Raw genomic sequence first — 428,428 nt, 5'->3', positions numbered from 1 at the left:
GGCTTTCCTTGGGACCCGCATATAGGCCATCCACGCCTATATGCGCCTTCGCAGCCAAATCAAGCGCCTCGGCGAGCGTATAGGTGGGCTTGCTGGATACCACGTTATCGGTGGCCAGCACGATGGAAGAGGCGCGGGTGCGTGCGGACCCGCCCGTTGGTGCGTTGCCATACGTGAAACCGGGAAGCATCGCGGCGCAGCTCACGACGCCGTCGCCGATCAGCGAGGTCTCGTCGGTGCGGTTCTGCGTGCCCTCAAGCCAATCTGCGATTTTCTGATAGTCGGCATCGCTCATGTGATCGATATCGCTTTGCGTCTCGACTCCTTTGAGAATCGTGCTCGCCGTCTGAAGCTGCTTGGTGACCAAAGCGTAGTCATCGGTCAGCGGGAAGACTGTGCGGGAGGTCGAATTGAAGATGCTCAGGCCGATGCGTTCGCCGCGGAAGCTGGAAACCAGCGACAGGTAGGTTTCGATTACCTCGCGGGCGTAGGGCAGCGTCGAACCCGAGACATCGAGGCACAGCACGATGTCCCGGTTGCCGGCGCGTTCCTCGCCCTGATCGACCTGCGAAGGGCGCGCCACCAGCGCGACCGATACGGCCAGCGCCGCAACCAGCGCCGCGCAGGCCAATCGCCCCAGCGTGCGCCATAGACGCAGCTGCTGCGAGGCATGCTCCCCGCTCAGCGCGTCGTCAAGATCGAAGACCTGGGGCCCGTCGGCATCATGAGGCCGGTGCGACGCGCCGAAGACGATGGCGATGATGATAACGGCCAGCGCCAGAAGCGCCGCGACCAGTGCGGCCAGCGGCCATTGCCAAGACAGCATCAGCGCCACCTTTCCACAAGCCGGGACACCCATTCGCAGGCCTGCTCCACCGACGTGTCGCGCGCCTGCGCATTGATCGCGTCGTCGGCGAACTGGGGCGGGTAGAGCGCGGCTATGGTCTGCCGCAGCAGCTCCAAACCGCGGCGCTGCGTACCGGGCAAGGTGCGCCGATTGAGCTCAAGCAGGGTCTGCGTGCTCAGATCCGAGCCGCTGGCCGTGGAAGCATAGTCCCGTGCGATTCTGGCCAGTTCATCGAAGGATTCGTCGCGGGTGAGCTCGCCACGCTGATGACGTGCAAGCACCTCGTTGATTTTGGCTCGCCACGCGTTCTTGCCGTTGGCTCCGTTATGTGCGCCAGCGGCTTTGAGCTGCTTGTCGGCGCGGCGAGGACGCGAAAGCATCACTACCAGTGCGATGGCGACAATCGCAAGCGCAAGGCTGGCGACCAATACGATCAGCAGAGGCTCGTAGGCCGACAGCTGCTGCGCGGGATGCAGATCCTGAGGATTCAAGGCAGCAAGCGTCATTGTTTTCGCACCCCCTGAGCCTGCACCGGCCTGCGTGCGCCGGTCGCAAGATAGCTGCCCGCCGAGCGCGTCAGCGCAAACGAGATCATGGAGACGAAGCGCGCGAACATCGCCTCGCTGGAACCGGCGCGTATAAGCGTCGAGCCGCAGACCGCCAGCTCGTGCTCCAATGCGGCGGCCAGAAAATCGCGATGCGTTGTCACCTCCTGCGCACCCTGCACATCGCGCAGGAACGCCGGTACGCGACGGCGCGAAACCCCGTCGATGACGCGGTCACATGCTTCTGCGTCGAGTGGATTGAGCGTCGCCACGTCGATGAGCACCACCGGATGCGTGCGCGCGATGGAACGAATCGTGCGCAGATGGCGTTCGCGCAGCGCATGCTCGTCGGTGGCCAGCACGATCAGCGCCTCACGGTCCCGGATACGCCGGGCGTAGCTCAGCAGCGCGTCGATATTGCGCGGCTGTCGCCAGTCGCGCTCGAGCGCGGCGTCAAGCGTGCGTTCGAACTGCGCGAAGCCTCCATGGAAGGGCACCCGGGTGATCGACGCCGCGTCGGCGAACACCAGAGAGACGTCGTCCGAGCGTTTCAGGCTCAGCCCGGCGAACATGCACAGGGCGTTGGCGGCGACCTGATAGGCCGTTTCCCCCGAAGGGCAAGCGCCGCACATCTCTCGCCCGACATCGAGCAGCAGCCACGCCCGCGAGGTGACCAGCCGCTCGCGCTGCACGACCATGGGCTGGCCTGCGCGAGCGCTCGTCTTCCAGTCGATGAGCCGCGCCTCGTCCTCAATCGTGTAGGAGCGAATATCCATCACATCGTCGCTGCCGAAGCGTCGGTGCGACGTGTGCTCTCCCTCCACGACGCCGAGCGCTCTGCGCACCGTAGGCAGCGTGAGCGAGCCCGCGAGCGCCTCGATGCGTCGGCGGGTCGAAGCGCTCGCAAGCTGTGGCCCGCCAAGCTGCGCTGAACCCTTGCTCATCTCGCCCCTGCCAGTGCGTGCTGTGCCGAATCGTGTCCCAAAACTCATGGAACCGGCACCGCTTCCAGCACCGAATCGACGACCTGATCGGCCGACACGCCGTCGGCCATCGCCTCGAAGGTCAGCACGATGCGGTGGCGCAGCACCTCATGCACGAAGGACTTGACGTCCTCGGGGATAACATAGTCGCGCCCTGCCAACAGCGCGTTCGCCTGACCGATACGCACCAGGGCGATCGAGGCGCGAGGGCTGGCACCCAGCCGCACCAATGCAGCCAGGTCGCGCAGCGGGTTCGTGCCAGCGCCGCGCGAAGTCGCCGCGAGATCGACTGCATAGCGCATGATCGAGTCCGAAACATGCACCCGGCGAGCGCAGGAGCGCAGGAACTCCACATCTTGGATGGAAAGCGCATCGCGATTCAGGGTCGAAGGGTCGATGGTGTCCGAGCCGCGGCGCGTGAGCATATCCAGCATGCGCTCCTCCTCGTCGGCCGTGGGGTAGGTCATGACCGCCTTCATCATGAAGCGGTCCATCTGCGCCTCAGGCAGGGTGAAGGTGCCCTCCTCCTCGATCGGGTTCTGCGTGGCGATCACCATGAACGGCTTCGGCAGCGCGATGCGTTCGCCGCCGATGGTCGTAGCGCCCTCGGCCATGGCTTCGAGCATGGCCGACTGCGTTTTCGCATTCGAGCGGTTGATCTCGTCCAGCAGCACGAAGTTGGCGTGGATCGGGCCGATCTGTGTGCTGAAACGCTGCTTGGAGAAGTCGAAGACCTGCGTGCCGACCAGATCGGAAGGCATGAGATCCGGCGTGCACTGGACGCGCTTGAACGTGCCCGACACCGAAGTGGCCAGGGTCTGGGCGGCCGTCGTCTTGGCCAGACCGGGCACGGACTCGATCAGGATATGGCCGCCGGCGGCCAGCGTGACGATCAGGGATTCGCGCAGGGTCTCCTGGCCGACGAGGGTCTGGGCGAAGCGTGTGCGAAGCCGGTCCGCCAGCACTCGTGCACGATTCAGATCCTCGGCGGCGAGCGGGCGGGGCAGCCCTGGTTGCGCTGGCGCAAGGCCGGGCTGCGCAAGGCCGGGCTGTTCGGGCATATGTGGTGGGGAGGGGATTAACGGCATGATTTCACTCTATCCGACGGTTGGTTGCAATGGTATTGGTTGCATCAGTTTTGGTTGCAATCAGTTTTGGTTGCACTGAAGTTGCAATGAATTATTGAGGAATACAGGTTATGGAAATGCAGTGTGCAGGCATGGCAGTCCTCATGGGTACGGTTTCTCGCAGTACGGCATTCCACGCATTGTAGCGGTTACGGGCGAGAGGGAGCCGAAGGCAGCGCCCAGTCGACGGCCGTGGCTCCCATCGAGACCAACGCCTGATTGGCCTTGGAGAAGGGACGCGAGCCGAAGAATCCGCGCGAGGCGGACAGCGGGCTGGGATGTGGAGATTTGATGACGACTGCGTTGGTGAGCAGCGGTTCCAGACTTTGCGCATTGCGTCCCCACAGAATCGCCACAAGCGGCTGCGGACGTCCCTGATCGTCCGTTCTGGCGTTCAGCGCCCGGATGGCCTGATCGGTGACGCTCTCCCAGCCTTTGCCCTGATGGCTGTTGGGGCGTCCCGCCTGCACGGTCAGGCATCGGTTGAGCAGCATCACCCCCTGGCGGGTCCACGGCGTCAGATCCCCGTTATCGGGCATCGGCAGGCCCAGATCGTCGCCAAGCTCCTTGTATATATTGATAAGGCTCTTGGGCAGCGGCCGCACGTCCGGTGCCACGCTAAAGCTCAGGCCTACCGGATTTCCGGGGGTGGGGTAGGGGTCCTGCCCCACGATCAGCACTTTGATGCTGTCGAATGGGATGGTGAAGGCGCGCAGGATGTTTTTGCTCGCCGGGAGATAGCGCCGTCCCTGGGCGAGTTCGCCGCGCAGAAAATCCCCCATGCGGTGGACTTCGGGCTCGACGTCGGCGAGGGCCGTCGCCCATCCCGGGTCGATGAGCGCGGACAGCGGCTTGACATTCGTATGGGTCATGACCACCACTGTAGTAGCTGCCTGCCGAGCTGCGTGCCCGGCACCGCGGTGGCCGTGAGTCGCCTTGGCGGGTTACGCCGGGTTTATTCGGCCTTCGGGTCGCGTTACACTCGGTGAGTACTAGCAGACCCGGCATGGTGCATGGCCGGCGCAATGGTTCAGGAAGCAATGGCTTAGGAAAGGGACGTGGCATGGCGCGCAGGAAAGAGAATGCAGTGGACTCCTACGAGAAGGATGCGTTCGACACGCCTCCCGCCGGCCCAGTCGGCGTGCATCGCGGCAAGCGGTCGTTCTCGCGCAGGGCGATGCCATTCGTAGCAGTCGTTATTCTGGCCGCGCTGGCCGGGCTGCTCGTGTGGGGAATCTACTCCGGCGAGATCGCCAAGATTCATATGCCTCGGCAGTCTTCGGCCACATCGTCGCAGTCGGCAAGCACGCCGGCCAAGTCGTCGTCATCGGCGGCCCCATCCACGTCCGCGCCGGCCACGGCATCGCAAAGCCCCAGCGTCTCGCCTTCGCAGCCAGCGCAGACCTCGCAGCCGGCTCCGCAGCAAACTGTCAACAAGTCCGCTGCCGTGCAGGTGCTTAATGGCACCGGCATCACAGGCTATGCCGGTCGGCAGGCCGCCACGCTCAGGCAGAGCGGCTACGCCAGCGTGACCGCCAGCACGTACTCCATGGGGCAGCCTCCCGCCGCCTCGGTGGTGTGGTATCAGAACGAAACCGATAAGGCCACTGCGCAGGACGTGGCCAGCACGCTGGGCATCGCCAACGTCGAGCAGTCCGCGCAGATCGGCACGCCGGTTGTCGTCGTGCTGATGAGCTAGACGGGCGCAGGGCCGCGCGGCATCGAACGGGAGCCGGCGTTAGTCCCTCGGCGAGCCGTTCGGCGTTTCTCTCGGGGCCTACCGTTACAATGTCTTTCAGCGGCGAGGTGGAAAGTCCGGAATCAATCGGGTTTTCTGTATGTATTCGCGGCTACTCGAACGAGAGATGATAATTATGGCACAAGGCACTGTTAAGTTCTTCAATGCAGGCAAGGGATACGGCTTCATCAGCCCTGACGATGGGAGCGAGGACGTGTTCGTGCACTATTCCGCTATCCAGAGCAACGGCTTCAAGAAGCTCGATGACGGAGACAAGGTTGAATTCGAATCCGAGCAGGGCCCCAAGGGTCTGCAGGCCACGAGCGTGGTGAAGCTCTGATTTGACGATTGCGTCTGTGCCGTCTGGCAATACTGTCGTTCAGTAGCGCTGAGGTGTAACGGAATCGATACCAAATATCTGTGAGGACCCCGACCGATGTGGTCGGGGTCCTTTGCGTTGTGCTGCGGGCTGTGGGGTTATGAGGGTTAGAGGAACTTTTGAGCCGGGTTATCGGGCAGCAGGGCACTGATGCCCGGGCGGCGCCGTGCGCGGGAGGCGTGCGATTTTCTTGCCAACAGCGCAATCGGCAGACTCGTGTTGGCACTCGACGGGGCTGAGTGCTAATCTCCCAATTAGCACTCGGAGCCTGAGAGTGATAATCGGCAGCTGACGGCTGGTCATTGCTTCTGGGTTCGGTGTGGAAATGTCCCATGTAGCCATATGTGGAGGAACAATGGCAAAAATTATTGCATATGACGAGGAAGCTCGTCAGGGTATGCTCGCGGGCCTCGATAAGCTCGCCGATACCGTCAAGGTGACTCTTGGACCTAAGGGCCGCAATGTGGTGCTCGACAAGAGCTACGGCGCGCCGACCATCACGAATGATGGCGTGTCGATCGCCAAGGAGATCGAGCTTGAGGATCCGTACGAGCGCATCGGTGCCGAACTGGTCAAGGAAGTCGCCAAGAAGACCGACGACGTGGCTGGCGACGGCACGACGACCGCAACTGTGCTCGCGCAGTCTCTCGTGCATGAGGGCCTGAAGAACGTGGTTGCCGGCTCGAACCCGATCGCACTGCGCCGGGGCATCGAAAAGGCGTCCGACACCATCGTCAAGGAGCTGATTGCTTCCGCGAAGGAAGTCGAGACCAAGGAGCAGATTGCCGCCACCGCAACGATCTCCGCCTCTGATCCGGAAGTCGGCGAGCAGATCGCCGAAGCGCTCGACAAGGTCGGCGAGGATGGCGTGGTCACCGTCGAAGACAACAACCGCTTCGGCCTGGACCTCGAGTTCACCGAGGGCATGCGTTTCGACAAGGGCTACATCGCCCCCTACTTCGTCACGAACGCCGACGAGCAGACCGCCGTGCTTGAGGAGCCTTATATTCTGCTCACCTCTGGCAAGCTTTCGAGCCAGCAGGATGTCGTGCACATCGCCGAGCTGGTCATGAAGACCGGCAAGCCGCTGCTGATCATCGCCGAGGATGTCGACGGCGAAGCGCTGCCGACCCTGATTCTCAACAAGATCCGTGGCACCTTCAACTCCTGCGCCGTCAAGGCCCCGGGCTTCGGCGACCGCCGCAAGGCGATGCTGCAGGATATGGCCATCCTGACCGGCGCGCAGGTCGTGTCCGATGAGCTGGGCCTGAAGCTCGAGTCCATCGACGTCTCCGTGCTCGGCACCGCCAAGAAGGTCATCGTCTCCAAGGACGAGACCACCATCGTCTCCGGCGGCGGCTCCAAGGACGAGGTCGATGCTCGCGTCTCCCAGATTCGCGGCGAGATCGAGAACACCGATTCCGACTACGACCGTGAGAAGCTGCAGGAGCGTCTGGCCAAGCTGGCCGGCGGCGTGGCAGTCATCAAGGTCGGCGCGGCCACCGAGGTCGAGGCCAAGGAGCGCAAGCACCGCATCGAGGATGCTGTGCGTAACGCCAAGGCCGCCATCGAAGAGGGCCTGCTGCCAGGAGGCGGCGTGGCGCTGGTTCAGGCTGCCAAGAAGGCTGAGGAATCCGCTGATATCACCTCGCTGACCGACGAGGAGGCCACGGGCGCTGCCATCGTGTTCCGCGCCGTCGAGGCCCCGATCAAGCAGATCGCCGAGAACTCCGGCGTCTCCGGCGACGTGGTACTTAACAAGGTGCGCGAGCTGCCCGAAGGCGAAGGCTTCAATGCCGCAACGAACGACTACGAGAACCTGCTTGCCGCAGGCGTCGCCGACCCGGTGAAGGTGACTCGCTCCGCGCTGCAGAACGCGGCGTCCATCGCCGGCCTGTTCCTGACGACTGAAGCCGTGGTTGCCAACAAGCCGGAGCCGCCGGCTGCGGCACCGGCTCCGGGTGCTGACATGGGCTACTAAAGCCCAGGCTAGCGAGCCGAGCCGACTCAGGCGCAATCCATAGGCCTGAGCCGATGAATGGCAAGCCGTTGCAACAAACGGCGCATGCGAGGTCCCGATCCGAAAGGGTCGGGACCTCGTCATATGCGGTCATATGCTGTTATGCGCGGTCACATGCGCAGGATCATATTCATCAGTAGGCGAACAGATGCGATGCCTGGGCTTCGGCGTCCGCGTACACTCCCGAAGCCTGCGTCAGCGCGTTCTGGATGGATTCGAGCGAGGCCTCCATCTGCTGCTGGGATGCGCGCCACTGCTCGGCCACGGCGGAGAACTGCGTTGACGCCGCGCCTTTCCACACGCCCTGCAGCGCGGCGAGATTGGCATACATGCCCGCCACTGCCTCCCTGATCGATGCGACGGATGCGGACACCGCCGCGCTTGAGGATTGGATCTCTTCCGAGTCGACTTGATACTGTGCCATGATGGCTCCTTTGCTTGGGTTGATATATTGTCTGGCGGTCGGGCTGGTGGAACCCGGCCGCTACTCTAGAAGCTATGCGAATGACGAAGAACAGGTACGGAAAAACGGGTGATGTGGTCGAACGCTTGCCGATTTTGGCATGCTTCGGCGTGTCGCGGCCATTCGACGCCAAAAGCCGTGCGGTTCGGCAACGAATCGCTGGGTTGCGAATCATTGGGTTGCGGATTGCTGGGCGGCAGATGGCCGGACGTCTTAAGAAACCGTCCACATTCAGTGCTGCGGCGTTGCTCCTGCTTGCCGTGCTGCTGCTATGCGTCATGCCGGTCGGAACTGCCTTCGCCGATAGCGGCCAGGGCACGCCGCCTCAGATAACCGCCACCGACAACATCACCGATACGCAGAATCTGCTCGGAGACAATGTCGCCGCAGTCACCGACGCCATCAACAAGACGAAGAGCGTGTCGGGCGTCACTGTCAAATTGCTGTACATCGAGTCTTTCGGCAACAACGCGAAGCCGGATAAATGGGCTTCGGACGTACTGGAATCGACCAAGCCTGCGCCCAATACGGTTATGCTTGCCGTTGCATCGGGAGACGGCAATCTCGTGGTTGTGGTCTCGCCGAAATCCGACGAATGGCTCAGCAGCAAGAAGACGGCAGATGCGCTTTCGCAGGCGGCTCTTGAACCGCTGACTGCCAAGGACACGCCGGATTGGTCCGGCTCTGCCATCGCGATGATGAACGAGCTCGATACGCTCAGCAAAACCTCGACGTCCAGCGGGGCGTCCCGCATCGGCGTGGGCTTGATGGTCGCCATTCCCGTAGTGCTGCTGGCAGTGGTCGTCGCAGCGATTGTGCTGCGTCGTCGGCGTGCTGCGGCGGCCGGCGAATCGGCGTCAGCGGACGCGGCGGGCGACACTGCGGTGCCTGACACCGCTGTGCCTGATGAGGCCGAGCCAGACGTTACGATACCTAGCGATGCAGGGGACACCGCTGCGGAGCCCGCTACGCAATCAGATGCACCGAAGCGGCGGAGCGGACGGCATCGGCGGTGATGACCAGCTGCACGGTGTCTCTATAACTGCGCGGCATCTCTTAACTGCACAACATCCCCTAACTCACGGTGTCTTCTAACCACGCAGCATCTCCTAGCTGTCCAGCATCTCCCAACGGTGTTGTGCCGCAAGATTCAGCGGGCATTCAGGAAACCCCCAGCACTACGAGCAAAGCTGAACGGTATGAGCAATTCCATAGAAGCATCGATCGTTGTCGTGGACGATGAGCCCTCCATCAGGGAGCTGCTTGTCGCCTCTTTGCATTTCTCAGGTTTCGAGGTCGAGACGGCCGCATCCGGTTCGGCTGCCATCGAGGTCATCGAGAAAACCATGCCTGACCTGATCGTTCTGGATGTCATGCTGCCTGATATCGACGGCTTTACCGTGACCCGTCGCATCCGGCAGGAGGGCATCACCGCCCCGGTGCTGTTCCTCACGGCCCGTGACGATACGCAGGACAAGGTCATGGGGCTGACAGTGGGCGGCGACGACTACGTTACCAAGCCTTTCAGTCTTGAGGAGGTCGTGGCGCGCATCCGCGCCATACTGCGCCGCACCCGTGACGAAATCGAAGACGACCTCATCATCCGGGTCGCCGATCTTGAGATCAACGAGGACTCACACGATGTGTCGCGCGCCGGACAGAGTATCGACTTGAGCCCGACCGAATACAAGCTGCTGCGCTATCTCATGGACAATGAGGGGCGCGTGCTGTCCAAGGCGCAGATCCTCGATCACGTCTGGCAATACGACTGGGGCGGCGACGCGGCCATTGTGGAGTCCTACATCTCCTATCTGCGCAAGAAGGTCGACGGGCTCGAGGTCGATGACGGCCAGGGCGGCAAACGCAAGGTGGTGCCGCTTATCGAAACCAAGCGCGGCATCGGCTACATGATTCGTGAGCCGAAGACGAGTCAGGCCGCCTGATGACGGCCGAGGGCGGCGCGCCGGTCGATTCTCATATGTTCGACTGGTTTCGTTCGACGGCTCGTCGGCGTCTCGACGCTGTGCCGCTGAGCACCAAGCTGCTGGCCTGCATGCTGGTGCTGCTGCTCGTCGGCACAGTGGGCATCTCCCTGTCGATTCGGCAGCTGGTGAGCAAATACCTGCTGGACAAAACCGATACGCAGCTGAGCCAGCAGGCCGAACTGGTCTACAACAACGTCGATCTGCTGCGTCACAAGGACACGAATCAGGTAGCAGCCGGGCCGACCGATTACTTCCTGCAGATACGCGACACCCATAACGCGGTGGTCGGCGACGCGCTGGTGCCCACGCTCAAGGAAGGCGTCGTCTCGGTGCCCACGCTGCCGCCTGACGGCTCGATGGGCAGCGTGGAGCTCAACAAGCCCTTCACCGCGCCGGCGGTGGTGAGAATGGGCGGTCCGCAGACCTCGCGCAGCACCATGGTGGCGGCGCAGGCCCCGTGGCGCGTGCTGGCGCTGCGTTGGGTCGCCAAAGTGGACGACAACACCACCAATGTGGGCGGCGTCGTCTACATCGGGCTGTCCTTAAGCGATCAGATCGATACGGTCAACCGACTGACGCGCTACTGCATGCTGGTGAGCATCATCATCGTGCTGCTTGGCGGTGTGATTGCCTCCCTGCTGATTCAGCAGACGCTCAATCCTTTGAAGCGCATCGAGAAGACCGCTGCGAAAATCGCCGCCGGGGACTTGAGCCAGCGCGTCCCCTCGGCACCGGAGAACACCGAGGTCGGTTCGCTCGCCGCGTCGCTGAACATCATGCTGGCGCGCATCGAGCGCAGCTTCCGTGAGCAGGAGGAGACCACGGAGAAGATGAAGCGCTTCGTCTCCGATGCCAGTCATGAGCTGCGCACGCCGCTGGCGACGATACACGGCTACTCCGAGCTGTACTCGATGCAGCGCGACACGCCGGGGGCGTTGGAGCGCGCCGACGAATCCATAGCCCATATCGAAGCCTCAAGCTCGCGGATGACCCTGCTCGTCGAGGATCTGCTCTCGCTGGCGAGGCTTGACGAGGGGCGCGGCATCGACATCACCCAGCGGGTGCAGCTGACCAGCCTGCTGGCCGACGCAGCTGACGACCTGCATGCGCTGGATCCCGATCGCGGCATCACCCGCGGCATCGTGCGGCTGGACAGCGGGCCGGGTGGGGCCTACCTGCGCTTCGAGCAGGACGACATGCCGCAGGTGACGCTGAAAGGCGACGGTTCGCGGCTGCGTCAGGTGATCACCAATATCGTCGGCAATATTCATCGCTACACCCCTGCCGATTCGCCGGTCGAAGTGGCCTTGGGCGTGCTCCCGGCCTCCATCGAGCTTGGCCGGCTCTCCTCCATGACATCCGATGCGACGTCCCTGCGGCGCTTCATCGAGGCCGCAGAAGTGGGGCAGTCGCTGCGCAATGGCATGGATTATGCCGTGGTGCGTTTCATCGATCACGGGCCGGGCGTCCCTGAATCCTCGCAATCCCAGATATTCGAGCGCTTCTACACCGCCGACCCGTCGCGTGCCCGGCAGAAGGGCGGCACGGGACTGGGCATGTCGATTGCGCAGTCCGTCGTCAAGGCGCATCACGGCTTCATCTGCGCCTCCACGTCTCAAGGCGGCGGCCTGACGCTCACCGTCGTGCTCCCCACTGGCGCCAATCATGTCAACCCTGAGCAGGCTGCTGGGCGGGAAGACGCAGGGGCCAAGACGAAGGGAAAGCCGAAGCCGGAGAAACGCTCAAGAAGAAGCAAGGAGCCGAAAGCCACCAAGTAGCGGCAGTGCGCCTGCAGCGCAGGAGCCGCGAGGCATGGCCGGGGTTGCGCTAAACTGGTATGTTGATTCGCGGGATGCGCAGAAGATCCCGCAAGAGCGATGAGACGAGTGAGGTGTTGATATGCCCAGCGGACGGGTGCGTTGGTTTGACGCGAACAAAGGGTACGGGTTCATCACGGGTGACGACGGCAAGGACGTGTTCCTGCCGTCAGCGGCGCTGCCTGCCGATGCGGCGGCACCGCGCAAGGGCACCAAGGTCGAATTCTCGGTCGCCGATGGGCGCAAGGGGCCGCAGGCCATGAATGTCACCTTTGCCGCGCCGGCGCCTTCACTGGTCAGGGCGACCCGGCCCAAGGCCGATGATATGGCCGCCATCGTCGAGGACCTGATCAAGCTGCTTGATTCCGCAGGCAACGGCCTGCGCCGCCACCGCTATCCGTCGGCGACTGATAGCAGGAAACTGGCTACGCTGCTGCGCGCTGTGGCCGACGACTTCGATGTGCAGGACTGAGAACGCATGACTGAAACAACACAAGACCCCCGCAGCATCGCCCGCGAAGCCGCAATTGACGCCGCCCAGGACGCGCAGCTGGTCGGCGACTTCGTCGAGGCCGTCGAGGTGGATGGCGACGTCACCGATTTCCGCTTCGTGGCGCTCAACCGCGGCTACGAGGGATGGCAGTGGTCGGTCGCGCTCTACCACGACGCTGAACTCGACCGGTGGACGGTCAACGAGGCCACAATGATTCCCACGGACGCGGCGCTGCGCCCGCCGGCATGGGTGCCGTGGAAAGACCGGCTGACGGCCGCCGATCTTTCGGTCACCGACTCGATTGGCACCGATCCGGATGATGAGCGCTTGGAAGACGGATTCCGCAAGACCAAGGCTGCCGAAGATTTCGAGACCGCGTCAGATTCAGATACTGTTTCCAGCGGCGAGCCGGGCGAATCAGGTGAGTCGGATAAATCAGACGAGCCGGGCGAATCGGTCACCGCGCAGTCGGATGCGGATGAGATAGTCGAGGAATTCGACCTGTCCCGCCGCCATGTGCTGAGCCTGCTGGGGCGTTCGCAGACCGCGAAGCGCTGGTATGAAGGCCCGCGTGGTCCGAAGTCGCTGTCGACCAAAACCGCCGATGGCAAGGTCTGCTCGACCTGCGGCTTCTTCATCCCGCTCAAGGGTGATCTCAACGTGCTGTTCGGCGTGTGTGCGAACAAGTGGAGTCCTGACGATGGCCGTGTCGTCTCAATCGACCACGGCTGCGGGGAGCATTCGGAGATCGAGCCGCCGCAGACCGCTCACCTCTGGGTGCAGTCCGATCCGGCGTTCGACGATCTGCATATCGATGTGGTCGCGCAAGCGCCGCGCGAGGAGCGCAGCGAGGTCGAGCTGATGGAACAGCTCGCCGATACCGATGACATGGAGCCTGCGGCAGATGACGCCCAGAATGCAGCGAATGGCACGGAGAGTCACGCTGCTGCGGATACCACGGCTGCGGATAATGCAGATAAAGCTGTCACTGATACTGATGCGCGAGCCGGGGAAACGTCTGCCGTTGAGTCCCAGGAACCGGCGCAAACTACGGTGGTAGAGAGCACTGCGGTAGAGAATACAGCGGTTGCAGATGCCGCAGATGCGCAGCAGGAACCGCAGCCGGAATCAGCCTCGTCTGACAACGCAGATACGGCTGAGACCACTGCTGAGGCTACTACTGAGACCGATGCCTCCCAAGAAACGACTTCGCCTGTCCAGACCCCCGAAGAGGCCTGAACAGGCGAAGTCTCGCGCCGGTGAGTTCGGCGCAGCGTGCCCGACTCAGTGCACCACGGTGACGGGGCATTGGGCCAGATTCACGACCTGACGGGACACCGACCCGAGGAAGCGCGCGTCCAGGCCGTTGAGACCTCTGGATCCCATGATGAGATGCCCGGCATAGCGCGAGATGTCGATCAGTCCCTTGGCCGCAGGAATATGGAAGGCGTGCGTCTGGATTTCGATTGCATCGGGGACGCTTGTCGCCTCGACCATGCGCCTGATGAGGTCTTCGGCATACGCCTGGCCGGCCGAGATTGGCGCGACTGCATTCTCGTAGCCTGGGATTGGACTCAGCTCCTTGAGCTGCCAGCAGAATACGGCATGCAAAGGCGCGTGATGTAGTTTCGCGGTGTGCGCAGCAAAACGCAATGCCCGCTCAGAGACGGGGGAGCCGTCCACTGCGACCACGAAAGGACCATCCGCCGATGTCTCCGCCTCCTGCGCGAGAGGCGATTTCGCTGAACCCAAAGCGCTTGCGATGCTGCTCTGCACATCGTCCGCGTCAGCGTCCACATTCGGCACGATGGTGACGGGCGCATGCGATTCCTCGGCTAGAGCCGCGGACGTGGAGGGGGAGAGCCAGCGCATCACGCGACCCAGGGAACGCCGACCGACGACGATCTGCTGTGCCTTGGAACCGATATGCAGCAGCGCCGCCATGCCAGAGGCCCTGACGGGCGTCAGCGTGATATCGCTAGGCTCGACATCGATGCCGTGGCAGGCCTTATCGACCCATTCGCGCAGCGTGTCGGTGATCCGATCGCGCATGGCGTTCCAGTCCGCATCGGTTTGCGGCTCGCCGCCCATACCCCACGAGGTCGTCCATCCGAAGACCGCATTGATATGCTGTCCGCTGAGTTCGGCCTCGTGCAGCGCCCAGCGCAGCGCGGCGAACGATTCGGGCGAGCCGTCCACGCCGACGACGATATCCGTTTCTGCGGTGCTTCCGAGAGCGATGTCGCCTTGGCTTGTAACTTGTGATTGTTGCCTATCATCCATAGTGTCCTCCTTGATACCGGTTGATGCCTCAATCTTAACGCGCCGTTGCGTTCTCAGCGCAATTCGCAAACGCCCGGAAATAAACGTCACCGCGAATCGGTAGAGTGAAGTGGATTATCAAGAAGTGGAAGGACAAGCATGTTCGAACGGTTTACCGACCGTGCCAGGCGTGTGATCGTTTTGGCGCAGGAAGAGGCCAGAGCGCTTCAGCACAACTACATCGGCACCGAGCACCTGTTGCTCGGCCTGATACGCGAAGGCGAAGGCGTCGCCGCCAAAGCGCTCGCCGCTAAGGGCGTGAACCTCGAAGACACCCGCAAGCAGGTCGAGGAGATGATTGGCAAGGGCAATGCCGCGCCGAACGGGCATATCCCGTTTACGCCGCATGCCAAGCAGGTGCTGGAATTAAGCCTGCGCGAGGCGTTGCAGCTTGGGCACAGCTATATCGGCACCGAGCATATCCTGCTTGGCCTGATACGCGAAGGCGAAGGCGTGGGCACCCAGGTGCTCATCAAGATGGATGTGGATCTAGGCGAACTGCGCAGCTCCACCATCGATATGATTCGCGGCAACTCCTCTTCCTCGGACGCCAACGGCAAGGCTGATCTCGCCAATGCCGGCGGCGTGCAGGACAAGGGCCGGCAGACCGGCTCCGCGATTCTCGACCAGTTCGGCCGCAATCTCACGGCCGAGGCCGCCGCAGGCAAGCTGGACCCGGTCATCGGGCGGTCCAGCGAGATCGAGCGCGTCATGGTCGTGCTCTCGCGCCGCACGAAGAACAACCCCGTGCTGATAGGCGAACCGGGCGTCGGCAAAACCGCCGTCGTCGAAGGCCTCGCGCAGAAGATAAGCGCAGGAGACGTGCCTGAGACCCTGAAGGACAAGCAGGTGTACTCGCTTGATTTGGGTTCGATGGTGGCCGGTTCGCGCTATCGCGGCGATTTCGAGGAGCGCCTGAAAAAGGTGCTCAAGGAGATCAAGACGCGCGGCGATATCGTGCTCTTCATCGATGAGATCCACACCATCGTGGGCGCAGGCAGCGCGGACGGCGCACTGGGTGCCTCCGACATGCTCAAGCCCTTGCTGGCGCGTGGCGAGCTGCAGACCATCGGCGCTACGACAACCGACGAGTACCGCAAGTACATCGAGAAGGATGCCGCTTTGGAACGCCGTTTCCAGCCCATTCAGGTGCATGAGCCGACGATTGCCGAGACCATCGAGATTCTTAAAGGCCTGCGCGAACGCTACGAGAATCATCACCATGTGACGATAACCGACGGTGCGCTGCAGTCTGCAGCCGAGCTTTCCTCGCGCTACATCCAGGATCGTAACTTGCCTGACAAGGCCATCGATCTGATCGATGAGGCCGGTGCGCGGCTGCGCATCAAGCGTCTCACCGCTCCGCCCGAGCTCAAGGAGCTCGATGCGAAGATTGCGACGATCTCCGGGCAGAAGGATCAGGCAATCAAGGATCAGGACTTCGAGAAGGCCGCCGAATTGCGCGACAGCCAGGAGAAGCTGGAAGCCCAGCGCAAGGAGAAGGAATCCTCCTGGCGCGAAGGCGGCTCCGACGTCAAGATGGTCGTGGACGAGGACGTGATCGCCGAGGTGATTTCGAGCAGCACGGGCATCCCGGTGTTCAAGCTTACGCAGGCTGAGTCCAAGAAGCTGCTGGGCATGGAGTCCGAGCTGCACAAGCGCATCATCGGGCAGGACGAAGCCGTTTCGGCGCTGTCCCGTTCGATTCGGCGCACGCGCGTGGGGCTCAAGGACCCCAAGCGGCCCGCAGGCTCGTTCATCTTCGCCGGCCCTACCGGCGTGGGCAAGACCGAGCTGGCCAAGACGCTCGCGCAGTTCCTGTTCGACGATGAGGACGCGCTGATTCGCGTCGACATGTCCGAGTTCTCCGAGAAGTACGCGGCCTCGCGGCTCTTCGGCGCGCCTCCGGGGTATGTCGGCTACGAGGAGGGCGGCGAGCTCACTGAGAAGGTGCGCCGCAAGCCGTTCTCCGTCGTGCTGTTCGATGAGATCGAGAAGGCTCACCCTGACATCTTCAACACGCTGCTGCAGGTGTTGGACGACGGCCATTTGACCGACGGTCAGGGGCGCAAGGTCGATTTCAAGAACACGATCATCATCCTGACCACCAACCTCGGCACGCGCGACATTGCCAAGGCGGCCAACACTGGCTTCAATTTGGGATCGGACGCCGAAACGAGCTATCAGCGCATGAAGGACCAGGTCACGAGCGAGCTCAAGCAGCAGTTCCGCCCCGAGTTCCTCAACCGCCTGGACGACATCATCGTCTTCCAGCAGCTCACCGAGCCGCAGGTGCGTCAGATTGTCGACCTCGACATCAGCCAGCTCAACGACCGTCTCTTCGAACGTCATATGTCGCTCGAACTGACCGACAGCGCCAAGGACCTGCTCGCGCAGAAGGGCTTCGACCCGCTGCTGGGCGCGCGTCCGCTGCGCCGCGTCATCCAGCGCGACATCGAGGATGCCATCTCCGAGCAGATCCTCATGGGCGAGCTCGAAGACGGTCAGCGTGTGCTGGTCGATTCGGAGGGCGAGGGCATTCTGGGCGAGTTCACCTTCAAGGGTGAGGCCTTCGAAGAGCCCCAGCCACAAGGCGAGCTGGTCGGTGCATCCGTGGGCGTGTCCGATGCGGATGAATCAGGCGAGAACCCCAGCGACGGCACTGCCGAGGGCGGCACTGAGTAAGTTAGCCGCTGAGTAGTACCAGCCCGGAAGACATACAGTAATGGCCCGGTTGCAACCTGTTGATGCAGGTTGTAACCGGGCCATTCTCGTTGCGTACTGGCGGCAAACGGCCGCTTGGCACAAGTCAGTGGCTCTTTCCCGTCAGTACCAAAAACAACTGGCGGCAAACGGCCACTGACATGTACTCAGTGGCCGTTTGCCGCCAGTTGCCGAAGAATCTGCAGGGGCTACCTTACTTCACGGCGTTGAGCCACTGCTCCTTGGTGGCCTTTTCGGCTTCGAGCTTGGCTTTCTTCTTGGGATCGCTTGCGGCGGCAATCTGGGCATCCAGCTCGGCGAGCTGAGCGGTCAGCTGCTCCTCGAAGCTCGATTTGCGGGCGTCGGCCTCGGGGTCGCGGCTCTTCCACTCGGCGTCCTCGACGGACTTGATCTGCTTGTCGACGGCGTCAAGACGACCCTCGATGCGGCGCATGTCCTCGCGCGGCACATAGCCGATCTCATCCCACTGCTCCTGGATGGCGGCAAGCGCCTGGCGAGCCTGCTTGGCTGCCTTGGCGTCCTTGACCGGGACCAGCGCCTCGGCCTTCTTCAGCAGCTCCTCCTTCTTGACCAGGTTATCCCGTTCGGAGGAGTCCGTCTGCTCACGGTCGGCCTGACGCGCGTTGAAGAAGGTGTCAGCGGCCTCGCGGAAGCGCGTCCACAGCGCATCGTCCTCATTGCGCCCGGCGCGGCCAGCCTGCTTCCAACGGTCCATGAGCTCGTTGAACTTGCGCGAGGTGTCGCCCCAGGCCGTCGAATCCTTGAGTTCGTTGGCCTCGGCGATGATTTCCTCTTTGAGACGCTTGGTTTCGTTGCGCTCGTTGTCGCGATTCTGCGCCCACTTGCGGCGCGCCTGGTTGAAGGTGGTGCGTGCCGAGGAGAAGCGCTTCCATAGCGCGTCGGCATCGGTTTTGTCGATGCGCACCGACGTGCGCTGATGCTGCTGCCACTGGTCGAACAGGGAGCGGAACTTGTCAGCGGTGGAACGCCAGTTCGTCGTGTCGCCAAGGGATGCGGTCAGCGCCTCGGCCTTCTCGACGATTGCAGTGCGTTCGGCCACGGCCTTTGCCACGGCTTCCTGATGGGCCTTGGCCAGCGTTTCCTTCTTGGCCTCGCCGGCGCTCTTCAGTTCCTCGTAGCGTGCCTGCAGCGACGCGATATCGCCGACGACGGCCGGCTGCGCGACTTCTTCGCCAAGGGATTTGAGCGAATCGTTAATCTCCTTGGGCTTGATGTTCGCGGCCTCCAGACGGGCGGCGAATACTTCGAGCTTCGCCTTCAAATCAAGGAAGCGGTGCGCATACAGGCTCAGCGCCTCCTCGTTGGTAGCGCCCGGGAACTGCCCGACTTCGCGTTCCGATTCGCCTTCGCGCACGAAAACATTGCCTTGCTCATCCACGCGCCCGAAGGATTCGGATGCCTTGATATCGGCCTGGGAGTAAATGCTCGCAGCGGCCGGGACCTTGTGCTGGGCCGGTTTCTTCGCCAGCGCGGCGGGGGAGGGAACATGAGGCTTGGGTACCGGAGCCTTGGCAGGAGCTTTGGGCGTAGGGGCTGCGGCCGGCTGCGCGGCGCCAGACTGCTCTGGAGCCGCTGGTGTCGGAGCCTGTTCGGGGGTCTGTGGGGTGTGTTCGGATTCGGTGACGGTTTCGTCGGCCATGGCCAGCTCCTTACGGCTTGTGGTGCACAGGGTACGCAGGCGCGGGAGTTGTTCCCGTGTTTTTTCCGCGACTTCACCTATTATAGGGAATCGTGTCAAAAGGTGCATCAATATCAGGATTTCCGGAGTGGCTTCCCTCCGAGCGGGTTGTGGAGCAGCGCGTCATCGATACGCTACGTAGGGTTTTCGAGCTGAATGGTTTCATCGGCATCGAGACACGCGCGGTGGAGCAGGGCTCGAGTTTGCTCAAAAAAGGCGAGACCAGCAAGGAGATTTACTTGCTCTCCCGGCTGCAGGAGGTCGGCCATGAATCCGACACGCCGATCGAGGACCGGCTCGGCCTGCATTTCGACCTGACTGTGCCGCTGAGCCGGTACGTCGTCGAGCATTCGGGCGCGCTTGCCTTCCCCTTCAAGCGCTGGCAGATTCAAAAAGTGTGGCGCGGCGAGCGCCCGCAGGAGGGCCGCTTCCGCGAATTCGTGCAGGCCGATATCGATGTGGTGGGCAATGGCGATCTGCCGTTGCACTATGAGGTCGAATTGCCGCTCGTGATGGTCAGCGCCTTGGAGGAGCTGCGTGCGTTCGGTCTGCCCAAGGCCACGGTGCATGCCAATAACCGCAAGCTTTCCGAAGGGTTCTATCGCGGGTTGGGCTTAAGCGACATCGAAGGCGTGCTGCGCGAGATCGACAAGCTCGACAAGGTCGGTGCGGACGAAGTGGCGCGTTTGCTGGTCGAGTCCTGTGGAGCGAACGAGACTCAGGCGAAAGCCTGCCTTGCACTTGCCGAGCTGACTGCCGCCAATGGCACCGAGCTGGCCGAGCGCTTCGACGCGTTATGCGAAAGCCAAGCCATCAGCCATGACAGCGATGCCTATGCCTTGGCTCGCGAAGGGCTCGACACCTTGGCGATGATTGTGGATGAGGCGGCGAAGATACGCCCCGGCTCGGTAATTGCGGATTTGAAGATCGCCCGCGGGCTGGACTACTACACCGGTTCGGTCTACGAGACCTTCCTCGACGGCGCGGATTCCCTGGGGTCGATTTGCTCGGGCGGGCGCTACGACAATCTGGCTACGCAAGGCTCCAAGCGCTATCCGGGAGTGGGCCTGTCCATCGGATTGTCGCGGTTGGTGTCGTATATGCTGCATACCGCAGGCGCGCAGGCTTCGCGTGTCTCTCCCGCCGTGGTGCTGGTGGCGGTGTGGAACGAGGTGGACCGGGCGCAGTCGAACGCCATCGCCAATGTGCTGCGCGCCCGCGGCATCGCTGCTGATGTCGCGCCGAAGGCCGTAAAGCTCGGCAAGCAGATCAAGTATGCGGACAAGCTTGGCATACCGTACGTCTGGTTCCCGGCGCAGGTGGCGCAGGCGGCACAAGGCAGCGAGCAGAACGGCGAAACGACCACGGCAGCAAACGGCGAAACGCCCGGCGACGAGGTGCGCGACATCATGTCCGGCGAGCAGCAGCCGGCCGATATCAAGTCGTGGGAGCCGGATACTGTGTACGCTCGGCAAACCGTCAGTCTCAAGGCCTGATTTCCAAGGCTTTGCAAGGCGGTCGCGCTTCAGGCGCGGCATGGAAAATGTTACGGATTGACAAGGATTCAAGGAATAGAGGCAGTATGGGCCGCACGGCTTACAGAACACATCATGCCATCGAGGTGACCGAGGCACTTATCGGCAGCACGGTGACGCTCGCCGGATGGGTCGATCGGCGTCGCGATCACGGCGGCGTGGCCTTCATCGATCTGCGCGACAGCACCGGCTTGGTGCAGGTCGTCATCAATGATGAGGAGATCGCGCGCCCGCTGCGCAGCGAATTCGTCGTGCAGGTGGTCGGCGATGTGCGCGAACGCCCCGAAGGCAATGAGAACGTGCATCTGGCGACTGGCAAGATCGAGGTCGTGGTGCGCGAGCTCACCGTGCTCGCCAAGTCCGACGCGCTGCCCTTCCAGGTCTCGACCGCGCTTGAGAACGAGTCGGAGAACAAGCTTCCCGGCGAGGACGTGCGCCTCAAGTACCGTTACCTTGATTTGCGCCGCCCGCAGATGCAAAGCAACTTGAAGCTGCGCTCGGATATGACCCGCGCTGCCCGCCATGCCTTGGAGGATATGGACTTCACCGAGGTGGAGACCCCGACCTTCATCAAGTCCACGCCGGAGGGCGCACGCGATTTCGTGGTGCCGGCCCGCTTGGTGCCAGGTTCGTGGTACGCGCTGCCGCAGTCGCCGCAGCTCTTGAAGCAGCTGCTTATGGTCGGTGGCGTCGAGCGCTACTACCAGCTGGCGCGCTGCTACAGGGACGAGGACTTCCGCGCCGACCGCCAGCCCGAGTTCACCCAGCTCGACATCGAGATGAGCTATGTGAGCCAGGAGGATGTCATCGGCATGGCCGAGCAGGTCATTGCATCAATCTGGAAGTCGCGCGGCTATGAGGTCACGCTGCCGCTGCCGCGCATCTCCTGGCAGGACGCCATGGACAAGTACGGCTCCGACAAGCCCGATCTGCGCTTCGGCAACCCGCTTGTCGAACTCACCGAATACTTCAAGGACACCCCGTTCCGCGTGTTCAAGGCCCCGTACGTCGGCGCGATCGTGTTCAAGGGCGGTGCATCCACTCCGCGTCGCCAGTTCGACGCCTGGCAGGAATGGGCCAAGCAGCGCGGCGCCAAAGGTCTGGCGTACGTGCAGTTCACGGCAGACGGCGAGCTCAAGGGCCCCGTCGCCAAGAACCTCTCCGATGACGAGCGCAACGGCTTGAAGGCCGCAGTCGGCGCCGAGGACGGCGACGCGGTGTTCTTCGCCGCAGGTTCGCGCGAATCCTCGCAGCTGCTGCTCGGTGCCGCTCGTGTCGAGCTGGCCCGCCGCGCCGGGCTGCTGCATCCGGACGAATTCGCGTTCACCTGGGTTGTCGACTTCCCGCTGTTCAAGCGCACCGACGACCCCGATGACGACGATGTGGCTGTCGGCCACTCCAAGTGGACCTCGATGCATCACCCGTTCACCATGCCTTCGGCAGACTGGATTGATACCTTCGACAAGGACCCCGAGCATGCGATGAGCGACTCCTACGACATCGTGTGCAACGGCGAGGAGATGGGCGGCGGCTCTGTGCGTATCCACCGCGACGACATCCAAGACCGCGTGCTGAACGTGCTCGGCATCGAGCCCGAAGAAGCCCAGGAGAAGTTCGGCTTCCTGCTTGAGGCGTTCAAGTACGGCGCCCCGCCTCACGCGGGCATCGCGCTGGGCTGGGACCGCACCGTGTCGCTGTTCGCCGGGGCCGATTCCATCCGTGACGTCATCGCCTTCCCGAAGGCCGGCGGCGGCCGCGACCCGCTCACCGGCTCTCCGGCCCCGATCTCGGATGCGCAGCGCGCCGAAACCGGCGTTGACTACGACCCGGACGAGGACAAGGACTGACTTCCTTTACCTCCTGGTGTTGATGCTGTTCTGACACTGACGAATGCAATCGCCGGTCATGATGCTTTTCGCTCCTACGGGAGCGGTGAGGCATCATGGCCGGCGATTGATAATATTGGACGCAATGACGCGGATTGCGATGGCGGCGTTGGCACAGCGCCCAGCAGCGCTCGGCATCGACACAGCGCCCGGCGAAAAGCGATTCCTGCGATGGCAGCTATTCGCATGGCGGACACTGTATCGCATAGTGAGATGGCCAAATAGCTTGACACAGCATGCAGTATTTCCTGACGCGCTATGCCACAAGACCAACTGACAGTACGATTGCGCTGCCGCTAACCGGCTTCGGGCGCTACGCGAAGGGGCGTCGAATGTGCAGAAGACGTGTAGACAGTCGTAACACAACGCCATTATACTGGCGAACCATGTCAGAAACCACAGCAACAATATCGGCTCCGACTGCGCAGAAGAGTTCGCAGACGGGGCAGGCCCGCAGTCCACTTGTAGAGCTTTCCCATGTCGAGAAGCATTTTGGCAAGCTCCATGTGCTCAAGGACATCAACATCAGCGTGGACAAGGGCGAGGTGCTCGTCGTGGTGGGGCCGTCCGGCTCCGGAAAATCGACGATGTGCCGCACCATCAACCGGCTTGAGGGCATTGATTCGGGAGTCATCCGCATCGACGGGCATGAGCTCCCCCAAGAGGGCAGGGACCTTGCCACATTGCGCGCCGAGGTCGGAATGGTGTTCCAGTCCTTCAACCTGTTCGCCAACAAGACCATCCTCGACAATGTGACGCTTGCGCCTGTCAAGGTTCGCCATATGAATCGCAAAGAGGCTGAGGACCTCGCGATGGATATGCTCGCCCGGGTGGGTGTGGAATCGCAGGCCGAGAAGATGCCATCCCAGCTTTCCGGCGGTCAGCAGCAGCGTGTCGCCATCGCCCGCGCGCTGGCGATGAAACCCAAGGTGATGCTTTTCGATGAGCCGACCTCGGCGCTTGACCCTGAGATGGTCAACGAAGTCCTTGATGTTATGATCGAGCTGGCGCATGAAGGCATGACGATGATCTGCGTCACGCATGAGATGGGATTCGCGCGCAAGGCCGCCGATCGCATCGTATTTATGGCCGATGGGCGAATTCTTGAAGAAGGCACTCCCGAGGAGTTCTTCGACCATCCCAAGACGGATCGCGCCAAGGACTTCCTCTCGAAGATTCTCACGCACTGAATCGGACCTAGGGCCACTCAAGGCTATTCGGCTGTCCTGACTGAGCTAAGTAGTTGCAGCATGCGATGCGACGATACGGGAACGCCGCACAGCATGCCGCAGTCGGCCGTTTGGACACAGAGCGTATCCGGCTGAAACTGGTGGCCTGTGCGGCGTCCAATGTACGCCGTCACGAAGACCCTACGAAGCCCTTATGAAGCCGTTATGAAGAAGAAGGCAAGCATATGCAAGTATTATCCTCAAGTGCGAGGCGAATGTGGCGCAGAATCATCGCCGGTCTGTGCGCCATCGCATGCGTGTTCGCAGTGGCCGCATGCGGGTCGGCCGGTGATGCCGGCAAGATTCGCATCGGCATCAAATTCGACCAGCCCGGACTCGGCTTCAAGAAGTCGGGCACGTACGTGGGCTTCGACGTCGATGTGGCGAAGTACATCGCCAAGAAGCTCGGGTATTCCGAAGACCAGATCGTATGGAAGGAAGCGCCTTCCAAGCAGCGTGAAGCTATGCTGCAGAATGGCGACGTCGACATGATCCTCGCCACCTATTCGATAACCGACGAGCGCAAGAACGCGGTTTCCTTCGCCGGGCCCTATTTCGTGGCCGGCCAGGATCTCATGGTGCGCAAGGACGACACGTCGATCAAGGGGCCGAATGATCTCAACGGCAAGCGGCTATGCTCGGTCACTGGCTCGACCTCCGCAGCGACTGTCAAGGAGAAGTTCGCCTCCGAGGTCCAGCTCATGGAGCAGCCCGGTTACGCGGAATGCGCCACTGCGCTGTTCTCGGGAATCGTGGATGCAGTGACCACCGATGACATCATTCTGGCCGGCCTCGCTGCGGCATCGCGCGGCAGGCTGCGGGTCGTCGGCAAGCCGTTCACCCAGGAACGATACGGGGTCGGCATCAAAAAGGGCGACACGAAGCTCGCCACGAAAATCAACAAGGCCATCGCTGACATGATTCGCGACGGCTCATGGGAGCGCGCCGTGCAAGACAACACCCAGGGTGCGCACTACACGCCCAATCCCAAATTCAACCCGCCGGATCCTACAGAAGGGGAGAAGTGATATGCATTCGTTCATCCAGCTTTTCAGCCAGTACGATGTTCCGCATGCGTTCCTCGTCAATATCGAACTGACCCTGTGGTCGACGCTTTTCTCGCTGATTCTCGGCGTGCTGCTCGTCATGATGCGCATCTGCCCGATTTCCTCGTTGCGCAAGGTCGCCTCCGGCTATGTGGAGCTTTTCAAGAACATGCCGTTGACCATCATCATGGTATTCATGGTGCTGGGCGCCTATGCGCAGCTCAAGATCAGCTTCTCCGACAACTTCGATGTCAACTTCTTCTGGCTGGCCGTCACCGGTCTGTCGCTGTATACCGCGGCCTTCGTATGCGAATCGCTGCGCTCGGGCATCAACACCGTGCCTCTCGGCCAAGCCGAGGCCTCACGTGCGCTGGGACTGAACTTCATGCAATCCGCCACGCAGATCATCCTTCCGCAGGCTTTCCGAGGGTCGGTGGCGCCGCTGGGCAACACCTTCATCGCACTGCTGAAGAACTCGACGGTCGCTGCAGCCGCCTCGGTGGCGAGCGAGACCTCGTCGCTGATGAGCCAGATGATTGAGTTCCATGCCGATGTCATCGTGTCGATCTTCCTCATCTTCGCCATGGGCTACGTGATTCTCATCATTCCAATTGGCATGCTGACCACGTATCTGTCCAACAGACTTGCAGTTCGGAGGTAAGGGCATGAACGCAAACAACGAAAGCTCGATTCTGTTCGACCAGCCCGGCCCCAAGGGCCGGCGCACCATACGGATTCTCAATGGCGTGGCCGCCATCGTCATGATTGCAGTGCTGGTGCTCATCCTCCTGCGTCTGCACAATCCGCCGGATGGCGAGAACCAGTTGAGCTGGGAGCTGTGGAAGCCAGCCGTGGAAGGCGAGGCATGGACTGATTTCTACCTGCCTGGCCTATGGATGACCCTCAAGGCCGCCGTGTTCGCCGTTGTGGGAGCCGTGCTGTTCGGACTGGTGTTCGGCATCGGACGGCTGCTGCCCAACGTCGCCATCCGCAGCATCTCGGCCGTCATCGTCGAGTTCTGCCGTGCAGTGCCGGTGCTGCTGCTGATGATTTTCTTCTGGCGCTGGTTCGCCTTCGCGGGGATGCAAGACGCCTCGTACTGGGCGGTCGTGCTTGCGCTGATCATGTACAACGGTTCGGTGGTCGCCGAACTGGTGCGTTCGGGCGTGGGCAATCTGCCGAACGGTCAGCGGGAGGCTTCGCTGGCATTGGGGCTTACGCGCACCCAATCGCTGATGCAGGTTGAGGTGCCGCAGGCAGTGTATGCGATGCTGCCCGCAGCCGTCACCCAGCTGGTCGTCGTGCTCAAGGACACCGCGCTCGGGTCGATTATCATGTACACCGATCTGCTGCAGGAATCCCGACGCCTCGGTTCGATGTACTTCAACATCCTGCAGACGCTCGTCGTCGCTGCAGTGATCTACTTCATCGTCTGCTGGCTGCTGTCCCGGCTCGCCGAATGGCTGCCCAAGCGCATGCAGCGGCGCACCACGGGAGCTGCGGAGACCGAGCCGCTCGCCCCGATTGCGATTCTGGATGCGTCGAACCGCAGCCAGGTCGCAGTCGCCAAGGAAAGCGAGGAGCTGCCATACGGCGGAGCCCCGTTGCAGCACCATGTGCGTCTGCATGGTTCGAATGCCGCCATTCAGGATTGGCGACGCATCGACTACATTCAGGGATACGATTTCACCCACCCCGAGTCGCAGCCGAATTCGCGCTCCCTGCAGATTCCCGACTTCCTCAAGCCCATCATCCCCGGACTTGATGGGGATGACCACAAGGGAGACCAAGCCAGCACTCGGTAAATGACACTCGGTAAATGACACTGAGTAGATGGCGCTGTGTAGACAAGCTCTGAGTAGACGGCGCTGAACTCCGCGAGGGGGGCGCAACATGAGTGATTATGTTGTGCCTCTCTTTTTGTGTTTTGCGCGGAGCGCGTCTACGGTGAGCGGCGTCAATGGGGTATGCTGGGCGTATGAATGAATCAATGAAGAATCATGGCATACAGGCCTGGCTCACTGATATGGATGGGGTGCTCGTTCATGAGGACGAGGCGCTTCCTGGCGCTGTCGAGTTCATTGAAACGCTGAAAGAGGCCGGCACGCCGTTCCTGGTGCTGACCAACAATTCGATCTTCTCGCGGCGCGATCTGAACTGGCGGCTTCATGCCAGCGGCATCGACATTCCCGAGGAGAACATCTGGACGAGCGCATTGGCTACGGCGGAATTCGTCAGCCAGCAGATGCCGGGAGGCAAGGCGTATGTTGTCGGCGAGGCGGGGCTGACCACGGCGCTGCACGATGTCGGCTACGTGCTCACCGACAAGAACCCGGACTATGTCATCATCGGCGAGACGCGCAACTACTCCTTCGAGCAGCTGACTCGTGCGCTCCAGCTTATTCAGGGCGGCGCGCGCTTCATCTGCACGAATCCTGATTACACCGGCCCGTCGTCCAGCGGTGATCTGCTCGCTGCCGGAGCGGTGGCCGAGATGATTCACAAGGCGTCGGGCTTTGAGCCGTACTTCATCGGCAAGCCCAACCCGATTTTCTTCAGGACGGCGCTCAACAAGCTCGCCGCCCACAGCAAGACCACGGCGATGATCGGCGACCGGCTGGACACCGATATCCGTGCAGGCCTTGAGGCTGGCGTCGAGACCTTCCTTGTACTCACCGGCATCTCCTCGGCCGAATCGATTGATAAATTCCCCTTCAAGCCCTCGCATGTCGTCAACAGCATCAAGGACTTGATCCCATTGGCCGAAGGCGCGCATCCCGATACGCTCGAACAGACCAAGGAACCCAAGGGGCCGGCGAAGTTGGTTCAGCCGACGTCGGCTGTTGTGGCAAAGCGCAAGTAGCAGCAGGCGTCGGATTCCCTATCACGTGGCAGGGGCATGTACTCTGTCTCGTTTGTGACACTTATTCAGCATAACTGTCACAAACGAGACAGAGTTTTTTTTACTTCGCTTTGAATCCGTGCAATTTTGATAGATGATTCGCTTTGAATCCGTGATATATTCATTGTACTTTCATCTTGAAACCGTATGCGACGGCTTCGCTTGATAAGTTCAAGGCCTGCTTTGCTGGCCGTATTGGCACCCAGATAGTCCTGCACACCGCTAATATCAAACGGGGGAACGGTCGCGACTACCTGCCCATCTATCTCGCTACATTCCTGTGAGGGATATATGGGCGCGGATGCCTGCTCGGTAACGACTGAACGATAGACTTGGCGTATTATGGCGGATTCACAGGAAAACAACGATAAACAGACACCGAGTAAACGAACACTGGGCGAGCTTGCGCCGCGCTGGGGCGACGAAGGCGGCGCAATCGACGTTGACGAGATATACGAGCGCTTCTTCGATTGGGTGGACGAGGTCAAGGGCATCGAGCCGTGGCCGCATCAGGAGGAGGCCATCACTGATCTGCTGGCCGGCGACCATGTGGTGCTCAACACGCCCACCGGCTCGGGCAAGTCGCTGGTGGCGCTGGGCATGCATTACGCCGCGCTGTGCACGGGCAGGCGGTCGTATTACACCGCGCCGATCAAGGCGCTGGTCTCCGAGAAGTTCTTTGACTTGGTCGAGGCTTTCGGACGCGAGAACGTTGGCATGATTACGGGGGACACGCGCATCAACGCCGATGCGCCGATCATCTGCTGCACGGCGGAGATTCTGGCCAACCAGGCGCTGCGCGAAGGCAGCCACGCCGATGTGGGCTGCGTGGCGATGGACGAATTCCATTACTATGGCGACCGCGAGCGCGGATGGGCGTGGCAGGTGCCGCTGCTGACGCTGCCGCATACGCAGTTCTTGCTGATGAGCGCCACGCTGGGCAATGTCGACGCGATAGCCGACAAGCTTGAAACGATGACCGGCACGGATGTCGATGTCATCGCGGACGCGCCCAGGCCGGTGCCGCTGAACTACGAGTACACCGACAGGCAGCTCGCGGGGACCGTGGAGCTGCTGTTCAACCGGCAGGACACACCGATTTATGTCGTGCATTTCTCGCAGGATGCCGCGCTGGAAACCGCGCAGGCGTTGGCCGGAACCGGCGTATCGAGCAAGGAGCAGCGCAAGGCGATTGCGGAGGCGATGAAGGGCACGAAGTTCACGACGGCCTTCGGCAAGATTCTGCAACGACTGCTGCGCACCGGCGTGGGCATCCATCATGCCGGCATGCTGCCGCGCTACCGGCGCCTTGTCGAGCAGCTGGCGCAGCAGGGCCTGCTGCCGGTCATCTGCGGCACCGACACCCTCGGCGTCGGCATCAACGTGCCGATTCACTCCGTGGTGCTGACCGCGCTGACCAAATTCGATGGTACGAAGATGCGTCGCCTGCGCGCCCGCGAATTCCATCAGATCGCCGGCCGCGCGGGCCGCATGGGATTCGACACCGAAGGTTTGGTGGTGGCCGAAGCGCCCGAATTCGAGATCGAGAACGCGCGGGCGATCGCCAAGGCGGGCGACGACCCGAAGAAGCTCAAGAAGATCAAGCGCAAGAAGGCTCCCGAGGGCTTCGTGACCTGGAACAAGGGCACCTTCGAGAAGCTGGTCGATGCCGAGCCGGAGACCCTGGTGCCGCATATGGTCATCACGCACGCCATGATCTTGAACGAAGTCGCCCAGGGCGGCGATGCGCGGGCACGGCTCGACCAGCTCGTTGACGACTCGGCGCAGACGCCGGATCAGAAGGAGCATCTGCATAATCGTGTTGGCGAGATATTCCAGACGATGTTCGATTCCGAATTCATCGAGGTGGAAGACAACGGCCGTGGTGGCAAGGACTACTATCTCGCCATCGACCTGCCGGACAACTTCGCGCTCGATCAGCCGCTGTCGCCATTCCTGCTGGCCGCGCTGGAACTGCTCGACTCCGAGTCGGACAGCTATGCGCTCGACGTGATCTCGATGGTCGAAGCCACGCTGGACGACCCGCGCCAGGTGCTCAAGGCACAGCAACGCCAAGCCAGAGACGAGGCGATGGCGACGATGAAGGCGGACGGCCTCGACTACGAGGAGCGCATGGAGCGCCTGCAGGAAGTCACCTATCCCAAGCCTTTGGAGGAGCTGCTTGACGCGGCCTTCGAGCAGTATCGCAAGGATGTGCCGTGGGCGAATGACTACTGGCTGAGCCCCAAATCCGTGGTGCGCGACATGGTCGAGACGGCGAGCGATTTCACGGGATATATCTCCCGTTACGGCATCGCGCGCTCTGAGGGCACGTTGCTGCGCTACCTGTCGGATGCCTACCGGTCGCTAGCTCGCACCGTGCCGGTCGAGAAGCGCAACGAGCAGCTTGAGGATGTGATCTCCTGGCTGCGCGTCGTCGTGCGCTCGGTCGATTCGAGCCTCATCGACGAATGGGAGCATGCCGGCGATGCCTCGCAGAGCGAACTCGACGCGCTGTCCGCAGCCGCCCCGGGCGCTGCCCATCAGGTGGTTGAGGACCGGCGCGGGCTCATCGTGCTCATCCGCAACGCCGTGTTCCGCCGCGTCCAGCTCATGGACCTCGACAAGCCCGCCGAGCTTGGCGCGCTCGACAAGGACTGGGGCTACAACGTGCACGAGTGGGAGGACACGCTCGACGACTACTACGACCAGCATGAGTACGTCGGCATCGACGCGAAGGCCCGCAGCGGCGAGCTGTTCATCCTGGACGACGCCCATGAGCGCGATGAGCACACGTGGAAGGTCCGCCAGATCATCGACGACTCCGACGGCGACCACGACTGGGCCATCACCGGAACCGTCGACCTCGACGCTACACAGGAAGGCGGCGAAGTCGTCTTCGTCGACTACCACGTCGGCCCAGTCGCGACGGTGTGAGATAGGTTTGCCGCCGCATCGACTGCATGTGTAGTTCTGCACTGTGTAGTCTTACACTGTGCAGTCTTACACTGTGCAGTCTTACACTGTGCAGTCTTACACTGTGCAGTCTTACACTGTGCAGTCTTACACTGTGCAGACTTACACAAGCAGTCTCGCGCAGCGCGAAGGCTGCGGGGCGCTGTTGATGCGGCCTGACTACACTGGCAGTATGACTGAGGATTTGTTTGGCGCGGCCGATGCGCCCGAGGATATGACGCGGCCGCTTGCGGTGCGGATGCGGCCCTCGACGCTTGCTGAGGTGGTGGGGCAGGACCGCGTGCTGGGGGAGGGTTCGCCGTTGCGTCGGCTGGCGAATCCCGCGTCGAAGGGCTCGCTGACTGCGCCGAGTTCGATTATTTTGTTTGGCCCTCCTGGGGTCGGCAAGACGACGCTGGCCTATATCGTCGCCAAGCAGTCCGGGCGTGTGTTCGAGGAGCTTTCGGCGGTCACCTCCGGAGTCAAGGATGTGCGTGCGGTGCTGCAGCGGGCGCATGAGCGGCTGGTGGCGCAGGGGCGTGAAACCGTGCTGTTCATCGATGAGGTACACCGCTTCTCGAAGTCGCAGCAGGACGCGTTGCTGCCCAGCGTGGAGAACCGTGATGTGACCTTCATTGGAGCCACGACCGAAAACCCAAGTTTCTCCGTGATTTCGCCGCTGCTGAGTCGTTCCGTGGTGGTCAAGCTCGAAGCTTTGGAGCCTGAGGACTTGCAGGTGCTGCTTACGCGCGCGCTTGACGACCAGCGCGGGCTCAAAGGCGAGGTGAAGGCCAGCGACGAGGCCATCGATGAGATTATCCGCATGGCTTCGGGCGATGCGCGCAAGTCGCTGACGATTCTCGAGGCTGCAGCAGGCGCGGTCACCGGTGACAAGGAGCGCAGAAAGGGCGCTCGCAAGCCGATCATCACGCCGGAAGTGGTCGGCAAAATCATGGACGCGGCCACCGTGCGCTATGACAAGAAGGGCGATGACCACTACGATGTCATCTCCGCCTTCATCAAATCGATGCGCGGCTCCGACCCTGACGCCGCGCTGCACTATCTGGCGCGCATGCTCAGGGCGGGGGAGGACCCGCGGTTCATCGCCCGGCGCATCATGATCGCCTCGGCCGAGGAAGTCGGCATGGCCGCGCCGCAAATATTGCAGGTGACGGTGGCTGCAGCGCAGGCCGTCGCGATGATCGGCATGCCCGAAGCCCGCATTATTCTGTCCGAGGCGACTATCGCCGTGGCCACCGCGCCCAAGTCGAATGCCAGCTACAACGCGATCAACGCGGCGCTCGCCGACGTGGACGCCGGGCTGATCGGCCAGGTGCCGTTGCATCTGCGCAATGCGCCGACCAAGCTCATGAAATCATGGGGCAACCACGAAGGCTATCAATACGCCCACGACGCGCCCGGCGCGGTCGCCGCGCAGCAGTACATGCCTGATGAGCTGGTCGGCCACGAGTACTACCACCCCAACGAGCGCGGCTACGAGTACGAGCTCGGCCCGCGTTTGGAACGCATTCGCTCGATTCTGCACGGCAAACCCGATTCGCGTGAAGCGTAGGAGCCGGAAGACCGTCACAATGGCCTAGATTAGAGCTATGAGCATAATGCAGCATGATTCCAGCACTCCGCGCCTTATTGTCAACACCTTGCCGCTGAACGCCGAACAGCGCGAGCGATTCGCCCAGGCCGCAAACGGCATCCGACAGGAATTCGTCAACGACTCCGCCGACCTTTCGAGCATGATATGGCATGCCGAGCTTCCTGCCGCCTTGCGTCCCGGAACGACGGCGATCATCGGCAATGTGCCGACCGCCGACGCCGCGCAATGCCCGCGCTTGGAATGGCTGCAGACCACGAGCGCAGGCGTCGACCGCTACGTGGCACCCGGCGTGCTGGCCGAGCGCGTAGCTGTCACCAATGCCACCGGAGCCTACGGGCGCACCGTGTCAGAACATATGTTCGCGTTGATGTGGGCGCTGATGAAGCAGCTTCCGGAGTATGCGCGCAACCAGGCGGTACATCGCTGGACAGACGAAGGCGAGGTGCTGAGCCCGCAGGGCGGAGCAGCCGTGGTGATTGGCACCGGCGATATCGGCTCATGCTTTGCCAAACTGGCGAAATCAGTGGGCATGCGCACCTATGGCGTGCGCAGGAATGCCAATCAGAGTGCCGACGGCATCGATGAGATGCATGGCTTCGAAGATCTTGATGAGCTGCTCCGGCTCGCTGACGTTGTGGCGATGGCGGTTCCTTCCACGCCCCAGACCCATCATCTGCTGGATGCGCGTCGGCTTGGCCTGCTGAAGCCTAGCGCCGTGGTGATTAATGCCGGACGCGGCGACGCCATTGACCCCAAAGTATTGCTGCATGTGCTGCGCGATGGCGGCATTCGCGGCGCGGGACTCGATGTGACCGAGCCAGAGCCGTTGCCTGCGGATGATCCGCTGTGGGACGAGCCGCACTGCCTGATCACGCCGCATGTCGCCGGCGGTAATCATCTCGCGCAGACGAGCGAGGCTATTATCGCAATCGCACTCGAAAATGTGCGGCGGTATGCGTCCGGGGAACCGTTCATTAACCGTCGCCGCTGAGCTGGCAACGGTTAATGAACGGCAGCAGAGCAACCGTCTCTAGAGACGCTCGTCAAGCATCGTGTCGATGTCGTCGAAGCGCTTGACCTTCGGCCGCCACACCGGGCGTCCTGCGGCGACCACGAGCTTTGGCGCGGTGAGCGTGCGCAGATCATGCGTCGGGTCGGCATCGAGCACCAGCAGATCGGCGGCCTTGCCGACTTCGATGGATCCGGTCTCGTCGCCGATGTCCAGAATCTGGGCGTTGACCTGCGTCGCGGCGTGCAGCGCCTCGGCCGCAGTGAAGCCGGCGTAATGGGCGAGCAGATACAGTTCGCGCCATGTGGCGTACTGGGTGACGAAGGTCATGCCAGTGTCGGTGCCGACGCCGACGCGAATGCCGTTCATATGTGCCTGCCGTGCAGCGGCGAGCATGCCTTCGGACACAGGCTTGGAATTCTCGTACTGGATTTCGGTGATGCCTGAGACATCGCGCGGAAAAGCGTTGATTGACATGCCGGCGGACAGTGTGGGAATGAGCGAGGAGTAGCCGTGAAGCGAGTTGGGGTTCTCGTGGAACAGGGCGATCAGCTCGTCGTCGAGGGCGCTGCCGTGTTCAATGGTGTCCACACCGGCCGTCAGCGCGTTCTTGACGCCTTCGGGGCTTTGGGCGTGCGCGGCGACCAGAAGTCCGCAGGCGTGCGCGGCGTCGCAGATCGTGCGCATGCTTTCGACATCCATCTGCGGGCTTCCCGCCTCGCCAAGCACCTGCGAATCGGTGATGCCGCCGGTGGCCGCGATTTTGATGGCGTTGACGCCGTGATCGATGTTCTTTTCCACATTCGTGCGGGCGGACTCTTCGTCCTCGCATTCCAAGGCCACCAGCGGGGCCCCGTGACCACCAGGCGAGGCGAGCATCGGTCCGGAGGCGAAGATACGAGGGCCGAGCATCTTTCCGGCCGCAATCTTGTCGCGCAGCCCGACCGCCACATATCCCACGTCGCCGACGGTGCGAATCGTGGTGACGCCGGAATTAAGCAGCGTGTCAAGGCCTGATACGGCTTTCCTGCGGATATAGGAACGGCCTACGGGAGTGCGAGTCAGTGCAGAGAGCAGGGCCTGACCTTTCGGCGTGGCCTGCTTGGGATTGATGGGCTTGCCATCGGCGAAGAGATGCACATGCATGTTGATAAGCCCTGAGGCTACGAATTTCTCGGAGGCGTCGATACGATGGTAGCCCTGCGGCACGCCGATCTGCGCGCTGGGCATGACCTGCGAAATGCGCCCGCCCTCGTCAATGACAATCGTCATATCCGTGAGCGTGCGGCCATCCTCATCGCCGGTGACGATGTTCGTATGCTCAAGGGCGAACGGTTCGACAGTGGTTGTTCGCTTGCGTATCGCCATAGTCAATCTCCTTCGAAAGTCGCGAGGTTTTCGTTCACTGTATCACCTGCATATGGCGTTGCTGCGCCTGCGGCGACACGCAGGCGCAGCGTGCAAGCGGCGTGCGGAAAGCTTCGAAAAATGGTGGAAACTAACGGAAAACTGCGCAGAACGATACCGATCGCAGCAGTTACATCAGCCCCAGTACGACGAGGGCCACGATGTAGACCGCCGCAAGGATGCCGAACGCGATATCGCGAGCTTTGACGCGCATCAGCCGCCAATGGGTCCGGCGCGCGCCCTCCTCGTAGCAGCGGGCATCGAGGGCGAGGCTCAGATTGTCGGCGTGACGCAGCGTGCCTGCGAATACGGGGACGATGATTGCGCTCATCGCCTTGATTCTCCGGGCGGGGGAGCCGGTTTCGATGCTGCCGCCGCGCGCCGACTGCGCGTCCATGATGGCGCGCGTCTCACGCCCTAGAATCGGCAGGAAGCGCAGCGCCAGACTCATCACCAGCGCCAGCTCCTGCGTGTGCATGACGCGATGCAGCGGGGAGAGCAGCGAGCCGAAGCCGTCGGCCAGCGCGGTGGGAGTCGTGGTTTCGAGCAGTACCGCGCCGAGGATGACCACTAGCGCGAAACGGCATATGTACAGCATCGCGACGCTCAAGCCATCCGTGGTGATAGGCACGGACGCGATGGTGAACAGCGTGGCTCCCGTGCGTACGAAGAACACGTTGAGCAGTCCCATCATCACGAACAGAGCCAGGAACATATGAATCGAGGCGAGCAGACGCAGCGGGCTGATGCGTGCCGCTGCGACGATGCCGGCCACCAATATCGCGCTCAGCGCCAACTGCACGGGAGTGTGGATCATGAACGCCGTGAACATGAGGGCCAGAAAAGCCACCATCTTCACCCTCGGGTCGAGACTGGCCACGAACGATGCCGGTCGGGCCTCGCCTTGCTCGCCTTCTTCGACGATCGAAAGCGGTGTGGCCGCATGCTCCGGAAGCGTGATGATGCGGCTCGCCAGGGTCTGCGCCTCCTCAAGTGAATGGGTAATCATGACGATCGTTACGCCGCGATCATGCAGCGCGTGCACCAGCTCGTGAATGCGCGCGCTGGCTGCGGTGTCAAGGCTGGCTGTCGGCTCGTCCATGATGAGGATGCCGGGCTGGCATGCGATGACCCCGGCGATGGCGGCCAGGCGCTGCTGACCTCCGGAGAGGCTGGCAGGGGAGCGCTGCGCGAGATGGCTGATGTGCAGCAGCATCATGGCATCCTGCACGCGGCTGGCGACCTCGGCTGGCGCAAGATGCTGGTTCGAGGGTCCGTAGGCGATGTCCTCGGCCACGGTTTCGGCGAACAGCTGTCGTTCGGGCCGCTGCATCACCAGCCCCACCTGACGGCGCAGCTCCTTGCGGGCGCGTCTTGACCGTGTGGCCGGGTCGATACCGGCGATGCGGATTGTGCCGGCGCTCGGCTTCTCCAGAGCGGCTAGCAGCCGGGCGAGCATCGTCTTGCCTGAGCCGTTACGGCCCATGATGGCTACCGTTTCGCCGGGTTCGATGGTCAGCGACAAGTCGTCGAGAGCTGCATTGCTGGCATTCGCATAGCGCATCGAGACATGGCTCACCTCGATGGCAGGGCGGTCGACGTGGGCCTGCCAATCGGCCGTCATGCCGTGCCATGCGGTGCTGTGCGAGTCGTTGGATTCAGGGTCGCGGTCGGCGGCTGTGGTGGCTGTGACATGGGTGACATCGGGTTTGGTGTCGGCGTCGAGCGGCGCAGCGGCGGGCTGCGTAATGGTCGTATCAGTAGCCTTCGCATCAGCAACCGTTGTATCAGCAACGATGCGGCCATGCTCCATGCGAATGACGCGGTCGGCGTGCGCGGTTTCGCCGTTGCGATGCGTAACATGCACGATGGTGGTGCCGCGCGCCTGCAAAGCATCGAGTATGCTCATGACCTCGGCTTGCGCCAGGGAATCGAGCATCGCGGTGGGTTCGTCAAGCACGATCATGGACGGAGCCATTGCCAGCGTTCCAGCGATGGCAATGCGCTGCTGCTGGCCGCCGCTCATATGCGCGGGATCGCCGTGGCGGTATGCGGCCATATCCACGGCCTCCAGCGCCGCGTCGAGACGCTGGGCGATGACAGGGCGCGGCAGGCCGAGGTTCTCCGGACCGAACGCGATATCGTCTTCGACCACGGTGGTGACGATCTGATCCTCGGGATTCTGGAACACCGCGCCGATGCCGTGGCGGGCTTGTCGGTACGCTTGCGGGTCGGGCTGCGCTCCGTCGAACACCTGATGCCCCAGCAGCTGCACGGTGCCGCAGTCAGGTGCGACCAGCCCGGCGATGATGCGAGACAGGGTCGATTTGCCCGAGCCATTCGGCCCGGTCAGGCAGATGCGCTCGCCGGGCCGAATCGTCAGATCGATGCCGTCCAGCGCCCAGGCCTTGCCACGGTCGTAGCTGAAGCGCACACCGTTCAGCTGCACGGCGTGCAATGTCGGGTTCGGCAGCGAGTCAGTGGATATCAGCGGTTTTGTAGATATCAACGACTCCCCGAGTATCAATGACTCGGCGGGTGCCAACGGCTTAGTGGATATCGCAGACTCGGCGCGTCCGGACAATCCAGCATCGCATGCTGCTACTGCCGCTGATGATAGCGCAGCATCCGATAACGCCGTGGCAGCCCGCATGGGCCGCGGCTGTGCAATCACATTCGTCATGCGGCGCTCAGCGATGCAGTAGGTTCGAGACGGGCTTGTAGATCAGATATGTGACAACGCCATCGATTGCGAACTTGATGAGATTGAACGGCAGCAGCACCGGCACGATCAGCGCGGCGACTTGCGCGATGCTCATATGCGCGTAGATCGGCGTGACGACCAGATTGCCCAGAATCGCAACGGCCAACGCGCACAGCGCTCCGAGCAGAATGCCTGCGATAGCACCGCCTTGGCTGCGGCGGTACTTGTAGACCAGCGCGGCCGGTACACTCAGCGCCAGGGAGACCAGCACCGCCATAAGCGTGCCCCACGGGTCCATCAGCAGATGCGGGGTGAAGCCCAGCACACTGACGATGGCTGCGGCCGAGGGGCCGAAGGCAAAGCCGGCGATGAGGCAGACGATGCCCGAAGGGTCGTATTTGAGCCACGGAACCCCGGGAATGATCGGGAATTCGACGAAACTCGTGGCCATGGCCAGCGCGACGAACAGCGCATAGATCGCGATGCGCCTGGTCGACCAGCGGCCGGAGTCGGCGACTCCGGTGTCATGCGCATTGCGCGCGGCCGTCGACTGCGCTGCAGGGTCAGCACCTGAAGGGTCCGTCGAAGTTGAAATCGGTGATGACGCCGGGGTATTTCCGGCATGCGAAAGGTCGCTCATATGAGCCTCGTTTCTTCCATCCGGACTGTAACCGTTGGCCCCGGATTCTCACCGGATCAGCCGCTTGACGCGGGTCGCGGGCTTCTTCTTCACCGTTATGGCCGCCATGATGACGCCGGAATGGAAGTTACCGCCAGTAAGGATTTTCACCTTCCCTGAAACTTGCGAGTCCCTTTATACCCCTCGCCGGGGCGTCATGCAAGAGGTATCTCTTCAGGCGGATGAGAGCGGGTGAGATGAGTGGGGATGGAGACAAATGAAATAAATGAGACAGGTGAGGCGGCGGGTGGACGCAGTGCGGCAGGTTTCAGGCCTACTGCCGTGTGAACAGGCCGCCGTCGCCCCAGGTCCAGCTGCCGGAGCCGGCTCCGATCTGGAAATGGAGCTTGGCTATCCCTAGGTCGTTGAAGGCGTGGTTGTCCTGCGCCTGATAATCGATATGCGCGGCGGCCGTGTCGTCTTCGGCGTTGTAGGAGAACCATGCCGGCTGCAGATTCCTGGCGCTCGGGGCCTTCATCGCGGCTTCGACGCCTGCGGTGAACCACGCGGGCGCAAGGCGGCGATCCTCGTCGTTCATCGAGCGGGTGAATTCCTCGAAGGATTTGCTTGTGCGATGCGTGCTCTGCACCTGCACAAGGTCCTCGTAGCTGCGCTGCGCATAGTCCTCGTGATGCTCGGGATATCCGATGGCCGCCACGAGGTAGAGCTCTTCGCCGCCATTGATGCTGCAATGGCGCTCCACCTGCTCGCGGTCTATGCTGGCGGCCACCCAGCAGGCGCCCAACGAGCGTTGTACGGCGGTGAGTATGATGCGCTCGCCGTAGAATCCGGCCTTCTCTCTGGATTCGTTGTCGCCGCGCGGCCCCACGATGGCCAGATAGTTCGCGACATTCGCGAAGCGCCCGGAATCGACGGCTGGGCCGAAGGCCTGTCGCTCGTTGCGGATGAGCTGTAGATGCAGGCCTGACAACGTGTTCACGGCATCAAGGGCCATGTCGAGCTGGCGGGCCATGTCTTCGTCGATGGGGGCGGGGTCATAGCGACGGACGGCTGAACGGATGTTGATGGCGTCAATGAGCTGGGTGTACGACATACTTTGATTATGGCGCAGATCGGCATGCATGGCATCTAGGAAACGCCGCCGAAGAGCGAACGAAGCCTCCTGCGTGTCAGTTTTCGCGCTGTTCTGCGGTCCTGTGCGAGCATGGATGCAAACGTTAGCTTGTTTTCAGATATCGGCAGCGTGTCGGGTGCAGCGTGTCGGGTGCAGTGCGCGCTAGAATCACGGATATCAGCAATGAATTTGCCATCCTACAGAGAGGTAAGAGATGATAGAAACAGCACAGGCGTTTGGCGTCGATATCGGAGGCTCGGGCATCAAGGCCGCGCCGGTCGATCTGGAACAGGGCCAGTTCGCCGAACCGCGTCTGAAGATTCTTACGCCCGAGGTCTCCACGCCGGATTCGGTGGCGCAGATCGTGCGCCAGCAGCTTGATCATTTCGAGGTACCCGAAGATGTCCCGGTGGGCATCGCCTTCCCCGCGCCGATCAAGCCCGGTCACAAGCTCGATTTCATGGCCAACCTCGACCAGTCGTGGATTGGCGTGGATGTGACCGAAGTGTTCTCTCAGGCGTGCGGTCGCCCGGTCACCGTGGTCAACGACGCTGATGCCGCAGGCCTGGCCGAGCAGCATTTCGGCGCGGCGAAGGGCCAGAACGGCTTTGTGATCGGCACCACGCTGGGTACGGGCATCGGCACCGCGCTGATCTACAACGGCGTGCTCATCCCCAATAGCGAGCTGGGCCATATCGAGCTGCCCAAGGGCAAGGGCGACGCCGAGAAGTGGGCGTCCTCCGCTGTGCGCGAGCGGGAGGACCTGGGCTATAAGAAGTGGGCGAAGCGGCTGACCAAATACTACGGTCTGCTGGAAACATATCTGAGCCCGGATCTCTTCGTCGTCGGCGGCGGCGTGAGCCGCGTGAGCGAGAAGTTCCTGCCCTATGTCGATATCAAGACCCCTATCGTTCCGGCCAAGCTGCGCAACGCGGCTGGCATCGTCGGCGCTGCATACTATGCGACGACGAAATGGAACGGGCAGTAGTCGGTAGTACTTCTGCATGCTTGTGAACGCAAGGCCGCTGACTGTTGTCGGCGGCCTTGCTGCATTGCGGACATCCGTAACGCCCACGAATTCGCGGCGCACAGCTAGGCTGGGCGTGTGCGTTTTTCTTCACGAGTGGATATCAGCGATCCCAACCCCATAGCCCGGGCCGAGGCACAGGCTGCTGCCCAAGGTGTGGCGCTGGACAAGCTCAACGATTCGAATCCCACACGTCACGGGCTTGGCCCCGCCGCGATTCCCGGCGTCTACGCAGCGCAGCCGCGCGGACCTCGCCAGGCACGCGAGGCGCTGGCGGACTTCCTTGGCTTACGCGATACCAGTGCTGGTGCCAGTGCGGGCGCTGCTGCTGGCGCTATCGATCCCGACCGGCTCTATCTGCTCAGCTCGACCTCGCAAGCCTACTCCTGGCTGTTTAAACTCTTGTGCAATCCCGGCGATATCGTGCTTGCGCCCAAGCCGGGGTACCCGCTTATCGAATCGATTGCGCGCCTGGAATGCGTGCGGACGCGCGAATACCAGCTATGCTTCGATGGCTCATGGTTCATCGATGCGGCGGAGCTGAAAACACTGCTCGACGGTCCGGAAGGCCCGCGCATTCGCGCCCTAGTGCTTATCAACCCGAACAATCCCACCGGGTCGTATATCAAGCCGGAGGAACGCGGCGCGGTGCTGGAACTGTGCCGCGAGCACGATATCGCGCTCATCGCCGACGAAGTGTTCTTCGATTATGCGCTTGAGCCCTTCGCGGGCAATGCACGCTTGGCTGGCGAGCGCGGCGTGCTGACCTTCGCCTTGGATGGCTTCTCCAAGATGTTGGCCGCGCCGCACGCCAAAGTGGGGTGGATTCAGGTCTCCGGGCCGCAGCCTGATGTGGATGAGGCCCTGCGCCGGCTCGATGTGATCGCCGACGACTACCTGCCGATGAGCGATATCATCGTCAACCGTATCCCGGAGCTGCTGGCCGCCGTGCCTGCGCAGACCAAGCGCGTCCTGCACAGGACATCGGCCAATCTAGCGGCCCTGCACACGCTGCTGGATGATGACGCCAATGGCTTGGTGTCCGTGCTGCGCGCGGAAGGCGGGTGGAACGTGCTGCTGCGGCTGCCGGCCGTGCTGGACGAGAACGATGTGGTGCTGGCGCTGATTCGAGATCAGCGGCTTTCCGGCCAGCCCGGCTATTTCTTCGATATGGCGTCGAACGGCTACCTGGCGCTGTCGCTGCTGCCTGAGCCGGGGGAATTTGCGCGGAATGTGCGGGCAGTGCTCGCCACCGTTGCGAAGCTGCTGGGCTGAGCCGCACGGGATGATGCAATCGGCGTGTAATCCTAGTACTGTCGTCACGCTAGCAGGGTGGTTTGCGTGACGACAGTACTAGGAATCGGATGTTCTAGTATTAACGTCACGCTAACGGGGTGATTTGCGTGACGAGAATACTAGAATTCGATCGATCAGAGTCAGCGAGACGTGGGAGCCATCGTCACAACGCCATGAACCAGGAGCGCACGCTGTAGTAGAGCGTCGGATACGTGTGAATCAGCGCGTCGTCGCGGCCGGGGACGAAGAAGGACAGCAGCGTTATCGTGATGCTCGCGAGCATCAGCGCCAGCAGTGCGAGGCGTACGAACCAGAGCGCGGAGCATGGTCGGCAGCGGCGTGGCTGGTAGCTGGCTGCGTTGCGATTCGCAAGCGTCACTGTCTCGTGCGCGTTCGGAACATCAGGAATGCTAGAAACACTAGGAATACCCGACGCGCCAGAAATGCCCGGAAAAACGAGAACCGCAGCATCTGTCTCCCGCAGCACCACCAGCATGACGGCGATGGCCGCAAGGGCGAACAGCCAGCCGAAATCGGTCATATAGCGCCAGCCGAGTCCGCCTCGCGCGGCATCCACCAGCATCAGCACCACAGCCAGCGACAGGCAGCCCATCAAGGTGCCCCACAGCCCTGACGCGTGCAGTCGGCGCCGTAGGAACGGCAGCGCCCAAGCCAGCAGCAAGACCGGGCACAGCATGAACAGCCCGCCGACCAGCGGCTCCGTGTACGCCCATCGGGCCAGTGGAGTCGGGGAGAGCGCCAGGAAGGGGAAACTGCCCGTCGCGCGTAACGGCAGCAGCAGATAGTAGCCGGCGATGGACAGGATATTCGCCGCTGACGGGGCATAGTGCGTCATGTCGGCGACCGTGAGCTGATAGGCGTCGCCGAATATGAACGGGGAGCCGAAACGCACGGCGTTATACGCGCCGATTGGCACCACCATGAGCAGCGCTGGCACCAGCACCGCACAAGTCGCGCGCAGTGTGCCGGTTTTCGCGCCCGGGCGAGCATAGCGCCACACGGCCGCGAGCTGCTGGCGAAACAGCGGGAAGCCCAGCAGCGCAATCAGCGCGAAGGTCGGCCGGCACCCGATGTTGGCGGCTATGCACAGGCTACCTGCGGCCAGATGCGGCAGCGATATCGCCGGCGCATCACCGATGCGCCACACGAATCGCCCGTGGTGCTTCGCATCGCTCGCCCCGATCCAGAACCACAGGCCGAGCGCGCTGAGCAGCAGCGAAGCGGCGAAAGGCACTGAATAGAAATTCATCCGCAGCCCCAGATACGCGACATTCGACCCGATCAGCACGAGCAGCAGCGCCATCGATGTGGCCGCAATCGAGGCGTGCGGGGCGAGCCGGCGCACCAAACGGACAATGAGCAGGCTGCCGGCGATGATAAAGCCTGCTACCAGCACCAGCACCGCAGCCGAGGTCGGCAGCATCGCCCCTCCCGGCACCCACAGCGAGGAAATCGCGCGGTAAGGCATGAATAGCAGCACGGCAGGCAGCACGCCGAAATAGGAGAACCAATGACCCTGATAGAACACGTAATCCCAGTAGATCGGGCTCACGCCCTGCGCCAGCAACTGCTCGCGCGTCGTCGTGTCATAGGGGTTGGCGGCGGCCGCCAACTGCTTGGGCACCGGCAGATCGAGCCAAGTACGGCCATGCAGCAGCGCATCGGCCATATGCCCATACTGGTCGAAATCATAGGTATACTCGCCCGGCAGATGAAAGCTCAGCGGGGCGGCGGCCCGCAGCCGAGCGACCACGCCCACTGCGGCAACAGCCGTCACCGCCAGCAGCGGCAGCGCGAAGGCGAGCCGCTGACGCACGCTATGCGGATTCAGCGTGATACGCCACAGCGCCGATCCCGGCCTCCACGCAGCGATAAGCAGCATGATTGTCGCCATAATGGCGACTCTGAGCCAGTCGAACTGGAATGGCACGTGCGCGTTGGCGCGGACTGCGCGAATCGCGATCAGCGAGCCGGCAGGCTCCTGCAGCCACAGCCGTATGCTCGCTTTGGCATCGGTGCGCAGATACAGGGATTGCGGCACGCTCAGATCCACCGACTGCGAACGACCGGCGCGCCCATCCGAATCCAAGCGGACACGCGCTGCAAACAGCACGGCGTTTCGCCCGTTCGCGTTGTGCGATTCGCTCGGCACGGACGCCGGATCGATGCGCGCGTAGGATGACGAACCGTCCGCGGCGAGCTCAAGATAAGCCCCCGTAGGGTCGGTCACCTTGAGCAGCCCGTCAGCGGTGCGAGACACCCCTGGGCCCATCGCGTTGTACACGCCATCGGAATCGGTACTGGCGGCGATGGTGGTCCAGAACGGAAGGTTGAAGGCCACGCATTCCATCATCACAATCAACGCCGCCGCCAACAGGGCGCGCAGCCATGTCCGGCGGTGCCTTCGTAAGAGTCTTATGCGTGCGATCACCCCATTATTCTATAAGCATCATGTCTGAGTGGATTGGAACAATGAGGCACATGCCTGAATTCATCCACGATACGAACGAGCGTGCCCGCTCATGGCGCGGATCCGCCATATTCGCGAAGCTGCGAGGCGCGGTCCATGCTCTCGGCGTGGCGGATGACGGCGGGCGGCGTACGGGCGACAATCAGGGCGCTGGCCCCTCGACCTCCTCGCATGACGGAGTCGGTGGTCTGCTGGACGATTTGCGACAAGGCGCGTTGCTGCTTCCCGCACTGACCAAGCATCGTATGTTCACGCAATTCGAAGGCATCCCCAGTGCCTTGGCATTGGGCTGGGCGCAGCTGCCGCAGAGCAACGGCCAGGCTTTCTCGCTCGGCGTGTTCATGGGCGAACGGCATTTCGCGCAGATCGCGCTCGCCGATGCCAAGGGACGGGTGTTCGTCGGCATCGATCCGGCTATGGACACGCACGGCATGGAGCCCTGCCTGCTGTTCGGCAAGGAAGGGCTTTCCCACCTGCCCGAGGGTGCCCGGCTGGGCAACGACGGCATGGCGCATGGCTTGTCGCTCGCATCGACCTTGCGGCGATTGAAGGCGTCGACGACGCGTAACGAGAACCAGCGTGCCGTCGACGTCGTGCGCGGCGGCATCGTAGGACGCGACGCGAGCGGGCAGATGACGTGGCTCGCCTCATGGCTCAAGCATGACAACCGTTACACGCTTGAGCAGTTGCGCATGAAGCTGCCTGAATCGATGCGCTTTGATCTGGAATATCGCGATGCCATCGCTATCGCTTTCTTCGCTGCCTATCTGCTGGTGCAGCTTGGTGGTCAGCTGATCGGCTTCGGCTCGGGTAACATCTTCCGCCGGCTCAATCGGGAAGCTCCTATGGGTGCCATCAGGCGCTGCGTGCGCGATATGAACGATGCGCGCTCGCGCGGTCTGCGCGTCTCGGGATTGGAAGAATATTTCTCCGATCTGATGGAGCAGGCTGGCGCATTGGAGCCTACCCCAGGGCTTGAAGCGGTGCATGGGGCTGAGCCGCTGCATCTGTATACGTCGAGCTATTCGGGAAGCTACTTCTTCGCGTGGGATTCCTCGATGGAATTCGCCCCTGCGCTCAAATCGCTGCGCATCGAAGGTAATCTCAACCGCTTCTCCTCGGTCAGCGGATGGCTGGAACGCAACGCGCGCATCGGTGCCACGCCGATTGAAGATACGGTGACCCGTATTCAGGCCGCGCAGATCGATCTGGCGCTGCTCGAAGACCCTGCCTTGGGCGCGTTGGGTTTTGACGACCAGCAGGCGGCTGATTTGGCTGGCGACGATGGCATACGAGCCATCGAGCATATGGTCGATGCGGCGCGTGAGAGCGCGCAGACGATTGCCCGGGAGTCGCCCGACCCTGCTGGCGGCACGGACGCTAGCGGTACGGATTCTGCTGGTACGGATGCCGGTCTGGGCTCGGAATGGGTGGTACGCCAGACCTTGGCGACGCTGCTGCGCCAGTTGAAGCTGCCATATCGCTTTGATGTGGAATTCCGTTCGAATCTGAGCGCGGGCAACGCCGCCTTCGCTTTTACGACCGCAGGCGCATCGATGATGCCTTCGCAGCGATATGACAGTAAGACGCGCACATGGGCGCAGACCAGCCCGGAGGAACGTGCGGCGATGAGCGCCGACTACAATCTGCGCGTCGGCCTGATCATGGCGGCCCTCGGCTTTGGGGCCAATCCCCATATCCGCCAGATTTCGCTGCATATCGATTCCATCGGCTTGGAGGAAGCCGTCGCCGAGCAGGATAGCGCGATTACGCAGATGATGAATCAGGCGCTGAATGCCTTCGAGCGCATGCGTGCGCCCGATCTGCGCTTCGACTCGTCCAAGGCCGACCCCAAAGACGGCGACGTGCACGGGGATCCCACGCGGGCGAATACAACGCCCGCCGATGAGGAACTGCGGCATCGCGGAGAGAACCCGACGAACCAGGGTGACACGGAATCGGGCATTCCTCCGGTGGCTGGCGACGGTGCGAATGCCGCTGCTGCGGGTGGTTTGGCGGACGACAACGCGGGCAATGCCGCGGGCATCGATGGGATTGCTGCCGGGCATGACTACGAAACTGGCCACGCGGCTGATCACACAACTGGCCACGCGGCTGGCAGCGAAACACCGTCTGAGAGCGGACAGCAGCGCAGCGGTCAGTCACAGGAGCCACAGGCGGGTGATGACAAGGCACAGCAGGAGCAGGGCACGCAGCCTTCGATCGATCGGCAATTCGAGGATCTGATGCAGGGTGTGGCCTTCCCCGATATCGACGAGATGACCTTCGACACGATGGGCGGCGATACGGCCCATGACATTGCAGCCGCAGGCGATGGCGGCCAGACCGGTGGCGGCGATCCACTTGAGGCGTTGCGTCGCAACCCCAGCGTGCGCACCCTGGCTACAGTCACTTTCACGCGCGAGGAGCTGCTTGCCCGGCTGCATCAGGATGGGCTGCGCCACCCCGTGGAGACGTATCGCCGCTTCGGCGCGGTCATGGACGCGGACGAGCGCGGCGGGCTGCGGGCCGTCAATGCGGAGTTCAATCTGCGCGACGCGCGATTCTCGCCGCTCGGCTCCCAAGAGGAGCCCGAGCTTTCGGACGTGGATTTCAAGCCAGGCGTGGCGCGGGTGCTGGGCGCCAGCAATACGATATGGCTTTCGATTCAGCGCGAGGATTTGCTGCAGCGTGCGGTCGATGATTTCCATCGCATTGCCGCCGACGACGCGCAGCCATCCGTCGCCAAAGCCCAGCAGGCCATGCGCATCGTTGAAGAGCTTGGTGACCCGGAGCTCGCCGAGCTGGCCCCGCAGGTTGGCAGCGCGCTGATTGATGATCACGACACGCCTGACTTCGAGTTCTCCCTGTCGTCGCGGCTTGATCAGGAGCGAGTCAAAATTCGCGACATGCTGTTCTCCGGGCAGGCGGAGCAGGCTTTGCAGCACTTGGGCGAGCAGGTCGATCAGCTCGACGAGATGTTCGCCGCAGGTGATGGCGTGCCGCGCTATTTCAATTCCTATGCGGAGCGCGTGGTCTACAACCGTCTCTTCGCCACGCCCGGCGAGCGCACGGTGCTCATCCCCGACAACCTGTTCTACGCGCATATGGAGCTGGCCGACGTGCTCGCGCAGCTCAAAGGGGCGAAGGAATCGCTGCCGCAGCTCAATGCGATGGTGTCCTATGCGCCGACCTATCCGCTTTCGCATATGAAGCTGGCCGTGCAGCTGGCGCGCAATGAGGACTGGGATTCCGCCCGGGCCGCGTGTCTGAACGCGCTGCGTGTCGCGCTGGATCGCAACGACGCCGCATTCGCGTATTATCGCTTTGCTTACGCCGAGTGGATGCGCGACGAGTTGGATGTCGCAACGGCCGCTTACATCATGAGCGATCATATCGCCTCGGGAAGCATTGGCTCACTGGATGCGGAGTTACACGAGCTGCTTGCCCGTGCGCAGTCGCAATGCGTCATAGTGCCGCATGACGTGGAGCAGGCGCAGCAACTGCTCGCCGCGCACGGCCTGCCGGTCTGGCCGCATACCGAGGCTGCCGAAATCGTACGCGATGCGGCGCGGGTATGCGTCGACAACGCCATGTTCGTTCCGGCGCGCACGCTGTCGGTCGCTGCGGCGCGGATGAATGATTCGGACGACGACGGGATCGACATGGCGCAGGCGCAGTTCCTGCGTTCGCTCAACACCTGACTGTGCGCACTACTCTCGTCGCCCGTTGCGTAGTGCGCACGAAACAAACATACTCGGCGTTAATGGCTATGGCATGAACCTTGCTATTTTGCCATTGTGATGGAAAATTACCTTGGTTCTGATGTTCACTTCGCACGCACTACGCGAATCGCGGCATGCGTAGTGCGCATATACAATCGTGAGAGACAATCCATATCCACGTAAGACACACAGGTGAGACGACTATGAGCGACACGACACGACAGCGGGCGCAGGCTACGTTGGATTTCGACGGAGCCGCTGCCTCGGACCGGCCCGAACCCGGCTCGGCGGCATGGATCGCCGCGCTGCAGCCGAGTGATGCCGATGCGCTGCAGCTTGATGATCTTGACGTAAGTGCGATGAGCGCCGAGGATGCCGCCCGATTGTGGGCGCGACTGGCTTCATGGGTGGAATCCGACCAGATCGCCTATTACGTGAATGACGCTCCGGCCTCCTCGGATGCTGCCTATGACGCGCGCATGCGCTGCCTGCAGGCCCTCGAAGCCGCGTTCCCAACGCTGGATTCGCTGCAATCGCCGACGCATCGCGTGGGCGGCTCGTTCTCGAATGATTTCGCCTCGGTGCGCCATCCTTCGCAGATGATGAGCCTGGACGACGTGTTCTCCATTGAGGAGCTGCGCGACTGGTACGATTCGGTCCGCCGCGATCTCGACTGGCCGGAGGGCAAGCCGCTGCCGATGACCTGCGAGGTCAAGATCGACGGGCTGGCATTAAATCTCATATACCGTAACGGTGTGCTCGAACAGGGCCTGACGCGCGGCGACGGCGTGACCGGCGAGGACATCACGATGAATGTGCGCACCATCGCCACGATTCCCGCCAACCTGGCTGGCGAGGCCAAGGATATTCCCGAATTCGTGGAGATACGCGGTGAGGTGTTCATGCGCTGGGATGATTTCCGCACGCTCAACGAGCGCAACGAGGATGAGGGCAAGGCGCCATTCGCCAATCCGCGCAACGCCGCAGCCGGCTCCTTGCGCCAGAAGGACCCGCGCGTCACCGCCACACGGCGGCTGAGCTTCTATGCTCATGGTTTGGGGCAGCTGCGCTGGCCGGGCGGCCGGGTGCCGCAGGGCGCAGACCACGTCGAGGACCAGTCGCAGGCGTATGAGTTGTATCAGACCTGGGGGATTCCGGTCTCCCCGCATAATCGCGAGGTCACCGATTTCGACCAGACTCTGACGATGATCGACTATTACGAGGAGCATCGCGGCGACATCGAGCACGCGCTTGACGGCATCGTGGTCAAGGTCGACGATCTGGCGCTGCAGCGCACGCTGGGTGCCACGTCGCGCGCCCCGCGCTGGGCGATTGCGTACAAGTACCCGCCCGAGGAGGTCAACACCGAGCTGCTCGACATCCAGGTGCAGGTTGGGCGCACGGGCCGCGTCACGCCGGTCGCGATCTTGAAGCCGGTGCTGGTCGCTGGTTCGACCGTGTCGCGCACGACGCTGCACAACGCCTTCGAAGTCAAGCGCAAGGCTGTGCTCATCGGCGACACGGTGGTGGTGCGCAAGGCCGGCGATGTGATTCCCGAACTGGTAGGGCCGGTATTGAGCCGACGCGAAGGGCGCGAAGATCAGCTGCGCGAATTCGTGATGCCCAAGTATTGCCCATCCTGCGGCGCAGTGCTGGCACCCACCAAGGAGGGTGACAAGGACATCCGCTGCCCGAATGTGGAGGCCTGCCCGGCCCAGCTCACCGAACGCATCATCAGCCTGGCCTCGCGCAAGGCCTTCGACATCGAGCACTTGGGCGAGCAGAGCGCTGTGGCGCTGACTAATCCGGAGGAGAACCGGCCGAGTTCGGCGGACACGTATGCGCCGAATCTGCGCGAGATAACCGTTGCTCCGGGCGAATCGCCGAAATCGTATGAGCCGGTCGAAGGGCTGGAATTGCCGCCTGCGCAGACGCCGGTGCTCACCAGCGAAGCGGGTCTGTTCGCGATCACAGCCGAGGACTTGCGCAATGTGTACGTCTGGCGCGAGGCACCCATCATCGAAGTGAACGAACGAACCGACGAGGCTGGGCGCAAGCACAAGCAGCGCCGACGGGTCGGCAGCTCGGGCCTGTGGCATCGGGTGCCGGCGTTCTACAACCAGAGCAAATCGGGCGAAATCGCCGCCAAGCCCTCACGCACCACGCTCGCCATGCTTGACGAGATTCAAAAGGCCAAAGACGCCGACCTGTGGCGCGTGCTGGTAGCACTGTCGATCAGACGGCTCGGCCCTCCCACCGCGCGGCTGGTGGCTACGAGGCTCGGCTCGCTTGAAGCCATCGAGCAGGCCAGCGCCGAGGAACTGTGCGACATCGACGGCATCGGGCCGGAGATCGCCCAATCCATCGTGGACTGGTTCGCTGCCGCGCATACGCCCGGCGACTGGCGTGGCGCGATTCTCGCCGCATGGAAGGCCGCAGGGGTCGGACGTGGCGTCGAGACGAACAATGCGCCGCAGACGCTGGCCGGCAAAACGGTCGTCGTCACCGGTTCGCTTGAGGATTTCAGCCGTGATTCGGCGAAAGAGGCCATCATTGAGCACGGTGGCAAGGCGGCCGGTTCGGTGAGCAAGAAAACGGATTATGTCGTCATCGGCGCGAACGCTGGCTCCAAGGCGGGCAAAGCCGAGGAACTGGGCCTGCCGATGCTTGACGAGGCGCAGTTCAAACGGCTGCTAGAGACCGGCGAGCCGGGGGAGGCAGATAGGGCGGCTGGTGAGTCGGCGGGTGATTCGGCAAGCGATTCGGCGGAGAAATCTGGTGAGTCGGCGGGTGAGCAGTAAGGCTTGCGAACGGCTGGGAATCCGGCTTGGCGAATCGCTCTGGCATGCCGCGCGTCGAGGCGCTAGGGTGGTTGGGGCGAATGACACGAGGAGGCTTGGATGACGCACACGCAGCCTGAATCACTGGCAACGCGCAATATCGAGGCGGAGCTGTACGAGCGCCTGAGCAAGGTGATCGACCCGGAGCTGGGTCGTTCCATCACCGATATCGGCATGATTGCCTCCATCAAGGCGACACTCGCGGCTGCGCCCGGCGCAACCGGCCTGACAGCGGTTGCTGATGTCACTGACGTTAGTGGTAATGCTGCCTCCGGCCTTGCTGACGCTGGCGACACCTATGACGTGACGGTGAAAGTCGAGCTGACCGTCGAGGACTGCCCACTCTCGCAGACCATCACCAACCAGATCAACGGCGCAGTGGCCTCGTACCCTTACGCGACGCTCATCCCGCATATCGAAGTGTCGTCGATGAGCCGCGACAAGCTCGCCGATCTCGTGGCCGGGCTCAAGGCCGAGCGGCGGCAGAATCCGTTCAACAAGCCGGGCATCAAGACGCGCATCTTTGCCATCGCCTCGGGCAAGGGCGGCGTCGGCAAGTCCTCGGTCGCGGCGAATCTGTCCGCCACCTTCGCGGCCCTCGGCTACGACACGGCCGCCATCGACGCCGATATCTACGGCTTCTCACTGCCGAAGCTGTTCGGTGTGCACACCCAGCCCACGAACCTCAACGGCATGCTTATGCCCGTCACTGCGTGGGGCGTCAAGATGATTTCCATCGGCATGTTCGCCGGCTCCGAGCGCGCGATTCTGTGGCGGGGCCCACGGCTGCAGCGCTCCTTGGAGCAGTTCCTCGCCGACGTGTGGTGGGGCAGCCCCGACGTGCTGTTGCTCGATCTGGCCCCCGGCACCGGGGACATGGCGATTTCCGTGGCGCAGGCGCTGCCCAACGCCGAGCTGGTCGTAGTCACCACGCCCCAGCCCAGCGCCTCCGACGTGGCCGTGCGCTCCGGGCTCGTGGCGTTGCAGGTACCGATGAAGGTGCGTGGAGTCGTGGAAAACATGAGCTACTTCGACCATAACGGCGAGCGGCTGCGGCTTTTCGGAGAGGGCGGGGGAGCGCGCGTCAGCCAGCAACTGACCGAGGCGCTCGGCACCGACGTGCCGCTGCTCACCCAGCTGCCGCTGCAGCCCGAGATACGGGAAATTGGCGAAACCGGACGCCCAGCGGTTCTGACGCCCGAAGGCGCGCTGGACTCAAGCCCGCTGGCCCAATCCTTCGAGGCCCTAGCGAAGCGACTTATGAGTTGAGCTTTCCAATGATGAAATTTGACAAGACTCGATCATGCCATACACTAAGTGAGTACTCACTCACCTAGTGATTGGAAGTGACATGGCGAACATGACCGCGACTACGACCACGATGATTACGACCACAACTGGCCACGAACGGCGGCAACGCTGATGACGCAATCAGATACCAACAGGCCGGGCGGCGACAACGCCGATGATGCCGCCGTAGTGACCGTCTCGCATGTCTGCCAGAACTACAGCAAAACCGAAGTGCTGCACGACGTGAGCCTAGAGATCAGGCGTGGGGAGATAGTCGCGCTTATCGGGCCGAGCGGTTCGGGCAAGACCACGCTGGTGAGCGCCATCATGGGGATGCTCGCCCCGCAGTCAGGAACGGTGCATGTGTTCGGCGTGCACATGCCCAACCGCATGCTGCTCGGCAGCATCGGCTACATGGCGCAGAATGATGCCCTATACACTGACTTGACAGCCTTGGAGAATCTGCGATTCTTCGGCACTGTGCTCTCGATGAGCAAACAGCAGCTGCGTGCGGCGATTCCGCAGGTAGCAGGCGTCGTCGGGCTAGCGAAAGACCTGCATACCCGAGTCGGCAACTTCTCCGGAGGAATGAAGCGAAGGCTGTCCCTCGCCATCTCGATGATAAGCAATCCGCCCATCCTGATACTCGATGAGCCTACCGTCGGCATCGATCCCGAACTGCGCAGGCAAATTTGGACCGAGCTGCGCCGATTGGCAGGCGGGGGAAAGACGATTCTGCTGACGACGCACGTCATGGAGGACGCGCAGCAATCGGACCGTCTCATCATGATTCGTGACGGCATGAACATCGCCGAAGGCACGCCTGACGAAGTCGTCGAACAGTTCAGCGCGCCAACGCTTGAGGATGCGTTCATCGCGGCGGGAAAGGGACAAGATGCGCACCATAGCAATCATTAAACGAGTCATGCTGGAAATGGTGCGCGACAAGCGCACACTGGCGCTCATGCTCGTCGCGCCGCTGCTCATTCTCACGTTGCTGTATTACCTGTTCCAAGGTGTGGGAACCACCAGTGCCGACCTTGGCGTGCGGGCGGTGGATTCCCGGCTCGTCGTCGCGCTCAAATCCGACGATCTCGCCGTGTATACGGTGCCTGCCAGCGGCAACGATGCGAGCATAAGTGCCGAGCGCATCATCAGGGACAACGATTACGCAGGATTGCTCGAGCAGCATGGCAGCACGTTGACACTCACGTTGGCGGGCGATGACATCAGCAAGAACACGCTTATCGAGCAGCGCTTGCATGCCTCGCAGGTAACGCTGCAGGCCAAAGCCGCTGAGACGGCCATCGCCGCGCAGGCCCAGGCATTGACAGCGCTGCAGCAGCAACTTGAGAGCCTTACGTCGATGCTTAAGACGGCGAATATCCCGCTGGCGACTCCTATGCCAGTAGCGTCTGCACGGTCTTCGGCTCCCGCTATTTCTTCGACTTCCTCAGCTCCTGCAAAGACAGCGCCCGCCACGGTTTCGGTTCACTACCTGTACGGCACCAAAGACTCGACCTTCTTTACGAATCTGCTGCCGGTGCTGATGGCATTCGTCGTGTTCTTCTTCGTGTTCATCATCTCCGGTATGGCGCTGCTGCACGAACGTACCACCGGTACGCTGTACCGGCTGCTCGCCACGCCAATCACATTCCGCGAGATCCTTGGAGGCTATCTTGCGGGCTACGGATTGTTCGCCGTCATCCAGACCTGCCTGATTATGCTGTTCGCCATCCAGGTGTTCAAGATCCAGATTCTAGGCGGCCTATGGCTGGTCATGCTTATCAGCATCCTCATCGCGCTGACGGCGCTCGCTCTCGGGCTGCTGATTTCGGCCTTTGCGAAAACCGAATTCCAGATGATGCAGTTCATCCCTATCATTATCATCCCGCAGATATTCTTCTCCGGTCTCATATCCGTTGATTCCATGCCGCGCTGGCTGCAGGTGATTGCCCATATCATGCCTCTGTATTGGGGTGCCACGAGCATGAGCGACGTCATAGAACGAGGGAGCGGCTTCAGCGACGTCGCGTCGCATCTTATGGTGCTTGTGGGATTCCTGATCGTGTTCTTCGCGCTCAATATGCTGACCATGCGCACGCTTCGGCGCTCTGGAACGCGGGGAAAGCTGCTGCGGCGGCTCCGTGGGCCGCATGCGTCACATAGCTCTCGCACGCGGGCGGGAAGGTAGGTGGCGCTGTGGCGCAGTCACGTCAACTGGTCGAGGATGCATTTGCTGCCAGCCTGCAAACGGACGACTTGACCGACAAGCAGCGGGCCGTGCTCACGGCCTGCCTCACGCTGTTCTCACAAAAAGGATTTGACGCCACCAGCACCAAGGACATCGCACAGCTTGCGCACGTTTCCGAGGGAACCGTGTACAAGAAATACCGCAGCAAGCAAGGCCTGCTGGACGCGCTGCTCGCACCGCTGGCCACTGTGGTGGTGCCTCGCCTCGCCAAGGAGTTCATGGGGGAGGTCGTACGGAACGATTCTGCGGACTTTCGGGCATTCCTGGATTTTATTGTGCGCGATCGCATGGCTTTCGCCATATCCAACCGTCAGCTCATTCGCATCATGATCGGCAGAGTGCTCAACGACTCCCAGACGCTCACAGTGGTTCTGGGGCAGTTCTCCGACGCCATCACCGAGACGATCGAGCCGATCCTGAAGCGCTACCAGCAGGCGGGCCAGCTCGTTGATTGGCCCGCCACAACAATCATGCGCACCATCGCCTCCACCGTCATCGGCACCACGATGCCATACATCTTGTTGGGTACGGCGGACCTCGACATCGATTCCGCCACCGTCAAAGTCGTCGATTTCCTCGCGAAGGGGTTGTCGCCGGAGGAAGAACGTCGTCGGAGATGACTCTTAAGCCGTTCGTTCCATGCTGTTTCGCCAATATTCAAGTACACACATCTTGTCTCATATTCATTAGGTGGATTTTCGACGGAATAACTCGAATTGGAGGTTTCGGATCGATACATGACCTTGAGGAATGGCGGAATACCAGTGATCAAGTAAAGCCTCTGAAGGCTTGTACTTCGGCAAGAGCCTAATGAACGAAAAAAGGACCTAATGAACGTTCTGCAGCTATGTTATCGTTCGACGTTCGTCATATGCCTATGCGCGCCGCAGACAAAAGCCGTTCATTAGGTCCTTTTTTCGTTCATTAGGCCTTCGACAAAGTAGTCGCTCTTCTCAGTAGATGGTGCTTTGGCGGAATGAAGCCGTTTTTGGGAATTGATTTGAGGTCACTTCAATGTGGATTGCGATACGATTCGCATAAAAGAGCCTAATGAATATGATGTAGCCATTTGCATTACATGCAGTAGCCGACGATATCCAATATGCACTTAAAAAATAAGTCAGGCACACTTTTTCGACTAGGCCAAAAAGTGTGAGTCGAGCCGTGGTATCGTAAGGTTTGGGATAGAGATTCCTGATATGCCAAGGGGTCTGAATTTTTGGCGAAAGGGTTGCTGACCTTGCTTCTGTGATGAATGACGGATGCGCGAGACGGTTGTGCTGCATACACGACGTTGTCTCGTAGTGCGTGCGCGTTGAGGCGCATTGCCGCGCTCGTCCCATCACATCGCTTCGCAGGCCAAGCCGCATCACGCTGGAATATAAGGGCTGCGAGCCTCAGTTGGGTTCCACCGCATACCGTCAGTATCGTTGAAGTTTCTTGCAATGCGCTATATTCCATGATTGGAGTGACCAACTATGGTGCACCCGCAAGTATTGACATTGAATGACATCAGCTACGAATATCCCAGCTCTTCGACGCCGCTGTTCGAGCATATCAACGTGACCTTTCCCTCCGGATGGACTGCGGTGCTGGGCGATAACGGCATCGGCAAGACCACGCTGATGCAGATTGTAATCGGGCATGTGAAACCTGACAGTGGCAGCATCGCACCGAAACCGGGCAGCCTCATCAGCGCCTACTGCCCGCAGCGCACCGACGAAGCTCCAGAAAACCTTGAGGATTTCGCTATCGACTGGTCGCCGGAAACCTTGCGGATACGCGAGTCATTAGGCATCGGCGATGATTGGGCGTATCGCTACGACAGTCTGTCAGGCGGTGAGGCGAAGCGGCTTCAGCTCGCCTGCGCGCTTTCGCTACGCCCTGACCTGCTGATTCTTGATGAGCCGACTAATCACGTCGATGAACCCACACGTTTGGCCATTGCCGAGGCGCTGCGCTCTTTTAGCGACATAGGCATCGTGGTGTCGCATGATGTGGACCTGATCGAAGCTGTATGCTCGCGTTGCGTGGTGTTCGAGCGGCGGCATATCAAGGGCCGCAATGTCACTGCGATTCTGGAATTCGCCGGCGGGTATTCCGATATGACAGCTCAGGTCGAGCGCCGCGACCGCGCAGCAAGCGATGCAGCAATGAGTGCGAACAAGGAAGCGAATCGCCTGCGGCGCATACGTGCCGAGCGTTTTCAGCAGGTGCAGAAGGCCGACGCGATCAAGCGGCATGGAGAGCGAATCGACCCCAGGGATCATGACGCGCGAAACCGCCGAATCGGAGCGAAAGCGCTGAGTCTGGACGCCAACCCTGCGCGGCAGTATGCACAGTTGGGCGGGCGATTGGCGGCTGCTGACGAGCGTGCGGCGAGCATTGCGACTGCGGCGAAGCGCTATGACGGCCAGATCTGGTTCGATATCGAGCCAAGCCACCGCCGAGAGCTGGTGCATCTGCCTGCAGGGGTTATTTACTATGGTTCTGACATGGTGATAACCGAGCCGAACTCCGAGCAGCATGCGGAGCTGGCTCGATTGCATGTCGTTTCGCAGGGGACTGGCTCGATGTCGGCTGGCGGGGCGACTGATTCGGCTGCAATTAATTCGGCAGCGACAGCAACGCAATCAACGCTGTCGCAAGAGGTAGTAGATATGTCAGGCGCAACGGATTTCCCCCGAGTCGGCGTGGCGATTCCCGTGCTGAGCGTCGGTCCGCGAGATCACATCGGCATCGCTGGCCCGAACGGTGGAGGGAAAACCACGATTGTGAATGCTGTGCTGAAAGGCCTGGGTGATTGGAACGACAAGAGCGTTGAGCAGATTGACCAGAATGATCAGGCCAACTCAGGCGGCGAGGTGCCCTACCTCATGATTGCGCAGAACACCACCGACGATGATGCGAAGCGCGCGTTGGCGCAGTTGCGCGAGTTGCCGAGTGAAGTCAAATCACGGGTCCTGAGCTCCTATGCCCAGCTCAACGCCGATCCGGACCGGCTGACTGCCGGTACCTCGCCTTCACCGGGGGAGTTGCGCAAACTGCTGCTGTGCCTAGGAATCGCACAGCATCCGCAGCTCATCATCATGGATGAGCCGACCAATCACCTCGATCTGCATTCCAAGCAGGCGCTGGCCGCTGCGCTGCAAGCCTACCCGGGCGCACTGATCGTGGTCTCCCACGAACGCTGGTTCCTGCGCCAAGTCGCTTCGACGCTATGGGAAGTCGGCTGACCGAGAGCTGAACAGCAGACATGTGACCGTGCCAGCTGCACGGCACGGTTGGGAGGCAGCACAGACGAAAGGCAGCCCAGTCGGAACACAGCACAACGAAAGACAGCACAAACGATGCCCGGATATAGTGAAGCCCCGGTAGCAAGTAACTACCGAGGCTTCACCATATATCTGCTACGACTGCCTTTGGCTACCTAGGAAACAGAAAACGCACAATTTTCGAAGATAGCCAAAGGCACCAACTCAGATGTGGAAGTACAACTCGTATTCCAGCGGGGTCGGGGCAAGGCGAGCCTGATCAATTTCGCCGCGCTTGAGGTCGAGCCAGGTCTCGATGAGATCGTCGGTGAACACGTCACCAGCGGTCAGGAAGTCGTGATCCTCTTCGAGGGCATTCAGCGCCTCGTCGAGCGAACCCGGAACCTGCTTGATGCCGGCATGCTCCTCGGGCGGAAGCTCGTAGAGATCCTTGTCGACCGGAGCCGGAGGCTCGATGTGGTTGAGGATGCCGTCCAGGCCGGACATCAGCTGCGCCGAGAAGGCGAGGAAGGGGTTCGACGAGGGGTCAGGCGCGCGGAACTCGATGCGCTTGGCAGCGGGGGAAGTGCCGGCCAGCGGGATACGAATGGCGGCCGAACGGTTCCTTGCGGAGTACACCAGGTTGACCGGCGCCTCGAAGCCGGGAACCAGGCGGTGGTAGGAGTTGAGCGAGGGGTTGGTGAAGGCCAGCACCGACGAAGCGTGCTTGATCAGACCGCCAACGTACCAACGCGCGATGTCGGAAAGACCGCCGTAGCCCTGCTCGTCGTAGAACAGCGGCTTGCCGTCCTTCCACAGGGACTGATGGCAGTGCATGCCGGTGCCGTTGTCGCCGTTGATGGGCTTAGGCATGAAGGTCGCAGCCTTGCCCGCCAGCGCAGCGGTCTCGTGCACGACGTACTTGTACTTCATCAGATCGTCGCCCGCATGCTGCAGCGTGTTGAAGCGGTAGTTGATCTCCTGCTGGCCTGCACCGGCGACCTCATGGTGAGAACGCTCGAGAATCAAGCCGACCTTCTGCAGGTTGGCGACCATGTCGTCGCGCAGATCCTGGTTGTGGTCCTGCGGCGGAACGGGGAAGTAGCCGCCCTTGATGCGGTTCTTGAAGCCGATGTTCGGCGTGCCGTCCTCTTCGTACTCGGAGCCGGAGTTCCACGGGGCTTCGATGGAGTCGACCTCATAGAAGGAACGCTGCATCGTGTTCTCGAAACGCACCTTGTCGAAGATGAAGAACTCAGCTTCGGGGGCGAAGGAGGCGGTGTCGGCGATGCCGGTGGACTTCAGGTAGGCTTCGGCCTTCGCAGCGACCTGACGCGGATCGCGCGAATAGGGCTCGCCGGTGATCGGGTCGACGATGGAGAAGGCCACGTCGAGTGTCTTGTGCTTGCGGAACGGATCGATGAACGCGGTGCTCACATCGGGGATCATGTTCATGTCGGATTCGTTAATCGCCTGGAATCCCTTGATCGATGAACCATCGAAGGGCATGCCGTCGGTGAATGCATCCTTCAGGAATTCGCTGGCCGGCACCGTGAAGTGCTGCTGTACGCCGATCAGATCGGTAAAGCGGATGGAGACATACTCCACGCCTTCCTGATTGATGAGGGCCTCGGCATCGGCCTTAGTTTCAAGTGCAGTCAATGGACCGCTCCTTTCATATGGACTTACAGGTTCCAAGTGTAAAACAGCGGGTTTCCCCGGCTCGCGCGTCAGGTTACGAACATGTTTCGTAATTCGGCAATACGGCTGTTCCGCAAGGAAGAATTTGCTGCGTCAGGTATCAGCGTCCGCGCATGGCGCGCCTGCTGACGTGCTGCGGCCGCGTGGGATCGACGCCCTTGGGGATGCCGAAGCCGGACTTCGTCTGCAGCGTGCGCAGGCGGTCGTTGAGCATCGCGAGCTCTTCCTTGGTCAGGATGAAGCGGCGGCGGGGATGGATTTTCGCGATGAGCGCGTTCGAGTGATTCGTCGGTTCGTAGCTTTTGCATTTGAGCACGGCCTTGCGCAGGTCCTTGAGCTGCACCTGCTTGTCGCCGGTGCCGACGGTGATGCGATAGACCGGGATGGAGGAACCCGCCGTCACGCCCTTGATGTTGTGCTCCTGGCGATCCATCGCGTGCATCACGCGGCCGTAGTCGCCTTCGCCCAGCAGATAGACGCCGCTGTATCCCGTGCCGCGCCAGATGGCGTCCTTGGTCTTGGGATCCATCCACACCGGCTCCTCAGGGAAGCTGTAGCCGGCCTTGTTGATGTTGCTCAGCACGCTGACGGCTGCGCCCGGACGGCCTTCGATTCGTTTGTAGCCGACTTTGTCGGCGCGGTTGGTCAGCAGAATCGTGAACAGCAGCACGCCAAGCATCGCGGCGGTGATCATGAGCAGGATCCAGAGGAACACGGACCAGTGCATGAACACGCCTACCACAGCGAACACCACCAGCGGCAGCAGGAAGGCTCCTGCCAACAGCCAGGGCAGCGGCTTGTCTTCCGGAGCCGTGTACCGATAGATCTGGATGATCTGCTTGACGATGTTCGGCTTCTTGCCCGCCTTCGAGTCCTTCTGAGCCATCTGCTTCCTCACTTGCTGTTGCATGCTGTTGAATTTTGCCGTTATACGTTGAATCTGCCCTTGCAATGGGCATACCGACCCCACAGTTTAGCAGCAGGCTCGCCGAACCTTGCCTAACGCGTGTGCAGCGGTCGGCCGTCCGCCTTGAGCAGTGCCTCGCCGAAGGTCTCGCTGAACGTGGGATGAGGATGGATAAGACGCGCCGCATCGCTCAGCGGCACGCGATTGCCGACCAGCTGCTCGGCTTCGGCGATGAGATCACTGGCGTTGGGTGCGACGATATGCGCGCCGAGCACGACGCGATGGCCCTGCTCTGTTGCGTGTTCACCGCTGATCAGGCTCATGGAGCCCGAGGAGCCGCTCATGAGCATGCGGGCGTTGGACATCATCGGGAATACCGTCTCCTCGACGTTTGCCAGATCGTCGCGGCTGCTGGCCTGATCGAGCGTGCAGCCGACCGATGCGGCCTCGGGGGAGGAGAAGACGACCCTGGCGACCGTATCGTCGTTCACTGGTTTGGGATTCAGCCCGGCGATGCTTTCCGCGATAACGATGCCTTGTTCGAAGGCGCGGTTGGCAAGCGCGTCGCCTTCGGTGATATCGCCGGCGGCCCAGATGCCTGGAACACCGGTGCGCCCGAGCTCATCGGTATGCACGAAGCCGGCGTCCGTCAGCTCGATATGGCTGCCCTCGAGCCAAGCGGCCTGCGTGTTGGGCTCACGGCCGATTGCGGCCAAGGCGACCTCGCCGAATGCGGTGGACTCGCCATCGTGCCCTTCCTGCGTGTAATGCACGGTCGCGCCGAGGTTCACGCCGACATCGACGGATGTGACTGCGCTATGCGTGACGATGTTGATGCCGCGGCGTTTGAGCTCGCGGGTCAGCGTCAGACCGGTGCGGCGGTTCCATGCGGAAAGTACCCGGTCCTTGCGGATCAGCAGCGTGACGGCGCATCCGCCCGCATTCCACAGCGAGGCGAACTCGACCGCAATTGCTCCGGAGCCGATGATCACGGCGCTGGCGGGCACGCGAATAAGCGACAGCGCGTGCGTGGAGTCGATCAGGGCTCCTGAGAAGTCATGCTGCGGCAGCGTCTTGGGCCGTGATCCGGTCGCAAGGACGATGTCTGCTGCCTGCACGTTCACCGACTGTCCTATGTCCTCACCGATGCCGGCTCGTACAAAGCGCCTGACCTGCGTCTCCGGTTCGCTCGGCGTGACTTGGATGATGCGCCCGGGCGCATCGGTTATCGCCGCGTCGCCGCGCAGGACGGTCACGCCGCGATGCGCGAGCAGCCCTGCCAGTCCGGAGGTCATGGTGTCGACCATGCGATTCTTATAGGCGAGCAGGGTGCCGAAGTCGACGCTGTTGATCGTCGCGTCGATGCCGACTTCATGGGCCTGGTGAATGGTGTCCATGGTGCGGGACGCGGTAATCAAGGCCTTTGAGGGTATGCATCCGCGGTTCAGGCAGGTGCCGCCCAGCGTTTCGTCACGCTCGATCAGGATGACGGACTTGCCCAGCTGCGCGGCGCGCAATGCGGTGGCGTAGCCTCCTGGGCCTGCGCCGATGATGGCGATGTCGACCTGCACGGTGGTGTCGATACCGGTGTCGGTGTCGGTGCTGACATCGGTGCTGCTGTCAGTATTGGTGGTGATAGTGTTTTCGGTCATGGAATTCGATCCTGTCCAGGATGCGGATGTCACTGTAATGTCACTGTAATGTCACTGTGGTGTCGCTGCGGTGTCACAGTGATTGTTACTTCGGCCAGTGCCCGCGCTTAGGGTAGCGCGGCTTCGGCAGTCGCCAGCGGCGTAACTGGATGGCGCGGCTCCACGCATACGATGCGGAGCGCGACCCCTTGCCGACGGCGGCTTCGCCGTACTTCTCGACCAGCAGCTTGCGCAGCTTGCGCCACATGAAGGCCACATCGATGACGGCTATGAGCAGATACACGTACATGAGCATCAGGAAGGGATTGGCTAGAGCGGGCCATTTGATGGACATGACCATGGTGACCAGCAGAATGACGAAGGTCGCGGGGATGAAGAACTCGCCGATATTGAAGCGGGCGTCCACATAGTCGCGGATGTACACGCGCCACGGCAGTCGCTCGGCCTTGGGCATATGCGCGACATCGCCGGAGCGCATCGCGTCGTATTCGGCATTTTCCTTGGCGCGCGTGCGCGTCTTGGCTTCCTTGGTCGCGGCCTTGCGATCCTTGGGAACCAATGGGCGTAGATTCTGCTGTTCGGCTTGCTTGCGTTTGGGGGTCGGCCGGCCTTTTCCTGTGCTTTGGAAAGGCTCCTGAACGGTCGTTTGCGCCGTTTCTTCGTCGACGTGTTTGCTGAAGGGGTTCCATGTCATGCTTGCAGATTACGGTGACGCCTAGACGCTTGCGGGGCGTGGAAAACAATGGGAAATCATGCGCCTGACTGTGCCTTGAACTATGCCTTGACTATGCCTTGACTGTGCGTTCTGGGCCTTTCGCAGCGGCGGTCGGCTTGGAGTGCAGACAAGCCATCGTCGCGCGACGACATGGTACCGCGACCTGACTATGACTTGGCTACGACCGTGGAATAATGGCAGTCGTATGCATATATAACGGTAATCAGCGAGCCAGGAATGGTATCGAATACAGTGCGGTGCCGAATAGATTGGTATTGAATAATTGGTACTGAGGCAACGGAGATAAGGAGCATCATGGCGGTTTTGGGTCTTGACGAGGTGCGTGCGCGGGCGGATGAGGACTTCGCGCGCGTCGTGGATGTGCTATCGAAGAAGATTGCGCTCAAGTCGGTGTCTGCGCAGGGCATCACCAGCGAGCATATGCACTGTTCCGCCGAGTTCGTGGCGCAGGAGCTGCGCAAGGTCGGCGTGGAGACCCGAGTGGTGCAATCGAGCAATCCCGATGGCACGCCTGGCGCCTATGAGGTCGTCGGCTCGAAAATCGTGAACGCCGATGCTCCGACTGTATTGCTCTATGCGCACCATGACGTGCAGCCGGTGCCCGACCCATCCGCATGGGATACGGAGCCGTTTGTGGCGACCGAGGCGGACGGGCGGCTCTACGGTCGTGGCTCGTGCGACGATGGCGGCGGCATCGCGATTCATTCCGGCGCGCTAGCCATCCTCGGCAGTGATCTCAACGTCAATATCAAGGTGTTCATCGAGGGCGAGGAGGAGATGGGTTCGCCCAGCTTCATCCCGTTCATCGAGGCGCATCGTGACGAATTCGATTCCGATGTGATTATCGTGGCCGATTCGGGCAACTGGTCGCCCGACATCCCCAGCCTGACGACCAGCCTGCGCGGCAACACGAGCGTGGACGTGACTCTGAGGGTCCTGCGGCATCCGGTGCATTCCGGGCAGTACGGCGGGCCTGTGCTTGATGCGAACACGCTTGGGGCGATGCTCGTGGCTTCGATGTATGACGAGCATGGCGAGCTGGCTATACCGGGTCTGCAATCCGGGGAGCCGATTGGCGGATTGCAGCGCGATCTCGATGAGGCCAGCTTGCGCGAGGACGCATCGGTTGTCTATTCCTATGAGTTTGCAGGCACCGGGTCGCTGGCATCGCGCATCTGGAGCAAGCCGAGCGTGACGGTTATCGGCTGGGACGCACAGCCGGTGGATACATCCTTCAATGTGATTGCCGATGCGACCCGCATCCGGCTTTCCCTGCGCACGGCGCCCGGTCAGCGGCCCGACGAGGCGCAGCACGCTCTGAGCGATTTTCTGCTCGCCCATGCGCCGCTTGGTGCCGAAGTGCGAGTCACGCCGCTGGATAGCGGCATGGGCTGGGCCATGGATCCGAACGCCGAAGCCACCAAGGACGCAATTGAGGCGATGAGGCAGGCCTTCGGCACCGACCCGATCAACAAGGGCGAAGGCGGCTCGATACCCTTCATCCCCGAACTGCAGAGGCTCTTCCCCAAGGCGCAGGTGTTGGTCACTGGCCCGGAGGACCCGAAATCGAATGCGCACAGCCCCAACGAATCGATCAGCCTCTCCATCCTGCGCAACGGCATCGTCGCTGAGGCGCTGCTGCTCGACAAGCTTGGGCAATGACGGGCGCCAGGGTTATAGGACTCAAGCAGCCTAAGAAAGTTGTGGATTGTAATCGACAATTTCATGATTACGACAATGAATGTGGATTGTAATCGACAATATTGATTGGCTTGTAGCCGGCACATGCTGGGTACAAGCAATATGTGACACCCCTAGCGGATGACGCTGGGAGGTTCTATACTGCTGAACTGACACGGGGGCTGTGGCCTGAACGAGTATGTGAAGGCCGTGGCTGAGATGAGGGCGACCTCGACCGATTGAACGTGAGTCCGGACAATGCCGGCGCACGGACGTCTCTCTTTACCCGTGCCTTGCAACCGCACGCCGAAAGCCGGCCGTGCGCGAGAGAAAGGCACATCATGAGTTCAACGCAATCAGCAGCCAAGTCACAGCCGAATCTGCAATGGCGCGTCGTCGATATCGCTGTCGCTTCGGCGATTGGCGTCGCCAGCGCCTTCATCTATTGGGTCGCGGCGCTGCTCTATACGCCGATCGGCGGTCCGCTTGAGGTGCTGCTGCCTGGGCTTTCCGGCCTGATGAACGGGCTGTGGCTGTTCGCAGGCCCACTGGCGGCCGTCATCGTGCGCAAGCCCGGTGCCGCCATCTACGCCGAAGTCGTCGCCGCGGTCCTGGAAGCCCTCGTGGGCAATCAATGGGGCGGCGCGGAGACATTCCTTATCGGCTTGGTGCAGGGCATCGGCGCCGAACTCGTGTTCCTGTTCGTCGCGTATCGCGTGTGGAACGTGCTTACGCTGACATTGTCAGGAATCGTTTCGGCGGTCGGATGCTGGGGATACACCTTCCTGACGCATCTGCAGGGCTTCGATATGACCGGCGCGTACGGGCTGTGGTACCTCGTCGCCACCGTCATCTCCGGCGCGTTCGTCGCCGGAGTGCTGATGTGGTACCTGTATGTCGGCATCGCGAAAACCGGTGCGCTCGACCGCTTCGCCTCAGGGCGCGAGGTGCGTGGCGCACGGGCCTGAAACATGTCTGAAACGCGGGTGTTCTGCTGAAAACCGCTGAATACCCAGCTATCATATTCAATTCGATATTCATACCCGTCAGTTTTGCCGCTTCTGGATTGTGTAAGGAACATACCGTGCCTGAAGAACGACCCGCTCAGCCAGCCCTAGCGCCGGGCGTCGCCTCCCCGTCTCTGTCGGACAGCGCCACGCTGCGCTTCGAGCATTGGGGGTACCAGCACTCCTCGCGCCGGCATTTCGCCGTGCGCGGCCTCGATATGACCATCGAGGCAGGGCAGCGGGTGCTGCTGCTGGGCGCGTCCGGCATCGGCAAATCCACGATTCTCGAAGGCGCGGCCGGGTTGCTCGGCGGTGACGAGGCGGATATGGAGGCCGGCGGCTCCGGGACCGGTGCTGACCCCGAGCCCAGTGCCGACGCTGACGCTGATATACAGGGCGGCGTGCCGACTTGGGTTGACGCCGAAGGCGGCACGAGCGAAGGGCGCGTGCTGGTGGATGGCGTGCCCATCCAGCGCTCGCGCGGGCGCGTCGGACTGGTGTTGCAAGATCCCGACGCTCAGGTGATTTTCGAGCGGCTCGGCGATAACGTCGCCTTCGGGCCCGAGAACATGGATGTCGAACGCGACGAGATCTGGCGGCGCGTAGAGCATAGCCTGGCGGCTGTGGGCTTGGAAGGTCTGCAATTGCATCGTCCTACGCTGCATTTGAGCGGCGGGCAGATGCAGCGGCTGGCGCTGGCCGGGGCCTTGGCGATGCAGCCGGGGGTGCTGCTGTTGGACGAGCCCACGGCCAATCTCGATCCGGATGGGGTGCAGCAGATCGTGGGGGCGGTAGGTGATGTGCTGCACGCGCAAGGGTGCACGATGATGCTTGTGGAGCATCGCGCCGAGCCGTGGATCGATTTGATCGACCGCGTGATTGTGCTCGGGCTGGAAGATGGCACGTCCGGTGGGGAAAATCGCGGGAATGCCACAAGGGAGGCGTCGAACGAACAGACGCACGCCTCGAACGAGGCGCAAGGGAGCGCCCATCCGGTCTTTCGCAGAACCGTGATCGTGGCCGACGGCTCGCCGGATGACGTGTTCGGCGATCCCTCCATTGATTTCGCAAGCCTCGGCATCTGGGTGCCTCAGCGTTACCGCCGCTCGCAGGATGCGATCACGCGGATGCACAGCGACGATGAACCCTCGTATGCTCCCGAAACCGGCAGCGGCGAAGCGCTACTGTCCACGCAAGACCTTGCGATTGGGCGCGGGGGCAGAGCTATTGCAAGCGATATCAAGCTGGATTTCCACCCCGGGCAGATCACCGCGCTCGTTGGCGCGAACGGGGCTGGCAAGTCCACGTTGTCATTGACTTTGGCAGGTCTGCTCGACCCTGTCGACGGCCGCGTGGTCGCCTCGCGTGCTTTGCAGGGCGCTGCAGCCCATGATTCGCCGCAGGACTGGCGTTCGACCGAGCTTGCCTCCCGCATCTCCTATGTGTTCCAGAATCCCGAGCACCAGTTCGCGCGGGGGAGCGTATTCGACGAGGTCATGCTCGGCCCGCTGCGCACCGGCGCGGATGAGGAGACCGCGAAGAAAATTGCTTTGGAGCTGTTGGAACGCTTTGCACTGCGCCAGTATGCCGCAGTGAACCCCTACACGCTTTCGGGCGGCGAGAAGCGCCGTCTCACCGTCGCCGCCTCGCTCGCGGCCGCGCCCCGCGTGCTGATACTCGACGAGCCGACTTTCGGGCAGGACCGGCGCACCTGGATGCAGATCGTCAGACTGATTCATGGGCTGCGCGGCGACGGGGTCAGCATCATCGTCGTGACGCACGACCGCGAGCTGGTCACCGCCCTCGGAGCGCGCATCGTGGAGCTGACGCCGCAGGGCGCGTCCGGCGAATGGCACCATGGGCCGAGCGCAGAGATAGCTGAACGTCGTACGTTGTCTGCTTCGCAGAATGACGGGCAACACAGCATTACGCAACACGGTGCCGTACAGCAAGACACAGTGCGACACAGCGTTACGAAACAACACAGTGCCGCGCAAGTTGACGCGAAACAGGCCAATGCCGCTCACATCACCGTCAGCCCCGTGAATACGCGCGACGAAGAGCCGCGGGCTGCAAGCCATTCGCCGTTGCTGGCCTCGCTGAACCCCTCCTTCCGTCTCTTTGGCGGCTTCCTGGCCTCGCTGCCGATGATGATTTCGCTTGACTGGGTGTCGGCCACGACCGCGCTGTGCCTCGAGTTGGTGGCGCTGATGGTCATCGGCTTCACGCCGTGGAGGGTCGTGCGCTCGACATGGCCGATTTTCATCGGCGCGCCGGGTTCGGCTATGGCGGTGCTGCTGTACGGCAAAAGCGGCGGCGAGGTGTGGTGGCAGTGGGGCATGATCAACATCACCGACCGTTCCGCTGAGCTGGCAATCGCCACCGGCATCCGTATTCTCGCCGTCGGCATCCCCGCAATCATTGCGGTGCTGGGCATCGATGCGACCGATCTGGCCGACTCCTTCAGCCAGAATCTGCATCTGCCCGACCGCTTCGTCTACGGCGGCTTGGCCGGCATGCGCCTCTTCTCGGTGCTGCGCGACGACTGGGCCGCACTCAGCGCCTCGCGCCGCTCACGAGGTCTCGGGGACGAAAACAGACTCAAGGCCTTCTTTCCGCAGGCCTTCGCATTGCTGGTGCTCTCAATCCGCCGTTCCACGATGCTCGCCACTGCGATGCAGGCCCGTGGCTTCGGCGGGACTGAGCCGCGCAGCCACGCCCGCACTGCACCGGTGCATGGCCGCGACTACGTGTTTCTCATCGCCTGCTTCGCTGTGCCGGTTATCGCGCTGAGCGTCGCGGGCGTCGCCGGCACCTTCGCGTTCTTCGGCGGCTGAGCCGTTAAGCGGAGAGCCCAGTGGGCTCTCCGTAGGCGAAGTGAGGCCCCGCCAAGGGGTCGAACGACAATGCCTCAAGTCGCTGTCGCGGGACTCTGTCTCGTTTATGACTCTGGCCGGAGCGAATTGTCGTAAACAAGACAGAGTGACCGCTGTTGATGTCCGACCTGCCAGTCCACTGCCCCTTTTGTGACTGTTTTCGCTGATAAGCGTCACGAATGGGGCATAACGCGATGGGTATTGCCCCTTTTGTGACGCTACAGGGTGGGTTTGCGTCACGAATGGGGCATTATGCCTCTGGTTATGCCCCATTCATGACGCTTTCCGCTGACCGGTACGGGGAACGGCTGATACGGCGTCGTGGCGGCGCTGTGTTGGCTGGCGCTGCACTGATTTGCGCTGTGCTGTTCCGCGCTGGGACGCGCGCCGCAACGGTGCCAGCGCGAACACTTCATCGCAGTCCGAAGCCACATCAGGGCTGTGCGTGACGATGATGACGCAGCGGCCCTGATCGTGTGCCAGCGAGCGGAAGATGTCCATGATGTCCGCCTGCGTGGCCAGATCGAGGTTGCCGGTGGGCTCGTCGGCGACGAGAATCTGGGGGTCATAACTGAACGCCCGTGCGATGGCCACGCGCTGCTGCTCGCCGCCGGACAGATGCAGCACCCGCTCATTGGCATACTCCTCGGGCAGATGCACCTGGGCCAGAAGTTCCAGCGCGCGCTGACGTTTCGGTGCGTCGAAGCGCTTGCCCGAGGCGTCCATCGACAGCATGATGTTCTCAGCGGCACTCAGCGCAGGCAGCAGATTGAAGCTCTGGAAGATGACGCCGATATCGTGGCTGCGGAACCGGTAGCGGTCGAGCTTCGCCAAGTCCTGCCCTTGGTAGAGCACCTGGCCCTGCGTGGGGTTGGCGAGTCCTGAGATAAGCGACAGCATCGTGGTCTTGCCAGCGCCCGACGGCCCGGTGATCGCGTAAGCCTTGCCTGCGGCAAAACGGTGACTGATATGGTCGAGCACATGCTTGCCGCCCTTGGTGTAGGCATAGCTCACGTCCTTCAATTCGAGAACAGGTTCGCTGTGCGCCTTGGAATTGCCGGGGGTTTCGATGTCTCCCTGCTTGGATGTGTTGTCAGTATTGTCGTTGGTATGCGTGCTGTTGATGTCGTTCGTGGTCATGATGCTCCTTCACATAAAACATAAAAACGGGTATGAAATGCGGTGATTGCCGGTCGGGGCGCGTTGCGGCTACGACCGGTCGGCCAGTATCTGCAGTGGCTCGTAGCGCATGATGACCACGACTGCGGCCAGCGAGGACACTACGGTCAGCGCCAGTCCGATCAGCACGAGTTCACCGACGACGGATATGCTGACTGTGGAATTGATCGAGGAGATATAGCTGGTGGTTTTGCCAAGCGCCGAGGCGCGCCCTGCCGCAAAGCCTCCGCCCATCGCCGGTGCCGGCGCGCTCTGGCTTTGGCTGCCGGACTGCATGCCGCCGCCTTGCATGCCGCGCCCGAACTGCGCCGCCTGACTGGCCTGCTGACTCTGCTGCGCGGCCACCTGACCGGCCAGCAGATGATTGGAAACCGGCACCGATGCGATCGAACCTGCCGCAGCGCCAATCGCGAGACCGATCATGGTGACGATGAGCAGCTCGAAGACGAATTGTGCCGCCACTTTGGCCTTGCGTATGCCGATGGCGGTGAGCACGCCCACCTCGTATTTGCGCTCGCGGATGTTGAACACATTGAGCGCGATCAGCACTGCGCCGCCGACGCCGAGCACGATAAGCAGCAGGGTCAGGGCGAATTTCGCGAGGTTGTCGAGCGGCACCAGACTGGCTTCGTATTGCGTGATGTCAGGGGACGACACCGTGTAGTCGCTGGACAGCCCCGCCGCCTTGACATCCTTGGCGAAGGTCTCGTACGCTGCCTTGCTATCCACGACATAGGTGAAGTCCAGTTGTGAGCCGCCGTTGGTGCTGCTGCCGCTCAGCCCTAGGGAGTCGAGCGTCGAGAACGACGTGTAGATGGCGTTGTCGGGGTCGGAGGCGTTGCCCATGCCTCCCGGAGCGCTGCTTGTGGAGCCGGTGTTCGCGTAGATGCCCACGATGGTCAGTTTGTAGGTTTTGGTGGAATCCGTCGTATTCGCAGCCGTTACAGTATCGCCGACCTTGAGGTTGTTGAATTGCGCAAGCGCCTTCGAAATGATGATCTGGCCGTTGGAGGTCTTGTCGTAGCCGAAGACCTTGCCCGAACTCATCGTGAACTTGCCGTTTGCCGCATTGGCTACAGCGGCGTCGGAGGAGAATCCGGTGAGCTTGAAGTCACCGGAATCCATGCCTCTGCCGCCCATCGGCCCGCTTGCGCCATACCCTTGCGAACTCTGGGACGAGCCCGAGGAGCCTTGCGAGCCGGACTGGCCTGAGGTAGTGGAATCCGACGTAGAGCCAGAAGTGGAACTCGAGCTGGTGGAGACCGGCTGGAATCCGGTGGTGGCGGACAATCCTGCCGACTGCGAGTAATACGTGGACTTCACCGCTGTTGAGGTTTTCGCATATTTCTGATAGTCCGTCAGACTCAGCTCCTTGCCTGCCAGACTTTGACGAAGTGCCTGGAAATCAGGCTGCGTGCCATTGGCGCTTTGCTTCTGGGCGGCGGCCATAAGCGTGCTGCGGTCCAGCGAGATCTGCGCCGTCACCGTCGTATTCGCCAGTCCCGTCGCCCGTGCGCTCTGCGCAGCCTGCCGGATCGAGAGTCCGATGGCGGCAGCGGCGGCGATAATTGCGACAATGACCATGACGAGCAGGTTGCGCCCTTTGTTGCGGATCACGTTTTTCCATGCGTTGGCAATCATGAACATATGTACCCTTTGGTTGTGGTGGGATGCGGCTGCAGCAGCTGCGGCAACCGTCATGATTCATACAAGACCGGTTTGTTGGCAAAACGCTTCGCTTTGTCTGGAACGTCGCGGCGGCAGCTCTGTGAAGAGGCTGTGAAGCTCTGTGAGAACGCTGTGAGTATGCAGGACGGCTTGATACCCGGAACCCGTGGCGGCTCTGTGCCGATAGGCTGTAGCGCTCGTCGCGTAAACTGGGCAGCATGCCGATGAATCCCGAACTGCTCGCCAACCCCAAGGCCGAGCGCGTCCGTCATGTCGCCGAGCTGGCGAACGCCAAGGCGCGCAGACGCACCGGACGCTTCCTTGTGGAGGGGCCGCAGTCCGTGCGCGAAGCCGTCGCCTGCTGCCCTGATGCCGTGCGTGACCTATATGTTCAGACCGGTGATGCTGCCAATGCCGCTGAATCGCCCAACGGTGCGCATACGGCCGTGCTGATACGCTCGCGCATCGTGGAAACGGCCTTGGATGCGGGGGTCTACGTTCATCAGGCGACGCCGGAAGTGCTCTCACGCATCAGCTCGAACGCGCAAGGCATAGCGGCTGTGGTTGATGTCGAGGAGTTGTCTGCGAATGGCGATGCTGTCTCTTGGCCGGACGACGTCGATGATACCGATGATGTCGCTGATACCGATGGCACCGATAGCGCTGACAATACGAATGCCACTATGATCGCCGCCTTCTGGCAGGTGCGCGATCCGGGCAACGCCGGAACGGTGATTCGTTCCGCCGACGCCGCCGGATGTGCTGCGGTGGTGTTCGTGGACGATTGCGTAGATGTCTTCAATCCCAAAGTCGTGCGCTCCACCGCTGGGTCCCTGTTCCATGTGCCAGTGCTGAGTATGGGCACCGAGGAGTTCTTCGCGTGGACGCTGCGCCACGACTGCCCGGTGATCGCCGCGGACGTCTATGGCACGGCTGAGAGCAGGCCGCAAAGCCTTCTCGATTTTCTGTGCGGCGGCTCGCGCGATGCCGCAGCCAAAGCGGTGCTCTTCGGCAATGAGGCGCGCGGGCTTCCTGAGGAGATACTGGCTCAGGCGCAGCATATCGTTTCGATACCAATCTATGGAAAGGCGGAGTCGTTGAACTTGGCGACCAGCGCTGCGGTGATGCTCTTCAGCATGGCTATGTCGAGTCATATTGGGACAATGTGAAGTCGGAAAAACGCTTCTTACATGCGCTTTGCTGCGTTTTTTGGCGCGTGTCGCGTGACTGCGTTTGGAGAGAACAGCGTGTGCAGGAAACTGCGTTCGTTGGAAACAGAAAGGGTACTCGTGGCAGAGAGTATGGCATTCGACGCCCAGGCGGTGAGCGATGCGGTCGCCGAAGGCATCGAGAAAATCGATAAAGCCTCTTCGTTGGACGAATTGAAGACGATCAAGACGCAGTTCGTCGGATCGGGGTCGGTGATGACCCAGGCGAGCAAGGCCATCGGCTCGCTGCCTGCGGACCAGAAGAAGGACGCCGGCAAGCTCATGGGCAAGCTGCGCGCCGATTTCGGACGCGCCTTCGGAACGAAGCAGGAGCAGGTGCGCGCCGAAGAAGAGGCTCGCGAGCTGGCTGCGCAGACCGTGGATATGACGCTGCCGCTCAGCCGCAAGCCATTGGGAGCCCGCCACCCCATCGCCAAGGTCATGGAGGACATCGAGGACCTGTTCGTCTCGATGGGCTGGCAGGTTTCGCAAGGCCCCGAAGTGGAAAGCGAATGGTACAACTTCGACGCGCTGAACTTCGGCCCTGACCATCCGGCGCGCCAGATGCAGGACACCTTCTACGTCAAAGGCAACCAGAGCAAGGACGCCGCCGGCTTCGTAGGCTCCAACATGGTAATGCGCACGCAGACCTCGTCCGACCAGGTGCGGGCGCTGATCTCGCGCGGCGTGCCGCTCTACATCGTCTCCCCGGGAAGGGTGTTCCGCACTGACGAGCTTGATGCGACGCACACCCCCGTATTCCACCAGTGCGAGGCGCTGGCGGTCGACAAGCATCTGACGATGGCTGATCTCAAGGGCGTACTCGACAAGTTCGCCGTCGCGATGTTCGGCCCGGAGGCCAAAAGCCGGCTGCGCCCGAGCTATTTCCCCTTTACCGAGCCGAGCGCCGAACTCGATCTGTGGTTCCCCGACAAGAAGGGCGGACCGGGCTGGATTGAATGGGGCGGCTGCGGCATGGTGAACCCGAATGTGCTGCGCTCCGCAGGCATCGATCCGGACATATACACCGGCTTCGCCTTCGGCATGGGCGTCGAGCGCACGCTGCTGCTGCGCCACGACATCAACGATATGCACGACCTGGTCGAAGGCGACGTGCGATTCAGCGAACAGTTTGTGATGGGGGAGTGAACGACTCATGCCAATGGTAGATATTGACTGGCTCAAGGACCATGTCGAGGTTCCGGACGATCTGACCTACGAACAGCTCGCCAAGGATCTGGTGCATGTCGGGCTTGAGGAGGAGGAGATTCACGCCTCGCAGGTGACCGGACCCATCGTCGTCGGCTATGTCGTCGACGCGACCCCCGAACCGCAGCATAACGGCAAAATCATCAACTGGTGCCATGTGGATGTCGGCGAAGCATACAACGCGACCGACGAGCAGGGCAACAAGGTGCCGCGCGGCATCGTGTGCGGCGCGCCAAATATGGCTGCCGGCGAGAAGGTCGTCGTCACGCTGCCCGGAGCAGTGCTGCCGGGCGACTTCCGCATCGAGCCGCGCAAGACCTACGGCCATGTCTCCGACGGCATGTGCGCCTCGGAGCGTGAGCTGGGCCTGGGAGACGACCACAACGGCATCATCCTGCTGCGCCACTACGGCTTCAGCCCCAAGGAATACGAGGCCCTGAAGCCCGGCGACGACGCGATGCACCTGCTGCATCTCGACCAGCCGCTGCTGGAAATCAACATCACGCCGGACCGTGGCTATGCGTTCTCGTATCGCGGCGTGGCACGCGAATACCATCACTCCACAGGAGCTGCCTACACCGATCCGGTCAAGGAGCTCGCCGCCAAGGCGCCGGTCACCGCAGGGCTTGATCCCCGCTCCGTCACCGACATCGAAGTGAGCATCGAGGATGACAACCCCATCCACGGCGTCGCCGGCTGCGACCGCTACCATGCGCGCGTCATCAAGGGCTTCGACCCCGAGGCGCATACGCCCAATTGGATGCGGCGACGCCTGATTCGCGCCGGCATGCGCTCGATCTCACTGGCCGTGGACGTCACGAACTATGTGATGCTCGATCTCGGCCAGCCGATGCACGCCTACGATCTCGACAAGATCGAGGCGCCGATCGTGGTGCGCCGTGCGCGCCAGGGCGAGCATCTGGTCACGCTGGACGGCAACGACCATGCGCTCAATCCGGAGGATCTGCTCATCACCGATTCGCCCGACGGCAAGCGCGGGTCACGCGTCCTCGGCTTGGCAGGCGTGATGGGCGGGCTGTATGGCGAAGTGACCGCTGAAACGAAGAACGTGCTGCTGGAAGCCGCGCACTTCGATCAGGTGTCCATCGCCAGAAGCGCACGCCGACACAAGATTCCTTCCGAGGCTTCTCGTCGCTTCGAACGCGGCGTGGACTGCAAGCTGCAGCCGGCGGCTTCGCAGCTGGCTTCCGAGCTGCTCGAACGCTACGGCAACGGCGAAGCCTCGCAGCACCCCACCGATGTGAATCGCACCGGACGCCCCAAGGCAATCGCCTTCAAGGCCAGTGAAGTGGCCCGCGTGGCCGGGTTGGACACCGAGACGAACACCATCAGCGACATTCTCACCGACATCGGCTGCAGCATGGCCGGCGGCGGCAACGGCGTGTTCTCGGTCACCCCTCCCACGTGGCGGCCGGATATCACCGAACCCTGCGATCTGGTCGAAGAGGTGGCTCGCCTCGTCGGCTATGACGAGATTCCGTCCATCGTCCCGCCAGCGCCGGTTGAAGGCGCAGTCGGCTTGGACGCCGACCAGCGGCATTCGAGGCAGGTCGCCGATGAGTTGGCCGAATACGGCTTAGTGGAGACGCTGAGCTACCCCTTCGTGGGCGATGAGGATTTCAGGAACTTCTCGTACGACCCCAGCGAAATCGCTAAGGTCAGCGTCGAGATCGCCAACCCGCTCGCTGCGGATCGGCCGTATCTGCGCCGTTCGCTGCTGCTGACGCTAGCGCAGACCGTGCAGCGCAACCTGCGCCGCGGTATCGAGAACATTGCGCTCTACGAGATCGGGCATGTCTACCTTTGGGACCCCAACGCCCCGGCCATACCGGCTTTCGAAGGCGGCAAGCTCCCCACCGACGACCAGCTCGCCGCGCTGGATGCCGGATTGCCCGATCAGCCGAAGCATGTCGCCGGGCTGCTGACCGGCATGGCCGAGCAGTCGGATTGGATGAACGCCGGCCGCGCCGTGGATTGGAGCGACGCAGTCGAAGCCGTGCAGCGCATCGCGAGCCGTCTCGGGGCGACTATCGTCCTTGAGCAGCTGGCGGCGCAGGACGCTCCGGACCAGTGGCATCCCGGCCGCGTGGCCACGGTTGCGTCCGCAGGCAAGGCCGTTGGCCTGGTGGGCGAGCTGCATCCGCATGTCGATGAGCAGCTGGGACTACCTGAGCACAGCGCCGCCTTCGAGCTGGATCTGGATGCGCTGTTCGCAACGCTGGATGCCAAGCCGGTGCAGGCCAGGCCGATTTCCGCCTTCCCGCCCGTGCGCCAGGATCTGGCCTTCACCGTGCCGGCGGCTTTGCCTGCCGCGCGTCTGCAGAACGCCATCGAGCAAGCTGTGGGCGACAAGCTGGAAGGCATCACGCTATTCGATGTGTTCACCGGCGATCAGCTCGGCGAAGGCATGAAGTCGTTGGCATTCGCGGTCATCTTCCGCGCGGCGGACAGGACTTTGGACTCCTCCGACAGCGAAGCGCTGCGCAAGGCTATCATCGAGAGCACCACCCCGTTGGGAGCGCAGCTGCGCGCCTGACGTGCAGGAGCCTAGCGCTGGGACTGCTGGGACTTCTATTGGTAGAAGTTTTATCGGTAAAAATCCCAGCGCACACGGAAAAGGAGCCACGCGCATATGAGCGAATCGGATCAGGAGCACTCGCAGAACGGCCGCGCTGCTGGGCAGAGCGAACACCAGCAGCCTGAGTACGGGCAGATCGCGCAACCGGAATACGGGGCGCTCCTGAGCCAGTTCCCGCCCAACTACGATCCGTATGCGTATGGTCGCCCTGAGGAGCCGAAGCCCGAGCAGACGGCTCAGGGCGCTCAGGCTCAACCCCCGCAGGCCGCAGGCTGGGCGGGAATGCCTGCGCCATATGGGAACGGCCAACAGCCCGGCAATGCTGCGGGTGGCCCTGCGACGCAGGGCGGCGCGGCTGGAAACGGGCATGGCGCGTACCCGTACAACACCAATGGCGGCAACGGCGGCAATCCTCAGGGCTTTGGAGGCAATGGCTTCGGTCCGAACGGCAGCAATCCCCATGGCATCGATCCGAACGACCCACAGCACAATCCTTTGTATGGTCGCTGGGATCCCTATGCCATCGTGGCGTTTGTGCTGGCGTTCTTCCTGCCCTTGCTGCCGGCGCTGCTGGGCGCGGCGGCGATGTGGCGCACCAGGACCTTCCATATGAAAGGCTTCGGGCTGGGGCTGGCTGCCGTGATCATCAACGTGCTCAGCGTACTGTTCTCGCTGTGGATGATGAGCCAGGGCATCACCGCCGATGAAATCCTGCAATGGTCGCAGGGGCAGATGGACAATGTTCCCGGCCAGCAGGCGATGGCGCTGCTGCCCATCTGAGGCGATGCCGGATGCACTGCATCATGATCGTCTTATATGGCCGCCAGGTGCCACCAATGAAGGCCACGACTCCCGATTGGAGCGTCCGCAACACGACACGAACTGCATAATTATGCAATATACCGCATAACATGTATACTGACCGTTGTCGTTGCAAAGACGTTCGGAAGGTGGCAGACATGTCCAGGTATTCGGTGGCTGTAGCAGGCGCTACGGGCTATGCCGGCGGGGAGGCGGTGCGCATACTCGCGCAGCACCCTGATTTCGAGGTGGCCTGCGTAACGGGCCATGCTTCGGCCGGTGAGCGCTTCGGCCGTCTTATGCCGCATATTCCGCAGCTTGCCGATCTCGTGATCGAAGAGACCACGCCCGAAGTGCTCAACCGTTATGATGTGGTCGTGCTTGCGCTGCCGCATGGTGCCTCCGGCCCTTTGGCGGATGGCCTCGACCCCTCGATTCATGTCGTCGACCTTGGCGCTGACCATCGCCTTGAGGAGCGAACGGCGTGGGACAGTTTCTATGGCGGTGACTTCCACGAGCATTGGACGTATGGCATGCCCGAGCTGGTCACGGGAACGCATGATGACAGTTCGTATCGTCGCCAGCGCGAGATACTTGCCGGGGCCACCCATATCGCGGGTCCTGGCTGCAACGTGACGGCAGTTACCTTGGCATTGCAGCCGGCCGTTGCGCAAGGCCTGATTGATCCGAAAGGCGTTGTGGCAGACCTGGCCGTGGGCTATTCGGGCGCAGGCAAAAGCTTGAAGCGCACGGACCTGCTCGCATCCGAGGCTTTCGGTTCCGCGCATGCCTATGGCGTCGGCGGAAGCCATCGGCATATTCCTGAGATCCTGCAGAACTTCGCTCATGCGGCGGGTCTTGAGGCGAGGGATGCCGAACGCTTCGCCATCGGGTTCACCCCGATACTCGTGCCGATGGCCCGGGGCATCCTCGCCTGCGTTTCCGCGCCCTTGAGCCCAAAGGCGCAAGGCATGGATGATGGCGCGATCCACAACGTATGGAGTGAGCTGTATCGCGACCAGCAGTTCATCACCGTGCTGCCGGATGGAGAGCTGCCTGCCACACAGAACGTCCTGGGCTCGAATGCCGCGCAGATTCAGGTTGCCGTGGACCATAACGCCAATCGGCTTCTGGCCATCGCGGCGATTGACAATCTCAATCGCGGCACCGCCGGGCAGGCGGTGCAATCCCTCAACATCGCCCTTGGACTGCCTGAGGACAAAGGACTCAACAAGATAGGAGTGGCGCCATGAGCGTGACGTATGCACAAGGATTCAAGGCGGCGGGCGTGGACGCGGGCATATCCGCGAAGCCGGGCAAGAAGGATTTGGCTTTTGTGGTCAACGAGGGGCCGCTCGATGCCGTAGCAGGCGTGTTCACTTCGAACCGTTTCTGTGCAGCACCGGTGCGCTGGTCCAGAGCTGCGGTAGCCGATGGCCATGCCAAGGCCGTAGTGCTCAATTCGGGCGGCGCGAACGCCTGCACCGGCAAGGCCGGCTATGAGCAGTCGCATGCCACCGCGCAGACGGCTGCTGAGTTGCTCGGCGTCGAAGCGGAGAGCGTCGCGGTGTGCTCCACCGGGCTGATCGGCGAGCTGCTGCCGTTGGAGCATGTCATCGCTGGCGTTCATGCCGCCTATGACGCGCTGGCAGCGGGTGAGCAGGCTGGCAGCGATGCCTCGCACGCGATCATGACGACTGACACGAAGCCGAAGACCTTCACTGCGCAAGGCACGGGCTATCGGCTCGGCGGCATGGTCAAAGGCTCAGGTATGATCGCGCCGCAGTTGGCGACGATGCTGTGCGTCATCACCACGGATGCCTTCGTCTCCGCAGGCCAGCTGCAGGCGGCGCTGGGCGTCGCTGCCGAGTATTCCTTCAATCGCATCAATGCCGACGGATGCATGTCGACCAACGACACCGTGCTGCTCATGGCTTCGGGGGCTTCGGGCGTGGAACCGGACCCGGACGAGTTCAATGATCTGGTGGCGCAGGCCTGTGCAAGCTTGGCCCGGCAGATTGTAGGCGACGCCGAAGGCGCGAGCCATGACGTGAAGATCACGGTGGTCGGCTCGCACAGCGAGGATGAGGCGCTGGTGTGCGCCCGTGCGGTCGCCGCGTCGAATCTGCTCAAATGCGCGATCTACGGCAATGATCCCAACTGGGGCCGAGTAGTCAGCTCCTTGGGCGCGATACCCGAGCAGGATGCGGTTTTCAACGCCGACGAGGTTGACGTATCGATCAACGGCGTGCAGGTATGCGACGGCGGCAAGCCGGGACGCGACCGCTCTGAAGTCGACATGACGCCGCGCGAGATTCTCATCGACATCGACCTGCATGCCGGCGAGCATCAGGCCACGGTGTGGAGCGACGATCTGACTCATGAGTACGTGAACATCAACGCCGCGTATGAGTAAGCCAACTGGGAACACGCGGGGAGCGCAGGGAACGGGATGGCTGTGGATACGGCACTGAACACGGCGGTGCTCGGTACTGCTGTGTGCAATTCGGTTATTCGCAATACGGTTATGTTCAATACATGGAAAGGACGCTGATGGCGGCGCAGGAATTACGGGGGCCTGGGTTTCATTTCGATGTGCACACCGATCTGAGGCCCGACCAGAAGGCCGAAGTGCTGATTGAGGCGCTGCCCTGGCTTGAGGAATTCTCCGGGCAGCTCGTCGTGGTCAAATACGGCGGCAATGCCATGGTCGACACGCATCTCAAGGAGTGCTTCGCGCAGGATATGGCCTTCCTGCGGCAGGTGGGCATGCATCCGGTGATCGTGCACGGGGGAGGACCCCAGATCTCACAGATGCTCAAGGCATTGGGCATCCGCTCGGAGTTCCGGGGCGGGCTGCGCGTCACCTCGCCCGAGGCGATGGAAGTGGTGCGCATGGTGCTCACCGGCAAGGTCTCACGCGAGCTGGTCGGGCTGATCAACATCCACGGGCCGCTTGCCGTGGGGCTTTCCGGCGAGGACGGCGGCCTGTTCTCAGCCATGAAGCGCAAGCCGATAATCGACGGCAAGCCGACTGATATCGGGCTGGTCGGAGATGTCGTGAGCGTCGACGCCTCAGCCGTTGAGGATCTGATTGCCGCCGGGCGCATACCGGTGGTCTCCTCGGTGGCTCCCGACGAGGACAATGCGACGCAGGTGCTTAACGTGAATGCTGACACGGCCGCTGCCGCGCTGGCCTCGGCGCTGGGGGCCCGCAAGCTGATTATCCTCACCGACATCGAAGGCATGTACGCGAACTGGCCCGACCGCGAGTCGCTGGTCGGACAGATCGGCGTCGAGAATCTGCGCGACATACTCGGCGATCTCGAGTCCGGCATGCGACCCAAGATGGAGGCGTGCGTGCGGGCGCTGGATGGTGGCGTAAAGCAGGCGCATATCATCGACGGGCGCAAGCCCCATTCCATACTGAACGAAATCTTCACCTCCGCGGGCATCGGCACGATGGTCGTTCCGGAGGACGGCATATTAATGAGGAACGCATATGAGCACTGAATCGCAGCAATCAACCACATCCAACTCCTATGTCGGCGGCACTGCCGGCGACGAAGCTCTCTGCAAGCCCGGAGCGCAAAGCCATGCGCTGCTCGACGAGTACGCGCAGGTGCATATGGGCGTGTTCGGCCCGCCGTTGCGCGTGATGGACCACGGCCAGGGCACGCGTATCTGGGACGTCGACGGCAATGAATACCTCGATTTCCTGGCGGGCATCGCCGTCAACGCACTTGGCTACGCGCATCCGCAGTGGGTGCAGGCCGTCAGCGAGCAGGCCGCCAAGGTAGCGCACACGAGCAACTACTTTGCCACCCGTCCGCAGATCGAGTTGGCCGCCAAGCTCATCGAACTGGCTGGCGCGCCCGCTGGATCGCATGTCTACTTCGGCAATTCCGGCACCGAAGGCAACGAGGCGGCGCTCAAGCTCGCCAAGCTGTACGGCAGGACGCTGCCGGGCACTGACCCGGAGCAGGGCGGCAGCCCTGCGCGCATTCTGGCGATGACGCAGGGATTCCATGGGCGCACACTTGGCGCGCTGAGCGCCACATGGAAGCCGTCCATCCGCGAACCCTACAATCCGCTGCTGCCCGATGTGCAATTCGTGCAGGCCGGCGACGAGGCGGCGTTGGAGCAGGCCTTCGCGCAAGGTGGTCAGAATGGCAGCGGTCAGGACGGCAAAGGACCGGTCGCCGCGGTTATCCTCGAACTCATTCAGGGCGAGGCTGGGGTGCGCCCGCTTGGCGCCGAGTACGTCAGCGCAGTCAGGCGGTTGTGCGACGCCAATCATGCGCTGATGATCGTCGACGAGGTGCAGACCGGCATCGGGCGCACAGGGGAGTGGTTCGCCTTCCAGCGGGCCGACCTCTCCGGCGGCGCGATTCCCGACGCCATCACCTTCGCCAAGGGCGTGGCCTCGGGCTTCCCGATGGGCGGCATGATCGCCTTCGGACAGCAGCTCAGCGACCTGCTTGGCCCAGGTCTGCACGGCTCCACCTTCGCTGGCAACCCGCTCGCCGCAAGCGCTGCACTCGCCACGCTGAAGGTAATCGAGGATGACGATCTGGTAGCCAACGCTGAGGCGCGCGGCCAGCAGCTCAGCGTTGGCATCATGGCGACGGGCAACCCGCTCTTCGAGCAGGTGCGCGGGCGCGGACTGCTGCGTGCCGTGCAGCTATCCCATCCCTGCGCGCATGCGGCGATGAACTGGGCGCTTGAGCATGGCCTGATCGTCAACGCCGTGGCACCGGACGCGCTGCGCATCGCTCCGCCGCTCATCGTCAGCGAGAGCGACGTGCGCGAGGCTGTCGCGATACTCGCGGCCATACCCAGCGATCTGCCCGATGACTGAGATGGCCGAACGCATGAATTGCAACTATTGAACATATGAACTACTGAACATATCAACAACTGAAGGTATTCACTGCATAGTGCTCGTTGCATGCAGCCGCGCGAAGCGGTCTCATGCGATAAACGGCTCATGATAGCCGATGCGACAATGCACATTGAAACGACAATGCGCATCGAAACGATGGGTATGATGAACAGCAATGCAGGGAAGCTACAAGGAGGACGCTTATGACCGGCCAACTACGCCACATGCTGCGCGATGACGACATATCGCACGACGAGCAGCGCGAGGTGCTTGAACTTGGAATGCGGTTCCGCGAGGACCGCTTCTACCACCGACCTTTTGACGGCCCGCAGGCGGTGGCTGTCCTCTTCGACAAGCCGAGCACGCGCACGCGCTCAAGCTTCTCGGTCGGCGTTGCCGAGCTCGGCGGGTATCCGCTCGTCATCGACAAGGCGGGCTCGCAACTCGGGCGCGGCGAGCCGGTCGCCGACACCGCTCGCGTGCTGACACGCATGACCTCGGCCATCGTGTGGCGCACCTTCGGGCAGGAGCGTGTCGAGGAGATGGCTAAATACGCCACCGTGCCGGTCGTCAATGCGCTGACCGACCAGTTCCATCCCTGCCAGGTCCTGGCCGACTTCCTCACGCTGGCGCAGTTGCGCGGCGGTGTCGATGCGCTTGAGGGCATGAGCATCGCGTACTTGGGAGACGCCGCCAACAACATGGCCAACTCCTACCTGCTCGGCGGTGCCACGGCAGGCATGCATGTGCGCATCAGCGGTCCGAACGGCTACCTGCCCGATGCCCAGATCGTTGCCGATGCCGAGCGTATCGCTGCGACCACCGGCGGCTCGGTACTCGTGACGACCGATCCGGCTGAAGCCGTGTCGGGCGTCGACTGCGTGTTCACCGACACCTGGGTGTCGATGGGCGAGGAAAGCGAATACGCGATTCGTTCGAAGCCCTTCCGGGCGTATCAGGTCAATGACGAGCTTATGGCGATGGCCAAGCCGAATGCGCTGTTCCAGCATTGCCTGCCGGCATATCGCGGCAAGGAAGTCACCACCTCGGTCATCGACGGGCCGCAGACCGCGGTATGGGACGAGGCGGAGAATCGTCTGCATGCGCAGAAGGCGCTGCTCACCTGGCTTATCGGCAAGCAGCGCGGCGATGAAAGCCTGCTGTCGTGAGCACTGCTGACGTAGGTGGCCGTGCTGCGAATGCCATGAATGCCATGAATAGCGTTGATGCAGACAACAGCGACATGGGCGCTGACGATGTGGATTGTGACGGCGTGAACCGTGATGATGTGAATCGGGCTGTCTCGAATCATGGCGACGTGGACGGTGCCGATTCAAACGGTGCTGACGTGGCTGGATTCATTGATAGTCTGCGCCCTGCGCTCCACCGCCCGGCGACTCGCGCGGCGCGCCTGAGCGCCATCGAGCAGGCGCTGCTGACGCATATCATCACCTCGCAGTCGCAGCTTTCCTCGGTGCTGGCGGACGAGGGCATCGAAGTGACGCAGGCCACGCTGAGTCGTGATCTCGACGAGATGAACGCAACCAAGGCCCGGCTGCGCGACGGCACGGTTGCGTACACGCTCGGCGATGAGCCTGCGGACGATGGCTCTGGAAGCGGCACCGAACGCATCGAGCAGCAGATATCACGGGTGCTTTCCGGACTGGTGGTTTCGGTTGCCGATGCTGGCAGACTTGTCGTGATTCACACGCCTTCCGGCGCTGCGCAGTATGTGGCGAGCGTGATCGATAGACAGCCGCTGGACGGCGTGCTCGGCACGATTGCCGGCGATGACACCGTGCTGATGATCTGCGCCGAGGAATCGATGGCCCACGAACGGGCCGCCTGGCTGCTGTCCGTGGCCTCACGCACGGCGTGAGATAATTACGGCGGCGTATTGCATGGTGAAATATGCACAGTGACATGCATGCGACTCACCGAATTGCATAAATATACAGCGTTTTGTATATACTCAACGTATATACTCATGGAGACGTTATAGAAAGGGTTGTTATGAGCGACAAGAACCGAATCGTCCTGGCATACTCCGGCGGGTTGGATACCTCCGTCGCGATCGCCTTCCTCAAGGAGCGCACCGGCAAGGATGTAGTGGCCGTGTCCCTTGATGTCGGTCAGGGTGGTGAAAGCCTGGACACCATCAAGCAGCGCGCAATCGACTGCGGGGCCGTCGAGGCGTATGTGGTCGACGCCCGCGAGGAGTTCGCCGAGGAATACTGCATGAAGGCCCTCAAGGCCAATGCCATGTACGAAGGCGTATACCCGCTGGTCTCCGCGATTTCGCGTCCGCTGATCACCAAGCATCTGGTCCGCGCCGCGCACCAGTTCGGTGCGGATACCATTTCGCACGGCTGCACCGGCAAGGGCAACGATCAGGTGCGTTTCGAGGTCTCGATCCAGTCCATCGACCCGACACTCAAGGCTATCAGCCCGATTCGCGATCTTTCGCTCACCCGTGACGTCGAGATTCGCTTCGCCAAGGAGCACGACCTGCCGATCGTGCAGACCGAGAAAAGCCCATACTCCATCGATCAGAACGTCTGGGGCAGGGCCATCGAAACCGGATTCCTCGAAGATCCGTGGAACGGACCGACCAAGGACTGCTACAGCTACACCGACGATCCCGCGTTCCCGCCAGTCGAGGATGAGGTCGTCGTCGAGTTCAAGCAGGGCATCCCCGTGGCGATTGACGGCCGCAAGGTCACACCGCTGCAGGCCATCGAGGAGATGAACCGTCGTGCGGGCGCACAGGGCATCGGCCGCATCGACATCATCGAAGACCGGCTCGTGGGCATCAAGTCGCGCGAGCTCTACGAAGCACCAGGCGCTGTGGCGCTTATCGCCGCGCATGAGGAGCTGGAGAACTGCTGTCTCGAACGCGAGCAGCACCGCATCAAGCGCGACATCGACAAGCGTTGGGGCGAGCTGGTCTACGACGCACAGTGGTTCTCGCCTGCGGTCCACTCGCTCAACGCCTTCATCGAAGATACACAGCAGTACGTCAGCGGTGAAATCCGCATGGTGCTGCACGGCGGGCGGGCCGTGGTGACGGGGCGTCGCTCCGAGACCTCGCTCTACGACTACAATCTGGCCACCTACGACTCCGGCGACAGCTTCGATCAGAATGCCTCGAACGGCTTCATTGAGATCTACGGCCTGCCGAGCAAGGTCGCCGCCGCGCGCGACGTCAAATTCGGCAACGGCATCGTCGTGCCGCAGGATGCGGTCGCCTGACGCGCAGACTGAATTAAGGGCTTTCGACGAGGCGCATGATGGGTATTTCGCACTCCGACTGAGTCCGGAACCGTTGGCGAGGGTACCGGCGCGGTAGGTCCGCACTGGTACCCTCGCTAGCTGTATGGCTGTATGCATGCCTGTTGAATAATGGCCTGTTGGATAACTGTTGATAAGGAGCATGGCGATGGCGGATACGACGCAAGCGCAGAGCAACAACGAGCACCTAGCGTTATGGGGAGGCCGCTTCGCCTCTGGGCCTTCGCCTCAGCTGGCGCGGCTCTCGAAGTCAACCCAGTTCGACTGGCGGCTTGCCGATGACGACATCGCCGGCTCCCGCGCCCATGCCCGCGCTTTGGGCCGGGCCGGGCTGCTGAGCGATGACGAGCTGGGGCGCATGGAGGCGGCGCTTGACGAATTACAGCGCCGCGTGGACTCGGGGTCGTTCGCGCCGATCGAAGACGACGAGGATGAGGCGACGGCGCTGGAACGCGGGCTGATCGACATCGCAGGCGACGAGCTCGGCGGCAAGCTGCGCGCCGGGCGCTCGCGCAACGACCAGATCGCCGCGCTGATTCGCATGTGGCTGCGCCGTCATGCCCGGATCGTAGCCAGCGATGTGCTCGAAGTCGTCTCTGCGATCATTGCCCAGGCGGTTGAGGCAGGTCATGCCGTGATGCCGGGGCGCACCCATATGCAGCACGCGCAGCCGGTCTTGCTGGCTCACCAGCTGCTGGCGCACGCTTGGCCGTTGCTGCGCGATGTGCAGCGACTGGCCGACTGGGACGCCCGCATTGATGCCAGCCCCTACGGTTCTGGCGCGCTGGCAGGCAATACGCTGGGGCTTGATCCCGTGTTGGTCGCCCGTGAGCTGGGCTTCTCCAAGGTCACCAGCAATTCAATCGATGGCACCGCAAGCCGTGACACGGTCGCTGAATTTTCCTTCATCGCCGCCATGATTGGCGTGGACATCAGCCGGCTGAGCGAAGAGATCATCATCTGGAACACGCAGGAATTCTCCTTCGTCAAGCTCGACGACGCCTATTCGACCGGCTCCTCGATCATGCCGCAGAAGAAGAATCCCGATATCGCGGAATTGGCGCGCGGCAAGGCCGGCCGCCTCATCGGCGATTTGACCGGCCTGCTGGCCACGCTCAAAGGTCTGCCCACCGCATACGCCCGGGACTTGCAGGAAGACAAAGAGGCGGTGTTCGATCAGGTCGACACCCTCGAAGTGCTGCTCCCGGCATTCGGCGGTATGATCGCGACGATGACCTTCGATCGCGACCGGCTGCGTGAGCAGGCGCCTACCGGTTTTGCTTTGGCCACCGATATCGCGGAATGGCTGGTGAAGAATGGCGTGCCCTTCCGCCATGCGCATGAACTCTCCGGTGCCTGCGTCAAGCGGGCCGAGGAGCGCGGTGGGGAGCTCTGGGATCTGAGCGATGGCGATTTCGTTGAGATATTCTCGCACTTCCTGCCTGCCGACAAGGCTCCCGCGGTGCGCGAGGTCCTTTCGGTCGAAGGCTCGGTCGCTGCCCGCAATGGCAAGGGCGGCACCTCGCCCGCCCGTGTGCGCGAGCAGCTCGCAGGGGCACGGGCGACGCTTGATACGCTCAGGTCGTTCGCTCATTCGATTAGTGACGGCTCGGCCTACAAGGCTCCCGAAACCCTGCGCTAATACGACGCGCAATCGCTTGGTTTCGTCCGCAGCGCTGCTGTCGCCATGTCCTGCAAAACTGAAAAGGTTTGCATGGCCTATGGCCGTGCGCGTCGGTATCCACAATTTGACAGGGGAGAGGCACCAGACATGGCTCACGTCGCCAATTTCAAGGAAGCGGGATTCGACTCCCTCTTCGAGGAGTTGAACTGGCGTGGACTGATCGCTCAGTCCACGGATCGCGATCAGCTCGCGCAGGCACTGGATGGAGAGCCGATCACCTATTACTGCGGTTTCGACCCTACTGCGGCATCATTGCACGTCGGCAACCTCGTGCCATTGATTATCATGCGCCACCTTCAGGCGGCGGGCCACCATCCGATTGCCCTGGTCGGCGGCGCGACCGGACTGATCGGCGATCCGCGGCAGAGCGGCGAACGCACGCTCAACCCCAAGGAGGTCGTGGCCGCCTGGTCCGAGCGCCTCAAATCGCAGATCAGCGGCATTCTCGAAGTCGACGGCGGCAATCCGGTGCGCTTCGTGAGCAACTACGACTGGACCGCGAGCATGTCCGTCATCGACTTCCTGCGCGATGTGGGCAAGAACTTCCGTCTCGGCACGATGCTGTCCAAGGACATCGTCGCGCGGCGGCTTGAATCGCAGGAGGGCATCTCTTTCACCGAGTTCAGCTACCAGGTGCTACAGGGCAATGATTTCCTGCACCTGTTCGACGAATACGGCTGCACCTTGGAGCTTGGCGGCTCCGACCAGTGGGGCAATCTTACCTCGGGCCTTGACCTGATTCACAAGGTGCGCGAGACGAATGTCAACGTGTTCACCAGCCCGATCATCTCCGACAGCCAGGGCAAGAAATTTGGCAAGTCCGAGGGCAACGCAGTCTGGCTCGACCCCGAGATGCTCAGTCCGTACAAGTTCTACCAGTTCTGGCTCAATCAGCCCGACGTCGAGGTGGCTAAGCTGCTCAAGGTCTTCACCTTCCTGCCCAAGGAGGAGATCGCGCGGCTCGAAGCATGCATCGCGACGAATCCTGGCGCGCGCGAGGCGCAGCGCACGTTGGCGTGGGAAGTGACGAGTCTCGTGCACGGTGACGAGGCGACGCAGCAGGCCATCGATGCCTCATCGGCGCTCTTCGGGCGTGGTGGCGATCTGCACGCCATCGATGCGCAGACGCTCGAATCCGCTTTGGACGGGCTGAAAGTCGAAGACAGCAGCCATTCGGCGGTTTTCGCGAAAGCGCAGCCGGGCGAGCGGGTGTCCGAGGCAGGAGCCGCGGCAGGGCTGTTCAAGTCGATTTCCGAAGCGCGCAAAACCATCGCTTCGGGTGGCGTCTACGTCAACAATGAGCGCGTCGCCGACACCGAGCAGACCTTGGCCGAGGACGACTTCCTGCACGGCAAATTCGCGCTGATTCGACGTGGCAAGAAGGCCCTCGGCGTGGTCGAGCGGCAGTGAGCCACGGCAGCACTGTGCATCACAACATCACCGTGCATCACTACAGCACTGTGTATTACGACAACACTGTGCGTTATGACAACATCGTGCATTACGACAATAATGTGCACCAAGACGGCAGCGTGCACCAAGACAAGCTTTCGGGCGGAATACATCAACGTTAAGGAATGACTATGGCAGAAGAACAGCGCGGATCGCGCGACGGCAAATCATACGAGTCGCATCGCTCGGACTCCCATTCAGGCCAGGGAGGCAGCCACGGCTCGGGCAATGGGCATTCGGGACGCTCCTACGGCGGCTCCAGGGGAGGGCATTCAGGCCATTCCTATGGTGGGGGACGCAGCGGCGGATTCCACCGTTCGAACAGCGGGCGTCCAGATCATGGATACCGCAATCATGATCACGATGGGGAGCATCGCGATGGCGAAGGCCAGGAACGGCGCTTCTCCGACCGCAGCCACGGCGAGCACCGCCGGTACGACAAGCCGCGCCGTGACGGCGAGCATGGCGGCTATCGCGGGCGGCGCGATGGCGAGAACCCGCGTTACGGGCACGGTGGACAGCGTGACTTCCACCGCGATGGCGAGCATCGTGACGGCGAGCAGCGCAGCAATGATGGGCAGCGCCGTGACTTCCATGATCGCGATTCCCGTAACCGTGATTTCCACAACCGCGATTCCCAGAACAGGGGATATCGCAAGGACTTCCACCGCGATGGGGATTCGGGGGAGCACCGTGGCGGCTATCGTCAGGATGGCGAACGCCGGGACTTCCATCGAAACGACCGCAATAACAACGACCATCGTGATTTCCATCGCTCTGATGGCGAGCGGCATGAGAACTCGCGTGGCGGCTACCGTCACGACAATGATCGGCGTGACGGCGGGCATCGTGATGGCGACAGGCGTGATTTCCACCGTAATGACCATCGTGACGATCGCAGGGGCGGCTATCGGAGCGACGGCGAGCATGGACGTCGTGATTTCCACCGTGACGATCATCGCGATGACCGCAGGGGCGGCGATCGCCGTGACTTCCACCGTGACGGGGAGCATGGCGGCGAACGCGGCAATTACCGTTCACATGATTCGCAGCGTCGTGACGGCGATCGCCGCGACAATCGCTATGACAACCGTGGCGGACGCTCATATGAGTCGCATCGCGACGGACAGGGCGGCGGCTACCGCAGGGACAACCAGGGCGGCCGTGGCGATGATCGCCGGGGCGGCTATCGTCATGATGATCGTCGTGACTTCCACCGCGAAGGCGCAGGCCGCCAATTCGACCGCAACGAGCGCGATGGGTACCGTGCGCAGCGCAGGGACGGCAGGGACGACTACCTCAACGCTCCGCGCCGCAATTCGGATGGCACGATATCCTTCCCCTCGCAGAACCCGTACACGCATCGCCGGCCCGACGAGCCGCGCATGCCGCGCGGCATGGAGTGGTCAATGCTCTCCAAGGACGAGAAGGAGCGCTTGCGCGGGCTAGCCAAGGAGCACGCCGAGAACACCGGGCTGCATATCCTGGCCGCGTACACGCTTGAGGAGAGCGACCCGCAGGCGGCTCTCGAGCATGCCAAATGGGTGGCGCGGCAGGCTTCGCGCATCGATTTCAGCCGCGAGACGCTAGCGTTCATCGCCTACCGCCAGGGCGACTACAAGCTGGCGCTGCGCGAATTCCAGACCGCGCACCGCATGAACGGCTTCCCGGACTATCTGCCGTTCATGGCCGACTGCGAACGCGGCTTGGGCAATCCGAAGAAGGCCGTCGAGCTGGCACTGTCCGACGAAGGCAAGGAATTGCAAGGCGAGTCGAAGGTCGAGATGTTCCTCGTCTACGCCGGCGCATTGGGCGACTTGCAGATGTGGGATCAGGCGATCGCCGTCGTGCACAAGCTCGGCCGTTCCAACGGGCTTCCGGGTGCCTACCGCATGCGTGCGTTGCAGGCGGAGCAGTACTTCCTTGAGGAATCCGGCCACGGCGATCAGGCGGCGGATCTTGACCCGCTGATCGAGCGTCTCGAATTGCAGTATGCCGACGAGGACGAAGACGAGGAATCGGACGATATCGTCATCGACTACGATCTTGAGGATCTTCCCGGCGAACTCATGGACAAGCTCGGCATCACGTGGGACGACGCGAAGTATGCGCCGGACGAGCGTTACGACGATCGTCGCGAGTCTGATGATTACGCAGCGTCCGATGACGCAGCGTCTGACAACGCAGTGCAAGCTGATGGCGACGACTCGAACGAAGCTGCGGATACGGACGATGATGCTGCGGGCTCCGTTGAACAAGGCGACGCCGCCTCACCAGCTGACGCTGTTTCCCCAACTGACGCTGCATCGGATGTCGATGCGACGGTGGATGTCGACAGCGTGCCATCCAGCGCTACTGCGGATGCGACGGAGGACAGCGTGCGCACCGAGGCTGAAACCGAAGCGGATGACGTCTACGATGCACAATCCGATGACGAGCAGGAGCTGCCCGCGCAAGAGGCTCTGGCCGGCGTGCAAGCCGATGCAGAGCCGGTGACGCTTGAAGCTTCCGAGGAATCTGTCGAATCTGAGAAATCTGTGGAATCCGAGGCCGCTGACGCCATCGCCGAGCCGGTGCAGGACGATGCTGCTGACCCGGAAGACAACCCGCAGGAGCCCGAAGGCGAAGCCGAACCCGCAGCCGAATCCGACAACAACGAATCCGACAACTAACAACCAGCGAGCATGGTTCGACGGTGAGAATGGTGAGAATCCAGCACGCGAGCCAGCGGCACCACATAGGCAGAACCGCGAAAACGAGCGGAACGACAGGGAAGAGAGCGAATATGACACGTTTTCTGCAGGGAACGAAACAAGCGCTGAGCCAGGCCTATCATTTGGCGCTGCTCGATTTGGACGGCGTGGTGTACTTGGGCAAGAATCCCATCGATCACGCGGCCGATTCGATTCGCGCGGCCGAGCATGCCGGGATGACGGTGGAATACACCACCAACAACTCCTCGCGCTTCCAGCGTGTCGTGGCCGAGCAGCTGCGTGGCTTCGGGCTTGACGTCGAGCCGTGGCAGATCATTACCTCCGCCGTCGTGGCAGCCCGCATGGTTGCCCGCCATGTGGATGCTGGCTCGTCAGTGCTTGTGCTGGGGGCCGAACATTTGCGCGAAGAGGTCAGCGGCCAGGGCTTGCGCGTCGTTGAGGGCGCACAGGACAATCCGCAGGCGGTGATTCAGGGCTGGTACCCGGATTTGGCGTGGCATGAGCTGGCCGAGGCGTCATTCGCCGTCGAGCGCGGCGCAGCCTATTTCGTCACGAATCGCGATCTGACGATACCCCGCGAGCTGGGCATCGCCCCGGGCTGCGGCTCGCTCATCCAAGCCGTCATCACCGCCACCGGCGTCGAACCGGTCGCCTCGGCAGGCAAGCCCGAATCGGCCATGTACGACGAGGCGCGGCTGCTGGCCGCACGTGACGGCGAAGAACCGGTGGAGAAGCAGGCATGCCTGGCTATCGGCGATCGGCTGGATACGGATATCGAAGCCGGCAACCGCGGCGGCTACGATTCACTGGCCGTGCTCACGGGCGTCACCAACCCGCATGAGCTGATGACTGCGCCGGCGCATCTGCGACCGACCTATATCGTCCCCGATCTGCGCGGGCTGAACGAAGCGCAGCCGGCGCCGGTGCGGGATGAAAGCGGCGCATGGTGCTGCGGCACTGCGCAAGGCGCTGCTGATGGCACTGAGACTGCTGCGAAGGCTTGGATTGAAGACGGCGAGCTGCACGTCAGCGACGGCAATGGCGACAGCGACAATGCCGTTTCCAGCGTCAATGCGCTGCGCGCCGCCTGCTGCCTGGCATGGGAGTACGCCGATAGCGGCAACGATATTGCGGCCATCGCGCTTCCTGATTTCGATCTGTGACGGACGGAGCATGATGGACAGCATCATGAAGCACGCGTCGGGCGGTGACGCTTTTGGCTCCAGTAGCAGCGCAGCCAATGCCACCCAGGCATCCCAAGCCGGACTCGCCTCCGAGTCGGTCGCTGAGTCGGTCGCTGAGCCCGCGAGCGACGTGCTGCAGCGTTATCCTCAGCTCACAGCGCTGGACGGGCCGGACGGGCTGAACGGCGAGGAGCGCATCGCCATCTATGCCGACGTGCTCGCCCAGTTGCAGCGTGAGCTGGACAGCAGCCGTGGCTAGCTTCAAACTGCTGCCAGCAGACAATGCTCGCGGACATAACGGGGCACGTTCCCAGATGCATCATCATGCCCAATCCGGCCAATTCGGCTTGGACTTCGGCGCGTATTCCAGCCCGAACGACGATAGCGGTGACAACGGTAGCAGCAACGGCGGTAACGGCGGCAACACAGCCAGCAGCGCGCAGACTTGTCGGCTGGATGTGGCGCTTGTCGAATGCGGCCTGGTCACGACCCGCTCCAAGGCCCAGACCCTGATTCGCTCCGGTCACGTGCTTGTCAACGGCGCGGCTGCGCGCAAGGCGTCAGAGCCGGTGCACAGCGGCGACAATCTGCGTGTCGACAAAGGCGAGGACTATGCCTCGCGCGGCGCGTACAAGCTGGTTGGTGCCTTCGAGGCCTTCGCTTCAGTCGGTCTGCCATCGCCGCAAGGCCTGCGCTGCCTCGATATCGGCGCGTCGACGGGTGGCTTCTGCGATGTGCTGCTGCGCCGGGGCGCTGACAAGGTCATTGCCCTCGATGTGGGCCACGGTCAGCTCGACCCGCGCATCGCCGCTGATCCGCGCATCATTGAGATGAGCGGCGTCAACATCCGCGAGGTCATGCCTGGTGATCTGCCATTCGCACCGCACATGGTCGTCACTGATGTCTCTTTCGTCTCCCTGACTTATGTCATCCCAGTTATCGCCCGGCTGGCAGCTCCCGGCGCCCATGCGGTGCTGCTGGTCAAGCCGCAGTTCGAAGTCGGCAAAGGGCGGCTGGGCAAGAACGGCGTGGTCGAAGACCCCGCGTTGCGCGAGCAGGCCTTGCGCACCGTGATAGGCTGCGCCCAGGAACACGGCTTCGAGGTATGCGGGCATTGCGTCAGCCCGATTGCGGGCGGGGCAGGCAACATCGAATATCTGCTTTACGCCTGCCTGCGCTCTGCTGCGGCTCCGGGCATACGCTGACTGCGGTCGTTGAGCATCGACACCGAAGACGAACGGTCGAGAACGAGATCGTCGCGAAATTCGGCGTATTCGATGCGGCAGCCGTCCAACAGCACTGCGGAGTCGACGCGGATATGCGAACAGACGAGCCAGCGAGCCTTCAATGTGTTGGCATGGATTGCCTGTACGTGACTCGGCGCATGATAGTTGCGCATGCGCAGACGCTTGAATATTTCGCTTTCCAACGGTTCGATCGCGGTGATCTTCGCATGCATTGCCGTTGCTTCGGCGATGCCGAATATCTCGATATGATTTGCTGTAACAGCATCCGCGGCATACAGCAGGCCGCGCAGATTCATGCTCTGGATGCAATGCAGCGCATGTGCGGTTTTGATTTCACCGGTGAAGTCAAGCAGTTCACAGCGCAAATGCCCCTTGACCAGCATCCGGCCATGACCCGATATCCGGCGCACGCGCACATCACCGTCGCTGATGAGCTCTCCGGAAGCGAAGACGATATGGTCGCCTGCATAGTGCGGGCCGCGCACCTGACCGTTGACAGTCAGTCGCTTGAATCGCACTCCGCTTTCGATGGTGTGCGTCCCATGCAGAATAAGATGTCCATAGACTCCCGGTCGGATATTGCCGCCGAACGACGTGAGATTGAGATTCATCCGTGTGCCCCTTCCACGCGGCGTTGTCGCCTCATTGCGACAAGCTACCATCTCTCTTTATACCGAGTTTATTCCCATGATGCAAAGTCATATGCACAACATCACCCTGGATTTGTCCCCGCAAGCCTCCTCAGCCGCGTATGAAACGGTCGATTTCATCCTGCGTACCCATGATGATGAGCTCGTCGTTGCGATGCATAATCAGCGCATCCGAGCCGTACTCAAATTCCCGGCCGGGGGCCTTGAGACCAACCAAAGTGATGCCGAAGCGCTCCTTGATACGCGCATCGGCGACCGATACCCCGACGACGTGGGCCGGAGTATGAACTTTGACGACCGAATACGGGCCTTCGATCTCGATGTAGTCAAGGTATTTGCCGGAGACGAGGTGCGCGACGCGCTTGCCGGCGTCGGTTTCCGCGTTGATGATGTGGCGCACGCCGATGCGTTCGAGTATGCGGGCGTGCTCTTCGGAGACGGATTTCGCCCACAGATCCGTGATGCCGACATCCAGCAGGTTGCCAGCAGTGATCACCGAGGACTCGACGCTGTCGCCGATAGCAACGACTGCGGTGTCGAAGTCCTTGGCGCCGAGCTGCTCAAGCGATACCGCGTCGGTCATATCCGCCTGCACGGTGGGCAGCTGCGAGGACCAGCGGTTGACGAGTTCGGGATCGCGGTCCACCGTCAGCACATCCTGGCCGAGCGCGTCAAGCGTGCGGGCCACAGACACCCCGAAGCGCCCCAGCCCTACGACTAGAACGCTTGTGTTTGTTTTCGCCATTGATTCCTCCTGCATGAAGTCAGCATGAATGTCTACAGAGCAGCCCGGCGACAGCTCAGCCAGCCGTCGCCGCCATTGCCATCACCAGCGTCGGCAGTCCAGCCAGCAGTCGTCACAAGGGCTATCCGACGACAATCGTCTCACAAGGATAGCGCACCACTTCGTCCGCGAGCGGCCGGTTGATCGCGTAGGCAATCGTCATCGGCCCCAGCCGCCCGATGATCATCGTCGCCGCCAGAAGCATCAATGCCGCCGGGTTGTCGGCGCGCGCCACGCCGACCGAGTAGCCGCCCAGCCCGAAGGCCGAGCAGGTGTCGAACAGGGCGTCGGTCAGCGACGCGCCGGTGACCATCATCAGCGCCATCGAAGTGACGACCACGACCATGAAGCAGGCGGTGACCACGCTCACTGCCGTCAGCCGGGTGCGCGTAGGCAGGCGGCGGTGGAAGGCATTGACGTCCTTGTGGCCGGTGAAGGCGGCGCGGCAGATCAGCAGCACCACTGCGAAGGTGGTGACGCGGATGCCGCCGGCGGTCGAGGTGCTGCCGCCGCCGATGAACATCATCGCGCTCATGAACACCTTGGTCGGCTCGCTCACCTGCGGCACCCATGAGGGGTCGAAACCGGAGGTGCGCGGCATCACTGCGGCGGACAGCGCCCCGCGCAGGCGCGATTCGAAATCGGCGTTGCGGAACAGATACGGATTGCGCCATTCGACCAGCAGAAACCAGACCAGTGACGTGGCGAGCAGGGAGAAGGTCATCACCAGAGTGATTTTGGTGTGCAGCGTCCATTTGCGCGGCGGGATGTGCCCGCGTATCGCCCGCATGAGATTCATCAGCACCGGGAAGCCCAGCGTGCCGCAGAACGCGCTGAGCATGATGGGCAGCCCCACCGCCCACGAATTGATGTGCAGCCCCGCGCCATCGGGCGTGAACCCGGCATTGTTGTACGACGAAACGGCGTAGAACAGCGCCTCCCACACCGTTTGGACAAGGTCGCCGTGGTTGATGTGCAACAAGCCGGGGAACAGGGCTATGAAAGTGATGAATTCGATGGTCAGTGCCGTGGCGACCACTACGCGCAGCACGCCGCGCACTTCGCCGAGCTTCGTCGTGCCCAGCTCGCTGGCGGTCAGCAGGCGCTGCGAGGCGCGCATATGGCGGTTGGCGGCCAGCGCGATGAGCGAGGCGAAGGTCATGACGCCAACGCCGCCGATCTGGACCGATAGGAGAATGATGGCCTGACCGAAGGTGGTCCAGTGCGTGGTCGTGTTGACCACCGGAATGCCGCAGGTCGACAACGCCGAAACCGCAGTGAAGAACGCAATCGAAATCGATGTCGGCTCTTTCTCATGCGAGGCGATGGGCGTCATCAACAGCGGTGTGACGACGACGATAAGCGCCGCGAAATACAGCATCGTCATTCGCCCGGGATGCGAGAACATGCGCGAAACGAGACGAGCCATGCGATGGCGCGCGATGGCGGTGAAGCCAGCGGAATCGGTGCCTTGGCGCTCGAAGATGGGATGCGACATCGCATGCTCCTTATCGCCCACTGCTTATTGCAGTCCTACTGTATGCTGTGCGTTCGATGTTTCCTATAGTATGGGATGTCGCCAGAGGTTTTCGAGCGAGAAAGAAGCGCAATCATGGCCGATACTCGGCATGCGGTGGTCGTCACCCACCCCAGTCTGCGGGAGCAGGGCGTGATATCCGACGCGATCGAGCAGCTCAACTACGCGGGATTCACTGTCACCATCGTGGACAACACCGAGGCGCCGGCGTTCGGCACGAGTACCAAATCCGTTGCTGCCGACACGGAGATCGTCGTGGTCTTGGGGGGCGACGGCACGATTCTGCGTGCAGCCGAACTGATCTACTGCACCGACGTGCCGATTCTGGGTGTGAATCTGGGTCATATCGGCTTTCTGGCCGAATTTGAAAGCTTCCAGATGAGCGAGGCTATTCAGCGTGTCGCCGATCACGACTACTCGATTGACGAGCGCATGGTCGCCCATGCCGATGTGTGGCTGCCGGGCGCGAGCGAGCCGATAAGCGACTGGGCGCTCAACGACATCACGCTTGGCACGGCGGATCGCGGCAAGATGATCTCCTTGGCCGTCCGCGTGGACGGTGTGGCGATGAACTCCTACAGCTGCGACGGCACGATCATTTCGACGCCGACCGGCTCGACCGCCTACGCCTTCTCCGCCGGAGGCCCGGTGATATGGCCGAATGTCAAGGCGCTGCAGCTGGTGCCCATAGCGGCGCACGCCTTGTTTGCGCGGCCGCTGATCATCGGCTCGGGATCCACATTCACATTGGACATATTAGAGAACTCGCCATCCACAGGCTGGATCTGCTGCGACGGACGCCGTCAGCGCGAGCTGCCGCGCGGCACCCGCATCGAGGTGCGCGAATCGCGCGATACGCTCCATCTGGCGCGGCTGTCGGGGGTTCCCTTCACCAACCGGCTGGTTTCCAAATTCAATCTGCCGGTGGTCGGCTGGCGCGATCAGGACCATCATGCGAATCGTGCGGCGGGCAAGGCTCACACTGACGGCAGCGCTCATAACGGCAGCATTCATAACGGCGGCGCTGGTGATGCGGCTTCCGGTTGTGCGGAAGCGGGCAAACGCTGATGCTGAACGAGCTTGAAATCAGTGCGCTCGGCCCCATCCGACACGCGAGGCTCGCCTTTTCGCCGGGCATGACCGCGATAACCGGCGAGACCGGCGCCGGCAAGTCGATGCTGCTCAACGCCGTCCGCTTGATTTCTGGGGCTTCAGCCGACAGCGGCCAGGTTTCCGCGCAGGCTGGCGAAGCCTGGGCGCAAGGTGTATTCGCCGCATCTCCCGATTCTGCGGCTGCAGCCGTGGCGCAGGATGCCGGAAGTTCGCTGTCGGAAGACGGCGAACTGTTCCTTTCGCGCACGGTGCCGAGTTCTGGGCGCTCGCGAGCCGTGCTGTGCGGGCACAGCGTGCCGCGCTCGGTGCTGGCCGATCTCGCGGCCCAGCTGGTCACGATTCACGGTCAGGCCGATCAGCTGCGCATCGCTTCGAGCGTGCGCCAGCGCGAGTTCCTTGACATGGTCGCCGGAGATGAGCAGGAACGTGGCGCATATCGCGCGGCGTGGGACGAGCTGCGCGCCTTGGACGAACGGCTGAGCGCTCTCAAGTCCCAGGAGGCCTCGGTGCGTCAGCGTGCCGACTATCTGCGCGAATCCATCGAGCGGATCAACGCGGTAGACCCGCATCCGAGCGAGGATGAGGAACTGAAGGCCAAGCGTTCGCACATCGAGAACGCGGCTGACATCACGCGCGGGGTGGGTCAGGCCTTGGCAGCCCTTGATTCCTCGCAGATCGATGTGGATGCAGAGGGTCCAGGCGCGGCAGGCCTGATTGAGCAGGCCCAGCAGTCGCTGCGGGCGATTCATGCCTCCGGGCCGTTCGAAGAGGCTGCTGACCGGCTGGCGTCGATTACCGCGGATATCGCAGACGTGGTTTTCACACTGTCCAGTCAGCTCGACGCCGACGAGGACGTGGACGATCTTGATTCGCTCAACGCGCGCATTCATGAATTGGGCGAGCTTACCCGCCGCTGGGGGCCGAGTGTGGAGGATGTTATCGCATGGCGCGATCAGGCCGTGCTCGATATGGAGGATATGGACGCTTCGCCAGAGAAGCTTGAAGAGCTTGAAGCGCGGCGTGGTACGGCCTATCGCAAGGCGTTGCAGGCCGCCGAGGCCTTGAGCCGGGCGCGGAGCGCCGCCGCCAAGCAGTTGTCGAAGACGGTGAGCGAGGAGCTGGGGTCGCTGGCGATGGCCGGTGCCCGGCTCGATATTCAGGTCACGCAGCGTGCGGCTGCAGCGCATGCCGGCGCGCCAGCAGCGAAGACGACAAAGGATTCAGCGGCGCAGCGCTCGGCAGCACATCGTTCGTTGGCGACTCGGCAGACGCAGCATGGGCAAGACTCTGATACCGGTCCGCTGGATGCCCACGGGCGCGACGACATCGAATTCCTATTCACGCCATTTCCCGGTTCGGCGCAGCTGCCGATGGGCAAAAGCGCTTCGGGCGGCGAGCTCAGCCGCTTGATGCTCGCCTTGGAGCTGGCTGCGGCAGACAAGCGCGGTGACCGCTCCGAGATGACCTTCATCTTCGACGAGGTGGATGCCGGTGTCGGCGGCAAAGCTGCGGTAGAACTTGGCCGCCGTTTGGCAAGGCTCGCCAGGCATGCTCAGGTCATCGTCGTGACCCATCTGGCGCAGGTCGCCTCGTGGGCCGACGCGCAATTTGTCGTAGCCAAGGAAATCGGCACTGCTGATACCGTCGAAGGCAGCGGGGACACAGGCGACGGGGGAGCGGTTCCCGTTGTCGCCACAGGCGTGAGTGCGGTGCATGGCGAGGCTCGGGTGCGCGAGATAGCGCGCATGCTCTCCGGCAGCGAATCGGCGGCATCGTTGAACCACGCCCGCGAACTCCTTGCCTCAAGCGGCCAATGACGTGGGGAGCATATAATTCGGGCAGCAAGTGCTGCGGAAATATGTACTTGCCGTGGCGATAATCGATGTGACAGCGCATCGAAGACAAACGCATCGAAGGCAGTTACATCAAAGAACGGGGAAATTATGGCTCAGCAACGCAGCAAAGCAGGTGCGAACAGCGTCAACGCAGGCAAAGGTGCCATCTTCGATTTGGACGGCACGCTGCTCGATTCGATGGGCGTCTGGGATCAGATTGATATCGATTTTCTGCATCGGCGCGGGTTCGAGGTGCCAGGTGACTATATGTCCAAGGTCAGCGCGATGCAGTTTCAGCAGATCGCCGAATACACCATCGCGCGATTCGGCCTGCGCGACAGCCCGCAGGAGCTGATGAACGAATGGAACGCGATGGCGCAGACCGCCTATTCCAGCGTCGTGGAGGCCAAGCCGCATGCGGCGGAATACCTGCAAGCGCTCAAAGACTCCGGTGCCAGGCTTGCGGTGGCGACTTCGCTGCCGCCTGAGCTTCGTGAGCCGGCGATGGAGCATGTCGGCATCGCCCAGTATTTCGACGTGCTGTGCAGCGTCGACGACGCAGGAGACGTGGGCAAGGACCGCCCTGATGTGTATTTGCTCGCGGCTCGCAGACTTGGCGTTCCACCCGCCGACTGCACGGTGTTCGAGGATTTGCTTGAAGGCATACGCTCGGCCAAATCGGCCGATATGAAGGTCTGGGCGATGCATGACGACTCGTCCAACATGGATTGGGACTCGATCTGCGGCATCGCGGATGGCGTGCTCTTCGATTTCTCCGATGCGCCGGCGGTGCTGTAAGGGCCTGATTTCGCCGTATCAGTTTAGCGAGATGGCCCGTGTTTCTAGGGACAGCTGATCGGCGTCGAGGATGTCCAGCGCCTCACCGATGCCCTCGGGTGAGAACAGCCCGGCGTCGTTGGCGTTGAGCAGGGCCGTCCTTTGCGCGACGATGATATCCAACGCATAATCGTAGGAGATCTCGGCGAGACGGCGGCGGTCCTGCATAGAACCGAGCGGAAGTTGGCCGGGTTCCGAATCCGCGTCATTATCGCCGTCGTCTGAATAATTCCGCATCGCTTCGAACTGCTGGCGTGCCAGCGCCATTGCTGCCCTGCGGATCTGGTCCCTATCGGCGTCCTTGTTCGTCACGTCGATGTTGAACTTGACCAGCAGATTACAGATGGACTCGGGCGGATGCACCGCGCGGGCGGCGTGGCGTATGAGCTGGCGAATCGCATCATGCTCGTCGCGGCTGACTCCGACGGTTCGCGCGGGTTTGACGAGCCGGACGACCTGGTTCAAGGTGGTTCCTTGGATGAGCAGCGATGCGGCGGCGACCAGGAAGGCGACGAAGATGAGGAATGACCTGTGCGCGGTGCCCAAGGGCAATGTCTGGGCTGCGGCTAACGTGATGCTTCCGCGCATTCCGGCCCAGACCATGACGCTTCCTTCGCGTGACCCCAAAGGGTGATCGGTGTGATAGTCCAAATCTGAGACCAGCCGCGTGAGTCGTCGCTGAAACCGTTCACGCCGCCCTTGGTGGGTCGCATTGGTCTGCTGCGATTCCTGCTGTGACAGCGCGCTTTCCAGATCGAGCGCTGCACCGACTTTTTCCGAGGCATGTTGCAGGCGAGACTTGAAACGCGCCCTGCGCTCAGACCAGCGCGCTAACACGCTGAGCAATGGCATAGTCACGGCGGCACGCAAGATGAGAGTAAGCACCAGTGTGATGGCAGCGACGCTGAGCGCCAAGCGCCAGCCGAAGGAATCCCCTTCGAGATCGCTGACGACCGAGGTGAGTTCCAGGCCCATAAGCAGAAAGACCGACGACTCCAGAATCATCATCAGGGAATCCCATGTCGTTTTGCTCGACATGCGCTGCGTCGGCGTGAGCAATCGCGGACCGCGATGACTGGCAACCAGTCCGGCTATGACTGCCGCCACCAAGCCTGAACTGTGCAGATACTCGGCTGGCAGAAAGGCGACGAAAGGCGTGGCCAGCGAAAGCACGGTGTCAGGCGTGGCGCTGTTGATCTTTGAGCGCAGCCAGATCATCACGCGGCCCACAAGCCAGCCAATCACGACGGCCCCCACCACGGCGATAACGAAGTCGAGCACGACATGCCCGGCACTGATTCGGCTGGTCATCGCGCCGACTGCGGAACTGAGAATCACCAGTGCCGTGGCGTCGTTGACCAGCCCTTCGCCTTCCAGAATCGTCACGACTCGTTGCGAGACGCCAGCCTTCTTCACGATGGCCGTAGCCACGGCGTCAGTAGGGCTGACGATGGCCCCGAGGGCGATGCAGGCGGCGATGCCGACGCCGGGGGCCAGCAGGTTGACAGCGAATCCTATAGCGGCGGAGGAGAGCGCCACAAGAACGATGGCGAGCACGCCGATGGGCAGGAGATTGCGGCGGAATTCGGAGACCGACATGTTGACGGCGGAGGAGTACAGCAGCGGCGGCAGAATCACCGTAAGCACAAACTCGGGCATGGCTTCGATGTGGGGCATGTTCGGAATCAGCGCGACACCGGCACCGAGCACGAGCAGCAAAATGGGCGCGGCAATCCTGATTTTGTCGGAGAGCAGATCGGCCGCTGCGGTGACGACAAGCACTGCGATGATGGCGAGCAGCAGTGTGGTCATGGTCTTGTTCGATTCTCGCTCTGTGGACTCGAGTCCATGCGTATATCTGCCTGATGCGTGCCAGCTTCAGGAGAGGACATTGTGTTGCCACCGTAATGTAGTCCGTGCTGGTATGCACGGATGAGCGGAAGAAAAATATCGTCGACGATGGACGTTATGGCGTCGTCATCGACGTGTCGTCCGGCAATGAGAATTTCGTCCCTCAGCAAGCGCAGGGGAAGATCGGCGACGCATTTGGGAATATCGACCGACAGCTCCCCGCGCTCGCGCTCTCTGCTGAGCAGGATGGTCATAACAGGAGTTCCGTGGGCGAGAACTTGGTCGCGTAACGTCGCGAAACGTGTAGGGTGCCGTTCAGGAAAAACTCCCATCGCTGCAACCAGCGAAGCCACACTGATTTTACTGTCGAGCGCCTCATGAAGAAGCGCGATGACATCGCCTCGCAACGAACCGGTATCGGGGAGAGATAGATTGTGCGCGGAGAGCTGACGGCGTAACGCTGCGGCCGCGAGTTCCTCGCGTGTCGGCCAACGTCGGTAGAGCACCGGGCGAGATGTGCGAGCGCGAGCAGCCACTGACTCGAATGTCAGACTGTCAAGCCCTTGTTCGAGAATTTGTCGCCACGCCGCATCGAGAATGTCTCCCTCCAAATCCGAACCATGGCGTCGCCGTGTCGTGGGTGCTCGGGTTTCCATGTCTGCCTCCTTCAAGACTCACTTGCGTATCTTACAGGAAGGGGTTACCATCTCGATTTGGAGATACATTCATGCATCTAAACAATTCGGGTGTCTCCATCGGAATGACGATGCAAGTCGCCATGCGAACCTTGAACAGGATGGCAAATCGTGTCGTATAAGGCACCACAGCAAAATGAGAACTGGCGACAAAGCGGCTCGCAATGGAAACGACGAGTCAACTCTGTGAAGCCGTTGATAACCGAAGCGTGGTACGGTGCCTCTTTTCGGCAAGCCGTGACTCGTTTCGTGCAGAAGGCGCTTCGCTTCCGGGGCTATGCTTCTCGATCAGAATTCTGGTGGGTCCAGTTGATGCTGCTCGTCGTCAACCTAGTGCTTACCGAGTTGTGGCAAGTGGTGGTGGGAAGCGGTGAAGAACCGTTCTTTTCGATGCCTGGGGCGGTGGTCTCAACCGTTGTATGGCTGATCCAACTCGTGTTGCTTGTTGCCCAACTGTCGTTGGTATGGCACCGTTTCCATGATATTGGAAGATCAGGATTCTTTTTCTTCATAGCATTCGTACCTTTTGTTGGCATGATCGCTGCCGCTTTCATGCTTGCGTTGCCGACGAACTCGTTTGGGCGCCGCGAAAAGTGGACGGATACCAATAGACGGACAATTATCCCATTCGGAAAATAATCTGGACATACGCATTGACGCACCATTCGAATGAATCATGATAAACGGTCTATGAGAAGCCTCTCGAAAAGGCCGAAGACGCTATCGTCGGTAAACAGTAGGGATGAATAAACCATCTCGCGCTGCTAACATTCGTCGATATCGATCTGATTGCGGAGTTTATGCCGGGGCTCGTGGGTTGTATGTGTGTCTATGACGTCATGTGTGTCAGGGAAGGCATGTGCGCTATCGCCGCTCATGCGGTGCGTCGGGGAAGAATCTGTAGCCTTGTTGCCATGGGCGGATTCGCCTTTGCGATAATGTCGCATCATTTCCTTCTGCAGGTTCTCCACGCTCGGAGGAGTCCATGAAAGCGCGTTGGCTCCTGCGTTCATGGTGGACCGGATTGATTCCGGTGAGCCTCCGGAGCTGGCAATCAACGGAATGCTGGGGTATAGCTCTTTGATGCGGGCGACCACTTCCGGGGTATCTTTGCCTGCAGCAACGTTGATGATGCGGGCTCCGGCGTCGATCTTCCGCCCCACCATACTATTCCACCCGGTTACCGTGGCCACGACGGGAACGTGCACGATGGCTGCGACCCTGCTGACAGTTTCCGCGTCAATTGGCGAGTTCAGAACCACGCCGGCCGCTCCTTGCATTTCGGCGAACATAGCCAGTTCAAGCACACGCGGCCCTGCGGTAGTTCCTCCGCCAACTCCAATGAATACTGGAGCCTGGGCCACCGACAAGATAGCCTGGTTGATGACCGGCTGGCCAGTGAACGGATATACCGCCAGAATCGCATCCGCGTTGGTATTGTGAATAACCGCAACATCGGTCGTGAAGGCGAATGATTTAAGCCATCTGCCTTGCAGCATGATGCCGGAAGCCTGCGCGATTTCTGCGGGCGCACGCACTTCGTCGGACCCGAGCGGATTCTCAATTGGCGTTGCCATGAATGGGTTCGTGAGTTCCTTGCCCATCATGCAACTCGTTTCAGGAATTGCTGTAAGGCAATATGTCTATTGATGTTCAGCTTATCATATTTCATATACAGTTCTTTCTGCAAGATACAATTATGTATCCTGCTGGTGGATAGCATATACCATCCCTATAAGATGCACAAATGTATCTATTAATAAATCAGTACGTGTCGATACGGCGTCTAGCTGTGCCAAAAAGATGGGGCAGGGCACGTATTCATGACCTTTTCAAAACTGTTATGTTCTCGACTTGCACAGTTGATGTAACTGTTATATTGTTATGCAAAGCAGCATAACAGTGCTGCCGAATGGTTGAATTCAGCAGACTACAAGAAAGGACATGATGAAACTGATCATCTCATCCGTGTCCGGCAAACCGATTTACGAGCAAATCAAGCAGCAGATACGCGCCGCCATCCTTTCGGGCGAACTGGCGCCGGGGGAGGCCCTGCCTTCCCTACGCAAGCTCGCCAAGGAGCTGCGCATCTCCGTGCTCACCGTCACCCGGGCATATAACGAGCTGGCGGACGAGGGCGTGGTGCGCAATATCCAAGGCAAAGGCACGTTTGTGCTGCAGCGCGGCAACGAGGTGATGCGCGAGCAATTATCGCGGCGCATCGCCGACAGCCTGCTGCAGGTCAGCATGGCCGCCAAGGCTGCCGACGTACCGCTGCTTGATCTGCTCGACATGCTTGAAGCGGCCTACCGCGATGCTCCCATGCCTACAGGCGATGGTGGGGCGGCATCGGTCGGCGCGGAGGCAGGCGAAGAAGAAAGGAACGCGCATGACGGTCGATAAGCTGCAAGGCGTAGTGCAAGGTTCAGTGCCGCTCGCGCTGAGCATCGATGGCGCTACGAAACGTTATGATTCGGGCTTTACGTTGAGGGATATAACCTTCGATCTGCCCGCTGGCTACATCATGGGGCTGATCGGGCCGAATGGCGCGGGCAAATCCACGCTCATCAAGCTCATCCTCAACATGATCCGACGTGACGCAGGCTCGATATCCGTGCTCGGCATGGACAATATCCGTGATGAGGAGGCAATCAAGAATGAGCTTGGCATCGTTTTCGACGCGCACTACTTCATCGAAGCGTGGACGGTGCGCCAAGTCGGGCGGGCAATGGCGCCAATGTATGCTGCATAGGAACAGTCGACGTTTGACAGCTATCTGCGTCGATTCGGCCTTAACGAACGCAAAAAGGTCAAAGAACTCTCACGCGGCATGCAGATGAAGCTCATGCTCGCCGTGGCGCTGAGCCACGACGCGAAACTGCTAATCCTCGACGAGCCGACGAGCGGCTTGGATGTGCTCGGCCGGGACGAGCTGATGGACATCCTGCACGAGTACACCGAAGACGGGGCGCACAGCGTGCTCTTCAGCACGCATATCACAGACGACCTCGAGCACGCTGCCGACTTCATTACCTACATTACCGGCGGGCGGTTGTATCACAGCGGCCCCAAGGACGAGTTCGAAGATTCCTTCCGACTGGTCAAAGGCGGTCCGGAGCAGTTCGAGTTGCTGCAAGGCCGGGCACTGGGGGCTCACCATTATGCTACGGGCTTCGATGCACTGGTGTCGGTGTCTGCTGCAGAGAAGCTGCGAGCCGGCAACGCGCATCTGGCAATTGAGCCAGTGTCGATTGACGACATCATCAGGCTTACCAACATAAAGGAGAATTCGCGATGAACGGTATCACTAAAACCATGCGTTTAGACGCTCTGCGGCTGATATCAGACGGTCTTCCGACCATAATTGCCTTGGCTGTGCTTCCTCTCTTCTTCGGTCTGCTGTTTAGACAATTGCTCGGACAGGGGGCTTTGGATTTGCTGATGGGCGTGATCATGGCTGAGATAGCAATGGTTACCGCATCTCTCACGATGACCATGTTCGTGCGGGAGGACCAGAATGACCATCGGCGAATTAACGCAATATTGCCAGTTTCGCGTGATACTCAAGTTGCGGGGCGCTATCTGCTGATATTCATTGTGGACATAATCGCGGTAACTGAATTTGCGCTCTGCGTGCTTTTACTCGCTATGTTTGGCACAGGAGCGATAACACAGGCTGCACTGATAGCTAAGGTAGGCCTCTTTGGTGCATGCATGGTCACGCAGGCCGTCCTGATGCCGTTGATGTATCAATTCTCCTCCGCGAAAATTGCGCAGATTATCGTCCTGATATTCATGCTACTGATATGCGTCGCGCTTGTCGGAGGCTTCATGCTCGAAAATCAGATAGCCGCCGTCATAGCGTGGCTGACGACGCGCATCTTCGTCTCAACGCTGCTAACCGTGTTTATCGCTGTGGCATTTGTCGCCGCTGTGGTCGCTGTCTCGTTGTCAATTTCGACTCGCATCAATCGCAACAAGGAACTATAAGAGCTCTATACCCCTGTGTTACATCGATGGCGCTGCTCGACGATTGGTCCGAACGGTCCTACTTGGATTTTACGTATTCTGCATGCGGCTGAAAGTGTGTTTTCATTGGATATATCCCCGATACAATGTAAGTAAGGAATTCCTTACTTATAAGGAGATTATTATGACTGCTGTAATTGATATGGCTAAGGTCACAGCCAAGGGCCAAATCACCATTCCTGCTGATGTGCGCGAGGCAGTGGGCATACATGCTGGTGACAAGGTGCTGTTCGTACGCATGGATGATGGCTCTGTAGCGCTGCGAAGCTCCAACCTCGATGCGCTGAGCCAGGCACAGAATGCCTTTGCCGGTGCCGCTGACGAGGCGGGCCTTAGCAACGAAGATGACCTCAACGCTCTCATCGGCTCCGTGAGAGCCGAGCGGGCACGACGGCAAGGCGCATAAGACTCACCCAGCTATTCATAGCTTGGCAGCAGCATCCTTGACGGCGTCGCGCATGGCGTCGATGTCGATGGCACCGTCGAAGCGGGGCTGGGCGTGCTCTAGGTCGCGCAGGGATTTCGGCGCGACTGTTCCGGTGGCGGCGGCAAGCGTGTCCATGCAGTCGAAGTCGCTGCCGGAGGCGTCGAGACCAAGCGATTCATCGACGACGCGGGGGAACTTATACGGGCTGGCGGTGCTCAGCAGCACGCGCGGCACTGCCGGGTCGCGCGGCATGCGCTGCATGACGAAGTAGCCGCAGGCGGTGTGCGGATCAATAACGTAGTTGTTGCTCTCCCAGCAGTCGTGAATTGCCTCGCGCACCTGGCTTTCGTCGGCCCAGCCGGTGCCGAAAAGCGTGCGGATCTTGGCCAGCAGCGGTTCGGGTACTTCGAACGCGCCCCACTCCTTGAGGTCGCTCATGAGCATTTGAATCAGTCGCGGATCCTTGTCGGCCATGTAATAGAGCATGCGTTCGAGATTCGAAGAGACGAGAATGTCCATCGAGGGCGAAATCGTCTGATAGAACGGCCGCTGACGGTTGTATGTTCCAGTTGTCAGGAAGTCGAAGAGGACGTTGTTCTTGTCGCTAGCGACGATGAGATGCTTGACCGGCAGGCCCAGCAGCTTGGCATAATATCCGGCGAGCACGTCGCCGAAGTTGCCGGTCGGCACGCAGAATTCCACGCCATCGCCCAGCGTTATCGCGCCGCGCTCGACCAGCTGCACGTAGGCCGAGAAGTAGTACACGACCTGCGGCACGAGCCTGCCGACGTTGATGGAATTCGCGGAGGAGAGCACCACATGATGCTCCTGCCCGAGTTCTTGAGACAGCTCCGTGTCGGAGAACAGCTCCTTGACGGCGCTCTGCGCATCATCGAAATTGCCGCGCACCGCGCAGACGTTCACATTGGAGCCGGCCTGCGTGGTCATCTGCAGCTGCTGGATCTCGCTGACCTTGCCTTCGGGGTAGAAGACCGTGATGCCGGTTCCCGGCGCGTCAGCGAACCCGGCGAGTGCCGCCTTGCCCGTGTCGCCCGAGGTGGCGGTCAGAATCATGATCTTCTCTTGGGCGTCGCCGCCGGCAGGAGTGGTCCGCGCCATGAAACGCGGCAGAATTTGCAGCGCCACATCCTTGAAGGCGCAGGTGGGGCCGTTGAACAGTTCCAGCACGTAATCGTCGCCCAAGGGCTTGAGCGGCGTGATTGCTGCATCGGACCACTGCGAGCCGTACGCCTCGGCGATGCACTGCGCGAGTTCGTCCTCGTCGAAGTCGTCAAGCAGCGCGCCGAGCACGGCGGCGGCGATCTCCTGATAGGACTTGCCGACCAGCGCTGCCACATCAACCGTTCGCTCGCCCAGCGCATCGGTGACGAACAGGCCGCCGTCCTCGGCCAAGCCGCGCCGGATGGCCTGCTTTGCGCTCAGCGCCGTTGAACGCAGTGCCTCTCCGTTGATGGCATCATTGACCCCGCGTGTGCTGTGGAAGGTGTTCACGTCTCGTCCTTGGTAACTGGGAAATCGGATTAACGTCTTCCCAGTTTAGCGGCATCACTGGTCCGGCGTTGGTCCAGTCGTTGGTTCGCCCTTGGTCCAGCCTGGCTCGGCTGATTGATGCGCAGTTCATCGAGACGTCGCTGCCGGAATGCTGCTGCAGAAACACCGCCGACAGAAGCATCGCATGATGTGCGCACTTCGTGATTGCAGTGTGATTGCAATGTGATTTCAGCGCCTCAAGGAAACGGCTCGAAACGCAGACCATCCTGAGGTACGCTGTGGGGTATGACTACAGGCGAGAGCACACAATCAGGCGGGCGTATAGCGACACAAGCCACAACGGCACAGGCTGCGGCACAGTCTGCACAGTTGGCACAGTCTACGGGCGCGAAGCGGGAACCGGATGAGCTGGATGCGCATGTCTTCGGGCAGGTCTGCGCGCTGGCGGATGCTGCCGCGCAAGCCCAAGCGACGCTCGGCCGGGCGAATGGCGAAGCGAGAAACGAACTGCTCGCAGCCCTTGCCGACGCTTTGGACGCGCATGCGGACGAGATAGCTGCCGCCAATGAGCTGGACATGCAGGCCGCATTCGATTCGGGCATGGATGCCGGCAAGCTCGACCGGCTGCGCTTCGACGTCGAACGTGTCGGCGCGGCAGCGCTGGGCGTGCGCCATGTGGCGACGTTGCCGGACCCTTTGGGCCAGACGGTGCGCGGCTACACGCTGCCCAACGGCCTGCGGCTCAACCAGATACGCGTGCCGATGGGCGTGATGGGCATGATCTACGAGGCCCGTCCGAACGTCACGGTTGATGTAGCCTCGCTGTGCCTCAAATCGGGCAATGCGGTGCTGTTGCGGGGCGGGCATGCCGCGCAGCGCACCAATGCCGCCACATTGCAGGTTGTCAGCGAGGTGCTGCAGGCGCATGGCTTCGAGGCGGCGCTGGTCGCCTCGGTCGATGAGTTCGGCAGAATGGGCGCCACGGCGATGATGCAGGCGCGCGGGCATATCGATGTGCTGGTGCCGCGCGGGGGAGCAGGGCTTATCCGCGCGGTGGTCGAGCAGTCCAAGGTTCCGGTCATCGAAACCGGAGCCGGCAACGTGCATATCTATGTCGATCGCGCGGCCGATTTGGACAAGGCCGTGCCCATTATCATCAACGCGAAAACCCAGCGTGTCGGCGTGTGCAATGCGGCGGAGAAGCTGCTCGTGCACCGCGATGTCGCCGAGGCTTTCCTGCCGGTTGCCGCGCAGGCGCTCGCCCAGGCCGGGGTGACGCTACGGGTCGATGAGCGCTCGTACGAGATTGTGTCGAAGAGCGACATTCAGGGGCTCAAGCTGGAACGCGCAACCGCCGAGGACTGGGACACGGAGTATCTCGCGCTCATCATGGGCGTCAAAGTCGTGGATTCGTTGGACGAGGCGATCGCGCATATCAATGCGCATTCGACTGGGCATACCGAATCCATACTCACCGAGGATTACGGCGCGGCGGGGGAGTTCACCGAGCGCATCGATTCGGCGGTGGTCATGGTCAACGCCTCCACAAGATTCACCGACGGCGGCGTGTTCGGCTTCGGTGCCGAACTGGGCATCTCCACGCAGAAGATGCATGCGCGCGGCCCCATGGGCTTGCAGGAGATGACGACCACCAAGTGGATCGGCTACGGCAACGGGCAGGTGCGTCAATGAGCGGGGAAGGCGAGGAAACCGGGGAAATCGCAAACGCGCAGGCAGATAAGGCCGATATGACAGGTATGTCAGATACGGGTACGGCGGAGCTGAGCGCTTCCGAGCAGCTGGCCGTCAAACGCGGCGTCGATTTGAACGATCAGCGGCTGTGGTTGAAAATCGCCTCCGAACGGCTCAGCATCGTGCGCTATGTGTTCCTGGTGCAAGTCGAGGACGGCATCGCCTCGGCCTCGCAGCGTGCCGCGCTCGAATATGCGGATGCAGTGCTCATCGGCTGGCCTGACAATGATTCGCCCGAAGTGCGCGATTTGGAAAGCCATGAATTCGACACGGTCAGAAAACTCATGGCGATTATGGAGCAGCATATCGCCGATTTCACCGCGCAGGAGGGCAAGGGCGAAGTTGATGCCATGAGCGACACGTTGGTGCAGATCACCGATTGCGTGGCTCAGGTGCGCCGCCTGTTCCAGCCGGACTTCCCGCTGCCGACCTTTGACGAGATCAGCAAGGTCGTGCAGGAGGAATGGAACGAGGACATGGGCAAGATCGACTCCCCGGACGTGGATGCCAGCGCCGAAGGCATCGAGCGGCAGACCGAGCATGCCGACGAGCAGCGTGAAACCAGGCAATCCAGCGATATGGACGGGCGCGCAGCATGACTCGTAGCGCAGGCGGCGGAGTATCCAGACCCAGACGGTATATGGTGGATTCCCCAGGCGGTGCCTCGGGCGGTGCTTCAGGCAGCGGCTCTGCCGGCCCGTCGGCTGGCGAAGAACGCCGCATGTCCGAGCTTTCGCTGCCGCAGTACAACGCCCGCCGCGCTCGGAGATCAACGCGCGGCAACCGGCATGACCGCCCGCGCATCGGCATCATGGGCGGCACCTTCGACCCGATTCACAACGGCCATTTGGTCGCCGCCTCCGAAGTCGCGTGGGTCTACGACCTGGACGAAGTCATTTTCGTGCCTACTGGCAGGCCTGTATTCAAGCTGGACAAGCAGGTCACGAACGCCGAGGACCGCTACCTGATGACGGTGATCGCGACTGCATCCAACCCCCAGTTCACCGTGTCGCGGGTCGACATCGACCGGCCCGGCATCACTTACACCATCGACACGCTGCGTGACCTGCACGCCGAATACCCCGATGCGGAGCTGTACTTCATCACCGGGGCCGACGCCGTTGCGGAGATCCTGCATTGGAAGGACGCCGGCGGCATGTGGGATCTGGCGCATTTCGTGGCCGTCACCCGGCCCGGATATTCCCAGCCGCAGACGGCTTCCATCCCGATCTCGAAGAAGGTCGACGCCTTGGAGATCCCCGCGCTGGCCATCTCTTCGACCGACGTGCGCGGCCGTGCCTCGCGTGGAGAACCGGTGTGGTATCTCGTGCCGGACGGCGTGGTGCAATACATCGGCAAACATGGCCTGTACCAAGGCTGAGCAGCCTTATGAAGGCCCCGCTGCGCGCCTGTCGACCGTGTCGAGCGGTCTGCGGACGCGGTTAGTATGGGTTGAGTCCACTTCAGCGAACAACGTTTGGAGATACGGTGAGCGCCATCCTCGCAGGCAAGCCCGATAAGAACCTCATACTCGTTACCGGCAGGGCGCACCCCAAGCTGGCTGCCGACGTCGCCAGTCAGCTTGGCATCGACGTCCTGGAGACCACGGCATACGACTTCGCCAACGGCGAGATGTATGTGCGCTACACCGAATCGGTGCGCGGTGCCGATGTGTTCGTGCTGCAGAGCCACGCCAATCCGGTCAACAAGTCGATCATGGAGCAGCTCATCATGATCGACGCGCTCAAGCGCGCCTCCGCTCGCTCCATAACCGCCGTATGCCCGCTGCTAGGCTATTCGCGCCAGGACAAAAAGCATCTGGGCCGCGAGCCCATCTCCTGCCGCCTGGTCTTCGATCTGCTCAAAACGGCCGGTGCCGACCGCATCATGAGCGTGGATTTGCATGCCGCGCAGTCGCAGGGCTTCTTCGACGGCCCGGTGGATCATCTCATTGCCATGCCCGTGCTGGTCGATTACATTCGCGACCGCTTCGCCGACAAGCTCGACAATGTCACCGTGGTCTCGCCCGATGCCGGGCGCATCCGCGTCGCCGAGCAGTGGGCGCAGCGCTTGGGTGGCGGCCCGCTCGCCTTCGTGCACAAGACGCGCGACATCACCCGACCCAACCAGGCTGTCGCCCATCGCATCGTCGGCGACGTTGAGGGCAAGGACTGCGTGCTCGTCGACGATCTGATCGACACCGCCGGCACGATAGCTGGCGCATGCAGCGTGCTCAAGGAGTCCGGCGCGCACTCGGTCACGGTCGTCGCCACGCACGGCGTCTTCTCCGGGCCGGCCATCGAACGGCTCAAGGAGTCCGGCGCGCGCGAAGTCGTGGTCACCGACACGGTGCCGATCGACGATTCCAAGCGCTGGGATGGGCTGACGGTGCTCTCCATCGCCCCGCTGCTGGCCAGCGCCATCCGCGCCGTGTTCGAGGACGGCTCGGTGGCCGAGCTCTTCGACACCTATCCCGAGCATCACGGGCAGGGCTTCCTGTTCGCATGACCCTGTGCGTTGCACTGCCGGTGTTGCGGCATGCGGCGCGTCATAGGTCGCGGGGTATGGCATAATAATCACTTGGCAAGTTAACCTTGCTGATCCCCCATGGTGTAATGGCAGCACACGGGTCTTTGGAACCCTTAGTCTTGGTTCGAATCCAGGTGGGGGAACGTTACGGTTCTCGAACTTGCAACGCGCGCGACAGCGCGGCGGTTCGGGGCCGGTGCTCTTACGGGTGCAAACCGAAGAATTGGAGATATGACCATATGGTGTTGTCCGCCGCAATCATTCTCGCCGCCGGAGAAGGCACGCGCATGCATTCAGCCAAGCCCAAGGTGCTGCACGAATTCGCTGGGCGCACATTCCTAGAACGCGTCATGTCCGCTGTCGCCGCGCAAAGCCCCGACACGCTCGCCGTCGTCGTGCATTACCAGGCGCAGCGCGTGTCGCAGGCGGCGCAGGACTACAACGCGGATGTCGAAATCGTCATGCAGGACGACGTGCCCGGCACCGGACGCGCCGTGCAATGCGCGATGGACCAGCTCAATGCCAACGGGCCGCTTTCGGGACCGGTGCTCATCGCCGCCTCGGATATGCCGCTGCTTGACGCCGAAACCCTGCGCAGCCTGCTTGACTTCCATGCGCAGAGCGGCAACGATGCCACGGTGCTCACCACGACGCTTGCGGACCCGACCGGCTACGGCCGCATCATCCGCGGCAACGACGGTGGCGTGCTGCGCGTAGTCGAGCAGAAGGACGCCAACCGCAGCGAGCTGGCGGTGCACGAGGTGAACACCTCGGTCTACGTCTTCGATGCCGCCGTGCTGACGCAAGCTGTCGCAGGCCTTGACGACAGCAACGCGCAGGGCGAGTTCTACCTGACCGACGCGCTGGAAGTCGCGCGCGGGCATGGCCGGGTTGGCGCCTACGAGGCCACGGATCCATTGAGCGTGGAAGGCGTCAACGACCGCGTGCAACTGGCTTCGCTCGCCCGGCAGCACAACGTCCGTATCTGCGAGGACTGGATGCGCCGGGGCGTGACGATACTCGATCCACAGACGACCTGGATTGAAGACGAGGTGACGCTGGACGCTGACGTGACCGTGCTGCCCGGCTGCTTCCTGCAGGGCCATACCGTCGTGCACGAAAACGCCGTCATTGGCCCGTATACGACGCTTATCGACGCGACCATTGACGAGGGCGCTACCGTGGAGCGTTCGCGAGTGCAGGAATCGCATATCGGCGCATCCGCGAACATCGGCCCGTGGACCTACCTGCGCCCGGGCAACGACCTCGGCGCAGACTCGAAGGCCGGCGCGTACGTCGAGATGAAGAAGGCGCATATCGGCGCAGGCACCAAGGTGCCGCACCTGAGCTATGTGGGCGACGCCGACCTGGGCGAGCATACGAATATCGGCGGCGGCACCATCACTGCCAATTACGACGGCGTGCACAAGCACCACACCCGCATCGGCTCGAACGTCCATGTGGGCGCGGGCAATCTCTTCGTCGCGCCGGTCGAAGTGGGCGACGATGTCACTACGGGCGCCGGCTCGGTCGTGCGCCATGAGACGCCGGACGGCGCGATGGTCTACTCGGAGAACACGCAGCATATCGTCGAAGGCTGGAAGCCAAGCTGGGAACGAGAATAATAGTGAAAACAGCACAAATCACAGGAACGACGCGACTTGCGGTAACGACGCAACTTGCGAAGATTAAGGAAATCAGTGGGAACGACACAATCAGTACAGTCAGTACAGGCAGCACAGACAACAGAAACGGTGGCGGCATGAGCGCACAATCCAATACCATCGCGGCCGTGCGCATCGCCGCAGCAGCTGCAGACCGCTTGAAGGCCACGGATATCGTCGCCTTCGACGTGAGCAATCTGCTCGGCATCACCGAGATCATGCTCATCGTCACCGCCTCGAACGAGCGGCAGGTGCTGGGCGTGGGACAGGAGATCGAAAAGGATCTCTATCTGCATGCCGAGAAGCTGCAGCCGCGTGAGCGCGAAGGACTCGCCGAGGCGCAATGGGTGCTGCTCGACTACGGAGATTTCGTCGTGCATATCATGCATGAGGAGGCCCGCGCCTACTATGGCCTTGAACGGCTATGGAAGGACTGCCCGCAGATTGATCTTGAGCTGCCTGCCACGCCGCAGGAAGCGAACGATACGAACGATGCGCCCGAAATGCGCGAGGCTCAAGACTAGGACTACCAGTCACTAGGGCTTTCGCCACACATGTCGCCGCGCCCGCTACGAGAAAGGGATGAAATGCCTGAGACACAGCATGTCCGCTCGATTACGCTGGTGCGCCATGGCCGCACTGCGTACAATGCCGCCAATCGCATCCAAGGCCAGATCGACATTCCGCTCGACGAGGTAGGCCAGTGGCAGGTGCGCCAAACGGCGCAGGCGCTGCAGCAGCTTTACGTCCAGCCTGAGACGGGTGCCGACAGCCGCTTCGTCGTCAGCTCCGACCTGGGCCGTGCCCGCCAGACGGCGCACGCCTTCGCCGATTCGCTCGGCCTTGAAGTGCACACCGATCAGCGCGTGCGGGAGCGCAACTTCGGCGAATGGGAAGGCATGTCCGCCAAGGAGCTGGCGCAGCAATTCCCCGAGGACTACCGCTCATGGGTGCAGATGACCGGCGGCGAGCTGAGGCACGGCGCGGAAAGCAAGCAGCATGTCGGCGCACGCGGCGCCGCTGCTCTGCTGGACTGGTCTGCCGAGGCCGGCGAGAACGCCGACCTATTCGTTTTCTCGCATGGGGCGTGGATCGCGCAGACTCTGCAGGTCATGCTTCGCTTGGACAAAGTCGATGCGGATTTCATCGGAGTCATCTCGATGCGCAATGCCCACTGGGCCAGACTGGTCCCTTGTGCGGCATCAGATGGCGAGCTGCGCTGGCGTCTGGTCGATTACAACCACGGGCCCGCGCTTGCCGACACCGGGCAATGGCAGCATCCTGACCTGGCGCAGCGCTAGTGAGAGGCCGGTAGGGGGCTGGTGAGGAGCTAGCGGAAGCTCAGTATCCTCAGTATCCACCTCGTTTATTCCCATCCGCACAAGGTCTTCACCACTGTACGCTGGCAGCACATAAGCATGGCTGAAGGCTGCGCGAACGTCGTTTGTTGGCTATCGTAATGCATATCGTGAAGGTCGGGAAATTCGACTGGTACGCCAGTTCCAGGCCACTGATGCACAAGGATGCGTAAGCGTTGCATGGTGGCAGGGAACGATTACTAGGAAACTGCTATCAACGAGGTTGTGACCAAAGGAGGAATCATGGGAATACTGGATGACGCAAAGGATTTCGCAAAGGACGCCGGCGACAAGATTGCCGATTCAACCAAGGATCTCAAGGACAAGGCCGCTGACGCATTCGACGAGGTGAAGGCGAATGTCAATGTCGCTGGGGCTGAAGCCGAGAAGAAGGCGACTGAAGCGAAGAACGACGTCAAAGAGGCCGTGCGCGAGGCAGGCGAGTAGTTCGTAAACGGCAGCGATATAAGCGTTGCATATGAGGCGCCCCGGGAAGTCACCCGGGGCGCCTCATGCGTGTGCACCGCATTCATACAGCCAGGATTCAGTGATCTCCGATGTCATTCCTATGTCGTGCAGGTCGGGGACAATCGTGCGGTATGTGCAATTTTCAGCGCCACCGCAACGAAGGTATCGGGCATACCGGTGATGATGACTATGACGACGATGACACGAATGGCAGCAATGGCGTGAGCACGGCTCGCGTCCAGCATGCATATGCGGGCGCACACGCTTGGAATACCACGCATTGGAATACCATGCATTGGAGTACACAGATGCACAGGAAGGAAACGGCAGCCGAATGAGTGATGTCGAGGGTCTGCAATCCGTTCAGAAGCACGGCAACGAGGAGCAGCATGCGCACGATGATGCCTTCGCGCAGGAGCCGCGCAACGATGCTGATACGCAGCACGACGCGGACAAGAATCCCCGTGTGAATGATGCTGTGGACGCTGCCGTGGACGGTAGCGAGGACGGCTTCGAGAACAGCGGCGAGCAGGACGGGCACGGCAGCGACAACACGAAAAAAGGCAGCGGCGCATCCGTGCCTGCTGGAGCGACGCGCTTCTCGTCGTGGACATACGCTGTGCTCTTCCTGCTCTTCAGCATCGTCGGTGTCGGCATGATGCAATGGGGAGTGTCCGTATCCACCACTGGTTCCGCGCTGCCTGAGCCGCTGGCCGGCCTATGGGATTTCATCGTGAAGATGTGGACGCAGCAGCGCTACGTCTTCGTCCTGAATCTGGCGCTGCTGGCTTTGGTATATCTGGCTGTCCTGTTTCTGATCAACCGTTTCTGGGTTGCTACGCCGGTCGTGATGACGGCATGGATGATTTTCTCGCTTGTCGAGCGCTTCAAAGTGCAGTCGCGCTACGAAGCTCTGCTGCCCACCGACTTTGACTTCCTGAATTCCAATGCCGGTGATATCGCCACCTTCCTGCCCTCCGGCTCAACAGGAATAATCATCAACGTCACGATTGGCATGCTCGTCTTCATTGCGCTGTGCGTGCTGGCCAATCATTTCGACTTGCGCAAGGGCAAGATCATCGAGCATCGCGGCAGCGGGAAGGCCGGTGCTGCAGCGCGGATCGTGGGCGTTCTGGTGCCCGGACTCGTCGTGGCGATGTTCGTTTCCGCAGTCGGCACGGTCGGCAGCTGGGCGAACTCCTTGGCTGAGCGCATGGGCGATATTCCTTCGATGTGGGATTCGGTCTATGACTCCCAGCGCAACGGCACGCTGCTTGCCTTCTCCCGGCAGCTCAATCCTAAGATTATGGACGAGCCTGCGGGGTACAGCGAGGCCACGATGCAGGGCGTGCTCAAACGCTATGAGGCGCAGGCGAAGACGATCAACGCCACGCGCACTGCGAATCTCACTGACAGCAGCGTGGTCTTCGTCCTATCCGAATCCTTCTCCGATCCGCTGCGCGTGCCGGGCCTGAATCTCAATGAGGATCCCATGCCCTTCATTCGCTCCCTCAAAGACACGACCACGAGCGGCCTCATGCTGTCCTCCGGCTACGGCGGCGGCACGGCGAATCTCGAGTTCCAGGCGCTTACGGGCTTAAGCATGGCTAACTTCGATTCTTCGCTCACCAGCCCGTATCAGCAGCTGATTCCCAAGCTGCAATGGACTCCGTCCGTCAACCAGCTATGGGACGGCGGCAAGGACTCCGTCGCCTTCCATCCGTATGAGGCATCGATGTACTCACGGTCCACGAACTATCAGAAATTCGGATTCCCACATTTCTACACGCGCAGCGGACCGGAATTCATCAAGAACTCCAAGCCGATCGACACAAGCCCGTACGCAGGCGACAACGCGGCCTACTCGGATGTCACCGACTGGATGCAGAACGCGCCGGGCAACCGTTTCGTGCAACTGGTCACCATGCAGAACCATATGCCGTACAGCAACTGGTACAACAACAATCAGTTCGTCGCGACACCTGGGCAGGGCGCGCCCGCTTTGGGCAGCGATGAGACCATGGCGATACAGACCTACGCCAAGGGCATGAGCCTCACGGATGCCTCCACAAGCGACTTCCTTTCGTCGCTGGACAGTGAGAACCGGCCCATCACGGTCATGTTCTACGGCGACCATCTGCCGGGCATCTACACGACGGCGGGGGCCAACTCCGCCAATTCCATAGCGTTGCATGAGACGGACTACTTCATCTGGTCGAATCAGGCCTCGGCCTCGTCCGGCACCAAGCTCAACGACAGCGCCTACTCCTCGCCGAACTTCTTCATGGCCCAGACCGCGGAGCATATGAATGCCAAGGTTTCGCCGTACATCGCCTTCCTGACGCTCCTGCATGGCAAGATCAGCGCTATGGAGCCTCCTGTGGTCAACAAGATCCAAGGCTGGTCGCGCATTCCCGCCGGGCAGACCATTTATCTGGATGCGCAGGGCAATCCCATGGACGCGCGCAGCTTCGACGCACCCACCAAGCAGATGCTCAACGACTACAAGCTCATCCAATACGACATCACCGCAGGCAAGCACTATCTGGAAAACACCGATTTCATGACTCTGCCCGGAGTGAAGAACGCAGCTGCCATTGCTGGCAGCAATGGCAAACAGGGCGATGCCAAGAGCTCGGCGTCGAACACCGCTGCCTCGGCTTCCGTGCCGTCAGCGGCGTCCGCACTCACCTCGCTGGATATCGTCAACGGTTCGGCGACAGCAGCGGCCCACCAGCGCGAAGGTCAGGTGGCTCGCTCTGGGCGCTAGCGAAGGGGTAATGGCACGAAACGGACGCTGAGCACTCGTCAGTGGTCTTTTCACGCCAATAGTCCCTCCGTTAGCTGCAAAACGGACGCTAATGGAGGCTGACGGTCATACGGCGACTGGTGCTAGCGGTAGAAGTAGCCGTTGGAGGTCTCATGTGCGGCATGAATGGACTGAGTCTTGAGAATAAGTCCGTTGTAGCCATGCGAAGCGGTTCCGATGCGGCCTCGGGCGAGTGTGCCGGTCACCTTCACCCAGGCATTGTCTTTTGGCATTGCCGCGGACGGCGACGCGGTGTCTGACGTTGAGGTGCTAATCGCCGAAGTGTCCACGACGAAGCCGAAGGGCGTCATATCAAGCACGCAGCAGGTCATGAGCATGCGCGAAAGCGAGAACTGCGACGAATTCACCGACGAATCGCGCGTGACGGAGCCTTCGACGATGATGGTGTAGCCGAGGTACTGGTCGGAGTTGCGATCGATGCGATCGAACCATGAACCGAAATCGTCATTGCGTATCGTGATGGTTTTCGTTGCGGCGTTCAGCCCCGGCAGCTTGGCCGATTGCGAGGAATTGATGGCGATGGCGCGATTCGTGCCCGTCATTGCGGAGCTGGCGGAGTCGATTGGCAGCGATAGCAGCAAGGTCGGCAGCACCACCACGATCAGAATGCGAATCAGCGAAGCCTTGGTGCAGTTGAAAACGCCGAACCAGGCTGCCAGTGCAAGTATCAGCAGCACGATTGCGGCGAATACGAGGTATGGCACGGTGCGCGGCGTCACGAAGGAGATATAGCGTCCAGACGCCACAAACGCTGCGATAGCCACAGCGAATGCAAACAAGGCCAATCCTTCGATGCGGTCGATGGCGTTGGGCTGGACGCGTTGATGCTGCGTGGCGTTATTCACGGGTGACGCTGCCACTTTCGTCGCCGTCATCAGCGAACCACCCCTGCGAACAGCATGGTCACCACGAAAACGACTACGGCCGCCGTCACGGCGAGGCGCACGACGAAGCGTCGGGAGAACATCGACGAGAGCATGAGCACGTTCTTGACGTCCATGATTGGGCCGAATACGAGGAAACCGAGCAGCGCAGGAACCGGGAATACGGTGGAGAAGCCACGCGCGATCACCGCGTCCGAAGTCGAGCACAGCGAGCTGAGGAACGCCAGGCCCATCATGAGCAGGATGGAGAGCGTCATGCCGTGGCTGGTGAGCCATGCGGGCGGATTCGCGCCCCACAGCACGCGGATGGATGAGGCGAGGGCGATGCCGACGAGCATGTAGGGCACGACGCGGAAGAGATCGTCATGCGCGTGCTGCAGCATGGCGACGATACGTGCCATAACGCTGATGCCTGTGCCGGTGTTGTTAATCGTTGTGCCGGTGTTGGTCGCTGTGTGATCGGTTGCGCAAGCGGCTGCACAGTCATCTGTGCAATCGGGGGAGCGGTGGCTATTGCCGTGCATGCAGGCGCTATCGATTCCTGAACGCAGCATGTCGGCGCGAGGAGGAAACAGCGCGTAGCTCATGCCAATCACCAACGACACCAGTATGCCCAGGCCGACGCGCTCGAAGGTCAGCGCAGGCCGGTCGGGGAAGGCGAACCAGGTGGACCAGATCACGACAGGGTTGATGATTGGTGCCGCGCACAGAAACACTACAGCGCTGGGCAGTGGAATGCCTTTGCGCACCATGCGGGCGAACACCGGCACCGTCGCACAATCGCACACCGGCATGGCGAATCCGGCGGCCAGCGATACGGCCATGCCTGCACCGAGGGATTTTGGGAAGCGGCGTTCGATGAAATCGCGCGTCAGGAAGGCGGCTATCGCGCCGGAGACGAGCACGCCGATGAGCAGGAACGGGAAGGCCTGGGCCAGCAGCCCCACGACGCCCCTGAGAATCGCGGTGAGCGGGAAGCCCGTGGCATCGATAAGCGGCGAAGCCGTGATGACGGCGGCCGTCAGCAGGGCCGCGACCAGGAAGCCCTGGAAGGTGAGCTGATGTCTTGCGCGAATCACAGGGACATTGTAGGCCATGACGCAGAAAGGTCACCGGTTTATGCTGCATGCGCAGTTCTCGCTGAGCCGAACTTCGCATGGCAACGTCATCAGCGACACAATGGAGGGAAGCGATGGCGTCGAACGCGCCCGATGGCACGCCTGCCCTACACGATAAGGCACTGGCGCACAACGAAAGGACTGTGACATGAGCACGCAACGAGTGAAGGTAGGCGACAGCGATCTTGAGGTCTTCCCGCTGGTTCTGGGCGGCAACACCTTTGGGTGGACGAGCGACGAAACCGCCAGCAGGGAGGTTCTGGATGACTACGTGGCGGCCGGAGGCAATTTCATCGACACCGCCGATGTGTATTCGGCATGGGTCGAGGGCAATGCCGGCGGCGAGTCCGAGACGATTCTGGGGCGCTGGTTGGCGGTGCGCGGCAATCGTGACAAGGTGGTCGTAGCCACCAAGGTTAGTCAGCATCCGCAGTATTCCGGGCTTTCGGCGGCGAATATCGCGGCTGCCGCCGATGCGTCGCTGCTGCGTTTAGGCACGGACTACATCGATTTGTATTACGCGCATTTCGACGATGAAGGCACGCCGCTTGAAGAGACCGTCGAAGCCTTCGACAAGCTGGTGCGGTCGGGCAAGGTTCGCGCGATCGGCCTGTCGAACTACACGGCCGCCCGCATCGAGGAATGGTTCCGCATCGCCCGCGAGGGCGGCTACACGCTGCCGGTCGCGCTTGAGCCCCATTACAATCTGGTGGTCCGCATCAACTACGAGACCAATCTGCTGCCGGTCGCCCGCCGCGAGAATCTTGCGGTATTCCCGTATTATTCGCTGGCTTCGGGCTTCCTGACCGGCAAATACCGCTCGTCCGCCGACGCCGAGGGCAGGGCCCGCCAAGGCGATGTCGCGCCGTATCTCAACGACAAGGGCTACGCGCTGATCGACGTGCTGGACGCCATAGCCAAGGCGCATCGCGTCTCCATCGCCACCGTGTCGCTCGCGTGGCTGCTCCGGCGCCCGCAGGTGGTCGCCCCGATCTCCTCGGCCCGCACCACTGAGCAGCTTCCGGCATTGATCGCCGCGACCAGGCTGAGCCTAAGCGACGAGGACATGAACGCTCTGGACACCGCCTCGGCCCCGCTGATGCGGTAACGATGGTGGTTCGCTCGATGCATCTGCGTTATGTGAGGCGTTAACTTGGCCTTGCGGAGGTCTATCTGCGTTACGTGAGGTGTTAAATCTGCAGCACCCCAAGTATCGCTGGCTGAAAATGGCGGCTTTGGAATGCCTGGTACTCGACGCTCCGCGAAATAGCACCTCACGTAACGCAGATAGACCTCCGCAGCCCTCTCATAACGCTACACATAACGCCGATGCACGGATTTAGGCACGGTTGCGAACCGATGCACGCTGCACGAGGAGCGGCAGACCAGCAAGATTCGGCAGTGCATAGGCCGGCTGAATACCCGGCAACGGCTGCAGACCATCGCGGTTAATCCAGATTCCCTGCCACCCCAAGGCATGGCAGGGAACGATATCCCACCAAAAGCCTTTGGCGACATGCAGATGGCGTTTGCCCTGCAAGACAATGAAATCTATTAAGCACATTTTGGGAAATATGCGTTCGAATGCGGTAGTACGGCTGTGCAATGGGCCGTAGAAACGGCGGTATTCTGCAAAAATGCTTTAGTCGGATTTACTGTCTACTTCGGCAAGTGCCTAATAGACGAAAAAAGTGCTGAATAGATGATGTCGAGCTCGCAGTTTTGCTCCTTGTATGCCTTGGCCAGCGACATTGTGCGACACAGATGCTGTTATGAACTATCTGGCGCAAGCGCTCCGCTGGGTGGGTGCGGATAGGACAGGCTCGCGACTACAGGCTGAAGGTATGGGCAGTAGCGCTGGTAGCCCGAACTATGCCAAAGACAACCAATAGTGCGGCAAGGATGGTCAGCAGCATTCCGCCAACGGTGACGGCGCATCGGAACTCCGTGGTTTGAGCCACCGACCATGAGCCGTCGGCAAGCTGACCGGTAAAGAGGATTGCGAGCACAGTGCCGCTCACGGCGGTGCCGACCGCTGCTGCGATCTCCCCGGCAGTATCGACCAGAGCGGCTCCGATTGTGGTGCGGTCGGCAGGCATGCCGCGCATGACGTTGGTTCCCGCAACGACTCCGACAACGCGCATCCCAGCGGCTACCAGCACGAGAGCAGCGGCAATCCAGCCGTATCCATACCGTCCGAGCAGCGAGTACATGCCCAGCCCGGCAACCACGGCGGATGCGCTGAACCATGCCGCTTTGCTCAATCCAAGCTTGCCTACGAGCACATCAATGATTGCGCCTCCGGCGATCAGGACGATTACCTGCGGCAGCATGCCGAGCGCTGCCTGCGCGGGAGACCAGCCCCAATCGAGCTGCAGTTGCAAGGTGACGAAATATCCCATTCCTGCCACTGCGAGATTGGATGCGGCTTTGAACGCAAGCCCGCTTGACACCAGCGGCTTCGCGACGAGGCGCAGATCCAGCAGCGGAGAGTACGTGCGCTCTCGCAGCAGGAATGCAGCCGCGAAGAACAGCGCCGATACCAGCGCAATCCAAGCCATTGCTGACCTTGCACCGGCCTGAACAAAGAGCGTCGGGGTGGTCAGCGCGGTTGCAATGGCTGCCGTGCCCAGCACTGCGCCCCAGGCATCTATCGGTTCGTGATGGAGTTCGCCAGGCGAGTCGGCGGGAATGCCGGTGCGAATGGCGATGAACGCAATGGCGGCTATGGGAACGTTGACGAGCAGCAGCGCCTGCCACGGCGCGAAGGCAAGCACGAAGCCTCCTGCGATCGGCCCGACCGCAAGGCCGACCAGACCTACGGTGGATACCACGGTCATGGCCCGGACCCGCAGCCTGTCATCAGCGAAAAGCCGAAAGACGAGCGCATTGGAGCCCGGCGTCGTCATGGCCGCCGCCACGCCCATCGCGGCGCGAACCGCAATGAGCTGCGCAGTCGTCGTGACGAATGCAGTTGCGAAGGAAGTTGTTCCCAGCAGAACGAGTCCGACCAGCATGACTTTGCGCCGGCCTACGCGGTCGGCCAGTGCGCCGAACACGAGCATCAGTGTGCCGAAAACGATGGAATATGTGCCGGTGACCCATTGCAAAGCCGCAGTCGAAGATTTCAGTTCCTGGCTGATGGTCGGCAATGCGACGTTGAGAACCGAGTTGTCCAGCATCTCGAACAGGAACACGGCTGACAAGCCGAGCAAAGCGACCCATGCGTCGCGTAAGTTCTGAGGCGGTCTTGCCCCAATTGGTGTCGGACGATGGCGAATGAAACGGGAATTCATCTCTTGCACTCCTTCTGGGCGAAGAAGTGGCGAACCGTCCGGCCCGCGTATACTCGCGCGTTCAAGAAGAAAGATGAATCTGTCTTCAAGACGTTACGCGTTTTTACCTCGATGAGGGCAATCTAATACCCATCGGCTGACAAGAAATCTGGCCCGTTATTCGTGGAGCGGTGATTCGAAACGCGATGCTTTGCGATGCGAACAACCGAGTCGAACATCCGTTCGAATGGTTGTTCCACTCAGTCGAACGGACTTCGTGGCATACAGGGCTGCGTACTTCTCGCCTATGTGAAACGTGGTCTGCGGAGGGGTATGATTATCGGTTAGCGTGAGTGGATTACAACGGATTACAGCACTTCGTCATGCTTACCGGTTCTCAGGAAAACCGCTATGGTGTTATTGCGTTCCCATAGCAGGAGCCAGTCGGCGGCATTGTCGATATGGCATTCGTACACGCCGCTCAAATCGCCCTGCAACGCATGCGCATTGTGGCGGTGGTGCAGTTGCGTCTTGGATTCAGCTGAATCCAAGAGTATAAGCTGCATGACGTGGATGAGCGGAGCGATGTCAGTGTGATTCTTGACGAGTTTCTTCATGTCTCGTGTGAATCTGGCAGTTCGTTCAGGCTTGAGCATGCTCGTTAACTTTCCATATCATGCAGCATGTCGTCAAGGTTGCTATAGCGTGAAACGCCGGATGCCAGAATCTCGTCCGCCTCTTTTTTTGCGGCCAGTGTTTCCTGAGGTGTTGGCATTTGCAGCGACAAGCTTACGGGGACGCGATGCTCACGGACGATTTGCCTGTAGAAGACTCGTGTGACTGACGAAAGATCGAGCCCTAGACTCTCGACGATTTGCTTCGCCTCGTTTTTCGTTCTGTCGTCCACTCGAATGGTGATGTTTGCCATAATGCTCTCCTTGTTGTGATGAGTCATATTCGCACTGTTGTAATGTGTAATTGTACATCTATCGCACGTAATATGCACTGGTATTGTATTACGATTTCTTTATGATCGATAATATGTCTGGTTCATCGCTATAGCTATTCCGCTCAGTCGAACAGGTTTTGTCCTTGATGCCAGTTGGGTACTGGTTCGATGAGTTGTGGGCCGTCGCCGCGCAGCGGGGCGACCTCGTGGAAGGCGAGGCGTTGGGAGAGTTTGCCTCCGGCGTCGTTTGCTGCGGCGAGCAGTGATGCGGTGGCGTCGTTCGCAGTGGCGGATAGTGAGGCTGCGTCGGCATGAGTGCCTGCATCGTCACCGGCGGTGCGCGGTGCGAACCAAGTGTCAAGCATATCGTCGGGAAGCAGGACGGGCATGCGGTTGTGGACGCTGGCCAGCGCCCCGACTGCATCGCGGGTGAGGATCGTGGCGGTCAAGCGCCACGGGGAGTGCGCGTTCGCACGCCACCAGGAGTACAGGCCTGCCATGAAAAGTGGAGCGTCGTCGGGGAAATGAAAGTAGAACGGATGTTCGCCTTTGAATTCGTAGTAGCCGCTAGACGGTATAGCCGCGCGCATCGAGACGGACGAAGGCGCGTAGGTCGGCTTGCTCGCTGCGGTTTCGATGCGCGCGTTGTAGGTCGGGTAGCGCAAATCGATGGTCTGCGCCGATCGTGGAATCAGCGACCAGTAGGCCGCACGCAGGTGGCGGCGACCGTGCGGGTCGCCTGCCACAATGGCGATATCGGTTTTGGGCGTGGCATGGAAGGTGGGCGAGGGGAGTGCTGCTGCGGAATGATGAATGGTGTTATCGGCGGCGACATTCTCATTGTCAATGGCAGAGACGCCGAAATGCGTGGCAACGTCGTCCCAGTCGAGATCGGCGGCGAACGCTCGGCACATGGCGATTCACCTCCCTTTCGCGGCGCGGCGCAGTGTGATGCAGTGCGGTGCATCACAGGACACTGCAGCTATCCATATTCCTGCGCGATGTGGGCCTGCATTTCGCGCATGCAGGCGAGTTGCGTAGTCTTTTGTACGCTAACTCGTGACTGCTGTACGTAATGATACGTTTCTAGGCCAATTTGCGTCGTCTTTTGAACGGTAGAGATTCGCTAGCGTACAAAAGGCTACGCATGGCACCGCTCATGGCATGAATAGGCTTTACAGATAAGCCTTACATAGCGGAAGGCCCCGTGAGCTTCGTATGCTTCACGGGGTCTTCCGCCATCTGTTACCGCTACCTGCTATCAATCATTCGCCAGCGCAGAGTCTCAAGGCGAATCGCCATTAACCGGCCGCAGAACAGCAGATTAATCAGTCCTTCGAGATCGTGGTGCCGGCCTTGGCTCCAGCGGAGAGATCCTGGATCTCGGTGATCTCAAGCACGGGGACGCACGCGGGCTTCTTGGTGCCTTCCTCTTCGGCGACCTTGACGCGGGCCTCGTAGATGTCGTCGTCGGTGTGCAGGGTCACGATGCCGCGGAAGCGGTAGCCCTTCTTCTCGGCGAAATTCACCGAGGCGATGACCAGCTTGCTGCCGTCCGTGAGGTTCTGGAAATGCTGGCCGGCGGTGCGCTCATGGTAGGCGAGGTGGTTGTCGTCGAGCACGAACATCGACATCTTCGGGCCGAGATCGGGCTCGCCGTCCTTGCTGACGGTGGCGATCCAGCACAGGTTGTTGGCGAGGAAATCCTTGATCTCAGGGGTCAGAGTAGCCATAATAAGCTTCCTTTCGGCTTAGGTTTTATCGTCACCCAGCATACCGCCGCAGACTTGAAACCGGCAAGGACGTTCGCCGCAAAAGGACGCAAAAGTAAGGAGAATAACACTTGCTCTCGGTCGGCGCTCTCGGTCGATGCTCTTGGTCGGTACGCGCTCGGTCAGTTCGGTCAGCATGCGCCCAACCGGCACGCGCTCGACCGGCACGTTCGTAGTCTCAGTACTCCGCGTTCTAGCCAGCATGCCAGGGCTTAAGCACGCCTGCCGGGATCTTCGAGGCGTCGAAGCGATAGTGCCCCGTGACCTGCATGTGCTTGCGGAACGCGAGATAGTCGTTCTCGCGATCATGCTGGCCCATGTTGTGCAACACCAGCGGAACGCCCTGCCCATCGCGCAGGTCCGAGATGATGCCGATGTGCTTGACGTTCTCGAAGATGACGATGTCGCCCTGCTGCCACGCGTCATGGTCGGCGATGTCGGTGGTCAGATGCTGTCCGTACTTCGAGAAGAAAACGTCCAGCACTCCGGTGCGCCGAAAGTCGATGTTCGGATCTGGGCGCGTGATGGCGTTCCCGTATGACGTTGGGTCTGCGGCGATATCCGCGTCGACCATGTCCTTGAGATCGTAGCCGGCGTTCTTGAACGCCCGCCACACCACATCGGTGCAGGCGCCGCGGTTGTCGGGTGGGTAGCCGCCTTGGTAGTAGCCAGCATCGTAAGCGGGGCGCGCCTTGGCGTCCATCCGGGCACCTTGGAGGATATCGCTGTAATCGTCGATGCCATCATGGTCATAGTCGACGCTGCTATGCAGCACCGAGGCCGGTGCAACGGCGTGAACGCCGCCGGTGACAGACTCTTCCGGCGAGGAATCGTGCCGCAGCCGTGGAATCAGCACGGCGATTGCGCCGAAGGCAACGGCTATGCACAGCAGCAAGGCCAGCGCAATGGTCAGCATCGTGCGGCGCCGGGTCCGTCGCTGCGAATGGCGTTGCTGCGGCCGGCGTTGATGGGAACCGTCTGTTCCGCGCTCGTCACTGGATGTCGGTGCCTCGCCCTGTGCCATATGCGTCCTCCCTGACGGTTGTGCAGCGTGTGGTTCCCAAGAGTATCTGTGGGGCGTGCCAAAGAGGGTGTGCCAAAAAGTGGCGTGCGCAAGTTGTGCCCACGATGTAAGGATTCGGCAGTTTTCACTCAACGCGGAGGATATGCACAGCGGCGGATATTACCCTCGTAAAGCGTGAGAAATTTTTTCAAGGGCATATCATTCACCCAAATCGGAGCGGGTGCGCTGGCAGCGGTGACGTCATTCCTGCTGTCGGCCAAAATCGGCGTCGCCGGATCGGTCATCGGCGTCGCCGTCGGCTCAGTGGTGGCGGCGGTGGCTTCGCAGATCTACCAGAACGTATTCAAGGCTTCATCCGAGAAGATTCAGAACGTCATACCGTTTAACGGGTCTGACGGGGATCAGGAGCATAGCCAGGGTAGCGGGCAATCAGCTGAGCCTGACTCCACTATGGTGATTGGCTCTGAGCGGCCGGACGGCGCGCATAGCGATGGCGAAGTCAGCCAAACTGCCACTCTGCCTGTTCAGGAAAGTGGGCAGCCAAGGGTTGTCTCCTCTCAAGGTTCGCACGCAGACGCCTCGCACGCAGGGATTGTGCATGCCGGTGAAGTGGGCACAGCCAAAGAACCAGGGCATGGCGCAGCGCTTTCCGAGGCTGATCAGCATCGTCGGCGCAAGGTCGCCATCATCGTGGCGGTGGTCAGCGCGCTGCTTGCCGTCGGCCTGACCTCGGCCATCATCATGCTGGCAACCAAAGGAAAGGGAACCGATGACTATGTGCGCAATGTAGTCAGCAATTCCAAGGTCGTGCGGACTCCGGCACCATCCACGAGCGGGGGAGCTGGGCAGACGCCGAGTCCTTCGCCCAGCAGCAGCGACGGCGCGGCAACCAGCGGCGGGGAATCGAGCCAGCACGGTTCGCAAGGCACCAGCACGCCGTCCGCAGGAGCCACGCCGAGCGGCAGCTCCACGGGCGGAAGCGGCTCCTCAAGCGGCTCGGCGTCGCCCGGGTCCGGAAGCTCCTCCGGCACGGGGACGCCCAGCTCCGGTTCCGGCTCTTCCACAGGGTCGCCCAGCTCCGGCACTGCTGGCGGTTCGAACAACGAATCGAACGGAGGAACGACTAGCGGCTCGACCACCGTAAACGGTACGAGTGGCGGTTCCTCCAACAGCACCGGCAAGGCGAACACATCGAGTTCCAAGGAATCTGGTTCCGCAACAGGCACCAGTGCAAAGGGACTCGGTTCGACCGCATCCGGAGCCGATTCGTCGGTTCAGCCGCAGGAGATCCTTTCGAACTCGGCAAAATAAATATATAGGTTAATAGGTAGGCGCATAGAATTTGCGCTGATTGATTGGGTTTGGGCCTGGCATTCGGCAGCACCACGCTGAATGCCAGGCCCAAACCGTATGCCTCGTGAGGCGGGATATCCAGCCCGTCTGCGCTGAAATGCTATGGCTGCTGATTGGGTCAAATGCGTCTGCCCGACACGCCGGTTTGCAGGAGAGGGCTACCTGTTGTAACCTATCAAAGGTTCAAAACGAATCACATAAGTGAAATTCGGGGCTATGGCGCAGCTGGTAGCGCATCTCCATGGCATGGAGAGGGTCGGGAGTTCGAATCTCCCTAGCTCCACAAACCGCTAGAAACCGCAGAATCTCAACGATTCTGCGGTTTTTTCGTATCTGATAGCTTCCTGCGAATCACAGCGGTGATCGGTCGGTCGGCGACGCGCGCACCGGTGACGACCAGATGTTGCTGTTCTCCGCCCGACAGCGAGAGTGGATGCCTACTTACGAGACGAGCAAGGTCGAGCTCGCGCAGGACCTGATCGGGGTCGGCGTTCGTGTGATGGCCGAGCTGCGCGAGCTTCATCTCTGCCTCCACCGTCTCGGTGAATAGTTGCCGTTACGCGTCTTGCATGACCAGCGTCGTGGCCCGCTGCCGAGCACGGCGTCCGAATGCTTTGCCTTGATAGCGGAATGTACCCTCAGCGGAGCGCAAGCCGGCGAATGTGGCTGGCAGCTGGATTATTGGCCGCAGCTCATCAGTCTGAAGAGTTGGTGTGGTCAATGGATAAGTGGCTCGACCAGCAAGGGACGACCACGCTTCCTTGGTTGGACCGGCACATCCGACGCGCACCATTGGCTGCCAAGTCCTTGAAACCTCGCGCAATAACAGTCATTGTCCAAGGAATCGGATTGCTGACGGTCGCCACTTTGGCATCCAGGTCAGAGAGATGGTCGAGGGTACTCACTTCAGCACTGACGCTTGGTTTCGCAGGCGCTTTCACGGGCCACCTCATCGTCGCCTGGAGAACAAAATCGCTGGCGCCGGGCACCATCACATCGATATTCCCTGGACTGCCAGGAGCGGCCTTGGCCTTCTGCTACATCAACCAGGACAGCATTTGTAGCAAATAACCCGGCGTGCGGGCGGAAGGACGTCTGGAGCTTTTGGGCTACTGCTGATTGTGGGTGGCGTTGAGTCCGGCGAGGAGTAGTTCGAGTCCGGCGGTGTACTGCTGGCGGTCGTCGTGGTGCAGGAAGTCGTCGGCGCTGCGGGCGATTTGCTGGTATCGGTGGTCGTGCTGGGACTCCGGTGAACATTGTCATGGAATCGTCTTGCGCGAAATAGCAGACAGGGCAACGGAGCCCAGACCCCCAATCTCATCTCCCTGTGGGGTGGATTCTGGGGAACGTCAGTGAGTCTGATAACTTATAGTTAAGGATCTTTCAATAAATTGGCGCTGTAACCGTTTTGGTATTGCCGTTTTGGTAGACGAAAACAGCACCTAAATTATTAGTGTCTTTCTCCCACCCTGGAATTGGTTGTCCAGCAAAAAATAATCGCTTCGCTTCTAATTCGCCCTGAAGGGAATCACGGGTGAATACTGTAACACCAGCCAATTGGGTTTGTAAAGGGTAGCCAGTTTGGGGATCTAATAGGTGATGATATTTTTTACCGTTTCTTATTAAAAATCGTTCGTAGATGCCACTTGTAACAGCTGCACATGCCGGTTTGATGACTGTTCCGATATTGATATTTCGTGCTTTATCGGGGTTCTGAATACCAACTGTCCATTGACCATCAGCTCGTCGTGGAGATTCTCCAACAAATAACAAATTACCGCCAAGGTCAATTATTCCAGCCATGACCCCATAGGCAGACCAAAGAGACTTAATTTGATCAGCAATGAATCCCTTTGCAATTCCTCCAAGATCTAGCTCCATACCAGCGTTGACCAATTTCACAGCATGTAAGGCATCATCCATAATGATGTTATCAGGATTGCATAAAGACAAACGGGACTTAATATCATAATCGGTTGGAACATTAGCGCCATTGAACCCTATTTTCCAAAGTTTGACGAGCGGTCCAATCAAGGCATTGAATCCAAAGTGCTGTTGGCTTGCCAGGACAGCCTTTTTAATAAGAGCGTACGTACCGCTCGAGACCTCGATTTTGTCATGACCAGCCAGTTGATTGATAGTCATTATTTCTGAATGAGGTTGATTTACAGTCAATCTAGCTTCTTGTTGCCTAATTAAAAATTCAGCAGCAATTAAAGCAGCATTATCCTGCTCGCCAAAAACCGACAGAACTATATTCGTTCCTAAAGCTCGTAATCTCTTAATTTGCCAAGTCAGCACTGAATAATCATCTCTACAAATACTATGTTTTGAATTACTTTTATCAAAATTTTGTCTCCCCTCCAATTGGCAACCCAAATACAAAACTTAGTAACTTATTCTCATCAGTGGTCTAGCTCATTCTGACGGTTCGTGGTAGGAGTCGGCGGGGCAAAGATGGCCGAGTGATTTGCGATGACGATGGTTGAGCACGTATCGGGTATGTTTGACCTCAACGGCAGTGACGTTGGCTATGGATTCGCCCTCGGGAGGAATGTGCGAGGCAGGCCATTGGCATGTTCGTTGGTACCACGATTCCAAGGTGAAGATGGGTGAGCACAGTAGATCTCAGTCCCAGCTACTTGGGCAAGTTGAGCGAGCTCGCCGCCATTATCAAAGGTGGTCGTCCCAAAAGCTCGCTCCCATAGTCCGTCAGGATACTCTGTAAGGCTTTACGGCAAATAAAGGCATGATGATTGGTGATTCTGACGACGATCTCGGCACGACTGCAACGCTCAGTCAGGGTCATCGATCATCATGCCGGTTCGTTTATCTCACGCTTGCCTTTAACTATTCCTTTGCGGAAGCACCCGTAACTGCGTCTGGCGTTACAGCACCTGTATCATTATTGTTATCCGTCACAGCAACGGATGAAGAGCTAACTGTTTGAGAAACGCTTTCAGAAGCTCCGGTGACGGCATCGGTCTTACTATCAGGAGCTTCTACGAGCTTTTGCCCAGTACGTTTTAGGTAATCAGAGACAATCGGCCAAATATCCAGGACCCACTCATTGACACCACGATAACGTCCGTCAGCATCACGCATAGCCTTGTAGAAATGCATAATGTACTTTTGATTAACCTTATTTCCAGGTATGGGCATTGCAATAAGCTCTTTCTGCCCTTTTCGCAAAGCCCAAATAACTTGTTGAACATGCTCAACAGCTCGTTTGGGGTGAATTAAATCAGCTGTATCGCCAACCTGTTTTGGATCTCGTGGTGCGAGCATAGCGTCATGATCAAGAAAATGGTTGTAGTAAATGAATTGATCATTATCGTCCATGAAGGTTAACTCCATGGGCATGGTGTTAAGAAACCAATTTAATTGATCAACTGTTAATATGCCTCGGTTAAGTTCGACATATTGCTTCCCACTGGCTGCCTCGACTAGTTTGGCAGCCTTCTCCACCCAATCATCGGAAATATCAATATCAATAGAAGTGTCGACAGGATGTTTCCCTGAAAGATCCTCCTGACGCCATGGCTCTTGTTTTTTCTTTTCCTGTAGTGCGCCTAGCACATCAATCCAACGTACAAACTTTTTAATTACGGTGTCGAGAAAGCCAACTGTCCCGGAATCCTTCAAGTTTCCTAATTCATCGAAAGCCTGCTTAGCATCAGCTAATAAAAACTCGTCACCGGGCATAACCAAAGCTCCAACACCGGGTGATTCCAGAATTTGACGTAAAGAAAGTTGTGCTCTTGAGGAACCCTGTGTATGCCAAGAAGCACCAACTATTAGGACTGGTTTTTGATTTAACGGATGTACTTTGTAAGATAGCCATTCAATGACATTCTTCATAGCAGGGCTGGTTGTATGATTATGCTCAGGAGTTGCCAGGATAACACCATCGGCTAATTCGATCTTATGCACCAGATACTGGATAGCTGCACTTTGAGTTTGATCTTTGTCTTCATTGAACATTGGGATATCCTTAATCTCCAATATTTCAATGTCAATTTGTGAAACATAGTGGCTAGCAATAAAAGTTAATAGTTGCCGGTTGTATGATGTTTCTGCAATGCTGCCTGCAATTGCAACGATTTTCATAATTATCCTCCTAGTTATTCAGCCAATTTACGTTTTTGGTTTGTTCTTTAGCTTGTCTTTGTGAATGAATCATTTGTTTGGTTAACTTAACAAAAACGTCAAAGTCTGAAAATAAGCCTTTAAGTTGGTCATCTAATCGTGAATTCTTTAGATTACCGTTTTCATCAAAGGCTTCTAGTGAATGTCCTACTAGGAACTCGGAGCTCGGCATAATACTAGCCTTCAACTCTGGAGAATCCAGAATCTGCCGTAGTTGAGCCTGAGCTCGCGAAGTGCCTAGTGAACCATAAGATGCACCAACAATCATCACTGGTTTGCCAGCAAATGGGTGTGTATGATAAGAAAGCCAGGCAAGTGCAGAACTCAGCACTGCAGGTACGGCATGGTCGTACTCAGGCGTGGCAATAACGACACCATCAGCCGCCTCAATTTTTGCCGCTAGGGTGTTGACTGTATCTGGTATATGATCCTCGTTGGCTTTATAGAAAACCGGCAAATTACTGATGTCAATGATCTCAATAACTGCCTCCTTGGAATAACGTCTCCTCATATATTGAAGTAGTTGGAGATTAGTTGAACGCTTTATATTTGTTCCAGCAATACCAACATAATGCAACATTAAAGCGCCTTCCTTTCTAGGATAAATAGCTAAAAGGGTACTATTACCTGCACAGTCATCATGCGAAGCCAAAAGCAGCACCGCCCGATACGCCCAAAGCTATCCCCCCCCCCCGACGCAAATGCCGCCCGGCAAACGCACACGCAAGGCCCAGCAAACCAACCATGAGCAGAGGAAGACCAGCTACGTTAAGCCGAGCGCAGGGCCCGCAGACTCTTCGCCTGGCCTTGCGGCTTATGCGTCACCGCGGATGCGCTGAATGCGCTCCGTCAATCCATCGACAGGCAGGTCTGGTCTGATTATCGGCGCGAATTCGGGCCCGTTCGTTTCGTTCGAACTGACCGATTGCAGCCAAAGCTACCAAGGTTCGCGGCTTTTTCGTATACCATGTCATAGCCGTTCGCGTGACTGATTGCGCGCTCGGGCCATGCAGTCAGATTGGCGGTCAGATTAGCGGCCAAGTTACATGGCGGAAACCAAACCGGACTGCTTGCCGTAACGCGTGAAACGTACCTTTACGTTATATTTTCGGACACCGGCATTGGACAAACCAAGCCCATGAAACACCCATGAACCCCGGATTTCCGAACGAATGAGGCACCGCCTGCAACTTCACAAAAGTCACCGGCGGCGCTCGTACCCCCATGACGCCCATGCGGTTTCGCCATCATCCATCATCCCAGCAGCGCCGAGGTTTCGGCGCATTCACGAAGGGCCAAGCAGATGAGCAGTTCCCAGACACACACGAACGGCGGCGCGGCGCTGAGCGGCGCACTTGGTTTCCTCGTCTTCAACGAGCTGGCCAGCGGCTTCACCCAGGGGTTCTATACGCCGCTGATTCCCGACATCGCCCATGCGCTGAATGTGAATGACGCGGCGATCACCTGGTTCCTCACCGCGCAATCGCTTGCCGCTGCGGTTTGCGTGCCATTGCTCTCAAGGCTCGGCGACATGTTCGGCCACCGCCGCATGCTGCGGATCGCGATACTTGTCGTGGTGGTCGGTTCGGTGATCGTCGCGCTCCTGCCGAGCTTTCCCGTGGTGCTCATCGCGCGCATCCTGCAAGGCCCGATCGCCGTATGGCTTCCGCTTGAAGTGGCGATCATCCACGGGCGGGCGTCCGGCCAGACCGCGCGTACGGGCATCGGGCTGCTGGTGGCCTGCCTGACCGGGGGAGCAATCGTCGGAACCGTCGCCGCTGGGCTGGTCAACGCGCATTCGCCTTCCCTGATAATCACCTTGGTCGTGCCGGTGCTGGTCCAGGCCATCGCCGTCTATGCGGTGTTCGTCAAGATTCCCGAGTCTCCCATCCGCACCCCCGGGAATATCGACGTGCCTGGTTTCGTCGGGCTTGCCGTCATCATGTTGGCGCTGCTGGGCGGGCTAACGCTCGTCGGCAAGGGCGGCGTACCGCCGGCAGAATCGATAGGCATACTGCTAGCCGCTCTTGCTGCGGGCGCGGTGTGGGTGCTGTGGGAGCTGCGGGCCTCCTCGCCTGCCATCGATGTTCGGCTGCTGGCATCGCGTCGGGCCGCGCCCATTCATATCACCGGATTCATGCTGGGGCTGGTGATGTTCGGATCCCAGTCGCCGCTGACCACGTTTCTGAGCGCCGACCCGCAGCGCACGGGGTATGGCTTCGCTGCCAGCTCGTCGAGGATTTCGCTGGTCGTCGCGGCGATCACTCTGCTCGCGACCCTGGGGTCCGCTCTGGTGGCTCGCATCGCCAAGCTGACGAGCATGCGCTGGACGCTGGTGCTGGGGACGCTGCTGGCGATGGCATCGTGCATCTTCGTCGTTGTTGCGCATACGAGCATGTGGCAGGTATGGGTCTATGCGGTGATTGCGGGGTTCGGCATGGGCCTGCTCATGGGCGGTCTGCCGGCGCTGCTCGCCGAGCGCACCCCCGAAGGCCAGACTGGAGCTTCGGTCGGCGTATACAACTCCCTGCGCTCGCTGGGCGGTTCGACGGGTGGCGCGCTGTTCGGCGCAGTGCTTGGCGCGCTGACCCCGGTTGGCAGCAAGACGGCCGGGCTCGATGGGTACCTGATCATGTGGGGGCTGTGCGCCATCGCATTCCTGATCGGTGCCGTCGGTCTGCTGACGCTGCGGCGGAGCGCGGCGACGACTGCCGCACGCTGAGGGCTGTGTGACTTCGAGGGCTGTGCGACTTCATCGGCCCGTTACAAAGCGGTTACATGGTGTTGCCGAACTGGTAATACCGAATTGCTTTCATGTTTTTGACTGAAATATTACATTCAGGACACCCAATCGAATATTTCAGACAAAGCAGAGGAGAAGCATAGTGGGCAAGAAAACCAAAGCATCAGAAGGGCTCTTTGTCGAAGGCAAAGACAAACCGCTTGAAATAAAAAAACCAATCTACAAGTCGTTGTTCTTCCAGATCATCCTGGCCATCGTCATCGGCATCACGATAGGCGCCGTCTGGCCTGATGCCGGATCCGCGCTCAAGCCGCTGGGCGACGGCTTCATCAAGCTCATCAAGATGGTCATCGCGCCGCTCATCTTCCTCGTCATCGTGACAGGCATATCCCATGTCGGCGATGCGAAGGCGGTCGGTCGCGTAGGCACCAAGGCGCTCGTCTACTTCCTGTCCGCTTCGGTGTTCGCGCTGCTCTTCGGTCTGCTCGTGGGCAATATCGTGAAGCCCGGCGCGGGATTGAACATCGACCCCTCGACGCTCGACCCGAATGCCATCGCCAAGAAAACGGCCGGTGGCGAGGCTCCGAGCGGAGCCGCAGGCTTCATCCTCGATATCATCCCCGACAGCGTGGTAGGAGCCTTCGCCAACAACACGCGGCTGCAGGTGCTGTTCTTCGCCATCTTCGTAGGCGTCGCCGTCGTTGCCATCGGGCAGGAGCGCTGCAAGCCCGTTCTGGACGTGTTCGATTCCTTCCTCGATATCGTCTTCAAGATCATGGGCTGGATCATGCGCGTCGCGCCGCTTGGGGCCTTGGGCGCCATGGCGTACATCATCGGGCAGTACGGTCTCAAGACGCTCGGTACCTATGCAGTGCTTATTGCTTCCTGCTACGGGGCGGCAGCCATATTCATCGTGCTGCTGTTCTTCATCGCGTGGCTCTTCGCCCGAGTCCCGCTGGGGCAGTTCATCAAGTACGCGCGTCCTGAATTCGCCCTTGCTCTCGGCACCGCGTCGACCGAGGCCGTTATGCCTCAGGTGATGGCCAAGCTCGAGAAATCCGGCAATCCGCGTTCGGTGACCGGCCTCGTCGTGCCGCTAGGCTATTCGTTCAACCTCGATGGCGCCGCGCTGTATCTCTCGATCTCGCTGCTGTTCCTGGCACAGGCCTTCGGCGTCAACCTCACGTTCAGCCAGCAGCTCGCCGCGATGGGCGTCCTGATGCTCACCTCGAAGGGCATGGCCGGCGTCCCCGGCTCGTCCTTCCTCGCGCTGTCGGCCACGGCTACGGCGCTTGGCATCTTCCCGGTGGCCGGCGTCGCGCTGCTGCTCGGCGCTGACCGCATCATGGATTCCATGCGCGTGTCCGTCAATCTGCTCGGCAACTGCGTCGCAACCTTCGTCGTGTCCAACTGGGAGAAGGTGCTCGACCATGATCAGATGCGGGCGACCTTCGCCTCGAAGAATGTCGATCTGGTTGAGATCGACGCCGAGGAAGACAAAGTGCCTGTGGCAGCTCAGCCGGCTGTGGCATGAGTTTGAGGTTCAGCTAGTAAACTAGACAGTTGGGGTGGCGAGTCGCGTGACTCGCCACCCCAAATGCATTGTGTGCGGGGGCTGCTACTGACTCAGCCGCATATAGCGGTGCACATGCCGCAGCCCCATCGCATCGGGTCGGTCGGCTGGCGTGCGCAGCAGCGCATCGAGCCGGCGTCGCGCCTCTTCGACATCCATGTGCATGCCAAGGGCGACGAGTTCGCCAGGGTCGGCGGGGCTTGCCATGGGCGCGATGTGAATCGAGCGCCCGACGAGATTGACCACATATCCGGCCTCGCCATTCGCCTTGCGCGGCTCGCGCACGGTCACGCGCCCTTTCATGCGGTACGCCCCGGCCGGAGGGTTTTCCAGCAGCTCGACAAGCGCCGAAGGGCTTATCGGTCCGGTCAGCTCCTGCGATATGGCATGCGCGTGATGGTGCTCGTGCGTTTCGGATTCAGGGGAGCTGTCGCGGATGAGCTGCGCGATGGGCAGCTCGTCGGCCGGATCTTCGCTCGAAGCTACCTCGAACACGAGATCGGGGTCGATGCGCCCGCGGTCTGCGATGACGAACTGGGCGTCGGGATTGCGCATGCGGACGCGCTGTTCGATGCGCGCGATGGTCGCTGTGCGCTGCGATTCGGCCAGCAGGTCGGTTTTGGTGATGACGATGAGATTCGTGGCGGCGTATCTGGCGGGCGGCTCGTCGGATGTATCGACCGAACGGAAATGCTCGACGGCGTCAATCAGCTCGACGATGCCGCCGGGGCGGATATGCGGGGCGCTGCTGAAATGGATGAGGCGGGCCAAGGCGATCGGATCGGCGATGCCGCTGGCCTCGATGATGATCGCGTCGAGCCGCAGCTTCGGCCGTGCAAGGCTTTTCAGCGCGTCATCCAGTCCGCCGCCATCAGGCATGCAGCACAGGCATCCGCCGGAGATCGAAGCGGCCTCATCCACCTGTCCGGTGACTAGGGCCGCGTCGACGTTGATTGCGCCGAAGTCATTGATGACGACGCCGACGCGCGCGCCCGGCCTGCGCAGCAGATGGTTGAGCAGCGTCGTCTTGCCGGCGCCCAAGTAGCCAGTCAGGGTGATAACGGGAACTTTCCATGTATTGATATGGGTCAATGAGTTTCCTCCTCACATATATGATAATCGTTCTCGATAGATATGTGCGGAATTCCGCTCTTCGCTGGGCGGCAACGACCGCGCCGCTACGCGCGTGTGATGCTTGACGACGCTTGGCAGTGCCTGCCGCTGCTGGCCGGTGCTTTCGCTACTATGAGGGCTGGCAATACTGATATAGGGCAATACTGATACGCAAAGCGAAGAGACAAGGACAGGCCTGTGATTGATGAAGTGGTGCTGGTGCGGCATGGACGCACATCGTTCAACCTGGCGCGTCGCATGCAGGGGCAGATCGATGTGCCGCTGGACATCATCGGCCAATGGCAGGTCGATCAGAGTGCTTTGGAGCTGGCCAGAAGCTATTACTGGGCCAAGATCTCCGGGGTCGCGCGCAATCCCGAAACGCTGCCGCAGCCGGGGCCGGACGCCATCGCGCACAGCGATATCGAGGAGTACCGCGAGGCTCCCGCAGCCCGGCGCACCATGCGCGTGGTGGCCTCCGACCTGTTCCGCGCTCGGCAGACGGCGCACGCCTTCGCCGATATTCTCGGGCTTCCGGTGACATACGACCAGCGGATGCGCGAGCGCAGCTTCGGGCGCTGGGAGGGGCTGACCCGCGAGGAGATCAGGCAGATGGATGCCGACGCCTACGATGAGTGGAAGGCGAACCAATCAGGGGGAGGGCGCTACGGCGTCGAATCGCTGGAAGCGCTTGGTCGTCGCGGCGCCGATGCCGTCAGCGACCTGATCGGTCAGGAAAGCGGGCAGCAGACTCCGAGCACCCTGATGATCGTGGGCCACGGATCCTGGATTCTCGCGACCATCCACACCCTGCTCGGCGAGGATCCGGAGTCCTCCACGAGCCTCGACTCCGTACGCAACGCCTTCTGGTCGCGTATGACGCCGCAATACGGCGATTATGGCGATTTCAGCGGGCATACCGGCCAGCCTGCGTGGAAGCTTGAGGAGTTCAACCACGGGCCTGCCATCGCCTCGCATATGGACTGGGAGAATGGCCCGGCTGAGCTGCACGGGCCGCATATGCCGATGTGGCAGGTGCTCTGAACAAACGTTGCGGGTATAAGCCAAGCGACTCGCCATGCTCCGGGAATGGGTCTATTCTTGATACGGTTTGTGCGGGGCGCTTCATGCGGCAGCCGGCGCGGCTCGCAGCCAGCAACATGTGACAAGAGCGGCATAGCAATGCCATAGCATGGTAGTGCCAGACCGAGTGCCATACCACGAATGGAAGGCGGGTGAAAGACATGTTGAGAATGTTCAACACCATCAACGGCAGAGTGGAGCAGGTCGGGGAAATCGAAGGCGGGGCCTGGCTGTGTCTTTCCGAGCCCACCGATGTGGAGCTGGCGACGGTCGCGCAGCAGACTGGCATCGATCTGGCCGATCTGCGGGCCCCGCTCGATGACGAGGAGCGCTCGCGCGTCGACGTCGAGGACGACTACACGATGATCATCGTGGACATCCCCACGGTCGAGGAGCGTGGCGGGCGCGACTGGTACGAGACCATCCCGTTGTCGATCATCATCACGCAGAACCTGATTCTCACCGTGTGCATGCAGGATACGCCGGTGCTGCACCCCTTCATGGAGGGGCGCATCCGCGGGTTCAACACGTATATGAAGTCCCGGTTCATCCTGCAGATCCTGTACCGCAACGCGACGATGTACCTGCGCTACCTGCGCATCATCGACCGCGAAAGCGACCGGCTTGAGCTGCGGCTGCGCCATTCCATGCAGAACCGCGAGATTCTCATGCTGCTCGAGCTGAGCAAGACCTTGGTCTATTTCACCACGAGCCTCAAATCGAACGAGATCGTGATGGAGAAGCTCAACTCGCTCGCGCGCTTCAAGCAGTACCCGGAGGACGAGGATCTGCTTGACGACGTCATCACCGAGAACAAGCAGGCCATCGAGATGGCCAACATCTACAGCGGGGTTCTGGCCAACATGACGGACGCCTTCGCCTCGATCGTCTCGAACAACCTGAACAACGTCATGCGCATCTTCACCATCATCTCGATCACGCTGTCCATCCCGACGCTGATCTTCTCGATGTACGGCATGAACTTTCAGGACGGCGGCATGCTTGGCATGCCACTGACGTCCAACCGGTGGGGCTTCGTGATCGTCATCGGGGTTTCGATAGCGCTCTCCATCGTGGTGACGTGGTTCCTGACACGGTCCAAATTGTTTAAATAGGCCCAAGTTGTTTACATGGGCACAGGTGTTTACATAAGCTACATAAGCACAGGCTGGTTGCACGAACAACAGGTTGAACGGCGGACAACGAATCGGGCACGAAAACCACGGAATTCAGTAAGGCGGTGAGCGGTATGGCATGCAGGCGTCGGCGGCTGCAATGGCATTTCAGGCGGATGCTCTGCGCGGCGCTCGCCGTGATGCTGACGGCGGCTGCGGCCGGCTGCGGGGCTGCCGCTGGGGCCGCAGGCGAGCCGGACGGTCCGACCATCTCGATTGGCGTGGCCCTCGACGAGCCCGGTGTCGGCTGGCTGCATGACGGCGAATACTCCGGATTCGACGTCACGGTGGCGCGTTATGTGGCCCAGGCGCTGGGCTATGCGCGCAAGCAGGTGAACTTCACGCAGATCAGGCCCGCCGACGCTTCCGCGGCGCTGCACAGCGGCGAGGCGCAGATGCTGGTCACCAGCATGCCAATGGACGGGACGCAGCCGAAGGATGTGCAGGGCAGCCACCCCTATCTGCTCACTCAGCAGGACTTGCTGGTGCGTACGGGGGATAGGCCTGCAATAGCCGCTCCTGCGGATCTCAACGGCAAGATCGTGTGCTCGGCGCAGGGCAGCGGCGCGGGGGCGCGGCTGAGGGAGAAAGCCCCCGGCGTCATCATCCGCGAACGGGAGAGCTACCAGCAGTGCGTGACCGCGCTGCTGGTCGGCGAGGCGGACGCCGTCAGCGCGGATGATGCGGTGCTTTCCGGACTGGCCTTCTCCACCGGCAAAGGCTATCTCACGCTTGTCGGGCAGCCCTTGGGAACCGTGCTGCGCAGCGTTCAGGTCAAGGCCGGAGAAGACGAATTGATGAGCAAAATCAACGCGGTGCTCGACACGATGCGCAAGGACGGCAGCCTTGCCCGCGCGCTTGACGCAATGCGGGATGCCACGGGGTATCGCGGGGGCAGCGTGCCCGAAATACAGCGATAGGGCACGCTTGCGCAGGTCGTGTCCAGTTGCGCCACAATAATCCTTGTTTATGAGTCTCAATACGAAGAATGAAGCGACCTTGGGCGAACCCGACGAGCCGGCGTATCGCTACAACGCGCAGCTGGCGCAAAACATCGAAGAGAAATGGCAGCAGATCTGGGATGAGCGCGGGACCTTCTGGGCCGCGAACGCCTCCGGAGACCTCAAGGACGCGCAAGGCCGGAATGCTGAGGGACGGCCTTCCTACTTCGCGATGGATATGTTCCCCTATCCTTCGGGCAAGGGCCTGCACGTCGGTCACCCGCTGGGTTATCTTGCCACCGATGTGGTCAGCCGCTATCACCGCATGAAGGGCGAGAACGTCCTGCACGCCATGGGCTATGACGCTTTCGGCCTGCCGGCCGAGCAGTATGCCGTGCAGACCGGGCAGCACCCGCGCGTCACCACCGAGGCGAATATCGCCAACATGCGCCGGCAGCTGCATCGCATGGGCCTGAGCTTCGACAATCGCCGCAGCTTCGCCACCATCGACCCGGGGTACATGCGCTGGACGCAGTGGATTTTCTCGCGCATCTACGACGCCTGGTATGACCCTGAATTCGTGCGTCCGGACGGCGGCACCGGCTCGGCGCGGCCGATTGCGACGCTGGTCGAGCAGTTCGAGTCTGGCACCCGCCCGGTTCCCGGGCATGAAGGTTCTTCGTGGGCTTCGCTGAGCGCGGTCGAGCAGGCCGAGGTGCTCAACGATTTCCGGCTCGCCTACATTTCCAAGTCGCCGGTCAACTGGTGCCCGGGACTCGGCACCGTGCTGGCCAACGAGGAGGTCACCGCCGAAGGTCGCTCCGAGCGCGGCAATTTCCCCGTGTTCCAGCGCGAGCTGCGCCAGTGGTCGATGCGCATCACCGCGTACGGCCACCGGCTCATTGCGGATCTTGACGTCATCGACTGGCCTGAGAAAGTCAGGCTCATGCAGCGCAACTGGATTGGCGAATCGCACGGCGCATCCGTGCACTTCGCGGTCGAGGCGCCAGACGGAACGCAGGACATGGAGGTCTACACGACCCGCCCTGACACCCTGTTTGGCACCACTTTCGCCGTGGTTTCGCCCGAGCATGAGCTGCTCCACCATGTGCCGAATGCCTGGCCCGAAGGCATTCCCGAGTCTTGGAAAGGCGGCTACGCCACGCCGGGCGAGGCCGTGGACGCCTACCGCACCGCAGCGCAGGGCAAAACCGCCAAGGACCGTGTGGATGAGGCCGGCGAGAAGACCGGTCTGTTCACCGGCCTGTATGCCATCAACCCGATCACCGGGGCCAAGCTGCCGCTGTTCACTGCGGATTACGTGCTTATGGACTACGGCACCGGCGCGATCATGGCCGTACCAGGCGGCGACCAGCGCGATTACGATTTCGCCACGGCATACGGCCTGCCGGTCATCTACACCGTGCGGCCGCTGGACGATTCCGGCGACAAGCTGGCGAATTACGAAGGCAAGGCACCATTCGTTTCGCACGATGGCATCGTCATCAATTCCTCCGTTGAAGCCACGCAGGCGCGCGGCGATGCGCTGAGCCTCGATGGCTTGCGCGTTGACGAGGCAATCGCCAAGGTCAACGAATGGCTGGAAGCGGCCGGGGCGGGCAAGGTCGAGACGAGCTATCGCCTGCGCGACTGGCTCTTCTCGCGCCAGCGCTACTGGGGCGAGCCCTTCCCAATCGTCTATGACGAGGACGGCACGGCGCACTTGGTGCCGGACGACCAGCTGCCGATCAACCTGCCCGAAGTGCCGGACTACAGCCCCAAGACCTTTGATCCCGAAGACGCGCAGTCCAACCCCGAGGCGCCGCTGAGCCGCAACGAGGAGTGGATCAAGGTCACGCTCGATCTGGGCGACGGGCCGAAGACCTACTACCGCGACACGAACACCATGCCGAACTGGGCCGGCTCCTGCTGGTACTACATGCGCTATCTCGACCCGAACGACACCGAGCATATGGTCGACAAGGGCGAATACGACTACTGGATCGGGCCGGACCACAATGGGTACTCCGGGCATTCCGGCGGCGTGGACCTCTACGTCGGCGGCGTCGAGCACGCGGTGCTGCATCTGCTCTACTCGCGTTTCTGGCACAAGGTGCTCTACGATCTGGGCTTCGTGGACTCGCCCGAACCCTTCCACAAGCTCTTCAACCAGGGCATGATTCAGGCCTACGCCTACACCGACGAGCGCGGGCAGTACGTGCCGGCCAACGAAGTCGAAGAGGGGCCGCTTGACGCGCAGGGCGAGGCCACCTACACCTGGCATGGGCAGCGGGTCAACCGCGAGTTCGGCAAGATGGGCAAGAGCCTGAAGAACATCACGACGCCCGACTTCATGTACGAGAACTACGGCGCCGACACCTTCCGACTCTACGAGATGAGCATGGGCCCGCTTGACGAGTCGCGCCCGTGGAACACGCGCAACGTCGTCGGCGGCATGCGCTTCCTGCAGCGCCTGTGGCGCAACGTCGTGGACGAGAGCACCGGCGAGCTGACGGTTTCGGACGATGCGCCCGACCTGCCCACGCTCAAGCTGCTCAACAACACCATCGCCGCAGTGAGCAAGGAGATGGAGGCGATGCGCCCGAACACCTCCATCGCCAAGCTCATCGTGCTCAACAACCACCTCACGTCGCTGGCTTCGGTGCCGCGCGCCGCCGTGGAGCCGCTGATCCTCATGCTCGCGCCCATCGCGCCGCATATCTGCGAGGAGCTGTGGAACCGTCTGGGGCACGCCGAGTCGCTGGCGCATGAGCCGTGGCCCAAGGCCGACGAACGCTATGTGGGCCAGGACACCGTCACTGCGGTTGTACAGATCAAGGGCAAAGTGCGCGCCAAGCTCGAAGTCAGCCCCGATATCGACCCGGCCGAACTCGAAGCGAAGGCGCTGGCTGCGATCGAATCTCGCCTGGGTGGCAAGAAGCCGCGCAAGGTGATCGTCAAGGCCCCGAAGATCGTTTCGGTGGTGCCTGCGGAGTAGCGGTCTGTTTGACGCTGGGATGACGTCAGGATGACGCTAGGATGACGCTAGGGAGGCCCGGGGGCAGCAATGCTTCCGGGCCTCCCTTTTTTGGTGGCTTAATGGTTTAGTAGCCTAGCGGCTTGGCGACTTAGTGGTTTAGACATCTTAGTGTCTTAGCGTCGTCCCAGCATGGGTGCGTCAGGCGAGAGTCGTAAGTATATCTAGCCGGGCTGTGCCTGTCTGATTTGTGTCTAGCCGAGCCGTGTCTAGCCGAGTATGGTGAGCGCCTTCGGCTGTATGACATAGCGCAGCGGTGACTTGAGTTTTGAAACTTCGCCATCATGCGAGACCGAGAGTGCAGCCCGGCCAGTTTTGATGGTGACTGCTGTGGGGAAGAACTCCTCGAACTCATCGAGTTGCTTGTATCGACCGATGAGCGCAAAAAGGGCGATTTTGAGAAGCGTGAGGCGGGACTGGGTTTTAGTGGCATAGACGGTCAGGACGCCTTCGTCGAGACGGGTGCGATTGGTGCCGACTGCGGTGTCCAGCTCGTAGCGATTATTGCCGACGAAGATGAACGGGGTCGCAAATGTCTCGTTGTCGATGGTGACGCGGTACGTCTTGAAGCTGACGAATGCCCGCCAGGATGCGACGATGGCCGCCGACCATTTGCCGAGAGCCGATTCGAGCTGCTCCCGGCTGCGCAATGAGGTGGGGTAGAGCCCGATGCTGGAATTATTGATGAAGGGCGTGTCATTGACCTTGGCGATGTCGATGGCGCGCGGGGAGAGCGTGGCGAGACGCGCGAGCGCCTCATCGATATCCTGGGGAATGTCGAGGTCCTTGGTGAAGTGATTGAGCGTGCCTCCCGGCAGGGGGATCAGGGTCGCCTTGGTGCCGGCGACGAGCCCGGCAACAGCGCTCACAGTGCCATCTCCTCCGATGGCGGCGATGGTTTTGCCTGCTGTGATGAAAGGGACGAGCTGGCTCTCAAAGCCGTCGCCGATCGCTACGAATTCATCGATGGTGATGTTGGCGTTCTCGCATTTCTCACGTAGTTCCTTTCGAGGGATTGCCGAGCCGGATTCGGGATTGTCTACAAGCACTATATGCATGTTCATGTCAGTGGCCTTAGAACGAAGATGACAATACAGAGTGCGACCGCACCGAGCAGCCAGCCCGCGATGACGTCGCTCGGGAAGTGTGCTCCGAGGTAGATGCGGGAGATGCCGATGAGGACGATGAGGAGCGCTAGCAGCACAACCGCTATGGTGCTGTAGGGTTGCGGGAGCAGATGCCAGGCGAGATAGGCGAGAAGGCCATAGGCGATGGTGGAACCGCTCGTATGCCCGCTCGGGAAGCTGTTGGTGTCAAAGAGCAGATGCGCCGCATAGGCAGTGTTGGGCCGCGCACGGGCGACAATGAGCTTGATGATGGACCCCACGCCAAGCGTCAGCCAGACGAAAGCGCCTGAGTACGCGAGGCGAAGGTTCGCGTGGAAATACCCCCAGCCGGCGATGACAGCGCCGACAGTCATCGTGGCGACAGGGGAGCCCAGCGCAGTTACAGCGAGGAAAAAGGGGTGGAGCGACGCAGGCAGCTCGACAACATGCCGCGTAACCGCGGTATCGAACTGCGTGACGAGGTGCCTCATAGCCTTTCATTATAATTGGCTTGCGCAATAAGCCGTAGCTTTGCTGCGTGATAACGCCGACAGCGTCATGGGGATATTACGATGCAAGGCTCGACGGGTTACGATTTAACACCATCCGTAGGCCTGATGTGATAGCCAACCAGCCGTAGCTCGGCCTTCGGCCTGACGGAGCCTTTGGCACCGTCCTTCGGCTCCTTGAGGGAGCCTCACTTCACCTACAAACCGACGGTGCCGTTGGCACCGTCCTTCGCAGCCTTGGCGGCTGCTCACTTCGCCTACGCATAGTCCACTGGACTATGCGCTTAACGGCTTAGCACTGGACTATTTGCTTAACGGTTCAGCCTCGCGGCCTTAGTGGCCGCTCAGTCTCGCCTACAGGCAGCCCACAGGGCTGCCTGTTTTACGGCTCGACACGCCGAAATGTGGATAACTCGAAGCGTTCGACCACAGTGGTCGTTTTCGCTGGAATGTGTGGGAGAAACGCTTTAGACATGGAGTATGAGCGTCTTGGCACCATCGACCGCAGCCGACTCAACTGTGGCTGCACTGCGTGGACCCGAAAGCGGCAAGCATCGGGGCCGCGCACTCACGCGCGACAATGTCAGTGGGCAGAGCGGGGCTTCGCAGGCCGTGAATCGTCTTGCTGGTTTGCAAACCAGTGGTTGTGCTGGCCCGCGGGAGGCATGGCTTACGCAAGCCAGCCAAACAGATCAGCAGCGTCATCAGCAGGAACATACACAGGAACATACAGATCTGTCACCGATTCGGGTGGCGAATCGCGCTGCGCACAAGCAGTATCCGCCGTCGCCGCCTAGTGATGATAGTTGGGGCAATGACGATCCGAGCGACGCTGATTGGAACGATGACGATTCGATCGATGCTGGTTGGGTCGGTGATGGTTCAGGCGGCGAGAAGCCAGAGCTGCCCGTAACGCATCGGGAATCCGAATCGGTGCAATCTGGGCGGGAGTCCTTTGGCGAAAGCCGCATCCTCGCTCGCCGGGAGCGACGGGATATGCCACGTTTGGTGGCCAAGCCGTGGTACGCGGTCGCGGTCATGCTTATTCTCGTCACGGCGCTTTGCGCCAGCATGACCATGCTGATTCGGCAATCGATGAACTATCATGCCGCCACAACACAGCAGGCAAATGCTACCGCATCTTCGCGCTATGGGAACGCCGCCGATAGAGACGCGATGCAGCCCAAGCATTCCGATGCCTCGCAAGGCGCTTCATCAGTGCAGCCGTCAGCGCCGCAATCTACTGGCGAACCGTCAGCCAGCGCAGCAGCGCCCTCCGCGCTGCCTTCCACAGTGCCCTCTGCCTCGCCAAGCACCAGTTCGAACGCAGGAGACGCTGGCCTCATCAATCTCAATACGGCCACTGTGCAGGAGCTTGATACGCTTGCCGGGGTCGGCCCGGTCACCGCGCAGCGCATCCTCGACCATCGCCAGCGCATCGGCCGCTTCACCAGCGTCGACCAGCTGCTCGATATCAGCGGCATTGGCCCCAAGACCTTGGAGAAGCTGCGCTCGCAGGTGACCGTATCATGACAGACGCAAGAATATATCGCAACGAGAGACGTTTGTTCAAGGAACAGGGCAGCCGCGACTGGCGCATGCTTCCGGCGGCGCTCGCGGTATGGATGTCATGCCTGCTCACGTGGTGGGTATTCGATGCGACGCTGGCGACAGACGGCTCAGTTGGTTCAGGCGGGCAAGCCGAGCAGGACACGGCATACGGACTGGGAGCGTTCGCCTATGGCATGGCCGATGACATGTCGCTGCCGCTGCGCATGGCGGGAGTCGGGGGAGTCATCGTTGCCATCGTGGCGATAGCGGCCGTGACCGTTATGCGACGGCCAATGATGCGCGGTGCATGGCGTATGACGGGTATGCTGCTGGCGTGTCTTGCGCTGCTGGGCGCGACATCGACGTGGTGCAGCGCGTATATCGCTTGGCGCGACCCCGCGATGGCGCAGGCCGGAGCGAGCCCAGGGCAGCGTATCGCGCGTATGCGCATCAATACCCCGGCTCGCACCGCTGATATTCGCCAAGCCGACTGCCAGGCCGATGCGACGCTGTCGATGATTGGCGATGGCCGTGTCATGCAGTCAAGCTCGCATGCCATTCGCGTGTTCGCGTCGGGTGCAGATTGCAGACATATCGTGCATGGCGCGACCGTGCAGGTTTCCGGCCGTCTGGAACCGTCCCGGTTCGGCAAGGTGAGTCTGTGGATGATGTGCCGCAGCGAAGCATCCGTGACGATGATTCGTGCGCCGAATCCCGCGCAGTCAGTCATCAACACGCTGCAGGAGCGATTCCTTGCCGTCACCGAAGGACTGTCCGATCAAGGGCGCGTTCTGGTCCCCGGGCTGACCATCGGATTGCTCGGGCAGGAGCATGTCGTTGCATCAGGGCACGAGGCGGTGGACGCGACCTATGCCGGATTGCTGGAAGATCGTTTTGCCCGTTCGGGCATCATGCATCTGATGGCCGTGTCGGGCGGGCATTTCGTGCTGGTCGGGGCGCTGGTTCGTCGCCTTGCGGCATACGTGCACGCTCCGCGCTGGGCCACCGCTGCACTGATGTCCGGAGCGTTCCTGCTGCTTGCCGCGCTGGTCTATCCATCCGATTCGGTGGTGCGGGCGCTTATCATGGGCTTGCTAGGCGCGGCGGCATTGCTCGTCGGCAGGCGGTCGCAGGCGTTGAACGCCTTGTGTTGGACGGCGGTGGCAGTGCTGATCGCCAGCCCCGCCATGGCGCGCAGTTACGGGTTCGCTCTGTCGTGCGCCTCCGTGCTGGGCATTGTGCTGTTCGCCAAAGGCTTGGCAGAGCGCTTGCGAGCGCTGCTGCCTGGAAGCATGGCCGAAGCTATGGCGGTGACGATTGCTGCCCAGTTGCTGACGCTGCCGATTCAAGTCATGATGGAGCCGCAGCTGCCGTTGCTCAGCGTGCCGGCGAATCTCATCGTCAGCCCGGTGGTCGGCATCGCCACCATGCTGGGGCTCGCCTCGCTTATCGTCGCAGCGTGCAGCGCTGAGCTGTCATTCGCGCTTGCCTGGGTGGCAGGCATCGCGACTGCGATCATGGAGCGTTGCGCGCAATGGCTGGGAGGCAGCTCATGGGCGGTGCTGCCGTGGGCCGAAGGCTGGCAGGGCGCGCTGCTCATCGCCGCAAGCGAGGCGATGATTGCTGCGGCTATCGTCGTGCTGCAGCGACGTCGGCGGCGGCGCAGCGTGAGCGCTGGCGAGCCGGGGACGCCGTATCAGCGGCGCTGGCTTGACCCTATTGCGTTGTGGGTGCAGCAGCTTCCCGAGGCTTTCGACGGCGGTGGGCATGGTACGTTTCGCGGCTCGTGACAGCGGTTCGCCTATTTCTTGTCCAGCGATGCAGCGAGATTGAAAGCATGGCAAGAACACCGGCGGCACCCGCGCCCTTCACCATCGTGATGGGCGGCGACTCCTATCTCAATGAGCAGACCGTGCGCGACTTGCGCGACCGCGCGCAGCGCCATGATCCCGCCGCGGAACTCATCGAGCTGGAAGCAGGGGAGAGCGACCAGTATGCGTTCGATGAGGCAGTGAGTCCCTCGCTGCTCAGCGATAGCGCGATTGTACTGATACGCGATCTGCAGAATGCTGACGACAGGCTTGGCGAGGCCATAGTCGCCTACTGCCGTGGCGCGAATGCGGATGAACCGTCTGCGGGCATCATCATCGCACAGCATGAAGGCGGCGTGAAAGCCAAACGCTTGGTCGATCAGCTGGTCAAGGCGGGCGCGAAGCAGGAGAAGGTCCCTGATCTCAAGCGTCCGGAGGCCAAGATCAACTTCGTCATGCAGCGTTTCGAGCGCGAGCATCGCAGAGTCGACCCTATGGCGGCCCAGCAGCTTGTGTCGGTTCTCGGCGACAAGACCGGGGAGCTGGCGGCGATGTGCTCGCAGCTGTGCTTCGATTTCGATGACGACCCGATAGGGCTGGACCGAGTCAACCAGTACCTGACCGCCAATCCGCAGGTCACGGGATTCGCCGTCGCCGATGCGGCCGTGGAAGGGCGTACTGCCGAGGCAATCATGTCGATGCGCGCCGCACTGCAGCAGGGCACCGATCCCATTGCGCTGATCGGCGCGCTCGCCATGAAGCTGCGCACCATCGCCAAGGCTTCGGCAGTGCGCTCGGGAGCAATATCGCGGGCAGAGACGAAAACGAATCCGTGGGTGCTGAACAACGCGATGCGCCAGCTTTCAGGCTGGACCTCGCCTGGGCTTGGCGCGTGCATACGGATGCTGGCCTGGGCCGATGAGCAGGGCAAAAGCAGCGGCGGGGACCCGGTGTATGCTCTCGAACGGTCGATTGAAGTCATCAGCAGCAAAGGACGTGACCTGTGAGCATCGACGAAACGAACGGCAACTCGAACAACAATACGAACGACAACGATACGAACAGCACGGATAGCACGAACAGCATGGGCTGCGGTGAATCCCAGCCGATTATGCTGCGCGCTCTCACGCCCGAAGGCATGCGGGCGCTGGGCCGATGCATCGCCGGCATGACGCGCGGCGGCGATGTCATATTGCTGTCAGGGCCATTGGGCGCTGGTAAAACCACTTTCGCACAAGGCTTTGGCGCCGGTTTGGGCATAGCCGGGCCCATCGTGTCGCCGACTTTCACCATCGCCCGCGAAATGGATGGCCATTTCGCCGATGGCAGCCCTGCTCACTGCGTGCATGTCGACGCCTATCGTCTCGGCGGCGAACGCTTCGCCCCTGGGCAGAACAGCATTAACGCTCTGCTGGATGAGTTGGAATCGCTAGGGCTTGACGAGGAGCTTGAAGACCCGGGCGAGCGCACGGTGGTGCTTATGGAATGGGGCGAGCAGATGGTTGCCGCGCTGGCCCCGGAACGCTTGGAAATCCGCATCGGACGTGGCAACGGTGCGGATTCGAACGCGGATTCAGGTCTTGACGATGCTGCGGATAGCCGGAATTTCACGAGTTCGCAGGAGCTGAGCGAGAATGGCGAGCGCATCGTCACGCTGACGCCGGTTGGCGAGCGGTGGAATAATGTACGGCTCGATGCTGAATGTTCCAACACAGTGCTTTCCAGTGCCGGTTGTACGCTCATCGATGGCAATGCACTGCTCATGAGAGCTCAGGGTGCTATGGAGGGACGGCTATGACGAATATTGTGGTGATCGACACCTCATACGGTTCGACGGTGGGCGTCGTCGGCCATGAGCCTGTTGCCGAACATGATTCACGCACGCATGTGGAGCGTCTTCAGGTCGATATCGCCACAGCAATCAAGGAAGCAGGTCTGCTTTCATCTGATATCGAACGCATCGTCGTGGGCATTGGCCCGGCTCCGTTCACCGGATTGCGCGCAGGCATCGTGACTGCCAAGGCGCTCGCCTTCGCCACGGGTGCTGAGCTGCTCGGGCAGGATGCGCTGAGCGTGCAGGCGGATATGATGGCAGCATACTATCGCGGCGAGTTCTCGTTCCCTGATTCCATTGAGGTTGCTGCGGCTCCTGTGGCCGAGCAAGACACGGCAACTGAGACGCTGGCAGTGCCGGCACCAGTTTCGCATGCGACGCTGGCCGTCAATGACGCCCGTCGCAAGCAGCTGTATTTCACGCTGATAGCCGATGATGACGATGTGCCATCCGACCAATCGCATGGCGACGGACATGGCAACCACAAAGTGCTGATTAACATGGATATCGACTATCCGCAGCGCATCGCCGAGCGGGTCAATGCGGCCATCGCGCAGCACGACGGACGTTCGGGCGTGCATACGGTGGTCGATGTCGTCGGCCACGGCGCTGCAAAATATGCCGAAAGTTGGTCGGCGTTGCCGCAGCTCGGCATGGTGCTTGACGCCTCCGTGCTGGACATGGGCGCGTCCGGCTTGGCTTGGTATGCCGAGCATGCTCATGCGAACAGGGGAGTGACGCGAGCCGGCAGCGATGGCAATGCCGATGGCGGCACAGTCGCAGATTCCTATACGAATCACCGTGCGATTTCCCCGACTGATGCAATCGAGCCGCTCTACCTGCGCCGCCCGGACGTATCGGTGCCCAGCCCGCTCAAGCATGTGCTTCACCATGCCGGTGCCGAGCGGGCCGAGTGATGATAACTGGTATCGATGCATTTGATCGCGATGTGCTAGTCGGGCGCATCGCGCAGCTGGAGCGCGAGCTGTTCGGGCGCGGCGCATGGAGCGAGGAGGCCGTCCGCGAGGAGCTGAGTGCCCCCGCTCGCACCTATGTCATCGATATTCCCGGTGATGCTGTGTCCTCGGCGGTGGCAGATGCTTCCAACGCAGCGTCGCGGAACGTCGCGGATACGGCTGAGGCTGCTGATATGACGGCTGCTGCTGCGGACGATGTGCAGGCCACGCCGACAGAACAGGCTATGGCGTCGACTTTGCAGCCGGCACCGGCACCGCCCATCCGCGGCTATGCAGGCTACTGGTACGACGGCGACGATGCCGAACTTATGACTATCGGAGTGGGCGAGGCATACCGTCGCCAAGGCATTGCGAATCGCATGCTTCGCTGGCTGATCGATGATGCCCGCGCACGCGGGGCGCAGCGCATGCTGCTCGAAGTCCGCGTCGACAATGAACCGGCGCTGTCGCTGTATCATCAGCTGGGATTCACGAGGCTGGGCTTGCGGCGGCGGTACTATCAGCCTGAAAATATCGATGCATATACGATGAGTTTGGAGCTGCGGCCGCATATCGTGGGATTCCAAACGATGCATGCAGCACGTTCGCATACGGACAGCATAGGGAACGCCATGTCCGAGAGCCGCGACAATCTTGACAGTCGCGGAACCACAGAGCAGGCGATGACAACAACCGCAATCAGCGCGCACATGATGAACCGCGAAACGAACCGTCTTGCAACAGGCCAGATGCAGAAAGAGGAAGAACGATGAGCGAACCCGTGGTGCTGGGCATCGAGTCCACATGCGACGAAACGGCTGCAGCCGTCGTGAGAGGCCGCACGCTGGTCTCGAACGTCGTGGCCTCCTCGATGGACGAGCACGCACGCTACGGCGGCGTGATTCCCGAAATCGCCTCGCGCGCGCACGCCGAGGCCTTCGTGCCGGTTGTCTCCAAGGCGCTGGCCGATGCCGATATGACGTTGTCGGATATTGATGCGATCGCCGTATCCGCAGGTCCTGGCCTCGCCGGGTGCCTCGCGGTGGGCGTGTCCGGTGCCAAGGCGCTGGCGTGGGCCGCAAACAAACCGATTTACGGCATCAACCATGTCATCGGCCATATCGCCGTGACGCAGCTGCAATTCGGTGGTTTCCCGCCTGACGTGCTCGCGCTGATTGTTTCAGGCGGGCATACTTCGCTGCTGCACGTCGCCGACGTGGCGCGGCATGTGGATGTGGTCGGCACCACGCTGGACGACGCGGCGGGGGAGTGCTTCGACAAGGTCGCCCGGCTGCTCGGCTTCCCCTACCCGGGCGGCCCGCATATCGACAAGCATGCGCAAAGCGGCGACCCTAAGGCCATTAAGGTGCCGCAAGGCCTGACGCAAGGCAGGGCCGGGCGCGAACATCCGTACGATTTCAGCTTCTCCGGCGTCAAAACCGCCGTGGCCCGCTGGATTGAGCAGCAGCAGGATGCAGGGCATGAGATTCCAGTAGACGACGTGTGCGCGTCCCTGGCCGATTCCGTCGCCACCGTGCTGGCGAACAAGGCCATTCGCGGCTGCGAGCAATACGATTCCGGCACGCTGATCGTAGGCGGCGGATTCTCCGCGAATTCACAGCTACGCGCCAAGCTGCTCGAAGTCGGGGCCGAACATGGCATCGAAGTGCGCATACCGCAGCTGAAGCTGTGCACCGACAACGGTGCGATGGTCGCCATGCTCGGCGTCAACCTCGTTGAGGCGGGAGCAGCCCCTTCCTCACCTGATTTCCCCATCGATTCGGCCATGCCCATGGATGTCATCAGCGTGTGAGGCACGTGCGCGGCGCAAGGCGTGGGCATGGCTTGTTTGGCCTATATGTCTGTATGTCTGTACGGTCTGTGGCTCGCTCCGGACGACAAGGGCGGCAGGGGCGACACGCCGTGCAGCCAACAAGTTGCATCATTGTGATTTATGTATAAAATGAATGTCTTGTGCGCGGCGCAAAAACCAAGCACGAGCGAGTATTCCCGCATAGCTCAGTTGGCAGAGCGTTCGACTGTTAATCGAAATGTCGCTGGTTCAAGCCCAGCTGCGGGAGCTTCACGGCCGCCGGTCTCCCGGCGGCCTTTTTCATATCTATGCCCATCTGATGTATACAGGGTAAAATAAGCATGGAAACCGGAAGGAGCTGATTATGCCAGCACAATTGACCAAAGAGCAGCTTGCAGAAAATGTGTATCAGTCCGTGCATTCCGTAGAGATGGAGGGCGGCAGTGTCAGCCCGGAGTTCATGGCTGAGGCCAGGGAATATGTGAACGGCCGAATTAATGTCAACCAGTGGAAAGACCAGATCAAGAACAGGCTGAAGGCGAAGTACGCACGATGAGCCCGTTCGATGCGCCGCTCGACCCGTATCTCATTCCTGGCACCCGGGTGCTGAAGAATCTTCTGGGCGCCAAGACCCATGAGGAGCTAGCTGATTACGAGAATGAGCTGTCCGCCGCAGGCGCTGTCCTCATTCGCGAAAACCCTCCACGCGCCGAGGGCACGGTGAGGCAGTTGCGTTGGATCCACCGCACGCTGTTCAAGGACATCTACCCGTGGGCTGGCGAGATTCGCACTATCAATATGTCGAAGGGCGGCGGTCAGCCGTTCCATTATGTCGAGCGCATGGATATGGGCATTACCTACTGCGAGGGCACGCTGCACGGCGACAAACTGTTCAAGGGCATGTCCCGTGATCAGCTGATTGAGCGGCTGAGCGTGAATTACGACAACTTCAACACCTTGCATCCTTTCCGTGAGGGCAACGGGCGCACGCAACGCCTGTTTTGGGAGCTTGTCCTGCGCGATGCGGGATGGCATGTCGACTGGGGGTTGGTGAACAAGCAGATCAATGATACGGCTTCCATAGCTGCAACGGAGAATCTGGACTTTTCCAAGCTGGAAAGCATGTTCGACCTTATTATCAGACCTTTGGATGAGCCGTTGCTCGCTGGCCCCGATTTGCGCATGCTGTCGGACGGCGAGTATCGGACGCAGCCGAATGTCAGTCGCAATCTCACTGCAGAAGAATACCAGCGACTCGACAAAAAATACTTACGAGAGTCGAGCAATCCAAAAAAGAAGAAGAGTGACAAGGAGCTCTTCAGTTCCGAGGCGACCGAGTAAGCCACGGCGCACATGATGGGGGTGCGGTGGAAAGCTACTCTGGAAACGGTTTCGTCGATGCAGACGAAAGTTGTCAGATACAGCCGAAAGTCCGTCACGCGCTCATCGCTAAAGGCTGCCAGCGCCTCGACAGTAAGCGTTTACAAAGAACGCGAAGAGCCATGCGTCACGGGCGAATTCAGTATTCGCAACTCAATTCACAACTCAGTATTCGCCCTTGATGACGAAATACGAGCCTCGGATGGTGCCTGCCAGTTTGGACTTCTGCCGGGCGAATTTGAAGGCACCGAGTTCTTCGGGCACGTCCATCCCTTCGGAGAGTTTGAAGCCGACCGCTCGTTTGCCGCCATCCTCAACCGCGTACATCACATTGACCGCCAGTCCATCCTGGTAGAACACGTACGCCATCTTGAGCCCGGCAACCTCGAAACGCGATGTTTCCAACGGTTTGGCTGACAGCTCGATGCCGCGCTCCTCCTTGAGGATATGGCTGACATAGGCAACGGTCTCTTGGCTTTCCACGGCTGATTCAACGGCGAAATGATGCTGATACTTATTCCAGTAGTAGCGCGCCTCGTTCGCCCGCAAGCCCGCGAGCGCCTGGGCGACGGGCGAGGAATCCAAGCCGTCGGTGGTCACATGTGCAAAATCGACTATGGTCGTCATAAGCGGTCTGATTCCTTTTGGTCGCGGCGATGCCTGGTATTTCACGTATCGTGTAGTTTTCACGTCACGTATTATGCTGCGGTCTGGTTGCCAAGCCAGCCGCAATGGCTCATGTACTCATATGATTACAGAAATAGTAAGCACAACAGACAGTATGAATTAATGAAGGTGATTGCGTCGACAGCGAATATTCTTGATGTTGACGCCGAGGCAGCCGCCAGCATCAAGCGCGTCCGCTGACATGATTAGGCTTGGGACCATCCGCCCGCCGTACCTTTAAGGAGCCCAGCATATGCCCGTCAACGAATATGGTCAGCAGATCGGGCAGGCGCTGCCCGGCTGGACGCCCCGTCCTCGGCCGGCGCGCGAGACGTTGGAGGGGTGCTACTGCCGGTTGGAGCCACTCGCGGCTGATCGGCATGCGGCGGGACTGTTCGCCGCCTATCAGCCTGCTGGCGGTGCCCTGTGGACTTACCTTGGGATCGGTCCGTTCGCCGACGAGGCCGAGTATGCGCGTTATGTGCGGTCGGTCGAGGATTCCACTGATCCGCTGTTCTTTGCCGTCATCGACCAAGCAGACGGCGCTCCGGTCGGCACGCTCTCCTTGCAGCGACAGGATCCGGAGAGCGGAGTCATCGAAATCGGATGGGTCGCTTTCTCGCCGCGAATGCAGCACACTCGGTTGTCCACCGAAGCGCACGCCTTGCTCCTCGCACTCGTCTTCGACCGGCTCGGATACCGGCGGTGCGAGTGGAAGTGCGACAGTCTGAACGGTCCCTCGCGGCATGCGGCCGAACGGCTCGGCTTCGTGTACGAAGGAACCTTCCGCAGCGCGCATGTGTACAAGCAGCGCAGCCGAGACACCGATTGGCTGGCGATAACTGACACCGATTGGCCTAGGTGCCGGGCCGCTCTGGATGCCTGGCTGTCGCCGGGCAATTTCGATGCTGAGGGACGGCAGCGCTTGGCGTTGGGCGAATGTCGAGCCTAGGGCAGAAGGTATTTAGCGAGACGAGGGTTGCCGAGCCGATTCAGCTCGGCAAGGCCCTGTACCCACGACTCCATATGAGAAACCCCGACGATGCTCAGCGGCGGCTGCTACCCTAGAAGGTAAGTTGCAGAACAAACCCAAAGACGTGCGATTGCTCAACATATCCAAGGAGTTGATGTGGGAGATTCCAAGCATCAAGAAAACCATGCGATGAAGCAGAAGCATAGGAGGGCGCTCCTGGTCTGCCATATTCTCGCATTGCTGATGATTCTGGCGGGACTCATGTGTGTGGGAAGGAGTTTTGTCTTGGAATATCTTCATCCGGAACAAATAACGAGTTTCCCGCAATATGTGTACTTCTTTCAGATTGTCCCATTCGCGCTCGGGGCAGCCGCTATCGAAATCATAGCCCTCGTGCTGCGGCGATGGTGCAAGACGTGAGTATGCGCTGAGTATGCGCATAGGAATGCGCCCACAGGGTAACAACTATCCTACGGGCACAGGACCAACACAAGAGGCGGCAGAGTACAAGTTGAATTTTGCATAAGGCATAACATCAGCGTTCATTCCCGCTTGTTACGATGGGGGACAGCATCAAACCGAACTGTCAGGTTCGGCTTCACGACTCGTAGAACGCTGACGCATATGACTGATCTTTCCGCTCAAACCATCGTGATCACCGGTGCCAGCGACGGCATCGGGGCGGCGGCGAGCCGTCAGCTCTCCACGAGCGGCGCACGGCTGATTCTGGTCGGGCGCTCGCCGCAGAAGACCAAAGCGGTCGCCTACAGCATCGGGGCCGAATACCACATCGCCGATTACACCCGGCTGGATGATGTGCGCAGACTCGCCTCCGAGCTGCAGTCGAGCTGCGAGCGCATCGACGTGCTGGCGAACAACGCGGGCGGCATGTTCTCCGGCCCCGTCACTACTGCGGACGGCTTCGAGAAGACCTTCCAAGTCAATCATCTCGCTTCATTCCTGCTCACGTTCCTGCTTAAGAATCTGCTGGTGAGCAGCCACGCCTCCGTCATCAACACGTCGAGCATCGCGGCCCGCATGTATGGCAACCTCGACATCGACGACCTGAACACCTGGCATGGTTTCACCGCCAACAGGGCGTACGGCAACGCCAAGCTCGCCAATATCCTGTTTACGAAGGGCCTGCACGAGCGCTTCCACGAATCAGGTCTGTCGGCGGTCGCCTTCCATCCGGGCGTGGTCGCCACGAATTTCGCAGCCAGCTCCGACAACTACATGCAACAGATTTACCATAGCGTGTTGCGCAGATTCCTGAGTACGCCCGACCAAGGCGGCGCACGTCTGCGGCATTTCATCGCAGGGCAGCCCGGTGAAACGTGGCAATCGGGCGAATACTACATCTCGCCCCGCAGAATCGGCCGCACGAATCCGATGGCCTCCGACTCGAACATTATCCGCGAGCATTGGCAGCGCAGCTGCGCCATGCTCGGCATCGAATGGTAAAGAATACGAGTGGCAAGAAACACCGAGCGATAAAAAACACGAGCGGTAGGTAGCCGCTCACTCGCCGAGATATGTCAGCAAGGAATCGCGCACGAATTTCGCTCCTTCGACGCCACCGTAGTTGGCGGCGAAGCGTTCGTCGCAGACATACATCTGCGCGAGTCCACGGACATAGTCGCGCATGGCACTGTCTTGCGCCGAGTCATGCGCCGGAGTACCGGGAATCGAACTCAGCCATGCGATATGCCGACGAGCCAGATTCTGCGCCTGCGCGGAGTCCGGAGCGATATTCGGGTCCTGCGCTGCGGCGATCCATCCCTGATTGAGTGATGCGAGCTGGCGCTTCCAGTCGTCTTTTTCGGCGTCCTTCATCGCATTCCACCATGCATCAGACCGTTGGTACGCATCCTTGCCCCAGCGCCGCTCTACCTCGTCCTTGTAATCGGCGTGCCGGTCAAAGCCGTCGAACATCGTATCCGTCATCAGTGTTCCTCCTTGTTGCACACTCGCCAGAGTCCGTTCGACTGCGGCGATCTGTTCGGTCAAGCGCTGCTGCTCGCGGCGCAGAAGCTGCACATGTGTTTTCATCGCGGACGCCACGTCGCTCTGATGATCAAGGATTGTCGCGATTTGACGCAGGCGGAATCCTAGTTCCCTGAGCAGCAGAATTCGCTGCAATCGAACCAGCGCCGCGTCATCGTAGAAGCGATAACCATTGGTTCCAACGCTGCTGGGCGGCAGTAGCCCGATAGCGTCATAGTGCCGCAGCGTGCGGGTGCTAATGCCCGCTAACTTCGCCACATCATGTGCTGAATGCTCCATGCTGCCCACCGTATGCGTTGACGCTGCGTCACAGTCAAATCGGCGTGTTGGCGATGAAACATCAGTCAGTCGAAAAACACATGATGTGGGTAAGCGCACGGAGATGCGGGTGCATGTTCGATGCTTCTATCCTTGCAAAATCAGTGATGGAAGCCGGAATGCTGCGATTCGGAGGGCATGGGGGCTTTCAACCCGTCCAGATAGTTGACGGCCGTGCGCAGATCTTCGAGGAACGCATCGGCCAGGTCATGGCTGAAACCGTCGCGCACCACGATGCGCTGAACGGTCACATTGGTCAGATCGGCAGGCAGGGGGTAGGCGGGGACCAGCCAGCCCTTCATACGCAGCCGGTCCTGCAGGTCGTACAGATCCCATTTGCGCTCGGGACGTTCGCTCAGCGTCCACGCAAAGACGGGAATATCCGACCCATCGTTCCACAGCGTGAAGTCGTCCATCTTGCCAATTTCCGCTGACACATAAGTGGCCACATCGTGCGAGGTCTGTTGGACGCGCCGGTAGCCGTCGAAGCCCAATCGCAGAAACATGTAGTACTGCAGCAGCACCTGCGTGCCGGGGCGGGAGAAGTTCAGCGCGAAGGTCGGCATGTCGCCGCCGAGATAACTTACGGTGAACACGAGGTCGCTGGGCAGCCATTCCTTGCTGCGCCACAGCGCCCACCCCAGCCCGGGATACACCAGACCATACTTATGGCCCGAAGTGTTGATCGAGACGACGCGCTCGATGCGGAAGTCCCATTCGAGTTCAGGCTGGATGAACGGGGCGATCATGCCGCCCGAAGCGGCGTCCACGTGGATTTTGATATCAAGCCCGGACGTGCGCTGGATCTCGTCAAGCGCCGCCGCGATGCGCTTGACCGGCTCGTACATGCCCGTGTAGGTCACGCCCATGATAGCCACCACGCCGATGGTGTTCTCATCGACATAGCGTTCCAGATCGCTGCCGTCGAAGACCTTGTGCTCCCTGCTGATCGGCACGTAGCGCGGCTCGACGTCGAAGTAGTTGCAGAACTTCTCCCAGCACACCTGCACGGCGCTGCTCATCACCAGATTCGGACGATCGGCAGGCTTTCCCGCCGCCTTGCGCTCATGCTGCCAACGGCGCTTCAGGGCCAGCCCGCCCAGCATGCAGGCCTCCGAGGAGCCGACCGTGGATGTGCCGATTGCCTTGCCCGGGTCCGGCGCATGCCATAGGTCGGCGAGCATGGTCCAGCAATGCGTCTCGATCTCGGCGGTTTTGGGGTACTCGTCCTTGTCGATCATGTTCTTGTCGGCGGACTCAAGATACAGCCGGTTGGCGCGCTCGTCCATCCACGTTCCCACGAAGGTGGCGAGATTCAGGCGCGCATTGCCGTCGAGCATCGCCTCGTCATGCACCACCTGGTATGCGGTTTCGGGAAGGCTTTCGCCTTGGGGCATATGCGATTTGGAGAATGCCGTGGCCTCTTCAGGGCGTGCGAAGATCGGATTGATCTCGGTGCTGCCGATGTCGTCACCAGCATCTTTGAAGCTCTTGAAATCTTTGAAACTCTTGGGATTTTTGAAATTGCCTGCGGGATGCCTTCTAGCCATCGTCCATCTCCTTAGCGGCACGATGTGCGCCCGGCCGGAAGCACGGCGAATCGTGATCGTATGATGCATTGTAGCCGATTCGCATGGGCGCTACGGGGACATGACGACGCCGAAAGCTGACCGCTCAGTGCCTGCTTGGCACTTGGTCAGCGCTCGCTCAGTCCCGCTGCAACGGCGGCGATTTTCGATAGGCGATGAACTGGATGAAGGTCACGGCGATGACCATGGCGATGCCGACGATGCCGTACCAGTTGAACGATGTGCCCAGGAACAGAAATCCGAGAATCGCAGCGGACAGCGGCTCGATGGCGCCAAGGATGCTGGCCGTGGTCGCCTCAATGTATTTCAGACTTTGCAGATACAGCAGGAATGCCGCCATCGTGCCGAAAACAATGATGAACGACACCTCCAACGCCCCGATTGCATCCAGCTGCACATGCTGAGTCCACGGTCGGAATATCGCTTGCGTAATCAGGCCGCCGAACAGCATCGACCAGCCCACGACCGGCAACGCGCCGTAGCGCAGCAGCAATCCGCGAGGCAGCAGCGTGTAGGCCGCCGCGCCAACTGCTGCGAGCAGTCCCCAAACGATTGCCGCAGACGGCACTGCCAGCGTGTTGACATTGCCTTGGGTGACGATAAGCGCGGTTCCTGCGACCGCGACAACCACGGACAGCGTGTCAAGCTTGCCCGGCAGCCGCAGGTTGCGCAGCGAAAGCAGCAGAATGATCATGACAGGGGAGAGGTATTGCAGAATCGTGGCGGTGGCGGCATTGCCGGTGCTGATCGCCATGAAATAGGTCAGCTGCACGCTGGTCATGCCGAACACCGTGAAGAGCAGCAGCCGCACAACGCTATGCCAATCGGTGAAGATCGACCATATGTTCTTGCGCAGGCAGATGGCGAATATCAGCAGGAACACCCCGGTGAGCGTCATGCGTACAGCGGTCAGCCAGCCAACGGAAACCTGGGACTGCTCGAACAGATGCTGCGCCACCGTTCCCGAGCTTCCCCACAGAAACGGACCTGCGGACGCCATGAGCAGACCCGCCCTCTTCAAGTTACGCACGCGAACATTGTCGCACGACTCATGGAAGTGCAACGCGACGATTAGGGTGGGCACGGATTTCTGGTCTGGCTGCGTACTGGTCGTAGCTCAGCCTGAGGCCTCGCTCTTCGCGCCCTTCGTGGGCGCTCAGTCTCGCCTACGGGCAATCCACCGGATTGCCCGTTTTACGGCTCGACATGCCCGAGAATGTGGATAACTTCGAGCGTTCGACCACATGACCCTGTTTCAGGTGCTTTGGCGCGAATGCTCGTGAACAATGGTGAGTGCATAGAATGCCGCGAGCAAAGGAGCTAAACAATGGACAAGCGCACCACCATGCTGAGACGCCAGCGAGCTCAGCGAATCCGACAGGCGATGAAACGGCGCTACCGCGAGCGGATCAGCGCAGAATGGCGGGATCGGGTGCGACGTTCGCATATGTTCGCGGCGCTTATGGCAGTTGCATTCGCGGCATCGATGCTGCTGGTCGCTCTGGTCCTGCCCTCTGACCGCGCATTGGCAATGAATACGGGTACCGTATTGCCGCCGGTTCTGACGACATGCCCTCACGCGGTGTCGAACGCTCAAGTAGCTCTGGGCAGCCTGCGCACCATGCCGACCGCCGTACCTGCGGCGTATTCGGCGACTCCGCGTCGCTGCCCGATTCGCTTTCTCTGGCCGGTGAAGAACCCCGAGGTCGTCAGAGGTTTCGACAAGCTTGAACACAACTGGGATGCCGGGCACCGGGGAGTCGACTTGCGCACTGAAACGCATGACGAGCTGATAGCGCCGGCTGACGGCGTCATTGCCTTTGCGGGCATCGTGGCAGGTAAATCGGTGGTCACCATACGCCACGGCCCACTGACTTCCACCTTCGAGCCGGCGGTGAGCAACCGTGCCGTAGGCGCAAGCGTTTCGCGCGGCGATGTTTTCGCGCAGGTGCAGGGAGCATCGGATCACTGCTCGTCGGAATGCGTCCATTGGGGTCTGAAACGAGGCAAAGGGCAGTATGTGGATCCGGCGGCCATGGTGCGCGGGCGCAGAATCGGTCTGCTGCCGTAATTCCATGATGCGTAGCAGTAGGAAAGCAGGAAAGGAGGTGAGGCCATGAGCGGGAAATAGCCGAAACGGCGAATTCCGATACCTGCGGGTAGCATACGAAAAGACCTATCCATACCTATCGTCAGGGAGAATGATGCAGCAGGAGTTTACGCGTGCCCTTGAGGAGCCGATCGACAGCGACCGGAATCTGTTCTCGATTCTGCAGGAGCGCGCGCAGCGCACACCCAACGATTCGCTGGTCGAATACGCAGGAAAGGACGGCGTCTGGCATTCCTTCACCGCCGCCGAATTCACGCAGAAGGTCATTGAGCTTGCGAAAGGGCTGATTGCGCGCGGCATCATGCCGGGGGATGCAGTGGCCATCATCGCCCATACCTCGTGGCAGTGGACGGCGCTCGATATGGCGATCATGTCCATCGGCGCGCTCACGGTGCCGGTATACGAAACCAACTCGCCTAAGCAGGTGAAGACGATCTTCAATGATGCGAATGTGTGCATGGCCTTCGCCGAGGATGACATGCAGCGCGACAAGATTGAACTGGTTCGCCAGGATTGCCACGCATTGAAGGACATCTACGTCTTCGACTTCGGGGCGCTGGACACCATCGCCGCCTTCGGGCATGGGATAAGCGACGAGGAGTTCAACGAACGCGAGCAGGCGGTCAGAGGTTCGGATCTCGCCACCATCGTCTACACCTCCGGCTCTACGGGCACGCCCAAGGGCATTGAGCTGTCGCATGCGAACTTCATCTTCATCACGCTTTCCGGCGTGCACACCATGCCGGATGTCGTATGCAAACCGGATCAGCCGAATCGTCGGCTGCTGCTGTTCCTGCCGCTGGCGCACGTCTTCGCGCGCTATCTGCAGTATGTCTGCTTCGCCGGCAATGTGACGCTCGGCCTGTCCAGCAACCTCAAAACCATTCTCGCCGATTTCGGCGCGTTCAAGCCGACATTCATTCTGGCCGTGCCGCGCATCTTCGAGAAGATCTACAACGCAGCTTCCCAGAAGGCGGGTGCCGGACTGACCGGGCGCGTGTTCTCCCGGGCCACTCAGGTCGCGCGGGAATGGTCCCGCTTGCAGCAGGCGGGCGAGGCAATGCCGTTGGGGTTCAGGCTGAAGCACGCCGTCTACAACAAGCTGGTCTACCGCTCGATCATGGAAGTCTTTGGCGGCAAGGTGGAATACGCGGTGTCTGGCGGCGCTCCTATGGACACCTCAATTTCTCATTTCTTCAATGGCGTCGGGCTGCCGCTGCTTGAGGGATACGGCATGACGGAGACCTGCGCGCCATGCACAGTCAATCCCACGCGCGGATACCGCATCGGCACGGTCGGACTGCCCTTCCAGGGCGTCACCGTCGGCGTGGACGACGAAGGCGAGCTGTGCATCAAAGGCCGTTCGGTATGCGTCGGCTACCATAATCAGCCTGAGGTCACACGCGAGCAGATTGTCGATGGATGGCTGCATACCGGCGATCTGGGTACGATCGACGCTGATGGCTTCGTCAGGCTGACCGGCCGCAAAAAGGATCTGATCATCACTGCGGGCGGCAAGAACGTCTCGCCGGTCGAGATGGAATCCAGCGTGATGACCTCCCCGGTGGTCAGCCAATGCGTGGTGGTGGGGGACCGTAAGCCCTTCATCGCGGCGATTATCGCGCTCGACTTGGATGAGACCAACCTCTGGCTGAAGGCCGAGGGCGCGAAAGAGATGCAGAGCCTCGACGAGGCCAGCAGGAACCCGATTGTGTATGCCGAAGTGGAACGCGCGGTCAACAAGGCCAACGAGTTGGTCTCGCGGGCCGAGTCCATCCGAAAATTCGAGATTGTGCCCGACGAATTCACCGAGGGCAACGGCATGATCACTCCCAGTCTCAAGGCGAAGCGCCAGGTCATCACCGACCATTACCGCGAGCTGATCGATACCGTAATCTACAAGCCTCGCAAGGCCTAGGAATTCTGACCAAACCAGGCGACTCGACTCATGTGTGCCTTCCGCTGCAACGCCATGCAGCGGAAGGCACACACATCACAGCCCTGCTTCCGCCAAGGTGATATAGCCCGGGTCGATAAGCGTCTTCTTGAGATTGCTTGCGCTGACGGCCAGCGGTTGCCCCTGAATCGTAGGGACTTGTGCACCGTTGACATTGGCGGGCGCTATGAACGGCAGCTTGCCGATATCCTGACCACGGTCGAGCTGTTCGCATGCCTGTGCGATGTTGGCAGCCATGAGCTGACGGTCCTCAAGCCCGGTCATCCACAGCCTGCCGTTCACCACTTGCGGAATCGTATCGATATAGGCGCCGTACCCGGTGACGATGGGCCAGCGGGAGTTGTTCTTCTCGGTGTTCTCAGGCGTTGTTGTCGTGTCGTTCGCCGCTGGCTGTTTCGCCGGATCCGGCACGGAGCCACGCAGCAGATCCTTCTTGCCTGCGATATTGTCCAGCACGCCCGAAATCGTAATCGACGGATTGACATCGGCGGCCGAACCGGTGTATTGCAGGGAATCCAGCTCATCGATAGCGCTTGAGGCGACGAAATCGTTCATCGCGATAATACCGTCGATGCGCGTATGCGGCGTCTTCTTCTGCTCCATCCCCAGGCGCCTGGCAAGCTCATCTTTGACCTGCTGCGGCTTGCTCGCATCGAAGGCGCTTGCCTGCCAATCCTTCTGCGTCGTCTTCGCGTTGAAGGAGCCGGAAGGGCTGACGACCTTGCCAGCCGCGACGTAAGGGCCGAGAACCTTCCAGATGCCAACGAACGCCTCGGCGGCGAAATCATCCTGACTGCCGTCTTTCGTGGCACTGTCGGCACTGTCAGTGTCGTCAGCAGCGTCTTGCGCAGCAGTGCGGGGCAGCAGCACCTCGATTGATTTCGGGTTGTCGCGCGAGACTTTGTCCAACTGCAGCTTGCTGGCCAGCAGCTTGGCCTGGAGCGAGCCGATCTGCTCGGCAGTGGACATCTGCACGAAGACGTCGGGCGTGAAGCCCTGTATCGGATTCGACACCACTATGACGTGCACGCCGGATTCGCGTGCAAGCTTGAGCGCCGAAACCAAACGGTCTCCGGCCTGGCGCAGCGTGGTCGCCGGATCGTCAGCGCTGGATTTGCCCGAGGTGCCGGTACTATCGTCCCCGCTTGATTTACCCCCTGCAGCGCCCCATGTGACCGAATGGCTGGCGTAGTCGCCGTACTGCGTGTCCGCGTCTCCCAATTGCACGACCGGGGCCACGATAAGCGTCGCATTGGAAGCAGCGTGCTGGGTCGCTCCGGACAGCGAAGATCCGCTCGATGCGGAAGTCTTCTTGGCCTTGTTGTCGGTGATGGCGAGCGTGTTCACCACGTAATCCTGAATGCTGCGACTCTGCTTGTCGAAGCTGTCTGATGTCGTGACGTTGATGCTGCCACGGGAGAAACCCCGGTTTTCAAGGGATTTAGTGAGAGCCGGCGTGAATTTCGTCCATTTGTTCAGCGGGGTGTGCTGCGAAATGGTGAGTCCGTCGGATGGAAGGAAGACCGCCACGGAGCCGAGCGGCGAGGATGCAGACGGAGTTTTCGTTACCGTGCTGCCGGACGACGAACAGGCCCCGAGGGCGATCAGCATCCCGGCAGCGACGAGGAATGCGGTGAGTCGGCTGGCGCAGCGCCTTGCCATAGTCGCCAGCGTTCGTGAGCTCTTTCCTCGTACAGTTTTCCTTCGCACGGTCTTCCTTTACACCTTCGATTGCTACTCAGTCGTCGTATGCGCAGCCTTTGGCAATACAGCCAATGCGCACAGTCATGTGTTGCTCAGGCCGACCTTCCGGCGTGATATGACCATTCGATTCTAGCCGCAGCGCTTCCGGAAGTCACTTCTGCGCAGTTATCCGTGAAAAACTATCCATAAAAAATGCCGGGCCGGCCAACGGTGCCCAAGCACCTGGCCGACCCGGCATTCCGGTGTCATCTTCAGTGAAGCAAAGCCTCTGGCGAAGCAGCACCGTCAGAACGAGGCAGTGTCATCACAGCGAAGCAATGTCATTAGAAAGAAGTAGCGCCGTCAGAAAGAAACAGCGCCATCACAGTGTCAAGGCCTTCGCCAGCTCGTCATCCAGCGTGTCCATGAACCCCTCGGTGTCCAGCCATGGCTGGTTGGGACCGACGAGCAGCGCCAGATCCTTGGTCATCCTGCCCGATTCGACGGTGGAGATGATGACCTGCTCAAGCGTCGAGGCGAAATGCTCGACGTCCGGCGTGCCGTCGAGCTTGGCGCGGTGCTTCAGGCCGCCGGTCCAAGCGTAGATCGAGGCGATCGGGTTGGTCGAGGTCTTTTCGCCCTTCTGCCAGCGGCGATAATGCCTGGTCACAGTGCCGTGCGCCGCCTCGGCTTCGACGGTCTGCCCGTCGGGCGTCATCAGCACCGAAGTCATCAGGCCCAGCGAACCGAAGCCCTGCGCCACGGTGTCGGACTGCACGTCGCCGTCGTAGTTCTTGCAGGCCCACACGTAGCCGCCGTGCCACTTGAGCGAGCTGGCCACCATGTCATCGATGAGCCGATGCTCGTAGCTCAGCCCTTCGGCCTCGTAACGGGCCTTGTACTCGGTTTCGAAGACTTCGGCGAAGATATCCTTGAATTCGCCGTCGTAGGCCTTCAGAATCGTGTTCTTCGTCGACAGGTACACCGGGTAGTGGCGCAGCAGACCGTAGTTGAAGCAGGCGCGGGCGAAGCCGCGGATGGATTCGTCGAGGTTGTACTGCACCTGCGCGACGCCGCCGCCGGGGTAGTCAAAGACCACATGCTCGATGGGGTCGCTGCCGTCCTCGGGAGTGAAGGAGACGGTGAGACGACCCGGCCGGTCGATCTTGAAATCAGTGGCCTTGTACTGGTCGCCGAAGGCGTGGCGGGCCACGATGATCGGCTTGGTCCAGCCAGGTACCAGCCGGGGGACGTTCGAGATGACGATGGGCTCGCGGAAGATCGTGCCGCCGAGGATATTGCGGATCGTGCCGTTGGGGGACTTCCACATCTTCTTGAGTCCGAATTCCTCGACACGCGCCTCGTCCGGCGTGATCGTGGCGCATTTGACGCCCACATGCGTGCGCTTGATCGCCTCGGCTGCGTCGATGGTCACCTGATCGTCGGTGGCATCGCGGTTTTCGAGACCCAAGTCGTAGTATTCCAGATCGACGTCGAGATACGGCTTGATGAGCCGCTCGCGAATATCGCTCCAGATGATGCGGGTCATTTCGTCGCCGTCGAGTTCGACGACGGTGCCTTCGACCTTGATTTTGGACATGGCTATGTGCCCTTCCTAGGAGTTGTACATATTCGTTACAGTCATAGCGCATCGGCGTAACGAATACGTGCACGATATCATGACCGCTGTTTCCTGCGTTGTTTCCTGCGCAGCTTTCCTGAGGCTGTTTTCCATGTATGCGGACACGCGCCACGCCGCAGCTTCGTCACAACCCGGCATTAGCCTTGGCTCATATGTCTCAGGAAATTGAAATCGGTTTGGGCAAAAAGGGCCGGCTGGCCTACTCTCTCGACGATGTGGCCATCGTGCCGTCCCGGCGCACGCGCGACCCGGAGGATGTCTCTACTGCCTGGCAGGTGGACGCCTACGAATTCGACGTTCCCGTGCTCGGCGCGCCGATGGATTCGGTGAGCAGCCCGGCAAGCGTTATCGCGATGGGCCGGCTCGGCGCGTTAGGCGTGCTTGATCTCGAAGGGCTGTGGACGCGCTACGAGGATCCCCAGCCGTTGCTGGACGAGGTCGCGCAGCTTCCCGCCGACGCGGCAATCGCCCGTATGCAGGAGATCTACACCGAACCGATGAAGGCCGAGCTGATTACGCAGCGGCTGCATGAGATACGCGATGCCGGCGTGACCGTCGCCGCCTCGCTCTCACCGCAGTGCACGCAGGAGTTCACCTCCACGGTGGTTGAGGCCGGCGTCGACCTCTTCGTCATCCGTGGCACCGTGGTTTCAGCCGAGCACGTCTCGCAAAACCATGAACCGCTCAACCTCAAGAAGTTCATCTATGATCTCGATGTGCCGGTCATCGTCGGAGGAGCCGCCAACTACACGGCGGCCCTGCACCTGATGCGCACCGGCGCGGCGGGGGTCCTCGTGGGCTTCGGCGGCGGCGCGGTCTCCGCTACGCGCGACACGCTGGGCGTCGAGGCGCCGATGGCCACGGCGATCGCCGACGTGGCCGAAGCCCGCCGCGACTACATGGACGAGTCGGGTGGCCGCTACGTACAGGTCATCGCCGACGGCGGCATGGGCACCTCCGGCAATTTCGTCAAGGCGCTGGCGATGGGCGCCGACGCTGTGATGCTCGGTTCGGCGCTGGCCCGGGCCGCCGAGGCCCCCGGCAAAGGCAAGCACTGGGGTTCGGAGGCACACCATCAGATTCTGCCGCGCGGCTTCCGCAGCGACGTGGGCACCGTTGGGTCGCTTAAGGAGATTCTCTACGGCCCCAGCCACCAGGCCGATGGCACGACGAACTTCATCGGCGCGCTGCGGCGTGCGATGGCGACGACCGGCTACGTCGATGTGAAGAGCTTCCAGCGCTGCCAGGTCGTGGTCACTCCGGATCGCTACCTGTAGGCAGCGCCGCCGCGCCGTTTCCTGCTGGCAGCGACAGCGGCAGCAGTGCAGCGTGATGCGATAAGTTATCCACATATCCACAATTCCCGGGCTCCTGTTTGACGTGATTGCCCCGTTGTGTTGAGCTTGGTGTAAGACGCGGCTTCCCAACGAGGGGAAGCCGCCGCCATCGACCAAGGGGGGCTCAATGATCTACCAGGGCATCACCGCTGCATCGATTGATAACGCGCCGAGCAGCACCACACCGGTTCACGTAGCGACAGCCGTTGCAGCGCCAACTATTGCAGTGTCAAATATTGCGCCGACTACTACGTTGGCCAAGGATATGAAACAAGCTGCGGCCAGGAGCCGTCCTGCGGTCAAAGATGGGTTTATCCGGCTTGAGCTTTCCGGAGACCCGGTCAGCTACCACCTCACCTGGTGCTTCGGCGACACGATGGAGGACATCGACTGCAACGATCTGGCTACGCGCTCGTGCAGAATGGCCTGCCTGATCGCTGACATGATTCGTGGCCGTCCGGTCTCGGCCAGCCTGCAGCGCTCGGTCATCGACAGCTGTCTCAAACGGCTGGAAACGGTTTCGTATCTGTTGGACAATCACATGCGCACCCATGAGGATCTCAAAGCCCAGCTGCGCTATCTTCCCGCAGTGCCCCTGTCGATGCACGGCGTGTTCGTCTCGGAGACGAAGCTCGACATGGCCGTGCACTTACGCATCGGGCAGAGCAACTACTGGGTCAACCTGATTCTGCGGCTTGCCGGAAGCCGCTGGCTGTGCGTCTACGCCGATATGGGTTAGGCGGCGTGCATCTCGCACCCCGCGCCGCGAATAGCATGCGCGCATGGCAAGATTGGCCTATGCAGCCGCAGCCGGCCAAGTTGCCACGTGCTGCTGTGTGCTGCCATGTGATATGGCTCACGCGCGTCCCGAACCGCGCCCACACGCGCGTGAGCCATATCGCCAGGGTTTATAGTGGATGCTATGTTGCGAGAATTTGCGGTGGACATCATCCATCCCACCACCGAGAAGGACACCATCTATTCGTTGCTGGCGAATCGTGCCGCCCGCGACCGCGATGAACTCATCGCGCAGTGGCAGGACGAGCGCACCCGTCAATGGCATGACGTGAAGGCCGGCGAGATGCTCGACCGCGTGCGCGAGGTCGCCAAAGGGCTGCTTGGCATAGGAGTCAAGGCCGGAAGCATGGTCGTCATCTACTCCGCCACCTGCTATGAGTGGGGCGTCACGGACTTTGCCTGCGCCGCCATCGGCGCGGTATCCGTGCCCATCTACGAGACCGATTCGGCGATTCAGGCGTCGTCGATCGTCGCTGAGGTCGAGCCGACGATCGCCTTCGCCGGCGATGCGGCGCACGCGCAGACCTTGGAGCAGATTCGCCAGAACAGCCCGAGCCTGAACTATGTGTTCAACTTCAAGGCCGAAGGCCTGGACGCAGTGGCCGACTTCGGCGAGTCTGTCGATGACGAAGAGCTTGACAGGGTCATCAGCCGCGTGCACGCCGACGATATGGCCACCATCGTCTACACGTCCGGCTCCACCGGCAAGCCCAAGGGCGCGATGCTGTCGCACCGCAATTTCGTCACCGTGGTCTTCGCCGGCTACGACGTGCTCGACGAGATGCTCTTCCAGCCCAGCCGGCTGATGCTGTTCCTGCCGCTGGCCCACTGCTTCGCGCGCTACATCCAGTATGTGGCGATCGGCTCGCGTGGCGTGGTCGGCTACGTTCCCAGCGCCGCGCATCTGCTGGCGGATCTGCGCAGTTTCAAGCCGACCTATCTGCTCGGCGTGCCGCGCGTGTTCGAAAAGGTCTACAACGCAGCCTCCCAGAAGGCCGGCGCGGGCATGAAGGGCAGGATATTCGCGGGCGGATTCAAGCATTTCGTGCAATGGTCCAAGGATGAGCGCGACGGCAAATCGCATTCGCTGATGGCCCGCACAGCACATTCCTTCTACATGAGCACCCTCGGTTCGCAGATCCGTTCCGCACTGGGGCCGAATCTGCGTTATCTGGCCTGCGGCGGCGCGCCGATGAATGCCGATCTGGCGCATTTCTTCAACGGCCTGGACGATATCACCTTCATTCAGGGCTATGGCATGACCGAAACGGCAGCGCCCTGCGTGGTGAACTTCCAGAACGCGAACCGCGTCGGCTCCGTCGGACTGCCAGGGCCCGGCATCGGCTACAAGCTGGCCGACGATGACGAGGTCATGATCAACGGCGAGAACGTCTTCCTGGGCTACTACAAGCAGCCCGAGCTCACCAAGGAGGTGCTCGGCGAGGATGGCTGGCTGCGCAGCGGCGACATCGGCCAGATCGACGACGACGGCTTCCTGTACATCACCGGCCGCAAGAAGGACATCATCATCACCGCAGGCGGCAAGAACATCAGCCCGGCGCCGATGGAAGACACGATCAGCACCTGTCCGATTGTCGCGCACGCCGTGGTGCTCGGCGACGGCAAGCCCTTCGTCTCCGCATTGGTCACCCTGGATCAGGATATGGTCTACTCCTGGCTGATTCAGCGCGGCATGGACGGTGATATGCCCCTGGACCAGATCGCGAAAAGCGAGGCCGTGCGCGCCTTCATCCAGCAGTATGTCGATCAGGCGAACAGCAGCGTCTCTCGCGCCGAATCGGTACGCAAGTTCGCCATCGTGGCCGAGGACTTCAATCAGGAGGAGGGCACGCTGACCGCCAGCCTCAAGGTTGTGCGCCCCAAGGTGCTGCAGCATTACGCCGAGTTGATCGAGAACGTGCTGTACGCGCCGCGAACCCAGTCGCCGCAGCCCACGCCGGCGGTCAAGATATTCGACAAGACCACGGAAACGGTCAAGCAGGCCTCCGAAACCGCACGACAGGCCTCCGAAACGGTTCGGCAGGCCTCGGAGACGGTCAGCCCCCGCGTGCGTCAGGCCCTCGATCAGGCGAAGACCTACCTGACGCATCCGCAATCCCAGGATGACGATGCGACACCGGTTCCTTCCAACGAGATGTCGCCGGATAGCGACCCTCAGAGCGAATCCGCGCAGGCAGGGCAGCCCGAGCGGTCCCAGGATGCCGATACGGGCGTCAAGGCGCAATAACGCGTCGGAAGCGGTGCATGCCAAGCATAATTGACCGCCGTTGAGCTACACTAAGCTGAGTTCAACGGCGGTCAGCCATGCCTGGCGCTCACGCTTGGGGCATGAGCGCGAGCCGACATGCCTGCGCGCGCCGATACGCATCCGAAGAATATTGCGAGGAGAGAAGAAGTGACGATACGCGAGATTCGTGTGATACCTGATCCGGTGCTGCGCACGCCATGCGAGCCAATCAAAGAGATCACCCCGGCGGTGCGCCGGCTGGTTGAGGATCTGCTCGAAACAGTCGACGACCCGGGCAGGGCTGGGCTTTCCGCGAATCAGATCGGCGTGAGTCTGCGGGCTTTCTCCTATAACATCGATGGCGTTGTCGGCTATATTCTCAATCCCGTGATGGAGGAGACCAGCGGCGAACAGTATGGCGACGAGGGCTGTCTGTCGGTTCCGGGCCTGTGGTACGCCACCCGTCGCGCCGACTACGCCCGCGTGCGTGGCATCGATCTGGACGGCAAGACGGTGGTGCTGGAAGGGCACGGCATGATGGGGCGCATGCTGCAGCATGAATACGATCATCTCGATGGACATATCTACCTCGATCGGCTCGAAAAGCAGGTGCGGCGCGAGGCCATGCGTCGGCTGCGCGCTCAGCGCTGACCAGGTAGCCGGCTAAGGAGGCTGGCTATGGACGCCGGGATGTGCGCTGGATGAGTCCATACGACATTTAGTACCATCCCTGTAGTATCCTAGAAAACCGTGTGCCAACCGGATTCATGCACGGTCGTGCGGTGTTTGAATCCAACCAGTAACCCCAACCGGCACACCACAAATCGCGTCATGCCCGCGACGGTCCGTGTCGGTCGGTGCTCTTTGCCGAGTGCTGCACGCGGATGCGCATGGCCAGGCAATAACCGACATGAAAGGCAGAGCATTATTATGGCTCAGATCACTATGAGTGACATGCTGAAGGCAGGACTGCACTTCGGCCATCAGACCCGTCGTTGGAACCCGAAGATGAAGCAGTACATCCTCACCCAGCGCAACGGCATCCATATCATCAATCTCTTCAAGTCGCTCGATATGATCGATACGGCCTACGACTTCATCAAGACGACCGTCGCACACAACGGCACCGTCCTGTTCGTCGGCACGAAGAAGCAGGCGCAGGAAGCGATCGAGAAGCAGTCCACGCGCGTGAACATGCCCTATGTGAGCGAACGCTGGCTCGGCGGCATGCTGACCAACTTCCAGACCGTCTCCAAGCGCGTCACCCGCCTCAAGGAGCTTGAGGAGATGGACTTCTCCGACGTGCGCGGCTCGGGCCTGACGAAGAAGGAGCTGCTGCTCCTCGAGCGCGAGAAGGACAAGCTCAACAAGCAGCTTGGCGGCATCCGCAATATGGGCCGCACTCCTTCGGCGATGTTCGTCGTGGATATCAGCAAGGAGTCCCTCGCCGTCGAAGAGGCGCACAAGCTGGGTATCCCGGTCGTCGCCGTCGTCGACACGAACACCGACCCGGAGACCGTGGACTACCCGATTCCGGCCAACGATGACGCCATCCGCGGCATCGAGCTGCTCACCAGCCTGATGGCTGACGCCGTGGCCGATGGTCTGCTGGACCGCTCCGGCAAGGCCGCCAAGGCCGAGGGCGAAACCGCCGATCAGCCGATGGCCGCTTGGGAGAAGGAGCTCCTGACCAAGGATGCTCCCGCCACTGCCGACGCCGCAGCAGAAGCTGAAGCTCCGGCAGCCGCCGAAGCGCAGCCTGCAGCAGCGCAGAGCGCCGAAGAAGCCGTCGCCGAGACCCCGGCTCCGGCACAGGCCTGATTCATGCGTATCGGCTTGCGTTCACGCGGACAAAAGTCCAGCGCGGGCGCAAGCCGCATGCAATCCAACAGAGGAGACATACAATGGCAGCAATAACCGCAGCATTGATCAAGCAGGTGCGCGAGGATACCGGCGCCGGCATGATGGACGTCAAGAAGGCCCTGACTGAGGCCGAAGGCGATATCGCACGCGCCAAGGAGATCATCCGCGCCAAGGGCATCCAGGCCGCAGGCAAGCGCGAAGGCCGCAACGCCAAGGAAGGCACTATCGCCTCCAAGGTCATCGAGTCCGGCGAAGGCCAGATCGGCTACGCGGTCGAGGTCAATTCCGAGACCGACTTCGTGGCCAAGACCCCGAAGTTCGTCGAATTCGCCGATAGCATCGTCGACAAGGCCATCGAGGCCAAGGCGGCTTCCGTGGATGAGCTGCTGGCTACGGCCGATGGCGAGGCCACCGTCAAGGAGACCGTCGAAGAGGCGGCCGCCCTGTTCGGCGAGCACGTCAAGCTCGGCCAGTTCGCGACGATCGCGGGTCCGCACGTCGAGGTCTACGCGCACAAGCGCTCCGTCGAGATGCCCCCGAGCATCGTAGCCATGATCGCGACCGACGAGGCCGGCGCACAGGTGGCGCACGAAGCCGCGCTGCAGATTTCCGCGCTCGGCGCCCAGTGGCTCACCCGCGAGGATGTTCCGGCCGATGTGGTCGAGTCCGAGCGTCGCGTGGCCACCGAGAAGTCCCTAGCCGAAGGCAAGCCCGAGAAGATCGTTCCCCGTATCGTGGAAGGCCGTCTCAACTCCTTCTACAAGGAGAACGTGCTGCTTGAGCAGAAGTTCGTCAAGGACCCCTCCAAGACCGTCGGCGACCTGTTCAAGAAGGTGGGCGGCAAGGCTCTGGCCTTCGCCCGTCTTGAGGTAGGCAAGGGCGACGAGAAGTGATTTCGCGATAATCGCTTTGTCGCAGAGGTGACGAAATCATGTCAGTGGGCCTCTGATGCAGCAATGCATCAGAGGCCCACTCGCGTATCCAGGATCTTGTGTTGGCAAGCCTGTCTGCGTTGACCGATACCCTGTAGAGCGGAAATTATGCATGATGCATGGCAAGAAAGGCTGTCTATGACCGGCGAAGAAGCAACAACCAAGCCCAGACGTGTTCTGCTCAAGCTTTCGGGGGAGGCCTTCGGCGGTGGCGCTGTCGGCATCGACACGCAGGTGGTCCGGCGCATCGCGGAGGAGATCGTCCCGGCCGTGCAGCGTGGCGTGCAGGTTGCCATCGTGGTCGGCGGCGGCAACTTCTTCCGTGGCGCGGAGCTGCAGCAGGCGGGCATCGACCGCAGCCGCGGCGACTACATGGGCATGCTCGGCACGGTGATGAACAGCCTGGCGCTGCAGGACTTCCTGGAGCAGGAGGGGCAGGCGACGCGCGTGCAGACTGCCATCGTAATGGGCCAGGTCGCCGAGCCGTACATTCCGCTCAAGGCCATCCGCCATCTCGAAAAGGGCCGCGTGGTCATCTTCGGCGCCGGTGCGGGCATGCCATACTTCTCGACCGACACGGTTTCCATTCAGCGCGCTTTGGAAATCCACTGCGACGAAGTGCTGATGGGCAAGAACGGCGTGGACGGTGTCTACACCGCGGACCCGCGCAAGGATGCTTCGGCGAAGCGATTCGATACGCTGGACTACAGCCGCGCCCTGGTTGATAACCTCGCCGTGATGGACGCCTCGGCGCTTTCGATGGCCCGCGACAACAAGACCCCGATTCGTGTCTTCGGCCTGGAAGGCGAAGGCAACGTCACCCGTGCGCTGGTGGGTGAGCACATCGGCACGCTGGTGTCGGGAGCCGATTCGAGCATCGCGGAAGCGTAGCGGGACGGCAGCGGTATTGCAAATCGTTGTTGCAATCGCCAGCATAAACGGAAATAACGGAAATAAGCGAAAATAACGCCGTTCAGACATACGGTTGCCGCCCGCGTCCACGAGTCCGCCCGCAACAACGACTAGTGTTGATGAGTGTCGACTGATTGTGAAAACGGCAGCACGCAATACGGCAACGAGGGCGCATCCCAATGGGATTCGAACTTCACGAACCGTCAGAGAAATACACAAGGAGTGAACATGGCATCCGTCATCGATCAAGCAAGCGCCCAGATGGGCAAATCCGTCGAAGCCACCAAGGAGAACTTCTCGGGCATCCGCACTGGGCGCGCCAATCCGGCGCTGCTCAACGGCCTGATGGTCGACTACTATGGCGCGCCCACGCCCATCAAGGGAGTCGCCACGATTGGCGTGCCTGAACCGCGCACGCTGTCGATCACCCCCTTCGACCCTTCGCAGGCGAATGCCGTTGAGAAGGCCATCCGCGATTCGGATCTTGGCGTCAGCCCGCGCCGCGATGGCAATGTCATCCGCGTGACGATGCCGGAGCTGACCGAGGACCGCCGCAAGGATTACGTCAAGCTCGCCAAGACCAAGGCCGAGGACGGCAAGGTGGCGGTTCGCAACATCCGCCGCAAGGCCAAGGAATCCATCGACAAGGCCGTCAAGGACGGCGATATGGGCGAGGATGAGGGTGATCGTCTGCTCAAGGAGCTCGACAAGGTCACCAAGAAGACCACCGAGGAGCTTGACGCCCTGCTTGAGGGCAAACAGAAGGAGATCATGGAGGTCTGAGCCGTTCGGCTCACCATCACCTTCAGGCGATAAGGATGCGGATGCATACAGGACATCGTGGCAGCGAAGCCGAAGAGGCGCTGCAGGACATCAACAAGAAGACCGGGCGCAACATGCCGCAGGCGGTGGCCACTGCCGTCGTGCTGATCGTGCTGATTCTGGCGTGCCTGCTCATTCGCATCGATGCCTTCGTCGTGCTTATCGTCGTATTCATGATTCTCGCGCTGTGGGAGCTGCGCGTCGATTTCGCCGCGGCCCAGCTGCGTTTTCCTCTAGTGCTCATGGTGCTGAGTTCCAGCGTCACGCTGCTGGCCGCCTACTACGCCGACCGTCATATCCTGGCCGCCGCCGTCTGCATCGCCGCATCCCTGCCGCTGATCGCCATTGGGGCGAGCTTCGACTTCCCGGCGGGCGCACGACTGGCGGCCGCCGCCGCGAACAAGACGGCTTCGACCGCCGCAGCTCCGCTTGAGTTTGCACCGAGGCACGTGAATCGGCTCGACGATGTCGCCGTGTCGATCTTCACCGTGCTGTATATTCCGCTGCTCGCCTCATGCATCGTGCTGCCGCTGACCTTCAACGACCATCCTGTGGCGCATGCGATTATCGTGGTGTTCCTTCCGGCCATCAGCGACACCGGCGGATTGTTCGCCGGGGCCTGGCTGGGCAAGCACAAGCTTTCGCCGCGCATCTCCCCGAAGAAATCGGTCGAGGGGCTGCTGGGGTCGATTCTGTTCTCGATCATCGGCGCCTACGTCATCTTCGCCTTCACCTACCCGGCACTGTGGTCCACGCGATGGTGGGTGCCGATCGTCATGGGTGCGGTCGTCGGCATCGTCGGCACCTTCGGCGACTTGTGCGCTTCGATGCTCAAGCGCGACATCGGCATCAAGGACATGGGCCATCTGCTCAAAGGCCATGGCGGCGTGATGGACCGGGTCGATTCGATTCTGCTGTGCGCGCCCTTCCTCGCGGCGCTGCTATGGGCTACGGGACTCTAACGACACGGGACTCTAACGACACGGGACTTTAACGACAAAGGCATAGGCATATGACAATGAGCAATGTGGTGACAATGAGTGAAAAGACCACGAGCAATGACGAGATAGCGCAAGACGCCGCGCTGCATGACGCGGCATCCAGCGGCATCACGCCGGGAGGCACCACGGGCGCGTTCCGCGATGTGCTGGCCAAGGACCACGCGCGCCGCGGCAAGCCGCCGCTGCACCTGGTGGATATGAGCGCCGAACAGCGTAGCGAGGCCGCGCAGCAACTCGGCATGCAGCCCTTCCGCGTCAAGCAGCTGGCGAATCATTACTTCGCGCACTTCGATACCGACACGGAGCAGTTCTCCGACTTTCCGGCGGATATGCGCGCAGGCGCGCGCAGCGCATTCTTCCCGACGCTGATCAGCGAGGTCACGCGGCAGACCGCCGATGAGGGAACCACCGTGAAGACATTGTGGGAGCTGTTCGACGGCGCCCGCATCGAATCGGTGCTCATGCGCTATCCCAAGCGCACCACGCTATGCATATCCAGCCAGGTGGGCTGCGGCATGGGCTGTCCCTTCTGCGCGACCGGGCAGCTGGGCCTGACGCGCAACATGTCCACCGGTGAGATCCTCGAACAGGTGCGCATCGCCGCCAAGGCTATGCGTGACGGTGACATCGCCGGCGGGCCGGGGCGCCTGAGCAATGTGGTCTTCATGGGCATGGGCGAGCCGATGGGCAACTACCGTTCCGTGATCGCCGCCGTGCGCCAGATGAGCGCCCTGCCGCCGGAAGGCTTCGGCATCTCTGCGCGCAATATCACCGTCTCCACAGTGGGCGTGGTGCCGGGCATCAACAAGCTGGCCAAGGAAGGCCTTCCCGTCCGTCTCGCTGTCTCGCTGCACGCTCCGACCGACACGCTGCGCGACGAGCTGGTGCCGATGAACAAGCGCTTCAACACCACGAAGGTGCTTGATGCCGCGCACGCATATTATCTGACCAGCAAACGGCGCGTCAGCATCGAATACGCGCTTATGCGCGGCATCAATGATCAGGCCGAGCACGCCCGCGAACTGGCGAAGCGGCTGAACCATTACGGCGATGACTGGGCGCATGTCAATCCCATTCCGCTCAACCCCATCGAGGGCTCGCGCTGGACGGCTTCGAAGCCCGAAGACGAACGGCAGTTCCTCGATATTCTGCACCGTGCGGGCATCGCGGCGACGCTGCGCGACACGCGCGGCTCCGATATCGACGGCGCCTGCGGGCAGCTGGCGGCGAAGAATCTGCGGACCGAATCGGCTGCCTTGCATCGCTGAGTATTCCAACGACAGGGTCTTTGAGCGACAATCCGGGTGGCGGATACATGCTTGACCTCGGGGGCCGCTACCCTAGATAGACGAACAAGCTGGCTGTGAACAGGAGTTGCAATGTCTTTGGCTGTGCGGGTCATCCCATGTCTGGACGTCGATGAAGGGCGCGTGGTCAAAGGCGTGCATTTCGAGCATCTGCGCGATGCCGGCGATCCGGTCGAACTTGCTGCCGAGTACTACCGGCAGGGTGCCGACGAGCTCACCTTCCTCGATGTCACGGCTTCCAGCGGGCATCGCCAGACGATGGTCGACGTCGTGGGGCGCACCGCCGAGCAGCTGTTCATACCGCTGACGGTCGGCGGCGGCGTGCGCGCGGTCGAGGATGTCGATTCGCTGCTGCGCTGCGGCGCGGACAAGATCAGCGTGAACACGGCTGCGATCAACGATCCCACGCTTATCAGCAAGGTGGCGCAGCGCTTCGGCAACCAGGTGCTTGTGCTGTCGGTCGATGCGCGGCGCGAACGTGGCGAAAGCCATACCGAGTCAGGCTATGAGGTCACCACGATGGGCGGACGGCAGTCCACCGGCATCGATGCGGTGTGGTGGGCCAAGCGGGCGCAGGAGCTGGGCGCCGGCGAGGTGCTGCTCAATTCGATGGACGCGGACGGCACCGAGCAGGGCTTCGATCTGGAGATGATTCGGGCTATGCGCCGCGAGGTGTCGATTCCGATCATCGCCAGCGGGGGAGCGGGCGGCGTCAAGGACTTCCCGCCGGCCATCGACGCAGGCGCGGATGCGGTACTCGCCGCCTCGATCTTCCATTACGGCAAGACCAGCATCCGTGAGGTCAAGGACGAACTGCGCCGGGCGGGGTATCTCGTCAGATAATCGGCCCATTGCGTGCAGCGCGAGACCGCATCGCGATAGGGTGAGTGCCGGATGCCACGCAGCCCGAGAACGGGCGCTGTGACGAACGAGGGCAATAGGGAAGAGGATGTGAGGCGACTATGAAAATAGACACGGTGGAAGCAAACACGGTGGAAACAGGCACAGTGGAGGCAGATACGGCGTACAGCAACGAAGGCCGCTTGGACCCGCGCATCGCCGCGCGGCTCAAGCGCGACAACAAGGGACTGGTGGCAGCCGTCATCCAGCAGTACGACACGCATGAGGTGCTGATGGTCGGCTATATGAACGACGAGGCGCTGCGCAGGACGCTGACGACGGGCAGAGTGACCTTCTGGTCGCGCTCACGGCAGGAATATTGGCGCAAAGGTGATACCTCCGGCCACGTGCAGTATGTCAAAGGTGCTGCCATTGACTGCGACGGCGACGCGTTGCTGATTCAGGTCGAGCAGATCGGAGCCGCCTGCCACACCGGCGCACGCAGTTGCTTCGACGCCGGTGGGCCGCTGCCCGTCGTGATCGGACCGGTCGAAGCTGCTGAAATCGAAGCGTCGGAAACGCCAAATCTTGCGCGCACAACCGCAGGGAGTACACGCACTGTGGAGATAAACACTGTGGAAATGGAGATGAAACGATGAAGCCATGCAGCGTCGAGCATCTGCAATGGGGCGGCACGTGGCCCAGCCGTGAGAAATTCCATGAGCTGGCCGACGAAGGGTACCGCATTATTCCTATCGTGCGCCGGCTGCTGGCCGACTCGCTCACCCCGGTCGGCCTTTACGGGCGGCTCGCAGGGGGGCGTAGCGGCACCTTCATCCTCGAATCCGCGGAATACGGCGGTTCGTGGAGCAGATACAGTTTCATCGGCGTGAATTCGATGGCGCAGCTGCGCTCGAACGACGGCCAGGCCGATTGGCTGGGCAAGGTCCCAGCGGGCATACCGCTGCACGGTGATGTGCTCGAAGTGGCGCACGCCGTGCTGCGCACGCTCAAGGCGCCGAACATCGCCGGGCTGCCCAATCTAACTGGCGGTCTGGTCGGCTCCGTCGGCTGGGACGCGCTGCGTCACTGGGAGCCGACGCTGCGCGCGCAGGCCCCTGTGGAGACCCCGCAGTCGGAGCTGGTGCTCGCGCTGGCCACCGATCTGGCGGTGGTGGACCATCTGACCGGGTCCGTATGGCTGATTGCCAATGCGGTTAATATGGACGACCGCCCGACCCGCGCCGATGCCGCCTATGACGGCGCTTTGGCGCGGCTGGACGCGATGCAGCGCGCCACCGCGACGCCCGCTGCCGGAGAGTCGAAGGTCAGCGTGCTTGACGATAGCGGGAAGCAGCCCGAGCTGCGCTTCCGCAGCGAACGCGGCACGTATGAGCAGGCTGTGGAGGCCGCCAAGCGGCATATCGTGGACGGTGACGTGTTCCAGGTCGTGATTTCGCAGCGGCTTGAAATCGATTCGCCAGCCGATCCCTTCGACGTCTATCGGGTGCTGCGCACGCTCAACCCCAGCCCCTACATGTATTTCCTGGCGTTGACCGACGCACAGGGCCGGGATTTCAACGTGATCGGATCCAGCCCGGAGACGCTTATCAAAGTCGATGACGGCAGGGCCGTCACCTTCCCGATAGCCGGTTCCAGACCGCGTGGCAAGACGATCGAAGAGGACGAGCAGCTGGCCAAGGAGCTGCTGGCAGACCCCAAAGAGCGCAGCGAGCACATCATGCTGGTCGATCTCTCGCGCAATGACCTGAGCCGTGTCTGCGAGCCACAGAGCGTCGAAGTGGTGTCGCTGATGAATATCAAGCGCTTCAGCCATATCATGCATATCTGCTCCACGGTCACCGGCCGCGTCGCACAGGGCATGAGCGCCTTCGACGTGTTCATGTCGGCCTTCCCCGCAGGCACGCTTTCAGGGGCGCCCAAGCCGCGCGCCATCGAGATCATTGATGAATTGGAGCCCGCCGACCGAGGCATCTACGGCGGCACCGTCGGCTACTTCGACTTCTCGGGCAACATGGATATGGCTATCGCCATCCGCACGGCGTACCTGTGCGATCATGAGGCTTCGGTGCAGGCCGGTGCGGGCATTGTGCTCGATTCGGTGCCCGCGCAGGAATGGCAGGAGACGCGCAACAAGGCGGAGGCCAGCGTGGAGGCCATCCAGCTTGCGGCGCAGCTGCGCAACGTGCAGGCGTAGGCGCTGGGCACAGACATTGCTACAGTGACGTATGACAACCATCGGAAAGGGTTACTATGTCCGTACTTGACGAGTTGGTGGCGGGAGCACTCGAGGATCAGCAGGCGCGTGAGCGCGTCGTGCCCCTTGAGGCAATCAAGAGAATGGCCGCCGACGCTCCGGCGCCCATCGACGCGCGCCGATGGCTCAAGCGTGAGGACGGCGTGCCCGTCATCGCCGAAATCAAACGTGCCTCGCCGTCCAAAGGCTATCTGGGTGACATCCCCGATCCGGCTGCCTTGGCACGGCAATACGAGTCCGGCGGTGCCAGCGCGATATCCGTGCTGACCGAAAAGCGGCGCTTCCTCGGCTCGCTTGACGACTTCGATCAGGTGCGCGCCGCGGTGCATATCCCACTGCTGCGCAAGGATTTCATGGTCAACGAGTACATGGTCTGGGAGTCGCGCGCGCATGGCGCCGACATCGTGCTGCTCATTGTCGCCGCACTCGATGACGACACGCTTTCCCAGCTGCTCAAGCTCTCCGAGTCACTGGGCATGACCGTGCTGGTGGAGGCGCATAACCGCGAAGAGATTGCCCGCGCGGTAGTCATTGGGGCCACCGTCATCGGCATCAACGCCAGAAACCTCAAGAACCTGCACGTCGATGTGTCCACCTACGGCGAGCTGGCCGCCGATCTGCCCAGCAACGTCATCCGCGTGGCGGAGTCCGGCGTCTTCGGCAGCGTCGAAGTCGATGGCTACTCCCGCGCCGGGGCCGACGCCGTGCTGGTGGGCGAAGGCGTCGCCACAGCCGACGACCACGAGGAGGCCGTGCGCACGCTAGTCGCCGCCGGAGCCCGGGTCAAGGCCTCCGAGCAGCGCCCGCTGTCCACGCATGAAGGCCCGTACTTCGGCCAGTTCGGCGGCCGCTACGTCCCTGAAGCGCTGGTGGGCGCGCTGGACGAGCTCGAATCCGTCTACACCGCCGCCAAGGCCGACCCCGAGTTCCACAAGGAATTCGCCCGGCTCAACCGCCAGTATGTCGGCAGGCCCTCCTCGCTGACCGAAGCTCCGCGCTTCGCCGAGCGCATCAAGGACAAAACCGGTCTGGACGCGCGGGTGTTCCTCAAGCGCGAGGACCTCAACCATACAGGCGCGCACAAGATCAACAACGCGCTCGGCCAGGCCCTGCTCGTCAAGCGCATGGGCAAGACCCGCGTCATCGCCGAGACCGGAGCCGGCCAGCACGGTGTGGCCACGGCGACCGTATGCGCCCTGTTCGGCCTCAAATGCCGCATCTACATGGGCCAGATCGATGCCCGCAGGCAAGCGCTGAACGTCGCCAGAATGCGGCTGCTCGGCGCCGAGGTCGTCGAAGTGACTCAAGGCACGCGAATCCTGAAGGACGCCATCAACGAGGCGTTGCGCGACTGGGTCACCAACGTCGAGAACACGCATTACCTGCTGGGCACGGTCGCCGGTCCCCATCCCTTCCCCTCGATGGTGCGCGACTTCCAGAAGATCATCGGCGAGGAAGCCAAGCGTCAGCTGCACGAGGAGTATGGCATCGACCATCCTGACGCGGTGTGCGCCTGCGTAGGCGGCGGCTCGAATGCCATCGGCGTCATGAACGCCTTCCTTGACGATGACCGCGTGAACCTCTACGGCTACGAGGCTGGCGGCAACGGGCCGGAATCCGGTGAGCACGCGATCAGGTTCGCGCCGGGCACCGGAGAAGTCGGCATGTTCCAAGGCACGCGCTCCTATCTGCTTGAGGACAAGGAAGGCCAGACCCTTGACACCTATTCGATTTCCGCAGGCTTGGACTACGCTTCGGTCGGCCCCGAGCACTCCTGGCTCAAGGACATCGGCCGGGTCAACTACTCCTGGGCCACCGATGACGAGGCGATGAGCGCCTTCAAGGATCTGTGCGAGACCGAGGGCATCATCCCCGCCATCGAAAGCTCCCATGCCCTCGCCGGCGCGTACAAGGCCGCCGCCGACCTGAAGGCGAAGGGCTACAGCAATCCGGTGATGCTCATCAACATCTCCGGGCGCGGAGACAAGGATGTGGCCACGGCCGGCAAATGGTTCGGCTACCTGACCGACGAGCAGAGCAAGGCTTTGGAAGCCAACGGCGCGCATGGCGCATCGTCCGACGACACGTCTACGGACAGCGCTGCCGAGCAGAACAGCACGGATGGGGAATGATTATGACCGCAATACGCACTAACAACGTCCAGTCCAACGCCTCGACAGGCAGTCAAGTAGGTTCCCAGGCCGATTTCCAACCATTGGGCATCAGCCACCGGCCGAGCCCGACTGAAACGCTGCTGGCGAATCTCAAGGCCAAGGACACGCCGGCCTTCATCGGCTACCTGCCGTACGGCTTCCCCGACGCTCAGGGCTCGCTGGACGCCTTGCGCTGCATCGTCGAGAACGGCGTCGACATCGTCGAAATCGGCCTGCCGTACTCCGACCCCGTCATGGACGGCCCGGTGATTCAGGCCGCCTCGCAGATTGCCATCGGCCAAGGCGAACGCCTCGAAGGCGTGTTCGAGGCGGTACGCACGGTGGCTCAGGCTGGTGCCATTCCGCTCATCATGAGCTACTGGAACCTAATCTTCCATTACGGCGTCGAGCGCTTCGCCACCGAGTTCGAAGCGGCAGGCGGCGCAGGGCTTATCACGCCGGATCTGATTCCCGATGAGGCAGGGGAGTGGATCGAGGCCTCGCAGCGCCACGGTCTGGATCGCATCTTCCTCGTCTCACCGGATTCCAGCGACGAACGTCTCGCCGCAGTGGCCAAGCATGCGCGCGGCTTCGTCTACGCCGCCTCACGCATGGGCGTCACCGGCGAACGAGCGACGCTCAGCGCGTCGCCGGAAGAACTCGTGCGCCGCACTCGGCAGGCGGGCGCCAGCAATGTCTGCGTCGGCATCGGCGTGTCCACGCCCGAACAGGGCGCGCAGGTCGGCTCCTATGCCGACGGCGTCATCGTCGGCTCGGCGCTCGTGCATACCCTGCTTGATGATACGGGCACCAAGGTGCGCGATCTGCATGAGGGCTTGGATGCTTTGGCGGCCACGACTGCGGCACTGGCCAAGGGCATCCACGAGGCCCGGCGCTGATATGACGCTGAGCTACATCCCTTCGCCTACAGTCTCCGAGTTCACCATCGGCTCATGGCCGATTCACTTCTACGCGCTGTGCATCCTCGCCGGCGTCGTGCTGGCCGTATGGATCACCACCGTGCGCTGGAAGAAACTGGGCGGCAACTTCGATCAGATTCTCGACATCACGCTGTGCAGCGTGCCCGCTGGCATCATCGGCGCGAGGATCTACCACATCATCACCACGCCAGAGCGATTCTTCGGCCCCACCGGCAACTGGGTCGACATGTTCCGCACCTGGAATGGCGGCCTGGGCATCTGGGGCGCCGTCGCCCTCGGCGGGCTAGCCGCATGGGCCTGGTGCCGGCACAAGCACTACCCGATGGCATTGCTGGGCGACAGCATCGCGCCGGCACTGCTGGTCGCGCAAGCGGTCGGGCGGCTGGGCAACTGGTTCAATCAGGAGCTCTACGGCGCGCCGACGACACTGCCTTGGGGCCTGAAGCTCAACAATGTCGGCACCGCCATCGGGCAGAGCGAACGCTGCTATGACGGCGCGTCCTGCCCGGTCGGAACCCTGTTCCATCCGACCTTCCTGTACGAGATGATCTGGAATCTCATCGGCGCGGTGCTCATCATCTGGCTCGGTCGCAAGACGGCGCATGCGCTTAAGGCCGGCTCGCAGTTCACCATGTACGTGATGTGGTACACCGCAGGCCGCACTTGGATAGAGGCCCTGCGCATCGACTTCGCGCATGAGTTCCTAGGCGTGCGCATCAACGTATGGGTCTCCATCGCCGTCTTCGTTGCCGGAGTCGTCGCCTTCATCCTCGTGCAGCGCTATGGCAGCGAGACCGCGCCGCTGGCCGAACGTCTGCGCACGGTAAGCGAGGCGGAAGCCGAGGAAGCTAGGCAAGCCGCGCAATCCAGCGAATCCAGCGAATCCAGCGACAAGGAAACGCGGTCCGCGAAGCGCTGACGTGCCCCACGCTCAACCCGGGGTATGATAGGTGCGCGCGCTGAGGCTCTGCAATCATCCTCAGGGAGCATGACCCAAGTCGTTCACCCTTAATAGAATGGAAACCATGACCATTCAAATCGCCCCCAGCATCCTGTCAGCCGATTTCTGCAATCTCGAGCGTGATCTGGACGCCATATCCAACGCCGATCTGGTTCACGTCGATGTGATGGATCACCATTTCGTACCTAATCTGACACTCGGCGAGCCCATTGTGAAGCGCATCTGCGAAGTCACCAAGCTGCCGGTGGACGTGCATCTCATGATCGAGGATCCGGACCGCTGGGCCCCGGAGTACGCCAAGCTCGGCGCAGCCTCGGTCAGTTTCCATATGGGTGCCACCCACGCCCCGGTGCGGCTGGCCCGACAGCTGCGCGATATGGGCTGCAAGGCCTGCTACGCCGTGCGTCCGGCCGAGCCGGTCGAGCCGATCTTCGACATCCTCGACGAGTTCGACATGGTGCTGATCATGACGGTCGAGCCGGGCTTCGGCGGGCAGAAGTTCCTCGCCAACCAGATGAGCAAGGTGCGCCGCCTGCGCGACGAGATCACGCGACGCGGCCTGTCCACGCATATTCAGGTCGATGGCGGCGTCAGCCCCTCGACCGCGCCGACCGTCGCCGAAGCCGGGGCCGATGTGATGGTGGCCGGCTCCGCCGTCTACGGTGCGGTCGATCCGGCAGCAGCGATCAACGACATCCGCGACCGCGCCCAGGCGGCATATCGGGACTGACCCCCGCCTCGCCGCAAGACATTACAACTGAAGACAATAACACCAATGTGCGCAGCCGCGATTCGCGCTGCCGCATGCCATGGAGCATTACTATGAAGACATTCGAATCCCTGTTTGCAGAACTCAGCGAAAAGGCGGCCAGCCGGCCTGAAGGCTCGCTCACCGTCGGAGAGCTGGACAAGGGCACGCATTTCATCGGCAAGAAGATCATCGAAGAGGCGGGGGAGGTCTGGATCGCCGCCGAATACGAAGGCGCAGACCGCACGGCCGAGGAAATGAGTCAGCTGCTCTACCATCTGCAGACCATGATGATCGATCGCGGCATCACTTTGGAAGACGTCTACCGCTATCTGTGAGCGTTATTTATAAGCGCTACTGAGCGCTATGGGCAAAGGCGTTGGCTATGGGAAGAATAGCGCCTTGCCGTTGTATTCGAGGAGGAAATATGTTGCGAATCGCTGTGCCGAACAAGGGCATGCTTTCGGAGCCGGCGTGGAATATGCTTGCCGAGGCGGGGTATCGCCTGCGTAGCAATCCACGTCAGCTCGTCGTGGAGGATCAGGACAACGAGGTTGAGCTCTTCTACCTGCGTCCTATCGATATCGCGGTATACGTCGGCCATGGCACGATTGACGTCGGCATCACCGGGCGCGATCTGCTGCTCAATTCCGATACCGAGGCCGAGGAGCATCTTCCCCTGGGCTTCGGCGCTTCGACCTTCCGCTTCGCCGCGCCCGAAGCGTCGCCGATCACGCGCTTGGAAGACATCGATGGCAAGCGCGTCGCCAGCTCCTTTGACAAGCTCGTGGCGGACTATCTGGCTGAACACTCCATTCACGCCGATATCATCCATTTGGACGGGGCTGTGGAGTCCTCGGTCCAGTTGGGCGTGGCCGATCTGATCGCTGATGTCGTCTCGACCGGCACCACGCTGCGCAATGCCGGACTGCGCGTGTTCGGCGACCCGATTCTGCACTCCGAGGCGGTGCTTACCCGCTCGCCCCGCGTGAGCGATGACGATGAGCGGCTTGTCGTCTTCGAGCGTCGCCTGCAGGGCGTGCTCACGGCGCATCGCTATGCGCTGATGGACTACGATATTCCGGTTTCGAAGGTCGCCGCGGCCATCGCCGTCACCCCGGGCTTTGAAAGCCCCACCATCTCGCCGCTGCACGACAAGCAGTGGTGCGCGGTGCGCGTGATGGTGCCGCGCGACAAAGTGAACCAGCTTATGGACCGCCTCTATGAGGTAGGTGCCAGAGGCATCATCGTCACTGCGCTGCAAGCTTCGAGAATGTAGTGTCGCGCACGATGAATGATCATATCGACACAACGCAATACAGTCCGGATCCCCGGGATGTGTACTTTACGGTGCCGAACTTCATCAGCCTGCTGCGCATCCTCTCCATCCCGATCATCGCCGTGCTGGTGGCGCATCACCGGATGATTCCGGCGCTGGCGGTGCTTGCCCTGTCCGCGCTGTCCGATGGGATGGATGGCCTGATCGCGCGAACTTTCAACCAGGTCAGCAAGATCGGCCAGCTGCTTGACCCGATTGCCGACCGTCTGCTTATCCTGTCCAGCATATTCGCGCTGGGGCTTGCGGGCATCATTCCGATGTGGATGCTTGTCGTTGTGGCGATGCGCGATCTGCTGATGGGCGTTTTGGTCCTGCTGCTCGCGCAGCACGACTATGGTCCGCTCCCTGTCAATTTCGTGGGCAAGACCGGCACGGCGCTGCTGATGACCGCATTCGTGACGCTTATCGTGGCCGATGTATGGGACAACCTGTTTGCCCACACGCTCCACTTGATCGCCTTGGCCGTAGGCATCTGGGGCGTCGGCGTATACTGGCTTGCAGGATGCATATACTTCCGCCAAGGATTCTCGCTTATTCACGATGCCGGGTGAGCCTATGACTGTGCCACGTTCCCCTGCCGAACCGCCCGTGCATGTGCAGCCTCGCTCGTATCCCGTTTCTTCGCGAGCGGCCGTGCACAAACGTCGTGCTGTCTTCTCGCGGGCTGTGGCCGGGCTTGAGACCATTCCTGCGGCCGCGCAACGCCCGGAATCCGATCGGCGAGCCAGACGGCGCAAAATCGACGACGATTCCCTGCGTCTGATCGACGATCTGACGAACCGTCCGCTCGACCCGATGTTCTCGGATGCACAGCTTGCGCGACGCCCGCAGTCCCGCCTCGCGGTCTGGGTTTCTCATGCGATTGTGTTCCTCATCTGCGTAGGAGTGGGCTTCGGCGGGTCGCTGTTCGTGCGCCAGCTGCACACCGACCCGCGCAAGGAGATTCGCGATACGCTGATTGGCCAGCTCAATCAGCTCAATCGGCGTGTCGATACGCTTTCGGCTGACAACAAGACCCTGCGCGTTCAGGTCGATGCCCAATCCAAGAAGCTTGGTTCGGCTAACGACAACCCAACTCAGCGCGAGGATGATCTGGTCAACGGCCTGAGCGCCGTGCAGGGGGAGGGCATCACACTGACGTTGGCCGATCCGATTGCGGCCCAGTCCGATTCGACTTCCGGTGCCGGCCCGCGTGAAGGCCAGATTGGCCGTATCCGCGTGATCACCGACGCCGATCTGCAGCAGTTCGTCTCGCTGCTGTGGAACTCCGGCGCGGAAGCTGTCGCAATCAACGGGCATCGCATTGGCCCGCAGACCTCCATCAGGACGGCGGGCCAGTCGATTCTCATCGGCATCGACCAGATTGCCAGCCCGTACAAGATCGAGGCGATCGGCAACCGTGACGCTCTGGCGTATGCGCTGGGCGCCAAGGCGCAGCCCGCGCTGTATGATTCATTCAAGAAGGCGGGCATATACCCGCAGATCGGCAAATCGGACGCGATTATGGTACAAGCGGCCGATTCCGTTGATTTGACCTATGCAAAGAGGAGCGACTAGATGGCAGCAGTGCTCGGCTTGATTCTCGGTGTCGTCGTGGGCATTTTCGTGCGCCCTGACATTCCCATCGTGCTGCAGCCATATCTGCCGATTATGGTGGTTGCTGCGCTCGATGCCCTGCTGGGGGCGGCGCGCTCGTACTTCGAGCGCAGCTTCTCCGACAGGGTTTTCGTCATATCCTTCGTCTCCAACGTGCTCACCGCCACGCTGCTGGTGTTGCTGGGCAATCAGCTTGGCGTTGGCTCGCAGCTGCAGACTGCCGTCATTGTCGTGCTGGGCATCCGCATCTTCTCGAATGTGTCGGCTATCCGACGCTTCATCTTCCGGAGCTGACCGGCATGGCACATGGCACACACGAGGTTCATGACGAGAGCCATGACGGTAGGTCGCGCGATGAACAGCCGCGCGGTGAACTGTCGCATGGTGACAATCTCAACGCCGAACCGGATGATCTGCGCATTCAGCTTGCGCATGGCAAGCAGACCAACGACAACGACCAGACGCAGACCGGGTCCTTCCCTGTCGTCAGGCGCAAGCAGAAGAAGCCGCGCATCGAAAGCGGCGTGCGCGCCAGGCTGGCGACCAGTTTTCTGATTGCACTGCTGTGCGCGCTGCTCGGCTTCGGCTATGCCATTCAGCTCAACAATCCCGCCTCGTCCTATGAAACGCTGAGCGAGGAGGAACTCACCCGGCTGATCACCGAAACAAGCACGCAGGTGCAGAACCTCGAACAGCGCAAAAGCGATCTGACCAATCAGCTCAATTCGCTCAAGGCCGCCGCGAATAAGCAGCAGGAGGCCGAGCGCATCGCCAAGGAGAACGAGCAGACCAGTGGCATCCTCTCCGGGCGGCTTCCGGCTCAAGGCAAGGGCGTGATCATCTCCATCACGGAGGATCCGAAGAATCGCATCGACGCCTCGACGATGTTCCAGCTGCTTGAGGAGCTGCGCAACGCCGGCGTCGAGGTGATGGCGCTCAACGGCGTGCGTGTCGTGACCTCGACATACATCAGCGACACGAAAGACGGCTTGGAAAGCGACGGTCAGGAATTGCATGCCCCATACACGCTCAAGGCCATCGGGAACCCGCAGAACCTGCAGAATGCGGTGGATATCGCCGGAGGCGTGGGCTCTCGGCTCAAGGTAAAATTCGGCGCGGCTGTGCGCGTGACACCCTCCGATCAAGTGCGAATCACGGAGATTCACGAGTCTCGCCAGTACAAGTATGCGAAGACGGTAGAATAACGTTTATGACTGATCCGATTCCAAGCGCGGGCGAAACCACCATCATTGGCATGCCCGCCATCAACATACCTATCACCACTACGGGAGACCGCCCTCTTACGCAGGAGGACCTGGAAACGATAACCCGGCTCTCTCCTGGCACGGCGCTGCTCATCTCGACGCGCGGCGCCGTCTCCGGCTCCCGATACCTGCTTGACGAAGACGAGGTCAGCGTCGGCAGAGATCCAAAGACCGACATCCTGCTTGACGATTCGACCGTATCGCGCGCACACGCGGTGTTCCGTCGTTCGGGAGATACCTACGCCGTAATCGATTCTGGAAGCTTGAACGGCACCTACGTCAACCGCAGGCGCGTCGAGCGGCAGGAGCTCAAAAACGGCGACGAGATCATGATTGGCAAGTTCCGGCTCGTGTTCTTCACAAAATCCGTCGTTCTTTCGTGAATTCGGCCCGGCGCGGCGCGATACACTGGGAACAGAAATTGCAGGTGTGTGATTACACCGATGTGAATGCCGACGTGAACCAGGGGAGTGCTATGGCTGGACAGATGGACGCGAATGCGTTGAAACTGCATGTCAGGTTGGAGAATCGCATGGATCTTTCAGCGCAGGACGCCGTGCAGGGCGAGCTGTTCTCCCTTGGCGACAGCGAAGAGGTCAGCCGCGGATATCGTGGCACCGTGGCATCAAAGGTTGCAGGCATCACGTACCGCCAGCTCGATTACTGGGCACGCAAGCAGATTGTGGAGCCGTCGATCACGCCATCGCATGGCTCTGGCTCACGTCGGCTGTATTCCTTCAAGGACGTGGTCATTCTCGCGGTCTCCAAGCGTCTGCTTGACGCCGGCGTGAACCTGCAGAACGTGACGGCTGCCATCGGTTTCCTGTCCGGTCTGCACACCGAGGAACTGGCCCGCGTCACGATCATGTGCGACGGCGAGCAGGTCTATCAGTGCACCAGCGCCGATCAGATCATCGACTTGGTACGTAGCGGCAAGGCCCTGTTCAGCGTGTCGGTAGATTCGCTGTGGCACCAGACCGAAACCGCGCTTGACGACGAAGACTATGTTGATCTCACTGCCGCGCCCACAACGAGAGCCGCAGGCCGTCCGATTGACGAGCTCACGGCAATGCGCATGCGCAAGAAGCTTGAGGAACGCAAGGCGGCTCGGCAGGCGGCCTGAGCGAAGGCAGGGGAGTGTCGGCAATGTGGTTTGAAGCGATACCGGCGGCGCTTTGGGTGCTTTCCGCGTCGATTTGCATCAGCATCGGTGCGCTCAGCATTGCACGAAGTCACTACGGCCGCTCGGCCAAGCCAGTTCGTCCGGTAGGCTGGAATGTGACTAAATGCCATATTTTTTCACTGATTACAGGATTGCTGGCATATCTCGTATATTTGGTGATTGGCGCAGGCTATGCCGAGCACGTACAGAAACTGTACACGCAAATCGGCTTTATCTCCGCAGTCGTGCTCGCCGCTTTGATTATTGCCGACGTGCTGCTGTTGATTCTTCAGTCCCGCCGCGCCGAACGCAGCCACATCGACGAAGTGCTCTCAGGCGCGGCTCACACTTTCTGAGAGGCAACAAAAAAGTGTGAGCCAAACGAACACGGCGTATGGTAACTTTAGAAGTCATAAAGTGCAGAATTGCAACGATTCATACTTGAAAAAGCTAACATCGAATGTTTATTTGACTCACACTTTTTCTGTGCGGTCCAAAAAGTGTGAGCCCACTGGCGGAGCAAAGCGACCGCCGTCAGAAACTGACCAGCCTTCCCAACGATAATGTCACGTATGGCTGTGTCAGCAAGGGCTGTTCCTTGCGATATAACCAATCGACGTTATGTCAGCCTTAACGGAGAAACGGGGGCGTATGGTTATGTCAGCAAGGGGCAGTTCCTTGCGATATAACCATACGACGTTATACGGCAGCCTCAAACAATGGTAAAAGTGCGATTGGCTGTGTCAGCAAGGGCTGTTCTTTGCGATATAACCAATCGACGTTATGTCAGCCTTAATAGAGGAACGGCGTCGTATGGTTATGTCAGCAAAGGGCGTTTCCTTGCGATATAACCATACGACGTTATGTCAGATTAAAAATCTGACATAACGTACATTATCGGATGTATATAGTAGTTATATCCTATTGAGGAATAATGACATATGTGTCAAAAGAAATCAGTAGCAAGCAATTACTTTTGCAAATTCAGCCAAAGTATTCGCTCACGGCGTCGTGCAGCTGATCGACGTGGTCGATGACGCGGTAGGCACCGTGCTCTTCGAGCTCATTCGGCTCGGCGTAGCCCCAGCGGCAGCCGAGGCAGTCAAGACCACAGGCGATGGCGCCGTCCACATCGGTCCAGCGGTCGCCGACCATAAGCGCCCTGTCGCCGTTGGCGGGATCGAAGCCGATGTTGTCGAAGGCGTAGCGAATTACCTGGTCCTTCTTCAAGCGCGAGAAATCACGGCTTGCGCCGTAGATCTCATCGATCATGCGGTCGATGTGGAAATGCGTGCACACTGGCCTTGCCTGGTACTCGGGCTTCGCCGTGGCAAGCGCCAGCATGAAGCCGTCGCCGCGCAGCGACGCCAGCTGCTCGGGTATACCGTCGAACACGGTGCAGCACAGGTGTCCGGGGACTTTGTGCCCAGGGTCGTTCGGATCGTCGAAGGCCGGTATCTCGGAGTAATAGCTGCGGTATGCGTTGACGCCCTGCTGCAGCATATCGTCAGGCACATGGTTGCGTTGCAGGGATTCGATGATCGCCGGACCGATGAAGCGCTGCAGCTCGGCGTCGTCGGGCATCGGCAGATTCATGTCGGCATAGGCTTTTCTCACGCTGGCGATGATGCCGGGCGCTGAGGCGGTCAGCGTGCCGTCAAGATCGAGCAGAACAATATTCCTCGGCGCTGCAGTCATGCGCTACTCCCCTGTCTGTATCCTTATCGTTGCATAGTCGTTTTATAGCATAATGCCCGGCCGGCCATGGGACCGCAACCGGGCATCAGACCACGCTCAACTTTACTCGTAGTCGGGAATCCATCCTTCGTGGTGCATCTTGAGCCGCTTGGTGAGCAGCTCTTTGAGCTCGGTTTCGCTGCGTCGTTCGCACAGCATATCCCAATGCGTACGGGTCGGCTTCGTGATCTCATTGGCCTCGGCATCGTCGTCGCCTTCGCGACGCGCCGTGGCTCCGCAGCGGCACTCCCATTCGTTCGGTGCCTCTGCGCCCTGCGCGAACGGCAGAATCGTGCGGTGCCCGTTCGGGCAGATGTACGCCACATCGCTGCGTTCGGCGAAATCCACGTTATCGTCGGATTCCAGTGATTTCGCGCCGATGCTCATGCCGCGCAGACTACGTTCAGCCATTCCTTGACTCCTCCACATTCAGTACAATCATCCAAGCTACAGAACAGTTCGGACGAGTGTTTTATTCCATGCCATATTCATGGCGTATTCCGCATCGTTGTGCTGCATGATTGCTGCAAAGCACGATGAGACGATTCCAACGCCGATCTCAGTCAGATCAGCCGACGCCGGAATACGCTACGACGCCGCGGTTGATGCTGTGGTTCGCCTTCGTCGCGATGCGGGCGACCTGCTCGCCGCTGTCGCCGAGGTATGGCGCGGCGATGGCGACTTGCTGCAGCATATCGGCCAGGCGTTTCGCGGTGCGCACGAAGTCGCCGCCGGTCAGCTCGTTGTCGTGCAGGACCTCGACGAGATCTGCGCCCGAAGACCAGGCATCCATGATGTCCACAACGCCGAAATCGGGCTGCTGCATCGGCTCAAGCCCATAGTCACGGCACAGTGCGTCGATATGGCTGCTCTGCTTGCGCAAGGCATCGCAGGCCTGCGCCACAGCGCCATGCGCGCCGCCGGGGTAGTAACGTGGCTCCCCCATGCCGCCTCGTCGCGACTCGTACACCAGCGAGGAGAGTGCGGCGGCCATCCCCTGCGGCGTCAATGCGTCGAAGGCTCCATCGACGATGGTCTGCGCCAGCATGAGATCCTGCTCGCCGTACAGATGCCGCAGCAGCTGGCCCCGATCGGTGAGTAGCAGATCGTTGTCCGATCCGCTTCGACGTTCCAGATAGCCCAATGCCAGCAGGATGTCGCAGATGCGGTCGAACTGGCGTGCCACGGACCCGGTTCTGGCGTCATAGCGCTCCGTGACCCGGCGCAGCTCGCGCTCCTCACGCATCCAGCGATGACCCCAGGTCATATGCTGCGCCAAATCCGGGCAGCTGCGGCAGGGATGCTCCCTATCGAGCCGCCGCAGCTCGGCGATCTGCCCGTCAAGTTTGTGGAAGGCCTGCCTGCGTTCCACATCATCGGTGAACTCGTGGTGCTTGAGCTCTCGCCGACCTTCCTTTTCGAGGTCGGCGAGACGCATGCGAATATCCATAAGCGCACGGAAATCGCCGTGCTCGCAGGCGAAGGCCTGCTCGTATCCGGCTATCGCCTGCTGCAGCGTCGTCATGCGCGATTCAAGCTTCCACGCCGATTCGTTCGCCTCCCATTGCGCGAAGGAATGGTCGAGCGTGCCGCGTGTGGTGTCGTAGTCGCTGGTATTGAGCAGGTTGACCGCCATATTGAAGGTCGCCTTGAAGCTCGAATGCAGCGGGTAGACGCGCTTGCTCGACAGTGATGCCGCAGTGGCCGGCACGAAGCCGCGATGATCGACCACGATGGCGTGCCCGAGCGTATCGATGCCCCGCCTGCCGGCCCTGCCGGTCAGCTGGGTGAACTCCCCCGGTGTCAGGCTCACATGCTCCACGCCGTTGAACTTCTCAAGCTTCTCGACGACCACGCTGCGCGCCGGCATGTTGATGCCCAGCGCCAGGGTCTCGGTGGCGAAGACCATCTTGACCAGTCCCATTTCGAACAGGGTCTCCACGATCTGCCGAAACAGCGCGATCATGCCGGCATGATGCGGCGCGAATCCTTGCTCCAGCGCGAAGCGGAAACGCGGGAAGGACAGCGCCTTGAGATCGTCATACGACATCTCCCCCTCGGCCATCTCATCAACGATCTGCCGGATGCGCCGTGCCTCATCATCGTCGGTCAGCCGCAGCCCGGCTTCAAGGCACTGCTGCACGGCCTGATCGCAGCCGTTGCGTGAGAAGATGAAATAGATGCCGGGCAACAGGCCCATGTAGTGCAGTTCGTCGACGACCGCCCAACGTCGTGGCGTATGGCGTTGCGGCTTGTCGGCAGCTCCACGGGTATGGTGACGCGAGGCGTGCTTGAAGTCCTCACGCCCTTTGCCACGGCGCTGTGTGGCGTGATCGGGGCCGGCATGCCGCGCGGCGCGTCGGTCAAGCTGATCGAGCCGGTCGATGAGCCCTGCATTGATCTTGACGGTCTGCTCTCCTGCGGCATCGCGCCGATACAGGTCGATCACTTCCGGCTCCGTCTTCGGATCAGCCTGAATCATGACGTGCTGCTCCAGGGGCACCGGACGCCGCTCGGATACGATCAGCTGTGTGTCGCCGCGCACCGAGGCAATCCACGAGGAGAAGTCCTCGACGTTGGACACCGTGGCGCTCAGCGCGACGATGCGCACCGCCTCGGGAAGATGAATGATGACTTCCTCCCAGACCGGCCCACGCAGCCGGTCGGCGAGATAGTGCACCTCGTCCAGGACGACATAGCGCAGCGCATCAATCGTTGTGGAATGCTCGTAGAGCATATTGCGCAGCACTTCGGTGGTCATCACCACGATGTCGGCCTGCGCGTTGATCGACGTGTCGCCGGTGAGCAGACCGACCTTCTCAGAGCCGTACACTGCCACCAGATCATGGTACTTCTGGTTGCTCAGCGCCTTGATGGGCGTCGTATAGAAGGCTTTGACGTTGCGCTCCTGGGCCAGGAACATCGCGAAATCGGCCGCCACCGTCTTGCCTGCACCGGTGGGCGCGGCGACCAGCACGTTGCGGCCGTCCTCAAGGGCCTGATTCGCCTCGATCTGGAAATCGTCGAGCTCGAAAGGCACGGTGTGCGCGAATCGGGCAACGGCCGAGGCCTCCTGCACCTGGCGGCGACGGAATTTGGCGTAGCGTTGCGCGGGCGAGTCCTGCATGCCTGTGCTGCCCTGCGTGCGTCCTGTGCTCGCGCCCGTACGTCGTGCCGATGCCGACGATGTCACGGATGTTGCGGATGTCGCGGACGCCACAGATGCTTTGCTTGGCGCACGCCGTTTATGATGACGATGATGTGTCATAATCCTCGAAAGTACTGGTGTTGCAAACGTTTGCCGTCGTTGCGCACGACTGCGCAGCCGAGCACAACGACGCATTAGCGGGAAAGTGGTTAAGCCATATGACAATCAGCCGAGCCGAAACAATGCCCTGCATCGCAGCCGATGGGATTGCCATAGTTAGATTGCCATAGTTGTCATAGTTCAATGGACCTTACTCGTTGAATTGCCGCCACTGCGCCCACTGATCGGCGTGGCGGTCATGCGCACGCATACGGCGTCTGACGACATCCGCATGCGCCTCGGCGTAGCGCTCCTGCGCATGGCGCAAGGGCTGCGTGAACAGCGGCGGCTCATCCGGTTCGGGCCCTTCCCCCTCCCCTGCTGCCGAAAGCTTGTCTGAAACCGTCGACCCCATATCGGCAACGACATGAAACGCCCTCAGACCGTGCACGACCACGTAGGCTGCGCCGATAAGCAGCATGGCCAGCATGAACAGCGCCAGCAGCAACCAGATCCACCACGGCATGAGCGCCCCCTTTGTATTGAATGTTTACTTAGTGGACGCCTGAGCATCCGCCAGCATCGTGTCAGACGCCTGCGCATCTTCGGATTCGTCATCGCCATGTGCGACGGCAAGCTCCCGCTCGGCGCGCGCGATAATCATCGAACGCAGCGTCTCGGGCGCGACTGCCGTGATATGCCGGGCATGGGCGATACAGAAGGCTACGAACCAGGAATCGGAGGATACGGTCAGGTGCACCTTCTCGCCTTTGCCGCACGGCTCCACCGTGGCATCGGACAGCGTCGTGATGAATGGCAGCTGCTGCTGATCGGTGATGAACACCGCCGCAGTGCCGTTGTCGAAGCTCCACTTGCGCAGCTCGCTGATAGGCACATCGGGCACATCCACCGGCGCGGTCGGCGTGACGATCTCCGCGTGATCGATGCGCGAAAGCCTGAGCACCTGCCAGATGCGCGGTTCGCCGGTCACCTTGTTGATTGTCGTGTCCTTGGCGACTAGACGCAGCTTGTCCTGCGGGGTTGCTGCCTCGACATCGGTCCAGACGGCCACGTAGTACACGCCCTCGTCCACGTATATCTTCGCCGGGGCGACCAGTTTGCGGCGCGTGCGGCCGGCTCCGTCCGTGTATTCCATATCCAGCAGGGAATCGGTGGAAATCGCACGGTTGACGACGGTGAAGCTGCGCGGCTCCATTTCGTAGCCGGTCAGGCTCAGCCATGGGGTCTGACCCGGTTCGACATGCTGGCGAAGACGTAGATACAGGGACTGGGCTTGATCGTGCTGCGTATCGGGCAGCAGCGGCGAATGCGCGAGATAGCTCACGGACGCCGTCAGCATGCTCAGATACTGCTGCGAGATACCCGCCAAGCGTTCCAGTCCCAGCGAATTCGTCGCCGACACGATGCCTTCGGAGTCCAGCAGCGACCAGTCGATATCGAAGAACTGGCTGCCGGCCATCTCGCCATCGTCGGAAACCGTCGTCAAGGTGTTGATGTCCTTGCGGATGACCGCGATGAACTTCTTGAGCTCCTCGGGAGATTTGGGGGTGCCGATGAAACGCTCGGCGAGTTCGGCGAGCGAGAACTCCTCGCCCAGATGGGCCGAGAGGAACAGCATCAGCCGCAGCCGTCGATCGACCTCACTGCCGGTCTGGAAGGAGGAAGGGCTCTTCTTCTGTGCGTCCTTGCGAGTCTCGGGATCGTCGGCCTCATCGTCTCTGCGGCTGATCGTGCCGGGAACGACCGTTGCGCTTGCGCCGTTCTTCGTTTCGTCGGCGAGCTGGAATTGGGTTGCGGCGTGCAGGCGCCGGTTCAGCGCCTCCACTGCCTCTTTGGGGCTGACGACATAGGCACCCGGATGCTCGAGCACGAAGGTCGCCAGATCGTCGGAATCCGCATAGGCGACGTTGAGGTGTTCGCCGTCGACGTCGACCGTGGCGGCGAAGCGGCGCGAATCAATCACCTTGACCAGATTGTCGGGTATCGTCTGCGTACCGAGCCCAGGTGCTATCGAATCAAGTCCGAGGCCGGGTATCGGGGTCTGCGGCACGCGCGGCGCGGTGCGCGAGGCATGCTGCTCCTCCTGGTGCGAAGCGGACGAGGAGATCGACATCGAACGGGCCAGATAGTTCGCCGCGGCCAGCACCGGCAGATCCTCCTGCTCGAAGCGCAGGCGGGCGCGCGGTTCGTCGCCAAGCTGCAGCCGGTACGAGGCGAAGTCCTGCCCCTCGGATTTCGAGGAGTATTCGGGCTGGCGCGATTCGATGGCGATGCCCATGGCGGCCAGCTTGGCGCGGTCGCGCTGGAATTGCTTCGCGAACGCCGCCTTGGCGGCCTGATCGGCCAGCTCGCCGTATGAATCGGCATAGGCCTTGACGCGCTGCGCAATCTGGCGCGAAGTGAGCCATTGCGGGAACGCGGATGACAACACGGCTAACACATCCAATTCGTGCTTGCCCCATTTGTCGGAAAAACGTCGCCTTCCGTTGCTGCCCTCTGCCATTGGTCCTCGCGTATCGTTATCGTTGTCGTAATCGTGCGCGAATATATGCGCACTTACCTCTATGCTAGATGCTTTTGCGCGGGTTACTGCACCAATTTGGCAAAATCATTCGATTTCCTTGGTAGGCTGAATCGATTCCTACATCCAGTCGTCGGGCTCAATGCCCTGTGGCCCAACGTATTCGCCGTTCGGCACGTAGCTGGGCCGGTCGTTATCCGCAAGCGTCGCGTCCGAATACATGACCACGTTTTGACCGAAGGTCCAGTCGCCTGCGATCGTCACCGAGTTCGCAGCGGCCAGCGAAGGCACGGAATACGGGAAACGCTCGTTGAAGTCGTTGATGTTCTTGTAGTACCGATCATCGAGATCGACGTTGGGGAAGATGTAGTTGCCGTCTTCCATCTCATAGGAGTCGGTCAGATGGAAGCGGTCGGAGCGCATGATGAACAAGTCGTTGGTCGTTTTGACCGGCAGGAATCGCATGCGGTCGACCTGCACGCAGATGGCCCCATCGAACAGGCCGATGGCCGCGCCCATAGCGGTTTCCAGCTGCATGACCTTCGTGGAATCCGGATCGGTGGGATCCACGGTCTTCTCGTTGCGGATCACCGGCAGGGGCAGCACGCCGTTATATTCGGCCAGCTTCTCCCTGAGCGCGTCGACGCGCACCCAGATGCTGTTCGTATTGAAATACGGGTGCTTGGCGATATCCTGCGCATCCGCCTTGTCGTCAGGGTGCACTTGGCTCATCTCGCGCAGCATGAGCTGCCCGGTTTTCCTGTCGCGCACGATATGGCCGCCCTTGCGATCCGCAAACGTACGGGTTGCGACTTCGACCATGAACGGCGCGCCGGTGTTCTCGAAATGCTGCGCCAGCGTGCGGGACGGGCGCGCACCGAGATTGTCCGAATTTGAGATGAACAGATATTTGAAGCCGTGTTCCTGCAGCGTGTCGAGCAGTCCGGATTCCCAGATTGTCGAGAACAGGTCGCCATGCCCGGGCGGGCACCATTCCAGCGCGGGGTTCGCCGGGAAGCTTGCGGGCTGGCCAGTCGCGAGATCGATTTTCGGCTCCTGATGCTGGACGATTTCCATCGGGATATCGTCCTGAACGAATTTGGGGTTGCGTTCCAGAACCTTCATCGTGTCGGACGAAGTGCGGAAGGAGTTCATGAAAGTCAGCGGCAGCGGCACATTCAGGCGCGTGCGCGCGGTGAGCACCTGCCCGATGATGATGTCGATGAAGCGCATCTGCCGCGCCTTGTGGCGGCGTACCGGCAGCAGCGATTTGGCGCTGTCCAGCCCCATCGAGGTCCCCAGCCCGCCATTGAGCTTGAGGAACGCCGTTTTCTCGAAGGCCCCGACCGCCTTGTCGTGGTCGATCGTCTCGTAGACGTCGTGGAAGATGGGCACATTGTCAAGCGGCTCGACGTCGGACTCGCGAATCCAGCTGCTCCCCTCTTCTCCGCGCCACACGTCGTACAGCCTTTTGAACTGGGCGATAGCGGTTTCGCTCATGCCTTGGCTGCGCATCTTTGCGGCCGATTCGTCGAAGACATCCGTCATGGTTGTCGCCTTTCCATCCGTGGTTCATCTGTGGTTGCACGAATCAATCCAACCTAGTGTAGCGGTTTTGCGCGGTAGATGCATATTTCACGACATGCTTTGTTGTACATACTACGATGCACATAGTATAATGGACGTACTATGTGAATGGGCGCTATTTCCCATTCTTCGTACTTCGGCGAGAAAGGATACGGCATGATAAACGCAGATGCTCTTCGCGGCTACGTCGATGTCATGATTCTGTCGATACTGCGTCGTGAGCCCTCATACGCCTATGACATGGCGAAGGAGATCTCGCGCGAGGCCGAGGGGAGCTACTCGATCAAGCAGACCACGCTGTACTCGGCGCTCAAACGCCTCGAAGGCACGGGGCATGTCGAATCCTTCCCCGGGCAATCGCAATCCGGAAAGCCTAGAACCTACTACCGCCTCACCGATGCCGGCCGCGATCTGCTGACCGTCAAATGCGAGGAATGGGAGCAAACAAAAAACCTCGTCGACCGCTTCGTGAAAGGAATTGTCTGATGAACATCCTCGACAACTATTTGGACACCATGTTCTCGCGTTATCCGCTGACGCCCGAAACCCAGGAGGCGAAGTGCGAGCTGCGCGCCATGATGGAAGACTCCTACAACGGAGCGATTGCCGCCGGGCGCTCGCAGAATGAAGCCATAGGGCAGGCCATCGCCGAATTCGGCAACATCGAGGAAGTTGCGCCTACGCTGGGTCTGGCGAAGACCGAGCCTGCATTTGGCGGGCCTGCGCCTGCAGAGCATGCAATTCCACAGTCCCGTGGCGTGAACGGCGGCGAAGGTGCGAATGCGAATGCGGGTACGGGGCGCTCGGAGACGGGCGCTACGACTGCTGCCATGACGGGAGCCGCCTTTTCCCAGCCCATGCCGGAGAAGCGAGCCTTCAGCATAGCGCAGGCGCAGAACTATATGGATACGATGAGGCAGACCCGCTGGCTGCTGGGCATTGGCGTGGCGCTGATCGTGTTCGCCGCAGCTCCGTTCGTAGGACTGGCGGTCGCCTACGGCAGCGTAGGGGGCATGCGTGAAAACCTCAGCCTGCTGCTCGGCTTCGCGCTGCTGCTCCCGCTTGTCGGCGTGGGCGTCGGTCTGCTTGTCTATCGAAATCAGCGTCTCTCCCCCTTCAGACGCATCACCTCGGGCATGGACCGCTGCACGCCTGAAATCGAAACCTATGCGAACGCCATGCAGCAGCAAGAGTCGTCGAAGCGGACTATGGCCTTGGTCATAGCGGTGATTCTGTGGATTCTCTCCGCGCTGCCGATTCTGAGCGCTGGAATCTTCACGCAGGACTGGCCGCAAGATCAGGCCGATCCGCTGCTTGGCCTGGGAACCGCCGCTACACTGGTTCTGGTCAGTCTTGGTTTGCTAATCTTTTTGCCAGCCAACTGGGTGAACTTTGCGCAGACCCATCTCGTGCAGACTTCACCTGATGCGATCGCCATGAATGACTCCGAGCAGGATGCAACGCGCTACCCGGTATGGGTGAGAGCGATCTTCTCCGGGTTCTGGCTGGTCATCACTGCCGTCTATCTGGCGTGGAGCTTCATCACTGGGAATTGGGGCATCACCTGGATTGTCTGGCCGATTGCAGCGATCGCGTTTTCCGCGTTCGCTGCAATCGTAGGCACTATCTATCCCTCGCACCGGCCTTAGGCAAATCTGTCTACTGCTCTGCCTTGTGACTCAGCAGCTGCGTGATGCCCTCGCGGTAGGTGGTGATGGGGAAATCCGGGAACCGGGTCTGGAACTTGGAGGAGTCGAAGATGTTGTCCTGCCGGTAGCGCGGCAGCAGCTCTTCGATCTCCTTGACCGTCGGATTCATCCGTCCGCCGATGCCGAACGCCCACCTCGGCACAGTCGTGTAGCCGATGCTGCGGCCGGTGACTTCCGATGCTATCTCGATCATCTGCCGATAATTCAGCCGCGCGTGGTCGACCGGCAAGTGCCAGGTCTGCCCATAGGCATCGGGCGTGTTGCCGATAAGCGCCATCGCATGGCTGGCATCAGGCGTCCAGACCAGCGTCCGCTTGGCGTGGGCGCTGATTGGTACGAAGGGGCGCTTATGCTGCGCAATGCGCCCCAGTACCATGGAATTCGTCACGCTCTGGGTCTTGCCCGGGCCATAGAACTCCGGGGCGCGGCAGATCACGGCGTCGATTCGGTCTGCGTTCATCTCATCGAGCAGCATTGTCGCAAGCTGCGCTCGCACGCTCGCTTTGCGGCCGACCGGCTCGAAACGCATGTCTTCGGTTTGAATTTCTGCGGTGCGCGGATACATGTAGGTGTTGTCGAAGAAGACGAGCTTGGTGCCATGCTTTTCGCATGCTGCAATCGCATTCGCCATCATGGTTGGGAACTTCTCCTCCCACATGGCTGAATTCGCGGGCAAACCGACCGTGAGATATGCGATCTCACTGCCTTCTACAGCTTTGTCAGTGGCCTCGGCGTCCATGAGATCAGCGGATACGAGCTGATCGGTGTCGTGCACTTTGTGCGGGTGCCGACTAACCAAGCGGATGTCGTGCGTGTAATTGCGGTAGAGCTCGCGGGTGAGTTCGTCGGCGATCTGGCCGCCTGCGCCGAGAATGGTTTGCATAGGTGTATGTCCTTTTTGTGTGTTTTGGTTGGGTTTGAGGTTGGTTTGTGTACTGGTTGAAGGTTCGTGCGGCCGACTCAGCCCAGTAGCTCGGTGACTTTGGTCGCGGTCTCCTTGGCTGAACCGGGGTTCTGGCCGGTGACGAGCCTGCCATCGACGACAGCGTTCGAGACGAACGGCAGCAACGCCTTTGAATAGTTCGCGCCGAGCTGCTTCATGCGCTCCTCGACGTTATAGGGCACGAGCTTGTCCACGCGAGCGAGGATTTCCTCGCGCCATGAGAACCCGGTGATATTGCGGCCTGCGACAAGATGGCTGCCGTCGGTGAGCTTCGTTTCCAGCAAGCCGCAGTAGCCGTGGCAGACTGCGGAGACGACTCCCCCGTTCTCGTAGATATCGCGAGTAATGCGCTGCAAACCTTCGCTGCCGGGGAAATCGAACATCACCGCATGGCCGCCGGTGAAGAAGATTGCGTCGTAGTCGGCTGCGTTGATGTCGTCCGGGCTGGCCGTGTGCTCCAACAGCGCCATTTTCTTGGGGTCGTCGTGCCATGCCTTCGCGGATTTGTCGTAATTGGGGAACGTCAGCGAACGAGGTTCCAGCGGCGACTTGCCACCGGCCGGGCTCACGATGGTCTGCTCGTAGCCGCGGCTCTCGAAGATGTCATAGGCGTGGGTCAATTCGGAAAGCCACAGCCCAGTCGGGTGCGATGGGTCGATGTCATAGTGGCTGACGTTGGTGACGACGAGTAGTACTTTCTTGGCGTTCTTGCTCATTGGATGCTCGATTCTGTGTGGTTAGAAGTACTGCGGTTTGAAGCACTGCGGTTGGGTTTGTCGTGGTCGGGTTTGGCTCGATTGGTTCTGCGGCGAGTGGTCTCAGCGCGAGCGACTGGCGGGAAAACCGCGGCGAACGCCGAACGCACTCGCTTGTCGATTTCGTCAGGGTCAGTGTTCGGCAGCTTGCCATCAAGGTGGAGGAATGCGAGACCGTGCGCGAGCGACCACCCCGCCGTGGCGAGGGCATCGGGTTCGGATTGCGGAAAGACCCGTGCCATCACTTCCCTGAGATAGTCGCGCAGCGCAGCGGCCGCGCGCACCCGCTCGTCGTTCTGATCGTCGCATGGCTGCCCGAACATCAAGTGGAACAGCGCCGGACGGCGCATCGCAAACCGCACATAGCGCACCGCGACTTCGCCTATGTCTTCTGCTGTGGCCGGTGGCTCGCGGTCGGCGGTCAGATCGCGCATGAGTTCCTGCAAGCCGTGGACAGCCAACGCCGATTCAAGCTCCTCGCGATCGGCAAAGTGCCGATACGGCGCAGCCGTTGACACCCCGGCATCTCGTGCCAGCGCCCGCAGCGAAAACGGCTCGCCGCTTTCAAGCATCTGCAACGCCGAGCGAATCAGCGTCTCGCGCAAATCGCCGTGCTGCCTAGTCGTCGATGTATCCGTAGCGCACCTCCTCTGTGTTGTTAGCAGTGCCATATTGTTGGCAGTACATGTTGTTAGCACTGCTAACTATGTAAGCACTGCTAACAATAACACACGAAACAGCGACGTCAACCCATATTTTCAGCTCGCAGCGAGAGCGCAGAAATTGCGCACGTGATTCGTTCTCCCACTATGCATTCGCTCAGCTCAGTGCGAGAGGATATTGACGGTACGCAGAATGCTGCCGGTTATGGCCAATCAAATCTATGGAAAATTTATTAAGCAGATTTGAATGAATCAAGCGGTCTCACGCGCAACGGCAGTTATGCTTCGGTTCATAGAAATGCTGGTATTCCGCCAAAACACCCAACGCTGAGTTTGACGACTACTTTGCGAAGTGCTTAATAAACGAAAAAAACTGCTTAATAGATGCCTGCACGAGCAGAAGTGTTCATTACGAATCCAGAAAACGAATGTCATCCATTTATTAGGCAGTTTTTTCGTCTATTCAGCACTTGCGAAAGTATAAGCTCATTACCTCTCCGATTGATTCCTTGCAATTCTGCCAATTCCAGACATATGTCAAAAATATAGCAATACTTTCCGGGTGTTCTTGCACGAAATCTGCTTAGTACATGGAGACTAGACAGCGGGCATAAGGTTTCAAATATGACTCAATCAGCATAAGACAAGGCAAGCTAAAATCATCAGCTTTGCGAACTCAATGATTTGCGATAAATTCAATCACAGGACGATTCTTGCCGAAAGGCGGAGGGCGAGTCGGGAACTCAAACTTCATCCGTCGTTCGTTTGAACAACGAGTTTCAAGGATATGGAGACAACTTGCGGTTGTCCCTTTGCTTAGCGACGCACGCTCATACATCGCGTGCTGCTACACATCATCCACAGGATGATGTGTCGGGCCGGCGAGATTTGAACTCGCGACCCCCTGACCCCCAGTCAGGTGCGCTACCAAACTGCGCTACGGCCCGAACGGTGTTTGAACACCAAGGAGATAATCTACCACATCCTCTGACTTTGGTCGACACGTAGCGTGTTGCCCAAAGGTCAGCGTCGAAAATTCATTACTCGTGCTTAATATTCCCAAGCTGGTGGCGCAGCAACCTATCTCAGCACGTCGGGGGAAATGCTCAAGGAGGAGTTCCTTGAGCTGTTGGACATCAGCAATTATCGATTGGCAAAACTCAACAGTGTTGTGGCTGCCATCGCAGTTTATCGCGATGGCAGCCACAACATAATAATGCGCACGGTGCAACCAGTTAGGTCAAGCTGTGGCAAATCAACGACGGCACAGCTCTCAAACTGGTCGCACCAAGCAAATCAGAGAAGACTTACTTGGAGACCTACTTACGCTTGCGCTTCTCTCGGATGTGCACGGAGATCTGAATCGGCGTGCCTTGGAAACCGAACTCTTCGCGCAGCGAACGCTCGATGAAGCGGCGGTAGCCGTGCTCGAGGAATCCGGTGGCGAAGATCACGAAGCGCGGCGGGCGGGTCGAAGCTTGCGTGGCGAAGAGGACGCGGGCCTGTTTGCCACCGCGCAGCGGGTGCGGGTGTGCGGACTGGATACGACCGAGGAAGGCGTTGAGCTTGCCGGTGGGGATGCGCTTGTCCCATGATTCGAGCGCGGTGCGCATGGCCTTGGCCAGCCGGTTGGAATGCCAGCCAGTTTTCGCGGAGAGATTGACCCGCTCGGCCCAGGTGACTCGTTCGAATTCCGTGTTCCAGAGCCGTTCGAGGCGCTGTCGGTCGAATTCGTCGAGCACATCCCATTTGTTGAACACCAGCACGATTGCGCGCCCGGCGTCCACAGCCTGGCTCATGACCTTGAGATCCTGGTCTGCGATGGGCTGCGAAGCATCGAACAGCACCAAGGCCAGCTCGCTGCGTTCGATGGCCGCCTGCGTGCGCAGCGAGGAATAGTATTCCGCGCCCGAAAGTTTGTGTGCGCGCCGTTTGATGCCGGCGGTGTCGATGAACAGCCAGTCCTCACCGTCGATGTCGACAACCTCGTCAATCGGGTCGCGGGTCGTGCCGGCCAGCTCGTTGACGACAGCACGCTCCTGCTGCGCAAGCTGATTGAGCAGCGAGGATTTGCCCACGTTCGGGCGGCCTACCAAAGCCACGCGACGCAGATTGCTGGGAGTGAGGAATCCGGAGGTCTTGTCGGCCTTTTTGAGCGCAGCGATAGCCACATCAAGCAGATCGCCGACGCCACGGCCGTGCATGGCCGAAATCGCGTACGGTTCCCCCATGCCGAGCTTCCAGAACTCGGCGGCCATGTATTCGCCGTCGGCATCGTCGATTTTGTTGACGGCCAGCACCACGGGCTTGCCCGAGTCGCGCAGCAGCTTCACGATGCGCTGATCGGTGTCGGTCAGGCCAACCTGCGCATCGACCACGAAGACGACAGCATCGCTGAGCTGCACCGCGACCTGCGCCTGCGAGGCGATAGCCGATTCGATGCCTTCGACGTCGGCTTCCCAGCCGCCGGTGTCGACCAGCTTGAAATCGTTGCCGGCCCATTCGGCGTCATAGCTCACGCGGTCGCGGGTCACGCCAGGCGTATCCTCTACGACGGCGACGCGGCGGCCGAGAATACGGTTGACCAGCGTGGATTTGCCGACGTTGGGTCGCCCGACCACGGCCAGTACGCCCACGGGCTTGGGGCCGGCTTGGTTGCCAGCTCTTGCATCGCGGTCGGCAGCCAGCAGCGATTGGTCTTCGTCGTCAAGCTCATAGCCTTCGAGATTCGCGGCATACTGGTGATATTCCTGCTCTTCGATGGCCTGCTCGACCAGCGCAATCAGCGCATCCAGCGTCTGTTCGAAGGTCAGATCGGAATTGTCGAGCGTGCTCACGCCTTCGGCGGCGGTCAGGAAGCTTGTAACCTGCGCGTCCGCCTTGTCTCGGGCAGCGACGTTCTCCGCGCCGACGCCCTGCACGCTCTGGCCGGTGCGACGCGCCTGACGCACCTCTCCGCGCGCGGTGAGCAGCACGCGCACCTCCGCGTCAGGAGACACCACCGTTGTGATGTCACGGCCTTCAGCAACGACGCCAGCGCCCTTCGAATACGAGTCGGCCAAGGCCTCACGCTCGATGAACGCGCGCTGCGCGGCGATAAGTACATGGCGCACCGGGATGATGCTTGACACCACCGAAACATGCGAGGAGACCTCGGAAGAGCGAATCTCCTCACTGATGTCGACGCCATCGGCGAAAACCTTGGGATCCTCCGGATCCACGCTCAGATCGAAGTGGTCTTCGGTGAAGAAGTCCCCCACCGTCTGCGTAATCGTCTGCTCGTCGACCTGCTCGGCGTCAAGATCGATGCCTTGCTGCAGACACCACCAGGCGCAGGCGCGGTACATCGCGCCGGTGTCGAGATAGGCGAACGAGAAATAGCTCGCCAAGGCCCGTGAGGTCGAGGATTTGCCCACGCCTGCGGGGCCGTCAATGGCTACGCGAATCACAGACCCACCTCCTTGGACAGGGAGCGCACCTCGGGCTGCGAAAGCACGCGGTAGGTTCCGGGCTTCAAGTCGCCTAGCTTGATCGGGCCGATCTGCGTGCGCACCAGGCGCTTGACCGGGAAACCGATCGCGCTGAAGATGCGGCGCACGATGCGGTTCTTGCCCGAATGCAGCACCACCTTGACGATGGTCGATTCGCGGCTGCCGTCGATGATGGCGCAATGGTCGAGCTTGATCAGCCCGTCATCGAGCTGCACGCCCTGCGAGACGAGGCGTCGGCACACGTTGCCGCCGATCTTGCCTTCCAGCGTGGCGATATAGGTCTTCTCCACCTCGTATTTGGGGTGCATGACATGCTGGCTCAGCTCGCCGTCGTTGGTCATGAGAATCAGGCCCTCGGAATCGTAATCCAGCCGTCCCATGTGGAAGATGCGCTCGTACTTGTCGCCCACGATGTCGCTCAGAGTGAAGCGCCCCTTCGGGTCGTCCATAGTGCTGAGCACCTTCTTGGGCTTGTTGAGCACCAGCGTGATATGCCGCCCGTCGATGCGCACGCGCGAGCCGTCGACGCGAATCTGCTGGTGCGCCGGGTCTACACGGGTGCCGAGTTCGGTGACCAGTTCACCATCGACCTCGACGCGGCCTTCGGTGATGATCTCCTCGCATTTGCGGCGGGAACCGAATCCAGCCTGCGCGAGCAGCTTCTGCAGCCGGATTCCTTCATTATCAGTGGTATGCGCCTTTTCGGCGCGTGAATATGCGTTTGGCATCGTTCTCCCAACGTGGCCAGTCGGCAGCGCACTCGCACCGCCGTATTCGTATGATTTCGACGCCGCCAGCGATTGCAGTTCAGCATTCGGGCGGTCGCAACCTTTCCAGTATAACCCATAATAAGGAAACACACCGGAGATGCTGGTACTATGACAGTCGTCCGGCGGGCATCGGCCCGCAACGTTGAAAGTACATCGTTGAAGTACAGAGTGTACATAGTTGAGGTACGAAGGAATATCATGACTCAATTCGAATCGGAAAACGGCAGTGCGCCGAGCAGCGAGGAAGGAGTCGCATCACAGGATGCAGCGCAGGCTACGGCTTATGACAACGCAGCCTCGAACCTGAATACGGCGAATGCTACGCCGGCCATCAGCGCAACAGCCAATCTGTGGCTGCGCGTGGCGGCGGAGCTGCTGGGCAGCTTCCTGATCTTCATTGTGATCTATCTGGCGTATGCGCTTTCCGCTGCGCTGTATGGCGCCAATCTGGCGTTCATCGCCGTCGCGACTGGCCTGGTCTATGCCATCGTGACGTTCGTTCTTGGACGCATCTCCGGTGGCCATTTCAATCCCGCCGTCACCATCGCGGCCATGCTGACCTCGAAGACCCAGCTGCTCGACGGCCTGCTCTACATCATCGCCCAGGTGCTGGGCGGCATCGCGGCGGGCGCGGTGTTCAAAAGCGTGCTCCCGGTCTCGCAAAGCCTGCCGATCAAGCTGTGGTTCACCTATGCTGCCAACGGCTTCGAATCCGGTTCGGTTTCCTCCACTGCGCTCAAGGGTGCCGGAGTGAGCTTCAGCATCACTCTGGCGATTCTTGTCGAGGTCATCGCCGGCGTGCTGATCGTCGCTGCGGCCATGTCGACGCTTGGCAAGGACGGCAAGGGCACGTCCCGTCAGCCTTGGGCCATGGGCCTTGCCTACGGCGCGGGCGCTGCGTTCACCTATCCGGTCACCGGGGCGGCGCTCAACCCGGCTCGCGCTACCGGCGTTGCGGTCTTCGCGCAGAATCAGGGACTGACGCAGGAGCCGATGCAGCAGCTTTGGGTGTTCTGGATTGTGCCGGTGCTTGCAGCCGCGCTGGTCGCGCTCGTCATGGTCGCGCAGGAGCTGTTCGCCAAAAGTGCTGCGCCTGCTGCCGTTGCCGAGCCCGAAGCGGTTCAGGCTGATGCAGATGCAGCCGCCGACGAGGGTTCAGTAGAGCAGTCTGATGCTGATGTACGTGACGATCAGGCCGATTCCCAGGGCAATGCCGATGAAGGAATCGAAGCCAACTGAGCGCACCTTCCACGGGCTGCGTTCGCGCAGCACCAGCCGGAGTGATCCGGTGATGATGGCCGTCATAGCGAGAACCGCTGTGGCGGCCATCATGTATCCAAGCAGTGCGCATACGGCGCTGAGCGCCACGGCGGCGGCAACCGCCCATTCGAAGGCGGGCTTGCCTTCGTGGTCCTCCGAGACCTGGGGGTGCTTGCCGCTCATGGTGAATGCTCCTTGCGTCTATAGCGTCTTTAGTAACCTGTGCCGCTCAGTGGAAGAAGTGGCGGGTGCCGGTGACGTACATCGTCACATTTGCCGCGCGGGCGGCGGCGAACACTTCCTCGTCGCGGATGGAATTGCCCGGCTGCACGATGGCCCTGACTCCGGCATCGATGAGCTTCTGGGCACCATCGGCGAACGGGAAGAAGGCGTCGGACGCAGCGACCGAGCCAGTGGCACGGTCCGCGTTGTCGGCCAGCGTGTTGGCTCGGCGCACCGCCAGGTCGCACGAGTCGACCCGGTTGACCTGTCCCATGCCGATGCCGACCGTGGACTCGTCGTGCGCGAGCAGAATCGCGTTCGATTTCACGCAGCGCACCGAACGCCATGCGAATGCCAGGTCGCGCATTGTCTGCTCGTCCGCAGCCTCGCCGGCGACCAAGCGCCAGTTGGCGGGGTCGTCGCCTTCCGCGTCGATCAGATCGGTGGTCTGCAGCAGCACGCCGCCATCGATGGCACGCATCTGGGTGCGCGCATGCGGCGGCTCGGCGACCTTCAAGATGCGTAGATTCTTCTTCTTGGTCTGCAGGAGTTCCAGCGCTTCCGGCTCGTAATCCGGCGCGACGATGACTTCGGTGAAAATCGGCCGCACGCTGTTCGCCATGTCCAGCGTGACGGTCGCGTTGGCGGCGATGACCCCGCCATAGGCGCTCATCGGGTCGCAGGCGTGCGCCTTGCGATGCGCCTCAGCTACCGTCTTCCCCAGCGCCAAGCCGCAGGGATTGTTGTGCTTGGTGACGGCCACGGCGATGCGCGGCGCGAAGTCCCACACCGTGCGCCAGGCGGCGTCGGCGTCGACATAGTTGTTGTAGCTCATCGGCTTGCCGCCGAGCTGGATTGCATGCGCGAAGCCGTTCTGATCAAGCGGGTCGAGATACAGCGAGGCCTGCTGATGCGGGTTCTCGCCGTAGCGCAGCACATGCGCCCGGTCCCAGGTGCGTGTAAGTGTTGCTGGCATGAGCTTCTCATCGATTGCGTCCGCGCCGTCAGTCGTAGCCGCAGTCTCAGCCGTCTCGGAGGCATTGGCTTCCGACACCGGCGATACGCTGGCCGGCTTGATCCAGCGCTGGGACGTCCATTCCGTGATTGTCGCATCGTAGGCTGCGGTGTGGGCGAAGGCCTTGGCTGCAAGCCAGCGACGCTCCTCCAAGCTGAAGCCTTGGCCGTCCGCGACCCGCTGCGCGACCAGTGCATAATCCGCAGGATCGGTGATGACGGCGACAGAAGCGCTGTTCTTGGCCGCTCCGCGCACCATAGAAGGCCCGCCGATGTCAATCTTCTCGATGGTGTCGGTCTCGTTCGCACCCGAACGCACAGTATCGGCGAAGGGATACAGATTCACGACGACCAGATCGAAGGCCGCAATGCCGAGCTGCTCAAGCTGCTCGACGTGATCGGGGTTGGTCATGTCGGCGAGGATGCCGGCGTGGATATGCGGATCGAGCGTCTTGACCCGGCCATCGAGGCTTTCGGGGAAGCCGGTGACCTCGCTTACCTCGGTGACGTTGACGCCCAGTGCCGCAAGCGTTTTGGCCGTGGAGCCGGTGGAGACCACTTCGGTTCCGGCCTTGACGAAGGCCTGAGCCAGCGTTTCCAGGCCTTCCTTATGGAAGACGGATACCAGAGCCCGTCGTATCGGTCGATGTGTTGTCGTCATCATGGTCCTCCTTGGGTTTGGTCATCGAGCTGATGACACGAGTTGATGGTGCGTCGGCGGTGGTGCCGTTGTCGCTGGCATCGTCGTCGACGCTGTCGCTGTCGCTAGAAGTCGGGGCAGCGCCTGCGTCGTCCGCTGCCTCGCCCACTGCTGCAAGCCGCGTTCGACGGCGAGCAAGGGCTGTGCGCGCGGCGAATACGCCGGATACGACGATGAGCATGATCAGCCAGGCCGCGAACAGTCCCAACGCGCCCGGCCGACTGGCGGACTGCGTGGATGCCGCCACATCGACGCCGACACGAGCAAGGCGCTGATGGCCCAGCGCCCCGTTCGAGAGCAGGAACAGCAGCGTCACGCCCAGCGCTACGATCACGCTGGCCAAGCAGAAGCTTCCGGCGGCGCAGGCGAAACGGACGATGGTGCTGCGCAGATCGTGTCCGTTGTCGTCCTGCTTCTGCTCGTTCTGCTCGCCTTCGATGCGCTCAGCATCGCCATGCGCATCGTCCATATCAATGAATCTGATGGCGAAACCGCGCCTCAGCACCAGCGCAAGAGCTCCGATGATAAAGCCAAGCGCCAGCGGAATGGACATCAGCACGATGCGCCAGGTCGCATTGGCGACCGGCTCAGGCAGCAGCGCGAACACGGGCAGCGGCGGCAATCCTACCGCGCGCCCAGTCCACAGATTGAACGTAGCCAGGTCACCGATGAAGAAGCTTGAGCCGAACAGCCAGGCTATCGCCCAAATGCAGAGATTCGGCAGCCACGCCAGCGAGCATATGGTCGTGAGTATCTTCGAGCCGGACTGCATGCCGGTGAGGTCGAACAGGTGAAGCATCGCCCCATGCCCGCGCACCACCCACACTATGGCTACGATCACGCCAGCCAGCATATAGCAGGCGATAAGCGCTCCCCCGATGAATGCTCCTGTGCTCAGTGCGGTGCGCAGCGGCGCGGAGGTATGCGCGCGAAAAGCGGTGACGAATCTGCCCCATGCTCCGGAAGCGGGTAGCGCCGCGCCGACGAAGCCCACGGTGAATACCAGCAGCGTCTTCAAGCAGACAAGCCACAGAGAATCGAGCAGGCCCACGGTGACGCCTTGCGCAAGTATCGCGTTCAGCATCATCCACGAGATCGCCCCGGCAATATACGCCTCCCATGAGGAACAGCCGAGTCTGAACGTCAGCGAACGAATGAGGGCGATGAGCAGTATGGTCAGCAGCAGCGGGATAATCGTCAGTTTGATGGCACCAGCCTGGAATCCCACGCCTTGGCTGAGCAGCACAATCGCCTCGCCCAACGGAATCGAGAGCTGCGAGAGATTGTCGCCGCCCTCTTCCATCGAGATGACAAGCAGCGTCAGCGCCATGAAGAACCCCAGGGAAATGGAGTATATGGCGATGGAGGCCAGCGCCGCGCCGGCCCCGTTCAGCCACTGCCTGGGACGTATCCTCATGCCAGGGAGCGCGCAGCCAATGTCTCGCGCATGATCTGCGCGGTCTGCCCCGGCGTTCTGCCGACTGGGATGCCGACGGCCTCAAGCGCATCCTTCTTGTCCTGAGCAGTTCCCTTGCCGCCGGAGACGATGGCGCCAGCGTGGCCCATCTGCCTGCCTTCGGGGGCGGTGAAGCCCGCGATATATGCCACAACGGGTTTGCTCATATGCTTTGCGGCCCAGGCAGCGGCGTCCTGTTCGGCGTTGCCGCCGATCTCGCCGATCATCACCACGGCCTTCGTGTCCTCATCCTGCTCAAAGGTCTCCAACGCCTCCTGCAGCGTCGTGCCTACGATGGGGTCTCCCCCGGCACCGAGGCATGCGGTGAAGCCGATGTCAGCGAGCTCGCCCATAAGCTGGTAGGTAAGCGTGCCCGACTTGGAGACCAGCCCCAGCGGGCCGCGCTTCACGATGCCATCGGGAATGATGCCGATGTTCACGCCGCGCTGCGCAGGGTCCTTGGCAAAGGTAGCCAGCCCAGGGCAGTTGGGCCCGACGACGCGCACGCCCTTGCGCAGCGCCAATTCGACGAAGTAGGCGGTATCCGCCACGGGGATGCCTTCGGTGATGACCACAATAAGCCCGATGCCGGCTTCGATCGCCTCAACGACCGCGTCCTTGGCGAATCTCGGTGGCACGAAAACCACGCTCGCCTTGGCGCCGGTGGCCTCGATCGCATCAGCGCAGGATGCGTACACAGGTATCTCGATCTGCTCGGCATCAGTGTGTGTCGTGAAAGCGACTGTGGTGCCGGCCTTGCGCGGGTTGACTCCACCTACGATATTCGTGCCGGCGATAAGCATGCGCGCGGTGTGCGTCATGCCTTGATGCCCGGTCATGCCTTGCACGATGACCGGAGCGCCATTCTCGATGAATGCGTTCATCGACGTGCCTCCTTGGCGGTTGAAGCGAGTTCGGCGGCGACCTGCGCGGCCTGTTCCATCGTATCGCACACGCGCACGTTCGCGTTGCCGGCCTCGCGCAGAATACGCAGCCCCTCGCTCGCGGCATTGCCGTCGAAGCGCACGACGATGGGCTTCGAGGACCCCAGCGATTCCACGGCGCTGAGAATGCCATCGGCCACCTGTGCGCAGGAGGTGAGACCGCCGTAGACATTGATGAGGACCGATTCGACCTGCGGATCGGAAAGCACGATATTCAGGCTTTCGCTCATGACATCGGCTGAGGCCCCTCCTCCGATGTCGAGGAAGTTGGCGGGTTTGATTCCCGTGTGCTGGTCCTCGCCAGCTCCGGAAACGGCATCGAGCGAACTCATGACCAGTCCGGCGCCGTTGCCGATGACCCCGACTTCGCCGGTCAAGTGGACGTAGTGCAGGCCATGCTCGCGGGCGCGCTGCTCGAAGGGATCGGACTGATGCAAATCGGTGAAGCGCTTCCAGCCATCGTGGCGGAAGGCGGCGTTGTCGTCCAGCGATATCTTGGCATCCAAGGCGCACAGCGATTTGGAGGATTCGTCGTCCGGGTCGCCGATTTTGGCGAGCGGGTTGATTTCGACCAGTGTGGCGTCATTCTCCTTGAAACAGCGCCACATCTTGAGCAGCACCTGCGCGGCCTGATCCACGTCGGCATGGTAGAAGCCGATGCTCTGTGCCATCGATGTGGCAGCATCAAGATCGAAATCGTCAAGCGCGTTGATATGCAGCCGCTTGACCGACTCGGGCTGCTCGCGGGCGATCTGCTCGACCTCGGTGCCGCCGTTGGCTGTGGCCAGCACGTCGAAGTCGCGCGAAGCGCGGTCCAGCGATATGGAGACGTAGTATTCATGCAGGATGTTCTTGGCCTGCGCGACAAGCACGCCGCTGGTCTTGTGTCCCTGAATGCTCATCGGGAAAATCTGCTCGGCCGTGAGAATCGCCTCGTCGCGATTCCGGGCCACCTTGATGCCGCCAGCTTGCCCGCGATGGCCGATCTTGACCTGCGCCTTGATGACGCAAGGATAGCCTATCTTGTCCGCAGCCAACGCCACTTCGTGCGAATTCTGCGCGAAAATAGCCTTCGGCGTGTCGATGGACTGCTCTTCGAGCAGCTCCCTGGCCTGGTACTCATAGAGATCCATAGAACCGAACCTTTTCCTCTCTGTCGATATCTTCGAAATGTGTCATCTGGCCTAGCCCTTGCAACGTGGCGGGCAATCAGTGCAATAACGTCGTAATGCGCCATGGCATGCGCATCATTGCACTGTCTGCGTCATCGTGCGTATCAGGCGGGCATCGTGATCAATGCGCTGGCGGGATACGTACCGAGCGAGGCGCGCCCGTCAAGACCTTCAAGCTCCATCACGAAGCTGAAGCCGGCGACTGTCCCCCCGCATTTCTCGACGAGATGCGCTGCAGCGCTGGCACTGCCGCCGGTGGCGATCAGATCGTCGACGATGAGCACCCGTTCGCCGGAGGAAATCGCATTGGTCTCGACCTCGACGCTCTCCTGACCATATTCGAGCGTGTACTCTTCGCTGATGGTTTCGGGCGGCAACTTGCCGGTTTTGCGCATGGCGATGAAACCTTTGCCCAGGGAAGCGGCCAAGGCCGGGCCGAACAGGAAACCACGGGCTTCGAGCCCGGCGACACTGTCAAAGTCCTGCTGCTGCACTGGCAGTGCAAGCTGCAATGCTTTGAGCAGGATTCCCAAGCCTCTGGGGTCGGCCAGCGCGGGCATGAAATCGCGGAAGAGAACGTTCTCGTTGGGGAATCCGGGAATCGTGCGAATCAGGGAAAGGAGGTATTCGGCGTCCTCGCTTCCAACAAGCCCAAGCTGATCGATGCTGATGTCAGATGAAGTCATGACGATGTCCTGCCGCCTTAGTCGAATGCCGTTCAACGATGATTGTCTTCAATGCCTATGCGTGCATGATGACTGCTGCATCATGCACGCTGATCGACGCATACACGCTACTTCGCGGGGGTTTCCTCTGCTGCGCTGTCCGTCGCTGCGCTATCTGACGCAGTGTTGTCCGTCGCTGTGGCGGCAGCTTCGTCGCCTGTCTCGTCGACAGCCGCCTCCTGCGCATAGTCGGCTTGCGCCGCATCGTCTGCCGCCGGTGTTGCGTCGTCAGACTGAGCAGCGTCGGAGATCTCCCCGTATGCGACCTGTGCTTCGCCGCCATCCTCCTGCGGCAGCGGATTGCCGTTCTCATCCACTTCGGAGTCATCGACGTACGCCGGGCGCACATAGGTCTTGTTGACGGCGGAGGCCTTGAAACGCAGCAAACTACCTTCGGAATCGATTACGATCTCCTCGTATTTCGTGTCCACGGACACGACTTTGCCGATGACGCCGCCGATGGAGACGACTTCGGTGCCGGGCACCAAGTTCTCGCGGAAGGTTTTCACTTCGGCCTGCTGCTGCTTGGCCTTCTTGGATTGCCACCACATCATGCCGCCCATGAGGACGATGAGGACGACGGGTAAAATCAAGGACATGACGGGGGTCTCCTAACATGGCGGATGCACTATGCATCCGAATAACAATGGATAACGGTCCAAACAACAGATTTTAGAATAGCTTGCTGACATCATCGCGAGGCGTCAGCCCCAGATGCTCCCAGGCCTTGCCCGTGGCAACGCGGCCCTTAGGCGTGCGAATGAGGAAGCCTTCACGCACCAGATACGGCTCGCATACGGTTTCCACCGTCTCCGCCTCCTCCCCGACCATCGCTGCGAGGTTGTTCAGGCCTACAGGCCCGCCGTTGAAGCTCTTGACGACGGCATGCAGCACGGCGAGATCGAGCCGATCCAAGCCTTCCGAATCGATCTGGTACAGCGCAAGCGCCTCACGCACCGCATCGGGACGCACGACGCCGAGATCGTGCACCGTGGCCCAGTCGCGTACACGGCGCAGCAGCCGGTTGGCGATACGCGGCGTGCCTCTTGAGCGCAGGGAGAGTTCCTGAGCCGAGCCATCGCCCAGTGTGACGCCAAGAACGGCAGCCGAGCGTTCGATGAGCTTTTCCAGTTCTTCGCGCGGGTAGAAATCGAGATGCGCGGTGAAGCCGAAGCGCGCGCGCAGCGGCGAGGGCAGCATGCCTTCGCGCGTGGTGGCGCCAATCACGGTGAAACGCGGCAAGGTCAGTGGGATCGAAGAGGCGCCGGGGCCTTTGCCCACCATCACGTCGACGCGAAAATCCTCCATCGCGATGTACAGCAGCTCCTCCGCCGCGCGTGGCAAGCGATGGATCTCGTCAATGAACAGGACCTCGCCGGCATCCAGAGAGCTGAGGATGGACGCCAAATCGCCGGCATGCTGAATGGCCGGGCCAGAGGTCACGCGAATCGGCACGCCGAGTTCGTTCGCCGTAATCATCGCCAGCGTGGTCTTGCCCAAGCCGGGAGGGCCGGCCATCAGGATATGGTCGGGCGGCACCTCACGTTTGCGGGCGGCATCAAGGACCAACTGCAGCTGTTCCTTCAAACGTGGCTGGCCGATGAAGCCATCCAAGACATGCGGACGCAGCTCCTCGTCGCTGATCGGCTCATTGCCAATCGGTTGCGAGGAGACCATGCGCAGCGACTCCTCGTTGGCTCCGGCATTGGCTTGAGAGTCGATGCCGGCATTGGCTTGATTGCCGCCACGGCCTGCATCATGCACAGTGGTCATATCGGCTGCTGTATTGCCTGTCATAGTGTGGGTCACCTTCCCCTGTCGAGTGCGGCCAAGGCCAGCTTGAGCACGCGCGGCACGTCATCCCCAGCGAGCGGCGTCGCAATGTCATTGTCCGCGCACACTGAGCGCACCGCTTCTTCGGCGTCCTGGGCGCGCCAGCCAAGCGAAATCAGCCCTTCGACCACCTGCAGCGTTCCGGTGTCGGCGCGAGGCGCTGCGGCTGCCGGCTTTCCCTCGATCTGCGTGAGATCAATCGAACCCTTGAGCTCCAATATGATCTTCTGCGCGCCCTTCTTGCCCAGCCCGGGAGCCTTGGCCAGCGCCGTTGCGTCGCCATCGGCCACCGCGCGTGCAAGCTTGTCGGGAGGCAGCGTGGACAGCAGCGAAAGCGCTACCTTCGGCCCGATGCCGCTGACTTTTTGCAGTTGCATGAACATGCGCTTGGAGGCTTGGGCAAGGAAGCCAAACAAGGTAATCGCATCCTGCGAGACATTGAGCGACGTGTAGACCTTCACTTCCTGACCGGCATGCAGCGCGGAGAGATCGGCCGCAGGCATGCGCGTCTCGAAACCGATGCCACCAGCCATGATGAGCGCGGCGCTGGCATCCACAGCTTCGACCCGGCCTGCGAGCATTCCTATCATGACGATCCCCTATCGGTCCGTAGCGGTCAGTGATCAAGTGATCAAGTAATCAGTGGTCAGTGGTCAGCAGTCCGAAAACAGCTAGCGCAGCACAGCCGTCCTCAGACCGTTCATATCCGAGCACCGAATATGCAAACACTCAGTAATCGAACATCTGTTCGAAGTCTACATGCCCCTGTCGACGCTATGGCGACGCTGCGCCTGCTGCGAGGCCTCGGCCCACTGCCGCTGCGCCACCGTCAGGTGCTGCTCGCGTTCGCCGCCCTCCAAGGCCCCGGCGGGCCGCATGGCGTGGCAGATCGCCTGCGCCAATGCGTCGGCGGCATCAGCCGGCTTCGGCATGGTGTTGAGATTCAGGATATGGGCCACCATGCGTTCGACCTGAATCTTCTCGGCGCGCCCATTGCCGGTGATCGCCAGCTTGACTTCGGTCGGCGTGTGCAACGCGACCGGGATGCCCCGTTGCGCGGCCGCGAGCATAGCCAAACCGGCCGCCTGCGCGGTGCCGAGCACGGTGTTGCGGTTCTCCTGGGCGAACACGCGTTCGATGGACACCGTATCGGGCGCGAAGCGTTCGATTTTCTCGCACAGGCCGTCGTAGATGGTCAGCAGGCGCAAGTCCTGCGAGGTATGCGGGTCGGAGCGCACAACATCGACGTGAATAAAGGAAAGCCGGCGTGATGCGCCGGCTTCGATCACACCGACCCCGCAGCGGGTGAGCCCGGGATCGACACCTAGAATGATCACGAGGATATTACTCCTCGTCGAGCTGGGCCATCACCTCGTCCGAGGCGGTCCAGTTGCTGTAGATGTTCTGCACATCGTCGAGATCATCGAGATTGTCGATAAGACGCGACACCTTGCGCGCATCGTCCACATCCAGTTCGATCTCGGTCTTCGGATTCATAATCAGATCGGCGGAATCATAGTCGATTCCCGCATCCTGCAGCGCCTTGCGCACGGTGATCATATCGCCCGGGTCGGTGATGACCGTGAAGACCTCGCCTTCGTCGCTCACGTCCTCGGCGCCTGCTTCGGCCGCCACTTCGAACAGCTTGTCGAAGTCGATGCCCTCGGACGGGACCACGATCTGGCCCTTGCGCTCGAAGTTGAAGCTCACGGAGCCGGATGTAGCAAGCGAGCCATTGGCCTTGGTCAGCGTCGAACGCACTTCGGCGGCGGCGCGGTTGCGGTTGTCGGTCAGGCATTCGATGATGACGCCGACGCCGGCGGGCGCGTAGCCTTCGTAGACGATGTTCTCGTAGTTGGCCGCTCCCGCTTCCTCGCCGGAACCGCGCTTGACGGCGCGCTTGATGTTGTCGGCCGGCATGGAGTTCTTCTTGGCCTTGACGATGGCGTCATAGAGCGTCGGGTTGCCGTCGGGATCGCCACCGCCCATGCGGGCCGCGATTTCGATGTTCTTGATCAGCTTGGCGAACAGCTTGCCACGCTTGGCGTCGATGGCCGCCTTCTTGTGCTTGGTCGTCGCCCATTTGGAATGCCCTGACATAATACTCCTCAGCAGCTATGCGAATACGTTAAACGTTGTGATTCTAATGCAATTTCACGACAAAGCCCGCGCGTAAACCCTCAGCACGCAATCTGCGACGCTCGACCAGTCATACTGCCGGGAGCGTTGCGAGCCATTCAGGCGCAGCCTTTCGCGCAGCGATGAATCGCCGAGCACCGCGCATACCGATCGTGCGCAATCCGCGCCGTCGCCGTTCTCGAACAGGGCCGCGGCATTGCCATCATCGGCCACCGCGCGGAAAGCATCGAGGTCGGATGCCACAACCGGGCAGGCCGCCGCCATCGCCTCGGCCAGCACGATGCCGAAGCTTTCCCCGCCGGTCTGCGGGGCGACGTAGACGCTGAGCGAACGGTAGAATCGCGCCTTGTCTTCGTCGCTGATACGCCCGAGGAATTCGCAGTGCTTCGTGAGGTTTCCGCTGGAATCGATTCTGTTCAGGATCTTGCGCCCGTCGGACTCGCCGTCGCCTACGCATAGGAAACGGGCATGCGGATATTCGCGCAGAATCTGCTGAGCGGCCTGGGCAAATATCTTGAAACCCTTGCGCTCGTCGCCCATGCGCCCCAGGAAGCCGATGGTGGGCTGTTCCTCGCTGCCGGTCCAGCGGGAGTCGGCGGCGGCTTTGGCGAAGAAATTCCGGTTGATGCCGTTGGGGATGATATGCGTTTCGAGCTGCTCGGGAAGATAGTGCGCGGCGGTATCCAACGCGGCGTCGCTGACGCATATCGCCGCAGCGAGCGGGTCGAGGTAGCGGCGCAGATACGACTCGCCGAAGCGCAGCAGCCGCGGGTAGGTGTTGAAGGCCGCATGGAAAGTGGCGACCATCGGCGGATGGTGCCGCATCGTCAGCGGCTTGTGGCTCAGCGACAGCGTCTCCGGCTCGTGCACATGGAGAATATCGAACTGGCCTTGCTTGACCCAGCGTCGCGTTTGCAGGCCCACGACGCCGAAGTAGCTCATCTGGGCCACCGAGCCGTTGTAATGGATTGAGAACGAGCTGCCGTTGGTGTGCACCCACAGCGGCATGTCCTTGGTGCGCCTGCCGGGAGCCAGCACTTCGACATGATGGCCTCGGGCCATGAGTTCCTTGGCGAAATCGCGGATGTGGAACTGTACGCCGCCGGGGGTTTCAAAGGAGTAGGGCGAGATGATGCCGATGCTGAGCTTGCGTCCATGCAAGGGGTCCTCGTGCCTTGCAGCAGCGGCGTCTACATGTGATTCAGGCTTTTGAGGCATAACTGGCATTGTCGCACGGCTGCGGATGTTTGTCATATCGGTGCTACCTGTACGTCGTTGTTCGCTGCATGATATTCGGCTGCTGTTCGGCCATCATTCGGCCAAATCAGGCGGCCGAAACAGACCACCGAAACGTGTGGCTGTCGGCGGTCTCATGACGGCGTTGTGGCAGCAGCGTGTTGTGTCAGGCAGCGTTACCTGCGATTTTGGCGAGTATGTCATCGGGCACATCGCTCAGGCGCGAAAGGTCGAGATCCTCAAGGAAAATCGGCTGCAGCATATGCCAGTCCTCGGGGTGCCGCGCGATCTGCGCCGCCCACACGTCGACCCAGGCCTGGCTGATGGCTCGAATCGCCTCTTCGCGCGGCAGAGAGCGATAACGGTCAACGTCTATCGGCTTTTCGAACCAGCACACATAGCCATAGCGTGACTTGGCCTTGCGTCGCTGAGCGCCGTGCAGCCGTTCGCGGAATACATTGACTGCATACAAGGGCAGCCCAGTATCCAAAGCCAAGGTGGCAGGGCCGCGTGCAACGCGAATCGTGGAGCCGAAAGCCGTGACGAATTCACCATGTCGGCTCAAGTCTCGGTCGGCAAGCAGCGCGACGACCACGTTGGGTTCAGCGAGCTGCTCCCTGAGCTGCGCGGTAATCCCCTTCTGACCGGTCAGTACGATTCGCATGCCGAGCGATTCGCGGATATGTACGAAGGTGTCGAGCAGCTTTTGGTTGCCCAGCCGCTCGGCCACGGCTGTGACAGGGGCGAGCGCATGATGCGCCCAGAAGCCGGCGTAGTCCCAGTTGCCCTGATGCCCGAGAGCCAAAGGCGCCGAGCCGGTGGAATCATGCACATATGCGATCAGGCTTTGCAGCCCCGGCCCATCGCCGCGCACGCGGGCGCGCAATTGCTGCTCGCTGCGCGCGCCTACAGTCATGGCCTCGGAGAAGTAGGCGAAATAGGCGCACATACCACGTCGCGAAACCTGCCGCAACCGGCGACGCGAAACCGTGGTGCCGTCTGCCTGATGTACGTCATCTGATTGCGACGTACCGGTTTCCTCGTTGCTTATTCCCGCAGCGCCCGTTCCTGCAGCGCCCAACACATGACGCAGATTGCGTTCCAGCTGGCGCACTCCCCCGACGCCGAACAGCCAGCAGACGTCGGCCGCGCACGCGAACAGGGCGCGCAGCAGCGACTCCGGTATGAATCGGGCGTTGCGGGCGATGGCTATGAGCACGCGGTCAAGCATATGGGGCTCCTTCTGGCCTACTGCGCTCCGGCGCGGGCCTCCGGCACGATGGGCTGGATTGGCTCTTCGCCGTTCATCTGCTTGTGCACCTCGTGGATGCGCTGGAAGACGGTTATCGTGCCAAGCACCGCAAGCAGCACCATGAAGGCCATAAGCCACATGCCATTGCGGAACAGCCCGGTCAGGAACATGCCCACCAGGATGATGACCAATCGATCCGAGCGCGTGGCGATGCCGTTCTTGGCCTCGTAGCCTACCGATTCGGCGCGGGCGCGGGCGTAGGAGGTCACAAAGGAGGTCATGATGGCGTAGAGCGCGCACCCGATGCCGATGTAGCTCACATAGTCAGGCGCGGACGCTGATGCCGAATGAGTCCACCAGTCGCTGTGCAGGTAGAAGAACAGCATGACGGCCACGAGCACCGCCCAGTCGGCGATGCGGTCAAGCGTGGAGTCCAGGAAGGCACCGAATTTCGTACCTCCGGTTGTGATGGCCGCCACTGACCCGTCAAGCGAGTCGAAGATGACCAGCAGGGCCAGCACCAGCGTGCCCGGCACCATCCAGCCGGTGACGCCGGTGACGACGGCCACAATGATCGTGCCGACGGCACCGGCCACCGTGACCATGTCGGCCGTGACGCCGAGGCTCACCAGTCCGCGCGCTATCGGGGCTATGACCTTCTTGAAAGGTCCGCGTAGTTTTTCGAACATGTCGTGCTGAATCCGGCCTCAGTCGATCGCTGCAGAAGCTGCTGCGGGAATCTCCGCGGAAGTAGTCGCAGCGAAGTCCTCGGCGGAGTTGACCTGGACGCGCGAGCTGATGGCCTCAAGAATCCATGCCTTGGCCTGTTCCAGCGGCACGCCGTTGAGCTGGCTGCCGTCGCGGAAGCGGAAGCTCACGGCGTTCTTCGACACGTCCTCGCTGCCGGCGATCAGGGTGAACGGCACCTTCGACTTGGAGGCATTGCGGATCTTCTTGCCGAAGCGATCGTCGGAGCGGTCGAGTTCGCAGCGCACGAGATTGTCTTCCAGATCTTGGATGAACGCTTCGAGATGCGGCGTGAACTCGTCGGCCACCGGTATGCCGGTCACCTGCACCGGAGCGAGCCAGACGGGGAATGCGCCCGCGTAATGCTCAAGCAGGATGGCGAAGAAACGCTCGATGGAGCCGAACAGGGCGCGATGAATCATCACCGGACGCTGATGCGAGCCGTCGGCGGCGATATACTCGAGTCCGAAGCGCTCGGGCAGGTTGAAGTCGAGCTGAATAGTGGACACCTGCCAAGTACGGCCGATGGCGTCGCGCGCCTGCACGGAGATCTTCGGCCCGTAGAAGGCCGCTCCGCCCGGATCGTCGACGAGTTCAAGGCCGGAATCCTTGGCGACCTCGGCCAGTGTGCTCGTGGCCTCCTCCCATACCTCATCCGAGCCAACGAACTTGTGCGGGTCCTTGGTGCTCAGCTCAAGGTAGAAGTCGTTGAGGCCGAAGTCCTTGAGCAGTCCCAGCACGAAGGTCAGCAGGCTGGTCAGCTCGCCCTTCATCTGCTCGCGCGTGCAGTAGATATGCGAATCGTCCTGAGTCAGGCCGCGCACACGGGTCAGGCCATGCACCACGCCGGACTTCTCGTAGCGGTACACCGTGCCGAACTCGAAGAGGCGCAGCGGAAGCTCGCGGTAGGAGCGCTGGCGGGACTTGAAGATCAGGTTGTGCATCGGGCAGTTCATGGGCTTCAGGTAGTAATCCAAGCCCTGCTTGGTGACGTTGCCCTGCTCGTCGCGCTCCTCGTCCAGTCGCATCGGCGGGAACATGCCGTCCTTGTACCACTGCAGATGCCCGGAGATCTCGTAGAGATGGCCCTTGGTGATGTGCGGGGTCTGCACGAAGCTGTAATGATGCTTGCGATGCTGCTCGCGCGAGTAGTCTTCCATCGCGTTGATGATCGCCGCGCCCTTGGGATGGAAGACAGCCAGCCCCGGCCCGATCTCCTCGGGGAAGGAGAACAGGTCCATCTCCTGGCCGAGCTTGCGGTGGTCGCGCTTGGCGGCCTCCTCCATGCGGCTGGCGTAGGCCTTGAGCTCATCCTTGGTTGGCCATGCGGTGCCGTAGATGCGTTGCAGCATCTTGTTATGCTCGTCGCCGAGCCAGTAGGCGGCGGCGGTGCGTTCGAGCTTGAAGGCCTTGATGTAGCGCGTGTTCGGCAGGTGCGGTCCGCGGCACAGGTCCTTCCAGACCGTGGTGCCGTTGCGGTCGACATTATCGTACATGCTCAGCTCGCCGGTGGACACCTCGGTGGAGGCCTCTTCGTCGATTTCGGCTTCCTTCTTGCCGATAAGCTGCAGTTTGTACGGCTGATCCTGCTCTTCCGCGCGCGCCTCGTCCTCGCTCACCACGCGGCGGCGGAAGGACTGCGACTGCTTGATGATGCGCTGCATGCGCTTCTCGATATCCTTGAGATCCTCGGGCGTGAACGGCTCGTCCACGTCGAAGTCGTAGTAGAAGCCGTTCTCGATCACCGGGCCGATGCCGAGCTTGGCGTCCGGGCGAATCTCCTGCACGGCCTGCGCCATGACATGCGTCGCCGAATGGCGCATGATGGCAAGCCCGTCGGGGCTGTCCAGCGAGATCGGTTCCACGCTGTCGCCGTCCTTGAGTGGCGTGTACAGGTCTCGGGGCTGGCCGTTGAGACGCACGGCGATGATGTTCTTGTCGTCTTCAAAGAGCTGGACGCCGGTGTCGCTTGACTTCACCTCCTTCGCTTCGCCATTGAGTGTGATGGAGATGATCTGGTCCGACATGGGAGGTCCTTTGCTATCGGGGCCCGCGTTACTAAGGTGCAGGCCTGGACTATGAGTCAACAGAGTCACACATTATGAGTGCAACGGGACAACTGGGGCGGCATGCGTGAAATGTGCGAAGTCTGGACCGGCTAGGAGCTAATCCGTTATCGATTATTTTCGATGTGTGAGGCATACGAATGGTCGCTCAGGTAGCCCTGTCGCTATGAGTCTTCGCCGTATAACTCTGTCTTCTTTGTGACAATTATTGTCGCTGATAGTCATAAACGAGACAGAGTTCCGTCTACTCCATCTCGTTTATGACATTTAGCGGCGCTCAATGGCATTTTCAAGACAGAGTTCAAAAAATGGAAAGAATGAATCGGATGGAGCGGACAACGGGACTCGAACCCGCGCTCTCGACCTTGGCAAGGTCGCGCTTTACCAACTAAGCTATGTCCGCACACGACGCACTGGAATAACCCAGCGAATCACGGCAAGCACTCTATTCGGCATGAACCTTGCGGTTCCTGCCATCGCTTGTGCAGCCGGGTATATTAAACCGTCGTGCTGGAACCGAGTCAAGTCATCGGCGCGTCGAGCCGTAAAGCAGGCAATCCAGTGGATTGCCTGTAGGCGAGACCGAGCGCCCGCGAAGGGCGTGAGGAGCGAAGCCGAAGGCTGAGCTAAGGCTGGAAGCTACCACATTGGTCCTACGGATTTAGGAGACGACGGCACGTCGTTCGCGGAGCTGCACATCGCACAATGGACGACTCCGCCGCCGCACCTGACTGTGCTGCCATCGAAATGGCGCTGCAATCAAGGGCGACGACGGAATCACAACCTGTGGGTATCGGGCGAATCAGTGCCGATGCTTGCGAGCCACGACCGTGACCGCAGAACCAATCAGGGCAAGCGCGGCAACCGCTACAATGGCCGCCGAAATGTCGGCACCTGTGGCAGCCAGCACACCATTGGCCTGCGGTTTGCTGTTGTTCGCGCCGGTTCCGTTCTTGCCAGGCTTGGTCGGCTGCTGGTTGGTGTTGCCAGTATTGACGTTGCCGATGTTATTGCCATTGCCGCCGTTATCACCGGGCTGCGCCGGGGTCTTCTCGCGAACCACCGAAGCGACTGTCTGACCAGGCTCGACCTTGGTAATGTTCTTGCCGTCGGCGCTCAGCGTCACTTTGGCGCTGTATGCGGCTGCAAGATTCACACGTGCCCAGCCTTCGCTCGTGGCGTCCAGCGGGTAGCCGGAGTCGCCTTCGGTCGCGGCGAGCACTTGCTTCTTCTGGTCGGCGCTGAGCACGCTGAAGGCGCTAACGTTGCTCAGCAGATTGACAGCAGCATCGGGCACAACCGGAGCCTGCCCAGCGGTGCCGGTCTTGGTGAATCCGTAGGACATGCGGGCCTGGTAGGCGGCCAATGCGGACTGCAGGTCGGTGACCGGCTTGGTCGAGACCTCGTCAGTGAAGGCGTTGGCGTAGCCTTTCGCATCGTTGGCGCCGTTGGCGTCGATGCAGCTTTGCAGGGTGTCGCCGTGGCCGTCGGCCTTGCACTGCGCGGTCAGGTAGCTGACCAGCTCGGCGCGGGCATCGGCGCTTTCCTTACGCGTAGCATCGTCGTTCAGTGCGTTTGCCACGCCGTACTGCCCGGCAATGTGACCGCCAAGGATATCGAGCGGGTAGTGCACGCCGAGCACGATGCGGTTGTTGCCCGCTTCGGAGACACGGGTCATGATCTGCGGCCCCAGCTCAGGCAAAATGCTCGCCAGACCAGTGCCCTGCGTGAAAGCGAAGGTCGTGTGCCCGGAGGGGAAGGAACCCGAGTTATACAGGTTGTCATACTCGTTGTCGATCGGCGAGCCGTTGCCCCAGTCGAAGCTCTCGTATCCGGGAACCTTCTGGATGTTCAGCGTCTGCGCGGTGCCGTTCATGTTCAGCGTGGTGCCGACATAGTTCACGCGATCCACATACGGACGCGGATGCTGATACCAAGCCTTGGCGCTGCCGGTAGAGGCGGATTTGTTCATATCCTTGAGGTACTGCTCGGTCTTGGGCAGCTTGCCGGAGTCCGCCGCCTGCTTGAAGTACGCCCCCAGCACCGGGCCAAGCGCGTCATACAGCGTGTTGGTGGAGTTCATCTGCGCATCGGACAGCGCGCGCTGATCCTGAACAGTCTTGCCGTCCGCCCCGAAAGCAGCGTGGTTGATGGACTCGGTGAGCTGGTCGTCATGGCTCAGCACGGCCTTGCCCTCATCGGTGACGCCCACGCCTGCCACGAAGTAGCGGTTAAAGTCCTTGAGCAGATTGGTGACGGCATCGGAGTCGCTGACCTTGGTGACCTTGGACTGCGCGTTGCCGAAGCTGATGGCCACAATCGTGCTGCCGTCCGCGCTCAGCGTCACATTCGCGCTGTAGGCCTTGGCAAGATTGAGCCGCTGGTAGCCCTGCGACGAGGCGTCCAGCGGATAGCCGGAGTCGATTTCGGAGGCTTCGAGAATCTGACGACGTTGTGCGGCGCTCAGATCCGGGAACGCAGTGAGCAGCAGGTCCTCAGCTCCTGCAGGAACCTTCGGTGCCTGCCCTGCGGCGGAGGTCTGCGCGAATCCATAGGTCATGCGAGACGTATATGCGTCGATTGCCGATGCACGGTCAGTGACCGGCTTGGTCGAAACCACGTCGGTGAAGGTGTTGATATAACCCTTATCGGCGTTCGCGCCGAGCTTGGTGACGCATTCCCCGACCGTGGAGCCGTTGCCATCCGCCTTGCATCGGGCGGCGATGTAGTTCTCAAGCTCATCATGCGCCGGCAACAGTTCATTGGTGCGGAATCCCGAATCCGACCACAGCGCGCTCGAGCTGGCCGTGGCGGCGATACGCCCGCCCATCACGTCCATCGGATAGTGCACGCCAAGCACGACGCGGTTATTGCCTGCCTCGGATGCGCGAGCCATGATCTCCGGCCCGAGCTCGGGCAGCAGCGTGGACAGCGCGATACCGCGATTGTAGGCCTTCGTGGTGTGCCCGGAGGGGAAAGCTTGCGAAGGCTCCTCATAATCCGTGTAGTCCTCACCGAATTCCTGGCCGCCCTGCGTGAACATCGGAATGTGGATGATGCCCAGCTCAGGCTTAAGCCCATTGAGATTGGTGTCGCCGCCGATGGTGCGGTCCACGCCCTGATCCGCTTTGGTGAAGTATGGACGCGGGTAGTTGAAGTCCTTCTTGGCGCTGCCAGTGCCAACGAAACCGGAGGTCGCAACCGGGCTTGAGGCATCGAACACCAGCGCGTTCGTCTTGGGCAGCGAGCCGTTGCTCAGCCCTTCGCGCAGGTACTTGCCGATGGTGCCACCCAAGGCAGTTGAATACGAGGTAATCGCATTAGCCGGACTGTCGCTTGCGTCGAACGCGGCGCGGTGCGCCTGCGTGTCAGTGCCGTCTACCTTCGTGGTGTCCTTGGCCGCATGGTTGTTGATGGCGACGACCGTATCGTCGCTGTATGCGAGCACCGAGCGCCCGGCATCCGTCACGCTGCCACGGAACGCATCACCTTGGGCCGTATTATCGACGACCTTCTTCGGGGTCCACCAGTTGTTGAACTCGCCAAGCAGCTCCGTGATGTTTGGCTTATTGGCCGGGTATGCCGTCGAAGCCTGTGCCGCCTGAGCCGCTGCCCCGCCGCTCAGGAGCATAGCCAGCGCCGCAGCGCCCGCCATGACTTTGTGCATTCGATGTTGCTGCGTTCGATGTCGTTGCGTTTCCGTTTTCATTCGCGCATCTCATTTCTTTCATGTCGAAGATGTCGATGCGCCCGCTAAGGAGCTTCATCGACAGGTTGGCAGTTCCAGTGTGTCGTGGCCGAGCGGCGAACTCGCGGAAGATCAGCGAGATGTCATTTCCGGTTAAGCCAAAGTTCACTTTGGGGCGACTGTGCTTTGGGAGAGACTGTCGGTTTCGGCGCGTATCGATTGCGTATGCTGATGATGTTGAGGCTATGGCGCTGCCGAGCGTGACGACTAAAGGCCAATGAAAACCAGCGAAAAACCGACGAAAGAGACATATACAATGCATGCGGTGAGAATGAGCGTGAGGCGCGGCGAGTAGCTAAACCGCCCGCAACACGTCCGCCGGCTCCGTTCAACTCTGCGGTTCTACGCTGGCATCCTTCGTAGCCCACCAGCCAATGAGCGAGCCTACGACCACAAGCACGACGCCCTGCCAGAATGACACGGTCAGGCTGGCTCCGAGCGCGAGCGCTCCTATCGCGGAGGAGAGCACGGGCGCGGCGTATGAGGCAGACCCCAGCACCGTCAGATTGCCGTGCATGATACCGGCATCCCAGCAGGCGTATCCGGCTCCGATGACGAGAGCAGCGGCGACGAGCACGATATAGGCTCCGATTCCCGCCGGATGTGCATGCTGGGGAACCGAACCCGTCAGGAAATGAACGATCCACAGGGCCACGGCGACCCCCGTCAAAAACAGGGTGATGCCGTCGTACCCTTCGCTGATGCGCGGCGTGATAACGGAGTACACGGCCCAGGTGACCGCGCCGCCGAAGGCCAGCGCATACGGCACTGGGTTCGAGGCGATGTGGGCGGCTATGCCCGCCGGATTCAGGCCGGCATCGCCGCCGACCACGAACGCGGTGCCGAGCGAGGCGAGCAAGGCGCCAGGTATGACCAGCCATGTCTTGGCAGTGAAACGACGCCCAATCAGCGAGAGCAGAACCATCAGCGTCGGCCACAGATAGTTGACGACACTCACCTCAAGCGCCTGCGTCGCATCGTGCGCCAGACCCACGGCCAAGCCAACGGAAACCTCGTATACCACGAACAGTGTTCCGCACACCAGCAGATATCGAAGCGGAAAACTGCGCAGTTGCCTCGGGCGGCGGATAACCCACATCACTACAGCGGTGAGCGTATAGATCAGCGCCGCGCCCAAGGTGGCGCCGAAATTCTGCGCCGTGATGCGCACCAAGCTCACAATCGCGCTGAACAGCACTATGGCGAGCAGGCCAACTAGCGTCGCGTTGTGGTTGGGGGCGCTGTAGTTGGGGACATTGCGGTTGGAAGCATTGCGTTTCGTCTTGCCCACTGGCCTTCCGCTCCCCTGCTCCCCTTGTTCACACGATCTCATGCCGCCATTATCTCTCGCCACGAAGAGAAGCTAGACGCAGACGCCCATACGTGTGATGCGATGCAGAGGAGATGTCAAAGGCGACACGCCGGGGATGCTATGCACAAGTCGGGTGATAGGAATTTTGACCCGCAGAATTCCGCCAGTGAAAAACGCTACTGCCTGACTTGTGCGCACCAATCCGGGCGTGTTACAAGCTGATACAGAGGACGGTTGCGCCCCGATTGACGCGCAACCTGATCGCCTACTCGTTGCAAATCTGCATGGCGACGCCGTCGGGCATGATTCCGAAACCATGCTTCTGATAGAACGATGCGTTGCGGCTTTCCTCGGGCATGACCTCGATGTAGAAGTAGTTCGCGTAGCGCTCCTTGACCATTTCGACCAAGTGCCCGGCGATGCCGTGCCCTTGGTATTCGGGGTCGACCAGCACGTAATGCATGTAGGCCATCATCTCGCCGTCGTCCAGCACACGCACCAGGCCCGCGAGGCGCTCGCCATCCCAGGCCGTGAGCACGGTCGACGACCCCATCAGCGCCTTGTGCAGTCGTTCGGGATATTTGCCCGAAACCCAGCCGACTGACAGGAACAGCCGTTCGACCTGATCCTGAGTGAACTTCTTGACGTCGGTGTATTCGATGGTGGTGTCGCTCATGTATTCATCCTTGCGTTGTTGTGCGGTATTGCGCGTTGTTGCGATTGCTTATATATAGTATGACCGCCCGAGCGGCCGTCGGCAGGATGAAGACCACTCCTGTCGACGGCCGCCCAAAACGGCGTATTGTCAGGCGACCTGATAGATGCGAATCTCCGGGTCGGCCTTGAACAGCGGTGAAAGCCCGGCGACAACGTCGTTTGTGAACAGGTCACTGGACAGATAGGCCTTCGCCTCATCTGCGGTCGTGAAGCCGTGGAGAATCTGCACGTCCTCGTCGCGAATCAGGAGCTGCTTGCTCGTGGCTCCGGGAATCGTGTTGAGGAACGGCTCCCTGTACTTGGTGTAGACGGCTGCCGCCGCCGGGCGGTCAGCTTCGTCCACCGTGATCGTGATTTCCAGAAATGCGGCCATGATGCCTGCCTTTCATGCTTTCATATCGGTTCCAAGCCCGACACATCGTCGGGCTACCTTCCACGGTAGAGTGGATGGGCCGCGCCCGGTAGAGGGTCAACGCTGATGGAGCCATACACAACTGTTATGGCGTTATGGCGTTATAGCCGAGCAGACAAAGCCAATGATTCATGCTGAGGTTCGGCAACGACTATCTGGCTGGCAAGCAGCTCAATGTCCCGTGCAAGCGGCGACTGCGGATTCCAGACCGCCTCGTACGAGATCATGACATCTTGTCCATTATCCTGCAGCATGCGATGCTGAGCCTTGGGGTCGCTGAGCTTGGACACTGGCAGAATCGCTACGCCCAGTCCCATCGAGGCCCATTGCTCAAGCACCTGGTAGCTTGCGGCCTCACCCGGATAGGCGTTCATCGGGTGCTTGTGGCTGGCGAACAGCTGTTTGGTGAATGTGGTCAGTCCGCAGGTGTCGGGAACCAGGATGAACGAGGCATTGGCTTCCGCCTCGAACTCTGTCGCGTTCTCTTCTGACTTGACTTCGTCTATTTTGCTCCCGCCTGCCGCGCTATCGTTCGCCTTGCCCTGCATGGCACGGGACGTGACGATGGCGACCGGCTCCCGGCTGATGATCCGATGAGCGAATCGGGGCATTGAAGCCACGGCCGGTATGAGGATGACATCGAGTTTGCCGGCGCTCAACGCTTCGCGCAACTCCTGCATATCGGCCTCGCGCAGCACCAGCTCGTGCGATTCCGGGAGATTGCAGACCATGGAATACATCTGCGCAACGAGTTTCGGATCGATGAGCGGAGAGACGCCCATACGAATGGAACGATCAATCGGTTGCGTGAGACGCTGTGCTTCGGCGGCTATCGCATCCAGCTCATCAAGCGCACGCTCAATCATGGGCAGCATCTGCCGGCCAAACGCCGTAGGCGCCGCTCCTTGGGTGGTGCGTTCGAACAGTTTCCCGCCAAGCTGCTGCTCAAGCTTGGCAATGCCATTCGACAGCGCCGGCTGGGTCACCCCGTAGGCGCGGGCCGCTGCGGTGAATGAATGCGTCTGCGCGGCGGCCCACGCATAGCGCAGCCCTTCGATGCTCACATGATCGGTCATAATCACAGATTATTACAGCATGCTGTCATCGCTGCGAGTCGACGTTGCTTTCCCCTGCTGACAGCATTGCGAAACCTCACTCACACACGCCGAAACACATTACGTCGGCCGCAACTGATGAAAATGTGTCTTCTATAGCGTCGTCCGCAGCACACCCATAGCGCCTCACATAAGCGAGATAGGTGCTTCTCCGATGTTATTTTGCCATAAATTCTCAATTTCCCTTGGTCAAGGACTTGCGCAAGGAATAGTAGAGCATCGCTGATTCTTCGACGAACCCTGTCGACGTGTACAGATTCAGTGCGCGAGCATTGTCTGTGTCGACTTGCAGGATTATCGTTTTGGCTCCCATCGAGATCAGCTTGGCTATTGACCAGTTGAGCAGCGCGCGGCCATAGCCATGCCCGCGATATTCCGGCACGATTTCTAAGGCGTAGATGCCGCCCTCGTCCGACAGCAGCTCCAAACGGACGCTGCCGATGATTTTGCCGGCTATAGTGCCGGTGAACATGTGCTCCTCGGCATCTGTTTCCTGGACATCCAATGTGCTTTTGGAACGCAGCAGGCTTGACGAATCTCCACCATGCTCTACGAACTCTCCATGCTGCTCGAAATCCGACGCATTCAGCACCATGTCGTATTCGGCATGATGATAGTTCGCGTGCAGTCTCTCGATGAAGCGCAAACCGGATGCCGATTTCTTGTCGCTGAGCAATAGCAGCTCCTGTGGGCTTCTCGCATTGAATTCGTCCAGCAGCCGCCGAAAGAGCTCGGTGAAAATCCCTTGCTTCCTGTAGTCCGGCCGAACCATGCCGTTGATTTCCCATACTGCGCTGTCGAAGGAGCATACGCCCAAATACCCGACCAGCGCATCGTGGTCATAGCAGAAGAACTCGTTCCTGCCGGAGCGATCGGTCTGATTCTTTCCCGCTTCGCTCGTCTTGAAATCCAGCTCAAGCTTGAAATCAACATCTTCATAGTTTCGGCACGCCTTTTCCAGCTCCATGATTTGCCGATAGTGGCCGCTGTCAATAGTGACGCTCGCCGTAAACGTATAGTTACTCGTCATACCGTTCGTTGCTTTCCTTTGCTCAGGCCATCCAACGTATATGGAACACCGATTGCACCGTCCCGAAATCACCGCCGTTCGTCATGAAACAGGGTCACGACGAACGGCTCTATCGCAGCCGTCACCCTTTCGCTGTCCCAAGCATCTGCGGAATCGTCAGAAGTACCAGAGGCAGCATGCAGCGCATGATGGCAGACCCCGTTGATGCCGTGAAACAGGAACACCGCCGCAACCTCCGGATCCTCTACAGTGCAGGCACGCTGCGCCTTCGCCGCCTGCAGAAAATCAGCGATGACTGCGGTGATGCTGCGCTCCCATGAGGTGTCGTCCGCCTCGCTCGATGCGCAGTCAAGCACGGCGCTATACGAGGGCGCGATCTGCAGATACTCGTCAACGGCCAGGCGCAAAAGATTGCGCGCTTCGGCCTGCCAATCACGGTGCGCATTTCCCTCCATATGCTCGCGCAGCACGTTGCCGATCTGCTCAGCGAAATCGGCGCGCAAGGCTTTGATGAGGTCCGCTTTCGAGTTGAAATACAGGTAGAACGTCCCTTTCGCCACACCGGCGGCCTGCGTGATGTCGTCGATGGTGGCTTTCCCCGCGCCTTTGCTGGCAAGCACCTGCTGGCCCGCGTGCAGCAGTGCGACGCGGCGCTGTGGATCCAGGCTTCTGCTCATCGGTTGTCCTCCCTGCTTCTATAATGACTGACAGTCAGTCAAGTTATTCAACATACTGAAACCAAGTATAGAAAGGCCTTGCAATGAACACTCGCCACGTCCCCATAGGCAAGAACGATGAAGCCCAGAACGGGAATATATCTCAGGGTTCGCAGATGCCTAATTCCGCCACATCGCAAGCTCAATCAAGCGGCAGCAGGCCCCGCAGACCCAAATCATCAACCGCTCGCACAATCGCTTTCGCCATCATCATGGTGACGGTGTTGGTCGTCTCAATGGACAATTCGATTCTCTATATCGTGATGAAGACGCTCGCGCAGAATCCACCGACCGGTTTGGGCGCTTCGCAGAGCCAACTGCAATGGTCCTCGGACGCCTACATCCTCGCGTACGCCGGGCTGCTGCTCACCGGCGGCGTGGCGGGCAACCGCTTCGGCCACCGCAGGACGCTGCTTATCGGCCTGACCGGGTTCGGCGCGTTCTCGCTGGCCTCGGCCTTCGCGCCCAGTGCCGGCTGGCTGATCGGCCTGCGCGCGATGATGGGCCTGTTCGCCGCGTTCCTGATTCCCGCCACGCTCGCCATCATCACGTATCTGTTCGACGGAGCGGCGAGGGCCAAGGCGATCGGCATCTGGTCCGCAGTCGTCGGCGCGGCGCTAGCCATCGGCCCGCTGGCCGCCGGAGCCCTGCTGACCCATTTCTGGTGGGGTTCGGTGTTCCTGATCAACCCGCCGGTGGTGCTGGTCGCGCTCATCGCGGTGCCGCTGCTCGTGCCCGAATACCGCGACGAGTCGCGCCCCAGCTTCGACCTGCCCGGCATGCTGCTCGCCTCGGCAGGTCTGCTCGGCATCATCTACGGCATCATCCAGGCCGGCGACAGCGCCAGCTGGACCGGAGGCAAGACCATAGCCCCCATCGCGGCTGGTTTGGTCGCAATCATCGTGTTCGCTCTATGGGAGCTGCGTGCGAAGACGCCGATGCTCGACGTGCGCTACTTCACCGATCGGGGCTTCACCATCGCCGCGCTCGCCTTGGCGCTGCTGTTCTTCTCGCTGTTCGGCGGCGTGTTCATCATGACCTTCTATCTGCAATCCATCCGCGGCTACAGCGCCTTGAAAACCGGCGTATGCATCCTGCCGTTCGCGCTGGCCATGATCGCGTTCGCGCCGCAGGCCCGCAAGATGGCCGTGCGCTTCTCCGCCCGCGTCACGTCCGGCTCCGGCATGCTCGTGATCGCCGCCGCCACGTTCGCGCTCTCCCGCATCAGTCAGCACACCTCGATCTGGGTATTCGAAGTCCTGCTGTTCGCCTTCGGCGCAGGCATGTCGCTGGTCATGCCGCCAATGACCACGCGCATCGTCTCCACGTTGCCGCAAAGCCAGGCGGGCACCAGCAGCGCCGTCAACAACACCTTCCGCCAGGTCGGCGGCAGCCTGGGCATCGCCGTGCTCGGCTCCATCCTCGCCGGCCACTACCGCACCGCCATCGAACCCAAGCTCGCGTTCCTGCCCGCCGGCATCCGCAGCCAGGCGGCATCCTCCATCACCGCCACCCAGCAGGTCGCCGCACATCTGTCCTCCACCCATGTGCCCGCAGAGCTGGGCCACAATCTGCTTGTTCAAGCGACCGACGCCTTCATCGGTGCCCAGCAGACCGCATGGACCATCGGCTCCATCGTCGCCCTCGCCGCCGCAATCTTGATCCTCGTGCTGTATCGCGACAGGAAGGCGGACGATATGCAAAGCAAATGCGAATAAGGAGCCGAATACATATAAAAGACCGTATGACGCGAGAATACATTCCTATTGCGCCATACGGTCTTTCAATATCACATTTCAAATCGCTATCATGCGCTCTGCAACTGTTGTCCGTGGGAACGCATGTCACGCTCAACGAGCATGCGCAGGTATTCAGACTTGTTGTGCAGACCGGCAAGTTTGCGCTGCGAGTCTACATAATCGGCCATCGAGCGCGGCGCCTTGAACTGCAATTGCACAGTCTCCTCCCGATTTGCTTCCGACAGGCGGGGTCGGCCCGTGAACATGTGCACCGCCTCGCGCGCGTCTGCAGCGCCCGTAGCCAGCATCAGGTCATTCTCGACGTCGCTGTACAACGTCTGCTCCGTGCTTTCCACGGCTTGGGAATCGTCCCATTGCCATTGCTCATCCCGCAGTGCCATCATCTGCTCCTTTTCCTTCGTCATTGCTGGTCCTTGCTCCAGAAGTTACCTTGTTCCGCATTCACATGGAAGACCACGATTCCCCTACCCGGCAGAATCTTCATCATCACCTCGATGGACGGAACCAGCGGATCGCCGTGGTGCTCGCCGGTCAGCTTGACGTAGCGTGCACCGTCCCGGTCGAATGAAGCGCGTCTGATCGGATGGGTGACTGCGTAGGTCACGTCGTCGATCGTGTAGCCATGCCGGTCGGCCGATTTAGCGAACAGCACTCCTTCAAAACTCATTACAATATCGTAACACAGTTTCGTATTATACATAAAGCGCGTGGTGAATGAAACTGTCGTGTATGCCGAAGCCCAGCACCCGCTGGTTTCGCCCCTAGGCTAGCGTTGTCAGGCAGTTTTCAGCGAGATGGAAAACTATAGAAGGCATGTTGCTGCCCATTGACATCGTCCTCGCCATCCTCCTGATCAGCGTCTTTGCCGCTGGCGTCCGCGCGGGATTCTTCTCCACGCTCGGCACCTTCGTCGGCCTTATCGCGGGCGCGGCGGTCATGCCATACGTGCTGCCGCGTGTCGCGCGATCCATTCCCAGCGACACATGGCGAGGCATAGCGGTTTTCGCCGTCGCTATAGGTCTCCTTGCGCTGATGTCCGGAATCGGGTCGAGCATCGGCCACGTCGTTCGCCGGGGTGCCGACCGGCTGCGTCTTGGCGGCGTGGAACGGCTGCTGGGCGGCGGGCTGGCGCTGGCATGCACGGCAATCGCCTTGTCGCTGACCGCCGCAGGCGTCATCACCTCCGGAATCCCCGTCCTGTCGCAATCTCTCGCCTCCTCACAGGTGATTCAAGGCATCAACCGATACACTCCGCAGCCGGTGAGCGATGCCGTCGCCCGACTGCGCTCCCAGGCCTTCGACAATACTGGAATACCCACGCTGAAAGGACTGTTCGAAGGCGATGGCAATACCGGTGTAAACGAAGGCAGCAGCATTATCGGCGGCAGCCCCGCTCCCGCCATAGATGCCAATGATCCGAAGGTTCAAGCGGCATCGCAGTCGGTCGCCCGCATCTCTGGCATCGCCCCTGCCTGCAGCACTATGTCCTCAGGATCCGGGTTCCTGGTGGCCGATGATCTTCTGATCACCAACGCGCATGTCGTCGCCGGTGTCGCCGCTCCCCTAGTAGAGCTGCCGGGCGAGCCCGCCCGCACCGGCTCCGTCATCTATTTCGATCCCGTCAATGATCTCGCAGTGGTCTCAGCGGATGTGAATGCCAAACCGCTGTCACTGGATGATTCAACGATTGCGAACGGCAGCGCGGGCGTCGTGCAGGGCTATCCGTACGGCGGGCCGTTCCAAAGCGTACCCGCACGAGTGCTGTCCACCGAGCGCGATGCTGTGCCCGACATTTACGGGGATTCCACTGCCAATCGCTCCCTCCACGTGCTCCAAGCTCGCGTGGAACCCGGCAATTCAGGAGGCCCGCTGCTCGACCAGAACGGCGAGGTCACCGGAATCGTCTTCGCCAAGGCGCAAGAACGCGCAGACATCGGCTATGCCATGACCAACGAGGAGATCCAGCCGGTTCTCAGCCGCGTGTCCGTCGGCAACCCGCCGGTGAGCACCGGGCGGTGCCTCGCGCAGTGAGCGTATGTGACAGCAGACAACGCCTCATCGACTTCTGAATACTTCCTAGCGTCTGCCGTGTTTAGCGCCCGCCACGCCGAGAGCAACACGGATATCAGCGTCATCATAAATCCGCAGGCATGGGTAATCTCATTCTTGGCAGCGGATATTTGGCACATGGGGCTCGTTGCCACGTTCCGCACTCGCGATGGAGGGACATCATGGCACAGCGACTTGTTTTCGTCGACGTCGACGGCACATTGGTCAATCACAATCAGGAAGTGCCGGACTCGGCGCAAGAGGCGCTCGCCGCCGCTGCTGCCGCAGGCCATCAGCTCGTCCTGTGCACCGGACGCAGCAAGCCGGAAGTGTATCCCGCGCTTTTGGATCTCGGGTTCCGAGGCTTGGTAGGCAGCAATGGCGCGTACGGCGAAATGGACGGAGCTGCGATCTTTGACGATCGCATGCCGGAAAATGACGTGGCAGAGCTCGCCTCTTGGTTCGACTCGAACAGGACCGCATGCTTTTGGACGACTCCCGATGCGGTCTACTCGGTGCATGACTTCATTGACCTGTTCCGGCCTTCAGATGGCGTCAGCAAGCCATCGGCAGCAGGCGATTGGACCGCTTATCTGCGGCAGATTGAACCCTATATCCGGACTGGCGTGCCGAGAACCGCCAACAAAGTGACCTTCTTTCTCTCCGCGGGCTCGGGTGTGCGGTTGGCGGACGCGCGGGAACGTTTCGGGAGGCAATTCAGCATCGTTTCCGGATCGATGCCGCAGGAGCTCGGGGAGACCGGCGAGCTGACTGCTCTGGGCATGGATAAGTCCGTCGGCTTGAAGAAGATGGCCGCCCGACTCGGATTTGCGCCAGATGACACCGTAGCTCTAGGCGATTCCGCCAATGACATCGCGATGCTGCGCTCGGCAGGCACCGGAATCGCGATGGGCAACGGCATCCCGGAGGCCAAGGAAGCCTCCGACTGGGTCACCGCGCCAATCGACGACGATGGCCTCGCGCTGGCCTTCGAACGACTTGGGCTAATCCGACACGTGGATTGGCAGGCATAGAAACCGAAGGAGCGAAACATGCGACATATGAGACTGGGGGCGTCGGGCATCGAGGTACCCGCATTGTTCATTGGAGGCATGTCCTTCGGCGAACCGGACCCCGAACAGCATGTGTGGACGACGAGTCAAGAGACCACGCAGGCGATCATCGCCAAAGCCTTCGACCTGGGTCTCAACGCCATCGACACGGCGAATTGCTATGCCCGTGGCACCAGCGAGGAATTCATCGGGCAGGCCATCAGGAACCTTGGCATCCCGCGCGAGCAGATGATTATCGCCAGCAAAGTCTACTTCAACGAAGGCCATCTCTCCCCCGCGGCGATCCGCCGGGAGATCGAAGGCAGCCTGCGCCGTTTGCAGACCGATTACCTCGATCTGTACATCATGCACCGCTTCGACTACGCAACGCCCATCGAGGAGACCATGCAGACTTTGGACCAACTGGTTCGGGAGGGCAAAGTCCGTGCGCTGGGCGCCAGCGAGATGTACGGCTACCAGTACCACAACATGCAAGCCGCCGCCGAGCGCAACGGCTGGACTCTGCTTTCGAGCTTGCAATGCCACTACAACCTGCTCTACCGCGAGGACGAGCGTGAGCTCATCCCCGTGGCCCAGCAATATGGGGCACTGCCCACTCCCTACAGTCCGTTAGCCTCCGGGCACTTGGCCCGGGCGGCATGGGACTTCGATTCGCTGCGCGCCAGAACCGACGCGGTCATACGCAGCAAATACGATGCGGCCCGCCAGCAGGACCAGCCGATCATCGATCGCGTGTGCGAAGTGGCCGGCAGATACGGCGCGAGCATGGCCAGCATTGCGCTGGCATGGCACTGGGCGCACGGCGATTCCGCGCCCATCGTGGGCTGCTCGTCGCCCGAGCGCGTGGAGCAGGCCGCCGCAGCGTTCGACATCCACCTCGACCAGGCCGACATCGACTACCTCGAAGAACCCTATACCGCGCACGAACTCGTCGGCCCCCTCGCCAGGCCCGGAGATAGGCCCCTGGCCGGCACCACCACACCGCCGGTCACACCGCCCGCCACGAAGTGAACGTCTGTTACGACATCTGCATTCAAAATTGATTAGCGTCAGCATTATGACATCTGACATCGCAAAAATGTCACAGGCCCGGCAACATGGTTGAATTGCTGTCGGGCCTGTGATACTGAAACGGATACGAAACGTTCGGGTTTCTTAATCCGAATCGCTTACTACCGCTACCCCTCAGGCCAGTTCAAACACCGCCGACTCCCACGGCTTGAGCGTTGCAACGCCGTCAAGCGTCCGCTCCCCGATTAGCAGCTTGGCCCCGGCCAGCCCGGGCAGCCCGTCGACGGGTAGCGCGGTCTCGTGCGAGGCGCAGTTGGCGACTGTCAGAATCGTCGTGCCGTCCAAGGTGCGGGTGAAGGCCCAGATGTTCGGGTCGTCGGCCAGCAGCAGCTCGAAGCGGCCCTCGCGCACGACCGCATTCTCATGCCGCAGGGCGATGAGCCTGCGGTAGTGGGCGTAGATGGAGTCCGGGTCGGCCACGGCCGCCTTGGCATTGATGCCCGTGTGATTCGGGTTGAGCGTGTACCACGACGTGCCGGTGGTGAATCCGGCGTTGGCCGTGTCGTCCCACTGCACCGGCGTGCGCGCGTTGTCACGGCTCTTGACCTGCAACGAGTGCAGGATCGTGGCCTCGTCCAGTCCGGCCTTTTTCGCCTGGTGGTAGTAGTTGATCGACTCGACGTCCTCGTAGTCCTCGATCGAGTGCAGCGGCAGATTGGTCATGCCGAATTCCTCGCCCTGGTACACGTACGGGGTGCCCTTGTGCAAATGCAGCACCGTCGCCAGCGCCTTGGCCGACGCAACCCGGTACTCGGGGCTGTCGTCGCCGAAGCGCGAAACCACGCGCGGCTGGTCGTGATTATTCCAGTACAGCGAATTCCAGCCCGCCTCGGCCAGTCCATCCTGCCAGTGGGCCAGGTTCTTCTTGAGCACCGGCAGCGGCAGGTCGGCCAGATCCCACTTCGTTCCCGTAGCCGTGTGGTCCAGCTCCATGTGCTCGAAGGTGAACACCATCTTGAGCTCATGGCGGGTCGCGGCCGTCGCGCGAATCGCGGTCTCGACCGTCGATCCGGGCATCTCGCCCACGGTAAAGAGATTATGCTCGTCCAAACCGACCTCGCGATTCATCTCGGCAAGGAACTCGTCGAGGCGCGGGCCGTTGGAGAAGTTGTCGGACAGATCAACCGGTATCGGGCCGCCGCTGGTGAGCGATTCGGGTTTGGAGATCAGGTTGATCACGTCCATACGGAAGCCGTCCACCCCGCGCGCGACCCACCAGCGCATCATGTCATACACCGCATGACGCACATCCGCATTCTCCCAGTTCAGATCCGGCTGCGCCGGACTGAAGATACCCAGATAGTACTCGCCGCTGCGCTCGTCATACGTCCACGCCGACGGTGCGAAGCACGCCTCGGTGTCGCTGGGCTCCGCGCCCGGCTCCCCCGGCGCCTTCCCCGCCCGCGCCTTGCGCCAGTAGTACCAGTCACGCTTGGGAGACGCCGGGTCGCGCGACTCCTCGAACCACGCATGCTTGTCGGACGTGTGATTGACCACCAAGTCCATGACCAACTTGATGTCGCGCTCATGCGCGTCGTGGATGAGCTTGTCGATGTCGTCAAGCGTACCGAACAGCGGATCGATGTCACGATAGTCGCTGATGTCATAGCCGTTATCCACCTGCGGCGAGCTATACACCGGCGACAGCCAGATCACATCCACGCCCAAGCCTGCCAAATAGTCAAGCCGCGAGTCGATGCCCGGGATGTCGCCCACGCCGTCCCCATTCGAATCCTGGAACGAACGCGGATAGACTTGATACACCACCGCCGACTTCCACCAACCCTCAGGACGGTCCTTATCAAACTGGTTCGATGCCATGTACTACTCCTCGCAAAAAATGTGGTTACCGGCGCTCATCGCCACGTTGCTCACCAGCGTACAGCCTCGTATGGAACCTCTCGCATAGGGTGTTTCACGCTGTATTTCACATGGTATACAGACAGATTGGAGACATTAAGAAATACGTCTGTGATGAATTGCATAGTCAATCACAGACGCATAACCTGCTATACCGATAACGCCTAAAGCTCACCCCACGACAGTATTCTCGGCACTATCGTCATACAGCACTCGCTGCATCCACAGCACTGGCTGATTTCCTGCGCCGACTGTGTAGCAGGCAGTATCCGCCGAACACGATCAGCCAGCCCAGACCGGCCAGCGCCGGGCCACGCGTGTCTGCGGCCAGGAACAGCGTGAGATAAATGAAGGCGAAGAATGTCATGGCGACAATGTCAAGAACCTTGTATCCCGGCAGCACGAAGCCGTCGGTGATGAAGTCGGCGGACTGGCGGTATTTGCGGTGCGCGGCCACGGTGAGTATGTAGATAAAGATGATCACTGCGCTGGACGCCGAGGAGAAGAGCACAAAAGCGCTGGAAATGCCGGGAATCGCGCTGACCAGCGGGGAGACGAGAATCAGCAGGGCCGAAAGTATGATTGCACGCGCAGGCACCTTGCTCTTCGAGACGGTCGCAAAATGGCGCAGACGCGGGGAATCGGACTCGTCAGCCACTTGATAGAGATGCCGCCCGGCGGAGTACAGCAGGGAATTCAGCGACGACGAGGCCGCAGTGATGACCACGAAGAACACCAGTGCCGAAGCCCAGTTGAGTCCGGCGTATTGGAACACCATGACGAATGGCGAGGCGAAGGAGCCGTCGCGATTGGGCTTGAAGGTGCTCCACGGCACGATGAGCATGATTGCGACCAGCGCGCCGACGTAGAAGATCAGGATTCTGGCGATGAGCTGGTTGATCGCCTTGGGCAGCACCTTGCGCGGGTTACGCGTCTCGGAGACCGTCACGCCGACGAATTCGATGGTTTCGTAGGCGAAGAAGACCATCTGGAAGCTCATCAGGAACGCCATCCAGCCGTGGGGCAAGAAGGAGAATCCGCGCGTGATATTGTCGAAGCCCGCGTGGCCGGCTGGCGAAATGCCATCCATGCCGTGAATCTGCACGGCCGGGTAATGGTAGTCGATGATGACCATGACCGCAGCGGTGACGATCATCGCCAGAATCAGCGTGATCTTGATCATCGAGAACCAGAATTCGGTTTCGCCGAAGACCTTGACCGCAATGAGATTGACCATAGCGAGCATAGCCAGGAAGCCGATCTGGATCAGCCAGTTCCAATGCCGCAAGTCGATGCCGAAGATGCGGAAGAAGGTCACGAAATACGTGCCGACCGCGCTGATTTCGGTCATGCCGACCAGCACCAGAACGACCCAGTACGACCAGCCGGCGAAATGGCCCCAGGCGTCGCCGAGGTAGCGCCCGATGAAATTGATGAAGGTATGCTGGCTCGGGTCGCGGTACATCATCTCGCCGATCGTCCGCATCAGCAGGAACATGACCGCGCCCACGGCGATGTACACCGCGATGATGCTCGGCCCGGTCAGGCTGATGGACTTGCCCGACCCCAGGAACAACCCCGTGCCGATGGTGCCGCCGATGGCGATGAACTGCACATGCCGGTTCTTCAGACCACGTTCCATATCGTTGCTGCGGTCCAGCGTCTCCACGGATTGCAGCCCGGAAGCCGCTTCGCCTCCGTCGACTTCCGATGCAGTTGCCGCAGTTCCTTCTGCCGCATGCATGGTTGGTTTGTCGCCGTTGCTTTCATTCACATTCTCATTACGCACGCAGGCAACCATACTCCCTGCCCGCCCATTTTGGCCAGAACCATGTCATCTATAGGACAGCGTGTACAGGGTATACAAGGGAATCCTGCCCCTTTTGTGCCTCTTACCACGAATAAGCGTCACAAAAGGGGCAGTATGCCTGATACGCAAATTCCCTGAACTCCATTTCGGGGCTCAGGGAATCAGCAATCAGCCAGTCACTGCCGACTTCATCCAGTAACAGTCAGCTACACAATCAATCCGTCATTCAGTCCGTGCTGACTTTGGCGAAGCGCTCGGCGGCGTCGGCCCAGTTGGCGATATGCCAGAAAGCCTTCACATAATCAGCCTTGACATTGAGATAGTCGAGATAGTAGGCGTGCTCCCACATGTCCAGCTGCAGCAGCGGGACGATGGAAATCGGCACATTGGCCTGCTGGTCAAAGAGCTGGAAGATCAGTGGACGCTTGGCGGTGGTGTCCCAGCCGAGGATGGCCCAGCCGGAGCCTTGCAGCGTCGTCGCGGTCGCGTTGAACTGCGCCTGGAACTTCTCGAAGGAGCCGAAGTACTCGTCGATGGCGGCCGCCAACTCGCCTTCGGGCTTGCCGCCGCCGTCGGGAGAAAGGTTCTTCCAGAAGACGCTGTGGTTGATGTGGCCGCCGAGATTGAAGGCGAGATCCTTCTCCAAGCGGCTGATATTGGCGAAGTCGTTCTTGTCACGAGCTTCTTCAAGCTGCTCGAGGGCGGCGTTCGCGCCATTGACATAGGTCTGATGATGCCTGTCATGGTGTAATTCCATGATCGTGCCGGAAATATACGGTTCCAGCGCGGCGTAATCGTAGGGAAGGTCGGGAAGCGTGTAGACGGTCATAAGAGGTCCTTTCGTCGTTGTCCTGTCCTACCCCAGATTAGCAATTTCGGCGATGCGGCGAGGCTAAGCGCTGTGCGCGAACAAGGCGGCAAAGGTCTTGACGGCCATTGCCCCGTGCCCTCTTACCTCGTGCCCTCTTATTGTTGCGATATTCCTAAGAGCACCCAACCAGAATCCCTGATTCTGAGATTGCCGACTTGCCTAGTCCCGCTGTGAAGGCTGCTCGCGACTCTGCTCCGGTTTTGCCTCTCGACCCCACGCACGCGGAGCCACAAACGCAACGCAGATCAGCGAGCCGATAAGCAATGCCGCCGCCGGCATCACCAGCGAATCCTTCATCGCGCTGGTGAAGCGAATCGCCACATTCAGCGGCATATGCGCGCCGCCTGCGGATGCTCCGGAGAAATGCTGCGAGGCAGCGGGAAGGTAATGTTCAAGCCGCGCGGATACAAGCGCCGCAATAGCAGCCGAGCCGATGACGGTGCCGAGCTGGCGCGCGGTGTTGTACACGCCGGAAGCCGCGCCCGCCATGTACGGCGGCAGATTGCGTGTGGACACCGCGCCCAGCGGCCCCCACATGAATGCGCTGCCGATGCCGAGAACCGCCGAGGGAACCAGCAGCCACGCCCATGAGACGTCAACCTGCATGATCCATACATAGAGCCACAGCCCCAGCGAGGAGCACAGCAGCCCGGGAACGGCCAGCGTACGCGGGTGCATGCGGTCGATCATCTTGCCGGAAATCGGCGCGAGCACGATGCCGATAATCGGCGAAGGCAGCGTCATCAGGGCCGACTGGGTTGGGTCAAGGCCGCGCACGACCTGGAAGTAGTAGTACAGCGGGACCGACATGGAGGCGATTGCGAAGCCGACGAAGACGATGGCAGCCGACGACACCGAGAAATTGCGGTCCTTGAACAGGCTCAGCGGCACCAGCGGCTCCCCCTCGGCGCGTGCCTGCCACAGGAAGAAGACCACGAACATGACGGCACCGAAGACGATGGACACGATGATCCAGCCATCCCAATGGTGCGCGTTGCCCTCCTGCATGCCGAAGACGAGGAAGAAGACGGCAACAGCGGAGAGCGCCACGCCAATCCAATCGAAGGAATGCGTATGCGTTTCGAGCTTCGGAATGTTCACCCAGCCAAGAATCAGCGCGACGATGCCGACCGGCACGTTGATGAAGAAAATCCACTCCCAGCCGAAGGAGCTGACCAGGAACCCGCCCAGCACAGGCCCCACCATCGTGGCCACGCCGGCGACGGTCCCCCACACGGCCATAGCTCCTCCCCTGCGCGTAGGCGGGAAGATGCGCTGGATGACGGCCATGGTCTGCGGGCTGATGAGCGCCGCGCCAAAGCCCTGCACCGAGCGTGCGGCGATCAGATTGCCGATCTGGCTGCCCGGCAGGCTGGACGACAGTCCGCACCACAGCGACGACAAGGTGAAAATCACCAGACCGATAAGATAGATATTCCGTTGCCCGAAGCGGTCCCCCAGTCTTCCTGCGATAAGCATCGGCACAGTGAGCGTCAGCAGGTACGCCGAGGTGACCCAGAGCACCGTCCCGACGTCCACGCCAAGACCCTGCTGGATGCTCGGATTTGCCACGGCCACGATTGTCGTGTCCAGCAGAATCATGAAGAATCCGATGATCATCGACCACAGCGAAACCCACGGATTGATTTGCCTGCGGCCGGTGCTATTCCCAGATTTCTGCTGGGGTGACTGCGCATTTGGTTGCGCAATCGGCAATGACTTTGAATCCTTCTCCATATACGTCCTCTCCTCAAACATGCTTCATCGTGCATGCTTCATCATGTTACGTCGCAACCTGCAAGCCGGAACCCGCAATCCATTGGACAATCCATCCGACCATCCGACCATCTATCCGGCTTGGGAACCTTTTCCATCCATCAATATGACAACGTCATAGCAATCTGTGCAAAGACCACTACACAGACTAGCGCATCGCGTGAGGCATTCGAGTCAATTTCGCTGAACAGTTGTCATTTACGCGATTGCCATGCATGCGGTTCCTGAGTGGCGCGTTTCCATTCGCGCGCTCTTAATTTACCGAGTGCTTCCTAATATGGACGTGATTATCAGAGCAGCCATCGAGATGGCACATGGAGGAATCGTGAAAAAGCAGTACACGACTGGGATGCAGCACCCGATCGATATCGACATCAATCTGTTCGACTTCGTGGAGTCCAGGGCCGAGCGCGACCCGGACGGCACGGTGATCGAATACAAAAAGGGCAGCTCATGGGCGCATTTCAGCTCGCGGGAATTCCTTGAAATCGTCATAGCCCTTGCCAAGGGACTCATTGCAAAAGGCGTGCGGAAGGGCGATGCCGTGGCCATCGTCTCGCATACCCGCTGGGAGTGGACGGCCCTCGATATGGCCATCATGGCCATCGGAGCAGTCACCGTGCCGGTGTACGAAACCAGCTCGGCCGCGCAGATCCGCACGATTCTCAACGATTCCGCAGTGACATTGGCTTTCGCCGAAGACGAGGGGCAGCGGGCGAAAATCGAATCCGTGCGCGGTCAGATCAGCACACTGGGCGATGTCTATGTCATCGAGCGCAGCGCAACCGATATCATCGAGGAATTCGGCGGGAGCGTGAGCGACGAGGACTTTCAAAAGCGCAGGAAGGCCACGCACGGCAACGATCTGGCGACCATCGTCTATACGTCCGGGTCGACGGGAACGCCCAAGGGCGTCGAGCTGACGCACGCCAACTTCGCGTTCCTGTGCCTCTCCGGTCTGCAGTTCATGCCGCGAGCCTGCAACATACCCGACCGCGGGCTGCTGCTGTTCCTGCCGCTTTCGCATGTCTTCGCACGATACATGGAGATCCTGAGCTTTGCGGGGACTCTGCGGCTCGGGCTTTCCAGCGATTTCTCGACGATCATCGACGACTTCCAGACCTTCAATCCCACGCTGCTGCTTGCAGTGCCGCGCGTGTTCGAAAAGGTCTACAACGCCGCCTCGCAGCGGGCCGGCACTGGTTTCGCTGGCAGGCTGTTCAAGCGCGCGGTGGAGAATGCCAGAGAATGGTCAGTGGCCCAGCAGCAGGGCAAGCACCTGCCGTTGCCCGGCCGTATTCGCCATGCGTTCTATGCGAAGACGGTCTACAGCCAGATTCTGCGCATTTTCGGCTCAAATGCCGACTTCTGCATCACCGGCGGCGCTCCAATGGATCCGATGATCTCGCACTTCTTCAACGGCATCGGCATGCCGCTGCTCGAAGGCTACGGCATGACCGAAACTGCAGGCCCCGTATGCGTGAGTCTGCCCGGCAGCAACCGCATCGGCACCATTGGACAGCCTCTGTCCGGCGTGAGCTTCGGTATCGGCGACGATGACGAGATCTGCATCAAGGGCCCGATGATCTGCCGCGGCTACCACAACCAGCCTGAGGTCAGCGCGGAGCAGATCACGGACGGCTGGCTGCATACCGGCGATCTGGGCGATATCGACGCCGCCGGATTCCTTCACTTGACCGGGCGTAAAAAAGACCTCATCATCACAGCAGGCGGCAAGAACGTCTCCCCCGGCGGTCTCGAAGCCTCCGTCATGACCTCGCCTGTCGTGGACCAATGTCTCGTCATAGGTGACCGCAGACCATTCGTCGCTGCGCTGGTCACCATCGACTTGGCCGATGCCAACGAATGGCTTAAAGCGCAGGGCGCGAAGCCGGTTGAGAGCTTGGAGCAGGCAAGCCGCAACGCCATCATCCATGACGAAGTCGAGCGCGCGGTCGCCGAAGCGAACACTTCGGTCTCCCGCGCCGAATCGGTCCGCAAGTTCGAGATCCTACCCGACTCCTTCACCTCGGAGAACGGTCTGCTCACGCCGAGCTTGAAAACCAAGCGCACCGCCATCGAGCAGGCCTATGCCAAGCTCATCGACACCGTAATATACGTGCCGCGTGGCAAGACAAACCAAACCAAAGCTGGCCAATAGACGCGCCCCGCGAAAACTTCGCCGCTATTGCCCGGCGTAGCATGGGTTTCGTTCAGATATACAGCCGCCATGCTTGCAGGCATCCCGCTTGGAGAAAGAAAGATCGTGTCATTCACCCAGCTTGCGACGCAAATCGCCCTGGTCTTCTGCCTCATGCTGTTCGGGGTGATCATCCGCAGAAGCGGCCATCTGCACCAGACAACCGCCAATGATCTCACCGATATGCTGCTGTATTACATCTCGCCGCTGGTGATCATTCACGCATTCCAACAGCCCTTCTCACCATCCAGCCTCCATATCCTCGGCAAAACCGCAGCAGCGGTCTGTGCCTCCTGCCTAATCAGCATCGGCTTGTCCAAGCTGCTGTTCATGCGCGTGAAGGACCCTTCCAAACAGCGGGCAGCGAAATTCGGGAGCGTGTATTCGAACGCGGGATTCATGGGCATTCCACTCGCTCAGGCGCTGTTCGGCAGCGCTGGCGTGTTCTACGCCGTCATCTCGCTGGCCGCTTTCAACATCTTCGCATGGACGCATGGAACCTCGCTGTATCAGGGACCGCACTCCAAAAATGGTTGGCAGGCGAAGACGAAAGCCATCATCGTGAATCCGAATATAGGGGCGATACTCATTGGCCTGGCTATGTTCGTGCTTTCGATTCATCTGCCGGGTCAGGTGAATCAGTTCCTTACGTATGTCAGCGATCTGTTCACGCCGCTCTCCATGATCGTCATCGGCAGCAGCCTTGTCGATATGCCGTTGCGATCCGTCACCTTCGACCTGCCGATCATGGTCTCCCTGCTGCTGCGGAACCTGTTCTACCCGGTGATTGCCATACTGATGCTGAAGCTCTGCGCGGTCACCGGCACGGCTTTCACCACTTCGGTCATCCTGGCATCGTGCCCTGCTGCCGGGATGGTGGTGCTCTTCGCCATGCGCAACGGCGACGACACCAAGCCCGGGGTCATGCTGATGAGCCTGTCGACACTGCTGAGTCTGCTCACCATCCCGCTGGTGTATCTGCTCAGCACAGTCATATAACTCATATAGCGGTGGCCGACGCTGAAGCCTCCGCATCGGTGCCTTGCGGCACAATCGGATTGATGTGCCTGTTCGCATCCTTCAGCCTCTCCATCAGCTTGTCGTGCACGTCGGCCGGCAAATCGCGATATGCCTCGTCGGCATGCGCGAGCACCGCGCCCGCCGTCTCGCGAGCGACGGCTACCACATGCTCCTCATCCAGTCCGTTCGCACGGGCGAGTTTAGCCCAGTGGCTCGCAGTGACCTGCTGCGCATAGCGAGCCCCACCTATCTTCATCGGGAGCGAGGGATCCACCCAATCCCAGTAGGTGGTGGTCAGCACGTCGTACATGGGCGACATGGACAGCCCCGAGGCCGCGAGTATCACCGAGTAGTTCTTGGCATGCGCATCCGCGTTGCCGATGCTCGTGTTGAGTGCCAGACGCTTGAGCCAGGAGTACGACAGGGCGTCGCTCTCGTCGGCGGTATGCAGCAGCCGCAGCACCTGTCCCGCGGATACCTTGTACTTGTCCTCCGGCCCGATGCCGAGCGACTGGGCCAGATCCTCCATATGGATGCGCGAAACCCGCCCGTCAGCCAGTCGTTTTCTATCGAAGCGCTCTGTGATGTACGTGCGCTCGCCTGAGAATTCCGCGACTCCCGCCTGCGGCACAGAGAGTCCTGCAAGGCCAGCCAGCCGCATGTCCGCGGCTTCGATGAGTTCGGCGTCCGCAGTGGCCGTGACCGAGGGTTTGAGAATATGCGTGGACGGGTTGCCTGCGTTCGGCCATGTCCACACGCCGCCGACCCGTGCAAGAGAGAGCTTAGGCTGGTTGCCGGCCAGCGAGTAGCGGATGCGGCTGTCATGATCCCACCAGGAATCCGGCGATTCACGCATGTTCGCAATGCGGGTGCCTATCTCGTCAGCGCTCGCAGGGAGTATGGGACCGAAGGACGCCGGATAATCCTCGCCCAGAGAGAATACGAGTCCCCCAGAGGAGTCTGCGCCGTCAAGCAGACTGAAGGCATCCATGCCTTCCGCCCCAGACGCCCGCATCATCGCCCTGCGCGCGTTCTCGCCGTCGGGAAGAAGATTGTCGAGAAGAAGCGACGGAGAGCGCCGAGGCCATCCTCCGCCTCTGGGAAGCGAAAGGCTGATCGGGACAGCCGGCGCGGCCTTGTCATACTCGAATGATATTGCGCCATCAGAGGCCTCTAGGAACGTCCCGACAGGCCTCTCCTCCATCCATGCATGCAACGCCCTCATCGCACGCCTTTGGCGAAATAGTCGGCGGGGTATTTGGTGACAGTCAGACCCAGCGTCTCGGCGATGGACAGCATGTCTTTCAGCGACACATGCCCGTCTTCGAGCATGCGCTCCGCAGTCCCGGCATCCACACCTGACCTGCCTGCGATGTCAGCGGATACAAGTCCTTGCGTTTTCGCCGCATCGCGGAAACGCGATGCCAGCTTGTCTGCGCTATCCACGAAGACCACGTTGCGCAGGGGCTTCAGAAAATGCACGCGCCGGGACCACTCTGACTCGTCAGATGGCGGCACATAGGACAGCGAGCCGTACTTTCCATTGGTCATGAGAGTCTCCCCTGTCGTTCGTACGTCGATTATATCCGCATCATGCGTCCCAAGGGGAGCGAAAAGCGCCTTACAACTTGCCAAGTTTGAGCAGATATGGAAAGCCCTGCGAGCAGACGCGCCGCGCCACGCGCCCATGTCAGTTTTTGGGGCATCTCCCAGGGCACCTCTTCTTTTCTCCATCTGTCGTATACATGGGGCGAATATTGCGTCGGCGGTCGACTGCGGCGATGCCATATCCCAGCCTCTCCCCTAGCGCCGCAGGGAATCTGTCGTCATGTCATGGATGCGGGAAGTCCTGCGTCTTTGCGATATTCGTCGCATGGGTCTATCGTTCTACGCGCTCGCTCTGGCGAATCTGCTCGCTCTGATCGGTCTGGTGGCCTTCCTGCGCTGGTCCTTCGTCCATCGTAGGAAGCACTCGACATCCGTGGCGCTGCGCAACCTGCGCGACGCCGACCCCTTCATGGCATCGGATGAAGTGGATATGACGACAGAGCGCAAACAGGAGGTCATCGCGCTCATAGGCGCGATGAAGGGCAATGACCGCATCATCGAGGCCACGATCAGGCGCGGACTTTATCTGGGGATCGTCTCCATGACGGCGATCGGGGCCTGTTTTTCGGCGAATGTCCCCTCCATCGGGCGCCTGGCGATGATAGCCGTCGCAGCGGCATTCGTCCTCCTGCTTATCCTTCTTTCCGTTCGCCCCTTTATCCGCGCGGCCCGGACGAACATGCGGCTTGGCGCACAATTCGAGCTATGGGCGCAGAGCCACCCCGGATACAGCGAGAAACGCAGGCATCCGCAGTCGCAGTCCGAATGGCAGAAGCGTTGACCGCTAACCGAGCAGTCAGGATAGCCACAAAGGGCTCCTTGGGGGCTATCCTGTGGACATCCCCCGCCTCTATGCGCTCGCTCGAACCGGAGGATTCCTATACGGTCATGGACGGCGACCCGAAGAGGGCACTCAGAGAGGAGCGCGAGTGGCTTGTGAAGATCAACAGGGCACTGGCGGATGACTGAGACCTCATGTCATGCCAGACGGCGCTGAAGGCGATAAAGGCGTTCACCATATTCGGGATGGTGACGGATACCATGGCAACGCCGCCTATGATGACGATGCCGAGCATCAGATAGCCTGACAGCTTCGGTCTGCCGTCCTTTCTCCCTCTTCTCGCCGAAATTGCAGCCGCAGCCACCCGCAGAAGGGCGAGCGCGACGACGGCGATCAGCAACCATGCGAGCGCCGGATATGCGCGCCAGAACGAGGTGTACGTGTAATAGCGCGGCTCCGGCGCGAAGCCTGTCATATGATTCATTCCGCTGCCTCTCCGTCACCCTCGGGGTACAGTCTATCCCGTTCCGGCCAGGTCCCGTCATATGCGAGCGTCATCTGGTCGGCCCCTGAGGAAATCGGAATGCATAGCCGCCGTCCATGACAGTGAATCAGTTGATAGCCAGCCTCAAGCAGATGCGCGAGAGCGCGGGCGGCGATTCCTAAGTGCTCGGCAAGTCCGCGGACCGCTCGCACGACGGCGAGTACGACTTCAGATTCACCGACCGCCAGATGCGGGCCTACCGGCCCGTGCTCCTGCCGTGGAACGAGAGGACATGGGAGCTCGCCTGATTGCGCTGCGCCTGTACTCTGAATTTCGATAGGCTTTTCACGTGATAACGGAGGTGGGATGATGGCTCGCGCCCATATCGGACTCGTTCTTGAGGTGGATAGCAGTACGCGGCTCCCTGGCACCCAGGTCGCCATCCTGCGCGCCCGGCGTGCCGTGGCGGTGGGATATCTCTTCGAGCACGTCGATTTCAGCACGCCGGAAGAGGCGCGCATCGTGCTGTTCCACGCCCGGTTTCTCCAGCTCTCGAAGCATCCTCCGATAGTGGTGGCGACCGACGATGAGTTGCGGTACGGTCGCGCGAGTGGCGAGGATCACCCAGCGCTTGATGCCATCCGAGCAAGCCGCAGGCTCTCCCGTGAACTGGATAGGCTGCTGGCGCGCTGGTCCCGCGACGCATCCTCCGTTCCAGACATCAGAAAAGGCATCGGGCTGTAGGAGATCATCATGAGCGCACTTGAATCCGGGCATCTCGGCAACTGCGTGTACCGTGCGCAAGCCTATGGGCCGGATGCGCCGGAGTGGAGCGCAGCAGCAGATAGGCCACGCGCAGGGGCGTTCGCCCGCCATGAAACCGTCTCGCCGCTTTTACTCTTCCTGGCGTACACGCTGCCGAATCCATCGTCATTCATGACGATACCCATGCGGCAGCAGGCAATCAGAGAGTGCGAAAAACGTTGCGATCGGACGCGACGCGCCGCGCGTCCACTTGTCTTTTCGGAGTACCTCTGGGAGTACCTCTGTGGGCCAGAATTTGCACGAACGTGGCAAACGCGCCCGAAAGCAGGCCCTAAAGGACACGCCGAGAGAATGGCGGAATGGCGCGGAAACGGCGGCATGAAGCCGATGCGAAGCAATGAAAGGGAAGGAAGGGAGTGGGTGATGCAGGAATCGAACCTGCGACCCCTTCCGTGTGAAGGAAGTGCGCTAGCCGCTGCGCCAATCACCCAATCTTCAATTATGAAGAACCGATTTCTCGGTTCTGCGTGGGCGATACAAGATTCGAACTTGTGACCCCTTCCGTGTCAGGGAAGTGCGCTACCACTGCGCCAACCGCCCGGGTCTTCCTTAGCTCGCCAGACTTGCATCTGACTCACCAAGAGGTGGGTACGAGAGTCGAACTCGTCTATACGGCTTTGCAGGCCGCTGCCTAACCGCTTGGCTAACCCACCGAACAGGTCGTCAACTCTTCGGACCTCGAGCGGACAACGGGACTCGAACCCGCGCTCTCGACCTTGGCAAGGTCGCGCTTTACCAACTAAGCTATGTCCGCATGTGTTTTCAGCAGTTAACCGCTGCCGAAGCACGAGTCACTACTATAACCACATCCATGGCATTTGCAAGCCCAGCGTGTCGTAAGTCAGAAAGCGCTTCATTGCAACAGTTTCGCATGGTTCCATGCAGCTTGGATGCGCAGTCGCTCTGTGTCAGCGCTCAGTAATATTGCTTGGGCAGATTCGTGCATTTTCCCCGGCTCGGAGCGCCTGAATTCGTCCGGTAGCACCTGCCAGCACCCGACGCTAGGCATGATGCCGGGCTTCACCTATGGCATAAGACTGCGAGAGCAAACACGTACCGGTTACATTAGAACACATGACAGCAGCAGCGAAGACACCGAAAACCGCGATGATATGCGCCTTCGAAGGGTGGAATGACGCCTGTCAGGCGGCCACCAACGTCATTCGCCACCTCATTGCACGCTATGACGCGACCGAGGTGCGCCACATCCGATGCGACGGCTACTACGACTATCAGGTGACGCGGCCGATGTCGTGCACGGTGGCCGGCAGACGGCGCATCCTGTGGCCGCAGACCACCTTCTATGACATCGCCATCAACCCTGGCACCCACGTCTTCGCCCAGATCGCCCCCGAACCCAACTATCGCTGGGTCGAGTACTGCCATCAGAGCATGCATATCGCCGAGGAATTCGACGTCGACCATATCGTGACCCTGGGCTCGATGTTCGCCGACTGCCCACATACCCGCCCGCTGCCCATCGATGAGTCGGACACGGACTGCCGCTGCGATATGGATAGGGAATACAACGGCCCGGTCGGCATCACCACCGTGCTTGACGCACTGGCTTGCAACGAGGGATTCGATGCCAGCACCATCTGGGCCTCGATTCCGCAGTATCTCGGCAGCGACGAATGCGCCCAGGCCACGCTGCAGATGCTTCATCATCTTTCCGGCAGACTCGGCGTTGAGCTCGATCAGGGCGATCTGCCGCAGAAGGCGCAGGCGTGGAAGGCGCAGGCCTCCGTGCTGACGCATTGCAACGATGATCTGGCCGAGTACGTCGAGCGCCTTGAGCATGAGTATGACAGCGAGCAGAATGCCCGTGCACTTGCCGACATAGGAACGCCGCAGGCTGAGATGCTGGTCAAGGAAGCGGAGGATTTCCTCTCGCACATGGGCGAGTAGCGGTAGGCAAAGGGCATGAAAAACGGCGGGGTACGAGGATTATTCCTCGCACCCCGCCGTAGTCAGTGCCAGCGATGAGCCGCTAGATTAGCAGCCCGTCACGCGCACACCCGTCACGCTCCTGCTACGGCAGGCAGTGCGCCGGTGATCAGCAGAATCGCCACCACCACGGCCAGCACGATGCGGTAGATGGCGAATGCGCGGTACGAGAAGGTGGAGACGAACTTCAGGAATCCGATGATCACGACGTATCCCACGAGGAAGCTGACAATCGTCGCGGCTATCGTAGCAGTCCAGCCGGGGAAGGTCGCTGCCACGGCCGGATCGCTCAGATCGGAAACCGCGGAAATCGCTTCGAGGATGCCTGCGCCGAACACGGCTGGAATCGCCATGAGGAAGCTGACGCGCACAGCCGCCTCACGGGTGTAGCCCATGGCGCGTCCGAAGGTGATGGTGCCGCCGGATCGCGAGACGCCGGGGATGAGGGCCAGCATCTGGCCGATGCCGAATGCAATCGCCTCTTTCGTGTTCATGTCGTCGATGGTTTTGACCTGGCGCGAGCGGGCGTCGGCAATCCACAGCAGGACGCCGAAGACGATGAGCACGGTCACCGTGATCCACAGATTGCGCAGCGTCGTCTCGATGGTGCTTTTGAACAGCACACCCGCAAGCACGATCGGGATGGTGCCGATGATGATGTACCAGCCCAGCGAAGCGTCCTTGTCGCCCGACCCCATGCGGGACTTCAAGTCCTTGCCGTTGCGCCCGAACAGGCAGCCGAACCAGTGGCTCAGAATGCGCGCGATGTCATGACGGAAGTACAGCAGCACGGCGAATTCAGTGCCGAACTGGATGATGGCGGTGAACGCGGCCCCGGGGTCATGCCCGAGCATCAGGTCGCCGATGATGCGGATGTGGGCGCTTGAGGAGACCGGCAGATACTCGGTCAGCGCCTGCACTAGTCCTAGGATGATCGCCTGGAAGAAATTCATAATCCCTCTTTATTCATTGCTATTCAGTAACTATTCATTACTCAGTTTTTTCTCACCGCTGCGACCATACTACCGGTGATGCCCTAAGATTTCGATAAGAATCAGCTCGGTCTTATGCATCGCATGCGGCATCGCAGCGACAAGGCAGCAGCATCGCATGCACGAGGCCGATTCGCGCTCTGCTATACGCAGATGCCTTAGGGCGATTGTCGTCTCTCATGCACACAATGAAGGCAGGACAAGGCAGGGAGGCGTTCCGATGAACAAGTATCGTAAAAGCAGAGGCTATGCGCCCGAAGGATTCTTCGAATGCGAAGGCCGCGGATTGCAGTGGCTCGGCCAGGCGCAGGCGCAAGGCGGCCCGCGCGTGGTCGAAGTGCTTGGTTGGGGGCGTGACTGGCTCGACATCGAGCGGGTGAACTCCTCCTCCCCCACGCCCAAGGCCGCGCACGATTTCGGCGTGGCGTTGGCGCATATGCACGATGCGGGCGCGCCGTATTTCGGCTCCGCGCCCGAAGGCTATACCGGCACATGCTATTTCGGGCCGTTGCAGGACCCGGTGCCGATGGATACCGGCGAATGGAGCGATCCGGCCACCTATTACGGGCAAGGCCGGCTGCTGCCCATGGTGCAGCTGGGCGTCAGGCGCGGCACGCTCAATCAGGGCGATCTCGAGCTCACCCAGCGCATCGTCGATAAGCTCCCGAACTTGCTGGGGCGCGCCGCTGACGACAAGCCGGCGCGCATCCATGGCGATCTATGGAGCGGCAATGTGATGTGGACTTCCGATCGAGGCCAGAGCGAGGCTGTGCTCATCGATCCGGCGGCGCACGGCGGGCATCGCGAAGAGGATTTGGCGATGCTGCACTTGTTCGGCATGTCATATCTGCACGAGATTCTCGACGGCTATCAGTCGGCGCATCCGCTGAAAGCCGGGTATCAGGACCGTGTCACGCTCTGGCAGCTCTACCCCATCGCAGGCCACTGCGTCTTCTTCGGCGGCGGCTATGTGAGCGAGTATCGGGCGATGTGCCGCTCGTTGCTGTAACGGATATGCAGCGGCTCACACTTTTCCGCGCCCAGTCAACAAGTGTGAGCCAAGTGAACAGGACGAATGGTAGCTTTATGCCACATAATTGGCGAAATTCCACTGTTCAGCAGTTGTAAAACCGAACGCAGCATGTTCGATTCGGCTCACACTTTTTCTAACGCGATCAAAAAGTGTGAGCCAAACCCAGCTAGCTCAGCGCATCCTTCAATTTCCCGAAGAAGCCCTTCTTGGCACTGCCTGCGGCGGGCTTCGAACTTTGCGCGATATGCTGCGAATCCGTGTCATGCGAGTTCGCGAAGCGTTCGATGAGATCGCGCTCGTCATCGCCGAGCTTGGTGGGGATGTGCACGCCGATGTGCGCGACCAGGTCGCCGCGTTCGTCGCCGCGCCGCATGCGGGTCACGCCAAGCCCTTTGAGCATCACCGTCTGCTCGGGCTGGCAGCCGGCGGGAATGGAAAGCGTCTCCTCACCGTCGAAGGTGTCGATGTCGAGATCGTGGCCCAGCACCGCCCAACTCATCGGAATCTGAATCCAGCAGTGCAAATCGTCGCCGTCGCGGGTGAAACGCTTGTCGGCCTTGACGCGAATATCGATGTACAGGTCTCCGGCTGCGCCGCCGCCTTCGCCCACTTCGCCCTGATTGGCAAGGCGCAGCCGGGCATCATCGGCGATGCCTGCGGGGATGGTGACGCCGACCTCGCGCGTGGTGCGCACGCGGCCGTGCCCCATGCAGGCCGGGCATGGATTGGCGATGATGGTGCCGTGGCCTTCGCAACGCTCGCAGGGAGCCGTCGTCATCATCTGGCCCAGCATGGTGCGCACGACCTTCTGACGCACGCCGCGCCCGCCGCAATCGGGGCAGGTCATCGGCTGCTCGCCGTTGGCCGAGCCGGAGCCGCCACACTGCTGGCACAGGCCGAAAGTGTTGATCTTGACATGCGCCGTGCCACCGAACACCGCCGTCTTCAGATCGATGGAGACACGTGCCAGCGAGTCGCGGCCCGGCTGGGTGCGCGGAACGGGGCCCTGTGAGGCTCCGCCGAACGCGCCGCCGAAGAACTGGCCGAAGATGTCGCCCATGTCATTCATGTCGAAGCCGCCTGCGCCGTAACCGCCCGCATTGGGGTCGTTAGGGTCGACGCCCGAATCGTACATGCGCTTCTTGTCAGGGTCGGACAGCACCTGATAGGCGTTGTTGACCTCCTTGAACTTGTCCTCGAATTCCGGGCCGGCGATATCGGGATGATACTTCCGGCTCATCTTGCGGTATGCGCGCTTAATCTCGTCCTCGTTCGCCGAGCGCTCGACGCCCAGTACCTCGTAATAATCTGCCACTGTTCAATCCTTGGGTTGGTGTTTGCAAGTCTACGTATGTGCATGCCATAGCTGCATAAATCGTATTCACAGGTTCATATTCGCGCAGTCATTAGTTCGCGCAGTCATTGTGCCATAAGGCTGGGTCAGCACGTATCAGCCAGCCAAATCCAGCAGGTATCAGCTCCCGCCACCCTGCTCGTCGGCATCATATGCGCCGTAGGAATCATGGGAGACCAACACGGTCAGGTAGCGGGCGACGGCCCGAACCGCCGCCATGGTCGTGGAATAGTCCATATGCGTCGGCCCTATCGAACCGACGAAGGCCACCGGCTGATCACTGCCAGCCAGAGCGCCCTGCGTGCCCATGCCCTGCCCTTGCGCCTGCACGTCGCCACGCAGATCATTCGAGCTGTGCCCGTACCCGCTGGTCACCACAGCCGAGTGCATAAGCCCCGGGGTGTGGGTCTCCGAGCCGATTGCCACCCCCACGCCGGAGCTTTCCTCGCTCAGCGAGCTCATGAGCTTCATCAGCACGACCTGCTCTTCAAGCGCATCGAACAGCGGCGCGAGATCCACGATGCTGCGCCGGTGCGCAAGCCGCGACGTGCCCGCCATGTACAGATCGCCTGCGGTCTCGTCCTCGGCCATGCTTTCGAAGGCCTGCGCCAGCACGGTCGCCAAACGCTGTACATCGGTCATGTCCGGGCGCTTAACCAACTGACGCACCTGCTCGGCGGCCTTGGCGAGGGAAAACCCCACGCATTGGTCGTTGACGCGGTTCGAGAACGCGGAGACGGTCTCGCGTTCGGGCATCGCCGGCACGTCAAGCGTGTGCTGGGCCACGCTGCCAGTGTCGGTGATGATCACGGCAAGCACCGTGCTCATCGCGATGGGCACGAGTTCGACGTGCCGCAGCGTCGTCTTGGACAGCGCCGGCGAGGAGACCACCGCCACTTGCCCGGTGATATTCGCCAGCAGTCTCGCCGCACGCTGCAAGGTGTCCTGCAGACTGATGGAGCCCTGCAGGAATCGGCTGATTCCCCGGCGCTGGGCCTGCGTCAGCGGCACGACCGTGGACAGACGGTCCACGAAATAGCGGTACCCCTGCTCCGTGGGAATGCGCCCGGCGGAGGTATGCGGCTGGATGAGGTAGCCCTCATCCTCCAGCGCGGCCATGTCGTTGCGCACGGTGGCCGAGCTCACGCCCAGGTCGTGGTGCTTCGTCAGCGAGGACGAACCCACCGGCTCCTGGGAGCGGATGTAGTCCTCTATCACGGCGCGCAGAACGATCATGCGACGTGACTGCGCCATGCTTCCCTCCCTTGTATCTGTTTATATCCATATACCCGTTGCGTATTCGTTATATGTCCCGCTCGATCCGCACGGTTGGACGGATTCGATGGCCGGATTGCCTTGTCTATTGTATTAGCACTCGGTTAACCGGAGTGCTAATACTTTCGTTCTGGGATGATTTCGGCGGAAATATGCGCATTTCGTGAACGTTCACAAACCACAGCCCGATCAAACACGCCATAGCGGCGATGCCAAGTCGTCTGCGAAAGCTACCATGAAGGTGCAATGTGAGGGCATAGATGCCGCGGCATAAGCCGTATGCGTGATGCTCGCAATATTGGAAGGAAAGTAGATCACCTATGACCGATTTCACTTGGTCTGACTTGGACGAGCGCGCTGTGAAGATGGCGAAGGTCCTCTCCGCCGACGCAGTCGAGAAGGCCGGACACGGACATCCCGGTTCCCCCATCTCGCTCGCCCCAGTGGCCTATACGCTCTATCAGCACTACATCAAGCACGATCCTGCCGACCCCCAGTGGGCCGGACGCGACCGTTTCATCCTCTCCGGAGGCCACGCCTCGCTCACGCAGTATGTGCAGCTTTTCTTCTCGGGCTATGGCGTGACCCTCGACGACCTCAAGTACTTCCGCGGCGGCGCCGACACGCGTACTCCAGGCCATCCTGAGGTCGGGCTGACCCCCGGCATCGAAATGACCACCGGCCCGCTGGGCCAGGGTCTCGCCTCCGCTGTCGGCTTCGCCTACGGCCAGCGCTTCGAGCGCGGCCTGCTCGATCCCGATGCTCCGGCGGGCACTTCGCCCTTCGACCACAAGGTGTGGGTCATCTGCGGCGAAGGCGATGTCGAAGAGGGCGTCTCCTCCGAGGCCAGCTCGCTCGCGGGCAACCAGGGCTTGGGCAACCTCACCGTGATCTTCGATGCCAACCACATCCAGATCGAGGGCGACACCAAGCTCACCTTCTCCGAGGACATCCTCAAGCGCTACGAGGCGTACGGATGGTACACCGACGAAGTAAGCTTCATCCAGCCTGACGGCTCCTACAAGGAGGACACTGCGGCGCTGGCTGCGGCCCTCGACAAGGCCGAGCAGGTCACCGATCGCCCGAAGTTCATCAAGGTCGACAGCCTGATCGCATGGCCCACCCCGGGCAAGACCAACGACGAATCCTCCCACGGATCCAAGCTCGGCGCAGAGCCGATTGCCGGACTCAAGAAGATTCTCGGCTTCGATCCCGAGGTCGACTTCCCCATCGATGATGAGGCTCTGGCCCACGCACGCAAGGTTGGCGAACGTGGCGCTGAGGCTCACAAGGAGTGGGACGAGAAGCTCGAAGCCTGGAAGCAGGCCAATCCCGACAAGGCTGCGCTGTACGAGCGCATCAAGGCCGGCGAGCTGCCCGAAGGCTTCGACAAGGCCATCGACGATCTGGAAGCCTCCTTCGAGGCCGGCTCCAAGGTCGCCACCCGCAAGGCCTCCGGCGCTGTGCTCAACGCCATCGCGACGGTCATGCCCGAGCTGTGGGGCGGCTCTGCCGATCTCGGCGGTTCGAACAACACCAACATCAAGGGCGCCAAGTCCTTCGGCCCCGACGCCGATGCGACCAAGACGTGGCCTGAGGTCTCCGAGTACGGCCGCCAGCTGCACTTCGGCGTGCGCGAGTTCGCGATGGGAGCCATCACCAATGGCATCCTGCTCGGCTCGGACACCCGTCCGTTCAACGGCACCTTCTTCCAGTTCTCCGACTACGAGCGTCCTTCGGTGCGCCTCGCCGCGCTGATGGAGATTCCGAACCTCTACGTGTGGACCCACGATTCCGTGGCCCTCGGCGAGGACGGCCCGACCCACCAGCCGATCGAGCACCTGGCCGCCTTCCGCGCCATACCGCAGGTCGAGGTCGTTCGCCCGGCCGATGAGTACGAGACGGCCGAAGCCTATCGCGCCTTCTTCGAGAAGGACAACACCCTGCCCACCGCCATGATCCTGACCCGTCAGGGCGTCCCGACGCTTGCCGAGACCGCCGAGAAGGCCAAGGAAGGCGTGAAGAAGGGCGCTTACGTGCTCGTCGACACCGAAGGCACTCCGGATGTCATCATCCTGGCGACCGGCTCCGAGGTCCAGTGGGCCGTCGCCGCCGCCAAGACCCTGGCAGACGAAGGCACCAAGGCCCGCGTCGTCTCCGTCCCCTCCACCGAATGGTTCGAGGAGCAGGATGAGGACTACAAGGAGTCCGTGCTGCCTAAGGCCGTCAAGGCCCGCGTCTCGGTCGAGGCCGGCATCGCCATGCCGTGGTACAAGTACCTCGGCGCTTACGGCAAAGCCGTTTCCATCGAGACCTTCGGCCTGCAGGGCGATGGCGCTCAGAACATGATTGATCTGGGCATCGACGCCGAGCATGTCGTGGCAGCCGCCAAGGCTTCCATCGCCGAGGCCAAGGCCTGATTGAGCAACCAGTCGGGGGCCGCCGCCCGAAATGCTTGGCGGCGGCCCCCGACCTTGAAATATTTACCCATGCCAGCATCTGGTTTGGAATAAGGAGATAAACAATATGACTGAAGCAACGCAGCGCACCAGCGATTCCGGCGTCTCGATCTGGCTGGACGATCTGTCCCGCACCCGCATCGAGTCCGGCTCGCTGCAGGATCTCATCGCCAACAAGAACGTTGTCGGTGTGACCACCAACCCCTCCATCTTCCAGAAGGCCCTGAGCCAGGTCGGCCCGTACGACGCACAGCTCAAGGAGCTGGGCAAGGTCGACGTGGAGACCGCCGTGCGCGAGCTCACCACCACTGATGTGCGCAACGCCACCGACATCTTCCGCGAAGTCGCCGAGAAGACCGATTTCGTCGACGGCCGCGTGTCCATCGAGGTCGATCCTCGTCTGGCGCACGACACCGAGAACACCAAGACCCAGGCTGTCGAGCTGTGGGAGAAGGTCAACCGCCCGAACGCGATGATCAAGATCCCGGCAACGCTCGAAGGCCTCCCGGCCATCACCGCCACGCTCTCCAAGGGCATTTCGGTGAACGTCACCCTGATCTTCTCGCTCGAGCGCTATGAGCAGGTCATCGACGCCTTCATCGAAGGCATCGCACAGGCTGCGGCCAATGGCCACGACCTGAAGCACATCGGCTCCGTCGCCTCCTTCTTCGTCTCCCGCGTCGATACCGCGGTCGACAAGCTGCTTGAGGAGAACGGCTCCGACGAGGCCAAGGCTCTGGAAGGCAAGGCCGCTGTGGCCAACGCCCGCCTCGCCTATGAGCTCTTCGAGAAGAAATTCGCCGCGGATTCGCGCTGGGCCGATCTCGAAGCCAAGGGTGCCAAGAAGCAGCGTCCGCTCTGGGCCTCCACCGGCACCAAGAACGCCGCCTACTCCGATTGCAAGTATGTCGATGAGCTGGTCGCCCCGCTTATCGTCAACACTATGCCGGAGAAGACCCTGAACGCCCTCGCCGACCACGGCAATGGCGCGCCTTCGATTGAGGGCACCTACGAGGAGAGCAAGGCCGTCATGGACAAGCTCGCCGAGCTGGGCATCGACATCAAGCAGGTCACCGACAAGCTCGAAGCCGACGGCGTCGCCTCCTTCATCGCCTCTTGGGATTCGGTGCTTTCCGACACCCAGGCCGGCATCGACCGCGTCAACGCCTGATACGCCTGATGCATGTGGTGCACTTGATGCACTGATGAAGTAGCGGCCTGAATCTCACGATTCGGCTCAATATCAGAGAAGCCCTCCCGATCACACTGATCGGGAGGGCTTCTTCGATACTCCACGCTTCACGCACCCCACATCACGCCGGCAACAGACCTGCCCAGTCGCGCAGCGCTTCGCGCACGATGTCAGGCTGGTCGATATGCACGTTATGGCCGGCGTCATCCACCACGGTGTAAACGGCGTTGAGATAATGCGGCAGCAGGTCGCGCTGATCCTCATAGCCGACGATCTGATCCTGCCTGCCGCAAATAATGGCGACAGGCCCTGCGAACACGCCGATTCGCTCCTCAGGGTTCGCATCGAGTCGATAACTGGCATTAAGCCGCATCGTCGCCTCGCGGTCGCACAACCGGGTGCCGGGCAGAATAAAGCGCTGGTAACGCCGCCAGGCTTCGAAGGACTGATTGACGCCCATCTGCAGAAAATCAAAGGACTGCGACTCCGGCAAGGTTTCCGTCAACGCTTCATTAGGATTGTTGACCGTATGCTCAGCAACCTTGCGATGAGCCCGCACCGGATCGACCACAGGGGCGATCAGTGCCATGCCGGCAAGATGCTCCGGGCGAACGCCGAGCAGATCGCGCACCAGCGCCCCGCCCATTGAATTGCCGACCAGCGCATAGTCCTGCTCGCCAACAAGCGCAGCCACCGTGCCGCGCAGCCAGTCGGAGAGATCCTGCAAGCCACCCGGCTCAGGCAGCGCCTGCGTCTTTCCGAAGCCCGGCAGATCGATGTAGATGCGTTTCGTGCCCTCGGGGAACGCATCATCGAGCATCATCATCGAACGATGATCGATGCCCATGCCGTGCGCGAAAACAATCGGGAATCCTTCGCCACGGACGACCGAAAATGGCTCAGGCTGAATTTCGCTGCTCATATGGCTTCACCATCCTTGTGCTGTCAGTGTGCCAACAACGCTGTCAGTGTGCCAACAACACAGTGCATGTTCACGCAATCAGCTGCTCCACCCACTGCGCCACGCCGTCCTCGTTGTTCGCCGGGCATACCTCGTCGGCGATGCCCAGCACGCGAGGATTCGCATTGGCCACGGCCACGCCGGTGCCGGAGCTTTTCAGCATGTCGATATCGATGAGATCATCGCCGAAGGAGGCCGTCTCCCCCAGCCCGATTCCAAGTCGCTCACACACAGTGCGCAGCGAGGATTCCTTGTTGGCCAGCGGATTCATCAGCATCCACATGGTTCCTTCGGATATGCTCACCTTGAAATCAGGCGGTATCAGACTCGCAAGCTGTGCGCGTTGCTCAGGCTGCGGCATGACGAAAATCTTGTCGGCTTGTCCCGTGGGCACATCGGTGAAATCAGTGATCCGATATTCCTGCGTCTTCCACAGCACGCTGACATCGAAATTGGTGTACCGCACATCGTTCATCACGATGCCGAGCTGCAGACCAGGCATCGCATCGAGCAGCATGAGGCATGTCTCGCATGCACGCTGCGAGGAGAACCCGATGCGCTGCAAATGCCCGTCAGTCGGCATCTCGCCAGAAGTAAGCGTGCTGAAATCCGAGTGTGCGGGATCCGTATCAATCAATGCGCCATTGAGATAGACGCATGCGTCAACCGGCAGCCGTTGTGCGAAATGCAGCCCCGTGCTGACCGGTCGGGCGGTCGATATGGCGAATTTCAACCCCTGCTCGTGCGCCTTCACCAGCGCGTCGACGGAGCGCTGCGAGAGGAAACGCTCTTCGAAGGTCGGCGCGTCATGCAGCAGCGTGCCGTCAAGATCGGCGACAATCAGCCTGGTGGACAGTGGAACGGAGGTTACGCTCATATCGGATTCCTTAGCGGTTGAGGCGGGATAGGGAATAGGTCAATCTAGCACTTTGTAAGGCCAACAGTACGAATTTCAATGCTGTGAATTTCGTATCAGTAAATTTCACCGACGCGAAGGGCCTCATAACCGTAGCGATCATGAGGCCCTTTATCGTCCGTATCAGACGACAATCATCAAACGAGGTTGAACTTCGACATCAGCCCGAGTGCGATTGCAATCGCCACCCACAGCAGAGCGATGATGACGGTCCACCGGTTCAGGTTCTTCTCCGCCACGCCCGAGGTGCCGGCGTTCTGCGTCAGCCCGCCGCCGAACATATCGGACAGGCCGCCGCCTTTGCCCCTGTGCATCAGAATCAGCAGCGTGAGCAGAACGCTGAAAACGACAAGAATGATTTCCAAGACAAGCTTGACGATGGCCATAGCGGACACAGGTGAACCTCCATATATACGAATGCTTGTTTAAGGATAGCGCAAGGTGGTGAACAAATGGCGTATTCTCGCCGCGAACGCAAGTTCGCATGCTCAGCGAGTCGATTTCACCGTTGCTTCACGGCTGATTTCCCAACTGACTTCCCGACAGATTTCACAATGAGCCTGGCGATGCGCGACAGCTCCTCGACATCCAGCGATGCGCCGCCGATAAGGAAGCCATCCACATCGGCCTCTCCGATAAGCTCTGCGGCGTTGCCGGAGGTGACCGACCCGCCGTACAGGATGCGCACGCCCTCGGCCACTTGCGCGCCGAAGGTCTCACGCAGATCGTCCCGGATGGCCTTGGCGGCGTCCTGGGCGGTCTGTGGCGTGGCGACCATGCCGGTGCCGATGGCCCACACCGGCTCGTAGGCGACGATGAGTCTGGCAGCCTCGGCGTCGGACAGATCGCGAGTGACGTCATGCACCTGGCCGACGGCGAATTCGAGCTGGATGCCCTGGCGGCGCTCCTCGAAGCTCTCCCCCACGCACAGGATCGGCTGCATGCCTGCGGTCAGCACGGCGCGCACCTGGTCGACGATGTTGGCATCATCCTCGGGATGGTATTTGCGCCGTTCCGAATGCCCTACGATCACATAGCGACAGCCGAGCCGTGCAAGCATGTCGGCGGAGACGTCGCCGGTGAAGGCTCCCTGCGTGGTGACGGAGACGGATTGCGCCCCGTAATGCATGGAAAGCTTGTCGGCTTCGACAAGCACCTGGACGCTGCGCAGCGAGGTGAAGGGCGGCATCAGGGCGATTTCGCAGCGTCGGTAGTCGAATCGCGCATCGCGCAGGAGCCATGCCAGCTTCTGCACAAAGTAGGTGGCCTCCAGATGATCGAAGTTCATCTTCCAGTTACCCGCCACCAGAGGAATGCGTGTCGCCGCCATCCGCCATCCTTTCTCATGCCTGTGCGCGTTCGCGTTCATGCGGGATGTCGCCGCGTGAATTCGCCCGGCTCCACATCGCGCCGCACAGACAAACGCGAGGCCGATTATAGCATTGCGGGCATATCCTTACCAAGGATATGCCCGCAACGAATACGTTTTCCCGCAGGAGAACTACTCAAGCACCTTCAGGCCCGGCAGTTCCTTGCCCTCAAGGAACTCGAGGGAGGCGCCGCCGCCAGTGGAGATATGCGAGAAGCCGCTCTCCGGGAAGTTCAGATTGCGCACTGCGGAAGCCGAGTCGCCGCCGCCCACGATGGTGAAGGCACCGGCCGCAGTCGCATCCACCAGCGCCTGCGCGATGGCGCGGGTGCCCTCGGCGAACTGCGGAACCTCGAACACGCCCATCGGGCCGTTCCACACGACCGTCTTGGAGTCGACGACCTTGTCGTGGAAGAGCTTGGCCGAATCCGGGCCGATGTCCAGGCCCATCTTGTCGGCCGGAATGGCGTCAGCCGGAACGACCTCGGGGTTGATCGGGGTATCGCCCGCCGGGAAGCCGGCGTTGACGACGATATCAGTCGGCAGCACGAGTTCGACGCCGTTCTTCTCGGCGGTCTCTATGTAGCTCTTGACCTTGTCGATCTGGTCCTCTTCGAGCAGCGATTCGCCGACCTCATAGCCCTTGGCCTTCAGGAAGGTGTAGACCATGCCGCCGCCGATGATGAGGCGATTGGCCTTGGACAGCAGGTTCTCGATCACGCCGAGCTTGTCGGAGACCTTGGATCCGCCGAGAATCACGGTCAGCGGGCGCTCGGGGTTGTCGGTGGCCTTGGACAGCGCGGTGACTTCCTTCTCGACCAGCAGGCCGGCTGCAGCCGGCAGATCGGTGGCCACATCGTAGTTGGAGCCCTGCGCGCGGTGCACGACGCCGAAGCCATCGGAAACGAAGACGTCGCCCAGCGCGGCGATCTTCTTGGCATAGGCCGAGCGCTCGGCTGCGTCCTTGCTGGTCTCCTCCGGGTTGAAGCGCACGTTTTCGAGCAGCACGACGTCGCCGTCCTTCAAGGCTGCGACCTTGGCCTGCGCGTCTTCGCCGTAGGTGTCGGAAGCCAGGGTGACATCGGTGCCCAGCAGTTCGCCCAGCCGCTTGGCCACAGGAGCCAGCGACAGCTCGGGAACGACCTTGCCCTTCGGGCGGCCCAGATGCGCCATGAGAATCACCTTGGCACCTTCGCCACGCAGTGCGTTGATCGTCGGCAGCGCGGCGCGGATACGGCCGTCGTCGGTGATGGTAGTGCCCTTGAGCGGGACATTGAAATCAGCGCGGACAAGGACGCGCTTGCCACTGAGATCTCCAAGATCCTTGAGAGTCTTCATGAATATCCTTTCCTAACCGCCTTGCCGCCCCCGCATTGGACGCGACTGAAGCGGGAAGAGTCTGACGTGATGTACGCCACACTTATGATACCGTCAGCAATAAACAAAGCGTCGTGCTCGCCCAATGCGAACACGACGCTTTCATTGTATGCCTTGTATGCCCTTTAGGCCTGGCTATTCTTCGGCCAAGCCTTGCCGGCCTAGCCAAGTCAGCTCTGCCGGCGTGCCTTCTCGGTCTTGTCGGCAAGCTGCAGCAGACGGCGGATACGGCCTGCTATCGCGTCCTTGGTGATTGGCGGCTCGGCCAGCCGGCCCAGCTCCTCAAGGCTGGCGTCAGCGTGATCCAGGCGCAGACGGCCAGCGACCTTGAGATTCTCCGGCATGTCGTCGCCGAGAATCTCGAAGGCGCGGCGCACCTTCTCGCTGGCCTCGGCTGCGGCCTTCGCGCTGCGGCGCATGTTGGCGTCATCGAAGTTGGCCAGGCGGTTCGCCTTGCCCCGTGCCTCGCCGTCTGAGCGCTTCCCAGTCCATTCGCGGGCGGAATGCGGTGCACCCATGAGGATGAGCATGCGTTCGATCGCATCGGGGTCGCGCAGCGTGACACGCTCCGAGCTGCGCAGCTGCCGGGCCTTCGCACTAATGCCAAGCCGCCGTGCAGCGCCTTGCAGCGCCAACGCGGTCTCATGCGAGGGGCAGATGATTTCCAGGTAGCTGGCCTTGCCCGGGTCGGAGATGGCTCCCCGCGCCAGGAACGCCCCGCGCCATGCCGCCTTGATCTGGGCGATATTGCCGCCCACGATATCGGCCGACAGGCCCTTGACCAGACGCATGCGACGATCGAGCAGGCCAGCCTGCAGCGCCAGCGCCGTCGCGCCGCGTTCCACAAGCAGGTCGTAGCGCTGCACCGTGCCGTTCGGCGTCTGCCGCGTGATGCGGCTTACCGTCGCCTCCTTCTGGAAGTACGCGGCGATAGTGCCCTGCAGCCAGGTTGCGGCCTGCAGCGAATCGAACTGGGCGCAAATCACGGCCTGATTGTTCATCGGACGCAAGCCGCCGCCAAAGCGCATCATCGTAGAGGCCTGCGCCATTTTCGCAGCAGGCGAATCGTTTTCTATTGCGGCGAGTTCGCCTTTGACATCGTCAAGAAGAGCCAAGAATCGACCTCCTACTTCCCGTTCCTTGATGCTGATAAGGCATGTCAACGGGTGATATTCCCGCAACGCCACGGCTATCTGTGTTACCTAACGACTTGGACAAAAGTGCCCTTGCGTCATTAAATTTGAGATGGAAAATCTCACGATATGGATATTTGCATAACGGCGCGCGCATTTATGCCTCACCGAGTTTCCGCTGACGCCGATGCAGTTCACGCGCCGAAACCGTCACGGACAGGCCATGTACACGTAGGCGCTGGGCCAAGGCGGCGCTCATCGCCACCGAACGGTGTTGCCCGCCCGTACAGCCCACGGCGATGGTCACGTAATGCTTGTCTTCCTTCGCATAGCCTTCGATAGCGGTCATCACGGCCTTCTCGTAGGCGTCGAGGAATTCGCCTGCGCCGTCGCTGGACAGCACGTAGTCGCTCACCGGCCGGTCCTGGCCGGTCAGTTCGCGCAGGCTCGGCACCCAGTAGGGGTTCGGCAGGAAGCGCACATCGGCGACGAAGTCCGCGTCGAGCGGAATGCCGTATTTGAAGCCGAAGCTGAAGATGTGCACGGAAACCGTGGACGCCCCGGAGCCCAGCAACGCCTCGTAGAGCTTCGTGGAAAGCTGGTGGATGCTCAAGCTGGACGTATCGATGACGGTGTCGGCGCGTTCCTTGAGGTTGGACAGCAGCTCGCGCTCCTCGTGGATGCCGTCGATCAGCCGGTTGCCGTGCTGCAGCGGGTGCGGCCGCCGCACGGATTCATAGCGCTTGATAAGCACTTCGTCGCTCGCGTCGAGGAACAGGATCCTGGTCTTGACGCCCAGATCGTCAAGGTGGCCGAGCACCACCGACAGATCGTCGAAATAGCTGCGCGAACGCACGTCGATGACGGCGGCGAGCTTGTGGACCTTCGAGGCAGAGGCGGTCATCATATCGACCAGCGGCACCAACAGCTTCGGCGGCATATTGTCGACCACATACCAGCCCATATCCTCGACGCAATCAGCGGCATGCGACCGGCCTGCGCCGCTCATGCCGGTGATGAGCAGCACCTCGAACTCGTTCGCAGGCTTCGGCTCGCCTGCTGCAGCCGCTGATGCGGAATCTGCCGACCCCTGCTCCTGCTGCGACTTCGCCGACGAGTTAGCGTCGCCGGATGCAGCACCGTCAGTCCCGTCAGCTACGCCAGCCGCCCTGTCTTCGAATGCTCTGTCCTCGAATGAGTTCTCCTCGGATGCGTTTGCCTCGCTCACCATGCCTCCTGTAATGCGTCTCTCATCGCCTGCTCCAACCGTACATCGTCCATGTCACCGGCTGCTACGCTCTGCTCAGCTGGTGAATCCCCCAAGGCGTCCCTACCCCCCGCAGCCCTCGTTGCCCGCTCAGCGACGCGGTACCTGCTCGCGTCGCGACCGGTCATCAGGCACACCTGCACAATCGCCTGATACAGCAGCATCTCCTCGCCGCCGATTACGGTGCCTCCGGCCTGCGACCACGCGCGTTGCAGCGCGCTGGGACGTGGGTCGTAGGCGACATCGAGCAAGGTGCCATGGACAGTGCCATGAACGGAGCCATGGACAGCGTCTAATGCAAGCTTTGCGTGCACCAACTGCGCGATGCCGTCGGCAGCATGCGCCGGCAAGGTGCTGATCACGATGTCGGCATCGCTCATGCGCTCGACGGCTGTATCCAAATCGTCGCCCTCCATAGCGAGCCGCTGCACGCTGACGGCATCTGCATAACGCTCGGCGAACCGCGTAATGCCGGGGTTCGCATCGGGGTGCCGGGCCACAACGGCGATTCTCGCGCCTGCTGTCATCACCACGCATGCGGCAAGCGCGGACAGCGCGGTGTTACCATTGCCCAGAATCACGACATTCGCCGGCTTGCCGTTGCCTGGCAGCGAACCAGCGGCCGTCGTCTCCCACGCATGGCGGAAGGCAAGCACAATGCCATCGACATCGGTGTTGTACAGCGCAATATCGCGCACGGCAGCATTGTACGGAACCGTGCTGTGCGCAACCGTGCTGTCCGCAGCAACGTGCGATGCGTCGTGCACGCCCGATTCACTGCGGAACACCGCCGTGTTGGCGAGACCGAGTTCCCGGCTCCACTGGTCCTGAGGCGTGCCATAGGCCATCACGGTTTTTTTCAACGGCATGGTCAGGCTCAGGCCGGCCCACGTACCGTCCAGCGATGTGAGAAAACCCTCGAACTCCTCTTCGCCGACTTCCTCGCGGCTGTACTCCCAGCCATCAAGATTCAGCGCTCGGTATGCCGCGTTGTGTAGCACCGGCGACAACGAGTGCGCGATGGGCTTGCCCAGCACCGCGCAGCGACGCTTCGGCGCAGACTGCTCTGCGCGGTCTGCATGGTCTGCACGGTTCATGCGATTCCCCTCTCGTGATGACGCGACGCTGACATGAATGCCTCCCTCGCTGAAATCTTATGCTAGCCGAAGCCCGGCGACGAGAGTCATGAGCCATCCTTGTGCAAGGCGTTGTAGATGGTCTCGGCCTTCGCCTTGCCGACGCCTTTGACTGCCATCAGATCCTCGAGTGAGGCCTGCCGCATCGCCCTGACTGATCCGAAGGCGTTGAGAAGCCGCTTCTGGTAGGCTTCGCCGACGCCCGGAATATCGTCCAGCGCCGAGCGCAAAGCGCCCTTGCGCCGCGTCTGGCGGTGGTAGGTGATGGCGAAACGGTGCGATTCGTCGCGCACGCGCTGCAGCAGATACATGCCTTCGGACTGGCGCTTGAGAATGATCGGATAGTCGTCGTCCGGCACCCAGACCTCTTCCAGCCGCTTCGCCAGACCGCATACGGCCACATCGTCCACGCCGGAGTCTCGCAGTGCCTTGGCCGCCGCCATGACCTGCGGTTTGCCGCCGTCGACGACGATCAGGTTCGGTTTATAGGCGAAGTGATGGCGTTCGGCGTTCTGCTGCACGATTGGCTCGTCGGCTGTGGCAGCATCTGCGGCTGCGGCTGTATTCGCAGGTGCGTCAGCAGCGGATGTAACGGATGCAGCGGATGCAGCCGCAATGTCGGTAACATTGGAGTCACTGGCGTTTTCTTCTTTCGTATCCGCGCCCTCAGCCAAGCCATGCTCCGTAGCTTTGCGAATGCGCTGCTCGCTTTCGAGATCTTCGCCTGAGTCACCGGCGATGTTGCCATGCTTGAAGCGCCTGGTAAGCGTCTCGTAGACGGCGCTCAAGTCGTCAAGAGCGCCTTTGCCGTCGTCGCCGCGTATCGCGAATCGTCGGTATTCCGACTTCTTCGCAATGGCATCCTCGAATACCACCATCGAAGCGACCTGGAAGATGCCGCCGATGGTGTTGGAGATGTCATATCCCTCGATGCGCAGTGGGGCTTGCTTGAGGCCCAGCGCCTTGGCGACGTCATTCATCGCCTGGGTGCGGGCGCCCATGTCGCTGATGCGGCTGAGCTTGCTGCGCTGCAGCGCCTGCTTGGCGTTGTCGTTGGCGCGCTCCATAAGCGCTTTCTTCTCGCCGCGCGCAGGAACGTGAATCGTCACTGCGGAGCCGCGCAACTGGCTGAGCCAGGTTTCCAACTCGGCACGGCGCGCGGGCTCGATCGGCACGATGATTTCGCGTGGTATCGGGGCGATTGGCGCCAGCAGATCGGCCCGTCCGGTCTGCTCCTGACGCTCTCGTCGTTCGCGTGTTGCCTGGGCGCGAGACAGCGCATCGGTGGCGGTGACGGTTTGCGTGGAGCCAAGGGCATTGCGCTGCGCGCGAATATGCACCGACGCATGGCTAGGCTGCGCCGCATCGGGCGTATCTTGCGACTCGACGCCACCTTCCGTCGTGCTGCTGACTCTCGTCTCGCCGCTGGTATCGAAGTTCGAGATTTCTCGTGCTTCGTGCTCCGATCCATGCTGTGTTTCATGCTGTGTTTCAGCGCTGTCAGCTGTCGCGATATCCGAATACACCTGCACGATGAGGTCCGAAATCAGCTCGGTATCGCTGACGTCTTCAACGCGCTCCACGCTCCAATTGCGTTCGCCTCGTATCGAGCCGGAGCGCACGAAGAATGCGTGCACCGAGGCTTCAAGTTCGTCGGATTCCAAGCCGAACACATCCGCGTCGACATCCTGGCTGAACACGACGGCGTTCTGCTCGCCGACGGTCTGCAGCATCTGAATCTGGTCGCGCAGCCGTGCGGCCCGTTCGAATTCCATGTCGGCGCTGGCCTGTTTCATCTCGCGGGTCAGCGAGCTGATATAGCTCTTGCCGAAACGTCCGGTGAGCACGCCGACAAGCCGCTCGCAGTCGCGCCGATGCTCATCCAGACCAATCCGGCCCACGCAGGGCGCGGAGCATTTACCAATGGAGGCAAGCAGGCACGGCCGCCCGGTCATCTGCGCCCGATGAAACACGGCGGGTGAGCAGGTGCGCACCGGGAAGGTCTTGAGCAGCTTGTCGAGCGAGTGCCGCAGATCCCATACCTTCGCGTACGGGCCGAAATACCGTGTGTCCTTGCGTTTGCGGTTGCGCGTCACCCAGACGCGGGGCACGTCCTCGCCCACCGAAACCGCCAGATACGGGTAGGTCTTGTCGTCGCGGAACACCACGTTGAAGCGCGGATCGAATTCCTTGATCCACGTGTATTCCAGCGTCAGCGCCTCAAGCTCGGTGCCGACCACGGTCCATTCCAGGCTTCTGGCGGTGAGCACCATCGTCTGCGTGCGCGGGTGCAGCTGGCTGAGCGGCTGGAAGTAGTTGGTCAATCGGTTGCGCAGATTCTTGGCCTTGCCGACGTAGATCACGCGGCCTTCGCCGTCGCGCCATTTGTAGACGCCCGGCTCGGCCGGGATATCGCCGGTCTTGGGGCGAAACAGGTCACGCGAGTCGCCCAGCCGCTTGGCGGTCGTGCTGGCCGTTCTGCGCCATTCGTCCGGGCTGTGCCTCTCGATGATTCCTGTCATAGCCTTCCCTCTGATGCAGCGTCGGGCTTCGTCATGCCAGCATCGGCTTGAGGAAGCGCCCCGTCCAGCTTTCCTCGCATTGGGCGACCTGCTCCGGCGTGCCTTCGGCCACGATGGTGCCGCCGCCATCGCCGCCTTCCGGGCCGAGATCGATAAGCCAGTCAGCGGATTTGACGACATCGAGGTTGTGCTCGATGACAATCACCGTGTTGCCCTTATCGACCAGACCATCCAACACGAGCAGCAGCTTGCGCACGTCCTCGAAGTGCAGACCGGTGGTCGGCTCGTCCAGAATATAGACGGTGCTGCCGGTCGAGCGGCGCTGCAGCTCGGTGGCGAGCTTGACGCGCTGCGATTCGCCGCCGGACAGGGTCGGCGCTGGCTGCCCGAGACGGATATAGCCCAGCCCCACCTGCACCAAGGTGTCAAGATACCGGGCGATGGAGGGATAAGCCTTGAAGAACTGCGCGGCCTCCTCGATCGGCATGTTGAGCACATCGGCGACGGTTTTGCCGTTGTAAGTGACTTCGAGCGTCTCGCGGTTGTAGCGCTTGCCGTGGCATTCCTCGCATTCCACGTAGACGTCCGGCAGGAAGTTCATCTCGATTTTGAGCGTGCCATCGCCATGGCAGGCTTCGCAGCGCCCGCCCTTGACGTTGAAGGAGAATCGTCCGGGGCCGTAGCCGCGCACCTGCGCCTCCGGCGTCTTGGCGAAGAGCGTGCGAATCTTGTCCCACACGCCGGTGTAGGTCGCCGGATTGGAGCGGGGCGTTCTGCCGATGGGGTTCTGGTCGACGTGAATCACCTTGTCGCACTGGTCCACGCCTTCGATGCGGGTGTGCTTGCCCGGCACGATGCGCGCGCCGTTAAGCTTGTCGGCCAGCACCGGGTAGAGAATCGAGTTGACCAGCGTGGACTTGCCCGAGCCGGAGACGCCGGTGACGCAGGTCATGACGCCTACGGGGAAGTTCACGGTCAGGTTGCGCAGATTGTTCTCGCGCGCGCCCACGACCTTGAGCTGCTTGGTCTTGCGCACCTTGCGGCGCCTCGCGGGCACGGCGATGCTGCGCCGGCCGGCCAGATAGTCCCCTGTCACCGAACGCGAGGCTTCAACGAGGTGCTTCGAAGGTCCGGAGTAGATGACTTCTCCCCCATGCTCGCCGGCCCCCGGGCCGATATCGACCAGCCAATCGGCCTTCTCAATGGTTTCCTGATCATGCTCGACCACGATCAGCGTATTGCCCAGGTCGCGCAGATGATGCAGCGTGGAAATCAGTCGTTCGTTGTCACGCTGGTGCAGGCCAATCGACGGCTCATCAAGCACATACATGACGCCCACCAGCCCCGAGCCGATCTGCGTAGCTAGGCGAATGCGCTGCGCCTCGCCGCCGGACAGGGTTTTGGCAGCGCGCGACAGGGTCAGGTAATTCAGCCCGACATCGTTGAGGAAGCCCAGTCGGGCGCGAATCTCCTTGAGCACCTCACCGGCGATCTTCGCGGCAGAACCAGTCAGCTTCAGCTCGTTGACCCAGGCGAGAGCATGCTCCACGGGCATATCGCAGACATCCGCGATGGACTGGTCGTTGACCGTGACCGCCAGCACCTCGGGGCGCAGCCGCTTGCCGTGACAGGCCTGGCACGGCACTTCGCGCATATACGATTCGTAGTACTGCTTCATCTGATCCGAATCGGTCTCGTCATGCCGGCGCATCAATGTGCGCACCACGCCTTCGAAGCCGGTCGAATACTCGCGCATGCGGCCCCACCGGTTGCGATAGGACACGTTGACTTTGAAATCATGACCGTACATGATGGAATGGCGCACGTCCTCGGGCAGCTTCTTCCACGGGGTATCGAGGCTGAAGCCCATCTCTTCGCCCAAGCCTTCGAGCACATGGCGGTAGTATTCGCCGGTGCCCTTGGTCATGCCCCACGGCTCGATGGCGCCTTCACTCAGGGTTTTGTCTGGATCTGGAATCACCAGCTCCGGGTCGATTTCGAGGTTGAAGCCGATGCCGGTGCATTCCGGGCATGCGCCGTACGGTGCGTTGAATGAGAAAGTGCGCGGCTCAATCTCGTCGAGGTCGAGCTGGTGGCCGTTCGGGCAGGCGCGCTTCTCGGAGAAGGGCCGGCGACGGTTTGGGTCCTTGGCGTCAAGATCCACGAAGTCGATGATGACGATGCCTTTGGCCAGTTTGAGCGCGGTCTCTATGGAATCCGTGAGTCGCTGCCGTATGCCGTCCTTGATGACCAAGCGGTCCACGACGACCTCGATCGTGTGCTTTTTCTGCTTGGTGAGCTTGATGTCGTCGGAGAGTTGGCGCATCTCGCCGTCGATGAGCGCGCGCGAGTAGCCGTCGCCGCGCAGCAGCTCAAGCAGATCCTCGAATTCGCCCTTGCGCCCGCGCACGACCGGCGCAAGTATCTGGAAGCGCGTGCGCTCAGCATAGGTAAGCAAGGTATCGACCATCTGCTGCGGCGTCTGGGCGCTGACGAGTTCGCCGCACACCGGGCAGTGCGGGATGCCTGTGCGGGCGAACAGCAGACGCAGATAATCGTAGATCTCGGTGATGGTGCCGACGGTGGAGCGCGGGTTGCGGTTCGTGGTCTTCTGATCGATGGAGACGGCGGGGCTCAGCCCTTCGATGAAGTCCACATCGGGCTTGTCCATCTGGCCGAGGAACTGACGGGCGTAGGCGCTGAGCGACTCGACATAGCGCCGCTGGCCTTCGGCGAACAGGGTGTCAAAGGCCAGCGAGGACTTGCCCGAGCCTGACAGCCCGGTGAACACGACCATACGGTTGCGCGGTATCGCCAGATCGACATTGCGCAGGTTATGCTCGCGAGCGCCTTGGATGGTGATCTTCAAATCACTGGGAATATGCGAAATATCCGCTACCAGCGAACCATCCGAGCCTTTCAGACGCGCCTTCGCCAGCTCCCTCGAAAGGAACGATTCGCTGTCCAGAACGCGTTCCGCGGCCGCGTCGTGCTGCGCCAGGGCGCTGTGCGCTGCCGAATGAGAAGCCACTGTTTGAGAAGACACCGAATACCTCCAATAAGCCGTTCGTGATTCCACCCAAGAATACCGCATGTTCAGACTATTTTCGAACATGTGTTCGACTTTCGACACGCGGCTCTTCATCCTAGGCACATTGCGCTGGAATCGGCACCGCATCCGATGCATGCGGCCGATATATACTTGCATACAGGTTGTCCAACCGTTTCGCGCGCCGGAACTCGGCATTGCGACCAGGTATGGTAATCCGGCAGGCATGAGGTTTTCGGATATGCCGAATCCGGGCACACAGCACAACCACAGCACAGCATGGTCCGCATATAACGGTCCAGACACGTCAGGGAGAGGTACATGACAACGCCCGACAATTCCAATACCACGACACCCGCCAACGCAGGAGTTTCTGCGAAGCCATCCGGCAGCGGCTCCAATGACGGGGCCGCGCAGCCGTGGATGCATACCGAGGCAATTATTCTTTGGGCGTCATGGGCGGCAATGCTGGTCTTTAACGCCTTCGCCGAACTTGGCAAGCTGGGCGGCGTCACCACGGAGGAAGTCTCCAATGAGGCCACAACCTGGTTCATGCCGGCGGGGTACGCATTCACGATCTGGGTGGTGATCTACATCGCGCTCGCACTCTGGGTGGTGATTCTGAGCCGCGACAAGGGCCGCGAACGCCTCGGCCCGCTGCCGATAACCACGCGCGGGGCGCTGTTCGTCGTCACCTGCGCGCTGAATATCGCATGGCTTGCCGTCTGGCATAGCCGCCAGCTCCTCGCCAGCATCATCCTGATCGCGCTGCTGCTGATCGCCGTCTGGACGCTGTGCGCGATGAGCCGAGGTCAGGAGCATAACCTGTTGGATTGGGTGCCGCTGTCGCTGTACGGCTCATGGCTCGCCGTGGCGACCATCGCGAATATCATGCACGTCGTCTCGCGCTATTTCGACCCCAAGGGCAGCAATATAATCGTGCAGTCCATCTCGACGCTCGCGCTGCTGGTGCTGCTGGTCGCCATATCCGTGTTCATGAACGCCCGCATGCATGATTGGGTGTGCGGAGTAGTCGTCATCTGGTCGACGGTGGCCATCGGCGTGCACCTCATGGACACGTCGAGGTTCTTCGCCGTGGTGCTGATTGTATTCGCCACGCTGAGCGCAATCGTCATCTATCTTCCGTGGCGGCGTCTGCTGCCGCAGCAACAGCAAGATCAAGCAGCTTAAGCAGCTTAGGCAGACGAAAAATCGCCGGATTGCTGGGCGAATCAGCGCATTTCGGAGTTCGGAGCACGCCGAACCGCCCAGCTTTTGCATGCGCCCGGCCATCCGCAACGCCGTACATCGATACCCCCTCGCTATGATGATGCTCCGTTGGATAACGACTATACGGATGACAATCACGTGATAGGCAGTCGGTTGAATCAGTTGATAGGCAATCAGCTGATGGAGCAGGTTGCGGCTGACGGCCGCAGCGACAGTCGCGGAACAGTTCATCGAAAGCTGCACGAAGAAAGACGGTAGGTAGGCCATGGCGATTGAGGCACAGGGACTTGAGATTCAGATCGGCGCGCGCACGCTGCTCCATCCCACCGACTTCCATGTGGCCAAAGGCGACAAGATTGGTCTGGTCGGCCGCAACGGCGCCGGCAAGACGACGCTGACCAGAGTCATAACCGGCGACATGCTCCCCGCAGCGGGCAAGGTGCGCATCAGCGGCAAGCTGGGCTATCTGCCGCAGGACACCCACGCCGCAGACCCGCAGCAGACCGCGCTCGACCGGCTGATGAGCGCCCGCGATATCGCCGCGATCATCACCCGGCTGCGCAAATCGGAGAAGGATATGACCAATCCCGACCCCGATATCATGACGAAGGCCATGGATCGCTACGACAAGGCCATGCAGGACTTCGAAAAGGCCGGCGGCTATGCGGCGCAGTCCGAGGCCATCGCCATGGCCGACAGCCTGGGGCTGCCGCAGGAGACGATGGAGCAGCCGCTGGGCACGCTTTCCGGCGGTCAGCGCCGCCGCATCGAACTGGCGCGCATCCTGTTCTCGGACGCCGACACCATGATTCTGGACGAACCGACCAACCATTTGGACGCCGATTCGATCGAGTGGCTGCGCAGCTATCTCAAGCGCTTCGAGGGCGGCTTCCTTGTCATTTCCCACTCCACCGAGCTGCTGGACGAAGTCGTGAACAAGGTCTGGCATCTCGACGCGCAGACGGGGCAGATCGACATGTATGCGCTGGGCTGGAAGGCCTACCTGCATCAGCGCGTGGTCGACGAGGAGCGCCGCCGCCGCGAGCGCGAAGTCGCCGAGAAGAAGGCCGACCGCCTCATGAAGCAGGGCATCAGGCTGCACGCCAAGGCCACCAGGGCCGTCGCCGCGCAGAACATGATGCGCCGAGCCGAGCGTCTGCTCTCGCAGACCAGCGAGGCTGAGACGCAGGAGAAGGTGGCGGATATCCGCTTCCCAGAGCCAGCGCCTTGCGGCCGTACGCCGATCACCGCCAAGGAGATCTCCAAGGCCTACGGCTCGAATATCGTCTTCGCTGGCATCGACCTGGCCATCGACAAGGGCTCGCGCGTGGTCATCCTGGGCTACAACGGCGCAGGCAAGACCACGACGCTGCGCCTGCTGGCCGGCGAGGAGCAGCCTGATACGGGCGAAGTCATCTACGGCCATGGCTGCAAGATCGGCTACTTCGCGCAGGAGCACGATACGCTCGATCTCGACTCGTCGGTGCTTGAGAACCTGCAGCATGTGGCTCCTGAGCTTGACGATACGCATGCCCGCTCGATTCTGGGCAGCTTCCTGTTCTCCGGCGATGACGCAATGAAGCCGGCAAGCGTGCTTTCCGGCGGCGAGAAGACGCGTCTGGCGCTGGCGACGCTGGTGACTTCGAAGGCCAACGTGCTGCTGCTTGATGAGCCGACCAACAATCTCGACCCCGTCTCGCGCGATGAGATTCTCAAGGCCATCGCCAAGTACGAGGGAGCGATCATCCTGGTCACCCACGACGAGGGCGCAGTGCAGGCGCTCAACCCCGAGCGCGTGCTGCTCATGCCCGATGGCGATGAAGACCTGTGGAACGACACGTATTTGGACCTGGTCGCCGAGGAGTAGACCGAGTCTGACCACACATCGGCCAGCCTCGCTGTTCCTTGCCCTCGTCCTAGCTCTTGTTCCCACCTCGCCTTCACCACGGCTCTGCCCCACCCTGCCCGGCCCCATCGTCAGCGTACGTTTCCTGTCATGATGACGGGACTCGTACCGGAAAACGTACACTGAGCTGCGGTTATCGTACGTTTTCCAACATGAACTATTGATTGGCGACCTAGGCCAGGGACTACAGTTGGTGGCGTAAGCAACCGCTGCAATCGGGAGGTCGTATGGAACGCCATGCTGAGGATTCGGAACGTCTGACCACTCTGCTGCACACCGCCTATGCCGTGCCGACCATCCGGGCGATGGAGCGGCCGCTGCTTGAGCGAGATGTGCCCTTGATGCGCATGGCGGCAAGCGCCGCAGCCACTATGGCTTTGCAGCTGCTCGCCGATGCCGACTTGGACATCGCGCAATCGCAGGTGATTCTGCTCGCCGGTGCCGGCGACAATGGCGGGGACGGCTTGTATGCGGCCGCCGAGCTGGTCCGCGATGGCGCTGCCGTCACGGCCATAGCCGTGGGCCGTTCGCTGCACGAGGAAGCCTTCGCCGCCTTTGTACAGGCAGGCGGCAAGGTGCTGGTGCTCGACCCGCAGTCCGACATTCCCGGATGCGCTTCGGGATTCAGCGCGGGCGAGGCGGGCGAACGGCTTCACACAGCCATTATGCTGGCCTCGCAGGCCGACCTGCTGCTTGATGCAATGACCGGCATCGGCATCAAGGGCGCGTTGCGCGGCATTCCCTCGACTCTCGCGAAGTCGCTGGGCCTTGATGGGAAGCCGCCCGCCGGCCCAGCGATTCACGATCCGCAGGCCGCATACGACCGCGATACGCCCTTGGTGCTTGCCATCGATACGCCATCCGGCATCGGCGTGGACGATGGCTCGCTGCCCGGCCCGTACATTCCGGCGGATGCGACGGCGATGTTCGGCGCGATGAAGCCCTGCGCGATGCTGCCGCCCGCCGCATACGCGTGCGGCGCGGTCACGCTGGTCGATTTCGACTTCGACTTCGACGAACAGCAGCCTGCAATCGAGGCGATCGATGACGAGCTGGCGCGTCAGTCCATTCGGCTCCCCCATCTGGATGATGCCAAGTACTCGCGCGGCGTTGTCGGGCTGATCACCGGCTCCACGCGCTTCCCGGGCGCGGCAGTACTGGGCACGGCGGCGGCAGCCCGTACAAACGCCGGCATGATTCGCTACTTGGGACCGCAGCGCGCCCAGGATATGGTGCTGAACGCCGTGCCCGAGGCCGTGATTGGCAAGGGGCGCGTGCAGTCATGGGTCGTCGGGTCGGGCGTGCCCAGCGCGGATGCGGACGAGACCGGCATCGACGCGCAGCGCAGCACGATAGCCGCCCTGCTCGCCCACTATTCGACAGGTGACGCGCTGAACGACGACGATGCCGAGCCGGGTTCGCCAGCCTCTGGGGACGCTGGGGACATTGGGAACGTCATAGATGCTGCGGATGATATCAACGCCGCAGCAGCCGCACCGCAGGATGGGCCAAGCGCCATCGAGGCCTACGATATGCCGGCGATATGCATCGATGCCGGCGCGCTCGATCTGCTGCCCGCCCATGTGCCGCCGCAGGTAGTCATCACCCCGCATGCGGGCGAGTTGGCCGATCTGCTTGCCGATTTCGGTGAGGACATCGACCGCGCCCAGGTGCAGGCCGAGCCGTGGCATTGGGCGCAGCGGGCGCATGAGGTCACCGGTGCGACCGTGCTGCTCAAAGGCGCTGTCACCATTGTGGTCGGCGACGATGGCGATGGCGGCACACGCACGCTGGTTTCCGGCTCAGCGCCCGCTTGGCTCGCCACCGCTGGGGCTGGCGACGTGCTGGCGGGCATTATGGGCGCGCTGCTCGCCCAGCAGGATGGACTGTTGCAGCAGGATGCTGCACTGAGCATTGAAGTGGCCGCTTCGGCCGCCTATCTGCACGGCATGGCAGCCGGAATCGCCGCGGACAGCGATCAGCAGGGCTGGCAGCCACCGCAGGTGTTCGGCATGCCGCCCGTCGTCGCCGAGGATAATGCCGGACACCCGATTGTCGCTTCGGACGTCGTTCGTACGATCGGTGAAGCCATCGAAGACCTGTTGTCCTGAGCCATATCCGCGAATGCCCTCGCCGTACCCATGCGTTACGCTGGTGCACGCGAGCATTGCGCCCAGCAACGCCATCAGAAATGGAGCAGAACGATGACCGACACGCCTCAGACGGCCGATGAGATGACCACCGATAGCGCGGACAGCACAATCACCGATGTGATATTCGACTTCTGCGGTGTGCTCATCGACTGGCAGTGCCGGGCGTGCCTCGAAGGTCATTTCCCCGATGATCTGGTAGACGAGATCTGCGCCGACGACGACCCATATGGCTTCTACCGCTACGAGGATCATATGGATTCGGGCGAGGAGTTCGCCGATCTCATCGTGCAGTATCGCGAGGAATTCGGCGACGACATGGCGAAAGTCTTTACGTATTACATTGCGCATTACGCCGACTCGCTGCCCCGCATGGTTCCTGGCATGGAAGAGCTGCTCACCGACCTGCGCGACGCAGGCATCGGCGCATGGGGGCTGACCAACTGGTCGCATGAGACTTTCCACACGGCCTTTGACCGTTTCCCGCAGCTCGAAGCCGCACTTGGCGGCACTGTGGTCTCCGGCTTCGAACGCAAACGCAAGCCGAATGCCGACATCTACGAACTGACGATGCAGCGATTCGGCTTGCAGGCCGCGCATTGCGTCTTCTTCGACGACACCGCCCGCAACGTCAACGGGGCCAACGCCGTCGGCATTCACGGACTGCCCTTCACCGACGCGGATACGGCCCGGCGCGACCTGCAACGTCTTGGCGTACGAATCTAATAAACTAGACCGTCGCCAAAGACAGTCGAAACCGGCCAAGGTCTGTCCAAGCAGCGTATAACCTTCGATTACAAGCCACATTGCGCGGCCATATTGACGCAGTTTGGCACCGTCCCGAAGCCACATGTCGTTATAAGTAGCCTTTACGTATACCCTCGATGCTATACAAGATATTTATGACTCTGCTCCAACTCAAGTACATCGTCAAGATAGTCGAATGCGGCTCCATGAACGAGGCCTCGCACGAGCTCTATGTGTCGCAGCCGGCCCTGAGCTCCTCGGTGAAGGAACTGGAGAACGAGCTTCATATCGAGATCTTCACCCGCTCCTCGCAGGGCATCGCGCTGACTGTCGACGGCGCGGAATTCCTCACCTATGCCCGGCAAGTGCTTGACCAGGCCGCGCTGCTCGAAGAGCGCTACAAGAACGCAAAGCCGCGCAAGCAGCTGTGCGCCGTCTCCACGCAGCACTACATGTTCGCCGTGGAAGCCTTCGTGGAGATGATCAATTCGACCAAATCCGACGAATACGAGTTCACGATTCGCGAGACCCGAACGAAAGACATCATCACGCAGGTTGCGAACATGCTTTCCGAAATCGGCATACTGTACCTCTCGGACTTCAACAAGGACGTGATTGGCAAGCTGCTGCGTGAGAAGCATCTCGAATTCCACCCGCTCTTCCGCGCGCCGCTGCACGTATTCATCGCCCGCAGCAATCCGCTTGCCGCGAAGCGCAAACTGACGATGGACGATCTCAAGCCCTATCCCTTCATCCAGTACGAGCAGGGCGAGGATGGCAGCTTCTACTTTGCCGAGGAGGCTGTCTGGCCGGAGTACTCCCCCAAGCAGATCAACGTGACCGACCGGGCGACGATCCTCAACTTCATCATCGGGCTCAACGGCTACACAGTGTGCACCGGCATTGACAACGGCGATCTCAACAATGAGAAGATCGTCACCGTGCCGCTCGAATCTGATGAGACCATGCTGCTCGGCTGGATCAGCAACGAACGCGCCAAACTCTCCCATGCCGCCGAGACCTACCTCGCCAAACTTCGCGAAGTCGTCGCCACGCACGGCTACACGCTTATCGACGCATAGCAACAGCTCGACACGTAGAACCGCACATCCCTCTACATCCTCACCCAAGCCGCATCAATGCGGCTCCGGCAATCAGCACAACCACACCACATACTTGGATCGCCTTGACTGGTCGGCAGGCGGCTCCAAGCACACCGAACTGGTCCACGACCAGACTGCCGCCAAGCTGCCCCAGCAGAACCACGACGACGGTAAGCCCCGTGCCCAGCAGCGGGGCGAGCATCGCGTTGCCGTAGACGAAGGTCGCACCCAGCGCACCGCCTATCTAATGCCACCATTTCACCGGTTGTTTCACCAGCGGCTTTGGTGCTGTATTCTCGCCGCTAGCCGCGTCAGCCATGCCATTTGCGCCAGTTGCACCAACCGCGCCAACCGCCGCAGGACGCCGGGCCGAACGCTGCAGCGTCTCAACCAACACCGCCACTGCGAGTATCACCAAGCCGACGAGGAAGGACACCAGCGACGCAGCAATCGCGGAATGCATATGAACGCCGAGGGTCCCGTTAACCGAAGTCTGCATCGCGCTGAGCGTTCCCATGCCCAGCCCGGCAAGACGCCATATCCAGCGCCCTGCACCGGCCCGCCCATGCAGTTCGCGCCCCTGAGAGACATCGGTCGCCGGCTGATCGCTGTGAATACGCCGGTACAGCACGTCAGGCCCGGCCACGACAAGCAGCATGCCTGCGATGGCCAGGCACGTGCCTGTCGCCCGGGACCAGGACCACGGCCGGACCTGCGCATCGAACCAGCCGCAGGAATCAATGACATCGGCGGCGAGAATCTGCCCCAGAATCGGCATCACCACCGTTTGCACGCTGCCGAGCCTGGGGAACAGCACGATGTTCCCTGTGAGAAACACGACTCCGCACGCTCCGCCCAACCAGATCCACCACGGCTGCTGCGCAATGAAGCTCCGCGATATAGGCCAGCCCGCATCGCTCGCCATCACTGCGACAATCAGGCATGCCGTGCCGACGCCGAAGGACGCCAGCGAGGCGCGCAACGGCGAATGCAGCAGCCAGCGCAGGCGCGTGTTGATGACGGTCTGCAGTGGAAGAAGCGCTCCGATCAGCACAGCAAAGAGCAAGGGCATGCGCGACTCCGATCATTGGGGAAATGTTCTGTGGAAAGTGTTCCGTGGAAAGTGTTCCGTAATTTGTTCCGGCAATCATTCTATGACTCCGGCTCCCCTTACAGCCCAAATGCATACGAAAAATGCCTCTGATCGGATTGCGAGACATATCGATTGTCTCGTAGGCTCTACAAAATCTGCAAGGTCCGCAAAGCCTACAAGCCTACAAAATCCACAACGTCCGCCACGGAACCCGCAGCAGCAGCCGCAGCACTCGCGCAGCACGCTATCGTCTGCGAGGAACCCGCCCGGGCAGTATCATTGCGCCAAGTATGCCGCCAACCGCAAGAGCCACAAGAACCCCCATCCCGACGTGAATCATGTCAGCGCCCGTCAAAAACGCGCATGCAATCATACCGACGATGACACCAATAACCGCGAGAATGTGAAATGCCGTCCACGCCACCGATTGTGCTTCTGTCCCCTCGTCCATGCTCTCTTGCTCCCCTCGTCAGCCATACGTCCTGTCTGACAGTCAGTTCCTGCTCTCGATTCCACGTTATCTGAATCGCACTGAGCAATCCCTCAGTATTGAGCAGTTTTCATCTGTGGTTCGCCGAAGATTCATCTTGCGCTAAGAGTTATGGACGCTCTGCATTAGGGAGTTACGCGTCATAGGTCAGCATGCGCTGCGCATCCATGAGGTGCGCGAGCAGAGACACACAAACAGAGGCACTGAATACGGCAAAGGCCCCGCCGTGAACACGGCGAGGCCTTTGCATAATTATTATCTATATTATCTACCGATTACTGCCTACTGTCTGCCGCCGATTGCGCTGCCTGCGCACGCCGCCAACCGCATGCATGGGGTCGTATCGGCAAAGCCTTGGTGCGGCGTCGTTGCGGCAACCACAACACGCAAAACGGCGAAATGCAGCAATCAGGCGATGATCAGATGAACTGGATGCCGCCGTCGATCTGCACCGCCTGGCCGGTCATGTAATCGGAGCCGGTCGAAGCAAGATAGGACACGTAGTTGGCTACATCCTCCGGCGTCTCCACGCGGCCCAGGGTGATCGACTGCGCGTACTGCTTGAGGTACTGGCCCTTCTCGCCGCCGTTGAGCTCGACCATCTTGTCGTCGATCAAATCCCACATGGCGGTGCCGACGATGCCCGGGCAGTAGGCATTGACCGTGATATGGTCGCGCCCCAGCTCCTTCGCCGCCGCCTGAGTCAGGCCGCGCACTGCGAACTTGGTCGCCGAGTATGCGCCAAGCAGATCGAAGGCGATATGGCCGGCGATGCTGGAAGCGTTGATGATCTTGCGGATGTGCTCGCCGTCATCCTGCTTGCGGAACTGCTCTGCCGCTGCCTGAATGCCGTAGAGGTCGCCGTAGACGTTGATGCTGAAGATCTTCTCGATGTCCTCGGGAGTCTCGTCCTGCAGCAGCTTGATCTGCGCGATGCCCGCATTGTTGATGTAGGTGTCCAGCCGGCCGAACTCGTCGACTGCCTTTTGCACGAACTTCTCGTGGTCTGCCTTCTTGGAGACGTCGCCTGCGACGCTGACCGCCTTGAAGCCCTTGCTGACGAGTTCCTGCGCTGTCGCCTCAGAGGTGCCCGGGTCCAGATCCGCGATGACCACGGCGTATCCGTCCTTCGCCAGACGCTCCGCGATGCCCTTGCCGATGCCGCGACCGCTGCCCGTGATAACTGCAACTCTTTGATCAGCCATATGAACCACTCCATTCATGTGCTTGTGTGCTATGTGCTACTTTGCCGAGTCACATTCGCTGTGACTCAAGGCAACTGTAACACTCCAAGGAATTATCATGATTCATTATCAACAGCAATATGTGTAAGCATTATCACAGTATTGGCAGTGTCGCGGCGTTGGCAACATCGCGCCCGCACCAATATTCCATCATCGCAGCACCGATGCTCGCACCGAGCCACGCGCTCGATCCAGTTCAGCTCGACACGTGAGCACCATGTGGATAGGATACGAGAGGCTACTTCGTCCACGTATATGTTCCGATGCGTTTGACAGCGCCCACGAAGCGGCAGACCTCACTCACGATAAGGGGAAAAGCAGGAATGGAAGAGAATTCGCAGCTGAATTCCGATCTCGGCTCGTCGATGACCGCCGAGAATAACGGCAAGGATTCCAGCGCAACGCCGACGCTGCGCCCGTCATTGAAGAATCGGCATATCCAGCTCATCGCGCTGGGAGGAGCCATCGGCACCGGCCTGTTCTATGGTTCCAGCGAGTCCATCATGCTCGCCGGCCCGAGCGTCCTGCTCGCCTATTTCGCTGGCGGGCTCGCCATCTTCATGATCGTCAGGGCCTTAAGCGAGATGTCGGTCGAGGATCCGAAAGCCGGGGCGTTCAGCTACTACGCGACGAGATACTGGTCGAAGCGCGCCGGATTCGTGTCGGGCTGGAACTACTGGTTCAATTACGTGCTGGTGTCGATGGTCGAGCTGTCGGTCGTCGGCTCGTTCGTCAACTACTGGTTCCCGGCCATCCCCCAGTGGGTGTCCGCTGCGGTCTTTCTCGTGGCGATCACCGTGCTGAATCTGCTCGGCGTGGCGAAGTTCGGCGAATTCGAGTTCTGGTTCGCGCTGATCAAAATCGTGGCGGTCGTCGCGATGATTCTGGGCGGGCTGGCGGTTCTGCTGATGCATCTGCCGACTGCCTCCGGCATCCCCGCATCGTTCTCGAACTGGTTCTCGCTGAAAGGCGGATTCCTGCCGCACGGGCTGATGACGCATGCATCTGGCAGTCACTCTGGTGGACAGTGGACCGGCCTGCTCATGGCGCTGTGCGTAGTGATGTTCAGCTTCGGCGGCACCGAACTGATCGGCATCACCGCAGGCGAGACCGCCGACCCGCGGCACACCATACCGAAGGCCACGAACGGCGTCATCTGGCGGATTCTCGTGTTCTACATCGCAGCCTTGGGCATCATCATGGCGGTGGTGCCATGGAACACCATCGACGGCACTTCCAGCCCCTTCGTGCAGATCTTCGACTCCGTCGGCGTGCACGCGGCGGCCGGAATCCTCAATTTCGTATGCCTCACCGCCGTGATGAGCGTCTACAATTCCGGGCTGTACGCGAATTCGCGCATGCTCTACTCGTTGTCCAGGCAGGGCAACGCGCCCAAATACCTCGGCAAGCTCAATAGGAACGGCGTGCCGATTGCCGGCGTGCTCACTTCGGCCACCGTCACCGCGCTGGCCGTGGTCGTGGTGTTCCTATGGCCGCAATTCGCCTTCAACTACCTGATGAGCATCGCCACCATCGCCGGCATGATCAACTGGGCAATCATCATGATCACCGAGCATCATTTCCGCCGCTGTGTCGCTGCGGGCAAAGGGCCGGGGGCATTGGCGGGCAAGACAGGCCGAAAGGCGCTCGATCAACTGCAATTCACGCTGCCATTCGCCAGCGTCACGCCCTGGGCAGTGCTCGCTTTCCTCGCCGCCGTAGTCGTGCTCATGTGCTTCTCGCCCGGCTACGTAGTCGCCGTCATCGTCGGCCCCATCTGGATCGCCGCGCTGCTGGCCGCCTATCAGGTGCTTGTGCGGCGGCGTAGGGATAGTGAAGACGTTTCAGTCTAGCCGAAACAGACAAAATCAGCTCACGAATTGTAGTGGCGGACTGGGTGCGATGCGCGTGAGCTATGCTCGGCACGTAACCCGACAGGCCCCATTGCAAATTGAACTCTCACAACCAAACAAAAGTAGAGCATCCCTCGTTCGAGACGCCCTATTCGCAGTAGAACTTGCAATAGCGCCTACTTGTGCCAAGAAGAACGACATCGCGCTGCCATTGCAAGTCTTGGCACCGACTATTTATTTGATTCCAACGACGATAGCCGAGGCCTTGCCTTCATTGCTTAGCTGTTGCGTTTTTTGCGGCCATTCGCCGCTTTGCCGCATCCAGACCGTATCGCCTAAGCGAATTGAGTCAATGCCGTAGGGGCGCGCGTGCACGACGAGCCATGTGGCGGCCTGCCAGCGCAATCGGTCAATGTCGGTCGTTGCGTTGGCGTGGGAGAGACTTAGTTCGAAAGTCTGCTTGGCATCGCCGTTTGCGCTGCTCGTCTCGCTGCCCGTCGTGCCGTTTGCGTTGCTATTTGCCGCAGTTGAACCATTCGTGCCGCCCTCACGCGCAATCTCGAATTCAGGAAATGCCGTCAAGAACGCGGCCGAAAATCCGCTGACATCCGTGGCGCCCGTAGAACCCGCCGGCTCCAACAGACACGTGGCTCCTGCGGGAGCGATTCCCATCAACGCCGCCGACCATGACCGGGCCGTGTCATTCCAGCGGGCATAGAGGTCCGGGTAACCGGAGTGCTGCACCTGCTGCGCGGCGTCTTCGATGGGCCTCGCCTGCCAATCAGGCACGGCGAGCAGCGCGTCATAGAAGGCGTTCGTCGCATACGTCTCGTCCATGAGCTGCTCGCGCGAACCCCAGCCTTGGCTGGGCCGCTGCTGAAACAGTCCGACCGAGTCACGGTCGCCGTACGGCAGATTCGTCAGTTTCGATTCCTGCATAACGGTGGTGATAGCAACCTCCGCCGCTTGCTCGGGAAGCCCACGTCTGACAGCGATGAGCACGATCGCGGCCGCAGTCTGCGCCTGCTCGGGCGACAGAATGCTGCCCACTGCGCTCTTCGGCAGCGTCGCCGTGCAATAGGCATCTTGGTATCTGCGCGGAAGCGGCCCGGGCTGCACGACGTTCAGATTCAATCGCAGCAACTGGGGAATCGAGACCGCCAAGGCAGCAACGACGACGCACACGATCGATACGACAATGACCACTCTCCGCCTCAACGTTCTATGCCGTGTTCGATGCGATGATTGTTGCATTCGATGCGACGATTTCTGTGATGCGCTATGCGACGCCTTGTGCGATGCCCGACCTGCCATACTCAAATCGTATTCCTTTTTACCGGTACCAGTGCACGCCCATCCCGTTGTTTGCCATGATCCGGTGGGGATCGCGAGAAAAAACGATTACGCCATACTGTCATCAAGCAGCCATTGCCAGGCGGGAACCATGGTAACCTCGCCTTCATCGACGGGAACCGTCTCCTGAGTGTCAAGCGTGACGATGGTGGCCTGGTGAAGTCCGAAACGACTCATCGCCACTTGCAGAGCGCTGATTTCCCTGTGGCGAGTCTTGGGGTCGTCCAGATTCCAGCACACTTGAATCAATCGATACGCCTGCTGCGACAGGACATCGCCGACGACGAAATCAACCTCGTGCGATGTGCCGCCATCTCGTATCAGCAAACGGGAGATACTTCCCTCACGAATACTATCGGTTTCCCTGCGCAGTTTCAGGAATACTGCGGTTTCGAGTCGTTGCCCTCGGTCCTCAGCTGCGGCTTTGGAGAAGGCCGAGAACATGCCCGGATCAATCGCGTATATCTTCGGCACTGATCTGGGATTTGCCGCCAGTGCGCGCGTGAACTCGTAGACAGGAAACAGTAGATACGCTTCTTCGTAGTATTGCAGCAGTGAAGCAAGGGTCTCCCGAGACACCGGCAGCCCACGCCCAACCAGACTATTGCGCATTTTGTTCAGCGACAGTTCGCGCCCAGACAACGCCAAGCATTGCGAAAGGAACAACGAGGCCACCAGCGGGTTGCGGACATTGTAGCGCTCAATCACATCATCAGTCAATGCACGAGTCGCATATTCCTGCAATAACTGAATCGAGTCGGGCCGTTCCAGATGCTGCGTCGCGATGAAACCACCATCCGACAAATACCGCTCACAGCCATGCTTGAGTTGCGCCGTCTCATGCGACGTGAAAATGCGCTGCCCGTGTTCACTCGTCGAATTTGCAGCGATTGAGACACCTTGATATCGCATATACTCGGAGAAACTCAAAGGGAATATCTCTTTGCTCAGCGTGCGTCCGCGGAATTCAGTGGCCACTTCCCTCGACAGCATCATCGAAGAAGAACCAGTAACGTATATGGTGGCCTTCAGCGTGTCGACCATCCTGCGCATGAACATGCCCCAGTCAGGAACGTCCTGCATCTCGTCGAAAAACAGAAACACGCCTTCGGTTCGCGTCTGCGGGAAAAGCTCGAAGAAACTGTCGATTACATCAGACAGCAGCTGCGGAGTAAACGGTTTTAGTCGCTCATCCTCGAAATTGAAGTACAGGATCGAATCGGGGCTATAACCCAGGTTAACGATGCGCTGCATCTCCTGAAAAAGCCGATAGGTCTTGCCCGAACGACGGATGCCGATAATGGTCTTCACCAGATTGCCGCGGGCCGGTTTAAGGACATCACCCAGAGCGAGGTCTCGTTTGAACAGCTCAGGCACGCCGGCTTCTCGCTGGTCGAGAATAATGCGCTTCACCAGTTCGCTCATCATCAGCTCCTTGCGTGTTTGCAGCATTGCTTATCGCGACGAATCGATAGCCTTGTCGTTTAGGACGTCAAGATTATGATATAACTTGACGTTCATGACGTCAAGATTAATATATTTCTTGTCGTCATAGACGTCAAGAGTGAGGAAGAGCAGGCATCTGTTATAGGACTCTGCCGCAAGACACTTGCCATAGCAGCATGCAAACGACAACATAGACTGCAACTCACAAAAAAGCAGACGACTCAGTACCTTCATGTCCAAGTTTCAGCCAGTCAGACAAGGCATCCAGACTGTGGAAGTCTCAGTTGCTCACCTCTGATCACGCGCCGTACTGGGCGAGGTAGTCCTTGGCTCGCTGGGCGAGATCGGCGCTGAGCAGGGGCTGGCCCTTGGCATCAGTCAGCTGCTCGGCGGCGGAGAAGATCTCGCGCACGTTGGCGATGGGGATTACTGGGAAGCCGAATTCCTGCTCCACGGCAGAGACTGCGGAACGGTCGGAATCCTTGGTTTTCTCCATGCGGTCCACTGCGAGAATGAGGCCGACGATTTCGACGTTCGCCGCCGCCTTGATCTTGGGCACGACCTCGCGCACGGCGGTTCCAGCCGTCATGACGTCGTCGACAAGCAGCACCTTCATGCCGTCGCGCAATTGGGTGCCGACGAGCATGCCGCCGTCGCCGTGGTCTTTGACTTCCTTGCGGTCGAAGGTGTAGCCGATCTGCGTATCATGCATCGAAGTCAGCGCGATGGCGGTGGAAACGGCCAGCGGGATGCCCTTGTATGCCGGCCCGAACACGGTATCGATATCACCGGGCAGCGTCCCGGAAGCTACCGACGCGGCGATTCGCTCGGCATAGAAGGCACCGAGCGTGGCGATTTTGCGGCCGTCGTTGAACGCACCCGCATTGATGAAGTATGGTGACCGCCTTCCGGATTTCAAGGTGAAGTCCCCGAATTTCAGCGCCTGCGATTGCAACAGGAACGCGGTGAAGCGGTTGGCTAGGGAATCAGCCGCCTCGCCGTGCTCTGGTTCGGCGGAGGCTCCCATGTTGTCCGTGGATGTTGTGGTGCTCTTCATATCGTCGTCGCTCATCGTGCTTTTCTTTCCTATGCCTCTCTATGGCCTCTTGGGTATATTGCTCTTAGATGTTATTGCAGTTGTATCGGCGCCTTATCGCCGTCGCTCATCGCCGCCAGCTCGCAAGCCTCACCGGTAGACGGCCACACGCAGCTCGTCGCGCATGTTGATCGCCGCCCGTCGCGCTGCGGAGGCCACGAGGTCAAGCGCCTCGTCGGCAGACATGCCGCTGCGGTATTCGCCGGATTTCTTCCACGCCGCGATGATGCCTCGCGAGGAGTTGACGATGGCACCCGACCCGTCCGCGTCGAACATGCCAGCCACATCCTGCGCCGTGCCGCCTTGCGCGCCAAAGCCCGGAACCAAGAAGAACGTGTGCGGCATGCGTTCACGCAACGCCTGGCCTTCCTGCGGATGGGTCGCGCCCACAACCGCGCCCACGCGCGAATACCCTTCTGCTCCCAGCGAATCGCTCCCCCAGTTGCTCACCAGGTCAGCAACATGCTCGTAGAAGCGTTCTCCTGACGCCAGTTCAAGCTCCTGAATGTCCTTGCTCGACGGATTCGAAGTGCGTACCAGCACGAAGATCCCCTTGTCGGTCTGCTTCGCTGCGTCCACGAAGGGCGTGATGCCGTCAGCGCCAAGATACGGGTTGACCGTTACCGCGTCCTCGTGCCACAGGTCGTCATATGAACCGTCCTTGTGAGCCGAGTCGGCGGAAGGGATCGCGGTCTGCGGCAAACCGCTCAGATGCTGCGCGTAGGCAGCGGCGGTGGAGCCGATGTCGCCGCGCTTGATATCGCCGATAACGTATAGCCCCTGCTGCTGCGCGTATTCGCAGGTCATCGTGTAGGCGTCGATGCCGGCCGGCCCCAGCGCCTCATACATCGCGACCTGCACCTTGACAGCAGGCACGATGTCGGCGACGGCATCAATCACCGCGCGGTTGAATTCGAAGTACCCCAAGGCAAGGCGTGAAGCCGCCCGCTGCGCGCCACTTTCGGAGGCGTCATACCCGGCACTCGCCTTATCGCCCGCAGCGTCCAAGTCGTCGCCCACGGCATCGAACACCTGGGGCGGCACCAGCGCCACGGTCGGGTCCAGCCCGACGACGCTCGGGTTCTGCATAGCCTTGATTGCCGCGATCAGACGGTCCATGGCTTCGTTCCTTTCCTATAGAACTCCTGAAGTTCTCTCGCTCTGGCCGTATCACACCGGTGCCGAGCAACCGTATCTAAAGTAGTATCCAGCCGTATCTAGCGCTCGGATTGCGCGATTCTGCTGAAGACCAGCCGTCCGTCAAGAATCGTGGCCACAGGCTTGCCGGTGACTTTCCAGCCACCGAATGGCGTGTTGCGCGCCTTGGAATGGAAGCGCTCAGGATCGATGGTCCACTTCGCGTTGGTGTCGATAAGGACAAGGTCGACGCCTGACTGGCCCGGCTGTCCAGGTGCCGACGCAGCCGTAACTCCGGTGAGGTCAAGCATCCGTCGAGCCTTGGAATCACCATGTTCTGTGTCAGGAGCAGAAACGCTGCCGTTCGACGCACCGTCCACCGACTCATTCAGCAAACCATCAATATCCACAGCCTGTCGCCTCAGTACTCCCATCGGACGAGTCGACATCAGCTCGATAAGACGCTGATCATCGATGTATCCGCCGTCGACCAGCACAGTATGGCAGACTGCATAAGCGCTCTCCAAGCCGATGATGCCGTTCGGTGCCGATTCCAGCCCGGATTGCTTCTCCTCGATGGTATGCGGCGCATGGTCGGTGGCGATCATATCGACCGTGCCATCGACGACGGCTTCGATTGTCGCCTGCTTGTCAGCCGCCGAGCGCAGCGGCGGATTCATCTTGGCCAAAGTACCGTACTTGAGCAGGTCCTCATCGCACAGGGCCAGATAGTGTGGCGCGGTCTCGCAGGTTATCGGCAGGCCTTCGGTCTTAGCCTTGCGAACAGCATCGAAGGCGCTGGCCGTGCTCACATGCTGGAAGTGAATATGGACACCGGTCTCGCGCGCCTTGTCGATGTCTCTGGCGACGATCGCCAGCTCCGTCTCCGAGGGAATCCCCGGCACGCCGAGCTTGCGGGAGATCGCTCCCTCGTTGATGATGCCGGAATCGTGGTGCTCGCAATGCTCCAAAACCCACAGTCCGGTCTGCTTGGCATTAGCCAAAGCCGCGTCCAGCACCGCGTCGGTCACCGCCGACCCGTCGTCGCTGATGGCGGCAATGGGATGGCCCAGCTGCTCCGCGCCCTTCGCGTCATCGTCGTGTCCGGCGATACACCGCTCCCAATCGGACGGATTGCTTGCTTCAATACCTGCCCGGCCCTTCGAGGCGCAGACCGAAAGGTCGTAATGCGAGGGCAGCGGGATGTCATGCGCCTGCTCGTAATGCTGCAAGTAGTCGATGACCGTGCCATAGCCGGCATCGAGCACTTCCGCAGCGCCCGGCTGCCCGGCATCGACCGGCAGCCCATCGATGGCCGGCTCGGTGTTGGGCATGATGAGCAAATCGGTGTATCCGCCCGCAGCCGCAGCCCGGCAGCCGGAAATCATGCTCTCCTTGGCCGTCTGCCCGGGGTCGCGGAAGTGGACATGTGGGTCGGCAAGACCAGGCGCGAGCGTGAAGTTCGAGCCGTCGATCTCGCCGGACGTTACGCAGCCGGAATCGGCGAATGCGCGCGCCGAATCGCTTTCGACGCGCAGATCGATGCGCTCGCCGGTGTCCCAGACGCGGATGTTGTGCAGTGTGAGCATTGTGCTCTCCCCGTTCCTATGCCGTTCTTCTGTCAATTGCTATCAATTACCATCAATGCGGTGCCGGATGCGATGCCGCCGATGCAGCAGCGTTGTCACCGCAGCGCCAGCGTCGTCGTTCACCGCTGTGTCGTTAACTGCCGTGTCCTCTACCACTGTGTCTTCTACCACTGTATTTTCTACCGCTTGGCCTTCTCATCGCAATAGTCGCAGCGGTATTCGCCGCGCTCGCGCTGCGCGAGATGGAACATCTGGTCGAGACCCACCTCGCTGCTGGTCACGCAGCGCGGGTTCGTGCAGGTCAGCACGTTGACGATATGCTCAGGCAGCGTAGGCCTGACCTTGTCGACAATGGTTCCGCCGCGCACGATGTCCACCGTTGCCTGGCGGGCCACGAAGCCGAGTACTTCGAGATTGATATCCCGCTCGGTTTCGATCTTGATGATGTCCTTCGACCCGAAGCGGTTGCTTGTGGTGTTCATGATCAGCGCCAGCCGCGTCTTGGCCGGGTTGATTTTGAGATATTCGAGCACTTTGAGCGCCTGCCCGGCCGGAACATGGTCAATGATGATGCCGTTTTGTATGCTGGTGACTTCCATCAGACACTCATCTCCTTCTGCTGCAGCGGCTCATAGCCGGGCAGCTCGTCTCCTATCACCGCGCTTTCGAGCGCCATGCGCATGAGCATGCCGTTCTTCACCTGCTCGAAGTAGGCGGCGCGCGGGTCGTCATCCACTTCGACGGCGATTTCGTTGACGCGCGGCAGCGGGTGCAGCACCGCCATATCCGGCTTCGCCAGGCGCATCTTGTCGGCGTCGAGAATATAGGTGTCGCGCAGCCGCAGATAGTCATCCTCGTTGAAGAAGCGCTCCTTCTGCACGCGCGTCATGTAGAGCACGTCGAGGTCTCCGATGCCCTCGGCCAGATCGCTCATTTCGACGTATGAGCAGGTCGGGGTCGCGTTGATGCGGTCGAGCACGTACTGCGGCGTTTTGAGCTCATCGGGGCTGATCAGCACGAAGCTGACATTGCCGAAGCGGCACAGCGTCTCGATCAGGCTGTGCACGGTGCGGCCGAAGGTGAGGTCACCGCACAGCCCGACAGTCAGACTCTGGACGCGCCCGAAGCGCGATTGCAGCGTGGCGAGGTCGGCCAGCGTCTGCGTGGGGTGCATGTGCCCGCCATCGCCGGCATTGATGACCGGCACCGAAGCCGCGCGTGAGGCCACGAGCGCCGCACCTTCCTTGGGGTGGCGGATGGCAACGACGTCGACGTAGTTGGACACGGTTTTGAGCGTGTCAGAGATCGATTCACCTTTGCTTACCGAGGAGAGCTGCGCGCCCGCGAAGCCGATGACCTGTCCGCCGAGGCGCAGCATCGCGGTTTCGAAGCTCAGCCGCGTGCGTGTGCTCGGTTCGTAGAACAACGTAGCCAGCACCCTGCCATCGCAGGTGTGGGCCACGATCTTGCGGTGGGCGTCGATGTATTGCGCCCGGTGCAGCAGCTCGCTTATCTGGGAGGTCGATATGTCGTCAAGGGTCACCACGCTGGTGCCGACAAGCGACGAGGGATAACCGGAAGCTTTGACTGGCGCAGGCTGAACGGTTGCAGAGCCAACGGCATCACTTCCACCAGCACCATCTCCAACAGTGGAATCTTCAGCAATGGAATCGACTTGCGACGCATATTCGACGGACAAGGGCACACCTTTCTTTCACGCAAGGTGGCCACCGGCGGTGACCTCGCCAATCATACGCCGTTTTTCGGACATGGTGCGAACAAACAAATTCTATATTGTAAGTGCAACCATCCGATTAGGATATTGAATGGTAGCGAACGCCTGTGCAAGGATGCCGCGTGCCATCGCAGCGAGTTCAATCTCATCGAGATCGAACTCGCCCGAGACCATTCATTCCCGACTGCACAGCCGCCCGGAATCCAGCGCTCTGATACCGCGCTGATACAAGGAGGAATCCATGACCGCCAACGACTTTTCAGGCAACCGCATCGGGCGTGGCGGCACCGGTCTGAAGGCGGTTGTCGTGTATGCGTTGATCACACTGGCAGGCATAGCCGCGATTTTCGGGGCGGCACCGGTCTGGAACCATATCAAGCCCTCGGTCATCCTGGGTCTGGGCGATTCATGGATTCGGAACCTCACGTATGCCGCCACGATGAATCGCGACGGATCGCTGAACGTGGTCGAGCAATGGGATATGCAGTTCAACGACCGGGGCACGCCTTGGAATGGCGTGTACAAGACGTTCAATCTCGTGGGCAATGAGAAGCTTGAAGACTTTCGTGCCTGGGACGGCGCCGAGGAGATGGACACGTCCGTATCATCTTCCAGTGGATCGTGGCGTTCGTCCGCGCATCTCGCTGCCACCGAAACCATGAATTTCAATGATCCTATTGTTTCCGGCGGCAAATCCGTGAGGCTGTCGTACCGGATCACGGATATCGCCTCGGCCATCCACGGCGGCGCACTGCTCGACTGGATGCCGATCGACGAGTCCAACACCTTGCCCGTAGTCCATCTGCAAGGCAGCGTCGCCTGGCGGGATGCCGCGAGCGACGATGGCGGAAGCTGGTCGGCTGTAGCGGCGACCACCGGGCGCACGGCATCGCACGCTACGCGCACGGGAATGCATTTCACGGTTGATGGCTTACGCAGCCAATCGGCGCTCAGCGTCATCGCCGTGGCTCCCCCATCAGCGCTTTCCACACAGACTGCGGCGAATCTGACCGTATGGCATATTCGCGTGCGGGCTGCACTGCGCGAGATCTCCCCTGCCTTGCGAAATGGAGGCATCGCGCAATACCTGCTCTACGGCGCATTCGCACTATGGCTGCTGCCGCTGATATGGTGCGCAATCACGCGCGCGCGGATCTTACGGCTGGTTGGCTCGAAACAGCTAGCCCCTTGGCGCGACAAACCAGAAATCGAACCAATCGTCGCAGCCTGCATCGCACGGCAGATGCGTTGGGAGCAGCTGCGTCAGGGCAACGCGTATTCGACCGCGCTGATGGCATGCATCGACAAAGGCGTGGTGAGTATCGATGACTCCGGCACGGTGACGATCAAGCCGAATGAACAATGGAGCAGGCTGACCGACTTGGAGCATCAATTCGCAACGATGTTCGCGCACATGGCGCAGTCGGCAGCAGATCCAGGCAATCAACAGCCGACATTGGAGCAGATCAGTTCTGCAGTACCAGAGAAGGAAGAACTGCTGAATTTCAACGAGTCGATCGACGCTGCTGGCGCAACATTGGGATCACAGATCCGGGCGAGCTGGGTAATCTCGCTGCTCAGCGTGCTCATGGTGCTGCCCGTCGCCTTGGCGATGCAGATCCTCACAGGCGCCGATGCCGTCATCGCGGCGTTTGCCGATTTTGCGATTCTGGCGGTCCTGATCATGGTGTCGGGGCAGAAAAGGACGGCGAGAACAGTGGCCATCGTCACCTGCGTCGTGTGCGCAGCCGTTTTCGTCACGGTCGGCCCGCTGTTCGCGTTGCTGGCCGTTCTGGCGATCAGCCTGCAAGCCCTGTCTACGCTCGTCCCGGCTTTTGCTCCGAAGCGCGCGCATCTCGCCGAATTCGACCATTTGCATGGACTAGGATTGTATCTGCTTGATGACGGACTGTTCAATGAGCGCGGTGTCAAGGATATGGTGCTGTGGAACTGGTACATGGTGTATGCCGCAGCATTCGGTATCTCGGCGCAGGTGAGGGATCGCATGGCTGCGCTCATGCAGTCCGCCGGCAGCGATCTAGACAGCAGCCAGGTCGACCATCTGCATGGATTGGGCGTCGCGGATGCGACCGACTTCACGGATTGGTCAGGCGCCGCTTCTTCGATCGACGGATTCGGAAATACCATTGATACCATCGTCGCCTCGTATAATGCCGATTCTTCTGGCAGCGATGACGACGGAGGATCATCCGACGGATCATCCGGAGGCGGCGGCATGGGCGCGTTTTAGCGGTTAAGCATCGACCGGCACATTGCACAGTTACTGGAACGGATCGGCCGCTGACGGCTGGGGATGCGACCGATCCGTTCCATTAGTCTCATATAACTGGCAGGAATACGCCACTGACCGCAACTCAGCGTCGTTTTTGTTCCATTAGTCTCTTGCGTATGCGAAACAGATTAGGCGGACAAGGGCACACCTTTCTTTCGCACAAGGTGGCCACCGGCGGTGACTTCGCCAATCATGCGCCGTTTTTCGGACATGGGTAATTGCTGGTTTCTATGTGGCATTCGAATAATATGGTATTGCCATACACATTGGTCATGCATTTCACTGTATGTCGCTGTGCGAAAGGTTCCGCCGCTCGATGGAAGGAGAACAATCATGAGCAAACTGAACCAGCACGAGCTGGACGATCTGACCGCCTGGGCCGAGTCCGACGCCCCGACCGAATCCGGCGTTATCATCACCGGCGACAAGGCCGCCGAAATGGGCCAGGATATCCTGCGAGGTGCGGGCAGACCGTCACTGAGCAACGAAAAAGCATTCGACGAGGGACGCAGCCCGCGCCGGTAGATACGCTTGCCTCAGAAACCGAAACACGAACTCAAGAAATAGCTCCGGCAAGAAAAGACAAGTGCCTGCGAAGTGTAAAGGATACGACGGAATCTGCCGATTGATATGATGCAACACATGCTGTAGTATTTGAAATGAGCAAAGATTCATATCCCCTATATGGTGGATTGAATTAGTCGGTCGTGTAGCCACGGCAGCGCTGGCTGCTCATCAGCGTCGAATCCTGCGGTGTAGCCACGGCAGCCGCAGGATTTATATTATTCGGCTAATTCGCCGGTGTCATCCTGCTGCTGGACGTGCTGAAGCACACTAATGACACATTGCTCGCTTCCCGCATCATCCGCTAGATATGTGAGAAGCGTGTGAGCGTGGACACATCCCTCTTCAGTACGAAGTGCTTCACTAGTATGCCAGTAGCTGGAAGCGGCCCTTCTAACCAAACCGCTTCTTAACACGTCTCGCTGGGCGCTTTCTACCAAGACAGCGCTGAGGATGTAGAAGTTGCGCGTATGAGCCGGATCCGTATCATAGCTTTCGTCGATATAAGCCACCGGACGCTCTGCATTGGTGGCATAAAACATGTTCATCAATGTATCGGTCATGCTCTCTGATAATAACCTAAGCGGTCGTCGCTTCCCATTGATGCAAGGTCACCATTGCTCAGTGTCCAATGCCAACAGCTGTTGGCATACCGCCAGTTGGAATAAACGTACAGCCCTGGCATGTCGAATGTCACCTTAGGGTTACAATGTCACCTATAGGTTACATTTGATGAAAGAGGTCAATCATAGGGAAGCGACAGACAATTGAGGAATATACTGCCCGTCGCGGCCGGGTGGTGCTAGTGCTGGCCCTTGCTTTCGCGGCTTTCTCAGTTGTTGCATGCCGGGCAACGCTCGACAAATCTGGGCTGAATGAAACGAACATATTCTCCGAAGGGTTGACTTGGTGCGTATATGCATTTCTTCTTTCAATGTGGATATATGGCACTCCCGGCTGGCTGAGCTGGACGCGCGCTGAGCGTCGCGTTCTTAACGACGAATTCACCAAGGCGAATCGCGCAAATGCCACCCGCTGGGCATTCGGAGCCTTCTGCGCCAGCGGGTTTGTGCAATGTCTTTCGGCGTTCCGCATCTGGACCACCCCGGTTTGGTGGCCGATAGCCTCGATCAGCGCGGCGCTTGTCGCCGCTGGCATTAGCTTCGCCGTCGCCGACATGCGAGCCAATGCCTGAGCTGATCGTCCACCTGAAAGAGCACCGCACCCGCTGCGGCCTGACCCAAGCCGAACTTGCCCGCCAAGTCGGCGTCTCGCGCAAAACGGTCAACACCGTCGAAAACGGCGTTTTCATCCCCTCCACCCCGCTCGCCCTGCGCCTAGCCCAAGTGCTGGGCGTCAGCGTCGAAGACCTTTTCTCACTCCCCGAGTCTGAGGCGTAAAACCGCAGCTCGCCGCAGTAAATCGCCACAATCTATGCCACACATTCGCCAAGTTGCAGCCTGCCAGAAACTACAGTGCACGGTAAATCTCCCGGCGATGCCCGACTCGAACGACGCATACAGTAAGCGTCGCATCAACAACGTCATAAATGACCCGGTAATCGCCGATGCGTATACGCCAAGCAGTTTGTTCTCCCGCCAGCTTCTTGCAGCCGTGCGGCCGCGGGTCCTCACCAAGAGCTGCAATCGAATCAAGAATCCGAGTTGACACCGAATGAGGGAGCTTGCGAATTTGCCGCGCTGCAGCCGTGGTGAATTCAATGTGATAGCTCATAGGAATGCCCACATGCCCGTTTTCCGACCCAGCTCAACGAGCCAAGCTGGCCCGAAGCTCATCTAGGCTGACCCGAACGCCATCGTCCGCAGCCTTGGCGTCGCGGTACTCCGCGACATCCTGAGCCATCTCAAACCCCTCCAACTCGTTGAGATCCTCAACGCTGATGACCACGGCGGCGAGCTTGCCATTGCGCGTGATGCCGATGCGCTCGCCGCCGTACATCGCACGTCCAAGCACATCGGAAAGGTGGCTGCGAAGCTCGCGCGTGGTGATTTGAGAAGTCATAGTGTTCATATGGTAAACAATAGCACAACTGATAATAGTGTACACAATGCACACTAAATACGCGCTTCACCGACACCTTTGCGACCTAATGTACCCACCGACTCGGCCAGCCGTCGCGAAAATGTTATTTACTCACAGAAGAATGCCCCTTTTGTGACGCTTGCTTCGACTTAGCGTCACGAAAGGGGCATGAATCTGCCTAGCCCGCCTACTGCCCGCGTGCGCCGATGAACACGACCGAAAGCGGGGATTCGTTCAGGCCATCGAGATGCAGGGCATGGCAGAGCTCGTCATCGTAGTAGCCGCCAAACGGCATGGAAGCCCAATGCTGGCGCTGCGCCGCAAGCAGGAGATTCTGCGTCACCATGCCGGACTCGATCAGCGCAAAGCGCGTCCCGCGCAGATTGTATTTGAAGCGATTGCGCCAGAATACTCCGGCGACGACGAAGCACACGGAGGCATTCGCCACGGCGCGTTGCTGCCATGAATCGCTGAATACCTCATCAAGCGTCGCGTCATCAACGTGTTCGAGCCGCTGCTCGTAGGGGTTGTAATGCCAGGAGCCTGCGTGCGCGGCATCGGCCTTCGGGAAGATAAGGTACACGTCTCGCGGGTACAGCGCGCCGCCGCTGGGTGCGGTCCTGCCCCAATGGCCCTTTTCTTCAACCAGACTTCCGCTCACGCCGTCCGCGCTCCAGCATAGCTGCGATATGTCATCATCACGAAGCGCCTTGAACGTCGGGAAACGCTGAACGGTTCGCCGGTTTTTGAGCGCCTGAGACAAGTCATCGCCCGCGTCGGGATCGTCAAGCGCTATCACGCGCCCATCCGTCTGCTTCGTCGCTCTCCATGTGGCTTTTATCAGCTCGGGCTTGTCATGCAGACTGTGGGTGTCCGGCATGTCGATGCCAAAGGTGAGACGATGCATTTTCGTCGCCTCGATGTACTGCTCCGCCGGGTCGTCCATGGAAAAATCGGAATGCGCCCTGATAATTGATTCAATATTGGGGATTGCCATAATGCTGCCGCCTTACCTGTCAATGCTGTTGTTACTTGTCAACGTCGTCTCGTCTACTGGCATCGATTCGCTCGCCGCGCCCGCCGTACCTGCCACGCTCACCGCGTTCGCCACGCCTTTCGCGTTCGCCACACTCCCCGATTTACGGGAACGGATGCGGCAGTGGGTTCAGATCTGCTTCCCGCGCAACGGCACGGCAGCCCGGCAACCGAGAGGGGACCGAGAACAGCCGGTCGAAACCGTTGTATCGGGTCTTCCAACCGACGCTCAAGGGCACGAGCTTGTCGGAAACGACTTTCACCACTCGCAACGGCGTCTCAGCAATGTCCGGAGCCGTCACGTCGACGCCTGCGCAGCGGATGCCGCTGCTCCCTAGGATTTCCAGCGCATGCATGGCAATCTGCCCGGGAGTGCTTCCCGCAACCGCCTGAGCGGTGCCGATGTCCGTGCGTTCGGCGGATTGCGTCAGCCAGCGGCTCTCATTGACGCGCTTCGTGGAAGCGAATAAGCGCACATGATCTTCAAGATCGAGCACCGTCGTCGCAAAGTCGGCGTCATCGGGAATCACGCCGCGCTTCTCGCACACGCTGCGCGAATAGCCCATCGTGAGCAGCGCCTCAGTCAACGCGCCTACCGCAGCTTTCCCTAGTGTCCATGAGGCTTTCCCGCCAACGCCCAGCACTCGCCGGCGCTGACCGTCATAGAACGTGACAGCGCCCAGACACGCGGGGATTCCATTCACCTGCGTCAGATCGAGAGCCGCGAATTCGAGATTCGTGCGCGAGGCGTAGTCCCGCACGAAGTCGCGTGTCTCCGGACTTGACTCCAAGTCGACAAGCGGTGCGCTCCACTGCGCATTCCATGTGATCATGATGGCATCGCGCTCGGCCGCTTCAAGCAGCGCGGACAGGAACGATTCCTCCATGTCAGGTCCGCAGGCCAGCCCATTGCTGGTGGCGTAGCATATCTGTTTAGGCGATTGTCGGAGGGGCTGCTCCGTCGCTTGCCTAGGCACCTGAGTGGCGGTATCCGCAAATCTCGGATTCAGAAAGACCCATTGCGCCGGCACGGCGACTTCGGTGCCGGCAAGCACATCCGAAGCGGCTATCAGCGGTATGCCCTGCGCATCGCTGAAAGGCGCGTAGGGAAAACCTTCGGAACGATACTGCGCCGCGGAAAACGGCGTGCCATCCCCGGGAAGAACGAGGTCGTGCGTGCCTGCGGAACCATACGATATGCGCTCTTCGGGAATGTAGACGGCTGAATATCGTTCGATTGTCTCCGCGATGCCGGCCCACCGCGACGCCTGCTTGTCCGTCCCTCCCCCGCCGTTCGAGGGGTTGGCAGGGTACCCGATAAGCTCGTCCGACTTGCAGCATTCGATGCTGACATAGGTCGAGGGCAGCTCCTGCGGCTGATACGTGATAGCGAACTCAGCCGGAGCAACGCCCAGATACGGCGACGCGAACTGTTCGAGGTACACGGCGCTTTTCGCTCTGTCGACCCACGGTTTCGTTACGTCTATGTTCATCATGTCCTCCCGTTCAATACTTGGCGTTCAATGCTTAGCCTTCAATCGATGCTTCCGCATTCAATGCTTCTCATCCGACTCAAACGAAGGGTCGCTTGCAGTCCACGGCTGAGGCATCGGAAGGCTGGGCTTGCGGCATGCCGGACACCGCGGCACGGTGAAGACGCGATGATGCTCCACGGCGACTCCGCACTCGTCGAAGCAGACAGTATGCGCCTGGCCTCGCAACGGCGTCATGGGGAGAGAATGCAGGTCGAGCATCTCTATGGACAGCAGCTGGAAGAACATCGACCAGACGATGCCCGACTCGGCAGGACTGTTCCAGCTGCTCGCACCGGAGTTGGCGAAGGTAATCGCATCGCCATCGTCCATGACTCGTTGCTCCTTGCCATGCGCCGACGCGGCCCTTCTCCTCAGCCGGAAGCATTCGTAGCAGGCGGTCTGGCGCGGAATGAACAGCGGCCCGATGACGGCTTCCCCGCCGTTATAGGGAAGTATCTGCATCCATGCCCGCTCGCGCGAAAGCGCCCATCGATTGATGGCTGCACCAAGGCGATCATTGTGCGCAGTCGGGCTGTACACAATCAGGCCATCCTCGTCTTCACCGTCCAAAATGTCGAATATCTGCTCCTCTGCAACGTTTTCGACCCATCGGGTATTGCGCAATCCGTTCTCTTGTGCGAGCAGCCGTGCCACATCCGGCACTGTGCCATTGCTGATGACAATAAGCTTCACCTGATTTTCCTTCGTTTCTATGTCTTCGCATGACATTTCTCCGCCCACGATCTCCTTGGCTGCGAGCGCCCAAGATGCAGCGCCTCGTTGCGAAAGATCCTGCAGTATGCCATAGCTGCGCAGCTTGTGCATGATTGCCTTGGCCACCGGCCGGGATTCTTCGGAGAAATTGCCCAGTGCCGCTTCGCAACCTTCGGATTGCTGGATGACATCGAGCACGGTCTCGATGGTGTCAGCCGCTTCCTTGCCCAGGTACACCACGAAACGGTGCCCATGCTGGAAAACGATCATATGGTCGTTGCGCGATGCTTCGAACCACGGTGCCAGTTTGTCCATGATGCTCCCTTGAAAGAGGGCAAGCTGCCCGACCGATGCCGGGCAGCTTGCTCACCCATGTTGTGTATACACGTGTTACTGAGGACTGTTGCATTGAGAGATAGCCGAAGCCGACTCCTCAGATGCAGCAGATGATGGACGAGCAGCACCAGGGGTCTCTCACGGCGGAGAGCTTGACGCCGCTGCCTGTCTCATAGGACTTGATTTCGACCATGCGAGCTGGGATTTGGATGTTCATGACATTGCCTTTCGTTTCCGTGGGTTATGTATTCAACTCCAACTGATTGAAGTTGAGTGCCTATTTTTTTTGTTTTTGTAGGCACAATTGAAGAATCCCATACCGCGCTCAGGCAGTCGAATACCCATCATCCAAAAGGGTGATGGCGGTCAGTATGTTTTTGGCGTTGGATTGTAGAGTTTCCATTACCGTGCAGTCGAGAACCTGTCAATGAGGAAAGGTGACCCATGGCAATATCAATAGCGATTGTCGACAACGATGCTTTGTCGCTGGCGGCGCTGTCGCAAGGCATCACCGTATTTCACCCCGCAGTGCATATCCTGTGGACCGCGACGACCGGCATGGATGCCGTGAAACGCTGCCTGAGCAAATCCACCCAGCCAGAAGTGCTGCTGACCGATCTGAGCATGGAGGACATCTCGGGCGTAGCCGTATGCCGGGCGATTATGACGAAAACATCGCATACTGCCGTCCTCGGCATCACCTCCTACGCGCTTTCGCATTATGTTTCGCAGCTTGCTGAAGCCGGAGCGCAGGGCATCGTCCCCAAAACGAACATCAAACGCATATGCTTCGCCATCGATACTGTGGCGTCCGGGAAGGTGTACTCCCCCGACCCTGCGGTCATCTTTCAGTCGTCCACCGCAGCCCATCGCCGGCTTGAATGGAACGGCGACAGCGCCTACCATCTGACCGAGCGCGAGGCGACGATTCTCGCCCTGTGCGCCGACGGACTGACGACGGAACGGATCATGGATGCGCTGTGCATCTCCGAGGCCACGGTGAAAACCCATGTCAAGCACATACTGCGCAAGCTGGGTGCCAAAAACCGCGCGCAGGCAGTCGCCATATGGATGCGCAGCACTTCCTTATGAGCAACTAGGCGATGCAGTCCCACAAGCTGTGCAATTTCACGAGCAGCGCGATTTCACAGTTAACTAGTTAACCAGCAAACAACCAGGAACCCGACACATTCCGCCGCCATAGACAGAGGTGATGATCATCCGCAATCGACTTGAGCAAATGAAATCCGTCCGTGCAGACATATTCGGCTGGGTGTCGACGCATTGGGGGCAGATCGCCTCGGTCGCCGCCGTATTCGTCGCCAATATCATCGAGCTGGCGACGATTCCTTCGCTCGACACGCCCCATCTCATTGTCACGATCCTGCATTTCCTTGGCATCGCTCTTATCGTCGTGTTTCCGAGGGATGCAAGCACTTTCGTGGTGCTCGTTTTCATCGCCAATCAGCTGCTTCCCACGCATGAGGGCCTTTCGCAGCTGTGCGGCCTATGGCTCGCCATCTGGAATCTGGGCTTCGCCGGCCCTAGCTGGCTGGCCTATGGCTCCGTGCTGCTCGTCGGATTCGTCAGCACCTGGAAAGTAGCCCCCGTTTCCGATGGGCTGTTCGGCAGACCATATGTGCTCATAGGGTCCACCGTACTGTTCCTGTTCATCGGCCAGACCCTGCGCTGGAATCTCGTCAAGTCGCATACCAAGGCTACCGAGGCCAGGCTTCACGCACTTGAACATGACGCTCACCTTGCCATGACACTCCATGACGCCACCACCGGAGGCCTTTCCTTCATCGCTTTGACGGCCCAGCGCGAGGCGGAGATGGCGCGCGACAACCATTGGCGGGAAACCGAAATCTGGGAGGCCGTCAACCAGCAGGCCATCGCGACGATCGACGGCATCCATGAGATCATCGCCTTGCTCGACAAGGACTCCCCGCCGGCTGCTGACGATGCCGCGCCATCGGGGAGCCAAGCCTGCTGCGCCAGGTTGCGCAGCTTCGATGCGTACAGGGCCGCTGCGAATATGTCCGCTGCTTGGAAACCCACAGAGCGGGCATCCGCAGTTCAGCTGTCCGCTGCAATAGCCAGGAAAACCAAAGCATTGGGCAAGAACCTATCGAGGCTGGGCATCAACGGCACCACAAGCATGCGCGGAAGCTGCGTGCTCGACGACGCGCAGACGCGCAGCATCATCCTCGACCTGCTGCAGGAGATATACACCAATCTCGCCCGGCACTGCTCCGCCCAGGGCACCTACAACGTGTTCATCACGCTGGACGATTCCCTGGTGAAAATCAGAGAGACCAACGACGTGAGCGCTGACCCTTCCGCAGCGCCGTGGAAGGAATCCGGCATGGGCCTGCAGTTCCACCGCCAGCGTCTGGCCGCCATCGGCGGCATCCTCAACACCGCGCTTGACGACGACAGCTGGATACTCTTCGCCGTCATACCCATTCATAGGCAGCAGGCTGACTGATACGGGGCATCAGGAGTTCAGGATTCGGCGTTGGGCGATTTATTACGACGATGCCGAGTGCGTACGAGTCCTAGGCCCTGAGCTGGTTTCTGCGCCTGAGCGCCAGCCAGACCCCGATCGACACGATGACCAGCGCCGACCCGCCGAAGATGAACGAGTCCGTGCTCATGCCGCCGGTCAGCGGCAGCGTCACAGGCTTCTGCTGCTTGTTCGTGATGGCCTTGCCGTCATTGATCGTCGCAGTGAGATGGGTTGCGCTGATCGTGAAAGAGTACTGGTTCTCAGGCTTGCTTGCGTCGGGAAGCTCATACCCCGCAGGAGCCTTGGTCTCAACGAGCGTGTAATCACCCCAAGCAAGGCTCCCGACCGTGAAGTGGCCGGCTCGCTGATCGGTGTCCACAGCGCAGGCCGCAGCGGAGGGCTTATCGGCCCCGACGCAATCAACCACAGGCTTCACAGTGGTTGCGGGGCTCGGGCCTGTAATCTTCCACTCCGAACCCGCAAGATCGTGAGCCGGATTCGATTCATCGGTCTTCTCCCACGACACGCTGCCAGGCTTCCTGGTATTGGCGATAGAACCGAAGTCGTATGGGTTGCTCTGTAGAGGATTGTATGTCCCTGTGAGCAATTCGTACCCGTCGGGCGCTTTCGTCTCCGTCAGTCTGTACTGCCCTACAGGGAGATTGTTCACCTGGAACTTGCCTGCCGCCTGATTTTGGTCAAGCTTGCCTGAGCACGCTGTAGCAGCGTTTCCTATGCAGTCGACGACATCGTACGTCTGGTCGGGTGCCCCGGTAGTCGGACTTCCGGTTCGCCACCAGCTCAGCTTCCATTCAGAACCGCTCAGCAAAGCGCCACCGGTTGCATCGGTTTTCGACCACGTGACGTTCACGAGCTTTATCGTATTTGTGAAGGTGCAGGCTATTGTCGCAGGGTTGCTCGTGTCAGGAGAGTTGGGAATCGTCACCTGATACTGAGTGTCAGATTTCTTGGTTGCAGTGATGCTGCTTGCGCCGACCATGCAGCTCAAGGTCGGCGTCCCGTAATTTGCGAGATTCGCGGCTGGTGTGCCGGCACCTGTTTCGGTGAGTACATACGTACGCCCAGGCAGCACGGTATCGGTCGCCGGGCTGCTGGTAACGGCAGAGCCGCTGCCCGCAGTCGTTGCCAAAACCGCTGCGCTGGCGTCTTCGCTGTCTGCAATCGACAGCTTGAACTGATCGTTTGCGCTGTACCTTCCACCGGCGCCGAAGGCCTTCTGCAGAGTCAGCTGAGGCAGCTTAACCATGTAATCCTCGACCTCGCCGGACGTGGTCACGCCTGTGGCAGGGATGTCTGTTTGATTCGCCGCGCGAATGCGCATGAAGGTCTGCGGCGGAGCTCCGGCCCGCAGAGCCGCATCCGGGACGACCCACGAGAGGCTTTGCGTCGCGGTACTTGAATTGCCCGTGCATTGAGGCTCAGTGCTGCTTTTCTCGCCCGGGTCAAATACCCCGTTGAGGTTCCAGTCTACCCACGCCGCGACATGAGTGTTCTTATATGCCTGACAATTGACATCGACGGTATAGGTTTCCTTTCCTTGCGCAATCTGTCCCCAATGCGAGGCCTTCAGACCGTCCTCATCATTGATCACATGCCCTAACAAGTCGGTGACGCCTGCCGTATCGTCTCCTGTCGCATCATCCGAGAATTGCTGCGTGTCCTCAGCATCAGCATACGAACCCAGAATGCCAACAGGCTTGTATGTAGACACTTTCGCGGGTTTTGCTGCTCTGGCCTGTGTCAGGTTATAGACCTGACGCGGACTGGTCAATGACTGCAGATACGTAAAATTAGGGACAAACGAGGAATTGCCAATGACATCCTCGCTGTTGCTGCACGGCGCGCCGTTTGTGCAAGAGGTATCAGTGGCGGAGGTTTTGACGGTGGGGTCAGCGCTCTGCACGATGTCGCGTCCCAGCTCGCCGCCGCTCCAAGCGTTTTGCAGCAGTGCGCCCGCCGTGCCATAGGACTGCGGGGCATCGCCATAATCGACAGGCAGCACAACGCCAAGAGCTATGGCAGTCTGCCCAGTGAGATTCGCCCCCTGCCCGAATCCAGCCGAGCTCAGTGTCACCTGAGCGCTATTCGCCCCCTGCATAAACATAACCGACCCCGGCCCATAGCCACCAGCTTCTGCACATTGCTGGTCAGAGGAACGCATCCTGATGCCATTCGTGGTATTCGGGATAGAAATGGCAAGCGAAGAAGGCCGCGTGCAACTTGCAGCAGTATCAACCAAATGCCACTTCGCATCGGCCGCCGAATCCCCCTGCGGAATGGCGTCAATATACTCATACTGGGTCTGGCTAGCCCAGTTATTCTGCTCGGCATCGGCGAACACAAGACCAGCGATATTCACTTTGCTCGTCTCGGCTGTCGAATCGGCTGCAGGCACTTCATAGGCATTGCAGGTGAACGCGAACTTCGTGGGACCTGCCGTCGTCGCCAATCCAACAATCATCTTCCTGCTGGTAACGCCGTCGATATTGTACAGGTGGGGAAGAGCATCGCCAGACCAGTGGCCAGGGTCATATGGGTATACTGCGCTGCTCTTACGAGCCTGACCATTGATCGGATCGGTTTGGGCAGAAGGCGTATAGTCACATTTCATGCGTAGATATTGACCGGGACCGACCTGCCTGGCCTTGCTCCAGCCATAAAGTTCCTCACCCGCGGGCAAAGGAGATATAGGTATTGGCTTGCTGTTGACCCAATTTACCCCTGGCCCATTATAGGAAACCGCTGTGTTATCGCTTGCCTTGTACAGATTGTCCCAGCTGAACCAATCGATGGCTGTACGCAAATTGCCGTTGCCGCCATTAGCCACCACTGCATGCGCGTTCGGCGCGGACACTGCGGCGACGATGCCGCCGGTGGCAAGCATCGCGATGGCGGCCAGCATGGCGAACACATACTTTGCGAATGCGGAACGACGATGTCCCTCTTGCGCTGGATTCCTCATCGCTTACCGCCCTCTATTGCGCTGCCCTCAATCAGATTTGCTGCCGGCGATGGCCGCAGGCCGCGGTGCTTCGTACGGTTATGCATATCCCTCTTCCTGTCCTTGCTCATACCCTGCGCTGTCGCGCCGTTGCGAAGGCGAGCTGCGTATCGAGCCATAACCCAGCAGCAACCAACTCAGTGAGCAGCCAGCGAACGCCTGCAAACGCCCCTGACGGCCGCCTTTACCACCAAACTGTTAACTGACGCCTTCTTCTTTTTCGAGAGTAAACTTTTTTTCATCGTCCGGAGAGGTGACGCAAAACGAGCTTTTAATAGGGGGGGGGGAGGCAGACCGTGAGATAACAGGGAACTCACGCCATTCCGGCAACTATCCGGCCTACCGATTTATAACCCTGAAAATAACCCTAGCTAGGCGATTCACTTGAGTAATCTGTCTGACAATCGCAACAGATGCAGTTGCTGGGCACGAAACTGCATGCTTTCCCTACGAGCCGCCCCCGGCCCTCCCCCAAACACGGCCACTGGAACGAAAGCGCCGCACCCCCGCAACTCAGCGTCACTTTCGTTCCATTAGTCCCTTGTGTACGCGAAACATGACCTTCATCAGTCCACTGTGAGAGTTTTTGCTAATTTTGGCGGCATGCCGTCAATCCGGTCATTCCGATATGCTCAATATATCAGCGCCCATCCAAGGCTACGTTTAGCGTCCTGAAATGCGGTGGGCCTCTTTATATCACATCAAGCGTCTGAACGCTGCTGCCTGCGTGCCTCCATGCGGACAGCAGCACGCCAAGCACCGCCGCCGCAAGCGGGACAAGCAGGAGCGCTGAGTTGAGAGACGCTGGCGAGGAACCGGACGCCATCCCCGCCACGAGGCCAAGGGCCCCTCCCGAAAAGACGCTGCCGTCCTGCCGCAGCAGGTTGAGCAGCGAGGAAGCGCTGCTGACCTTGCTCGCATCTCGAACCGACTCCATAGCAACCGTAGTCAGCGGCGACACGAGCAGTCCGTTGCCGATGCCGAATACGCCTAGCCCCGCGATCAGACACCATGCCGATGCGGGTGCCTTAGTCGCCGCAAGCATGAGCAGCAGCGAGCAGATGGTCAGCGCGTATCCGATTCCTATTGCCTGGCGTCCCCTTCCCTCGTCCGTGAGCCTGCCCGACAGCGGGGACAGCACGACCGAGAATGCAGAAGGCAGCAGAAGGAGCAGCCCTGACTGAACGGCGCTCATGCCCAGACCGGTCTGAGCGTAGGTGGATGCGATGTACGTTACGGCGAACACGACCAAGCCCACGAAGAACCCAGAGAACGAGGCACCGATGAATTGCCGGTCACGTCGGATGAACAAGGGAATGGTGCAGCTGTCGCTGCGATGCCTGCGTGCATGCGCGAACACAACGGCGAGCGCGCACAGGGCGATAGCCGCCGAGAGGGTAACAGCAGAAACGCCCCGGCCGGGAGCATCCAAAAGAACGAACATCGCCAATGACACGAACGCGAAGCCCGCAATCAGCGGCACCACATCTATGGGCATCGCATGCCGCTTGTCAATCTCGCTGATGAACATGTCCGAAAGCACGACGACTAGGATGGCGATGGGGATGTTGATGGTGAACACCCAATGCCAGCCGCCCGCTTGTATGAGCAATCCGCCGATCAACGGCCCCACGATGGAGGCCAGCCCGCTCACCGCTCCCCACAGCCTCATGGCGCGGCCGCGCTGCTCCTGCGTGACGTTGCCCATCATGAGCGTGATGCTTTGGGGAACCATCAGCCCGGCGAATCCGCCCTGAATCAATCTTCCAACATCATTTGCCAGCGTTCTTGATTCTGCTGAGGTTGATTCTTTTTCACTTGAGCGTTGGGTCGGTCTCGGCTACTGGCAGGAATACGCCGCAGACCGCGTGTTAGTACCCTTTTGCGTCATTAGTCTCCTACCCACGTATGAGAAAGAGGTACTGCTTATTAGTTATGAGCACTGCCTAGGATATGGGCTGTGGGATATCGGAAGGTAGAAGGCAGTGGACATACAGATAGGCTCCTCGAAATCTGGTCAAGCTCGTTACAGGCTTACCGCACGTAGCAGATTTTGGCATCAGGCGCTGTGGTGGGGAGGACTCACCGCGCTGCTTGCCGCAGCCATGATAGGCTATGGCATCGGATGGAGAAGCATTCCGCCTCTTCTGATTGGCACCGCGATCGTTCCTCCTTCCCTATGGGAGTACGCGCTGCTCGCCGTAAGTCTAGGCTGCTGGCTCGCCGCCGGCGTGCTGTGCCTTGCCGATGCCGGAAGAATACGACCGGCGGCGATTATCACCACTATCGCTGGGCTTATCTGCATGTTTCCTCTGCTTGGCTTCACCTGGCTGACGGCGGACTACGGATACCGCATACTTCCGCCGGAAAGCACGGGCGGGTGCCGGGTGGTCGCAGCGTCGGCGCCGATGCTGTCCGGGACGGCCGGGGATGTATTCATTGCGGACCCTGACTCGATCGTTCTGCAGCGAGTTCGTACCTCGTGGTGGTCGTACTGGTGGTCGAACGATAATTCTGAAAACGGATACAATCCCATCAATGCGGGCGACTGGTCACTCCGCTGGAACGGAGACCAGGGGCGTTTGCAGATCAGGTTCGGGCCGACCACTATGCTGACCTGCCCACACCAATAGGCTTCTGAGCAGCCTTCCCCTATCAGGGGCGAGGATTAGCAAGGAACGCGGCATACGCGCGGGCGTCGGCATCGAACGCGCCGGCAACGCCGACATGGTCATCGACACGCTGCGCGACATGGCCGATCACGGCGTCGTCATCATCGCCACCCACTCCGACCAGGTCGCCAACGCATGCGACGCCACCATCGAACTGGGATAACGCGAGCCGACGCCCCTGAATACGGTTACTGGAACGAATCGGCCGTTGACTGCACGTCAGCGGCCGATTCGTGTTGGTAGCCCAGATAACTGGCAGAGATACGCCACTGACAGCGCATCAGCAGCCCTTTTCCGCCAGTAGCCTCCTGCCCATGTATGCGCAAGAGGTTAGGCGGAATAAGGGTCGCCCCCTCACGCCACCCCGCTCACTCCTCCCCGTAGAACAGCCGCTCCACGACTTCGCGGCACTGGCGCAGCGTGCCCAGCAGGTCGTTTTCGAAGTGCTGGCCGTGGTGCGATTCGTAACCCAGATACACCGCGATGGCGCCGAGGGAGTCGAGGTCCTCGGGCAGGATGTCGGCGCGTGAGGCGCGGCCGGTCCACAGGTAGTTGCCGTTGCGGGCGTCGGTGCACATGCACCAGGCGCGGCACAGCACGTGAGCATCCTTCGATTCGATGTAGCCCAGGCGTTCCAGCTCATCGAGGGCGGCCAGGGTCGAGTTCACGCGCAGGCCTTCGTGCTGCCCGGCGTGGCGCAGCTGCATGAGCTGCACGGTCCATTCCACGTCGGACAGCCCTCCCTTGCCGAGCTTCAGATGCCGGTGCCTCGGCACGCCGCGCGGCAGCCGCTCGGCTTCCATGCGGGCCTTGAGCTTCCTGATCTCACCCACGGCCGCATCGGACACCTGACCGCTCGGATAGCGCAGCGGGTCGGCGATGTTGTGCAGAAAATCCTCAGCAAGCTGCCGGTCGCCTGCGGCATACCGGGCCCTGAGAAGCGCCTGATGCTCCCAGGTGGCGGCCCACTGCGCATAGTATTCCTCGCAGGAGGCGTAGGAGCGCACCAGCGGGCCGTTCTTGCCTTCGGGGCGCAGATCGAGGTCGAGATCGATTTTCGGCTCGACCGTCACCGGGCCCAGCACCACGTTGCGCAGCGTTTCGACGACTGCCTGCGCGAAGATGCCGGCATCCTCCTCCGAAAACCCATCACAAGGGCGATAGATGAGAATCGCGTCAGCGTCGGAGCTGAAATTGATCTCGCGCCCGCCGTAGCGCCCCATGCCGATGACGGCTAAGGCCGCAGGAGGGTCGCAGTACCGCTTCACCCGGCATTGCGAGCGGATTGACCACTGCAGCGCGGCATCGAGTATCGCGTCATATACATCGGTCATGCCGGCCAGGCAGGCATCCGAATCCATGACGCCGGCCATCCAGGACAGCCCCACGCGCTCGATTTCGTGGCGGTGCATGGCGCGCATCGAGTGTGCGAAATCCGCAGTGGAATCCGCGTAGCGTTCCATAGCCGCATGGCATTGGACGTCCAGACTCGCCCGGTCGCGTGCGCGCAGCGCATCGTCATTGCCCAGCCATGTGACCGATTCCACGGATTTGTTGAGCGCATCGCCGAGGAAGCGCGAGTTGGCGAGCACATGGCACAGGCGGCGTGCGGCCATCGGCGAATCGCGCAGGAAACCAAGGTAGGGGCTGCCCGTGCCGAAATTCTCCTCAAGCCGGCGCCAGTTGAGCAGTCCCATGTCGGGGTTCTGGCCTTCGCCCAGCCATTGCAGCACGGCGGGCAGCATGAAGCGGTTGATCTTGGCGGCGCGCGATATGCCTTCGGTCAGCGCGGAGACGTGGCGAATCGCGGCATCGGCGTCACCGAAGCCGATGGAGGCGAAACGGTCGCGCGATGCCTGCCTGCTGAGCACGATCTGATCGTCTTCGAGCTGGGCGTTGACCGGCAGCATCGGGCGATAGTAAATGTCCATATGCATCCGCCGCACCTCCTGGCGGGTGCTCTCATAGCGTTCGACCAGCTCTTCGGGGAGCATGCGCAGCGCGCGTGCAAGCCGGCGCAGCTCGACGTTCTGTCCTAGGGTTTCGATGCTGGCGCTGCGCCCGAGCGTCGCATCGCCCAGCAACGGGCCTACATCTGGGAACAGGTGGGTGCGTTTGAGCGACCACATCTGCTGGCGATGCTCAAGAACGCGCTCGAAGCGATAATCCTGCGAAAGCTTCGCAGCCTGCCGCCGCGATACGTAGCCTCCTTGGGACAATGCCTGCAGAGCGTCGAGCGTGGCGGTGACGCGCAGGGACTCGTCCGAGCGGCCGTGCACGAGCTGGAGCATCTGGACGGTGAATTCCACATCGCGCAGGCCGCCGCGCCCGAGCTTGATCTCGCGCTCCTTGAGGGCGCTGGGGATAAGGTCTTCGACCCGCTTGCGCATCTGCTGGCAGTCGTGCACAAAGTTGTCGCGCTTCGACGCCGACCAGACGAAGGGTCGTGTCATAGCCATGTAGTCACGCCCGAGCCGCTCATCCCCCGCCGCAGGCCGCGCCTTGAGCAGCGCCTGGAATTCCCAGTTGCTCGCCCACTGCTCGTAGTAGCCGCGATGCGAAGCGAGGCGGCGCACCAGCGGGCCGTCCTTGCCCTCGGGTCGCAGCCCGCCGTCAATCTGCCAGAGCGCGGGCACACCGACGCCCGGGACGACCGACTGGCACACGCGCTGCAGCGTAGTGGCGATTCTGCTGCCAATTCTGGTCAGCTGGCTGGCATCGGTGTCCTCGTCGGCCGGTTCCACGACGTAGATCAGGTCCACATCCGAAACGTAATTCAGCTCGCGCGCGCCGAGCTTGCCCATGCCGATGATTGCAAACCGGCAGCTTTCGCTCCCCTCGACTTCATGGCGGGCGATGGCTAGCGCGCCTTCGAGCGCCGCATCGGCCAAATCGGAGAGCTCCTGACTGATGCGCGGCTGGATTTCCAGCGGATCGGCCGCAATCAGGTCCTGCGCCATGATTGCCGCAAGCTGGTCGAAATAGGACAGCCGCAGGGCCTCGGTGGCCTCGGCCAGCGGCTTGGCAGCGGTTGGTGCTGCCTCGGCAGCCGTACCCGAATCGCCCGATTCCACGCCAACTGCACGTAAGATGCGCGCCCGCCGCTGGGCACGATTGAACAGGTGGCTTTCGCAGGAGTCCACAGCTGCAGCCTGCACGAGCGCAGGCCGGGAGCGCATCAAAGTTCCTATGGCCTCGCAGGCCCCCAGCACCCTGACCAACCGCGTCAGCCCGTTCTCGCGCAATGCGCCAATATGCTGCGTACTGACGATGTCGGCCAAATGCCGCAACGCGATATCAGGGTCGCAGGCGTGTTCCAGCGCATCGAGCACGACCCGCAGCTGCGCAGGTTCCCATCCGTCAGCCGCAAGACCGCCGAACAGCGTCGTCGCCGTGTCGAGATCCTGCAGCCCTGCACGGATGAGATCGCGGGTGGATGGAAGAAGCGATATGGAATCCATAGCCCCTAATCTACATGGATGCGCGAGATTGCGGAACGACCTGCCGCAATTCGGTCTTGTTCGTGCCATGCCGCGCTGTGGTGGTGGCCGTGGTGCCCAATCAGGTGATTGCCCTGAGCGCTAGGCATGCCCCTGCCGTGTGAGAGGGATGCTGATTCCCATGGTCCACGGCGTTCCTTCGTGCAGCGCCACTGTCCCGCCTATTGCGCGCACGCTGCGTTCGCATTGGGCGATGCCGCTGCCTGCGGATAGCGGAGCGCCCGCATGTTCAGCGGCTGGTGTGTCGGCCACGGTGATGTGCAATTGCATATTGGCGCTGGATATGGTCACGCAGTACCCTTTTTCATGGTCGGCGTGCTTCATGATATTGCTGTATATCTCATCCAGAGCGGCCAGAACAACGCTCCCACTTTCGCGGGGCAGACGGCACGGCAGCACAGCACCAATGATGGTGGTGCCGATGATTCCGGTCTTCGCTAGCCGCTCGTCATGGATTCTGCCCAGTTCCCCGAAATTGATGTCCATGCTTTTGCCCGCAGGCGGCGTGGCATGACTGTTAACGTCGGAGTGAGTCGTATGCATGGCGGAGATGATCGTTCTGGCATCGGTGAGTGCTTCGGTAGCGGCCCGGCTAATCTGCTCTAATTCGTCATGGCATACAGGGGCTGCCGCAGGTTCGGTCTCGATCTTTTTCGATGCCTGCTGTTCGAGGAAGATGATGTATACCAAATCATTGACGATCGAGTTATGTAGATGGTCTGCGGTCTCAGAACGTTCACGTTCCCATTCGGCTTCCATCTTCTTCTGTTCGTAGGCCGCATGCCTGTTTGCGGCTCCCCAGAACGCTCCGACGACCGCAGCGATCAGGAACGTGCTTCCAATCGCCAGCAGGGACCCCATTGAAAGCCCGTGCAAGCTTTTTTCGATGAACACATTGCTCTCTGCGAAAGTGCATATAACGGCAGCTACGACTCCCTGCAGAAGGGACATCCTCGCGATCAGTGCCACTGCCACAAGAACCGGCAGCGTCACCGAAACGGAGACCTCCTCAGGCAGCACGTTGGCTACGGTCCAGACAAGGACGAAAAGCCATGCGGCATTCGTTTTCGCTATCGCGCACGCAGCAGCCAAGCAAAGACTGGCAGTCACGCCGGCCGCTATCGCGGAAGCTCGACCGTTCGCAGCCGCGGTTGTTGTCTCGATGATGGAAGGCAGAATCGCCGCGATGAATAGCACCCCATCCACAGATGTGAGCCGGCGGGCGAGGTATCGCATTCTCATCCGAACAGGTGCATTCTCACACATAGCGCCACCGCCTCCGTGCGATTGCGAGCGCCGAGCTTCTTCACAGCCCGGCTCTCATATGATCCCAACGTGCCTTTGGAGATACCCAGCTTCGCCATGACCTCTTTGGCCGCTGCCCCTTCGGAGAAGCATCGCATAATCTCGAGCTCGCGCGGAGACAGTCCAATGCCTCTGTCCTCATTGTGATTGACATGAATCTTGCGTATGGGAAGGTCCCCGCGCACGGCACCGATGACGGCCGGGAAATCCTCCTTGGGGAGCACACATTCCATGCCGGCATCCCTTGCATCAGCCTCGTAGACATCCGGAGAGTAGGCGGTCATGCCGATAAAGCGGATGTCGGGCAGAAAGCGGCGTATCTGCACGCACACATCGATACCGGACATACCTTCGAGTCCCATGTCCACCAGCAACGTCTCAGGACGGGTCGCAGGGTTCATGCATAGCTGCACAGCGGGAGCGGCGTTTCGCGCCGTCCACATGATTTTGACGTCCCTTCGCCCCTTGAACATCCCCGCAATCATGGCCAGTGCGAACGGATCGTTGTCCAGCACGCCGAGCCGGACGCAGTCTGTCTCATGCTCCATGCATTCACGACCCTTCATCGCATCGTACGACCGACAACCATCCTGCAAGTCCGGCACGCGGTATCAGAGTGACATGCCATGCCCACCACCTCCGATAGGCACCTTTCTGAAACTATGCTATTGCAAAGGCTGGAGCTTGGCATTTAACGGAGTGATGTCGTTCAGGACGTTCTGCGAATATATGACGTTGTTCCCAATCGTCTGGTACAAGTCCATCCTGTCATGACGAACTTCCAGACTGTCGTAGATCAGCGTCCAAACGAACGGAGTTCTGCCGGAGGGCAGCTTGTGCCTTGCATATTGACGCGGATCCTGCCTGTCATGGACTTTCGCCAGCTGGGAGGCAGGCAGGCTCCTCAAATATGTATCCGTGCTTCCCAACAGGAATATCGAGCTATCACTAAGATCTTCAACCCGCTTGTAATCATCGACTTCGACGCGAAACCAGATGAAAGCCGCCAGATACAAGACCAGATATCCGATGGCGAATCCTAGAAGCACACGCCAAAACTTGGAATTGAAAGTCACTGATTAACCTCCTGCCACCGAATGACGTGGCATCTCCCCTTACATTGCAGCTCGGCAGCCGCCACGATATATCGCATAAGGCCTTCCTCCTCCCCCAAAAAAAACTTTCTTTCGAATAGGACGAGCTAGCACCTGCACAATTTCGCGCGCTATGCCTGTCTGGAATGATATTGTCTTTGCACCGACACCAGCAAAGGTGTGCCGGTCCACGCCCGGCATATTCGCTTACTTAAAGAGTAGATAATGAAATAATTCATACGATGTGAAGAAGGGTTTCTTCACATCACACGTATAAGCCTGTGCCGGACATGGACCGGCACAGGCTAGCCCAGTCGCATTGATCTCTAATAACGTCATAATCACGAGTTCAAGAACTATCATCTGGCTTGTGCTGGATGGAAGCTCTTAATGCCCGCGTGAAATAGAAAACTGAAACGCTTCTGCAGAATGGCCTGCAGGATAATCGAATCGAGAAGACCATGAAAAAGCTGAATAAAGCCGTGGCACTGGCTTCCGTCGACTCGTGTCGCAATATCGCCAGCACCAACACCCCCGCATGGGAAGTGGCGGCATGCTGGCAGCGGTTCGGCCCCGGCCGACGGGGGTGACCGCTATGTTCTGGGTAGTTGGCGGACTGGTGGTCTTAGCACTGATCGGTGGCTCTTCTGCCGCAGTAAGCCACCATCTGGACCGCAAGGCGGCCAAGCTTCAGCAGGGCAGCGAGGAGGACCGCGTGATGGCCGGAGAGCTTCGCGACCTGTCAAGGCAAATGGATCAGGGAAGATACCTGTATCCCCACTGATCTCAACCTCCATTGACTGCGTCAACTGGGCCGCCAGCAGCAGGGCGATGGCGCTCTGGCCGAGTAGCTTATCAACTACCAACTATTGATTATTGATCATCAAGGGAGGGACACCTCAGATGAGATACCTCATACTGATATTGTCATGGGCCGTCATGGTCGCGGTCGGCATCTATGACCATAGTCTCATCATCATCGCCGCAGCCACTGTCCAAATGCTGGTCTTAGTAATCGACCTATACAAGAGACAGCACCCACGATAGTGAAGCAGCATCACAGCTAATCCGTCCCCATTGCTGATGAAAGTAATGAAGGCCTCCGAACCGCAGTAGCTCGGAGGCTTTCCGTAGTGGCCCTCGAATCGTGACAATTCGGGGACCGCTCGGCAATTTTCATAAGGCTGGATTAGGAGTCGCGCCAGAATTCGGCGACGCCCGCTGAATGCCGCTATGCCGCCGACGACACCGACGAAACCGGTGCAATCGAGGGAACCTTGGTGAACAGCGGCTGTATGTTGCGCCAGATGGCTCGCGTGCGCCCGGGGTGGTTCATCGTGTACAGATGGATGCCGTCGACGCCGTGCGCCACCAGATCGGTGATCTGCTCGGAAGCGTAGTTGACGCCGGCCTCGCGCAGCGTGGCAGCATCGTCGCCCCAGCGGTTCAGCATCGTCTCGACGCGCTCAGGAACGCGCGAACCGTTCCGCGCAGCCGACGAGCGCACCGATTTGGGGCCGCCAATCGGCATGATGCCCGCCTCGATCGGCACATCGATGCCCGCCGAACGAGCCTTGTCTACGAAACGGTAGAAATCGTCGTTGTCGTAGAACAGCTGCGTGATGAGATGCGTGGCACCGGCCTCGACCTTGACCTTCAGATGCTCGATATCCTCGTCAAGCGAGGCGGCCTGGATATGCCCTTCCGGGTAGCAGGCTGCGAACACCGTCAGATCGGGCTTGTGCTCGCGGATGTAGGCAACCAAATCGCTCGCATGCTCGAACTGACCGACAGGCTGTTCGCCGTCGATGTAGTCGCCGCGCAGGGCGAGCACCGCACTCACACCGGCCTGCTCGAACATGTCAAGCGCATTATCGATCATCGCGGCATCGGAATACAGCGCCGTCAGATGCGCCACGACGGGGATGTGGTACTCCTGATGAATCGTACGGGCGATGCGGGCGGTAGCCGTGTGGTCCTTGTGCGAGCCGTGGCCGTAGGTCACCGAGATGAAATCCGGGTCGACACCCTGCAGCCCGTCGAGCGTATCGTAGATCGCTCCAACGGGCGCATTGTGCCGAGGCGGAAACACCTCAAGCGAGAACATGGGGGCGTGCATCAGCGCGCCAGCCTCGCGCGCTCGGCCTTCGCCGCCTCGACCAGATTGGTCAGGCTCGGCCAGGTTTCAGCATTGCCGCGCGTCTTCAAGCCGCAGTCGGGGTTGATCCACACCTTGGCGGCGTCGATCTTCTCAAGAATCGCGTCGATGCGCTCTTCCAGCTCATGCTCGCCGGGGATGCGCGGCGAATGGATGTCGTAGACGCCGGGGCCGGCTTCGGTCTCGAAGTTGGCGTCGTGAATCGCGTCGAGCACCACGAGATCGCCACGTGACGCCTCGAAGGAGATCACGTCGGCATCCATCGCATCGATGTCGCGGATGATGTCGTTGAACTCCGAATAGCACATATGCGTGTGGATCTGCGTGGTCGGCTGCACGGCCGAATGCACGAGGCGGAAAGCGGGAACCGCCCAGTCCAGGTACTTGACATGCCAATCGCTTTTGCGCAGCGGCAGCTTCTCGCGCAGCGCGGCCTCATCGATCTGGATGATGCGGATGCCGGCCTTTTCGAGGTCCAGCACTTCGTCGCGGATAGCCAAGGCCAACTGCTTGGTCTGCAGCTCATGGGACACGTCCTCGCGCGGCCACGACCAGTTGAGAATCGTCACCGGACCGGTGAGCATGCCCTTCATCCAATGCTTCGTGCGGCTCTGCGCGTAGGCGCTCCACTCGACCGTGATCGGGTTGGCGCGCGACACGTCGCCCCACACGATAGGAGGCTTGACGCAGCGCGTGCCGTAGGACTGCACCCAGGCGTTCTTGGTAAAGAGGAAGCCGTTGAGGTTCTGGCCGAAGTACTCGACCATGTCGTTGCGCTCGAATTCGCCGTGCACAAGCACATCGAGGCCGATCTGCTCCTGATGGGCGATGACCTCGTCGATCTTGCCGCGAATGAACTCGTCATACGAGGCCTGGTCGATCTCGCCCTTGCGCAGCTTCGCACGCTCGGCGCGCACATCCTTGGTCTGCGGGAAGGATCCGATCGTGGTCGTGGGCAGCAACGGCAGGTTCAGCGCCTCGCGCTGCAGTTGCTGGCGCTCGGTACGAGCCGGCTGACGCACGAAATCGGCATCGCTCAGCGCCGCGAGACGCTGCGATACAGCCGAATCCTCAGCCACGCGCGTGCCGTCGAAAAGCGCCTGATTGCCCTGCAAGGTCTGGGAGGAGCGCTTGGCATCGTCATCGAACTGCGCAAGTTCGGCCACATCTTCAAGTTCGCCGAGCTTTTCGACTGCGAACGCGAAATGCTTGCGCACCTCGTCGCTCAGCCCGCTCTCGCCAGCCGTGCTGAACGGCACATGCAGCAGCGAGCTGGCTGTGGACACGGCGACCTTGTCCGTCTTCTGCTTCAGCGCGTCGATCAGGCCGAGCGACACCGCGTAGTCGTTGCGCCAGATGTTGCGGCCGTTGATGACGCCGGCGAACAGCGTCGTATCCTGCGCGACGCCGAACTTCTCCACCGCGGCAAGATTCTCGTCCTTGCCTTCGATCAGATCGAGGCCGACGCCATCGAAGCCGAACAGGTTCACCGTCTCGTAGATATCAGCGATATGGCCGAAATAGGTGTTGAGCAGCAGCTTGACCGCGCCATCGCTGCTCTCGCGCGCAGGCAGAATCTTCGCATACAGCGCCTTGAACAGCTCGACGTCGCCCGGCTCCTTGTCCAGCACCAGATACGGCTCGTCAAACTGCACCCATTGCGCACCGAGCGCGGCGAACTTGGTGAGAATCTCGGCATACGCCGCAGCGGTCGCGTTGATGAGGCCACGGTCGAAGTTCAGCTCTTCGGCCTGCGGATTGCGGGCGAGCTTGAGGAAGGTATACGGCCCGATGAACACCGGCTTGGTGAGGATGCCGAGCGCCTTCGCCTCAGCGAACTCTTCGAAGGGCTTGCTGCCCACGAGCTTGATATCGGTCGACGGCTCGATCTCCGGCACGATGTAGTGGTAGTTCGTGGTGAACCACTTCTTCATCGGCAGCGCGGTGACGTCCCCACGCTCCCCCTGGTATCCGCGGCCAATGGCGAACAGCGTGTCCTCGGCGTTCTCGAAGGCGAGGCGCTGGTAGCGCTGCGGCACCGCATTGAGCAGAATCGCCGTGTCGAGCAGCTGATCGTAGTAGCTGAAGTCGTTGCTGGGAATCAGCTCGATGCCCGCCTCGGCCTGAAGCTTCCAGTGCTTGGTGCGAAGCTCCTTGGCCGTGGCGCGCACGTCGTCAAGCGAATTCGCGCCCTTCCAGTAGCCTTCGATGATTTTCTTCAGTTCACGATTCGCCCCGATGCGCGGGAATCCCGAGACGGAAGTAAGAGCAGGCATGCGTCCTCCAATGCAACAGTATTAACTGGCCTAGCCTATCAACAATCGCGACATTCGAGGCATAGACAGCGATAAGGTGTCGCCATAAATCAGATTTATAACAGAGGTGGCAGGGGCAGCATAGGGAGAATCAGAGGGAAGTCTATTATTCGAAGTTCTTTGGGTTGAGTACGGCGAGAAGTTCGGCGTCGTGCGTCTGCCATGCGTTGAAGGGCTTGTTTGCGCCGAAGACGACCACTGCGCTAGGAGACAGTCCGAGATTGAGCAGATCGAGGGAGTCGGAATCGGAATCCTCGCTCGTCAGCCATTGGCTCGCCATCGAAACCGTGGGCTCATGGCCCAGAATCATGAGCACGCGGGTTTTCTCTTTGGCGTGCGCAAGCTCGTCGAACATGCCCTGCAGCCCGCCATCGTACAGGCTTTGCCGATAGTCCACCTTGGGTTTGTCGCCGAAAATCTTGAGCATGCGATCGAGCGTCTGCTCGGCGCGCGTGGCGCTTGAGCAGGCGATACTGTCCGGCACCAGATCCATGTCGCTCAGGCCCTTAGCCATTTTCTTCGCCTGCTTGCGTCCCTTGTCCGTCAGCTCACGGGCATAGTCGCCGCCCTCATTCGATGCCTCGGGCTTGGCATGGCGCATCACCAGCAGCACATGATCGTAATGCCGAGCCTTCTTGGCGAGTTTCTTCAGATTGACTCCCATGTCATCGCTCCTGTCACCATTGGCATCAACCGGCGTCCGGCCGCTGCGCGCATAGACCTGTTTGTGATTCTCCATTGATTATGCCCGAATCAGGATTCCAGCGCGCCGACCTGCGCATCCAAATCGCGCAGCACTTTTCGCAGCTTGCGGTCGGAGATGTCACGCAGCTCCAAATCCTCCAACTGCGCGGCACGCTCCTCCTCGCTCATCGCATCGATGTCGGTATGCGTGTCCTTCGTGGCGCGATCGCGTTTGCGCAGCGCCTCGAAGCCTTCGGCCATCGCGCGGCTGATCACGAGGAATCCGGTGTGCCCGATCATCTGATGGTCAGGGCGCACGGCGAGGCCTTGCGCCTTCCAATCACGTTCCAAGGTCTCCTGAATCTCCGGCTCGGTCCATACGCCGGCCTCGCGCAATGCCTCGGCAAGCCGGCTCAGCTGCGTTGTGGTCGTGATGTAGGCCACGAGCACGCCACCCGGCGCAATGATCCGATGGGCCTGTTCAAGCCGATTCCACGGGTCGAGCATGTCAAGCACGATGCGGTCGAAGGAATGCGCCGGCAGATCGGCTGCCACCGAATCGAAGTCGCCGACCTTAAGATCCCACCAAGCGGGTCGCCCGCCGAAATACAGCGTGGCATTCGCCTGCGCTATCTTGGCGAATTCGCCGCGCATCTCGATGGTCGTCAGCCGCCCCTGCTCCCCCACGGCGTCAAGAAGATTCAGGCTCATCGCGCCCGAGCCCGCGCCGGATTCGAGTACGTTGAGCCCCTTGCAGATGTCGCCGAGCTGGATGACCTGCGCGATGTCCTTGGGATACATGATCTGGGCGCCGCGCGGCATCGACAGCACGTAGTCGGCCAGCCGCGGCCGCATCACCGCATACTGCCAGCCGCCTATCGCGCGCGCGGCCTTCCACGGTTTGGCGGCGTCGCGCGAGGATGGCACGGACTGCGAGGACTGTGCAGTCTGCACGGCTTGCCCGGAATCTGCTTCCATCTCCGTCTCCGCCTGTCGCTTGGCATGCACGGTCGTGACGATAACGCCTTCCGTACCGCCGATAACGTCATCGTGAAGAATCAGCCCGTGCTCGGTCTGCGTCGTGCCGCCTGCGACGAGCTGCGCGGTGATGCGTTTGCTCTTGCGGTCGGTGAATTGGACCTTTTCGCCGGCCTGCAGCGCTCCTCGTTTAGGCATGGGGTTCCTCGCTACTGTCGGTTGCTGTGTCGCCCGTCCCTGCATCAACCGTCACTACGGAGCCGGTTTTTTCAGAGCCAATCGCCTCATGACCAAGTGCCTGCGCGCTTTGCGCATAGGCGTTCCAACGCCCGTCCTCATGCGTGACTTTCAGCGGCAGCCCGAAGATGGCGCTGAGCCGCTCGGCAGTGAAGCCGTGCTCAAGGTCTCCGGTGTACAGAATCGTGCCGGGCTGCGGGTCGTTGCCGGCGACATTGTCTTTATAAGCGTCGTTCTCGTTGCCTGCGCGGCGGCCCATAATCGCCACATGGTCGAATCCGCGCGGTATCTCCTCAAGCCGGTGGGTGACCAGCAGCACGGTTCGATTGCTGTCCTGCTCGCCAATACGGCTGAGCGCCTGCAACGCCAGCTCCCTGCCGCCCAGATCGAGCCCGGTGGTCGGCTCGTCGAGTATCAGCAGGTCGGGATCGGCCATCAACGCACGGCAGATGAGCACGCGCGTCAGCTCGCCCTGGGAGAGCTTGAACATCTGCTTGCCTTCGAGATAGGCGATGCCGAACTGGTGCATCAATGCACGAGCCTGGGCAAACTGCTCCGGCGAGTAGTTGTCGCGCCATCGTCCGGTCGTAGCGGTCAGCGCGGTCACGACGGCGTCAAGCGGGTCTTCCTCCGGCGGGAAGGCGCGTGATAGCTCCGCCGAGCTCAGGCCAATGCGATGGCGATAGGAGAACACGTCGACCTTGCCCAGGCGATTGCCGAGGATGTCGACCGTGCCTTCGGAGGGGAAGCCGCGCGTGCTCATCATCTGCACGAGGCTGGATTTGCCGATGCCGTTGGGGCCGAACAGAATCCATTTCTCCCCGGCCTTCAATTCCAGATTCACATCGGTGAGAATCACGCGACGCCGACGCCGGAACTCCACACCTTTGAGCTGCAATGCGACCGCGTCGCCCATATGCGTGCCTCCTCCTGAATCTTGCACTGTTCACACCATGTATGCATTGTTCACATCATGCAAAGGTGCGATGAGCCAGCAACGACTCATCGCACCATTACGTCTACTGCGTCTCTACGATATCGTCACTACCCTATCGATACCGTGATGGCAGCTGCCGCGCTATGCGGCCTTTCCAGCGAACCCTACCGAAGCGCGTCGCGATACACGTCGATCGTGCGCTCGGCGATGGACTCCCAGCTGAACTTATCGCGCGCGCGCTCGTAGCCGGCGCGACCCATAGCCTTGGCCCGCTCAGGGTCGGCCATGATCTCGTCAATGGCGTGCGCCATGTCGTGCACGAAAGTATCCGGGTCGGTCGGCGTGCCCGTGCCGTCATGAAGCTGCTCAAGCGGCACCAGCAGGCCAGTCACGCCATCCTCGACCACCTCGGGGATGCCGCCCGTGGCGCTGGCGACGACCGGCAGATCGCAGGCCATCGCCTCAAGGTTCACGATGCCCAACGGCTCGTAGATGCTCGGGCACACGAAAGCCGTGCTGCCATGCTCCAATGCGTTGAGCTCGGGCTTGGGCAGCATCTCCTCGATCCAGATGATGTTGCCGCGCTGGTCGTTGAGCTCGGCGAAGGCCGACTTTACCTCGGCGGCGATCTCCGGAGTGTCGGGGGCGCCGGCGCACAGCACGACCTGAATATCCTTGTTGATGAGGTGCAGCGCCTGCAGCAGGTACGGCAGCCCCTTCTGGCGGGTGATGCGGCCGACGAACAGCAGCGTGGGCTTGCTGCGGTCGATGTGGTAGCGCTCGAAGACCTTCCAGCCTTCGTCGTCATCGGCGGGCGTGGCGAAATCAGCGAGCGTGATGCCGTTGTGAACCACGGCGACCTTGTCCGGGTCCACATTCGGGTAGGCGCTCAGGATGTCGTTGCGCATGCCTGCGGAGACGGCGATGATGCGCTCGGCGTGCTCGTAGGCGTCGCGTTCGGCCCAGGAGCTCAGGTTGTAGCCGCCGCCAAGCTGCTCCTTCTTCCACGGGCGGAAGGGTTCGAGGCTGTGCGCGGTAATCACCATCGGCACTTCGTGCAGCTGCTGCGCCAGGCGCCCGGCGAGGCAGGCGTACCACGTATGCACATGCACCAGGTCGGCGTCGACATCGTTGGCGATCTGCAGGTCGGTGCCGAAGGTTTTGAGCGCGGCGTTGGCCTGCGCCAGCTCGGCCGGCGTGTCGTAGCCGAAGACGCTCAGCGAACCTTTCGGATTCTGGCCGGGTATCGTCGGGACGTCTGCCGGGGGACGCGGACCGTCAAAGGCCCGCACGGTCACGTCGATGCGTTCCGCCAGCACCTTTGCCAGCTCATCGACGTGAACGCCCGCGCCTCCGTAGATATGCGGTGGGTATTCCCGGGTCAGGATGTCTACTTTCATGGTTTCTCCTTCTATGCGCGCTTCATTGGGCGTACATCTTGGGCGTACACCGTCAAGTCTATGCCTTATGTCGGCACTGCGCCGACATCAGCATGAATTTTGGACGAAAAATACGAAAGAATCGCTTCACCTGAAGTTGCGCGGTGAGCCATGCCCCACGGCATGTAGCATTATGCGGCGCTATACCGCGCTATACCGCAGTGCCGTTCGCGTCGAGATTGGGGTTGTGCTTCGGGTCTCCCGCCACGACGAACAGGCTCAGCACAGCAACGACGAACACCGCGCTGATCGTGGCGATCAGCCACAGCGGATGGCTCGGCAGCCACATGATGACGAGGAATGCAATCACTGAAAGGCTGATGAGCGTCCAGCTGACGATGCGGAACGCCTGACGCACCGAATGCGGCGGCTTGATGATGTCAGGATCGCGCATCTCAATGTCGTCCAGCCTATCGCCGGTCGTGTCGGTGACGCTGGCCGAGGGCTTCCATTCGCCGTCGACATGTTCTTCGAGCCGGCGCGACTTGTCCTGCAAGGCATATTCGTCGATCATATCCGACCGCGCACGCCCCTGCGTCTGGTCGTATTGCGCAGGCACTCCCCTGCGGCTGCGCTTGTCCTGAGCCCGGCGTTCGGCGCGATTCGGCATAGCTTCTCCTCCATGAAACAACGGTTTTCCGCGTTCCAGTGTACCGCAACCATGTAGGCAGGCATGAGGCTCGCTGAACTCATCGTCGCATGGAGCACAACGAGCGCAGATGAAACAGCACGCGATGATGGAAACCGGAACCAATAAACGCCATAAGCTCGCGCTCCTTCCAAGTCAGCTTATGGTGAACGGATAAGTGCTATAACCGAAGTGAAGCTCGAAGCAATTCGACGTTTCAGGCTGTGGCGGTTGCGAATGCACTGCGTGTGGGACTGCACTGTGTGGAGAAATGCACTGTGCAGGACTGCATGGTGTCTGGCTATGTCTCTTGCAAACGCGCGCTATGGCCGCATATATATGCAAAGGAGCATAGATTATGACCAAGGTATTATGTGTGCTGTATCCGGACCCCGTCGATGGGTATCCGCCGAAATACGCGCGCGACACCGTTCCAGAGCTCAGCTCGTACCCTGATGGGTCGACGCTGCCCTCCCCCAAGGCGATTGATTTCAAGCCCGGCGAGCTGCTCGGCTCGGTTTCGGGCGCGCTCGGACTGACGAAGTTCCTCAAGGACCGCAATGTCGAATTCGTGGTCACCTCCGACAAGGAAGGGCCGGATTCGCAGTTCGATAAGGAGCTGCCCGACGCCGATGTCGTCATCTCCCAGCCGTTCTGGCCGGCCTACCTGACCGCCGAACGCTTCGCGAAGGCCAAGAAGCTCAAGCTGGCGATAACCGCTGGCATCGGCTCCGACCATGTGGACTTGAACGCGGCCAACGAGCATAACGTGACCGTGGCCGAAGTGACCTACTGCAACAGCATCAGCGTGGCCGAGCATGCGGTCATGCAGGTGCTGGCGCTGGTGCGCAACTACCTGCCGTCGCATGACTGGGCGCGCAAGGGCGGCTGGAATATCGCCGATTGCGTTTCGCGCGCGTACGACTTGGAAGGCATGACCGTCGGCGTCGTGGGCGCAGGGCGCATCGGCAAGGCGGTGCTCGAACGGCTCAAGCCATTCGGCGTCAAGCTGGCGTACACCCAGCGTCACCAGCTGCCTGCCGATTATGAGCAGAGCCTCGGTGCCACTTATTACCCGGATGTCAAGGAGCTGGCGAAAGTCGTTGACATCGCGGTCCTGGAAACGCCGTTGTACGCCGCAACCCGCCACATGTTCAATACCTCGGTGATTGCGTCGATGAAGCGCGGCTCCTACATTGTCAACAACGGCCGCGGCGAGCTTGTGGATCGCGACGCCATTGTCGACGCGCTCAATTCCGGCCAGCTCGCCGGGTACGCGGGCGACGTGTGGTATCCGCAGCCCGCGCCCGAGAACCATCCGTGGCGGACCATGCCGCACGAAGGCATGACGCCGCACATCTCGGGCACGACCTTGTCAGCGCAGGCACGTTACGCGGCCGGAACCCGTGAAATCCTCGAGGACTTCCTCGACGATGAGCCGATTCGCGACGAGTACATCATCGCGCAGGGCGGCGCGCTGGCCGGCACCGGCGCAAAATCCTACGAGGTGACGAAGGGGCAGGCAAGCCCCGGCAGCGGCGAAAAAGCCTGACCTGCTGGAAATCTGGAAGTCTGGGGGCCTAGAAACCTACAGTATCTGACTCAAGCAAACAGGTAAACACGTCACGAAAGGGGCGGCAGCCTAATAGCTGCCGCCCCTTTCGCACGCCGAAAGTAACTCGGTGGTTTAGTGAACCAATGCCTTGAGCGGCAGTGACATGGGGCGATCGGTCGGCGCGATCGGCGAGGGCAGTTCGGTGACGCCGGTGAGGTATTTGTCGACCGATGCGGCGCAGCTGCGACCCTCGGAGATGGCCCACACGACCAGGCTCTGGCCGCGTCCGGCATCGCCGCACACGAAGACGCCGTCCTGCGTGGTGGAGAATTCGGCGTCGCGCGACACGTTGCCGCGTCCATCCAGCTCGACGGGCAGCTGATCAAGCAGCGTGGTCGTGTCCGGGTGCGCGAAGCCTACGGATATCAGCACCAAATCAGCGGGGAGCACGCGCTCTGTGCCGGGAACATGCACGCGCTTGCCGTTCTCGTCAAGCTCGACGCTGATGATCTTGACCCCAGTGACATGGCCCTGATCGTCCGCCACGAATCCGGCGGGCACCGAAGTATCGTCGACGGCAACACGATCCATATCGTCCTCGATGCCTTCGAAGCTCACCGAATCGGTGTTGTAGAGGTATTCGCCGCCCTCCTGCATCGATGTGGTCTTCTGATAGGTGCGCGCGTAGGTCGGCCACGGATGGCTCTCCGTGCGCTCAAGCGGCTCCTGCGGATTGATCTGCAGCACGGTCACGTCCTTCGCGCCCTGGCGAATCGAAGCTCCCAGGCAGTCCGAGCCGGTGTCGCCGCCGCCGATGATGACGACATGCTTGCCGTTGGCGTCGATGTCGCCGTGCGGCTGCACGCCGTAGAGCCGGCGGGTCGTGTCGGGCAGGAAGTCCATCGCGAAGTGGATGCCTTCCAGGTCGCGCCCGGGAATGGCAACGTCGCGCGGCGCGCCGGAACCGATGGCTACCACGACGGCGTCATAGCGCGAACGCAGCTCATCCCAGCTGATGTTCTTGCCGATTTCCATGTTGGTCATGAAGCGGGTTCCCTCAGCCTCCATCTGCGCGATGCGTTCGTCGAGCAGATGCTTGTCGAGCTTGAAATTCGGGATGCCGTAGCGCATGAGCCCGCCGATCGCGTCGTCGCGCTCATACACGACGACGGTGTGACCGGCGCGAGTCAGCTGCTGGGCGCAGGCCAGGCCGGCAGGTCCGGAGCCGACGATAGCGATGGTCATGTCGGTGAGGCGCTGCGGCGGCATCGGCTTGACATAGCCGAGCGCGAAGGCCTGATCGATAATCGTGACCTCGTCGTTCTTGATGGCCGTGGCCGGCTGGTGAATCGCCAGCACGCAGGCGTGCTCGCACGGCGCCGGGCATACGCGGCCGGTCGCCTCGGGGAAGTTGTTCGTCATGGAAAGGCGGTTGTAGGCGTCCTCCCACTTGCCCTGGCTGACCAGGTCGTTGAACTCGGGGATGACGTTGCCCAGCGGGCAGCCGGTCATGCAGAACGGGGTGCCGCAATCCATGCAGCGCGAAGCCTGCTCGCGGGTCCACGGCTGCGCGCCATGCTCGGCATGCACGTCGAACCAGTCCTTGATGCGCTCTTCGACAGGCCGTTCGGCCATCTCGCGGCGCGTGCGGACTTTGAGGAATCCTCTGGGGTCGCTCATATCAGTGGGCTCCTTCCATGACTTGCTCGTACACATGCTCCCATGCGCCCGGCGCATTGAAATCAACGTGCTGTGCCTCGGCCCGGCGCATCGCGTCGGTCATCGCCACATACTGCCTCGGCACCACGTGGGTGAAGCGGGCGGCGGTGCGCTCCCAGTCGCCCAGCAGCTCCGCCGCGAACTGCGATCCGGTCTCCTCGGCATGGCGCTTGACCAGATCGTGGACGAAGCGCTCCTGCTCATCATCCAGCCGCTGGAAGAGCAGCGCACCGGTTTTCACGGCTTGCGGATTGACCTTGCCCATGTCCAGATCGAGCACGTAGACCTCGCCGCCGGAGAAGCCGGCGCCGAGATTGCGCCCGGTGGGCCCGAGAATCGCCACGGTGCCGCCGGTCATGTACTCGCAGCCGTGGTCGCCCACGCCTTCGACCACGAAGGTGGCTCCGCCGTTGCGCACGCCGAAGCGCTCGCCGGCGCTTCCTGCGATGAACATTTCGCCCGAGGTCGCGCCGAATCCGGCGACATTGCCCGCGATGACATTCTCATGCGGATCGAAGTTCGCGCCTTCCTCGGGGCGCACGATCAGGCGGCCTCCGGACAGGCCCTTGCCTGCGTAGTCGTTGACTTCGCCGTAGACGCGCAGGGTTTCGCCGCGCGGGATGAACGCGCCGATGGACTGGCCGCCCGAACCGTGCAAGGTCATGTCGATGGTGTCGTCGGGCAGTCCTTCGGCACCGTACCGGTTGGTGATCTCGTAGCCGACCATCGTGCCCACCGTGCGGTTGACATTGCGGATAGGCACTTCGATGCGCACCGGTTCCCGGCGCTCGAGCGCCGAGCGAGCCAGGTCGATGAGCCGGTTGTCAAGAGCCTTCTCAAGCTCGTGGTTCTGCTCGATGGTCTGGTGCAGAATCGTGCCGGGCGTAGGGCCGGGCTGCATGAGCACGTTGGACAGATCGATGCCGTCAGCCTTCCAGCGGGTCACGGCCTCGTTCTGATCGAGGCATTCGACATGGCCCACCGCCTCTTCGAGCGTATGGAAGCCGAGCTGGGCGAGCAGCTCACGTACTTCCTGGGCGATGAACATGAAGAAGTTGATGACATGCTCGGGCTTGCCGGTGAAGCGCGCGCGCAGCTCGGGGTCCTGCGTGGCGATGCCCTGCGGGCAGGTGTTCAAATGGCATGCGCGCATCATGACGCAGCCCTCGACCATCAGCGCCGACGTGGCGAAGCCGAATTCCTCGGCGCCCAGCAGCGCGGCGATCACCACGTCGCGGCCGGTTTTCAGCTCGCCGTCGCACTGCACGACAATGCGGGAGCGCAGACCGTTGAGAATCAGCGTCTGCTGGGTCTCGGACAGGCCGATCTCCCACGGGGTGCCCGCATGCTTGATGGCATTGAGCGGAGCTGCGCCGGTGCCGCCGTCGTAGCCGGAGATGAGCACCACGTCCGCATGGCATTTAGCCACACCGGCCGCGATGGTACCCACGCCGAACTCGGAGACCAGCTTCACATGGATGCGCGCCTTGGGATTGGCCATCTTGGCATCGTTGATAAGCTGCTTCAGGTCTTCGATCGAGTAGATGTCGTGATGCGGTGGCGGGGAAATCAGCTCGACGCCGGGTGTCGCATGGCGCACCTTGGCAATCCACGGCGGCACCTTGGCCCCGGGCAGATGGCCGCCCTCGCCGGGCTTGGCGCCCTGGGCGAGCTTGATCTGCAAGTCAGTGGCATGCACGAGGTAGTCGCTGGTCACGCCGAAGCGGGCCGAGGCGATCTGCTTGATGCGGCTGGTGCGGCGCGGGTCGGCTATGCGGTCGTCGGATTCGCCGCCTTCGCCGGAGTTCGAGCGCGCGCCGATCGAGTTCATCGCGATGGCCAGCGTCTCGTGCGCCTCCTGCGAAATCGAGCCATAGCTCATCGCGCCGGTGGAGAAGCGCTTGACGATTTCGCTGGCCGGCTCGACCTCATCAATGTCGATCGGCTTGCGGTCGCCGGTGAAGGACATGAGCCCGCGCAGGGTCATGAGCCGGTTCGACGTGTCATTGATATGCGCCGAATACTGCTTGAACATGTCGTAGTCGGCGCGCTGTGTCGATTGCTGCAGCAGGAAAATCGACTCGGGGTCGTTGAGATGGTCTTCGCCGGTGCGACGCCACTTGTAGTCGCCACCGGTGCGCAGCTTGCGGTGCGGCGTGGCCGTCCACTGATTCGGGTAGGCCACGCGGTGCCGGATAGCGACTTCCTCGGCGATCTCGTCCAGCCCGGCTCCGCCGACGCGCGAGGTGGTGCCAGTGAAGTATTTGTCGATCACGCTCTGGCTCAGGCCCACGGCCTCGAACAGCTGCGCGCCGCGATAGCTCATGATCGTGGAGACGCCCATCTTGCTCATGATCTTGAGCACGCCTGTCGACAGCGCCTTGGTGAGATTTCTCACCGCAGTTTCGGCGTTAACGGACAGGTAGCCGGTGTTAGCTAAATCCTCGACCGATTCGAAGGCGAGGTAGGGGTTCACGCAGGCTGCGCCGTAGGCGATCAGCAGCGCGACATGGTGAATCTCGCGCACATCGCCGGCCTCGACGGCCATCGAGATCTGCGTGCGGGTATGCGTGCGCAGCAGATGGTGCTGCACGGCGCTCGTCAGCAGCAGCGAGGGAATCGGCGCCCAGGTGTGGTTCGACTCGCGGTCGGAAAGCACGATGAAGTTCTTGCCGCCGGCGATGGCCTCGTCGATCTCGTCGAAGATCTCCTGAAGCCGCTCTTCAAGCGCCTTGCCGCCTCCGGCCACCTGATACAGGCCCTTGACGATGTACGGGCGGTAGTAGTCGCCGAGGATCTTCGCCTTGTCGAGGCGCTTGAGCTGCGCCATCTCGTCGGAATTCACAATCGGCAGCGGAATGAGGATCTTCTTGGCATGCAGCTCGGAGTCCTCAAGCAGGTTCGGCTCAGGGCCGATGGCTGATTCGAGGCAGGTGACAATCTCCTCGCGCTCCCAGTCGAGCGGCGGGTTGGTGACCTGGGCGAACTTCTGCGTGAAGTAGTCGAAGAGCATGCGGCTGCGTTCGGAGAGCACCGCCATCGGCGCGTCGTTGCCCATCGCGCCCAGTGGCTCCTTGCCGCTGTTCGCCATCGGAATCAGAAGCATCTTCAGGTCTTCTTGCGTGTAGCCGAAAGCGCGCTGACGACGCTGGACCGACTGGCCTGAATGCCGTACGTGCTCGCGCGCGGGCAGCTGGCTCATCTCGACGCTGTTGCCCTCCACCCACTGGCGGTAGGGATGCAGCGCGGCCAGATTCGCCTTGATCTCCTCATCGGGCACCAGCCGCCCCTGCTCGGTGTCGATGAGGAACATCTTGCCGGGCTCAAGCCGACCCTTGGATATGATGTGCTCCTGCTCGATCTCGGGCAGCACGCCGGCCTCCGAGGCGAGCACGACCGTGTTGTCGTCGTTGAGCTGCCAGCGCCCCGGCCTGAAGCCGTTGCGGTCCAGCTGCGCGCCGACCAGCGTGCCGTCGGTGAAGACGATGTTCGCCGGGCCGTCCCACGGCTCGATAAGCGTGTTGTTGTACTCGTAGAACGCGCGGATATCGGGGTCGAGCGACTCGTCCTTCTCCCAGGCGGGCGGCAGCATCATCGAAATGGCGTGCGTGATGCTGCGGCCGGAGAGGTGCAGCAGCTCAAGGCATTCGTCGAAGGTGCCCGAATCCGAAGCCCCCGGAGTGCCGACGGGCAGCAGCGGCTTGAATTCGCCGAGCAGTGTGGAGCTGAGCCGGCCTTCACGGGCCGAAAGCCAGTTGCGATTGCCCTGGATGGTGTTGATTTCGCCGTTGTGCGCGATGAGGCGGAAGGGCTGCGCCAGCGGCCAGCTCGGGAAGGTGTTGGTCGAGAAGCGCGAGTGTACGATGGCGATGGTGGCCTTCATGCGATCGTCGGTGAGATCGGGGAAGAAAGAGGTGAGCTGCATCGTGGTGAGCATGCCCTTGTAAGTGATGGTGCGCGCGGAGAGCGAGGCGAAGTAGACGCCGACCTCATGCTCGACGCGCTTGCGCAGTCGGAAGGTCTTGCGGTCCAGAGCCAAGTCGCCCGTGCCTGCGCCTACGGCACCATTTGCGTCCGCCACGACCAGCGTCTTGAACGAGGGCATGGATGCGAGCGCCTGCAGGCCCAGTCCGTCAGGGTTCGTAGGGACCACGCGCCAGGCGAGAACCTCAAGGCCCTCTTCCTTGGCGATCTGCGCGATGGCCTGCTCCTGCCTGCCGGAACCTGCGATATCGCGGTCGAGGAACGCAATGCCAGCAGCGTAATGGCCCTCGGGCGGAAGCTCCACGTCGATGACAGCACGCATGAACTCGTCCGGCATCGATATGAGAATGCCAGCGCCATCGCCGGTGTTCTCTTCGGCGCCGACTGCGCCACGATGGTCGAGGTTGACGAGGACCTCGATGGCCTTATCGACGATTCTGCGCTCAGCGCGGCGGTTCAACGTGGCGACCATACCCACGCCACATGCGTCGTGTTCCTGCGAAGGGTCATACATGCCCTGTGCTTCATGGACCGTTAGATCAAGCGGAGCGTGGAAAGTCACCGAAACCACCTTCATCGTTTTTGGCGGGGTGCTACCCGCGGTTCTTTGCCAGTGCTTGGATAGAATACCGCTCGGCAATGTCAAGAGGGTTTCGAGAGTCCATATACCGAGTTAATTGCATGGGTTCTGCGGTGTTTCGTGGAGGTTTGGGGAGGTTTGAGGAGGTTGCAGAAGGTTTGGGGAGGTTGATGGGGCTAAGGGCGTAACGGCTGGCTTATGCGTTCTCTTCCCTTACCTCGTCTTTATAGGACCGCCTTCAAGCAGTCGCGGAACCGGTGTCATGACTCCAATCGACCACGGCCTCGATGTTGTTGCCGTCCGGGTCCAGCACGAACGCCGCATAGTAGCCCGCATGGTACGGGCGCGGGCCGGGAGCCCCATTGTCATGCCCGCCGACGGCGAGCGCCGCATCGTAGAATGCCTGCACTGCGGCGCGGTCTGGCGCGAGGAAGGAGATGTGGGTTGGCGCGTATGGCTGCTGCAATGATTGCCCATGTGGATGCTCGACTGTGCCATTAGCCGCGTTGTTGGTCACGCTGTCAGCCGCACCCTCATCAAGCGGCGAAACGTAGAAATCGGAATGTGGCGTGCCGTCATCGACGCCGAATCCGAGCGTAGGCTCGTGATGCGCCTTCACCACATAGTCAAGCGGAGCGAGCGCCACCGTATAGAATGCGATGCTGCGCTCGACGTCGCGCACATGCAGCGTCATATGGTCGATCATGATATGCCTCCCTATTTTGTATGTTCCTTCCCAGTCGCTATGCCCCTTTCGTGACGCTTACCGTCAGTATCCGTCACGAAAGGGGCACTGCTCACGGGATACTGCCCCTTTTGTGACGCTAGCTACGAATAAGCGTCACGAAAGGGGCATTGTCAGTGCGATAAGCGCCAAATCTCACTCATCCAAGCCCATTAATGGCCGGATACAGCGCACGATAACGACTGTAGACCACATCGTACAGGCGCACGGTTTCCCCATCCGGCTCATAGGTGACGCTGTCGCGGCAGGTACGCAGTCGGGCCGTGACCTCATCGAGCGAGGCAAAACGCCCGAGCGCGTAATGCACTAGGAACGAAAGCGCGGCGGCCGGCATGACGTCCGCGTTGCGGAACACTTCGATGGGGCGGCCGAGAACATCGGCCATGATCTGGCACCAGACATGCTCCCGCGCTCCCCCGCCGATCAGCGTGATCTCCGACGGTGCGGCGTCGAAGGTCTCCAAGCCTTGGCGGATGGAAAAGGCAACTCCTTCGAGCGCCGCCCGCGCCATATCCGCAGCCGACGTATCGGCTGAGAGCCCGACGTAGGCGCCGCGGATGGAAGCGTTCATCACCGGAAAACGCTCACCGGAGAGGTATGGCAGGCACAGCACGCCATTACTGCCGGGCGTGCTACGAGCCAGCATCTCGCTCATGCGGTCGTAATCGACGACGCTGCTGGTGTCTTCACAATCACGGTCTTCGTCACCACCATTCCCCGCGAACACGGACGTAACCCAGTGATGCACGTTGCCGGCATTAAGGAACGGCACGCCATTGATAACGCTACTGCTGACGCCATTGCGTGTGCCTCCCGCCGTAGTGCAGGCGAGATTCGCGACGCCAGCCCGGTCCGTGATCGGTTCGGGCGAAACGGTGGCGATCCATCCGGAAGTACCGATGTTGATGTTGTATTCGCCGGGCTTGGTCACACCGCTGGCAAGCGTGGTGGCTCCCGCGTCCCCGATGCCAGCGAACACAGGCGTGCCGGGCGCGAATCCGGTCAGCTCTGCGGCCTGACTGGTGACCTCGCCCACGCGGTCCTCTGGATTGTGCAACGCCGGAAACAGGGCCTCATCCATGCCTGCCGCATCGATAAGGCTGCTACTCCATGCGCGCTGGCGGATATCCATCGCCCCGACTGTGGAGCTGGCGACGACGTCGGCCACCAATGCCCCTGTCAGCCGGGCAATGAGATAGTCCTTGGCATCGAACAATACATGACGTGTTTTCGCGAAATTCTGCGGCTCGTGGCGTTTGAACCACATGAGTTTGAGCAACGGCAGCGAGCCTTCGAGCTGATTGCCGGTCAGCTTGTGGAAGGCCGTGTCACCTACGATTTCCGCCAGTTCACGCGCCTCTCGATCGGCACGACCGTCCGAATAGAGCATCGCGCGGCGCACCGGGTTCAGCTGCTCATCGAGCGCGATGACATCCTGCATCTGCCCGCTCATGATAATGCCGAGAATGCTGGCCGGGTCGAACTCTGGCACGGATTGCGCAGCCTTCGCCAGCATGGTGTGAGCCGCTTGCAGGAACGCCCGCCACCAGTCGCGCGGGTCCTGCTCCTGATGCCCATCGCCAATGAATAATGGCATCGCATCGCTCGAGCACGACGCAACAATGCCGCCATCGTCGTCAGTCAGCGCCGCCTTGACCGCCGTAGTCCCCGCATCGAATGTCGCAACATAGCTCATGCAAGCCATGGTAGTCATATGGTGCGCACGGAGGGGCTTGCGCCAAGTTCTTGGCTCACACTTTTTGAAGTGCTTCGAAAAAGTGTGAGGCAATCGAACAGAGTCGATGGTAGCTTTTTGCTGTGCAAATGGCTGAAATTCAATGATTACCACTCGTAGAAGGCGAACACGATTTGTTCGCTTGCCTCACACTTTTTCAGAACGCTGCAAAAAGTGTGAGCCGAACGTTATAGGCCAACCATGTCGAAGAACTGCTCGATGAGGTAGTCGTTGAGCAGGCGGCCGCGCAGGGTGGGGACCACGCGGTTGCCGTGAATCGTGAGTAGGCCGTCATCGGCCAGTTTGGCGATGCGTGTGCGTCGCAGGGCGAAATCGTTGTGATTATTGGCTGTACCGAGGGTAACGGAATCAGCCGCAGCAATATCGTCTACCTTGGAATAGTTCGCATGAACGCTGCCTATAGCATTGTCGCCGTTAGGCTCGCGCATCGCCCGATCGATTCGGTTCAGGTCAAGACCTTCACGCAGACGCAGTCCAAGCATGATGAGCTCTTCGAGGTTCTCCTTGGCAGTGATGGCCTCTTGGCCCTGCCACGGCACCGTGTCACTTGAAATCGACTCGCCCCACACGCGTGGATGCTTGATATCCCACGCCCTGACCCCTGCCTGCAGCGGATGCAGTTCATACTTTGCCGCGTCGTGATCATCGGGCTGCGCGAGTCCAGTCAAGCGGCTCGCCGACGCGCGATTGTAGTGACTGTGCGCACCTGGCCCGATGCCCGCCCAGTCGACATTGCGCCAATAGCCGAGGTTATGTTGGCTCTCATAGCCCGGCCGCGCCCAGTTCGATACCTCGTACCATTGCAAACCCGCTGCGGAGAACAGGTCCTCGGCTATTTCATACTTGTTCGCTTCGTCGTCATCATCGGGCTTCGGTAACCGACCGGAACGCACCATACGGCCCATTTTCGTCGTCGGTTCCAGCGTGAGCGCGTATGCGGAAATATGGTTGACGCCCAGATCGACCGCCGTTTTCACGGAGTAGCGCCAGTCCCCCAGGCTCTCCCCCGGCGTGCCGTAGATCAGATCCACGCTTGAGCGGATTCCGGCCTTGTTGGCGGCCCGAACCCCCGCTTCGACATTTGCAGGCGTGTGCGTGCGGTCGAGCGTCTTGAGCACGCGCGGCACCGCCGACTGCATACCGAAGGAAATCCGCGTGAAGCCAGCGTCCGCAAGCGCGGCAACGTAATCCTCATCAACGGTGTCAGGATTGGCTTCCGTGGTGATTTCCGCGCCCGGTTCCAGCCCCCAGAGCTGTTCGACGGCGTGCAGCATGCGTGCGAGGTCATCGGCGGGCAGAATCGTGGGAGTGCCGCCGCCGAAGAACACCGTCGATGCGGCGGGCTCGACAATGCCGTGCTCGTACTGCCAGCGCTTGACCAGCCGCATCTCCGCAATCGCCATCGTGGCATAGTTGCTTCGACTTGCCCCGCCGCCCATATCCGGCGAGGTGTACGTGTTGAAATCGCAGTAGCCGCAGCGTCGGATGCAGAACGGAACATGGACATAAACCTCAAACATGATAATATGCCAACTTCCAACGCTGCCTTCGCAGCCTTAGCGGCTGCTCACCTCGGCTACGAACAGCACACCGTGCTGTCCGCTTCACGCCTCGGCATCGGATGCAGAAAGGGACATGGATGTATACCTCAAACATGAGAAGGTACCAGCTTCCAACGCTGCCCTCGCAGCCTTAGCGGCTGCTCACCTCGGCTAAAGACCGACGATGACTTCGTCATCACTTACTACTCGCCCTTTTGTGCGGCGCGGATCTTGTCTTTGGTGTCGCGGTCGGTCGCGCCGTCGTCGGTGGACAGCGCGGCGATGAACGCCTCCTGCGGCACCTCGACATGGCCGAGCATCTTCATGCGCTTCTTGCCGGCCTTCTGCTTTTCGAGCAGCTTGCGCTTTCTCGTGATGTCGCCGCCGTAGCATTTGGCGAGCACGTCCTTGCGCAGCGCGCGGATGGTTTCACGTGCGATGATGCGTGAGCCGATGGCGGCCTGGATGGGAATCTCAAACTGCTGGCGCGGGATGAGCTCGCGCAGCTTCTTCGTCATCATCACGCCATACGCATAGGCCTTGTCGCGGTGGACGATGGCGCTGAAGGCGTCGACCTTCTCGCCTTGAATCAGTATATCGACCTTGACCAAGTCGGCGCTCTGCTCGCCATCCTCATGGTAGTCGAGCGATGCGTAGCCTTTGGTGCGGCTTTTGAGCTGGTCGAAGAAGTCGAAGACGATCTCCGCCAGCGGGATGCGATAGTGCATTTCGACGCGCTCGGCGCTGATGTATTCCATCGTGCCCATTTCGCCGCGATGCTCCTGGCACAGGTCCATCACCGAGCCAATGAACTCCTTGGGCGTGATGATGTCGGCGGCTACCATCGGCTCGATGATCTTCTTGATCTTGCCTTCGGGGAACTCGCTCGGATTGGTGACATGATGCAGCGTACCGTCCTCGGCGGTCACATCGTAGGTGACGTTGGGCGCGGTAGAGATCAGATCCAGCCCGAATTCTCGGCTAAGTCGTTCCGAGACAATCTCCATATGCAAGAGCCCCAGGAATCCGCAGCGGAAGCCGAAACCGAGCGCCACCGAGGTCTCCGGCTCATAGACGAGCGCTGCGTCATTGAGCTTGAGCTTGTCGAGCGCCTCGCGCAGCTCAGGGAACTGAGCGTTATCAATCGGAAACAGTCCCGAATACACCATAGGCTTGGGATCGCGGTAGCCCGGCAGTGGCTCGCTCGCCGGTCTGGTCGCGGAAGTGACCGTGTCGCCGACCTTCGACTGGCTCACGTCCTTCGCGCCGGTGATCACATAGCCGACCTCGCCTGCGGCAAGCGCCTTCGTCGGCACCATGTCAGGGCTGATTACGCCGATTTCGATGGGCTCATGGGTCATGCCGATGCCCATCATATGCAGTTTCTCGCGCGATTCGAGCCGGCCGTCGACCATGCGGATGTAGGTCACGATACCGCGGTAGGAGTCGTAGACCGAATCGAAGATCAGCGCGCGGGCAGGAGCCTGCGAGTCGCCCGAAGGCGCGGGCACGTCCATGACGATCTGATCGAGCAGATCGCGCACGCCTTCGCCTGTTTTGCCTGACACGCGAAGCACGGATTGCGGCTCGCAGCCAATCAGCCCGGCTATCTCCTCGGCATGGCGGTCCGGTTCGGCGCTGGGCAGGTCGATTTTGTTGAGCACCGGAATGATGGTGAGGTCATGCTCCATCGCCATGTACAGGTTCGACAGCGTCTGTGCCTCGATGCCCTGCGTGGCGTCGACCAGCAACACGGCCCCCTCGCACGCGGCCAGCGCGCGGGAGACCTCGTAGGTGAAGTCGACATGCCCGGGGGTGTCGATCATGCCGAGCGTGTATTCGGTGCCGTCAACGGTCCACGGCACGCGCACGGCCTGCGATTTGATAGTGATGCCGCGTTCCTGCTCGATGTCCATGCGGTCGAGGAAGCGGTCGCGCATTTCGCGCTCGGGCACGATGCCGGAGAGCTGCAAAATGCGGTCGGCTACGGTGGACTTGCCGTGGTCGATATGCGCGATGATGCAGAAGTTGCGAATCAGCGACTGATCGGTAAACCCGGGCCTGTTCTTCGGTTCAATCACTTGACGTGCGTCTCCTTGCTGCTTGTTGCTGCCAACGTGCCATTCCATGCGCTGCTTCTGCGGCTGTGCCTCCAACGAATGTCAGTGCAGCCTCTGCTTCACAACCACACCAGTCTACCGGCTGCTGTAGGCATTGCAGTACGGCCTTGAGCAACATGCACCACAGCGCGCAAGGCAACACCCATGCCACCACATAGGGATTATCCGAATGTGGTGTTAACATACTTGTTTGTATGTCCTTATAGAAAACGTTGTTTGGAGTAGATAGTGGCAAACATTAAGTCGCAGAAGAAGCGCGTTCTCACCAATGAGAAGGCGCACCAGCGCAACGTGGCTGTGAAGTCGGGTCTCAAGACCTCGATTCGCGCCACGCGTCAGGCCATCGATGCGGGTGACAAGGAAGCTGCTGAGGCTGCCTACCAGGTCGCCGCGCAGAAGCTTGACAAGGCCGCCGGCCGTGGCGTGATTCACAAGAATCAGGCTGCCAACCGCAAGTCCGGTCTCGCCGTCGCGATTAACGCGCTGTGATGTGACGGGTCTGATGACCCATCGCTTGTAAAAGCCCGCAGGTTCACGCCTGCGGGCTTTTTGCATGTCCGGTCTTGCGCGGTCTGAGTGTGGTTGCTAGTTGAAGGGTCTTTGCTGTACGGACGATGGTGACGCTAGAGCCTCACTGCATCGTGAGTTGCGATATCGCAGATCTGCCCGGGGTAGCGCAAGCCGCTGAAGTACCGGTTGGTGTGCGCCACGATCTGTTCACCTGTGATCGTGACGCCATCCCATTCAGCGCTGGTCGTGGTATGGGCGTCGCTGACCAGGGTGATGTCGTATCCTTCCGCTGCTGCACGTTGCACCGTGGTTCGGATGCAGTAGTCCGACTGCGCCCCTGCGACCACCAGTCTGGTTACTCCCAAGCCGTCAAGCACGCTTTTCAGATTGGTGTCTGCAAAGGCGTCGCGGTAGGTCTTACGTACTAATGGCTCGTCATCGTTTCGGCTCAATGGCGCGGCCAATTCCCAGTCGGGAGTGCCGAGCGCGACACCGTCGTCCTGCACCCATACGATAGCTGTACCATTTTCGCGTGCCCGGGCGACGAGGTCCGCTGCGCGCGTTAGCACACGGTTAGCGTCAAAGCATTCAGTCATCACGCCACGCTGCAAGTCAATGACCAGTACCACGGTCCGCGCGCCTATCGTCATTGCGTTGTTTTTCTCCACGAAGGCCCTCATGCCCTGAGCGTATCGCGATTGTCAGACCTGGCTGATGCCTGCTCATCGGGGTTCGCAGCGACACCAACGGAACGGTTCTGCGACACGCCTGAAACTTGACCCTCACGCTGCGTCAGGCGGGAAGCTTAGGTTTATGAGCAATTACTACAACGCCTTTGAAATGAGTCCAGTCCCTACGCCCAGCGTGGATGCAGTTGCGGCGCCTGAGCCGTTCCGCGGCATCTACGGGATGCCGATGTTCGTCATCGTGCCCACCCGCGACCTTGCTGCATCGAAACGATTCTGGCGAGACGCTCTGGGCTTCTTCAACCTGTTCGCCATCCCGGGAAGCCTCACGCACCTGCGGCGGTGGGCGTTCCAGGACGTCCTCCTTGTGCCGGCCGCCGCACAAGCCGACACGGACACCGACATCGACACAGACACAGACATTGACGCTGCGCCGACGGCGAGCTTGAGCTTCGCATGTGTGCTGAGCGAAATCGAGAGCATCGCCGCAGCCTGCGAGTCGATGCGCCCCGGATGCGTCAAAGAGCCGAGGGCCACCCCGTGGAATACCGTTGATCTCGAAATCACGACCCCGGAGCGCCTGCGCGTGATCTTCACCGCAGCAAAGCCCTTCGACCCGGCAAGCCAGGAGGCCCGCAATCTCGCAGGCATCGGAATCGTCGGGCCCGAAGAAACCCCGGACGCATAAGGAGAACCCAGATGAGTGCCGATTCATCCCAAGGGCTGACCATCGGGCAGACGGCGGCCCGCTTAGGCGTGAGCGTGCGCACGCTGCACCATTGGGACGCGACCGGCATCGCCTCGCCGCCTTTGCGAGACTCCCGCGGGTATCGAATCTACACCGCCGCCGATGTCGCCCGTCTGCAGCGAGTGATCGTCTACCGAGAGCTCGGAATGCCGCTTAAGAGTATCAAGACCCTTCTCGAGGGCGATAATGCGGACTCCGTCGCTGAACTGCGCAGGCAACACGAGCAGGTGAGCGCGCAGATCGCCCACTTGCAGGATATGCTCCGAGGCCTGGAACATATGATCCATGCCCGTGAGAACGGAGTGCTCCTGACCGCCCAGCAGCAGGCCGCGATCTTCGGACCGGAATGGCAGGCTGACTGGATGAGCCGCGCCCGCAAGCAATGGGAGGACACCCCGCAATGGGCCGAATATGCGGAACACGCGGCAAGCCGCACCCCAGCCGAATGGAGCTCCATAGCGCAAGCCAACGCAGAAGTTGACGCCGCGCTCGCAGCAGGAATGCGCACCGGCGTCAAGCCGGGCAGCGACGAGGCGGATCAGCTTGCCGAACGGCATCGTGCAGCCTTCAGCTCCTACTTCCACCTGACCTACAGCATGCAGATCATGCTGGGGCGTATGTACGAGTCCAACCCGGAGTACGCCGGGCACTACAACCGGCAGGAACCAGGTCTTGCGACATGGCTGCGCGAGATCATCGAGGCAAACGCCCGCACCAACGGAGTGAACCTCGAAACAGTCACCTGGTCCTAGGCGAGACGCCATAGCCCCGTTTGTCACTCGTAGCAACATCACGCAAAACACGCGGTTAGCGTGACAAACGTACTAGGCCTGTGCTTGCACGCTCCCTCCGGACACGCGGCAACCCCTCGCTCGGTCACCAACCGCCCGGCATACACTACTTTGCCCCGCCCGACGCACGCGGCCCATCGTTATCGCCGCCATTGTCAGCATCGCCATCATCGTCACGATTTCGGCTATGGCCGGGCGCGCCCGAATCATGAGCCTGCGGGTGAATGACCGGCCTGCGCAGGTACCGGCCGGGCGGCACTGGCGGCAGGTGCGCCTCGTGGCGTCGCAACGCGCCGGGAAGCTGGATGTTGAACACCACCGAGAGAATACGCATCGCGACTACGATGCCTACGATCAGCACATCGCCGATCATCTCGGCGTTGAATGTGACCAGTCCGGCGCTCAGCGCCTTGCCCAGCAGCACGGTGAGCACGCAGCCGACGAACGATGGCACCGCATACCAGTGCCGGTCCTTGATGACCGCCGGCACTTCGTTGAGCAGCACATCGCGTATCAGCCCGCCGGATAGCGTGGTGAACATGCCGATGAACACCGCAGTCATGCCGGAGGCGTGATAGATCAAGGCCTTCGAAGTGCCATTGACCGCGAACAAGCCCAACGCCAGCGCGTCGACTACGAGCATGGTCCATTTGAGCTTGTCGACTTCCGGGTGGATGACCGCCACGACAAGACCCGAAGCCAGCGTGGTCAGCACCAGTCCCCGGTCCGATATGCCCACAGGCGGGAAGATGCCGAGCAGCACGTCACGCACGATGCCGCCGCCCACAGCCGTGAGCCAGGACGTCATGAGAATGGAGAACAGGTCATACCCCTTGTGCACAGCCATCAGGCCGCCCGAAAGCCCGCAGCAGAAGATGGCGAGGTATTCGATGGCCATGAAAAACGCATTGCTTTCCAACACCGGTTCCATGCTCACGCCCCCTGCCTGTCTGCTTTGTTCTTCAATACCCGATTCAACAACTTGCCAACGCATGCTTACTTATTGCAGTACCGAAGAATAGAGGGTTAGGCTGACACAAACGCGGCTACGCCAAACAGTCGCAGCCAAGCCAAGATTCCGGCTCTTTCTGCAGCTCTTGATCAGCGCTAACTCCAACGTTCATGCCAATACAACGAGGGTCTGCCGGAAACACGCTAACGCATTTCCGACAGACCCTCGTCTATGTACAGCTCACGGTCCGTGAACTGAGGTCGGTGAATCAGATCACCGGCCTAACTCACAGCCAAACAAAACCGCTCAGCAGACCTTCCACATCCAGTCGTGCGGATCTTCGATCTCGCCGAGCTGAATGCCGAGCAGCTGGTTGCGGGTGGCAACGGTGTACTCGCCCGAGCCGCCGTCGCCGACGGTCACATCGAACTTCTCGGACTTGAAGTGGCCGATCGGGGTGATGATCGCCGCGGTGCCGCAGGCGAACACCTCGGTGACTTCGCCCGACTTGATGTCGTCGAGCAGATCCTGCAGCTTGATCATGGTCTCGACCACGTCACGGCCCTCATCCTGCGCGAGCTGGATGATGGAGTTGCGGGTCACGCCGGGCAGGATGTTGCCGGTGAGCGACGGAGTTTCGAGATGGCCGTCCTTATGCACGGCGAACATGTTCATGCCGCCGAGCTCTTCGAGGTAGGTCTTGGTCGCCGCATCCACGAAGCAGACCTGCTCGCAGTCGTTCTCGATGCCGCGGTATTCGCCGACCAGGGACGCTGCGTAGTTGCCGCCGCACTTGGCGAAGCCAGTGCCGCCGGGGCCGGTGCGGAACCAGGTGTCCTCAACCCAGATGTTCACGGGCTTGACGCCGCCGGGGAAGTACGGGCCGGACGGCGAGGCGATCACGCAGTAGTCGACCTCTTCGGGCGCGCGCACGCCGAGGAAGGGCTCGGAGGCGAACAGGAAGGGGCGCATGTACAGCGTGTACTCGCGGCGGGTCGGCACCCAGGCGGCATCGCGCTTGACGAGCGCGGCGACCGAGCCCAGGAAGTCGTCCACGGGCAGTTCGGGCAGGTAGAGGCGCTTGGCGGAATTGCGGAAGCGGTTAGCGTTCGCATCCGGGCGGAACAGCCAGACCGAACCGTCGTCGTGATGGTAGGCCTTGAGGCCTTCGAAGCATTCCTGCGCATAGTGCAGCACCGAAGCGCCCGGGTCCAGCTTCAGCGGGGCGTACGGCTCAACGCGGCGATCCGACCATCCTTCGCCCTTGGTCCATGACATGTGAGTCATGTTGTCGGAGAAGACCTGGCCGAAAGCCGGCTTGTCCGTCAGCTCCTGGCGCTTGGCATCCGAGGCGGGATTGTCGTTGGGCAGCACTTCGAACGGCTCGGCGAGCTTGTTCAGCGCTGCGGGATCATGATGATTGTTTTCACTCATTCCTTGGCTTCTTTTTCTGTTTTCATCGTCTTCACGGTGCAGGTTCAGGTACGTCGACGCTTATGGCGTGGCGCTGCCTCACATTCTAGACACACAAATCACATCGCGTTAATGGGCGGTTCACATTATGAAAAGGGGCCTGCACGCGAATGCAGGCCCCTTATATTCAGACCGGTGTCTCGGCTGCCATCTCAGGCTGCCATCTCAAGACGACTGAGTGTCGCCTGAACGTCACGCAGCGTCCGCAGGAGCGGCATCGGTGGTGGCCGCAGCGGCATCAGCTTCGGCGGGGGCTGCGGTCTCGGGGGTCGCAGTGGTCTCCGACGCATCCTCAGGTACCTCGACGGTGACGACGGATTCCTCGCCGTTGGTGCTGGCGTCCAGCTCGGCGCCTTCGGGCAGTTCGATGTCCTTGGCGAACACCTTGGTGCCATCGGTCATGCCTTCGACGTTCACCACGATGCGCTCAGGCAGGTTGGAGACGTCGGCGCGCACGGTGAGCTCCTGGATATCGACGAACGCAACAGCCGCGCCCTTCGGGGTGCCCTCGACGAAGACCGGGACGGAGACCTCGATCTTCTCGCCGGCCTTGACTTCGTAGAAGTCGATATGCTCGACGATGCGCTTGACGGGGTTGCGCTGCACATCCTTGACGACGGCCATCTTGGAATCGCTGCCGAACTCGATCGTGAACAGGGCGTTCGTGCGACGCAGCGCCAGCGTGGTCTCGCGCATCGGCAGCTTGATGAAGACCGGCTGGACTCCGCCGGCGTAGATGGTCGCGGGGATCTGCTGCGCGACGCGCATGCGGCGGGCAACGCCCTTGCCGAATTCGCTACGGACTTCGCCCTTGAGTGTGATGGTATCTGCCATGATGGCTCCTTATGCATAACCTATTCGTACGGTTTCTCTGCCTCGTTCGGCGCATCGGCGCGCCAACGAGCGGCACCTTACGATAACCGCCATCAGCTCAGTCGATTACGGAATTCGCATTCCCTCGCCAAAGCACGACAAGTCCCTTCGCCTCGACGCCCGTCATGAATCGTTATAACCACTTGATACAGGCATCGCATGCGCCGACACTCGTCACAGCAACATCCACCAGTTTACCGCGGCCTTGGACAACGTGACTTTGGCAGCATGATTGTGAACAAAGCCTTTCAGTCAGCGCCCTGCACGCCGGCACGTTGCCAAAACGGGAGATCCATGCCATGTGATGCATATGCGCAGCGTTTCATCGCCTCGAACGCTCGACACGATAGCCCGATATGATAGAGGGCAGGCTTAAGGCATTAGCAAGGCAATGGCAGGCGGCATCTGCGAGGAGGCGACATGGGCGCACAGGATACACGAGGCACACAGCGGGCGCATGGGGCATCGGCGGCATCGCAACGCACGCGGCAGGACTTGCCACGCGAACAGCGGCAATCGCAGCGCGATACGAAAGCCATGCGCTATCTGCCGGCCTATCTGGGCGCGACGATGGCCTTGGGCGGTGCCGCGCTGTATGCGCTCGCCGATTTCCAATTCAGATTCACCTTGGACACCAATTCGCGCTTCTCGCTGCTCTCCCTGTCCAAGGACACCAGCCGCCGAGGCCGCAAGAATCCTCGCGACCAGCGCAACCGCCGTGGTCGTCGCGTATATACGGAACCGCTGCACCGCGACGCCGCCGAAGAGCGCGAAGCCGAGAAGTGGTTCGATGACGCCAAGCATTCGGTGAGCATCACGAACGAAGATGGCCTGCGCCTGCACGCATGGTCCTTCGACCCGGACTGCGCCAGCCCCAAGCCGCACTGCTATGTCATCTGCTGCCACGGCTTCTCGGGCGGGCCTGCACAAATGGCGAAATACGCGCATCGCTTCGCCACGATGGGCTTCACCGTACTCACGCCGGCGAGCCGCTGCCGTGAGCTGAGCGAAGGCCGGTACATCGGCATGGGGTGGCTGGAACGGCGCGACCTGCTGCAATGGGTCAGATTCATTGCGGCGCAGGATGCGCAGGCACGGGTGCTGCTCGATGGCGTCTCGATGGGGGCCGCGACGGTGATGATGGCCTGCGGCGAGGAAAGCCTGCCATCCAATGTGGTGGCAGCAATTGCGGACTGCGGCTTCACGAGCGTATGGGACCAGTTCATGTTCAATGCGCGGGCGCTCTATCATCTCCCCCGCTGGCTGGCGGGCCTGCTCGTGCAGGGCATGAGCCTGATTGCCGCGCACCGGGCGGGCTATGGGTTCCGCGAGGCCTCCTGCGTGAATCAGCTGGGCAACGTGCGCATACCGATGCTGTTCATCCACGGCGGCGCGGATGATTTCGTCTCCCCTGCCTCGCTGGACAAGGTGTTTCAGGCATGCGCCAGCCCGCGCAAGCAGCGCCTGCTGATTCCGGGGGCCGGGCACGCCATGAGCGCCAGCACCGATCCGGTGACGTACTGGAAGCGCGTGAATGCATTCGTGTCGCCGCTCTTTGATCAATAGACGATCAGTAGGCGATCAGCAGACGTGATAGCTGCTACAGACTCGTCGGCGCAATCAGCGCACCGACATTATCTATTCGCGTGAGCCGCCTACGCTACCGTAAGGTGACGGGCAGGCTACAAGCGATTACTATCACAAGGAGAAAGCCTCAGCAGCGGATGCCATCGGCGATGAGAATCGCATGGCGAAGGACCGCTGCATGGCAGGACGACGAAGGCCAACGGCCAAGGAGCATTACGTGTCTGTTATCAACTCGATCGAACAACAAGCCCTGAAACTCACCCGCAAGGCGCTCAGCCTCGGCCCCGGCTTCTCGCATCCTACGAGCGACGACACGCCTGACATCCCCGACTACGTCAGGCCCGAGGACATCTCCGCGCAGAACGAGGCCAGGGATTTGCCGCATGCCGACGAATGGCGCACCGGCTTCCCCACCACGACCTTCATCGACCCGCACACCGGGTTGCTGACCGCGACCACCGCCAGCATCGACCCTATCGATGAGGGCATGTCCGTCTACGACCTGTATGCCGAACGCGCCGAACGCCGTGGCGATGACCCGCTCTACACCTTCCAATCCGGCGACGCCTGGATCAGCAAAACCGCCAACGAGTTCCTCGCCCAGGTGCGCGAAGTAGCCAAGGGGCTTATGCACTACGGTCTGAACAAGGGCGACGCCGTCGCCTTCATGTGCCGCACCTCGTACGAATGGGATGTGACCGACGCGGCGGTGCTGGCCTGCGGCGGCGTGCTGGCCACGATCTACGACACCGATTCGGCCGAGCAGATTCGCAACATCGTCAACAATTCGGATGCGCGGCTGCTCATCGTCGAAACCACGGAGATGCGCGACAAGGCCGACGGTGCCATCGAGGACTGCCCGACGCTTGAGGACATCATCTGCATCGAAACGGGCGGGCTCGACGAGCTGCAAGCCTACGGCACCGGTGTCAGCGACGAGACGCTGGACGAGCGCATCGATTCGATCAAGAAAACTGATCTGTGCTCGGTCGTCTACACCTCTGGCTCCACCGCCTCGCCGAAGGGCGTGGAGATGACGCATGAGCACTACTGCATGACCGCAATGGCGCTGTGCAGCTACATGCCCGAGCTGCTTGCCGACCCGAACAACACTGTGCTGCTGTTCCTGCCGCAGGCGCATACCTTCGCGCGCGCCATCAATTACATCGTCGCGGCCAGCGATATGCACATCTACATCGCACGCGGCATTTCCACGCTTATCACCGATCTGCAGGTAGCCAAGCCTTCAATCATGATCGTGGTGCCCCGCGTGCTTGAGAAGGTCTACAACGCCGCCTCGCAGAAAGCCGGAACCGGACTCAAGGGCATGGCGTTCGCGTCGGCCGTGGTCGCCGCGCAGAACTACATGAAGGAGCTCAGCGCCAAGGGCAAGGCCAGCACAGGACTCAAGATGCGCCGTGCAGCCTTTGACCCGACCGTGTACCGTCCGTTGCGCGACGTGCTCGGCGGGCGTTCTAAGTGGATCGTCGCCGGCGGCGCGCCGCTCGACCCGCAGCTGCTCGCCTTCTTCCGTGGTGCCAACGTGCCGGCGTACGAGGGCTACGGCCTGACCGAGACCACCGCGCCGTGCTCGTTCAATCCGCTCGGCACGCCCTATCATGAAGGCTCGGTTGGCATCCCCTTCCCTGGCTTCTCGGTGCGCATCGCGCGCGACGGCGAGATTCAGGTGCGTGGCACGGGCGTCTTCAAGCGCTACCACAAGAACGACGAAGCCACCGAAACCTCCTTCACCCCCGACGGATGGTATGCCACCGGCGATCTGGGCCACCTGAGCGACGATGGCTTCCTGACCATCACCGGGCGCAAGAAGGATCTCATCATCACCGCCGGCGGCAAGAACGTGGCCCCCGGCCCCATCGAAGAGGTCATTCAGCGCTGCTCCTTCGTCTCCCAGGCCCTCGTGCTCGGCGACAAGCGCCCGTTCATCTCCGCGCTGATCACGATGGATGAGGACTCGCTGCGCATGTGGCTCGGCTCCAAGGGCCTCGACCGTGATATGACTCTGGAACAGGCCGCCGAGAACGCCGCGGTGCGCGCCGAGGTCCAGAACTTCGTGGATTTGGCCAACGAGGGCGTCTCCCGCGCCGAATCCGTGCGCAAATTCATCATCCTGCCTGAGGAGTTCACGCAGGACAACGGCCTGCTCACCGCCTCGATGAAGGTCATCCGCCCCAAGGTCATCCGCCGCTACGCCACCCTGCTCAACACGCAGATGTACACCAAGCGCAAGTAAGGCTTTGCTTGTGTCAGCCGGAAGACTGGTTCCGGCTGCCTCAGCGACCGCTCAGATATTCGGCCGTTGAGTTCTCTACCGCTGAGCTACTCCACTGCTCAGGCCGTGCCGTACTCGATTTCGTGCCAGGTCTTGCCATCGGCGTCGAGATACAGAATATCCGTCATCCGCTCCTGCGTCCCGTGTTCAAGCGATATGTCAGCGGAATCGTCGCAGGTGAAGGCGACGGTGTCGATGAACACGCGATTCGCACCGTGCTGTTTATACGCTTCATACAGGCTTGACGAGGACCCCGGATACTCCTTCTCCGTCTGAATCTCCGACGCCAGCAGATCATTGGCTTCCTGCTCGTCGTAGCTGATCGTGTTGATCACGCACCCGGTGAATTTCGAGAAGACCTCAGTGGTCTTCTGCGTAGCGCCGCGCATCTGCGCATCGGTGAACTTCGCCGAATGCGAGTACGTATACGTGATATGCGAGGTATCGGCCGGCCGGTATTTATACCAGTAAATCAGCCCACCGGCCACCAATGACATCACGATTACCACGGCGATGACAATGCTCGGTATGATTGAGTGCCTTGAGGGACGCTTCGCGTGACCATTCATGACGCACCAATCTTTCTCCGGGAGAGTAGTGAGAGTACTGAGAGCAGTAGGAGCAGTAAACAGCAGACGCTAGAATCCGAGCTTTTCGAGCTGCTTGGGGTCGGACTGCCAGTCCTTGGCGACCTTGACCTGCAGATCGAGGCGCGATTTCTGGCCGACGATGCGGTTGACCGGGGTGCGCAGCCGCTTGCGCACCTGCACAAGATGCTCGGCCTTATGCCCGATGATGATGGGCTTCTGCGAATTGCGTTCGACATAGATCGACACGATGACATGCGCCTTGCCATCGGCAGCCACGCCAAGATTGGCGTCCGGGCTGTCGGGATATTCTATCGAATCCACGACGACGGCCAGCGAATGCGGCAGCTCATCGTCCAGCTCTTCCAGGAAGGCGCCGCGCACCAGTTCGGCGATGGTGTCCTTGGGGCTTTCCTCGCTGATCTGATCGTCCGGGTACATCTGCGGGCCTTCAACCATATGGTCGATCAGCACGCTTCTGACCTCGTCAAGATTGTCGCGATCGAGCGCGCTGACCGGAACCAGCGCAGTGAAATCGGCGAATTCGTCAATCTCGATGAGCTTGGCGACCAGCTGCTGACGCCCCAGCATGTCGATTTTCGTGACAATCGCGATAAGCGGCACCTTCCACTTGAACGTGCCGTCGTCGCGCTTGACGGCGAACTGGCTGCGCAGGCGGCTCAGAATCCGCTTGTCCCCCGCGCCGATCTCCTGATCGGCGGGCAGCAGGAAGGCGATTTCGTCCACATCGCTCAGCGACTCGTCGACTACATCGTTGAGGCGCTGGCCCAGCAGGGTGCGCGGGCGATGGATGCCGGGCGTGTCGACCAGCACCAGCTGCGCGTTCGGGGTCGTGAGGATGCCGCGGATGGCCTTTCGCGTGGTCTCGGGCCGCGATGAGGCGATGGCGATCTGCGTGCCGAGCAGAGCATTGATCAGCGTGGACTTGCCGACGTTCGGACGGCCCACGACCGCCACAAATCCTGACCGGTAGGCCTCGCTATGGCTCACTGGCTCGCTTGGGGCCGTCGATTCATCATGCGTTGCCGACTCACTCTGTGTTGCCGTCTCGTCGTGTTCGTTCATGCTTTTCCTTGCTGTGATTGCTGTGATGTCGTGATTATTGTGATTGTTGTGATTGCTGCGCAAGACGGTCACTGTGCCGCATCGTCACTGTGCCTATCAACGCTGTGCTTATCAATACTGTATTTATCGTGTTTGCCGATGTTGCGTGTGTCGCTGCTGCGGCTGCCGTCGCTGCCCTGGTTCTCGTGCCTCGAAGCATCCGAAGACTCGGAGGAGGACGAAGTCTTGGCTTCTTCCTGCGCACGCAGGCTAGTCGGTCCGCCGTTCGTTTCGCTGGCAGGCTCCACCAGCACCGTGGACACCTTCTTGCGCCGCCCTGCGGAATCGACGGCAGTGAGCTTGAGCCCACGAGTCACCGCGCTATTGCCCACGATGGGCACGCGGCCGAGCAGTTTGGTCAGCAGCCCGTAGACCGTGTCGACGTCGTCCTCGTCGATGTCGACCTCGAAAATCTCCTCCAAGTCGGCTATCGGCGTGCGCGCAGGCATGCGCCATGTGCGTTCCCCGACCCGCTCCGGCTCGCTGTGCTGGGTGCGGTCGTGCTCGTCTTCCAGCTCGCCCACGATCTGCTCAAGCGTGTCCTCAATCGTCACCAAACCTGCAATGCCGCCGTATTCATCAACCACCATCGCCACATGCTGGCGGGTGCGCTGCATCTCGTGGAACAGGTCGTCAACCGGCTTGGATTCGGGCACGAGCATCGGCTGGCGGCATATCGTCTCGACGCTGCGCGTGCCGGCGGCCGGGTTGAAGGCCGTGGCCCGCACCGCGTCCTTGAGGTAGACGATGCCCACCAGATCATCCACATCCTCGCCAATGACCGGCACGCGCGAGAAGCCGGAGCGGGTGCACAGCTTGAGCAGGTCCTCAAGCGAGGCGTCATGCTCGATGCAGATCATATCGGTGCGCGGCACCATGATCTCGCGCGTGAGCGTATCCGAAAGCGTGAGCACATTGCGCAGCATCTCGGAGACTTCGGGGTCGAAATCGTTGGATTCCACAAGCCGATCGATGGCCGCGCGGCCTTGCTCAAGCTGGATTTTCTCAAGCTCCTCGTCGTCGGAAAGCTCCGACTCGCGCGCACGGCGCTTGGAGACCTGCCGACCGCCGATGTGCGCAAAAGGCGTAACCGCCACGGCAAAGGACACCAGCCGGGCCCGCCCCAGCAGGATGTCGACCGGCTTGGAGGCTCCCGCCGAGCGCGGCCGCACCAGAATCGAGATGACGGCCACAATCAGCGCGAACACAAGCCCGATGAGCAGCTGCTCCCACAGCGCGGCGCCGAACAGCGCGGCGATGCAGCTTACCAGCACGCCATCCAGCACATTGCAGGCGATGCGGAAGAAAGCGCACGATCCGGATGTGGCGAAACGGTCGGCGATCAGCCGCTGGACCGTATGAATCCGCGCGATCTTCTTCAGGCGCGAAAAACGGCTGGTTTCCGTGTCGGTCTGCACTTCAAAGATCAGATTATTCAGGCTCGCGCGCGTCACACGGCCTACAGCGGCCTCGGCGGCGGCCATGGACAGCGAAAGCCATACCAGCAGCAGGGCGACCACGGCGAGCGCCGCGACGAGCAGCAGCATGGTCGTATCAGGAAGAGACATGAGCGCGACTCCCCTACTTGCCGACGCCGTGCGCGGCGTGCTCGGCGTCGTATACAGCCAATGCGTCTCCCGCGCCTGCAGGAATCTGAGCAGAGCCTATCGAGGATTCGCGCACGGCCATGAAGGTCAGCAGCAATTGCCGCTGCAGCGCGAACATCTGCCGCTCCTGCTCCGGGGTGACGTGGTCATAGCCCAGCAGATGCAGCGTGCCGTGAATGGTGAGCAGCATCATCTCCTGCATGGTGCTGTGCCCGGCCGCCGCAGCCTGCTGCGCCGCCACCCACGGGCAGATCACGATGTCGCCAAGCACCCCTTCCATAGTGGTTTTGCCGTCGCCGGGGCGCAGCTCGTCCATGGGGAAGCTCATCACATCGGTTGGCCCTTCAAGGTTCATCCAGCGCTCGTGCAGGTGCGCAATCGGGTCGGGATCCACGAAAAGAATCGTCAGGTCGGACTGCGTGCTCACGCGCATCTGGTCCATGACCCACAGGCCCAGTTCGGAGAAGACCTTGGAATCGAGCTGCCAGACGGTTTCGTTGGTGACTTCGACGCTCATCGCTGCTCCTTAATGCTGGGTTCGTCAACGCTATGCTCATCAACGTCCTGCTTAGTCATGCTGCGCTCTCTACTGCTGCTCCTACCGCTCTTGCCGCCTTTGCCGACCTTGGCGTGGCGATCATAGGCTTCGACGATGCGCCCCACCAGCTCGTGGCGCACTACGTCGCGCGCATCGAGATGCACGAAGGCGATGTCATCGAGGCCGCCGAGGATGCCTTCGATTGTCGCCAGCCCGGAGCGCGGCACGGTCAGGTCGATCTGCGTGATATCGCCGGTGATCACCATCGTCGTGTTGAAGCCCAGGCGTGTGAGGAACATCTTCATCTGCTGCTCGGTCGTATTCTGCGCCTCGTCGAGGATCACGAAGGCGTCGTTGAGCGTCCGCCCGCGCATATAGGCCAGCGGGGCGACCTCGATGGTACCGTCGTCCATATAGCGCTTGAGCTGTTCGGCGCCGAGCATATCGGACAGCGCATCGTAGAGCGGGCGCAGATACGGGTCGACCTTCTCGTTGAGCGTGCCGGGCAGGAAGCCCAGGCTCTCCCCCGCTTCGACCGCAGGCCGCGTCAGCACAATGCGGCGTATCCGCTTGTCTTGAAAGGCGCGCACGGCCTTGGCTACGGCGAGATAGGTCTTGCCGGTGCCCGCAGGCCCGATCGCGAAGGTGATGACATGCGATTCGATGGCGTTCACATAGTGAATCTGCCCTGGCGTCTTGGGCCGGATGGGCACGTTGGAAGCGAAGGTAATGACGCCGGGGACGCGAGGCCTGCCAGTCGATGATGCATCGCCCTCATGGCGTCGTTGCGAAGCGGCGGTCGCTCCTCTGCTTCCCGCATGGGTGCCGCTGCCTGCCGTACGTGCGCTGCTGCCAGCGCCGTGTCGAGTCGACGGGTCGGAGGCGAAAACCGTCTCGCGGGTGCGCACATGGTTGCGCAGCACGTCGCGTTCGAGCATGCGCCGCACCGAGTCGGCGTCCAGCGGCGCGCTATAGGCCGCCTGAATGATCGTCTCGATGATGTTCTGCGCCTTGTCGGCATCGCTCTGAGTGTTCTTGGAGCGCGAAAGAATGGCGACGCGGTCGCCGCGCACGACGAAGGTCAGCTCGGGAAAGGCTTTCTCGACCTCTCGGATGACTTCGTCTACTGGTCCGAATACGGCGACGGGGTCGAGTTCGCGCGGAATCGTGATGGTGCGTGTCGTTGTGGCCACGGAACCCCTACTCGCTCAGGACTTCGCCGGTGAGCACATGCGCATGCACGTGGAAGACGGATTGCCCGGCATCGCGGCCGGTATTGAATTCCAAGCGGAACTCGCCGTGGAAGGCCTTGTCGGCGATCCCCTGCGCCACCGCGACCATATGCGCCAATTGCGTGGGGTCGTCCTCGGCCAGCTCGGCGACATTGGCATAATGCTTGCGCGGGATGATCAGCACATGGACCTTGGTTTTGGGATTGATGTCCTTGAACGCGTAAGTGGTCTCGTCCTCATATACGGTCTCACTGGGAATCTGTCCTGCGGCTATCGCGCAGAACAGGCAATCGTCAGATGCGCTCATCATGCTCCTTTTCAGGCGTTCGTGTATCGTATGCGCCCAGCTCCATGCTATTGTGCCGCACGGATAATTCTCGGCCATTCCCGGCCAGAGCGGTATTCGGATTGCTTTAGGCGCAACGGACCGTATGCTCTGCAACCATGCTATGAACCGCGCTATGCAAACCGCCCCAGCGCCCGCGAGAGCAGCGAAAGCGCTACCGGTCCCGCGCTTGAGGCCCGCATGATGGTCGATCCCAGCACGCATACGCGGGCTCCGGCCCCGGCAAACTGCGTTATCTCATGGTCGCTGATGCCACCTTCCGGCCCCACGACCACCGAAATCGTGCGTTCCCGACCATCGTCAAGGCAACGCTGAGAGAGCGCGGCGATATCGCCTTCTATGCCGCCCCATGTCGTCGTCGCGTCCTGATGAAGCACGATGACCAGGTCGCCATGCACGCTGGCTCGCCGGCATATGGCGAGTACCTGCTTGCTCGTGACGCACTCGCCAAGTTCGGGCATCCATGCCCGCCGTGACTGCTCCGTGGCCGAGGCGAGGGTCTGATGCCATTTCCTGTCACTGCGCCCTTCCTTCCATTTGGCGATGGAGCGCTCGGCCTGCCACGGAATCACCGCATCGACGCCGATTTGCGTGGCCATATCGATGGCCTGCTCGTCATGGCCGGTTTTCGCCAGCGCCTGAATCAGCGCCAGCCGGGTCATCGGGCGCGGCTCGCGCCCTACCTCGACCACTTGCGCAACGCCTTGGCGCGCGTCAAGCAAGGTCGCGCGCACACGGAGCCCGTTGCCGTCGCTCAGCTGCAACGCGTCGCCATCGCCCAGCCTCATGGCCTGCGTCGCATGCCTGCGCACGGCGTCGGGCAGCGTGAGATTCCATCCGGTGTGCAGCTCGTCGCTGTTCAGCGGGGTGTCGTCATGCGTGGTGTCCAGTATGAATAAGGGGTCGGTCATGGGTCCAAGGCTACACAGCAGGCAGCCGAGAGAAGGTTACGCGACACACCGGTAGTTAGATAGATAAAAGGTGATATAGTTCTACACGTTGCCTACAGCAACCTGTCCGGGTGGCGGAATGGTAGACGCGCTAGCTTGAGGTGCTAGTGCCTATTTATACAGGCGTACGGGTTCAAGTCCCGTTCCGGACACCGCAAATATAGCAGCTGAAACCCTTGGGAAACCAAGGGTTTTTGCGTATCCTAACGTCCTGCGCGGCATTGCTTGCGGACCTGATACTACAAGGAAAGACTTCCATGCGCTTCATCGTTATTGATTCGGTCGACGACGAGCAGGTCGCTGCCTATACGAATCTCACCGAGCTGCAGCTGCGCAATCGCCTGGAACCGGCAAAAGGCCTGTTCATCGCCGAATCTCCCAAGGTCATCGACCGTGCGCTGGCCGCTGGCCGCGAGCCGATATCGCTGCTGGTCGAGGAGCCGTGGATCAATGGCATGGCTGATACTTTCGCCCGGATCAACCAGCGCTGGGGTGCGGATATCCCCGTATACGTCGCTTCGCCTGCCCAGTTGAAACGGCTGACCGGCTACCGCCTGCACCGCGGAGCGCTTGCGGCGATGCGGCGCTGGCCGCTGCCGACGGTCACGGAGATCTGTCAGGATGCGCACCGTATCGCGGTCATGGAGAACATCGTGGATCACACCAATGTCGGCGCGCTGATGCGCTCGGCGGCCGCGCTCGACGTGGATGCCGTGCTGGTCACGCCCTCCTGCGGCGATCCGCTGTACCGACGCGCCGCACGGGTGTCGATGGGCACTGTTTTCCAGATTCCATGGACCCGCATCGGCGGCGATGACGCGCATTACTGGCCGGTGCAAGGCATGGCCGAGCTGCGCGGTCTCGGCTTCACCACGGTCGCCATGGCGCTTGAGGACGATTCGATCAGCTTGGCTGAACTGACCCGGCGTTTGGAGTCCTCGCCGCAGGAAACCAATCATATTGACAAGCTCGCGCTGATCTTCGGCACCGAGGGCGACGGGCTTTCGCATCGCACGATTTCCAGCGCCGATCTGACGGTGAAAATCCCCATGAGCCACGATGTGGACAGCCTGAACGTGGCTGCTTCCAGCGCCGTCGCCTTCTACGCGACCCGCCGGACGCTCAACGCGCAGGAATAGCTGAATGACGCTGCATGCCGATGCGCGCAGCTCACCGTATTAAGAGACTCGCCCACCGGGCTGCCTTGCATGTCATGGTATATGTGACATAATAAACGTGACCTAGGTTTGCGAAGACGCGACCTTCCAAGTCAGCATCGGTGCCGTAGAGGCGCTCATAGGAGAGGAGTTCAGATGGCGAAGAATCCAAAGATTCTATCGATAGTTCTGGCAGGCGGTGAGGGGACGCGCCTTATGCCATTGACCCGTGATCGTGCCAAGCCGGCTGTGCCATTCGGCGGAGTCTTTAGACTCATTGATTTTCCACTGAGCAATCTGGTCAATTCCGGATATTCGAAAACAGTTGTGCTCACCCAGTACAAATCGCATTCCTTGGACCGCCATATCTCGCGCGTCTGGCGTTTCTCGCCGCTGATGGACGAGTACGTGTCCCCGGTCCCTGCACAGCAGCGTCTCGGCAAGCATTGGTATCTCGGCTCCGCCGACGCCATCTACCAGACCGTGAATATCATCGAGGATGAGCGGCCGGATATCGTCGTCATCGTCGGTGCCGATCACGTCTACCGCATGGACTTCGAGCAGATGGTGCGTCAGCACATCGAATCCGGCGCTGAGTTCACGGTGGCGGGCATCCGCCAGCCGATCAGCCAGTCGGACCAGTTCGGCGTCATCGAGGTAGATCCCGATCACCCCAATATGATCAAAAGCTTCCAGGAGAAGCCGAAGACCACGACGGGCCTGCCGGATGCACCCGAACAGATTCTCGCGTCGATGGGCAACTACGTAGCGAACACCGATGCGCTGTTCGAAGCCCTCGCCTTGGATGAGAAGGCCGACAACACCAAGCACGACATGGGCGGCGACATCGCTCCGTTCTTCGCCGAGCGCAACCAGGCCGGCGTCTACGACTTCAATTCGAACGAAGTGCCGGGCGCCACGGAAACTGATCACGCCTACTGGCGCGATGTGGGTACGCTCAAGCAGTTCTACGACGCGCACATGGATCTGATCGCCTACACGCCGGAGTTCAACCTGTACAACCAGGACTGGCCCATCTACACGATGTCGGGCAATCTGCCGCCCGCCAAGTTCGTGCACGCAGGCCGCGATCGCCTCGGTCACGCAACCGATTCGATCGTTTCCAACGGCGTCATCGTCTCGGGCGGCGAAGTACATCACTCGGTGATCTCCCCCGGCGTACGCATCCACTCGTGGGCGCAGGTCGTCGATTCGATTCTGTTCGACAGCGTGACCATCAATCGTCGTGCGCGCGTCTACAAGGCGATTCTCGACAAGAACGTCGTGCTCATGGAGAACGCCACTGTCGGCATTGATACCGAGCGTGACTTGGCCCGTGGCTTCACGGTGACCCCCGACGGCATCACCGTGGTCCCCAAGGGCACTGTGGTCGAAAGCTAGTCAATCGCCCATTGATACAAGCTGGTTATGGTTGTGGGGCCTACGGATACCAATCCGTAGGCCCCACAACCATAACCAGCGAGATTACTATTATTTCTCGCTATCAGTACTTCGGCATATTGGCGAAGTTGAAGCCGATGGCGGCGAGCTGGTCACGGCCTTCGGGCGTGATCTTCTCAATCGTCCACAGCGGATCCCAGGTCCAGTCGATGCGGAACTCCTCCACGAGACCTGCCAAGGTGCTGGCGCATTCGTCTTCGATCAGGTCCGTGAGCGGGCAAGCCGGAGTCGTCAGCGTCATGCGGATGATGGCACGGCCCTGCTCATCGACTTCGATGCCGTAGACCAGTCCCAAGTCGATGACATCGATGCCTAGTTCGGGGTCGATGACCTGATGCAGCGCCTCTTTGATGTCGGCAGCCGTCGCCCGGCCGATGTCATCCACCGCCGTGAGCGGAATGCTGTCAGCCTGCTCGTCATTGTCGTGTTCGCAGCCGCATTCGCCGTTCCCGCCGCAGCAGCCATCCGCACCATCATAATGATGGGCTTTATGCTGGTCGCCTGCCGACGTGTTGCTTTCAGCGGTCAGAGTCCCTGCCAGTTGCGGGTTGGCAAACACCTGCCGAGCGGTTTTCTCGTCGCCGACGGCATGGTTGATCGAGTCGAAAATCGACGACTGCGGTTCGGGGACGAGGTTGTTCTCGCTCATGTCTTGTCCTTTGTTCGCTTTTGCACGGTATGATTGTGCATCACTGATACCTATGTCACAGTTTTGCACTACAACAGCCTGCACTGCAATACGATTCCGCTACTGGGCCGTATCTGATAGCTTATTCAGGCTTCCAGTCCTTGCGACTGCGTTGCCAGCGCCTTAGCTAAGGAGTCTTTAAGCCCTTCCCAGCCGAGCAGCGCGCATTTGATGCGCATGGGGTATTTCGACGCGCCCTGGAATACCACTGCATCGCCCAGCGCCTCGTCATCCGCATCATTGTCCAGCCCGGCTCCGCGCGACTGCATGAGGGTGTGGAAGATCGTGAACAGCCGCATGGCTTCGTCCACCGTCTTGCCGCTGACCAGATCGGTCATCACCGACAGGCTCGCCTGCGAGATGGAGCAGCCCTGACCGTCCCATACCAAGCGCTCGATGCGGCGCGGATCTTCATCGCCGACTTCGACATGCACGGTGACCTCGTCGCCGCAGGTCGGGTTGAACTGGTGGGATTCGCCCGGCGTGCAGTATTCGTGTCTGGCCCGCAGCGTAGTTTCTCCCGCAGCTGACGAGGTTTGCGAAGTCTCACTGGAGAGGTCTTGCGCGAAGCTTTCCTTGCCGTGCGGATTGCGCGCGGCATCGAGGATGACCTCCTGGTACATCTGCTCAAGCTCGTCGTCGCTCATACCGAAATCACTCATAGTAGTAACCCTTTGGTAGTAACTCTTGCAGCCGCTCAGCGTTCAAAGAATTCGCGGACATGCTTCACTGCCTCAAGCAGCGCCTGCGCGTCCTCAATGCTGGTGTAGACACCGGTGGAGGCCCGGTTGGACGCATACAGCCCGAAATGTCGGTGCACGGGCTGCGCACAGTGGTGGCCGACGCGGATGGCGATGCCCTGCGCGTCGATGAACTGGCCGACATCATGCGGATGCACGCCAGCGACATCGAAGGCCACCGTGCCGATGCGATCATGATTGTCACGCGGTCCGAGGATGCGGATACCGTCGATATCGCCAAGCTTGAGCAGTTCCCCGGCTATCGCATGCTCGTGCGCTGCGATGTTCTCCATGCCGATCTCGCGCATCCAGTCGGCGGCCACTCCGGCTGCGACGACCTGTGCGACCGGCTGCGTACCGGCCTCGAAACGCGCTGGCGGCTCCATATACTGCGCAGGCTGGTCCATCCATGCCAGTTCGACCATCGATCCGCCGAAGGATGCCGGCGGCAGCGCTTCAAGCAGCTCGCGGCGGCCATAGAGGAAGCCGACGCCGGTCGGGCCATACATTTTATGGGCGCTCCACGCGGCGAAATCCACATCGAGCGCATGAAAATCAATCGGCATATGCGGCACGGACTGGCAGGCATCCAACACGAACACCGCGCCGACCTCATGCGCCCGCGTGACAATCGGTGCCAGCTCGGTCACTGCGCCGGTGACATTCGACACATGCGTGATGGCAACGACTTTCGTGCGCGGCGTGATCACTTCATTGGCCGTGTCGGCGCGAATACGCCCGTCCTCGCTCAGCTCGAACCAGCGCAGCGTAGCCCCGGTGCGCGCGGCAAGCTCTTGGAAGGGCAGCAGCACCGAATGATGCTCGGCTTTGGAGACTACGATCTCATCGCCCGGCTTCAATGCGAAGCGCTGCGCGGCTTCTCCCCCACGCCCCAGCGACGCGTTGCCGAAGGCCGTGGCGAGCAGATTGAGCCCTGCGGTGGCCCCAGCGGTGACCACAATCTCCTCGTGGCCTTCCTCGCTATCGGCACCGACCAGCTTGGCGACCTTGGCGCGGGCCGTCTCGAACGCCTCGGTGCTCAGCGCGGCAAGCTCATGCGCCCCGCGGTGCACGCCTGCATTGATCGTGCGATAGAACTCACTCTCCGCGTCAATCACCATCTGCGGCTTCTGCGCTGTAGCCGCCGAATCCAAATACACCAACGGATGCCCATGCACCCGCTGATCCAGAATCGGAAACTCCCCGCGAATAACCCCAAAGTCCGCCATCATCTTCTCCTCTGCTTCACCACGCCCATACTAGTCTGATACCCGAGTAGCTGACGTGTTCGGAATGGGAATATGTTGTTCGTGACACGCTCCGGGCCGCTCAGGCCGAGTCTTTACGGTCTCGAACAACATATTCCCATTCCGAACACTCAACCACAAATAATCACCACACACGCTGAAACGTCTGCTACCAGCCTAAGCACCTCGCACCAGCATGTAAAGACCTTATTTCATCCAGCACAAGACTATTCAAGCGAAGCGTTATGGTTTGTGGCGCTCGATGCGCCACAAAACCATCTCAAGCACTCAAAAAACAACTGTCCGGAAGATCTTTATCACTAGTGGATTGGGCGGATATGTGTTGTTCTGGCGTAAGCTCGGCCGAATGGCCTTGAATGTCCAGAACAACATATATCCGCCCAATCCACGAAGACACGGAAAACTAAGCCAAGGCGGACTCGGAATCCGATCCTTCCGGCAGATACTGATCGTACCCAGATTCCTCAAGCTCATCCGCCAGCTCAGGCCCGCCGGTCTTGACGAAGCGGCCGTTGGCGAAGACGTGCACGATGTCGGGCTTGATGTAGCGCAGGATGCGCGTGTAGTGGGTCACCATGAGGATGCCCAGGCCGGTGTTGTCCTTGGCGCGGTTGACGCCTTCGGACACGATGCGCAGTGCGTCGACGTCGAGGCCGGAATCGGTTTCGTCAAGCACCGCGAACTTCGGCTTCAGAAGCTCGAGCTGCAGCACTTCGGCGCGCTTCTTCTCGCCGCCGGAGAAGCCTTCGTTCACGGAACGCGAGGCGAACTTCGGGTCCATGCGCAGCCGCTTCATGGATTCGTTCAGATCCTTGGTCCACGAGCGAATCGCCGGGGCTTTGCCGTCGATTTCCGTCTTGGCGGTGCGCAGGAAGTTGGTCATTGACACGCCGGGTACTTCGACCGGGTACTGCATAGCCAGGAACAGCCCGGCATGCGCGCGCTCGTCGGCGGTCATCTTGAGCAGGTCCTGCCCGTCGAGCAGCGCCTGGCCCGAGTCGACAATGTACTTGGGGTGGCCGGCCAGCGTGTAGGCCAGCGTCGACTTGCCCGAGCCGTTGGGGCCCATGATCGCATGGGTTTCGCCGGAGTTGACGGTCAGGCTTGCACCTTTGAGGATCTGCTTGCGGCCTTCCTTGGTTTCCACGGAAGCGTAGAGATCCTTGATTTCGAGTGTTGACATGGTTGTTATTTCTCCTCTAATACGTCCTGCATGGCGCCGCTCTCTCCTCGGGAGAGGCGACGGTCGATCACGGTCATGAGATGGTCGGATATCGCGGGCACGCCGATCTCTTCGACAAGCTCGCCGAAGAAGCCGCGCACGACCAGTTTGCGGGCTTCGATTTCGCTGATGCCGCGCGACTGCAAGTAGAACAGCTCCTCGTCATCGAAGCGGCCGACCGAGCTGGCATGGCCCGCGCCGATGATGTTGCCGTTTTCGATCTCCAAGTTCGGCTCGGAATCGGCCACGGCACCGGGCGTCAGCACCAGATTGCGGTTGAGCTCGTACGAGTCGGTGCCGGGCGCGCTCGGCAGGATCAGCGCGTTGCCTACCCATGTCGAATGCGCGGCCTTGCCGTCAAGCGCGCCCTTGTAGACTACGCGCGACTTGCATTCGGGGTGGTTGTGCACCACCATCGTGCGGTGCTCGATGTGCTCGCCGGGGTCGACGAAGTAGATGCCGAGCATGTTGAGGTCGCCCTCTTCGCCACCGAAGTCCTGATCCATGCGGATACGCACGACGTCGCCGCCGAGCGTCACCACGGAATGACGCAGCGAAGCGCCTGCGCCGACGTGGATGCGCTGGTTGCCGACATGCTTCGAGCCCTTCTCCCATTCCTGGATGAAGGTGGCGGAGATGTGCGAATCCTTGCCGGTGGTCAGTTCGATGCCTTCGGCGAGTCTGGCAGGGCCGGCGTGCTCCACGACGATATCGCCGTGGGACTTGTCGTCGGCGACGATCACCAGATGGAAGGCGTCCATATCGAAGTCGTGAGCCTGCACCTTGACCAGCACGGGCTGTGCAAGTTCGCCGGAAAGGCGCACCACAACGGCCTTCGTGCCTGCATTCCATTCGACTACGGCTGCGCGGTCGCTGGGCTTGAGCACCGTGCCTGAAAGGCCTTCGCCCAAGGCCACCGTGCTCACGGTGACATGCGATTCGTCAAGCGCAGATCCATCGATATTCGACACGGCGACTGTCGTGTGGCCGCTGGGCTTGAACACGCTGAAGAACTCGCTCATGCGGTCGATCGGCGTGAAGCGCCAGTCCTCCTGCTTGCGCGTCGGCATGGCGAACACGTCGAGGTCGAAGGAGCGAGGCTCCTTGTCGGCACTTGACGGCATGGCTGCCGGCATGGCATAGGGATTGCTCGGATCCGCAACTGGCATATTTACTTCCTTGACTGGCATCAGCCCACCGATCCTTCCATCTGCAGTTCCACAAGTCTGTTGAGTTCGAGCGCGTACTCCATCGGCAGCTCGCGGCTGATCGGCTCCACGAAGCCGCGCACGATCATGCCCATAGCCTCCTTCTCTTCGAGCCCACGGCTCATGAGATAGAAGAGCTGGTCCTCGGAGACCTTGGAAACGGTGGCCTCGTGGGCCATCGACACGTCGTCCTCGCGCACATCCACATGCGGGTAGGTATCGGAACGCGAAATCTCATCGACCAGCAGCGCATCGCATACCACGGAGGAGCTTGAGCCCTCAGCGCCCTTGATGATCTTGACGAGACCGCGGTAGGCGGCGCGCCCGCCGGAGCGGGAGATCGACTTGGAGACGATGGTCGAGCTGGTGTGCGGCGCCAGATGAATCATCTTCGCGCCGGTGTCCTGATATTGGCCTTCGCCCGCGAAACCCAGCGACATGGTCTCCGCCTTGGCATACGGCTCGGCGAGAATGCATGAGGGGTACTTCATCGTGGCCTTGGAGCCGATGTTGCCGTCGATCCACTCCATCGTGCCGCCCTCGCGCACATAGGCGCGCTGGGTCACGAGATTGTAGACGTTCGTCGACCAGTTCTGCACGGTCGTGTAGCGCACGCGTGCGCCCTTTTCCACGACAATCTCCACGTTGGCAGCGTGCAGCGAGTCGGTGGCGTAGATCGGCGCGGTGCAGCCTTCGACATAATGCACGTAGGCACCTTCGTCGGCGATGATCAGCGTGCGCTCGAACTGGCCCATGTTCGGCGTGTTGATGCGGAAGTAGGCCTGCAGCGGGATGTCGACGTGGACGCCCTTGGGCACGTACACGAAGGAACCGCCCGACCATGCGGCTGTGTTGAGCGCGGCGAACTTGTTGTCGTCGGCCGGAATCACGGTCGTGAAGTACTTCTTGACCAGCTCGGGGTAATCGCGCACCGCGGTATCGGTGTCGACGAAGATGACGCCCTGCTCCTTGAGGTCCTCGCGTATCGAGTTGTAGATGACCTCGGACTCGTACTGCGCCGCGACGCCGGACACCAAGCGCTTCTTCTCCGCCTCGGGGATGCCGAGCCTGTCGTAGGTGTTGCGGATGTCGTCGGGCAGGTCCTCCCAGCTCTTGGCCTGTTTGTCGAGCGGCTTCACGTAATACTTGAAGTTCTCGGCATGGAACTCCGACAGATCCACGCCCCAGTCGGGCATGGGCTTGTCGAGAAACGCCTGATAGCCTTTCAGGCGATAGTCGAGCATCCATTCCGGCTCGCCCTTATCGGCCGATATGGCGCGGACCACACTCTCGTCGATGCCCTTCTGCGCGGCTTCGCCGGCGGCATCCGAATCATGCCAGCCGTAGCCGTACTCGCCGAATTGATCAAGGATCTCTTCGTCCTGTTTGATTTTCTCCTCGTTGACACGTTCTCGATCAGCCACATATTGGCTCATCTCCATGTCAGACGCGGCGTTGGGTGTTTGTTTCTCAACCACCGTACGCGGCCTCCATTCCTTGGGAAAGTACCAGAGGTAAACCTAACAGAAGTCAGGCCGAAATACTAGGGAGCGTTCACCTGTCGGCCAAGCAAGGACGTGATTTTGCGCACAGTTCGGGGTGCGTTGCGCTTATGGCCGGTACTGTCGCCTCTCTTCGGCAATGCGCCTCGTTAGCATCCGTTTTGTAGCGTTATCCTCGGCTTACTGGCATGAAAAGGCCGCTGACGAATGGTCAGCGGCCTTTTCATGCCAGTAGTCTGCTTCTCAGCGCGCGGTCTGGTGGTCGAGCGCGGCCTTGACCAGTCCAGCGAAGAGCGGATGCGGCTTGGTGGGGCGGGACTTGAACTCGGGGTGGGCCTGGGTGCCGACGTAGAACGGATGCACATCCTGCGGCAGCTCCACGAATTCGGTGAGTTCGCCGTCCGGGCTCTGGCCGCTGATGTTGAGGCCGGCCTCGCGCAAGCGGTCCTTGTAGGCCACATTCACCTCGTAGCGGTGGCGGTGGCGTTCGGTCACGTGCGTGGTGCCGTACAGCTGCGAAACCAGCGAGCCTTCTTCGAGTTCGGCTGGGTAGGAGCCTAGGCGCATGGTGTGGCCCATATCGCCGTTGCCCGCGACGATGTCCTTCTGCTCCTCCATCGTGGCGATCACCGGATTCTCGCAGTCGCTTTCGAACTCCGAGGAGTTCGCGTCCTCAAGCCCCAGCACATGCCTCGAGTATTCGATGACCATCGACTGCAAGCCGAGGCACAGGCCGAGGGCGGGCATCTTGTTCTCGCGCACGTATTTGAGCGCGCCGATCTTGCCTTCGATGCCGCGGATGCCGAAGCCGCCGGGAATCACGATGCCGTCAACGTCAGCGAGCTGTTCGCGCGCGCCTTCGGTGGTCTCGCACAGATCAGCGGCCACCCACTTGACGTTCGCCTTCGCGTAATTGGCGAAGCCGCCGGCCTTGATGGCCTCGGTGACGGAGAGGTAGGCGTCAGGCAGATCGATGTACTTGCCGACGATGGCGATGTTGACCTCATGCTTGGGGTGGTGCACGCGGTCGAGCAGGTTCTCCCATTCGGCCCAGTCCACATCATGGAATGGCAGCTCAAGCTCGCGTACGACGTAGGCGTCGAGCCCTTCGTCGAAAAGAATCTTGGGCACATCGTAGATGCTCGGCGCGTCGACGCAGTTGACCACGCCCTGCGGGTCCACGTCGCACATGAGCGAGATCTTGTCCTTGATGGACTGGTTGAGCGGGCGGTCCGAACGCAGCACGAGCGCGTCGGGGACGATGCCGAGCTGACGCAGCGCCATGACGGAATGCTGGGTCGGCTTGGTTTTCAGCTCGTGCGCGGCGGCGATGTACGGCACCAGCGAGACGTGGACGAACATGCAGTTATCGCTGCCCAGATCGCGGCGCACCTCGCGGGCCGCCTCCATGAAGGGCTGCGATTCGATGTCGCCGACCGTACCGCCGATTTCGGTGATGATCACGTCGACATCATCAGAGGCCTGCGCACGCATGCGGCTTTTGATCTCATTGGTGATGTGCGGGATGACCTGCACGCACTGGCCGAGGTACTCCCCCGCGCGCTCCTTGTCGATCACCGACTGGTAGATCTGCCCGGTGGTCACATTGGCCTTCTGCGACAGGAACACGTCGAGGAAGCGCTCGTAGTGGCCGATGTCGAGATCGGTTTCCGCGCCGTCCTCAGTCACGTAGACCTCGCCGTGCTGGAACGGGTTCATTGTGCCCGGATCCACGTTGATGTAGGGATCGAGCTTCTGCTGCAGCACCCGGATGCCGCGGCTGCGCAGCAGCCTGCCCAGCGATGAGGCGGTCAGCCCCTTGCCAAGGGACGAGACAACGCCGCCTGTGACGAAAATATGCTTGGTGACGTGCTCTTGCGAATTGCCATGTTGTCTTCTAACCATGGAACTTCAATCTATCATTCGCATATGACTTGTGCGCTGAACCGTTAAGCAGACAGTCCAGTGGACTGTCTGTAGGTGAGGTGAGCAGCCGTTAAGGCTGCGAAGAACGGAGCCAAAGGCTCCGTTACGCACCAAGGAGGTGGGCAACCGCCTCCAGGGCCAGCCGGTAGCCGTAGAAGCCCATGCCGGTGATGGTGCCGGTGGCCACCGGTGAAATCACGCTGTACTTGCGGAAGGAATCACGCGCCGAGGGATTGGAGATGTGGACCTCCATAAGCGGCAATCCCGCGTCCGTAACCATGTGGGCGGCGTCGGACAGGCCATAGCTGTAATGAGTGAAGGCCGCCGGGTTCATCACCACCGGTGTCTGCTCGTCGACGGCGCGATGCATCCAGCCGATCATCTCGGCTTCGTCGTCGCTCTGGCGCACTTCGACATGCAGGCCGAGCTCGCTGCCCCAGCCTTCGCACAGCCTGGTCAGCGCGGCCAGGTCGTCACTGCCATAGACGTCGGGCTCGCGCACGCCCAAGCGCCCCAGATTCGGTCCATTGACGACGATGACGTTGCGGGTGCCCTTGTGCGTTGCTTCCATGACTGCTGTCTTCCTTCTCCAAAAGTTGTGCTGAATGTTCTCTGCCGGACTTATCATATAAAACCTAATCCCCTAGTACCAATGACGCGGTAATTTGCTGCCATATACAATTTAACTATCTAGATATATGATATACTTAGATATATGTTCGAAACTAATAAGTCGGCTCGTCACACTGCTGACGCCGCCCGCTGGCCCGCATTATGGATTCGCGCAGCAATGCGCACTGCGATTCTGCAAACCGTGGAGCACGAGCCCCTGCACGGCTATGGCATCGTGTTGGCGTTGGAAGCCAACGGTTTCGGAAGGCCCAAAGGAGGCTCGCTGTATCCGATCCTCGATGAGTTGACCGAAGGCGGCTGGCTCACCTCCCAATGGGAGGAAGCCAGCTCCGGACCGGGCCGAAAGGTATATGCGCTCACGGATGCAGGGCAAAGTCGCCTGCGTGACGAACGGAAGCAGTGGAGCGCACTAGCTGCGGCGCTGCACGCTGGTCCCGGTGCGGAGGAAGCCGTGGATACTGCGGGGAAGGACGAGGCATCATGGCTGGCAATCAACCATTGAATGATGTGGAAGAGCGGTTCGCTGCCGTACGAGGGCGTGCGGAAGATACGAAATGGTTTGCCAGAGCCGTTCTCGCTTTCATCGATGACCATGTTGACGTTCATCATGCGCGCCTCGCTTTCGATGGCGTTCCGGAGACTCTGGCTGAATCCGACGAAGCGATAGCCGAATTATTCGGGGAACCGCAGGAATGGGCGGATGAACAGGTTCGGCAATGGCGGGAAATGGGGATTGACGCCTTCCAAACGCAAGTGCTCCCAGTACGTGATTTAGTCCTCGTGGGCTTTGCCTCGGCAAGCGTGTTATCCGTGATGTTCTGCATCGAAGGGAGTGACAGGCTGCCTGTAGCCATCGCTGCCATGCCGCTGCTGATATCCTGGATAATCGTTGGATGCATGGGCATATATCAGCGTGTCATTCAGACCAGACCTATGCCGGCGGCAGTGCTGTCATGCGCCGTTCTTGTTGTAATCGGCACTTGTGCGACTGCGGGATATGCGTGGCTTATTCAGCAAATTCCGATGGCACGGGTGGCAATGTGGCTCATCATGCTGCCTGCGGCGGCGGTGTATGCCCTCGTGACGTGGATTACCGGAAGGCTATGGCCGCCGGAGCCTGAGCTTTCCGGCCTGTCGGCCGACGACCTGTTTGCCGATGATGAAGCGTGGCTTTCAGACCTTGCCGGAGCGTTGCAGTCGCGCGGCGACATATCCACACGGCGTGTCAGGCAGATCTGCACTGACGCCCGACAATATGCGGCGCAATCGGAATCAAAACTGGTGGAGGAATTCGGCCCTGCCGAGGTATATGCGCAGCGCTTCCCGCGCTCCCCGCATAAAGAGCTGAGCCGTGTGTGGCTGTATGGTGCCATCGTGCTGGTCGACATTGTCTATGTCACCGCACTCTGGCTCGGATATATGGGCCATGGCGCATTTTCCAACAGCTTCGGCTTTGCTCTGCTTGCTGCGAATATAGCGTCACTGGCCTCGGTAATCGTCCAGTGGCGTCGGCAGCGGAGCCGACAGCGACAGAAAGACCATAGCTGAATCGCGCTGGGCACTGGGCATCGCGGGAGCACCGCAGCATCAGCAAGCAGGAAAACAGCCCATCGGAGGTGCTGCGATGCCCCTTGAGACTGCTCAGGCCCTGCGCGGGAATTGCGTCATTTCAAGCCAGTCAACCATCACATTCCCCGCATGATAGCAAGGTCAGTGCGGGAATTGCTTGCTGCATGATTTGCTGTTACCCCAACGTATCCGCAACGCTGCGCATAAACCAACACAGAAGGTCCAAACCGTTACAATTTACAGCCTCGCAAATACCCGAGGTGATAGAGTGCAAACCCAAGTCGCGCTATTCGCCGGAACGACTCAGATAATCCAAGTCGAGGCGTTCCGAACGCAATGCTTGTGAATATGGGTAGTCATCTAGATCCCACAGCCGACCGTCCCCATGAACTTGAACTCCATTGTTCCGCTCTTGGCTGTACTTGCCATTGCAACTCTCCACCCAGCAAGTAATAAGTTGGTTCCACGCGAACGCCCGCATTGTAGCTGCGCCTTCGTCAGCGTTATGCCTCAACGCATCAATCTCAGCAGCAAGAGAGGAAGCTGGCATGCTCAGCAGCCTTTCCCGCTCAGCATTTGCGAGATCTCGATCCGGCTCCGGAAGGATGCCCGGCTCAACAAGGAAATCGAGCTGCAAATGAAATGGTGGTTGCGACCATCCGCTAGACGCGGCAACCCGTATCTCTTTAATCTCATCAAGCCGAGCACCTTCAGGTTTGGTATCCGCGTGTCTAGCTTTTGGCGCAACTTTGTCGGTCAACGGCCTGCACCAGTCCGTTACCTCATCGGGAAAAGGGAACCTTGCGAAGCGACGTCCTACAAAATTGCGGAAAAGCTTTTCCGCGGCAACACTAACAAGCCCCTCCGGAGAAGGAGTACCGTCTTCTGCCGTCACTACTTGGCCACGATTAATGGTCATGATATGGCTAAGGTCAGCGAACTTCGAGTTTTCACTATTCTCGGCAAGAGGGGCGTACCGTGGTCGCCGTCCGACCTGTGCCTGCCGCGCCAAATCTCCTTCGAGTTCAACGATTGGTGCAACTTGAATGCACGAGTCACGTATCGCATCACATGTTTGCGAAACTACGACGAGGCCCAGAGGAGCAGTCTGCCACTCAACCATCCTGTCGATTCCTGTAAATTCAGGAATCTGGTTCAGTGTCGCGAGCACATCACCTTGTCGCAGCGGCATGGAGTAGGGGCTTGTCATATCATCGTCTTTCGAAGCTATACCGTTTGTGCGTCAGGGATATTGGGAGCGAGAAGCTTGGATGCGGACAACAGGAAATCGGTAATTTCAGGAGAAGCGGCATCGCGCTCAACACGGAAGCGATCGAATGCACTCAAACCATCGACATCTGACCTCAGCAGGGCCAATCTCGTGGCGGATGGATCTTCGGCATCATATTCACGAACAAGAGCATCGAATTTAGCAAGCGACTCGCTATGCGCCGCACTCATCGTTCCTCCGTTCGCCCATAGATACAGCGTGCGGCGGGAAACGCCCAGCACCTTAGCTAACTGCTGACCTGTAAGCCCCGAACGTTCCTGCACTTCGCGAATCAAGGCACCGGTATTCGGCGAATCGTCCTCATCGGCTGAGTCCGACGAACGACTGCGAGAATCAACAAGTTGAGCTGTCACTTGTCTCAATGTCGGTATGCCTGGAAGGGCAGCAGTAACAGTCGAACTGCCCGGTTCCGCAAAAAAACTGTCAAAATACGCGGTGCTCTGCTGTGCAAATGGCAGTCCGCCGTTTAGTGACCAATCACTCCATATAGGTGAAACGGCAGGTGCCATGAGTCCAAAAACAAGTACAGCAGCCGTTGTTGTTGAGCCGATGCGTCTCTGCACAAGTTGTTCCATAACTATCACTCTCTCATGGTTTAGGGTACGTCGCGTAATTGACTAGAGACTTTTCTCGAATCTTGACCAGACACCACCCAACTGCACAACGAAAATATCAGCGGAATCGACGCTCGAATTCATCAGTAACTGCAGTATTCTCAAAAAATTCCCTAGCTCGCTGCTGCAGCCGAGACGCAGTTGCTATAACCACATCGGCTGTAAAAGCTACCGGAGCAAAGGCCGATGTATCAATATCCAAAACCCACGAATCTTGGTCAAGAACCGGCACGCCTGGGTCAATCGGCTGGCCTTTGGGAATCTGGCCGCTTTGCATCTGAAGCACGTCAGGCTGAACATTATCTGAATTGGTATAAGAAAACTGCGCACGCAAAGCCGATGCAAGCAGTTGAGCACCTTGGGGAACCTCGGACGGCAATACGCCCCTGCATGCAGGACGCAGCAACTTATCCACTTGCGTAAAATCCTCGCCGATCAGCTGATCCACGTAGCGATACCCGGTTCTCGTCACAGGCATTTCGCCCACAATTGGCATCAGTGCCGTAATAATCTCCCGAAACTTGCTAAGAAAGGCTTCGTGGTCTTCATAGGCAATTACATCGTTCACACGTCCGGCATATAGCGCGATAAATTGCGGAGCCACGGAAACACGCAATCCGCCATTTGCATCCTGATAGACACGGCGACTACCTTGAGATACCTGCATAGGCCCCGCAGGAGTGAGTTGAATTGTGGCGTCATTAACAGTATTCGCAGCAGGGAATCCAATTGACTGCATAATAGAATCGAGCTTAGGCCATCCTTCAGCAGAAAGAGCAGTCAGTTCAGCATTAAATTCGACACGCGTCAAAACAAGTGTAAGCGGAGACTTTAATAGTGTCTGGGACATCTTGCCCTACTTCCTTTATCCAGTATTTCATCGCCGACACTTCACATTCTACTTCACACTTTGAATGACATGCGCGATGCGTACGGTATCTAGACTAATGCGAAGGCGGGCGGGCTGGCTCCTCTTATCGAGGAATCAGTCCACCCGCCTTCGCATTAGTATCCGAGCTCAGACGATAGCATTCAATTCATACAGCCCAACACCTCGCAATGCCACGCCACACCCGCAGGAAACTATCACAGGCCTTTCCAAGCGGTGCCTTCCTGATGCCAGCCGGCCGCACCAACCACCGCATACTCCTTCGCACTCGTCGTATACACGTGCTCGCCCGAATGCGGATTATACAGGCGGTAGACCGTAACCGGCCCAGCCGGGTTCGCATACCACGCCACGCCCTCGTCATGCCAGCCCAGGCTCACGAGTTTGCTGTGCTTCGCCTGGTTCAGCGTCCAGTTGTGATTCCCATCATGCGGATTGTACTCACGATAGACCGGCTTCAAGCCGGGAGCCGAGCCCTGCGTGGCCGCGTTGAACGACACGCCCTCGTACTTCCAACCCAGCTTAACCAACGCATTCTTCTCACCCAGATTCGTCGTGTAATGATGCAGACCAGAGTTCTTGTTGTAAACGCGGTACACAGCAACCGGCACTGCCTTGTTCTCAGTCCATTGTGCATACAACGTTTGATTGCCGGCTGCAGCAATTGTTGCGGATGCCGTAATCTTGTTGCCACCTGTTTTGGCTGTGTACCAGCCGTTAAAGGTGTAGCCGGTCCGTGTCGGGTTGCTGGGCAGGGAGTATGCGTCGCCGAATTTCTGGTCGTTTATCTGGGTAGGGGCCCCATTGGGGAATGTGCCGCCATTCGTGTCGAATGTGACTGTGACCGAATTCGCAGTCCATTGTGCGTATAGGGCGCGGCTGGAAGTTGCGGTGACCGTGGTGAAGGCATCGACTTGCGTTCCTCCGCTTTTGGCCGTGTACCAGCCGTTGAAGGAGTAGCCAATGCGCGAGGGATTCTCGGGTAAGTCATACCACTCGTTTAATGTCATGGTTCGCTTCTGCAGCCCGGAGCCGTCAGAGAACTTTCCGCCGTTTGCGTCGAACGATACGTTCACTGGCTGCACATCCCAATGGGCGTACAACGTTTGATCAGAAACGTCTGAGACCACGGATGCTGCTGTTATCTGGTTTCCAGGCCAGAAATCATCCTTGCCGGTATACCAGCCAGCGAAAGAATAGCCTGCGCGAGTTGGATTCGCAGGCAATGTGTACGGTTTCCCGAATGTCGAATTCAGCTTCTGACTTGAGCTGCCGTTCGAGAACGCACCGCCGTTCGCGTCGAACATGACCACAACTGAATTTGCGGCCCAATGCGCGTAGAAGGTCTGCGAATCGACGTTGCTGGGTATTGTCGCAGAACCATCGAGCTTGTTTCCGCCAACTGCCTTGGTGTACCAACCGTCGAATGAGTAACCGACACGGGACGGATTTGGCGGCAGCACATATTTGCTGCCCGGCTTAATGTCGTTCTCCTGCGCCGATGCTCCGTTCGAGAAGGCACCGCCATTAGCATCGAACGTGACCGCAATAGGCTTCACCGACCAATGCGCATATAATGTGCGACTTGAGGAATCAGGGACGGTATCCCATGAATTGACTTGGGTCCCTCCCTCGGCAGATGTGTACCATCCGTCGAACGAGTATCCCTGGCGCGATGGCTCTTGCGGGAAAACATATCCACTGCCCACGGTCGCCGCCTTGGTCTGCAGCGTGGACTTGTCGGCGAACTTTCCGCCGTTCGCATCGAACGAAACATTGGCCGACAGCGTGTATGGCTGGTCAATCTGTAAGGAGTAGCGAGCACTAGTGCTTCCGATTGTGACCGGTGTATCTACATTCAGAGAAGCGGTTTTCCCACTTGTAAGATTCGTCCAAGACGCTTCACCGGTTTTCGCGTCATATACGCCAGAGGAAGGCTGCAAAGCATAAGGCGCAATATAGGTGCCATCCACATTCTTTGCGGTGCGTATAACGACGCCTTTTGTGCCACTAACTGACGGCAACGATACATATTGATCAGAAAGATCAAGGTTGCTATCAAGATTGGGGAGGCCCGCTAGGGGCGTAAGATCTGTAATGCGATTTGATCGCAGCCACAGATCTCTAAGATTGGTGAGATTCTTTAATGGGGACAAATCAGAAATTTGATTCTTCTCCAAAGCTAGGCTTTCAAGACTTGTCATAGTGCTTACAGGGGAAAGATCTGATACTTCGCTACCATTAAGCCACAGCCATCTGAGATTGGTAAGAGAATTAACACCTTTCAAGCTGTAAACCGTACCAGAAATAACACTTAAACTCGTCGTATATTTCACAGCGGTCGAGGTCAAAATATTCGACGTTGTAATGTGCGTTCCGAGTCCACTCGCAACAGCCTGTGCAAGCGCCGGATCCGGGAAGCACTGGGCGATAGTGCTTTGATCGACTACGCATGTATTATCGGCAGCCTGAGCTTGACCGGAACTCAGCACCAGCGCTCCAGCGCTTACGAACATCGTGCACACTGCGGCCAAAAATGCGACGGCCGCCCTCGTTAAACGTCTCATATGGAGAAATTCCCTTCTGCTTCTCAATGGCGAGGCACCGTAGCCTTCCCAGCAAAAGAATACCCCCCCCCCGCCGTCAAACTGCCCTAAAGCTACTGCTGAATGCGCACGAAGGCCTCGTGCACGGCGTCCTGCGGCGGGTCTTCGAGGTGAATCGGGTGGCCGATGCCATCCAGAATCACGAAGCGCAGGTGATTGCCGCGCGCCTTCTTGTCGCGATGCATCAGGGCGAGCACTTCGTCCCAGTCCTCATGATGCCAAGACGTGGGCAGCCCCAAGGACCCGAGCAGCGAACGGTGGTAATCGACCTCGTCCTTGTCGAGATAGCCGAGGAGGCCAGCCAGCTCAGCCGCGTAGACGCATCCGACCGCGACCGCGTTGCCGTGCCGCCAGCGGAAGTGCTCAAGCGTCTCGATGGCATGGGCCAGCGTGTGGCCGTAGTTGAGGAATTCGCGCAGCCCGGCCTCCTTGAGGTCGCTGGAGACATGGTAGGCCTTGACCCGCACGGTGCGCTCGATGAGCTCGGAGACGACGCCTTCGAGCGGGGAACCAAGGAACTGTGCGCCGTCGAATGCGCGCAACTCCTCGCCGTGATCCTCAAGCAGGTCAAGGATGCCCTCGTCCATGATGAGTCCGGATTTGGCGACCTCGCCAAGTCCTTCGGTGAAGATGTCATTGGGAAGCGTAGCCAGCGTTTTGAGATCGGCGAGCACGCCTGCCGGCGTGTAGAAAGAGCCGACCAGATTCTTGCCCTGCGGCGTGTTGATGCCGGTTTTGCCGCCAGTCGAGGCGTCGACCATCGCCAGCAGCGAAGTCGGGCAGTTCACGTAACGGATGCCGCGCATCCAGGTCGCAGCCACAAATCCGGCCAGATCGGTGGCCGCTCCGCCGCCGAGCCCGACAACCGCATCGGAACGGGTGAAGCCCTCATTGCCCAGCCGCTCCCAGATGTCGTTGGCCACCGGATTGGTTTTGCCTGCTTCGGCATCGGGTATCACGACGTCCGAGACGCTATAGCCCGCCCGGCGCAGCAGCGCGCGCGCATGATCGCTGTGGCGCTGCACCGGCTGGGTGTGAATCAGCGCGATTTTCGTGGGGCGCTCCCCCAGAATCTCAGGCAGCTGCTGCATCACGCTTTCGCCGACGCGCACATCGTAGGGCTCGATGGACGAGCCGGTGACATGGATTGTTCGTTGCATAATCGCCTCCGTCAGTTTCCGCGCCGCCATTTGCGGCGTCGACCCGTGCGTGCGCACATGGATGTTCGCCAGCTCGGAGAACACCGGGTCTCGTTCCTCGAACAGCTGCTTCCAACGCGCGTCAGGGTCGCCTTTGAGCATCGGCCGGTTGCCACCTCGCCGCGCACGTTCCATAGCTTCCTTTGGATCGGCTTGTAAGTAGATCAGCCGTCCGCCGCCGTGAACATAGTCGACAAGGGACTGCCGCGTAGCTGGGGTCATCGGAGCGCCGCCGCCGAGGGAAAGCAGGCCGTCATAGCCATCGAGCAGCTCACGAATCAGCGAGGATTCCAAATCACGGAACGCCTTCTCGCCGTAGCGTTCGAAGTACTGCGGAATGCCCATGCGCGCCTCATCCTCAACGCGCTGGTCGGCATCGATGAATGCCACGCCGAGCATCGATGCGGCCTGATGCCCGACGCGGGTCTTGCCTGCTCCGGGCATGCCGATGATGACGGCGAGCGGATGGTGTGCACTCATGGGGAAATCCTTAGTAGTGATGACAACAACAGTGGTGATGACAACAACGTTGATACTGACCGTGTCGATGCCAGCGAATCGGAACGACTACGATGCTGAGATGCTGCGCCGCTCAGCGCATATGCTCGGGCCAGGAGGCGAGGTACTGCTCGGCGTTGCGTCGGGTTTCGGCGATGCTGTCGCCCCCGAACTTCTCAAGAATGAAGCGCGCAAGCGTGAGTCGGACCATCGCCTCGCACACGACCGAAGCGGCGGGCACCGCCGTGCTGTCGGAACGCTGGTTGATGGCCTGCGCAGGCTCGCCCGTGTGGATGTCGATGGTGCGCAACGCGCGCGGAATCGAAGGAATCGGCTTCATGGCGGCCCGCACGCGGATGATCTCGCCATTCGACATGCCGCCTTCGATGCCGCCGGCACGATTGCTCAGCCGCGCGATATGCCCGTTCTCGCCGGGCACCATCTCGTCATGCGCCTGCGATCCGAAGCGTTCGGCTTCGCGGAACCCATCGCCGATCTCCACGCCCTTGATGGCCTGAATGCCCATGATGGCACCAGCCAGAGCGCCATCCAGGCGCCGGTCGGACTCCACGTAGGTGCCCACACCGGCGGGCATGCCGTAGGCGAGCACCTCAACGACGCCGCCGATGGTGTCGGCCGCCGCCTTGCCCTCATCGACACGCATCATCATGCGCTGCGCAGCATCGGTGTCCAGAGTGCGCACCGGCGAGGCGTCAAGCGTCTCCACATCGTCGGGCGTAGGCAGCTCGTAGTCGTCGCCGACGCCCACGCCGCCGATTGAGATGACATGCGCAACAGTGCGCACGCCCACGGATTGCTCAAGGAAGCGTGCGGCAACGGAGCCGAGAGCCACCCGTGAAGCGGTTTCGCGGGCGCTGGAACGTTCAAGCACCTCGCGGGCATCGTCGAAACCGTACTTGCGCATGCCGGTCAGGTCGGCGTGCCCGGGCCTCGGGCGGCTCAGCGGCGCGTTGCGGCCGGTATCGGCAAGCTCGTGATCGAGCGGATCGGCGCTCATCACTTCCGTCCACTTGGGCCATTCGGTGTTGGCGATTTCAATGGCGATGGGCGAGCCAAGCGTCCTGCCGTGGCGCACGCCGGTAAGCAGCCGCACCTTGTCCTGTTCGAATTTCATGCGCGAGCCGCGCCCATATCCCAGCCGCCGACGCGCCAGCGCATCGACCACATCCGCGCTAGTGACCTCGATGCCGGCGGGCAGCCCCTCGATCATCGCGACCAACGCCTCACCGTGCGATTCACCCGCAGTCTGCCAGCGCAACATGCCTTCTCCTTCGCTTATACGATCAACTTCGACTATCTTACTGTCATGTCCTACTTTGCCATGCTGCCCAGTCTGCTATGCGGGACGCTGCTGGCCGCGCATGACCTGCGGACCCGACGCGTGCCGCGTATCTGGGTCGCCTTCGGCATGGTCACGCAGTGCGCAGCGTTCATCATTTACGGCGCGTCGCATGGTCGACCTTGGGGTTTTCTGGCGGCTTTGGGCTACGCAGCCTTCGCCGCGCTGCTGCAATGGCTGCTGTCCGCGCTGCGCCCGGGAAGCCTGGGATTCGGCGATGTCACCTGCGCCGCGCTGGTCGGTCAGGCGGTCGGCTGGCTCGGTCTGATGGCCTTCCTGAGCTGGTGGCTGCTCATGGGACTCATCGGTCTGCTTTGGATCGGCAGTTGGCATGTTTGCAGCCGATTGAGCCGCGGCACGTCATCAGCCCGCACGCCTTCGATTCGAGCGCCGTTCGTGCCGGTTATCGTCATCTCGGGCGTGTGTGCCGTGCTGCTGCCCGGATTGCTGATTTTCTAGTTCGCGTTGGAATTCGTCTGCTTGTACTCGTCGCGAATCTTCCAGAATTCGTCTTCCGTCGTGGCAAATTTGGTTTCGCCAGTATTCAGATTCGTCGTGACGAAGTACAGCCAGTCGCCCGCCGGCGGGTTCATCGCGTCTTTGAGCACATCATCGCTGGGATTGCTGATCGGCGTCGGCGGCAGCCCGGCGTTCACGCGCGTGTTGTATGGATTGGAGCCATTGGCCAGCATATCGTCGGTGAGCTTGTCGGCGCTGATGCCCAGTCCATAGGCGACCGTGGTATCCATGCCCAGATTCATGTTCTTGGCCAAACGGTTGAGAATGACGCGCACGACCTTGCCGTAGTACTCCTGCGAGTTGACCTCAGATTCGGCTATCGAGGCGATTGTGAGCAGCTTTTCACGCTGCGCACCGGTGGGTGCCCCCATGGCGTCGAGCTGGGCGACACGTTTGCTCACCATCGCCTTCATGATGCCTTCAGCAGAGCCAATCGACTTAACATCGTACGACCCCGGCTCAAGCCAGCCTTCGAACTTGCCGCCTGCCTCAGGAGGCAGAATGCCAACTCCCCCTTTGTCTACGATGCTTTGGAAATCGGATTTGCTGATGCCGGACAGGCTTGCCGCATTGGCGATGATGTCGGAAGCCCGCTCGCCGGAGCGCACTTCAAGGAATCCGGTCGCCTTGCTCTGGTCGGAGAGTATCTTGACGACATCAATCGCAGCCATATGCAGTTTCAGCGTATAGATGCCCGGATAGAGCGTGCTGCTGTTCGCCGTCACTGCGGCGGTGAAAGCCGCCTCGGATTTGATCACGTCGGCGTCTTTGAGCTTTTTGGCGACCTGAGTCGAATCATCGCCATTGGCGACGCTGATACGCACGCTGCCCGATCCCGGACCGGGATAGTCCGCGATCTGCGTGCCCGACGAGTTTCGAGCGGCTGCCCAGGACCTGATCTTCGTGTAGCTGAAATACCCGCCGCCTGCGACGATGCCGAGCACGACGAATACGATGATGATGGCTCTGAGCCTAGTGTTGCGCGGATGCTCGCGCTGCCGACGCATCTCCTTGCGAGATTTGGGCGGGAGCGGCGGCTGTGGCGCAGCCGTACCTGCCTGCTGCGTCGATTGTGCGGTGCCGTTGAACGCATTGTCATCAAGCATATTGTCATCGAACGCAGTGCCGTCAGAAGCATTGTCGTTAAACGCATCGCTGTTCGCTGCATCGCCGTCGGCCGCATCGGGGCCGAGTCCGGCATCTTCAAAGAAGGTGTTGAAATCCTCGGGCACTAATCGCTCCTCTGATTGGTCCTGGCGTCCAACGCCGACTGCAGAATCACCACTGCCGACTGCTGGTCGACCACAGGTCGGTGACGCCTGCCGGCGATATGCGCCTCATGCAACTGACGATGCGCGCTGACCGTGGTCAATCGTTCATCCATCAATGCTATCGAAGGTATGTCATGAATTGGTGACGACTCGTCCTCGCTGAGCGTAGCCAGCCGCTTGGCGAGGTTCGCAGCCCAGCGTCGGGCCTTTTTCGCGCTTTTGCCTTCGCTGCCGTTGAGCTGCAACGGCAGCCCTACGACGATATGGTCGATCGCCTGGTCGGTGATCGCGCGGTCTTCGATGATTTCGGCCACGGCGTCAAGCGTGCGGAAGGAATCTCCCCGCGCATCGAGGTTTTCCATCGGATGGGCGAAGGTGAGCTCCGGGTCGGACAATGCGAGTCCGACCCGGGCGTCACCGAGATCGACGCCAAGCCATGCCATGCCGGCTCAGACCCGCGCCACGGCTTGCGTCAACGCGTTCAACGCCGCATCGATCTTCGTGGCGTCGGTGCCGCCGCCCTGGGCGAAGTCCGGCTTGCCGCCGCCACCGCCGCCGAGCACCTTCGATGCGCCGCGCACGAGGTATCCGGCCTTGATGCCAGCCTTGCGGGCGGCCTCATTGGTTGCCACGGCGACCATGGGCTTGCCGTCCTCATTGATTCCGGACAGTGCAACGACCGCCGGCACGTCCTCGCCCAGCTTGCCGCGCACGTCAAGCACCGTCTTGCGCAGGGTCTCGAAGGAGCCGAAGTGGCCGACATTGCTGGCGGCAACCTTCACTGGGGCATTGGATTCCTGCGCCTGCTTCACCAGCCCGGGCACCGAGGCAGCGAGCTGGCTTTCATACATTGCGGCAAGCCTGCGGTCGGAATCCTTGAGCTTGGCCAGCAGCACGTTGATCCTCGCGGCCAGCTCGTCGGGGCGGGCGTTAAGCGTATCCGAAAGCTGGGAAACGAGCGCATGTTCGCGGGCATTGAATTCGTACGCCCCTTGGCCCACCACGGCGTCGACGCGCCGCACGCCCGAACCGATGGAGGCTTCGGCCATGATGTTCACGCTACCGATCTTGCCGACCTGGTCGACGTGGGTGCCGCCGCACAACTCGCGGCTCCAACCGTCTTCGCCGATCGAGACGACGCGCACGATATCGCCGTACTTCTCACCGAACAAGTGCATCGCGCCCAGGGCGATGGCGTCGTCGAACTTCATCTCTTTGGTGGTAACGCTCAGATTGTCGCGCAAGCGGTCATTGACCCTGGCCTCGACAGTGTCGATCGCGTCCCTGCTCGGGGCCTTGGACCATTGGAAGTCGAAGCGCAGCCGGTTCGGCGCATCTTCGGAGCCGCGCTGGGTGGCCTGCGGGCCGAGCTCCTCGCGCAGGGCCTTGTGCACCATATGCGTGGCCGTATGCGAACGCGCGATGGCACCGCGGCGGGCGATGTCGATGCTCGCGCTGACCTGCGAGCCGACCACCAGCGTGCCTTCGGTCAGCCGGCACTGGTGCACGATCAGGTCCTTGATGGGCTTCTGCACATCGTCGACTTCAAGCGCCGCGCCCTCGTCGGAAATGATCTCGCCCTGATCGGCCAGCTGCCCGCCGGACTGCGCGTAGAACGGCGTGCGGTCCAGAATCACCTCGACCGTGGCCGGAGCGCTGACCGCAGGAACCGAGCCCTTGCCCGGCTGCATAATGCCCAGCACGCGCGAACGGCTCGAATAGTCGGTGTAGCCCAGGAACTCAATCGGCTGCACGAGCTGCTTCTTGAAATCGTCGTAGACGCTCACATCGACGTTATGGCGCTTCTTGAGCGCATCGGCACGGGCGCGCGACTTCTGCTCGTCCATCAGCTCGCGGAACTTGCGCTCGTCAACCTGCACGCCTTGCTCCTGCGCCATTTCGAGCGTCAGCTCGATCGGGAAGCCATAGGTGTCGTGCAGCGTGAAGGCGTCCTGCCCGGAGACCAGCGGGCTCTTCGAATCCTTGGCCTTGGAGACCGCGATATCGAGAATCGTCGTGCCCTTTTCCAGCGTACGGCGGAAGGCATCCTCCTCGCCATACGCGGATTCAGACACTTCATGGAAAGTTGTTTCCAACTCGGGATAGCTGGGAGCCATCGCATCCTTGGACACGGGGAAAAGCGCGGGCATGACCGGGTCGTTCACGCCCAGCATGCGTATGGAGCGCACCGTGCGGCGCAGCAGCCGACGCAGCACATAGCCGCGCCCCACATTGCTCGGGCGCACGCCGTCGCTCATGATCATCAGGGCGGAGCGCACATGGTCGGCCACGACGCGGAAGCGCACATCGGATTCCTCGTCCTCGCCGTATGTCTTGCCGCTTAAACGTTCCGCAGCCTCGATGACCGGGTAGACCTCGTCGGTCTCGTAGATGTTCTGCTTGCCTTGCAGCAGGTAGGCCAAGCGCTCAAGGCCAGCGCCGGTGTCGATGTTCTTGTGCTCAAGCTCGCCGACGATATGCAGGTCGGTCTTCGACTTGACGTTGTCGACCTCGTAGTTCTCGAACACGAGGTCCCAGATTTCGATGAAGCGCGATTCGTCGGCGGCAGGGCCACCGTCCTTGCCGTACTCGGGCCCGCGGTCGACGTAGATCTCGGAGCAGGGGCCGCCAGGGCCGGGGCCGCCAGTCGTCCAGAAGTTGTCTTCCATGCCGAAGATCTGCATGTGTGCGGGGTCGAAGCCCTCGTTGCGCCACAGCCCGCGCGCCTCCTCGTCATCCGTGTAAGTGGTGACCCACAGCCGCTCCGGGTCGATGCCGTAGCCGCCCTTGTCCTGCGGCGTGGTCAGCAGCTCCCAGGCGTAATGAATCGCCTCTTCCTTGAAGTAGTCGCCGAAGGAGAAGTTGCCCAGCATCTGGAAGAAGGTGCCGTGACGCGTAGTCTTGCCCACCTCGTCGATATCCAGCGTGCGCACGCACTTCTGGTTCGAGGCCATGCGCTTCGCGGGCGGGGTCTGCTCGCCCAGCAGGTACGGGATGAAGGGAACCATGCCGGCGATGGTGAACAGCGTGGTCGGATTCGGTGAAATAAGCGAGGCCGAAGGGACGACGAGATGGCCCTGCTGCTCGAAGTAATTCATAAAACGCTTGGCGATTTGCGAGGTGCGCATGCGGGCGTTAGCTCCTTGGAATTCTTGCAATGTTCTTGCTTACGGTTCTTGCTTACGATGTTTTTGGATGTCGGCACGTGAAACGTGCCCAAATCATGATATTGAACAATACTGCGCCAGGCTGTGCGGATGCTCCTCACTGCACGAATGTCGCCATGAAAAGCTCAGTGCGAGCAGTGCACGCGATTCATGCGGGCAGCCGGCACAATGGCAATGACCAGTCGCGGAGACCTAGTCGCTGTTTGCAGTCGTCGATTTCGCGGGCCCGGTTATGGCTGTATTCTGGCCCATCAGCCGGCGCGCTCGATGTAGCGCTTGTTGAGCTCGTCTTCCCGCGTGCGCCGTGCGGCGTTGAATTCGTCGATCAGCCCGCCGAGCGTGCGGAATGCGACATTCTCCTGATCGGGGCCAAGCAGGAACTGGCGGGCCTTGTCCGGCGTATTCGCCTTAACATAGGCCTGCGCCTTGGACACGGCGATGACGCCGATGGCGACGCCTACGCCGATCCATACGATTCGCTTGAACATCACAGCTCCTTGTCGCTCGCGGTTGCAACGGAATCGGTCTCATCAGCTTCAGTCTTGGACTTCTTCGAGAAGAAGGATTGCGCTGTGGTCTTCAGTGCGAAGGTGGCCGAGGCTATTTTGATGATGGGCTTGCCGAGGAAGGAGCCATACAGATCGGTCAGGGCTCCGACGTTATTCGCGGTGGTCGAAGCTGCCGATGATATCTTGTTGACGTCCTCAAGCGACTTGTTGACCTGCTGAATGGTCGTCACACTCTCATCGAGCGTAGGCATCGCGTGGTCGCCCGTCTGCTTCACCGTTTCAGCGATCTGGTCGAGCAGCTTGCCCAAGCGGATCAGCGGGTAGATAAGGAATCCGGCAAGCACGGCGAATGCAATAGCCGCCACCAGGCCGGCGATGTCCCCGACACCCATCATGAACCTCTTTTCTCTTGCATCACATCTGCATCGGCACTGCCAAATACAGCCGAAGCTCTCTGGCATGCGCATATAATATGCATTTACCCTAGCCAACGCCCCAGACGCAATATGGCCTGACGCATAATGCGTCAGGCCATCGTCTTATCGCCCCGTCGCTCTTTCGCCCGGTTCCGGGATTTTCATGTTTCGACGTACAAGGTTTCCTCTACTGGTTGTAGGACACCACGGTCATGGCGCGGTCGATCGGCTGAGCAGTGTCGAAGTCGAAGCAGGTCACGCTGCCGTTCGCCGGTCGCTCGCTCAGGTCGTAGCCTTCGGGGGCGAAACGGTGCATGAGGCTGAGCAGCGTATTGCCATGCGATATCTGCAGCACATGATCGCCATCATGCAGTGTCGGGTCGTTCGCGATGAGCGTGTAACCGCCCTCGATCCGCTGCCAGTATTCCTCGTCCGATTCCGCGTCGTGGAAGGGATCGGCCTCCTTGAGGAAGTCCTTGGTGGCGCCAAGCCCGTACTGCTCGATGATCGCATTGTAGGTCGGCGCGCCGTGCGGAGCGCCCGCCGCCCACCATGCCACATTCATGTCCTGGCCTTCGAAGTAGCCGTAGTATTGCTCGCGGAAGTGCATGTCGTCATGCAGCTCGGGGCGCTTGTGCCCGCTCTGCTCATTGATGTCGAGGATGCGGCGGGCCGTGATCTGGGCGCGTGTGGTGTCGGAGCAGTAGGCTGCGGCGAAATCGATGCCGCGCAGTTTGTCTCCGGCTTTGTCGGCGTCGGCGAGCCCTTTGTCAGTGAGCGGGGCGTTGGACCAGCCCTGCAGTCGGTTGTATCGGTTGAATGTCGTCTGTCCGTGACGCACAAGATGCAAATGCACAATCATGGCTTCATAGTAGGTCACGGTTTCGATTACGCGACTCGTTCGGATTGCTGCAGTTACGGCGGTTAGGCAGTTATGGCGCCCTGCTGGCATAATCGTGGTATGACACGTTTTCTGATTCGCTGGCTCGTGATGACCATCGCCGTGGCGGTCACGGTGCTCATCCTGCCCGGCATGCATGTAATCGGCAATCCGCCGATCCTCGGCTTCGCCGCGTTCGCCCTGTTCATGGCGCTGATCAACGCCTCGATCAAGCCGATCGTGCACCTGCTGGCGTTGCCGTTCAGCGTTCTCAGCCTAGGGCTGGTCGCGCTCATCATCAACTGGCTGTTCATGCGCCTGGCCTCGTGGCTGGCCATAGGAATCTTCGGCGTAGGCGTCGATGTCGGCGGCTTCTGGTGGTCGGTCCTCGCCTCGATCATCATAGCCATCGTCTCCAGCATCGCCGCGTCAATCACCGGCGAATAGCAGCAACCGCAACGTATGACGTCGAACCTGCATTAATATGTCACAATTCCCGCATGATGACGGAGCCTGTGCGGGAATTGCTTCGTTTGAACGGCATGAAATGTCACAACTCCTGCACTATTACGAAAGTAGGGCGGGCATTGTGACGTATGACCGCGTTCTAACGTCACGAATCCCGCAGTAGGTGCGACTTAGTGCGGGATTCGTGACGTTAGATAGGCTTGACCGGATTCATAACGGTAAATGGGCAGGCTCGACACCGGAGCGTGATGAGTTCAGCTTTCGACAGAGTTGTCAGCCGGCTGACACTGATTTCCCAATACAAGGGAAACCCGCGTACCTTACAGGACATCGGCCACGCGCGCGTTGAGGCGGCGCACAATGTCGCGATGATGCGTGGAGAACAGTATGGTCTTGCCGGAGGCGACGAAGGCTTGCAGCACGCGCACAACTATGTCGGTGTTGCGCTCGTCCAGGCCGTCGGTCGGCTCGTCGAGCACCAGCAGCTCGGGGTTGAGCGACAGGCATGCGGCGATGGCGACGCGCTTCTTCTCGCCGTCTGAGAGCCGATACGGGGCCCGCTGCCGCATGGATTCCAAACCGAATATGCCAATCATGTCTTCGACGCGCTGGTTGGTCGTATCCTGCGACAGACCCATTTGCGAGGGGCCGAAAGCGATTTCCTCCTCGACGGAGGGGCAGAACAGCTGGGTGTCGGAATTCTGGAAGACGAACCCTATGCGCTGGTGCAGTGTTTTGGCGAATATGCTGTTTTTGGATTGCACTAGCCTTCGAGTCACCGGGGTGCCTGCGTAGCGGTACTCCCCTACGTCGGGGAATTCCAAGGCATTGATGATGCGCATGAGCGTGGTTTTGCCGCTGCCGTTGGGGCCGAGCAGAGCCACGCATTCGCCGCGTTCGATGGTCAGCGAGACCGTGTCAAGCACCTTGTGCGCGGTCCACGGTCGTTCGTTATGCCTTTGTCTGCCATCCCTACCATCGCCACTGACTCCGTCACCCGTGTCATACTCACGGTAGGAAAAATCGATGTCGCGCAGATCCACAAGCGGCTCGCCTTGGAACCAGCCTGGATCAGGCTGCGCCACAGAGCGCCTTCTACGATTCACGGTACTCATGCTCAGCAACCTGCTCGTTCTCTATCGATTCGTTGTGCGTGCCTGTCATATTCGCTCATGCCAGCTTTTGCCTATTCAACTACTCAGCCCAGATACACAGCCAGCGCCGTCATCGCCACGATGGCAGCAACATACGCGCCATTGGCCCATGTCAGCAAAGGCTCGCGCTGGATGCGATAGCTGCCGTCGAATCCTCGGCATGCCATGGCCTCGGCCATGCGCCGCGCCTGCGCGTTGGCATGTACGAACAAGGTGCCCAGCACATGCCCGGCCGACATGAGTTTGCGGCTGTCCCGCCCGACGCTGCGCAGTTGCAGCGCATCGAGCAGACGCATCATGGAGCGGCCGAGTATATCGATGAACTGCATCGTCACATCGCAGATGTAGATCAGCGAATCGGGGCATCCGATGCCGCGCAGCCCGGCAATCAGGCGGTTCCACGGCACAGTCCAGCCGAAGGCTATGACGAAGGAAGCCGCGACGAATGCTTTGACAGCCAGCCGCGCAGGAGTATTGTACTGTCCCACGAACACGCCGGGCAGCGAAACCGCCAGGCTGAATGCGCATATCGCGAGCGCGGGCATGAGTATCGAGCGCATCAGCCATGCGGGTCGCGCGGCCAGCAGCATGAGCGCGGCGGCAAGCATAGCGTAAGAGAACATCATATTGCGTGTGATATTCACGGCGATGATCACTGCCACGATGCCGACAATGCGTACAGCCGGCGAAACCGTGCGCAGCGCACGATCGACAGGACTCTGACTGATCGGAGCACCCGCGCCGACCCGTGAGAGCACCTGCCCCATATGACCAAGGTTGCGCTGGATGAATGAGGATCGGTCGCTTGGCGGCGTGTAGCGTTCAGGCTCGCGCAGCCATGCCGGCAACGTCATCGTTTCATTGGTGGGAATGCCGCCTAGCGATGGGCTGGAACTCATGTGCCGCTCCGGCTGCTGTTGTGATTCGGGTCCGATGCGCTCTCCGCATGCACGGCGGCAGACGAAAGCCTAGACGCAGATACAGATACGGCTACGACCTCGGGATTCCGTCCATCCACTGCCAGCGCCAGCAGCCGGAAGACGATAATCAGCACGGCGACTCCGATAATCGCGCAGAGGATATAGCCGACGGCACTCGGCAAGCCGCGCATCGAATAGTCAGGCAGCATCGCGTTCCAAGAGAAGCCGTGAGCGATGTAGTGCGGCACATAGTGCAGTCCGGTGGCCTGGGCAAAGCCTTCAGCGCCCCACTCCCCCCACGCGTCTCCTGCCGCCAGCAGACCGACCGGAGAGAGGATCGCCGCCACGCCCAGCGCAACCCATGCGTATTCGCGCGCCTTCGAACCGGCGGCATTGCCCGAGTCATCCGAATCATCTGAATTACCCAAACCATCCGAATAATCTAAGCCATCCGAACCGCTCTGCTGGCTCGACGCACTTTCCACTATATTCGCCCCCGAAGGCTCCCATGCGATCATCTCCGGCGAAGTGCGGCGCACGAATTCGATCACCATCACGGCAACGAACCCCTCGACGACTCCTGCGGCGACAAGATGAGGTATGACCATCGCCGGAATCGTCACGTTGAAGGTGAAGGGGAAATAGAGTGCCTGACCGTCCGGAGCTCGGAACAGCAGCGGCTGCATGCCTAGTTCGATGGCTACGCAGAACGCGGCGAGCACGATGCCGACATACGCGCTGACGAATTCAGCCACGCGATCCTTCCATCCGGCGCGCAGCACCTTGCGCAGCAGCATGAAGATGCCGTAGGCGCAGAACGGCAGCGCGAAGGCCATGTTGAAACAGTTCGCGCCCAGCGTGAGCAGCCCGCCGTCTCCGAAGAGCAGCGCCTGCAGCAGCAGCGCCACGGATATGGCCACCGTCGCATACTGCGGGCCGAGCAGCAGCGCGATAAGCGCTCCGCCCACGCCGTGCACAGTGGTGCCACCAGGCGTGGGCACATTGAACATCATGATAAGAAAGGAAAATGCGGCTCCTGCGCCGAGATACGCCATATTCTCCGCTGTACTGTGGCGAATCACGGAGCGCAAACACAGCGCCCAGACCGGTATCATCACGGCCCAGAACAACGCCGAAGTGGATGGCGATATGAAATTGTCCGGGATATGCATCGCCAGAACAGCCGCGTGGGACGCACCGAACATTGCCACCTCTTTCCATCGTAAGCTTCGCCGTCATGCTGCCCGGCAAACAGCGAGCTGCACAGTATGTTCAGATGCGCCACGTATCCGGCTACGCATATGCCTTATAAGTGTGAACCGTAATATCACATCTGTGATTCAATCCGGGCACGGAGTCGCATAAAGCCTTCGTGCTACAGGCGACACGCCGTGAAGGCAGTTTCCTGAGTAAGTACTTCATGCCGTATTTTCGCAGCATTTTGCGCTGTTTTCAGCAGTTCGTTACATAATTCGCGCCAGCACCTTCTATACTCGCTCATGACAAGGGCAGGGCCGCATGATGTGTTGCGGCATCTGCTTCGGGCTTTGCAAGGAGGGCGGATGATCGCCAACACGATAACAGGCAATATCATCAGCCAGCATTACGACGACGGCAAGCTTGAGGTGCCGATCGCCTTCGACTGGTTCGAGACAAACAAGAAGCGCATGCTGAAGGTAGCCGAGGACGGCACTGAATTCGGCGTGATGGTGGGCACGACCATCGCGGATGGCGATGTGCTCGCCGAAACCGACGACAAGCGCTATTTTGCACGGATCGCAGCCGCTCAATTGATTGAGATTCCAGTCTCCTCGATGAAGGAGATGGGTCGTCTGTGCTTCGAGCTGGGCAACCGTCACCTGAGTCTCAAGGTGGAGGAGGACCGGGTGCTGGTGCCCTACGACCATCCGACAATGGAATACACGAAAAAGATCGGATACGAGCCGCATCTGAGCGAGGGCCAGTTCGATGGCTTCCTGATCGTCAAGGCGCACGCAGGCACAGGCACGCTGATTCCCGGCACCAGCAAAACCACCGGCGACGTGGCCGAAGAGGAACAGGAGGCACAAGCCGACGAGGCTTTCCGCGAGTCACGGAACGGGAAGGTGCAGACCGGGGACGCTCAGGCCAATCAAGCCGATCAAGCACGGACCGACGAATATGCGCATGCGCATCATCACCACGATCACGGCCCTGACGTCCACAGCCATGCCGACGAAACCGGTCATGCCGCGTATACCCTCGCCCCCGGCGAATATGAGCTGAATGGCGTGCTGCACCGTCCCGACGGCTCCCACAGCCATGACGGTGGCGCGACCTGGCACACCCACTGATGCTAAGCAGACCCTTGCAATCAGCAGTCATTCCCATTGCCCATGAACCACTCTGAACCACGAAAGCCGACGCATGCCATGAACGCCAACGAGACCGAAGCCCGCCGCCTCGCCATGCTGCAAGTGTGCGACAGCGTGTTCCCAGTCGGCTCATTCGCCCTATCCAATGGCATGGAGACCTTTGTGCAGCGCGACATGCTGCGGCGCGGCGACGACTTCGAGGAATATGTGAAGAACTACCTTGACATCGCGCCGTACAAGGAAATCGGGCAGATGGTGCTCGCCGGCAAATATGCTTCGGACTCACGCATGCGCCGCAAGGGGCTCGCCAAGCATCTCATCGAATTGGATGAGCTGGCTTCGGCTTTGCAATCGGCCCGCGAAATCCGCGAAGGCAGCGAGCGCATGTGCTCGCGCCTGGTGACGCTCGCCACGCAGATGGATGCCGGTCAGGCGCAGACCTCAGACGGGCACCGTTCAGGCGGACATCATTCGGACGGACAGAGTTCGGACGGGCGGCGCGGCAATCCGCAGTCTGACTCCGTTGCGGCGACGCATGGCAGCGCGGATAACGGCATCACTGACGCCACCGACGCCAGCATCGCCAGTGCCACGGCCGAATCCGATACATCCGACATTTCCCACGCCGATGACCGAGAGCATGACATCATCGCCGTACATGAACAAGGCACAGAACGCCATCGGCTGCAAGACGCAGCGGACGGGCTTTACGGATCGCCCGCGTTGGAGCTATACGCCGAGCTGATCGGCACCGGTCAATGCCGTGGCCTGCACCCGATTGCGATGGGCGTGTATGCGGCCGACCATGCGCCTGACATTCGCGATGCCGCGATTATGTATGGCTATTCGCTGCTCAGCGCGCTGACCATGTGCGCGGCGAAGGCGATTCCGCTCAGCCAATATGCCGGTCAGGTGGCGCTGCACAACTCCTTCCCACGTCTTGTGCGCGCCGTGGATATCGCCATGACGCTGCGGCCGGAGGATCTGGGCATCTCCGGAGCCTTCATCGATATCGCCGCCATGCAGCATGAGACGCTGTATTCAAGGCTGTATATGAGCTAGCAGCCTGTTCGCCAGCCCAGCATTTCGATATCCGGCACTTCGACACCCCGTATCCCGCCATCCACCACCCATCCACCACCCATCCACCACCGTTCACCATTATCAAGGAGACCATATGTCCTACGTACGCATCGGCATCGCCGGCCCGGTCGGCTCCGGCAAAACCGCGCTGATCGAGCGCCTGACCCGCAAGATGGCCGACGACTACAGCATCTGCGTCGTCACCAACGACATCTATACCAAGGAGGATGCCGAATTCCTCATCCAGCATTCGCGGCTTCCCGCCGACCGCATCGCCGGCGTGGAGACCGGCGGCTGCCCACACACCGCGATACGTGAGGACTGCTCGATGAACCTCGAAGCCTGCGAGCACATGGCCCGCACCCATCCGGACGTGCAGATCATGTTCGTGGAATCCGGCGGCGACAACCTCTCCGCCACCTTCAGCCCCGATTTGGCCGACGCCACGATCTACGTGATCGCGACCGACGAGGGTGACAAGATTCCGCGCAAGGGCGGCCCAGGCGTCACGCGCTCCGATCTGCTCGTCATCAACAAGGCCGATCTCGCGCCGTACGTGCACGCCGATCTGGATGTCATGGCGCGCGATTCGCGCAAGATGCGCGGCGAGCGCCCATTCATCGTCACCGATCTGATGGGCGGAGCCGGCGTGGACGATGTCATCGGCTGGATTCGCAAAAGCGTGCTGTTCGAGGAGCTGTGACTCCGATGGGCAGCAGCACATTCCGTCTCGCCACCGCGTTGCGTCACGGACGCACGAAAATCGACGATGTATATTTCGAGGCGCCGTTCAAGCTCATGACCCCGTTCACCAACGGGCGTCATTCTGACTTCATCGTCATGTTCGCCTCCCCCGGTTTCCTGCAGGGCGACGAGGCGCATATCGACATCGATTTCGGCCCGGGCAGCGATGCGACCATCACCACGCAAAGCTATGAGAAGGTGCTCAATACGGCGGAAGGCTCCGCGTCACGCACCATCGATCTGCGCGCGCAAGGCGACGCCAAGGCCGTGTTCCTGCCCTTCCCTGTCATTCCTTTTCGCAACAGCACCTTCACCAATGTGACGACCGCGCACATCGCCGCGGAATCCACGTTCATCTACGCGGATGTGGTGACCTGCGGGCGCGTCGGTATGGACGAGCGCTGGGCCATGTGGCGCTTCACGAACCGACTGCGCGTGTATGTAGCTGAGCCTGCAGCGGTGGAGCAGGCCTTGCATAATCAGACTGAGTCAGAGCGTGCTTCCACGCATCGCCGTGGCCGCCCGCCGAGACGCACCGAACTGCAATTGCGCGAGCATCTGGCGTTCGCCGACCGCATGCTGCTCGAACCCGACGCCTTTGACTACACGAATCTCGGCATGTGGCGCGAGTTCACCCATTGCGGCGTCGTGTACGTGCATCTGCCAGAGCTGGACGCTGCGACCAACAGTGTCGAGTCTGCTTTGGATGTAGATGAAGTCCCCGCCGATTCGTCCGCCTCCCCCGAGGCAATCCGCGCACAAATCGAGTCCGCCCGCATCGCCGCCGAAGACGACCTCGTGAGCCGCATCCGCTCGCATGCCGACGCAGTTGGTTTCGTCGGCGAACTCGGCGTGAGCCGCGTCGTCAACGGCCTATGCGTGCGACTGCTCACCACTCGCGGAGACAACGCCTTCGCCTTCATCAAGGACATAGCCGACATTGTTACCGGCTCGTAAGTCACATCGGCTACTGGATTGATGAACCACTGGGCTACCGAACGGCTTCGTGCGTTTGCCACACAGAAACGCAGCAATCCGACCATTACATGCACCTATTCCGAGTACGATGTTTGACGTCGACCGATTACGTCTATAACTCTTGCACCATGCTTAACAAAGATGAAGACACGTTTCGAGAATCCGATATTCGTTTCAGAGCAGCAAGAATTCTTTTTCTTCTTATAGCACCTTTTGGATCTTGTGCCTTAACCCGTTTGGAGTAAATCGTATATGAACTCTCCGTCGGTTCCGTTTTGACTACTCCGATGATTACTTCCTGCCCGGCAATCATCCCATTCATTTGCAGGGCAGTGCATGGCACCATCTGCGCACCGGTATTACGATAGCCGATAAGAGCATCAACGTGGATGCATACGGCATCAGCTCTTATAAGACCGGGCAAAACCGGATTCCTAATCAAAGTGGATGCCTTGGTGTCGATGTGCATGATAGTTGGAAGAATCCGCATTTTTGCACGCGTATTGCGTACATATTTTGCTACCAAAGATGCGTCGCTCAGCGTATTGGCCAAAGCTTGTTCAAAGAAGACTTCCGGGCTGATTCGACGACGGTAGTCATATCCGCAGAGATGTTGAAAATTACGAGCGGAATAAAAAGTCTCTATTGGCTCACTGCGTTCTGGAATAAATAATACATAGCGGTTAAGTAAATTACTCTGATACAAGAGGGCGACCTTATGTATCAACGCTGCTGCAGACCTCTTGTAGGCATCGTGCTGTCCTTTTGCACTAGTCAGAAGAGCAAGAACGCCGATCCCTAAGGCCCGGCGTCCCTCATCCTTTTTTGTCGCCCGCGACGACTCTCGCCCTCCCGAAGGAAGGCCCTGCTGCCGTACCACCTCGCAGATAATTGCATACCCCGCTCGGCATTATCGTCCCACTGCTGGGACTAGATGCGTTCCAAAGGCTTTTCAACCTCTGACGCCCTTCGCATCAGGCGACAGTTTCGTTTATCGTGAGGACCAACACGGAAAGTTTCAACTGCGCGTCTCGGCTTTCAAGAAGAAGCCTAGCATATGCTATCCATATTCCATACCCTCCGCCCCTGCACTCAGAACAGGAAGTACCGCTGGGTCAGGGGCAACTCGTAGGCGGGGTCGGAGTGAACGAGTTCGCCGTCGACTGTCACGCGGAAGGTCTCGGGGTCGACTTGAATGTCAGCGAGGACGTCGTTGAATTTCAAGTCTTTCTTGCCCACGGTGCGGCAGCCGTGCACGGGCAGCACCTGGCGGGAAAGACTGAGCTTGCCTTTGATATCGTCGTCATAGGCGGCCTGCGAGACGAAAGTGGCGCAGGATTTGCCGAGCGCGCGGCCCAGCGCCCCGAACATATCGCGGTAGTAGACCGGCTCGGGGGTCGGAATCGAGGCGTTCGCATCGCCCATGCGCGAGTAGGCGATGGAACCGCCTTTGACCACCATCTCGGGCTTCGCGCCGAACATGGACGGCTGCCAGAGCACGAGATCGGCCATCTTGCCGACTTCGATGGAGCCAACGTACTGCGCGATGCCGTGCGTGATGGCTGGGTTGATGGTGAATTTCGAGACGTAGCGCTTCACGCGGAAATTGTCGTTGCGGTTGCCGTCGTGCTCGTCCTCGGGCAAGGCGCCACGCTGCTTCTTCATCTTGTCGGCAGTCTGGATGGTGCGGGTGATGACCTCGCCGACGCGGCCCATAGCCTGCGAGTCGGAGCTCATCATAGAGATGATGCCCATGTCATGAAGCACGTCCTCGGCGCCGATCGTCTCGGGGCGGATGCGCGAGTCGGCGAAGGAGATGTCCTCGGGCACGTTGCGGTCGAGGTGGTGGCAGACCATCATCATGTCGAGATGCTCGTCGATGGTGTTGCGCGTGAACGGCATCGTCGGATTGGTCGAGCTGGGCAGCACGTTGGGGAAGCCTGCGGCGCGGATGATGTCGGGCGCGTGCCCGCCGCCTGCGCCTTCGGTGTGGTAGGTGTGGATCGCGCGGCCTTTGAACGCGGCGATGGTGTCCTCCACGCAGCCGCCTTCGTTCAGCGTATCGGTGTGGATGGCGACTTGCGTATCGGTTTCGTCGGCCACGCCGAGGCAGGTGTCGATCACCGCCGGGGTCGAGCCCCAGTCTTCGTGGATCTTCAATCCCGCCGCCCCGGCGCGAATCTGCTCGCGCAGCGGTTCGGGGCTGGAATCATTGCCTTTGCCCAGGTATGCGATGTTCACGGGCAGCGCCTCGGCCGCCTCGATCATGCGGGTCAGGTGGAATGCGCCGGGATTGCAGGTCGTGGCGTTCGTGCCATCGGCCGGGCCGGTGCCGCCGCCCAGCATCGTGGTCACGCCGCCGGCGAGCGCGGTGCGTATCTGCTGCGGCGAAATGAAGTGGATATGCGTGTCCAGGCCGCCTGCGGTGACGATAAGCCCTTCGCCGGCAAGCGCCTCGGTGCCCGACCCGACCTCAAGCCCAGGTGTCACGCCGCTCATGGTCTGCGGGTTGCCCGCCTTACCAATGGCGCTGATCAGGCCGTTCTTGATGCCGATATCAGCCTTGTAGATGCCCGTGTAGTCCACGATAAGGGCGTTGGTGATGACGGTGTCGGGCGATTCGGCGTCGCTTTGGACGGAGGACTGCCCCATGCCGTCGCGGAAGGATTTGCCGCCGCCGAATTTGAGCTCGTCGCCGTAATGCGTGTAGTCGCGTTCGACTTCGATGATCAGGCTGGTGTCGCCAAGCCGGACGCGGTCGCCGGTGGTCGGCCCGAACATGCCCGCATAGTCGCTGCGTGTGATGGTTTTCATATCCTTAACGCCCCTTCGCCCTTAAATCCCTAGGAATCCCTGTTCGTGCGCCTTGGCGAACGCCGCCTCGCGCACCGTCGGATCATCCAGCTTGCCTTCCACCAGCGTGTTGAAACCGTGAATCTCGCGCGTGCCGCCGATGTCGATGAGCCGCACCCGGTGCGCCTCCCCCGGTTCGAAACGCACGGCCGTGCCCGCCGCGATGTCGAGGTGCTTGCCATAAGCGGCCTTGCGGTCGAATTTCAGGTATTTGTTGACTTCGAAGAAGTGGAAATGCGAGCCGATCTGAATCGGCCGGTCCGCCGTGTTGACCACATCGAGCTCGATGGCGTCAGTGCCGTCGTTCAGCTCCAAGTCGTCGTCGGCAAGCAGGTACTCGCCGGGGACGAGCTGCTCGGTGGTTTCGATGGGGTTGTGGATGGAGATGAGCTTCGTGCCGTCCGGGAAGGTGGCTTCCACCTCCACCACGTCAAGCATCTCCGCAACGCCATCCATCACATCCTCGGGCTTCAGGAGCGTGCGTCCGTACGCCATCAGCTCGGCCACGGTGGAGCCTTCGCGCGCCCGCTCCACGCATTGCGAGGCGATGAGCGCAACCGCCTCCACGTAGTTGAGCTTCACGCCTCTGGCCTTGCGATCCTCGGCGAGCCGCCCAGCCACATACAGCATCAGTTTGTCGGTTTCCCGTGGAGTAAGTCTCATCACGCCCCTATCCTCGCGTCAGCATGAATTGCCAAATACAGCATATTGTAGAACGCCAATAAGAACGGCAGATTTCCACGCCGACTCACCTTCCGATGCAGAATGCCGCATACAGCGGCACGCTGCGGATACCGTTATCCACTCCGAAGTTCTTGGTCGAAAGCCGCATGGACTCAGTTGGTTCGTATTTGCTGCGATATGTTGCAAGGCTGCGCGACCTGGTATTATCCGACGACTTGACTTCAATCGGCATGGCACTGGTCGAATCATGCGGCTGCATGACGAAATCCACCTCTGCCAGATTGCCGCTTGTCCAATAGCGCAACGCAATGTTGTTAGCTGCCAATGCCTGCGCAACGTAGTTTTCAACGATGCCGCCGAGATCAAGCTGTTTGCGATAATCTGCATCCAGCAGCGTGGAGGGGTCCAGTTCCGCACGAGCCGACAGCAGCCCTGTGTCGGACATATAAATCTTGAACGCCGAGGCATCCTCATGCATGGCCAGTGGCAGCCGTCCGCTGGCTACCCGCGCGCATCGTTCCACGAGACCGGCTGCCATCAGCCATGCAATCGATGAGGCATACAGCGAAGCCCGTCCGCCGCTTTTCACCAGCTTGTACTGGAACTTGTGATTCTCCTTGGCAAGCTGCGCGGGGATGCTGTTCCACGTATCGCGAATGCGAGCGGTTTCCGTTGGCGTCGCATATTTCGCCATATCGGCCACATACAGATCGATTATGGTCGACTGCACATCGCGGGCAGCAGCATAGTCACCGTCCTCGGCGAATCTGGCGACCGCCTCCGGCATGCCTCCGACAATCACATACTGCCAGAAGCGTTCAAGCATCGCATCATGCAGATAAAACGCCTCCGCACGCTCATAGCAATCCCGGATTTCGGGAATAATGCCGCCATCCCCCATCGCATCAAGGAATTCGTCAAAGCTCATAGGATGAAGCGTCATCGTCTGCACCTTGCCTACCGGCATGCTAAACCCCTGCTGGTTAACGGCAACGCCCAGCAGACTGCCTGCTGCAGCTACATGCAGCTGCGGCATATCTTCGCAAAAATACTTCAGCGAGGTCAAAGCACGGTTCGAAGATTGCACCTCATCGAGAATCAGCAGCGTGCGTTCGGAGTCGATACGCTGGCCTGCCACTTGCGAAAGACGACGAATCAACGCCTCCGGGTTGAGGTCATACTCAAAAGCCTGCCGAGCACGAGCGTCCCGTTCCAAATCGAAGCGCACGGAGTCGCCAGGAAAAGTCTTTGCCGCCAGCTCGTTGAGCAGAAAGGTCTTCCCCGTTTGCCGTGCGCCGTACAGCAGCAAGGGCTTGCGCTCACGTGAGTCAGCCCAGCTGATCAGCTGATTCATTATGCTTCGACGTAGCATCATCAACCCTTATCTATGGAAAAGTGGTGTAAACTACATTTTTATCCACCTAAAAATGTAGTTTACACCACTTTTCCCCACTTAACTGAATTTAACCGAGTTTGCCAGGTTTGGTCATTGGGGTTCCAGAGCCGTCGCGCTCCCCACGGGGTCAAACGTTACAATGCCCGCACTATCAAGACAGTGCGGGCATTGTAACGTTTCAGGCCGTTCAAACGACGCGAATCCCGCATAAGCTCCGTTATCATGCGGGGGTTGTAACGCATATGCGTCGCCTTTTGCACGGCAACCCGACTCTACCGTGCAAAAGGTTACGCAGAACAGACCATTAACGTTACCTTTTGCACGGTAGGGTCACGATAGCGGCTAAAAGGCGACGCAAACTGCCGTACAAGCAGCCACACGCAACCTGCCGCGTAATCTGCCACACGCGCAGCCACGCAAGCAGCCCCCCCCTACACGCGCATGGCTTCCTTCGCGGCTTCCACCTGGTCGGGGCCACCTTCGCCGGAAGCGATGAACCGGCCGGAGGCGAGCACGTAGTACCGGTCGGCGCGTTCGATAGCGAATTGGACCTTCTGCTCGACCAGAATCACGCCGATGCCCTTGTCTTCGGCCATAGCGCGTATGGCCTGCTGGATTTCGGCCACGATATTCGGCTGGATGCCTTCGGTAGGCTCGTCCAGGATCATGAGCTTGGGGCGAGTGATCAGGGCACGCGCGATCGAAAGCTGCTGGCGCTGGCCGCCGGAGAGCAGCCCGGCTCGTCGGCCCGCGAATTCCTTGAGGATGGGGAACATCGCAACGGCCTCGTCGTAGCGCTCCTTCGCCTCGGAACCGTAGCGGTCGGCCACCACATGCAGGTTCTCGTCCACGCTCATCGTGCCGAAGGACTGCTGCCCCTGCGGCACGAAGGCCATGCCCTTGCGGATGCGCTGATTCGGCGCGGTGCGGGTGATGTCCGTGCCGTCGAAGTCCACCGACCCCGCACTCGTGGGCAGCAGCCCGAGCAGCGCCTTGAGCAGTGTGGTTTTGCCGGCCCCGTTGTTGCCGACGATGCTCACCCATTCGCCGGCGTTCACATCGAAATCGATGCCGTTGACGACGGTCACCTTGCCGTAGCCCGTATCGAGCCCTTTGACTTCCAGCATTGCCATATGCGTTCCTTACCCTCTGTCTTATGCCGTCTTATGCTGCAGGCTGTTCCGCTCAGCGCCTGCCGTCTGCGCCTCGTCCGCAGCTCGCTCCTGTTTCGGATGTGTCGAAGCGAATCGCGGACGGATGCAGACCGACGCCGGTCATTCCCCGCCGCCGAGGTAGATGCGCACGACTTCCTCGTTGTTCTGGATATCCTCGACCGAGCCTTCGGCGAGCACGGTGCCTTGATTGAGCACGGTGACCGAGTCGGCGAACTGGCGCATGAAATCCATGTCGTGCTCGACGATGATGACCGTGCGGTTCTTGCTGCACCGCTTGAGCAGCTCGCCCGTCTGCAGGCGCTCGGCCGGGGTCATGCCAGCGACCGGCTCGTCGAGCAGCAGCAGATGCGCGTCCTGCACGAGCAGCATGCCTATTTCCAGCCACTGCTTCTTGCCGTGCGGCAGGATGCCGGCGCGCTTGTCGGCATCGTCGGCGAGATTGCACACGTCCATCATGTACGTGACATTCTGCGATGGCGCGCCCATGGTGCGAAACAGCTCGCGGCTTTTCCTGCGGAAGCCCTCGGCGAGCTGCAGGTTCTCCACCACGGAAAGCTCCTCGACCACCGATGCGGTCTGGAAGGTGCGCCCGACGCCAAGCTTGACGATGTCATTCGGCTTCTTGCCCAGCAGCTGCTCGCCGCGGAACGTGGCCGAGCCGGAGGCGGACACCAAGCCGGTTATTGCGTCGATGATGGTAGTTTTGCCTGCGCCGTTCGGGCCGATGAGGAATCGCAGGTCGCCATGCTCAACGGTCAGATTGAGATTATCCACGGCCACGAATCCGTCGAATTCGACGTGCAGCCCCTGGATTTCCAGATAGTCGCTCCACTGCCCGCCGCGATCGTCAAGCACGCTGAGCTGATCGCTCATCGCGATGCGATCCTGGGCGATTTCGGCCTTCATCTGCTCGGCCTCGTCGCGCATGCGTTTGGCTTCATCGCGCATCTGCGCCATTTCGGCGCGCAACTGGGCCAGATCCTCCTGCGACGCCGGAGCGGAGCCGCTGCCCGATTCCACAGGCGTGGTTACATTCATAGTGCTCTCCTCGCTCATGCCTTCACCGCCTTCGCTTGCATCGGATGGGGACCGGAAGCAGACGAGGTGCCAATCGAAGGAGCCGTAGCACCACCAGCACCAGTCCCAGCAACCGACGCCGACTCAGCCGCCGCTGCCGAAGCCACACCCGCATGCTTGGCAGCTCGACTGCCGGAAGCCTCACCTTGCTCGCTACCGTCCGACTGCCCTTTGCCCAGTCCGATCTTCTCCTTGAGCCACGGCCATACGCCCTTGAACTGGCCCAGTCCCAGAGGCACGAAGGCGATGACAAGGATGAAGATCAGCCCTTCGATATAGGTCCAGGCGGAAGGATAGGCCTCGGAAAGCTGTGTTTCAGCGAAGCGCACCAGCAGCGTGCCGATCACCGGGCCGAGCAGCGTGGTACGCCCGCCGATCACCACGCCGGCGAGCATGAGAATCGAGGGGGTCACGCCGATGTCGGAGGGCGAGATGATGCCGACGACCGGGACGAACATGGCCCCGCCGATGCCGGCGAACATCGCAGCCACCGTGAATGCGAAGACCTTGATCGACGCGGGGTTGTAGCCGAGGAACTTCATGCGGTTCTCCTGGTCGCGCACGCCGATGATGAGGTCGCCCATGAAGGATTTGCGAATCCAATGCACGATAAGCACCATGGCCAGCGTCAGGAACGCGCAGATGAGGAAGATCATCCGCTGGTTGGCGGGATCGTTGAGATCGTAACCGAAGAAGCCCTTGAAGTTGTTCAATCCGTTGGTGCCGCCTGTGGTCTTCGACTGGCCGATCAGCAGCACGGCGAACGCGGCGACCAGCGCCTGCGAAAGGATGGCGAAGTACGCGCCGCGCACGCCACGGCCGAATACGGCCCAACCCAGCAGCGCGGCGACGATTCCGGGAACGGCCGCGACGCCGATGATGGCGATGACCGGGTTTCGGAAGAGCTCCCAGAAGCCCGGCACGCTCGTTATGCCATACTGGGACATGAAGTCAGGCACCTTGCCGGGGCCGATATCCTCAAGGTTCATATGGATGGCCATGACGTATGCGCCCAAGCCGAAGAACAGGCCCTGGCCCAACGTCAGCATGCCGCCCTGCCCCCAGGCGAGGCCGATGCCGACGGCCACCATCGCATAGCACAGGTACTTCGAGAGCAGCCCGAGATTGTAGACGCTCATCACGGAGGGCGCGATGAAAATCAGCACCACGGCGATGACCGTGCCGATAAGTGCCTTGTTCCTGGCGAACTTGGCGGTTAAATCACTCAGATTCTTGTTCATTGCCTCTCCCTTGCTACGCGAGGTTCCTAGAACGGATGGAGACCAGACCCTGCGGCCGGAACTGCAGGAACGCCACGACGATCAGGAACACAGCGACCTGGCCGATCGAAGCGGAAGTCGGCAATTCGATGGACGACTGGCACAGACCCAGCACGAACGAGGCCACCACGGCGCCCTTGAGCTGGCCCACGCCGCCAGCCACGACCACGAGGAAGGCCTGCACGATGAAGGTCGTGCCGAAGTTGAAGCTGATGGAATTGAGCAGGCTCAGCGCCACACCTGCGATGCCGGCGATTCCCGACCCGAGGAAGAACGTGACGTAATCGACCTTCCTGGTGGATATGCCGGAGACCTCAGCCAGATCACGGTTCTCCGAAGTGGCGCGTATCTGACGGCCCAGCGGCATGAGCTTGAGAACCGCGTACAATGCGGCGACGCACACGATCGAGAGCAGGAAGATGAACAGACGCCCGGAGGAGAAGCTGTAGCCGAACATGGTCACCGGGCTGCTCAGCGAATCAGGCGCCGAAGCATAGACCGGCGTGGCTCCGAAGATATCGCGCGCCAGCTGCTGCAGCACGAGCGAAACGCCGAAGGTGACGAGCAAGGTGTCCAGCGGCCGACTGCGCATGCGTTCCAGCAGCAACGCATCGAGCAGCAGGCCAAGCAGGCCCGCCACGACGAATCCGACCACCAGCGCCACGACCAACGAGAGCGTCTTGTTGCCGATCACTGTGCTCATGACGTAGGCGGTGTAGGCGCCTGCCATCATGAACTCGCCGTGCGCGTTGTTGATGACGCCCATCTGACCGAAGGTCAATGAGAGTCCGAGGGCGGCAAGCAGCAGAATCGAGCCGTTGGAAAGCCCCGCCACGATCTGAGGGAATATCATGCCCATTTCGAGTCCTTCCTTTACTTGTCCGTGCCTGCGCTCAGGCTCTTGGCCCAGCTGTAGGTTTTGAGATACGGATCGGGCTTGATGGGCCCCTTGGATTTCCATACGGTGTGGATGAGTCTGTCGTCGCCGATCTTGCCGATATACGACGTCTTGTAGATGTGGTGGTTCTGCCCATCTACCCAGACCTTGCCTTCCGGGGCGTTGAAGGTAACGCCGTCGGCGGCCGCTTTGACCTTGTCTACTTGGAAGGATTTGGCCTTCTCGACCATGCCCTTCCACAGGTAGACGGAGGTGTACGCGGATTCCATCGGGTCGGAGGTCGGGTGCTTCTGGCCGTACTTGGCCTTGAAGTCCGCAACGAACTTCTTGTTCTGCGGGTTGTCAAGCGTCTGGTAGTAGTTCCAAGCGGTCAGCTGGTCCTTGACGTTGTCGACGCCGATGGCCGAGACTTCCTCCTCCGCGATCGACATGGAGATCACGGGAGTGGTGGCGGGCTTGAGGCCAGAGGCCTTGTACTCCTTGAAGAAAGCGACATTGGAATCGCCGTTCAGGGTGTTGACCACTGCATCCGCCTCGGAGAACTTGAGCTTGTTGACGATCGTGGTGAAGTCGGTGGAGCCCATCGGCGTGTATTCCTCGCCGACCACCTGCATGCCATTGCCCTGCGCATATGCTTTGACCACGCGGTTCGCGGTCTGCGGGAACACGTAATCGGAGCCTACCAGAAACAGCTTCTTGTAGCCCTTTTCCTTGAGATAGTCAAGGGCGGGCACGATCTGCTGGTTCGGGGCGGCGCCGGAGTAGAAGATGTTCGGGCTGGATTCCATGCCCTCGTACTGCAACGGGTAGAAGAGCAGGGCATTATCCGCTTCGAACACGGGGAGCATCGCCTTGCGTGAGGAGGAGGTCCAGCCGCCGAAGACCGCGGCGACGCATTCCTTCTCGATCAGCGTTTTGGCCTTCTCCGCGAATACGGCCGGCTCTGATTTGCCGTCCTGCTGGACGATCTTCAGCTGCTTGCCGAGCACGCCGCCCTTGGCATTGATCTCGTCAACCGCCATATGCAGCGAATTGCTGACCGTCTGCTCGGAGATAGCCATCGTACCGGACAAAGAATTGACGAATCCGATTTTTATGGCGCTGCCCGACGTGTCTACGCATGACGTATGATCTCCAGATGCCGTGCCGTTCTTCTCCTGCGCATCGCGTTCGGCAACCGTTCTGCCCCAACCGCAGCCGCTGGTGACTAGCAGCGCCGCCATGGCGCACAGTGCCGCCCCTATCTTCATTCGTTGTAATCGGGCCATATACCTCTTCCTCTCCGCATATGACTGCTGCGGTTCCCCACGGCGTCCAGCTGGCTGTGCCTCCGATGCCGACGCGCCCTTGCATTCGGCGGAAACGCAATCATTACGCCGCATGATGCGGGTGCATCAAACAAAAATCATGATGGCAGCGCGTCCACATTGTTGTGTTGCCGCCGTGTTACGCGCACGTCTCGCAGGTAACGGGCATATTACGGATTACGTGTCGGCTTCGTGTATGCGGAATCGCAAGAGAAGAAAGGAACGGCCCCATGCGTGAATGCACGGGGCCGTTCGATGTATGTCCCTATCGGGGAAGGATCCAGATCAGCGAGCGTAGAACTCGACGACGTACTGGATATTGACCTGCACCGGGATTTCCTCGGTCTCAGGCTTGCGGGTCAGGGTCGCCTTGAGCGAGGCGAGGTTCACGTCCAGGTATCCGGGGACGGCGGGCAGCACATCGCGGTGCACGCCTTCGGCGGCGATCTGGAACGGCACCATCGTCTGGCTCTTGGCCTTGACCTGGATGGTCTGGCCGGGCTTGACGCGGTAGGACGGGCGGTCCACCACGTTGCCGTCGACGAGGATGTGACGGTGCACGACGAACTGGCGGGCCTGTGCGGTGGTGCGGGCGAAGCCGGAACGCAGCACGAGGGCGTCAAGACGGGTTTCGAGATCGATGAGCATCGCGTCGCCGGTCTGGCCAGCGGTGTGGGTGCCCTTCTCGTAAGCGGCGCGAAGCTGCTTCTCCGAGATGCCGTACTGCGCGCGCAGACGCTGCTTCTCACGCAGACGGACGGCGTAATCGGACTCGGTGCGGCGGCGGGTGCGGCCGTGCTCGCCGGGAGCATACGGACGCTTCTCGAAGATGCGCTGGGCCTTGGGGGTCAGTGCAATGCCGAGGGCGCGCGAAAGACGCACCTGACGGCGAGAACGCTGAACGTTAGTCATTCTTGTTCCTTTATATATTTCTGTCGTTATCTGAACGGAAGCGCGGGCGAACCCTCGCTGAGCCGGCCTCTCCAGTGCTTCGTCGTGCCAGGCACGAGCGGCGCAAGACGCCGCCGACCCACTGATGGGCTAAGACTCCAGATAGCGCCCACCTGATGGCAGGCACAATCGACCAGTTTACACGGCACCTATGGACGTGGGCGGCTTCACAGCTTCTCGATGGGCGCGACGCGCAGCATAAGCCGCTTGACGCCATCGGAGCCGAAATCGACCGTGATGACCGAGTTGCGGCCTTTGTCCTGCGTGTCGAGAATCGTGCCGAGACCGTACTGATCGTGCGAGATCTTGTCGCCGATGCTGAAATCGGCGATGTCCAGTTTGTTGTCCTTGGCAATCGAGGAGGCTGGGGACGCCTTGGAGGCAGCCGTGGGCGCGATGCGGCGCGTCGTCACCTTGCCGCCGCGTGAGCCGGAGCCACCATAGGTGGAGCCGCTTCCGCGCCGTGATGAGGAGCCGGAACGCGAGCCGTACCCCGAGCCCGAACCACCCGAGCCGTAGGATGAGCCTGATCCGGAGCCGTAGCGCGAACCGGAGCCATACGAGCCGGAACCAGAACGGGAGCCATACCCCGACTTTCCGGTGCCATAGCCCGCGCCGTAACCGGATCCATAGCTTGAACCGCCGCCGCGAGACGATGACCCGCCGCGGCTCGTGACGCCGAAGCCGCCGCCGGAGAAGTCGTCGTCATCGGCCCAGCCGCCGAATTCGTCATCGTCATCCGAACGCCAGCCCGCACGCATGCGCTCGGCGCTGGCTTCGCGGCGCTTCCACTCGATCAGCGTGTCGGGTATCTCGTCAAGGAACTGGCTGGGCAGCATTTCGTTGGCCTGCCCCCACTGGGCGCGTACGGCCGCACGGGTGAGGTAGAGCCGCCGCCGCGCACGCGTGATGCCGACGTACGCGAGTCTGCGCTCCTCGCTCAGCTCGTCGTTGTCCTCCAACGACCTCGAATGTGGGAAGGTCCCCTGCTCCATGCCGGTGAGGAACACGACCGGGTATTCCAATCCTTTGGCCGTATGCAGGGTCATGAGCGTGACCTTGCCGCTGTCTTCGCCTTCGGATGGCAGCTGGTCGGAATCCGCCACGAGCGCCGTAGTTTCGAGGAACGCGCCGAGCGTGGCGTCGGGCGTGTTCTGCTCGAATTCGGCGGCCACGGATTGCAGCTGCGAAAGATTCTCGACGCGCGAGGCGTCCTGCGGGTCCTCGGAACGCTGCAGCTCAGCCAGCAGTCCCGACTTGTTCAGCACTTCGGCGACGACCTCGGAAGGCTTGTCGTTGTGACTCTGCGCAAAGGCAGCCAGCGAGCGCATGATGTCGCGGAAGCCGGAGAGCATTTTGGCGGTGCGCGTCGGCATGCCGTCGATCTCGTCCATATGCTCGACGCCCTGCCAGAAGCTCGTGTCATGCGTATCGGCGTAGCCGGCCACCAGCGTCTCGGCCCGTGCGCCCAGCCCGCGCTTGGGCACGTTCATGATGCGGCGCATGTTCACGCTGTCGGCCGGGTTCACGATGGCCTGCAGGTAAGCGATGGCGTCCTTGATTTCGCGCCGCTCGTAGAACCGTGTGCCGCCCACGAGCTGGTATGGGATCCCGGCGTTGATGAGCGCCTCCTCAAGCGAGCGCGACTGCGCGTTGGCGCGGTACATGATCGCCACGTCGCTGTATTGCACGTCGTCCTCGCTGGACAGCCGCGCGATCTCCTCGGCAATCCACGCAGCCTCCTGCTGCGCGTTGTCCGCCGCATAGCCCACGATCGGCTCGCCTTTGCCCAGCGCGGTCCAGAGTTTTTTGGGCTTGCGGTCTGCATTGTTGGCGATGACCGCGTTGGCGGCGTCGAGAATCGTCTGCGTGGAGCGATAGTTCTGCTCGAGCATGATGGTTTTCGCGCACGGGAAATCCTTCTCGAAATCCCTGATATTGCTGATATCGGCGCCGCGGAAGGCGTAGATCGACTGGTCCGAATCGCCCACGACCGTCACCCATGCCGGTCCCTGCTTGCCTGCTGCGACCGCGCTGGAAGCGCTCTGCTCCCCCGCATCCACGCCGCCAAGCTCGCGGATGAGCTCGTATTGGGCGTGGTTCGTGTCCTGATACTCGTCGACGAGAATATAGCGGAACTTGTGATGGTAATACTCCGCGACCATCGGATCGCTGCGCAGCAGCTCGACGGTGCGCACGATCAGATCGTCGAAGTCCACGGCATTCGCAGCAGCGAGACGGTGCTGATATTCCGCGTACACCACGGCATACAGTTCCTCGACATTGCCGAAGCGCCCGAGCTGGTAGCCGCGCTGGCCGGGCTTGTAGTCGGCGGCATAGGTCTTGAGCTGGGTCTGCCAGCTTTGCAGATTGTTCTTGTAGTCGGAGATGCGGCTGAGGATGGTGCGCGGCGTGTAGCGCTTGAGATCGATGTTCAGGTCGGCGCCGATGAGCTTGATGAGCCGCTCGCAGTCAGCCGTGTCATAGATGGAGAAGCCCGAATTCAGGCCGATCGATTTGCCGTCGCGCCGCAGCATGCGCACGCATGCCGAATGGAAGGTGGAGACCCACATGCGCCCGGCCACCGGGCCGATAAGCGTTGCAAGGCGTTCGCGCATCTCCGCTGCGGCCTTGTTGGTGAAGGTGATGGCCAGAATCTGGCTGGGCCACGCGCCGAAGCGCGTCAGAATCCATGCGATGCGCCGGGTAAGCACGCGCGTCTTGCCCGATCCCGCGCCCGCGCCGATGAGCAGCGCCGGCCCTTCGTACTGCACGGCCTGCGCCTGCTCGGGGTTCAAATCCGCAATCAGCTCCTGCGCGTCGCGTGCGATGAAATCGGGATCTGTCAGCACCCTTCGCTCCCTTCTCATGGTTTTGCCTAAATGTGTCCGTTGCCGTTGCCGTTGCCGTTGCCGTTTCGGCTATTGCCCTGCTGTCCTGCTGTCCTGCTGTTTTGCTGGGCGATTGCCGCGCTCTGCCGCATCCTGCTGCCGTCCGCCGCCGTCCGCCGCCATCAGGGCAACTCTAGGCAGCGCACACCATGTTTACCACATCAGCTCGTCAGTCGACGCAGCTGACCCCGCATCGATAGTGCGCTGGCCGCCGTTCGCGCTAAGCTCTACATCCATACGCGCCGGTCGCGTCGTCATTGCAGATTCATTACGCAGCATTCAATCATTGTGCGAGAGGATGGCCATGAAGGAACTTGAGGACAGGATTCGCCAAGACGGAACGGTGAAGCCCGGCAATGTGCTGAAGGTCGACGCCTTCCTGAACCACCAGTGCGACGTCGAGCTGTTCGACCATATGGGTGCCGAATGGGCCAGGCTGTTCGCTGGCAAGCATATCGACAAGATTCTGACCATCGAGGCCTCCGGCATCGGCATCGCGTGCTGCGCGGCGCGGCATTTCGGCAATGTGCCGGTGGTGTTCGCCAAGAAGACGCAATCCATCAATCTCGACGGCGAGCAGTACGTCACCAGGATCTACTCCTTCACCAAGCAGCGCGAGTTCCCCGTCATCGTCGCCAAGCGATTCCTCAATGCCGGCGAGCATATCCTGCTCATCGATGATTTTCTGGCCAACGGCAAGGCCATGAACGGCCTGATCGAACTGTGCGGCAAGGCCGGCGTGGTGATCGAAGGCATCGGCATCGCCGTCGAGAAAGGCTTCCAGTCCGGCGGCAGAGAACTGCGCGACGCGGGCTACGAGGTGGAATCGCTGGCCATCGTCAGCTCGATGGATGCCGAGACCGGCACCATCGAATTCGCCTGATCTATTCGCGGTTGCGCAAGGCTGCAGCAGGAACAAAGTCGAGAAGGAAAACGGAAGAGAAGAAGCAATGACCACGAGTCAACCCGACGATCAGACGCCACAACAGCAGCAACCGAAGCAATCCCGAGGCGTGAGCATGGAGGCGCTGTCCTCGTTGGACGGCCCCGTTTCCTTCTGGCGCGGCATACCTTTTGGATTGCAGCATGTCATGGCGATGTTCGTCGCCAATCTGGCACCCATATTTCTCGTGACCTCCGCCGCCCATCTGAACGCGCAGCAGTCGGCGCTGATCATCCAGAACGGCCTGCTCGTCGCCGGCCTGGGCACCTGCCTGCAGCTTTACCCCCTGTGGCGCATCGGCAGCCGGCTGCCGATGGTGACCGGCATCTCCTTCACCTATGTGGCTGCGGCCACGACGATCGTGTCGCATAAAGGCTATGGCGCAGTCGTCGGCGCAGTGATCATCGGCGGGTTCCTCGAACTGCTGCTCGGCCTGACGGCGCGTTTCTGGCGTCGCTTCGTGCCGCCGGTCGTCTCCGCGATCGTCGTGACCTCGATCGGCTTCTCGCTGCTGTCGGTCGGCGCGTCGTCCTTCGGCGGCGGCAACGGCGCCAAGGATTTCGGCAGTTGGCAGAATCTCACGCTGGCCTTGGTCTCGCTGGTCGCCTGCCTCGCCTTCCAGCTGCTCATGAAAGGCACCGCCAAACAGCTTTCCGTGCTGTTCGGGCTGGTCGTCGGCTATCTGCTCGCCATCGTCATGGGCAAGGTCGATTTCTCCGATTTCTCCCATCTGCAGGTCGTCAGCCTGCCGCATGTGATGCCCTTCGCGCCGACCTTCGACGCCGGCTCGATTATTTCCTTTGCCTTGCTCTACGTCGTCTCCTCGGTCGAAGTGCTCGGCGACACGGCGGCGCTGTCCCAAGTCGGCCTCAGCCGGCTTCCCACCGAGCGCGAGACGGCCGGGGCCATCGCCGGCGACGGATTCATCTCGACCATATCCGGCGCCTTCGGCTGCCTGCCGCTGACGTCGTTCGCGCAGAACATCGGCTTGGTGGCCATGACCAAGGTCGTCAACCGCAAGGTGATTCTCTCGGGCGGGCTCATCCTCGTCCTCGCCAGCTTCGTGCCCGCCATCGCCGGCGTGTTCAACTCGCTGCCGCAGGCCGTGCTCGGCGGCTGCACGATCATGATGTTCGGCAATATCGTGCTTTCGGGCTTCCAGATGATCGCCGAAGCCGGGTTCACGCAGCGCAACATCACCATCGCCGCGCTTTCGCTGACCGTCGGCATCGGGTTCACGCAGGTCTCCGGCATCTTCGTGCAATTCCCTGCGCTCTTCCAGTCCGTCTTCGCCAGCAACTGCATCGCGCTGTCCTTCGTCGTCTCCGTGCTCCTCAACGCGCTGCTGCCCGGCGAAGAGCGATTCCTTGCCTCCGCCGCGCCGAAGCCGGACGTGGCGGACATGGATGAGGCTTCCGACAAGTAGTGGTGTTCGAACTTTCACGCACCACGCCCAAGAAGTCCGAATACAAGTCCCTGTTTCAATATGTGAATCGGCAATTTGCGCACGGCGCTCGGTCGACTCCGCAATGTGTTAATTTGTTAGGAGATCCGGCGATGTTGCCGGCTGATACAATGGAAGCGCAACAAAAAAGAAGGCTCTTGTGAACATTGAAGATTGGTCTGCGGCGATGCTCCCGTGGGCGCAGAGCAAGCGCTGGTGGCCCGTCGACCCCAAACAGCCCGCTAAAGTCATTGGCGAGGTGCTGCTCGATGATTCAGCAGGCTCTCGTGTCACTATAGCTCTGCTGAAGATCAGCGAATCTAAACTCATCGTGCAGGTTCCGTTGCTGATCAGGGCGCAAGATCGCGAAGCACATGGCACCGTGCACCATAGCAGTCAGGATGGCAGCCAAGCAATAGGCACTGTCGACGGCCTTGCGCTCTTCGACGGCACCGCCGAACCGGAGTTCTGGCGCGCATGGGCGAAGTCCGCCACGCTTATTCCCGCTCGCGGCGAAACCGACCAGCAGGCGCGAGAACGGCTGGACCGCGCCGCAAGCCTGATCAGGGCGATGGGCGTCGAGCAATCCAACACCTCGGTATTGCTGCTTGGCGATGACCAGCCGCTGATCGCCAAAGTGTTCCGCGTGCTGCATTGCGGAGAGCATCCCGAGGTACAGCTGCCGTCGGCTCTTGGCGACTGGGAAGGCATCCCGCGCCTGAACGCCTACAGCTATCTCGAACATGATGCGCTCGGCGGCTCGGCATGCGCCATTGTCGTCGCTGATGCCGTGAGCGACGCGCAGGACGGTTTCGCTACTCTGCAGTCCATGGCACAGCGCGGCGATGATCCGGCTCCTGTTTCGACGCAGATCGGCGCGTTGATTGCGCACATGCACAACCGGCTTGAAGAGGCATTCGGCAGCGGCGAAGGCCCATCGAACGAGACTCTGAAGCAGCGCTTGGCTCGGTCCTTGTCAGCCGCAGCCGAAATCGACGGGACGCTGTCCGCACAGGATGTTTCGGCTATCGAATCGACGATTCGCACACTGACCGATGCGGACGGCGCTGCAGGCGACGATGCCAGTGATGGCTCGCCCGCGAAAGCCATTCGAGTCCATGGCGACCTGCATCTGGGCCAACTGCTGTTGGGCTCCAACGGGGTTTGGAATGTCGTAGACTTCGAGGGCGAGCCGCTGCGGCCCATTGCCGAGCGCAGCAAGCCCGACTCCCCCGCCCGCGACATCGCAGGCATGCTGCGTTCCTTCGACTACGCCGCCGAATCGTCCGGCGCTTTCGACGCCGATTGGCTGAACGCGGCAAGAACCGCGTTCCTGGCAGGATACCGCAGCCACAGACCCATATCCGCGGCGGACGCCCGCATGATCACCGCTTACGAATTGGAGAAGGCCCTGTACGAGCTGCAGTACGAAGCGAAGTTCCGGCCCAGCTGGATCAGCATTCCGCTCAACGGCATCCGCAGACTCGTTCGGAGCTAAAGCTTTTGGACTTCCGCAGCGGCATTGTGACAGCAATCCCGTCGCGTGGCAACAAACGCTACAAGCAGTGCTCTTCCTCTGTCACGCACGACAACACTCATCACACGACAGTGGAGAGCACGGTGACGCCGGCAGCCGTCGCGCCCGGTCTTCTGCGGCGTACCGCGCCGACGGCCAGACCTATGCACAGCAGCGCGAAGGCGAAGAGCAGCATCAGCGCGGTCGATGATGCCCAGCCCGCAACATTCGCAGCCTCGCCCAGGTAGGCTCCGGTGCCCAGAGCCCGGTCGATGGCATCGGCATACCACCAGCCGGGCAGCATCTTGCCTACGGCAATCAGGGTGGCAGGCATCATCGAGGGATCGAACCAGATACCCGAGGTGAAGACGATGATCAAGCCGACTATATTCGCGAAGCCGTTCGCCGACCCCTCGGAAACGCCGAACTGCCCGAGCACGAAGCCGATCGAAATGGCAACGACGATATAGGCCAGCATCGTTCCCGCGCCCATGAGCACAGGACCGGCACCAATCGCGGCAAGGTCGCCGCCAAGATAGCCAACCGGCCCCAAACACAGCGCCAGATAGTACAGCGCGGTCCCGATTCCGACGACAGCGCAGGCGGAAAGCAGCGACACGCTGCTTTCCAAGGGCTTCAGCGGTGAGGCGCTCGCCCGTCGGCGTGTCTCGGGAAGCCCGAATATGCCAACCACCAGCGAGATCACCATAATCATGGAGGCCACAATCGGGTATCCCCCGAATTTCAACCCGGAGGCGTATACCCGCTTGGCATAGCGCGAAGCCTCGCCTTCGGCTTGCACCACCTTCACCTGCGTGCGTGCCTGCGGCCCTTTGGCAGTGCGTACGACCTGCGCGACGGCTTTCGCCATGTCAGCTGCGGCAGCCGGCGCACTGGCTGTGGCAATATCACCGGCAACAACGCCATTTGCGCCGGCAAACTGCGCGAGGTATGCCGTGCGCAAGGAGGCGAAGAAGCCCTGCACCCGCATATTGGCCATTGCTCCCACGGCCGAGGTGTAGCTCGTCACGGTGTCAAGCGGTTCAATAGCCTCGCCCTGCGCGGCCTTGTCCGCGAAATTGCGCACGTACCCATTCGGGATGATGAGCACATAGTCCACGCGATTGGTCGTCACCGCATCCTGCAGGCTTTGCGTCGTATCGTCGACATCGATGAGATCGGCGCTGGCGGACAGATATTCACGCAGCCCTTGTGCCACTCCTCCCCGGTTGCCGTCACGATCCACCACCGCGACCTGCGCGCGGCGCGGCGTGTATGCGGGCGTCCCGTCAGCGGTTCTGGCACCGCCGCCGACAGTTCCGAGCAGCATCGCGACCATCATGACGCTCAACCCCACCAAATAGATGAGCAGATAGGACTTGTGCCGCCAGACGATGCGCATTGCGGTATTAAAGGTACTCATAGCGTTGCCTCCTGAGCAGGATGATGGCGATGGCGAGGAAGAACAGCCCCATGGCGGCAAGCATGCCCACCGTACGCAGGAAGGGCGCGTAGCTGTCGTAGTACAGGATGTCGTAGAACAGCAGGGAGACTTGCCTCGCCGGATTGAGGTCGGAAAGCACGGGTGCCTCGCGCTGCACGAAGTCGCCCAGCTTCATGGCCGGCTCCCCGTACAGTCCGGCGAACAGGGCGGCTATGCAGCTGAAAGCGCTGCAGATACTCAGCTTCTGCCCTAATGGTATGCGCGGGATGGCGCCGAACACGGAGCCAAGCGCCGACGACATGAAGGTGGCGACGGCAAGGCCTGCGAATGCCGCAGCTTCGCGCCCTCCCACGCGCACGCCGAACGGGACTCTGATGACGAAGAAGGCGATCGACATGCATGCGAACGCCATAAGCCATGCTGCGAGGAATGCTGAGAGCACGAGTCCGTGCTTGGGCAGCGGGGCGAGCGCCCGGCGGGCTCCAAGCGGCGAAAGATTGGCTTGGGAGCTCGCGATGGATGTGATGGCGAGCGACATCGACATGAGGCATGCCATGCCCAGCAGGGCGTAGTAGTAGCGCGCCGCAGGGTCCGGCTTGGTGTGGGTCAGCGTTGTCTCGCGCGTGAATGCGTCGTTCGACGCGATGCTGGCGATGACTTTGGGGTCGGCGAAGGCCTGTGGACGGCTTTCGCCAATCGAGGAGTGCAGCGAGCGCGACTCGTTGGCGCGTGCTATCGCGTTGTTCAGCACGCTGATGGTTAGTTCGCGGGCGTAATCGCTCGTGCTGGCCGCATTATCCGAAATCGCCAGCGAGAACTCGCCTGCGCCGTCGATGCGCAGATAGCCGATGGCCTTGCCGGAGTTCACCAAATCGATCGCCTGCGCGGCGCTCTCCACATCGTGTCTGGCGATAAGCGCGGTGTTCTTCCCGCCGCGGGCCAGAGCGTCGACGAGCGCATCCGCCTGCTCGTTCGCTTTCCATGCCGAGTCCTGCACCACGGCGACTGACTGGGTCTCGGTGACGTAGGCCTTGTCCAGCGAGCTGAACATGCCGTAGAAGAGCGTGGCCAGCAGTATCGGGAAGACCATCACCCAGAAGATGGTGCCGCGCTGCCGCGCCAACGTTCTGATCTGCACCAGGAATGTCGTCCACATGGCTCCTCCTAATCCCTCAGACCTTTGCCGGTTATTTCGAGAAAGACGTCGTTGAGCGTCGGAGCCCGTGAGGCGATATGGCCGATGGTGGCATGTTCGCGCTCGAGCAGTCCCAGCACGTCGATGAGATTGTGCTCGCCTCTGCCGCAGCGGACCACGAGCTCCTTGCCGTCGTAATGCGCATCAATGACGGCAGCCAGCTGGCGCACATCGCCCAGCGCCCGCTCGTCAAGATCGAGGGTTCCCACGCTGATCTGTTCGCCGATCGAAATCATGTCTTTGAGCTCCTGCGCGGTTCCCAGCGCAATCTGCCTGCCGTGGTCCATGATGAGGATGCGGTCGCATATCTGCTCGATCTCCTCCATATAGTGGCTGGTGTAGATCACCGTGGTGCCAGCGGCGTTAAGCCGCTGGATGCCCTCGAGAATCGCGTTGCGGCTCTGCGGATCGACGGCGACGGTCGGCTCGTCGAAGATGATCAGATCGGGCTGGTGCGCGATGCCGCAGGCGATGTTCAGCCGCCGCAGCAGTCCTCCGGAGAGCTTGCCCGGGCGGAATCGGCGGAATTCTCGCAGTCCCACGAAGTCCAGCGCCTCTTCGACGAACACTTTGCGGCGAGGCTTCTCCTTGACGTACAGCGAGCAAAAGTAGTCGATGTTCTGTTCGACGCTCAGTTCGTTGAACACCGCCACATTCTGCGGCACGACGCCGATGCGACGCTTGAGCGCGTACGAGGTCGGCATCATCGCATCCCCGAGCACACGCACCGACCCCGCATCGTAGGTGAGCAGCGCCAGAATGCAGTTGATCGCGGTGGATTTGCCTGACCCATTCGGCCCGAGCAGGCCGAAAATCTCGCCCTCGTGCACGTCAAGATCAAGGTAATCCAGCGCGACCATATCGCCATAGCGCTTGACCAGCCCGTTCACAAGCACCGCCGACGAGGCTAGCTCGGCGGCAGTGCCGTCCATGAGGTCCACAGTGTTGCCCATGACGTTCCTTTCCCGATGTTATGTGCCTGATGACTCCATATTCCCCTACGGCACGCGGCCGGGCATGATGAGTGTCGTCACGAAACCGTCCCATGACGATGACATTTGTCACGACTGTCGTCATGAGCTCATTGCCATGGTTTTCCATGGCTTTCTTCATGGCTTTTTGCGTGACTTTCGTGTAACTTAGCCGATTGCATCTCCTTTCCGCTGCGACGCTTAAGCTGCTACGCTCAGAGTGTGGAAAGCGGACACAAGACGCATGAGATTGCCTGCAAGGCAGCGCTTGCGGTGGTGTGTCTGCTCGCCGCATTTCTGCCGGTTACCGATGACATTCCCGTCTCTCGACTCGCCGGCGCTCTGCTCGCGATTTCCTGCTCCGCATTGGCGCAGTGGCTGCTGCTGGTGCGCCCGTCGCGCTCAGGGCTGCCAGCTGCGATTTTCTCAGTGCTGGCGATCGTCATCCCGCATTTCGCCGCATTCATCCCCATCATCGCCTACGATGCGGCGCGTTCGCCTAGCCCGTCCTCCATGTCCGTGGCTCGCACGCTTCTGTTCACGCGGCTGCGCAACGCCCAGCGCTGGCTATGGACTGTGCCTCTGGCCCGCTCGCTGCTGTTCGTTTCCGACATGGATCGGCTGCATGCTGTCAGCATGATCGCCCTGGCGATTCTAGGCTTCGCAGCAGGTGCGCTGGGGATGCGCAACGCCATGATGGAATCTGTAGTCCGGGATGAAAAGGACCGATTCCGCGCCATGCGGCGTCACTGGCGCACGACCATGGCCGACAACGAGCAGGAACGCGGCCGATCGGTGCGTGCCGCCACCTTGGACGAACGCACGCGCATAGCCCGCGAAATCCATGACAATGTCGGTCATCTGCTCACGCGTGGCATCATGCAGGCCCAGGCATCCACAGTCGTGGCCGAAGCCCGGGGCGATGCCGAGTCTGCGCAGCATCTTGCCGCAATTCGCACGACACTTGACGAAGCGATGACGATGATTCGCAAATCCGTCCACGACCTCGATGACCACGGAACCGATTTCGGCAGGCAACTCGACGAGACCATTAGCTCCTTCGACGAAGTCTCCCCCGGCTTCGCTGTTGCCGTGGACAACGGCATCGCACAGGTTCCCGCGCCGGTGGCCCGCTGCCTGACCAGCGTGATTCGCGAGGCCCTGACCAATGTGGTGCGGCACAGCGCGTCCCGCACCGCCACGGTGACGCTGCGGGATTACCCGGCGCTATGGCAGCTGGTGATATTCGACCCGGGCGAGGCCGGACGCGGCGCAGGCGCTTCGGCTGCATCCTCCGCTGGCATCAGTCGTGCCAGCAGCATCAGCAGCGCCGGTAACCATTCCAGACCGCAGCCGGGCGGCGGCAGTGTCTCCGGCAATGCGCGCGGCATGGGGCTGGCCGACATCGAGGCGCGGGTGCGCACGCTTGGCGGTACCTCGTTGTGCGGCCCTTACAGCACCGGCTGGAGGGTTTTCGTCTCGATTCCCAAGACACCGTGGGCCAAGCGCGAGCGCAGCGGCTCAACCGCAAGCATGGGCGATGCAGACAGTAGCGGCCATGCAAGAGCTGCTGACGATAGAAGACACGGCGCTGCGAATCGCGCAAGCGCGGCGATCTCCACAGCAGCGGTCTTCACAGCAGTTACAGCGCATCGAGCGCAATACGATAATCACAGCACGCTAACCACGCCAAAGGATGCATCATCATGAAAACGGCCATCGTCGACGACGATCCCATCGTGTGCTCATCGCTGTCCACCATCGTAACGGCGAGCGGCACCGCTGAAGTGCTTTGGACCGCCGACAACGGCGACGACGCCGTGCGCCTTTACGAACAGGATCCGGCGAACCGCCCCGATGTGCTGCTGCTCGACATCCAGATGCCCGGCACCGACGGCTTGGAGGCGGCCCGGCGCATTCTGCAGCGGGACAAGGCGGCTCGCATTCTGTTTCTCACGACCTTTGCCGACAAAAGCTACATCGCGCAGGCGCTTTCCTTGGGCGCGAAAGGCTATCTCATCAAGCAGGACGTGAAATCGGTGGCTCCGGCGATGCTGGCCGTCATGGCCGGTCAAGTCGTGTTGGGCTCGCGAGTGCTGGATACGCTGCAGCTCCCCGGCAACGAGGCACAATCCGGCCGACAGCAGCTTTCTGTTGCGCTCAGCGAGCGGGAACGAGACATCGCCGAACTGGTTTCGCAGGGTTTGGACAACCGCGATATCGCGCATCAGCTGTTCCTCAGTGAAGGCACGGTGCGCAACCGCATCAGCGGCATTCTCGACAAGCTTGGCATGGCCAACCGCACCCAGCTGGCCGTGGCGTGGATCGACGCGCAACGTCGCTGACGACTTGCTGACTAGCGGTATCCAGCGCAGCGGCATCCGCAGACTCGTTCGAAGCTGAGCCAAGCTGGGGGCCATGCCCGGCTCGCTGCATAGCGATGCGATGAAATCACGCCCGGCTGAGGTTAGGCGTTCACTCCCACTCAAGTGTTGTTCTTATCCAGCTGGTTCGACGTGATTTCATCTCATATTACCTCGTCCGTCTCGTGCCAATTGATACGAATCATTCCCGAATCAGTCATTGATTCGGACGGAAAAGAATAATTGCACCTTTACTGGGAAATGTGCTTCACAGACTTGATTATTCCTCGTTTTCCACGTGGGAATAATCGCAGGTGGCTTGGAGGTAGGCATCTTCTGCGAATCAAGACTCATGCCTGCATCTTCCTCAGGTTCTGCAGTTTCCATAGCGCTTCGGGGCTTTTCGATGCAGCTTCTGCAATGGTCTCGTCGGAGAAGATAAGGCTGGGACGAAAATCGCCAGCCGCGAAGAGATGCAGGTACTCGGCTTCGGCGTCCGTACGAGGGAGAACGTAGTGCGCGATGAATTCCTCCGCATCCGACATGAGACCCTGCAGGGTCGGATGCTCGTCCGCATTTCTGAGCATGGGGAGGAGTTGATCGTCGAGCTCTCGTTGCCTATCCGCAAATCTCTCGGACCTTCCCTCGAACGGCAGCGGGAACCTGGCTGAAAGCGATGCATAGAAGAGCATCGATTGATGTGCAAGCTCAGCATCATCGGCATCGTTGAAGTGCTTACCGAGGTTGGATATGTCATAGAGGTCGCGGACTTTCACGCGATCGAAGAACGCCTTGACCTTGCCTCCGGCAAGCTCGATGTCATCAAACATCAAGACCTCTGCATCAGGTCTCATCGCGCATGAGCGTAAGGTCGGAGCAATGAGTGGCGAGCGGTTCATGTAGATGCAGTCGATCTTTACATGATCAGTACCCCAGTCCCCACGATAACGCAGCATGAAGGTTCTGCCGGCATGCCCGCTTTCGGCAGGCGATACATCGTAGCCGAGAGCGCGTCCCACTTCCTCTATCCCGTCCTCGATGACGGGTCTTTCCGCAAGCATGTGCTCGCGGTCAGGCGATCCGATATAGGATATGTCTATGTCGACTGAAAGCCTTGGCATGTTGAGCATGAACAGGTTGATGGCGGTGCCCCCGTGCATGGCGAGTTTGCTGTGCAGGTCGGGGTGGCGGTCCATCTCCTCGAGCAGGTCGAGTAACCTCTCAACCTTGTCCACGGTCCTGGGCTGGAACCCGTCTACGTCTACAAGAGCCACGACTGGACCTCCTCACTCTCCTCGGGCAATCTCATGTTCCATCCCTTTGACCATCCTCTGACGGTATCGGAACTCTTGTCGAGCTTCGATACGACCCCCTCGCATGCGGTATGCAGCAGTTCGAGCGTGTCATCCTGCACCTTCCACTGCTTGGCCCTCTCCTCAAGTAGCCAGCCGACACGGGCAGCCATCGAGGCGCTTTCCGCCATGGCCAGTTCCGCGACGCGCACGGTGTCAAGGTAGGGCATCGCTGAAAGTGAGCGAACGACCTCCTCGATGCCACCCGACCACTCCGGATGCTTCAAGCAATCGACGAAGGTCTGCTCGCGGCTCGTGGCGAGCACGCTCCCGAACGCCTTCCCTCTGATCCTCTGGGTCGCCAATCCGCTTTTCGTTGCGTGGGGAACATATCTGACATCACGGAAGGTGAACGGGGTCTTTACGGCATCCGTCCTGAAACGGCACTCGAATCCGATGTTATGGGCTACGCCGTGCGCCTCCAGAGCGGAATGGTACGAGAGCACGGCATCTGCATCGAGAGCGATCACGACCTCATAAGGGTCAACGCCGGCACCCTCGAACCTTCCAGCATTCGAGGCGTACATCCCTCTGCGAACCCTCTCGACCGTATTCGACGCAAGCGCCAGTTTGAGCTGCTGCTTCGCCGCCATCTCGGAATCAGCGCTCTTGAGAAGGCTCCCTGTCAGGAACACATGATGCGTTGATATGTACTCACTGAACTTCATACTTACGAATCATAGCATTAAGGGTAATAAAACACTACCCTTTCATCGGTAGTGTGTAAGTATTTTCTTGCATGTCGTTTCCGTCGTTGCAGCTTAGAAACTAGCATTGAGGTTAGTGCAGAAAATGGGGCAGGGCAATCGGCAAGGACTTGTCCGGTTCTATTCGATGGCAATTTCTGCGTTTGGGTTTATGCGGTTATATGCATAGCAAACGCAAGTGCGGCGTTTAGCCATTTATCTGTGAATGCTTGGCTGACGGGAGGAAACTGCTTTTACTCCATAGGCTCTTCTTGGTCGGACAGTAAAGCTTCGGTTGACTCACCGCACGCAAGAATACCATCCCTAATCGGCTCTTTTCGCTCTTCAATTCTCTGCTCTCTCTTCTTCACGAAAGCCTTGAAAAACTCAGAGTAGCGAGTTGCTATTTCTATTTGGTTTTGGCTTTGAATCTCGGGGTCGACGTTAAACAGTTCATCTGGAAATTGGATGTCAGGATTAGGGTCAGTTATCACTATCAAAAGATTCCTGTATGAATCTTCGTCATCAATCAAATAAACGGTATCGCCAATCTTGATCTCGACAGCATCGTCGCTACTCACACTGATCATCATAATCACCAACTTGAAAATCGTATTTGTATAGTCTCATCTTCAAAAAGCGTTCACCGCCATCGAGAACTTCCGAGATGAACTCTTTTGCTGGCCGCCCGTTTATCACGTCTGAAGAATAAGATATCGAAAATTCATCTGATCTTGCCATCACAACATTCCTGGCATCACCGTTAATAATCACCGGAGCGGAATGGCTGACAACGAAAACTTGAACTTCCTTTTTCAGCTTTTTGATTCGATTCACGAGTACGTCGCTAATGGTTGGCGTATCAAGATTGTCCTCTGGTTGGTCGAAAACCACATAATCGTAGCCATTGGAGGACAGCTTATCATTGAGCAAAAGCTTAAGTAGGGCTTGAGCTTGCATTCCCGGGGACATTTCCCTCATCGACACGCCGTTAAAAGAAACGTCTATTTCAAATTCTCTATTCTTCGACAGGTCGTTTTCAACGTTTGAATAAAGTCTCTCGACAATATCCGCTGCATCGGTAGCGCTTCGGAATTTGTTCCCATTCAATAAATCCTGTTTTGTCTTATCGATGTCAGAACAACTCAGGACAAATCTAGCAACTGCAGTTGTGTTGTCGACACTTGATTTCAGTTGAGAACTCAGCGAATTCTCATACGAACACACCTCGGATATTGTGAGCCCAATAGTAACCTCGTCCTCATCCGCTTGATATGTATTAGCGGAGATGGGGCGAAGCATAGACTCCACTGACCGCTCAATCTCCTGATCGGCGCTCAGAAGGTCCATTCGCAAATCAAGCAGGTCCTCGATAAACTCGGTAGCTTCTTTGACGTTCCGCTCGTAATTGTGCGCGCCTACAGCCTTTTCTTTATTGATGTTACTTACCTCTTCTGAAAAAACTGATAAGAGCTTATCGCGAGTTTCAAATGGCTCTGAATGAAGCATACTAACCGCTTCGGCAATGCCGCTCAAGTCTGTCAAAGTCGCATGAAGATGGTCAGCCGCAGCCGTCATTCGTTTGCTCAGCGCCGCCGAAAGGTCGTTCATTTCCGGGAAACTAGCATCGATCTTAATGCTTAAGACTGACCGGTCAAGTGGTCTCAGGTTTTCAATAAGGTCGTTCAACTTTTCGCCGAACGCTCTTATGCTCTCCGCATCAGAGACCGTCGATGGGCGCCTTTTAATCGATATCCCGTTTGGTCTTTCATCTTGAAGTGCGTCTGGGCGTTTTAGGCATCCTTCGTACTTCTCGACAAAGTCAATAACAAGTTCCTGCTGCAAACTCAGCTGTTTTGTAATGCTTGCAAAATGCTGATCCGACGTGTTCCTCGCGGCTTCTTTCATTCCTTTTAGTCTTTGTTCGAGAAAGGGGACCGACTTATAATGAACTGCCTCCCGTTTCTTGGACAACGAGAAATGGGAGGTCTTCTTTATGCCGGACGATCTGAGGTCGAGGTACGACGAGCTCACCAGGAAAAGGGCTGCCGAGCTGTTCGGGCTCGGGTACGGAACCAGAGCCACCGCAACCGCCCTCTCCATCCCCAGGAGCACTGTGAGAAAATGGCGCAGAACGTTTCTCGCCGTAGGGTTGGAGGGGTTGCTGTCCATGGGATCGAAACCCGAGAAGTACACTTGGGAACAGAAGTGCGCCGCCGCCAAGGCCGTCGTCGACGAGGGGGCCACCAAGGCCGATGCCATGGCCAGGTTCGGCATAGCCTCCTCATCGCCGCTCGAGAAGTGGTGCAGGCTCTACCGCGACGGCGGCGATGAGGCGCTGCGGCCCAAGCCGAAGGGCAGGCCCAAAGGGTCCGTGAGCCGGCCGAGGGCGCCGCTGACGCGCGAGCAGAAGCTCGAGGAAAAGGTCCGCAGGCTCGAGGCCGAGAACGCCTACCTAAAAAAATTGGCAGCCCTGAGAGCGGCGCGGGAGTCCCGAACCGGGATAAGGCCGCCGCTGTAGCTGCGCTCTCAGGGCTATATCCGCTGTCCGACCTGCTCAAATGCGCCAGGATAGCCAGATCGAGCTACTACTACGCGATCTCCCACCCGAAGGCGCCCACCAGGCCCGAGCTGTGGGCCGCCGCGGGCGAGATATTCTCCCGCGTCCCCAACGGCTGCGGCCACCGGCAGATAGCCATGTGCCTGCGCGCCGAGCTGGGCGTGCGGATCGCCGACAAGACCGTGCGCAAGATGATGCGGGAGATGGGTATCCGCTGCGGAATCCGCCGCGAGACCGACTACCACCGCTACAACTCCTACAGGGGAGTGGTCGGCAAGACCTTTAAGAACGTCATCGGGCGCGACTTCGAGGCCAATGGCCCCTGGCAGAAGATGGGAACCGACGTCACCGAGTTCAGGCAGCCGTGGGGCAAGGCGTACTTCGCGCCCGTCTACGACTTCGGCAGCAAGGAGATAGCGGCGTGGTCGGTCTCGACGAGCCCGAACATGGCCCAGCAGCTCGACATCCTCTCCCAGCTCATAGCCAAGATGCCCGAGGGGGCGAGCCCGATCCTGCATTCGGATATGGGCTGGCAGTACCAACAGGCTGGATGGATCGGCGGTCTCGGAGGCGCCGGCATCGTCCAGAGCATGTCCCGCAAGGGGAACTGCATGTTTTGGTTCAATTGTTTTTTGTGGTTTTGGTCAGGTAGTTTTTTCGGGTTTGGGCGTGGGGCATGCTGACCATAGTCGGGCTGTACCTTGGTAGTGCTTCGTTATCTATCGAGGAGGGCCGGAAA

Annotated in this window: 352 protein-coding genes, 10 tRNA genes, 5 pseudogenes and 1 riboswitch; of the genes and pseudogenes, 172 read left to right on the top strand and 195 right to left on the bottom strand. The window is 60.8% G+C overall.

Annotated elements, in window-relative coordinates; genetic code table 11:
- The 5 genes from LKK40_RS04435 to LKK40_RS04415 all read right to left on the bottom strand — a co-directional run.
- Window positions 1-829: vWA domain-containing protein (locus LKK40_RS04435; RefSeq protein ID WP_304309543.1), on the bottom strand; the 829-nt coding region annotated here is incomplete at its 3' end.
- A complete protein-coding gene (locus LKK40_RS04430) occupies window positions 826-1,353 on the bottom strand; it encodes a hypothetical protein (protein WP_304309492.1) in 528 nt (175 codons plus the stop codon). The genes LKK40_RS04430 and LKK40_RS04435, both read right to left, overlap by 4 nt.
- Complete coding sequence (locus tag LKK40_RS04425; RefSeq protein WP_304309490.1) at window positions 1,350-2,336, bottom strand: DUF58 domain-containing protein; 987 nt, start codon at window positions 2,334-2,336, stop codon at window positions 1,350-1,352. The genes LKK40_RS04430 and LKK40_RS04425 overlap by 4 nt, the downstream gene beginning before the upstream one ends.
- Window positions 2,337-2,380: 44 nt before the next feature.
- A complete protein-coding gene (locus LKK40_RS04420; RefSeq protein ID WP_304309489.1) occupies window positions 2,381-3,463 on the bottom strand; it encodes an AAA family ATPase in 1,083 nt (360 codons plus the stop codon).
- 188 nt (window positions 3,464-3,651) lie between these two features.
- Window positions 3,652-4,374, bottom strand: a complete 723-nt coding sequence (locus tag LKK40_RS04415; protein WP_304309487.1) for a uracil-DNA glycosylase — start codon at window positions 4,372-4,374, stop codon at window positions 3,652-3,654.
- Window positions 4,375-4,565: 191 nt separating this feature from the next.
- Here LKK40_RS04415 and LKK40_RS04410 point away from each other — a divergent pair, with 191 nt between their 5' ends.
- The 3 genes from LKK40_RS04410 (at window position 4,566) to groL (ending at window position 7,600) form a co-directional block, all read left to right on the top strand.
- Window positions 4,566-5,201: a LytR C-terminal domain-containing protein gene (locus LKK40_RS04410; protein ID WP_304309485.1), complete on the top strand. Its 636-nt coding sequence runs from the start codon at window positions 4,566-4,568 to the stop codon at window positions 5,199-5,201.
- A gap of 175 nt (window positions 5,202-5,376) precedes the next feature.
- Window positions 5,377-5,580 carry a cold-shock protein gene (locus LKK40_RS04405; protein ID WP_024463733.1) on the top strand — a complete coding sequence of 68 codons (204 nt, stop codon included), beginning with the start codon at window positions 5,377-5,379 and terminating at the stop codon, window positions 5,578-5,580.
- Between the two features lie 394 nt (window positions 5,581-5,974).
- A complete protein-coding gene (gene groL, locus LKK40_RS04400; RefSeq protein ID WP_152581405.1) occupies window positions 5,975-7,600 on the top strand; it encodes a chaperonin GroEL in 1,626 nt (541 codons plus the stop codon).
- A 172-nt stretch (window positions 7,601-7,772) separates the two neighbouring features.
- Here groL and LKK40_RS04395 read toward each other — a convergent pair whose 3' ends face one another.
- Window positions 7,773-8,063, bottom strand: coding sequence for a WXG100 family type VII secretion target (locus LKK40_RS04395; RefSeq protein ID WP_152581406.1), 291 nt, complete (start codon window positions 8,061-8,063; stop codon window positions 7,773-7,775).
- Window positions 8,064-8,302: 239 nt separating this feature from the next.
- Between LKK40_RS04395 and LKK40_RS04390 the strand changes: the two genes are divergently transcribed.
- From LKK40_RS04390 to LKK40_RS04370, 5 genes are all read left to right on the top strand, one after another.
- Window positions 8,303-9,118, top strand: a complete 816-nt coding sequence (locus LKK40_RS04390) for a TPM domain-containing protein (RefSeq protein WP_304309479.1) — start codon at window positions 8,303-8,305, stop codon at window positions 9,116-9,118.
- Window positions 9,119-9,301: 183 nt separating this feature from the next.
- Window positions 9,302-10,045: a response regulator transcription factor gene (locus LKK40_RS04385; RefSeq protein WP_304309477.1), complete on the top strand. Its 744-nt coding sequence runs from the start codon at window positions 9,302-9,304 to the stop codon at window positions 10,043-10,045.
- A 35-nt stretch (window positions 10,046-10,080) separates the two neighbouring features.
- On the top strand, window positions 10,081-11,865 hold the full coding sequence (locus tag LKK40_RS04380; RefSeq protein WP_304309542.1) for a sensor histidine kinase: 1,785 nt from the start codon (window positions 10,081-10,083) through the stop codon (window positions 11,863-11,865).
- Between the two features lie 121 nt (window positions 11,866-11,986).
- The gene (locus tag LKK40_RS04375; RefSeq protein WP_273328698.1) at window positions 11,987-12,376 is read left to right on the top strand and encodes a cold-shock protein; all 390 of its coding nucleotides are present in this window, start codon (window positions 11,987-11,989) and stop codon (window positions 12,374-12,376) included.
- Between the two features lie 6 nt (window positions 12,377-12,382).
- Window positions 12,383-13,636: a DUF3027 domain-containing protein gene (locus LKK40_RS04370; protein WP_304309474.1), complete on the top strand. Its 1,254-nt coding sequence runs from the start codon at window positions 12,383-12,385 to the stop codon at window positions 13,634-13,636.
- Between the two features lie 45 nt (window positions 13,637-13,681).
- Here the strand turns inward: LKK40_RS04370 and LKK40_RS04365 are convergent, their stop codons facing one another.
- A complete protein-coding gene (locus tag LKK40_RS04365; RefSeq protein ID WP_304309472.1) occupies window positions 13,682-14,680 on the bottom strand; it encodes a universal stress protein in 999 nt (332 codons plus the stop codon).
- Window positions 14,681-14,818: 138 nt separating this feature from the next.
- Here LKK40_RS04365 and LKK40_RS04360 point away from each other — a divergent pair, with 138 nt between their 5' ends.
- Window positions 14,819-17,404: an ATP-dependent Clp protease ATP-binding subunit gene (locus tag LKK40_RS04360; protein WP_368491402.1), complete on the top strand. Its 2,586-nt coding sequence runs from the start codon at window positions 14,819-14,821 to the stop codon at window positions 17,402-17,404.
- A 232-nt stretch (window positions 17,405-17,636) separates the two neighbouring features.
- On the opposite strand, the gene LKK40_RS04355 is transcribed toward LKK40_RS04360, so the two are convergent.
- Window positions 17,637-19,103 (bottom strand): DUF349 domain-containing protein, encoded by a 1,467-nt coding sequence (locus tag LKK40_RS04355; protein WP_304309470.1) that lies wholly within the window; start codon window positions 19,101-19,103, stop codon window positions 17,637-17,639.
- A gap of 92 nt (window positions 19,104-19,195) precedes the next feature.
- Between LKK40_RS04355 and hisS the strand changes: the two genes are divergently transcribed.
- The 10 genes from hisS to LKK40_RS04305 all read left to right on the top strand — a co-directional run bounded on the left by hisS (window position 19,196) and on the right by LKK40_RS04305 (window position 33,301).
- Window positions 19,196-20,638, top strand: coding sequence for a histidine--tRNA ligase (hisS, locus tag LKK40_RS04350; RefSeq protein ID WP_304309468.1), 1,443 nt, complete (start codon window positions 19,196-19,198; stop codon window positions 20,636-20,638).
- An 86-nt stretch (window positions 20,639-20,724) separates the two neighbouring features.
- On the top strand, window positions 20,725-22,524 hold the full coding sequence (aspS, locus tag LKK40_RS04345) for an aspartate--tRNA ligase (RefSeq protein ID WP_304309466.1): 1,800 nt from the start codon (window positions 20,725-20,727) through the stop codon (window positions 22,522-22,524).
- 425 nt (window positions 22,525-22,949) lie between these two features.
- Window positions 22,950-23,753, top strand: a complete 804-nt coding sequence (locus LKK40_RS04340) for an amino acid ABC transporter ATP-binding protein (RefSeq protein WP_304309464.1) — start codon at window positions 22,950-22,952, stop codon at window positions 23,751-23,753.
- A 254-nt stretch (window positions 23,754-24,007) separates the two neighbouring features.
- On the top strand, window positions 24,008-24,820 hold the full coding sequence (locus LKK40_RS04335) for a glutamate ABC transporter substrate-binding protein (RefSeq protein WP_434735135.1): 813 nt from the start codon (window positions 24,008-24,010) through the stop codon (window positions 24,818-24,820).
- Window position 24,821: 1 nt separating this feature from the next.
- Entirely contained in the window at window positions 24,822-25,499 is a 678-nt protein-coding gene (locus LKK40_RS04330) for an amino acid ABC transporter permease (protein WP_304309462.1), read from the top strand.
- 4 nt (window positions 25,500-25,503) lie between these two features.
- Window positions 25,504-26,643 (top strand): amino acid ABC transporter permease, encoded by a 1,140-nt coding sequence (locus tag LKK40_RS04325; RefSeq protein ID WP_304309461.1) that lies wholly within the window; start codon window positions 25,504-25,506, stop codon window positions 26,641-26,643.
- A gap of 173 nt (window positions 26,644-26,816) precedes the next feature.
- The gene (locus LKK40_RS04320) at window positions 26,817-27,701 is read left to right on the top strand and encodes an HAD-IIA family hydrolase (RefSeq protein WP_304309459.1); all 885 of its coding nucleotides are present in this window, start codon (window positions 26,817-26,819) and stop codon (window positions 27,699-27,701) included.
- A 381-nt stretch (window positions 27,702-28,082) separates the two neighbouring features.
- A complete protein-coding gene (locus tag LKK40_RS04315; RefSeq protein WP_304309458.1) occupies window positions 28,083-30,677 on the top strand; it encodes a DEAD/DEAH box helicase in 2,595 nt (864 codons plus the stop codon).
- Window positions 30,678-30,888: 211 nt separating this feature from the next.
- Window positions 30,889-32,268 carry a replication-associated recombination protein A gene (locus tag LKK40_RS04310; protein WP_304309457.1) on the top strand — a complete coding sequence of 460 codons (1,380 nt, stop codon included), beginning with the start codon at window positions 30,889-30,891 and terminating at the stop codon, window positions 32,266-32,268.
- A gap of 37 nt (window positions 32,269-32,305) precedes the next feature.
- Window positions 32,306-33,301, top strand: coding sequence for a D-2-hydroxyacid dehydrogenase (locus tag LKK40_RS04305; protein WP_304309456.1), 996 nt, complete (start codon window positions 32,306-32,308; stop codon window positions 33,299-33,301).
- A 39-nt stretch (window positions 33,302-33,340) separates the two neighbouring features.
- On the opposite strand, the gene LKK40_RS04300 is transcribed toward LKK40_RS04305, so the two are convergent.
- The 4 genes from LKK40_RS04300 to LKK40_RS04285 form a co-directional block, all read right to left on the bottom strand.
- Complete coding sequence (locus LKK40_RS04300) at window positions 33,341-34,687, bottom strand: metal-dependent hydrolase family protein (protein WP_304309455.1); 1,347 nt, start codon at window positions 34,685-34,687, stop codon at window positions 33,341-33,343.
- Between the two features lie 169 nt (window positions 34,688-34,856).
- Window positions 34,857-37,235, bottom strand: coding sequence for an energy-coupling factor transporter ATPase (locus LKK40_RS04295; protein ID WP_434735147.1), 2,379 nt, complete (start codon window positions 37,233-37,235; stop codon window positions 34,857-34,859).
- 181 nt (window positions 37,236-37,416) lie between these two features.
- A complete protein-coding gene (locus tag LKK40_RS04290) occupies window positions 37,417-38,070 on the bottom strand; it encodes an ECF transporter S component (RefSeq protein WP_434735134.1) in 654 nt (217 codons plus the stop codon).
- 4 nt (window positions 38,071-38,074) lie between these two features.
- Window positions 38,075-38,237: riboswitch (FMN riboswitch) on the bottom strand.
- A 146-nt stretch (window positions 38,238-38,383) separates the two neighbouring features.
- A complete protein-coding gene (locus tag LKK40_RS04285) occupies window positions 38,384-39,163 on the bottom strand; it encodes a nitroreductase family protein (RefSeq protein ID WP_304309453.1) in 780 nt (259 codons plus the stop codon).
- A gap of 235 nt (window positions 39,164-39,398) precedes the next feature.
- On the opposite strand from LKK40_RS04285, the gene ppgK reads away from it, so the two are divergent.
- Together ppgK and LKK40_RS04275 are read left to right on the top strand one after the other, a co-directional pair.
- Window positions 39,399-40,172: a polyphosphate--glucose phosphotransferase gene (gene ppgK / locus LKK40_RS04280; protein ID WP_304309451.1), complete on the top strand. Its 774-nt coding sequence runs from the start codon at window positions 39,399-39,401 to the stop codon at window positions 40,170-40,172.
- Between the two features lie 117 nt (window positions 40,173-40,289).
- Window positions 40,290-41,486, top strand: a complete 1,197-nt coding sequence (locus LKK40_RS04275; protein ID WP_304309449.1) for a pyridoxal phosphate-dependent aminotransferase — start codon at window positions 40,290-40,292, stop codon at window positions 41,484-41,486.
- 184 nt (window positions 41,487-41,670) lie between these two features.
- On the opposite strand, the gene LKK40_RS04270 is transcribed toward LKK40_RS04275, so the two are convergent.
- The gene (locus tag LKK40_RS04270) at window positions 41,671-43,878 is read right to left on the bottom strand and encodes a glycosyltransferase (RefSeq protein WP_304309537.1); all 2,208 of its coding nucleotides are present in this window, start codon (window positions 43,876-43,878) and stop codon (window positions 41,671-41,673) included.
- A gap of 131 nt (window positions 43,879-44,009) precedes the next feature.
- On the opposite strand from LKK40_RS04270, the gene LKK40_RS04265 reads away from it, so the two are divergent.
- The 7 genes from LKK40_RS04265 (at window position 44,010) to LKK40_RS04235 (ending at window position 57,343) form a co-directional block, all read left to right on the top strand.
- The gene (locus LKK40_RS04265; RefSeq protein WP_304309448.1) at window positions 44,010-47,702 is read left to right on the top strand and encodes a tetratricopeptide repeat protein; all 3,693 of its coding nucleotides are present in this window, start codon (window positions 44,010-44,012) and stop codon (window positions 47,700-47,702) included.
- Between the two features lie 224 nt (window positions 47,703-47,926).
- Window positions 47,927-50,524: an NAD-dependent DNA ligase LigA gene (gene ligA, locus LKK40_RS04260; RefSeq protein ID WP_304309446.1), complete on the top strand. Its 2,598-nt coding sequence runs from the start codon at window positions 47,927-47,929 to the stop codon at window positions 50,522-50,524.
- A gap of 99 nt (window positions 50,525-50,623) precedes the next feature.
- A complete protein-coding gene (locus LKK40_RS04255) occupies window positions 50,624-51,832 on the top strand; it encodes a P-loop NTPase (protein WP_304309444.1) in 1,209 nt (402 codons plus the stop codon).
- A gap of 153 nt (window positions 51,833-51,985) precedes the next feature.
- Complete coding sequence (locus LKK40_RS04250) at window positions 51,986-52,771, top strand: ABC transporter ATP-binding protein (protein WP_304309442.1); 786 nt, start codon at window positions 51,986-51,988, stop codon at window positions 52,769-52,771.
- Window positions 52,749-54,047 (top strand): ABC transporter permease, encoded by a 1,299-nt coding sequence (locus LKK40_RS04245; protein WP_304309441.1) that lies wholly within the window; start codon window positions 52,749-52,751, stop codon window positions 54,045-54,047. The genes LKK40_RS04250 and LKK40_RS04245 overlap by 23 nt, the downstream gene beginning before the upstream one ends.
- Window positions 54,048-54,055: 8 nt before the next feature.
- On the top strand, window positions 54,056-54,727 hold the full coding sequence (locus LKK40_RS04240) for a TetR/AcrR family transcriptional regulator (RefSeq protein ID WP_304309438.1): 672 nt from the start codon (window positions 54,056-54,058) through the stop codon (window positions 54,725-54,727).
- A gap of 858 nt (window positions 54,728-55,585) precedes the next feature.
- A complete protein-coding gene (locus LKK40_RS04235; RefSeq protein WP_304309436.1) occupies window positions 55,586-57,343 on the top strand; it encodes an ATP-binding cassette domain-containing protein in 1,758 nt (585 codons plus the stop codon).
- A gap of 243 nt (window positions 57,344-57,586) precedes the next feature.
- Here LKK40_RS04235 and glnA read toward each other — a convergent pair whose 3' ends face one another.
- From glnA to LKK40_RS04215, 4 genes are all read right to left on the bottom strand, one after another.
- Window positions 57,587-59,023 (bottom strand): type I glutamate--ammonia ligase, encoded by a 1,437-nt coding sequence (gene glnA / locus LKK40_RS04230; protein WP_152581725.1) that lies wholly within the window; start codon window positions 59,021-59,023, stop codon window positions 57,587-57,589.
- Window positions 59,024-59,162: 139 nt separating this feature from the next.
- Window positions 59,163-59,948 (bottom strand): DUF4191 domain-containing protein, encoded by a 786-nt coding sequence (locus LKK40_RS04225; protein WP_304309434.1) that lies wholly within the window; start codon window positions 59,946-59,948, stop codon window positions 59,163-59,165.
- Between the two features lie 113 nt (window positions 59,949-60,061).
- On the bottom strand, window positions 60,062-61,621 hold the full coding sequence (locus tag LKK40_RS04220; protein ID WP_304309433.1) for a dihydrolipoyl dehydrogenase family protein: 1,560 nt from the start codon (window positions 61,619-61,621) through the stop codon (window positions 60,062-60,064).
- Between the two features lie 85 nt (window positions 61,622-61,706).
- Window positions 61,707-62,315 (bottom strand): DUF3043 domain-containing protein, encoded by a 609-nt coding sequence (locus tag LKK40_RS04215; protein WP_152581728.1) that lies wholly within the window; start codon window positions 62,313-62,315, stop codon window positions 61,707-61,709.
- 336 nt (window positions 62,316-62,651) lie between these two features.
- On the opposite strand from LKK40_RS04215, the gene LKK40_RS04210 reads away from it, so the two are divergent.
- From LKK40_RS04210 to LKK40_RS04200, 3 genes are all read left to right on the top strand, one after another.
- A complete protein-coding gene (locus tag LKK40_RS04210; RefSeq protein WP_304309431.1) occupies window positions 62,652-64,019 on the top strand; it encodes a dipeptidase in 1,368 nt (455 codons plus the stop codon).
- Between the two features lie 359 nt (window positions 64,020-64,378).
- Window positions 64,379-65,005, top strand: a complete 627-nt coding sequence (locus tag LKK40_RS04205) for an ECF transporter S component (RefSeq protein WP_304309430.1) — start codon at window positions 64,379-64,381, stop codon at window positions 65,003-65,005.
- A 257-nt stretch (window positions 65,006-65,262) separates the two neighbouring features.
- Window positions 65,263-67,881, top strand: coding sequence for an ATP-binding cassette domain-containing protein (locus LKK40_RS04200; protein WP_304309535.1), 2,619 nt, complete (start codon window positions 65,263-65,265; stop codon window positions 67,879-67,881).
- Between the two features lie 312 nt (window positions 67,882-68,193).
- On the opposite strand, the gene LKK40_RS04195 is transcribed toward LKK40_RS04200, so the two are convergent.
- Both LKK40_RS04195 and LKK40_RS04190 read right to left on the bottom strand, forming a co-directional pair.
- Window positions 68,194-69,060, bottom strand: a complete 867-nt coding sequence (locus LKK40_RS04195) for an ABC transporter ATP-binding protein (protein WP_304309429.1) — start codon at window positions 69,058-69,060, stop codon at window positions 68,194-68,196.
- Between the two features lie 69 nt (window positions 69,061-69,129).
- Entirely contained in the window at window positions 69,130-70,740 is a 1,611-nt protein-coding gene (locus tag LKK40_RS04190; RefSeq protein ID WP_304309427.1) for an ABC transporter permease, read from the bottom strand.
- A gap of 245 nt (window positions 70,741-70,985) precedes the next feature.
- Here LKK40_RS04190 and LKK40_RS04185 point away from each other — a divergent pair, with 245 nt between their 5' ends.
- The 17 genes and pseudogenes from LKK40_RS04185 to LKK40_RS04105 all read left to right on the top strand — a co-directional run bounded on the left by LKK40_RS04185 (window position 70,986) and on the right by LKK40_RS04105 (window position 92,999).
- Window positions 70,986-71,936, top strand: a complete 951-nt coding sequence (locus LKK40_RS04185; RefSeq protein ID WP_304309425.1) for a TrmH family RNA methyltransferase — start codon at window positions 70,986-70,988, stop codon at window positions 71,934-71,936.
- A gap of 132 nt (window positions 71,937-72,068) precedes the next feature.
- The gene (pheS, locus tag LKK40_RS04180; protein ID WP_202613278.1) at window positions 72,069-73,124 is read left to right on the top strand and encodes a phenylalanine--tRNA ligase subunit alpha; all 1,056 of its coding nucleotides are present in this window, start codon (window positions 72,069-72,071) and stop codon (window positions 73,122-73,124) included.
- Window positions 73,125-73,131: 7 nt separating this feature from the next.
- Window positions 73,132-75,741 (top strand): phenylalanine--tRNA ligase subunit beta, encoded by a 2,610-nt coding sequence (gene pheT / locus LKK40_RS04175; protein WP_304309423.1) that lies wholly within the window; start codon window positions 73,132-73,134, stop codon window positions 75,739-75,741.
- 96 nt (window positions 75,742-75,837) lie between these two features.
- Window positions 75,838-76,563 (top strand): hypothetical protein, encoded by a 726-nt coding sequence (locus LKK40_RS04170; protein WP_304309420.1) that lies wholly within the window; start codon window positions 75,838-75,840, stop codon window positions 76,561-76,563.
- A 179-nt stretch (window positions 76,564-76,742) separates the two neighbouring features.
- Complete coding sequence (gene argC / locus LKK40_RS04165) at window positions 76,743-77,837, top strand: N-acetyl-gamma-glutamyl-phosphate reductase (RefSeq protein ID WP_304309419.1); 1,095 nt, start codon at window positions 76,743-76,745, stop codon at window positions 77,835-77,837.
- Window positions 77,834-79,000 carry a bifunctional glutamate N-acetyltransferase/amino-acid acetyltransferase ArgJ gene (argJ, locus tag LKK40_RS04160; RefSeq protein ID WP_304309417.1) on the top strand — a complete coding sequence of 389 codons (1,167 nt, stop codon included), beginning with the start codon at window positions 77,834-77,836 and terminating at the stop codon, window positions 78,998-79,000. The genes argC and argJ overlap by 4 nt, the downstream gene beginning before the upstream one ends.
- A gap of 122 nt (window positions 79,001-79,122) precedes the next feature.
- Complete coding sequence (argB, locus tag LKK40_RS04155) at window positions 79,123-80,097, top strand: acetylglutamate kinase (RefSeq protein WP_368491381.1); 975 nt, start codon at window positions 79,123-79,125, stop codon at window positions 80,095-80,097.
- Window positions 80,087-81,445 (top strand): acetylornithine transaminase, encoded by a 1,359-nt coding sequence (locus LKK40_RS04150; protein WP_304309415.1) that lies wholly within the window; start codon window positions 80,087-80,089, stop codon window positions 81,443-81,445. The genes argB and LKK40_RS04150 overlap by 11 nt, the downstream gene beginning before the upstream one ends.
- 227 nt (window positions 81,446-81,672) lie before the next feature.
- Window positions 81,673-82,638, top strand: a complete 966-nt coding sequence (argF, locus tag LKK40_RS04145; RefSeq protein WP_304309414.1) for an ornithine carbamoyltransferase — start codon at window positions 81,673-81,675, stop codon at window positions 82,636-82,638.
- 191 nt (window positions 82,639-82,829) lie between these two features.
- Window positions 82,830-83,348 carry an arginine repressor gene (gene argR, locus LKK40_RS04140; RefSeq protein WP_304309531.1) on the top strand — a complete coding sequence of 173 codons (519 nt, stop codon included), beginning with the start codon at window positions 82,830-82,832 and terminating at the stop codon, window positions 83,346-83,348.
- Between the two features lie 134 nt (window positions 83,349-83,482).
- Window positions 83,483-84,721 carry an argininosuccinate synthase gene (locus LKK40_RS04135; RefSeq protein WP_304309413.1) on the top strand — a complete coding sequence of 413 codons (1,239 nt, stop codon included), beginning with the start codon at window positions 83,483-83,485 and terminating at the stop codon, window positions 84,719-84,721.
- A gap of 187 nt (window positions 84,722-84,908) precedes the next feature.
- Complete coding sequence (argH, locus tag LKK40_RS04130; protein ID WP_304309411.1) at window positions 84,909-86,402, top strand: argininosuccinate lyase; 1,494 nt, start codon at window positions 84,909-84,911, stop codon at window positions 86,400-86,402.
- A 129-nt stretch (window positions 86,403-86,531) separates the two neighbouring features.
- Window positions 86,532-87,854 (top strand): tyrosine--tRNA ligase, encoded by a 1,323-nt coding sequence (gene tyrS / locus LKK40_RS04125; RefSeq protein ID WP_304309409.1) that lies wholly within the window; start codon window positions 86,532-86,534, stop codon window positions 87,852-87,854.
- An 833-nt stretch (window positions 87,855-88,687) separates the two neighbouring features.
- Window positions 88,688-90,028 (top strand): annotated as a pseudogene (locus LKK40_RS04120) (helicase); the annotation flags it as partial.
- Window positions 90,029-90,681: 653 nt separating this feature from the next.
- A complete protein-coding gene (locus LKK40_RS04115) occupies window positions 90,682-91,773 on the top strand; it encodes an HAD-IIA family hydrolase (protein ID WP_304309407.1) in 1,092 nt (363 codons plus the stop codon).
- A 10-nt stretch (window positions 91,774-91,783) separates the two neighbouring features.
- Window positions 91,784-92,053 (top strand): hypothetical protein, encoded by a 270-nt coding sequence (locus LKK40_RS04110; RefSeq protein ID WP_304309405.1) that lies wholly within the window; start codon window positions 91,784-91,786, stop codon window positions 92,051-92,053.
- Window positions 92,046-92,999: a TlyA family RNA methyltransferase gene (locus tag LKK40_RS04105; protein WP_304309404.1), complete on the top strand. Its 954-nt coding sequence runs from the start codon at window positions 92,046-92,048 to the stop codon at window positions 92,997-92,999. The genes LKK40_RS04110 and LKK40_RS04105 overlap by 8 nt, the downstream gene beginning before the upstream one ends.
- On the opposite strand, the gene LKK40_RS04100 is transcribed toward LKK40_RS04105, so the two are convergent.
- The 3 genes from LKK40_RS04100 to LKK40_RS04090 all read right to left on the bottom strand — a co-directional run bounded on the left by LKK40_RS04100 (window position 92,957) and on the right by LKK40_RS04090 (window position 95,973).
- Window positions 92,957-93,652, bottom strand: coding sequence for a hypothetical protein (locus LKK40_RS04100; protein ID WP_304309403.1), 696 nt, complete (start codon window positions 93,650-93,652; stop codon window positions 92,957-92,959). The two genes, LKK40_RS04105 and LKK40_RS04100, sit on opposite strands and share 43 nt — an antisense overlap.
- A gap of 130 nt (window positions 93,653-93,782) precedes the next feature.
- Window positions 93,783-94,436, bottom strand: coding sequence for a potassium channel family protein (locus LKK40_RS04095; RefSeq protein ID WP_304309402.1), 654 nt, complete (start codon window positions 94,434-94,436; stop codon window positions 93,783-93,785).
- Between the two features lie 121 nt (window positions 94,437-94,557).
- Window positions 94,558-95,973, bottom strand: a complete 1,416-nt coding sequence (locus LKK40_RS04090; protein WP_304309401.1) for a TrkH family potassium uptake protein — start codon at window positions 95,971-95,973, stop codon at window positions 94,558-94,560.
- 114 nt (window positions 95,974-96,087) lie between these two features.
- Between LKK40_RS04090 and LKK40_RS04085 the strand changes: the two genes are divergently transcribed.
- The 3 genes from LKK40_RS04085 to LKK40_RS04075 all read left to right on the top strand — a co-directional run bounded on the left by LKK40_RS04085 (window position 96,088) and on the right by LKK40_RS04075 (window position 99,758).
- On the top strand, window positions 96,088-97,080 hold the full coding sequence (locus tag LKK40_RS04085) for an NAD kinase (protein WP_304309399.1): 993 nt from the start codon (window positions 96,088-96,090) through the stop codon (window positions 97,078-97,080).
- Window positions 97,080-98,942: a DNA repair protein RecN gene (gene recN, locus LKK40_RS04080; protein ID WP_304309398.1), complete on the top strand. Its 1,863-nt coding sequence runs from the start codon at window positions 97,080-97,082 to the stop codon at window positions 98,940-98,942. Before LKK40_RS04085 ends, recN begins: the two co-directional genes overlap by 1 nt.
- Before the next feature lie 126 nt (window positions 98,943-99,068).
- Window positions 99,069-99,758, top strand: coding sequence for an HAD family hydrolase (locus LKK40_RS04075; RefSeq protein ID WP_304309397.1), 690 nt, complete (start codon window positions 99,069-99,071; stop codon window positions 99,756-99,758).
- 18 nt (window positions 99,759-99,776) lie between these two features.
- Here the strand turns inward: LKK40_RS04075 and LKK40_RS04070 are convergent, their stop codons facing one another.
- Window positions 99,777-101,609: a cation:proton antiporter gene (locus LKK40_RS04070; protein ID WP_304309395.1), complete on the bottom strand. Its 1,833-nt coding sequence runs from the start codon at window positions 101,607-101,609 to the stop codon at window positions 99,777-99,779.
- The gene (locus LKK40_RS04065; protein ID WP_304309394.1) at window positions 101,606-102,304 is read right to left on the bottom strand and encodes a TetR/AcrR family transcriptional regulator; all 699 of its coding nucleotides are present in this window, start codon (window positions 102,302-102,304) and stop codon (window positions 101,606-101,608) included. The genes LKK40_RS04070 and LKK40_RS04065 overlap by 4 nt, the downstream gene beginning before the upstream one ends.
- Window positions 102,305-102,454: 150 nt before the next feature.
- Between LKK40_RS04065 and LKK40_RS04060 the strand changes: the two genes are divergently transcribed.
- Window positions 102,455-102,982: a DUF805 domain-containing protein gene (locus LKK40_RS04060; RefSeq protein WP_304309392.1), complete on the top strand. Its 528-nt coding sequence runs from the start codon at window positions 102,455-102,457 to the stop codon at window positions 102,980-102,982.
- 125 nt (window positions 102,983-103,107) lie between these two features.
- Here LKK40_RS04060 and LKK40_RS04055 read toward each other — a convergent pair whose 3' ends face one another.
- Window positions 103,108-103,920, bottom strand: a complete 813-nt coding sequence (locus tag LKK40_RS04055; RefSeq protein WP_304309391.1) for a dioxygenase — start codon at window positions 103,918-103,920, stop codon at window positions 103,108-103,110.
- A 370-nt stretch (window positions 103,921-104,290) separates the two neighbouring features.
- On the opposite strand from LKK40_RS04055, the gene LKK40_RS04050 reads away from it, so the two are divergent.
- From LKK40_RS04050 to LKK40_RS04035, 4 genes and pseudogenes are all read left to right on the top strand, one after another.
- Window positions 104,291-104,746, top strand: a complete 456-nt coding sequence (locus tag LKK40_RS04050; RefSeq protein WP_304309529.1) for a GntR family transcriptional regulator — start codon at window positions 104,291-104,293, stop codon at window positions 104,744-104,746.
- Window positions 104,733-105,641: pseudogene (locus LKK40_RS04045) on the top strand (ABC transporter ATP-binding protein). Before LKK40_RS04050 ends, LKK40_RS04045 begins: the two are co-directional and overlap by 14 nt.
- Window positions 105,638-106,333 (top strand): ABC-2 transporter permease, encoded by a 696-nt coding sequence (locus LKK40_RS04040; RefSeq protein WP_304309390.1) that lies wholly within the window; start codon window positions 105,638-105,640, stop codon window positions 106,331-106,333. The pseudogene LKK40_RS04045 and the gene LKK40_RS04040 overlap by 4 nt, the downstream one beginning before the upstream one ends.
- Before the next feature lie 163 nt (window positions 106,334-106,496).
- Window positions 106,497-106,778 (top strand): AbrB/MazE/SpoVT family DNA-binding domain-containing protein, encoded by a 282-nt coding sequence (locus tag LKK40_RS04035; RefSeq protein ID WP_304309389.1) that lies wholly within the window; start codon window positions 106,497-106,499, stop codon window positions 106,776-106,778.
- A gap of 15 nt (window positions 106,779-106,793) precedes the next feature.
- Here the strand turns inward: LKK40_RS04035 and thrC are convergent, their stop codons facing one another.
- On the bottom strand, window positions 106,794-108,311 hold the full coding sequence (gene thrC / locus LKK40_RS04030; RefSeq protein ID WP_434735110.1) for a threonine synthase: 1,518 nt from the start codon (window positions 108,309-108,311) through the stop codon (window positions 106,794-106,796).
- A 408-nt stretch (window positions 108,312-108,719) separates the two neighbouring features.
- Between thrC and LKK40_RS04025 the strand changes: the two genes are divergently transcribed.
- The 11 genes from LKK40_RS04025 (at window position 108,720) to LKK40_RS03975 (ending at window position 118,852) form a co-directional block, all read left to right on the top strand.
- Window positions 108,720-110,003 (top strand): glutamate-5-semialdehyde dehydrogenase, encoded by a 1,284-nt coding sequence (locus LKK40_RS04025; RefSeq protein ID WP_368491386.1) that lies wholly within the window; start codon window positions 108,720-108,722, stop codon window positions 110,001-110,003.
- A 65-nt stretch (window positions 110,004-110,068) separates the two neighbouring features.
- A complete protein-coding gene (locus LKK40_RS04020; RefSeq protein ID WP_304309526.1) occupies window positions 110,069-110,662 on the top strand; it encodes a phosphoribosylglycinamide synthetase in 594 nt (197 codons plus the stop codon).
- 122 nt (window positions 110,663-110,784) lie between these two features.
- The gene (nadD, locus tag LKK40_RS04015; protein WP_273191937.1) at window positions 110,785-111,444 is read left to right on the top strand and encodes a nicotinate-nucleotide adenylyltransferase; all 660 of its coding nucleotides are present in this window, start codon (window positions 110,785-110,787) and stop codon (window positions 111,442-111,444) included.
- Window positions 111,445-111,551: 107 nt separating this feature from the next.
- Window positions 111,552-112,571 carry a ribose-phosphate diphosphokinase gene (locus tag LKK40_RS04010; protein WP_152581757.1) on the top strand — a complete coding sequence of 340 codons (1,020 nt, stop codon included), beginning with the start codon at window positions 111,552-111,554 and terminating at the stop codon, window positions 112,569-112,571.
- A gap of 93 nt (window positions 112,572-112,664) precedes the next feature.
- Window positions 112,665-112,735 (top strand) — tRNA-Gln (locus LKK40_RS04005).
- Window positions 112,736-112,831: 96 nt separating this feature from the next.
- On the top strand, window positions 112,832-114,217 hold the full coding sequence (gene glmU / locus LKK40_RS04000) for a bifunctional UDP-N-acetylglucosamine diphosphorylase/glucosamine-1-phosphate N-acetyltransferase GlmU (protein ID WP_304309385.1): 1,386 nt from the start codon (window positions 112,832-112,834) through the stop codon (window positions 114,215-114,217).
- A 137-nt stretch (window positions 114,218-114,354) separates the two neighbouring features.
- Window positions 114,355-114,780, top strand: coding sequence for a ribosome silencing factor (gene rsfS / locus LKK40_RS03995; protein ID WP_304309383.1), 426 nt, complete (start codon window positions 114,355-114,357; stop codon window positions 114,778-114,780).
- A gap of 63 nt (window positions 114,781-114,843) precedes the next feature.
- Window positions 114,844-115,557: a histidine phosphatase family protein gene (locus LKK40_RS03990; protein ID WP_152581760.1), complete on the top strand. Its 714-nt coding sequence runs from the start codon at window positions 114,844-114,846 to the stop codon at window positions 115,555-115,557.
- A 300-nt stretch (window positions 115,558-115,857) separates the two neighbouring features.
- Entirely contained in the window at window positions 115,858-116,061 is a 204-nt protein-coding gene (locus LKK40_RS03985) for a hypothetical protein (RefSeq protein ID WP_152581761.1), read from the top strand.
- Between the two features lie 152 nt (window positions 116,062-116,213).
- On the top strand, window positions 116,214-116,420 hold the full coding sequence (locus LKK40_RS03980) for a hypothetical protein (protein ID WP_304309380.1): 207 nt from the start codon (window positions 116,214-116,216) through the stop codon (window positions 116,418-116,420).
- On the top strand, window positions 116,417-118,852 hold the full coding sequence (locus LKK40_RS03975) for an LTA synthase family protein (protein ID WP_304309378.1): 2,436 nt from the start codon (window positions 116,417-116,419) through the stop codon (window positions 118,850-118,852). The genes LKK40_RS03980 and LKK40_RS03975 overlap by 4 nt, the downstream gene beginning before the upstream one ends.
- Before the next feature lie 122 nt (window positions 118,853-118,974).
- Here the strand turns inward: LKK40_RS03975 and LKK40_RS03970 are convergent, their stop codons facing one another.
- Both LKK40_RS03970 and LKK40_RS03965 read right to left on the bottom strand, forming a co-directional pair.
- A complete protein-coding gene (locus LKK40_RS03970; RefSeq protein WP_304309377.1) occupies window positions 118,975-119,787 on the bottom strand; it encodes a TIGR03943 family putative permease subunit in 813 nt (270 codons plus the stop codon).
- Window positions 119,787-120,875, bottom strand: a complete 1,089-nt coding sequence (locus tag LKK40_RS03965; RefSeq protein ID WP_304309376.1) for a permease — start codon at window positions 120,873-120,875, stop codon at window positions 119,787-119,789. The genes LKK40_RS03970 and LKK40_RS03965 overlap by 1 nt, the downstream gene beginning before the upstream one ends.
- Window positions 120,876-121,062: 187 nt before the next feature.
- Between LKK40_RS03965 and LKK40_RS03960 the strand changes: the two genes are divergently transcribed.
- Window positions 121,063-122,022 (top strand): aldo/keto reductase, encoded by a 960-nt coding sequence (locus tag LKK40_RS03960; protein WP_304309374.1) that lies wholly within the window; start codon window positions 121,063-121,065, stop codon window positions 122,020-122,022.
- Between the two features lie 231 nt (window positions 122,023-122,253).
- Here LKK40_RS03960 and LKK40_RS03955 read toward each other — a convergent pair whose 3' ends face one another.
- The 7 genes from LKK40_RS03955 to LKK40_RS03925 all read right to left on the bottom strand — a co-directional run bounded on the left by LKK40_RS03955 (window position 122,254) and on the right by LKK40_RS03925 (window position 127,934).
- Window positions 122,254-122,454 (bottom strand): hypothetical protein, encoded by a 201-nt coding sequence (locus LKK40_RS03955; RefSeq protein WP_304309372.1) that lies wholly within the window; start codon window positions 122,452-122,454, stop codon window positions 122,254-122,256.
- Between the two features lie 289 nt (window positions 122,455-122,743).
- Complete coding sequence (locus LKK40_RS03950) at window positions 122,744-124,210, bottom strand: MFS transporter (protein ID WP_304309370.1); 1,467 nt, start codon at window positions 124,208-124,210, stop codon at window positions 122,744-122,746.
- Window positions 124,211-124,557: 347 nt separating this feature from the next.
- Window positions 124,558-124,845 (bottom strand): type II toxin-antitoxin system RelE/ParE family toxin, encoded by a 288-nt coding sequence (locus LKK40_RS03945; RefSeq protein WP_304309369.1) that lies wholly within the window; start codon window positions 124,843-124,845, stop codon window positions 124,558-124,560.
- Window positions 124,846-124,850: 5 nt separating this feature from the next.
- Complete coding sequence (locus LKK40_RS03940) at window positions 124,851-125,117, bottom strand: type II toxin-antitoxin system RelB/DinJ family antitoxin (protein ID WP_304309367.1); 267 nt, start codon at window positions 125,115-125,117, stop codon at window positions 124,851-124,853.
- Between the two features lie 143 nt (window positions 125,118-125,260).
- Window positions 125,261-126,052 (bottom strand): SOS response-associated peptidase, encoded by a 792-nt coding sequence (locus tag LKK40_RS03935; protein ID WP_304309365.1) that lies wholly within the window; start codon window positions 126,050-126,052, stop codon window positions 125,261-125,263.
- Window positions 126,053-126,466: 414 nt separating this feature from the next.
- Window positions 126,467-126,871, bottom strand: a complete 405-nt coding sequence (locus LKK40_RS03930; RefSeq protein ID WP_304309364.1) for a pyridoxamine 5'-phosphate oxidase family protein — start codon at window positions 126,869-126,871, stop codon at window positions 126,467-126,469.
- A 232-nt stretch (window positions 126,872-127,103) separates the two neighbouring features.
- On the bottom strand, window positions 127,104-127,934 hold the full coding sequence (locus LKK40_RS03925) for a DUF1287 domain-containing protein (RefSeq protein ID WP_304309362.1): 831 nt from the start codon (window positions 127,932-127,934) through the stop codon (window positions 127,104-127,106).
- 174 nt (window positions 127,935-128,108) lie between these two features.
- Here LKK40_RS03925 and LKK40_RS03920 point away from each other — a divergent pair, with 174 nt between their 5' ends.
- Complete coding sequence (locus tag LKK40_RS03920; protein WP_304309361.1) at window positions 128,109-129,245, top strand: hypothetical protein; 1,137 nt, start codon at window positions 128,109-128,111, stop codon at window positions 129,243-129,245.
- A gap of 252 nt (window positions 129,246-129,497) precedes the next feature.
- Window positions 129,498-129,570 (top strand) — tRNA-Ala (locus LKK40_RS03915).
- A 24-nt stretch (window positions 129,571-129,594) separates the two neighbouring features.
- On the opposite strand, the gene LKK40_RS03910 is transcribed toward LKK40_RS03915, so the two are convergent.
- Window positions 129,595-129,822 carry a hypothetical protein gene (locus LKK40_RS03910; RefSeq protein WP_304309360.1) on the bottom strand — a complete coding sequence of 76 codons (228 nt, stop codon included), beginning with the start codon at window positions 129,820-129,822 and terminating at the stop codon, window positions 129,595-129,597.
- 74 nt (window positions 129,823-129,896) lie between these two features.
- Between LKK40_RS03910 and LKK40_RS10710 the strand changes: the two genes are divergently transcribed.
- Window positions 129,897-130,358 carry an HXXEE domain-containing protein gene (locus LKK40_RS10710; protein ID WP_368491453.1) on the top strand — a complete coding sequence of 154 codons (462 nt, stop codon included), beginning with the start codon at window positions 129,897-129,899 and terminating at the stop codon, window positions 130,356-130,358.
- A gap of 312 nt (window positions 130,359-130,670) precedes the next feature.
- Here LKK40_RS10710 and LKK40_RS03905 read toward each other — a convergent pair whose 3' ends face one another.
- The 3 genes from LKK40_RS03905 to LKK40_RS03895 form a co-directional block, all read right to left on the bottom strand.
- Window positions 130,671-131,588 (bottom strand): FAD:protein FMN transferase, encoded by a 918-nt coding sequence (locus LKK40_RS03905; protein WP_304309359.1) that lies wholly within the window; start codon window positions 131,586-131,588, stop codon window positions 130,671-130,673.
- A gap of 549 nt (window positions 131,589-132,137) precedes the next feature.
- Window positions 132,138-133,397: an NADPH-dependent oxidoreductase gene (locus tag LKK40_RS03900; protein WP_304309357.1), complete on the bottom strand. Its 1,260-nt coding sequence runs from the start codon at window positions 133,395-133,397 to the stop codon at window positions 132,138-132,140.
- Window positions 133,398-133,407: 10 nt separating this feature from the next.
- Window positions 133,408-134,088, bottom strand: coding sequence for an NADPH-dependent FMN reductase (locus tag LKK40_RS03895; RefSeq protein ID WP_304309355.1), 681 nt, complete (start codon window positions 134,086-134,088; stop codon window positions 133,408-133,410).
- Between the two features lie 651 nt (window positions 134,089-134,739).
- On the opposite strand from LKK40_RS03895, the gene LKK40_RS03890 reads away from it, so the two are divergent.
- Together LKK40_RS03890 and LKK40_RS03885 are read left to right on the top strand one after the other, a co-directional pair.
- The gene (locus tag LKK40_RS03890; RefSeq protein ID WP_304309353.1) at window positions 134,740-136,158 is read left to right on the top strand and encodes an MFS transporter; all 1,419 of its coding nucleotides are present in this window, start codon (window positions 134,740-134,742) and stop codon (window positions 136,156-136,158) included.
- Window positions 136,159-136,321: 163 nt separating this feature from the next.
- The gene (locus LKK40_RS03885) at window positions 136,322-137,713 is read left to right on the top strand and encodes a cation:dicarboxylate symporter family transporter (protein WP_304309352.1); all 1,392 of its coding nucleotides are present in this window, start codon (window positions 136,322-136,324) and stop codon (window positions 137,711-137,713) included.
- A gap of 84 nt (window positions 137,714-137,797) precedes the next feature.
- Here the strand turns inward: LKK40_RS03885 and LKK40_RS03880 are convergent, their stop codons facing one another.
- On the bottom strand, window positions 137,798-138,844 hold the full coding sequence (locus LKK40_RS03880) for a CobW family GTP-binding protein (protein ID WP_304309350.1): 1,047 nt from the start codon (window positions 138,842-138,844) through the stop codon (window positions 137,798-137,800).
- A 219-nt stretch (window positions 138,845-139,063) separates the two neighbouring features.
- Between LKK40_RS03880 and LKK40_RS03875 the strand changes: the two genes are divergently transcribed.
- The 4 genes from LKK40_RS03875 to leuS all read left to right on the top strand — a co-directional run bounded on the left by LKK40_RS03875 (window position 139,064) and on the right by leuS (window position 145,062).
- Window positions 139,064-139,909, top strand: coding sequence for a histidine phosphatase family protein (locus tag LKK40_RS03875; protein WP_304309349.1), 846 nt, complete (start codon window positions 139,064-139,066; stop codon window positions 139,907-139,909).
- Window positions 139,910-140,109: 200 nt separating this feature from the next.
- Window positions 140,110-141,063 carry a magnesium transporter CorA family protein gene (locus tag LKK40_RS03870; protein WP_152581642.1) on the top strand — a complete coding sequence of 318 codons (954 nt, stop codon included), beginning with the start codon at window positions 140,110-140,112 and terminating at the stop codon, window positions 141,061-141,063.
- 134 nt (window positions 141,064-141,197) lie between these two features.
- A complete protein-coding gene (locus tag LKK40_RS03865; RefSeq protein WP_304309346.1) occupies window positions 141,198-142,043 on the top strand; it encodes a transporter substrate-binding domain-containing protein in 846 nt (281 codons plus the stop codon).
- A gap of 49 nt (window positions 142,044-142,092) precedes the next feature.
- Complete coding sequence (gene leuS, locus LKK40_RS03860) at window positions 142,093-145,062, top strand: leucine--tRNA ligase (RefSeq protein ID WP_304309344.1); 2,970 nt, start codon at window positions 142,093-142,095, stop codon at window positions 145,060-145,062.
- Between the two features lie 248 nt (window positions 145,063-145,310).
- On the opposite strand, the gene LKK40_RS03855 is transcribed toward leuS, so the two are convergent.
- Together LKK40_RS03855 and LKK40_RS03850 are read right to left on the bottom strand one after the other, a co-directional pair.
- On the bottom strand, window positions 145,311-146,165 hold the full coding sequence (locus LKK40_RS03855) for a diacylglycerol/lipid kinase family protein (RefSeq protein ID WP_304309342.1): 855 nt from the start codon (window positions 146,163-146,165) through the stop codon (window positions 145,311-145,313).
- Window positions 146,162-146,698, bottom strand: a complete 537-nt coding sequence (locus tag LKK40_RS03850) for a phosphatase PAP2 family protein (RefSeq protein ID WP_304309340.1) — start codon at window positions 146,696-146,698, stop codon at window positions 146,162-146,164. Before LKK40_RS03850 ends, LKK40_RS03855 begins: the two co-directional genes overlap by 4 nt.
- Window positions 146,699-147,196: 498 nt before the next feature.
- Here LKK40_RS03850 and LKK40_RS03845 point away from each other — a divergent pair, with 498 nt between their 5' ends.
- The 11 genes and pseudogenes from LKK40_RS03845 (at window position 147,197) to LKK40_RS03800 (ending at window position 156,022) form a co-directional block, all read left to right on the top strand.
- Window positions 147,197-148,249 carry a ComEA family DNA-binding protein gene (locus LKK40_RS03845; protein ID WP_304309339.1) on the top strand — a complete coding sequence of 351 codons (1,053 nt, stop codon included), beginning with the start codon at window positions 147,197-147,199 and terminating at the stop codon, window positions 148,247-148,249.
- Window positions 148,246-150,057, top strand: coding sequence for a ComEC/Rec2 family competence protein (locus LKK40_RS03840; protein WP_304309338.1), 1,812 nt, complete (start codon window positions 148,246-148,248; stop codon window positions 150,055-150,057). Before LKK40_RS03845 ends, LKK40_RS03840 begins: the two co-directional genes overlap by 4 nt.
- A gap of 47 nt (window positions 150,058-150,104) precedes the next feature.
- Window positions 150,105-151,085: a DNA polymerase III subunit delta gene (gene holA, locus LKK40_RS03835; RefSeq protein WP_304309336.1), complete on the top strand. Its 981-nt coding sequence runs from the start codon at window positions 150,105-150,107 to the stop codon at window positions 151,083-151,085.
- Between the two features lie 77 nt (window positions 151,086-151,162).
- A complete protein-coding gene (tsaE, locus tag LKK40_RS03830; RefSeq protein ID WP_304309522.1) occupies window positions 151,163-151,876 on the top strand; it encodes a tRNA (adenosine(37)-N6)-threonylcarbamoyltransferase complex ATPase subunit type 1 TsaE in 714 nt (237 codons plus the stop codon).
- Window positions 151,873-152,829 (top strand): tRNA (adenosine(37)-N6)-threonylcarbamoyltransferase complex dimerization subunit type 1 TsaB, encoded by a 957-nt coding sequence (gene tsaB / locus LKK40_RS03825; protein ID WP_304309334.1) that lies wholly within the window; start codon window positions 151,873-151,875, stop codon window positions 152,827-152,829. The genes tsaE and tsaB overlap by 4 nt, the downstream gene beginning before the upstream one ends.
- Window positions 152,829-152,990: pseudogene (locus LKK40_RS10705) on the top strand (ribosomal protein S18-alanine N-acetyltransferase); the annotation flags it as partial. The gene tsaB and the pseudogene LKK40_RS10705, both read left to right, overlap by 1 nt.
- Window positions 152,991-153,509 (top strand): annotated as a pseudogene (gene rimI, locus LKK40_RS03820) (ribosomal protein S18-alanine N-acetyltransferase); the annotation flags it as partial. It abuts the pseudogene before it with no gap.
- Between the two features lie 128 nt (window positions 153,510-153,637).
- Window positions 153,638-154,681 (top strand): tRNA (adenosine(37)-N6)-threonylcarbamoyltransferase complex transferase subunit TsaD, encoded by a 1,044-nt coding sequence (gene tsaD / locus LKK40_RS03815; protein WP_304309332.1) that lies wholly within the window; start codon window positions 153,638-153,640, stop codon window positions 154,679-154,681.
- A 195-nt stretch (window positions 154,682-154,876) separates the two neighbouring features.
- Window positions 154,877-154,949: transfer RNA gene (locus LKK40_RS03810), tRNA-Asn, on the top strand.
- A 96-nt stretch (window positions 154,950-155,045) separates the two neighbouring features.
- The gene (locus LKK40_RS03805; protein ID WP_304309331.1) at window positions 155,046-155,237 is read left to right on the top strand and encodes an antitoxin VbhA family protein; all 192 of its coding nucleotides are present in this window, start codon (window positions 155,046-155,048) and stop codon (window positions 155,235-155,237) included.
- Window positions 155,234-156,022 (top strand): Fic/DOC family protein, encoded by a 789-nt coding sequence (locus LKK40_RS03800; protein WP_304309329.1) that lies wholly within the window; start codon window positions 155,234-155,236, stop codon window positions 156,020-156,022. The genes LKK40_RS03805 and LKK40_RS03800 overlap by 4 nt, the downstream gene beginning before the upstream one ends.
- 204 nt (window positions 156,023-156,226) lie before the next feature.
- On the opposite strand, the gene LKK40_RS03795 is transcribed toward LKK40_RS03800, so the two are convergent.
- On the bottom strand, window positions 156,227-156,688 hold the full coding sequence (locus tag LKK40_RS03795; protein ID WP_304309327.1) for a phage tail protein: 462 nt from the start codon (window positions 156,686-156,688) through the stop codon (window positions 156,227-156,229).
- A gap of 292 nt (window positions 156,689-156,980) precedes the next feature.
- Between LKK40_RS03795 and LKK40_RS03790 the strand changes: the two genes are divergently transcribed.
- The 3 genes from LKK40_RS03790 to LKK40_RS03780 all read left to right on the top strand — a co-directional run bounded on the left by LKK40_RS03790 (window position 156,981) and on the right by LKK40_RS03780 (window position 159,164).
- Entirely contained in the window at window positions 156,981-157,679 is a 699-nt protein-coding gene (locus tag LKK40_RS03790; protein ID WP_304309326.1) for a GNAT family N-acetyltransferase, read from the top strand.
- A gap of 177 nt (window positions 157,680-157,856) precedes the next feature.
- Window positions 157,857-158,120, top strand: a complete 264-nt coding sequence (locus tag LKK40_RS03785) for a hypothetical protein (RefSeq protein ID WP_304309325.1) — start codon at window positions 157,857-157,859, stop codon at window positions 158,118-158,120.
- 204 nt (window positions 158,121-158,324) lie between these two features.
- Window positions 158,325-159,164: an SDR family NAD(P)-dependent oxidoreductase gene (locus LKK40_RS03780; RefSeq protein WP_304309323.1), complete on the top strand. Its 840-nt coding sequence runs from the start codon at window positions 158,325-158,327 to the stop codon at window positions 159,162-159,164.
- A 57-nt stretch (window positions 159,165-159,221) separates the two neighbouring features.
- Here LKK40_RS03780 and LKK40_RS03775 read toward each other — a convergent pair whose 3' ends face one another.
- The 3 genes from LKK40_RS03775 to LKK40_RS03765 all read right to left on the bottom strand — a co-directional run bounded on the left by LKK40_RS03775 (window position 159,222) and on the right by LKK40_RS03765 (window position 162,644).
- Complete coding sequence (locus LKK40_RS03775) at window positions 159,222-159,986, bottom strand: MerR family transcriptional regulator (protein ID WP_304309321.1); 765 nt, start codon at window positions 159,984-159,986, stop codon at window positions 159,222-159,224.
- A 140-nt stretch (window positions 159,987-160,126) separates the two neighbouring features.
- Complete coding sequence (locus LKK40_RS03770) at window positions 160,127-161,575, bottom strand: glutamate decarboxylase (RefSeq protein ID WP_304309320.1); 1,449 nt, start codon at window positions 161,573-161,575, stop codon at window positions 160,127-160,129.
- A gap of 157 nt (window positions 161,576-161,732) precedes the next feature.
- Window positions 161,733-162,644, bottom strand: a complete 912-nt coding sequence (locus LKK40_RS03765; RefSeq protein ID WP_304309318.1) for a DMT family transporter — start codon at window positions 162,642-162,644, stop codon at window positions 161,733-161,735.
- Between the two features lie 297 nt (window positions 162,645-162,941).
- On the opposite strand from LKK40_RS03765, the gene LKK40_RS03760 reads away from it, so the two are divergent.
- Complete coding sequence (locus LKK40_RS03760; protein WP_304309316.1) at window positions 162,942-163,685, top strand: M23 family metallopeptidase; 744 nt, start codon at window positions 162,942-162,944, stop codon at window positions 163,683-163,685.
- A gap of 133 nt (window positions 163,686-163,818) precedes the next feature.
- The gene (locus tag LKK40_RS03755) at window positions 163,819-165,642 is read left to right on the top strand and encodes an AMP-dependent synthetase/ligase (protein ID WP_304309520.1); all 1,824 of its coding nucleotides are present in this window, start codon (window positions 163,819-163,821) and stop codon (window positions 165,640-165,642) included.
- A 75-nt stretch (window positions 165,643-165,717) separates the two neighbouring features.
- Here LKK40_RS03755 and LKK40_RS03750 read toward each other — a convergent pair whose 3' ends face one another.
- Together LKK40_RS03750 and LKK40_RS03745 are read right to left on the bottom strand one after the other, a co-directional pair.
- Complete coding sequence (locus LKK40_RS03750) at window positions 165,718-167,343, bottom strand: hypothetical protein (RefSeq protein ID WP_304309314.1); 1,626 nt, start codon at window positions 167,341-167,343, stop codon at window positions 165,718-165,720.
- Between the two features lie 403 nt (window positions 167,344-167,746).
- A complete protein-coding gene (locus LKK40_RS03745) occupies window positions 167,747-168,964 on the bottom strand; it encodes an NADP-dependent isocitrate dehydrogenase (RefSeq protein WP_304309312.1) in 1,218 nt (405 codons plus the stop codon).
- Between the two features lie 194 nt (window positions 168,965-169,158).
- On the opposite strand from LKK40_RS03745, the gene LKK40_RS03740 reads away from it, so the two are divergent.
- The 26 genes from LKK40_RS03740 to LKK40_RS03615 all read left to right on the top strand — a co-directional run bounded on the left by LKK40_RS03740 (window position 169,159) and on the right by LKK40_RS03615 (window position 193,865).
- On the top strand, window positions 169,159-170,283 hold the full coding sequence (locus tag LKK40_RS03740; RefSeq protein ID WP_304309310.1) for a GuaB3 family IMP dehydrogenase-related protein: 1,125 nt from the start codon (window positions 169,159-169,161) through the stop codon (window positions 170,281-170,283).
- A 325-nt stretch (window positions 170,284-170,608) separates the two neighbouring features.
- Window positions 170,609-171,082, top strand: coding sequence for a hypothetical protein (locus LKK40_RS03735; protein ID WP_304309309.1), 474 nt, complete (start codon window positions 170,609-170,611; stop codon window positions 171,080-171,082).
- Between the two features lie 183 nt (window positions 171,083-171,265).
- Window positions 171,266-173,389, top strand: coding sequence for an AMP-dependent synthetase/ligase (locus LKK40_RS03730; RefSeq protein ID WP_304309308.1), 2,124 nt, complete (start codon window positions 171,266-171,268; stop codon window positions 173,387-173,389).
- A gap of 168 nt (window positions 173,390-173,557) precedes the next feature.
- Window positions 173,558-174,040, top strand: a complete 483-nt coding sequence (locus tag LKK40_RS03725) for a peptide deformylase (protein WP_304309306.1) — start codon at window positions 173,558-173,560, stop codon at window positions 174,038-174,040.
- 279 nt (window positions 174,041-174,319) lie between these two features.
- Complete coding sequence (gene rpsB, locus LKK40_RS03720; RefSeq protein ID WP_304309305.1) at window positions 174,320-175,210, top strand: 30S ribosomal protein S2; 891 nt, start codon at window positions 174,320-174,322, stop codon at window positions 175,208-175,210.
- A gap of 83 nt (window positions 175,211-175,293) precedes the next feature.
- The gene (tsf, locus tag LKK40_RS03715; protein WP_304309303.1) at window positions 175,294-176,145 is read left to right on the top strand and encodes a translation elongation factor Ts; all 852 of its coding nucleotides are present in this window, start codon (window positions 175,294-175,296) and stop codon (window positions 176,143-176,145) included.
- A gap of 177 nt (window positions 176,146-176,322) precedes the next feature.
- Window positions 176,323-177,075 (top strand): UMP kinase, encoded by a 753-nt coding sequence (gene pyrH, locus LKK40_RS03710; RefSeq protein ID WP_304309301.1) that lies wholly within the window; start codon window positions 176,323-176,325, stop codon window positions 177,073-177,075.
- 249 nt (window positions 177,076-177,324) lie between these two features.
- Window positions 177,325-177,879 carry a ribosome recycling factor gene (gene frr, locus LKK40_RS03705; RefSeq protein ID WP_152581670.1) on the top strand — a complete coding sequence of 185 codons (555 nt, stop codon included), beginning with the start codon at window positions 177,325-177,327 and terminating at the stop codon, window positions 177,877-177,879.
- A gap of 35 nt (window positions 177,880-177,914) precedes the next feature.
- Complete coding sequence (locus LKK40_RS03700) at window positions 177,915-178,880, top strand: phosphatidate cytidylyltransferase (RefSeq protein ID WP_434735111.1); 966 nt, start codon at window positions 177,915-177,917, stop codon at window positions 178,878-178,880.
- Between the two features lie 74 nt (window positions 178,881-178,954).
- A complete protein-coding gene (gene rlmN / locus LKK40_RS03695; protein ID WP_434735119.1) occupies window positions 178,955-180,187 on the top strand; it encodes a 23S rRNA (adenine(2503)-C(2))-methyltransferase RlmN in 1,233 nt (410 codons plus the stop codon).
- A gap of 111 nt (window positions 180,188-180,298) precedes the next feature.
- Window positions 180,299-181,069 carry an imidazole glycerol phosphate synthase subunit HisF gene (hisF, locus tag LKK40_RS03690; protein WP_152581672.1) on the top strand — a complete coding sequence of 257 codons (771 nt, stop codon included), beginning with the start codon at window positions 180,299-180,301 and terminating at the stop codon, window positions 181,067-181,069.
- Window positions 181,070-181,188: 119 nt separating this feature from the next.
- A complete protein-coding gene (hisI, locus tag LKK40_RS03685) occupies window positions 181,189-181,725 on the top strand; it encodes a phosphoribosyl-AMP cyclohydrolase (RefSeq protein ID WP_304309296.1) in 537 nt (178 codons plus the stop codon).
- The gene (locus tag LKK40_RS03680) at window positions 181,722-183,284 is read left to right on the top strand and encodes a chorismate-binding protein (RefSeq protein ID WP_304309294.1); all 1,563 of its coding nucleotides are present in this window, start codon (window positions 181,722-181,724) and stop codon (window positions 183,282-183,284) included. The genes hisI and LKK40_RS03680 overlap by 4 nt, the downstream gene beginning before the upstream one ends.
- A gap of 56 nt (window positions 183,285-183,340) precedes the next feature.
- On the top strand, window positions 183,341-185,476 hold the full coding sequence (locus LKK40_RS03675; RefSeq protein WP_304309292.1) for a bifunctional indole-3-glycerol phosphate synthase/tryptophan synthase subunit beta: 2,136 nt from the start codon (window positions 183,341-183,343) through the stop codon (window positions 185,474-185,476).
- A gap of 2 nt (window positions 185,477-185,478) precedes the next feature.
- Complete coding sequence (gene trpA / locus LKK40_RS03670; protein WP_304309291.1) at window positions 185,479-186,396, top strand: tryptophan synthase subunit alpha; 918 nt, start codon at window positions 185,479-185,481, stop codon at window positions 186,394-186,396.
- Window position 186,397: 1 nt separating this feature from the next.
- Window positions 186,398-187,357, top strand: coding sequence for a prolipoprotein diacylglyceryl transferase (lgt, locus tag LKK40_RS03665; protein ID WP_304309289.1), 960 nt, complete (start codon window positions 186,398-186,400; stop codon window positions 187,355-187,357).
- 106 nt (window positions 187,358-187,463) lie between these two features.
- Complete coding sequence (gene rpe / locus LKK40_RS03660) at window positions 187,464-188,129, top strand: ribulose-phosphate 3-epimerase (protein WP_304309287.1); 666 nt, start codon at window positions 187,464-187,466, stop codon at window positions 188,127-188,129.
- Between the two features lie 92 nt (window positions 188,130-188,221).
- Entirely contained in the window at window positions 188,222-188,485 is a 264-nt protein-coding gene (locus LKK40_RS03655; RefSeq protein WP_152581679.1) for a phosphoribosyl-ATP diphosphatase, read from the top strand.
- A gap of 89 nt (window positions 188,486-188,574) precedes the next feature.
- Window positions 188,575-189,426 (top strand): ATP phosphoribosyltransferase, encoded by an 852-nt coding sequence (hisG, locus tag LKK40_RS03650; RefSeq protein WP_273328734.1) that lies wholly within the window; start codon window positions 188,575-188,577, stop codon window positions 189,424-189,426.
- A gap of 11 nt (window positions 189,427-189,437) precedes the next feature.
- Window positions 189,438-190,037, top strand: coding sequence for a CDP-alcohol phosphatidyltransferase family protein (locus tag LKK40_RS03645; protein ID WP_152581681.1), 600 nt, complete (start codon window positions 189,438-189,440; stop codon window positions 190,035-190,037).
- A gap of 4 nt (window positions 190,038-190,041) precedes the next feature.
- Window positions 190,042-191,043 carry a DUF881 domain-containing protein gene (locus LKK40_RS03640; RefSeq protein ID WP_304309282.1) on the top strand — a complete coding sequence of 334 codons (1,002 nt, stop codon included), beginning with the start codon at window positions 190,042-190,044 and terminating at the stop codon, window positions 191,041-191,043.
- Window positions 191,044-191,376 carry a small basic family protein gene (locus LKK40_RS03635; protein ID WP_152581683.1) on the top strand — a complete coding sequence of 111 codons (333 nt, stop codon included), beginning with the start codon at window positions 191,044-191,046 and terminating at the stop codon, window positions 191,374-191,376.
- A 5-nt stretch (window positions 191,377-191,381) separates the two neighbouring features.
- A complete protein-coding gene (locus tag LKK40_RS03630) occupies window positions 191,382-192,287 on the top strand; it encodes a DUF881 domain-containing protein (protein ID WP_304309279.1) in 906 nt (301 codons plus the stop codon).
- A gap of 5 nt (window positions 192,288-192,292) precedes the next feature.
- Window positions 192,293-192,730, top strand: coding sequence for an FHA domain-containing protein (locus LKK40_RS03625; RefSeq protein WP_152581685.1), 438 nt, complete (start codon window positions 192,293-192,295; stop codon window positions 192,728-192,730).
- Window positions 192,731-192,834: 104 nt separating this feature from the next.
- Window positions 192,835-193,470 carry a MerR family transcriptional regulator gene (locus LKK40_RS03620; protein WP_434735120.1) on the top strand — a complete coding sequence of 212 codons (636 nt, stop codon included), beginning with the start codon at window positions 192,835-192,837 and terminating at the stop codon, window positions 193,468-193,470.
- Between the two features lie 23 nt (window positions 193,471-193,493).
- A complete protein-coding gene (locus LKK40_RS03615; protein WP_304309274.1) occupies window positions 193,494-193,865 on the top strand; it encodes a hypothetical protein in 372 nt (123 codons plus the stop codon).
- Between the two features lie 628 nt (window positions 193,866-194,493).
- Here LKK40_RS03615 and LKK40_RS03610 read toward each other — a convergent pair.
- The 6 genes from LKK40_RS03610 to LKK40_RS03585 form a co-directional block, all read right to left on the bottom strand.
- Window positions 194,494-195,207 (bottom strand): HAD hydrolase-like protein, encoded by a 714-nt coding sequence (locus tag LKK40_RS03610; protein ID WP_304309272.1) that lies wholly within the window; start codon window positions 195,205-195,207, stop codon window positions 194,494-194,496.
- 102 nt (window positions 195,208-195,309) lie between these two features.
- Window positions 195,310-195,657, bottom strand: coding sequence for an RNA polymerase-binding protein RbpA (locus LKK40_RS03605; protein WP_152581689.1), 348 nt, complete (start codon window positions 195,655-195,657; stop codon window positions 195,310-195,312).
- 157 nt (window positions 195,658-195,814) lie between these two features.
- Window positions 195,815-198,373, bottom strand: coding sequence for a DEAD/DEAH box helicase (locus tag LKK40_RS03600; protein ID WP_304309517.1), 2,559 nt, complete (start codon window positions 198,371-198,373; stop codon window positions 195,815-195,817).
- A 331-nt stretch (window positions 198,374-198,704) separates the two neighbouring features.
- Window positions 198,705-199,019, bottom strand: a complete 315-nt coding sequence (locus LKK40_RS03595; protein WP_304309269.1) for a hypothetical protein — start codon at window positions 199,017-199,019, stop codon at window positions 198,705-198,707.
- A gap of 24 nt (window positions 199,020-199,043) precedes the next feature.
- Window positions 199,044-201,017: a helix-turn-helix transcriptional regulator gene (locus LKK40_RS03590; protein ID WP_304309268.1), complete on the bottom strand. Its 1,974-nt coding sequence runs from the start codon at window positions 201,015-201,017 to the stop codon at window positions 199,044-199,046.
- 138 nt (window positions 201,018-201,155) lie between these two features.
- Complete coding sequence (locus LKK40_RS03585) at window positions 201,156-202,583, bottom strand: UTP--glucose-1-phosphate uridylyltransferase (RefSeq protein WP_304309267.1); 1,428 nt, start codon at window positions 202,581-202,583, stop codon at window positions 201,156-201,158.
- Window positions 202,584-202,778: 195 nt separating this feature from the next.
- Here LKK40_RS03585 and LKK40_RS03580 point away from each other — a divergent pair, with 195 nt between their 5' ends.
- Window positions 202,779-203,108 carry a PadR family transcriptional regulator gene (locus tag LKK40_RS03580; RefSeq protein WP_304309266.1) on the top strand — a complete coding sequence of 110 codons (330 nt, stop codon included), beginning with the start codon at window positions 202,779-202,781 and terminating at the stop codon, window positions 203,106-203,108.
- Window positions 203,108-204,271, top strand: a complete 1,164-nt coding sequence (locus tag LKK40_RS03575) for a permease prefix domain 1-containing protein (protein ID WP_304309263.1) — start codon at window positions 203,108-203,110, stop codon at window positions 204,269-204,271. The genes LKK40_RS03580 and LKK40_RS03575 overlap by 1 nt, the downstream gene beginning before the upstream one ends.
- 10 nt (window positions 204,272-204,281) lie before the next feature.
- Here LKK40_RS03575 and LKK40_RS03570 read toward each other — a convergent pair whose 3' ends face one another.
- From LKK40_RS03570 to LKK40_RS03545, 6 genes are all read right to left on the bottom strand, one after another.
- The gene (locus LKK40_RS03570; protein ID WP_304309261.1) at window positions 204,282-205,214 is read right to left on the bottom strand and encodes an NAD-dependent epimerase/dehydratase family protein; all 933 of its coding nucleotides are present in this window, start codon (window positions 205,212-205,214) and stop codon (window positions 204,282-204,284) included.
- A 77-nt stretch (window positions 205,215-205,291) separates the two neighbouring features.
- On the bottom strand, window positions 205,292-205,990 hold the full coding sequence (locus LKK40_RS03565; protein ID WP_304309259.1) for a type 1 glutamine amidotransferase domain-containing protein: 699 nt from the start codon (window positions 205,988-205,990) through the stop codon (window positions 205,292-205,294).
- Entirely contained in the window at window positions 205,987-206,634 is a 648-nt protein-coding gene (locus LKK40_RS03560) for a TetR/AcrR family transcriptional regulator (protein ID WP_304309258.1), read from the bottom strand. Before LKK40_RS03560 ends, LKK40_RS03565 begins: the two co-directional genes overlap by 4 nt.
- Before the next feature lie 930 nt (window positions 206,635-207,564).
- Window positions 207,565-207,638, bottom strand: a tRNA-Pro gene (locus tag LKK40_RS03555).
- Between the two features lie 372 nt (window positions 207,639-208,010).
- On the bottom strand, window positions 208,011-210,140 hold the full coding sequence (gene der / locus LKK40_RS03550) for a bifunctional cytidylate kinase/GTPase Der (RefSeq protein ID WP_304309256.1): 2,130 nt from the start codon (window positions 210,138-210,140) through the stop codon (window positions 208,011-208,013).
- Window positions 210,137-210,910: a pseudouridine synthase gene (locus tag LKK40_RS03545; RefSeq protein WP_304309254.1), complete on the bottom strand. Its 774-nt coding sequence runs from the start codon at window positions 210,908-210,910 to the stop codon at window positions 210,137-210,139. Before LKK40_RS03545 ends, der begins: the two co-directional genes overlap by 4 nt.
- 345 nt (window positions 210,911-211,255) lie before the next feature.
- Here LKK40_RS03545 and LKK40_RS03540 point away from each other — a divergent pair, with 345 nt between their 5' ends.
- On the top strand, window positions 211,256-212,191 hold the full coding sequence (locus LKK40_RS03540; protein ID WP_434735121.1) for an MIP/aquaporin family protein: 936 nt from the start codon (window positions 211,256-211,258) through the stop codon (window positions 212,189-212,191).
- Here the strand turns inward: LKK40_RS03540 and LKK40_RS03535 are convergent.
- The 23 genes from LKK40_RS03535 to LKK40_RS03425 form a co-directional block, all read right to left on the bottom strand.
- Window positions 212,108-212,395, bottom strand: a complete 288-nt coding sequence (locus LKK40_RS03535; RefSeq protein ID WP_152581702.1) for a DUF3017 domain-containing protein — start codon at window positions 212,393-212,395, stop codon at window positions 212,108-212,110. The two genes, LKK40_RS03540 and LKK40_RS03535, sit on opposite strands and share 84 nt — an antisense overlap.
- A 46-nt stretch (window positions 212,396-212,441) precedes the next feature.
- Window positions 212,442-214,112, bottom strand: a complete 1,671-nt coding sequence (gene purH, locus LKK40_RS03530) for a bifunctional phosphoribosylaminoimidazolecarboxamide formyltransferase/IMP cyclohydrolase (protein WP_434735113.1) — start codon at window positions 214,110-214,112, stop codon at window positions 212,442-212,444.
- Window positions 214,057-215,565, bottom strand: a complete 1,509-nt coding sequence (locus LKK40_RS03525) for a cell division protein PerM (protein ID WP_304309250.1) — start codon at window positions 215,563-215,565, stop codon at window positions 214,057-214,059. Before LKK40_RS03525 ends, purH begins: the two co-directional genes overlap by 56 nt.
- The gene (gene sucD, locus LKK40_RS03520; protein ID WP_304309248.1) at window positions 215,562-216,488 is read right to left on the bottom strand and encodes a succinate--CoA ligase subunit alpha; all 927 of its coding nucleotides are present in this window, start codon (window positions 216,486-216,488) and stop codon (window positions 215,562-215,564) included. The genes LKK40_RS03525 and sucD overlap by 4 nt, the downstream gene beginning before the upstream one ends.
- Entirely contained in the window at window positions 216,485-217,681 is a 1,197-nt protein-coding gene (sucC, locus tag LKK40_RS03515) for an ADP-forming succinate--CoA ligase subunit beta (RefSeq protein ID WP_152581705.1), read from the bottom strand. Before sucC ends, sucD begins: the two co-directional genes overlap by 4 nt.
- A gap of 143 nt (window positions 217,682-217,824) precedes the next feature.
- Window positions 217,825-218,406: an adenine phosphoribosyltransferase gene (locus tag LKK40_RS03510; RefSeq protein ID WP_304309246.1), complete on the bottom strand. Its 582-nt coding sequence runs from the start codon at window positions 218,404-218,406 to the stop codon at window positions 217,825-217,827.
- A gap of 107 nt (window positions 218,407-218,513) precedes the next feature.
- A complete protein-coding gene (locus tag LKK40_RS03505) occupies window positions 218,514-219,044 on the bottom strand; it encodes a preprotein translocase subunit YajC (RefSeq protein ID WP_304309244.1) in 531 nt (176 codons plus the stop codon).
- A gap of 73 nt (window positions 219,045-219,117) precedes the next feature.
- The gene (gene ruvB / locus LKK40_RS03500) at window positions 219,118-220,122 is read right to left on the bottom strand and encodes a Holliday junction branch migration DNA helicase RuvB (RefSeq protein ID WP_304309513.1); all 1,005 of its coding nucleotides are present in this window, start codon (window positions 220,120-220,122) and stop codon (window positions 219,118-219,120) included.
- 128 nt (window positions 220,123-220,250) lie between these two features.
- A complete protein-coding gene (gene ruvA / locus LKK40_RS03495; protein ID WP_304309243.1) occupies window positions 220,251-220,868 on the bottom strand; it encodes a Holliday junction branch migration protein RuvA in 618 nt (205 codons plus the stop codon).
- 165 nt (window positions 220,869-221,033) lie between these two features.
- Complete coding sequence (gene ruvC, locus LKK40_RS03490; RefSeq protein WP_152581709.1) at window positions 221,034-221,615, bottom strand: crossover junction endodeoxyribonuclease RuvC; 582 nt, start codon at window positions 221,613-221,615, stop codon at window positions 221,034-221,036.
- Between the two features lie 7 nt (window positions 221,616-221,622).
- A complete protein-coding gene (locus LKK40_RS03485; RefSeq protein ID WP_152581710.1) occupies window positions 221,623-222,378 on the bottom strand; it encodes a YebC/PmpR family DNA-binding transcriptional regulator in 756 nt (251 codons plus the stop codon).
- Window positions 222,379-222,432: 54 nt separating this feature from the next.
- Window positions 222,433-223,635: a glycosyltransferase family 4 protein gene (locus LKK40_RS03480; RefSeq protein WP_304309241.1), complete on the bottom strand. Its 1,203-nt coding sequence runs from the start codon at window positions 223,633-223,635 to the stop codon at window positions 222,433-222,435.
- A gap of 184 nt (window positions 223,636-223,819) precedes the next feature.
- Window positions 223,820-224,884, bottom strand: a complete 1,065-nt coding sequence (locus LKK40_RS03475) for a phosphatidylinositol mannoside acyltransferase (RefSeq protein WP_304309239.1) — start codon at window positions 224,882-224,884, stop codon at window positions 223,820-223,822.
- Window positions 224,885-224,901: 17 nt separating this feature from the next.
- On the bottom strand, window positions 224,902-225,594 hold the full coding sequence (gene pgsA / locus LKK40_RS03470) for a phosphatidylinositol phosphate synthase (protein ID WP_304309237.1): 693 nt from the start codon (window positions 225,592-225,594) through the stop codon (window positions 224,902-224,904).
- Between the two features lie 18 nt (window positions 225,595-225,612).
- A complete protein-coding gene (gene thrS / locus LKK40_RS03465) occupies window positions 225,613-227,679 on the bottom strand; it encodes a threonine--tRNA ligase (protein WP_304309236.1) in 2,067 nt (688 codons plus the stop codon).
- 366 nt (window positions 227,680-228,045) lie between these two features.
- Window positions 228,046-228,121 (bottom strand) — tRNA-Gly (locus LKK40_RS03460).
- Between the two features lie 399 nt (window positions 228,122-228,520).
- On the bottom strand, window positions 228,521-231,385 hold the full coding sequence (locus LKK40_RS03455) for a phosphatase PAP2 family protein (protein WP_304309234.1): 2,865 nt from the start codon (window positions 231,383-231,385) through the stop codon (window positions 228,521-228,523).
- Between the two features lie 409 nt (window positions 231,386-231,794).
- A complete protein-coding gene (gene yddG, locus LKK40_RS03450) occupies window positions 231,795-232,799 on the bottom strand; it encodes an aromatic amino acid DMT transporter YddG (RefSeq protein ID WP_304309233.1) in 1,005 nt (334 codons plus the stop codon).
- A gap of 244 nt (window positions 232,800-233,043) precedes the next feature.
- A complete protein-coding gene (locus LKK40_RS03445) occupies window positions 233,044-233,454 on the bottom strand; it encodes a GNAT family N-acetyltransferase (protein ID WP_152579723.1) in 411 nt (136 codons plus the stop codon).
- Between the two features lie 129 nt (window positions 233,455-233,583).
- Window positions 233,584-233,868, bottom strand: a complete 285-nt coding sequence (locus LKK40_RS03440; RefSeq protein ID WP_304309232.1) for a hypothetical protein — start codon at window positions 233,866-233,868, stop codon at window positions 233,584-233,586.
- Window positions 233,869-234,008: 140 nt separating this feature from the next.
- Entirely contained in the window at window positions 234,009-234,983 is a 975-nt protein-coding gene (locus LKK40_RS03435) for a LysR family transcriptional regulator (protein WP_304309230.1), read from the bottom strand.
- 214 nt (window positions 234,984-235,197) lie between these two features.
- Entirely contained in the window at window positions 235,198-236,052 is an 855-nt protein-coding gene (locus LKK40_RS03430; RefSeq protein ID WP_304309228.1) for a GNAT family N-acetyltransferase, read from the bottom strand.
- 68 nt (window positions 236,053-236,120) lie between these two features.
- Window positions 236,121-236,729, bottom strand: a complete 609-nt coding sequence (locus LKK40_RS03425) for a TetR/AcrR family transcriptional regulator (protein WP_304309227.1) — start codon at window positions 236,727-236,729, stop codon at window positions 236,121-236,123.
- A gap of 83 nt (window positions 236,730-236,812) precedes the next feature.
- Between LKK40_RS03425 and LKK40_RS03420 the strand changes: the two genes are divergently transcribed.
- Complete coding sequence (locus tag LKK40_RS03420) at window positions 236,813-238,486, top strand: MFS transporter (RefSeq protein ID WP_304309225.1); 1,674 nt, start codon at window positions 236,813-236,815, stop codon at window positions 238,484-238,486.
- A gap of 89 nt (window positions 238,487-238,575) precedes the next feature.
- Here LKK40_RS03420 and LKK40_RS03415 read toward each other — a convergent pair whose 3' ends face one another.
- Both LKK40_RS03415 and LKK40_RS03410 read right to left on the bottom strand, forming a co-directional pair.
- Window positions 238,576-238,932 carry a hypothetical protein gene (locus LKK40_RS03415; protein WP_304309223.1) on the bottom strand — a complete coding sequence of 119 codons (357 nt, stop codon included), beginning with the start codon at window positions 238,930-238,932 and terminating at the stop codon, window positions 238,576-238,578.
- Window positions 238,929-239,195 carry a hypothetical protein gene (locus tag LKK40_RS03410; protein ID WP_304309221.1) on the bottom strand — a complete coding sequence of 89 codons (267 nt, stop codon included), beginning with the start codon at window positions 239,193-239,195 and terminating at the stop codon, window positions 238,929-238,931. The genes LKK40_RS03415 and LKK40_RS03410 overlap by 4 nt, the downstream gene beginning before the upstream one ends.
- 146 nt (window positions 239,196-239,341) lie before the next feature.
- Here LKK40_RS03410 and LKK40_RS03405 point away from each other — a divergent pair, with 146 nt between their 5' ends.
- From LKK40_RS03405 to LKK40_RS03395, 3 genes are all read left to right on the top strand, one after another.
- Complete coding sequence (locus LKK40_RS03405; protein WP_304309219.1) at window positions 239,342-240,559, top strand: MarP family serine protease; 1,218 nt, start codon at window positions 239,342-239,344, stop codon at window positions 240,557-240,559.
- Between the two features lie 200 nt (window positions 240,560-240,759).
- The gene (locus tag LKK40_RS03400; RefSeq protein WP_304309217.1) at window positions 240,760-241,611 is read left to right on the top strand and encodes a Cof-type HAD-IIB family hydrolase; all 852 of its coding nucleotides are present in this window, start codon (window positions 240,760-240,762) and stop codon (window positions 241,609-241,611) included.
- Window positions 241,612-241,629: 18 nt separating this feature from the next.
- Window positions 241,630-242,661, top strand: coding sequence for an aldo/keto reductase (locus LKK40_RS03395; RefSeq protein ID WP_304309216.1), 1,032 nt, complete (start codon window positions 241,630-241,632; stop codon window positions 242,659-242,661).
- A gap of 174 nt (window positions 242,662-242,835) precedes the next feature.
- Here the strand turns inward: LKK40_RS03395 and LKK40_RS03390 are convergent, their stop codons facing one another.
- The 4 genes from LKK40_RS03390 to LKK40_RS03375 all read right to left on the bottom strand — a co-directional run bounded on the left by LKK40_RS03390 (window position 242,836) and on the right by LKK40_RS03375 (window position 248,999).
- A complete protein-coding gene (locus LKK40_RS03390; RefSeq protein WP_304309214.1) occupies window positions 242,836-244,542 on the bottom strand; it encodes a glycoside hydrolase family 13 protein in 1,707 nt (568 codons plus the stop codon).
- A gap of 241 nt (window positions 244,543-244,783) precedes the next feature.
- Window positions 244,784-246,325, bottom strand: coding sequence for an amino acid permease (locus LKK40_RS03385; protein WP_304309511.1), 1,542 nt, complete (start codon window positions 246,323-246,325; stop codon window positions 244,784-244,786).
- A 292-nt stretch (window positions 246,326-246,617) separates the two neighbouring features.
- A complete protein-coding gene (locus LKK40_RS03380; RefSeq protein WP_304309211.1) occupies window positions 246,618-247,220 on the bottom strand; it encodes a superoxide dismutase in 603 nt (200 codons plus the stop codon).
- A 201-nt stretch (window positions 247,221-247,421) separates the two neighbouring features.
- Complete coding sequence (locus LKK40_RS03375; RefSeq protein WP_304309209.1) at window positions 247,422-248,999, bottom strand: MFS transporter; 1,578 nt, start codon at window positions 248,997-248,999, stop codon at window positions 247,422-247,424.
- A gap of 346 nt (window positions 249,000-249,345) precedes the next feature.
- Between LKK40_RS03375 and LKK40_RS03370 the strand changes: the two genes are divergently transcribed.
- Entirely contained in the window at window positions 249,346-251,199 is a 1,854-nt protein-coding gene (locus tag LKK40_RS03370; RefSeq protein ID WP_304309509.1) for an AMP-dependent synthetase/ligase, read from the top strand.
- A gap of 105 nt (window positions 251,200-251,304) precedes the next feature.
- Complete coding sequence (locus LKK40_RS03365; protein ID WP_304309207.1) at window positions 251,305-252,237, top strand: AEC family transporter; 933 nt, start codon at window positions 251,305-251,307, stop codon at window positions 252,235-252,237.
- A gap of 1 nt (window position 252,238) precedes the next feature.
- Here the strand turns inward: LKK40_RS03365 and LKK40_RS03360 are convergent, their stop codons facing one another.
- Entirely contained in the window at window positions 252,239-253,483 is a 1,245-nt protein-coding gene (locus LKK40_RS03360; protein WP_304309205.1) for a HipA domain-containing protein, read from the bottom strand.
- A complete protein-coding gene (locus LKK40_RS03355) occupies window positions 253,480-253,809 on the bottom strand; it encodes a hypothetical protein (RefSeq protein WP_304309204.1) in 330 nt (109 codons plus the stop codon). Before LKK40_RS03355 ends, LKK40_RS03360 begins: the two co-directional genes overlap by 4 nt.
- Before the next feature lie 322 nt (window positions 253,810-254,131).
- Here LKK40_RS03355 and LKK40_RS03350 point away from each other — a divergent pair, with 322 nt between their 5' ends.
- On the top strand, window positions 254,132-254,647 hold the full coding sequence (locus LKK40_RS03350) for a hypothetical protein (RefSeq protein ID WP_304309203.1): 516 nt from the start codon (window positions 254,132-254,134) through the stop codon (window positions 254,645-254,647).
- 97 nt (window positions 254,648-254,744) lie between these two features.
- On the opposite strand, the gene LKK40_RS03345 is transcribed toward LKK40_RS03350, so the two are convergent.
- The gene (locus tag LKK40_RS03345) at window positions 254,745-255,122 is read right to left on the bottom strand and encodes a hypothetical protein (RefSeq protein ID WP_304309202.1); all 378 of its coding nucleotides are present in this window, start codon (window positions 255,120-255,122) and stop codon (window positions 254,745-254,747) included.
- A 411-nt stretch (window positions 255,123-255,533) separates the two neighbouring features.
- Between LKK40_RS03345 and LKK40_RS03340 the strand changes: the two genes are divergently transcribed.
- Complete coding sequence (locus tag LKK40_RS03340) at window positions 255,534-255,875, top strand: hypothetical protein (protein WP_304309201.1); 342 nt, start codon at window positions 255,534-255,536, stop codon at window positions 255,873-255,875.
- Window positions 255,876-256,313: 438 nt separating this feature from the next.
- Here LKK40_RS03340 and LKK40_RS03335 read toward each other — a convergent pair.
- The 4 genes from LKK40_RS03335 to LKK40_RS03320 all read right to left on the bottom strand — a co-directional run bounded on the left by LKK40_RS03335 (window position 256,314) and on the right by LKK40_RS03320 (window position 256,710).
- A tRNA-Val gene (locus LKK40_RS03335) sits at window positions 256,314-256,386 on the bottom strand.
- 38 nt (window positions 256,387-256,424) lie between these two features.
- Window positions 256,425-256,496, bottom strand: a tRNA-Val gene (locus tag LKK40_RS03330).
- Between the two features lie 42 nt (window positions 256,497-256,538).
- Window positions 256,539-256,609 (bottom strand) — tRNA-Cys (locus LKK40_RS03325).
- A gap of 28 nt (window positions 256,610-256,637) precedes the next feature.
- A tRNA-Gly gene (locus LKK40_RS03320) sits at window positions 256,638-256,710 on the bottom strand.
- Window positions 256,711-257,030: 320 nt separating this feature from the next.
- Here LKK40_RS03320 and LKK40_RS03315 point away from each other — a divergent pair.
- On the top strand, window positions 257,031-257,864 hold the full coding sequence (locus LKK40_RS03315; RefSeq protein ID WP_415481375.1) for a PAC2 family protein: 834 nt from the start codon (window positions 257,031-257,033) through the stop codon (window positions 257,862-257,864).
- Between the two features lie 113 nt (window positions 257,865-257,977).
- On the opposite strand, the gene uppP is transcribed toward LKK40_RS03315, so the two are convergent.
- On the bottom strand, window positions 257,978-258,856 hold the full coding sequence (gene uppP / locus LKK40_RS03310; RefSeq protein WP_304309199.1) for an undecaprenyl-diphosphatase UppP: 879 nt from the start codon (window positions 258,854-258,856) through the stop codon (window positions 257,978-257,980).
- A gap of 259 nt (window positions 258,857-259,115) precedes the next feature.
- Here uppP and LKK40_RS03305 point away from each other — a divergent pair, with 259 nt between their 5' ends.
- Entirely contained in the window at window positions 259,116-259,904 is a 789-nt protein-coding gene (locus tag LKK40_RS03305; RefSeq protein WP_304309197.1) for a fructosamine kinase family protein, read from the top strand.
- Window positions 259,905-260,094: 190 nt separating this feature from the next.
- On the opposite strand, the gene dnaJ is transcribed toward LKK40_RS03305, so the two are convergent.
- Both dnaJ and hrcA read right to left on the bottom strand, forming a co-directional pair.
- Window positions 260,095-261,243, bottom strand: coding sequence for a molecular chaperone DnaJ (gene dnaJ / locus LKK40_RS03300; protein WP_304309195.1), 1,149 nt, complete (start codon window positions 261,241-261,243; stop codon window positions 260,095-260,097).
- A gap of 159 nt (window positions 261,244-261,402) precedes the next feature.
- Window positions 261,403-262,536, bottom strand: coding sequence for a heat-inducible transcriptional repressor HrcA (gene hrcA / locus LKK40_RS03295; RefSeq protein WP_304309194.1), 1,134 nt, complete (start codon window positions 262,534-262,536; stop codon window positions 261,403-261,405).
- A gap of 341 nt (window positions 262,537-262,877) precedes the next feature.
- Between hrcA and tkt the strand changes: the two genes are divergently transcribed.
- Together tkt and tal are read left to right on the top strand one after the other, a co-directional pair.
- A complete protein-coding gene (gene tkt, locus LKK40_RS03290; protein WP_304309193.1) occupies window positions 262,878-264,977 on the top strand; it encodes a transketolase in 2,100 nt (699 codons plus the stop codon).
- Between the two features lie 106 nt (window positions 264,978-265,083).
- Window positions 265,084-266,187 (top strand): transaldolase, encoded by a 1,104-nt coding sequence (gene tal, locus LKK40_RS03285; protein ID WP_304309191.1) that lies wholly within the window; start codon window positions 265,084-265,086, stop codon window positions 266,185-266,187.
- Window positions 266,188-266,329: 142 nt separating this feature from the next.
- Here the strand turns inward: tal and LKK40_RS03280 are convergent, their stop codons facing one another.
- From LKK40_RS03280 to uvrA, 10 genes are all read right to left on the bottom strand, one after another.
- Window positions 266,330-267,130, bottom strand: coding sequence for an alpha/beta fold hydrolase (locus tag LKK40_RS03280; RefSeq protein WP_304309189.1), 801 nt, complete (start codon window positions 267,128-267,130; stop codon window positions 266,330-266,332).
- 70 nt (window positions 267,131-267,200) lie between these two features.
- Window positions 267,201-268,046 carry an HAD family hydrolase gene (locus tag LKK40_RS03275; RefSeq protein ID WP_304309187.1) on the bottom strand — a complete coding sequence of 282 codons (846 nt, stop codon included), beginning with the start codon at window positions 268,044-268,046 and terminating at the stop codon, window positions 267,201-267,203.
- A 176-nt stretch (window positions 268,047-268,222) separates the two neighbouring features.
- Entirely contained in the window at window positions 268,223-268,471 is a 249-nt protein-coding gene (gene secG / locus LKK40_RS03270; RefSeq protein WP_304309507.1) for a preprotein translocase subunit SecG, read from the bottom strand.
- A gap of 116 nt (window positions 268,472-268,587) precedes the next feature.
- On the bottom strand, window positions 268,588-269,415 hold the full coding sequence (tpiA, locus tag LKK40_RS03265) for a triose-phosphate isomerase (RefSeq protein ID WP_304309185.1): 828 nt from the start codon (window positions 269,413-269,415) through the stop codon (window positions 268,588-268,590).
- A 171-nt stretch (window positions 269,416-269,586) separates the two neighbouring features.
- The gene (locus LKK40_RS03260) at window positions 269,587-270,792 is read right to left on the bottom strand and encodes a phosphoglycerate kinase (protein WP_304309183.1); all 1,206 of its coding nucleotides are present in this window, start codon (window positions 270,790-270,792) and stop codon (window positions 269,587-269,589) included.
- A 209-nt stretch (window positions 270,793-271,001) separates the two neighbouring features.
- Window positions 271,002-271,946 (bottom strand): DNA-binding protein WhiA, encoded by a 945-nt coding sequence (gene whiA, locus LKK40_RS03255; RefSeq protein ID WP_304309181.1) that lies wholly within the window; start codon window positions 271,944-271,946, stop codon window positions 271,002-271,004.
- Between the two features lie 175 nt (window positions 271,947-272,121).
- Complete coding sequence (rapZ, locus tag LKK40_RS03250) at window positions 272,122-273,195, bottom strand: RNase adapter RapZ (RefSeq protein WP_304309178.1); 1,074 nt, start codon at window positions 273,193-273,195, stop codon at window positions 272,122-272,124.
- On the bottom strand, window positions 273,189-274,328 hold the full coding sequence (locus tag LKK40_RS03245; protein WP_304309176.1) for a shikimate dehydrogenase family protein: 1,140 nt from the start codon (window positions 274,326-274,328) through the stop codon (window positions 273,189-273,191). Before LKK40_RS03245 ends, rapZ begins: the two co-directional genes overlap by 7 nt.
- An 86-nt stretch (window positions 274,329-274,414) precedes the next feature.
- Window positions 274,415-276,880 carry an excinuclease ABC subunit UvrC gene (uvrC, locus tag LKK40_RS03240; RefSeq protein WP_434734988.1) on the bottom strand — a complete coding sequence of 822 codons (2,466 nt, stop codon included), beginning with the start codon at window positions 276,878-276,880 and terminating at the stop codon, window positions 274,415-274,417.
- A 40-nt stretch (window positions 276,881-276,920) separates the two neighbouring features.
- Complete coding sequence (gene uvrA / locus LKK40_RS03235) at window positions 276,921-279,920, bottom strand: excinuclease ABC subunit UvrA (protein WP_304309172.1); 3,000 nt, start codon at window positions 279,918-279,920, stop codon at window positions 276,921-276,923.
- A gap of 339 nt (window positions 279,921-280,259) precedes the next feature.
- Here uvrA and LKK40_RS03230 point away from each other — a divergent pair, with 339 nt between their 5' ends.
- The 5 genes from LKK40_RS03230 to LKK40_RS03210 all read left to right on the top strand — a co-directional run bounded on the left by LKK40_RS03230 (window position 280,260) and on the right by LKK40_RS03210 (window position 287,053).
- Window positions 280,260-281,129, top strand: coding sequence for a hypothetical protein (locus tag LKK40_RS03230; RefSeq protein ID WP_304309170.1), 870 nt, complete (start codon window positions 280,260-280,262; stop codon window positions 281,127-281,129).
- A 304-nt stretch (window positions 281,130-281,433) separates the two neighbouring features.
- Window positions 281,434-283,035: an ABC-F family ATP-binding cassette domain-containing protein gene (locus LKK40_RS03225; protein WP_304309169.1), complete on the top strand. Its 1,602-nt coding sequence runs from the start codon at window positions 281,434-281,436 to the stop codon at window positions 283,033-283,035.
- Between the two features lie 266 nt (window positions 283,036-283,301).
- Window positions 283,302-285,185, top strand: coding sequence for a bifunctional ADP-dependent NAD(P)H-hydrate dehydratase/NAD(P)H-hydrate epimerase (locus tag LKK40_RS03220; protein ID WP_304309167.1), 1,884 nt, complete (start codon window positions 283,302-283,304; stop codon window positions 285,183-285,185).
- 93 nt (window positions 285,186-285,278) lie between these two features.
- On the top strand, window positions 285,279-285,950 hold the full coding sequence (locus tag LKK40_RS03215; RefSeq protein WP_304309165.1) for an HAD family hydrolase: 672 nt from the start codon (window positions 285,279-285,281) through the stop codon (window positions 285,948-285,950).
- A 176-nt stretch (window positions 285,951-286,126) separates the two neighbouring features.
- On the top strand, window positions 286,127-287,053 hold the full coding sequence (locus LKK40_RS03210; RefSeq protein WP_273220652.1) for a LysR family transcriptional regulator: 927 nt from the start codon (window positions 286,127-286,129) through the stop codon (window positions 287,051-287,053).
- A 40-nt stretch (window positions 287,054-287,093) separates the two neighbouring features.
- Here the strand turns inward: LKK40_RS03210 and LKK40_RS03205 are convergent.
- Together LKK40_RS03205 and LKK40_RS03200 are read right to left on the bottom strand one after the other, a co-directional pair.
- Window positions 287,094-288,146, bottom strand: a pseudogene (locus LKK40_RS03205) (DMT family transporter).
- Window positions 288,147-289,076: 930 nt separating this feature from the next.
- Window positions 289,077-289,862, bottom strand: coding sequence for an acetoin reductase (locus LKK40_RS03200; protein WP_152579759.1), 786 nt, complete (start codon window positions 289,860-289,862; stop codon window positions 289,077-289,079).
- Between the two features lie 404 nt (window positions 289,863-290,266).
- Here LKK40_RS03200 and LKK40_RS03195 point away from each other — a divergent pair, with 404 nt between their 5' ends.
- Window positions 290,267-291,754 (top strand): amino acid permease, encoded by a 1,488-nt coding sequence (locus LKK40_RS03195; RefSeq protein WP_304309506.1) that lies wholly within the window; start codon window positions 290,267-290,269, stop codon window positions 291,752-291,754.
- A gap of 234 nt (window positions 291,755-291,988) precedes the next feature.
- On the opposite strand, the gene LKK40_RS03190 is transcribed toward LKK40_RS03195, so the two are convergent.
- The 7 genes from LKK40_RS03190 to pyrB form a co-directional block, all read right to left on the bottom strand.
- Window positions 291,989-293,008 (bottom strand): cobalt transporter, encoded by a 1,020-nt coding sequence (locus LKK40_RS03190; RefSeq protein WP_434735146.1) that lies wholly within the window; start codon window positions 293,006-293,008, stop codon window positions 291,989-291,991.
- 147 nt (window positions 293,009-293,155) lie between these two features.
- Complete coding sequence (locus LKK40_RS03185) at window positions 293,156-294,535, bottom strand: ATP-binding protein (protein WP_304309159.1); 1,380 nt, start codon at window positions 294,533-294,535, stop codon at window positions 293,156-293,158.
- Window positions 294,536-294,851: 316 nt separating this feature from the next.
- Window positions 294,852-295,580 carry an orotate phosphoribosyltransferase gene (pyrE, locus tag LKK40_RS03180; RefSeq protein WP_304309504.1) on the bottom strand — a complete coding sequence of 243 codons (729 nt, stop codon included), beginning with the start codon at window positions 295,578-295,580 and terminating at the stop codon, window positions 294,852-294,854.
- 159 nt (window positions 295,581-295,739) lie between these two features.
- Window positions 295,740-296,738: an orotidine-5'-phosphate decarboxylase gene (pyrF, locus tag LKK40_RS03175; protein ID WP_434735148.1), complete on the bottom strand. Its 999-nt coding sequence runs from the start codon at window positions 296,736-296,738 to the stop codon at window positions 295,740-295,742.
- Between the two features lie 128 nt (window positions 296,739-296,866).
- Window positions 296,867-298,375 (bottom strand): dihydroorotase, encoded by a 1,509-nt coding sequence (locus LKK40_RS03170; protein ID WP_304309155.1) that lies wholly within the window; start codon window positions 298,373-298,375, stop codon window positions 296,867-296,869.
- Window positions 298,376-298,554: 179 nt separating this feature from the next.
- Entirely contained in the window at window positions 298,555-298,974 is a 420-nt protein-coding gene (locus LKK40_RS03165) for an aspartate carbamoyltransferase regulatory subunit (RefSeq protein ID WP_152579769.1), read from the bottom strand.
- A complete protein-coding gene (gene pyrB / locus LKK40_RS03160) occupies window positions 298,974-299,921 on the bottom strand; it encodes an aspartate carbamoyltransferase (RefSeq protein ID WP_304309503.1) in 948 nt (315 codons plus the stop codon). Before pyrB ends, LKK40_RS03165 begins: the two co-directional genes overlap by 1 nt.
- Window positions 299,922-300,351: 430 nt before the next feature.
- Here pyrB and LKK40_RS03155 point away from each other — a divergent pair, with 430 nt between their 5' ends.
- On the top strand, window positions 300,352-302,361 hold the full coding sequence (locus LKK40_RS03155) for a DUF2207 family protein (RefSeq protein ID WP_304309152.1): 2,010 nt from the start codon (window positions 300,352-300,354) through the stop codon (window positions 302,359-302,361).
- A gap of 375 nt (window positions 302,362-302,736) precedes the next feature.
- Window positions 302,737-302,928: a hypothetical protein gene (locus LKK40_RS03150; RefSeq protein ID WP_304309150.1), complete on the top strand. Its 192-nt coding sequence runs from the start codon at window positions 302,737-302,739 to the stop codon at window positions 302,926-302,928.
- 257 nt (window positions 302,929-303,185) lie between these two features.
- On the opposite strand, the gene LKK40_RS03145 is transcribed toward LKK40_RS03150, so the two are convergent.
- The gene (locus tag LKK40_RS03145) at window positions 303,186-303,530 is read right to left on the bottom strand and encodes a hypothetical protein (protein WP_304309148.1); all 345 of its coding nucleotides are present in this window, start codon (window positions 303,528-303,530) and stop codon (window positions 303,186-303,188) included.
- Window positions 303,531-303,901: 371 nt separating this feature from the next.
- Here LKK40_RS03145 and LKK40_RS03140 point away from each other — a divergent pair, with 371 nt between their 5' ends.
- Window positions 303,902-304,162 carry a hypothetical protein gene (locus LKK40_RS03140; protein ID WP_304309146.1) on the top strand — a complete coding sequence of 87 codons (261 nt, stop codon included), beginning with the start codon at window positions 303,902-303,904 and terminating at the stop codon, window positions 304,160-304,162.
- Window positions 304,155-304,367 carry a helix-turn-helix transcriptional regulator gene (locus LKK40_RS03135; RefSeq protein ID WP_304309144.1) on the top strand — a complete coding sequence of 71 codons (213 nt, stop codon included), beginning with the start codon at window positions 304,155-304,157 and terminating at the stop codon, window positions 304,365-304,367. Before LKK40_RS03140 ends, LKK40_RS03135 begins: the two co-directional genes overlap by 8 nt.
- A 70-nt stretch (window positions 304,368-304,437) precedes the next feature.
- Here the strand turns inward: LKK40_RS03135 and LKK40_RS03130 are convergent, their stop codons facing one another.
- The 5 genes from LKK40_RS03130 to LKK40_RS03110 form a co-directional block, all read right to left on the bottom strand.
- Complete coding sequence (locus tag LKK40_RS03130; RefSeq protein WP_304309142.1) at window positions 304,438-304,701, bottom strand: type II toxin-antitoxin system RelE family toxin; 264 nt, start codon at window positions 304,699-304,701, stop codon at window positions 304,438-304,440.
- Window positions 304,702-304,734: 33 nt separating this feature from the next.
- Window positions 304,735-304,989, bottom strand: a complete 255-nt coding sequence (locus LKK40_RS03125; RefSeq protein ID WP_304309140.1) for a type II toxin-antitoxin system Phd/YefM family antitoxin — start codon at window positions 304,987-304,989, stop codon at window positions 304,735-304,737.
- A 208-nt stretch (window positions 304,990-305,197) separates the two neighbouring features.
- The gene (locus tag LKK40_RS03120) at window positions 305,198-306,007 is read right to left on the bottom strand and encodes a SagB/ThcOx family dehydrogenase (protein ID WP_304309138.1); all 810 of its coding nucleotides are present in this window, start codon (window positions 306,005-306,007) and stop codon (window positions 305,198-305,200) included.
- Between the two features lie 142 nt (window positions 306,008-306,149).
- A complete protein-coding gene (locus LKK40_RS03115) occupies window positions 306,150-307,541 on the bottom strand; it encodes a YcaO-like family protein (protein ID WP_304309136.1) in 1,392 nt (463 codons plus the stop codon).
- A 57-nt stretch (window positions 307,542-307,598) separates the two neighbouring features.
- On the bottom strand, window positions 307,599-308,609 hold the full coding sequence (locus tag LKK40_RS03110) for a TOMM precursor leader peptide-binding protein (protein WP_304309134.1): 1,011 nt from the start codon (window positions 308,607-308,609) through the stop codon (window positions 307,599-307,601).
- Window positions 308,610-309,074: 465 nt separating this feature from the next.
- Here LKK40_RS03110 and LKK40_RS03105 point away from each other — a divergent pair, with 465 nt between their 5' ends.
- Both LKK40_RS03105 and LKK40_RS03100 read left to right on the top strand, forming a co-directional pair.
- Window positions 309,075-309,722: a response regulator transcription factor gene (locus LKK40_RS03105; RefSeq protein ID WP_304309132.1), complete on the top strand. Its 648-nt coding sequence runs from the start codon at window positions 309,075-309,077 to the stop codon at window positions 309,720-309,722.
- A gap of 148 nt (window positions 309,723-309,870) precedes the next feature.
- Complete coding sequence (locus LKK40_RS03100; protein ID WP_304309131.1) at window positions 309,871-311,121, top strand: hypothetical protein; 1,251 nt, start codon at window positions 309,871-309,873, stop codon at window positions 311,119-311,121.
- Window positions 311,122-311,191: 70 nt separating this feature from the next.
- Here LKK40_RS03100 and LKK40_RS03095 read toward each other — a convergent pair whose 3' ends face one another.
- Window positions 311,192-314,125: a CshA/CshB family fibrillar adhesin-related protein gene (locus LKK40_RS03095; RefSeq protein ID WP_304309129.1), complete on the bottom strand. Its 2,934-nt coding sequence runs from the start codon at window positions 314,123-314,125 to the stop codon at window positions 311,192-311,194.
- Between the two features lie 730 nt (window positions 314,126-314,855).
- Window positions 314,856-315,926 (bottom strand): MFS transporter, encoded by a 1,071-nt coding sequence (locus LKK40_RS03090; protein ID WP_304309127.1) that lies wholly within the window; start codon window positions 315,924-315,926, stop codon window positions 314,856-314,858.
- Between the two features lie 223 nt (window positions 315,927-316,149).
- On the opposite strand from LKK40_RS03090, the gene LKK40_RS03085 reads away from it, so the two are divergent.
- On the top strand, window positions 316,150-316,797 hold the full coding sequence (locus tag LKK40_RS03085) for a hypothetical protein (RefSeq protein WP_304309125.1): 648 nt from the start codon (window positions 316,150-316,152) through the stop codon (window positions 316,795-316,797).
- 407 nt (window positions 316,798-317,204) lie between these two features.
- On the opposite strand, the gene LKK40_RS03080 is transcribed toward LKK40_RS03085, so the two are convergent.
- From LKK40_RS03080 to LKK40_RS03065, 4 genes are all read right to left on the bottom strand, one after another.
- Window positions 317,205-320,297: a bifunctional [glutamine synthetase] adenylyltransferase/[glutamine synthetase]-adenylyl-L-tyrosine phosphorylase gene (locus LKK40_RS03080; protein ID WP_304309123.1), complete on the bottom strand. Its 3,093-nt coding sequence runs from the start codon at window positions 320,295-320,297 to the stop codon at window positions 317,205-317,207.
- 120 nt (window positions 320,298-320,417) lie between these two features.
- Window positions 320,418-321,329 (bottom strand): sensor histidine kinase, encoded by a 912-nt coding sequence (locus tag LKK40_RS03075; protein WP_304309121.1) that lies wholly within the window; start codon window positions 321,327-321,329, stop codon window positions 320,418-320,420.
- 245 nt (window positions 321,330-321,574) lie between these two features.
- Entirely contained in the window at window positions 321,575-322,189 is a 615-nt protein-coding gene (locus LKK40_RS03070; protein ID WP_304309119.1) for a response regulator transcription factor, read from the bottom strand.
- A gap of 117 nt (window positions 322,190-322,306) precedes the next feature.
- Window positions 322,307-322,717 carry a hypothetical protein gene (locus tag LKK40_RS03065; RefSeq protein ID WP_304309118.1) on the bottom strand — a complete coding sequence of 137 codons (411 nt, stop codon included), beginning with the start codon at window positions 322,715-322,717 and terminating at the stop codon, window positions 322,307-322,309.
- 613 nt (window positions 322,718-323,330) lie between these two features.
- On the opposite strand from LKK40_RS03065, the gene LKK40_RS03060 reads away from it, so the two are divergent.
- Window positions 323,331-323,519: a hypothetical protein gene (locus tag LKK40_RS03060; RefSeq protein WP_304309116.1), complete on the top strand. Its 189-nt coding sequence runs from the start codon at window positions 323,331-323,333 to the stop codon at window positions 323,517-323,519.
- A gap of 447 nt (window positions 323,520-323,966) precedes the next feature.
- Here LKK40_RS03060 and metF read toward each other — a convergent pair whose 3' ends face one another.
- The 7 genes from metF to LKK40_RS03025 all read right to left on the bottom strand — a co-directional run bounded on the left by metF (window position 323,967) and on the right by LKK40_RS03025 (window position 332,093).
- Window positions 323,967-324,854, bottom strand: a complete 888-nt coding sequence (gene metF, locus LKK40_RS03055) for a methylenetetrahydrofolate reductase [NAD(P)H] (protein ID WP_304309114.1) — start codon at window positions 324,852-324,854, stop codon at window positions 323,967-323,969.
- The gene (gene metE, locus LKK40_RS03050; RefSeq protein WP_304309112.1) at window positions 324,854-327,169 is read right to left on the bottom strand and encodes a 5-methyltetrahydropteroyltriglutamate--homocysteine S-methyltransferase; all 2,316 of its coding nucleotides are present in this window, start codon (window positions 327,167-327,169) and stop codon (window positions 324,854-324,856) included. The genes metF and metE overlap by 1 nt, the downstream gene beginning before the upstream one ends.
- Before the next feature lie 145 nt (window positions 327,170-327,314).
- A complete protein-coding gene (locus tag LKK40_RS03045; RefSeq protein ID WP_152580002.1) occupies window positions 327,315-327,872 on the bottom strand; it encodes a SixA phosphatase family protein in 558 nt (185 codons plus the stop codon).
- Window positions 327,873-327,961: 89 nt separating this feature from the next.
- The gene (locus LKK40_RS03040) at window positions 327,962-329,113 is read right to left on the bottom strand and encodes a tRNA (adenine-N1)-methyltransferase (protein WP_434735003.1); all 1,152 of its coding nucleotides are present in this window, start codon (window positions 329,111-329,113) and stop codon (window positions 327,962-327,964) included.
- Complete coding sequence (locus LKK40_RS03035; protein ID WP_304309107.1) at window positions 329,061-330,023, bottom strand: ABC transporter ATP-binding protein; 963 nt, start codon at window positions 330,021-330,023, stop codon at window positions 329,061-329,063. Before LKK40_RS03035 ends, LKK40_RS03040 begins: the two co-directional genes overlap by 53 nt.
- A 185-nt stretch (window positions 330,024-330,208) precedes the next feature.
- Entirely contained in the window at window positions 330,209-331,444 is a 1,236-nt protein-coding gene (gene glgA, locus LKK40_RS03030) for a glycogen synthase (RefSeq protein ID WP_304309105.1), read from the bottom strand.
- 190 nt (window positions 331,445-331,634) lie between these two features.
- A complete protein-coding gene (locus LKK40_RS03025) occupies window positions 331,635-332,093 on the bottom strand; it encodes a tripartite tricarboxylate transporter TctB family protein (protein ID WP_304309103.1) in 459 nt (152 codons plus the stop codon).
- Window positions 332,094-332,469: 376 nt separating this feature from the next.
- Between LKK40_RS03025 and LKK40_RS03020 the strand changes: the two genes are divergently transcribed.
- Window positions 332,470-333,663: an NAD-dependent formate dehydrogenase gene (locus LKK40_RS03020; protein ID WP_304309101.1), complete on the top strand. Its 1,194-nt coding sequence runs from the start codon at window positions 332,470-332,472 to the stop codon at window positions 333,661-333,663.
- 135 nt (window positions 333,664-333,798) lie between these two features.
- Here LKK40_RS03020 and LKK40_RS03015 read toward each other — a convergent pair whose 3' ends face one another.
- The 6 genes from LKK40_RS03015 to lepA all read right to left on the bottom strand — a co-directional run bounded on the left by LKK40_RS03015 (window position 333,799) and on the right by lepA (window position 346,072).
- Window positions 333,799-335,346, bottom strand: a complete 1,548-nt coding sequence (locus tag LKK40_RS03015) for a glutamate synthase subunit beta (protein WP_304309099.1) — start codon at window positions 335,344-335,346, stop codon at window positions 333,799-333,801.
- Between the two features lies 1 nt (window position 335,347).
- Window positions 335,348-339,931, bottom strand: a complete 4,584-nt coding sequence (gltB, locus tag LKK40_RS03010) for a glutamate synthase large subunit (RefSeq protein WP_304309097.1) — start codon at window positions 339,929-339,931, stop codon at window positions 335,348-335,350.
- 256 nt (window positions 339,932-340,187) lie between these two features.
- Window positions 340,188-340,655 (bottom strand): VOC family protein, encoded by a 468-nt coding sequence (locus LKK40_RS03005; protein WP_304309095.1) that lies wholly within the window; start codon window positions 340,653-340,655, stop codon window positions 340,188-340,190.
- 178 nt (window positions 340,656-340,833) lie between these two features.
- Window positions 340,834-342,390 carry a xylulokinase gene (locus LKK40_RS03000; protein ID WP_304309093.1) on the bottom strand — a complete coding sequence of 519 codons (1,557 nt, stop codon included), beginning with the start codon at window positions 342,388-342,390 and terminating at the stop codon, window positions 340,834-340,836.
- 227 nt (window positions 342,391-342,617) lie between these two features.
- Window positions 342,618-343,970 (bottom strand): radical SAM family heme chaperone HemW, encoded by a 1,353-nt coding sequence (gene hemW / locus LKK40_RS02995; protein WP_304309091.1) that lies wholly within the window; start codon window positions 343,968-343,970, stop codon window positions 342,618-342,620.
- Window positions 343,971-344,194: 224 nt separating this feature from the next.
- Window positions 344,195-346,072 (bottom strand): translation elongation factor 4, encoded by a 1,878-nt coding sequence (gene lepA / locus LKK40_RS02990; protein WP_304309089.1) that lies wholly within the window; start codon window positions 346,070-346,072, stop codon window positions 344,195-344,197.
- Window positions 346,073-346,339: 267 nt separating this feature from the next.
- Between lepA and rpsT the strand changes: the two genes are divergently transcribed.
- Entirely contained in the window at window positions 346,340-346,600 is a 261-nt protein-coding gene (gene rpsT / locus LKK40_RS02985; protein WP_152579803.1) for a 30S ribosomal protein S20, read from the top strand.
- 134 nt (window positions 346,601-346,734) lie between these two features.
- Here the strand turns inward: rpsT and LKK40_RS02980 are convergent, their stop codons facing one another.
- Complete coding sequence (locus LKK40_RS02980; protein ID WP_304309087.1) at window positions 346,735-347,301, bottom strand: isochorismatase family protein; 567 nt, start codon at window positions 347,299-347,301, stop codon at window positions 346,735-346,737.
- A gap of 133 nt (window positions 347,302-347,434) precedes the next feature.
- Between LKK40_RS02980 and LKK40_RS02975 the strand changes: the two genes are divergently transcribed.
- Window positions 347,435-347,995, top strand: a complete 561-nt coding sequence (locus LKK40_RS02975) for a hypothetical protein (RefSeq protein ID WP_304309086.1) — start codon at window positions 347,435-347,437, stop codon at window positions 347,993-347,995.
- 11 nt (window positions 347,996-348,006) lie between these two features.
- Window positions 348,007-348,807, top strand: coding sequence for a MerR family transcriptional regulator (locus LKK40_RS02970; protein WP_304309084.1), 801 nt, complete (start codon window positions 348,007-348,009; stop codon window positions 348,805-348,807).
- 145 nt (window positions 348,808-348,952) lie between these two features.
- On the opposite strand, the gene LKK40_RS02965 is transcribed toward LKK40_RS02970, so the two are convergent.
- From LKK40_RS02965 to LKK40_RS02955, 3 genes are all read right to left on the bottom strand, one after another.
- Window positions 348,953-349,777 carry a trimeric intracellular cation channel family protein gene (locus LKK40_RS02965; RefSeq protein WP_304309502.1) on the bottom strand — a complete coding sequence of 275 codons (825 nt, stop codon included), beginning with the start codon at window positions 349,775-349,777 and terminating at the stop codon, window positions 348,953-348,955.
- Between the two features lie 327 nt (window positions 349,778-350,104).
- Window positions 350,105-351,232, bottom strand: coding sequence for a branched-chain amino acid aminotransferase (locus LKK40_RS02960; RefSeq protein WP_152579805.1), 1,128 nt, complete (start codon window positions 351,230-351,232; stop codon window positions 350,105-350,107).
- A gap of 231 nt (window positions 351,233-351,463) precedes the next feature.
- Complete coding sequence (locus LKK40_RS02955) at window positions 351,464-352,105, bottom strand: 50S ribosomal protein L25/general stress protein Ctc (RefSeq protein ID WP_304309082.1); 642 nt, start codon at window positions 352,103-352,105, stop codon at window positions 351,464-351,466.
- A gap of 576 nt (window positions 352,106-352,681) precedes the next feature.
- Here LKK40_RS02955 and LKK40_RS02950 point away from each other — a divergent pair.
- Window positions 352,682-353,710, top strand: a complete 1,029-nt coding sequence (locus tag LKK40_RS02950; protein ID WP_434735005.1) for an alpha/beta hydrolase — start codon at window positions 352,682-352,684, stop codon at window positions 353,708-353,710.
- Window positions 353,711-353,948: 238 nt separating this feature from the next.
- The gene (locus LKK40_RS02945; RefSeq protein WP_304309079.1) at window positions 353,949-355,985 is read left to right on the top strand and encodes an AMP-dependent synthetase/ligase; all 2,037 of its coding nucleotides are present in this window, start codon (window positions 353,949-353,951) and stop codon (window positions 355,983-355,985) included.
- 98 nt (window positions 355,986-356,083) lie between these two features.
- Here LKK40_RS02945 and LKK40_RS02940 read toward each other — a convergent pair whose 3' ends face one another.
- The 7 genes from LKK40_RS02940 to LKK40_RS02910 form a co-directional block, all read right to left on the bottom strand.
- Entirely contained in the window at window positions 356,084-356,593 is a 510-nt protein-coding gene (locus LKK40_RS02940) for a hypothetical protein (RefSeq protein WP_304309078.1), read from the bottom strand.
- Window positions 356,594-356,662: 69 nt separating this feature from the next.
- Entirely contained in the window at window positions 356,663-357,697 is a 1,035-nt protein-coding gene (gene era / locus LKK40_RS02935) for a GTPase Era (protein WP_304309077.1), read from the bottom strand.
- 68 nt (window positions 357,698-357,765) lie between these two features.
- Window positions 357,766-359,304 carry a hemolysin family protein gene (locus LKK40_RS02930; protein ID WP_304309076.1) on the bottom strand — a complete coding sequence of 513 codons (1,539 nt, stop codon included), beginning with the start codon at window positions 359,302-359,304 and terminating at the stop codon, window positions 357,766-357,768.
- A 13-nt stretch (window positions 359,305-359,317) separates the two neighbouring features.
- Window positions 359,318-359,860 carry an rRNA maturation RNase YbeY gene (ybeY, locus tag LKK40_RS02925; RefSeq protein ID WP_304309074.1) on the bottom strand — a complete coding sequence of 181 codons (543 nt, stop codon included), beginning with the start codon at window positions 359,858-359,860 and terminating at the stop codon, window positions 359,318-359,320.
- A complete protein-coding gene (locus LKK40_RS02920) occupies window positions 359,857-361,074 on the bottom strand; it encodes a PhoH family protein (RefSeq protein ID WP_304309072.1) in 1,218 nt (405 codons plus the stop codon). Before LKK40_RS02920 ends, ybeY begins: the two co-directional genes overlap by 4 nt.
- A 7-nt stretch (window positions 361,075-361,081) precedes the next feature.
- Window positions 361,082-361,420, bottom strand: coding sequence for a histidine triad nucleotide-binding protein (locus LKK40_RS02915; protein ID WP_273328942.1), 339 nt, complete (start codon window positions 361,418-361,420; stop codon window positions 361,082-361,084).
- A gap of 152 nt (window positions 361,421-361,572) precedes the next feature.
- Complete coding sequence (locus tag LKK40_RS02910; RefSeq protein WP_304309070.1) at window positions 361,573-362,370, bottom strand: 16S rRNA (uracil(1498)-N(3))-methyltransferase; 798 nt, start codon at window positions 362,368-362,370, stop codon at window positions 361,573-361,575.
- A gap of 104 nt (window positions 362,371-362,474) precedes the next feature.
- Between LKK40_RS02910 and LKK40_RS02905 the strand changes: the two genes are divergently transcribed.
- The 3 genes from LKK40_RS02905 (at window position 362,475) to glgC (ending at window position 364,967) form a co-directional block, all read left to right on the top strand.
- Window positions 362,475-362,561 (top strand) — tRNA-Leu (locus LKK40_RS02905).
- Between the two features lie 105 nt (window positions 362,562-362,666).
- Window positions 362,667-363,548 (top strand): TrmH family RNA methyltransferase, encoded by an 882-nt coding sequence (locus tag LKK40_RS02900; protein ID WP_304309068.1) that lies wholly within the window; start codon window positions 362,667-362,669, stop codon window positions 363,546-363,548.
- Between the two features lie 174 nt (window positions 363,549-363,722).
- The gene (glgC, locus tag LKK40_RS02895; RefSeq protein WP_304309067.1) at window positions 363,723-364,967 is read left to right on the top strand and encodes a glucose-1-phosphate adenylyltransferase; all 1,245 of its coding nucleotides are present in this window, start codon (window positions 363,723-363,725) and stop codon (window positions 364,965-364,967) included.
- 103 nt (window positions 364,968-365,070) lie between these two features.
- Here the strand turns inward: glgC and LKK40_RS02890 are convergent, their stop codons facing one another.
- The 8 genes from LKK40_RS02890 to LKK40_RS02855 form a co-directional block, all read right to left on the bottom strand.
- The gene (locus LKK40_RS02890; RefSeq protein ID WP_304309064.1) at window positions 365,071-365,676 is read right to left on the bottom strand and encodes a metal-sulfur cluster assembly factor; all 606 of its coding nucleotides are present in this window, start codon (window positions 365,674-365,676) and stop codon (window positions 365,071-365,073) included.
- A gap of 125 nt (window positions 365,677-365,801) precedes the next feature.
- Entirely contained in the window at window positions 365,802-366,377 is a 576-nt protein-coding gene (sufU, locus tag LKK40_RS02885; protein ID WP_304309062.1) for a Fe-S cluster assembly sulfur transfer protein SufU, read from the bottom strand.
- Window positions 366,378-366,412: 35 nt separating this feature from the next.
- Entirely contained in the window at window positions 366,413-367,684 is a 1,272-nt protein-coding gene (locus LKK40_RS02880; RefSeq protein WP_304309499.1) for a SufS family cysteine desulfurase, read from the bottom strand.
- A gap of 442 nt (window positions 367,685-368,126) precedes the next feature.
- On the bottom strand, window positions 368,127-368,906 hold the full coding sequence (sufC, locus tag LKK40_RS02875) for a Fe-S cluster assembly ATPase SufC (RefSeq protein ID WP_304309060.1): 780 nt from the start codon (window positions 368,904-368,906) through the stop codon (window positions 368,127-368,129).
- Between the two features lie 5 nt (window positions 368,907-368,911).
- On the bottom strand, window positions 368,912-370,135 hold the full coding sequence (gene sufD / locus LKK40_RS02870) for a Fe-S cluster assembly protein SufD (protein ID WP_304309058.1): 1,224 nt from the start codon (window positions 370,133-370,135) through the stop codon (window positions 368,912-368,914).
- Window positions 370,135-371,595, bottom strand: a complete 1,461-nt coding sequence (gene sufB / locus LKK40_RS02865) for a Fe-S cluster assembly protein SufB (protein WP_304309498.1) — start codon at window positions 371,593-371,595, stop codon at window positions 370,135-370,137. Before sufB ends, sufD begins: the two co-directional genes overlap by 1 nt.
- Window positions 371,596-371,898: 303 nt before the next feature.
- Window positions 371,899-373,560 (bottom strand): CTP synthase, encoded by a 1,662-nt coding sequence (locus LKK40_RS02860; protein WP_152579821.1) that lies wholly within the window; start codon window positions 373,558-373,560, stop codon window positions 371,899-371,901.
- Between the two features lie 124 nt (window positions 373,561-373,684).
- Window positions 373,685-374,152 (bottom strand): type II 3-dehydroquinate dehydratase, encoded by a 468-nt coding sequence (locus LKK40_RS02855; RefSeq protein WP_273192788.1) that lies wholly within the window; start codon window positions 374,150-374,152, stop codon window positions 373,685-373,687.
- A gap of 144 nt (window positions 374,153-374,296) precedes the next feature.
- Between LKK40_RS02855 and LKK40_RS02850 the strand changes: the two genes are divergently transcribed.
- Together LKK40_RS02850 and LKK40_RS02845 are read left to right on the top strand one after the other, a co-directional pair.
- Window positions 374,297-374,716 carry a PadR family transcriptional regulator gene (locus LKK40_RS02850; protein ID WP_304309054.1) on the top strand — a complete coding sequence of 140 codons (420 nt, stop codon included), beginning with the start codon at window positions 374,297-374,299 and terminating at the stop codon, window positions 374,714-374,716.
- Between the two features lie 521 nt (window positions 374,717-375,237).
- Window positions 375,238-375,762, top strand: a complete 525-nt coding sequence (locus LKK40_RS02845) for a hypothetical protein (protein ID WP_304309053.1) — start codon at window positions 375,238-375,240, stop codon at window positions 375,760-375,762.
- A 307-nt stretch (window positions 375,763-376,069) separates the two neighbouring features.
- On the opposite strand, the gene LKK40_RS02840 is transcribed toward LKK40_RS02845, so the two are convergent.
- From LKK40_RS02840 to aroC, 6 genes are all read right to left on the bottom strand, one after another.
- Complete coding sequence (locus tag LKK40_RS02840; protein WP_304309051.1) at window positions 376,070-376,993, bottom strand: hypothetical protein; 924 nt, start codon at window positions 376,991-376,993, stop codon at window positions 376,070-376,072.
- A 17-nt stretch (window positions 376,994-377,010) separates the two neighbouring features.
- Window positions 377,011-377,649: a helix-turn-helix transcriptional regulator gene (locus LKK40_RS02835; RefSeq protein ID WP_304309049.1), complete on the bottom strand. Its 639-nt coding sequence runs from the start codon at window positions 377,647-377,649 to the stop codon at window positions 377,011-377,013.
- A 97-nt stretch (window positions 377,650-377,746) separates the two neighbouring features.
- Window positions 377,747-378,538, bottom strand: a complete 792-nt coding sequence (locus LKK40_RS02830; RefSeq protein WP_304309047.1) for a TIGR04255 family protein — start codon at window positions 378,536-378,538, stop codon at window positions 377,747-377,749.
- Between the two features lie 236 nt (window positions 378,539-378,774).
- On the bottom strand, window positions 378,775-381,144 hold the full coding sequence (locus LKK40_RS02825; RefSeq protein WP_304309045.1) for an InlB B-repeat-containing protein: 2,370 nt from the start codon (window positions 381,142-381,144) through the stop codon (window positions 378,775-378,777).
- A gap of 92 nt (window positions 381,145-381,236) precedes the next feature.
- Window positions 381,237-382,862 carry a bifunctional shikimate kinase/3-dehydroquinate synthase gene (locus LKK40_RS02820; RefSeq protein WP_304309043.1) on the bottom strand — a complete coding sequence of 542 codons (1,626 nt, stop codon included), beginning with the start codon at window positions 382,860-382,862 and terminating at the stop codon, window positions 381,237-381,239.
- Between the two features lie 112 nt (window positions 382,863-382,974).
- The gene (gene aroC, locus LKK40_RS02815) at window positions 382,975-384,162 is read right to left on the bottom strand and encodes a chorismate synthase (protein ID WP_304309041.1); all 1,188 of its coding nucleotides are present in this window, start codon (window positions 384,160-384,162) and stop codon (window positions 382,975-382,977) included.
- A gap of 45 nt (window positions 384,163-384,207) precedes the next feature.
- Between aroC and LKK40_RS02810 the strand changes: the two genes are divergently transcribed.
- On the top strand, window positions 384,208-384,699 hold the full coding sequence (locus LKK40_RS02810) for a prepilin peptidase (RefSeq protein WP_304309039.1): 492 nt from the start codon (window positions 384,208-384,210) through the stop codon (window positions 384,697-384,699).
- On the opposite strand, the gene mltG is transcribed toward LKK40_RS02810, so the two are convergent.
- The 6 genes from mltG to LKK40_RS02780 form a co-directional block, all read right to left on the bottom strand.
- Entirely contained in the window at window positions 384,696-385,865 is a 1,170-nt protein-coding gene (gene mltG, locus LKK40_RS02805) for an endolytic transglycosylase MltG (RefSeq protein ID WP_434735122.1), read from the bottom strand. The two genes, LKK40_RS02810 and mltG, sit on opposite strands and share 4 nt — an antisense overlap.
- Window positions 385,866-385,990: 125 nt before the next feature.
- Window positions 385,991-386,473 carry a Holliday junction resolvase RuvX gene (gene ruvX / locus LKK40_RS02800; RefSeq protein WP_304309035.1) on the bottom strand — a complete coding sequence of 161 codons (483 nt, stop codon included), beginning with the start codon at window positions 386,471-386,473 and terminating at the stop codon, window positions 385,991-385,993.
- 6 nt (window positions 386,474-386,479) lie between these two features.
- A complete protein-coding gene (gene alaS / locus LKK40_RS02795) occupies window positions 386,480-389,158 on the bottom strand; it encodes an alanine--tRNA ligase (RefSeq protein ID WP_304309032.1) in 2,679 nt (892 codons plus the stop codon).
- A 290-nt stretch (window positions 389,159-389,448) separates the two neighbouring features.
- Entirely contained in the window at window positions 389,449-389,685 is a 237-nt protein-coding gene (locus tag LKK40_RS02790; protein ID WP_152579830.1) for a hypothetical protein, read from the bottom strand.
- Window positions 389,685-390,098, bottom strand: a complete 414-nt coding sequence (locus LKK40_RS02785) for a DUF948 domain-containing protein (RefSeq protein ID WP_273192856.1) — start codon at window positions 390,096-390,098, stop codon at window positions 389,685-389,687. Before LKK40_RS02785 ends, LKK40_RS02790 begins: the two co-directional genes overlap by 1 nt.
- 211 nt (window positions 390,099-390,309) lie before the next feature.
- Window positions 390,310-390,984, bottom strand: a complete 675-nt coding sequence (locus LKK40_RS02780) for a histidine phosphatase family protein (protein WP_304309028.1) — start codon at window positions 390,982-390,984, stop codon at window positions 390,310-390,312.
- 99 nt (window positions 390,985-391,083) lie between these two features.
- Here LKK40_RS02780 and LKK40_RS02775 point away from each other — a divergent pair, with 99 nt between their 5' ends.
- Window positions 391,084-391,449 carry a phage holin family protein gene (locus LKK40_RS02775; RefSeq protein ID WP_304309026.1) on the top strand — a complete coding sequence of 122 codons (366 nt, stop codon included), beginning with the start codon at window positions 391,084-391,086 and terminating at the stop codon, window positions 391,447-391,449.
- 341 nt (window positions 391,450-391,790) lie between these two features.
- Here the strand turns inward: LKK40_RS02775 and LKK40_RS02770 are convergent, their stop codons facing one another.
- The 3 genes from LKK40_RS02770 to cbiM form a co-directional block, all read right to left on the bottom strand.
- Window positions 391,791-392,555, bottom strand: coding sequence for an energy-coupling factor ABC transporter ATP-binding protein (locus LKK40_RS02770; RefSeq protein ID WP_304309024.1), 765 nt, complete (start codon window positions 392,553-392,555; stop codon window positions 391,791-391,793).
- Between the two features lie 113 nt (window positions 392,556-392,668).
- Entirely contained in the window at window positions 392,669-393,523 is an 855-nt protein-coding gene (locus LKK40_RS02765) for an energy-coupling factor transporter transmembrane component T (RefSeq protein WP_304309022.1), read from the bottom strand.
- Window positions 393,520-394,749: a cobalt transporter CbiM gene (cbiM, locus tag LKK40_RS02760; protein WP_304309021.1), complete on the bottom strand. Its 1,230-nt coding sequence runs from the start codon at window positions 394,747-394,749 to the stop codon at window positions 393,520-393,522. Before cbiM ends, LKK40_RS02765 begins: the two co-directional genes overlap by 4 nt.
- 357 nt (window positions 394,750-395,106) lie before the next feature.
- Here cbiM and LKK40_RS02755 point away from each other — a divergent pair, with 357 nt between their 5' ends.
- The 4 genes from LKK40_RS02755 to LKK40_RS02740 all read left to right on the top strand — a co-directional run bounded on the left by LKK40_RS02755 (window position 395,107) and on the right by LKK40_RS02740 (window position 398,682).
- On the top strand, window positions 395,107-395,877 hold the full coding sequence (locus LKK40_RS02755) for an urease accessory protein UreE (protein ID WP_304309019.1): 771 nt from the start codon (window positions 395,107-395,109) through the stop codon (window positions 395,875-395,877).
- 78 nt (window positions 395,878-395,955) lie between these two features.
- On the top strand, window positions 395,956-396,960 hold the full coding sequence (locus LKK40_RS02750; RefSeq protein ID WP_304309017.1) for an urease accessory protein UreF: 1,005 nt from the start codon (window positions 395,956-395,958) through the stop codon (window positions 396,958-396,960).
- 115 nt (window positions 396,961-397,075) lie between these two features.
- On the top strand, window positions 397,076-397,684 hold the full coding sequence (gene ureG / locus LKK40_RS02745) for an urease accessory protein UreG (protein WP_024462939.1): 609 nt from the start codon (window positions 397,076-397,078) through the stop codon (window positions 397,682-397,684).
- Between the two features lie 5 nt (window positions 397,685-397,689).
- The gene (locus LKK40_RS02740) at window positions 397,690-398,682 is read left to right on the top strand and encodes an urease accessory protein UreD (RefSeq protein WP_304309014.1); all 993 of its coding nucleotides are present in this window, start codon (window positions 397,690-397,692) and stop codon (window positions 398,680-398,682) included.
- A 133-nt stretch (window positions 398,683-398,815) separates the two neighbouring features.
- On the opposite strand, the gene LKK40_RS02735 is transcribed toward LKK40_RS02740, so the two are convergent.
- The 11 genes from LKK40_RS02735 to LKK40_RS02685 form a co-directional block, all read right to left on the bottom strand.
- Entirely contained in the window at window positions 398,816-399,583 is a 768-nt protein-coding gene (locus LKK40_RS02735) for a PBECR4 domain-containing protein (RefSeq protein WP_304309012.1), read from the bottom strand.
- Between the two features lie 212 nt (window positions 399,584-399,795).
- Entirely contained in the window at window positions 399,796-401,517 is a 1,722-nt protein-coding gene (gene ureC / locus LKK40_RS02730) for an urease subunit alpha (RefSeq protein ID WP_304309010.1), read from the bottom strand.
- 21 nt (window positions 401,518-401,538) lie between these two features.
- On the bottom strand, window positions 401,539-402,219 hold the full coding sequence (ureA, locus tag LKK40_RS02725; protein WP_304309496.1) for an urease subunit gamma: 681 nt from the start codon (window positions 402,217-402,219) through the stop codon (window positions 401,539-401,541).
- 85 nt (window positions 402,220-402,304) lie between these two features.
- Window positions 402,305-403,594 (bottom strand): ATP-binding protein, encoded by a 1,290-nt coding sequence (locus LKK40_RS02720; protein ID WP_304309008.1) that lies wholly within the window; start codon window positions 403,592-403,594, stop codon window positions 402,305-402,307.
- A 473-nt stretch (window positions 403,595-404,067) separates the two neighbouring features.
- The gene (urtE, locus tag LKK40_RS02715) at window positions 404,068-404,769 is read right to left on the bottom strand and encodes an urea ABC transporter ATP-binding subunit UrtE (RefSeq protein WP_226839075.1); all 702 of its coding nucleotides are present in this window, start codon (window positions 404,767-404,769) and stop codon (window positions 404,068-404,070) included.
- A gap of 141 nt (window positions 404,770-404,910) precedes the next feature.
- The gene (gene urtD / locus LKK40_RS02710) at window positions 404,911-405,849 is read right to left on the bottom strand and encodes an urea ABC transporter ATP-binding protein UrtD (RefSeq protein WP_304309004.1); all 939 of its coding nucleotides are present in this window, start codon (window positions 405,847-405,849) and stop codon (window positions 404,911-404,913) included.
- Between the two features lie 14 nt (window positions 405,850-405,863).
- Window positions 405,864-407,129: an urea ABC transporter permease subunit UrtC gene (gene urtC, locus LKK40_RS02705; protein WP_304309002.1), complete on the bottom strand. Its 1,266-nt coding sequence runs from the start codon at window positions 407,127-407,129 to the stop codon at window positions 405,864-405,866.
- A 13-nt stretch (window positions 407,130-407,142) separates the two neighbouring features.
- The gene (gene urtB, locus LKK40_RS02700) at window positions 407,143-408,027 is read right to left on the bottom strand and encodes an urea ABC transporter permease subunit UrtB (protein ID WP_304309000.1); all 885 of its coding nucleotides are present in this window, start codon (window positions 408,025-408,027) and stop codon (window positions 407,143-407,145) included.
- A gap of 14 nt (window positions 408,028-408,041) precedes the next feature.
- Window positions 408,042-409,334, bottom strand: a complete 1,293-nt coding sequence (gene urtA / locus LKK40_RS02695; RefSeq protein ID WP_304308998.1) for an urea ABC transporter substrate-binding protein — start codon at window positions 409,332-409,334, stop codon at window positions 408,042-408,044.
- Between the two features lie 324 nt (window positions 409,335-409,658).
- Window positions 409,659-410,285 carry a 30S ribosomal protein S4 gene (rpsD, locus tag LKK40_RS02690; protein WP_024462929.1) on the bottom strand — a complete coding sequence of 209 codons (627 nt, stop codon included), beginning with the start codon at window positions 410,283-410,285 and terminating at the stop codon, window positions 409,659-409,661.
- A gap of 206 nt (window positions 410,286-410,491) precedes the next feature.
- The gene (locus LKK40_RS02685) at window positions 410,492-413,194 is read right to left on the bottom strand and encodes an ATP-dependent helicase (RefSeq protein WP_434735114.1); all 2,703 of its coding nucleotides are present in this window, start codon (window positions 413,192-413,194) and stop codon (window positions 410,492-410,494) included.
- Window positions 413,195-413,519: 325 nt separating this feature from the next.
- Here LKK40_RS02685 and LKK40_RS02680 point away from each other — a divergent pair, with 325 nt between their 5' ends.
- The 3 genes from LKK40_RS02680 to LKK40_RS02670 all read left to right on the top strand — a co-directional run bounded on the left by LKK40_RS02680 (window position 413,520) and on the right by LKK40_RS02670 (window position 417,100).
- Window positions 413,520-414,098, top strand: coding sequence for a xanthine phosphoribosyltransferase (locus LKK40_RS02680; RefSeq protein ID WP_273192733.1), 579 nt, complete (start codon window positions 413,520-413,522; stop codon window positions 414,096-414,098).
- Between the two features lie 136 nt (window positions 414,099-414,234).
- Window positions 414,235-415,584 (top strand): nucleobase:cation symporter-2 family protein, encoded by a 1,350-nt coding sequence (locus LKK40_RS02675; RefSeq protein ID WP_304309495.1) that lies wholly within the window; start codon window positions 414,235-414,237, stop codon window positions 415,582-415,584.
- A gap of 178 nt (window positions 415,585-415,762) precedes the next feature.
- A complete protein-coding gene (locus LKK40_RS02670; protein WP_304308990.1) occupies window positions 415,763-417,100 on the top strand; it encodes a hypothetical protein in 1,338 nt (445 codons plus the stop codon).
- A 100-nt stretch (window positions 417,101-417,200) separates the two neighbouring features.
- Here LKK40_RS02670 and LKK40_RS02665 read toward each other — a convergent pair whose 3' ends face one another.
- From LKK40_RS02665 to LKK40_RS02655, 3 genes are read right to left on the bottom strand one after another with little or no spacing between them, the layout of a single operon-like run.
- A complete protein-coding gene (locus tag LKK40_RS02665; protein WP_304308988.1) occupies window positions 417,201-418,541 on the bottom strand; it encodes an ABC transporter permease in 1,341 nt (446 codons plus the stop codon).
- Complete coding sequence (locus LKK40_RS02660; RefSeq protein ID WP_304308985.1) at window positions 418,528-419,718, bottom strand: ABC transporter permease; 1,191 nt, start codon at window positions 419,716-419,718, stop codon at window positions 418,528-418,530. The genes LKK40_RS02665 and LKK40_RS02660 overlap by 14 nt, the downstream gene beginning before the upstream one ends.
- 8 nt (window positions 419,719-419,726) lie before the next feature.
- Window positions 419,727-420,710, bottom strand: a complete 984-nt coding sequence (locus tag LKK40_RS02655) for an ABC transporter ATP-binding protein (protein WP_304308984.1) — start codon at window positions 420,708-420,710, stop codon at window positions 419,727-419,729.
- Between the two features lie 240 nt (window positions 420,711-420,950).
- Here LKK40_RS02655 and LKK40_RS02650 point away from each other — a divergent pair, with 240 nt between their 5' ends.
- Window positions 420,951-422,438, top strand: a complete 1,488-nt coding sequence (locus LKK40_RS02650) for a sensor histidine kinase (RefSeq protein WP_304308982.1) — start codon at window positions 420,951-420,953, stop codon at window positions 422,436-422,438.
- Window positions 422,435-423,073: a response regulator transcription factor gene (locus tag LKK40_RS02645; RefSeq protein ID WP_304308980.1), complete on the top strand. Its 639-nt coding sequence runs from the start codon at window positions 422,435-422,437 to the stop codon at window positions 423,071-423,073. The genes LKK40_RS02650 and LKK40_RS02645 overlap by 4 nt, the downstream gene beginning before the upstream one ends.
- 368 nt (window positions 423,074-423,441) lie before the next feature.
- Here LKK40_RS02645 and LKK40_RS02640 read toward each other — a convergent pair whose 3' ends face one another.
- From LKK40_RS02640 to LKK40_RS02625, 4 genes are all read right to left on the bottom strand, one after another.
- Window positions 423,442-424,365, bottom strand: a complete 924-nt coding sequence (locus LKK40_RS02640; protein ID WP_304308979.1) for a nucleotidyl transferase AbiEii/AbiGii toxin family protein — start codon at window positions 424,363-424,365, stop codon at window positions 423,442-423,444.
- Window positions 424,353-425,111, bottom strand: coding sequence for a type IV toxin-antitoxin system AbiEi family antitoxin domain-containing protein (locus LKK40_RS02635; RefSeq protein WP_304308977.1), 759 nt, complete (start codon window positions 425,109-425,111; stop codon window positions 424,353-424,355). Before LKK40_RS02635 ends, LKK40_RS02640 begins: the two co-directional genes overlap by 13 nt.
- Window positions 425,112-425,383: 272 nt before the next feature.
- On the bottom strand, window positions 425,384-425,710 hold the full coding sequence (locus LKK40_RS02630; protein WP_304308975.1) for a hypothetical protein: 327 nt from the start codon (window positions 425,708-425,710) through the stop codon (window positions 425,384-425,386).
- Window positions 425,703-427,037: an AAA family ATPase gene (locus LKK40_RS02625; protein WP_304308973.1), complete on the bottom strand. Its 1,335-nt coding sequence runs from the start codon at window positions 427,035-427,037 to the stop codon at window positions 425,703-425,705. Before LKK40_RS02625 ends, LKK40_RS02630 begins: the two co-directional genes overlap by 8 nt.
- 58 nt (window positions 427,038-427,095) lie before the next feature.
- Here LKK40_RS02625 and LKK40_RS02620 point away from each other — a divergent pair, with 58 nt between their 5' ends.
- Both LKK40_RS02620 and LKK40_RS02615 read left to right on the top strand, forming a co-directional pair.
- Complete coding sequence (locus LKK40_RS02620; RefSeq protein WP_304308972.1) at window positions 427,096-427,650, top strand: helix-turn-helix domain-containing protein; 555 nt, start codon at window positions 427,096-427,098, stop codon at window positions 427,648-427,650.
- Window positions 427,593-428,372 (top strand): IS3 family transposase, encoded by a 780-nt coding sequence (locus LKK40_RS02615; protein ID WP_304309494.1) that lies wholly within the window; start codon window positions 427,593-427,595, stop codon window positions 428,370-428,372. The genes LKK40_RS02620 and LKK40_RS02615 overlap by 58 nt, the downstream gene beginning before the upstream one ends.
- Window positions 428,373-428,428: the final 56 nt, after the last annotated feature.

It is taken from the genome of Bifidobacterium tibiigranuli, assembly GCF_022655035.1.
Taxonomy (GTDB): Bacteria; Actinomycetota; Actinomycetes; order Actinomycetales; family Bifidobacteriaceae; genus Bifidobacterium; species Bifidobacterium tibiigranuli_A.
Note: the sequence above shows the minus strand (reverse complement) of the source record. Positions and strands in the feature narration are given on the sequence as shown.

Excerpts from the sequence above, each read along its gene's own strand:
- LKK40_RS04430 (WP_304309492.1), bottom strand. The coding sequence starts at position 1,353 with ATGACGCTTGCTGCCTTGAATCCTCAGGATCTGCATCCCGCGCAGCAG.
- LKK40_RS04425 (WP_304309490.1), bottom strand. The coding sequence starts at position 2,336 with ATGAGCAAGGGTTCAGCGCAGCTTGGCGGGCCACAGCTTGCGAGCGCT.
- LKK40_RS04420 (WP_304309489.1), bottom strand. The coding sequence starts at position 3,463 with ATGCCGTTAATCCCCTCCCCACCACATATGCCCGAACAGCCCGGCCTT.
- LKK40_RS04415 (WP_304309487.1), bottom strand. The coding sequence starts at position 4,374 with ATGACCCATACGAATGTCAAGCCGCTGTCCGCGCTCATCGACCCGGGA.
- LKK40_RS04410 (WP_304309485.1), top strand. The coding sequence starts at position 4,566 with ATGGCGCGCAGGAAAGAGAATGCAGTGGACTCCTACGAGAAGGATGCG.
- LKK40_RS04405 (WP_024463733.1), top strand. The coding sequence starts at position 5,377 with ATGGCACAAGGCACTGTTAAGTTCTTCAATGCAGGCAAGGGATACGGC.
- groL (WP_152581405.1), top strand. The coding sequence starts at position 5,975 with ATGGCAAAAATTATTGCATATGACGAGGAAGCTCGTCAGGGTATGCTC.
- LKK40_RS04395 (WP_152581406.1), bottom strand. The coding sequence starts at position 8,063 with ATGGCACAGTATCAAGTCGACTCGGAAGAGATCCAATCCTCAAGCGCG.
- LKK40_RS04390 (WP_304309479.1), top strand. The coding sequence starts at position 8,303 with ATGGCCGGACGTCTTAAGAAACCGTCCACATTCAGTGCTGCGGCGTTG.
- LKK40_RS04385 (WP_304309477.1), top strand. The coding sequence starts at position 9,302 with ATGAGCAATTCCATAGAAGCATCGATCGTTGTCGTGGACGATGAGCCC.
- LKK40_RS04380 (WP_304309542.1), top strand. The coding sequence starts at position 10,081 with ATGTTCGACTGGTTTCGTTCGACGGCTCGTCGGCGTCTCGACGCTGTG.
- LKK40_RS04375 (WP_273328698.1), top strand. The coding sequence starts at position 11,987 with ATGCCCAGCGGACGGGTGCGTTGGTTTGACGCGAACAAAGGGTACGGG.
- LKK40_RS04370 (WP_304309474.1), top strand. The coding sequence starts at position 12,383 with ATGACTGAAACAACACAAGACCCCCGCAGCATCGCCCGCGAAGCCGCA.
- LKK40_RS04365 (WP_304309472.1), bottom strand. The coding sequence starts at position 14,680 with ATGGATGATAGGCAACAATCACAAGTTACAAGCCAAGGCGACATCGCT.
- LKK40_RS04360 (WP_368491402.1), top strand. The coding sequence starts at position 14,819 with ATGTTCGAACGGTTTACCGACCGTGCCAGGCGTGTGATCGTTTTGGCG.
- LKK40_RS04355 (WP_304309470.1), bottom strand. The coding sequence starts at position 19,103 with ATGGCCGACGAAACCGTCACCGAATCCGAACACACCCCACAGACCCCC.
- aspS (WP_304309466.1), top strand. The coding sequence starts at position 20,725 with ATGGGCCGCACGGCTTACAGAACACATCATGCCATCGAGGTGACCGAG.
- LKK40_RS04340 (WP_304309464.1), top strand. The coding sequence starts at position 22,950 with ATGTCAGAAACCACAGCAACAATATCGGCTCCGACTGCGCAGAAGAGT.
- LKK40_RS04335 (WP_434735135.1), top strand. The coding sequence starts at position 24,008 with ATGTGGCGCAGAATCATCGCCGGTCTGTGCGCCATCGCATGCGTGTTC.
- LKK40_RS04330 (WP_304309462.1), top strand. The coding sequence starts at position 24,822 with ATGCATTCGTTCATCCAGCTTTTCAGCCAGTACGATGTTCCGCATGCG.
- LKK40_RS04325 (WP_304309461.1), top strand. The coding sequence starts at position 25,504 with ATGAACGCAAACAACGAAAGCTCGATTCTGTTCGACCAGCCCGGCCCC.
- LKK40_RS04320 (WP_304309459.1), top strand. The coding sequence starts at position 26,817 with ATGAATGAATCAATGAAGAATCATGGCATACAGGCCTGGCTCACTGAT.
- LKK40_RS04315 (WP_304309458.1), top strand. The coding sequence starts at position 28,083 with ATGGCGGATTCACAGGAAAACAACGATAAACAGACACCGAGTAAACGA.
- LKK40_RS04310 (WP_304309457.1), top strand. The coding sequence starts at position 30,889 with ATGACTGAGGATTTGTTTGGCGCGGCCGATGCGCCCGAGGATATGACG.
- LKK40_RS04305 (WP_304309456.1), top strand. The coding sequence starts at position 32,306 with ATGAGCATAATGCAGCATGATTCCAGCACTCCGCGCCTTATTGTCAAC.
- LKK40_RS04300 (WP_304309455.1), bottom strand. The coding sequence starts at position 34,687 with ATGGCGATACGCAAGCGAACAACCACTGTCGAACCGTTCGCCCTTGAG.
- LKK40_RS04290 (WP_434735134.1), bottom strand. The coding sequence starts at position 38,070 with ATGAGCGACCTTTCGCATGCCGGAAATACCCCGGCGTCATCACCGATT.
- LKK40_RS04285 (WP_304309453.1), bottom strand. The coding sequence starts at position 39,163 with ATGTCGTACACCCAGCTCATTGACGCCATCAACATCCGTTCAGCCGTC.
- ppgK (WP_304309451.1), top strand. The coding sequence starts at position 39,399 with ATGATAGAAACAGCACAGGCGTTTGGCGTCGATATCGGAGGCTCGGGC.
- LKK40_RS04270 (WP_304309537.1), bottom strand. The coding sequence starts at position 43,878 with ATGGAATGCGTGGCCTTCAACCTTCCGTTCTGGACCACCATCGCCGCC.
- LKK40_RS04265 (WP_304309448.1), top strand. The coding sequence starts at position 44,010 with ATGCCTGAATTCATCCACGATACGAACGAGCGTGCCCGCTCATGGCGC.
- ligA (WP_304309446.1), top strand. The coding sequence starts at position 47,927 with ATGAGCGACACGACACGACAGCGGGCGCAGGCTACGTTGGATTTCGAC.
- LKK40_RS04255 (WP_304309444.1), top strand. The coding sequence starts at position 50,624 with ATGACGCACACGCAGCCTGAATCACTGGCAACGCGCAATATCGAGGCG.
- LKK40_RS04250 (WP_304309442.1), top strand. The coding sequence starts at position 51,986 with ATGACGCAATCAGATACCAACAGGCCGGGCGGCGACAACGCCGATGAT.
- LKK40_RS04245 (WP_304309441.1), top strand. The coding sequence starts at position 52,749 with ATGCGCACCATAGCAATCATTAAACGAGTCATGCTGGAAATGGTGCGC.
- LKK40_RS04235 (WP_304309436.1), top strand. The coding sequence starts at position 55,586 with ATGGTGCACCCGCAAGTATTGACATTGAATGACATCAGCTACGAATAT.
- LKK40_RS04225 (WP_304309434.1), bottom strand. The coding sequence starts at position 59,948 with ATGGCTCAGAAGGACTCGAAGGCGGGCAAGAAGCCGAACATCGTCAAG.
- LKK40_RS04220 (WP_304309433.1), bottom strand. The coding sequence starts at position 61,621 with ATGACCGAAAACACTATCACCACCAATACTGACAGCAGCACCGATGTC.
- LKK40_RS04215 (WP_152581728.1), bottom strand. The coding sequence starts at position 62,315 with ATGACATGGAACCCCTTCAGCAAACACGTCGACGAAGAAACGGCGCAA.
- LKK40_RS04210 (WP_304309431.1), top strand. The coding sequence starts at position 62,652 with ATGGCGGTTTTGGGTCTTGACGAGGTGCGTGCGCGGGCGGATGAGGAC.
- LKK40_RS04205 (WP_304309430.1), top strand. The coding sequence starts at position 64,379 with ATGAGTTCAACGCAATCAGCAGCCAAGTCACAGCCGAATCTGCAATGG.
- LKK40_RS04200 (WP_304309535.1), top strand. The coding sequence starts at position 65,263 with ATGACCATCGAGGCAGGGCAGCGGGTGCTGCTGCTGGGCGCGTCCGGC.
- LKK40_RS04195 (WP_304309429.1), bottom strand. The coding sequence starts at position 69,060 with ATGACCACGAACGACATCAACAGCACGCATACCAACGACAATACTGAC.
- LKK40_RS04190 (WP_304309427.1), bottom strand. The coding sequence starts at position 70,740 with ATGATTGCCAACGCATGGAAAAACGTGATCCGCAACAAAGGGCGCAAC.
- LKK40_RS04185 (WP_304309425.1), top strand. The coding sequence starts at position 70,986 with ATGCCGATGAATCCCGAACTGCTCGCCAACCCCAAGGCCGAGCGCGTC.
- pheS (WP_202613278.1), top strand. The coding sequence starts at position 72,069 with ATGGCATTCGACGCCCAGGCGGTGAGCGATGCGGTCGCCGAAGGCATC.
- pheT (WP_304309423.1), top strand. The coding sequence starts at position 73,132 with ATGCCAATGGTAGATATTGACTGGCTCAAGGACCATGTCGAGGTTCCG.
- LKK40_RS04170 (WP_304309420.1), top strand. The coding sequence starts at position 75,838 with ATGAGCGAATCGGATCAGGAGCACTCGCAGAACGGCCGCGCTGCTGGG.
- argC (WP_304309419.1), top strand. The coding sequence starts at position 76,743 with ATGTCCAGGTATTCGGTGGCTGTAGCAGGCGCTACGGGCTATGCCGGC.
- argJ (WP_304309417.1), top strand. The coding sequence starts at position 77,834 with ATGAGCGTGACGTATGCACAAGGATTCAAGGCGGCGGGCGTGGACGCG.
- argB (WP_368491381.1), top strand. The coding sequence starts at position 79,123 with ATGGAAAGGACGCTGATGGCGGCGCAGGAATTACGGGGGCCTGGGTTT.
- LKK40_RS04150 (WP_304309415.1), top strand. The coding sequence starts at position 80,087 with ATGAGCACTGAATCGCAGCAATCAACCACATCCAACTCCTATGTCGGC.
- argF (WP_304309414.1), top strand. The coding sequence starts at position 81,673 with ATGACCGGCCAACTACGCCACATGCTGCGCGATGACGACATATCGCAC.
- LKK40_RS04135 (WP_304309413.1), top strand. The coding sequence starts at position 83,483 with ATGAGCGACAAGAACCGAATCGTCCTGGCATACTCCGGCGGGTTGGAT.
- argH (WP_304309411.1), top strand. The coding sequence starts at position 84,909 with ATGGCGGATACGACGCAAGCGCAGAGCAACAACGAGCACCTAGCGTTA.
- tyrS (WP_304309409.1), top strand. The coding sequence starts at position 86,532 with ATGGCTCACGTCGCCAATTTCAAGGAAGCGGGATTCGACTCCCTCTTC.
- LKK40_RS04115 (WP_304309407.1), top strand. The coding sequence starts at position 90,682 with ATGACACGTTTTCTGCAGGGAACGAAACAAGCGCTGAGCCAGGCCTAT.
- LKK40_RS04110 (WP_304309405.1), top strand. The coding sequence starts at position 91,784 with ATGATGGACAGCATCATGAAGCACGCGTCGGGCGGTGACGCTTTTGGC.
- LKK40_RS04100 (WP_304309403.1), bottom strand. The coding sequence starts at position 93,652 with ATGAATCTCAATCTCACGTCGTTCGGCGGCAATATCCGACCGGGAGTC.
- LKK40_RS04095 (WP_304309402.1), bottom strand. The coding sequence starts at position 94,436 with ATGGCGAAAACAAACACAAGCGTTCTAGTCGTAGGGCTGGGGCGCTTC.
- LKK40_RS04090 (WP_304309401.1), bottom strand. The coding sequence starts at position 95,973 with ATGTCGCATCCCATCTTCGAGCGCCAAGGCACCGATTCCGCTGGCTTC.
- LKK40_RS04085 (WP_304309399.1), top strand. The coding sequence starts at position 96,088 with ATGGCCGATACTCGGCATGCGGTGGTCGTCACCCACCCCAGTCTGCGG.
- recN (WP_304309398.1), top strand. The coding sequence starts at position 97,080 with ATGCTGAACGAGCTTGAAATCAGTGCGCTCGGCCCCATCCGACACGCG.
- LKK40_RS04075 (WP_304309397.1), top strand. The coding sequence starts at position 99,069 with ATGGCTCAGCAACGCAGCAAAGCAGGTGCGAACAGCGTCAACGCAGGC.
- LKK40_RS04070 (WP_304309395.1), bottom strand. The coding sequence starts at position 101,609 with ATGACCACACTGCTGCTCGCCATCATCGCAGTGCTTGTCGTCACCGCA.
- LKK40_RS04065 (WP_304309394.1), bottom strand. The coding sequence starts at position 102,304 with ATGGAAACCCGAGCACCCACGACACGGCGACGCCATGGTTCGGATTTG.
- LKK40_RS04055 (WP_304309391.1), bottom strand. The coding sequence starts at position 103,920 with ATGGCAACGCCAATTGAGAATCCGCTCGGGTCCGACGAAGTGCGTGCG.
- LKK40_RS04050 (WP_304309529.1), top strand. The coding sequence starts at position 104,291 with ATGAAACTGATCATCTCATCCGTGTCCGGCAAACCGATTTACGAGCAA.
- LKK40_RS04040 (WP_304309390.1), top strand. The coding sequence starts at position 105,638 with ATGAACGGTATCACTAAAACCATGCGTTTAGACGCTCTGCGGCTGATA.
- LKK40_RS04035 (WP_304309389.1), top strand. The coding sequence starts at position 106,497 with ATGACTGCTGTAATTGATATGGCTAAGGTCACAGCCAAGGGCCAAATC.
- LKK40_RS04020 (WP_304309526.1), top strand. The coding sequence starts at position 110,069 with ATGTCAGATACGGGTACGGCGGAGCTGAGCGCTTCCGAGCAGCTGGCC.
- nadD (WP_273191937.1), top strand. The coding sequence starts at position 110,785 with ATGTCCGAGCTTTCGCTGCCGCAGTACAACGCCCGCCGCGCTCGGAGA.
- glmU (WP_304309385.1), top strand. The coding sequence starts at position 112,832 with ATGGTGTTGTCCGCCGCAATCATTCTCGCCGCCGGAGAAGGCACGCGC.
- rsfS (WP_304309383.1), top strand. The coding sequence starts at position 114,355 with ATGAGCGCACAATCCAATACCATCGCGGCCGTGCGCATCGCCGCAGCA.
- LKK40_RS03990 (WP_152581760.1), top strand. The coding sequence starts at position 114,844 with ATGCCTGAGACACAGCATGTCCGCTCGATTACGCTGGTGCGCCATGGC.
- LKK40_RS03985 (WP_152581761.1), top strand. The coding sequence starts at position 115,858 with ATGGGAATACTGGATGACGCAAAGGATTTCGCAAAGGACGCCGGCGAC.
- LKK40_RS03980 (WP_304309380.1), top strand. The coding sequence starts at position 116,214 with ATGTGCAATTTTCAGCGCCACCGCAACGAAGGTATCGGGCATACCGGT.
- LKK40_RS03975 (WP_304309378.1), top strand. The coding sequence starts at position 116,417 with ATGAGTGATGTCGAGGGTCTGCAATCCGTTCAGAAGCACGGCAACGAG.
- LKK40_RS03970 (WP_304309377.1), bottom strand. The coding sequence starts at position 119,787 with ATGACGGCGACGAAAGTGGCAGCGTCACCCGTGAATAACGCCACGCAG.
- LKK40_RS03960 (WP_304309374.1), top strand. The coding sequence starts at position 121,063 with ATGAGCACGCAACGAGTGAAGGTAGGCGACAGCGATCTTGAGGTCTTC.
- LKK40_RS03950 (WP_304309370.1), bottom strand. The coding sequence starts at position 124,210 with ATGAATTCCCGTTTCATTCGCCATCGTCCGACACCAATTGGGGCAAGA.
- LKK40_RS03945 (WP_304309369.1), bottom strand. The coding sequence starts at position 124,845 with ATGCTCAAGCCTGAACGAACTGCCAGATTCACACGAGACATGAAGAAA.
- LKK40_RS03940 (WP_304309367.1), bottom strand. The coding sequence starts at position 125,117 with ATGGCAAACATCACCATTCGAGTGGACGACAGAACGAAAAACGAGGCG.
- LKK40_RS03935 (WP_304309365.1), bottom strand. The coding sequence starts at position 126,052 with ATGTGCCGAGCGTTCGCCGCCGATCTCGACTGGGACGACGTTGCCACG.
- LKK40_RS03930 (WP_304309364.1), bottom strand. The coding sequence starts at position 126,871 with ATGGCTACTCTGACCCCTGAGATCAAGGATTTCCTCGCCAACAACCTG.
- LKK40_RS03925 (WP_304309362.1), bottom strand. The coding sequence starts at position 127,934 with ATGGCACAGGGCGAGGCACCGACATCCAGTGACGAGCGCGGAACAGAC.
- LKK40_RS10710 (WP_368491453.1), top strand. The coding sequence starts at position 129,897 with ATGCTTTGCCTTGATAGCGGAATGTACCCTCAGCGGAGCGCAAGCCGG.
- LKK40_RS03900 (WP_304309357.1), bottom strand. The coding sequence starts at position 133,397 with ATGAAAATCGTTGCAATTGCAGGCAGCATTGCAGAAACATCATACAAC.
- LKK40_RS03890 (WP_304309353.1), top strand. The coding sequence starts at position 134,740 with ATGAGCAGTTCCCAGACACACACGAACGGCGGCGCGGCGCTGAGCGGC.
- LKK40_RS03870 (WP_152581642.1), top strand. The coding sequence starts at position 140,110 with ATGTTGAGAATGTTCAACACCATCAACGGCAGAGTGGAGCAGGTCGGG.
- LKK40_RS03865 (WP_304309346.1), top strand. The coding sequence starts at position 141,198 with ATGGCATGCAGGCGTCGGCGGCTGCAATGGCATTTCAGGCGGATGCTC.
- leuS (WP_304309344.1), top strand. The coding sequence starts at position 142,093 with ATGAGTCTCAATACGAAGAATGAAGCGACCTTGGGCGAACCCGACGAG.
- LKK40_RS03855 (WP_304309342.1), bottom strand. The coding sequence starts at position 146,165 with ATGAACATGCATATAGTGCTTGTAGACAATCCCGAATCCGGCTCGGCA.
- LKK40_RS03850 (WP_304309340.1), bottom strand. The coding sequence starts at position 146,698 with ATGAGGCACCTCGTCACGCAGTTCGATACCGCGGTTACGCGGCATGTT.
- LKK40_RS03845 (WP_304309339.1), top strand. The coding sequence starts at position 147,197 with ATGAGCGTCTTGGCACCATCGACCGCAGCCGACTCAACTGTGGCTGCA.
- LKK40_RS03840 (WP_304309338.1), top strand. The coding sequence starts at position 148,246 with ATGACAGACGCAAGAATATATCGCAACGAGAGACGTTTGTTCAAGGAA.
- holA (WP_304309336.1), top strand. The coding sequence starts at position 150,105 with ATGGCAAGAACACCGGCGGCACCCGCGCCCTTCACCATCGTGATGGGC.
- tsaE (WP_304309522.1), top strand. The coding sequence starts at position 151,163 with ATGGGCTGCGGTGAATCCCAGCCGATTATGCTGCGCGCTCTCACGCCC.
- tsaB (WP_304309334.1), top strand. The coding sequence starts at position 151,873 with ATGACGAATATTGTGGTGATCGACACCTCATACGGTTCGACGGTGGGC.
- tsaD (WP_304309332.1), top strand. The coding sequence starts at position 153,638 with ATGAGCGAACCCGTGGTGCTGGGCATCGAGTCCACATGCGACGAAACG.
- LKK40_RS03805 (WP_304309331.1), top strand. The coding sequence starts at position 155,046 with ATGCCAGCACAATTGACCAAAGAGCAGCTTGCAGAAAATGTGTATCAG.
- LKK40_RS03800 (WP_304309329.1), top strand. The coding sequence starts at position 155,234 with ATGAGCCCGTTCGATGCGCCGCTCGACCCGTATCTCATTCCTGGCACC.
- LKK40_RS03795 (WP_304309327.1), bottom strand. The coding sequence starts at position 156,688 with ATGACGACCATAGTCGATTTTGCACATGTGACCACCGACGGCTTGGAT.
- LKK40_RS03790 (WP_304309326.1), top strand. The coding sequence starts at position 156,981 with ATGCCCGTCAACGAATATGGTCAGCAGATCGGGCAGGCGCTGCCCGGC.
- LKK40_RS03780 (WP_304309323.1), top strand. The coding sequence starts at position 158,325 with ATGACTGATCTTTCCGCTCAAACCATCGTGATCACCGGTGCCAGCGAC.
- LKK40_RS03775 (WP_304309321.1), bottom strand. The coding sequence starts at position 159,986 with ATGGAGCATTCAGCACATGATGTGGCGAAGTTAGCGGGCATTAGCACC.
- LKK40_RS03770 (WP_304309320.1), bottom strand. The coding sequence starts at position 161,575 with ATGGCTAGAAGGCATCCCGCAGGCAATTTCAAAAATCCCAAGAGTTTC.
- LKK40_RS03760 (WP_304309316.1), top strand. The coding sequence starts at position 162,942 with ATGGACAAGCGCACCACCATGCTGAGACGCCAGCGAGCTCAGCGAATC.
- LKK40_RS03755 (WP_304309520.1), top strand. The coding sequence starts at position 163,819 with ATGCAGCAGGAGTTTACGCGTGCCCTTGAGGAGCCGATCGACAGCGAC.
- LKK40_RS03750 (WP_304309314.1), bottom strand. The coding sequence starts at position 167,343 with ATGGCAAGGCGCTGCGCCAGCCGACTCACCGCATTCCTCGTCGCTGCC.
- LKK40_RS03745 (WP_304309312.1), bottom strand. The coding sequence starts at position 168,964 with ATGTCCAAAATCAAGGTCGAAGGCACCGTCGTCGAACTCGACGGCGAC.
- LKK40_RS03740 (WP_304309310.1), top strand. The coding sequence starts at position 169,159 with ATGTCTCAGGAAATTGAAATCGGTTTGGGCAAAAAGGGCCGGCTGGCC.
- LKK40_RS03735 (WP_304309309.1), top strand. The coding sequence starts at position 170,609 with ATGAAACAAGCTGCGGCCAGGAGCCGTCCTGCGGTCAAAGATGGGTTT.
- LKK40_RS03730 (WP_304309308.1), top strand. The coding sequence starts at position 171,266 with ATGTTGCGAGAATTTGCGGTGGACATCATCCATCCCACCACCGAGAAG.
- rpsB (WP_304309305.1), top strand. The coding sequence starts at position 174,320 with ATGGCTCAGATCACTATGAGTGACATGCTGAAGGCAGGACTGCACTTC.
- tsf (WP_304309303.1), top strand. The coding sequence starts at position 175,294 with ATGGCAGCAATAACCGCAGCATTGATCAAGCAGGTGCGCGAGGATACC.
- pyrH (WP_304309301.1), top strand. The coding sequence starts at position 176,323 with ATGACCGGCGAAGAAGCAACAACCAAGCCCAGACGTGTTCTGCTCAAG.
- frr (WP_152581670.1), top strand. The coding sequence starts at position 177,325 with ATGGCATCCGTCATCGATCAAGCAAGCGCCCAGATGGGCAAATCCGTC.
- LKK40_RS03700 (WP_434735111.1), top strand. The coding sequence starts at position 177,915 with ATGCGGATGCATACAGGACATCGTGGCAGCGAAGCCGAAGAGGCGCTG.
- rlmN (WP_434735119.1), top strand. The coding sequence starts at position 178,955 with ATGAGTGAAAAGACCACGAGCAATGACGAGATAGCGCAAGACGCCGCG.
- hisF (WP_152581672.1), top strand. The coding sequence starts at position 180,299 with ATGTCTTTGGCTGTGCGGGTCATCCCATGTCTGGACGTCGATGAAGGG.
- hisI (WP_304309296.1), top strand. The coding sequence starts at position 181,189 with ATGAAAATAGACACGGTGGAAGCAAACACGGTGGAAACAGGCACAGTG.
- LKK40_RS03680 (WP_304309294.1), top strand. The coding sequence starts at position 181,722 with ATGAAGCCATGCAGCGTCGAGCATCTGCAATGGGGCGGCACGTGGCCC.
- LKK40_RS03675 (WP_304309292.1), top strand. The coding sequence starts at position 183,341 with ATGTCCGTACTTGACGAGTTGGTGGCGGGAGCACTCGAGGATCAGCAG.
- trpA (WP_304309291.1), top strand. The coding sequence starts at position 185,479 with ATGACCGCAATACGCACTAACAACGTCCAGTCCAACGCCTCGACAGGC.
- lgt (WP_304309289.1), top strand. The coding sequence starts at position 186,398 with ATGACGCTGAGCTACATCCCTTCGCCTACAGTCTCCGAGTTCACCATC.
- rpe (WP_304309287.1), top strand. The coding sequence starts at position 187,464 with ATGACCATTCAAATCGCCCCCAGCATCCTGTCAGCCGATTTCTGCAAT.
- LKK40_RS03655 (WP_152581679.1), top strand. The coding sequence starts at position 188,222 with ATGAAGACATTCGAATCCCTGTTTGCAGAACTCAGCGAAAAGGCGGCC.
- hisG (WP_273328734.1), top strand. The coding sequence starts at position 188,575 with ATGTTGCGAATCGCTGTGCCGAACAAGGGCATGCTTTCGGAGCCGGCG.
- LKK40_RS03645 (WP_152581681.1), top strand. The coding sequence starts at position 189,438 with ATGAATGATCATATCGACACAACGCAATACAGTCCGGATCCCCGGGAT.
- LKK40_RS03640 (WP_304309282.1), top strand. The coding sequence starts at position 190,042 with ATGACTGTGCCACGTTCCCCTGCCGAACCGCCCGTGCATGTGCAGCCT.
- LKK40_RS03635 (WP_152581683.1), top strand. The coding sequence starts at position 191,044 with ATGGCAGCAGTGCTCGGCTTGATTCTCGGTGTCGTCGTGGGCATTTTC.
- LKK40_RS03630 (WP_304309279.1), top strand. The coding sequence starts at position 191,382 with ATGGCACATGGCACACACGAGGTTCATGACGAGAGCCATGACGGTAGG.
- LKK40_RS03625 (WP_152581685.1), top strand. The coding sequence starts at position 192,293 with ATGACTGATCCGATTCCAAGCGCGGGCGAAACCACCATCATTGGCATG.
- LKK40_RS03620 (WP_434735120.1), top strand. The coding sequence starts at position 192,835 with ATGGACGCGAATGCGTTGAAACTGCATGTCAGGTTGGAGAATCGCATG.
- LKK40_RS03615 (WP_304309274.1), top strand. The coding sequence starts at position 193,494 with ATGTGGTTTGAAGCGATACCGGCGGCGCTTTGGGTGCTTTCCGCGTCG.
- LKK40_RS03610 (WP_304309272.1), bottom strand. The coding sequence starts at position 195,207 with ATGACTGCAGCGCCGAGGAATATTGTTCTGCTCGATCTTGACGGCACG.
- LKK40_RS03605 (WP_152581689.1), bottom strand. The coding sequence starts at position 195,657 with ATGGCTGAACGTAGTCTGCGCGGCATGAGCATCGGCGCGAAATCACTG.
- LKK40_RS03600 (WP_304309517.1), bottom strand. The coding sequence starts at position 198,373 with ATGCAGGACTCGCCCGCGCAACGCTACGCCAAATTCCGTCGCCGCCAG.
- LKK40_RS03595 (WP_304309269.1), bottom strand. The coding sequence starts at position 199,019 with ATGCCGTGGTGGATCTGGTTGCTGCTGGCGCTGTTCATGCTGGCCATG.
- LKK40_RS03590 (WP_304309268.1), bottom strand. The coding sequence starts at position 201,017 with ATGGCAGAGGGCAGCAACGGAAGGCGACGTTTTTCCGACAAATGGGGC.
- LKK40_RS03585 (WP_304309267.1), bottom strand. The coding sequence starts at position 202,583 with ATGACGGATGTCTTCGACGAATCGGCCGCAAAGATGCGCAGCCAAGGC.
- LKK40_RS03580 (WP_304309266.1), top strand. The coding sequence starts at position 202,779 with ATGATAAACGCAGATGCTCTTCGCGGCTACGTCGATGTCATGATTCTG.
- LKK40_RS03575 (WP_304309263.1), top strand. The coding sequence starts at position 203,108 with ATGAACATCCTCGACAACTATTTGGACACCATGTTCTCGCGTTATCCG.
- LKK40_RS03570 (WP_304309261.1), bottom strand. The coding sequence starts at position 205,214 with ATGCAAACCATTCTCGGCGCAGGCGGCCAGATCGCCGACGAACTCACC.
- LKK40_RS03565 (WP_304309259.1), bottom strand. The coding sequence starts at position 205,990 with ATGAGCAAGAACGCCAAGAAAGTACTACTCGTCGTCACCAACGTCAGC.
- LKK40_RS03545 (WP_304309254.1), bottom strand. The coding sequence starts at position 210,910 with ATGCCAAACGCATATTCACGCGCCGAAAAGGCGCATACCACTGATAAT.
- LKK40_RS03535 (WP_152581702.1), bottom strand. The coding sequence starts at position 212,395 with ATGAGCGGCAAGCACCCCCAGGTCTCGGAGGACCACGAAGGCAAGCCC.
- purH (WP_434735113.1), bottom strand. The coding sequence starts at position 214,112 with ATGATGACGACAACACATCGACCGATACGACGGGCTCTGGTATCCGTC.
- LKK40_RS03525 (WP_304309250.1), bottom strand. The coding sequence starts at position 215,565 with ATGAGGATACGTCCCAGGCAGTGGCTGAACGGGGCCGGCGCGGCGCTG.
- sucD (WP_304309248.1), bottom strand. The coding sequence starts at position 216,488 with ATGAACGCATTCATCGAGAATGGCGCTCCGGTCATCGTGCAAGGCATG.
- sucC (WP_152581705.1), bottom strand. The coding sequence starts at position 217,681 with ATGGATCTCTATGAGTACCAGGCCAGGGAGCTGCTCGAAGAGCAGTCC.
- LKK40_RS03510 (WP_304309246.1), bottom strand. The coding sequence starts at position 218,406 with ATGACTTCATCTGACATCAGCATCGATCAGCTTGGGCTTGTTGGAAGC.
- LKK40_RS03505 (WP_304309244.1), bottom strand. The coding sequence starts at position 219,044 with ATGTCCTTGATTTTACCCGTCGTCCTCATCGTCCTCATGGGCGGCATG.
- ruvB (WP_304309513.1), bottom strand. The coding sequence starts at position 220,122 with ATGGTCTCCTCGCAACCGATTGGCAATGAGCCGATCAGCGACGAGGAG.
- ruvA (WP_304309243.1), bottom strand. The coding sequence starts at position 220,868 with ATGATAGGAATGCTCGCAGGCCGGGTCGAAGCTGTGGATGCCAGCGCC.
- LKK40_RS03485 (WP_152581710.1), bottom strand. The coding sequence starts at position 222,378 with ATGTCAGGGCATTCCAAATGGGCGACGACCAAGCACAAGAAGGCGGCC.
- LKK40_RS03480 (WP_304309241.1), bottom strand. The coding sequence starts at position 223,635 with ATGCCTCAAAAGCCTGAATCACATGTAGACGCCGCTGCTGCAAGGCAC.
- LKK40_RS03475 (WP_304309239.1), bottom strand. The coding sequence starts at position 224,884 with ATGCTTGACCGCGTGCTCATAGCCATCGCCCGCAACGCCCGATTCATA.
- pgsA (WP_304309237.1), bottom strand. The coding sequence starts at position 225,594 with ATGTTCGAAAAACTACGCGGACCTTTCAAGAAGGTCATAGCCCCGATA.
- thrS (WP_304309236.1), bottom strand. The coding sequence starts at position 227,679 with ATGTCGGACCAGATCATCTCCATCACACTCAATGGCGAAGCGAAGGAG.
- LKK40_RS03455 (WP_304309234.1), bottom strand. The coding sequence starts at position 231,385 with ATGCACAAAGTCATGGCGGGCGCTGCGGCGCTGGCTATGCTCCTGAGC.
- yddG (WP_304309233.1), bottom strand. The coding sequence starts at position 232,799 with ATGAGATCGTGTGAACAAGGGGAGCAGGGGAGCGGAAGGCCAGTGGGC.
- LKK40_RS03445 (WP_152579723.1), bottom strand. The coding sequence starts at position 233,454 with ATGAGCGACACCACCATCGAATACACCGACGTCAAGAAGTTCACTCAG.
- LKK40_RS03440 (WP_304309232.1), bottom strand. The coding sequence starts at position 233,868 with ATGGCCGCATTTCTGGAAATCACGATCACGGTGGACGAAGCTGACCGC.
- LKK40_RS03435 (WP_304309230.1), bottom strand. The coding sequence starts at position 234,983 with ATGACCGATCATGTGAGCATCGAAGGGCTGCGCTATGCGTGGGCCGCC.
- LKK40_RS03430 (WP_304309228.1), bottom strand. The coding sequence starts at position 236,052 with ATGACGAGTAACTATACGTTTACGGCGAGCGTCACTATTGACAGCGGC.
- LKK40_RS03425 (WP_304309227.1), bottom strand. The coding sequence starts at position 236,729 with ATGAGCAGAAGCCTGGATCCACAGCGCCGCGTCGCACTGCTGCACGCG.
- LKK40_RS03420 (WP_304309225.1), top strand. The coding sequence starts at position 236,813 with ATGAACACTCGCCACGTCCCCATAGGCAAGAACGATGAAGCCCAGAAC.
- LKK40_RS03415 (WP_304309223.1), bottom strand. The coding sequence starts at position 238,932 with ATGACGAAGGAAAAGGAGCAGATGATGGCACTGCGGGATGAGCAATGG.
- LKK40_RS03410 (WP_304309221.1), bottom strand. The coding sequence starts at position 239,195 with ATGAGTTTTGAAGGAGTGCTGTTCGCTAAATCGGCCGACCGGCATGGC.
- LKK40_RS03405 (WP_304309219.1), top strand. The coding sequence starts at position 239,342 with ATGTTGCTGCCCATTGACATCGTCCTCGCCATCCTCCTGATCAGCGTC.
- LKK40_RS03400 (WP_304309217.1), top strand. The coding sequence starts at position 240,760 with ATGGCACAGCGACTTGTTTTCGTCGACGTCGACGGCACATTGGTCAAT.
- LKK40_RS03395 (WP_304309216.1), top strand. The coding sequence starts at position 241,630 with ATGCGACATATGAGACTGGGGGCGTCGGGCATCGAGGTACCCGCATTG.
- LKK40_RS03390 (WP_304309214.1), bottom strand. The coding sequence starts at position 244,542 with ATGGCATCGAACCAGTTTGATAAGGACCGTCCTGAGGGTTGGTGGAAG.
- LKK40_RS03385 (WP_304309511.1), bottom strand. The coding sequence starts at position 246,325 with ATGCATGCGGCAGAAGGAACTGCGGCAACTGCATCGGAAGTCGACGGA.
- LKK40_RS03380 (WP_304309211.1), bottom strand. The coding sequence starts at position 247,220 with ATGACCGTCTACACGCTTCCCGACCTTCCCTACGATTACGCCGCGCTG.
- LKK40_RS03375 (WP_304309209.1), bottom strand. The coding sequence starts at position 248,999 with ATGGAGAAGGATTCAAAGTCATTGCCGATTGCGCAACCAAATGCGCAG.
- LKK40_RS03370 (WP_304309509.1), top strand. The coding sequence starts at position 249,346 with ATGGCACATGGAGGAATCGTGAAAAAGCAGTACACGACTGGGATGCAG.
- LKK40_RS03360 (WP_304309205.1), bottom strand. The coding sequence starts at position 253,483 with ATGAGGGCGTTGCATGCATGGATGGAGGAGAGGCCTGTCGGGACGTTC.
- LKK40_RS03355 (WP_304309204.1), bottom strand. The coding sequence starts at position 253,809 with ATGACCAATGGAAAGTACGGCTCGCTGTCCTATGTGCCGCCATCTGAC.
- LKK40_RS03350 (WP_304309203.1), top strand. The coding sequence starts at position 254,132 with ATGGGTCTATCGTTCTACGCGCTCGCTCTGGCGAATCTGCTCGCTCTG.
- LKK40_RS03345 (WP_304309202.1), bottom strand. The coding sequence starts at position 255,122 with ATGACAGGCTTCGCGCCGGAGCCGCGCTATTACACGTACACCTCGTTC.
- LKK40_RS03315 (WP_415481375.1), top strand. The coding sequence starts at position 257,031 with ATGACAGCAGCAGCGAAGACACCGAAAACCGCGATGATATGCGCCTTC.
- uppP (WP_304309199.1), bottom strand. The coding sequence starts at position 258,856 with ATGAATTTCTTCCAGGCGATCATCCTAGGACTAGTGCAGGCGCTGACC.
- LKK40_RS03305 (WP_304309197.1), top strand. The coding sequence starts at position 259,116 with ATGAACAAGTATCGTAAAAGCAGAGGCTATGCGCCCGAAGGATTCTTC.
- hrcA (WP_304309194.1), bottom strand. The coding sequence starts at position 262,536 with ATGGCGCAGTCACGTCGCATGATCGTTCTGCGCGCCGTGATAGAGGAC.
- tkt (WP_304309193.1), top strand. The coding sequence starts at position 262,878 with ATGACCGATTTCACTTGGTCTGACTTGGACGAGCGCGCTGTGAAGATG.
- tal (WP_304309191.1), top strand. The coding sequence starts at position 265,084 with ATGACTGAAGCAACGCAGCGCACCAGCGATTCCGGCGTCTCGATCTGG.
- LKK40_RS03280 (WP_304309189.1), bottom strand. The coding sequence starts at position 267,130 with ATGAGCAGCGAAATTCAGCCTGAGCCATTTTCGGTCGTCCGTGGCGAA.
- LKK40_RS03275 (WP_304309187.1), bottom strand. The coding sequence starts at position 268,046 with ATGAGCGTAACCTCCGTTCCACTGTCCACCAGGCTGATTGTCGCCGAT.
- secG (WP_304309507.1), bottom strand. The coding sequence starts at position 268,471 with ATGGCCATCGTCAAGCTTGTCTTGGAAATCATTCTTGTCGTTTTCAGC.
- tpiA (WP_304309185.1), bottom strand. The coding sequence starts at position 269,415 with ATGGCGGCGACACGCATTCCTCTGGTGGCGGGTAACTGGAAGATGAAC.
- LKK40_RS03260 (WP_304309183.1), bottom strand. The coding sequence starts at position 270,792 with ATGAAGACTCTCAAGGATCTTGGAGATCTCAGTGGCAAGCGCGTCCTT.
- rapZ (WP_304309178.1), bottom strand. The coding sequence starts at position 273,195 with ATGGTGAGCGAGGCAAACGCATCCGAGGAGAACTCATTCGAGGACAGA.
- LKK40_RS03245 (WP_304309176.1), bottom strand. The coding sequence starts at position 274,328 with ATGAACCGTGCAGACCATGCAGACCGCGCAGAGCAGTCTGCGCCGAAG.
- LKK40_RS03230 (WP_304309170.1), top strand. The coding sequence starts at position 280,260 with ATGACAACGCCCGACAATTCCAATACCACGACACCCGCCAACGCAGGA.
- LKK40_RS03225 (WP_304309169.1), top strand. The coding sequence starts at position 281,434 with ATGGCGATTGAGGCACAGGGACTTGAGATTCAGATCGGCGCGCGCACG.
- LKK40_RS03220 (WP_304309167.1), top strand. The coding sequence starts at position 283,302 with ATGGAACGCCATGCTGAGGATTCGGAACGTCTGACCACTCTGCTGCAC.
- LKK40_RS03215 (WP_304309165.1), top strand. The coding sequence starts at position 285,279 with ATGACCGACACGCCTCAGACGGCCGATGAGATGACCACCGATAGCGCG.
- LKK40_RS03210 (WP_273220652.1), top strand. The coding sequence starts at position 286,127 with ATGACTCTGCTCCAACTCAAGTACATCGTCAAGATAGTCGAATGCGGC.
- LKK40_RS03200 (WP_152579759.1), bottom strand. The coding sequence starts at position 289,862 with ATGGCTGATCAAAGAGTTGCAGTTATCACGGGCAGCGGTCGCGGCATC.
- LKK40_RS03195 (WP_304309506.1), top strand. The coding sequence starts at position 290,267 with ATGACCGCCGAGAATAACGGCAAGGATTCCAGCGCAACGCCGACGCTG.
- LKK40_RS03190 (WP_434735146.1), bottom strand. The coding sequence starts at position 293,008 with ATGCAACAATCATCGCATCGAACACGGCATAGAACGTTGAGGCGGAGA.
- LKK40_RS03185 (WP_304309159.1), bottom strand. The coding sequence starts at position 294,535 with ATGATGAGCGAACTGGTGAAGCGCATTATTCTCGACCAGCGAGAAGCC.
- pyrE (WP_304309504.1), bottom strand. The coding sequence starts at position 295,580 with ATGGGAGCCTCCGCCGAACCAGAGCACGGCGAGGCGGCTGATTCCCTA.
- pyrF (WP_434735148.1), bottom strand. The coding sequence starts at position 296,738 with ATGCAGAACCCGAGCGTCGTCGGGCTGGACCCGACCGTGGCGCTGGTG.
- LKK40_RS03170 (WP_304309155.1), bottom strand. The coding sequence starts at position 298,375 with ATGCTCACACTGCACAACATCCGCGTCTGGGACACCGGCGAGCGCATC.
- LKK40_RS03165 (WP_152579769.1), bottom strand. The coding sequence starts at position 298,974 with ATGGAAGTCACCAGCATACAAAACGGCATCATCATTGACCATGTTCCG.
- LKK40_RS03155 (WP_304309152.1), top strand. The coding sequence starts at position 300,352 with ATGACCGCCAACGACTTTTCAGGCAACCGCATCGGGCGTGGCGGCACC.
- LKK40_RS03150 (WP_304309150.1), top strand. The coding sequence starts at position 302,737 with ATGAGCAAACTGAACCAGCACGAGCTGGACGATCTGACCGCCTGGGCC.
- LKK40_RS03145 (WP_304309148.1), bottom strand. The coding sequence starts at position 303,530 with ATGACCGATACATTGATGAACATGTTTTATGCCACCAATGCAGAGCGT.
- LKK40_RS03140 (WP_304309146.1), top strand. The coding sequence starts at position 303,902 with ATGTGGATATATGGCACTCCCGGCTGGCTGAGCTGGACGCGCGCTGAG.
- LKK40_RS03135 (WP_304309144.1), top strand. The coding sequence starts at position 304,155 with ATGCCTGAGCTGATCGTCCACCTGAAAGAGCACCGCACCCGCTGCGGC.
- LKK40_RS03130 (WP_304309142.1), bottom strand. The coding sequence starts at position 304,701 with ATGAGCTATCACATTGAATTCACCACGGCTGCAGCGCGGCAAATTCGC.
- LKK40_RS03125 (WP_304309140.1), bottom strand. The coding sequence starts at position 304,989 with ATGACTTCTCAAATCACCACGCGCGAGCTTCGCAGCCACCTTTCCGAT.
- LKK40_RS03120 (WP_304309138.1), bottom strand. The coding sequence starts at position 306,007 with ATGGCAATCCCCAATATTGAATCAATTATCAGGGCGCATTCCGATTTT.
- LKK40_RS03115 (WP_304309136.1), bottom strand. The coding sequence starts at position 307,541 with ATGATGAACATAGACGTAACGAAACCGTGGGTCGACAGAGCGAAAAGC.
- LKK40_RS03110 (WP_304309134.1), bottom strand. The coding sequence starts at position 308,609 with ATGGACAAACTGGCACCGTGGTTCGAAGCATCGCGCAACGACCATATG.
- LKK40_RS03105 (WP_304309132.1), top strand. The coding sequence starts at position 309,075 with ATGGCAATATCAATAGCGATTGTCGACAACGATGCTTTGTCGCTGGCG.
- LKK40_RS03100 (WP_304309131.1), top strand. The coding sequence starts at position 309,871 with ATGAAATCCGTCCGTGCAGACATATTCGGCTGGGTGTCGACGCATTGG.
- LKK40_RS03095 (WP_304309129.1), bottom strand. The coding sequence starts at position 314,125 with ATGAGGAATCCAGCGCAAGAGGGACATCGTCGTTCCGCATTCGCAAAG.
- LKK40_RS03080 (WP_304309123.1), bottom strand. The coding sequence starts at position 320,297 with ATGGATTCCATATCGCTTCTTCCATCCACCCGCGATCTCATCCGTGCA.
- LKK40_RS03070 (WP_304309119.1), bottom strand. The coding sequence starts at position 322,189 with ATGGAGCATGAGACAGACTGCGTCCGGCTCGGCGTGCTGGACAACGAT.
- LKK40_RS03060 (WP_304309116.1), top strand. The coding sequence starts at position 323,331 with ATGTTCTGGGTAGTTGGCGGACTGGTGGTCTTAGCACTGATCGGTGGC.
- metF (WP_304309114.1), bottom strand. The coding sequence starts at position 324,854 with ATGCACGCCCCCATGTTCTCGCTTGAGGTGTTTCCGCCTCGGCACAAT.
- metE (WP_304309112.1), bottom strand. The coding sequence starts at position 327,169 with ATGCCTGCTCTTACTTCCGTCTCGGGATTCCCGCGCATCGGGGCGAAT.
- LKK40_RS03045 (WP_152580002.1), bottom strand. The coding sequence starts at position 327,872 with ATGGGAGTCAATCTGAAGAAACTCGCCAAGAAGGCTCGGCATTACGAT.
- LKK40_RS03040 (WP_434735003.1), bottom strand. The coding sequence starts at position 329,113 with ATGCAGGGACGGGCGACACAGCAACCGACAGTAGCGAGGAACCCCATG.
- LKK40_RS03035 (WP_304309107.1), bottom strand. The coding sequence starts at position 330,023 with ATGGGCGACGCGGTCGCATTGCAGCTCAAAGGTGTGGAGTTCCGGCGT.
- glgA (WP_304309105.1), bottom strand. The coding sequence starts at position 331,444 with ATGAAAGTAGACATCCTGACCCGGGAATACCCACCGCATATCTACGGA.
- LKK40_RS03025 (WP_304309103.1), bottom strand. The coding sequence starts at position 332,093 with ATGCCGAATCGCGCCGAACGCCGGGCTCAGGACAAGCGCAGCCGCAGG.
- LKK40_RS03020 (WP_304309101.1), top strand. The coding sequence starts at position 332,470 with ATGACCAAGGTATTATGTGTGCTGTATCCGGACCCCGTCGATGGGTAT.
- LKK40_RS03015 (WP_304309099.1), bottom strand. The coding sequence starts at position 335,346 with ATGAGCGACCCCAGAGGATTCCTCAAAGTCCGCACGCGCCGCGAGATG.
- LKK40_RS03005 (WP_304309095.1), bottom strand. The coding sequence starts at position 340,655 with ATGATCGACCATATGACGCTGCATGTGCGCGACGTCGAGCGCAGCATC.
- LKK40_RS03000 (WP_304309093.1), bottom strand. The coding sequence starts at position 342,390 with ATGAGCTATGTTGCGACATTCGATGCGGGGACTACGGCGGTCAAGGCG.
- hemW (WP_304309091.1), bottom strand. The coding sequence starts at position 343,970 with ATGTTTGAGGTTTATGTCCATGTTCCGTTCTGCATCCGACGCTGCGGC.
- LKK40_RS02980 (WP_304309087.1), bottom strand. The coding sequence starts at position 347,301 with ATGAGGGCCTTCGTGGAGAAAAACAACGCAATGACGATAGGCGCGCGG.
- LKK40_RS02975 (WP_304309086.1), top strand. The coding sequence starts at position 347,435 with ATGAGCAATTACTACAACGCCTTTGAAATGAGTCCAGTCCCTACGCCC.
- LKK40_RS02970 (WP_304309084.1), top strand. The coding sequence starts at position 348,007 with ATGAGTGCCGATTCATCCCAAGGGCTGACCATCGGGCAGACGGCGGCC.
- LKK40_RS02965 (WP_304309502.1), bottom strand. The coding sequence starts at position 349,777 with ATGGAACCGGTGTTGGAAAGCAATGCGTTTTTCATGGCCATCGAATAC.
- LKK40_RS02960 (WP_152579805.1), bottom strand. The coding sequence starts at position 351,232 with ATGAGTGAAAACAATCATCATGATCCCGCAGCGCTGAACAAGCTCGCC.
- LKK40_RS02955 (WP_304309082.1), bottom strand. The coding sequence starts at position 352,105 with ATGGCAGATACCATCACACTCAAGGGCGAAGTCCGTAGCGAATTCGGC.
- LKK40_RS02950 (WP_434735005.1), top strand. The coding sequence starts at position 352,682 with ATGCGCTATCTGCCGGCCTATCTGGGCGCGACGATGGCCTTGGGCGGT.
- LKK40_RS02940 (WP_304309078.1), bottom strand. The coding sequence starts at position 356,593 with ATGAATGGTCACGCGAAGCGTCCCTCAAGGCACTCAATCATACCGAGC.
- era (WP_304309077.1), bottom strand. The coding sequence starts at position 357,697 with ATGAACGAACACGACGAGACGGCAACACAGAGTGAGTCGGCAACGCAT.
- LKK40_RS02930 (WP_304309076.1), bottom strand. The coding sequence starts at position 359,304 with ATGTCTCTTCCTGATACGACCATGCTGCTGCTCGTCGCGGCGCTCGCC.
- ybeY (WP_304309074.1), bottom strand. The coding sequence starts at position 359,860 with ATGAGCGTCGAAGTCACCAACGAAACCGTCTGGCAGCTCGATTCCAAG.
- LKK40_RS02915 (WP_273328942.1), bottom strand. The coding sequence starts at position 361,420 with ATGAGCGCATCTGACGATTGCCTGTTCTGCGCGATAGCCGCAGGACAG.
- LKK40_RS02910 (WP_304309070.1), bottom strand. The coding sequence starts at position 362,370 with ATGACCGACCCCTTATTCATACTGGACACCACGCATGACGACACCCCG.
- LKK40_RS02900 (WP_304309068.1), top strand. The coding sequence starts at position 362,667 with ATGCGCTTCATCGTTATTGATTCGGTCGACGACGAGCAGGTCGCTGCC.
- glgC (WP_304309067.1), top strand. The coding sequence starts at position 363,723 with ATGGCGAAGAATCCAAAGATTCTATCGATAGTTCTGGCAGGCGGTGAG.
- LKK40_RS02890 (WP_304309064.1), bottom strand. The coding sequence starts at position 365,676 with ATGAGCGAGAACAACCTCGTCCCCGAACCGCAGTCGTCGATTTTCGAC.
- sufU (WP_304309062.1), bottom strand. The coding sequence starts at position 366,377 with ATGAGTGATTTCGGTATGAGCGACGACGAGCTTGAGCAGATGTACCAG.
- LKK40_RS02880 (WP_304309499.1), bottom strand. The coding sequence starts at position 367,684 with ATGGCGGACTTTGGGGTTATTCGCGGGGAGTTTCCGATTCTGGATCAG.
- sufC (WP_304309060.1), bottom strand. The coding sequence starts at position 368,906 with ATGTCAACACTCGAAATCAAGGATCTCTACGCTTCCGTGGAAACCAAG.
- sufD (WP_304309058.1), bottom strand. The coding sequence starts at position 370,135 with ATGCCAGTCAAGGAAGTAAATATGCCAGTTGCGGATCCGAGCAATCCC.
- sufB (WP_304309498.1), bottom strand. The coding sequence starts at position 371,595 with ATGGAGATGAGCCAATATGTGGCTGATCGAGAACGTGTCAACGAGGAG.
- LKK40_RS02860 (WP_152579821.1), bottom strand. The coding sequence starts at position 373,560 with ATGGTTAGAAGACAACATGGCAATTCGCAAGAGCACGTCACCAAGCAT.
- LKK40_RS02855 (WP_273192788.1), bottom strand. The coding sequence starts at position 374,152 with ATGGAAGCAACGCACAAGGGCACCCGCAACGTCATCGTCGTCAATGGA.
- LKK40_RS02850 (WP_304309054.1), top strand. The coding sequence starts at position 374,297 with ATGTTCGAAACTAATAAGTCGGCTCGTCACACTGCTGACGCCGCCCGC.
- LKK40_RS02845 (WP_304309053.1), top strand. The coding sequence starts at position 375,238 with ATGGCACGGGTGGCAATGTGGCTCATCATGCTGCCTGCGGCGGCGGTG.
- LKK40_RS02840 (WP_304309051.1), bottom strand. The coding sequence starts at position 376,993 with ATGACAAGCCCCTACTCCATGCCGCTGCGACAAGGTGATGTGCTCGCG.
- LKK40_RS02835 (WP_304309049.1), bottom strand. The coding sequence starts at position 377,649 with ATGGAACAACTTGTGCAGAGACGCATCGGCTCAACAACAACGGCTGCT.
- LKK40_RS02830 (WP_304309047.1), bottom strand. The coding sequence starts at position 378,538 with ATGTCCCAGACACTATTAAAGTCTCCGCTTACACTTGTTTTGACGCGT.
- LKK40_RS02825 (WP_304309045.1), bottom strand. The coding sequence starts at position 381,144 with ATGAGACGTTTAACGAGGGCGGCCGTCGCATTTTTGGCCGCAGTGTGC.
- LKK40_RS02820 (WP_304309043.1), bottom strand. The coding sequence starts at position 382,862 with ATGAGTGCACACCATCCGCTCGCCGTCATCATCGGCATGCCCGGAGCA.
- aroC (WP_304309041.1), bottom strand. The coding sequence starts at position 384,162 with ATGTTGCGCTGGCAGACTGCGGGTGAATCGCACGGTGAGGCGTTGGTC.
- LKK40_RS02810 (WP_304309039.1), top strand. The coding sequence starts at position 384,208 with ATGTCCTACTTTGCCATGCTGCCCAGTCTGCTATGCGGGACGCTGCTG.
- mltG (WP_434735122.1), bottom strand. The coding sequence starts at position 385,865 with ATGCTTGATGACAATGCGTTCAACGGCACCGCACAATCGACGCAGCAG.
- ruvX (WP_304309035.1), bottom strand. The coding sequence starts at position 386,473 with ATGGCATGGCTTGGCGTCGATCTCGGTGACGCCCGGGTCGGACTCGCA.
- alaS (WP_304309032.1), bottom strand. The coding sequence starts at position 389,158 with ATGCGCACCTCGCAAATCGCCAAGCGTTTTATGAATTACTTCGAGCAG.
- LKK40_RS02790 (WP_152579830.1), bottom strand. The coding sequence starts at position 389,685 with ATGTTCAAGCGAATCGTATGGATCGGCGTAGGCGTCGCCATCGGCGTC.
- LKK40_RS02785 (WP_273192856.1), bottom strand. The coding sequence starts at position 390,098 with ATGGGTGTCGGGGACATCGCCGGCCTGGTGGCGGCTATTGCATTCGCC.
- LKK40_RS02780 (WP_304309028.1), bottom strand. The coding sequence starts at position 390,984 with ATGATTGTGCATTTGCATCTTGTGCGTCACGGACAGACGACATTCAAC.
- LKK40_RS02775 (WP_304309026.1), top strand. The coding sequence starts at position 391,084 with ATGACACGTTTTCTGATTCGCTGGCTCGTGATGACCATCGCCGTGGCG.
- LKK40_RS02765 (WP_304309022.1), bottom strand. The coding sequence starts at position 393,523 with ATGAGTTCCAGCCCATCGCTAGGCGGCATTCCCACCAATGAAACGATG.
- cbiM (WP_304309021.1), bottom strand. The coding sequence starts at position 394,749 with ATGTTCGGTGCGTCCCACGCGGCTGTTCTGGCGATGCATATCCCGGAC.
- LKK40_RS02755 (WP_304309019.1), top strand. The coding sequence starts at position 395,107 with ATGATCGCCAACACGATAACAGGCAATATCATCAGCCAGCATTACGAC.
- LKK40_RS02750 (WP_304309017.1), top strand. The coding sequence starts at position 395,956 with ATGAACGCCAACGAGACCGAAGCCCGCCGCCTCGCCATGCTGCAAGTG.
- ureG (WP_024462939.1), top strand. The coding sequence starts at position 397,076 with ATGTCCTACGTACGCATCGGCATCGCCGGCCCGGTCGGCTCCGGCAAA.
- LKK40_RS02740 (WP_304309014.1), top strand. The coding sequence starts at position 397,690 with ATGGGCAGCAGCACATTCCGTCTCGCCACCGCGTTGCGTCACGGACGC.
- ureC (WP_304309010.1), bottom strand. The coding sequence starts at position 401,517 with ATGAAAACCATCACACGCAGCGACTATGCGGGCATGTTCGGGCCGACC.
- ureA (WP_304309496.1), bottom strand. The coding sequence starts at position 402,219 with ATGAGACTTACTCCACGGGAAACCGACAAACTGATGCTGTATGTGGCT.
- LKK40_RS02720 (WP_304309008.1), bottom strand. The coding sequence starts at position 403,594 with ATGAATCAGCTGATCAGCTGGGCTGACTCACGTGAGCGCAAGCCCTTG.
- urtE (WP_226839075.1), bottom strand. The coding sequence starts at position 404,769 with ATGGCAATGCTGGAAGTCAAAGGGCTCGATACGGGCTACGGCAAGGTG.
- urtD (WP_304309004.1), bottom strand. The coding sequence starts at position 405,849 with ATGAATGTAACCACGCCTGTGGAATCGGGCAGCGGCTCCGCTCCGGCG.
- urtC (WP_304309002.1), bottom strand. The coding sequence starts at position 407,129 with ATGAACAAGAATCTGAGTGATTTAACCGCCAAGTTCGCCAGGAACAAG.
- urtB (WP_304309000.1), bottom strand. The coding sequence starts at position 408,027 with ATGGGCATGATATTCCCTCAGATCGTGGCGGGGCTTTCCAACGGCTCG.
- urtA (WP_304308998.1), bottom strand. The coding sequence starts at position 409,334 with ATGGCCCGATTACAACGAATGAAGATAGGGGCGGCACTGTGCGCCATG.
- rpsD (WP_024462929.1), bottom strand. The coding sequence starts at position 410,285 with ATGACTAACGTTCAGCGTTCTCGCCGTCAGGTGCGTCTTTCGCGCGCC.
- LKK40_RS02685 (WP_434735114.1), bottom strand. The coding sequence starts at position 413,194 with ATGAGAAGGGAGCGAAGGGTGCTGACAGATCCCGATTTCATCGCACGC.
- LKK40_RS02680 (WP_273192733.1), top strand. The coding sequence starts at position 413,520 with ATGAAGGAACTTGAGGACAGGATTCGCCAAGACGGAACGGTGAAGCCC.
- LKK40_RS02675 (WP_304309495.1), top strand. The coding sequence starts at position 414,235 with ATGGAGGCGCTGTCCTCGTTGGACGGCCCCGTTTCCTTCTGGCGCGGC.
- LKK40_RS02665 (WP_304308988.1), bottom strand. The coding sequence starts at position 418,541 with ATGAGTACCTTTAATACCGCAATGCGCATCGTCTGGCGGCACAAGTCC.
- LKK40_RS02660 (WP_304308985.1), bottom strand. The coding sequence starts at position 419,718 with ATGTGGACGACATTCCTGGTGCAGATCAGAACGTTGGCGCGGCAGCGC.
- LKK40_RS02655 (WP_304308984.1), bottom strand. The coding sequence starts at position 420,710 with ATGGGCAACACTGTGGACCTCATGGACGGCACTGCCGCCGAGCTAGCC.
- LKK40_RS02645 (WP_304308980.1), top strand. The coding sequence starts at position 422,435 with ATGAAAACGGCCATCGTCGACGACGATCCCATCGTGTGCTCATCGCTG.
- LKK40_RS02635 (WP_304308977.1), bottom strand. The coding sequence starts at position 425,111 with ATGAAGTTCAGTGAGTACATATCAACGCATCATGTGTTCCTGACAGGG.
- LKK40_RS02625 (WP_304308973.1), bottom strand. The coding sequence starts at position 427,037 with ATGAAAGAAGCCGCGAGGAACACGTCGGATCAGCATTTTGCAAGCATT.